Here is a 461,373-nt window from a genome sequence, read left to right as displayed (position 1 = left end):
AGGAAAAATGTGGTTTAGTAAGCATTGACAATACCAAAGGAATGTTTGCACTTTTCTACAACGAATCTGGAGATTTAAATTATAAAGGAATTATCCAGAATGAAGATGCCAATCAGGTTTCGGTTTCGTCTGTTCCAAAAGGTGAAAATTCTGTTGCGTATTTGTTCTGTAACCTTGATGCCTATTCGACCTACTGCAAAGATTACCGCGAATATTGGAAGTGGGTTTCGGAGCGAAATGAAGACCGTTACAATGTCAATCAGAATCACGGACAAAATTATGACAGCAAAAATATGATGCATACCATTCGTCTTTTGCAGTCATGTGAACAGATTTTTAAAACAAATTCTTTGAATATCCGAGTGGAAAACCGAGATGAGTTATTAGACATTAAAGCTGGAAACTGGTCATATGAAAATGTGATGGAAAAAGCCGATGAATTAATAAAATCCATTGAGCATCATCACTCCATTTCTACCCTTCCCGATTTTCCTGATTTAAATAAAACCACAAAAATTTTAATTAAAATAAGAAAAGAACTATACAAATAGAATAACTCCCTAAATGTAGAAACCCTCTAAACCTTGAAATTTAATTACTTTTGCAAAAACTATAGAATGAAATTCAAATTCTCAAAGAAAACACTTCTTTTTCCTATATTATTTTTAAGTATCCCTTTATCTGCTCAGGAGACCTACATTCCCTACAGAGACGGAAAATTATGGGGTGTTTCCAATTTCGACGGAACGGAAATCATTGCTCCAAAGTTCGATTCCATCAGCTTTAATGAACAGGATGATTATGATTTTAAACTGATTCATACTTTTAAAAATAAAAAAAGAGGAATTATCCTTGACGGAAAAGAGGCACTCTCACCAGAATACAAAAATATTTTCCCGTCTTACCGCGGATATATTGTCGCAGAAGTAGATGACGAAAAGAAACACCGCATGATTATCGATAAATCCGGAGCTAAAATTACAGAACAGCCTGTTTTAAGTATTTTAGATTCAGAAAGTTTCGGAAATGGATATTCTGATGATACTTACAATACGCTTTTCCATACTTTAAACGACAATATGCGAGAAGATCTTTTTGTTTGGAATCCAAAAGAACAGAAAGTAAATTCAATTTATAAAGATTACTATTCGATTGCTTTAAGGGACAACAAAAAGTCCAGAAAGCTGGATCTTACGTACCGAAAAAATGAATCGGATCCTTTATCGGAAGCGACTTTTATCTCGGATGGAAAAACAATTGTTCCTTACACTTCGAAAAATTCCAGGGAGATGATCGTAAAATATACTCCGGAAAGAGGTTCGTCATATTACGGTGGTTATCAGGAAGGTATAAAGACTTCTCGTTATGGCTCTTCGGAAACTTATTCAGAAAGTGTGACTTACACCCCCCCGCCTCCACCACCTTCAACAGGTAGAAGATCTTCCGATGAAGTAAGAGTATATGAGCCAGCCACTAAAACGCCTTCTTATGTAAATGTAAGTTATTCGCTGGAAAATGATTTTCCTAAAATTATTTACAGTTACGGTTATCAGAAAGATGCTAAAAAATTTACTAAAAGATTAAAGCTTCCACGTAAAATTACGCATCTTAAAATTGAAACTTTTAAAGGAAATTATCCTCAGAGAAAAACTGCAGATACTATTTATACGTACAACAATTATATTTCTTACCTCAACAAAAACAAAAAGGAGATTCTGATTACAGAAAATAAACCGACGGAATACGACAGCATTAAAATGTTGAGTCCAAGCCGGGATTCAGGATATCAAGGTGTTCTTTTCCTTTTAGGACAAAAGAAAAACGGAAAGATGAAATTCTCTTTTATGAATGGTAACCAACAATTTTCTGCAACAGATTTTGATGAACTGATTGTAAATGAAGTATTCGGAAGTTCCGATTATAGTTTTTGGACGATTAAAAAAGATGGAAAATATGGTGTCATTAATCCAAAAGGAGAATTTATCTTAAAACCGATTTATGATGAAATCATCAATAAAAAAACAGATAACGGTTACGGAAATTATCTTCGCTTAAAAAAAGACGGAAAATATGGATTTTTAAAACCTTCTCTTACGGCCCCAACTTTGGAAGTCAATTTCATAGAACCGATTTATGACTATCCGATCAGAAATATTTATCTGCAATATCCTTACTGGCAAAGTGTTTATTCGCCTTTATCGGGAAGAAACAGACAGACAGGAACGATTCTCGTTGCTTTGGAAGACGAAAAAGGAAAATTGTTGGGATATGCCAATAAAAACGGTCAGCTTTATTTTAAAAACTAAACTATGAAATTCAAATATTACAGTGCTGCGCTTCTTTTTGTAAATATTCTGATTACGGCTCAATATCGTGATAGAGAATATGATTCTGAAATGCTTAATTACACGGTTTTAAGCAGGGATAAAGTAAAATCATACGAAGAAGCTTTTTTTAAAGAAACGGAATTTTCGCCGGAAGAATTCTATACAGATTTAACAAAACTCGATAAAAATTACGATGTTTTAGCCTCACTTCCCCCAAAAGGCCAGACCGCAGAACTTAGAACCGTTATTTATGATGGTTTTAATACAACAACACCTTTTAAAAATAATGTAATTGATGGCGTAAAAAAAATCAATTATCCGGATGGAACTCTTTTTCAGGAAATTCCATATAAGAACGGAAAAATTGAAGGCTTAGCTAAAACGTATGATAAATATGGACAATTATTGTCCGAAGTTCCGTATAAAAACAATCTTAAAAACGGACTAAAAAGGGTTTATTTTAAAGATACAAAAGACCGTTACGATGATAAGGAATATCGTATTGAAGGCAACTACAAAAATGGAGAACTTGTGGGTCCTGTTATGATTTCGAATGATAAATTGAAGATTATTTATCCAAGCGACTTCAAAAAAGGTAAGGTTGAACTTTTCTATAATGACGTCTCGTTGGTTAATTATAATATTATTGACAGAGAAGTCAGAAACGGACTTTACACGGCTTACAGCATCAGTAACATCGATGAACAAGATCCGAAGCAGCAGAGAAAACGTATAAAAAGTTATACCGCAACTTATTTCAATAATGAATTCAACGGATATGTTGAAAAGTATAATAAAAACGGGGAGTTATTGTCTAAGAATCTTTACAGTTACGGAAAACCGATCGGTACTCATAAATCATTTTACGATGTCGGAAAACTGCAGTCTGAAGCATATTATGATAATTCAGGAAACAAAACAGGTACTTGGAAAAATTACAATTTAAATGGTGATGTTATCGAAATCATTAATTATAAAAATGATCAATTTGATGGCAATAAAGAAACCTATTCCAACAAGACCTTAAAAACTCAGGAGGTTTTTGAAAACGGAAAACGTCTTTCCAATAAATATTTTGATGAAGGAATATTAAGGAGTGAGGCATATTATGACAAAGATAAATTTGTAAAAGAAGTTTCCTATTTTAATGATGGTAAGGTAAGATCATTGAATAACGCGGGAAATGAAATCATTTACTATGATAAAGATGGAAAAGTGATTCATACTAATCGATTTAAAAATGGCATGCCAATAGGAATTCAAAAGTTTGTAGATTATGAAAAAGATGGTTCGGTAAGAATATTATCGGAAACAGAATATGATGATAAAGGCAAAAAAATCCGTTCTGTATGGTTCGACCAAAAAGGCGGATCTACAGAATCTTTTTACAAAAACGGACAGCTTCACGGAAAGCACATTAAAATCCTTGAAGACGGTTCAAAAAAAACAGATTATTACTTCGAAGGCAAGCTCGTAAAAGAAGCAGAATTCAAACAACTTTCGGAAGAAGATAAGATATAATATATCCTAAACCATCGATTTTTCGGTGGTTTTTTTATTCAACATAAACCTCATAAGGTTTGTTTAAATCTTTCACTCTTTGAAAAAAGTCTCGTAATTCTATTGCTCTGGTTATCAAATTGGGGATAAATCCTGTATCTCCTTCAAAAATTTCATCATCATTAATTCCTAAATATCCTAAATAATCAATTTCGTAATACTGATCAATAAAATTTGAAATTCCTCCATAAATATCTGTAATAATATCTATATCGGGAGATTCATTTCGTAAAGCGATCAACAAATGATTATCAATAAAATTTATCAACTCAGGCATTTCTGCAACTCCATAATGAGCCGAAAAATTATCACTTGTATACTCTTCTTCAAGTAAATCTTTTTCGTACCTAAACTTGTTTTCAGAAATAGATGCCTCCATCATTTTCTCTCCCATCAATGGATTTAGATTATTAGCATAAAAAATTAAAATCGCAATTGATACCATGTGTGGATCAAGTTGTTTTTGCCAATCGTCTTCTCCGGTAACCTTAAAATATATTCTTCTTGACATTTATTAATTAAAAAAAATTATCATTTATTCTTCTTTAAAATATAATAAATGGCTTTATCCTTTTCATCATTCATCGTGTAAGCAAATTGGAAAGAATATCCGTTAGCAGACATAAAGTTAAGCGCATCCATCATCGAATTGAATTTCATATTTCGACCTTTTTCATCTTTGATGCTTGTTCCGTTTTTAAATGAAATCGATTTGGTTTCCTGCCCGAAATCTATTTCAACATTTACTTTTGTGCTTAATGATCTTCCGGTTCCGATGATTTGAACATAATCTACATCAATATCTCTGATCGGAACATCATTTACCGTTTGAGCAAAAGAAATAGTTGCGGAGAAAACAAAAAAAGTAAATAGTAATTTTTTCATAAGTTTTTGTTTAAAGATAAATAAAATTTTAATCATCATTGAACATAAAAAAATCCTTCATTTCTGAAGGATCTTAATATATCTGAGAATTAATCTTATGTATGAATTAATTATTTTACCAATCTGATCTCTGCTGCAGAAAATCCTTTCGGAGATTTTTCTTTTTCAAAAGATACTTTGTTTCCTTTTTTGATCTGATCGATGCAATTGTTGTTGTGGAAGAAGATATTTTCTTTTGTCTTATCTTCCGTGATGAAACCGTATCCTTTTTCGCTTAAGAACGTTACGATTCCTGTTTTTATAGTTTCTTCAGCTTCGATTGGAGCTGCACCTAGTTGGATGTTGTCAAGGTTAATTTCCTCTCTTTCATCATTATCAGGTGGTGTAGACGTAAGCTGTCCGTTTGCATCTACATACATAAACATTTCGTCAAGGCTTTTACCTTTGGCATTGTTTTCTTTACGCTCTTCACGACGTAGAGCTTTTTCTTTTTGTTTTTGCTGTTTCTTCTTGAAATTTTCTTTTTTAGAGAAAGAATCCGCCATATATTTTTTAAAATTTAATTGTTACTGGGTACTATTAAGCTTAAATATTATTATTCATATTTAAACTCTTGTAATATTTAATACATCCGTCAAAAAGAGATGTAATATGTTTTCCGGTTGTCTTTTTTATTTGAATGATTGTTCTGAGAACAATTGGTAAGAATGAAATAGAAAAATGATATTTCAAATAATTACAACACTGCGAAAGCAGAGAACCTGTCTTTAAGATAATGTACAAATATACGAAAAATAAAGACACGAAACAACCCTCTTTCCATTTAAATAATTGAGTTTCAATTGAATTTAATTCTAGCTCTTTTTCATCATTAAATTTAAATAAAATGAACAAAAAAACCATCGAAAAATTTCGATGGTTTTTATTATTTATTAAGCCTGATCTGCTGGTTTTTCACCTTCTGGTTTAGCCTGATTTTGCTGCCCTTCCGGTCTTGGTCTACCTTCTGGTCTGTCCTGTCTTGGTTTTCCTTCCGGTTTTGGAGGTCTTGGTAATAAAACTTTTCTTGAAAGCTTCATTTTCTTACGATCGTCGTAACCCATGAACTTCACTTCCACTTCATCACCTTCTGCATAAGGAACTTTATCTAAACGAGCCCATTCGATCTCAGAAATATGTAGAAGACCTTCTGTACCTTTAGCAATCGCTACGAAAGCACCGAAATCCATTACTTTTACAACTTTACCCTTGTAAACTTCGCCTACTACTGGTACGAAAGTAATTTCATTGATCTTAGCAACAGCAGCATTGATTTTCTCTCTGTCTGTTCCTGCAATCTCGATACGTCCAATTTCTCCAATTTCTTCAATTGCGATAACGGTATCCGTATCTTTCTGCATTTGCTGAATGATTTTTCCACCAGGCCCGATTACAGCACCGATGAAATCTTTTGGAATTTCCATTACTACCATTTTCGGAGCGTGAGGTTTAACATCTGCTCTTGGTTCAGAAATAGTTTCCGTGATTTTATTTAAGATATGCAATCTTCCGTCTCTAGCCTGCATCAAAGCTTTTTCCATAATATCCATAGAAAGCCCCTGGATTTTGATATCCATCTGACAAGCCGTGATACCGTCTGCCGTTCCCGTTACCTTAAAATCCATATCTCCTAAGTGATCTTCATCTCCTAAGATATCGGAAAGTACCGTGAATTTACCAGATTTTGTATCAGTAATTAATCCCATTGCAATACCAGAAACAGGTTTTGTAATTTGTACACCTGCATCCATTAATGCCAATGTTCCTGCACAAACTGTTGCCATTGAAGATGAACCGTTTGATTCCAAAATATCAGAAACAATTCTGATTGTGTACGGATTTTCCTCAGGAATTACTGCCTGTAAAGCTCTTTGAGCCAAGTTTCCGTGTCCAACCTCTCTTCTTGAAGTTCCTCTTAAAGGTCTTGCTTCACCCGTTGAGAATGGAGGGAAATTATAGTGTAGGAAGAATTTTTCGTCGTGCTGAGTGATTACGCTGTCTACCATGTTCGCATCTTTCACAGAACCTAACGTAACAGCCGTTAAAGACTGAGTTTCTCCTCTTGTAAAGATCGCAGAACCGTGAGCTCCAGGAAGATAATCAATTTCAGACCAGATCGGACGGATCGTTTGAGGATCACGACCATCCAGACGGATATTGTCTTCAAGAATCATCTGACGCATTGCTTCTTTCTCTACATCATGATAATATACTTTTACGAAAGGTGTTACTCTTTCCAATTCTTCTTCATTTTCAGCATATTGAGCAAGGAATTCTTCACGTACCGCTTTGAATTTTTCTCCTCTTTCTTCTTTGCTTGAAGGCGTTTTCGCTACTTCATATACTTTATCGTAAGTTTCTTTCCAAACTTTTTCACGAATTTCTTCGTCGTGAGTTTCGTGAGAATATTCTCTCTTAGGGAAAGCCTTTCCTACTTTTGCAGCTAACCTTTCCTGAGCTTCGATCTGATTTTTAATTTCAGCATGAGCAAAATTGATCGCTTCTAACATTTCCTGCTCAGAAATTTCTTTCATTTCCCCTTCTACCATTACGATTGAATCTTTAGTTGCTCCAACCATAATATCCAATTCTGAATCTTTTAAAGCTTCATAACTAGGGTTAATTGCTAATTCTCCGTTGAATCTTACCACTCTTACTTCAGACATCGGTCCGTCGAAAGGAATATCTGTAATTGCGATCGCAGCAGAAGCCGCTAAACCAGCTAAATCATCAGGAATTGTTTGTCCATCATAAGAAATCAAAGAAATCATTACCTGAACTTCCGCGTGGAAATCTTCAGGGAAAAGCGGACGTAGAACTCTGTCTACCAAACGCATCGTTAAAATTTCCTGATCTGATGGTCTTGCTTCTCTACGGAAAAAGTTTCCGGGAATTCTACCACCTGCATAGAATTTTTCTCTGTAATCTACCGTTAATGGTAAAAAATCTACACCAGGATTTGCTTCTTTATTGGCTACAACAGTTGCTAAAAGCATTGTTCCGCCCAATTTTACTACCACAGATCCATCGGCTTGCTTCGCCAATTTCCCTGTTTCTAAAGTGATTTCTCTGCCGTCTGCAAGAGTAATCGTTTCTGTAAACGCTTGAGGTATACTCATAAATTTTCGTCTCTTGTACTCCGTATTGAGTACGATTATTATTTAAACTCTTTAAATTTTCGATTGCAAAGGTAATATATTATAATGATTTTTCCATTTTTTAGCATCAAAATATCAATATAAGTCACAAACTTTTAGTGATTATTTACCTTTTAATGAATAGGTTAGCTATTATTATTTTCTCAATTTGACAAAAACAAGACAACATCAATTAAATTATTAATTTTTGAACAATATTTAAATTACACCTAATATTAATCAAAATCAAGCCTAATATTTGTGATATTTAAAAATAGTTAGAGTAAAATTTAACATTAAAAATATCATAAAGTTTGCATACATTCCTGATGTCCGCTATATTTGCGTGACTTCTGAATATAATTTGATTAAAAGGTCGAAAATTTCAACTAAAATTAAATTTAACAAGAAGAACATCAACCCGTTGTGACGATTTGAATTAAAAAGAGACGAAAATCTCTTTACTAAATATGTGTATATGATCAATAATGAAGTAAAATCGCAAAGCAGGAATTATACCGTTCCGCTTATTACCATTACTCTTTTGTTTTTTATGTGGGGATTCATCACTTGTATGAATGATATTCTGATCCCTTACCTGAAACAACTTTTCAAACTGAGCTTTTTCGAATCCATGCTGGTACAGTTTTGTTTCTTCGGAGCTTATTTTATCGGTTCCCTGATTTATTTTTTCATCTCCATTTCTAAAGGAGATCCCATCAACAAAGTTGGGTACAAAAAAGGAATTATCTTCGGGATTTTTCTTGCCGCACTTGGATGCGTTCTATTTTATCCTGCAGCTACATTTTCTTATTATCCTTTATTTTTAGGCGCTTTATTTATTTTAGGATTAGGATTTACAGTTCTTCAAATTACGGCAAATGCGTACGTTTCGTTATTAGGATCGGAAGAATCTGCATCCAGCCGATTGAATATGACCCAAGCTTTCAACGCTTTCGGAACCACGATTGCACCAGTTTTGGGAGGTCATTTGATTTTCGAACTTTTCTCTGAACCAGACGGAACTTTCAGTGCTGTAGCAACAAGAATTCCTTATTTAATCTTTGCTGCAATCCTTTTACTGGTAGCTTTATTAATTTCAAGAGTTAAATTACCGTCTTTCCAAATGGATACCGAAGAAACCGTACAAGGTTGGGGTGCATTGAAATTCAACCATTTAAAATTCGGAGTTTTCGCAATGTTTTGCTATGTTGGGGGTGAGGTTGCGGTAGGAAGTTTCATTATCAGTTTTCTTGAAGAAACGATGAAATTCAATGAAGCAATTAGTAAAAACTATCTTTCATTATATTGGGGAGGTGCGATGATTGGGCGTTTTCTTGGAGCAATTTCATTGAACCAATCGATCAGTAAGGCTAAAAAAGCGATCTTCATGTTGGGAGCTGCAGCCTTAGTTTTCCTTGTGATATTCAGTATTGTAGATCTTACTTTTGCACAAATAAGTTTCTTCCTTGTTTTTATCTTATTAAATTTCGTGGCGTTTTTCATTGGAAAAGCGGCTCCGGCGAGAACACTTTCTATTTTTGCAGGCATCAACGTTATCTTATTGATTTCAGCGATGGTAAATCATGGAGAATTAGCAATGTACAGTATTTTGGGAATCGGAATTTTCAATTCTATTATGTTCTCTAATATTTATACATTGGCGATTTCAGGACTAGGAAAATATACAAGTCAAGGTTCTTCTCTGGTTGTAATGGCGATTTTAGGAGGTGCAATTGTTCCTATTTTCCAAGGGCTTTTGGCTGACCAATTTGGTGTTCAACATTCGTTTATTATTCCTGTTTTCTGTTATTTGATGATTTTGATTTTCGGAGCATATTGCACGAAATATCTTGGTCATGTACAAGCTACGGAATCGAAATCGGGGCATTAGTTTTACATTAAAATATAATTGAATGAGATACTTTTTTAGTGTCTCATTTTTTTTGAACTAAATACAAACTAATTAAAATCTCGTTTTTCGAAAATAAGTGAAACGTCTTTGTTTTTCTTTAAATAAAGATTGATTTTGGAAAAAGAACTTTGTTTAACCTTGCGTTTAATTTATTTTATCGCAAGGTTAGACAAAGAATTATTTTAAATTTAATGAATTAAGTTAGACAAAGGCGTTTCACTTATTTTTGAAAGACAAAGTCTATTACAAAGCAAATAAATAATCCATCTTTAAGGCAACAAAAAAAAGCAACCTCTTTCGAGATTGCTTTTATTTGAAAATCTTTGTAGATTATTTTCTTAAACCTAGTTCAGCGATGATAGCTCTGTATCTTGTAATATCTTTTTTCTTAAGATAGTCCAATAAGCTTTTTCTTTTACCTACTAATTTCACCAAAGATCTTTCAGTGTTGAAGTCATGACGATTAGCCTTCAAATGCTGAGATAAGTGATTGATTCTGAAAGTAAAAAGAGCTACTTGTCCTTCAGCGCTTCCTGTGTCCTGTGCAGATTTTCCATGTTTTGCGAAAATTTCTGCTTTTTTTTCTGTTGTTAAGTACATTCCAATATTGTTTAATGATTATTATGTAACGGGTGCAAAATTACGACTATTTTTTGATTCTGCAAACATTATCGATTTCATTTATTGATTTTGATAGAAAAAAATGTTAAAAATTTCTTAAAAAAATTATGCTATCCCATTAAAAGGCAGTAATTTTGCATTCGAATTAGTGATGACAAAAATTATAACCTTTACCGCATGTACTGCCCTTCTTTTCATTGGGTTTACTTCTATAAAAGCACAGAAGAATACCGATGATAAGATCAAAAAAGTCTTATACTTCAATCCAGAGGTAGATCCTGATATTGAGGAAATTAAAGAACCTACTAATCATGCTTTTTTCAGCGCGGTTTCTGATAATCTTAGTGAAAGAAAAAACAGAATGCTCCGTACAGAAACTCAGGTTTCTTTCGACAGTATTGATAAAAAAACGATCTCAGATTATTGTATTAATAATGAAGCAGATTTTGCTGTTGTTCCAAAAGTGAAATATTTCAAGGTCGGAATTGGAAAATACGTTTTCTCTAATCAGGTTATTGTGAGCATGAAACTTTTTGATGCAACCGGAAATCTTTTGACAGAAACGGACTATGATACTTATCGTAAAAATATGCGACTTCTGGGTTCAACCGTAAATTCTGTGAAAATCGGAACCAATGGAGCGATTAAAGAGATAGTTAAAAAATTAAGAAAAATAAAATCTACATCTGAAACGGGATTTTAAGTTTAGATCACTTTAACTTTACTATTTTTACTGTAAATTTTTAAGAGTGTTTGTCATCCAGAAGGGATCTAAGCATAGTATAGAAAATGTAAAAATTCGAGTTAGATTCCTACATCTTTGTGAATATGTTCCTGACTCGTAAATGGATGACTTCCACCCTAGCCCCGATTGCAACGACATCCTTTTGTGTAGCGAAGCGAAACAAAAGATATAGTGGAAAGCGGGATTAAGCTCCAAATAATAAACATCAACCAGACTTATTTCTAAAATTTAAGCTTTAATAAATCCTTAAATTTGGCTTACAATTGGTCAGTTTTAAAAATTTGGGTTATTTTTGCGTATCCAAAAAAATTGACGTTTTGAATTCTAAAGACGAACTTATCTTCAACCCTGCTGATATTGCCGAAACTCTTAGCGAACTTCACGCTGATGAGAGGCTCTTGGCGTTTTTGAAAGTTCCGAAAGAATACAAAGCCGACGTTTTTTCGCACTTAGATCCTGATTTTCAGGAAGAAACCATTCGTAGTATCGGAAGTGATGAAGTTTCAGAGATTCTGAATGCAATGACTCCCGATGACAGAACCGCCTTGTTTGAGGACTTTCCAGACGAATTGATTAAATATTCCATCAATCATCTCAATCCTCAGGAAAGAAGAATTGCCCTGAAATTATTGGGTTACAATTCCGATTCTATTGCCCGTTTGATGACGCCTTATTATATCCAGATTCGTAAAGAATGGACGGTAAAAAGATGTCTTCAACAGATTAAAAAAGTCGGAAGCAAGGTAGAAACAATGAATTATTTGTATGTTGTTGACGAAAGAAATCGATTGATCGACGACATTGCATTAGGAAGCTTATTATTGGTCGAGGAAGACACTTTAATTTCAGATATTACTGACAATCATTTCGTTGCAATTACAACAACCACTTCAAAAGAAGATGCTGTACAATATTTCGAAAAATATGACAGAGCAGCACTTCCCATCATTACTGAAGCCGGGGTTTTGGTAGGAATCGTTACTATTGATGATATTTTAGATCAGATTGAATCACAAAACACCGAAGATATTCAGAAATTCGGGGGTCTTGAAGCATTGGACGTTCCGTATACCCAAACTTCTCTGATCGAAATGGTAAAAAAGAGAGGAATGTGGCTAATTATTCTATTTTTCTCTGAAATGCTGACTGCTTCTGCAATGGGTTATTTTGAAGACGAAATTCAAAAAGCGGTTGTTTTAGCTTTATTTGTTCCATTGATTATTTCGAGTGGTGGAAATTCCGGATCTCAGGCTGCAACATTGATCATTAGAGCAATGGCGCTTCAGGAAATTGGTTTAAAAGACTGGTGGTATGTCATGAAAAAAGAAATTTTCACAGGGCTTTTCCTAGGTGGAATCCTTGGAATTATTGGTTTTTTAAGAATTATGATCTGGCATGAAGCAGGGTTCTTCAATTATGGTGTTTACTGGCCTTTCGTTGGATTGAGCGTTGGCGTTTCTTTAGTAATGATCGTACTTTGGGGTACACTTTCCGGTTCGATGGTTCCTTTTATCCTTAAAAAATTAAATCTCGACCCTGCTACTTCTTCGGCTCCCTTTGTGGCAACATTGGTAGATGTTACTGGTCTTATTATCTATTTTTCTGTAGCAGGACTTTTCTTAACTGGGAAACTTTTGTAATTTTTATAATAAAAAAAGCCTCCAATTGGAGACTTTTATTTTATTATAATAAGGTATTTGACATATCTGGCAACTGTACATACTGTGAAGTCTCCGTCGCTGTAGATTGAATTACAGCATTAGGGTTAAAATGATACTGGTTGAAAATCTCCATTGATGGAATCCATCTCAAAGTATTGCCTTCTCTAAAATAAATCCTTCCATTATTCGGATTTTGAAGCAATCCATTATCAATATAAATTGGTGAACCAATCGCTGTCTGAGTACTTCCAGATAAAGAACTAATTGATCCAAATTCATATCTAAAGCTCTTGTTAACAAACAGACCATCCCACGTCGCTATATTATCAATATGTCTCCATTTACCCATGAATTTCACATAATATAAAACACTTACTACACCATCAGGATTTTGATCAGTTACTTTAGCGAAATCTCCATTATAAGCTACATAAGGAGAAGGAGGAGCATCCTTAGCCGTTATTTTTGAAGTTACATTATCAACTGTTTGTTGATTATCCATTAAATCATTGTCGTTTGAACAAGAAACTGCCAACATCAATAAAACAGGCAGTATTAAAATTTTTTTCATAAAATTATTTTATTTCACACAGCAAAGATATGTTTTAAATAAGAGAATAATACACTAATAAATGAAATAATTGTTAAAATTTTCCTTATTAATCATTAATAGATAAAATTGAGTGAATTTTATTTTGAAATTATTCTATTTAAAAAACTTTTGTAATTTTAGGCAACATCTAAAATATTACAATGAAAGTTGTTTCTCTAGTTCCCTCTATTACTGAGGCTTTATTTGATTTGGGTTTAACGGAAAATGAAGTGGTCGGAAGGACAAAATTCTGCATTCATCCTAAAGAAAAGATAAAAAACGTTTCCGTTATCGGCGGAACAAAAAATATTAATATTGATAAAGTTAAAGCTTTACAGCCTGATTTGATTCTCGCCAACAAAGAAGAAAATATTAAAGAACAAGTGGAAGCTTTGATGAATGATTTCAAAGTAATCGTCACGAATGTTGAAAATATTGAAGACAATTATTATTTGCTTAAAAACTTGGGGAAAATTTTTAATAAAGAAGAAAGAGCGCAATTATTTAATTTAAAAATTTACGACGTTTTAAATCAAACCAAGATTGAATCGCCCATTAAGGTTGCTTATCTGATTTGGAAAAATCCTTATATGACGGTTGGTTCGGATACTTTTATTCATAAAATTTTAGGAGAAATCGGTTTTGAAAATGTTTTTAAAGATAAAATCCGTTATCCTGAAATTAAAGTTGAAGATTTAGCTGATGCTGAAGTGATTATGCTTTCTTCCGAACCTTTTCCTTTTAAAGAAAAACATATTGAGGAATTTAAAGAATTTTACCCTGATAAAAAGATTATGATTGTGGATGGTGAAGCATTTTCCTGGTATGGAACGCATATTGCGAAATGTGAGGATTATTTTAAAAAATTGATTTCTGAGTTTAATCACAAATTTCACTGATCTTAAACTCAAATTCTACGATTTTTTTGCTTTAAGTTTTGGCTAAAGCCAATTTACGTCACCTACTCTCGAAAATGGGTTACAAACTATTCCTATTGATGAAAAACCAAATCTCTATCGAAATCTATCGGTGATTGAGGTTCTCGAAATTACCGAATTGGTTATAATTAGTGGTGGCTTCGAGAGCCTCAGCCACCAACCGCAGTCTTTTATTTACAGATTTAGTGAAAATAATTCAATAAAAAAGAATAAAGAAACTCCAGCTATTTGAGCCGGAGTTTTATTTTTAAACCACAAAAGTCTCAAAAATGAAGAAGAATAAAATTTAAAATTTTGCTCTTCAATAATGACACTCTTAATAAACTATAAACTTACTTTTTGTGACTTTTGTGGTTAGAAATTTTTAATTATAAAATCTTAGAAACTTCATTACAAAGCCACTCCAACAATTCTCTATCCTCTGCTGTGAAAGGGTCGATTGTGTGAGAATCGATATCGATTTGTCCGATGTTTTGTCCATCTTTAAAAATAGGAACAACGATTTCCGCTTTTGTATCGATTGAACAACTTAAATAGTTATCCTGCTGGTGTACATCAGGAACTACAAATGTCTCATTTGAAACGGCAACCTGACCGCAAATTCCCTTTCCGTAAGGAATAATTTCGTGATCTGTAGGCGCTCCAACATAAGGTCCCAATTTCAGCTCATCTTTATCTCCATTTTTAAAATAGAAACCCGTCCAATTGAAATAAGATATTTCCTGATCTAGAAGATGACAAACCTTTTCAAGCTTTTCTTCTGTATTATGTTTAGGACTTTCTAAGATTGACGAAAGTCTTTTCTTTAATTCTGACATTTTTATTATTGTTTTTAAGAGAATTGTTTTAATGAAAGTTCTTCTTTGTAACCGAACATTCCACGCTCTTTTATCATTTCTGCAACCCCTTCCGGAAGCTGGTTTTCCCAACCTTTTATATTGCATCCGATTTTCTTTAAAATATCTCTTGAATAAATTTCTAAGAATTCCGGATTATGGTTTTTAATATCAACAATACGATTGTTGTGTTTAAAATATTTATATAATTCCTTAAGATTTTCTTCAACTTTTAAAGTATCAGAATCCAATAGTTCATGAGTTTCAGGATCTTTGTAAGGATACAGATATACTCTCATCCCGTTTCTGAAGAATTTTCCGAATGCTTCCAGAATTCCTCCTGATAAGTTTTTATAATATTTCTCGTCAAATACCATCAATAAATTGTTTACACCCATTGCAACACCAATTTCTCCACTTGTGTAAGAAGCAAAGTAATCGATCAGTCGGTAATATTCCGAATAATTTGAAACGATTACGGTGTAGCCTAATTTCCCGAGGACATCGACTCTGTCAAGGAAATCCCTTTCATCAATATCACCGTCTGCACGAAGATTTGAAATCGTAATTTCAATTAAAACTTCCGTTTCTTCCTGAGTACAAATTGCGTCTTTCATGAACATATCAAGTCCGTTTTGGAGCATATCAATATTCACTTTCGTTACCGGTCTGAAACTTCCTCTAACCGCAAAAATATTTTTTTTGTACAAAATATCAGCAGGAAGCATATTACTACCCTGAGAGTTGAAAATAACAGCATCCGTCATTCCATGTTTTACCAACTGTAGTGACATCAACCTATTATCAACATATTCAAAGGCAGGACCGCTGAAATCGATCATATCAATTTCAAGGTTATCTTTGGCAACGTCGTCGTATAAAGATTCAATTAAATTCCGAGGATTATCATAATAATGGAAGGCTCCGAAAATAAGGTTTACCCCAAGATTCCCTAAAGTTTCCTGCTGTAAAGTCGCATCATTTTCTTTGAATTTTACGTGAATTACCACTTCATTGTAATCTTCATTCTCTTTCACCTGAAAACGAATTCCTACCCACCCATGACCTCTTACGGTTTTATCGAAATTTATTGTGGTAACGGTGTTTGCATAAGAAAAAAACTTTCTGTTTGGGTTGTTTTCTCTGGAAATTCTCTCTTCAATTAAAGCAACTTCATAACGAAGCATTTTTCGAAGTCTGTTTTGGGTAACATACCTGTTTTTTACTTCTTTTCCGTAGATCGCATCACTAAAATCTTTGTCGTAAGCCGACATTGCCTTAGCAATTGTACCCGAAGCTCCCCCTGCTCTAAAAAAGTGTCGAACAGTCTCCTGCCCTGCTCCAATTTCCGCGAAAGTACCATAAATAGTAGGATCTAGATTAATTGTTAATGCTTTTTGTTTAGGAGTTAGTTTCTGATACATTAGGACATTAAATTTTTCGTAAATTTACCAAAATTAAACCAACCTCAAAAGAAAATGAAGTTGAAATTTTTAGGAACGGGAACTTCTCAGGGTGTACCCGTTATTGGCTGCACTTGCGAAGTGTGTACTTCAGAAAATCCAAAAGACAGTCGATTCCGATCTTCTGTGATGGTAACTACTGATGAAAACAGGAAAATACTGATCGACTGCGGCCCGGATTTCAGGCAGCAAATGCTCATCAATAAAGAAAATCATATCGATATTGCATTACTTACACATGAACATAACGATCATGTAATTGGTCTTGACGATATGCGTCCGTTAATTTTTAAAAGTGGAAAAGATATGCCGCTTTATTGCTCTGCAAGAGTTGGAGGCGAGGTTAAAAATCGTTTTCCTTATGCTTTTGCAGACGTTAGATATCCCGGAGCTCCCGCTTTTGAACTTCATGAAATTGAAAATAGACCTTTTACAGTTTTGGATGTTGAAATCACCCCGATTGAAGTAATTCATTTTCAAATTACAGTTTTTGGATATAAGTTTAAAAACTCCGCATACATAACGGATGCTGGATTTATTTCTGATACTGAAAAAGAAAAATTAAAAAATTTAGATGTCTTAATTTTAAACTGTATCCGAAAATTTGATCCGCATCCGGCACATTTTATCCTTCCCGACGTGATAAAGTTGTTTGAGGAGCTAAAACCTAAAAAATTATTTTTAACTCACATCAGTCATCATTTAGGGTTGCATGATGTTGAAGATAAACTACTTCCACCCGGAATGCACCTTGCCTACGATGGTTTGGAGATAAATTTTTAGAAAAAAGTTTTCAAAAATATTTGGAGTGTAATGAAAAGTTCCTATATTTGCACACCAATTAGAAACAAGGTAACACACTTGCCCAGGTGGCGGAATTGGTAGACGCGCTGGTCTCAAACACCAGTTCTTAGGAGTACCGGTTCGATCCCGGTCCTGGGTACAAAACCGGAAAGAGGTGATAATTCACTTTCTTTCCGGTTTTTTTTAACTCCTAACTCATTATTTATCTGATAGATATAGGATAATAGAACATTGGGTCGGGTGGTTCGATAATGATTTTTTGAAAATTGCAATTTTTCAGGAAATATCGAACCAATTATTTTACGTTTCACCTCGATATCCCCATCAGTATATACTTTCGCAAGGTCTACCAGGTTCGATAATGCTTGGTCTAGTAGTTTTTGAAAATCTATTTTCTTATTATCTTTTCCTTTAGTTAATTTAACTTCGAGCTTTTCAATTTGCCTTTTGCATTCGATTTTAATTTCAAGATAATCTTCATTATCAATTACCTCCTCCATCAATTTATTTCTTGCCTGTTTCAATCTGCTGTTTAAACGATCTATTTCTACCAGAATTGCTTTTCTTTCTTTTTGGGGATTATTGATTAATTTTTCAAAATTTTGCATCAACACCTTTTTCAAATAATTTTTTATAGATGCACGCATTTCCAATGACTGCAATATCTCTAAAAATTTAGAATTTATAATCTCAGATTTGTAACGGTATGAACACGGAGACTGGCAATGGTAGTAGTAATATTTAATTCCAGAACGTCCCCTTGATGCACTACCGGTAACCAAATGACCACATTCCGGACAAACTAGAAAACCTCGTAACGGTAAATTATCGTCAGACAATATTTTTACGTTAGGTCTGGCTGGATTTACATTTCCATCCATTACAAATTGAACTTTTTCGAATAATTCTTCACTGATCAGAGGCTCATGAATACTTGTAACAAAATGAGCTTCTTCTTCATTGAATTGTTCCACATAAATTTTTCCACAATATGCCGTATTACGTAAACTTGCAAGAAAGGCACTTATCTTAACTGATTTTCCTTCCTTTCTGTTCATCATGTCCATTATCTGACTCGCTGAATATACGCCTTTTGACATTTCATTAAATGCCCATTTCATGTTAGAAGCTTCCGGTTCCTTCGGAGTTACATACTTTTTTCCATCCTCCGTAATTCTATTAACATAGCCATAAGGTGCTCTTCCCATTAATCTGCCTTCTTTTTTAGCACGGCGCATTCCATAGTAAGTATTCAAAGCACGTCTGTCGTTTTCAACTTCCGGCGCAGCAAGATAGATTGCCAACATCATCTTGTTCTCGGGAATTGATAGATCCAAAGGTTGTTCAATGGCTTGCGGTTCCACATTAAGCTTTTTGAGAATATTAATCATTTGATAGGCATCACCAGCATTTCTGCTAAAACGATCCCATTTTGTGAATAGCAATACATTGGTTCTGCAGCTCTTTTTCTTAAGGGTATCTAAGAGTCTCATCCATTCAGGCCTGTTAAAAGTCTTGGCTGAATAATCTTCATAAATAATCTGACCAACTATAATGTTATTATTCTCACAATAGCGTTTTAATCTTTCTTCTTGATCCCTCTGTGAATATCCTTTGTCTGCCTGTTCATCAGTTGAAACACGAATATATAAATCGGCTTTTTTCATCCCTATAATCTTAAAATATTATTCATCTAAAAAACGCTTTACAGTAATTGTTAATAGCATTTTAAAAAATTCTACAATTTGTTCTGCCTCCTCAGTTGTTAATTCAATTCCTTCCTCTTCTTTAAATATTTTGATAACCTTATCAATGCTGATATTTTTAATTTCAGGTGTCATTTCCATAACCGATATCTTTTTAATAAAAATATTCGGTGCAACCCATTGCAATTAATTAAGGCAGTTGATAGATACACTTGGCTTTAAAATCCATATTTATTTTTGTATATTGAAATGTAATATTATCTACAATATTTATGACTCCGTTAAATTTATTTTAAAAGTGGCAACAAGAAAAAATTGTTGCGAAGAAATTCATCATTCTTAGATTCAACTAAATTACAAATTATCAATTAAATACAAGATTTATTGGAAAAAATTTTCAACAAAAAGAAATTATTTATAATTTTGTTTAACATGAAAATTTAATTTCATGTCAAGTTTTTTTTACCTCTCGCCCCTGAGAGGTTTATTTTTTATCTGTGTACTAGTTAATCTCTCCATTATGGTGATCTTCCGAAATACATAATAGCTCAAAAATTTTCTTTATAATTAATTTATAAAGAGACTATATGTCCTGTATTTTTACAGGATTTTTCTATCATTTTAATATTTTCCATAATAAACCGGTAAAAAGGCAGCTAAGGTATAGCGGTCAGCCTACTCTTCTGCCACCCAAAAGACTACGGCATAAACGGTTTCCTCCCTGAAGGTACCCTCCAATTATTCCGTTTCCTTTTGGCTTTCCCCTTTGCCCTCTAAGATTATCTGCTTTCTTTTTTCCGATTTTTCTTTTGAAAAATATTCAGCGAAGCCTGAAAGGCTTTTAAGGGGTTGGTTCAAGAAAAGATTGAAAACAAGTCAAAATATAAAATCTTTAAAACAACAGTTATGAACATTATCGGAAGGCTGACAAAGAATGCGGAGATTCTCAACTTGCGCAAAGAAAAAAGGTAGTCAATTTCTCTATTGCTACCAATGACAACTATCGCAACAAGCAAGGCGAACGAATCGAACAGATCACTAATTTAATGCTCTTACGGGATTTCTGAAAAGGTTGCTGAACTCCTAATAAAAGGCACTTTGGTCGAGCTCAACGGAAGAGCCTACGCAACGGCGTGGATTGGAAAAGATGAAGAATCTCATGCCGGTTTGAATTTTCAGACATCACAAATCAAGATCAATGGCAATACCAAAAAAATGGTACTCCAAGCGTTAAAACTCAAAACAAAGCAAAAGAATATCAATCGAAATCTAAGCAAAAAGACAATGATAACGATAAAAATGATAATCTACCATTCTAATATTCTTCAAAAAAAATCAACAAATAAAAATAGTTATATCATGGCACACAATTTAAATTTCAACAACAGAACAGGAAAATATTCATTTTTCAGCGTAAAAGAAAAAGCATGGCACAACTTGGGTCAAACTGTGCAGGAATACCCGACTAGTGAGGAAGCAATAAAGTTTGCAGGTCTTGACTATGATGTAGAAAAATCTCCCCTATTTACAAAAGGTTCAAGAATTATCGAGAACAGCAACGAAATAGAAATAATTGATTATGAATTGGAAGTTCCTAACTACTCTGCCAATGTCCGAACAGATAATAATACAGTGTTAGGCGTAGTTGGAAAAGATTACCATATTATACAAAACCGTGAAGCATTTTCTTTTTTTGATGCCATAGTAGGTGATGAAAATGGTATTCTGTATGAGACAGCGGGGGTTCTGGGTAACGGTGAACGAATTTTTATCACAGCTAAACTTCCCGATTATATCCGTGTAGGAAATGGCGACGATATTACAGAAAAATACATTTTTCTAACCACCTCACACGATGGAAGCGGAAGTATTACCGCTGCTTTTACTCCAATTCGTATTGTTTGCCAAAATACTTTAAATGCTTCACTCAAAAATATAAGCAATGTAGTAAGAATTCGACACACGGTAGGAGCAAAACAACGTTTAAAAGATGCTCACAGAGTTATGGGATTAGTTAATACATTAGGTAAAGAATTAGAAAACACTTTTAACCACTGGTCGAAAATCACAGTAGGTGATGATGAAATGAAAAAGATTATTCAATTGGCACTTTGTCCTAATATGGAAACTTTAAACCATCTTAAAAAAGGAAATTTTGACGAAATATCAACCGTTTTCAAAAATACTGTTGATGATGCTTTTGCCTATGCAATGATGAGCGATACCCAACAAATGGAAACCACTAAAGGAACTTTGTTTGGAGCTTACAATGCGGTGACAGGTTTTTATCAGAATGTGAAAACCTACAAGAATAATGAAGCCAAATTACAGTCTATTGTTATGGGTGGTACTGCACAAATGAAGTCACAAAAAGCTTTTGAACTTTGTGAAAAATATGCCCACTGGGGAACAGACTCTTTAATGATGAATTAAAAAAAATTCTCACTACTTATGTACGGGAAAAATAAGTCTCTGCCGTACAAGAGCAAAAAAATGTTTAATATAGTTAATGAAATAAAATTAAGTTATTCAAGAAAAGGAAATTCTGACAAACTGATAAGTAATTCACAAGATGCCGTTGATGTATTTCGTCAACATTTTGATCATGATGAAATAGATTATAGAGAATCTTTTTTCGCATTATATTTAAATCAATCGAATAAGGTTTTAGGAATAAGAAAAATTTCAGAATCCGGAATTTCTTCAACAATTGTTGATGTTCGCATCATTATGCAGGCTGCACTTTTATGTAACGCATCATCGTTAATTTTAGCCCACAACCACCCATCCGGAAATTTAAAGCCCTCAGGTGAGGATTTAAAAATTACACACAATATAAAATGTGCATCAGAATTTTTAAATATCAAACTGTTGGATCATTTTATCTTGACATCAACGGATTATTTATCTTTTGCTGATGAAGGACATTTGTAACTACAAAGTAAATAAAAGTCAACAACAATTTAAAATTGTTGTTGACTTTGAAATTTTGGGCGAAAAGACAATTCCTTTTTTTAATCGGAAATGTCTTTTCGCAGTCAGTTGTGGCACAACTCTATGAACTCGTATTCTATGCCTTTTATGTCATAAAAATTGAGCAATCATATGTATTTTACTTTTGTTTTAAGAAATATCTTTTATAATAATCCAATTTCCACTTATTATAATGATACTATGTTTGAAGGATCGAATTGAAAACTTAATTTCTTTTCATTTCCCATATTATCTGAAATCCTTATATCAAAACTTTGAGACACAGTGGATTCAGAAGTATAGTACAATCTGAATTCCTTTTCACTTAACGGATAGACATTATTCGGCACAAAGGGTAAGTCGTTAAATAATCGCAGATTACCAGCTCCGTTGGGTTGAAAATATCTGATCGAATAAGAAGTTCCGGCATAATTGCCAGTGGGGATAATACGGCATCGAATCTCTACAGTTTCACCTTTAGCGATATATTTTTGAACTGGTAAAAACTGTACTTCAAATGGAAAATTCTTTTGAATCTGCAGCTCATCTTCTGAACATGATGTAAAAAAAAGCTCTATGGAGATTAAACTGATTATAATATATAATGTACTTACAATTAAATTTTTCATAGTAATATTGTTGTTAAAAGTTATAGCGCAGACCTAGCCCACACAAAGTATTTATTTTATTAAGTCCGCTGTTTTGTAAAAAACGAAGCTGTCCATTTACTATAAAGACAAAATGGCCAGTCAGATATAATTCTACAGAAAGTTTGCTTGTTACGCCGTAAATAAAATTTTCTGTTTCACTAATCAATGAGCCATCATGCAACATTTCGTTACCTTTATTGATCTCCTCATACCCTATAAGAACACCCATTCCTAAATTGACGTTCACATTTCTCATATCATCACCCAGCAGGTAGAAACTGTAGCCTCCATTAAATAGGTAAGTATTTACAGGAATACTATAATCAACAGCTTCATAATATTTTTTATTATATTCTGCTAATGCAAAAAGATAATTCCCATTTTTGGCATAAGAAATAATACCAGCCGCGATATTATAATTTTTCTTTGCAACAGAGTTTGGAAATACTGAATAAGAAAGTTCAACACCCTTTTGCTTTGGAATCATTTGCTGGGCAAATGTTTTGATACTCACTGTAAGCATAAAAATTACTGTTAAAAATATTGTATACATCTTATTTCGTTTTTATGTTTAAACTGTTAATGAGCCTTGCATGAATCAGGTCTTTATTTTCAAGCTGAACTTTCTGATGTCTTCCCCCGTTCTTTTCCAGAATTTCGATTTCCAAAACCTGATCCTTCAGGAGGGTAAACTGGTCCAATAGATAAATTCCTAACGTATTCGAATGATCGGAAGCCGTCATTGTAGGAAAATAAACTCGAATCGGTTCTAATAGCTTATCCTGAACAACCGTCCGTTTTAAGTTCTTCTTGTCAACAATTTTGAAGTTGACCCATTCGATCGTATATGCCACATTACTGGAGTTTTCAATCTCCAACGTGAAATAGAACTTGTTATCATTGACATGCAATGACCTGACCGAGAATTGAATTCCATAGCTTTTGGAGACAATATGCTTAATCGTTCTATTGCTTTTCTGGTAAAGATTTTCCATAATGAGTTCTGTTAGACCAGAAGAACTTCCTTTAAGATCTTCAAATAAAACATCTGTTGAATACTGTCGTTCGATATATCTCTGCAGCTTTAATAAATCATAACTGAGTACTGACGGATAAGCACTATAAGATGCATCAAAACTGTAAAATTTCCCGTCCTCAGTAATGACAGAAAAATTAGTTTCTTCTTCGAAATCTCTTACTACCGATTTAATCCGGAGAACATTTCCAATAGGTTCTGCCTTATTGGCAACCAAGAGATCGCTTCCAAGATCAACATATCGAATGGGTGATGGAAATAAAAGATGTGATGTCTTATTATAGGTAACCTCTATTCTGAACGGTATCAGCCGTGCTTTTTCTAAAGGAAGATAAGAAGTGGTGGAATCCTGAGCAAATAACCTGCTGCTTATGATGAGCAGCAGTAGAATTCCCAAAATATAATGGCTCTTTAGTGTGTTCATGTTTTATTGATTTAATTAGTTATTCTTTGGCACAAGAAAAAGCTGATGCCCCGCTTTTACCGTTACCTTCTGTTGTCTGACCTTTTTCTGAAAATAACCGGACACTCCTTGTACCACTCCCCTGCTTAGATCCGATGCAATCTGCTGCCCGGCTGATTGGGTCATCATAATATTCGTTCCTGAAGTCTGACTCATATTCGCTACCATGTCATTGACTGCATTTTGTTCAGGTGAATAAGGAATATTTAGTCCTGGCTGGCCATCATTGTCATATACATTAATTTCCACCGGATAAATACTGCCTCCATATTCAATTGAACTCACTTTCAGCTGAAGCCTGCCTCCTTGAAATTTGCTTGATCCGATGAGCACTGTGCCTGATGGAATTTCTATCCGATCCAGCTGCATAGCTTCTGAAAGCATGATTGATAATGAACTCTCATTGACTAATGTTTTGGTTTCAGAAACAATACCCTTTATCGCATTCTTGGATTGACTGGATTTTTTTTATCACTTTGTACGTCAAAAAATCTACTATGATTCAACCCTGAAATAAAAGCACTATCAGATGATTCTCTATACAACGATGAAACGATTCTGGAATGAGACGCTTTCACTGCTGTAAGCTTAACCTTCTTCTCATTTGATGATTTTGTTTCTTCTTTTTCCTTTGGTACAGCCTCTTCTTTTGAAGCGGAAGGAAGGTATTTAGCTGCCATCTGGTAGGATTTTTCCATCAATTCCAACTGGTCGTTGATTCCAAGACCTGCGGGAACAGAATTATTCTGTATCGCATCTCTTTTTAATCTGGAAATTTCCTTTCTTAAATCATTGACTTCCTGATTATCCTGCTGATAGAAAGAACCTAAGGCCTGTTGTGCATTTCGATAACTGTTTACTGCATTCTGGTCTGAACGTGATAAATCAGTTGATTTACTTATTGATAAGGATGATCCGGCATTTTGATTAGCATCACTTTCATCGATCCAATAATCAGATAATGTAGTGAGGGCATTTCTCTTTTCTTCAGCTTTTTGTTCCAAAAGTTGCTGCTCGTAAGCTTTCTGCTTATCCGACTGCAACTGACCGTCTTTTGCCTGGGGAATTATAGCATTAAGTCCTTCCTCTGCAACAATCGTATTATTTGTTTTTGGTTTAAAAATCAGATATAAACAAATTGCACATAATAAAGCCATTAAACAATAGATCATTGGCTTTTTAATCTGCTCCCATTTGGCTTTTGGATGATCTCTTACCCCATTATCATTCTGAGGTAGATCATCTTCTGTAATTTTTATTTTTTCAGAATCTTTCATCCTTTTATTTCTTAATTAATGGGTTAATCATATCAGCTTGTATGGTATCCTTCGTTTGAGGACTCCTGGAAATTCCATCGATATGATTGATCGATATTTCATTATTCCTCTGGCTTGTCGATATGCAGATGCTAACAATTACCAGTAAAGTGAGGAAAGCATATCCTCCGAAAAAAAGCTTGGTTAATAATCTTTGTCGCTTAACAGGAAGAATTTTCCAACGGTTATCTGCTTGCAAGGCGTAATATTCTATTGTATCTCTTATTCTTTTCATAAGGGGACTTTTAGCGTTCAACGGTTTCAAGATCTTTGTTTTCAAGGACGTTGAATTTCTCAATGGTAAATCCCTGAGGATTGCTGTCAGACCTTACTGAATTAACCAATGAGCAGTTTGTAATCAGACTTCTTATGGTAAGGTTGCTTGATCTGATGATAAATTGTCTGGCATAGGTTTTTACCGTATATGGATAACTGTCAAAGTCTGCAGCTAAGCTGTCTACCTCCACTCTCTGCTGGATATTCCCCGAAATGATTCGGTTATAGTATCCTTTTTCCTGAAGGTCTTTATAGTAATTAAATGCAGATTGATCAGCCAAATTGAATGCTCTTTTTACATTGCTTTCAATAGCGTTTTTATCAGGTGCTACCGTAAAAAAGAGTTCATGAAATCTTCTGACATGCTCTCTGGCTTCAACAGGCCTGTTGATCAACATATCCTGAGAAAGTGCCACCATTAGAGACTTACCATTATCCAATACATAAATCTTCTGGCGCTGCTCTTCGGCAAACTGATATGATTTAAATACAACAACTCCTACAACTCCAAAACACAGGATGGTAAAAACCAGCGTAAACAAACGGATCTGCTTGAAGCTACTTTCAATATTCTTTAATGATTTAAATTCCATAGTACTGTATTTTTATTTTAATAATCTTCCTGAAATATTACCTGTTGCTGAGCCTGCAGCCGCACCCGCAATATTTCCTGATTTCGTGGCGGTCTGATTGACATTGCGCATAAAGTTTCCTGCCCCTCCTGCTTGAATTACCCAACCTGTAACCGTAGGTACAGTAAAGTATCCTATAATTCCGATCACCATATAGATGATGTAAACCGTATTGGAAGTGTCCGGAATAAAGGTGGGATCGGCCAGCATTTCAATATCCCGCTCTAAAATAAGTGACTGTATTTTGGCCAGTATTGAACTGAAAATATCCGCAACAGGAAGCCATAGATAAACACTGATGTACCTTGTCAGCCATTGGGTTAAAGTTGTCTGAAAGCCATCCCAGACTGAAATTGCAAAAGCGATGGGACCCAATATGGAAAGTACAATCAGAAAAAATGTCCTTATCGTATCAATGACCAGCGCGGCTGCCTGAAAAAGAATTTCCAGAAACTCTCTGAAACCGTCCCGTATGTCTTTCTTGATGGCGAACATTTCTCTTTCGATGTACATACCGGACATAGTTACCAGATCAGAAGGTGACCATCCCAGGTCTTCCAGCTTTTTATCAAACTCTTCATTGGAGATCAGATAAGCCATCTCCGGATTTCTAAGCATGGCTTCTCTCTCCAGAAGATCTTTTTTCTCTTGTAATTCATTCAAATCCAAAACCTGATTTTCTAACATCGAATGACTTCCCTGAACAATAAGGCTCAGAACTCCATTGATACTTCCCAATACCAAGGTTGAAAAAAACATGATACAGATCCCTATGGCAAATGGTCTGAGCATCGGAAGCAGATCAATGGGCTCAGCACGGCTTAAGGACTGCCAAACTTTGATAGCTACATAAAACAAGGCTCCTAAACCCGCAACCCCTTTTGCCACTGCTGCCATGTCAGCACACAAAGGCATCATTTCCTCATATACCGATCGTAGAACTTCATGTAAATTCGTGGGCTCCATATTACCAGTATTTTTGGTTAGAGGTTCCGTACAGATCCAATACTCTTTTGGTATTATTCTGCTTTTTAGCTCTCAGATAGCTTACTGAAATATTTTTGTTGGTATAGTATCTGACAAGATTATGATATTCCTTGACCTCTTTGTACACACGGTCAATAACATCCATTCTTTCTTTATCATTTAAAGAAAGACCATTGGAGGTAATAATTTCCTTCAGTTCTTTAAGCAGCTCTGTGCTTTCAGTGAGTAATGCAGAATACCCATTGGCTATGGAAGATAATTCCTGTGCATTGAAGTTGGGATCATTCAGCATTTTGCCGAGATTGTTCACATACATCTCGGAAACGTCCCCTACAAGCAAAACAGTCTGCTGCACTTTTCTGGCATCCTTGACCAAATTATTGATGGCTTTCAGCTTATCGTAATACTCCTTGCCCTGTTCGTAAACTTTCTTTACTTCATTAAAGTTTTTTACAACGTTCGATACGGTTGATGAAGTCTGCACAATTTCATTCGCAGAGTTTAAAATACCTGATGCAAGATTGGCAGGATCGGTAACGACAAATTGTGCTTTTGCAAAGGTGAAGGCAGCGAAGAATGCTACCATTAGTGTTTTAATGATTAAATTTTTCATTGTTGTAAATAGATATTGATTAATTGTCTTTGGTTGATTTGATTCTCTTTAGAGAAATCCTCTTGATCGCATGCTCGACATTGTTATCAAGTTCTGATGCAAGATTCATCACTTCCATCTTTTCTGTCTCTTCGGTGGTGTACGCAAGATATTCCTCAGTTGATACTTCAGTGGCATAGACTGCAGAGTGCGTTCCACCCAATCCGATCCAAACCTCTTTGTAAAGACGCTTCGGATCATTGTTCATATTGATAGATAATACCTGAGATTTTTCTCTATCCGTTAGTCCGAGCATTGCCTGGATGTCATCAAACTTATTCATGTATTTACGCTGATCCAGCAGAATCTTACAGTCTGAATTATTAATGATGCTTTCCTTTACAATAGGTGACTGAATAATATCATCGACTTCCTGGGTCACTACAATGGCTTCTCCAAAGAATTTTCTGACCGTCTTGAACAGGTATTTGATATACTCTGCCATTCCCTCTTTGGCAATTGCCTTCCAGGCTTCTTCAATGAGGATCAGTTTTCTTATACCCTTTAGTCTTCTCATCTTGTTGATAAAGACTTCCATAATGATGATGGTCACAATGGGAAACAGAATCTTATGATCTTTAATGGCATCGATTTCAAAAACAATGAAGCGCTTTGACAGCAGATCCAGCTGCTTTTCGGAATTGAGCAGGTAATCATATTCCCCGCCCCTGTAGTAAGGCTCCAATACATTGAGGAAGTTGGCAATATCAAAGTCTTTTTCCCTGACCTTTTTCTGCTCCAATACTTTTTGATAATCCTCCCTGACATAATCATAGAATCCATTAAATGAGGGATGCTGTTCGCTCATCTTAATCATTTCAATATAGCCGCTTACCGCATTGGACAATGCCACTTCTTCTGATCGTGTCGGCGGTTCATCATCTCTTTTCCATAAAGTGAGAATCAGTGTTTTAATACTTTCTCGTTTTTCGATATCAAAAACGCCGTCATCAGTATAAAATGGATTAAATGCAATGGGATCGTCCTCTGTATAAGTGAAATACACTCCATCCTCGCCTTTTGTTTTACCTTTGATCAGTTCACACAAACCCTGATAGGAATTGCCTGTATCGACAAGCAGCACATGAGCCCCCTGCTCATAATACTGTCTGACCATATGGTTCGTGAAAAAGGATTTGCCACTTCCTGATGGTCCAAGGATAAACTTGTTCCTGTTCGTAATGATTCCCTTCTTCATGGGAAGGTCAGAAATATCCAGGTGGATCGGCTTTCCTGTGAGACGGTCTGCCATCTTGATTCCGAAAGGAGAAGAAGAATCCTGATAGTTCGTTTCTTCAGTAAAGAAGCAGAGTGCCGGCTCAATAAACGTGTAGAAACTTTCCTCACTCGGAAAATCACCTGCATTTCCGGGAATTCCTGCCCAATACAGAGTGGCTGTATCCGTAGTGTTATGACGAGGCTTACATTCCATCAGTGCTAAAGCACTTCCCGTATCGTTTTTTATTTGCTTCAACTCATTGGGATTGTCAGACCATGACATCACATTAAAGTGGGCACGTATCGATTGTAAACCAAAAGAATGGGCTTCATTCAGATATTTTTCAATCCATTCCTTATTGATCTGATTAGCTCGGCTGTACCTTGCCAGGGAATGCATATTCCTTGCAGATTTTTCAAACTTAGACAGGTTTTCATCACTGTTGTCAACAAACAAATATTGATTATATAGGTGATTGCAGCTGAGTAGCAGCCCAACCGGAGATGCAAAAGATAGCAAACAGTCACTCCGGTCTGTACTTAGCTTTTCATATCTGCTGTGAGATGAAACAGTACCTGGCAAATCATCGGTATCCGATAAGGTATGCATAATGAGACGGTTGTTGCCGATCCGCATTTCTTCCGGACCCAGCTTAATATCCTGCAATGAAGGATGAGTTTCACGAGATAAAGTAAGATACTGTTCCAGGAGTCCTGATTTTTCATAAGTACCAGAAATTTCATCCTCGGTCATTCTTTTCAAATCGATATAACCACTATCATTCATAATCCGTTCAAGCTGATCAACAGCCTCCAGAAAACGATTGATTACCTCTTTGTCCTTAATCTCCTTGGGAATGAGCTTACCTTTACATAAAGATGAAAAATTGCTCTGCATCCGTATTCTTTCCTTGGAGGTCTTCGTAATGAACAGGTAACAATAATGATTTAAAAAAGGTCTTTCATTGAAATGCCTTTCAAAAGATTTGGAAAGAAAGCTTTGATCTTCTCTCGAAAGGTCTGGATTATAATTTTCTTTGATAAACCAGTCCTGTTTATGAACGACGGTATAGTCGGGAAGCGTTTTAATCGCCTTGAACCATGCTGAATGAATGGCTTCATACTCAACCGATGCAATCGTAAATAATTCCGGAAGTCTTACTTTAAAACAAACTGTGATATCTGCATCTTTTGAAATAATGCAATCATTTTCTATAGCAAGCAGTGGAAATTTACTCTCCAACGTTGCCGATTTGGAAGAATTTCTCATGCGGAAGCTTTTTTACGGTTAGTTTGCAGATAGCGGTAAATACTCTTGTGGCTCATAATATATCTGGGATGTTTTTTCTGAGCTCCCATTTTCATCAGACCATGCTCTCCGTATTTTCTATTCAGGGCGAAAGTCTGCCAGATCAAAAGACCACTGCTGGCTCCACCTACGACCAGGCACAAATAAGTATTGACACCAGCCATATACATGATCATCATGCAGACCAATAATCCTAACAAACCGCCTGCGAAAATAAACAGGTATTGTGCCTTCAACCCTTTGAACTCTACCGTCCGTCCTATTCCTTTATTGATATGATACGTATTCATCATTGAAAATTTTTAAAGGAAGAATGAACGTAGGATGGTAGCAGCTACGATCAGGAAGATACAGGCACCAAACCAGCTGGCAGCCGTTTTACTGGTGTCGGGATCTCCACTGCTGAACTTATTGTACACCTTGACGCCTCCAATCAATCCGACGACCGCACCAATAGCATAAATGAGTTGGGTAGCCGGTTCAAAATAAGAGGTAACCATCTGTGTGGCCTCATTGATTCCGGCACTCCCATTACCTTGTGCATATCCCCCTGTACTTAGGAAAAGTGCTAAACTTGCATACAATAGTTTTTTTCTCTGTTTTTCCATTTTTAAATGTTTAAATGGGTTAATAAGACCCTGCTCCCTGCAGGATTCATGAGCAAATGTGCTGTGGAAAAACGGGGTGTTTTTTAACTGTCCTTGAAAGAGTTGATTTGGCTTTAAAGGATTTGATGGTTTAAAACAAGAGATTAGAAAATAAATAAATTCAAAATTTTAAACCGAACAGTTTAAAATTGTATATTTGCAAAGTAATGGCTAGAAAAAAAGAATTTGAATACGAGGAAAAGCTGGACATAGCAATGAATCTCTTTTGGGAACAAGGCTATCATGTGACATCGCTTAGTGATCTAGAACATCACATGAATATAAATCGTAGCAGTATCTATCCTACCTATGGGGATAAAAAAGAACTTTTACTAAAATGCCTTGACAAATATCAAAAAACTAAACTGTCAGAATATCAAGTTTTTCTAAAAGAAGGCAGTAGCGATGCATTAGAAGACTTGGTGAAAATATTGAACTTATCTATACAGCAAAGTATCAATGATCATAAAGTCTGTTTAGCTGTAAAAATGATCTTTGAAATTGCCTTGGTGGATAAGGATATCAATCAAATGCTGGTTTCAAATGAGAAAAAAATTGAAAACGTTTATCTAACGATACTACAACGAGGCATTCAACAAAAGAAAGTTAGAGATAAATTGGATCCAGAAACTACTGCTGCCTTTTTTGCAAGTTCTTCCACTACCCTGCTCAAGAATTATGTTCTATATAAAAATAAAACACAAGTAGATGCCATGATCGATTTATTAATTCAATTAATCAGTCGCTAGATAAAAATTCACATTTACAAGTAGACAGTCGTCTTGATTGCTACACTCTATACTATAAACATATATTTTTTTACCGTATTTTAAACCGTTCAGTTTATTATGAAAACAAACTTAAATAAAAGGATAGCATACATAGGTAGCTTAGGTGTTGTCGGAATTATCAGCACAGAATTTGGAGTCATTGGTATCTTACCACAGGTCGCCGAATACTATAAAATTAACATAGCCACAGCAGGATATCTCCTAAGTGCATTCGCCTTATTCATAGCTATTACAGGACCGTTCACGGTATTGTTTGTTTCTAAATTCGACAAGAAAAAAATCATGCTCTGGGCAATGGGATTGTTTTTGGTATCAAATTTCTTTTCTATTTTCAGTCCACCATTCTGGGTCTTGATGATACTCAGAATACTGCCTACGTTCCTTCATCCGGCGTTCTTTGCTATGGCAATATCCGCATCAATACAAGGATCATCTCAAAAAGATCAAATGCATCTTACGGCAATCATTATCGGAGGAATTGCCCTTGCACAGGTGACGCTGATCCCTATAAGTACATTTCTGGCAAGCATATATTCTTGGCAGGTAACCTATATGGTTCAAGGATTTATTATATTACTTACAATTTTGATCATTCTTAAATATATACCATCTCTACCCAATGAAAAACCTACTTCTTTCAGGAGTCAACTTTCCATATTGACTCGCCCACGATTTATCTCAGGCACACTTTTGAATCTATTATTGATAACCGGATGGTTCTGCTCCTACAGTTACTTTGCAGATTATCTTGGCAAAGAAAAGCATATGAGTGAAAAGGAAATAAGCCTTTTATTGCTGTTTTTTGGAGCAATGGGCGTAATTTCCAATTACATTGCTGGTAAATTATTAGGAAAGAATATGCTGTGGACAACCCTATTTTTTATTGCAGGTATATTCGTAGTACCATTCGCATTTGAATATACGGGTAACTCATTTTCTGATGTTGCCCTCGTTACTGCTATTTGGGGAATTATGTATGGTCCCTGCTTTCTGATAGGCGTAGGCTATATGATCTCAGCTGCACCGGATGCTAAAGAATTTGCCAACAGCCTACAGACCTCATTTGGAAACTTAGGGGTTTCAGCAGGTACATCTGTGGGTGGATTTTTTATTTCCCAAAATGGGATAACTGTAACGCCTTGGGTAGGAATTGTTTTTGGTATTTTGGCAATTCTGGTTATTATCTGGCGCGCTTATTTAGATAAGCATCATCTAAAAATTGAATAGATTAATAAAGTTTCGTTCATAATAAAAAGGGGAATTTGCTCACACAAACTCCCCTATGTCGAAACCTTCTGCACCATCTTTACGCTTAAAATAAATATCTTCATCTTCATTCGAAATACTCTGGCTCAGCAGATTAGCAATTCGCTTTGATGCATCACCTAATGAATTTTCTAAAAGATCAAAAAGCTCGGTTCCCTGAATTTTTTGAAGGATGTGAACTGCTTGTTTTTCTAAGTCAGCCTCCAGCACATCTTGCTGAAGCAGCTGTCCCGCAGCACTCAATTCCTGAAAGGTAACCCCTGTGGCAAACCCGCTTTCTATTTTAGAATCATCCTGGTACTGCCAGTCTTCTTCCTCGTCTTCCCAATCATTATTTTTGACCAGTATCGCGTCAAGTTCTTTCTTTGAAGCCGTATTTTCAAATACCTCTTCCTTGGTTTCTGAATCAAAATTATTTACATTAAGTATATTAGATTCGTCTTGGCCTTGATTGGCATCAGATGGCACTGGTTTTCTCTCTTCTTTCTTTGTTTCTCCCATAATAGAGGGCACCGCTAGGTGAGCTTCGACACTTTTTCCCTGATGATGCTGATTGATATACTTCTTATCCCAAAGTAGTACGATGATAATGAGTAATAGTCCTATGATAATTAATTGTTCCATAAGATGATAGATTAAAAGATTGGACGGTATTTGCTGTTGAAATCATCGGTGATCTCTTTTTCAAACGTTTCGAAGTGGTACGCCAAAATATTGTCGAGGTAGGCATATAAAGGGATTTGATCGTCAGCAACGATTTGGATGATCCTTGAAAGCCTCTCATGATATTCCGGTCGGACATAGATGCTTTTATCACCGCGCTTCGTCATTGTGTGATGGGTCAGAAACTGCTCGGCGTAGGTGATTTCAAGACTTTTTTTATTCTTCAGCTTTTGTTTGTTGGTCGGCTTTTCCTTTGAGGAATCAAGTTCTTGGTTCTGCGGTTCCTTCTTGGTGTTGCCCGCCATAATGGACATCAGGTACTCCTCATCGATACTTTTTTCATCTTTGTTCTTATTCTCACTTTCCATAATACTACAATTTAACGATCTTTAAAAATTCCTCCATAAACTGATCGAGTCGGCATAATATCATCAACTTGGGGTCTGCTGGTAGTAAGGTCGAACGGAAAACGGTTTTGGCGACCGTTTCCCCTTCTTTACGGAATCGTTTACTATCTGTGATTGATGTTTCCATCAATTGAAGTCCCAGGTCTTTGATCACCTTACTGTAATTTTTATACAATGGGGTTTTCTCCCTTCCATCGACCTGATTCCAGAAGAGATGGATGCTTTTGATCTCGGTATGCTTTTTCTTCATCAGGACATTGGTCAGGACATCCGTAAAACTCAGGGTGCTTTCAAGGACGACCCTATCCGCAGTTATGGGTGAAAAAATATAGTGGACATTGGCAAGTGTACTCAAGATTCCGGCAGTGTTGACCGTGCCTGGTAGATCAAGAAAAATTACATCCGGTACAACTTCGGAGTTATCAACATACGCTTGCAGCTCTTCCAAGACCGTATCGGTCTTACTTTGGAAAACTGGATAGGCTTTTTTATTAATGGTTGTAAACTGCTTATGGGCCATTTTTTTTAATACCTCATTTTGCATTACTGTTTTAAGGTCCCGCTCCCTCATCTGTATCAGACTGTATTGCGGAAAGTCACAGTCGAATACTGCGACTTGATACCCTAAACGATAATGAAGTATACTTGCTAAAAGTGTTGTGAAGGTACTTTTACCTACGCCTCCCTTTTGAGTAGAAAAGACAATGATCACTGGTTGTTTTTTTGTTTCCATTTTTTTTGAATTTATAATTAAACATTTGTAGTCGTTACGTCTCTAATGACAGTTGGTGAGCGGGCTTGAGGTACATCCGACTCTCTTGAGATCTGATTAAGCTCAGAGCATTCCTGACTTCCAATCGTAGAACGAGAATTCAGTCAGTCAGATAACCTGTCTTGAATGGCCCTATATTTCAGGCAGGGTGGAATTCCGACCTGCTCTTCATCCTGCGGGAATTCCAAACGTTCTGAAAACCTGAATTTCTTACATCTTGAATGCCGGCCTTCAAGATGTCAAACAATTTTGCCATATATCAGTCCTGCCGACCTTCGTGTACAAATAAATAACACCTACTCGTACGCAGCTCGTAAGCGGTTAACTTTGGCTCGAATTGGTTTTGTTTGGCTTTATGAAAAGCATCAGCTATCCTACTCATTGTTGTTTACTTTGTCAAAAGAAGATTGAAACTTGTCAGAACCTGATCTTTTAAGCTCTTAAGATTCCGGTATGCCGGATTGAATCTAGTGCAATGTGGGTTTAGCCTTTCACCCGAAAGGGGCAAGTTGTGTTTTAAGCATCTCGAAACTTTTTCGGATGCTCAAAACAACTTGCCCTTGCAGGGGGCTTAAAAAACAATCTCCGAAGTCGATGTTTTACAAAAATTTATTGGATAGATTATGAATAAAAAAAATAATACAAAAAAGACAGGACGCCGGCCAAAGCCAGATCCCGCAAAAATTAGATATTCGATATCATTTAATGAAGCTGAACACTCAAAATTTCTTGAACTTTTTGATCAGTCAGGAATGAAGGTGAAGGCGCATTTTATCACTTCCTGTATCTTTGAGAAGGAAATGAAAACCATTAAGATGGATAAAGGAACCATCGATTTCTACATGAGATTGACCTCATTTCACAGTCAATTCCGTTCTGTCGGAGTCAATTATAATCAGATGGTTAAACTGTTGTATACTCATTTTTCAGAAAAAAAAGCAGGCGCCCTACTGTACAAATTAGAGCAACAGACTTTAGAGATGGTAGAAATTTTTAAAAAAGTAATTCAGATGACTGAAGAATTTAACCAAAAACATTTGAAAAATTCCGAGTAAAATGGTTGCAAAAATTGGCAGAAGCAGTAATCTTTATGGTACCTTATCCTATAACAATAATAAGGTGGAACAGGATAAAGGCGAAATTCTAATGACCCATAAAATAATCGAGACCGCTAATGGAAAATATACAGTTTCACAATTGGCAAAGTCATTTGAACATTATCTTATTGCCAATCGAAACACTGAAAAGCATACCCTGCATATTTCATTAAATCCCCATCCTGAAGATCAGATGTCGGATGAAAAATACAGAGAAATTGCACAACAATATATGAATGAAATGGGTTATGGCAATCAGCCGTTCGTGGTTTTTAAACATACAGATATTGACCGAAGTCATATCCATATTGTTTCAGTCTGTGTAGATGAAAATGGAAAAAAAATCTCTGACAAATTTGAGAAGATACGCTCTATGAAAGTTTGTCGTGAACTGGAAAACAGATTCGGTCTGGTGGCTGCTCCTGAAAAAAAAGCAGTGGAGGCTAAGGGAATTTTTAAACCTGTCAATTATAAAAGAGGTGATTGTAAAAGCCAGATGACAGCCGTTATCAGGCATTTATCTGACTACTATCAATTTCAGTCATTGGGGGAATATAATGCCCTGCTTTCCCTGTTCAATATCACTTCTGAAAAAATAGTGGGGAAATTGCATGGCGAACAGCAAAGAGGACTTCTTTATTTTCCCTTAAACAGTGATGGGAAAAAAGTTGGGCATCCTTTTAAATCTTCATTGTTTGGAAAAAGTGCCGGAATTGATGCATTAGAAAAACAATTTGAGAAAAGTAAAGAAAAAATGAGGAAATCACCTGTAAAAGATGTTTTAAGGTCGAATATTATCAGTGCCCAGCATTCCACAAAGAATGAACAAAATTTCAAACAGCTTTTGGCAAAGCAGCATATTAATACTGTGGTCAGAAAGAATGATGAAGGCCGTATGTACGGGATCACTTTTATCGACCATCATACAAAAACTGTATGGAACGGCTCAAGACTGGGAAAAGAATTATCGTCCAATGTATTTCATGAAAAGTGGAATGATCACAAAAGTGGAGAAAAAGACAACCCTAATATGCATTATGCATCTGCACATTTTAAGGATAAAAAGCATGATCTGATTTTTGAAAAGATAAATCATTTTTTAAATATGGTCGGTTTTGATACAGGTGGTATTATTGAATCTTTTGGAGGGTTTATCCCTCAAGTTCAAACTGAAGATGAACAAGAAATTGATTTTATCAATCAAATGAGAGTAAGAAGGAAGCGAAAAAGAAGATAGTAGATTTTTATTATTTGTATAGTATATTTCGTAAGAAAACGAATAACCATTTTTAGATATTCATCATCTTTGTGAATGGCAATCTGAAAAATCCGGATTTTTAATTCTTCCTCAAGTCTTTTATAAAGATCATGCAAATCCTGCATAGTTGTGTCTTCTTTAATCACAACCACAGCTTCACGAATAGGTATCGCACTTTTTTGTAATTTTCTCCCTGATTTTTCCTTGCAGTAAGATTCTATTTTATGAAATCTTTCTGAAATCTTGTCCATTGACCAGTATTCATTTTTCTCTGTTAAGTCTTTTCGGATATAATCAAAGGTTTTCTTCGGAAGTTATGGACTTCAGAATCGGATTTAGCAGCTTTGAAATTTATAGAGGTTTTCATTTGTAACTTAAAAACACAAATTAACTAGCTGGTTTATAACAATTAAGATATTGTATTAATTGTCGTTTTTTGGCATTAAGTTATTAGAGCTTAATGCCAAAAACCACTGCAATTAGCAGTGGTTTTATTTTATTTATTGTTTTATAAATTTAGTAAAATGTTTTTTTATAATCTTTAACCATAGATTTGTCCTATCAAAGTTAGTAACTCCATTACCCGTCTGGAACATTACCTATACTTTAAAACTTTAATTATTTTATACTTCTGGTAGTAATTTCTTCGACAATCCACTTATTAGGTGTGAACTCACTAAGGACAGGATAGAAGCATAATGCTGTAACGCTATCATTTTTCCACATTCCAACAAAAGCTAAATTATCATTTATAATAACTTTTTTTATTAAAAAAATAAAGCCAGCTTTCATTTCTGGAAGAATCTGAATTTCTAAATCTTTATTGTTATAAGTTAGCTCTTTGTTAGTTAAGTATTTATTTGGATCAACAATTAAGATTTTATTTTTAGCCGAATATTGCTTAAGTTTATGATAAACATTAATATCCATAAAAAATTGTTCTGCAAAATTTTGTTTATTACTATCTTGCTTATTTTGAGAAAAACAAAGTGTACCAATAAACAATGCAACATACATACAACGATAAATTGTTTTCATATTTTATTTAAATATATTTAATAGCATTTTATCTCGTCGTTTTCTTTAGTGTTTGAATTAAATACCATTTTTTTGTACTCTCTCCCTTATTAAAAAAAAACCAAAAGGATTCATTCTTCCCAAAATTCCATAAAACGATAAATGCAAGATCACGATTTACAGTATATTGTTTAAGATCATAGTCGATAAAATCATTTTTGCTATTAACAATGTTAATATTTAAACTATCATTCTTGAAAGTTTTTATTCCATTTACAACCAATTTTTCGGAGTCTAAAATATTTATTTCATTACCCAGTTTATTTTTTTTTAAATTATAAATAACACTTGGATTACTAAAAAACTCATTTGTGAATTTCTTGTTTGAAATGCTTTTGCAAGACATAATGATTGTTAAACAAAAGAATAATAAAAAGATATTTTTTCTCATCATTTATGGATTAAATATTTTTGATAAAGTTTTAAAATGTATTCTGGAATATTCTTTAAGATTATAAGGAAAGCTGTTTATTTGCCCCATATCTAAACGCCCGTTTGCCGGAGCGACTCCTTTAATATCGTTCATAAATATTCTATACTCAAATGCGTTTCCATGTTCTGGTCTTCCTTCATCATTAACAAAATTTTGAAGGAATCCTTGCATATCTTTTGATGCACCTTTAATGTTATTTCCCCAATGAGCACCTTCATGTCCGATGACTCCTGACATAAAAAATAAATTTACGATTCCTTCTATTGTATTTGGGTTTTTATTAGCTTTTTCAAACCAATCCAAAACAAATGTAGCTATCGATATCTTATTAAGGTTTTCTGGGATAGGAGAATTTGTATAATCATATTGACCATTGGACATTTTCACATCCCAATCGTGAAGAATCGGCCCTTCTCCATAAGTGAATGCTTTTGTCACTTCATCTTTATTCATACCTGTTATATCCATAAATGCTTGTAAAAAATTAGGATCATTAACTATCTTTGGTAATTTATTTTTAACTAAATCGTAAAATGCGGGATAATTCTTCTTATAGTATTCTTCTTGTCCTTTTGGAAATTGAAAGGTAGGTGCTCCATTAAGCTGCGCCATAATATCCCTATACCACTGCGTTTCTCCAAAAGTTTTGGCACTTCCACCACCACCTCCGCCAAGCATGGTATCATCAACTCCTATAAAATAATATTCCTGCCCCAGAAAAGCCATAAGATTTGATAATTTCCCTGTTCCTCCTCTTCCATAGTAATCCAACATTCCACCGGGTACCGTAAAGTTTTCAGCGGGTGCCTGTGGAGGAACAGCTTTTCTTCCATCCGGATCTATAAACATCACAGGATTGTTATAAGCATAATTGTAAGGCGTAAATCTTCTTGATGTTTCTGCCAATGGATCGATAACTCCCCATCTTCCGATGTCGCTCATGTACATCCTTGCTCCATAATCGCTCCAACCTGTTTCCTTCTGCAACTCCTTTCCGTTATACTCATAGTTGTAAGAAGAATTTCCAGCAGTCTGGTTATATCCTTCATGTTTCAACCCGAACGGATAAAAGTTATTTTCTTCCAGAACTTCTGCGCTGCCATTTTGGTTTTTGAAGTAGCTCAAACGCACATTTCCCAAATGATCTGTATAGCTGTAAATATACTTATTATTTTCAAAATTATAATAGCCTTCGTATGTTGGAACAAACTTTAAAGAAGGAATGACAATCGGGTTATTCAAAGACGTTGTTCCTTCATACTGAAACCCGTCCAGATAATCCGTCACAGTTTTTGAAAGACTAAGATTTGCACCATCTTTATAATTATATTCTTTTCGAACTTTTGTTCCGTCTGCACGATAGGTATATGCTGTATTTACATAGATGTTACCACCACGGCTTGTGATGTATTCATTAAATTTCACATATTTCGGAAGATCCAGAATATTATAATCGATCTGTAAAATTCCTTTATCTAAATGGTCGGTCATGTTTCCATTGGCATCATAATGTATTTTGCTTCCTGAAGTATCGGGATATCCGGCATAATCTCCGGAATCATCGGTTACGGTTGTTAACTGGTTTCCAATATAACCGTAAGTAAGAATATCAATATCTGACTTTAACCCCAAAGAGTTTTTACCTGTTCTTTGTAGAGAGGCAATATTACTGTTCATATCATAAGTCACAGATTCGTTATAGAAATCATTTTGCGGAACAGAAACAGATGGTTCAGAATATTTTCCTTTCTTTAGTCTGTTCAAAGGATCATATTCATAGGAATATCTTCTCAGCACATTATCTGTTGAGGTTTTCCAATCTACTTCGGTAATGCTTCCATTAAATTTTGCAACCGTATTTTCCGGATTGGTGTTTTTTATTTCATACCCAAACAGTTTTCCGCTAAGATTCGCAGGATCGTTGATTTTCGTAATCGCTCCTTTGATGTTGTAAGTGTAATCGATACTTTGAAGATTATTTCCTACTTTTTTGTTGGATAATTGAGACAGTTCATTGTATGTATTCTCCACAAGAAGCTCCTGAGGATTACTGTCTACCTGATGCCACTGTTTTTTCAGACGGTTAAGAGAATCATATTCAAAATTCTGAACGATTACTTTTTCAGTATCTGTGCTCAGTCTTTTGTGATAGGCTTTGGTTTGCTGTACAACACCTGCAAAATCTAATTTGGATTCTGTTTTTGTATACCCTCCCAAATGATTGACGGAATGTGTTGCGATGCTTCTTCCTTTACTGTCGTACCAGATATAATTTTTCGTCCAGTTATCGTCTTCAATATTTTTGGTATAAGAAGCTACAGCAAGTCCTTTGGTGCTTACAAGATTGTTCACTGGATCTTGTGATAATACTTCCTGATTCAAAACCGGTGAAGAAATCTGTGGCGTACCTTCAGGATATGTATCGTAATAGTTCACGCTTAATATCTGCTGAATAGAAACAGGATATGCAGTAGAATTGGTATAATATACCGGTATATTGTTCTGAGTAAAACTTACGGCAGAGGTTCTTTCTTCGTTATTCAAACCTTTGGTATAAACATTAGTTTGTTCATCTGCTCGTTCTCCTCCAGATGTAATTCCCGTATACAATACTCTGCCCAGCTTATCATATTTAGTGAAAAACCATTGTCCTTTTGCCTTGGCAATGGCATCTGTAGTCATTGCCACACGATCCTGTTTATCATAAACGATATATTCCCAGCCTTGTCCCGGTAACTTTTTTTCAACTGTTCTGAATTTCGTATCAAATCTATATTGATAGCAAAGGTTGCTAAGTGTATTATCCGGAACTAAGCTTCCTATGGTAAGATTTTCATTGGCTTTGGAAGCTAAAGGAGAAAGTACATAAGCAAGATTTTCATACTCATCATAAACGTAATAGGTATCTGTTTTTTCTCCGTTGTCTGAAAATTTTCTTACCAAAAGGGTTTGCCCTTTCCCGTTTTTGAATTCAGTTGTCACATTATTATCAGCATCTTTTACCGAATTTTTCAGCAATATTCCGGCTGAATAATATCCTGAATAAGTTAAATAGCTTGTATTGTTGCTCCAGTTTGTTGAAACAATATATTTTACAACATCATTCTGCAGATTGGTTTCGTAAGAATAATTAACAGGCTTTGCTGCCCATGCATTCCCGACTCCATAGGATTGTTTTGCCCTGTTTAACGGAAGAACATCCATAACGTTTTCGGAATAGATTTTTTCCGATCCGTAAACAGAGGGCGCATTGGAAAGTGGTGAGCCATAAATGGCTCCATTTTGATTTCCTGTCTGAGGAACAGGTAGATATCCTTTCAATTGTCTTCCTAAAGAATCATATTCTACGTGAGTTACGATATCTTTTCCCGAAGGAGTTGCACCTATGCCTATGATTTGTTTGGGTCTTGATAATCCGTCATAATAAGTAATTGTTTCTGCCTTCTTTGTACATTCTTCGGTAAGGCATGTTTTTGTATAGAAATAATTCTCCGAAGATGATATCTGTCCCGAATACAAGCCATAAAGGGACAAAAATAAATATATTAATAATCTTTTTTTCATAATTAGTGTTGTTTGATATTATTCTTATATTCTTCCAGCGTGATTCCGTTTACATCTGTTGTTTTGATCAGGTTATTTAAATTATCATATACATATTTTTTTCTGATTCCTAGTGCAGATGTTTCACTTGTAACCCCGATAAAAGGATCATAAGTATACGTTGTGATATAATAATCTTTCAGAGCCTGATTTTTTCTGAAATTGTCCAGTGCAGCAATTAGCAGTCCTTCTTTACTTGAATCAAGAGCGTCATCATTGGAAGCATTGACAATAGAAGACATAAGATTCAAATTCTGTAATGCATCATAAGTAATTCCTTCTATTTTTGCAATGATCTGGGTATTGTTATAGCCATAAACCAAGGTCGTTGGAATACCAGACTTGGATGTGGTCTGTAATGGATTTCCGAAAGCATCATATTTATCAATGGTCATTACAGTTTCAGGACTTCCGGTGATGGCATCGTAAACAACCGAAGAAGTAGCCCAGTTATGAGAAGGATTATCAAATTTTAATTCTGATTTAGATACGGTTTTCGAAATTCCGTTTTTTGTATTTACTGTTTCCTGAATTAAAGGAATCCCGACAAAATTAGCATTCAAAAGCTTTTGATTATTTAAATCTAAAGCATACTGATATTTCTTTTCGATTACTTCTCCATTAGCATCCGTATTCTTTTCACTTTTTAAATTTCCATACTCAGGTTCATAAGTAGAAAGCGAGGTCTCTGTAAGAACAACATTATTATCCATGAATGTTTTGGCAGTTATTCCTTGATTTTTTCTCCATGAAATAGAAAAATTATTTATGTAATTGGCTTGCGGTTTATTTTCCATTCCATAAATAAACTCCTGACTATAAACTAATTTATTGGTTCCATCATATTGCTCGACAAGAAGTGGTAAACCAGTCTTTAGTTCACTGTTGAAATCAATTCCATAAAAGTGAGATGGCGGTATTCCTAAACTATATTCTGCCACATCCGGATTTAAAAAGGTATATTTTGTAGAGTAATTCTTTACTAAATCAGTTACCTTTACATTAGTGTAAATAATAGATTCATTTCCTTTATAAAAATCCAGACCAATATATCCAAAAGAATCATCACTGGAATATGTTGTTGAACTAGGCATGGCATTGTTAGCAAAAAGATTGTAACTATATTGTAATGATTCAATAGGTGTCGCAGAATTGCTCTCATATTTTTTTATACTTTTAATTCTAAGTCCTTTTGCATTTTGAAAAAGTTCAGAAGTACTACGTAAACCATAGATTCTAATAATCCCTTTCCCGTCTCCATATGCCTGGAATTTATAATTTTCTCCTGATCCTATAAAGAATTTTGTTCCATCACAGGTAGCTGGAATAGCATCTGTTACTGCATAATCATTTAATTGCTTTTCCTCGTTATTTGTATTATTAAATATTGCATAACTGAAAGGGTTGGGATTTACAGGTGTGTTTATTAAAAAATCCCCAAAATCTATATCCTGCTGTACAAATGTTTTTTGATATAAAGCAGGTGTTGTAAAAAAATATTTTCTTGTAATACTTGTATCATAATTAAATTCCAGAATTTTTTCAATTCGATAATTCGAATCGCCTGGTAAGGTATTAGATTCATACTCATATTCTATTTTGCCCCCAGTAGGTAAATATACTTTCGAAAGAGCCCCCACAGAACTAAATTGAGGATGTATGGTGTAAGGAGTGTAAAGAAATCCTTCGTCTAGACTGCAATAAAATGAGCTATTCACAAATCCATATGGATCCAGATGATTTTCATTGAAATTGGTATTATACTCAAAAGTATATTTTTTTATTCCACTTGAATTTCTACCTTGTGTGGCGAGAGAGACCAGATTATAATAATTTTCAAAAACAGATTGCTGGATGATATTTCCTGCAATATCTTTTAATGTAATTTTTTGTAATTTGTAATTATCTTCATCAACAGGATATTCAGGATTTTTTGAATACACGAAATCTACAACACCATTATTGGAAATCGTTATCTTTATGAGCTTATGTCTAAGAATAGTTTTGGTCGTACTTCCTGAAGTAATCTGTTTGGAAGTTGTATCATAATCATAAGTGACTAATGTATTGTTATTTTCATCCGATATTTTACTGATATTATAATTGGTATGGAAAAGTGTTTTTTTGTTTCCAAGTCCACTTTCTGTATAATATGAAATATCATTTTTATCAAATATATAACGAAGTCCATTTTCATCAATGACAGTAAAGGACTTTATTTTATAAGTAAGCGTATCGGAGTTTTTCTCAATTATTATTTTATCTTTGGATAATTTGAATTGAGTCGCAACTAAGCCGTGCTGTATTTTATCATAATTAATGGTAAACTTCCCTGACCCTCCGGGAATACTGTATTGGAATACATTGGATTCGCAATAAGACATATTATCCATATTCTTTTTTATGGTATAATCCTCATTAAAGTTATGTGTCATCCTATTTACAGCGAATCCTGCAAGAATATTCCATCCTTTTCCGACATCACTTATCATATTATGAGCTGAGATGTCATTAGCGATATAGTTTAGAGAAACAGCTACATTGAGCTTATTTGAATTCGTTGGGATGTTAAACAAAGGAAAGTTGATATTGGGAACCCCCATTGCAATATTAACATCTGAGGACTTCTCATATGCTTCTTTTTGAATTTCAAAACCTCCCTGAGCCTGAAGTTTTGAAAAATATTGCGTAGCCACTGTTATTAAAAACAGCAATAAAAAGACATTTTTCTTCATTTATATTTATTTTTTAATCAATTTAGCATTCGCCGTTTTATTCGTATCCGTTTTAATGGTGATGAGATAAGCCCCCTGAATCAAATTCTGTGTGTTAATTTTAGTTACTTTGTTATTAGTTTTTAGACTTTGTAATTGTCTTCCTCCCATATCGTACAGCGTAATATCTGCTTCCTTGAAATCAAATCCTATTTCGACATAAGCATAATCTGAAACAGGATTCGGATAAATCTTAATATCCTGTTTTTCGATTAATTGATCGATTTGCTTGTCTCCCAGCTTTACAATCTTCCAGTTCTCTTTTCCAAGTTCCTCGGCACTTGTTCCTGCTAAAACAATCGATCCGTCTCGGTTGAGTTTAATATCAGACAATCTTTCTTCTCTTTTTCTGGATTCTCCTTTTACATATTTTCTCCATTGTTCATTACCGTTTTGATCCAGATATAGCATCCAGAAAGTCTCATCATCATTTTCAATTCTTCCTTCTGCCTGAGTATAACCGCCTAACAAAATGCCTTTGGAAGACTTTTCATCAGAAGAATGTAAAACACTCATTCCCATCAAAACATCTCTGTTCTTGAAAGTGTAAGACTTTTGCCAGATTTCTTCGCCCTTTTCGTTTAAAGAAATCAGCCATAAATCTGTTCCTTCTTCGATTCCGACGGATTTGTTTCCTGATCTCTCGGATCTCGATTCACCACCAATTAAATATCCTGTAGATGTCAAAGAAAGCGTTCTCAAATGATCATCTCCTTTTCCTCCGAAGTTCTTTTCCCATTCAACCTTTCCATCTTTTGAAAGTTTAATGATCCAATAATCACCTTCTCCATAGTTTTCAGTCTTCTTTGAACCTCCTGCGTTGCTTCTTGAATACATACCTAGTAAAGCTCCGCCATCTTTTGTGGGAATCATTTTCTCAACTTCATCCAAACCTTTACCACCTAAAACTAGTGAGGAAAGCTCTTTTCCGTTTTTATCAAGTCTTACAATTAAAACATCTTTTGATCCGTAACCTTTTGAAGAATTTTGAACGTTACCTGCCACAAAAAATCCTAAATCTGTAGTTTGAATTACTGATCTGGCTTCTTCATCAGAAGTTCCGCCAATGCTTTTCTGCCAAAGTTCATCTCCGAATTCATTAATTCGAATCAGCCAAATATCTGATCCGCCTTTTGATTCTTCTTTTTTATCTAAGGATTTTCCGGAATAACTCGTTCCTGAAATAAGGAAACCTCCTTCTTGTGTAGCAACAGTAGCCGATAAAAAATCATGGTTTTGACCTGAGAAATATTTTTCCCAGACTTCCTCTCCCTGCTGATTAAGTTTTACTAAGTGATAGTCGTAACCTCCGTTTTGTCTATTCTCAGAAGATTGCTGTTTTGGAGACTGAATAGAGCTTCCTGTAATTAAATACTGTCCGTCAATGGTTGTGGTAATCTGGCTTAGAAAGTCCTGTGTGGAGGATTTGATGTCTTTCTGCCAAATTACTTCTTGAGCAGAAAGGCGTAAGAAGGAACATAACAATAGTGCTCCTACGTAGAATTTCTTCATACTTAAGTGTCTATATTTGAGTTGTTATTATTAATTTTTTAAAACTTTGCAAAAGTATCTATTTTACGTCATGTTAGAAAGGTTTATTTCATACATTTAATATGATAATTACAAAATTTTGATAATTTGTATTCTTTCTTAATTATCCTTCTCTAAAGAAACTGTTCTAAAACGACAGAACATGTCGTAATTTATTTTGCTATCCATCTTATATCATAAGATGCAGTTTAATCTCTTGTGGTTGGAAATCAAAATTAGGAAACATCAGAGCATATTAATTACGGAATACATATAAGACGCTTTTTTAATATCTAATGCATATTTTTGTTTTATCTACATAACGATGCACAAATAAAAACGACTATAAAGCAAAAAAATATTCCAACTTATGAAACTGCCCACAGAAATAGGAGATGAATATATCAATACCGTTCTTTCCAATATTTCCTTAAAAGATCTTCCACATGAAAGCTGGAAGCCGATTGAAGGGTTTGAGAACTATTCCATTTCCAGTCATGGGCGAGTAAAGAGCCTAGAGCGATTAGTTCCACTTCCAAATGGAGGAGAGCAGAAAATATTAGCCCGTATCCTGAAGCCGCAGGCATTCAGGTATTTTAACAAGCATTTAAAAGCTCATTTTTATAATGTGAGATGTAACCTCTGTAGTGATGGAAAAGTATATGGAAGGTCAACTGCTCGTTTGGTGTATTATCATTTTGTTGAAAAAATTGATATGGATGATCTCTCATTCCGGATCTCTTTTAAAGATGAAAACAGGTTCAACGTCCATTTCAGCAATCTCGAGAAAGTCACAGCCATTGAGCTTCGAAATAAAGTATTGAATACAGGCAGAGGAAAAAAAGGGAATTACTACCAGCCAGTCAGCCAGTACACCGTCGATGGGGATTTTGTTGCAAGTTATGATAATATTTATGCGGCAAGCGAAACTTTGGGAATCCACCACACCCAGATCATGGCGGTGATCAACAAAAAAAGGATTACTGCGGGAACATTCCTATGGTTTACAAAAGGATATATTCCTACTCAAGAAGAGTTGATACCGGAGAAAAAAGATAAAACGGAGAAAATCTTTAACGTAAACCTATGGAAAAACCTCGGGGAACCATCTATTGATCCAAACAACCCGCCTGCCTGTATGAATTTATCGTTAAAAGATCTTCCCGGCGAACTATGGAAACCTATTCCCGGTCTCAAAGGATATTTTGCCATATCCAACAAAGGAAGGATCAAGAGGTTAAATTCATGGACAGAGAACAAAAATAAAACCTTCTGGAAGGAGCATATTATCTCTCTTTTCTTTGCACCCTATTCTGAAACCAACTACTATTTATATGCGAACCTGAGTCACAGAGGAAAACGGATCCAGATAAGGCTGAACAAATATTTGTATTACTGCTTTGTAAAGAAGTTTGATCTGAATGACCGCTCACTTGTTGTTATCAACAAAAATAAGCCCTTATGGAATATTGATATTTCAAAGCTGGAATTGCGCTCCTCAGCGCATCATTTAAATAATAAATAATAAGGAGTTGTATTAGTTATTTGAATTCAATTCACTACTATAACAGATTAAAAATTGACACTTTAATGCTTCTGTCCAAATAAATCTTGAAGCTCCGCAGGACGAAGCAGCAACTTTGTTAGGATGAGTTCAATTGAAAGACTTTATAATATGACAATTGCAGACAAATAAGTGCGCTCGATGCATTTCGTAATCACTCTGTATAATTATGTTAATAAAATTGTTAAAAACAATTTAAAAATGCAGGGAGAGGACGATCTAAAAGGTCTTGCCAAAATTATGGCATTTATGAGAACAGTGAGCATCATCATGGTATTGACGCACCTCTATTGGTTTTGTTACAGTTTTTTTGAGAAGCTTAGCTGGACACATGAGATTTTCAATAAGATACTTTACAGTTTTAACCAGACTTCAGGACTTTTTGCCGATATTTTGTATACAAAGCTCTTTGCAGTAATACTGCTTGGATTAAGCTGCCTGGGTACCAAGGGAGTTAAAAACGATAAAATCACCTGGCAAAAAATATCAACAACTTTAACAATGGGTATCCTTTTGTTCTTTTTCAATACTCCATTATTACATATTTCAACGGATAGTGGTGATGTTTTATACATTGTTACAACAGGAGGTGGTTATTTGTTTCTTATGGTATCAGGGGCTTGGATGAGTCGTCTTCTGCGACATAATTTAATGGAAGATGTTTTTAACAGTGAGAATGAAAGCTTTCTACAGGAGACAAAATTATTTTATAATGAATATTCCATCAATCTTCCCACTAAATTTTATTATCAGGGGAAATGGCATCAGGGATGGATTAATATTGTCAATCCTTTTCGAGCTACAATTGTTTTAGGAACACCAGGTTCAGGAAAATCTTTTGCCGTTGTCAACAACTACATCAAACAGCACATTGAAAAAGGATTTTCAATGTATATTTATGATTTTAAATTCGATGATTTATCGACCATTGCCTACAATCATCTTTTAAATCATTCAGATGCTTATAAGATAAAGCCCAAGTTCTATGTTATCAATTTTGACGATCCTAGAAAAAGCCACCGATGCAATCCTTTGAATCCGTATTTTATGACGGATATCTCTGATGCTTACGAAGCGGCATACACGATTATGCTGAACCTTAACAGAAGCTGGATACAGAAGCAGGGAGATTTTTTTGTGGAAAGTCCGATTATTCTCTTAGCTGCTATTATTTGGTTTCTTAAAATTTATGAGAACGGGAAATACTGTACATTCCCACATGCTATCGAGCTGTTGAATAAAAAATATGAAGATGTATTTACCATTCTAACATCCTATTCAGAGCTGGAAAACTACCTCTCTCCTTTTATGGACGCTTGGCAAGGCGGAGCACAGGATCAGTTACAGGGACAAATCGCTTCCGCGAAGATTCCTCTGTCAAGAATGATCTCGCCGCAATTGTACTGGGTTATGACCGGAGATGACTTTTCTTTAGACATTAATAACCCCAATGAGCCCAAAATTCTTTGTGTAGGAAATAATCCTGACCGTCAAAATATTTATTCTGCAGCTTTGGGATTATACAACTCAAGAATTGTAAAGCTCATTAATAAAAAAGGTCAGCTTAAAAGTTCAGTTATTATTGACGAGCTACCCACAATTTACTTCAGAGGATTAGATCATCTGATCGCTACGGCTCGAAGCAATAAAGTTTCTGTCTGTCTTGGATTTCAGGATTTTTCTCAATTAACAAGAGATTACGGAGATAAAGAAAGCAAAGTCATTCAGAATACGGTGGGAAATATTTTCAGCGGACAAGTCGTTGGAGAAACAGCAAAAGCATTATCAGAAAGATTTGGTAAAGTTTTACAAAAGAGACAAAGTATATCCATCAATAGAAATGATACTTCCACATCCATATCAACACAATTGGACAGCTTAATTCCGGCATCTAAGATTTCTACGCTGACTCAAGGATTTTTTGTCGGGGCTGTTTCGGATAATTTTGACGAAAGAATTAAACAGAAAATATTCCATTCTGAAATTGTGGTGGATCGTGTGAAACTGGCAGCACAGGAAAAGTCCTATGAAAAAATACCTTCAATACGCTCTTTTATTGATGAAGAAGGAAATGATTGTCTGCGTGAAGAAATCGAAACGAACTATAAGACTATTAAATCGGATATTACCAGAATCATTACACAAGAAATGGATCGAATTTCAAAGGATCCGGATTTGCAGCATCTGATGAATAAAAATTAAAACCTCAAATGACCTAAACACAAATGAGGTTGATCAACAGCTACTCACCTTCTGTATTGAGGAAATGTTTATTCAGATTCTCGGTGACCAAGTTTAAAAACTTAGTAGCTCCCTGCTTCCTGTTCCTGATTTCAAATATGGTTTTGTGAAAGTTTCCTAAATCTGTGCCCAATGTTTTTTCAACAAATTTAATTACTTCGCTGAGTTCTATGTTTCCACCATTGAAGCATCGCATTTGATAAAGTGCATAGGTAAGTTCTATAAGCCCCACCTTTGATGCAGACCATGAAAGTGGTCTAACAGCTTTAATACTGGAAGGATCAGCTAAATCCTCAATCTTTCTTCTAAGGTACTGGTCGTATTGTTGATTTGCCAAAAACCTTGCGATCATATGATCGTGAGAAGTGGTGAAACTGGAGTCAAAGTTGTAAAATCCTAATGAAAGCTTCATTTTTAAGTCATAAGAATTTCTGACAAATATTTTCTGGTCAAGGTAGGTAGCCTCTCTTCTATAATAGCTGTAAAATTCGGATTGTTCTAAGTAAAAGTTTTTAAGTTTTTCCTGCTCTGCTTCGTAATATTTTTTCAGCGCTTTGCTACCCGCATCAGGTCTATGAGATTCGACCTCAAGAACCGTTGAATAATAAATAAACTTTGAAATAAACGGAGGTTTTAATTTTTTAAAGAAATAAACTTCTTCTGCTATAGTTTCAAATTGATGGGAGGAAACCATTGCTTTGAGTTTTCGAATCGATTCATCGATGAGCAGCAATGATTTTTCTGCAACTTTTACCATGTCTCCGTTGTCATCGTAAACTTGATTGATCTTAAGCTCTAGTTCATCCTGCAAACGCTTAATTTTTCTAAAAATAGTTTTTGTTACCATGTCCTTTTTTTAGAAATTTACAAAAAATCGTTTATCTGCGATATAATCAACTGATTCCCAGGTTCTGTTTGCGCTTCTTAATATAGTCCGTCGGGCGTATGCCGTTGATTTCAAAAAAGAGTTTGGAGAAGTTTTGACGGGCGGCAATACCGCATTCATCTGCCAAAGCTTCAATCCGGTAATTCAGATACTTGGTATTGGTATTCAAAAGATGGGTGATGTAGTTGATTCTCAGCTCTGCCATATATTTGGTAAAGTTAATTCCCTTATTTTCATTGATGTATATAGAGAGATAATGGGCATTTGTCCCTAATTTTAGGGCAATGCTGGTTTGGGTGATACCTTTCTTTGTAAACTGCAGCTCCTTTTCAAATTTTTCTAGCTTTTCCCTGATTTCAATGGTCATTTCAGGAGTAAGTGACGTTTTTCGTAAGGATTGTTCATCCTGTTCCTGTGTTTCAAGGTCGCTTATTTTGTAAGTTCCTTCCTGAATGCGCTTTTGCAGTAGGTCGTATTGTTTTTTAATTTTCTGATCCCTTTGGTATCTCACCGCAAAAAAAGTGAGTACCACCGTTCCTGAAAAAATAATGATCTTGGCATATCTCATTTTCTGATTCCCCGCTTTCTCAATATCCTCTTTCTGCTCGATAAGGGTCTGCCTATCATAATCTTTGTGAAGTCTGGACGATAGGTAGGCATAGTCCTTTGAGATAATACTATCTGCCTTCAGAAGCTGATTTGTAAAATACAGCTGTTGATTGATATCTTTGTGACGGTAGTATTCAATCAGGTATTTGTAGCTGTTATATACTTCAGGAAGAATAAATCCATGCTTTTCAAATACAGAATCTATCTTATGGTAGTAAACCATGGCCGTCTTAGAGTCTCGTTCAGCCTGCGCGATCTTCCCCAGATAATAATAGATTACGGTTGACCATGCAAAATCATTCCTTTTTAAAAGCATGGGCAGAGATTTTTTAAGATCGGCTTTAGCCTCATCATAATTTTTATGATGGAATTTTAAAATTCCCATACATTTTAGAAAATAGCTGTGCTCTAGTTCAAAATCATCTTCCTTCTCCGTAAGCCGTAAGCCCAGCCGACTCAGACTGTCACTTTTGGCAAAATTCATCAGGTACCGGTTAACCACCGTCAACTGGTGGAGGCTGTTCAAATAGCCTTTATTGTAATTATATTTTTCATTGACATGATTATCTCCTTTGCGCCGCGCATCGTAAAAAGCCAGACAGTTATTAAAATGCTCCAGGGCTTCTTCATAATATCCGAGATGCCCCTTAACAATTCCGAGATGGTACAGCACCTTATAGTGCAGGTAATGATCTTTCGAATTTTTAGAATACTGATAGGCCTTGAGGTATTCATTCAACGCCAGCTTATATTTTTTCTGATAAAAATAATAGATAATCCCTTTGCTCAGATAATCCTTACTGACATCATCATTTGTTCCATGGCTAAGACTTATGCTTAGTACACTGTCAGCATATTGTATTTTATGATGGTAGTCAAACTGCCTTCCGTCCCTGTAGCCTTGGATTAGTTTTATATAATTTTTTTCTTTTTTGGCTTTCGCAATGTACATCCGCACATCGGGCATGGCCGAAATATCATCGGTCGCCATTTTTTCATAAATTTTTCTTATTTCATTGAAAGTCCTTTCGTTTTGATGCTGCGAAAATAAAAACGGGGAAAAAGCAGAAAACAGGACGAGAAAGTAGTTTAACTTTTTCATATACTGATTATTAGAACCTCACCATTTCAAAAATAAACATTTTGTTTTAAAATAAATCAAATTCAGGAGAATTAGGGAAACAATGAAACCAACACCTAACAAAATACTGTCTATCAATAACTTAAAGTTTAATTTAAAATGTATCAATTTTAAAATTGATACGTACTGATTTTAAAATTGCAACATCCAGTCCTTTTTTTTCGGTTGAAAGCCCGATACCTTTGGCTTAAGAATTCTATTTCAATCCGGCCGGGATAACCATTAAAAACAATCACAATGAAAAAGTTTATCCCTATTTTAACCCTTGTTGTAAGTTCAGCATATTTACAAAACTGCACCAATCGAGAAGAAGATATTGATTCAATGGACAAATTGTTTCATAAGACTGAAAAACCCCTTATGAAAAAACAAGATTCTGCCAAACTATCGGAACAGGATCTTGATCCTGATCCTTCAGATCCGCCAGTACGGGACGGAGATAACTGGAGGCTTTACGAAAACGAAAATATCCTTACCCTATGATTCCCCATACCTCCCTGTCAGTTGTCAGCGGTTTACCATGTCCAAAAAGCGGCATCTGGGAAAGTGTGGGGAATTTCAAAACAACAATAACTCTTGTCAAAGGAGATCCCATGCCTGAATACTGTGGCTGGAAGATTAAATGGAGACTTGTGCAAGCCTGTTAAACCTATTGAATACAAAGTCATGAAAAATAAACCCAACATCATTTCTGTCATCATATGCTATTTTCTCATCCTGCTATGGGTATATGCGGGAGTAAGCAAGCTAGCTGATTTTGAAAATTTCCAGATTCAGCTGGCTCAGTCTCCCCTCTTAGGTGATTATTCGGTACTAATTTCCTATGTGGTAATTCTGACGGAATTTCTTTTCGTATTTCTTCTGGCTGTTCCTAAAGTCCGGTTGACAGGCTTGTATGGCTCTTTGGGATTAATGTCGGCATTTACGGTATATATTTATCTTATTGTCTATTTCAGTGAGTCGATACCGTGCTCCTGCGGGGGAATTTTGGAAAAGATGGATTGGAATGACCACCTTATTTTTAATATTCTGTGTATCGTATTGATATTGACTGCCATTTTTACCTTTGGACCGGGAGCTGTCAGCAAAAAGAGACTAATGGGATTAGCAGTAGTGGCCATAGGTTTACCTTCCCTAGTTCCTGCTCTTTTATTCTATCCGCATCTTCATGATAACGAGGGAAATTTCACTAGAAAAATAGTCTATCCGCTGACAGATCAGCAAAGAATTTTGGAATTCCCTGCCGATCATTACTACTTTGCAGGAAACAGAGGTGACACCCTATTCTTAGGTCAACGGAAAACCCCTCTGCTTCTTTCAACAGTAATGCCTGAGTTTAATAATATCCAGGTTAATACCCTCAGGCTCAATCATTACAAATACCCGTTTGTCAGTGCGACTGTTAATGTGCTGTATCCCTATTTCAGCGTATCAGATGGTAAGGTTCCTGCTGTCTTCGAAGGAAAGCTCCCCTCACTGGAGGCTCATGACATCGGGATCTACCGGTTGTATTTTTCCAGATTTTATATGCTTAGACCACAGCAATACATCTTTAAAACGATGCTTGTTAAAACGAAAGAAAGTGAACTCGGTATCTTACATACGGCTCCTAAAAAATATCATCTTTATCCTGATGTTTTACAGAGCCACTCAGACGGTATTTTCGATACCGACGGAGATATCACGGTTGATCATGACAATCAACAGATAGTATATACCCACCTCTACCGAAATGAGATCATCACAACAGACTTTAACCTTGGGCATGTCCGAAGAACAAGAACCATTGATTCCTTATCCCATACCGTCCTTGAGACCAAAATCCTTACCAATGGACAGACCAAATTACTCAGGTCTCCCACGATCATTAACAGAATACAGGCGGTCTCCAATCATAAATTCTATAATGTATCCAGCATAAGAGGAAAAAATGAGTCCTACAGTGATGCAAGAAAAAACCACTGCATTGATGTGTATGATGCCCTAACCAAGAAATACCTCTACAGCTTTTATATTAAGAAAAACAAAAGGAGCAGGATCAAAAGCATTTTAGCTACGAAACATTATTTGTATGTACTGTCAGGATCACAATTGACCAGATATACATTTAAATAATATCTGTTGGCCAACAGAGCAGGGATTGCCGAAAACCTGTTACACAAGAGTAGGCATAACATCAAATTTTATTACAATGAAAAACTTCATTTTACCGGCAGTTCTGATTCTGATAGGAACAGGAACTGCATTCGCCACACAGAAAGCGAAAAGCAACAGTGAGACTTTGGCTGTAAGACAAGGCTATATCTTTAACAGCTCAACCAACCAGTGGGACAGAAGCGTCATGTGTGAGACTACACTGGGTCCGATTTGTACCGTTAACGGCTTACCGACAGGACAGCAGGTTTTTGGAACAAGCGGCCCGGAGGTTGATCATCCCGAAACAGCCAATGTAGAATTGTACAAAATCAATTAAAAAGAGAGGCTATCTCAATTTTGGGACAGCCTCATTTTTTTATTAAGAACGGTTTAATTGGGATTCAAATAATTTACAGTTGTTATAAAAAACAAACTAAACATAGTTTATTGATACTATGATCTTCTATAAAATTAATTGTTATTTTATTGTTTGGAAATTCATATTGCTCATTACTTATTCCAATCGTCTTTTCATTAACTATGAATTCAGATTTTAAATACCCAGCCAATTTTCCACTAAATCTAATATCGAGCCCATCTGCATTTAATATAAATGTCATTCCTTTAAAATCTACTAGGGATTCCGTTTTTGTATAACCTGCCAGATAATTATCTGACTGAAATGCAATTAATGCTCAAATGAATAAGATAAAAGAGCAGATTTTTATACTTTAATTTGGGAGGAATCTATTCTTAGACCTAACTATAGGTACAACTTTAGATTAATTGTTTTGTCAATACAGGGTCAATAGAAACACTGTACATTCAGTTTAAAAATTAGTTACCCAAGCAAATATTTTAAACATAAGTGTTTTTAATCTTTTTAATAATAAATATGCTTTTTGATTATAAATAATTAAGGGATAGTCTCTGTATTTATTGATGTACTGGATTGATCCAATCTGCAGGCGGTTTATTTTTCAGGAAATGTTCAAACCATTGCCAGATCCTGACATTCAGGTCCAGTTGATTGGATGAAAGAAAGACATTATGGGTTTCATTACGGTACTCTAGCAAGACCGCTTTTTTCTGTAATCGCTTAAGTCCCAGAAAAAACATCCGTGACTGCATAGGGGATATATTCCTGTCCTTTGAACCTGTCCAGATCAGTACAGGAGTATTAATGTTTTTCAGATGGTATATCGGGGAGTTTCCCATATAGCTGTTCCAGCTCTCAAAGACGTTATCTTTCATTCTGACCTGTTGATTTTCAGTCCTCCTGTAATTGGGCTTTGCATCGAATTCTGAGTAGCTCAAAGAATGAGATACCAGATCTGATACCATGACCCCTGCCACTCCGGTTTTGAAATACCTGGAGCCGGTCAGTGCCAAACCAGTCTGATAGCCGCCGAATGACAGACCTATAATTCCTATTTTACCACGATCAACATTCGCTAATAATTCAGCCCTATCAATGCTTTTCTCTAACGAGGTGATCATGCTGTTATTAAGACCACCCGTGCTGTATTGAAGATCAGGTAAAAGAACCAGATACCCATTCATCAGGTAATGCATGTAGTTAAAGCCAAAAGTCGTTTTTATGTAGGGCGGTAAGAATTTCAATACATCAAGGGACATTTTTTCATAAATATTAACGATCATCGGAAATTTTTTTTGCGGATCATAGTCCGCAGGATACAGAATTGCCGTGTTGGAAATCCCTTCGCTTGTTTGATACTGAAAAATCTGACACTTTGCCTGACCAAAGCCTTTTTTTTCTGTTTTAAGAGATTCGTGCACAAGGGTATATTTTCCGTTTTCGAATTTTGTCAGCTGAAACGGTTCTAGGGCAAAATAGGATGTTAAAAAGAATCCTTTACGGTACGGTATCCTTTCTTGATAATGTCCCTGTCTGTAGAGTTTAAATTGATTATTTTTATATGTATAGGCTGCAAATCCCGTATCATAGGTGAGCGTATTGAAAAGTTTAAATGTCATTTCTTTTTCTATATCTATTTCAGCGAATCTAACGTTCCAGGAAGACTTGGGGTACTGATTCTTGGATACCTGCAGCCGGTACTGGAGATGCTGATCCCCTGTTGTGGTAATTTTCTCTACATGATAATTGGTAAGATCCACGATAAAGTAGTCGGACTGGTTAGAAAGCATAATCTTCGAGGTCCCTTTGATTTTGATTGGGCGTTCATGCGGAGAATATTGGAGACCATTGTTTTTAAGGTCCTCCCATCCATGGGTTTCTGCAGGAAAAAGTTCATGATCTTTTTCCTTTCCAAGCTGCTGGCACATCCATCTTTTACCGTTGAAATAGACAAACTGCTTTGTGCGGCGATCCCACAGGTAATTGCCGTCATCCGTTCTTTTTTGAGGCAGTATAGAGAAACTTTTGCCATAATCCAATATCAGTTTAAGATCAAGGACTGCATTTTGCTCTTCTTCTGTCACATCATCGCTTTGATCAAAAACAACAAAATCTCCCTTGTCGTTTAAAAACTTATAAACGGGCTGCTGCAATCTTTCGTCAGGTTGAAAATCCCATTTTTCTTCCTTAATATTGTAAATCCCCAGATAATGGTTCACTGGCTGAGCCTTCCCGTTTCTGTTGGAATAACTGATGTGCAGCTCAGGATTTTCCTTGGCGTTCAACTGGCTTTTCAAATAGAGGGGAAAAATAAAATGTTCATTCTCCCTGACTTCGAAATACGAATTCAATCCGGTTGTCCATTCAAAAGCTTCAGGACTTGTAATAACTTGTTTTTTCAGTTGACCGGATAAAAGATCCACGACATAAAGTTCGATAATTGATGCCTGAATATGGGCACAATAGACTTTCTTACCGTAAGAAGCCAGCCATTGAACAGTATTTTCGAGCTGATAGGTTTTACGCTCCTCGTTTTTAAGGTTTCTCACCACCAACATGTTCCCGGAAACATACACCAGATGATTTCCTGCATCTTCCAGCTGGTAGACACTGATATTTTTTTCAGTCCATCGGACGTGTCCTTTATTATTGGATAATACCAGCTCTTTCGAGCCGGTATTATAGAGAATTACCTGTTGGGATGAATTTGCAAGCATAGACATATAATTGCCTTGAACATCTTTTTGCTCACCCGTTTTCAAGTTGAGAAAACGGACGTGATCGTTGCTTCGCATTAGCAGTTTATGATCTCCTAAAAAATCGTATTGATCATGCTTATCTAACATTTTGCTCTTACCGCTTTTTAAATCAATAAGCTCATCATCATCCTTACCATAAGCGCTGTTATGATTCAGTACAACATATTGCCCTGATGGACTGACTGTTAAAAGTGCAGTGTCATAGTACTGCTTGTACCTGGTCTCTAAGCTGTCCATATTCTGGGAAAAGCAGAGTCCCTGCGTTACACTGAATATGAACAGAAATATTCTAATAGCCATCGTTCTGCGGATTTAAATGAGAATTTAAAAGAAGTTCTTTTTCAGGCAGCGGCAGAAGTTTAAAATAGGATTTCCATCCTGTCTTCTTCGCCTGCATGACAGCATCTAGCAGATCATGGTGTCTCAGATCATAGAAACGGTGACCAAATTCTGTGAACAGCTCTGATTTTCTTTCTCTCATTAATGCGTTGATGAGAACACTTTGATTCGCAGTTGGTGTCAGCGACATCAGGCCTGCCCTATTCCTTATTTTGTTAAGGTCTGCAAGAGCGAGGTCATACTGATTCTTGTGAACATAAGCCTCAGCCCTGATCAGATAAAGTTCTTCAACCCTCAAAATGACTGAATATTCTAGTGAACTGGTGCTGGTAGAATACTGTTTGTATTTGAACGGATAATAATAGGTCTTGTTTTGTGAATCTGTCTTTTGACCAATCCATGAGATTTTTCGACCGTCACCCGGCTCAAAGTCATCCATAAAATCCTGACGAAGCGCTACATGGGTTGGCGGTGCGGTATTGAGAATAAATACATTTCCCTGATACGTATTATAGATTGAGCTGAAAGGTAACAGTTGCCATATGCTTCCGGAACTGTCCTTTAGAAATACCTTATTAAGATCAGGTTCCAGTTGATATTCTGAATTTCCAATGACAGTACTTGCGTATTGAACAGCAGCATCCCATTTCTTTTCATAATAGGCTATTCTTGCCAATACGGTATAAGCCGCCATTTTTGTCGGGTATACCCTGCTTCCTTTTGCCTGTGTTTCCGGGAGTAATGAAACAGCCGTTTCCAAATCTTCCCTGCATTGGGCATACACTTGAGATACCGTGCTTTTACTGATGCTTTGGTTGACTTCATAATTTGTCGTGTTGACATAAGGGACCGCCCCAAACGTCTGAGCAAGATAGAGCTGTAGCAATGATCTTAGGAACAATCCCTCGCCTTTTAATTGATTCCTTACTGCTGAGCTTAGGTTCTCAGAGTTTTCAACCCCTTCGATGACGGCATTGATGGTATAGATCTGACTATACGTGGTGGTCCATAAACTATTTATTTTAGCAGTACTCGCCATATGGCTTAGCTGATAAAAGATTGTGGCATCGCTGGTGGCAGAAGCATAAGACTGCAGCTCGTCCACATAGGCACCGAGTACGACCTGAGCTCCGGAAGATGACCCGGACAAAAAACCTGCTTCTTCTAATGATCGGTAAACGCCTGCCATTGCTGATTTGGCCAGCTGGTCATCTTTAAATACGATTTCCCTTGTGATCTGGTTCTTAGGCAATCCCACATCGGTAAAACGGTCGCAGCTTTTTAAAATCAGGAACAAAAGAACTAAAAGCGTGAATAGAATGATATTTTTTATACGTGTATTTTTCATAATCTTACGGTTTAATAGGTTAGTGAAAATCCAAAACTGATCACACGGAGCGGACTGCTGTATCCTGCCTGTGTAAATTCGGGGTTTCCTTGTTTGTAGTCAGAAAGCACCAATAGATTCTGCCCGCTCATAAATACTTTTGCCCTTACCTTTGTATTTTCTGATAATGGAATATGGTAACTTAATGTTGCATTTTTAACTCTCACCGTGAACATATCTGACACCGCTGCATCACTGTTGTTAAAGAAAGAGCTTGCCATCGATGCTGCTGTACTGTATCCTGCGCTGGGTTTCTGGAATTGCGCATCCGGATTATCTGGTGTCCAATAATCCGTATAGATTGAAGGCATGTTGGCCATATAACCGATGTTGCCATACATTGAATTGATATTGTACTGACTCTGGCTCACAAACTGAAGCAATAGATCGAAACTCCAGTTCTTATACTGGATGCTGTTTTGCAATCCGCCATACCAATACTCTTTGATCTCTTTGCTGACGATACGGTCTGCTGTATTGATGATACCGTCTTTGTTAGCGTCATAGAAGGTATATAAACCTGTGACGGGGTCAATACTCGTGTATAGGTATAGCTTGACCATATTGGTTGATTTCCCCACTTCGAACCGATTGGCATACGTCGATTTGTCGAGGTTTGGGAATTTCATGAGTTTATTTTCTGGTAAGGTGAAATTGAGGCTGCTCGTCCATTTAAAGTCCCCTTTTTGAATCATAAGCGATTGAATAGAGACCTCCAGTCCCCTGTTTCTGACCGTAGCATCCAGATTCGCCTGGATACTTGCAAATCCTGTGGTTGCAGGCATAGGAACACCCACCAGCTGATTAGAGCTGATGTTATGGTAATAGCCAAAATTGAGATTCAGTCTTTGTTTCAAGAATCCCAGTTCTAAAGCCGCTTCAAACTTGCGGGTCAGCTCCCAGCCGAAATTTTTATTATACAACCTTTGCGGGATAATTCCGGAGTAACCGCCGTAGGATCCACCTGTGGATGCATAGGTATCATAATACTGGTAATCTCCGATTTGGTCATTCCCGGCTACACCATAGCTGGTTCTGAGCTTTCCAAAGCTTAACCATGCCTGACGCTTCAATAAACCCTCTTCTGAAAATAGCCATGCAGCACCGACTGCTCCGAAATTTGCATATCTTCTTTCAGAGCCGAACCTGCTCGATCCGTCGCGTCTGCCCGTTAAATTAATAAAGTAGCGTTTGTTGTAGCCATAATTGAATCTTGCATAAACCGCCTGGTAACGGTATAGTGACTCATAGGCGCTGGGAACAGTGATGCTGGCTGCTGCTGCAATATTGGTCAGCATCTCATCAGATGGAAAGTTCCTGCCCAGAAGCACAATATTGTCTGATTTTTGTTCCTGTAACGAAGCCCCTATTAATGCTGAAAACTGATGCTTGCCGAATTTTTTCTCATAATTCAGCTGAGGTTCCAATATCCAGCTCTGGTTCATTTTCTGTCCTTTCCGTATGGATGAATTGCTGCTGCCGATATTGCTGGAAGGATTATACGTCGTTTTAGGGAAGATCTTTTGATCATAGCTGTTGTAGGTGCTATAACCGCTGTTAAGGTTGATGCTGAACCCGCTTCCCAAGCTATAGCTTGAGTTGATGTTGGCATTCAGACTTTTGGTTTGAACCGAATACGTCTGAGTGGCAGGTCCCATAGGATTGGTAAACGTGTTGTTCTCCCAGTTGATCATCCCGCTGGAAGTATACAGGTCAGGCGCATTAGGAGCCAGAGAAGCATAGACCAGATTAAAATCGGTAGGAGGCAGAACATTATCCTGCAATGCGGCCGTTGCGTTGAAACCGATCTGAAATTTACGGTCTGCACTGGTATGGTTAATATTAATACCCATATTATTTCTTGTATAGCGATAGCTTCCCGGAAATACGGTTGTTTCCTCGTTATGACCTCCGGTAATGGAAAACTGGGTATTTCCGCTTCCACCGGATACGCCCAACTGTACATCAGAAAACTCAGCAGTATTTCCGATAAAGTATTTCTGCCAGTCGGTTGTTTTTGTGGGACTCCATACGCCGTTGATATCGTAGGCATTGGATGGGACTGCTACCCCATCATTGGCAAACGCCAGTTTACGCATCGCCGTGTACTCTTCGAGATTCATCATCTTAGGCAGGTTCGTCATGGTTCCAACACCATAACTTGTCCTGAAATTCACCTCTGTTTTTTCTTTCTTTCCTTTCTTTGTGGTAATTAAAACAACGCCGTTGGCTCCTTTACTGCCATAAATGGCGGTGGCATCGGCATCTTTTAAAACTTCCAGAGACTCAATATCGTCAGGATTAATGGAATTAAGAGGACTGGTTTCGCTATAAGGAAGGATATTTCCTGTCATTCCTGTATTAAAATCATTGATCTGAGGTAAAGGAACGCTATCGACTATGTATAGCGGCTTATTGCCGTCATAGCCTGTTGCAGCGTAGCTTCTTAAGCTGTTTTTTCCTCTGATCTGTACGTCAAAGCCTCCTCCCGGAACACTTGAATTCTGGGTAATGCTTACTCCCGGCATTCTGCCCTGTAGTGCGGAAAGCACATTATTGACAGGCTGGTTTTCTATGTCTTTTGCTGAAACTTTGGCAATACTACCGGTGCTTTCCCTGTCTTTAACCTTGTAGTAGCCAGCGTTGAGAATAACTTCTTCGATTCCCTTTACTTTTTGTTCTAAGCTGATATTAACGACGGTCTGATGAGTGGCTGTAAATTTTTCTTCTGCATAATCAGGATGTCTGAACAATAGGATAGGATTTTCTGCTGAAACCTGTAATGTATAGGTTCCGTTGCTGCCGGTCATGGTTACCTGATCACTGCCTTCCTGAGAGATGACGACTCCTGAGAGGGGTTTGCCTGATGTGGTAACAGTACCGGAAATGGTGCGTTGGGCTTTGGTGTTGATGCTTAATGCTGTAAGTATAAGCCCAAAGAAAATGCCTCCTATGTTGTAATAGGAATTTTTCATAGATTTGTAAAGGTTTTTAATTTTTAAATGATTAATTACTGAACTGCGCTCTTTCCCATTGGTCTCCAAACACTATGGGAAGGGGCTTTTTCTTTCTTCTGATTTTTAAGTTGAGTAGTTTTTTGATTCATTTTTTAGCTAAAGACTTTCCTGATGCCCCTTGGTATGAAAAAGGACGGGTGAGGTTCTGTAAGCAGTGACCGCCAGGCACCGGAAAGAATTTAATATGAATGAAATCTGTGTTCCCGTGTAAGCTTTTTAAAGCCGCAATAGGTTGTACCCTCCTATTGTATCGTGTAGTCTGATACTATGTTTAGGAAGCGGGCTTAGATTTGTTATGTAGAGATGAAGCGAACTGCATTGAAAAAGACGGCGTGGGACTCTACATATCTGCTCCGAGGCACTGGTATACCCATAACAACAGATAAGAGAGCCCACGCCTAGGTCGTGAGCTTCTGCTTATACTCTCGTTGTTATTTTGAAAATTACCAGTTTTCGGGAGCGAGATTCTAAGCAATAGCTTCTATTTTTCGTTGAAGTATCGCAAAGTTACATTTAAAATGTAACTAAAGCAAATATAGCAAAATAACGACAAATACGTCGTTGAAATTTTAATTTTTTATAAATTATTTTACAGTAATGCAATATCAGAAGAAAGTTTTTAGATATAAAGTTGCTGTAGGCATCGTGAACAAAAGATTGAGAGAAAGCATTTCTGTCAATGACAAACCTATGATTCAAACCTATTTGAATAATGATATAAAAGAAAAATATAAAATTGATTGGAATTGTGCGAGAGAAGAATCGTTACCCAATACAACCCTTCAAAATCTTCATTTGATCTGTGACTACTTTAAAATAGATATCAGTAAATATTTTGAAACTGTTAAAAATATAACTGATGAAGAAATAGATACAGCTATCTGTTCAAAGAAAAAACTTACAAGACTTTACTCAATATATATAAAATATTAAATCCTAACTCTTAGTTAGGATTTAATATTTTATATATAATCTAATCAGAATTTTCCAGCTATATTTTAAAAATTAATCCAATTTAATGGTATCAATTAAAAATCTAATAATACAGAAAATATGATCTGAATAAAAAAACAATTCTAGTAATACGGATTAATGATAATTATCAATTGCTTAATTACTATGATGAAAGTAAGTTAATAATACTTTAATCTCTAACTCAGACCACGCACTTTTTTATCATATAAGTCATTAAACCAAATATTTTTAAACATTACGTTAACTTTGTCTTCAGATAGTTTATTGTATAATTCTAATTTTTCATTAATAAAGTTTAGTAGTTCATTATCAATTTCCTCATCAAACTTACCTTGAATATTATCTCTCGAATTATTTTTATTGAAAAAGCCCATTAATTCTTCATTTGAATAAATTTTATCTTTCATTTTTTTAAACTCGACTTTATCTTCATCAGTAAGATCAATACCAAATGTACTATTTAGTATATTAATTATGTTTGTTAAAGTATCAACCTCATCAAATTCAAAAGTATTTAATGCAGTATTCGGGGATATTCCAAACAATTCTCCATCTCTTGACTTTAATTCAAGACTAGCTGTGTATTCATGCTGAATTTTGTAGCTTTCTAATTCTACTTCTCCAAGGACATTTAGAGGCAAATCCATTTTAATGTATGGTAGCATTTTAAAAACTGCTGTAAGTAAAATAAAATATTTTTCTAACTGCACATCGCTAAAACTAATTATCTGACTTAAAAAGCGATAATTTTTAATATAGCTTTTTACATCATATCTAAAATCTATTTTTTCCTCTTGAGATAAATAATTTTCAAAATTTGATGAAATTTTCTTCAAAATAGGGTTTAATTGTTCAAATTTCTTTTTTACAAAAAAAATTGTACTAAAATTTTCTATGTCTTCGGAATCAAATACTTGATAGTTATCAATTTTTCTTTGTAATGAATATAAAATATTAGGGTCAGTTTGATTATCTTCTTCAATGTAATTTTCACCATAGTAATACTGGAAATCGGCTCTTACTTCCTCAGGATCATTTACAAAATCTAAAATCATAGTACTTTCTTTGCCACGCATTGTTCTATTCAATCTACTTAAAGTTTGGACAGTAGCTGCACCTCCTAATCTTTTATCAACAAACATAGTATGTAGTAAAGGCTCATCAAAACCAGTTTGAAATTTATTTGCAACAATTAATATTCTATTTTCTGGCAATTTTAAGGCTTCTGCGATTGAAATCTTACCTTGTAGGTGATTCATCGATAACTCAGTATATTCTTCATTTGTTTCATCATCTCTTACTGTTCCTGAAAAAGCAACCAAAGCGTTATAGGGAAGTTTCATTTCACGCATTACTTGATCAAATTTTCTCTTAAAACGTACTGCATGAAGCCTCGATCGTGTAACAACCATAGCTCTGGCCCTACCTTGAATTTCATTTTGAGTATGACTTTTAAAATGTTCAAGCATAATCCTTGTTTTCCTCTCAATAGCATGATCTTGCAAATCCACATAGGAATTTAACAAACGAATAGTCCTCTTTCTGTCATATTCTTTATCAATTATATCTAATTTTTTAATGATCTTATAATACCTTTTAAATGACATATAATTTTTTAAAACATCACAAATAAATCCTTCTTTAATTGCTTGTTCCATCGAATATGAATCGAAAGCTCTAATTTTACCATCAATTAAGCGACCAAATAGTTCTTCAGTCTTAGGTTTGGGAGTGGCGGTGAAAGCAAAGAATGATATATTTTTTTGTCTTCCCTTTTTCCTTATCTCATCAGATACGATATCATCTAAATCATAAGATACATCTTCTACCTCCGCTTCATGTAAAGATAATGTTTTTTTTAAATGTCTAGCAGATTCGCCAGCCTGTGAACTATGAGCTTCATCAATAATTACAGCATACTTTCGATTAGGAATACTAGATATGACATCAGAAATTACAGGAAATTTTTGTAGTGTTGTAACTATTATACGTTTTCCTTCTTCTATTGCTTTTCTAAGATCTTGAGCAGTTTTATTTTCATCTATATAAGCAATTAAACCAGGGGTTTTGTCAAGCTGTCTTATATTATCTTGAATTTGTTTGTCTAGCACTCTACGGTCATTGACAATAATTACAGAATCATACAAAGCTCTAGAATCATTAGCAAATCTATAAAAACCAGATAATCGGTAAGCCAGCCAAGTTATTGTGTTTGATTTTCCTGAACCAGCCGAATGCTGTATTAAATAATTATGTCCTACACCTTCTTCACGAATAGCATTTAATAATTTATTAATTGCTCTTCTCTGATGAAAGCGAGGAAATATTAATTTTGTTGTTTTCTGTTCCTTTAGTTGCCTTGTAACATTATCATATTCTTTAACAACATCTGTTTGTACATTTATATAATTTTGAAGTAAATCTAATAAAGAATCTTTTGTTAAAACATCTTCCCAAAGATATGCTGTAGCAAAACCTTTATCATTGTAATTATTTAAATCTTTATTAAAAGGAAGAAAAAATGTTTCTTTTCCATTTAATTTAGTTGTCACAAATATCTGTTGAGTACCTACGGCAAAATGTGCTATACATCTTTTAAAATCAAATAAAGCCTCGCCTTTTGGATTGCGATTCTGTATATATTGTTTAATAGCATTATGATGATCTTGTCCGGTTAATTCATTTTTTAACTCCAATGTAATTACTGGAAGACCATTTACAAATAAAACTATATCAATAGAGTTATTATTTTTTTTGAATACTTTAATTGTCTTATTACTGCTAATCTATTTTGGTTGTACCAAAGATTATGTTCTGGAGTTTTGTCATTTTCAGGCTGGAAATACACTAAATCAAAGTACACACCTCTATCTTTAATTTTATTTCTAAACAAATCAAGAGTTTTTTCTTTTGATTCATACCACGATTTAGAAATATTTTGTAATATTTTAGTATCTGTATTATCTCCGTAATGGTTTGATTTTAATTCATTGTAACTGTCAATTTGTGTATCTCTTATAAAATTTATAACTTCTCTGGGGATAAGGCATAGATCTTTATCATATTCAGTTGAGGGCAATTCATGAAATCCACCGTTTTCAACCAAATATCTAACAATATCCTCTTCAAAATGTATTTCTTTTATACCTTTAGCCATAAGTTTAGTGAATTAACAAACATTAATATGTGTATTACCAGTAACAACTTCAGAAATTATTCGTTGACGGTAAAGTTGCAGTTTTATTATTGACTCTTCTAATAATGTGTTTAACAAATCTATTTTTTCATTGTAATTCTGTATCTTTTCAACTATTAAAGTTTGTTCATTCAGTGGCGGTATTAATATAGTGAAATTTTTAATGTCTTTTTGAAATAAGTGGGGAACTCCTTGCCCCGCTTTCAATTCGTTAATTTTATTTTGCATAAAACTGCTTCTCAAATAATATAACAAATAGTCAGGTAATAAAAGACTTTCATCAAATACTCTCAAAACACCTATCGAAGAATTTACAGTAGTTTCAAATGGTAAATCCTTCACAATATTTGTAATTCCTAAAGTTGATCCATCTTTTACTAATAATACATCGTTTACCTTCAGCATTATTTCAGGTGATTCCAAATATCTTTCCTTTGTAATATGATTTATTGTAGTAAAATCAATCTTATCATTTTTTATATCTGGTGTTGAAAGAAAACCATATCCTGAGTTTTCAACATACTCATCAGCTTTTAACCCTTTCCAGCCTAATCTACCTTTTAAGGAAACAAAATATTTAAGATATGAGATTTTCCAATCAACAGGTATCATATTTAGATCCTTAATTCCAGAGTATTTAAATGATTTATTGGGTTCTAAACCTCTGGTTATAGCTTCATCTATTATAGATTGCTTTTTTTCATTAAGAGCAATAATCAAACTTTTTTTACATTCAATAATATTATCAATTTTTGAAGTTTTTGAGTCTAAATACGATACAATTTTCAATTGAAGTTCCAGTTTTGGACTGGCAATTTCAAAATTCACAAAATCATCTATATTAAATCCAGGTTGAGCTGATTTTTGAGAAGCACTTATCCATATTTGATCGTGAAAATGTTCGGCTTGAAAACAATATAATATGTATTTTGGATCAAATCTTTTAAAATCTACCGTAAGCTTTCCGACTGAAGACGTTGTATTTGCTTGAAGCAAATTTTGCGGAATATAACCTAATTTACCAATTGTAGCTCCGGTTTTAGCAATTAAAATATCACCTGGTCTCAAAATGCTTTTTGTATTATCATTTTGAACCTTCTCATTAATATAAACAACATTATCTAACTTAAGTTCGCCATTCCAGCTCAGATTTTGTACTCGAATATATGGGATTCCATAATCTAAGTACATCTCAGGCTTTATTGATCCATGATCACCGTCACCAATAGGATAATATAAATTTTGATCAACTAAATTTTTTACTCTATATTTTTTCCATGAAAAGGGAATAAAAGGAATGAAATTTGAATTGGTTGCTTTATAATTTCTATTTTTATTCATTAATTCAATAATTCTTTCAATAAAACTTCAATATTCTTCTCAAGTTCATTTATTTCAGACAGAATCTCATGACTATCTCTAACTTGTTTATATTCATAAAAATATTTGGTGAAATTTATTTCATACCCTATACGTGTTTTTGTAAAGTCAATCCAAGCATCTGGTATATGAGACAAAACTTCATCTTCAAAATACCTGTCGATATCAACATTTAAAGGTACATTTTCCTTATCTCTCTTTTTACTATCCGCCTTCTTCTTTTTATTTTTGTCTAAAATTGGCTTACCTTTTTCATTATAAAGTGGCTGTTCCACTGTAAACTGAAAATATCCAAAGTCATTATTATTAAAAACTTTACAATTTTCAGAATTACTGAAACTTGTGTAAATATCTAAGATATCTTTAATATGATCATCAGTAATTTCATTTCTTTTATTTCCCAAACTCTTTTTATTAGGACGGCAAAAATTAACGGCATTAATTAATTGAACCTTACCCCTCCGATCGTTTTGTTTATTATTAGTTAAAAACCAAATATATGTATTTATACCTGTATTATAAAAAAGATCTTTTGGAAGCGCAATAATACAATCAAGCCAATCATTTTCTATTATCCACTTACGAATATCACTTTCTCCACTACCAGCATCTCCTGTAAAAAGAGGAGAACCATTAGTAACTACAGCAATACGGCTACCTTCGTGCTCCATTTTGGAAATCATGTGTTGCAAAAACAATAATTGCCCATCCGAAGTTCTTGGTGTGCCAGCATAAAATCTTCCAGAAGGATTGAGAGATTCATTTTCAATAAAACGTTGATCTTTCTTCCAAGTAACTCCATATGGAGGATTAGCCATCATATAATGAAAATGCTTTCCAACAAATTGATCGTTAGAAAATGAATTACCATGTTTTATATTGTTAGAATCTTCTCCTGTGATTAAAGCCTCAGACTTGGCAATTGCATATGATTGTTCATTTAACTCTTGCCCATAAGTTTGAATGGTTGGTTTTAAAAGAGAATCTTTTAAAAGAGAATCCAATATATATTTCTTTCCTAAATTAACCATTCCACCAGTACCACAAGCAGGATCAAAAATGGTTCTTATTATTCCTTTTTGATTAAGTATATTTTTCTCAGTGGAAAACATAATTGCATTCATAAGCGCAATAACATCTCTTGGCGTAAAATGTTCTCCAGCCGTTTCATTTGATTGTTCATTAGATATACGAATAAGTTCTTCAAAAACATATCCCATTCCATGATTGTCTAATCTTTCAGAGTGTAAATCAATTTTGCATATCGCATCAATCATTTCATAAAGTAACTTATTCTTGATAAGTCTAGAAACAATTTTATCAAATTGAAAGTTTTCTAATATATCACGGACTTCCTGATTAAAACCATTTAGATAATTATTAAAATTAATTTCTATATTACGAGCATCATCTCTTAATGAATTTAGATTATGTTTTGAAACGTTATAGAATTTCAAACCTCCAGCCGATTTTCTAAGGATTGGATCTAGTTTGTCTTCTGCGATTTTTGTTTTATACGTGTTGTAGGACGCTCTAACTGTGTCATTTACTGTTTCCAGGATACAATCTAACCTTCGTAAAACAACAAAAGGTAGCACAACATCACCAATCTCATTTTTCTTGAACGCATCTCTTAAAACATCATCTGTAATCTGCCAAATAAACCCGACTTCCACTCTATTGTTACTCATTCTCTCTAACTTATTTTAGACTGCAAATATAATACTTGTAAGAAAGATTATTGAAAAACTTTAATTTAGGAGTCTATTATAAATTGATATTGCTTGTCCTTGGACGATTTCAGAACCATTTAGATAATATCTATAATATCTATCATTCGGTCCATTCTTATTTATTTTATCAACACAGTCCGCGCTAATTTCTTTCGATCTATTAGTACCATTTCTATGTGCTATAAGAAAATTTTCTGTGTCACTAGCGGAGCTTAGTCTATTAAAAAAGCTTATTAAACTAAAACTATCATCATTTCTAGTAATGTTTAAATTATGTATTTTAAAAGAAGCCAAACTATTTTCACTTTTACCATATTTGTAATTTGAATAAATACGTCTATTATGTGTATGCTTATAAAAATTAGTTCCAGCAAAGTAAAAGATAATCTCAATTTGAAAATTGTAACTTCTCAATGCTCTAATACCTTCATTTAGAAGTCGTGCTAGATCGTCACATTTACTTTTATTTTTTGTTTCGGGTTTCTGCTCGGTTTGTATTAAAATATGATAATCCACTGCTAAACTAATTGGCAATAAGTTTCCTAAGATTCGCAGAATATTATTAACCCCAATATTAACACGTCTTTCTTCATTGCTAAATAAATTTCTGTCATTAATTATTATTGAATTTGACGGGTAATTATAAAATGGTGTTAAAATATTAGCCCAATTATTTTGGATTTCTTCCTCTGCCAACCAATCCAAGTTTACTCCTTTTAATAGTATATCATCATCTATTTTATTTCCGCAGTTGATAATAATTCCAGTATCTTCCTGAAGTTTTTCGGCTTCTGATTGTGTTAGATTTAGAAAGTAAACAGCTTTAGGATCGTCAAGTACTGTATCTAATTTTGAATATATATTTTGAAATATTGGCTTTGCTGATTTTAACTCTATAGACCTAGCATTCGAATGTAAAAATAAAAATAGAATGTTTTCAGGGTCTTCTATTTGACTATCTAATATGGTTTGATCAGTATCCAAAACTATTTCAGCATGGTCATTAATTATTCTATTCCAGTTAGGAAACTCCTCAAAAGATGAAATTAAACTTTCAAATATATTTTTGTCACTGTAAATCGTAAACATTATTGCTCTAATTTATTTTGTTTTCTAATTAATGCAATTGTACTTTTTGCTGCCTCATCATAAAAACCTTCTCCAAAATTTTTATCGAATTTCCCATTTTTAGTAAAGTTCATAGGATATGGTCCATTATTAATATCAAAATAATTAATTGTAAATGGATTAGGATTTAATCCATTCGAATCTGTATATTCATTATCTACAACCAATAATTGGGATTTTCTAATTATATACTCTGAATGAGTTTCAATAATAAAATCAATCCCATACTCAATATTTACCTCATGAAAGAAGTTTGCAAGTTTACTTTGTAAAGCTGGATGCAAGTTTAATTCAGGTTCTTCAACTATTATAGTAATAGATTTTAGAATATCATTATACTTCTTTATGATTGTTGCAACCTTTAAAATGATCATCATGGATTGAATTGATCCCATTCCTTTATCAGCCAAGTGAGTTTTAAAATGGGCTTCATCGTCATCATATATAAAGAACTCATACGCTTCACCAGCATAAAACTTAATATCAAAATCTACCCCAACTTCAAACTCCTTCATCCAATGTTGAACAAACCTATATTCTTGTTCTCCCTTACTAATATTAGATTGTTTAAACTCATGAATAGCCTGTGCTAAATTATTTTGTTTGTCACGAATTGAGAAAAGTGCAGATTGTTTTGCAGGATTTGCCCCAAGGTAATATAATTTTGTATTTTTTATTGTTTTTACAATATTATCAATAGATTTTGAAAGCTCAGATCTATAATTATCTATATCAACAAGTTCCTGAATCTTCTCCTCTAGAGTTTCGTATGTCAAATTCAATTCATTAATTTTCCCTTGTGCATATTCAGCTTTTTCTCTCGCATTTAAAACTTCTTCTTGATCTTTGCTTTTTTCAATAATTTCATTTGATGCTTTAATGTCGTCAATATAGCTTTTGTACCTTCTAATACTTGCATCATTTTGAAAAATAAAGTCACTAACTAATTCTTGAAGTATAGTATCCTCAGTTCGGTTTTGCAAATTTGTAGGTAGATCATATGCTAAGCTAAACAATTGCTCATTAACACCAACTCCTTTTTCCTTAACCATATTTTTATTAAAAGCATCAATTTTTTCAATTAAACTATTGTATCTGTCAAGCAGCCTGAGTTTTTCGTGAGATGTGTTTTTAAAATCATTATTTTTTAACTCCTTATCTATATCTTCTGATTCACTAATTAAATCACCTAAGGCATCCACTTTTAATCCAATGTGAGAATTGTATTTTGTTATTTTCAATATTTTCTCAGAATAATTAATTTCAAAATCAGTATTAAGGTTTAGATCTTTTATGTGCAGCTTAGAAACATTAGCATTTGTATCATCATCATTTCCAAAAATTGATATTGAAAATAAATAACCACCTATTCCAAATTCAATAGAAATATCTGAAACATCAGAGCTATTATTTTTTGCTCTACCAAAAGTAACTATATTAGCATCCTCTAAAGAAGTGTTAGTAAATGAAAATCTATTATATTGCTGATTTTGAAGATAATCCAGTAGTAGTAATAATGCTTTTACCATTGTAGATTTTCCTGAATTATTACGTCCTACCAGGATTGATATATGTCCCAAGTCTATATTAGGAAAATTCTTGAAGCGACGAAAATTTTTAAAGCTTATTTTTTTCATTTTTTTTAGTTTTAAATTGTAATAGCCTTAATTCAAATAAATAATTATCAATCTAGTTAACTATGAAATAGTTTTAATACACTTCTAATTATATGTATTTGTGGAAAAATATATTTTAATCCTTGCTATTCAGAAACTGATCACTTATCTATCCTAATTAACCTTGAGTTTTATAGACATTAGATTATAGATATAGATGAATATAGAGCTAGTATACATTTATAGATTTGATTATAAGTTTTTTCAAATATAATTAAAAGTACTTAATTAGAGTAAAATCGTAAAATTATTATATTCGTTCAATCTATTTCTATTTGTATTAAAAAATCTCTTTGCCAACAAAATTCTCTATTAAAAATTCTACCAAATATTTGCTTAATTTTAGAGAAATTCAAATTCGCAGATTTATGAACTATTGGTTTCCGCTACTAACAGCTTTCGTGCTTTTAATAATATTTCACGCTTTACTTATTCATGCTCGTCCTCAATCAAAAAAGTTTTGGAAAATAGTGGATTATTTTTGGGTATCCTTAGGACTTATCGGCATCATAGGTTCAATGACTTCTCTTAGAAAGGAATTTTCGTTGACAAGAACAAATTATTTTGAGCAACCATTGATTTTTATTTGCGATGGTTTGACTGAAAGCGCTGGAGATCAATATAAATACTTTTCCTATACAATAAACGGTTTTAAATATTCAGAATTTAATGGTCAAAAACGAGCTAAAAGTTTTATAAAGGCAGGAAAATTCTTTGAGCAGTATTTAAATACCTAGATACTATTTGGGTTGATAAATATCTAAATTATATTGATACTTTATCACTCTCCTATGAGAGGTTCCTAAATTCTGCAGATGACAGTTATGTACAACAGGCAACAAAATCTACAGGTTTTTATTGGATGAACTCAAAGTTCAAAGAAAGAATACCTTGAGAATAATGATCTACTGCATAAAAGTAGTTTAGAATGGACATTGTTATTCATCTCCCCTTATTTGCTTGCAGCTGCAATTGCTATTCGACTAACAAAAGTTACCGCAGAAATTAAGGAATTAAAATGACCTTAAGAATTTTTAAAAAGTTTTGGCCAATAAAAACCCCACCATTAAAGCTACAATCGCCGCAGTAATTCTTGTCGTGGGGTACTCTTTGTTGCTTTGAAAAGCAATCATTATTATGATTGTATAAGATCTTGAAATGTTGTAACAATCAACGTCATACTTCTCTCCATGCCCTTATCGTGAACTGAAATTTTTCCGCCCACGGAACATTGACAGGTATTATCTTGCATAAGAATTTTATAATTATTTATATCTGATTTATCTGTATGGACAATACCACTTAAAATGCCATTACATTTTAACTCATTCTGTCTCTAAGAATTTCACATCAAGTTGTTATATTTGTAAACAACCAATAAACCATGCAAAATACTACAGCACATACTCTTAGAAAAGAAGCAATCTACATTGATGGTAAAGACAAAACTGATGAAGTAGAATCTTATTCTTTTGAGGGCAATAAGTGTGTCTTGGTGTATAAAAGCAGTGGTAAAGCGTATTCTTATCCTCAACATAGAATTAAAGTTGTGAGATCTGCCATTCAAAGTGAGAGAGCAGGAAATATTTTTTCTTATCTGAAGGCGATTGCAGAAAGTGTTGGTTTGAAAACAGAGGAAGGCAATAATATTCTTGCTAACAGCTATGGGAGTATCCGTTTTATTCCTGACACTTCAATTCTTTACAATTATCTTAATGGGAAAGAACCCGGTAAGAATTATCACGCCTCACCTATTGAAATCTTTCCTTTTGGTTTTAATTTGAGCCAGAGAAAAGGAGTTGACCATGCATTTTCAAATCCTTTAAGTGTTGTAGAAGGTCCTCCCGGAACAGGAAAGACCCAGACTATTCTTAATATTATTGCCAATGCAGTAATGAATAATCAAAGTGTGGCTGTTGTTTCAAGCAATAATTCAGCGACAAAAAATGTTTTCGAAAAGCTGGAACGCAATGGGGTTTCTTTTATAGCGGCATTATTGGGAAGCAGCCAGAATAAAAAAGAATTTATCGATGCTCAGACTGAAATACCGGATCTATCAGATTTTAGATTAGAGGAAGAACAAGAACAATCCCTTATGCAGTCTATTCCCCTTCTTTTTGCTGAGCTTGCTGAAAAGTTGGAATTAAAGAATAAGTTGGCTTTACTTGCACTGGAAATTGATAAAATCAAAACAGAGCATCAGCATTTTACAGATGATGTAACATTGGCAACTGAAATTCGTTTTAAAAAGAATGTGAGTTCAGATCAGCTGCTTTCTTTATGGGTGACGTTGGAAGACTATGAGAAAACTGGTAAAAGGTTTTACTGGTGGCGCAAACTGATATTCCCTTTTCTGTATGGGGTGAGAGATAAGATTTTTTATACCTTATCCTATGAAGAGATGATCAGGATTGTTCAGTCGAAATACTATAGAATAAAAATTTCAGAACTTGAACTCAGAAAGCAGGAGCTGCACAATACATTACAGCATTTTTCCTTCCACGATAAAATGAAAGAATATACGGAAGGATCGATGCAGCTGTTTAAAAACAAACTCTACCAAAAATATAAGGGACAGGAACGTTCAGAATATACCGAATGGGATCTTCGTTTTAAATCAGAGGAATTTATTAAAGATTATCCTGTCATTATGAGTACCACCTACTCATTAAGAAGAAGCCTTGCTGAAAATATAGTCTACGATTATGTCATTGTGGATGAATCTTCACAGGTGGATCTTGCAACAGGGGTACTTGCATTATCCTGTGCAAAGCATGCTGTCATTGTTGGAGATTTAAAACAGCTTCCCAATGTAGTAGATTCTGCAACAGCGGAGAATACAGATCAGATCTTTAAGAGCTATGATATTCCGGAACCTTATCGGTATTCAAATCATAGCCTGCTTTCTTCGGTAACAGAAGTATTTCCGAATGTTCCTAAAACACTGTTAAAAGAACATTATCGCTGCCATCCTAAAATCATTGATTTTTGTAACCGTAAGTTTTATAACGATCAGCTGATCATCCTTTCGGAAGGAAAGACGGAAAGAGAACCTTTGCTAGTCTATAAAACAACTGAAGGCAATCATGCCCGTCAAAGAGAGAATCAACGGCAGATTGATGTGATTATTCAGGAAATCATTCCACAGCAAAAGCTGGAAGGTGTGAATCTGGGAATTGTAACGCCATACCGAAATCAGACCATCGCATTACAACGAACCTTTCAGGGAACAGATATCAAAGCCGATACGGTGGACAAGTTTCAGGGAAGAGAAAATGACGTGATTATTCTCTCCACAGTAGATAATGAAATCTCCGAATTTACCGACAACCCAAACCGCCTGAATGTAGCCATTTCAAGAGCCAAAGATCAGCTGATTTTATTGGTGAACGGAAATGAAGGTGACAACGACACCAACATCTCAGATCTGATCCGCTATATTGATTACAATAATTTCAGTACGATCAAGAGTGAAGTACATTCTATTTTTGATTACCTCTACAAAGGATATGAAGAAAAAAGAAGAGCCCTTTTATCAGATCAAAAAAAAAAATCTGTTTTCGATAGTGAAAATCTTATGTATGTATTAATAAGGGAAGTGTTGTCCGACGATCAATTTTCAAAATATAGCGTTATTATCCATCATCCCTTAAGAAATTTACTATTAGATTTTTCCCGATTAAGTCCTGAGGAAGAGCGTTACGCCAAACATCACGCCACACATCTCGATTTTCTAATTTACAATAAACTAGGAAAAAATCCCGTGTTAGCCATAGAAGTGGATGGATATGAATACCATAAAATGGAAAGCCGACAAGCCGGAAGAGATCGTATGAAGAATGAAATTTTAGAAAAATATAGAATACCTTTGGTACGATTTTCCACGACGGGAAGTGGTGAGAAAGAGAGGTTGATTGAAAAACTCAATGAGATAAGGAAGAATAATTCTTGATGAGATTACGGTTTTCCGTAAATTTTTCTGTCTGTAGTAGCTTAGATTTGTGATTTCAAACATCTTAAAAACTATATCATGGCTTGGTCATACAGAAAGAGAATCAAAATAATTCCCGGTGTGCATTTGAATTTCAGCAAAAGAGGAATTTCAACGAGTATTGGGTTCAAAGGAATAAGTGTAAATTTGAGTTCATCAGGCACGAGACTTAATACCAATTTTTCAGGTTTTTCAAATTCATACAGGCTTTCAGGTTCTTCATCAACAAGGACATCCTCGCCATCTTATCCTGATCAACCACCTTTTTACGCTGAGTTATCGGATAACATTTTTAGTGCCGATATTCATGAGATCACCTCTCAAAATATGAAAGGTATCAAAGAATCTATCTTAATGTCTCAACAGCAAAAAGCGGAATTGAAGACGGATCTGAAGAAAATAAAAAAAGCATTAACCTTTACCAAGACCAAGAAAGTTGCAAGTTATTTCTTTATATATGGGTTGGTAAACAAAAATATTGTACAACAGTTAAATGAGGATATTAATGCACAAAAAGTAGCTCTTAAAGAAACCCAGATTGTTATTGATAATTCGGCTGTTAATATCGACATACAGTTCGATGATCCCTCTAAGAGAAAATATGAACAATTACAGCATTCTTTTAAAAATCTAACCACTGCCCATAAAGTATGGGATATTACCGGAGCGCATTTTCAGGATCGTGTGGCTGCCCGATCTAGTGCAAGTACATTGGTCAACAGAAGAGATGCAAGAATTGGTTTTAGATCGCTTCCCATTATTAAATCAAACTATGAAGCCATATATTTTCAAAATGTGAATGGAGCTGATTTATATTTTTATCCAACATTTATACTGATGTATAACAACGATCAGAACTTTGCAATTATTGGGTTTGACGAACTTAATATAACATTTTCTCCTGTAAGTTTTACTGAAACCAGCGCTGTTCCTCGTGATTCAAAAGTTATCAGAAAAACATGGGCGAAAGTCAATAAGAACGGAACTCCTGACAAAAGATTCAAGAGCAATTACCAAATACCAGTCGTTCAGTATGGAAGGCTGAGATTTTCATCAGGCACTGGTGTTAATGAGGAATATCAAATAAGTAATTTTGAATTCGCCCAAGAGTTTGCAAATTCATTACAGGAGTATAAAATTTTGTGCAGGGAATTGGCTTAAAGTTGATTGCAGAAAATGACAATATTTCACCCTTAATTACTTAGCAGAATTTAAAAATTAAATTTGATTTATCATCTAAAGCTAAGTAAGCATCAAACTTTTTACCGTTTTTGCTTTTCATATTCTTGATTAATGATGTTTGGTTTTGAGTTATTAATAAAGTAAGATCTTTAATGCTGATTTGTACTCCGCATATGGTTCTGAAGAGAATCCAGTTGCATTGTTCATTGGGGCATTGTATGATTTTCTCTTTGATGATGAGGTGATGTCGTTGGCATTTAGGGCAGTTGAGTTGTGGGATGTTTTCTTGGGGAATATGCAGTGATAACAGTTCGCTCGTGATTTCTTTTGTGTACTGTTGGATGTCATTGATGAATTGGTTTTTATTGAGTTCACCTTTTTCAATTTTATTCAGCGCTATTTCCCACTCTGCGGTCATTTCTACATTGGCTATTTTTTTGTCTTTGGTGAGTTCAAATACTTGCAGTCCTTTTGCAGTCGGAACCAATGTTTTATTTTTTCGGTTGATGTAGTTTCTATTGAGCAGGGTTTCAATGATGGATGCCCGGGTTGCAGGAGTGCCAATGCCGATACTTTGAAGGATCTGCTGCTGGTCTTTATTTTCGATCTGCCTGCCTGCATTTTCCATGGCTGCTAATAAATGAGCTTCGGTGTAAAGTTTGGGAGGTGTGGTTACCTTCTCTTGGAGTTCGGTGTTTGAAATTTTAAGCTCGTCACCGGTTTTGAATTCCGGAAGGTCAATAAGATTTTCTTCGGCATCGGAATTTGTATTATCACTTAGAATCCCTCTGACAGCACGCCAGCCTTTGATGATTATTTTTGAGCCTTTGATACTGAACAGGTAGTGATGGACTTTGATAGTGATGTGCGTGATTTCTTTTGAACAGTGTTCTGATAAGGATTCCAGTAACCGGTACACGATCATATCATATATACTTTTTTCACTGGCCGTTAACGCCGATGGGATTTTTGTGGTGGGTAACAGTCCATGGTGATCGGTGACTTTTAGGTCGTTGACGATTCGTTTATTGAAATTGCCGAATTTTAATGTTGCTGTGGCCGGCTTGTACTGATGGGTTGTATTGATGATTCTTATGAGTTCGGGAATCTCTGCCCACAGGTCTTCGGGAATGTATTTGCTGCCGGTTCTCGGATAGGTAATGAACTTTTTCTCATAGAGGCTTTGTGCAATCTGCAGCACCTCGTCTGCTGAAAGCCCGAGTTTTCTGTTGGCTTCTTTTTGAAGTTCTGTCAGATCAAAAAGCAAGGGCGATTGCTCTTTTACCGTTTTGATGGATACATCCTCAATGGTGGCTCTGCCCTCGCGTTCTATGGCCTTTAAAATTTGGTTCGCCTGCTTTTCTTCCTCCCAATGGGCATCGGACAGGCTTGTGAAATCTGCATAATCCTTACGGTGCTTGAGCTGGATCTGCCAGTATTTCTTTTTTTGAAATTGTTGTGATCCTGAAATCTTTTGCAGATTAAAGCCAATGTAGGGGTCTGAACCCTGCCTAAGGAATAGATATCGTTTTGAGCAGCGATACTCAATGCCTGGCTGGCATTGATGCCTACGAGCCAATCGGCTTCGCTTCTGGCTTTTGCAGCATTGTAGAGATTGTCGAAGTGTGAGCCGGGCTGAAGCTTTTTGAATCCTTCGGTGATGGCTTTTTCAGTCAGTGAACTGATCCAGAGCCGCTCGAATGGCTTGGTGCATTTCAGGTAATCATAGATATACCGGAAGATCAATTCACCTTCCCTTCCGGCGTCTGTTGCAGCGATAATGCTGTCGCATTGGTTGATCACATCTTTTATAACTTTCAGTTGTTTTAAAGCAGAGGGATCTGGCTTGTAGGTGTTTGATTGTTTGGTTTTTCTTGGCATTAGTTGGAATGGATTGGGAAAGATGGGTATAGAGGCTTTATCAAAGCCTCTCATACCATAATCTTCCGGCATTCCCAATGATACCAAGTGACCTAATGCCCAGGTAATACAATACCCGTTTCCTGTTAAGTAACCTTCTTTTCTTTCAGAGGCATTGAGAAGATGCGCGATCTCTCTACCTACACTTGGTTTTTCTGCAATAATGGCTTTCATGTCTTTTGATTTTTAATTATAGTTTACGTCCTTGTGATCGTGCGGGTTTCTTTTGCTGTTCTGCCTCCTGTTGTTCGTTATTGGGTTGCTGTTGTTTGGAATTCAGCGGCTCTTTGATATTCTTGGTCGCTTCATTGGTTTTACCATCGGTGTTGACAGCCTTCTGGGTTTTGTGGTCTTCCGAGGGTTGCGCTTTTTCTTTGAGCTGATTGGGATTGGTGAAGGAAAACTCGGTCTTGGAGGTTTCTTGGTTGAAGGTAATGTAGCCTTGATATTCTTTCCCTTTACTGTCGGTCAGACCACCGACATAAACGGTTTCTCCTGCTCTGAATTTTTCGTATTGCTTGTCATCCAGTTCTCGGTCTCTGAAAACCCGTGGCGCCTGACCGTCCGTATTTTGGCTTTGCTGATCCGTTGTGTTTTGTGCCTGATTGCGTTGCTGTCTTTGATCTTGTTTTTGATTGTTATTGAAGATAAATTCAACATACCGCTTATCTGCATTGAACTGAACCGTCGCATCAAACAGTTCTCCTTTGGTGGAGGTCATGCCTTCAAGATATAAGGGCTTACCTTCGAGCAAGGTCTGTTTTTGATGGTCATCGAGTTTTATCCCCTTGATTTCATCGGGAACCTTCATGTACTCTGCCCGGTAAGCGACCAGTTCGTTGGTAAGCCGGTCACGGCTGATCACGGATGGAATGATTTCATCGGTCTTGGGATTGACCAGATCCACTACCCTTCCCATATTCCCACTCTCCCTGAGATTCTTTTTGTCTTCATCACTGAACTCATGACCCAGGAATTTCAGGTTATAGTTGGGTTCCCTTCGGATGGCATGGAGCTGGACAGAAACCCCTTCCGTATCTGAGGGTTGCAGGGAAAGGCGCACGTCCATTTTGCTGACAGCACTGCCAAGCCGAATAGTAATAGGGACTAAAGTATTCGTTTTGAATCCTCTGAGCATGGAGTCCAAGGCATTGAGCTTTTCAAGTTTTTCCTTGTTGAGACCAAGCTTTTCCAGGGTCTTCCAGTCGATCTGTTCTGCTGAGTAACGGTACTCCGTTTCGGTGTTGGGTGTGTTTTCCATTGTATTCTGATTTTTTATTGGGTTCGTCTCTTTTGGTAATACCTTATAGTCCTTCAGTTTCTCTTTTTCTTCCGGTGATGCCTGGTCAACATACCGTTGGAGATCTTTTGCGGTGTTGATGGCATCGTATTCCGAAACCCTGAAAAAGTGGAAACGTGACGGGTTCTTGAGCTGCCGGTAAAAATTGGAGAAGAAGTTGGAGAACACATCACCGTGTTTATCCACTCTGATTAAAGGCTCATCGTCTTTTTTGTTTCCGGGAGAAATCTTTTTTAGAGTTCCGTTTTTATCCACGCCTCTAACCATCTCAATGGCATTGGTGTCTTTATCCAAAACCAACAGTGTATCTGATGCAGGCTGGATTTCAGCCGTTGAATCCTGATCTTGAGTTGTTTCTTCCATTTTCTAAAAGTTTAATGGGATGAAATTAAATTCCAGGGCTTTACTCTTTTGAAATAGGGTAAGGCTTTGACTTATTTGGCTGCTATTGTCCTGATGAGGTCAGGATTTTAAGGATTCCCTGATGAGGTGGTGCACATCGGATAGCTTGTAATACAGCTTTCCGCTGATCGTGTAATAAGGCAGCTTTTTATTGGTACGGTAGCGTTGCAGGGATCTTGAGCTTATTTTAAGGAGTTGCAGCACATCCTGGTTATCAAGCAATTGCTCACCATCTACTTCTATAAATCGGGATTGGCTGTTTACAACCTGTTCTTTCAGGATGTCGAATCGTTCCATGATCCGTTCCATCCAGACAATAAATTCTGTTCTTTCAATATTCATAACGGTGATTTTTGATGTTAATAGGTTTGAACAGTTGATCAACTTTACTGAGGTAAAATTGAGTAATGGAAATCACATAAAATCACTACTTTTTCGTAGTACCGATGAAATTTTTATAATTTTGATTGAAAAGATATTGTACATATGATCTGCCGGCAGTTTCCCTTAAGGAACTGAAGCCTATTCCAACGACCGATCAGATTGACCGCATTGAAAGTGACATCCGGAGTATTTAAAATGGCGGGATACTGCCGGAGGGAAAAGTTAACCTGTTTAAGGGGCTCATGTAAGAATATTGTCTGATTAAAGAAGACTATTACGGTTAGCCGTAAAATATTCCCATGATGTATAGGTAATTCAGCTCCATTAAATTCAACCTATGAAAAAAAACTTTTTGCTGCCTGTTTTGATAGCAGTCATCAGCTGTAGTGCCCCAGCCAAAAAAACATTGAAATTCACCAAGGATCAATATGCAGGTGAGTGGCCTTTTGCAGTCACCGAAATGGAAGTCTACTGTTCCGGGTATAAAGAGATTTACGGTAAGGCCAATAATGGTAAAATTTATGCGCTTAACAGTTCAGCTAAAGGGGCATCCCATAATAATCCTTCCATAAGCAAGGTGGAAGAAATATGGCTGGACGACCCAAAGTTTGAAGGGCTCAAAATTTCCTATGGTGACTTCATTACTCAAGGCCTGACCCTGTGTGAAGAACATTAAATTAGCAGGCGGTATTAGATGAGTAAAGGATTGCTCACTATACTACAATACTTTGGCCAGTACGAATCCGATCAGCAGAGCCACGATAAAGGCTATAAGTACAGCGGTGTAGCTGGTTCTGCGCTTCTTCCCCTCTTCCCTTAAACGGATATTGTCTTGTCTGACGGTTTCCAGATTGGCCAGTAAAGCAGCTGTTTTTTCATTGACGGCAGACTGCAGGTTTTTCTCATGCAAAGCGGTAATCTCTTTTTTGTAATTATCCAGTTCCTCTTGTCTTTGTTTCTGCTGCTGCTGAAAGTTTTTCTGCAGATCTTCCAGTTGCTTGGCCGAATGGGCTTGTAGCTTCTCAAACTCTTCGTTACGCACTTTCAGCTGATCTGCAAATGTTTTGGATTGGGTTTCTGCCTGCTCCTTGTAGGTTTTCTGCGCCTCCGTAAATTCTTCGTTTTTCTTCCTCAGCTGCTTTTCCAGCGTTTCCACCTGTTCGGAAAACTGTTTTTTGATATCTTTCTTGACCTCATCGATGAGCAGTGCCCTGGAGTTGGATCGTTCATGGGAAAGCTTTTCCGCGATGCTGTGAAGCCCTGAGCCATAGTCGTGGGGAAGATGGAACCGTTTATCGGCCAAACGGTCCAAGAGCGTTTCATCAACTGTATGACCGATAGCGGTCACCATCAAAGCGTTCATATTCATAAAATGTTCCGACAGATTCAGGTCGTTGAATGTCTCCATGCTCTGACGGTCTCCACCGCCTCGGACAAGACCAATCATATCGTAGTTTTTTGAATCCAGTTCCCTTAGGATGGAAAGTATGGCTGTTGCCGAGGTAATGTTGCAGCTATAATTATCAATCTCATAATACAATGATGAGACATCCAGCCCTTCTGCAAAATCTTTTTGAACAATGGCATTGTTACCATAGATGTTGGCAATTCTGATTTTTTGATCTTTAAGCATTTGATCTCTGACCAGAGTTTCGAGATCTTTTGATCCTTTTTCAAGCTTCTTCTGGATCAGCTCATATTTTTGAAGCTCTTCTTCTGAAATGGATTTTTCTTCCTGCTGGATAATCTCATCGACAACGAAACGGAGTTCAATCGAGGAATTCTTTATACTTTTCTCAATAAATCCTTTTAAGGTATATATTTCATTATTGGTGATCTTACTGCGCAACAAAGAAGATATCCGGATGCCTATTGAACTGTGATCGCTCTCGGAAAACAGCAGGTCATAATAGTTGTTGCCGTAGGATTTTCCTGCGCCATATGAGTACCGCCCTTTGAGATAAATCAGGTTAACCGTAGCATTGAGCTTCAGCGCATTGCTGAAAATCCCGATGACCGATGTGGGAGAATAGACCGGGTAAGTGGCTTCTTGTTCTGACATAGCTGAAAATCATTCAAAAAAATTCCTAACAAAGATATTGTTATTTGTCACGCAATAAAATATGATTGTATTCCAGAAGTTCCAAATTTTCTATAAAATCAATACCCTACCCTCAATTGGGCTTCAAGTAGTCTCGATTGGGTTACATCAATTTTAGTTTTAATATCCATCTTTGCTTCACTAATTAAAAAATAACATGATGCATAACAATGAAAATAAAGTAGCACTGGTATCGGGTGCGAATACCGGTGTAGGATTCCAGATTGCTAAAGCCCTGGTAGAAAATGACTATATAGTGTATGTCGGTTCACGTGACCTTCAAAAGGGTGAGGCAGCTGTGGAGCAGCTGGGCGGATCAGCAAAAGCAATCCAGCTCGATATTACGGATTCAGGATCTATTCGTTCTGCAGTAGAGATCGTTGAAAAAGAATATGGTTATCTGACCCTATTGGTTAATAATGCAGCAGTCTCTCATGCGGGTACTCCGGGGCGTACGTTGGAAGAGATTATGGAGGCACAGCGTGCGAGCATTGCGCCTGTCAGCGAACTAAAGAAAGTTTGGGATACCAATGTATTCGGAACGCTGGCTTTAACCCAGGCCTTTTTGCCACTGCTGCATAAAGCTCCCAATGCAAGGATTGTGACGGTTTCAAGTGCTTTGGGATCATTGACTATTAATTCTAACCCTGATAATCCTTACCGTTCGAATTTTGATGCCGTATATGGCGCTTCGAAAACTGCGCTCAACGGGATTTTTCTTTCCCTTGCCATTGATCTGGAGAACACCGGCATCAAGGTGCATCTGGTAAGCCCGGGATTTACGGCTACGGCGCTCAATAATTTTCAGGGAACGGATTCTGTGGAGGAAGGTTCGAAGGAACCGATCCGGGTTGCTTTGGCTGAAGATCTTCCGACGGGAAGCTTCACGGGACCTGCTGATTTCAGCGGGAAGGATAATGTTCTTTCGTGGTAGTTTTTAACATATAACCTATGATCAATGATCATAGGTTTTTTTATACATTTATAGTATGAAATCTAAAGAAGATAAGCTGGTACGCTTTATATCGATATCGGAAAGCCATCAGGCCTTCGGACTGCCGGCACCGCAGCATCCGCTGATCAGCCTTGTCCATTTCAATCAGGACAACCCTTTCAATACGGAGATGGCACCGATCTATGATATTCTGAGTTTTTATAAGATCACCTTTATTACAAGAAATAAGGGAAGACTCAAATACGGCAGGAACTATTATGATTACGATGAGGGCAGCATGCTGTTCATGGCACCTAATCAGCTGGTGGGAAGTACAGATTACAACAGTGAGACCTATTGTTATATTTTACTGATCCATCCCGATTTTCTGCTGGGCCATTCGATCGCCCGTAAAATAAAGCAGTATAGTTATTTTTCCTATACTTCCAATGAGGCACTTCATCTTTCCGATAGTGAAAGAGAAATCATCCTTTCAGTGTATCGGATTATGGAACAGGAACTTAACAGCCGTGTAGATGAGTTCAGCCAGGAAGTCGTAATTGCGCAGCTTGAGCTGCTGCTGAGCTATGTCAACCGGTTCTATAAGCGGCAGTTTATCACCCGAAAAGCAGCCAACAACGATATTCTCCAGAAAACGGAAAGTATACTGGATGATTACCTCAATACGCAGGCATCACTTCATCGGGGACTTCCAACCGTACAGTATCTCTCTGATCAGCTGAAGATCTCGCCTGGCTATCTGAGTGACCTGTTACGCTCATTGATCGGACAGAATGCCCAACAGTACATTCGGGGCAAGGTCATTGAAAAAGCGAAGGAACTACTGATCAATACTGATCTGACAGTAGCCGAAATTGCCTATGAATTAGGCTTTGAGCATCCGCAGTCATTCAGCAAGATGTTTAGGGTAAGGAACGGTCTCTCCCCTTTGGAATTCCGTACCTCTTTTGATTGATGTCTTTATAAAGCCTGGATATGTCGAATATCTTAGATCTTTATTAGAGTCATTATCTTATTATTTTCGATCATATAATTGCGTATATTTGGTATAATCTGTAAGTTTTAAAATTCAATAAAATGAAGATACGTGCTTTTTATATCATTGCGATTATATTTTTTTCAATCCACTGGGCATGGGCTCAAAAAGTCAAAGTTGATTTTATTATCAAGAATGATTCGCTTCCCAAAAGAGAGAAAATTAACTTTATTTATCTTGACCACAGCACCAATATTTCAATGGCAAGATATATCGGAAGGATAAAATCTACAGGTAAGATCAATGACATTAATCTCGCAATAATTTTTATTTCCGACAAAGCAAAGAAAAAAGGAGCCAATGCTTTTAAATATGTTGATTTTAAAAATAAAGATGGAATCGCTGAGATTGTGCTTGATGCTTATGTTATTGATGAGAATCTTAAAAAGTCAAATGAAGATTTCCTACCCAAAAATAAAATTTACTTTTTTGGCAGAGATAATATAAACAGGAATGAAGCTGAAGAATACAAATTGAATGGCGAGATCAGGTCTATAGAACCTTTCAAATATGCTGTATCAGAGTTTGACAAGGAAATGATAATAGGCAAAGGAAAAGCATTTGGAACAACATTGAAATTAAAACCGAAGGATAGCGAATCTGTTTTTATAAACTTTACCGGATTTGGAGCTTCTCCGAATTATATGCCAGCCGGTGGAGTCGGCATTTCATTTTCGGGAGGGAATGTTATACGAATGGAAAGAGATACTGGATTGCTGTTGACTCATATTTTTGCGAAACAGGAGTAAAAATATGTTAAAAACTATGTTGAATAAACATCATCTGTGAACCTGGTTTTGCAGAAATAAACATCTAATATATAAATCTGAAGGTAAGATTGATACGTTCTTTCATTGCAATCGATGATTTTGCAATCCTATGCTCCCAATTTTCCTGTAAATCCCCCTTCATGATGAGCAATGATCCGTGGGGAAGCGGAAGACTGTATTTGCTTTGGTGATGATCCTTTTTTCTGAAGTCGAAGTTTCGGGTTTGCCCAAGGCTGATGGAGGCGATAATCGGTCGTTTGCCATATCGGCTTTCCTTATCCCTGTGCCAGGCCACCGAATCATTGTTATCCCGGTAAAGGTTCAAGAGTACGCCATTGAACTGATAACCGAACTCTTTTTCAATCCTCTCTTTTAAATTGTAAAGTTCAGGAGTCCATTCATTGCGCTTAGAGGCATTACTGTCTGCTGAATCATAAGATTTTACATCACCATACCAGGCAGTAAGACGAGGAGTCAAAACCGTTTTGTCATACATTTTCTGGGTGCGCTGCTCCCAGGTTGTGGTTTGAAGCAGTGTACTTTTCAATAGATCAGCTTCTGCCCTGCTCAGAAAATGTTCCTTGTATTCCAAAAGGTCTTTTGGAAACTCATAGAACTCTTCAGAATTAAATAAACTTAATTGAGTCGTCATCTATAATTCAATTTTATTTTTATATTTGTAGACCTCTCTTGATAGAGAGTTTTTTCATCATTTGTGTTTACTTTCCTTAGCGGGAAGTTTTTTTCAATTAAAGTCATGGTAAGGCAGTCTCATCGGTACTCTATGCTCAACATGAATTAATTTTTATCTCCAATTTTTTCTTTGATCTGCTTGATATCCGTTTTTATCTCCGTTAAAAAACTTTGAATATGATGTTCTGAAAATTCATCAGGTTCATATTCCTTTGTGGTAATACTGCATGCAAATTCCCAGATCTCTTTGATTTCAGGCAATGGAATTTTATACGGTTGATAGAATTGATTATCAGCCTTTACCCAAATACCATCTGCTTCGTGGAACTGGAACCTTTTATAACTGATCCCGTCATTGGCTGTAATGAAAACATATGTCCTGTCCGTTTTCAGTTCTGAAAGATTTTCGACATATTTTCCTACAATATAAGTTCCGTTCCTGTAGGGAGGCATTGAATCTCCGTCTGCGGGAAATGCCCTGAACTTACCGCCTTTTAAGAAAGGCAATGATATGGTCTCCAGACTTTCTATATATTCCGGATCGCCATAGCCGTTCAAATACCCCATGGAAGCTTTTTGTGGAATAATCTCAATCTGATCATTTCCATCCTGATCAACCCTGATAGGCAGAACAATTCTATTGTCAGGAAGCTCCATAATTTCATCGATTGAAAATTTGCTGACATTGATGGTCAAAAGAAGATCGATACTGACATTATAATATTTAGAAATCTTGATCAAAATCTCTAGTGGAGGTTCCGTGGCACCATCTTCATACTTTCCATATCTGCCTCTGGTAATTAAAAGGTCATCGGCGACCTTTTGCTGCGAGAAGTTTAATTTACCTCTCAAATACCGCATATTTTCTGATAAAATTGACATTGCTATAATTTATAGCAACAAATATACGATATTTTGCTATAAAACGTAATAATTTTGTCAAATGGAACGAGCAATTGCACATATGGATCTGGACACATTTTTTGTCTCCTGTGAACGGCTGAGAGATTCTGTACTGGAAAATCAGCCCGTCATCATAGGCGGTGGAGATCGTGGCGTTGTTGCGTCCTGCTCTTATGAAACAAGAAAATTTGGGGTTCGCAGTGCGATGCCGATCAAAATGGCGCTAAGATTGTGCCCTGAGGCAAAAGTCATCAAAGGGGACATGCAATACTATTCCAATATGTCTCATCTGGTAACCGAGGTGATTCAGGAGAAAGTTCCCGTTTTGGAAAAGGCCAGCATCGATGAATTTTACCTCGACCTGTCCGGTATGGACCGGTTCTTCGGATGCTTTCAGTGGACCAATGAAATTGTCGGTGCGGTCACCAAAAATACAGGGCTGCCGATCAGCTTTGCGCTTTCCACCAACAAGACCGTTTCCAAAATCGGAACCGGTGAATCAAAACCGACAGGAAGACTGGAGGTCAGGGCTCCCCACATCCAGAATTTTTTAAATCCCCTATCCATCAAAAAAATTCCGATGGTCGGTACCGAGACATTCAATCTTTTTTCAAGATTAGGAGTAAAAACCATACAAACCCTTTCAGAAATGCCGGTGGAAGTTCTCGATCAACTGATCGGAAAAAATGGAACGGTACTTTGGAAAAAGGCGCACGGTATTGATGACACTCCCGTAGTCCCCTATTCTGAAAGAAAATCCATATCCACTGAAGATACCTTTTCAGAGGATACGATCGATGTGCTGCAGATCCGAAGCATCCTCTCGGGGATGGTGGAAAAGCTGGCCTTTCAGCTAAGACAGGAAAAGTGGCTGACCTCAACGGTTACCGTTAAGATCAGGTATTCGAATTTTGATACGGAAACCAAGCAGTGCAGAATCCCCTACACCTCTGCCGATCATACATTGCTTAGGGCAGTGCTTGATCTTTTTAATAAACTTTATACCCGCAGGATGCGAATCCGGCTGATCGGTGTCCGTTTTACAGGTCTTGTTCATGGCTGCCACCAGATGGATCTTTTTGAAGATACCGAAGAACTGATCTCCCTCTATCAGACCATGGATAGGATCAAGAACAGATTTGGGGCATCCAGCGTGGGAAGAGCATCAGGTTTTTTAAAATAAATATCTATCATATGTTTCTCAACTGCCATTCTTATCACAGTCTCCGCTACGGCACTATCTCCCTGGAGGATCTGGTTCGTCAGGCTGTGCATTTTAGGGTCAAAACGTTGGCTCTGACAGACATCAATACCGTTACAGGGATCTATGATTTTTACAAATTGTGCCTAGAGCATGGTATCAAACCGATAGTGGGTGCAGAGATCAGAGTGGAAAATGAGCTGTATTATATCTGTCTAGCTAAAAATGCTAAGGGAATAGCAGAGATCAATAGGCTACTGACCCATTACAACTGTAACAACATCGCTATTCCCAAAACAAATCCATCCTTTGAACAGACCTATGTCCTCTATCCTTTGAGCAATATTCCTGAGATATTGTATGAGAATGAGTTTATCGGAATCAGACAGGATGAGCTGAATCTCTTGGTAAGACCTGACATGAAAAAGTGGATTGAAAAAATGGTCATTTTGCATCCCGTGACCTTTGAGGGTACGGAAGAATATGAGCTGCATAAAATTTTAAGGGCGATCGATGGCAATACCCTGATCAGTAAACTCTCAGAAAAGGATTATTGTAAAAGCACCGAAACATTTACCCATAAAAAACAGCTTCTGAATAGCTATAAGCCTTATCCCAGAATTATTGAGAATACAAAATACCTGGTCAACAGCTGCAGTTTTGATTTTGATTTTTCCACGACCAGGAATAAAAAATATTTTAAAGGCAGTAAAGAAGAGGATTTTGAGCTGTTGAAACAATTGGCCTTTGAAGGACTGAAAAAAAGATACCCCGATGGAAATCCTGATGCGATTGAAAGGGTTGAGAAGGAATTACAGGTGATTGATCAACTCAACTTCTGCGGATATTTTCTGATCACCTGGGACATTATCCAATACAGCAACCGGATGGGATTTATGCACGTGGGCCGTGGTAGCGGAGCCAATTCCATTGTCAGCTATTGTATCGGGATCACCGATATATGCCCTTTGGAACTGGACCTGTATTTTGAGCGTTTTCTGAATCTTAACCGGAAAACCCCTCCTGACTTCGATATCGACTGGAGCTGGCAGACCCGGGACGTTATCCTTGAGTATATTTTCAAAAAATATGGCAGAGACCATGTGGCCTTCTGCGGAACCAATGTCGAATTCAAATACCGATCGATCTTTCGGGAGGTCGGAAAAGCCTTTGGTCTGCCAAAGGAAGAACTGGATACTCTGGCGGGAAAGCCGATGGATCAGCATGATAACAATTCCGTATTCCGGTCGGTTCATTATTACGGAAAAATGCTGGAGAAATACCCTAACCAAAGGAGCATGCACTCCTGCGGGATTTTAATCTCAGAAGAACCTATCACCAATTATTCAGCATTGGAGATGCCGCCTAAAGGCTTTCCGATCGTACAATTTGACATGTACACTGCAGAGACCATTGGCCTTGAAAAGTTTGATATTCTCTCACAAAGAGGCTTGGGAACAATCAAAGATACGGTAGATCTGATTCGGGAAAAAAGAGGGATTGCCGTAGACATTCAAGATACAACCCTCTCTAAAAATGAAGCCCGGTGCAATGAGTTTCTGAGCATTGGTAAGACGATCGGATGCTTTTATATTGAGAGTCCTGCAATGCGGGGCCTTTTGAGAAGACTCAAATGTGAGAATTATAAGGTTTTGGTAGCCGCCTCCTCCATTATCCGTCCCGGCGTAGCACAGAGCGGCATGATGCGGGAATATATTTTCAGGCATAACAATCCCGACAAGTTTGAATATTTTCACGAAGTCTTTGAGAAGGAATTAGGGGAAACTTATGGCATTATGGTCTACCAGGAAGATGTGATCAAGATCGCCTTACACTTTGGCGGACTATCCGCACCTGATGGCGATGTATTACGCAGGGCTATGAGCGGCAAAGGCAGGTCACTTTCCGCATTACAGAAAGTAAAGGATCATTTCTTTGAGTCCTGTAAGGAATTGGGACATGCTGAACAGCTGTCCAAAGAAGTCTACCGGCAGATCGAATCGTTTGCGGGCTATTCCTTCTGTAAAGCACACTCGGCTTCCTATGCTGTTGAAAGCTACCAGAGCTTATACCTTAAAGTGTACTACCCGATTGAGTTTATGGTCTGTGCCATTAATAATGGGGGTGGATTCTACAGAACGGAAGTCTATGTCCATGAAGCGAAAATGTCCGGTGCTACGATCCATAATCCGTGTGTCAATCTCAGTGAGTTTCAAACAACCGTATATGGTACGAAGGTGTACCTGGGACTGATGCATATCGAGAAACTGGAAGGAAGAATCGCACAGATGATCCCCGAAGAAAGGAAAGAGAATGGAAATTTCACCTCACTCGAGAATTTTGTAAAAAGAGTTCCTATCGGTATTGAAACCATACAGATCCTGATATTCATCGGTGCTTTGAGGTTTACCGGAAAACAAAAGCATGAGCTGCTCATCGAAGCCCGGTTTCTGATGGCTGGGAACAGACCGGATAACAGGCAGCTGACCCTGCTTGAAGAGCCCCAAAAAGAATATCAGCTTCCTGCTATAAAAAGAGATCCGTTTGAAGATGCCTTTGATGAAATCGAGATCCTTGGCTTTCCGGTATCTTATAGTCCATTTGATCTGTTACAGACCAAATACCGTGGCAGTGTGATGGCGAAAGATCTTACCCAGTTTCACAAACGAGAGGTAAGGATGCTGGCCTATCTGATTTCCAGAAAGCACGTTCCGACCAAAAGGGGTGCGATGTTCTTTGGAACATGGATCGATGCCGAAGGTGAATATTTCGACACGGCCCATTTCCCAGATAGTCTGGAGGAATATCCTTTCCAGGGTGGCGGATGCTATCTGCTATTAGGAACTGTTGAAGTAGACTTTCACTTTCCGACGATTACAATCCACAAAATGGCTAAAATGCCTTTTATTCCGGATCCCAGATATTCTATGGATAGATCCAAATCAATGGAAGCAGCAGGGACGCTTCATGAGGATATCAGCTGGACACAAAGAAAGCCTTATCCGCAGGAACAGGAAATTGGTCTGCCAAGACAAAGAATGCGATGATCTAGGTGAATCAATTATACTTTGGATTAAAGAATGACAAAAGCATGAATTACTTTGGGTAAGAATTCAAATGCTGTCATTTGATTTGTTCAGGGCTAGAACTGGACTCTCGCCTTTGGAATTTCGTAATTCATTTGATTAACAGAAATAAGGCTGCCTCACTTTTGAGACAGCCTTTTGTAGTTTTGCGAACCTTCCTTTCTGAAAATAATTTACATCATTATTATTCAAACTATTTTATTATGAAGAAGATTACTCTTTTATATTTACATCTATGTTTAAAAAATTACCTCTATTTAGTATTTACTGTTCATACTCTATAACAATTTGATTATAAGGACCAGACCATCCAGGATTAGTACATGTAATATCATTCCAACCTCTTTTATTCTCATTCGTCCCGTCACCCGCATTTATGATATGTACACAACCCTCATTTCCTCCGGTATTATTTGGCTCACCTGAACGAAAATAATCTTCCGTACTGGAATTGTTGGTCCATAGAATTTTAGAGGTTTCACCTGTAATCCAGGTAAATTCGGTCGGGTTACCCGAAAAGTTAACTTTATTATAACCAATCCAGACAGAGCTTGTTACATTATACCCTGTAGTTGGTTTTAAGATATTGGTTTCAAACCATATCCATTCTGCCAATGTAGTAAAAGTAGGCATATATCCTCCTTTGCTTTTAGCAGCATTAAATATCTCTTCCCAGGCAGGTGTACTTTTATCTCCCGTGTAGGCACAGTACCAGTGGTTATTTCCACCAGAAGCTGTTGTCCATTGTTTGCATCCCAAACCTGTAAAATTGATTCCCCCATTTGAAAAATTAGATGCAGAATGAACTCCTGTAGCATCATAACCTAAGTATGTTTTTAAAATACCGTTTGTTGTGATATTAATAATTTCACCTTTCTTGGATGGATACCACCTTCCAGAATACCAAAAATAATATCCCGGGGCTAAAGCCGTCGCTTCTGTTCCCGCCAAAGTAGTTGAATTATACACTAAAATGCCGTTTGCCGGAGTAGGTATTGTTGCATTATCCGTTCTGCTTGTCAATGAAATTCTAGGCCCCAAAAAACCTCGGTTTTGTGAAACAATATCCAATGCTGTGGATGGATTTGGGTTTGCAGTTCCTATTCCTATCTGAGAGTAAAGTGAAGAAATACCACAAAATAATATGATAAGGCTAAATATTTTCATTTTTTTTTACTGATTAAATTCAACAATAATACTGCTAACGTTTGCTCCTGAAAGCGCCGTACCATTACAAGCACTACTATACCATTCTCTGTTGGCATTATAAGAAGATCCGGCTATCATATTACACTGACCGTTTGCCGCAGCCACAGGATTATTAGCTGCAAAGAAAGATTGAACCGAAGCATTATTTCCCCAGTTACTTCGCCAGGTTTCGTTGGTAATCCACCTGTATCTTTCGCTATTTCCAGGAGTTTTTACAGAAGTATACCCAATCCATGCCGGAGTATTCAGAGCATTTGTAGAATTATTCAAAATATTTGTTTTTACAAAATCCCATTCCGGAGCAGCTGTAATGGTTACGATATATCCGTTGAGACTTTTCAGCGCATTGAAAACTGTTCCGAAGTCTTTTCCACTGTTATCAGACATTTTATACCCACAATATACATGTCCGTTCCCTCCTGCATTCAGTTCCCATTTTACACAAGTGGCTTTCGTAGCCGTAGAACTTCCTACCGTAATTGTCGTTGGTGCATTTGCCCCGGTACCCGTGGGAGAATATCCTAATATATTCGGATCAACATTCTGGATAATCGTAAATTTATTTTCAACACCTCCTATTTTTTCCCAATGCGGAGTACCTGTGGCAGACCAGTAGTAATAACCCTGCTCAAGTGTCTCGCTGATTCTCGTGTTATAAACCAGCAATCCCGGTTTTGGAGTCTGCACAATAGGATTATAATCCGTTAAAGAATTCAGTGAAACAATCGGCATCCCTACTCCTTTATTTGCGTTCATCTTTCCTACCTGAAAGTAAGCTGATATTTCCTGTTCAGTATTTGGAACATTTACAAAAATCTGGGCATCCGCAACCGAAAACACCACGCTGCCGATAAGGGCAAAACTCATCAATATTTTTTTCATTCTTTTAGTTATTAAATTCTACAATTAAAAAATTCAGTGCACTTCCACTTATTGTAGTCGAGCTACAGGTATCATTATACCAGCCTCTTGTCGAATTAGATGATGAGGAAACCCTTACACATCCAGAGGTTCCGTTAGGAACACCGGTAGTATAATTTGTTTGGAGAGTAGATGAATTTGACCAGTTAATATCAGATTTTTCTCCTGTAATCCATGTATATTCAGGACTATTGCCAGGATACTGAATCGTATTATATCCAATCCATATATTGTTATTGGAATTACCCGCTCCAGTCAAAACATTGGTCTTAATAAAGTTCCACTCATTCTGAGACGTAATTACCGTAATGTATCCATTTAAAAATTTACCCATATTAAATGCAGAGCTCCAATCTACAGAAGCACTTAAATTATAAGAACAATAGGTATGTTTGGGAGCTCCTGCATAAGTATCAGTAAATGAATAACATCCCTGTTTAGTTGCGTTCACTCCGTTGTAACTGAATGCCTCGGGCGATTGTGACGCTACGCCATATGGGTTATATCCTAAAACAGAAGCATACATCTTAGGGGTATTGGTATTGACCGTCGAACTCGAATTATTATAAAACGGCTTCCACAAAGAGGCGGTAATGTCCCAATAGTAATACCCAGGAGTAAGGGACGAATTAGATGTGATATTATATACAAGAAGTCCTTCTTTAGGGCTGCCAATAGTGGTCGTGTCTGTAGTACCCGTCAGTGCCACACGGGGAGCCAGAAATCCTTTCGGAGCATTGGACATATCAAACTGTGCACTTAAATCAGGCATCGGAGTATTGATACCAACCTGGGCTGAGAGAGAACCCATACAAATGCAGGATAAAACTAATTTGAGGAAGTTTGTCATTATAACTTTTTTACTGAATGTTAGCTGGTGTACTATTTTTGGTTTTCATTTCAACAAGCAACAATTACTCTATAAAATTTCTTAATAAAGCCGCTGCAGTAGTATAATAAAAGCCAATCGCATTCCGGTATTATTTATTTTTTATTCTTATTTACTTGTCCTCCTTGAACAATACAAATCTACAGCAGCGATAAAAGTTTCTTTGTAGTGGAAAATGGAAGTTCGTGTAGTAAAATAACTACATGTATAATTAACAGAAAAGCCCTCAACAATTAGAAAGTGTCAAGGGCGTATATAAATTGTTGTTATATTTATTACAAAGCTGTCGTAATCTAAATTACGTTTGTGTATAATTTGTCTTTAGGTTTTCAAAAAAAAATTATACGGTTTTCATCGTTTTTGAGATTATTAAAGAAAATTTTTATAACTTAGCATCATGACTTATTACATTCATGTCAAGTTTATTTTAAGTCAAACCTCTCGCCCCTGAGAGGTTATTTTTTTTTACAATACAATATGCTAAGTAAATGTTCTTTTTCTTCTTTAATTAAATACAAAGAATAGTTTATAAAAGCTAATGTTACTGCAAAAAACATAAGGCTGATAACTAAATAGTACCTTGAATCTTCTATTTCAATAATTTCTAATCATATATCCTTCAAAAATCTTAACTGCTGAAGCATAAAGACCAAAGACGAAAAAATTTATTAAAATTTTTCTTGAAAATCTTTTCTTAAAAATTGCTAATTGCCCCCATTCTCAGCGTTGAAATTAAAGCAAAATATAGAAGTATTTTAAAAATTAAATTGTAATCCATCGCATGATTATTCAAATACCAAACTACAGTATTAATAACATATCTATAGTCAAGTTTTTTTATAATAACTGATATTTTTTTTAATAGTTATAAAATGGATCGGATGGCTATAAAAAGGTTAAATTTAATTTAAGACTCAGCATTACAATCACCTCTCAGTTATATTTTAAAGGAACTTTCATATGATCTGGTCTACTGAATCGCAATTCTCTTTCTGTGTTTTTTGCCCCAACTCTCCATAGGTAAAATCACTTCCTCAAGACCGTAAGCATAATCTGTGACAGCATATTCTATTCTTACAGGATAGTCATCAATAACCGATCTTTTGATCAGCAGGTTTTCTTCCAAATGCTTCAATTCTTTCGACAAAACACGATTGGTAATTTTTGGGATTGAATTGGATATGTCATTGAATCGTCTATTACCACTGTAAATAGAAAGAATGATGGGCAATTTCCATTTTCCGCCAAGTACAAACATTGTATCTTGAATAGCCTTGATTTTTTCCTGAAATCTTTTTTCGTCGTTTGTCATGATTAAAGTATCCTTTTGTATACAGCTATCAAATATATACTATTCCTAATTTAAATTTGCAATAAATCAACAATTAAAAATTAAATAAAATGCAGACTATATTTATAACAGGGGCCTCATCAGGTTTTGGTAAAGAAACCGCAAAATTATTTCACTCAAAGGGTTGGAATGTCATCGCCACAATGCGCTCACCAGAAAATGAACAGGAATTGACACAGCTGGAAAATGTCTTAGTGGTACCATTGGATGTTCAGGATGAGAAATCTGTACATGCAGCTGTTCAGAAGGGAATAAATAGGTTTGGAAAAATTGACGCATTATTGAACAATGCCGGTTATGCTGTCATGGGTATTTTTGAAACAGCTACCGAAGAACAAATTCAAAACCAGTTTGATGTGAATGTCTTTGGAATGATGCGGACTACAAAAGCAGTGTTGTCTTTAATGCGAACCCAGGGAGATGGTATAATTGTCAATATCTCATCGGTTGCAGGACGAGTGGGACTACCTTTTGCCAGTATCTATGAAAGTTCAAAATTTGCAGTAGAAGGTTTTTCGGAAGCATTACATTTCGAAGTTCGCAATCTCGGAATACAAGTAAAAATTATTGAACCAGGATCTTCAAAAACCAATTTTGGAAATGCCAGGAAAACCACCGGTAATGAAATTGCAGATTACAATCTTTTTTTATCACAGTTCTTTGAAAATTATCCAAAAAAAACGTCACTATGTAGAACGGCAACACCATACGAAGTGGCCGAAACAATTTATAAAGCTGTTACAGACAAAAACCATAAATTAAGATATATAATTGGTGAAGATTGTCAGTTTTTTGTGGATACAAAAGACAAAAATTCGGAAGAAGATTACATCAAATCAATCCAAAGCTTTTTTGGGTAGTCAAGTTTGACTCATAACATAAAACTATTAATTCCTTGGTTGGGATCATTTTATGAGATTTTTAGAGCAAATTTTATAGCTCAGCATTATGACTTACTACATTCATGTCAAGTTTATTTTAATTCAAACCTCTCTCTCCTGAGAGGTTATTTTTTTACAATAATTTTTTTAAACAATGAAAAATTATTGATTTTGTGGAATTTGAACTTTCAGAATTTTACATTATGGCGAATTGAAGAAAACTATTCCAAACATTACTACCAAAATGCTTACATAGACCGTTAGAGAATTGGAATTAGATAATTTTGCCAATCGGAAGGTTTTCACCAAGTGTCTCCAAAAGTTTGACCGAAACAGGAAATGAACTAATTCCCTTCATCGAATATCTGCATCATTGGGGGAAAGCAGATTGAAAATGAAATGCTTAATAAATAGAGTTGCTAATTATCCATAAATAAAGATATTTGAATTTTGTAACTTCGCAAAATGAAAAATGTAGAACTGTTAGAAGATTTTTATACAGAACGTTTTAGTTTAGTACCAGAAAGTCTGAAAAATGAGATTGGACATTTTAATGTTTTTTCATTTGATGACTTGGTGGGTTGCAGCATCAAACCTATTCCTTACAGTCGAAGAGGATATTTTAAAATCAGCTTGATACAAGGCGAAAACAAAGTACATTTCTCTGATAAAACTTTCGAAATAAAAAAGCAGGCATTGTTGTTTGCTGATCCCCGAACTCCTTATAATTGGGAACAAATAGGAAAAGAGCAAAGCGGATTTTCCTGTGTTTTTACAGAAGCTTTTTTTCATCATTTTGGAAATCCGAAAAACTATTCCGTTTTTCAGGCAGACGGTTTGCCAATTATTGAATTGACAGACACACAGGCAAAATGGGTGAAGAAGTTATTCGCTAAAATGCTTACGGAATGGACTTCCGACAACAGGCATAAATATGATAAAATGCGTCTGTTGATTTTTGAGCTATTGTATAACACAGAGAAAATACTTCCCGAAAGATCGCTTTCAAAATATCACACGAGTGCCTCTCAAAAAATCACTACTCAATTTTTAGAATTACTAGAACGCCAGTTTCCTGTTGAAGATGTTGGTGTTCTTCCTTTGCGTTCTGCAAAAGATTTTGCTGAAAAATTATCAATTCATATCAATCATTTAAACAAGACTTTAAAAAAAGTTTTAAATAAGTCAACTTCTGTCATTATACAGGAACGCATTTTGGTAGAATCAAAAATTTTATTGAAACAAACCAATAAAGACGTTTCAGAAATCGGTTTTGCACTAGGCTTTAAAGAAGCCACGCATTTTCATAATTTTTTTAAAAAGCACACAGCAGTAACTCCAAATCAATATCGTATTGATTGATTTTTGTATATATACGATTGCTTTCTGTTAAAAAACCGGTATGCATCTGTTCTAATTTTGCATCAATAAAAATTTTAGAACAATGATAAAAACAATTTTCATTACAGGTGCTTCATCAGGAATCGGGAAAGTAACCGCAAAATTTTTTCAGGCGAAAGGCTGGAATGTAATTGCAACGATGAGAAATCCTGAAAAGGAAACAGAACTAACGCTTTTAGATAATGTAACGCTTTTATCTTTAGACGTTACCAATTTTGAACAAGTAAAATCTACTGTCGCAAAAGCTGTTTCATTAGGCAATATTGATGTTGTGCTGAACAACGCTGGTTATGGAACTGTAGGTGCTTTAGAAGGGACTACAGACAGCGAAATCGAACAGGTGTTAAACACTAATCTTTTGGGCGTTATCCGCTTAACAAAAGAATTCATCCCACATTTCCGAGAAAACAGAAGTGGTCTATTTATCACCATTTCTTCAATCGGTGGTTTAGTAGCATATCCATTCTTTTCATTGTATCATGCTACAAAATGGGCTGTTGAAGGTTGGACAGAAAGTATGGCGTTTGAATTAAATCAGTTGGGTATCCAAATCAAAACGATTCAGCCGGGACCAACCAAAACTGATTTCGTTGGCCGTTCTTTGGTTATTCCGGAACATTCGGCTTATGACGAAATGTTTGATAGCTTCAAGAAAATGTTCTTCAGTGATGAAGTTATCAATAGCCTTGCTCCAGCAGAAACCGTTTCAGAAGTTATTTATGAAGCGGCAACCGATGGGAAAAATCAATTGCGTTATTTAGTTGGCGAAGTGGCTAATGGCGATTATAACAAGCGTTTGGAATTAGGAGCAGAAGAATTTCACCAAGAGTTGGATAAAGTATTTTTTCCAAAATAAAAACCGTTAAATAAGATTGTTATTTAGGGCGGGGCTTTTGTTCCGCCCTAAATAATTACAGTACAGGAATGATTTTGAATAAAAGATTCAAGGGATCTTTTAATTTCAACTTCTTAAAAGGATTCTCAATTAAGATTGAGACAAAAAGTAAATTAAAAAGGAATCGCATAAATATTCGGTTTCTTTTATTTTTCACTTTTTTGTGATATTTTATTTTAGAATGGTACTATAGTTTGAAAATTACATTGTTAACCTTAAAATTCGAAAAGAAAATTATAGCTACCAATTTCTGTTCTAACTTATTTACTCAAATCAAAAATATTCCCTAATTTAAAGTCGCTTTGTAGAATTTCATTATATAAGATATGAATCATTTTATATTCGGTAAAAATTTATTTCCAGAAGAAAATTCCTGCTCTTACTTTTCTCCTAATAAAAAAGGAATTGAAAACTTAGGGTTTTACATAACCAAACAATCTTTCAGGTGAAACAACTTTTTAACATTATTATTGGATCAATTATAGCTAAAAAAGAGAAATTAAAAATCATTTTGTGATAGTTAATTTCAACTAAACATTTTGGCGGTACTGAAGCCTTGAATTTTTAGCATAAAAGTCATTCAAATATTCAAATTTCGGTTTACAAAAATACCAAAAGGAGCCGTTTATCCTTGCTTTTGTCAATACTTTGGTAGGTACAGTTTACTTGAATATTGTTTCTTCAAAATCACTTTTCACTATCAATTTTTCATCTAACGTTTGCTTTCAAACGTAGATCTAATAAGTTTCTTTAAGAACACAAAGCTTGTTCAAGAAAGAACAAGCTTTCATTATTACTAAAAAAATATATCTTTATGTTATGGCTCTAAGTGATTTACAGGCTCATGAACAATATCATAATAAAGAGATGGATTCGCAGCATTGGGAGTAATTCTATATGTGAATTTTCCTTTATTCAATTCTAAAATTTCAACAACGCGAGTCCACGCTACCGTTCCGTCAGGATTTCTTGCTACCAACGTTCTTGTTTTTCCGTCTGCAGAAATCGACCAATCTCCTTGGTTTCTCAGAACATTATTTAATCCATAAATAGCATATTGTCCGCCAGCTCTGAAATAAGCATATCCTACAAAACCATTTACAGAAGGATCGTTCAGATTAATATGAGCTCCAGTATTATCCAATGCATCAATCGTTTCCCATGCTGTTGAAGCCAAAAAACGCTGTCCGTTTGCAGGCTCTGTATGACCCACTTTTTTGTGGATGATATCGAAGTAAACAGAAGAGTCTGCAGAATTGGGACGAATTCTGTAAGTGAAAACATTTTTACTTAGTTCAAGAATTTCGACATCACGTGTGAAAATTGCAGTTCCGTCGGGACGTTTTGCAGTTATTGTTCTTGTTTTTCCAGCTGCATCAACAGACCATGTTCCCAACGACCTTAATACGTCATTTAGTCCGTAGATTGCAAAATTTCCATCTCCATTAAAATAAGCAAAACCTACATATCCTGCCACAGAAGCTTCTGTAAGAGCCACATTTTGGCCTTGGTTGTTTTTAGCTTCTGTAGTTTCCCACGGTGTAGAAGAAAGGATTTGTGAGGGAGTAAGTTGCTCCTCAATAATCTGAGTGTCATTATTGTCAGAACATGATACTGTTGTTGCTGTTAAAGTGAAAGCTGCTAACAGGCAACAAAAATTTTTAGTTGTAATTAACATAATTTTTATTTGTTTAGATTGCTAACTTCTAACCATAATCCGAAGTTAGATAGTTGATAAGAATTTTAATTATACTTTAAAAAATATTGAGCTTACAATAAGCCACCTACTTAGCTTTTATCGTCTTCAATTTTGTGGGACTAGCTTAGTGCTTGGATAATACCTACAAGGAATTTTATTATTTTGTAATCTTAAATATTTTCTTGCAAAATTAGAAGTTATCATTACATAAAATCTACTACAATTATACATCTAAATTATAAAAATTTGTATTTCTGTATTTTACAATATCTTAAGCAGTAGAAGTGCAGTAGGTTGAGAATAAATAGAAACTATCATTTATACTTGCAAAACAATTTTAGATAGGAGTTTTTAGCAACTCCATTACGGTAATCCGTATTTATACTGAATTTATTACTTAAAATTATTTTTAATTTCCATATTCTTTATTTCTTAATCCGTATAACTGTGAGAATTTTAGCATACCGATAAAAATGTTGCCTTGGTTATACCTAATGGCTTATAAATATCTTCCGAACTTTTCGTGACATCCCTATGTATTTACGTAAAAACAAAAGTTTAGAAATTGTTTCCATGGTATAGTCCTTGACCTACATTCAGGGGGAAAAATGATCATTCTGATCGTTTCTCTTTTTTTTATATTATCTAACTCATTAATATGAAAGATATCTTATGCTATTGAGTGAATTCGGGCGGTTCGATAATGTTTTCCGTCAAATTTTAATTTTTCAGGAAATATCAAACTCATTATTGCATGCTTTATCTCAATTTCCTTTCTTGATATTGTTTTTCGATATTTTGAAGTGTCACTAAGGCTTGTTCGAGCAGTTTATCAATATTGTTTATTTGACGGATTGAACTATCATTCAGTTCTTTATCCAACTTCTAAATACAACCTAAGAAATTTGTTTCGAGCAAAAGATGATTTGTTATTTGTTATTCAAAGTATCAATTTCGTTAGATATTTTCTTCTTCTCTTTTAATGGATCATTAATGAAGTTGTGATAATTTTCAGTCAAAAGTTTTTTAGATATTTTTTTAACTGGTGTATTCGTTTCTAATTCCATCAGTCCATCTTCAAAAGAGAAAAACTTGCACGGCATCGTAGTAAATCGCAACTTGATCATATAATTTCTGTTGACCAGAATTACAATTATCTTTATAATAATCAAAAATTAATAGACATAAGGGAAATGATATTGATATATTATGCTCAATAATATCGCAGAAAATGGATTAATCCAACAATTAAGGAGAGGTATTCTAAAAATAATGGTCAACGTATAAACTCTGTAGATCATAATACCAGAGCTTTATTAAAGACAATTTATCATTACAGAAAAACTAATTTCTACAGAACCCTTTTTAATTAGATTAAAAATTTTATTGAGCAGATAGTTGAGTTACTGAATGATGAAATTTTTTTGCTTACTTCTCCAAAAATATTATTTAATTTAAAAAGCAAAATGACAAAAGCTGTAAAATTTGTCTTTCAATCTGTTTATTCCCATTAAGAGATAAAATTTAATTTCAATCGTAAATAAATATTTGACAAAAAGCAGTCAATAATATTTTTTATGAACATTCCTATACTTTTAGAGCAAAAAGAGACAACGCAAAATTTACTCCCAGTCATCATAGTGCCATAAAAATATATTCCAGAATACAAAAACAAATACAAAGCAAAATGTTTGTAGGTATCTGAATGCGATATCAGCAATTTTTTGATACAGTGAATCATAATATAGTTAGGAAAAAATTAAAGATATTATAAAAATACATAACAAAATCAACAATTAGCTATGAAAGCATGCATTATTCATCAATAATTTATCTAAAAAACTCTTAGAAATTTTCTTTACAACCTTTCTTTTTGTAAAAATAGTTTTAATATTACCTTAAAAAAAATATCATTTTTTTGTTAAATGAAAGCATTATCATCAGAAGTTTATTTCAAATATTTATTTGATGATATTTAATACTTCTTTAATTCACAGGAAAAATCTTTTTCATTATACCATAGCAGAATAGAAAAGCCGGAGGGTCAAAACAAATAACCTCCGGCCAAACACATAATTGAAAAAAATTACTCTATTTTAAAATGATGATTGAAATAATTTTTAACCACTGGTAACAACACTGAAAAGATACCCTTTGAAAAAGATTCATTACATTTATTATTGAACAGATCCAACACAGAATGAAAACTGAGATCCAAAAGTTGTATTACCATTATCTGCCGCAGAAGCAATAGTGACCTCATCAAACCATACCCCACCAAAATTATAAATCGTACCTCCTGAACCACTTGTACCAGCAGTATTAACTCGTCCCATAATATTGGTTCCCGACCAATTATAAGTTCTGCAATTATTATCAATAATAAGTCCTGAAGGAATAACTTCTACTCCATTTTTTCTAAAAGTATATCTAACTCTATCATTTGCTGATACATTAGGTAATGAAACCTGATATACTTTTAAATTTGATACTGCTTTATCAAACTTTATTGTCATCCATTGACTAGTAAAAGTAAATTTGTACGAAGCCCCATCAGCTGTAGTAGTAAGGCAACTCGATCTTGAAGCGACATTTTCTACATAGCTATTATTCGATTTTGTAACAGTAGCGGTCAATGTTTGTCCGTTCACAGTAGTTGAAGTAGAGTTACCATTTCCACTTACAAAAGGTATTGTCCATCCATTGCATACAAGCGAAGTATCTGCTGTCGGTGGATTTGCTGCTCCCGCCACAGTTCTGGTAAGAGTACATGTTTTTCCTCCAATATTAATGGCAAAACTTGCTGTTCCTGATATTGTGGGTGTTCCTGTTATCGTATAGGTAAGGTTACCATTTCCGTTTGCAAAGCTGCCTGCCGCTAAAGTAGCTGTGAGACCTGTTACTCCTGTAGAACTTACAGTCTGTGCGGTATATGTACCCGAATTTCCGCCTGTATAAGGAATAGATGACGACACTCCAGATGCTGAAGCGCCACCGGTTAAAGTTCCATTATTGGTTGCTCCGGCACAATTAAGGCTCGCAATAGTCCCTACTGGAACTGCAACCGTTCTTGTTAAAGTACACGTTCTTCCTCCAATATTAATAGCAAAACTCGCTGTTCCTCCTGCTGAAGGGGTTCCTGTAATGGTATATGTAAGATTACCGTTCCCATTTGCAAAAGTTCCCGCAGATAAAGTAGCAGTAAGACCTGTAACTCCTGTAGAATTTACTGTCTGTGCGCTATATGTGCCTGAATTTCCGCCTGTGTAAGGAATAGATGAGGACACTCCAGATACTGAAGCTCCGCCGGTTAAAGTTCCATTGTTGGTTGCTCCTGCACAATTAAGGCTTGCAATAGCACCCACTGGAGCTGTAACCGTTCTTGTAAGTGTACATGTTCTACCTCCAATGTTAAGTGCAAAACTTGCTGTTCCTACTGCTGAAGGCGTTCCTGTAATGGTATAAGTTAAGCTTCCATTTCCATTGGCAAAACTTCCTGCAGATAAAGTAGCGGTAAGCCCTGTAACTCCTGTAGATGTTACACTCTGTCCTCCATGTGATCCACCATTTCCTCCTGTGTAGGGAATAGAAGATGTAACTGCAGAAGCAGCACTTCCTGCATTTAAGCTTCCGTTATTTGTTGCTGATGTACATGTTAATGCTGTTATTGCTCCCACAGGAGGAACTACATTTGCACATGTAGAAACCCACTCATTTGTATTCCAGAAATTCATACAGTTTGTATTTGTATTATAAATCATCAAACCTGCTGGTCTACTTGCTGCTGGTATGGCATCTCTTTGAGCTGTTGTTAATCTTGGAGGAAGAAATCCTTGATTAGTCGATGATAATTCTAAAATAGCATTTGAATTTGGGGTAGACGTACCAATACCGACTCTTCCATTATTAACATCATCCATATACAATAGTTCCTTCAGTGTTTTTCCTACACTAAATGAAAGAAATCGGTTTCCTCCGTTTGATGACATTGATGCATCTCCAAAATTAAACCTTGCAACATTTCCTGGATGTATTGAGGATGAAGTTTTTACGTTGATTCCAAAATTATTATTTCTGTTACCAAAAGCATAACCATCTTGTCCGATATTAATATCCATAACATTATTTCCATACTCTGCAGCAGTAATTACAGCATTTAAATACTGATTTCCTTGTACATGTAATTTACTATTAGGTGCAGTTGTACCAATTCCTATTCTATTATTAGCAGCATCTACTGAAAATGTATTACCATCTACAGAAAATCCATTTGTTGCTGTTCCCGTAAAAGCTAAGGTTTTATCATTTTGTGTAACAATACGGTTTCCATCTAGCACTCCATTTGTGTTATAAATATTTGCCATAGGACTTATTGCTGAGTCAATGCTTAATTTCATCCAGAATCTCCCGTCAAAATAATAATATCCATTGTTATCAATATTAATAGCGGTTCCTGTCTGTAAACCGGTTGTAGCATCGTCTACGTAAATAAGAGTAGAAATTGCTGTCCCAATCATAGACTGAGCTCTTTCTCTATCTACTCTGGGCACTAATAATCCTTCCGGAGTTTCTGATTTTCCTTTGGGAGATTTTGCTGTAATATCAAAAGTTGATTTAGGATCTGGTGTATTGACTCCTATCTGAGCAAGAGTAAATTGAGAACACACTAGTGTAAATAGTGCTATTGTAATTTTTTTCATTGTCTTGAATTTTTTGAAATTAGTAAAATTTTATTATCCTTATTTTGTGTAATTAGAATCGTATCTCAATACTCAAAAAGGAACTAGTATTATTCAAGTATTTCGATGTTCTTTGTGGTTGCAAATTTATAACCAGCAGCTCAAAAAATTGTTACTACAAGTGTACAACAAAACACATAATAAATTATTAATCAGATAATTACATCTAAAACAGCAGTATATTTGCAGTAAAATATAAAATTCTATAATGGCAGTTTTTTTTATACATTTGATAATCCAAAACCTCAATGAATGTCGTTAGATAATAATTTTTTAAAAAGACTTTTATTTTTTCTTACTTTGGCCTCTTTGAAACTTTCATCACAAGACTATTCTTTCTTTCCCGAAAGTATTCGCAATACAGCCGAATATTATAATAAAGGAGAGTATGTAAAAGCGATGGAATATAATAGAGAAGCCCTTAAGAAATATTATAAGGATAATGATAATGATGCCATTGCCAATATATATATCAATATTGGCTTTTTGCTTTTTTCGTATACTGATTATACCAAAAGTCTTGATTATCTTGGAAAGGCTCAAAAAGAAATTGGAAATAATCAGAATAATCCTCTTATTTTAGCAAGATTGTATAATGAATATGCCAAAAACTATGCTCGTTTAGGAATGTTGGACAAATCAAACACAACATATGATATAGCAATTAATTACGCCAATAGAATTCAGAACAAAAAACAAAAAAACTATATTTTGTTTTATGCAAACATATGGAAGCGGCTCAATTTTGTGCATAACTATGACTCTCTTAGGATTATAGAACGTAATGCTCTGAAAGCAATGCCAAGCGGAATTACATACGCTAAAATGGCTGATAAATTTATTGAGGGTAAAACTAATCTAGATTCCGCGAAATATTTTCTGAATAAGGCACTTACAGCACCTGATAAAGACATTAAAGTAGTTAAAGGAATGACCCTATTTGGTTTTGGAAATTTATCATATTCTGAAAAAAATTATTCACAGGCACTTGAGTACTATCAAGAAGCTTTGAAAATGTATGAAACTGCAAATTCAAAAAACCATATCAGAACGACTTATGATTCTATCGCGGGAACTTATAACTTGATGAATAATATTCCGATGACCGATTATTATTTAAAGAAATTCAAGTCTATTAATGCAGACATCAAGAAACAGGAGAAAGAGGCTATCAATATCGTGGTGAATAAAATAGCTCTGGAGGAAGCTGTAGAAAAAAGGAGAGAAAAAAATAAAATGTACTTTATTATTGCTGCTATATGCAGTCTTTCTTTAATTTTGGTGTATCTTATAAAAAGAGCAAACTTTTCCAAACAACTTGAAAAAGACAGACTTTTGGAAGAAGAATATTTAAAGGTAGCTCAACTACAGAGAAAAACAAACGACAATAATTACTTTGATGAGCTTACTCAGCTTGCTAAAAATAATGATACCTTTTTTCTCAACAGATTTAGAGAAGTTTACCCCGATTTTTATGCAAAATTGTTAAAGTACGCTCCCAACCTGAAAGACAATGATATCATATTTTGTGCCTACATACGACTCAATCTTAGCAATAAAGAGATTTCTTCTTTTAAAAAATTGACACTGAGAAGCACAGAAACTACAAAATACCGTCTTAAAAAGAAGCTAAACTTAGACGCTGACACAGACTTGAATAATTGGATAAATACTTTATAATAAAAAAAACAGAGATAGTTAAAACTATCTCTGCGTCCAAAACACAATTCACAATAAAAATCACAAAAGAAAAAAATATTGTAAGATTATACGTAATCTAATTATGTAAAAATTAGAATTATTATTTACTATAAATTCTGATTTCATTACTTACATAATCAATTGTTGTTCTATATTTTTTTAAAAATGAATAACCGATTAAAATATCTATACTACTGTGAGTACTTTCACTTAAAGCATCTAAAGTGTTGTCTTCAAACACAAAAGGTATTTTGGGGTAGCTTACGTTTCCTATGACTGTATTTTCTATAACACCTTTCATCATCTTAGCCTCTCCGCCTACGCCTTGGATTATCTCTTCCTCTAATCTTTTAGAAGACTTGTCCATTTTTTGTGAAATAGCAATATTCGCTAAATTAACAGAAGCTCCAGTATCTAAAGCAGCCTTATAATTCTTTCCCTCAATTTTAACTGAAAATATGGGAAGATGACCTTTCATTTCAAATGGGATTTTCGTTAAAAGATTTCCTAAATATTCTTTTTCATTAATATTCGACGGCTCTATAATTATTTTTTTCTTCTTGTAATCTAAAGTTAATTGGCAATCTTTAAAAATATTGTAACCTATTAATCCTATCGCATTTTTTTCGCTTCCGATATTACCCAGTTCTGTAGTCATCACATCGGTATTTGTAATAGTAAAGCCGTACCAATCTAAAGATTGAATATGCGCAATGCCATTGGTAGTTTTACCCCCTACACCTGAACCTGCCACCACTTTACCTTCCGATAAATATTGTATTTTTTTGTTATCAGAATTTAGAATAAAATCCGGTGCGCCACTATCCAGAATAAAAGTTTCAAATTTTCCGTTGAATTGTGCTTTTACATAAATAATCCCATCTTTTACCTTAAAAGGTATTTCAACTCTTTTAAATGGTTTGTTAACTTTGACTTCTTCAACTTTGGTTGCTCGTGGTTTTAAATCGCCTAAGATATCTAGGTCAATGATTTTTCCTTTCGTATCAAACAGAAAGCTTCTGTCAATAGATGTATCTGCAAATTTATATGAAGTCTTCACCCTCTCATTTTCTCCTTCTGCTACAATCTCTTTAATCGTAAATGATACTGGAGAAGGTAATTTATCTAATACCTGAGGAATAACCATGTCGTTGAATCCTGTGGGCAAAGCTCCAATTTTAACATTAGAATCAATTAAAGGCTTTAGCTCTTCATAATCTTTATTCTTGAATGCCTGAAAAATAGACTCCAAAGCTTTATCATACTTATGATTCTCTTGAGCATGGACTAATAATGCAATACCAAATAACGAAAATGCTGTTAATATTTTTTTTAAGTTCATTTTGCTTGTTTTTTAAATTAATAAATTTTTAAATATTCTTTTTTGCTATTAAAATTTAATCTTAGATACATTACAAATGATTGCAATTGTAGAAAACCTTGATATTATTTGGCTACAAAATTACAACCATTAATATTGAAAAAGTTTACTACAACTCCACAACAAAAAAAACAAAAATCTGATAATCAAGTAAATAAGAATTAAAGACAAGTATATTTGAAGTAAAATCTCATAAAGGAAATGTTTATAATTTTGAATAGCCAAGGCAAAATCTCTTAAATAGAAAAATGATTATTTTCATTCTATTTATAGGGAGGATTTTTTTCTTTGAATTTATAAAAAACAGAGGTAATATACCTCTGCTTCTAAAAACACAATTCACAATAAAAAATCATGAATGAAAAAAAATACAAGAAAATTATAATTCTTTGGATAGTACAATCTGCTAAAATTTGTTTTTACAAATATACTGCGCATTGCTTAAAAAAGCATTACTAAAACTCTACAACAAGCATTCTACAAACTGATATTCAATAAATTAAAAACTCATAAAATATTATTTGTTATGTATAAAGTATAATTGAAGTAGTAATCAACAAAGAATTTTTAGAATAATTAACAAAAGCAACGTATTATCATACAATAAAATATTAATTTAAAATTATCATAGAAAATGCAAAGTCTAAAAAATTTAACGGCAACAATATTTTTACTTTTAACTTTAGTAAGTTGTGCGCATTCTATCAAAAAAGATTCCATCGAGCTCAATAATTATGTAAGTCACATTGTCAAACCCGTAATGGATAAAAACAAAATTCCTGGATTAAGTATTGCTATTACAAAAAATGGGAAATATTCTTTTTTTCCAATTATGGAGTTCTTTCTAAAGACAGTAATCAGGAAATACTAATACAACACTCTTTGAGCTACGCTCAGTGAGTAAAACTTTTACAGCAATCTTAGCAAGTTTATCACAAATAGAAGGTAATCTTAGTCTTCATCAACCCGTAAGTAAATATATGTCTGAATTAAGAGGAACGGCTTTTGACAGCATAAAGCTTTATAATTTAGAAACTCATATCGCCGATGGTTTTACACTGCAGCTTCCAGATGAAATTACAAACTACGATCAATTGATTAGTTATTACAAATCATGGAAACCAAATTATCGTTTTTTGAGATTTATGTGCTTCTATTTATTTATTTTTATAACATCAAACTTCTAAGCTAACAGTAACTGATAAAGTTCAATAACTTCGTTTCAATCTTTAACCTTATAATTGATTTACTAACCTTCAGAAATGTATATTTTTAATTAGAAATAGATTTTAAAATTCTCTAAACCGAATAAAACAGGCTCTGTCGCTTATTTCTCGCTTCTGTAGAAAAGGTTATTTTCTAGATTTACAGTTCCATAAGCCATCTTGTAAGATCCACTTCCGAAGAAAGACCCAATTTTTTCTTTAATCTGTATCTTCTTGTTTCAATCGTTCGAAGGCTAACATTTTCATACTGCATAATTTCTTTATTGGAAAGACTAAGTCGTAGATAAGCGCAGAACTTGATATCTAATTCTGTAAGATTCGGGTGATTGAAGATTAAATTTTCAAAAAAATCTGGATGTACTTCTTTAAATTTTGTAAGGAAAAATGGATCACCATCTTTTACCATCTGTACAAGCTTATCAAAAGAATCATTAACTCTCTTTTTAAGTTTATTCGCTTCAAGAGTTTTTCTTTCGATAGTTTTATTTTTTTCTCCAGAAGCTCTTCTTTTTTCTCCAGAAGATCTTCTTTTGTTTTTTGTCTTTTAAGATATACTTTACGAAGAAGATAAATTCCTAATAAAGATGACATAATGATGAATCCAATAATAATGTATAATTTATTTCTTTTTTTTGCTCTTCCTGTTCCTTTTCCTGGACTATTTTTTTTACAGCATACATTGAAGATTCCTTTTGAATTTTTACCACTTCATCATTTACTTCTTTAAATTTTCTACTATATTCATCAGCTTTTTCTTTATCTTTTAAAAGCAAATAAGTACGTCTGATATTTTTATAACAATCTCTGATGCTTATTTTCCTGCCAATTTTTTGAAAAACTTCCAATGCCTGAAAATAGCAATCTAATGCCTTGGGAAAATCATCGATTAGAGTATAGTAATCTCCAAGAGTAAGAAGTGTTGTTCCTTTTTGAGTTCCTTTTGGAGACAACGAAATGGCTTTATCGAGATTGGATTTTATCGTATCGAAATGACTGTTCATTCCTACATAACGATAAGCAATTAAGGTATACACCATCGGATCATTCGGAAATAGTTTTAAACATTTGTTTTGGGTGACAACAGCAGAATCTATTGCTTTAGTGTATTCAAAATCTGCCCATTTTCCGATGTAAGCTTGATATAAATATTTTTTAACCTTTTCTGAATTTCCAGCTTTTCCAAAATATTGAATCGCTTTATTGTAATTGATATTTGCCTCGCCTTCTATATCAAGATGAGAATAGCTTTTTGCATATTGAAAATATAATCTTCCTTTTAAAACATTATCTTTTATGGAATTAATATATTTTTTTGCTTCATCCAGATTTTCAAGACCCTGTTTGGGTTGATTTAGATTTCGTAATAAATCTGCAAGATTAAGATAAGCTACCGCAATTCCTTTTTTATTTTTTTCATCTTTATATTTTCCCAGACTTTCAATATTGAGATCTATAGCTTCCTGATATTTCGTTTGTTCTGTATAAACCTCTGTCATACCGTCCAGTTCATCTAAAGTTTGTGATCTATACAAAATGGATAAAATGAATGATAAAATAATAAAAGATTTCTTCAACATAATATTTTAGTGTGTAAATCAAAATTAATGAAAAACATTCGTTATAAATAATTTTCAAGTTAAAATATTGATCTGAACAGTACTACAAAATAACTACATTTTACAATTTAACATATTGTTATTTAAGTTTTTATGAATTTTAAAGTAGAATTGCAGTAGTATTTTTATGATGTAGTAGATATAAATTTGCATCAGAATTTCGACGGAAACATAAACAAAAGACTAGTCAGCTTTTTCGAAATCGAAATACGATTCTAAACACACAAGAAAGGATAAGAAAAATGTATTGCAGATGAATTATCCCTCATAATTATCTACGCAAAGAAAAATGAATGAAAACAATTCTAAATTTATAATTAAGACACAAAAAAAACAAAAAATTCACTAAAAATTAAAGGAATGAAAAAAATGTTTGTGACAGCAATCTTATTAATAGGATGTAAAGCCTTCGGACAAGTGGGGATGAATACGCCCAATCCTCGCGGAGCTTTAGACATTAATAAAAATACTACCAATGACATGGGACTGGTACTTCCCACCAATACGGATGTCAGCAATATTACAAATCCGCAAGATCTTACGATAATACCCGGAACTACAATTTATGATAAAACGAAAGATTGTGTAAGGTTTTACAAGAAAACACAGATATGGAGTGACTGTATAAGATTTACACCTACTCCGATCGCTTTGAAAAAGAATGAAGCGTCTACGCTTAAAAACGCAACAAAAAAATGAAATAATGAAAAAAATATTAATTTTAGCTATTATATGTAACATCACTTTATCTTCCGCTCAGATCGGAATCGGAAGAGCAAATCCCAGAGGTGCTCTTGATATTAATAAAGATGATGATACCAACACAATGGGGTTGGTACTTCCCACTAATGCAGATGTAAATAATATTTTAAATCCTTTGGGAGGAAATGTAGTTCCCGGAACAATTATTTACGACAGTACCAACGATTGTGTAAGGCTTTATAAAGGAACCGGAGCATGGAGCAATTGTTTGAGTGATACTATTTGCGACGCAGGAGGCTCTATTGGAGATTTAGATTGTGATAATGTTTCAAATATCGGAATCCTTACCAGTGGGATTGCTGCATCTGGTGTTTCTTCAACATTCTCTTACACGGGAGGAAATGGAGGTGCTCACAACGGGCAAATTGTTCCATCTACAGGTGTTACCGGATTAACGGCAACTTTAGCGCCCGGAAATTTCGAAACTGGAAACGGAACTCTTGAATATATAATTTCAGGAACGCCATCATCTACCGGAACAGCAACTTTTGCCATTGAAATTGCCGGAAAAATATGTTCTTTAACAAGAAATGTTATTGCTCCTGTTGGAACTATTAATGATTTGAAATGTGCATCAGCAACACATAATGGTTCATTAGTAAGTAACTCTGCTGCAAATAATGTAAGTTCAGATATATCCTATGAGGGAGGAAACGGAGGAACTCACAATGGACAAACTGTAACTTCAACAGGTGTTTTAGGTCTTACCGCTACTTTGGCACCAGGAAACTTTGCTGTAGGAAGTGGAACGCTTAATTATAAAATCACAGGAACCCCAACTTCTTCTGGAACTGCTAGTTTTGTACTAAATATTGGTGGAAAATCCTGCACTATTACAAGAAATGTAACTTCAGGAAATCCTCCTTTACCCGATTTGACTGCAAATTGTACAGGTTGGAGAGTTCATTCTAACTCAGGAACAGTGAATGGGACAGTGAAAGGAGTGCCTCTTTCTGCTACGGTTACTCTAAACAATGCACATCCTAGTTCTGCTAATTTTACCTCAGACTCACCATATTATTCATGTTCTACTGGATATCAGTCTTATTTCTTTACGGAAACTTCAGCATTAAGTAGTACTATTAGAATAAAGTTCAATAAAAACGTGAGTAATATAAAATTATACTTATTTGATCATATGTCCGTAAAAGCAAACAATAAAGTAACATTGAAAAGAAATGGAGCGATAGTAACTCCAACTTTTACAAAAACGTCGGCTTTCTGCAGTCAGTATTTTAGTGTGTCTCAAGGTAACATTAAATTAACGAAAGAGTATGACGGAAGTGGAAATGGCTTTTCTGGAGCAATAAATATAGGAGGTATATGGTTTGATGAAATTGAAGTGGTTGCAAGTATTCCTTCATTTTCAGATGTGAACGGTTATTTTGCTATCTGTGTAGGAGATGTACAATAAAAAATACTTGATTTTTAATGCTTAGTGTTTTAAGCCAAAGGTTTATTGTATTTTATCTTTGGCTTTTATAATTGAAATTGTATTTCTATATTCGTCAAAAAAGCAATTCTAATTTCAAAAATGTCATCATTAATAATTTTTTATTATTCAGTTTCATTTACGCATATTTTTAAAGTAGAAATGTAGTAAGTTTTTTTTCGATATTAGATATAAATTTATCTAGCAATGGAAAGAACTTGAAAAACGAAATTATGAACTTCGATACTCAAATTATGGTTTCAGACTTGTTCGCGGAGAAAATAAGATTGTTGTAGAAGAAAACGATCACCCCGTGGTAATGAAGTTATTCAGCAATAGGCATAAAAATACCAGTCCGATTTATTTTTTACAGATTAAAAACTGTTTTTTCATCAGTTTTTAGTGTTTGTGTTTTCATCCGCTCTGTGTGTTGCAGAGCGGATTTTACTACTAAAATAAAGACATTGAAAAATTTTTATTTCATCACATCTCTATATTATCTCTTTATTCCGTAATTTCAGGCACTATTAAATAATTATATGAATGACCTGTTTCCATAACAGTTTTCATAGCTTGATTTTGTTCGTTTAACGCTTCTTCAAAAGTCATAATAGTTATTTTCATCGTTTTTTGAGACTATTAATTAGCAACCCAATAAAATTATCTATTTTTAATTTAACCGAGTAAGTGTTACAAGATAATTTAAATTTGTATCTCCATTATTTGTAATTTGAACGGAGCCCGGAATTACTGTCAAAGTATGATTAAATGCTATTCCAGATCCGCCAGCTGAACAATTTGCTTTGCCTGTCCATGTAGTGGAAATAACATCTCTACTTATCTGATTAAATGTTGGAGATTTCTGTGTGGTTCCGCCAGTTAAAATACCACCTAAGCCATTTATCGACTGAAAATTATTCAAGGTCTGTGTATATATATAATATTCAGCCAAACCAATATTTCCACAGCCATCCTGCACTTTAACTACAGCTCTATAAATTGAACCATTAGGCAGACCATTTATAAGTGTCGCTGTACTTCCTGAAGTTATTTGACCAGAATCATTTGAAACAAGTTGCCCAAAAGTATTGGATGTTGATATTTTCACTAATACTCCAGACGGATCAGAATAGATAGGATATATTATTGTTGAACCTCCTGCAATATCAGTGGTTCGAACTCTAACTTTTCCAGCAACATCTAAGGTTTCGGTAGGAGCATTGTTTGCAATCCCTACATTCCCATTAGTTAAATCAATAGCGAATTCTGAACCACCTACAGTTCTTGAAATCAAAAAGATACCATTATTACTATTGAAATTTGGATTAATTCCCATTACAGCCTGTTTAACTCCTGTAGTACCACTTGTTCTTAAGATAGATAGAATTGAACTGTTTGTAATTGGATTTTCTACCAATAGTCCAGTATTTGTTGCTTCACCACTTCCAATACCTGTCGCAGAACCTCTATTTTGTATATGAAGATTCGATGTTGGATTTATTTTTCCAATTCCGACTTTTCCATCTGCAGTTACATTGAAGTCATTAGCTTGTTGAGATTCATTGGGCAGTCCTATTTGAGGATTGTCCTTTGCTCCATCGACATGAAAAGAACCTTGAGGATTTGCTGTATTTATACCTACTTGGGCAAGGTAAAAGTTTGAAACAATTACCATTAGAAATAAATTTATTTTTTTCATTGTTTTATTCTTAGTGTGTTAGCTATTTTTAATCAATAAACCGATCTTGTTAAAGATAATTTTATCACTATAAAAATTTTTGCAAAGTTAAAAGATTCTTTTAGTTTAATTAATACTGCATTTATACTTAATACAAGTATATTATTGATTTACAACCATATAAAATAATAATAAATTTACAATTTTTCTTCAAAATACAAATAAATATATATAAGTATTAAGTATAAATATCATTTAGGATAATCGGATGCAAATTTTTTAGTATTATTTTTTGAGATTTTTAGAGCAAATCTTTATAACTTAGCATCATGACTTACTACATTCATGTCAAGTTTATTTTAAGTCAAACCTCTCGCCCTTGAGAGGTTATTTTTTTTACAATAATTTTTTTAAACAATGAAAAATTTATCAATTATTGATAATTCTACTTTTTGTTTGTCAAAAATAGACTATCTCTGAAATGCCATTTACTTATTTCCAGTGCTATTTTTTTATAAATTAGAACCCAATCTGTTTAATTGAGTAAAAATGCAGTAATAGTTATAATCAAAAATGAACTTAAATTTGACTCGAGGATTTTTTTTCATTCCTTAGTGTTTGGGGGCTTATGTTTTTTATAAGCCCTTTTTATATTTTTAAGGAATAAAGGGTAGTAAAATATCACCGTAAAGTTTTAATGATCACGAGCAAAAGTCACTTTTTGGAAAAATCTTAATTTGTCGGCAATTTATCCTGATAAATATGGATGGATAGAATATTTTAATCGTTTTTTGAGATTTTAATATAAATATTAAGTTTTAATTAGACGGTATATATTATAATATGGAATTCTCATTAGGTTAGAATTATTTCTTTATAAATTTCTCGCTTCCTGAAGCTTTTGCAGTTTTTAATTTTATATAATAAATACCTTTATTTAATTGACTTACATCAACCGAAGTTTTTCCTAAAGATAAACTGCCTGTTTTTATAAGCTGACCCGCTGAAGAGTAAATTTCAAAAGATTGGACTGCTTCTTTGCTATTGATCTTTAAAATATCATGCACAGGATTAGGATATATACTGATTGATGTTTCGGATGATATTTCTTCAAGCCCAAGTTGGCCGCAGGCAGACTTTGCAAGTTTGGAAATAAAAAATTGTGATTTCCCGCTGTTTCCTGCTGCAGTTAGTGTATTTACACCATCGGAGGGATTTGTAAACAACTGGCTGTGGAAAAGACCGCCTACTACATAATTACCGTCATTATCTACGGCAATTGAAGAAAGCTCATCCTGAAAACCAAAGTTGCTCTGTATTTCATTTGTCCCTATAACATCACCGGTATCTTTATTCAATCTTACTAATAAAGGATCTGCCAGGTCATTTTGTGCTCTGGTCATTTGAAATGTCCCCCACTTGTCACCGATTGCCCCTTTGATAAATGCCAGTTCGTTACCGTTAAGTACCAAAGATCCTCTCATAAAACGATATCCCATGGGTGCTGTAGCTGTTAAACCTTCATGAATCTTTGACCATTGAACTTCACCAGAAGAATTCATTTTTAAGACAAAAGGATTGTAACCACTATTGAAAGGTACAGGAAAACTATAGTTTCCAAACGTAGCTGCGGCTGTAGGAGTAACTCCTCTGTAATAGTATCCTGAAAGATAGAGATTGGAATCGTTGTCTTTTACAAGCCCGAATATTTTATCGTCCTGAGAGGTGGTACTGGGCGCGCTAAATTCTTTTCTCCAGATTTCATTTCCGTTAGCAACATTAATCGCCAGCATAAATCCGTCATTACTTACCGGAATATTGTTATATGAAAAGGGGAACGGGCTCCCGAAACTTGAACTTCTGGATCCTGCAATATAATATCTGTTTAGGGTTTCATCATACAGCATGTTTATTTTTCCTCCGCCAACTGCTGATGCCAAAGTACCTGAAATGGGAAGTAATACCGGGTTGGGTGCCGGAGTCATATTTCCATTATTGTAATTGAATTTTATAAGATAATACTGAAATGTATCGGTAAAGGAGGATGGCACTGTAATTAATCCATCAAGATGTGTTCCAGACGCAAAGCCCAAAACTGCGTGAATATTTTTTGCACTGTCCATACACCATACACCGTTATCAGCATATCTTACCGCATAGCTTACATTGCCCTGTAAAGGCTTTTGCCATACTAAGGATCCATTAGAAGTATTATATTTTAAAAGAAAAGCGGTATTGATACCTGGATGTGATTCTGGGCTGTTGTAAGCAACATTCACCACCGGAAGAGCAACATTCGTGTCAAAATGAGTCGCAGTATAATTAGAAGGCGCATTAACGTTGGCTTGATTTACCACATTAGCCATAATATAAAGTCCTCCGTTATTATCGGTCTCCAGTTTCCAGGCATTTTCTCCATCTCCATAGCCGCCAATTGTCTGGCTCCAGCGGATATTACCCTGACAGTCCGTTGAAAATAGAAGCAAATCTCTGGAACCGTAATGCATTACCGGTTGGCCGTCCAATTGGGGATTACCCTGAAATACAGTAGAAAGATAATAATAATTGTTTTGGTTATCCACAGCCACACTTCGAATCATCTCATCGGTAACCTCATTGAACCCAACGCCGCTCGAGCCGTTGTTTCCGCCGCCTTGTTTAGCCCATTGCCACTGATAAGTTTGAGAAAATGTAGAAATGGGAATTAATAAGAATAAGAGTTTAATGCTAAATTTAGAAATCATAGTGGTTTAGTTTTATTCAAATATCTGCTAAAAATATTAATTTTTTGCGTAAATCAATAAAAATACAACCATTACTACACAATTTAATTTCTAAAAGAGTAAAAGTGCCATTTTAAATCATAAATAGAATTTTTTTACTATAAAGTTCTATTTAATCTTTTTTGAAGATATGTGGTGAGTTATATTCCAATTTAACATCCTGGATTAATCACAGAATCTTCCTAATATGATTCCTACGTTTCTTTTCTATAAAGAAAACTTCAACTGTTCCAAAAATCAATCCTATGCGTAGTATCTTTATTATTAGGGATGGCTCCTAAGAAAAATATTTGTAGGGCCATGTGATGAAAGATTTTGATTATGCTATTGGAACATCGTTTTATAAGATTGTATTTTACCAAATTCTAATTTACGTTTTTCATTTTACTTTGGTGACAATATTAACCTAATGATTAGTGAAGAGAATGCGATCAAAACTCAAAGAATTAAAACAGGCATCCAAAATACGAAGCAAACTTCTGAAAGTTTGATAGCAATTTGAGAATAATTATCTTGTGAAACAAATATCCCAGCTCCAAAAATGAGCATTAAGAGCCATGCAAGTATTAGAATAAGCCCACTTATAAACAATTTTTTAATACATACTTTTTATTTTTCAGTGTAAAATTATTAGAAATCAATATTCTCAGAATTACTATTTCCCATTGTCTCGTTTTTTAAAACATTCCAAAGAAATGCTGTATTTAGTATTTAACGAAAGTAAACTATTGAGAATATTTTTTATCAAAGCGACCATCTGTGACATTAATTATTTTTCCATTTAAATTTTCTGCTTTGAAACTGAACGTACCTGAAACAACTTGTTTGAAGAAATCAAAATTTGTAATAGTAATGGAACCGCCGGTCGACGGAGTTATGTCATATTTAATGTAATTCGAAGTCGTGTAGTATCCTTCAAAATTTGGTAAAGGGGAGATTGAGTATGTTTTAGGTGATATATGTTGGACATCATTAACATACAGCTTTATTAAAGAAGTTTCATTGTTATACTCGCGAAGTGTTATTTCTAAATTGAACTTATTACCAGTATTGGAATAATAAGTACTATTACCACCTGGTGTAGAACTGGGTGCCTCGATTTTTGCCACCCAAACTTTTCCATCGACAATTGCTCCGCCAGTATTTTTTCCGGACTGAGTTACTTCGGGTAAAATATTGGTTTCTTGATCCTTATCTTTACAGCTTGATATTAGGACAATTGTAATCAACATTGTAAGTATTTTTTTCATAAATTTTTTTTATTTTATATTCAACACATTCAAATATAGTTTTTGAAATTTTAAAATTTTATTTTATTATAAAAAAATGTATAAGAATAAAAGATAATTATTCTAGGCAATATTAATTTGCGGGGTATCGTAAATCACAAAAAAGAAATTTACAAATTAAAATGCTGCTCGTTTTTTAAGATTTTTAGAGCAAATTTTTATAACTTAGCATCATGACTTACTACATTCATGTCAAGATTATTTTAAGTCAAACCTCTCGCCCCTGAGAGGTTATTTTTTTACAATGTAATGAAATATCTCCCAACCATTCTCCGATTAATTGTCTATCCGATGGGTTATCAAAATTTAGATTAAGCTGGAGTTGATTATTTAATTGAGAGTAACTCCACGTTGTTTTAGATCTTGCTAAATCAATCAATTGTTTTCTTATTTCATGAATCATGATTTATCATTATTATGAATTCTGTTCCCCCCTTTTCTTTTACCTATTTTTTAGGTTAATGTTAGACTTACCTTCTAGAGTTATTATATCAATAGTATGATTGTGTATTGTTATCATTTGAAAAATTAGTTGTTCTTTTTCTCTGTTGTTTAAAGAAATTTGAAGTTGCAAAATTTAATGTTAATAAATCTTTTATTGAAATTATAATATATTTTTTTTAATGCGTCAAATTTTGTCGTTTTACTAAACTATTTTTGTTATAGACAATAACAATATATTAAATGTTTAAATATTTATAAGATGTTTAATTAAAAAAGTTATTTTTATGTCAAAATTAATAATATAAAACTTAAATCAAGATAAGCATGAAAAAATTCTACATGAGTGCATTTTCGTTGTGCACATTCTTGAGTATTCCGGGTCAAGAAGTCCTCTGGCAGAAAGATATCAAGTCCTCGACGCAGGATTTTCTTTCCCAAATTACAACTACGATCGATGGGCAATATCTCATTTTAGGAAGCTCGATTCAATCAAAAAAAATATCTACGGAAAATAAGCAAAATAACGGCTACGACTATCATTTGGTTAAATTAAATCAGCAAGGGGAAGAAGTCTGGGAAAAATATTTCTCAGGTCAAAACCATGATTTTCTTTCCGGAGCAGTCGCTACGCAAGAGGGCGGTTTTGCCCTTGTTGGCACCACTTATTCCGGAAAATCTTTGGATAAAAAAGAAGACTCCAAAGGAGGATCCGACATCTGGCTGATCAGGATCAATGAATTTGGTGACGAATTGTGGCAGAAAACCATCGGAGGAACCTCAGACGAAGAGGCGAGGTCTGTTATTCAAACTACAGATTTAGGCTTTTTTGTTGCTGGGAACGTTCAGAACTCTTTAAAAGGTTATGGATCAAAAGATGTTCTAATTGTCAGGCTTGACAAAAACGGGAAAGAATTATCACAGCTTGTTTTAGGCGGTAAAGGTTTGGATGAAGTTGAGAAAATGATTCCAACGAAAGACGGTGGGGCTTTATTAGGAGCTTATTCAAGAAGTAATCAAGGAGGATCAAAGAAAACAGAAAACTTTGGTGAAGGCGATTATTGGACTATTAAACTTTCAAAAGACGGAAAGGTTGAATGGGAAAAGAGCTTTGGAGGAAAAGGAGATGATCATTTAAGAACACTTTCTTTAACATCAATAGGATACTTGATTGGCGGAGAATCAAGATCTGAGAGATCAGGAAATAAATCGGTTGGCATCGAAGAGGGAACAGATTTATGGCTCATTTCTTTAAACGAAAGAGGTGAAGAAATTTGGCAAAAATCCTACAATTTCAAAAACAGAGATGTTTTAATGGGAATGAGTGTTTTACATTCTTCAGATGATAAATCTTCAAAGGGGATTTTACTTGGAGGCTACACGCAAGCTGAAGGAAGAATTGAGAATGATGATGAAACTTTCTGGATGCTTTATTTAGATTACAATGGAAATGAGCAGTGGAGAAAACATGTAAAAGGAGAATCGAGAAAAAGAGAAGAGAGATTATCTGATATTAAATTAAACAGAGACGGATCGATTGTTTTAGCTGGAACAAGTGCAGAAGAACTTGGCAAAGAAAACTGGAAAATTATAAAGCTGGGAGATAAACAGATCGATCAATTGATCGAAAAACAGGATATTAAGATTTATCCAAATCCTGTTTCAGATTATGCGTACGTGGAAATAGGATTTGATTTCAAGGAAGCTGATATTGTGATGTATGATATGGGAGGAAGACAATTACAAAGCCTAAAAACTAAGAACAAAGTGACAAAAATAAATACTCAAAATTTGATTCAGGGTGCTTATCTCATCACGATTAAGACGGATACGAATAAAACTGCTAATGCTAAACTAATAAAAAAATGATATTAAAAAATAAAAAATTATTTACAATTTCTTTGTTTTTATTCACTATAACGACATTTGGGCAGACGCATATGACTACTCCGAATGCTGAAATAAAATCTCCTCAATCATATGCTTTTGAAAAATATGGAAATGTACCTGTCAATTTATATACCGGTGCAATCGATTTACAAATATCAATCACATCGCTTGATATTGCTGGCTCAGCTATTCCAATAACTTTAAATTATGATTCTTCAGGTTTCATTCCACATAAAAAATCCGATGCGGCTGGAATGGGTTGGTCTATGCTTGCAGGTGGAAGGATTTCACGAACTGTAAATGGAACTGCTGATGAATATGTTGGAACTAATTTACAAGACGCTTATCAGCTTAATCCTTATGGTGAAGCAGTTGACCTGCACGGGTTTTTAAAAGGGGTAAAATCAAATCCAACTACAACAAATGTTCAGGCATACAATTTAAATGGGGGAACGGGCAGTACAGATGGAACCTCTTGGTGGCTGGGAACCTATCCAAATGAATATGAAGGAGAGCCTGATGAATTTAGGTTTACCGCTTTGGGTCTTACCGGAAAGTTTATGGTAGGTAATGATGGTAATGTGCTTGTGGAGTCTAATGACCCTAATATCAAAGTAGATTTATCCGGAATGGCTTTATATGGCGGAAAAAATTTCTGTGTCCCTCCTGCATCATCTACAATTACCATAACTGATGGACAGGGGACTAAGTATATTTTTGGTGGAGATCTTTCTAAGTATGAAATATCATATTCTTACTCGGTACTTCCCGAATATCCCAACGATTATTTTAGTGGACATCCTGTTATTAGTTCCTTTAGTTTGTCTAAAGTTATTTTTACTAATGGAAAAGAAATCACTTTTAATTATCAGCAAGGAACATTGTTTGACGATACTTTTTGTCATCTCAATAATTGGGATAATCTACGTGCCAATAGCAAAATATTATCTATGGATAGCTTCAGTCAGGATGGTGGTAGAAGTGATTCATATCAACAATGTTATGCTCCTCCTGTTCAAAGCTGCTTTAGTTCCATTTCAGGACAAAATCTACTTAAAGATACATTCGTTATGTTGAAAAAGTCAGTTTTAACATCAATTAAATATTTGGATGATGAGATTAAGATCAACTATATTGATACAGGATATCCCATTAAACATTTTACATTAAGCCCATTTTCCGCGAATAAAGTTTTTAATGAATGGGTAATTGATAATGTAGAAACTTATCATAAAACAAACTTGATAAAGAAATCTCAATTATCCTATGATCATTTGGGAGGTGAATTTAAAAGACCTTTTTTAAAATCAGTTACAGATATATCCAGTAATCAGACTTATTCTTTTGAATATTATAAAACAGGTATATTACCCGCATATTACACAAAAGGTATTGACCATTGGGGGTACTGGAACAGTAAAGATTCTAACACACAACTTGCTCCCCTAGATACTTACGACCCAGCAACAGGTGACTATACTTTAAATAATACATTTCGTGACGCTGAACCACAAAATTATGATGTAGCCCTATTAAAGAAAATTATTTATCCAACTAAAGGATCCAGTGTTTTTGAGTATGAACCGCAATATTATGGGAAAAGAGTTGATAGAATTTCTTCCAGTGCTTTTTTACCAACTTTGACAAATAACGGAGGGTTAGCCGGTGGAGCGAGAATAAGAAAAATCTTTAGTTTAAACGAAAATGGGGTAGCTAGTACAAAAGAGTATAAATATACCACCAGCCTTACGAACTCTTCCAGTTCTGGTATCTTGATGAGCTGGCCAAGGTATTTCTATGGTATTACAATAGACAATTCAGCTGCTCCAGCTCCTTTTATAAATTCATTTATTCTAAAAACAAGCTCAAATGTGCAGAAAAACAGTCTTGACAGTTATAATATAGGGTATTCAAAGGTATTTGAAATTGAAAATAATAAAGGATATACAGAGCATAATTTTACAACTTATGAGACTCATCCCGATATTTTTAACCCTGGTGAACCTAATATAAGAGCTTATAATTCCTCTATAGACTCATATACTATCCTTACACCTCCCAATCTTTTTCAGAATTGGCTAAATCTATATAGTATAGATAAAAGTGTTTTAAGAGGAAGACCAATAAGTGATAAATTTTTTTCTCAGACAGATTTTGTAAATCCAATAAAAACAGTTGAATACGAATATTATGATAATATGGATTATAATCCTAATAATTCAAAAGATAATAATAATTATGTAACATTTAATCATATGAGCGCCTTTTGGGTTCAAGGATATAAAAGATTTCTGAATTCCACTCCAACAAAAAAAATAACTACAACAGATTATTATGGCAATACTCAAGTTATAACAAAGTCAGAAAATATATTTGACAGTTCATTAAATCTTAATTTAAGTAAGACAAATAATACTTCATCCGAAAATTCTGTAATTCAAACAAACTATACATACGCTACGGGAAGTAATGCTCTTGTTACTGCAAATTTGGTCGGAATTCCGTTGATTAGAGAAGTTAAAAAAGATGGTAAAACGATTTCTAAAGTGGAGACTAAATATGAAAACTCATCTCCATCCCAACTTCTTCCAAGTTCTGAAATTTCTTATGACGTACAAAACCCTAGCGTTAACTATACTAATGTGATTTATGACAAATACGACGAAAAAGGAAATTTACAGCAATACACAACTCAAAATTCTATTTCTACAACGATTATTTGGGGGTATAATAAAACTAAACCTATTGCAAAAATCGTAGGAGCAAAACTTTCTGATATTCAACAATCATTAATTGATGGTATTGTTAATGCTTCAATAATAGACGATGCCGCAATTCCTAATAATGATGAATCATCATTTCTTGGAATACTAGATAATTTCCGAAATGATACCAGTCTATCTAATTATCAAATCACAACTTATACTTATGACCCTCTAATTGGAGTGAGGAGTATAACCCCTCCTTCCGGAATAAGAGAAAACTATTTGTATGATACAGCTAAACGTTTGAACAAGGTTGTAGATGTAAATGGAAATATATTAAAAGAATACAAGTACAAGAACAATCCTTCTACCATGTACTATAATTCTGAACAGAGCTGGGTATTTAATAATACCAGTTGTGGAAGTAATGCTGTAGGATCTCCCTTTACATATACTGTGCCGGCATACAAATATATGTCAATCATAAGTCAAGTTGATGCTGACCAAAAAGCACAAACAGATATTAATACAAATGGGCAAACTATAGCCAATGCAAATAGTACTTGTACTCCATTTAGTTGCCCAATTAGTTTTAATTCATCAATTGGAATATCAGGAACAGGAAGTGTGGCAGCAGTAAATTCCAATGGGTATTATGTAATTACATTATCATTTACAACTGGACCGAATTCAACTACCTTTCAATGGGATGAGGATCCTGGAGTCAAGATAGCTACTATAAATGGAAGTTGCAGACCAACATATGAGTTAAATTCTTATAATACCAATGGTGATGTATTTTACACTATAAAGCCAAATGGAGATATTTATATACAATCTTTTAATCCATTTCCCAATAATACTCCAAAGACTTACGAATTAGAACTATATTTTAACAATTAAGACCATGAAAAAAATATTAATTCCTATAAGTTTATTGTTTGTGTCTGGTCTTATTTCAGCACAGGCAACCAATACAGAAAATTATATCCGAAGCAGGACTTACTTAGAGTCTGTAATAGATAGTAGCAATACCGCTAAACAAATTCAAACAGTACAATATTTTGATGGTTTAGGAAAACCTAAACAGATAGTAAATGTAAAAGCAAGTCCCACAGGAAAAGATTTAGTTACTACTATTCCTTATGATACGTTTGGTAGACAGGTTGATTCTTGGCTTCCAACCCCTATGAGCACTCTAAATGGTGGTATGCAATCTGGAGTTGAAAGTACCGCTCAAACTTATTATAATGATACCAAAGCATTCTCACATAAAAATTTGGAAAACTCACCTATAGATAGAATACTTTCTCAGGTACAGCCAGGGACTTCATGGCAAGGAAACCCCATTCAGTTCGGATATACGGCAAATGTAAATGGAGAAGTGAAAAAGTACATAGCAACGTTTGATTATCCAACATTTACTTCAAATATTTTCCTTTCCACTAATGGTTATGCATCAGGCGAATTATATAAAAATACAGTGACAGATGAAGATGGCAATGCAACTATAGAATTCAAAAACAATGAAGGACAGATAATATTGCTAAGAAAGGTAATAAGTGCGACAGAATATGCTGATACCTATTATGTTTATAATGATTACAATCAGTTGGCTTATGTAATTAGTCCATTGGCTTCAGTTGCTAATACCATTGATACTGCAACCTTAAATAACCTTTGCTTTCAATATAAGTACGATGGAAAAAATCGTTTAGTCGAGAAAAAATTGCCGGGAAAAGGTTGGGAATATATGGTTTATGATAAGCAGGATCGATTAGTTCTTACCCAAGATGCCAATTTGGGTGTATCAAAACAGTGGCTTTTTACAAAATATGATCAATATGGAAGAAGTGCATACACTGGGATTTATACAAGTCTACAGAATTATGGGAGTGCCGGAAGAGCAATAGAACAAACTAATGTTGATTCTAAAGGAAGTAATAATGTAGCAAGATTAACAACAATTGGATTTACAAGTAATGGATTAGATGTTTATTATAATAATGAAGCAAATAATAGTTATCCAAGTTCTATTACAAAACTTTTGGGTGTCAATTATTACGATAAATATCCACCTTATTTATTTAATTCACCATTTCCACCAAGTATTTTAAATGAGCCGACATTAACAGATGCACCCGCAGTTTCCGAATCAAGAAGTACAAAAGGGTTACCTGTAATGAATATTATTAAAAATATTGAGAACGATAATTGGACTAAAAATTATATATACTATGATAAGAAAGGAAAAGTAATTGGAAATTATTCTATTAATCATTTAGGGGGACGTACAAGAGTGGATTCTAAACTAGATTTTGCAGGGATAGTTCAACAAACAGTTACTACCCACAAAAGACTGGATAGTGATATTGATAAAGTGATCACAGAAAATTTTACCTATGATCATCAAAACAGGCTATTGACCCATACTCATCAAGTTGATAATAATTCGGTTGAATATTTGACTCAAAATACTTACAATGAGCTTTCACAAATTACTAATAAAAAAGTTGGAGGAACTACTGCTTCAACTCCTGTTCAGGATATTGCATACAATTATAATATTCGTGGATGGATGACCAAGATGAATGATCCGGCAAACCTTAGTGGGAAACTTTTTGGATATGAAATAAAATATACTAATCCTGTTTATACATCATTAACATCAGGTAACTATAATGGAAATATTTCTGAAATTGATTGGAAAACATCAAAAGATAATATATTAAAAAGGTATTCTTACCAATATGATCCTTTAAGCAGATTAAAAAAAGGTATATATACAGAACCAAATGCCTCAATTCCACAAAATGATTATTATAATGAAACAATTGACTATGATGTCAATGGAAACATTTCGTTTTTGAAAAGGAATAGAAAACTTGATAATGTCGGAGTGCAGCTTATGGATGATTTGACATATATTTATTCGGGAAATAGACTTAATACAGTTACCGACAATTCCTCAAATTATTTTGGATATCCGGAAGCTTCAGGAAATTTAATCCATTATGATGATAATGGAAATATGATTAATCATATTGATAAAGGAATTTTAGAAATCAAATATAATTATCTGAATCTTCCAAATTATATTAAATTTGATCAGTATGTAATGCGTGAAGATCCTTTTGGATTTGGATTGGAAACAAAATACAAAAATACTGTTTATCAGTATCGTGCAGACGGGGTGAAGCTAATAAAAGTTCACAATTATTTTACCGGACGTACACAACTAGACGCTGCTACAACAACTGAATATTTAGATGGGTTTCAATACAGTAGTGAGAGTGGTTTAAATGGACATGCAACATTAAATTTACAATTTGTACCTACTTCAGAGGGGTATTTTGATTTTTTACAAAATAAGTATATTTACCAGTATAAAGATCAAGTAGGAAATATTAGACTAGCTTATTACAAAGATAGCAATGGAAATCCTAAAATAGATAGAACAACGGATTATTATCCATTTGGATTGGAATTTGGAGGAAGTTTAATAATTGCAGGGTCCTTAACTCCAACCTACACTTATTCGCAACAAGAGCAAGAAAAACAGTTGGATACAGGATGGAGTTCCTTTAAATGGAGAAATTATGATCCAACAATGGGACGATTTTTTACTGCAGATCCGCTAAGTGAGAAATATAATTATCAGTCCCATTATAACTTCTCTGAGAATAGAGTTATTGATGGTAGAGAGTTAGAAGGTTTAGAATGGGTGGCAAGCCAAGATGTTGGAAGCAAAGTTGTTAATTCAGTATATTCATATAGGTTGGAAAATAATACTATCGGAGCACTGACAAATGGACAACTATCAATTTTAGCAAAAGAACGAGAAGCACAATTACGCTCTGTGGCCGAAGGTAAAGATTCAGCGGGAAATCAACTTAATATAATTTTTAATCAAAGTAATGATGCTACTATAGTATGGGAATATAATATGGATTATGATTGGTCAAAAATAAAAGGAGCAGATAAACTTGATAGCAATACTATGACTCAAGCGGATGTAAATACTCTTGGTTTGACTGAAGTGATTGGAGATACACAAAATAATAGGGTGCAAATAAATGTAGGGTTACTAATAAGCTTCCCGTGGAATAATGAAGGACAAATAGTATTTGACAGTCAAGAGCATAGAGCAAAAATGGCAAAAACAGGTGCTCATGAAGATTTACATGTTGCTGGTCAGAGACATGAGAATAAAAAAGGGGTACCTTATGATTCTAGTAATATAATGTATGAAAGTTCTAGTGGAGGACATTCTGGAACCAAATTCACGCTTGATCAAAGGGCAGAATTAATTAAATTAATTTTAAATTCAACAAAAAAAAATGAATAAATATATTACAATAACTTTAATTTTATTTTTAGTTATAAGTTGTAAAAATGTAAAATCAATTTTTGATAATCAATCTGATTTGAGTGTTGAAAGCAACAATCTTAGAATAAGCAACGGTAAATCTATGATTTTTTTTACTTCGGGATTTTATAACAATGAAGTCAAAGTTATCGCTAATGACAAAGTTGTATATATCAAAAATCTAACAACAGTGGAACAAATAGGATTAGCAGGTTCCTGTATTGTAAAAAATACAGATATTATAATGGTCAAAATTAACAAAGATAAAATAGTATTAAAATCTAAAAAAATATCTCAATATAAGTTTATTTATATTCAACATTATAAAAATAGATATACTGTTAACTATACTAATGTATCAAAGTCTTTTCGTTAATTTTATGACTATGTATGATAAAAGGTGGGTGGTCTTACCTTTATATTCTGTATTAATTGGGTTTGCAGTTATTACGGTTCCTGGAATAGCTCCTACTAATGATATTGTTAATTTAAAGGTTGCACATAATCTTATTATAAAAAAATATCCTACGGCAACTTTTGTCTATTTAAATGATCAATATCTTTTTTTTAGAATTCCAAAAGGAGGGTATTGATCATTTTTTGAGATTTAGTATTATATACGTAATATGTCGCCGCTTTGCGATAGTGGGTAATATATCTTCGGAAAGACTGGTACTTAAAGCGGATTTGAACCGCATCTAAAAGTTGATATACTGATGCAAAATTTGGAACCCAACATTTCTTTAATATGCTTGGTGACATACTTGTAGAGTTTACAATATAAAGCTTTTGGATTTTATTCTTTCATGGTACTTAGTTAAGATAAATGATTTAGGTCTGATCGTAACGTACTTATTAGAACTATTAAAAATTCCGAAAATATTTCAGATTATTCCAATATCTTTAAAAAATGCAACTAGCTCCGCATTGCTTTTTAATGAGTATTCTTCTTTTATAGAATTGAGTCTTTTTTCGACACTGCTTAGTGTAGAAGGTTTTAGATTTCTTGAGTGTAAAATTTGGGGTATATCCTTTTGCAAAACACCTTTAGATAAAAGTTCAATTATCGTAATATCAAATACACTGAATTCGAAGTCATCATCATTGATCTTTGATAGATTTACATTTTGATTATTTTTATTAAGTGGCAGTTGAATTCTTATCTCATTAAAAACTGGACTAAAATCCATTTTTCCGCCAATTGACTTAACCGTACGTTTGGTGGACTCTAAACTGTTTACTACAGATAGGTCGGTAGTTTTTCCTTCACTATTATTTCCGTAAGAAATTAATATTATATCTCCTATACGCTCAAACCGCCAATGAATGTGGGATGAAATTCCATGCTCATTCATAATAACCATTACATCATTTAAAATCGCCTTAACATTATACTCAAATTGCTTAGCGACAGTGCCCCATAATGACGCATCATTTCCTGAAATTGTGATTAAGAGTTTATCATTTTGAAACGATAAAAGTAACATATCAATTGTTTCTGGAAATTCTGGTGCCGTCAAGACTGCACTATCACGAGACATTTCCTTAGATTGCTTATAGACTGTTTCTAGACTTTGCATAAGCTTTTCTCGATCGATTTCAGCATCGTTTTCAATTTCTGCCAAAACTCGATAAAGTGAGTTCGCAATTATATCATGTGCGTGTTTTGGTTTGACAGCATCGATATCTTTATCATCCGTCATAAAATTATTTTCCCATGATGGTTTTTTCCCCACTTCTGGTCTCGTCACTAGTGGTTTGTCATAAATCGCGCGCAAAAGCTCCAAATATAGTTGCTCAAATTTTTTATCGTCTCGCATATCTATATATTGAAAATGTTGCAAGAGCACTGGAATTGAGCAATGCGCATCGCCATCTCTGAGCACAGGAATACACTTGCTATTGGAAGCCATTTTGACAGCAATTTCACTGGTAATGATTTGATATTCATAACCAGCCCCTCCCGTCCTCGAATCTACTTTAGGTTTGTAACCTTTTGACATAACCAACACTACCTTTTGACAAGCCTCGATCTTTTCCATGAAATGTAAGTTATTAGATCCAACATGTAAATCATATCTGTCAAAAACTAAATCAACGCCGTCTACTGTTAACCTATTTGCCAATTCTAAAACCCATTCCTTGTGGGCTTCGCTGTCCCAACTGTAGTGTAGAAATACTTTCAAATCAATTTTTATTTATATATTTTCGTAGATTAATATTAGGAAATATTTAATTAATAAACAATACTGAAAAGAGTGTATTAAGATTATCAGTCCTTCTTTTTTAATCGTTTTTTTGAGATTATTAGAGCAAATTTTTATAACTTACCATCATGACTTACTACATTCATGTCAAGTTTATTTTAAGTCAAACCTCTCGCCCCTGAGAGGTTATTTTTTTTAACAAATTTTTTAAACAATGAAAAATTAATCGTTTTATGAGATTTAATTTTTTCTTTCTTTTTTCTAAAACTTATATTTTGTCAACTTCTTCATCGTAATATTTTGCTACTTCTTCGCCAACTTGAATTGCTAGAATGGTTAAGAAATCTTTCCTAATTATCTCCAAACCATTAGGAGTTTTAAGAATTTCATCCAAATCAAAATTTGTTTTTGCAACAGCTTTTTCAAATAAATCTATATCAAAGTTAGTAATTCCTAAACGGTAAGTTAGCCTTGCTATAGGTAATTCATCATTTTGAGTATATGAAAGTTTTTTAAGCATTTCCAAAGGCTCATGAATACTAATCATTTTTAAACGATTATATTCTGAAATAAACATAATTAGATTTAAATTCATACTATATTTTATAAAATTGAGACTATTTATTTTATATTTTCCACCGGTAAAATTATATCATCCAAGAGATAAAGTTTCTAGAAATTTTTAGAGCCAAGAATACCATTCAAATGGATATGACCTAACCGATCCCCTTTTCAGGCTTAGTTCTGAAGCCTAGCGATTACCCCTCAAATGTAATACTTACTAACTTTTACCGTACTTCTTAGGTCTGTCCTATTGTTGTGAATCCCTTCAAAATGTGATACGTCCCAACAGAAGATCAAAAGTGATATCAAAAGTTTACGTTGTAAGTATCCTTCAAAATGTGATACGTCCCAACTGGTTCTCTCAACAATGTGTGTACTTAATAGTTGTGAGTATCCTTCAAAATGTGATACGTCCCAACTAGAGCGTTTCTTAGAATTAGACCTTAACCGTTGTGAGTACCCTTCAAAATGTGATACGTCCCAACGACAGTATGCAATTGCTTCTGACAATCAAAGTTGTGAGTACCCTTCAAAATGTGATACGTCCCAACCAAGAAGCCCAATCCCGCACCTTTGATCCTGTTGTGAGTACCCCTCAAAATGTGATACGTCCCAACTTGGTATGTAAACCACAAGAGATTAAGACAGTTGTGAGTACCCCTCAAAATGTGATACGTCCCAACCTACTTAACGAACTAAAACAAACAATATGAGTTGTGAGTACCCTTCAAAATGTGATACGTCCCAACCTACCCAATATGAGCAACGTACTAACATTAGTTGTGAGTACCCTTCAAAATGTGATACGTCCCAAACAACAATTAAAGTAATATTTGAGTTCTAAATGCTTTCAAATTATATATCTATTTTGTAAGACTGTTTATACTGTAAGTTACAAAATTCAATAAAGTTTCGGCAACTGTATTTCCCCTCAGTTCAGAATAATTTTCATTGATGTAAAAATATGCTTCCTTTACCGGCAACTGATTATGTGCAAACTTGTTTCTAAGGTAGACTAATAAAAATGCTTCCTGCACCAAAGGATTCTTATCTCTTAGGATTTCAAAAACTTCCGGCTTTTCAAAAGTAGAGTCTTTAAAATTATCCAGCCAGAAACAATCACTTTCAGAAACTGTATTAGGCTGCTTTCGTAAAATTCCATTTACAATATATTTTTTAAAGTTGGGAATTCCTTTCTTATTAGGATCATTACTTTGTTCCAATTCTTCAGGATGCTCTCCTTTATATTCTGCTAAGATTTTTTCTTCTAACTTTTGCAGTTCCTTAAAGATTGCTTCCCGTCTTATAGATTCATAGGATGCTGATCCAATGTAGATCTCTTTTTCTATTTCGCTCTTGCTCCATCTACTCGAAATATCGTAGGAAAGTAATCTGGCAATCCGAGCATCTTTGAGAAAATATTTGAACTTACCAATATCTTTGAGTTTTACAGCAGGTTCATAAATCTGATCCTTTTCATATGGAATCGTTTTGCTCCAGATAAAATTATCATTAATAATATTTTCTGAATCATCACCTGCAGGTCTTAAACTCTGCTTTGCTGCATTTTGTTCTTTTTCTATTCTTTCTGCCTGCGTAAGGTATAAATCAGATAACCTGATTTCAGATACATAATCAAATACATCTCGGAATAATGTCTCTGCAATTAGCTTTAAGAACAGGTCCTGAATCTTAATATTTTTAATTTTAAGGTCTTGCTTATTTTTAATCATTGAATATTGTTGTTCGGTAGTAAAATCCGATTTGTTTTTATCAGCATCTGTCCTGTTCTGAGTATCGTCATTTATCAAGTCAGAGTAGTCCCGCTCCATTTCGTAAAATCTTTGAAATGCATGGTCCGGAGAATAGCCGTAACGATACCAGGCTGCAAATCTTTCCGGTTCTTCCGTAACCCGTATTCCTTTTACAAATGTCGGTGCCGGATCGAAAAGTCCTCTAGGAAAAACTAACGGATAGGAAAGTATCTTATCCTTTTCCTGTTCCAAAGGTTCAAGAATATAAAGGCGTTTGTCAAAAAAGTTCTTCGGCATTTGGTCAGACAAAAACTTTTTGAGTATCTTATCAGATCCTGGACTAAAGTGCTGAAGGTTTTCCAAAAAATTTTCTAAATATTCTTTTTTTCCATGCAGATATCTCTCATAAAAACGATCAAAAGATTTTTCTTTAAAGCTGTCTTTTATCCATGAATTCCACAAAATACTTTCATCGTCAAAATCCCAATTATCTTTAAGAATGTTAAGAGCTTGATCCGGACGTGATTCATAATATGACAGTGACTGCTGCAGCTGTGAATGTTGGTACCCCTTCCATTCTTTTCGTGCCTGCAAAGGCATAAACCGCTTTATATCTTTTGCTATCCATGCAGCTTCCCTTCCCAATTCAGAAAATCCGAATGCATAATTTCGAAGATTCTTTCCTCCAATCTTTTTGTGAAGTTCAACCCTATTTTTATAAATCAGAGCAAGCTTTTCATTCGCCAAAAATATTTCGTTTTTCAGTAGCTGCTGGATTTTATTAAGATTATACTTTTTTCCGACTGCTATTGAATTACTTATAAGCCGTTTACTAATCTGCGAAGACGGGAGTGGCTGCTCCGGATTATAATTTTTAATAATCTGTACGCGTTCAACTGCTTTTGATTTTAAAATCTCTTCTATTTCATTAGGAGAAGTTCCTTTTACCAAAATTTCATAAAGCAGAGCCGGAATTTCATTCAGAGAAAGCAAGGCTGTAGGCTCATCTTTTCTCAATAACTTCCTTTTAGAAATGCTTTCCACGATAATATGTTTCTGCGCTTTATCTCCTGACCGAACTTTTCTTTCTTCAGGGGCTACACTTTTCCTGTTGACTTTTGCTAATTTAACAGCTTTTGCTACTTCGTTATCAACATTAAAATAGATCGGAATATTATTCTCAATAAAAACGTAAGACGGGTTTGGTAAGATCTCCCATCCTAGTTCCTGACCCTGATGTGATTCATTGGCAAAAAAGTCATTTTTAAGTCTTTGGGCATCAGAGAGCCTTCCAAAAACTTTTACTCTTTCTTTTATCCTTCTTTCAGTGTGTAATTCGGTACCCGAAATATTCTTTGTTCGTTTGTCATGAATATAATTACCAAGGTGAACCTGAAATTTTAATGATGTAAAACCGGCAAACTCATCAAGATAACGAATGGCAAAATAGTTGAATTTATTTTCATACCTTTTTCTTATCACTTGATGGATGACCTGGGCTTCTTCCAAAGTATAATCATCATTTCCTTCTTTTAAATATTGATTAATATCTTCAACGAATAAATTACGGGTTTCTTCATTGAATGCCTGATAAACATCGTCCGGAACCTTGCTTAGTTCATCAATGATTTGTAATAGAAGAGTTTCACGGTCGAAATCATTTGTCAGCGTTTGTTTTGGCTGCTTGAAACTCAAATAAGAAAAAATCCAGTGGGTAGCCATATATTTCAGTCCGCTGATATTCTCTTCTCCTTCTTTAATGATTTTAGCCTTAAAACCTTTCACCCTGCTCTTGAGATCTTCTACTTCTTTTCTTTTCAGAAACAATCCTGCCAGAAACAGCAGACCGCTTTGGGAAATCGTAATTCCGTTTTCAGCGGGTTCATTTTCAGAGTACTGTGCCGCATATCTTCTTGTAACGACAGTGTCTCCTGCTTCATTCTTATAAATTAAATGATTAAAAGATGAGTTTAAAACCCCATTTTTGATCGCAACATGATCATGCAAATTAACTTTTTTACCGGTTGCTTTCAATTCCTTCAGTCTTTCTAACTGCATCTTATAACGGATATCTAATTCTTCAGACAATGCTGTTTTCAATAAATGTCGGGACTTGTCGTCTTTTACTTTATTCTCTTTTACATCAGATGCCACTTTGCTAAAAATAGTATCTAGTAAATCAAACAATTCATCCGGAAGAGAAAGAGGAGTGTGGTAATAATGGGTATAAAAATTTCTCAGGGAATCCAATGATCCGAAAAGCAGTTCTACCTGTTTTTTAAATATTTCTTTATTCCTTTTATCCAGATAACGAATCACGGGAAGATAATTTTGTAGAAATTCAACTCTGCATTCAAAATCGTGGTCGCTATTATCTATTTTAAGGCAAGTTAGTCCGAAGTTTTTAATATCAATTGTCTTCGGACTTCCAGGAAAGAACTTCATCTTAAATGCTTCAATAAGGACTTCTAAATTGTTTATCCCGAGATTCAGGAAGCCGCCGAAAAAATGTTTGTCTTCTTTTAATGTATGGCTGTACGAGATACCTAAGCCGGCAGGTTGTGTATTCATGGTTTAGTTTTATAGATCTATTCTTATTTACAGTTAAAAATAAAAGGAATGGATTGCTTGAAATTATCGTTTATTATTTAAAAATGGAATTTCTTTATGAATTTCATTTAAGATAAGAAACATTTTTATTTCTGATATAGCATCATATTCAGGATATAATTTTACCGCAAAATTTATATATTTCCCCAAAAATATCATAGCTACATATGCGTGAAACTTGTAACATTCCAAACTATCTTGACTAAAAAAAGGGTAAATATTTGCGGTGGAAATATTTTCGTTACTATCTATTCTAGCAATTAATTGTGTCACATCCAAACTTCCAGAATGTGCAATCTCAGATAATTTTGAATATAAATCTTTTGTTACTCCTTTAGATTCATTATTAACATTTGGGGTTTTTCTCGCTAATTTTTGAATTTCTTTTGTTTCCAGTTCGGAAAACCTAGTTGCTGCTTCAAGTTGCTTTCTAATGAGAGTCGTTGCTTCAATAATATCTCCTCCCATTATTAATTTGTTTATTAAAAAATGAGTTCTCAAAAAAGAAGCACAAATACCAATTTGATAAGAGATATTTTCATTCAATTCTTTGACAGGTGTGTGAAAATTTTTAGAAACTTTTAAAATTAATCCATCTAGCAAAGTTCTAAAATCTGTTAGCTTTTCAATTTTTGACTCAGCAATTTTATATTTTTCATTTGAGTTTATTCTAGAATTATCTGATTTTGAAATAAAATCTTCAATTTCCATAAAATAATCAATAATTATTGATTCAAATTTTTCTTTAGAATTTTTCATGATTATAATTTAAATTATTGATTTATAAAAATCATTCGGATTCATAAATTTAATTTATTTTTTAATTGCCATTTTCTTTATTTCGTCATCGGTATGATTATCAAGGATTTTAGCATAACGATAAAATGTTGCCCTGGTTATTCCTAATGGCTTATAAATTTCTTCCGGGCGTTTAGTGACATCTTTATAAATATTGCGCAGAAGCAATAATTTAGAAATTGTTTCTTTGGTATACCCTTTCGGCCTGCCTCCTAACCTACCCCTTGCCCTGGCAGATTGCAATCCTGCATTGGTTCTCTCTCTTATCAACTCCCTTTCATATTCTGACAACGATGCCATAAGATTTAAAAAAAGACGACCATTGATAGTGGAAGTATCTACACCATCTACAAGACCTTTTATTATTATACCACTGTCACTTAAACTTAATACAAGATCAATAATATTTTTCAAGCTTCTCCCCAAACGGTCTAATCTCCAAACATAAAGTTCATCACCTTCTCTAAACTGTTCAATCATCTTATCCAATTCGGGACGATTTTTTGTTGAACCTGAAATTTTCTCCTGAAAAATTCTCTCACAACCTGCTTTTTCTAAAGCTTCAATTTGCAAATCTAAATTTTGCTCTTTGGTTGAAACCCGAGCATATCCTATTTTCATAATTTGTTACATTAAACTCATCTCTCGTAAATTTATGGAACTTTGTTTAATGATACGTGTTTTTGAGAAAATTATTAAAAAGATAAAATGATTTAAAATCAGGCAGATTAAAATTCTCATAAAACCACCGTTAAAAACGATAAATTCTTATGAAACTCACTATTCATGATGTTTTATTTTCTTAAATAGTAACAAGATTAAATTTAGTACTATTAAAAGAAAAGTAAAAAACAGGAAGTAACCTTTTAGGGTTGCCGCTGATGCAGAAAAAACAATAATGTCACTATTAATTTCTGGATAAGTTAGTAAAATATTTATTATTGAAACATCCTCAATGAAATCAAAAATTCCTGCGAATAAAGGAACCAAAGCAATAATAGATAGTACTGTAGAGTTTATCTTGTTTTTTTTAAGCAGTCTTACAATTATTATTGTAAATGTTATTACATAAAAAATAATAAAAGGTAAATCTCCGAACAATTCAAGATAAAGATAATTAGTTCTACCCTTTCAACCTAACTGTTCCATTAGACTTTTAACATCACTAAAGTCATATCCATTAAATCTTGTATCCAACAGCTCTCCTCCGCCGGTGCTGCTGAGCTCTAATAAACTTCCAAAATAAGGTGTTGATGTTCCGATTGCAGTGCTGCCCTGAATGATAGCTCCGTTTGTCGGCGCAGCGATTCCTGTATAGCCGGAGCCTATTGATTGATTGCCATTAACGGTTAGAGTATTCGTAGGGGTTGGAGTATTGATGTCTACATTTCCTGTTTGAGCGTTAAGTATAGCAAAATATCCTACCATACTAAGTAAATAGATAATTTTTTTCATGTTTTTTTCATTTGTTTCTGAGCCAAAAGTAATTTTTTTTTGAAAGTATTGATAATAAATGTGGTACCAATTACACTACACGCTTGTACTAAAAATACTACAAAAAAACACCGCAATTTATTTGCGGTGATTTATGAAACAACTCTATGAAAAAATTGATTAGTATTTTATAATAGGCATCATAGCTACATTTCGTGGACGAGATACTCCATATGCGTAATCGCTTCCATTATCGCTTACATTAATTAATTGTGTATTTGTAGAATTATCGCTATTTCCGTTGTTTGCCTTTACTGTGTTAGGGTAATTTGCTGTATACACATCATTATGCAGAAGATCCCAACCCAATCCGTTTACCAATGTAGACATTAATGTTCCTGTACTGGCAACAACGAACGGAATAACGGAGTCCATATTAGGTCCTGCTCCTCCTGCAATGAATGATCCTTTTTGCCAGGTTCCTATTACTCTTCCGGTATCTACCCCTCTGCTATTGTCATATCCACGGATGAATTCTCCTCGCAGATCAGGTAAATTAAAGGTTGTGCTTCCATTACCTATTCCATATCTTGTTCCTAAAACGGCAAATAAATCTGCATAAGTAGTTCGGCTAACGGCAGAACCATCACATTCAAGATATCCGTCTGGGAGAACGTTTGTGGCATAATAAAGGACTCCACCGACAGGAACACTCCCTGCTGCAAGGGCAGCTACTTCTGCTTGTGCTTTGGCTTCTTTTATTTGTTTTTTAGATGAAGCTAAAGTCATTAATTGTACCCATTCGGTTCCGTTGTTAATGTATAATCCCGGTGTAAGGTCTCCAACTTTTGCAGTATTGTAGATTACCATTCCCGCAACATGCTCTTTTAATGGAGCAGGGCTGTCGGAGGATTTTAAACTGATGCTTGGGAATTTTACTCCTTTATTAGCGCTGGCAATATCCAAAGCGGCATCTGCATTTGGGGATATTGTACCAATTCCTAAGTTTCCGTTGGCTGTTACGACTACGTCGTTAGCCTGTTGTAAGTTTGTTGGTTTGTCTTTTAATGGGTTGTCTTTTCCTCCGTCAATATGGAGGGTTGCTTGCGGATTAGTTGTATTAATACCGACCTGAGAATAAGCTAGAATACTTCCCTGAAGAAGGATTCCTAAGATTAAAGTTTTTTTCATTTTTTTGTTATTTATTAATTACAGTATTGTATTTAAGGGGATTAAAAAATTTCATTTGTGTAATTCTTCGTACGGTGAAGTTATTGGTTTTGCAAAGAATACAAAGAATAAAGTTTGTACTAATATTACTACATGCTGTACTAATAATATGACAATTACTATTTACTGAAGTGGTATTTTGGAATTTTAATGAATTTTATTTTGTGGTATTTTAAAATTGCATGAAAAATTTAATTATTTATATTTATTATGTAAATAATTTTCTTTTTATATATTATTTAGTGCTTATGATTTTGGAATATTATTTATCATATTAATATTTTAATATTATGGTGTTATTATCGCAGTTTTATTTTACATAAATAGATTAATGTTTAATTTGAGTGTAATAGGGGGAAGAAGTATTAATAATTATTCATTGAATTAATTTAATATAATTGAAAAAATTTTAAATTGTAAAATAATTCTTTTATATTAATAATTTTACTAATTTTCTAAATATTATTAAGAAAAGATCTTAATGTTTTAACTTAACACATGTAATGATGCCAATCACTAATTTAAACAACACGCATCTCAGCAATGCTCAGATCAATGCTGCAAAAGATTCCCTTACCGCTTTAGAAACTGCTTTGCAGGATATTAATATAAACCTTACCGCCGAAGACCGCAAGAGATATGGCAGTATCAACGAGCAGAATAAGCTTTTAGTAAACAAAGTCTACGATTTCAACAGAAATCAACCTGCTTTAAGTGCTTCGGATGTGGACTGGGCAGAGTTTGAAAAAGACTACAACTCCCACCTTCATTATGAAAATATGATTGTCCGACTGGAAAGCCTTGTATTGAGACTGAAAAATATCAAAACACTTCATGATTACGATAATTATCAGGCTACACTTACAGATTATGGGTTTACTTCTTTTAAGACGAGAACTGCTTCTCCCGGATTTGAAGTAAAGCAAAATGAGCTGAAACAGTTCTTCAACAGAACGGGTAAGACTGTAGAAGCTACTCCAGAAGCGAAAAGAGAATCACTTTAAAATTATTCACAGTACATCGTATCAAATAAGTCCGGGACATAGGTTCCGGACTTATCTTTTGGTATGTTTTAGTGATCTGTTACAGTTCGGCAATCCTCCGATGAGGTTCCGGAATCCAAATTTGACATTCCGAGGTGGAAGTTTGTCGTTCAGCAACTGAAAGTTTGGCTCTCGAATCCCAAGTTTGGGGTTAGCTTTGTCAAAATTGGGCATCATCAACCTTAAATTTGGGCTTCGGAACGTCAACTTTGGTCTCAGAAACCTCAATACTGCATTTCGGAACCTCAAACATGAGAGTCAGATTGTTATTGGATGACTTCGATAGAGTAACGCTTAATAGAAGAAGCACAATGTCTTAAAATTTTTTCAAACCTATCTCCAGTAAGTTGTCATCTCGTAGAGATCTAAACAAAGTATTTATCATTATAATGGAAAGATTCGAGCCTACATTCCTACGGAATGACAAACTTATGTATTGATATACAGAAAAAACGATTCTAAACGCAAACAGAAAATTAAATCAGAAATAATGTTGTGTTATATTTTTGCAACACTAACTTTTAACATCACTGTTCTATATTGATAAAAAAATACCACAGGAGGGAACCTGTGGTATTGAAAGGGTATTAAGTATTTGATCTTTACATCCTATGATTTATTTCGCAAAGACTTAACAAGCTGAATAAACTTTTTTTCTTACTTATCTGTTTGTATGTTTTTAAAATCGTTCTTTCCAAAATTATTTCTGATATTCTACGAAGATATATCCTTGTCCTCCAAAGCCCAATTGATCTCCGTCAGCCGCATGAAAATTAACTCTGTAATAAGTCTGGTCAGTATAAGAAAAGAACATGAATTGAATATGGCCATCATTATAACAGTCTACGCCAAATACTCCCGGAATGTTTGAAAAGGTAGTTTCTATTGCACTGGCATTATTATATTGTAGTGCAGTCGGACCGGAACCTTGTGATGTCATATACTGCCCATGAACGATTCCAATATTAGCGGCTCCGGTAATTGATCTGCCCTGTATAGTTGTATATGGAAGCGCTCCTCCTGAAGAACAGTTTCCCGGTATTACTTTAAATTCCAATGTTCCTATCTGAAGTGTTGGGCTTTCTGTAACCGTCGCATTAATAGGGAAAGAAACAAATCTTGTTTGTATTGGTGCAGAACTCTGAACTACTACATTTCCTGTAGCATCTATTCCTAAAGCAGAAGCGTTAGCTGTTGCCGCCGTAGTACTGTTGATGTTAGAAAATTTCAATCCTGAAGTACCCGCAGTGCCCGATGCAATTTCCAGTTTTGCTGTAGGTGCTCCAATACCAATACCTACATTTCCGGTTCCAGTGAATCCTAAGTTGTTTCCGTTTAAGTTTACATTTCTTACCCCTGCAAGACTTCCGTCTGCATTGTAAATATTAACTCCGTTTCCTGTAGCCATTTTTACCCATGCTGTCCCGTCGAAATAATAAAATCCTATGACATTTACATTGGCAGTTGTTCCTGTAGCAGTTCCTGTAGAAATGTTGTTAACGTAGATCATAGTGGAAGTAGGCACTGAAGTCATGCTCTGTGCACGTTGTCTGTCTACTCGTGGAACCAAAACACCGTCTACGGTATTAAAAGTTCCTGTAGGTTCTTTAGCAGTAATGTCTAATGTAGCGGCAGGTGTGGGAGTATTAACACCAACTTGTGCAAAAATCTGTGCTGAAAATGACACGAAAGCAAGTAAAAATAATTTTCTCATTGTATAAGGTTTTAAATTTTAGGTATAACAAAGGGAAATAGATGGCTATTATCAATCCAGGGCTTATTGAAAATAAACTGTTATTTTATAATCTCCGCAGTTAATTTCTGTAACCGCAGATGAATGCCTTTATATATGTGTTTTTAGAATCTATCTACTGAATTCTTGTAATAATGTAGTTGGAATCAGCTAAATATCCGTTGGTTCCTGAAGTATTATTATAATAAACGGACATTGTTTCACCTGCTGCCATTGTTTGAATGGTAAAAAATGCGGCTCCGATTGTACCATTAATAACAATTCCTACAGCTGTACTTTGTACGATTGTGGTTTCATTCTTTTTGAAAGAAAATATCATTCTATTTCCGGGGTTATTAGTATTAATCATTGCGCATGAAAAATCAAAACGGTAAACTCCTGCTGTAGGCGCTGTAAAGATCCCTGCATTTGTCAAAGCTGCTGCTGGTGCACCACCATATCCTGCTGTTGTAGTATAACTCACGGTTCCTGTTGAGCCTTCTCCACCATAGCTGAAAGTGGTAGGATTTACGCCATTTACTACATACAATCCAGTATATGTATTTTCGGTACCCATGGATATAACATTTCCGCTACTATCTATACCAAGTGCAGTTTTAGTACCTGTAAATGCCGGAGTACTGCTATTTAGGTTAGAAAATTTCAATCCTGAGGTTCCTGTTGTACCCGATGCAACTTCCAGTTTTGCTGTAGGTGCTCCAATACCAATACCTACATTTCCGGTTCCAGTGAATCCTAAGTTGTTTCCGTTTAAGTTTACATTTCTTACCCCTGCAAGACTTCCGTCAGCATTGTAAATATTAACTCCGTTTCCTGTAGCTATTTTCACCCATACTGTTCCATTAAAATAATAAAATCCTACCGCATCTACATTGGCAGTTGTTCCTGTAGCAGTTCCTGTAGAAATGTTGTTAACGTAGATCATGGTGGAAGTAGGCACTGAAGTCATGCTCTGTGCACGTTGTCTGTCTACTCGTGGAACCAAAACACCGTCTACGGTATTAAAAGTTCCTGTAGGCTCTTTAGCAGTAATGTCTAATGTAGCAGCAGGTGTGGGTGTGTTGATACCAACTTGAGCGAAAATATGTGCTGAAAATGACACGAAAGCAAGTAAAAATAATTTTCTCATTGTACAAGTTTTTAAATTTTAGGTATAACATAGGGAAATAGGTGGTTATTATCAACTTGGAGCTTATTGAAAATAAACTGGTATTTGATAGTCTATGCGGTTAATTTCTGTAACCGTAGATTTTATTTTTTGGGGAATGGGTCAAGAATATTTTTCTATAGATGTATTAGAAGTATTCTGTTGATAGTTTCAAGAGTATGAATTGATAATTCTTGTTAATTCTTTATAAGTAGTGAGGTAGCGTATATTTTTTTCCATCATCTTTTATTTTCAAATCCTGATCCAAAAATATAGGATTTATTATGTTTTTCATAATAACATTTGTACTAATAACACTACAGGCTTGTACTAAAAATACTACAAGAAAATAATTGATGATTCATTGAGTCTGTAGTTTTATTATTACAGCTTTGTAGTAGAGATATTACAAGCTTTATGATGAAAAATGTAAAGTAATAAATAAATTTGCCTCGTAGTTAGTATAAGGGTTTATTTTAAAATATAAGCTACAACACAGTAAGACACTTATTAGTGATAATTGTCTTTTTTTTCATCCCGATCTGTCGGATGTGAGGTTCGACAGATCTTTTTTCAACTATTCAAACAGCTAAAGGCTGCGATTCTAAAAACACGTAAAGAAATTCTTTTGACATTGATGGAATGTGCCCTCTCTATAATCCATCAGTACATCAGGTCTGTTGATCTGATGTTTTTATGTCATTTGATAAAGTGTGTTTTTATATTTTAGGAAGGTTAAGATAGCTGTTATAGATTTTCAAAATATCAATAACGCTGTCTACTCCTAGCTTTGCGTAGATTCTTCTTTTGTATGTGCTGGCAGTCGTCATTTGGATATTGAGGATATTTGCAATTTCAAGGTTTCCGTTTCCTTCAGCGAGAAGCCTGAATACCTGAAGTTCTCTTTCTGATAATGTTTCAATAATATCTTTTTTCTGTCGATAAGCCGAGAGTTGCTCAATCAACTGAGGAGTATAATAGAATCCGGCTTCAAATATAGTCTGTACGGCTCTGATTAAAGTGTGTTCACTACTTAGTTTATTTAAAAAACCTTCTGCGCCTTCCTGAATATATTCAACGGCAATATTTTCTTTATAGGAAGAAAAAATAAGAATAGGAAGATCTTCCTGAATCATTTTCAGTTCTTTAATCATCAATTTGAATGTGCTGCCCTCCATATCAATATCAAGGATCAGCAGATCAAATCTTTCTTCGTGAAGTTTTTTCTTTACTTCCCCGTAATTTTCTGCATAGTCACAAAAAATATTAGAGAATTGATTTTCTAAAACCAATGCAGTACCTAATCTCACTACAGAATGGTCGTCGGCAATTAAGATTTTTTTGTTCATAGTGTATTATTTTTTTAAAAAGAGTTTTACAGCAGTTCCTTTCGGTATATTTTCATGGAAAGTTATTTTTGCTTCTAGTTTTTTACTTAACTGAATTACCATGTGTAAGCCAAGCCCGTAGTTTTTAAATATAAAATTTTCTGTTCCTACTCTTTCGAAAACCCTGGAATAATATTCTATCTGTATTGGAGACATTCCTTTTCCGGTGTCAAATATACCAATTTCTACTTGAGCATTTTCTTCTCGGGCTTTAATAGTTATTTCTCCGTTGTCGGTATTCTTTACTGCATTGTCGATGAGGTTGTGGAGAATTGCCGAAAGTATGTTTTTATTCGTTCTTAGCTTTACATGAGGATCACAAATATTGATGATCGTCGTACTATGCTCCAGAGCCATTTGCTCAAAAAGAAGTTTTTTGCTTTCTACAATTTCATAGATTGAAGTGTCTTCATCATCCAATGTATTTTCTTCTTTGTAAAGCTCATTGTATTCTTTTAATCCTAAAGTGAATTTAAAAAGCTGTTCGGAAGTTTTGTAGATACTGTCAAAATATTTCTTCTGAATAGTAGCATCTTCCGTTTCGCTTAATTTTTGAGACATCAGCGAGATAAAACGTACCGGAGTGGTAATATCATGGCTTATGCTTTCCATGATCTTTTGCTGATATTCGGCTTCATTTTTCAGTTTTGTTTTTGTGATCTCCAGATTTTCACTGGTTTCTTTTAATTGCTGATCTTTGTTATATACAATACTTTTTAATTTTTCATTGGTAATCCTCAGAAAATTGGTTCGCATTTGTATGATGATAACAATAATGGTGAGTCCTACTAATACAATTAGAATTTTAAACCAAAGTGTTTGATAGAAGAAGGGCTCTATTTCAATGCGGATTTTTTTATAAGTGAATTTCCCCTTATCCGAAGTCAACATCCTAACATGTAAGAAATAGTTTCCGGGAGGAACATTAGCTAAAATGAATTTTCTCCCGTTTTTCGATTCCTCCCAGTTGTTGTTCTCACTATTTTCAAGCCTGGTTTCTAGATAAATATTTTCAATGTTGTGATAATAAGGAAAATCAAAATAGATATCAGCGGTTTTGTAATCGCTTTTCAATTTGAGCGTGTCTTTAAAAAATATTTCATTTTTTCCGTTTTTAGCACGTTCAATAAATAATTGACTTGATTTTGGATGATAGGTTTTAATTTCATCAGGTTTAAAAAATACAAAGCCCTCCATTGATGGGAATACAAAATCTCCGTTTTCAAGAATGTTTCCACTGGGATTAGCTTTACCATTGAATTCATTATTCAGGAAACCATTTTCTTTGGTATAGCGATAATAGGTGACCTTTATATCTTTGTTTTGAGAATACTCCAAAAGCATGTTTTTTGCCACTTTGAATAATCCATTGTTGGAAGAAATCCAGAAAAACCCGTGAGAGTCTTCTAAAATATGATGAGCGTTGGAAATGTAGCCATTTTTATCATACGGCATTGCAATTAATTTATTATCGCGTAATAAATGAATGCCTTTTCCATAAATCAAAACCCAAAGATTACCGTCTTTAGTTTTTTGAATTTGTTTTACCGTAAGCCCTTTGGCGAAATGTTTCAGAAATTTATGCTGAGAAATAGAAACAGAATAAATTCCATCGTCGGTTGAGACATATAATTGATCATTATTAACGGCAAATACATGATAGATATAACTTTTAAATCTGAAAATATTTTTAGGGTGTTTTAATTTGTCATCAGGATATATGTAAAGATAGTAATAATAGAATTCAGGATCTGCCATACTTACACTGTAATTCTTATCTATTTTAAAAACTTCTTGGACCTTCCTTTTATTAAAACTGGAAGAATCTATTTTTTTATATTGTGAATTTTTATATCTCCTTTTGATCTGGTTGAATTCGGGATACAAAAGATTGGAAGAATTATCATAAATGAGACAGCGTTTATCCGTTTTTATATTTGATAAAAACAGTCTGCTAACTTTATCCCGGGAAAACTCGAATCCTTGCTTGGTAATAATTGAATGTTGGGTAAACGGCTGCGCTTCATACACTACTTCACCTGTAAACGGAATGTTTTTTTGGGGAACGTAGAAATTGGAAAGACTAATAATGTTTAAACCTTTCACCACATTTCCAAAATACATTTTATCAGATTCTTCATCATAAAACATACAATACAACAATTCTTTTTCAATTTTTTTGTATTTCATTAAAAAAGAAAGTGTGGGCTTTCCATTTTTATTTTTACTGATGTAGATATTTCCATCATTAATTATGAATATTTGTTTGGTTCCCTGATGCCAGTAGATTTTTGTTTTGGGATCGTTATAAAGTGATGGCTGATTATCATAGGAAATTTTTCCTTTATTAAAGAGAATGGTTCTCCTGTTTTCAGGGTCCCCCATATAAACAATATCATTACACTCAAATGAGTTTCCCAGTAATTTCAGAGGGAAGTTTTCTGAAATAGTTTTTTTTATGCCTTTTTTGGTCACATACTGAACATCTTTCCCATTAAAAAAATAAGTGTCCGAAGTTGTTTTGATATAATAAGAATCTATATCAGGATAGAAATTATTGATAAAACTGTTTTTGTAAAACCTTTTATATTGTTTGCCATTTTGTATAAAAAAAGTTCTGAATACTTTTGTGTTGGGTCGCTGTACTGTTCTGTCTTTTATAAGAACACAATCTTCTTCCCAGTTGTTGAAAATAATGAATCCGTCTTTTCCATATCTCAAAAAGTCTTTGAAACTAATGTTTTTAACCTTATGATTGTTATATGGAATAAAATATGTTCCGTCAAACCTTAAAATTCCGCTGTCAGTAGCCAGCCAGATAAAGCCGTATTTATCTTTGACGATGTCTTTTACACTATTTTGCGGAAGCCCTTGATCCATACCGTACCATCGTGAAGTATACCGTTGAGCATTAAACAACAGTGAGAAAAATAAGGAAATAAAGTAAAAATACTTCATTAGTGATATTTTGGCAATCTTAGTTTTTACCTCACAAAGATATTACAAGTTTGTAGTAGTGGTAAGACAAAATATTAATTTTTTTATTAAATTTAGTATTGTATTTAGTAAATAATTTTTGATTGCTGCTTATTTACCGATACAGAAAGTAACAATCCTTTATTAATAAGGCTTCATAACACTTAAGGTGTACATATTGAAATCTTACTGAACCATCATTTTTTAGGTTTTTCAAAATTTCGTCAAACTAAAAACCTCGATGAATAGGAGTTTTCATATCTTATCAATGATATTTTATATTAAAAAACATACACCTTAAAATACAAGACATTAATAATAATCAACTTACAATGTTATATGGATATATTCAACATCAAAATAATTAAGATTCTGATCAAATTCTTCCTTTGTAAATTTATTTGTTATATCCCAAATTCTAATTTTATTATCTATAAGCTTATTACTCTCTACGTTATAAACTTTAGGAGTTATATAAAATGGTTTATATAAATAATTATTCAAGATTTCAAGATTATTATTTAATCTTTCAATTAATGCACATTGCATCTTAACATCATTTTTTAATTTCTTTATATCTTCAGAATCAGATAGTTTAATTTCTTTTGTTCCTTTTAATTTGGGCTTTTCTATACTTCCCCAATAAACAGCTTTTCCATTTGGTAAAAAGCTCAAAAATGCTGTATCTCCCAATCTTAATGCTAATTCAATATCTTTAAACTCTGTACCTTTTACAAAATAAAAATTATGGTCAATTTTATTCGGATAATAACAATCACATAAAGCTGTTATACATAAATAATAATCTTCATCAGACCCCTTAATAACATCTCCGAAATTCAAATTTGGAACATCATCCGGATTCAAGCTTTTTACTGAAACAGCATTGTGAAAGACGTTTAATTGAAATAAATCTTCATTACTCGGAACTTCATTTTCAAGTTCCTTACTTTTAAAATCCAAAAGTCTGTCTTTAATAGTTCAAGCTTTGCTGTTCTCAATTTCAAAGTAGCGTGCTCCAACAATAATTTCTTTATAATAATGGCAAAAGTTTTATCGTCATTAATATGATTTCTAAATTTAAAAAGAGCTTCTGTTGAAGATTTCAATATAGTTTCATCAATAAAACGCTCATTTGAGTTAAAAACAGATTGTATTTCTAAACCTAGAAATTGAAAGAAGCTACTTTTATTTTTTACAATCTCATCTGCTATTCTTTTAATCAAATGCTTATAATCAGAATCACCCTCCTCTTTTTTATAGCTAATATAAAAGTATTGTTTATAATAAATGAGTCAACGCCTGAAAAAATTACTTCGTGATTATTTTGTATATCCTTGGGGAAAAAGTACTTATTATTATTAAGTGAAACTTTTATTAAATCAAGTATTACTTCCTTTGGTTTATCCTTAACTTTCTCAACAGGAAATTCATCCAAATCTATCTGATTTTCAGAAAAAAAAGAATCAATGTCATCATTTGGATTTGTTTGAAATTCAGAGATTTCTTCAATTGTTAAATAAGAATAAGTATTTTTAATACTTTCAAGTTCTTCCTCATTTAAACCAGACTGAAAGAAACAAATAATCAAGTATAATTGATGTTTTTTCAGGAACCAATTGTAATCTTACCCCATTTTAGGCCATTTAGAAGTAGAGTTTTTGGCTAATAATTTAGGCAACAATATAATTATATAATTTGATGTACCAATTTAATTTTATAGGATATTATTATATAAAACAGATATTTTTTCGTTTCAATTTTTCATTAATGCATAAATAAATATCATTTAAGACATTCAAAATGTTATCAATATCTGCTATTAATTGGTTTGAATATAGTCCTGTGATATTCACAAATACCAAAATACAGATTATCTTACTCTTTAGCTTAAAATACTTGACTTAGCATATTCTAGTTTTGAATTCTTTATTTTTTAGCTAAAGAGTAAAAAATTATGTTTTTACAAAGAAAGTGAATTTCTACCGTCTTTATTTTTTAATGACTTTTATTGTCTCAAGACCCTGTTCTGTTTTTACTCTAACCCAATAAGAGGCTGGAGTAAGAGATGACAAATTAATTTCTGTCTCAACACTGCTTATTTTTTGTTCCATAATGGTCTGCCCAAGAAAGTTAATCACTTCAATATTTAAAATTGGTTGTTTAGATATCAGAAACAAATTGTTTGTAACAGGGTTGGGAAAGAATTTAAAGGTCGTTTTTTCTATTGGGGAGGATACACTTAAATAAGAAGAACAAATAGTTCCGGTATTTATAATACTATTGCCAATCCAGTTGGAGGAGACTCCATTTAAAGTAAAACCATTAAGAGTTCCATTGTAATTATTTCCGCTGCTGTCTTGCAAGATTGTTACGGAAGTATTATTTGCATTACCGATGCCCTGATTAAATTTATAATACGCAATTAATCCTGTTGCCGGACCTGGCAGCTCACAATTCATATGGTTTGCTATTTCACCGGCAGATAAAGCTTTATTCCAGATTCTTACTTCATCCATGGTTCCTGTAAAACTATTTGCAGCATCATTAAAAGCGCCTAATCTAACCATATTTCCCCCATTAACCGGATCAACATCAGTATTGGTAGATATCAATTGTCCATCTTTGTATAACCTCAGTGTGGTCGTACCAGCATCATAAGTTACTGCAACGTGATGCCAGGTATTAATAGATATCGGAACACTGTCTTCTACAGCAAACCAATCACCATTATGCCCAGCAGAAAGTTTACCCGTATTATTGGGTATCCAGAAAGCGTGTAGTCCATCTGAGTCACCACCAGAAATAATGTTGTTTTGAGTATTTAAACTTTTTACGTAAATCCAAGCTTCTTTGCTATAACTGGCAGGCAAAATGTTTCCACAACTTACATAATCGTTTACGCCATCAAAATCCAGCGCTGATCCTTGCTGAGAAAATCCAGATTGGAAAATCATTAAAAAAGATGCAAACCAGATTTTTTGAAAATTTAGTTTAAATGGTGTCAAAAGTATTCTACTTTTCATAATTATCATTTTATTAATTATGTCACAAAATTGTATCATTCTTCCGGAGATTCATACAAGGGTAAACCCCTGAATTAAGGATTGTATAATTTTCAATATTAGAAATTGATACATTTGTAAAAAAATACTTGTATGCCTGCGATTAAGAAAATCATATTCTTATTCATTACTTTTTTTACATTATCATGTAGAGAAAAAAAGGACAATTTTTATTTTGAAAAAATAGCTCCGCCAAAAGAAGAGCCTACAAAAGTTTGGTTAAGAAAAAATGAAAATTATAACGCCAATAAAGAACATTACCTGAAGATTTTTTTAGGCTACTATCATAGTAAAATTGCTAAAAGTGATTACTCGGACGCTTCCAAAATTCTGGATCTAGTGACCACAAAATTTGTTTATTTTTATGATTTTGACCCTCGTCTTACCAAAGTTGTAAAAGAATTTGATGAAAGGTATAGAAGTGAATTACCACCCATAAAAACAATTTATGTTGATAGTTATTATGGTAATTTAGAATTTGACAGAGACAATTTGAACAAGGCTAAGGATTATTTTTTAAAAATTACAGCTTTAGAGCCAGATGATTATAAAAGTTGTTATAAAATAGCCCGTGCTTATTATGATTTATCATATACTTATTTTGTCTTGGGAGATTTGAAAAACAGCATAGAAGCGAATGAAAAATCAAGAAACTACTCCATTAAAATTAGAGATCAGGAAAGTATAGCTTCTGTAGAGTCAAATTATGTCAATATTTACAAAGCAAATGGCTCTTTTCAGAAGGCTATTGAAAGTGCAGATGAAGTAATAAAAATATATAAAGAAACCGGGAATACCTATGATTATTTCATGGGAAAGTATAACAAATGTTCTGTTTATGTTTTTTTTAATAAGCTTCGGCTGAAAAATAAATACATCCACGAAACTTACAAAGAATATATAGCCAGTCAATATGATAATGATATACTTCTTCTTTGTATTTCTGACTACGAAATAGAAGCTTTAACTGAAGAAAATAAATTAAACGATGCCAAAATTGTTTTAGACAAAATAAAGCCTGTTGCCGAAAAAAATACCTCTCAAAATTGGCAAAAGGATTACCAGGCTACCTTAGCTTTATATCAAGTCAATAGAGATGTAAAAACGTGTAATACAAAATATATAGAAAACTCACTGCCCAATTTGCTTGAACATAAAAATTACGAAAGAGCTAACTTATTTTACAGTGTTTTATTAGAAAAAGCAATTCAAAGCAGAGATCTGGATAAGGTTGTTCTTTATAATAATGAAGTTTACCGAACAAAGGACAGTTTATCGAGCGCAAAAAATAGGCTGATCAATTTAGAACTCGCCGCAAAATATGAAACTAAAGAGAAAGAACAGGAAATTAAACTTCAACAGAAAACTATTATCAATAAAAATGTGGTTATTGTGGCTTTAATATTCGTTTTTATTGCATTGTTATTAGTAATTATCATTTATTATTTAAAACAAAAACAAAAGAAATTATCTTTGGAAAAAGAACGATCATTGCAATTTACCAAAAACCTTCTGGATAAAACCGAGAAAGAACGTAAAAGAATTGCTTCTGATCTCCATGATACTGTGAGCCACGAATTATTGTCGCTCAAGCATTCTTTTGAGGTAAGCCAGCTTCAATTAAACGAAAAAGTGGATAGCATAATTAATGACATCAGAGCAATCAGCAGAAATTTGCATCCCGTTCTTTTTGAAAAAATTGGACTCGAAGCCAGTTTAGAACAATTCATAGAACGTATCCAAAATACACATCGTTTTATGATCACCGCCGAAATCAATTATCAAAATTGCCTCACGACTGAAAAAGAATTGCAAATCTATAGAATTGTGCAGGAAGCTGTTTCAAATATTATAAAATATGCTGATGCCATCGCTGCAAAAGTAGTTTTAATTGAAAACAAAGACGCCATTATTTTAGAAATTATTGATAATGGAAAAGGTTTTAATGTTGAAGAAACGCTGAAAAAAAAGGATGCTTTTGGTTTACACAATATGATAGAAAGAAGCAAAGCAATTGGCGGACAAGCCCGTATCACGTCAACTGATAAAGGCACAAAAATAATGGTACAAATAAAAAAATAATACAATGAAAATTCTAGTTGCAGACGATCATCCTTTAACCTTGAATGGAACCGTTTCTTACCTTACAAATTTGGGATATAACGTAGTTAGTGCTTGTTCTAACGGTACTGCAGCGCTTAATTATATTCAGGTTTATTTGCCGGATGTAGCTGTTTTGGATTTAAATATGCCGGGTTTGGACGGATTGGAAGTGGCAAAAAAAGTAATGGAAAATAAATGGAATACTAAAATTATCATCCTTACCATGCACAATGAAATTGGAGTTCTGAACAAAGCAAAAGAATTTGAAGTAGATGGCTATGTTTTAAAAGAAAAAGCTTCCACAGATTTAGAAAAATGTATGAAAGAAATTGCTTTCGGCAAGAAATATTATTCCGGAGCTTTACTTCAAAATTACACGATAGAACACACAGATGAACCCGGCATACTAAACCTATTAACACTTTCTGAAAGAAAAATAATAGAATTAATAGCTGCTCAAAAAACCAGCAAGCAAATTGCTGAACTTCTTTTCCTGTCCGAAAAAACAATAGAAGGACACCGTACCAGAATTATAGAAAAACTGGGTATTCCAAAAGAAAAAAATGCATTACTGATTTGGGCTATACAGAATTACAAAAAATGAAAGGAAACATACCTTTAATCTGACTTAAACGAACCAAATCAGCTATAAAAGTGTTTGAAGATACGCTCATTAAGGTCACTTTAATTCTACGATTCTTTCCAAATCTTCCACCAAATGTTTCGATATTTCTTCAGTTATGGGTACAAAAAACCTCTGAAATCATTTGATTTTCAGAGGTTTTGTTTTTTTACTATCTAATTTTCCAAGCTTCTCAAGAAATTCAAAATCTCCGCTCCAATTTCTTCAACATGAGTTTCCAATGCAAAATGTCCTGTATCGAAAAACTTCACTATGGCTTTGGGTAAATCCTGTTTGAATGCTTCTGCTCCCGCTGGTAAAAAGAAAGGATCTTTATTCCCCCAAACCGCCAACAAAGGAACCTGACTTTCCCTGAAATACTGATGAAAAGTCGGATATAAAGCCACATTGGTTGCATAATTTTTAAATAAATCCAATTGCAGTTCGTCATTATCTTTTCGATCCAAGAAAAATTGATCCAAAGTGTATGTTTCCGGAGCAATCAAGCTTTTATCTGATACACCATGAAAATATTGAAACTTTATCATTTCCGGAGTTAATAATTCTCTTAATGCATTTCTATTTTCTTCACTTGGATTCGACCAATATCTTTGTGTTGAAGCCCAATTTTCACTTAATCCTTCTTCATAAGCATTTCCATTTTGAGTAATAATTCCGGTTACTTTCTCAGGATTGGCAACGGCTAAACGATAGCCAACAGGAGCTCCATAATCAAAAACCTGAATGGCAAAACGTTTCAAATCCAGTTGATCGATGAATCCCTGAATATATTTCGTTAAATTGTCAAAAGTATAGTCGAATTCCTTATAATCGGGAGCATCCGAATATCCGAAACCGATAAGGTCAGGGGCAATTACTCGAAATTCATTGCTTAAAATTGGAATTAAATTTCTATACATAAATGAAGAAGTAGGAAATCCGTGCAATAATAAAATTACAGGGGCATCTTTTGATCCTGCTTCACGGTAAAAAATGCTGAGACCATCGACTTTTTTCGTTAAATGCTTTACAGTGTTTGTTTTCATTTTATAATTTTAAAGTTGATTAAAAAAAACAGACAAGTTTGTTTTTATATTTAAATATTGTTTTTGAATATTACTGATTCAAAGATATAAATTAATTACATTAAAAAAACAGACAAGTCTGTTTTTTTAATGTAAAATTAACGTTCAAATCTTAATAAATTGATAACCAATGATTTTTTTTTAATTTAAAAGCTTTTCTGCAATTTTTTTTGCATTAAGTACAGGGAAAACATCATCGTGAACTTTATTTCCTGCCAAAGCTCCTTCGAATAAGGTATAAATTTCATCACTCAAATCTGCTTTTTCAATAGGTTCAAGAATTTGATGGAAAAGTTGACGAACTTTATTTTTCTGCTTTTTAATTTGAGAACGAACAACTTCATCCTCTTTTGTAACCTCCGAAACGATATTCAAAAAATGACATCCGTAATAATCTTTCTTTTGAACAATATTCATTAAATAATCAAAAACAGCTAAAATTTTCTCCTTTGGATCTTCAAATTTTTCTGTCGCATCTTTCAATTCTTTGTCAGAAATAGCACCTTCCGTTTCGAGATAAGCCATCAGAATTTCTTCTTTCGAACGAAAAGTACTATACAAAGTAGACTTCACAACCCCCGATTCTGCAATAATCTGGTTGATTCCCGTACTCGTATAACCTTGCTTGTAGAAGAGTCTGGAAGCTGTTTCAATAATACTTTGTCTTACTGAATTTTTTCTTTCTTTAGCCATATTCAAAATTAATCAAATTTAAATAAACAGACAAGTCTGTATTTAAAATACTACACAAAAAGGTAGTTGTTTGTAGTTCTATTTACAATTATCTTTGAATCAAGGACATGATAAAAACTAACTAACCATTTTGATAAGAACCTTTGGAAATAATTCCGAAGGTTTTTTAATTTAGAATGTGTTTAAATTTGAACTACTTAAAGAAATAGTTTGTATCGTTTTTAACAATTTATCTATTTTCGCTTTTCCAAAATTCAATTTACACACATCAAGATAAACGATATTATGCCGACCAATGTCTCCCATAAACTGATCTCCATGACAGATTTCGTCATTGAATATTATTCTAATGAAGGATATGCCGATCTTCAGACATTGAATTTGATGAAAAATTATGCAAATCTTCTCAGAAAACCTCTCACTTTAGGAATGTTTGTTCCTGTAGATTCCAGCGGAAATATACTGAAAGAACCTAAAAACTACGACAGCTGGAAATCTCTTGAACACAATCGTAAAAAAGCAAACGAAGATACCCCTGAAGAAAGTCTTAACGAATACAAATTGTATCAAAAAGCAAAAAGAAAATGTATTTTTGAAGGTTTTAAACTAGCTTACAATGGTTATTCTGTTGTGAGAATTGAAGCTTCATACAATCCTGCTATTGAGTTATCTTTTACCAAAAACGATTTATTACCACAAACTTTTACAGATGTGGAATCTTTACTACAATTTGACGAAATTTATTTAAATAATACAGGTTTGAAAAAAATAGGTATCAATAAATAAATTACCTTACAAAATGATGAAAAAGTGCAATAAATATAAAAATTGAAGGCACTACAATTGCGAAATATTTTCCAAATTTTGCCAAAGCTTTTGCATATTTATTGTTAAATCCCACCGACTGCATCGAAGAATAAAACCCATGCCACAGGTGAAAACCCAACAATACAAATGCACAGCAATATAAAAAAACACGAACAGGATTTTCAAATTTATGAACCAGCTCTGCATAATATCTTGTCTCATTCGGAGCATTCATTTCGATGAATTTATAATTGAGTTCCTGAAACCAGAAATCGTACCAGTGAAGACAAAAATAAGAAAGAATAACCGCTCCGGAAATAATCATATTTCTTGAAGTCCATGAACTGTTAACTGAACTTGCATTCGCTGCATACTTTACAGGTCGCGCTTTTCTGTTTTGAATTTCAAGAATAAATCCCATCACAAAATGAAAAACAACTCCTAAAATAAGAATCGGCTGACCAATATACTGCACCAAAGGATTATATCCCATAAAATGTGAAATCTGGTTAAAAAGATTCGCACTGATGACAGATGTGAAATTCAATGATACATGAAGCATCAGAAAACTAATGAGGAAAAAGCCGGAAAATCCCATTGCTATTTTCCTCATGATTGATGAATTAAGAAATTGTTTTGCCATGACTATTTTTTATAATGACAAACAATTTTTTGTTTTTGGACAAATTTTAGAATTAAATTCAATTACTCTTTCACTGCCTTTGCATACACTTCCAAAGCCCTTTTTCTGGCGAAAGTATGCTCAACAATTGGGTCAGTATTCATATCTTTTTCTGAAAGCCACTGTTTGATATATTTCAAATCTTTATCAAATTTTTTCGTCTGCTCAGAAGGATTAAAAACTCTGAAATATGGTGCTGCATCGCAACCGCATCCTGCCGCCCACTGCCAGTTTCCGTTGTTGGAAGACAATTCGTAATCCAATAGTTTTTCAGCAAAATAGGCTTCTCCCCATTTCCAATCAATCAAAAGATGTTTAGTCAGAAAACTTGCAACGACCATCCTCACTCTATTGTGCATAAATCCTGTTTCGTTCAGCTGCCGCATTCCTGCATCTACTATAGGATAACCCGTTTTTCCCTCACACCAAACCTTGAATTCTTTTTCATCATTTCTCCATTTTATATTCTCATATTTTTCTTTAAAACTATGATGAACAACTTTTGGAAAATGAAACAAAATCTGCATGAAAAATTCTCTCCAGATCAATTCATTCAGCCATGTTTCGTTGTGTTTTAAAGCAAATTCAACACATTTTCGAATTGAAATTGTTCCAAAACGAAGCGCAATTCCCAAATGAGTTGTATGGTTTAAACCAGGAAAATCCCTGTATTGATCATAGTTGTCGATAATTGATTTTTCTAATGTCGGCTTCTTAAATTCAAGATCTGTTTTTTGAAATCCAATTTCTTTTAAGGTCGGAAATTTAGATGAAGAATATTGTAGAAACTGTGAATAATTGGTTTTGAAATTTTTAAGTTTAATAGATTTAAAATTCTCTTTCCATTTCTTTGAATATGGCGTGTAAACAGTGTACGGTGTTCCGTCGTTTTTTACAACTTCACTTTTTTCAAAAATAACCTGATCTTTAAAATCATTAAATTCAATTTTATTTTTTTGAAGAAAATCGCGAATTTCCTGATCCCTTTTTATCGCTGACGGCTCGTAGTCCCGATTGCAAAAAACAGCATCAATTTCAAAGTCCTTGATTAACTTTTTAAAGGCATTTATTGGTTTATCATTAAAAACCGAAAGTCCACTTTTATGCTTTTTCAGTTCAATATGTATTTCTTCTAAGGCTTGATGAATGTAGTCTACCCTTCTGTCGGATTTATTTTCCAGTTTATCCAAAATTTCTGTGTCAAAAATAAAAATGGGTAATACCTTCAATCCTTCTTCTAATGCTTTATTAAGACCAATATTATTTTCTAATCTCAAGTCTCTTCGAAACCAAAAAATGTTTACTTTTTCTTTTTTTGACATAGAATTATTTTTTGTTGAATTTTTCTTCCAGAATCTGATAACGATAATTGAAAATATCTTCCACTTTTTTCTTTACTAAAATGCTGTGAGCAATTTCACCTAAAAAGCCTAATGGCAACTCATAATCGACTGTATCTTTCATTAAAACACCGTTTTCATTTTCAATAAATTCATGGAAATGATGCCATAATTTATAAGGACCTTTCTTCTGAAAATCTGTAAAGCTTTTTTGGAAATCGACGTGAATAATTTCAGTTTGCCACTTCATTTTGATCCCAAATAAAGGCGATACGAAATAATCGATAATCATTCCTTCATAGATATCATCGTTTTCGAATGTCGACAGGACAATGAAATTCATTTCTTTCGGAGTAATTTTCGAAAGGTTGTTCGCAGCAGAAAAGAATTTCCATGCGGTTTCTATGTCGCAATTGAGTTGTTGTTCGCGATATAATTGGTGTTTCATTTTGCTTAAATATGTTCGGATTGAAGTGCAAAAATCAGACTAAAAAATTTAAATTGAAATTTTATTTATGGTGTAAATTTTAAAATTGATAAATTTTGATTTAAATCCATAGATTTTGTTTTGATAAAACTTAAGGTTTGACTTTTAACAGTCGCAATTTCCTAGCCCCGATTGCAACGGCATCCTTTTGTGTAGCGAAGCGAAGCAAAAGATATAGTGGAAAGCGGGATAAAGCTTCAAATAAAATTGAAATTAATTATAAATCCACATCAAAACTGGTTTCTTAGAATTCTGAATCATTGGGTCGATTTCTTTCATCGCATTATTGGAAATTGTCGGGCAGCCCCATCCTTCGGGAGAACCTTTCGGGAAAACCTCTTCATCACTCATCATATTCCATGAATGAAAAACGATAACTCTTTTTAAGGCATTGCTGTTTGTTTCCTCCAAGCCATGCATTAAATATTTTACATGAATTCCCCAATCGCTGTAACCGCGACCCTGCAATTTGTATTTTCCTAAAGCCGAAAGGTGACTTCCATCTTCATTGCTGAATTTAGGATAATCTTTTGATTCATCACTACTCCATTGATTTGTTCCGCAACCATGACCAACCAAATATTTTTTTGAAATAGAATTCGTTGTAAAATCCCAAACCATAAATCTCTTCACACCGGAATGCAGACTCATATCAATCAGAATACAAAAATCTGTGTTAAACTTTTTAGATTCACAAAATTTTAATGCTTCTTCGGCTTTGGATTTTGTTTTATTTAAATCGATCTCAGGTTTTTGTTCTTGTTTTATCATTGAATTATCTTCAATTGACTTAATATCATTCTTGCTTTCTGTTTTACATGAAAATAAAACCAGAAAAACAAAACACAGACTAAAAACATTCATCTGAATTTATTTATAATGTAAAAATATCCCGTAATCTGAAGGCGTCCAAAGTGCTGCTTTTTGATCGGCAGCTTTTAAAGCATCGTTTGACCAAGTGTTGCAAGTATTCAGAAAGCTGTATTTCCCCTGTGCATCGTAGAAAGCGTCATTGTTTCCGTATACAGCATTTGTGGGAATTAAAATATAATTTCCGTTTTGGTCTTTATCAAATTTAGCATCAACAAATTCTATCAATTTTTTGTATTGGTTTTTGCTGATCATGATTTTTTTGCAATCATCACCTTCCTTCATTTCTTTGTAATAAGTGCAGTGCATGGCAGATTCGCTAAGCCAAAATGCCGCTTTGAAAGCCGTTGAAAACTTAAGATCTGCCCAAGTTGGTGTGTCCAGATAAAAACCTTTATCGCCCCATCCGACTCCAACATAATTATAATCTGTACTCTTGGATTTTATATTACTAAAAGGAATTTTCGTGCCCCAATCCTGCAAATCGTTCTTTACTGGCATTACAATATCGGTATGAACCCCGTTGGTATAAATATAGATAGGAATTTCTTTTTTCTGACCGTCATCTTTTGCGGAAACTTCTATAAAAGGTAACAAATAGCCCAAAGCTATATACAATACAACAATTCCTATGATGATTCCTATAGTTTTTAGAATAAGGATTAGCATTTTTTTCACGTTCATGTTTTGAATAAGGTTAATAAAATTTAATTTATAATTTTTCGTAAAAGTATTTGTTTTAATCGAAATTTTCGCTAAATTTAAGTACGAAATATTCAAAAATATGCACAAAAACACTAAATCAAACAAAAGATTTAAAGTAAGAGTAAAAGTTGCTCCTAAAAGAGTACAAAAAAGACGTTGATTTTTGGTGAGATTTTATCTCCTGAAGGTCAATTTTTCTTTTTAGGAAAGACTTTTCAAAAGTTTTACTTGTAAAAATCTTCACCTCCTTAAAGCTAAAAAATTTAAGGGATGGTCGACAACCCGCTTTACTCTGGAACTTAAACAATTCCAGATAAGGGTTTATCACCAAAAATGTAATCTATTTTTCTTTCGAAGACTTCTCCAAAAATTCAATATTTCGTTTCAAACCTGCAAATTTTGTCCTTTTTACTGGAGATTTTCTGAAAATTTCTGAGAATAATTCTTGGGTTAATTCTTTCCACTCTCCTTTTTTGAAGTTTTTCAATGCATCATTCGGTGTGAATTTCATTTGCTGGTTGGGCGCAGAAAAACGATTCCATGGGCAAACGTCCTGACAAACATCGCAACCAAACATCCAATCATCCATTTTATCTTTAAAATAATCAGGAATTGCATCTTTTAATTCGATTGTTGCATAAGAAATACATTTGCTTCCGTCGATTAATTTTTCTGAAACAATGGCGCTTGTCGGACAAGCATCGATGCATTTTCTGCAAGTTCCGCAATGATCGGTGGTTTCATGATCTGCAATTAACTCCAAATCGCAAATGATTTCTGCCAAAAAGTAGAACGAACCGTTTTGCTTTGTAATAAGATTAGCATTTTTACCCACCCAGCCAATTCCGGATTTTTTTGCCCAGCTTCTTTCCAAAACAGGCGCAGAATCTACAAAAACACGAAATCCGAATTCACCGATTTCTTCCTGAAGCTCTGCAACCATTTCGCGAAGAATATCTTTGATTACTTCATGATAATCTTCTGCATAAGCATATTTTGAGATCTTAAAATTCTCAAGCGTAGAAATTTTTTCTTTCGGAAAGTAATTATAAGAAAGAGAAATCACAGATTTTGAACCTTCAACTAAAAGCCGTGGATCAAGTCTTTTATCAAAATAATTTTCCATGTATTTCATTTCGCCATGAAAATTATTTTTCAGCCAATTTTCCAAAGGACGCGCATCTTCTTCCAAAAAATCAGCTTTGGAGATTCCACAACTTTGAAACCCAAAACTTTTGGCTTTAGCTTTAATTAATTGTGAATATTTTTCCGCTTTTGAATTCATTATTTAACATTACAAAATTAAGATTATTTTATAATTTTGCGGGCGTTTGAAGGATTCATATTTTAAATGCTTCAAATCTTTGTAAAACCGGAAAAATAATACCATGAAAAAAATCAGTTTGTTGACAGGACTTATTTCTACTTGCCTTTTTAATGCTCAAATTAAATTTGAAAAAGGTTATTTTATCAACAATTCAGGACAGAGAACTGAAGTTTTGATTAAAAATCTCGACTGGAAAAATAATCCAACAGAATTCGAATATAGAACAGAAGAATCTTCAGACATTAAGACTCAAACCATTAAAAACATTCAGGAGTTTGGAATTGATAATGAGAGAAAATATATCCGAAAAACGGTAATGATTGATCAGTCTTCTGAGCAGATGCAAACCATGTCTGACCATAAAAATCCTGATTTTAAAGAAGAAACTGTGTTTTTAAAATATGTGGTTGAAGGAAAAGCAAACCTCTATTATTATGAAAACAAAGATCTTGAAAAATTCTTCTTTTCCAGCAATGATTCTGAAATAAAACAACTTGTTTACAAACCTTATTATCTTAATTCTGCACAAATTGCTTACAATGAAGAATATAAGAAACAAATTTCTGATAATCTAAAATGTGGTGTTGAAAAATCTGATATCGACAAAGTGGATTATCGTGCAAAAGATTTAACAAAGATTTTCATGAAATACAATGAATGTTCAACCGGAACGGCTGTAAATTATAATCAGACATTAGAGAAAAGAGATCTTTTTAACCTTACTATAAGACCTGGTGTAAATTTTTCTTCTTTTGAAATGACTAATGGATATTATTCAACGGTTGAGAATACAAAATTTGATAAAGAAACATCATTCAGAATCGGCTTGGAAGCCGAGTTTATTCTACCATTTAATAAGAATAAATGGGCAATTTTTGCGGAACCTACTTATCAATATTATAAGTCTGAAAAAGAATCGATTGTATATCCCGGACAATATTTTGAAGCTAAATATTTAAGCAAAACAGATTACAAATCGATCGAAGTTCCACTTGGAGTAAGACATTATTTTTTCTTGAATGACAAATCTAAAATCTTCATCAACGCAGCATATGTAATTGATTTTCAAATAAAATCAAAAATAAACACCAATTATACGGAACTTGAAATTTCCTCAGGAAACAATTTTGCATTTGGGATCGGATACAAATACAACAACAAATTTCTTGTAGAATTCCGTACTTCAACCCAAAGAACTCTTTTGCAAAACTATAATAGCTGGAGTTCAAAATACCAGACTTCATCAATTATATTAGGCTATACTTTGTTTTAAAAAACCTTTTTATAATCATGAATTATCATTAAAATTTTACGTATTTTCGTTATCAGTTTAATTTTAATTATAAACAATATGTCTTTATCAGAAGTTATAAAATCAGGAAACTATGAATTAATCGACGTTCGTGAGCCAATGGAATTGGAAATGGACGGAAATATAGATGGTGCTAAAAATATTCCTCTTGGTGAAGTAGAGGACAGACAAGATGAGATTCTGTCTATCGAAAAGCCGGTGATCTTATTCTGCAGAAGTGGAAACAGAAGCGGAAAAGCGTTGGAATATCTTAATTCTCAAGGATTAAAAGATGGCTACAACGGCGGCGGCTGGGCTGAATTGAAAGCAAATCTAGAAGCAAATCAAGGAACTTTTTAAAAGTTCCTTTTTTTATATAATGATAGATATGAATTTAAAAGATAGGTTTTTCCAAAATTGTTTATTATACTCTCAGGATCAAAATTTAGTTGAAAATCTTTGGTCTGAAATTGAGAAAAAATATTCTGAAAAAGGCAAACATTATCATAATCTGGAACATCTCAAAAATATGTTCGCAGAGCTAGATCTTGTAGAAAATAAGATTGAAAATTTTGTCAATATCTCGTTTTCGGTTTTTTATCATGATATAATTTATGATGCTACGTCCAAATTTAATGAAGAAAAAAGTGCAGAATTTGCGAAATTGAGTCTTACAAAATTAAAATTAACTCCTTTTTTTATAGAAAAAATTTCAGAACAAATCATTGCGACAAAAGCATATCAACAATCTGAAGAGCAAGACACCAATTATCTTTTGGATGCTGATCTTTCGATTTTGGGAAAAGATGTAGAAACTTATATTGATTACACTAAAAAAGTCCGAAAGGAATATTCTATCTATCCTGATTTGCTTTATAAACCAGGAAGAAAGAAAGTTTTAAAGCATTTTTTGGAACTGAGTAGTATTTTTAAGACTGAATATTTTAGAGAAAAATATGAAAAACAGGCAAGGGAAAATATTCAATTTGAAATTGATAGTTTGTAGGATTTTTTTAGTTTTGGCTAAAGCTTATTCTCTGTAAAAAATAAAGCGAACTAAAGTCCGCTTCTATTGATATTTTTCTATTTATACTTTTTGAAAATATTAGAAATTTACAATTGTTTTTTTATAAATTCAACTACTTTTTCCAACACAATTTCCGGAACTTCCTTATGCGGAGTATGACCAACATTTGGAATAATAAACTTTTCTGCACTTCCGCTTACTTGTGAAACTGTCTTTTCGACTTGTTCTAAAGTTCCATATTCATCTGCATCACCTTGAATAAATAATAATGGACTTTTAATATTTTTCAAGACATATTCAATATTCCAGCTTCTGAATTTTTCGCTTAACCAGATTTCTGTCCATGCTTTTACGATCATTTCAACTTTCTCGCCGTGATATTTCTGTAAACGTTCGGGAAGATTGGTGGTATTATAGGCTTCTAAAGCATCTTCAACGCCATTTATCGTTACATCTTCCACGAAAATATGACCAGCTTCGCAGATTGTTGCTCTTATTTTTTCAGGATATTTTGATGCGAAAATTAAAGCAATTGTCCCGCCATCACTGTGACCGAAAAGAATGATATCTTTTAAATTTAATTCATTTAATAAATCATTCAGAACATCGGCTTCTGTTTCCATATAATCGTTTTCACGCTCGTGAGTCGGCATTGGAAAAGACTTTCCGTATCCCAAACGATCATAGACTAAAACATTACATTCAGTTTGCTCAGATAATTTCTTAGGAAAATCTCTCCAAAGCTGAACGGAACCTAAAGAGTCGTGTAAAAAGACAATTGTAGGTTTATTTTCAAATGAATTGTTGTGTTCTATATAAAGTTTTTTACCATTTACATCAATAATCCTTCCTTCCATCAACTTTAAATTTTTACTATAAACTAGGGTTACTTGTATTATTAAATTCATTTAATAAATTTCTGAAAACCATTTCCACAGGAAGAACATCATCTATTAAAGCAGAAACTTGTCCGATTTCCAGTTCGCCATCTTCCATATCACCTTCGAACATTCCTTTTTTGGCTCTTGCGCGACCTAAAGAAGCGATCAGAGATTCTTTATTTCGTCCAACATTGTAGATTTCTTCAAGCTCATTAAAGAACTTATTTTTCACCATTCTTACAGGTGCGAGTTCTTTTAAGGTTAGATGTGTATCGCCTTCTTGAAGTTCGGTGATTTTATGTTTCCAATTTTCGTGAGCACTTGCTTCGACGGTCGCTGCAAAACGAGAGCCGATCTGAACTCCGTCTGCGCCGAGAATCATTGCTGCCTTCATTTGAGAACCTAATGCAATTCCACCTGCTGCTATCAATGGTTTTGATATGTGTTTTCTTACATTTGGAATCAAACAAAGTGTTGTCGTTTCATCTCTTCCGTTATGACCACCTGCTTCGAAACCTTCTGCTACAACGGCGTCAACTCCAGCGTCTTCACATTTCATGGCAAATTTTGTTGAGGAAACAACATGAGCTACTTTTATACCCTCTTTCTGAAGCGTTTCTGTATAAGCTTTAGGACTTCCGGCGGATGTAAAAACAATCTTCACACCTTCTTCCAAAATAATATTGATGATTTCTTCTAAATTTGGGTATAGCAATGCCACATTCACCCCAAAAGGTTTGTCGGTAGCTTTTTTACATTTCTGAATATTTTCGCGTAAAATATCGGGATACATACTTGCAGAACCTATTAAACCCAGTCCTCCGCAATTCGAAACCGCCGAAGCCAGTCTCCATCCGGAATGCCAAATCATTCCCGCCTGAATGATTGGATATTGTATTTGAAATAGTTCCGTAACTCTATTTTGTTGTGATTGCATTTCGTGAAGCTTTTTTGCTGAATTGAAATCTATAAAATTGCTCATGCTGTAAAAATAATAAAAACCACGCTTCTGCAAAGTGTTTCAGAAATTTTTTCTACAAAAAAAACCTCCAGAAATTCTGAAGGTTTGCTATTTATTTTTTAATTGAATCTTTTTTCCAGCTTCCTTTGAAAGCACAAGTGTCATAACGTCCGTCGATGGAAATAAATGTTGTTGGTAATTTTGAATTCACAAACTTCTCAACCATTTCGTTTTTCTTCTTGTTCAGTGCCATCTGCTTGATTCTGTCGTAATCCGTTTCCAAAGTAATTTGGTGAGCAGGAATTACGTCTTCCATTTTGATGATCTTTACCACTTTTCTCTTTCTTTCATCTTCATCATCAAAAGCAGTTGTGATATCTCCCTTGTTTAAACCAGCCAATTCGTAGCTGATTGTTCCCGGAATACTTTCTCTTTCGATTTTATTTGAACCATCCGCTCCCGGAATTACCCCTGCATTGAATTTTGTTCTTTTATCGTCAGAAAATCTGAAAGCCGCATCTTTGAAAGTCATTTTACCATCCTTAATCAAACCTCTGATACTGTCTAATTTTACTTTTGCAGCTTTAATCTCCTCATCATTAGGCGTTGCCATCAGAAGGATGTGTCTTGCATCGTAGATTTTACCTGATTTTTTAACTAATTGAATGATGTGGTAACCAAATTCTGATTCGATAGGATCTGAAATTTCTCCTTCTTGCAGGTTCAGTGCTGCTGCTTCGAAGGGTTTTACCATCTGTCCTTTAGAAATATTTTTCATCAGTCCGCCATTGGAAGCCGAACCTGGATCTTCCGAATAAATTCTTGCCTGGCTTTCAAAAGTTTCTCCTCCTTCGATATCTTTTTTGATCTTTTTCAGTCTGTTGATCAGATCATCTTTATGCGCTTCCGTCAATTTAGGGAACATCATGATCTGAGATAGTGAAACCTCATCTTTGATCTCCGGCAATTGAGCTTTATACATATTATAGAAGTCTGTTACTTCGTTTGGAGTAACGTCTGCTTTTTCTGTAACTCTCTGGTATTTAGCCTGTCCGTAATATTGGTCTGTATCGATTTTCTCGATCGCGTTTTTCATTTCATAACCTGTTCTGAATTTGTACGCTGCCAACATCGTTTTTTCGTCCGGAAACTGAGAAAGCATCTGCTGATACTTTTCATTTGCCTGTTGCTTGATTACAGCAGAACGGTTTTCGATCAGGGTATCTTTTTTTGCTTCGTATACCAACAATTTGTTGTTTAGAAGGTTTTCCAAAAACTCACACTTATCTATATTAGAAGCTCCCTGCTGTTTTGCATAATTCATCTGTTCGTTTACATCAGATTCCAAAACAATTTCATCACCGATTACAGCAGCAATACCATCCACTAAATCTCCTTGTTTCAACTGAGCTTTCATCGTACTGGTCGCGAACAACATGATGAAAATTCCAAAAAGAAAAGTGATCTTAAGTTTATTTGTCATTTTACTATTTTAAACAAGTTGCAAATTTAGAATTCTTAATGAATTACACTAAATTTTTTATTATAAATATTTCTTAAAAAAGACGTATTTACTGTAGTTCAACGTCGAAAGTCGTCAATTCTTTAAATTGTCTCAATCTTCCGAACATATCTGCTTCACTTACCTCTTCAATTCTTTCTGTTCCGAATTTCTCAACGGTGAAAGAAGCCATTGCCGAACCTACGATTAATGCAGACTTCATTGTTTCGAAATCTGTTTTTCCTTTTTTAGCCAGATAAGCTGCAAAACCACCAGCGAAAGTATCTCCTGCTCCAGTCGGATCAAAAACTTCTTCAAGCGGTAGCGCAGGAATTGCAAATACTTTTCCGTCGTGGAATAATAAAGCTCCGTGCTCACCTTTTTTAATGATCACATATTTCGGTCCCATTGTATGTATCTTTTTAGCTGCTTTTACCAAAGAATATTCTCCTGAAAGCTGTCTTGCTTCTTCGTCGTTGATCGTGATAACGTCTGTTTTAGCAATCATGTCCATCAGAATATCCCAAGCAGAATCCATCCAGAAATTCATGGTATCCAGGATCACCAATTTCGGACGGTTGTTCATTTTTTCTAAAACTGAAAGCTGTACTCCGGGATGAAGATTTCCTAACAATAAGATCTCCGCATCCTGCATAGATTCAGGGATTTTTGGATCGAAGTTTTCTAAAACATTCACTTCAGTTACCAAAGTATCTCTTGTATTTAAATCGTTGTGATATTTTCCGGACCAGAAGAATGTTTTACCTTCTTTTACGATCTCGATTCCCTCAATATTTACGTCTCTGTTTGTAAGCATATCAAGGTGTTCTTGTGGGAAATCTCCTCCTACAACGGAAACAATTCCGGATTTTACGCCTAAAATAGATGAAGTGATCCCAATGTATGTTGCTGCACCTCCTAAAATTTTATCTGTTTTACCAAATGGCGTTTCGATCGCATCAAATGCAACGCTTCCTACAACTAAAAGTTTCATATTTTTTTCAAAGTATATTAAAAGTAATTAATTTTTCCATTCAAAAGTGTCGAGCAGATGCTTCATATCTTTTTTGATATAATCTACTGCAGGAGCCAAAGAATCAGGCTTTGGTCTGGTATTAAAGTATAAATAAGCCGTCACGAAATGTTTCGTGCTGTCTGTAATGTAAAATTGAAGATTGGAAGCACTCTGCCCCTTCAATTCATAAAAATTTCCGTATACTTTTCTTTCAGGATATTCGAAAGATTTTGTATCGATGGCACTTGCTTTAATCGTATGTTCGTAAACCATTTTTTCCGCCTCCTGAATATGTGCAGCAAAGTCATTCTGAATCGGGTAATACGTCACGAAAACTTTTGCTTTCATTTTCGGGTAATTCAGATAATACCAACAAGGCTTTTTTGCATCTGTAATCTTTGCAAAATCAGAGTATTCGAATGTATAATTACAATTATTTTCAAATTTCTGATATTTTGGCGTCGGATATTCCAGACGAAGCTCTCCGTAAGGCTTCGGAACCGGATCTTTTCCGCAAGACACCAATAGCAAGGCAACAAAAATAAAAATGGCGTTTTTAAACATTTTGCAAAAGTACAAATTAGATTTCAGATATGGGAAGACAAATTTCAGGATTTCAATGAGTTTTGAAATTGGAATTAAATTTTTGTTTGGATGTTCTGTTTTTTAACGCAAGGAGCGCAAAGTTTTTTTTGACTACTACTTGTTTTTAAGTTCGCAAAGGCGTTTCACTTAACTAAGATTGCTAAGTTTTTAACAGTATGAATCACCAAACAGTTTGGATTCCTACCGGAATGACAAACTGTATGGATGTATTTTATGTATTACAATATTCTGTATGCCATATCATAATTCTGGATATAATTTTCAAGCGGTTTCGGAAAAGACCTTTCGTGAGAGCCTTCAACGTCTGTCACTATGAAATTATTTTCGGCGATAAAATGTTTCCAAATTTCTTCCGAATCGACCTCCACGTTGAAAATTTCTATGCTTAAATTTTTATGAGTGAGCTTATGATTAATCATTTTTACACTTTTAATGAAAGGCATTAATTCATCTGAAATTTCAGGTGGAAATTCAAATAATTTTTTCCAGATAAAGTCATCTTTTCTCTGTTGAATTAAAAACTTTCCGTTTCTATGAACAAAATAATATTTTAAAACTAAATCTTCTGCCTTTACTTTCTTTGTTTTAACAGGAAATTCTAAGATTTTATTCAATGAAAAAGCCAAACAGTCTTCATTCAGAGGACATTCATAGCAAAGAGGTTTTTTCGGTTTACAGATCTCCGAACCCAGATCCATCATTGCCTGATTGAAATCTCCGACATTTTCAGGTAAAATTAAATGTGCCAACTCTGAAAAGTAATTGAATGCTCTTGAGTTTGAAATATCAAAATCATCCGCAAAAATTCGACTTAAAACCCTGTAAAAATTACCATCAACTGCAGGAATTTTTCCATCAAAACAAATGCTGGAAACCGCCGCAGCTGTATATTTCCCGACACCTTTTAATTTTAAAATTTCATCATATTCGTGAGGAAAAGTTCCGTGATAATCATTCATAATTTGTTGAGCCGCCTTATGAACGTTGATCGCTCTAGAATAATATCCCAAACCTTTCCAATGCAGCAAAACTTCATTTTCATCGGCTTCTGCCAGTGTTTTTACATCCGGAAATCTTTTAATGAAATTATTGTAATGACCCAATCCCTGAGCAATTCTCGTCTGCTGAAAAACAATCTCGCAAATCCAGATTTTATAAGGATCTTTTGTTTTTCTGAATGGTAAATCGCGGGCGTTTTTTTTGTACCAAATCAGAAGTTTGTTTCCGATGTGTTTGAAGTCTTGGCTTTCTGTATTTTCCAAAAATTTTGTCTCATTTTAAACCCTCAAGGTTTAGATTTATAATAAATATCAACAAAGATAATTTAATTTTATTTTTTCACAGAATAAATCGGAGCGCCTTTCGTCCATTGATATTTTAGGTGTTTCTTTTCCGCAATGAAACGATATCCTTCTAATTTTTTAAGATAAATATACGATGTCGAATCTCTGTGAAACATCAACTGTTTATTCGAAACAAACTGAAAAGGAAAATTTACTATGGAATCGCGCGTTGTCTTTAAAATTTCTCCTGAGTTGACTTTATAAATGAAAACCGATTTTCCGCGACCTTTAGATTGGTCGACCAGTTTAATGCTCGAGGACGAAACAACCATATCGCTTGCATCAAAGCATTCCTGAGGCCTCATAACGTAAGCTTTTCCTTCCTGTCTTTCATCAGCAAAAAGATCGATTGGATGATCCTGCTGTAGTTTTTTCTCCTCACAACTGAAAGCCACGAAAATTATTGGCAAAAAGTAGAGCAACCTGCCTTTCATATTGATATTTTTAATGATTTGGTAGAAAAAAACCGATGTAAAATTGCATCGGTTTTAATATTTTAGTTAAAATTAAGTTAATCTTGAATATATTCAGCATCCCATTCGTTTCCGTCGTCTCCTTTGTGTCCGTCCAATTTAATAACGAAACTTTTTGTAGGGAAATAAGGGGTTAAACGAATATCCAGCCAAACTCTGTCTTTGTTCACTTTATCCTGCTCAAAACGAACAATTTTGAACTTCTCGATCAATTTGTCCGGACCTTTGATATTGTCCAGGAAAGTCACGATCTGTCTTCTCAAATCATCTTCGTTTCTTGCATTCCAGTTTTCGAAAGCCCTTCTGTTCAAGAAATCAAGCAAAACTTTCGTTACGTAATCGAATACACGAACAACTGAATATGTCTGAAGCCCAATATTGTCTCCTGTAAACAATGTTTTTGCAGAGAAAGCCATGATTTTTCCGTACTCGTTGACCATAGGAACCAATCCCATTTTTTCCAGCTGAGAAATTTCGCTTTTCTTTAATTCAAATTTTACAGCATCAACCTCGTTGATGTTACCGTGCTTTTTACCTGCAGCAACCTGAGACATCAATGTTTTATGGATTTTCCCAGCTAATGAAGTTGAAGGCGGAAGTTCTACATTTTCCTCTTCACCTACTTCTTCTGCTTTTCCACGACCAACAAGCCAGTTACACGTCATAATTACGTTACTTCTGTGCAATTCGCCACCCGTAAGATTCGCAGAATGGAACAGATCTACAACATCATCCGGCTTATCCAGATTAGCGAAATCCGTAACCATCATTACTTTGTTTTCATTACAGATTTTAGCCCATTTTTCAATGACTTTGTTTGATCCTAAATATCCCGGAATCGCTAAGATAGAATAGTTATCTCTAAGATCTAAACGGTCGTAATAGTTCTTAAATTCTTCTGCAATAGCATCAATAAAGATAGGATTATCCAAGTCAGAAACCTGATCTAAACTTGCGTTTACAATACTTACATTGTCAACTTTATCAAGCTCCGTATTTTTATAGAATTGAGCAACAGTTCTGTAGTTTGTTTCCAACTGGCGAACTGCGTCTAATGCATTTTTTAAGTTTGATTTTAAGTTCTGATCGGCAGCCTGTGCTTTTGCTTTGCACGTATCTGCCATTTTATCAGCCGAGTCATTTCCTTCCAGAAGATTAACCCAAAGGTTGATTTTCTGAAGCAATTCTTTTCTTTCGTCTGATTTGTTGCCGTCATTAAGGAAGATTTCCTTTCTGGCTTTTCTCGTAGGGTTCATGTTTGCGATGCCGTCTACAACGGATTCTACAAAACCAAAACCACCAATTTTATTGAGTTCGGCAAGCGGATTACCTTTCGGTTGACCTGCGTGTTGCTGTTGTCCCTGTTGTTGGCTCTCAGCTGCCTGTAATTTACTATCCATGATTAATGTAAAGTCTTTAGATTATTTTTCAAGTTCTTGTGCCACTTCTTTCAGTACTTCTACAAACGCAGCTCTTGTCTGATCGTTTTCCAGCATATTACGCAGAATTTTATTTGTTTTAAGCTGGCGTACAATTTTGTTATATTGTTCCTGCTCCATGCTTAGTTGTTGTAAATAATCTGATTTTTGCGTAAGATTTTTGGGAGTGAAGTCCGCAAGATTTTGAAAACGGAACTCCTCTTCCACCACATTACCGTCCTCCGTTTCGTGTTGTACGCTTACAGAAGGCTGGAAATGTTTGAAGACGTCGTCCACAGTTTTTAATCCTGTTACAATTTCAGGAACATAAGTTTCGTCTGTGGTAAGCTGGCTCACTATCAGCGACTTATTCTCCTGTATTTCCTGGATAGCTTCATTAGCGTCTACTTTTACCTCGTTTCCGCCAACGCCATAATTAAACATTGCCATATTATTATTATTTTGAGATTTCTTGTTTTGGTGTGAATTGTTTTTATCAGCATCAAATAACTGACCAATCCAATGTTTAAATTTAAAAAAAAACTGTAACATACAAAATTTTGTTAAGATTTTTCTTGAAATATTTAATTTAATGGACTAAATATCAATCAAAAATTGCTTTTTAACGATATTACGAATCTAGGAAAAATTAAACAAAAAAACGCATCATTTCTGATGCGTTTTTTATTTCTAACAATTTTTGGCTTGTCTTACCAAATCTTTATTCTGTCTGCCGGAGCTTTATACATTTTATCACCAGGTTTAATATCAAACGCTTTGATGAATGCATCCTGATTTACCAACGGGCCAAATGCTCTGAACACTCCCGGAGAATGCGGATCTGTTTTCACTTGATTTGTCATATACTGATCTGTTGATTTTGTTCTCCAAACTGTTGCCCAGCTCATGAAAAATCTCTGATCCTGATTATACCCGCTGATTAAACCTGGATTTCCGTGATCTTTAAGATACATTTGAAGTGCGTCGTAAGCAACTGCTATTCCACCCAGATCTCCGATATTTTCACCACTTGTAAATTTACCGTTTACAAAACTTCCTTTTACAGGCTCGTAACCGCTGTATTGAGCAGCCAACTGACCTACTTTTGCATCAAAGTTTTTACGGTCTGCATCTGTCCACCAGTTATTTAAGTTACCATCTCCGTCGAATCTTGAACCACTGTCATCAAATCCGTGAGAAATTTCGTGACCGATAACTGCACCGATTCCTCCAAAATTAACCGCAGCATCAGCTTTTGGATTATAAAAAGGCGGCTGTAGAATAGCAGCAGGGAAAACGATTTCGTTATTTGAACCGCTGTAGTAAGCATTTACGGTTTGCGGAGTCATTCCCCATTCTGTTTTGTCAACAGGTTTTCCAACTTTGTCTAAACTTCTTTGATATTGCCAAGCAGAAACATTCTGTAGATTAGAATATAATGTGGTACCTTGAGCCGGAGCATCTACTTTCAATTGAGTATAATCTTTCCATTTGTCTGGATAAGCGATTTTCACTGTGAATTTGGATAATTTTTCCTGTGCCTTTACTTTCGTTGCAGGAGACATCCAATCCATATCGTTGATGTGTGTCTTAAATGATTTTAAAATATAATCAATATAAGTTTCCATCTGCTGTTTTGATTCCGGAGTGAAATATTTTTCAACATATAATTTACCGAAAGCTTCACCCAAAACACTGTTTACAAGAGAAAGCCCCCTTTTATTCATAGGTCGCTGTTCTTTTTGTCCCTGAAGATATTTAGAATAAAAATCGAATCTGATCTGTTCCAGATTTTCATCAAGATTAGAAGCATTTCCATTAATGACATGATATTTCAAATAATCTTTCAACAACGGAAGGTTTTTCTGCGTGATGAAAGAATCCATATTCTGGTAATATTTCAATTCTCCGATAATTACACGGTCTGTATTTACGCCTGCATCTTTCAGATATTTTGCAAGGTTTACATTTTTCACTAAACCGGATAATTCAGAAACATTCTTTGGATTGTATCTTAAATTGGCATCTCTGTTTTGCTCAAGTGTCAATAAATAATTTGCCAGTTGTTTTTCGAAATCAACCACATTTTTTGCAGCAGCATCAGAATTTTTATATCCTAAAACTCCAAATAATTTTCCAACATACGATTGGTATTCTGCTAACGTTTTTGTATTGGCTTCGTTTACTTTTTGGTAGTAATCTCTTCCTAAACCAAGATCCGGACCGCCAAGATACACTGCATTCATATTAGAATTCTTCAAATCTGCACCCACTCTCCATCCGTAGAAAGAGTTGTCGCCTAATTTTGTGGCTTCCAGCAAATATTTTTGAAGATCGTTTACATTTTTGATGGCATCGATTTTTGCCAGATCTCCCTTGATCGGCTTTAATCCGTCTGCATTTCTTTTAGCAGTATCCATAAAAGATGCATACAAATTCTGAATTTTCTGTCCTTCAGAGCCTGCAGGATATGTTTCGGATAAAATTTTGTTTAAAATATCCAAAGAAGCATCATCTACATTTTCTCTCAATGCATTGAAAGATCCCCAACTTGCTTTATCAGAAGGAATCTGAGTAGTTTTCACCCAATTTCCGTTCACATAATTGAAAAAATCATCTTGTGGGCGAACTGTTTTATCCATGTAAGATAAATTGATACCCTCTTCTTTTACTTCCTCTTTTTTCACTGGGTCTACAGCAATTGTCGGTTCCGGTTTCTGAGCAGTATCTGCCGTTTTGGTTGCTCCACACGAATTTAAAAATACTAAACCAGAAAAGGCAAGTATCCCAATATTTAGCTTTTTCATTAAAGATAATTTTTGATTTTACACAAACTTACCAAATATACGAATTTTGATTAATTATTTTAAGTTATAAATTATGAGTTATGAATTGAAAGTTTTTAAGTTTTGGCTAAAGCCTGATTGGATAGATTTATTTTGAAAACGGGCTAAAGCCCGTTTCTATTGATAATGGCAACAAGTGATTTCAGAACCTCAATCACAAATTGATATAGAACCGGTGACTTCGGGAGCCTCAGTCATCGTTGAGGACAAAACTGGACGCTGAGGCTCTCGAAGCCAACATTTTGTCCTTTTCCTGATATTGAAATCAAAGACCGAAACCCTAGCCCCGATTGGCGCGGCATCCTTTTGGGTTGCGGCGGAGCGAAGCGGAGCCGTAACCCAAAAGATACAGCAGAAAGCGGGATTAAGCTCCTTAAAACAAAAAACCGCTCATTTCTGAACGGTTTCTAATATTATTGATCTGATGATTACCAGATTTTGATTCTGTCTGCAGGAGCTTTGTATAATTTATCTCCTTGCTTCACGTCGAATGCTTTGTAGAAGGCATCAACATTGATGATAGGTCCGAAACTTCTGAAATATCCAGGAGAGTGCGGATCTGTTTTTACTTGGTTTACCATGTATTTTTCACTAGATAACGTTCTCCAAACTGTTGCCCAGCTTAAGAAAAATCTCTGATCTTGTGTATAACCACTGATTTGTCCAGGATTTCCTTTATCTTTTAAATACATTTGAAGCGCATCGTAAGCGATGTTTACACCACCTAAATCTGCAATATTTTCACCGTTTGTGAATGTTCCGTTTACGAAAGTTCCTTTTACAGGCTCGTATTTATCGTACTGAGCAGCAAGAGCTTTAGTTGCTTTTTCGAAGTTAGCTTTATCTTCCGGAGTCCACCAGTCAACTAAGTTCCCGTCTGCATCAAACTGTGCACCAGAATCATCGAATCCGTGGCTCATTTCGTGACCGATAACAGCACCGATTCCACCAAAATTCACTGCAGCATCAGCTTTAGGATTGAAGAAAGGCGGCTGAAGAATTGCAGCAGGGAAAACGATTTCGTTGTTTACAGGGTTGTAGTAAGCATTTACAGTTTGTGGAGTCATTCCCCATTCTGTTTTGTCAACCGGTTTTCCGATTTTCGCTAAATCTTTATTGTACTGCCATTCTGTAATGTTCTGAAGGTTTGAATATAAATTTCCACCTTTAGTTTCAGGAGTGATTGTTAATTTAGAATAGTCTTTCCATTTGTCCGGATAAGCAACTTTTACAGTAAATTTATTCAGTTTCTGCATTGCTTTTTCCTTCGTTGTAGAAGACATCCAAGTTAAACCATTGATGTGAACTGCAAAACTTTTCTTTAAATAATCAATTAATTCAACCATTTGAGCTTTAGCTTCTGCAGGGAAATATTTTTCAACATATAATTTTCCGAAAGCCTCACCCAAAGTTCCGTTGATTAACTCGTAACCTCTTTTGTTTAAAGCTCTCTGCTCCTGTTGACCTCTTAAATATTTACCATAGAAAGCAAATTTCATGTCTCCCAATTTTTCGCTTAAATAAGAAGCGCTTCCGTGAATCATGTGGAATTTAAGATAATCCTTAATTACAGGAAGATTTTGAGTACTGATGAATTTATCTAAATTTTTGTAATATCCTAGTTCCCCGATGATTACTTTATCTGTATTTACTCCTACAGCCTTAAGGTAAGCCGGAAGATTTACATTTTTAACCAAACCAGAAAGTTCAGCCATAGTTTGAGGATTATATTGAAGCGTATTATCACGGCTTTGCTCATTAGTTAAATAAGTTTGAGCAATGCTTTTTTCGTAATCTACAATACCTTTTGCAGCTGCATCAGCATTTTTGTACCCCAACTCTTTCAACATAGAAGCTACATATTTCGTATATTCTGCGATAGCTTCGGTGTTTTTTTCGTTTACTTTCTGGTAATAATCTCTTCCTAAACCTAGAGATGCATTTCCTAAATAAACTGCATTCATTTTAGAATCTTTCAAATCTGCATCTACACCCCATCCGTAGAAAGTATTTTCACCTTCTTTCGTTACTGAAGTTAAATAATTTTGAAGATCCGTAAGGTTTTTGATCGCATCAATTTTGCTGATGTTTGCCTGAATTGGCTTGATTCCGTCTGCATTTCTCTTCGACATATTCATGTACGTAGCGTACAGATCCTGAATTTTTTTACCCTCTGTTCCGTCAGCAAATTTGTCTTTCAAAAGAGAGTTCAGAATCGTCATTGAATTATTGTCTGTATCTTCAGCCAATTTGTTGAAACTTCCCCAAGTAGGCTTATCAGAAGGAATTTTGGCAGTTTTCATCCAAGTTCCACTCACATAGTTATAAAAATCATCTTGTGGACGAACCGATTTATCCATCAAGCTAAGGTCTAAACCTTTGTCTGTCACCTGAGCGTTCACTGTTTGCGAACCAATCCCTGCTAATAAAGCCAAAGAAAGCGTTAATTTTTTCATTATAATTACAATTTTACAATAAGTGTAACTTTTTTTTAATTCGTTACTTTTTTATGAAAACAAATTTAATTAAATATTAAGAAGTTGCAATTTCTTTCACATTCCCTGTACGTTTCAAGAATCCCCAAGACTGCATTTCTCCTTTCAGAGCCTTTCTAAGACTTCTAAACAGTACGATATACATCAACCATCGATATCCAAATCGCTGCGGAATGATGTATAATAAGTTCCCCAATTTTTCTCTCTGCATCACAAAAGCAATGAAAGCCAGTGAAGCATCAACCAAAAGGAAAATTAAATAATAAGAGAATATTTTTCCGCCATTTCCGGATAAAAGACCGAAAAACATAATCACATCTGCCAAAGGCGAGAAAAACGGAATGATATATTGAAACAATAAAATATTCGGCATTGCCCATAATCCAAGACCTTTATATTTTGGATTCAGGAAAGTCTGTCGCTGTTTCCAGAACATCTGCATAATCCCATAAGTCCATCTGAAACGTTGTTTTAAAAACTGCTTTACACTTTCAGGAGCTTCTGTCACGGCGATTGCGCGATTTTCATTGGCAACGGTGTAACCTTTTCTTAAAATTTTCACCGTAATGTCACAATCTTCAGCCAAAGTATCCGAAGAATATCCTCCAACCTCATCGATCACCGACTTCTTGAAAGCTCCAATCGCACCAGGAATTACAGTAATTGCGTTGATATTTGCATACGCCAATCGATCAAAATTCTGACTGGTTGTATATTCTATAGATTGCCATTTTGTGAGCCAATTCACAGTATTTCCAACTTTCACATTTCCTGCAACGGCTGCTATTTTTTCTTCTTGATTTGAATTTAAAAATCTTGCAATTAAATATTTTACAGCATTTTGTTCCAGCTTCGTATCGGCATCGATACAAACGACATATTCTGCATCGGTTTGAGAAATTCCGAAATTTAAAGCGGTGGCTTTTCCTCCATTTGTTTTACTAAAAATTTTAAGTTTCGGATGATTTATAAATGCTTCTTTTGCCTTCTCAAAGGTTGAATCTTTACTTCCGTCATCAATCAAAATCACATCGAAGTTCGGATAGGTTTGTTTTAATAAATTATGTAAGGAAGAAACAATATTTACCTCTTCATTATAAGCCGGAACGATAATCGAAACTTTAGGGTAAGATTCTAAAACCGGAAAATTTCCTAATTTTTTCTCTTTTTTTCTTTCTTTAAATGCCCAGTACAGCATAATGATTAATCTTATCAATCCCAATCCGATAAAAATGGTAAACAATGCCACCAAAAAATGACTGATCCCGTAAATAGCTGTTGCTAAAATTAAATTCAACTGCATCACGTAATATGATCTTGTTTTCGGAACTGCGGGCATTAGTTCAGCTTTATTTTTATGTAAAATTGTTGCAAGATTTGTAAAATGATATCCCTGTTTTTGTAAAGTCGGAATTAAAATTTTTAAAGCTTTGATGGTCTCTTCACGCGTTTCACCACCAGCATCATGAAGAAGAATAATGTTTCCTCTTTCTGCTTTTACTCCAGCCATTACACGTTTTACAATTTCATCCGCTTTTATTCCTGGCTGCCAGTCTTCGGGATCGATGTTTTCGCCAATGTCTAAGTAATTTTGCTGTCTCGCCAACGCAACAGGAACAATTTCCTCCGAAGTTGTCGGCTCAGAATCTGCATTGTAAGGCGCTCTAAAAAGTATTGTGCTGTGACCTGTAATACATTCAATCAGTAATCTTGTGAGTTTCATTTCCAGCAAAGCTCTTTCCGGACTTACTTTTGCGACATTTTCATGGGTAAATGTATGATTTCCAATTTCGTGTCCCTCTCGATAAATTCTTTTAACTAAAGGCAAGTTTTTTTCTGCATTTAAACCTACCAAAAAGAACGCAGCCGGAACATGATATTTAGACAAAATATCCAAAACTTGCGGAGTGTAAGTTTCATCCGGTCCATCATCAAATGTTAGAACTAACTCTTTCTGAGGTGCTTCTCCATATTTTTTAACTTCATATGAACTCGGATAAGTCACATAGTTTTCGTCGGTAATAATTTTTTCTTTTGGATCGATCTCAAGGGCAATTTTTCCGTCGTGAGGAGTATTCAGTACATCTAAAACCTCGCCGTCTCCGATGTAGTCGACCATGGTTTGACCTTTTACATTTTCCAATGTTTTTAAATTTAATTTAGATAAACCCACAAAAGTTAAGTCTTTATCATAAAAATTCCAGACACGACTGTCTTCACTTCCCAATCTCCAAAGTGCAGTTCCCGCCAAAGGATATTCCGAAGAAAAACGCATTGTATTAAAAATAGACGCTGCATCGTTGAAAAATACTGTATGTGTGTTATTTTTTGAATCTGTGTATGAATAATTTAAATTAAAAGTATTATCATCAAAATTAATTTTCGCTTTACTCGCACTCGCTTTCGTAATCGCCTGCATATACGTCACGGAGTTGTTTTGCTCTTTGTCTGTACTCCAATCGTAGCCATAAGCTCCCAAACCTAAAATTATTTTGTTCGGTGACGTTTTTGCTAAAATTTTTACTGTTTGCTCTTCGATCCATTTTTGTGAAGAGACAGGTCCTGCATCGCTGTCCACAGAATATTCGTCGTAAGCCATTAAAACGAAATAATCTACATAAGGATTTAGTTTCTGGATATTGTAATCGTCATTATCGGTCATAATATCCATCGAAATCAACAATTTATTTTGTTTAAATGTCTCGGAAAGTTCTTTCATAAAAGCAATCAGATACTCATCAGAATCGAGGTTCATATCTTCAAAGTCGATGTTAATTCCTTTAAAATGAAGCTTCTGACATTGCTGAACCAATTTCTGAATAAGCTGCGCTCTTTTTTGTGGATTTTTCAAAACCTTTCCCAATCCTTCCGAATGAAATTCCTGCTGAAAATTATTACTTAAAATGGGCATTGCAGCGACACCTGTTCGTTTGATCACTTTGTAACCTTCAGGATCAACATTCGATTTTAGATCACCCGTCTTCGGATCAAGGAAAAACCATTCAGGAAAAACGAGATTGATATGCTTGATGTTTCTTTTTAATGACATCAAAGATTGTGGATCCCATGCTACATAAAATGCAGAACGAATTCCTCCCGGAAATTGTGCCCAGTTTCGGTTCTGATTTTTAAGCCTTTCAGCTCTTGCTTTTTCGATCTTTGAAAGATTTGTATGTATTGTTTTTTCGGAAATAAAACTTCGAAAACCCTTATATTCTTTGGAAATTCTGTTCTCCTGAAGATATGGTTTACTCGCAGTCATCACCGCTTTATAGTCTTCTTTAAAAGGAATTTTAGGACTTTTATCCAGTTTCATCATTAGACCTAAGGCCAGAAAAAGCAGTATAGCGATGAAGATAAAAATTCGGCTTCCCCACTGTACATTTCTCCAACGTTTTTTGCTGTCGGTCTGAAAAATCTGTTTTGAATTTTCCACGATTTTAATATTTTTTGAATGAATTTCAAAAACCGTGAAAAACTACCTTGAATTTAATTAAAAAAATATTAAAATTACAGTTTACGTTTAATTATTAATAAGAATACCCACCAAATCCTGAATTATCTTCTGTGATACAAAATGCATAAAATCCAGTCTTTCTAGATGAGGCATGTATAATTTGGAAGTAACTTCCTGATCATGAATTCTAATGGTACAAAAAACCGTTCCCACATCTTTTCCGTCTTCCCCTTTTCCCGGACCTGCAACGCCAGTCGTAGAAAGGGAAATATGGGTATCATACAATTTCTGACAACCTTCTGCCATTTCAGCAGCAACCTGCTCGCTGACAACGGTAAATTCTTCTATTGTTTCTTTTTTTACCTTTAAAATATCAATTTTCTTTTCGGTTGCATAAGCAATCATTCCACCAAGAAAATATTTTGAGCTGCCCGAAACGGAAGTGATCATTTTTGCCAATTCTCCGCCTGTACAACTTTCCGCCGTGGAAATTGTTAGTTTTCTTTCTGTTAAAATTTCGGCTAAAATTTTTTCGATCTTATCCTCAGAAGTGGCAATAACATTATCTTTAATTAAAGGCAATAGTTTCTGAATTTCTTCTTCTAATTGCTGTTGTAAAGCAGCCTCGTTCTCTCCGCTTGCCGTTAATCTCAGCTTTACACGGGTTCCTACCGGAAGATATGACAAAGCCAAATTTGAAGGTAAAGCCAATTCCCAACCTTCAATCGTATCTGCCAAAATACTTTCAGGAATTCCAACAACGGAAACTATTCTAGTGGAAATATAATTTAGATTAAATTTTTCCTGCAAATACGGAACAATCTGGTCTTTTATTAATGGTTTCACTTCAAAAGGAACACCAGGAAGACTGAATAACAATTTCCCGTTCTGCTCCATCATCATGCAAGGCGCAGTTCCAAAATGATTCTGAAAAACGGTAGATTTTGTAGGAACAAAAGCCTGTTCGCGGTTTCTTTCCAAAATTTCCAGACGACCGCGTTTTTCCATATAATTTTTAAGATGATTGAATGTCACTTCATCCAAGGCAATTTCATCATTGAAATATTCGGCAATCGCTTTCTTGGTTTTATCGTCTCTCGTTGGTCCCAAACCGCCTGTTGTAATAATTAAATCACCTATTTCAAAGGCAGATCCGATGGTATTTTTGATGGTTTCAATTTCGTCGGAGATCGTGAAGATCTGTGAAACTTTTATCCCAATATTTTTAAGTTCAGTAGCAATGAAGTTAGAATTGGTGTCAACCGTATTTCCAGAAAGAATTTCGTCACCAATAGTAATCAGAACAGCATTTTCCATATTTTGTTTTCGAAAATTTCTTTACAAATGACGGAAAAATCTCGGTGACCGACAATATAAATTGATTTTTTCTATTTTTGGCGAAAATTGTTTAAAACTATAATTAAAAATTATGTCTAAATACGATGATGCTTCATGGCATTATGGCAGTGATTTTCCTGAAGGTCTTCCTGAAAAAAACGGAGCAACCCACACAGGAATGTTTTTGAATTGGTGCATTAATAAAGGTTTAATTTCCAATGAATTAAAAGAAGACACAGCGGATGAAATCGAATCATTAAAGCGCAGAGAAATAACAGGAGCAGAATTTGTCATAGATTGCATGGACGGAAAATTTTCTAAATACGATCTGAATGAAATGGGAAATGCCTTCGCTGAAGATTATTATAAAGATGATACGGATTTCGGAAATAAATTCAGTTCGTTTGCGGATGATTATGTGAACCTTTTTGATACTAAAGCTGAGGAAAATGACTATGAATACGAGACTTTTTATCACATTGAAGATACTTACGAGAATTATGATCTGATGAAGCAGATTATTGATTATCGTTTTGAGGAGTGGAAAGAGTATAAAAATCTAAATTAAATTTCTTTTGTCTTGAAACAAAAGAAACAAAAATTCAAGACTTGGAAAATTCCGCTAAAAATAAAAACTTAATCCTAAAATTCCCAAAACTTGCGCGAATTCAACATTTGTTTTTTATTCAACATTTGTCTCGCGCTTCAAACATTGGGAATTTTTTAACGAATTAAGTTTTTATTTTCTTAACGCTCCATTTTCCGATGTCACTTTGAAACATCTTATTTCCTTTTAATTATTATGCTTCACCCAAATCAACTCATCCGTATTGTAACCAATATTTTTGGCTTTTTCTAAAAAACGTTGACGAATACTTTCAGGAATTTCTTTTGTTCTTGAGAGAATCCAAAGATATTTTAAACTGTTTCCGGCAACCAACGCGTATTGATAATTTTCATCAATATCAATCACATTATAGCCTGCCCAAATTGGTTTGAAGAATGAAACTTTTAAACGTGCTTCCGTTCTTTCATTTACAAATTTCGCTTCGCCGATGGATTCTTTCCATTCTTTTTTTACGTAATTATAGCCTCTATTATCAACACGAATCGTTCCGTCTGGATTTTTTGAATAAGTTGCGGTAACATTATCCATATCTTTTTCGAATTTGTAGTCGAAACGGGCAATTTCATACCACTTTCCCAAATATTTTTCTGAGTTAAAATTCTGAACAGCAGTTGCTCCTTTTGGAATTCCGACTGAACATGAATTTAAAACAAGCAGACCCAAAATACCGAGCGAAACAGGAATCGCGATTTTTTGAAACGTTTTCATAATAGAATATTTTTGTGTTGTAAAATGAAAAGTTCAAAAATAGTGCCTGAAAATTTTTAATTATATCTTTTAAAACTAGATTATTTTTAACGCAAAGGACACAAAGATTTTTTTTCAACTACTACTCGTTTTTAAGCTCGCAAAGGCGTTTCACTTATATAAGATCGCGATGTTTTTTTCAAATTTTGAAATTTATTTTAAGAAAAAACTTTCAGAAAATTGTCCTTGAAACTTCCGGAAACTTCGATTTCAGTTTCATCGGAAAGGGTTGCGGTTCCGCTTTTGTGATATGATTTTACGAAATTTGTATTGATGATGTGTGAACGATGAACTCTTACAAATGGGACTTCCAAAAGGTCATCAAAATGTTTTAAAAATCGGCAGACCATTTTTTTTGAACCGTCTGTAAGATAGACTTGTGTGAAGTTTCCGTCTGCTTGAAGTCGGACGATATCTTCGGTTTTTACAACATCAAAGCCTTGTAAAGTCGGAAGAATTAATTGTTGCTTTTCTGGTTTTAATTTTAAATTTTCAAGAAGAATTTTATTTCGGTTTAGTTCTTCTTTTTTTTCAATGCTTTCTGCAACTTTGTTCACCGCCAAAATCAATTCCTGAATATCGATCGGTTTTAAAATATAATAACTCGCAGATTTGTTCAAAGCCTGTAATGAATATTGCGAAAACGCTGTAATGAAGATGGTTTCGTAAGAAAAATCCTTGGTAGCTTCCAATACATCAAAAGCGTTTCCGAAAGGCATTTCGACATCCAGAAAAACGAGTTGAGGTTGCTTTTCGGCGATCAAGGGAACGGCTTCTTTAATGTTTTCTGCCTCACCTAAAATTTCAATTTGCGGACAGTACTTTGTGAGATAATTTCTCAAAACATCCCTTGCAATGGCTTCGTCGTCTACGATGATAGATTTTATTTTCATATTTTTTTAGGTAGTAGGTTGCAGATTTTAGGTTGTAGTTTTAAAGATTGATTATTAAACTTGTTTAAACTTTTTAATTAACCACAAAAGCCCCAAAAGATTTTAGATAAAAAATTCTTAAGCTTATTATTAAACTTTAAGAAAGAAAACATAAGTTTTAAAAATCTTTAATTTTTATTCTTTTGAGCGTTTTTGATTGGCTAATAAAAACTGTATACATATCTTTTGTGGTTAAATCTAAAATTAGCTTAAGCAGTTTTATTGATTAATTTATATTGAATTTTAACCAAAACTCCAGAATTATTTTCTTTATCCTTAATTGAACAAATAATATCTTTCTTATATAAATCATTCAATAAAGCAATTCTTTCCAGCGTATTTTTCATTCCGCGACCTTTTCTGGCTTTCTGATGTTCCGTTTTTTGTTTTTTGCTTTCCTCAATTCCGATTCCGTTGTCTTCGATCGTGATTTTTAAGAACTGATCCTTCTTTTCAAAACTTAGTTTCAAAAAACCTTTGGTCGTTCTGTAACGAAGTCCGTGCCAGATTGCATTTTCCAAAAACGGTTGTATCAACATTCCGGGAACTTGCAAACTTTGTGTGTTCAAATTTTCATCAAAATCAATTTCATAATCGAATTTATTTGCAAAACGAGTTTTTTCCAACGCGAGATAATTTTGAAGTAAATCTAATTCCTGCTGAAAAGGAATAAAATCCTCCGTTGAATTTTCCATCACTCCACGCATTAATTTGGAAAATTTGGTTAAATATTGATTCGCTTCCAGTTCATTATTTGTCGCAATAAAATGATTGACAGAATTTAGGCTATTAAAAATAAAATGCGGATTCATCTCACGACGAAGCGATTGTAAGGCAATTTTCTTGTTTTTAATCTGAACTTTTTTTAACGTTCTGAAAATAAAAATAACTAGAATCGTTAATAAAATTAATGCTCCGATCAGACTATAATTAAAAACATTCTTTTTGCGAATCAGTTCGTCTTTTAACTGTTTTTCCTTTTCTAACTGAGAAATTCTTTCCTCTGTATCTTCCAAAATTTTCTGATCGACCAGACTTTTATCTTTTGAAACCAAGTCCGGTAATTTCCCCAGAAAATCTCTGTATAATTGAACCGAAGCATCTGTATTTTGTGAAATATTATACAAACTATCGAGCTTTTTCACGCTTTTCTGAGCTTCTAAAGTATGACCTTTTTCAAGGGAAAGTTTGTAGGCATTTTTTAATAAAGTGATGGCTTCTTCAGCATCGTTTTTTTTGATGTAAATGTCTGCTAACTCCTGAATCTGATTGACTTTTTCCTGAGAATTCTCCTTCACAAAATCTTCTTTTAAAACTTTTTTCTGAGCTTCAATGGCTTTATCAAAATTTTTATTCTCAACGTAAAAATTGGTTAATTTTTTATTGATTTCCAATGCTTGTTGCGGAGCTTCTTTTTTTGAAATTTTATAGGCATTATTTAAATTAGCTTCGGCTTTCGGAATATTATTCTGTTGAATATTAATATCCGCCATCTGGCTGTAACTTGCCGCCAAATCACCTTTATCATTATCTTTCTGACTGATTTCAATATTATTCTGAATGGCTTCTGCCTTCATTTCAGGAGACGTTGCAGAAAGTCTTGTCACATCATTGGAATTCACAGATTTCGTTCTTAAAACCCCAACTTCCGCTGCTCTGTTGTAATTGCTGATTGCCGGAGAAATTTTATTCTGCTTTTCCTGAGATTGAGCTAATTTTCTACTTGCTTTTTCGATATTGGGTTTATCATTCAGCTTTTCATACATATTTTTTGCTCTGGCATAATATTCTTCACTTTTCGAAAAATTACCGTCGTTGAAAAACGTTTCGCCAATATTGTAATAAGAATCAGCTTGTGCAGATTCATCTTTTTTGTCGACTGCTTTCTTCAATTTTTTGCTTTCTGTCTGAACTTCTCTCACAACATTTGTAGTTTGAGAATACATTTTATTCCCAAAAATCATTAGTGACAAAAACAAAAAAGCCCGAAACATTTTCATAAAACAAAGATATACATATATATAATTTGTGAAAAACTATTCACCCAGTGAAAGAACAGATTCACCAAGTTTACCTATTTCTGCAGTGATTATGAGGCTAAGTTTGTGCCATAATTCAAATTAATTATCATGAAAAATATTACAATTTTTGCTTCTTTACTGCTTTCTCAAATGGCATTTTCTCAAGTTTCAGGAAATATTAATTACAGAAATCAAACTTATTATTCTGAAAATAATATTAATGTTGCAACGCCTGTTGTGAATCAACAAATCAATGAAAATGTGCTCAGTATAAAAGGTTTAGCAAATGTAAAAGCCGAACAATATGTTGCTATTTTCAGCATCACTCAGGTTGGTGAAAGTGCAGAGGAAGTGAATGATTTAATAGACAAACGCATCAAAGGTTCATTAGACCAGATCAAAATGCGAAAAGGCGTTGAAACTTACATCGATATGATTTCTTTTGTTCCTGTTTATCAATACAATGTTGAAAAAAAGACATCCAGCAAAAAAACATACAATGAAGTTCCTGCCGGATTTGAATTAAAGAAAAACATTCATATCAAATTCACAGATCCTTCTCAACTTAATGACTTTATCATGATTTTATCTAAAAATGAAATCTATGATTTAGTACGCGTCGATTATTTTGCCAGCAATATTGAAAACATTCGAAAAGAATTAATGAATAAAGCAAAATTGGCATTACAGGAAAAAATTAAAAACTTTGAAAGTATTTTAGGTGAAAGTTTTTCAACGGCGGGAAAAAATGTAAGCGACGGTTTTAGGGTTACACTTCCGACAGAAATGTACAAATCTTATGAAGCATACAACAGTTCTTCTTTGGCTTTAACTAAGTTTGCGAATATCAACCAGGCAACCAAAACATCTACATCATATTATCAACCGATTTTGGATAAGGAATTTGATTTCGTGATAAATCCTGTAATCCATGAACCGGTTATTCAGGTGATGTATGAAATAAAATTAACCATAAACAGAGAAAAACCGAAAGAAAGTAAGCCAGAAACAAAGGAAAATAAAGAGATAAAAGAAGTCAATCATTATGTTTTGATCACTTCCGCGGGTGAGGTTAAAGATTTAAAAATCAATACAAAACCTTAATATTAATTGAAATTCTGTTAACAATCATGGGATTAAGATTAATTAAATTTGTAAACACAAACATAACTATGAAAAAGCATCTTTACATCTTTCTTTTGCCTGTATTATTCTTACAGAATTGCTCGTTTCTTGAGCAAAGCGATTTCATTGAAACCAAGATCATTTCCAGCGATCTCAATGAGAAAATCGTTTATAAATTTTACCGAACGGGGATTGATGATTACAAGGTTGATTTTTATTCCGTCAACAAATCAGATTCTACCAAACTGTTTGAGCACTGTATTAATGACGCGCTGTTTACCTCAAACACTTACAACATTTCCGAGCATCAGGACGAGTTGATTATCCGAACAAAATTGTTCTCCAATGTGAAAAAGTTCGTCACCCGAAACGGTAAATCAATCATTCTAACTAATAGATAAAACAGTTCTTTTTGAGCTGTTTTTTTTATTCTTTCTAACCACAAAAGTCATAAAAGATTTTAATCTATTAATTTTAAAGAGTTCAAAAGTCCATACAAGCGAAAATATAAGATTTTCAAAACTTATGTGATCTTCTGAGCGATTTTAATTTAAACTTAAATAACCAAAGTGCTTAAATCTTTTGTGCCTTTTGTGGTTAAAATTTTATTGCTTCCTTCTAAAATCAAACTCACCAAGTCAAACCCCGATTTCACCAAGTCTCCTGAATTCAGGTTTTAAATCGGAGTAATTTTATTCTAGAAGTTTAAAATTTAAAAACAGGAAATTATGAAATTGAAACATTTTTTATTGATCGGATTATTAACATTTGGAAGTCTGATCAATGCGCAGGAAATTAAGAAAAATGCAATCGAAGTAACAGGAGTTGCCGAAATGGAAGTAGAACCGGATGAAATTATTTTCAACATCGGAATAAAAGGCGACAACAAAAATCAGTTGGCAGACAACGAAAAATTATTGTTTGAAACATTAAAAATCAACGGGGTGAAAAATGAAGATATTAAGTTTAAATCGATGTATCAAAATATTTACTCCAAAACAAAAAATTTCACAAAAAGTTTTCAGTTTAAAGTCAATAAAAAAACGGACATGGGAAATCTGTTTGAAAGCCTGAACCAAAAATGGGTAAGCAACATCAATATCGCTGAAATTAAGAATACAAAAATTGCAGATTTTAGAAAAACCGTAAAAATAAATGCTTTAAGAGCAGCCAAAGAAAAAGCTGATTATTTAATGGAAAGTATCGGTAAAAAAGTCGGAAACCCAATTGAAATCGTAGAAATTGAAGATTACACAAGCGATATGATCGTTCCGATGGCTTACAAAAGCAGAGCCGCAAATGTACAACTGGAATCTGCGGATGCAGGAGTAGATTATTCATTCGACAATATCGAAAACATTAAGTTGAAATACAGCATCAAAACAAGATACGAAATCCTTTAAAACACAGAAATCATGACAACTATTAAAATCTTAACATTAACATTCGGTGTTGCTGCTTTTTTAAGCGCACAAGATTCTCCGAGAAATTTAACATGCAGTAAAGGACGTTTAACTCCGAAAGCACAAAGAACAATTGTTCAAAATGACAACCAGTTTTCCGGAACAGTCGCCAAAGACAATAAAATTCAGGTTGCATTGCTTTTGGACACCTCAAACAGTATGGACGGATTGATCGATCAGGCAAAATCCCGACTTTGGAATATCGTGAATACCTTAACGACATTAAAATATAACGGACAGGCTCCACAAATTGAAATCGCTCTTTATGAATATGGAAACGATGGTTTGAGAGACGAAAACTATATCCGACAGGTCACTCCTTTAACTCAGGATCTGGACTTGGTTTCCGAAAAATTATTCGCTTTGAGAACCAATGGCGGAAGCGAATATTGCGGCGCTGTAATTCGAGATGCTTCAATGAATCTGAATTGGGATGGCAATGATAAAAGCATGAAGCTGATTTATATTGCCGGAAATGAGGCTTTCGATCAGGGAAAAATCAATTATAAAGAAGTGATTTCGAGTGCAAAAAAGAAAAACATTTACACCAACACAATTTTCTGCGGAAACCGAGATGAAGGAATCCAGACTTTCTGGCAAAATGGAGCGAATTTGGGTGATGGAAAATATTTTAATATCGACAGCGACAGGAAGGTAATTTATATCGAAACGCCTTATGACGTAAGGATTTCTGAGTGCAATTCAAAATTAAACGACACCTATATTTATTACGGAAATAGAGGTTCGGAATACAAAAAAATGCAGCTTACACAAGACAGAAATGCTGAAGTTCAGTCTGCATCAAATGCTGTGGAAAGAACGGTTGCCAAGTCTAAAAAGAACGCTTATAAAAATGATCATTGGGATTTGGTAGACAAAGCAGAAAAAGACAAAGGTTACATTTCAAGTATCAAACAGGAAGAATTACCTTCTGAATTAAAAGGAAAAAGTGCCGGAGAAATTCAGAAAATCGTGACTCAAAAGTCGGCTGATCGTGATAAAATTCAGAGAGAAATTGAGGAATTGTCTAAAAAACGTCAGGATTTTATTGATGCCGAAATGAAAAAACGAGGAAGTTCGGATTCTGATGATTTAGGAAAAGCCATCGAGAAATCGATTCTTGAATTGGGTAAAAAGAATGGATATACTTCTTAAATTTTGACAGAATAATTGGTGACTTCGAGAGCATCAGTTACCGAGATTTAAATATCTAAAGTGATTACTATTAAAACTAATAACCATTTAATAGTTGTAAAGTTGGTGATTCGGATTTCCGGTCACCAATTTTTATATATTAAAACTGATTGAACAAATTTTAATTTAACCACAAAAGTCGCAAAAGATATATGCAGGTTTTATTAGATAGTAAAAGTGCACAAAAGAATAAAAAATCAAAGATTTTTAAACTTATGTTTTCTTTTTTAAGTTCAATGATAAGCTTAAAATATTTTATCTAAAATCTTTTGTGACTTTTGTGGTTAAATAAAAAGTTTATTGATTATTATCTTCCAAATTTAAAATACCTAGAAAGGACATGCTTTTTCCCTTTCATAAAAGCAGACGCCATTTCCATACCCGTTACCGAAAAAGTAATTCCGTTTCCTCCGAAACCCAACACGAAATAAGAGTTTTTAAAATCTTGATGTTCACCAATATAAGGAAGTCCATCTTTCGTTTCTCCGAAAGTTCCGGCCCAGACAAAATCGGTGTAAAAATGATAATCGGGTTTTATTTTTTTCAAAACTTTAAGGATTTCTTTTTCCTTTTTGTGGAGTAATTGATCTCGTTTTTCGGCATCATAAAAATCTTCATCGCCACCGCCAATCAGCATTCTTCCGTCATCGGTTGTCCTCATATAAATGTAAGGATCATCGGTATTCCAAACCAAAGTATTGGTGATATTTTTGAATTTGTCCCTATCGATCTCAGAAACTATGGCGTAAGTACTTTTTAAATTAACAAAATGTTCTTTGATTAAATTTTTACTTTCATAACCAATACAGTAAATAATTTTTTTAGTTTTAATTTTAAAACCTGATTTAACTGTAACAAGATTAAAACCTTTAAAATATTCAACCTTCGTCATTTCGGTTTTATCAAAAATTTTTAAGCCTTCTTTTACATTTAATTTAAATAATTCGTGAGCAAATTTAAAAGCATCGATGCTTGCACCTTGTTTCGAAACAATTCCGCCGTATGTATTTTCGAACCCGAATTGCTTTAAAACCTCGTCTGATTCCAGCCATTTAACATCAAAACCTGCGCTTTTTCTGACTTTAAATTCCTTTTTCAACCAATCGACATCTTTCTTTTTAGAAGCAAAATACAGTGATTTTTTTCTTTTAAAACCTGAATTTGATTTAATTTCTTTCGACAGTTTTTCAATCTTATCAATAGAATCTGAACAAGCTTTATAGCTTTCTACTGCGCCCTTCTCTCCTATTTTTTCAATTAATTCAAAAAGAGGTACATCTATTTCATATTGTAACATAGAGGTTGTTGCGGAAGTACTTCCGTTGCAAAGTTCACGTTTATCAATTAACATCGTTTTATAACCGTCAATTAACATTTGATGAGCAACTAAACTTCCCGTAATTCCACCACCGATGACCAAAACATCGCATTCTTCATCAGATTTCAGGGATGGATAAGATTCGATTAATCCGTTTTTTAAAAGCCAAAATGGTTCATTAGATTTAAGATCCATAGTAATATTTTTCTACAACAAATCAAGAATCAAGCCTTTTCATTTATAAAAATTTAAATAATGGTTTAATTTTTGTTATTTCAGTTTTACTAAAAATCACACCAAATATTAATATTATGATAACGATTATTCCAGAAGCTCCGGAGAATGTTGCGGCTTTCAATGCAACGGGAGAAGTAACAAAAGAAGATTTCGAAAACCTTGTTATTCCTAAAGTAAAAGAAAAAGTGGACCAGTTTCATGAGTTGAATTATCTGCTTTATCTGGATACGGATCTGGATAATTTTACAATGGGAGCATGGTTGCAGGACGCGCTTTTAGGATTAAAAAACCTGGCCAACTGGAACAGAACAGCAATTGTCACCGACAAAGAAGGAGTACAAAACTTCACAGATATTTTCAGTGTTCTGATGCCGGGAGAATTTAAATCTTTTCCAAAAGGAAACCTTTATAATGCCCTTTACTGGTGCAAAAACGGTAATGAAGTAGAGGCTTAATTATCATTAGAAATTAAAAACAAAGGCTGTCTCGATTGAAACAGCCTTTTGTTTTTTATATTAAGAAACACATTCCGGAATAATTTCCTCATCATCCGGTTTTTGTGATCCGTATAAGTATTTGTATCTCAAGGCAATTGCCAGACCAATAAAGGTCATACCAACTCCTACCAAAGAAGGATAGTTAAATGCATATCCATGTTCCAGAGGAAGACCTCCAAGGAAAGCACCCATCGCATTTGCAATGTTGAAGGCAGCCTGCATAAATGCTGCAGCCATCATTTCACTTTTTGGAGCAGCTTTCATCATCATGATATTAATAGGTGCAGAAACCGACATTGATAATGCTCCACAGACAAAGGTTAAAACCAACGCAATTGTTTGGTTGCCAGAAAAGAAAAATACACCAGCCAGTGCAGACATCATTAAAAATATTAACAAAACACACGTTTTTTCAGGGCTCATTCTATCCGAAATATAACCTCCGACTAAATTTCCTACCACCATTCCGCCACCGGCGAGAACCATCACATACGCCATCTGACTTTCTTTAATTCCCGCAACAATTGTCATTAATGGTGTAATATAACTAAACCATGTAAATAATCCTCCAAAGCCAATCGCCGTAATCATCAGAACCAACCATGACTGCTTTGTCTTAAGGAATTTCAATTCTTCCAGGAAATGACTGTTTTCTTTCCTTTCCAGATCCGGAAGCCAGAATTTTAATGAAATTAAAGTAAATAATCCGATGACCGCAACGATGGCGAAATACCATCGCCAGTGAAAAGTATGTCCTATATATGTAACCAAAGGTACCATCGCCAAATTTGCTATCGTTAATCCCGTAAACATTAATGAGATATAAAATGCTTCCCTGCCTTTTCCTGCCATTCTCGCTGCCACAACAGTTCCTGTTCCGAAAAAAGCTCCATGAGGTAACCCGGAAAGAAATCTGATGAAAAGCATTGTCGTATAATCGGGTGCTACAGCAGATAAAGCATTAAATAAAGTGAAGATAATCATTAAAGCGATCAACACTTTTTTAGGCGGAAATTTTACAGAATATCCGATCAAAATTGGTGCACCAATAACAACTCCCAATGCATAAGCCGAAATCAAATGCCCTGCTTCAGGAATCGTGATCTGCAGCGATCTCGCCATATCCGGAAGCAAGCCCATGACAGTAAATTCCGTTGTTCCTATTCCTAAACCACCGATAGCCAATGGTATAATTCTTTTATCAATCCCCATTTTAATTTTTAGTCTTAAACAATTAATTTCTTCTTTTGAAATGCAAATTTCGATAGAAATAATCATTTATACTTTAACTTAAATGATCTAAATTTGCTCTGTATTAACCTTTTTAATTAAATTTAAATTAATTATTAATCAAATGAGAACCTAATGAAAATTCAGAAAGAAATTATCAACTTTGAAGAAGGCAAGTCTTTTAAGTTATTTTCACCTTCGTTAAAAAACTGTTTTTTCTGGCATTATCATCCTGAAATAGAGCTTGTCTACGTAGAGGCCTGCAACGGAATCCGTCATGTTGGGAAAAATATTTCTGATTTTAAAGACAGTGATTTACTATTAATTGGTTCCAATGTTCCGCATCTCAATTTTGATTATAAAATCCAAACTGAGTGCAAACAATTGGTTTTGCAGATGCGTGAAAATTTTCTTCAGGAACTTATTTTTCCGGTTCCTGAATTTGATCATATTAAAAAATTACTAGAACGTTCTTATTTAGGTTTATCTTTTTCAGGCGAAACAAAATTGAAAGTTGTTGAGAAACTTCACTTTATCCGAGATAAAAATTCTTTCGAATCTTTTATTGGTTTAATTGAAATTTTACAGATCCTCGCCAACTCCACCGAAGTGAAAGAGTTAAATAATGAAGACACCCGAATAAAATGGTTTTTGAATGATAAAATTCGGATGGGAACGATCTACGATTATATCCATGAAAACTATGATAAAAATCCGAACGTGAATGTGATCGCCGAAAATGTAAATTTGAGTACTCCCGCGTTTTGTCGTTATTTTAAAAAACAAACGAATATGACTTTCACTGATTTTGTGAATAATTATCGAATTAATCAGGCGAAATTATTGCTGCTACAAAATGAATGTGTGACGGATGTTTGCTTCCAAGTGGGCTTTGAAAGTCTTTCTTATTTTAATAAATTATTTAAAAAATATATCGGAGAAACGCCTTCTGCTTTTAAAAAACAGCATTTGAGTAAGGTTGAGTAAGTTCTAACAAATATTTTTTGTTCTTGCAGATTTTGCAGATTTCGCATATCTTTTTTGAATTTATTTTTAAAAATATAACGCAAGCATCTGTGCAATCTGCCAAATCTGCGAGAGTAATTATTCCCTGCAAAATATTCGTTTCACAATTCGCGGTGATATAAAAAAATCGCTTCAAAAATTGAAGCGATTTATATTTTTTAATGAATATGTTTTTCTGCGTGGTAAGAACTTCTTACTAAAGGCGAACTTTCAACGTGTCTGAACCCTAAACTTCTTGCAAAATCTCCAAATTCATCAAACTCTTCCGGTGTGATGAATTTTTTTACAGGAAGATGTTTTTTCGTTGGCTGTAAATACTGGCCTAAAGTAATTACGTCTACATTTGCATTTCTGATATCCTCAATCGTTTGAAAAACCTCATCTTTAGTTTCACCCAGACCAAGCATTACGCCTGTTTTAGTTCTTCTTTGCCCAGCTTCTTTCAGATATCTTAAAACCTCAAGACTTCTTTCATATTTTGCCTGAATTCTCACTTCTCTTGTCAAACGTTTTACGGTTTCCATGTTGTGAGAAATCACTTCCGGAGCTACATCCACCAATCTGTCAAGGTGTTTGGTAATTCCCTGGAAGTCCGGAATTAATGTTTCCATTGTAGTTCCCGGAGAAATTCTTCTTACGGCATTTACAGTTTCACCCCAAAGAATTGAACCCATGTCTTTCAAATCATCGCGGTCAACAGAAGTCAAAACTGCGTGTTTGATTTTCATTAATTTAATTGAACGAGCTACTTTTTCAGGTTCATCCCAGTTTACATCAAGTGGTTTTCCGGTTTTTACACCACAAAATCCACAACTTCTTGTACAAATGTTTCCAAGAATCATGAAAGTTGCTGTACCTTCTCCCCAACATTCGCCCATATTCGGACAGCTTCCGCTTTGGCAAATTGTATTTAATTTATATTTATCAACCAAAGTCCTTAATTCTCTGTAATTTTTTCCGGTAGGAAGTTTTACACGAATCCATTTTGGTTTTTGAACGGTAGTATCTTGAACTAAATTCTCCATTTATTTCTCAAATTGAGGTTCAAAGTTAGTGAATTTTTTATCGACACCATCTACGATATAAATTGATGTAAATGATAATTATTTTGCTACGAATGCACAAATACTTATTTACCTATTCGTTAAATTAAAAAATATATGTCTTAATAGCAGAAAATATTAAATTAATTATCATCAAACTCATTATTTTTCAACAACTCAGCAAGAACTTTTTTCGCACGCATGACGCGAACTTTCGTATTGGCAACGGAAATCCCCAGCTCTTCGGCAATTTCCTTGATGCTTTTTTCTTCGAAGAATCTCAGCTTAATGATATCCTGATAGTTGGCATCCAAAGATTCGATCGTTTTGATGATTTTCTTTTGTTCCTCCTCAGAAATCATCAACTCTTCAGGAGATTTTGCGTACTGATTTTTTACTTCATCTAAATTCTCCGTCGGATCTTGATTTTCGCGGCTCTTTCTTCTCCAAAAATCGATAATGGTATTTTGAGCGATTGTTAAAATCCAAGTTTTAAATTGAAAATGAGGATCGTACATATCCAATTTTGATAATACTTTGGAAAAAACATTAACGGTGATTTCGTCTGTATCATTTTCATCATGAACTTTTTTCATCACAAAAGAAAAAACATCCACCCAAAAAACATTAATGAGTTTTGTCTGAGCTTTCTGGTCTTTTTCTTTCGCTTTTTGAATTAGCGTGAATAATTGTTCGTCGTTCATGAATAACAAATATAAATGATTTTGGTGAAAAAGCAAATATGCTTTTACCTTACAACAACCTATTTACTTAACATCGAATTTATTATCTTTGCACATTAAATTTTAAAGCAGAAAATAATGAACTCTTTTATTGAAGAACTGAAATGGCGCGGGCTTTTTGCCGACATGATGCCCGGAACGGACGAACAACTGGATAAGGAAATGACAACAGCCTATATCGGGTTCGATCCTACCGCAGATTCTTTACATATCGGAAGTCTTATTCAGATCAAAATTTTGGCACATTTTCAACAACACGGTCACAAGCCGATTGCACTAGTTGGTGGTGCTACAGGGATGATAGGTGATCCTTCAGGAAAATCTGCAGAGAGAAATCTTCTGGATGAAGAAACCCTGCTTCATTATGTTGATTGTTTAAAAAATCAGCTGGCAAGATTCTTAAATTTTGATGGAAATGAAACCAATAAAGCAGAATTGGTAAACAATTATGACTGGATGAAAAATATTTCTTTCCTTGATTTTGCAAAAAATGTTGGAAAAAATATTACGGTAAATTATATGATGGCTAAAGACTCTGTGAAGAAAAGATTTTCTGGAGAATCTGGTGCAGATGGAATGAGCTTCACCGAATTTACATATCAGTTAATTCAGGGATATGATTTCCTGCATTTATATCAAAATAATAATGTTAAACTTCAGATGGGTGGTTCCGATCAGTGGGGAAACATCACAACCGGAACAGAATTAATCAGAAGAAAAGCTCAGGGAGAAGCATTTGCATTGACGGTTCCATTGATTACAAAAGCAGACGGCTCAAAATTCGGAAAGTCTGAAAGCGGGGAAAATTATTGGTTAGACAAAAAGAAAACCTCACCTTACAAATTCTATCAATTCTGGTTGAATGCAACCGATGTTGATGCTGAGAGATTTATTAAATTCTATACTTTCCTAGGAAAAGAGGAAATTGCAGCACTAATTGAAGAACATAAAACAGCGCCACACGAAAGAAAACTTCAGAAAAAATTGGCAGAAGAAGTAACAGTTTGGGTTCACGGAAGAGAGGAATATGAAAAAGCTTTAAAGGCTTCTGAAATTCTTTTTGGACGTTCAACTGCCGAGGATCTGGTAAGCCTTGATGAAGAAATTTTCCTTGAAATTTTCGATGGTGTTCCTCAAAAAGAAGTTGCTAAATCAGATGTTTTAGGGGTAAATATTGTTGATCTTCTTTCAGAAAAATCAGGTTTTTTAAAATCTAAAAGTGAGGCAGCCAGGGAATTGAAAGGAAATGCAATTTCTGTAAATAAAGAAAAAGTGAATGACGTTTACACAGCTAATGAAAGCGATCTTATTGACGGAAAATTCCTTTTATTACAAAAGGGTAGGAAAAGTTATTTTATTGTAAAAGTTATTTAATAAAAGAGTTTCGGGCGCGCCAAAGGCGCGCCCGAAACTCCATAATAGAAAACCCCGACAAAGTTTACTTTGTCGGGGTTTTTAATACAAAATTATATCGAAAGTTATTACTTTTTTAGAATGCATAAGCTGCAGAAGCAGATAAAACCTGACCGCTGGAAGTTCCTTCTTTTTTAAGCTCACCATCTACCCAAATTTGAACTTTTAAAGTTGAAGAAGCATTCGCTCCATCTGCGCTCACCGCAACATTTGCACTGTAAGCATTCTTATCAGTTGTAATTTCAGGACTCGTCCATGTTGTTCCGCTTAAACTCGATGCCGTTGTCGGGTTTCCATCGATACCGTATACTGCGATATCGATATTGCTCCCCGAAGAAGCCTCCGCTTTAAAAACTACTTTGTGCGTTTTTCCGTCTCCTGGAATAATGTCGTCATCGTCATTGCTACAAGAAGCTACGAAACCAAAAACTAAAGCCGTTGCCGCCACAAAAAATGCTCCTTTCAATACTCGGTTTAATTTCATTTTTTTCATAATGTTTTCTTTAAATTTTACTACTAGTTAATTTATAATTCTATGATTTGATTGATTTGGTATTTGCAAAACTATAAGACTATCAAGCTATTATCAATCCAAGAAAAAGAGTATTTTTTCCTACCTAAATGCAGGTATTTTTTATTGAAAAATTTTTAGTTAAATTCAACGTTTCATAATAAAAATTACCATCAAATCTTAATAAATAATAATGAAGAGATTACTTGTTGTTCTGAGCATTTTAATGTCGTTTGGTTTACGTTCTCAACAGATCATCCCTCTTAATGAAAAAAAGTACATTGACAGCTTACAAAATGTCGTAAAAACTAATATTAATAATGATTCCAAAGCAAATGCTTATTTTCTTTTATCTAATTATTATCGAAATACAGACTCACTATCCAGTAAAAATTATTTAGCAAAAGGAAAAATTTTAATTAAAAAAAATACGTTCATCCATGCTAAATATTATTATTTTGAAGGACAATATTATTTAGACAGAAATAAAGAAAAATCTGCAGAATATTATTTAAAATCAATCCAAGAACTTTCTAGATTTAAAAATAAAGAATCGGATTTTTTCCAATCTTTAGCTTGGTACAATTATGGCGTAGCAAAAAAAAATAAAGAAGGATATCCTTTTTTAATTAAAACTATTCTCGAAAGAGCCATTCCAATTGCAGAAAAATATAATAACAGTAAAAATTTAGGTTTTTTGTATACTCAATTAGCTATAGTTTTAACTTATAATGCAGAATTTGAAAAAGCAGGAAATTACAATCAAAAAGCACTTACAATACTTGAAAAAAACTTCCCCAATTCTTCTGAATTATTTTTCACCTATTTAAACTCAGCAAGTAATTTTTGTTATCAGGCAAAAGGAGACGAAGCGAAAAAATTTCTGGATAAAGCAGAAAAATTAATTCATCCTTATCCAGAATCTTCTGCAAATGCATTCTATTATTATGGAAAAACTCTATATTTTATTACCAAACAGAGAAACGAAGAGGCATTACCTGTTATAGAAAAAGGGATTTTTTATGCTAAAAAATTTAATCAAAATTTATTAGCTCAAATGTTTTATTTCAACAAATTTGATATTTTAAAAAAATTAAAAAAATACAATGAAGCCAAAGATGTTTTAAAAAATATTCTTGTCGAAAAATCTTTGGCAATTGATATCAATAACAGGAAAACCATCTACAAACATCTTTCTGCACTGAATGAGGAAATGGGGAATCTCAACGAAGCATTAAGCTGGGAGAAAAAATATTCTTCGTTAAATGATAGTTTGAATACGGAAAACGTAAAGCTTGAAATCAATAAAATTGAAGCGAAATATAACGCCGCAGAAAAGGAAAGAAAAATCGCCAATCTGAATGCCGAAAAAAATCAGAAGGAACTAGAAGTAAGTAAAAAGAATTTTTATTTATGGGGATTGAGCTTAATTTTATTATTAATTATAAGTCTCTTCATTTTCTTTTTAATTATTTACAGGAAAAATAAAAAACTGTCTGAACAGAAAGAAATCAATCTTCAGCAAAAAATAAAAGATATCAGACAGAAGGAAGAATTGACCTTAACAAAAGCTATTCTTGAAAGTGAAGAACGTGAACGCGAACGTATCGCAAGAGACCTACATGACGGACTTGGCGGAATGTTGGCCGGTGTAAAAATCAATTTTTCAACGTGGTCTTCCAATTATTTAAGCCCGGAAAAAGATCAGGATTTTTATAGAATTTTGGGACAGTTGGATAATTCGGTAAGTGAACTTCGACATGTAGCAAGAAATTTAATGCCGGAATCTTTATTAAATTTCGGACTGGAAACGGCTTTAAATGATCTTTGTGAATTTTACACCAGAAAAGATTTAGATATTGATTTCCAACCCATTGATATTGAAAAAAATCTTCCTTTAAATATTCAATTAAATATTTACAGAATCGTTCAGGAATTATTGGCCAATGCTGTAAAACATTCAGAGGCTACGAACATTTTACTCCAATGTTCTCAATCTGATGAAAACTTTTTTATAACCATCGAAGACAATGGAAAAGGTTTTGAAAAAGATATTGAAAAAACAACCAAAAGTATGGGACTTAGAAATCTTAAAAACCGCATAAATTATCTGAAAGGGAAAATGGAAATAAATTCTGATAAAGAAGGAACAAGTATTAATATAGAACTCAATACCCATGCAGCTTGAGAAAATAAACATTGTGATTGTTGACGATCATCCCATCGTCATTGAAGGTCTAAAAATGATGCTGAAAAACCATTCATTTTTTAACATTTTGGAAACCTTTACTTCCGGCTCGGAAATCCTTAATTTCGTTAAATCCAATGAGGTTGATATCATTCTTCTCGACATCACTTTGCCCGATGCAAATGGCATTGAACTTTGCCGTGAGATTAAAAAAATATCCTCGAATACTTCTGTCATTATGTTTAGTAATCGTTCGGAACGAAGCATTATCATGCAGTCTATTCAAAATGGAGCAAGTGGATATTTACTGAAAAATACGTCTATTGATGAGCTTATTGAATGCGTTAAAGGTGCTTTATCAGGAAATATCGTGTTCTGCAATGAAACAAAATTAATCATCAGTAAGCCTTCTCAAAACGAACTAACAATTCCCAGATTAACAAAGCGTGAAAAAGAGATTCTGCAACTCGTTGCTCAAGGAAAAACAAGTGCGGTAATCGCCGAAGAATTGTTTCTAAGTCCTTTAACTGTAGATACTCACAGAAAAAATTTACTCCAAAAATTCAATGCAAAAAATTCTACCGAACTTGTCACTATAGCCTCCCAGAACCACATGATCGAAATATAAAAAAACCGCCTCGAAAAGGCGGTTTCATTATGTATAAAATATTTTCTTATAATTCTAAGAAGCTGTGCATTACAGCAGCATTTTTTGGTCCAGATCCAACAACAGTATCTGATTTAGCAACTTCACCATCTACCCAAATGCTCACAATCAATTTTGAATCCGCATAAGGTAAATTTGCGTTCGCAGCCAGATTCAATTGAGATTGGCTAGAGCTTACAAATTGTTCACCACTTGTCCAGGTTGTTCCTGTTGGATTAAAAGTAGTACTTTGGCCAGTTCCTATCTGCGTTACCACAGTACTGAAAGTTCCTGTAACTGGTGGTGTGGGAGGTGGTGTCGGTCCGTTTGTAACTATTTTTGCCTCAAATTGTACAATGTGATCTTCAAATTCATCATCATCGTCCTTTTTACAAGAATTAAGAACAAAAATTACTGAAAATAATACAGCGAATAAAAAAGAAAGTCTTAATAAACTTTTAGATTTGTAAAATTGCTTCATTTCTCCAAATAGATTTTTAATGTTTCAAATATAGGTTTTTTATCAATATAAAAATAACTTTTATGAAAAATTTCCAACAAAGATTTCTAAATAATATCAATTTAATAAATATTTATCAACTACTTACATTTAAATAATTGAAACATCTGATATTTCAAAATTAGACATTATGTCATGAGATTTTGAATGGTCTCATTTTTACCTTATCAATTTAAAATAAATCATTATTAATTATCTTTGTCCCATGAATTTAGATTACATCGTAAGAGAACCCGAAAATATTACTCCCAATACCACTATTCTTTTTATGCTTCATGGCTACGGAAGCAATGAACAAGATCTCTTCAGCTTTAGAGAAACACTTCCTGCAGACTGGATCTTAGTAAGTTTTCGAGCACCACGAGAAACTCAGTTTGAAGGATTTTCCTGGTATGATATCGATTTTAATAATCCTGATCATTTTGTGGATGTTCCGCAAGCAACAGAATCATTGAACAGTGTATTGGAAAATATTTTAAAAATTGTGAATCATTACGGAATTACAGAAGGCAAAACGCACCTTTGCGGCTTCAGCCAAGGAGGAATTTTGTGTTATGCTTTGGCCTTGAAATATCCCGAAATGTTCAATTATGTTGCATGTTTGAGCAGTTATCCCGAGGAAAAATTATTAACTGATATTGTAAAAGATAAGAAAAAACTAGAGAGACTTCGTTTCTTTGTTTCCCACGGAACAGATGATGCTGTAATTCCTTTTGAATGGGGAAAAAAAGCAGCAGATTTACTGTATGATTTAAGCTGTTATTTCACATTTAGAGAGTATATGAGCGGTCATGGCGTGAATCAAAAAAACTATATGGACTTGATGGATTTCTTTTCTAAATAATTTATGAAAAATTAAATATTTATTTCAATTCATTATAAAATATACAAACATTCTCAATTTTGGGAATGTTTTTTATTTTTCGTAAGAATAATTTCAGTAAATTAATGAAATGAAACTGAAGCATTTTTTATGGATATTTTTCTTAAGCATTTTCATGAATGCTCAGAATTCATTTGAAATTCAGGATGCAAAAAAGACAGTTATTCCTTTTAAATTAATCAACAATCTTATCTTTATTCCGGTCAATGTAAATGGTGCAAATCTTACTTTTTTATTGGATACAGGAGTTGCAGAAACCTCCATTTTCAGTTTAGAAAATCAGGAATTGAATCTTCCTAACCTTGAGAAGATAAAATTTTCGGGATTAGGAGGAACAGCAAGTATCGACGGTTATCGTTCGGATAACAATATTGCGAGAATTGGGAAAGATTATGTAAATTTTTCATTAACGCTTTTCATTATTGTCGATCAGGATTTTAATATTTCTTCTCATGTCGGAATTCCGGTGAATGGAATTATCGGCTATCATTTCTTTAAAAATCATCCTGTTTTAATTGATTATGTATCAAAAAAAATCACAGTTTACAATGACGATGCTTTATTTAAAAAGAAAATAAAAAAATTCACTGAATTCGATATAACTATTGAAAAAAATAAACCTTATATCTACGGAGATGTAGAAATGACCAACGAAAAGAAAAATTCAAAATTGTTAATAGATCTTGGAAACAGTGATCCGATTTGGCTCTTCCCTACTCTTATTAAAAATTTTGTGTACAACAGACCCAATATTGATGACTTTTTAGGACGTGGTTTTAATGGAGATGTGTATGGAAAACGAAGCAGAATTCACAATTTTTATTTAGGTGATTTTAAATTTGAAAAACCACTTACTGCCATGCCCGATGAATATTCTATTCAACATGTGAATTTGGTAGAAAACAGAAAAGGTTCGATTGGTGGCGATATCATGAGACGTTTTACCGTCGTTTTCGATTACGGCAATCAAAAAATGTATTTAAAGAAAAACGGAAATTATGATGATCCTTTTCACTTTAATATGAGTGGTTTAGATTTTCGACAAGACGGTTTGGAATGGACGAAAGACATGGTAAATCTTCCTACAAAAAGTAAAGATACTCCTGCAGGAGGTGTGGAAGTTATCAATAACAGTCTTCAATATAATTTTGTTTTAAAACCAATTTTCGCAATCGCCGGAGTTCGAAAAGGTTCTCCTGCGGATAAAGCAGGTTTGTTGAAAGATGATAAATTAATCAGCATTAATGGCAAGAAAACTGCAGATATGACTCTGAATAAAATCATGGAATTAATGAAATCTGATGAAGGAAAAACCATCAATATGCAGATTGAACGAAAAAATAAAGAAATGACTTTAAGTTTCACCCTCGAAGATCCAATACCTTACCAAGAACAAGACTAATATGAATACTGAAGAAACCACCCTTGACAAAATCCGAAGCCGACCAAGGTTTAAAATGTTTACCCATTTAACCAAAGAAGAATATGCCGAAAATTTAAAAAAATATCTTTCGGAACACAAAGATGAATTCTCCGGAAACATCAATAAAGAAGTCGCAACCATTTGTGTAGAAACAGAATACGAAACATATTGGAAGCCTAGATTGTCTTTAAGAATAGAGATTGAAGACGAAAAAACTGCGATACGAGGTGTTTTTGGACCCAGTTCCGCAGTTTGGACGTTCTTTATGTTCTTGTATTTTTCTTTTTCGATTCTCTGGATGACGTTTTTCTCCATGTATTACGTTGAAAAACAGATCAAAAGCCAAGAATATCCTTGGGCGCTTACAGCTTCTTTTGTGATGTTAGCCTTCATTGCAATTACTTACGCAGCCGCAAGATTCGGACAACACAAAGGCAAAGAAGAGATGCTGAAACTCAGAAGATTTGCCGAAGAATCTACTTTACAATTCGAAAAAATAGACGATTAAGGGGCAACCGTTTTCGGAGTCTGTGGCATTTGCTCCAACACTGCTTTCGCCGCTCTGATGGAATCCACAACTTTTTCACGATTGTCCTGTTCTTTCAATATTTTTTCGATATTTGGTTCAATCATTTTTGTCATCTCTTCCACAGAAACGTTGTTTGCGTTGGGATCGCTCAACAATTTTCTCCACGGTTTTCTTTTACCCCAACCATAATCTCCGTACACCATTACTGCTGTTCCTTTCGCTTTGGTTGTCGCTCCTCCCGGATTCAGAACCCATGTGTCTGCATAACCGTACAACCATTTTGCATCATTTAATAATAATCTTAAACAAGAGTGTGATGCAGGATATCCAGGAAGGTCATATTGATGCCATCCGATTCCGTCTAGATTGAAAATATTAAAATTATATGGTAATTTCCACTCGCTGCTTACCGTAGAAATTGCTAGAGTTTTTTTCCAGTTTGCGAAAGTAAGCCCCGTTTTTGTCTTAGCTGCTTTTTTCCCCATACTCGTTGGTCCCCACTTCACCAAAGTTCCGTTTGAGTAAACTCCGTAAGCCTGAATCGGGTAAGAAAATATAACGAATTTCTTCACAGGACTCAGTACATCCAACTGCATCGGAAATGGTGAATATTCCATCAATGTAGTGTCGATTTTTGCGGGAACAACCAATGTATCGGCGTTCCATTTATTTTTAGAATCTAATCTGTTTAATGCTAAAATTGCGTAACGCTCTTTTTCCGTATATTTTTTGTTGAAAATTGAGAACAAAGAATCCTTCATTTTTTTATCTTTAGGGAAGACAAATGCATTATAGAACCCGTCTTCCTGCATTGCAGGCGGCATCGATTCTTTTTCAATAACAGAATCTTTTTTAGTAATTACTGAATCTTTTTCAGCATCCTGCTCCGTCATAGAAGATGCAGTATCGTTGATTTTATCACTAATTTTTTCGATTTCTTTTTTACAAGAAACCAACATTAATGCGGCAAAAAGTACGTAGAGAAATGTTTTTTTCACGAATATGTTTTTCATAAATAATTTGAGTCGATTCATTTTTTCTACTCAGTACAAATATCAGACCTAAATTCGAATTATAAAAATACTTCACCAAATTACCGTAAAAATACGGGAAAACCGTGATCTAAGGCGATACAGCCATTTTTTGCGAAATAATAAAACCTTTTCTTAAATTCTTATCAGTTTCATTAATTTTTATTTGTTTTAAAGGCTTTCCCTGAAATTTTTCATAAACGGAATCATCATTATTAAATGTAATTTTTTCAACGGAATAAATTTCTTTCGGAATATTTCCCCCAAACCACAATTCATCGGGTTTTTGCTTCCACGTTACTTCATAAAGAACGGCATCTTTCGGATATTGGGAATCTGAATTTTGTTTAGCATAATTAAAAGCAATTTCATTTCCATATAAAGTCGACATTGTGCTGTCTTCTGGCTGAATTGATGATGTGATAGGTTTCATTAATAAAGGATTTTCCGACAGTTCATCATTTTGCTGAACAGATGCATCTATATTTAAAGTTTCTTTTGATTTTTGTTCACACGAAACCATTAGAATCAAAGCAAAAAATAAAATAATATGATTTTTCATTATTTCTGAATTTTTTTAAGTTGAGAAATTAAATACAAGGGTGAAGTAAAAACATAATCCTGATTTTCCATCGGCTTGTGACACTCGACACATTCTTTATCAAAATCCGGTGTATTTCCGTAAGGTTTCAGGTCGTTTCCTTTCCATCTCTCCCATCCCCAACCTTTGGTCTTATCATATTTTTTCGCATCTTTTACCATAAATTCCACTTGAATAAACTCTCCTGTTGCAACGCTTCCATCTTTCTGCATTTGCTGTTTCCAAGCTGTTTTGGCGAAAATTGTTCCATCCGGCCACGGATTTATTTTTTTCTCTTGAATGGCTCTCACAGCAATATCATTTCCAAAAATAATTCGCATTGTTCCGTTATCAAAACGGTCTGTCGTACTGATGGCTTTCCAGTTTCTGTAATCGGGAATATATTGTAACCCATTTGGTGAGGGCTTTACAGTCGGGTGTTTCAACTCTCCTTTAATCCATGAATTGTACTGCTTTTCAGCAGAACTGATCTGCGAACTATCCGCAACCTTTCTTGGCGAAAGTGACAACGCGTAATTTTTAAGAATTTTAACCTGTTGACCATTCATTTTTGCAGAAGGGTGTACTGCTGCATAGCTCGGAATCGGCATTTCACCAGACAAAATTTTATTAATAGCGTAATAAATCGTAGAATTCTGTTGCTGTTTTGTCCATGAACTCCATTTTGAAAAATCCAGCGCTGCACGACCCTCTTTGATGTGAGAGTTGACCAGAAAATTGGCAGGTGTAATTTTGTCATACCATCGCAAATTAGCCTCCGAAGAATGGCAATCGAAACATGAGTTTCTCAAAATAGTATTGACCTCTTTTGGAACATTAACAAGATCCTGCGTTCTCATTCCGTGATCTATTTTTTCAGGGCGAAAAAACTGCAATCCCACAAATCCCGCCAACAAAACCAAAATCAATTTATTCTTATTTTTCATGAGAGAATAATTTTAAAGTTTATTTTAAGATTGGATCAAAGGTAAACACCATCAATACTTTACCTATTAAATTTAAGCATAAAACGGAAAGATTCAACCTTAAAAGCGAATATTTTCTTGTGAATAATTGTTTATTTTTGAACTGAATTATAATCTGCTTCCTTTTTCATGAAAAAATTCAGTCTTTATACAATTACTTTTTTTGCAGTCGGTATTGTTATTTTACTGATCAGTTTTTTTTCGTTTCAATATTTGTATTCTTCGTCGAAAGAAGATCTTTTCAACAGTAAATTTGAAGCCGGAAAAAGAGAAGCGCGAGAAATCGGAAAGTTGCTCGAATTACAATTAAAGGATGGAATTTCTAAAGAAAATGTCATTCAAAATTTACAAAACAGCATTGTGAATACCGATACCCAAAGTGGATTTATCTGTATGTACAATCAAAACGGTGTTGAACTTTGCCATCCGAATCCGGCTTTAATTGGGCAGAAAATTAATAAAAATAATTCTGGATTTACTTCGGATAACAAAAACAAAAGTGATTTTATTGAAATTTTAAACTCAGGAAAAGAAAATACCGGAATCCGAAACTTTAGTGAAAACTCAGGCAGAACTTCAGAAATTGTAAGTGTATTTCCTGTCTCTGGAAGCGATTGGATGGTTGCTTCTCACGCCAATACAGAAGTGATTGAACAACAGATTTCAGATTTATATTTAAAATTTTTAATTGTTTTTCTTATTGCGACTTTATGTATTTTGGGAATAAGTTTTTTATTAATCCGAATGATTTACAGAAAGTATGATGCTCAAAAGACCGATGAGATTCAAAATTTAAATGATGAAATTAATAGTTTAACGGCAGTGAATACTCAACTTAATATTATTCATGAAAAGATAAAATTAAATGACAATCATTCACTTAATGAAAATTTAACGGAAAATTCTAAGAAAAGAATCATTACCTATCATAAAGATGAGTTAATTTCCTTAGAAACCTCTGAAATCTCATATTTTTTTCTTGAAAATAATATTGTTTATGTTAAAACCAATTTGGGTAATCAATATTCCATCAACTCAAGTCTAGATGAATTGGTTAAAACTTTAGACCCTCAAATGTTTTATAGAGCCAACCGACAATTTATCATTAATGTAAAAGCTATTAATAATATTCTTGTTTACGGCAAAAACCAATTAAAAATTGTCGTAAAACCTGAAAGTGATGAAGTAATATTAATCAGTAAAAATAAAGTCGCAGAATTCAAGAAATGGCTTGAACAGTGATGTTTTAATAATTTACAACATTCTTATTCTTTCTTCTTCCAAATCGATTAAAAATAATTGTTCGCGGATCACTTCTTCATCAATTTCACGATCTCTATTCAATTCTGTAAGATAATCTCTTTGGAATTCAAGCATTTCGATAAAAATATTTTTTGTTTTTTCGCTCATCCATTCCTCATCGTTAGCTTTCATTTTATTTTCCCAATGATCGAGCATTTTTTTCATTCCAGCATGGTCGTGAAGTTCATTGTCGTATTTATTTCGAAGAAATTTGTAGGTTTCCGCTCTCAATCCGCTTTTAACTTTTTTCTTGGTAGCTTCTTCTGATTCTTCCATTTTAGCATTGTCGAAAAGATTTCCATATTTGATAAAATACGGTAAAGTAAGTCCCTGCATCAAAAGAGTAAGAAGAATTACTACAAAAGTCACGAACAAGATTAAATTTCGATGAGGAAACTCTGCTCCATTTTGTAAATGCACAGGAATTGTAAGTGCCGCAGCCAGAGAAACCACACCGCGCATACCTGTCCAACCCAATAGAAGCGGCAGAAAAAACCTTCGTCTTCGACTTGCCTGTGAAATCTGGATGACATCTCGTCTGAAAATTAAAGTAGCAATCATCGCCGCATAAGAACTTACGATTCTGACTAAAATTAAAACTCCTGTTACCAAAACTCCGTATCCAATCGCTGTCTCCAAAGGAATTCCTTTTGATCGAAGTCCTTGCGTAATTTCTGGAAGTTCGAGACCGATGATTAAAAAGACAACACCATTTAAAATAAATGTAAAACTTTCCCAAACGCTATATGCCCGAATTCGGCTTGTACTGTTCAAAAATTTTAAACGTTGATTTGACATTAAAAGTCCCCCTGCAACCACCGCCAAAACTCCAGAACTATGAAAATGTTCTGCAACCCAGTACAAAATATATGGTTCAATTAATGTGAAAGCAATATCTGAAGGTGCATCTGTCGGTAATCTTTTATGAGCCTGAATGAAAATCCATCCCAACAACAAACCGATTCCTACCCCACTGAAAACCATCCACGAAAATTCTGTGATGGCTTCCTGCCAGATAAATTGTCCTGTTCCAACAGCAATTAATGCAAATCGGAAAATTATTAATGAAGAAGCATCATTTAATAAACTTTCTCCTTCCAGAATAGCAGAAGTTGATTTTGGGATTTTCACGAATTTCATGATAGCTCCTGTGCTTACTGCATCAGGTGGAGAAACGATTCCTCCCAATAAAAATCCTAATGCTAAAGTAAATCCCGGAATGAAATAATTCGCTGCAATTGCCACCGATAATGCTGTAAAAAATACTACCAAAAAGGCAAAACTGGTGATTATTCTCCACCACTTTTTCATTTCTTTGAAAGAGATCGTCCAAGCTGCTTCACATAATAAAGGAGGTAGGAAAATAAAGAAAATCATATCCGGATCGATGCGTACTTGCGGAAGTCCAGGAATGAAGCTCACCGCAAGACCCGCCAAAACCAATATAATGGGATAAGCAACTCTCAGTTTGGTCGCCAACATTTCTAAAAGCACGATCACAGCGATCATCGCCAATAAAAAGGGTAATATACTATGCATTAAAGGAAAAGTAATTTTATGATTAAATGAAATAATACTCAATACCTGAAAGAAGATATTAAATAATTATTTTTCACAATGTTTTTGATAAAAATAAGGATATTTTTAAAATGGTTGGTGAAATTAAGTGTATTTAAAATTGAAGAATCTATAAAGATTCCTACTCACATGTTTTAAGTATGGCAAACCTTGTCTTTTATTCAAGAGATTGCTTCTTCACTTTGTTCATCGCAATGACGATTGACCGAAACCCTAGCCCCGATTGGAACGACATCCTTTTTGGTTGCGGCGGAGCATAAACTGAAAGTTTACGAACGAATGTTCAGGAGCCCGTAACCAAAAAGATACAGTGGAAAGCGGGATTAAGCTCCAAATAAAAGTTCATAAACTTTTAATACACGAAAAAAGTCCTCTAAAAAATAGAAGACTTTTCTGCGATCCGGACGGGACTCGAACCCGCGACCTCCGCCGTGACAGGGCGGCATTCTAACCAGCTGAACTACCGGATCAATTTTGTTTTAAAAGTAAATTGATAAACTTTTGCGATCCGGACGGGACTCGAACCCGCGACCTCCGCCGTGACAGGGCGGCATTCTAACCAGCTGAACTACCGGATCAATTTTGTTTTAAAAGTAAATTGAGAAAACTTCTGCGATCCGGACGGGACTCGAACCCGCGACCTCCGCCGTGACAGGGCGGCATTCTAACCAGCTGAACTACCGGATCAATTTTGTTTTAAAAGTAAATTGATAAACTTTTGCGATCCGGACGGGACTCGAACCCGCGACCTCCGCCGTGACAGGGCGGCATTCTAACCAGCTGAACTACCGGATCATTTTCGTTTTGTTGTAAAGAACTTCGTTTCTTTTTTGTGATGGCAAAAGTACAACTTTTTTCGTTACCTGCAAATTTATTTCAAAAAAAAAGCCTCCCAAAAACGGAAGGCGTTCATTATCAAATTTATTATTTTTATAAGTGCGCGCTTAATTTCTCAGCGATCACCTCTTTTGGAGCTACCCCAACGATTTTATCAACAACCTCTCCACCTTTAAAAATTAAAACTGTAGGGATATTTCTGATACCATATTGCATAGAAATTTCCTGATTGTTGTCTACGTCTACTTTTCCTACCACAGCTTTCCCTTCAAAGTCTGTTGCTACTTCTTCGATAATTGGTCCTAAAGTTCTACAAGGTCCGCACCATACTGCCCAAAAATCTACCAATACCGGTTTGTCTGATTTTAAAACCTCTTGAAATGAGCTATCTGTAATTTCTAAAGCCATTTTGTTTCTTTTATTTAAATTAATATTATTCTTTAATGATTTTCCTTAATTGGATATTCAAAATTACGCTTTTTGAGTAATAGAGTTATCTATGCTCAACATTTGTATTTTCTATAACAAAATCTTTCGAAATTTCTTTCAAAGCTGCTGCTAAAGCGTCGATATCCTCTTTTGTTGTTAAATGACTGAATGAAATACGAAGCGGCGTACAATGATCCATTTCATCCTCAGATAAAACCATCATCATCACCATCGAAGGTTTTGAAGCTCCCGAAGAACATGCACTTCCCTGAGAGATTGCAATTCCTTTCATGTCCAACTGAAGTCCAATCAATGGATTTTTATAAGGCAATAAAGCGCTTAAAACCGTGTAAAGACTGTTTTCCTTCTCAGAACTTCTTCCATTGAATTTAATCCCGGGAATCTCTGCTGTAAGCCTTTCTGCAGCATAGCTTTTAATATCCTGCATATGATTTGTATAAGATTCAAGATTGTTAAGAGAAAGTTCTAATGCTTTTCCTAGACCTACAATTCCTGCAACATTCTCAGTTCCAGCTCTTAAGCTTCTTTCCTGAGGTCCACCGGTAATAATTCCTTTTAAACCGCTTGATTTTCTGATGAAAGCAAAACCAACCCCTTTTGGACCATGGAATTTATGAGCACTGCAAGACGCAAAATCCACCTGAATATCAGAAAAATCCAATTCCATGTGAGCCATTGTCTGTACCGTATCTGAATGGAAAAGCGCATTATTTGCCTTGCACAATTCTGCAATCTTTTTTATATCGTAAATATTTCCGATCTCGTTGTTTACGTGCATTAAGCTCACCAACGTTTTCTTATCGGAAGATTTTAATAATTCTTCCAGTTTATTAAGGTCGATATCTCCTTTTTCATTCGGGCGGATGTAATTCACTTCCACTCCTTTTCTGCTCTTCATATCCAAAATACTCTCCGAAACACACTTGTGCTCCAAAGGAGAACTTATGATTCTCTCAACACCAAGATGTTCTACACTCGACTTGATAATCATGTTGTTAGATTCTGTACCGCAAGATGTGAAGATGATCTCAGCGGGCGTAACGTGAAGATAATCTGCAACTTGTCGTCTTACATTTTCAATAAGAATTTTAGCTTCCTGTCCGAAGCTGTGGGTAGAAGACGGATTTCCGAAATTCATCTTCATGGTTCCAACCATTGCATCAATTACTTCTTCTGAAAGAGGTGTTGTTGCAGCGTTATCTAAATATACTTTATTCATTTTATTTTGAATATTTTAATTCTACGGAGGTAAACTGATAATTTGAAGGCACAGTAAAAATAAACCAAGGATTCGACATCACTGCTATCCCCATTCCGCCAGATTCTACCTGAGGAACCTCCACATACAATACGTTATCTTTTACTGAAATATTTTTGATCTGTGTAATTTTGTGTTCTCCCGAAGTGAAAGTCCCAAGATTATACAAAACTACTTTTTTATTTTTGGGAAATGCAGGATAAACAGGCTCTTTATCAAGTTCAATCACAGTTGTATTTCCTTTGATAGCCTTTTGAAACTCCGCCTCATTATGAAGGATCACGAAGCTTTTCTCGCCACCGCCACCTTGCGATTCCGAGATTAGAATTTCGTTATTTTTTTTAGAATCCATCGACTTTTGAGTGGGTGTAGCCGTGCAACTCATAATGAGCGCAAGACACAAAAAAAGGAGTCTGTTCATTTTTACATTTTTACCACCCAAAATTAGTGAAAAAATTGGTAATGTCCTTCATTCGCCCATTTCAACATTACCTTATCTCCGGAAGTATCACCGAAAGCGATGATTTTATCGTATTTATTATCTGTAATTTCTGCTTTTATTCGAACTAATTTTTCCTTTCCGTTGCAGTTTTTTCCGATGAAGTTTCCTGTGAAAACACCGTCTTTAAACTCAGCTTTTGTGGCAACCAGCTGCATTTTGAAAGCATCCGCAAAAGGTTTTGCCCAAATATCGAGAGAAGCAGTTACCAATAGACTTTGCGTATGATCTCTATCAATATTTTGAATAAAGTCAAGCGCATTTTCTCTTACGATCTTAGGATAATGTTCCTCGAAAAATTCTTTCGATTTTCTTTCGATTTTCTCCTGAGTTTGGCCTTTTAGAATAGATCCGATAAAACTTTTTTTCACCTTTTCTGTTTCTGCAAGTTTTAGTTTTAATAAAACAAAAAGCGGAACGTGCTTCAAAAACTGTAAACGGAATTTTGTAGAATCATAAAATTTAAGATACATGAACATCGTGTCCTTGTAAGTAAGCGTTCCGTCAAAATCAAAACAATACAGTTTTTTCATAAATTTATAACTTAAAGTAAATTTTACGAATTATTAATTAAAGCATTTGATAACCCAATAATCAAAATTAAGCAAATTATTAAAAACAAAACAACAGATAAATTCCGAAAAATAAATTCAGCAGTCGTTAATTTATCTACTTCAAACGTCCCCTCATTTCTCTTTAATTTCTCCATCAATTTTCTCACTTCAATGAATTCAAAATCGCTTAAAGCATAGGTTCTGATTTCTTTGCCGTTTTTCAGAATAATTAATGTTTCAAAAATAGTATAAAAGGTTGTAGGTTTATCAAATCCTTTCGAATACTTTACAGGTCTTGGTATCTGTTTAAATTTCTTAATATCCTCAAGCAAAATCTTTCTTGAAAAAGGTAAGAATTGGTAAGAGATAATCAAATAATTTTTGGTTATCTTAATTATCTGAGTTTTTAGAAAATAAAACAATGAACCTAATGCAAATATTAGAAATATAGAATCAAGAATATAAACTGCAATTTTAGAATCTGCATCTGAATTTCTTTCTAAAGATTTAAAAATATATCCAGCTATTAAACTAAATAAAATAAATCCTAGAAAAAAAATGACAAGATTAATTGAAAAAGAATTGGATTTATATATGATTTTATCTTTCAAAATAACACTTAAAGTTTCAACTTTTTAAATATAAATTCAGGAATATTTCTGATAATCATCATGATAATTCCCCAAATCGGTAAAACGTAAGCAACATTTTTCTGTTTTTTATATGCTTTAAAAATACAATCTGCAGCCTGTTTAGGAGTTGCCGTTAATTTTGGATTCAATGGTAAACCTTCCGTCATTTTGGTTGCCATAAATCCCGGTTTTACTGTAAGAACATGAACTTTTTTATCAAAAAGATAATTTCTTAATCCACTCAAATAAGCTGTAAAAGCTGCTTTTGCACTTCCGTAAATAAAATTACTCTGTCTTCCGCGATCTCCCGCAACAGACGACAAACCAATGATTGTTCCTGATCTTCTGCTTTCGAATTTCTGAGCAAAATAATTCATTACGGGAACTAATTTTGAGTAATTAATATCAATAATTCTCTCCGTATTTTTATTGTCGTACAAGCCTTCTTCCGTTCCGTCGCCCAAATATCCCGTCGCACAGAACAACAAACTGGAATTGATATTTTCAAATTGATTATAATCGATTTCTTTCATTAAATCAAGCTCGATAACTTCTGCTTGCTGAACGAATTTCACATCAATATGCCTTGCAAATCTTTCGGTCGTTTCTTTGTTGGAGGTAAAAAGATAGATTTTTTCAAATTTTTCTCCTTCCTGCAATGCCTTTTCTACAAAAGCCTGTGCTACTTCCGATGTACTACCTAAAACGATCATTTGTGCTAAATATTATTTAAAATTCTTTTGTGCTGTAAAGACACAAATTTTGAACTCTGTGTATTTTTAAGATAATTGGTGAGGGACGATTTGCTCATGCTGTCTTTCGTAAGATAAATTCTTCCGCCATATTCCTGAACAATCTGATCCAACTGATCTACCAGTTTTTTCAATTTTGAATTCACTTTAAAATCCAAGGCCAACGTGTAACCTTCCACAGGGAAAGAATTATACGCTTCCGGATTGTGCTTTCCAAATAATTTTAAAACTGCCAAGAACGAACCATTTCCACTATTTGCTATAGTTTCTAGAATTTTTTTCATTCCTTCTTTTCCGTTTTCTTTCGGAATTACCATCTGATATTGAATAAAACCAGACTTTCCGTAAATTCTGTTCCATTCATGAATAGCATCCAAAGGATAGAAAAATGTTTCATAATCGATGAAGTTCTTAATCTCTTTTTTTCTCTGTTTATTAAAATACAAAAGATTAAAAATTTTAACTGTTAAAGCATTTAAAACAAATCCAGGAAAGTAAAAAGGAACGGTTGGTTCAAATTTTTTCTTTAATCTTAAAGACTTTTCTTTTAAATTTTGAGGAAGCTCGTGTTGAAAAGCATGTTCACCTCTCATCAGGATACTTCTTCCTATATTTTTACCTTTTTGAAGACAGTCTATCCATGCAACTGTGTATGTCCAGCTTTCACTTTCGTCGAACAATTGAAAAATTTCATCAAGATTTTCTGCTTTAATGCTTTCCTGACGAATATATGCAGATTCGATATTTTTTAATTTAAACTTTGCTGTGAGGATAATACCTGTTAATCCCATTCCACCGATAGTTGCCCAGAATTTTTCGATATTTTCTTCTCTCGAACAAGTGATGATTTCACCGTTTTCGATCATTAATTTAAATTCAATAACATATTCAGAGAAACAACCTTCTGCATGGTGATTTTTGCCATGAACATCAGAAGCAATCGCGCCTCCAACAGAAACAAACTTCGTTCCCGGAGTCACATAGAGAAAATATCCCTGCGGAACAGAAATTTCTAGAACTTCTGAAAGCAAAACTCCCGATTCACATTCAATAATTCCGTTCAAACGATCGAAACTAATGAATTTATTTAATTTTTTAGTTGAAAATATATGTTCGCCCAAAGAAGCATCGCCATAACATCTTCCGTTTCCTCTTGCGATAACTTCGTTGTGATTGAGTACAAATTCTTTTATTTTTTTGAAGCTGTCATCAGACTTCATTTCCTTTTCCACTACGGGAAAATTGCCCCAGTTGGTAACTTTTTGTATAAAATTCGGCTTCATTTTTTAAAGTAAATTTGAATTAAAAATGCAGCAACCCACAATAATAAAGTAATTTGAATGTATCTGTCTCTGTAAACGATTTTTGTAGGAGATTCTGTTCTGTTGTACACCAAAGTCTGCTGTAAGTACCTTAAAAAAGCAAATACAACAAAAATTACCGTATAAAAAACTCTCTCATGGAATCTTGCCTGAACTTCCGGTGACAATGTAAACATTAAATAACACACGATCGCTAATGTTACGGAAATTGAAAGCGCAATGTCTGCAAATTGTACGTTGTAACCATCTAAAGCCTTTCTTGTTTTTCCGGAAACCTGAGCATTAATCAATTCTCCACGTCTTTTTCCGATCGCTAAAACTAAAGCCAAAACGAAAGTCAATAAGATTGCCCATTGAGAAATGCTGATCCCCGTGATGTAACCTCCGGCTAAAACTCTTAAAACAAACCCAATCGCAATGATAGAAATATCAATGATTGGAACGTGTTTTAATTTAAATGTATACGCCAGATTCATCACAAAATAGAACGCGATAATTGTTGCAAACTTCCAAAGTTCTTCGTTAAAATATGTCTGAGCAAACAATACCAAAGCAATATCTCCCGCAATAAGCCCAATAAAAATCCCAATCGCCTGAGGCTTTGAAATAGCTCCACTTGCCAAAGGTCTTCTTCTTTTTCAGGATGCTGTTTATCTGCCTCAATGTCGTTGTAATCGTTTAAAATATAAACAACACTCGCCGCCAAAGAGAAAATTATAAACGCAAAAATACTTTTGGTAAGTAAATCAGGATTTTTGATGTTACCCGAGAAAAATAACGGAACAAAAACAAATAGGTTTTTCACCCATTGCTCTACGCGGAGCAGCTTTAAATATTTCTTCATTTATGTGGTTTCAGATGCAAAAATAGGAATTTTTAAAATATTAGGTTAAAAATACAAAAATAACCGCAAAAGCGGTTATTTACGAAAATATTTATATGTTAATTAATTATTGCCCTTGTTGAGCATCGTTAATCATTTTTTCATTTGCAGTGATCGCAAACTCAACTCTTCTGTTTTTTGCTCTACCTTCATCTGTATCGTTTGTAGCAACCGGCATTGCTTCACCTTCACCTTTTGCAAACAATCTGCTGGAAGCAATTCCTTTACCAGATAAATAAGCTTTTACAGCATTTGCTCTTCTTTCAGATAAGCTCAAGTTATAAGAATCTGAACCTTTGCTGTCTGTGTGTCCGTAGATATTGATATTTGTATCAGGGTTATTTGTAAGAACCTGAGCCAATTTATCCAAGTTTGTTTTTGCAGTAGAAGTTAACGCTGAAGAGTCGAAATCGAAGTTTACGATGCTTTCGTTCAACGTAATTTTGATACCGTCTCCTACCCTTTCTACCTGAGCTCCTGGAAGAGTTTCTTTAATTTCTCTTGCCTGCTTATCCATTTTGTTACCGATCACATTACCTGCAACACCACCGATAATACCACCCAGTACAGCTCCAATTGCTCCATTTCCTCCTTTTCCTACGTTATTTCCAAGGATACCACCCAATACAGCTCCAGATGCAACACCTACGGCAGTACCTCTTTGCTGGTGATTAGAATTTTGCACCGCCTCACAACTTGTAAGCAATAAAGCTGATGATAAGAAAAGACCTCCGATATATGTTTTTGTAAATTTCATCTTTTTATATTTTTAATTGATTATTTCATTCCTGTTCTTTCAAAGTTGTAAACAACTCTTACATTTTCTCCGTCAAAAGGAATATTTTGTTCTAATGAGAACTGATCTGTCGTTTGATTTGTCAGCGTTAAAGTATACCCTGCAGTATTTTGCTTAGCTTTAGTACCGTCAGCAATTTTTTTAAAGTTAAAAGTATTTCCGCTTACTACATCAACTTTGATTGGTTGATTAAATCCTGCTCCACATGTACCTCCTCCATTTACAGTATAAGCTCCAGTCCAGTTATTTGGAATCAATCTCCAGTGACTTCCCACAAAACATTGTGCATCGACACCATCATCGAAAGGTTTGATTTTAAATTTCTTATCGTAATCAATGCTTACGATTTGCCAGTCTCCTTTCATTTTAAGGAATTCGGATCTCTGATTTTGGGCTGTTTTAGCGTTATTAACGGTGGAACACGACACTGCAAATAGTGCTGTTCCCAACATCCCTGCAAGTAGTAACTTTTTCATTTTGTTGTTTATTATTTTTGTTACCATTAAAGTTACAAAAAACCGTGCCAAAATTCACAAATAAAAATAAAAAAAGTCCGAAAATTTCGGACTTTATATGGTTCAACCTTAATTTCAGGAAGATATGTTATTTTTTAACACCCTTTTTTACGGATTTTTTAGCCTCTTTTACAGCGCCTGATTTTCCGTTATAAAAATTAGTGTAAGCGTATTCTGCGGCTTTCTTTACATCAATTACACCTCCAGCCTGAGAAAAATCTCCAAACTGATTGGTTGTACTTACGTTGCTTGATTTTACTAAAGATTCAATGATCTGAGCCGGTGTTAAAGTTGGCATATAAGCTAATAACACAGCAGCAGCACCCGCTACAACCGGAGAAGCCATTGAAGTCCCTTGAAGATATTTATACTCGTTATGAGGAACGGTAGAATAAATTTGTTCACCCGGAGCAAAAACGTTTACCATTTTCTTGTTAAAGTTCGAGAAACCTGCTCTTAATGCATCATTATTATTTGTACTCGCTCCTACAACCAAAACGTTATTTACAAAAGGTTTTTCGTCTGTTACGTTCTTAAAGTTTGTAGGATAAGCTAAATGTTCTGCAACATCTTCGTTTTCGTTACCCGCAGCTTTCACCAAAAGAACTCCTTTATCCTGAGCATATTTAAATGCATCCCAAACCACAGTTTTTCCTGGAGAAACTGGTTTACCAAAGCTCATATTTAAAACTTTAGCACCGTTATCAACAGCATATCTAATGGCATTAGCAACATCTTTATCTCTTTCATCACCGTTTGGAACCGTTCTTACAGACATGATTTTAGCCACTTTTGAAGCTACTCCATACTGAACTTCTTTTCCGTTTGGAAGACCAGCGATGATACCTGCAACGTGAGTTCCGTGCATTGCATCCGGACCTTCGTAGTGATTATTTCCGTAATTTTTTTCAGAATAATCATCATAGTTATCTCCTACAATTTCTTTTCTAGGATCGTAACTAAGATCGTATTGTTTTGCCTGAGGGCCTACTTCATCAAGAGCTTCTTTCATTTGCTCTTTCATTGTTTTTTCAAACTCTGCAGGAGTTTTTCCTTTGAAATCAGGACTTTGGGCAACTTGAGTTAAAATTTGTATCGCAATGGCATCTTTTTGCTCGGAAGGTTTAATAGTAGCAACATTTTCTGCTGTTACATTTTTCCCGTTCAGCAATCTTACCATATCAGGAATCAAATCATTGATCATGGTGTAAGTTTGTGCACCTTGTCTAGCTTCAACGCTTTTCTTGGCAAACAATTCTTTGGCCTTCATATACATTGCAAATTCTTCAGGCATTTTAGCTTGGTTTGCTTTGTTTTTCGTAGAATCGTCTCCTTCAAAAACCGGCTTGTATTTTGCAACAACTCTGGTTACTTCCATATTGTCTACATCGATATCTCCATTTTTACCACCGATGAAATTCCATCCGTGAACATCGTCGATATATCCGTTTCCGTCGTCATCTTTACCGTTGTTTGGAACCTCGTTTGGATTTGACCAGATGTTTTTCACCAAACCAGGGTGATCTACCTGAACTCCACTATCCAAAACTCCGACTACAACCGTTTTTGGCTTAAGACCTTTAGACTCTAGAAATTTATATGCATTTTCTGTATTTACACCGTATACTTTTGAAGTACCGAAATCTTTATGATACCAAGTCATAAGATCTTTATCCTCTTTCGGACCAACGCCAGCTTTTGCTTCCTGTGCGTAAGAAAAACCGAATCCCACTAAAAACACAGCAGCTAATAATACCTTTTTCATGCTAGTATGATTGTTTAATATTTTTAATATAAGTCAAAGATTCCGGTCCTTTGTTACAAATTAAGTCCAAAATTGATAAATCCTTTAAAAATCCAAGCTTATCCGAGAAGGTTTGATAATATTCATCCATCTCGAATTCTGAAGGAAGTTTTGCTGAAAATTTATCTCTGAAATTAATTTCTTCCGGAATTTTGATATATTCTTTATTCAAAGAGTGTGCCTTTTCTGTCTTAAGAATTTGCTGAACGATTTCAAGTCCTTTCAAATTAAAATCTAAAACATATTTTTCTTTTAAATCGAATATTTTCCTGAATTTATCTTCATAAAATTCGAAATAAGGCGAACTTTGATAAGCTGTTTTAATGGATTTCCAATGAAGTGTTCTCCAATCTTCGCGATGAGAAATTTCAATATCTTTAAACGCTCTGCTTCCGTTATGAGCAATAGGAATGATTAATGATAATTTCCCGTTTGCACCATAAATATTGGCTCTATTTCTGTACGTTTGCTTTGGAAAGCTTTCAAACTGTTCAAATAAAATTTCATTTTCAGGATTTAAAAACACTGAAAACCAAGAGATTGACGGCAAATAAAAAGCCGGTAGTAAAACATTCTTCATATTCATAATACAAAAATGAAGTATTTTTTCAAATACTTCATTCTATTTCTAATTTATTTTAATTTTTATAAATCGTCTTCTGTTTTTTTCTTCTTGAATAATTTCATAAAATATTCCCAACCGAAGAATAAAATAAGTATCATTGCAGCAATCCACCAGTACGAAGTTTTGTTGGCTTCACCTGTATTTGTTGCTTTAAACATTCTATCCCAACGAATTTTGAATGGTGCCTGATAAGAAGAACTCGCATCTTTAAATGCTCCCTGCAAACTCATCCAAGTAAACATCGGCTTTCCAACGATATTCTCTTCAGGAACGAAACCAAAGAACCTTGCATCCAAAGACGCATCTCTGTTGTCTCCGACCATCATATAATAATCCTGCTGAATTGTATACTGGTTGGTTTCTTTTCCGTTGATGAAAATTTTTCCATTTTTATTTTCCAGTTTATTATTTTCATATTTAGAAATAATCCACTGATATTCCGGTAAAGTTTCCTGATTGATTGTTACCACATCCCCTTTCTTAGGAATTTTTAAAGGTCCGTACCAATCCTGATTCCATGGTTTGTTGATCGGGAAAATAGACTGAGTTGTGTCGATACTTTTTGTGTAAGCTGTTTTATCCGCATTTAATTTATACGAAATCGTCGCAGAATCTTTAGGATAAATATTTTCCTCCATGCTTATAACATTTGGCAAAGCTTTGATCTCTTTAGCCGTTTTGTCTGTAAGACCTTGGAACATATACACAAACCCCTTGTCACCCTGCATTTCTCTTACCGGCAAGAATCCATAAGTGTTATATAAACTTGGAATATCTAATTGCGTTCCCGTATTTACCGTGTAAGCGTGCTGAACTTCCTGATCTCCCAAAACAGTTTCCGGTTTTCCGTTTACAAAAAGTCTTCCGGCTCTCATTTCGAAAGTATCGCCTGCAACAGCAACACATCTTTTTACATAAGGATCTTTTCTGTCGATCGCTGTATGCACAGAATCCTGAGGATAGTTGAAAACAACCACATCATTTTTCTGAGGTTTATTGAATTGTAAAATTCTTGAATAAGGTAATTTTACAGCATCAACATAAGATTTCGGATCATCTTTCGGGTTTCCTTTTTCTCCCGTGTCCATGATTGTCCCTTGTAAGAAAGGAATGGCTAAGGGACGCATCGGAAGCCTGTAACCATAGCTCCATTTGTTTACAAAAAGAAAATCACCTACCAATAAAGTTCTTTCCATAGATCCTGTCGGAATTCCGAAAGGCTGTGTAACGAAAACGTGGATAATGGTTGCAAAAACAACTGCAAAAGTTACTGATCCTAAAAAAGAATCTTTCTTTTTGGTATTTTTTTCTTCGTCGGTTAAGAACAATTCATTTTCATCTTCTAACTCTACATCTTTTCCATAATTTACCGTTGCCATGTAAATAAACGGAAGAATTACCGTCAATAACTGATCTTTGAAAAGTGTTTTACCGAATTTTTTCATTAAATATAAATGAAAAACAGACATCATGATTGGTCCTACGATCGGCAAATAAGATAAAATTGCCCACCATTTCGGATGTTTTGTTTCTTTTAAAATAATGAAATAATTGTAGAAAGGGATAAAAGCAAATAACGGGCTATATCCTAGTTTCTTGAACAGCTTCCAAGTGGAAATCCCCATCAATACAGATAAAATGAGAACGTAAACTGTATAAGTTAAAAAATAATTCATAAATTTTTGTGCCTAATCTATAATATGTGTAATTGGTAATGAACAGTGAGTAATATTTTAATGCTCATTATTTCTTACAATTAGTTCGCAATGTAGGAAATTTGTTACAAATTAAAGTCCCAAAACATCTTTCATTGCGAAAATTCCTTTTTTGTCTTTAATCCATTCTGCTGCGACTACTGCTCCTAATGCAAAACCGCTTCTATTAAAAGCTGTGTGTTTGATTTCAATTTCGTCCACCTCACTTCTGTAAAAAACGCTGTGCGTTCCCGGAACCTCATCTTCACGGATCGCAAAGATACCCAATTGGTTACCTTGCGTTTCTTCTAATTTCCAGGCGTCAAATTTTGGGTTATGTTTAAAAATTCCTTCTGCAATAGAAATCGCCGTTCCGCTAGGCGCATCTAATTTGTGAATGTGATGAATTTCCTCTAACTGACAAGAATATTCGTCGACATTTTTCATTAAATCTGCCAATTTTTCGTTTAAAGCAAAAAATAAATTTACACCTAAACTAAAATTTGAGCCATATAGGAAAGCCGTTTCTTTTTCAACAGCCAGTTTTTCGATTTCAGGTTTCTTTTCCAGCCAGCCAGTTGTTCCGCAGATTACAGGAACTTTATTTTCCAGACAAGCCTTGATGTTTTCGTAAGCCACTTCCGGTAAGGAAAATTCGATGACAACATCAGGATTATTAAGATTTTCAGCAGTTGGGGTTTCTTTTAATCGGGCTACAATTTCATGTCCTCTTTTCGTGGCAATTTCATCGATAATTTTGCCCATTTTCCCGTAACCAACTAATGCTATTTTCATATTTTATATGTTTGTCTGTTTTTTTAACAGCCTAAATTTTATTTAAATTCTTTTTTTTGACGCAAAGGTCGCAAAGTTTTTTCTTGACTACTAAACGTTTTTAAGTACGCAAAGGCGTTCCACTTAACAAAGCCCGCAATCAATTAATTTAACAGAGTTAATTAATTATTTAAAATCTATAACTTAAACTTAAGCCCGTTTTTGGAGGAGTCAATCCATATTGATCCTGAACAACTGTCGGACTGAATGACAAATCCGGATCGTGACGCGCTTCGTATAAATGTGCATCTACAACGGCATCAACAATATTTAAAATATAAATTAACCCTGTGATCGCAATGGCATAATCCCTCTGTCTTTTTGATCTATCCTGTGCGTTTCCTAATGCAACTTTGTCCAGCCACGGATGACTATCGACAAATTCATTAGGTGTTCCATTAAGCTTTGCAATGTAATATTCTCTGTACTTTTTATACTGATTGTCATTCCAAACCGCAATACCCACTCCGGCTCCGACAGCTCCTAAAACGACAGGAACTTTCCAGTATTTTTTATTGTAAACCTGCCCCAATCCAGGCAGTACAGCAGAATACAATCCCGCTTTTGTAGGATTTAGCTTAAAGGTTTTCTTTGTCGGTCCGTTTGCCTTTTCAAGATCTGAAACAATTTTCGCCTCACTCTTGGGTTTTGCTGTATTATTTTTTTCCACAGATACACTGTCTTTCGGATGATGTTCTACCCGAATTGTATCATTAGGATTCACTTGCGAATACGCTACCGCAAACAGACACAGAAAAAATGTGAAAAATATTTTTTTCATTTATTTAATATGAGATAAAATATATTCCAACTCTTCTTCATTTTTGAAGTCCAGAACAATTTTACCTTTTTTACCGGTTCCGGAGGTTTTAATCTCCACTTTTACATCTAAAATATCGGCTATCGTTTTTTGCGCTCTCTTATAATTATTAGAAAGCTCAGCTTTTGCTCTTTTAGCAGCAGGTGATTTTGGATTTTTCAAAGCTGTCGCAGCTTGTTCTGCCTGACGAACATTCAGTTTTTCTTTAATAATTAAATCAAATAAAATTTGCTGATGTTCTTCACTTTCAAGGCTAATTATCGCTCTACCGTGACCCGCAGAAATCTCACCACTTCTAATGGCATTTTGAATATCAGGATTTAATCTTAACAATCTGATAGAGTTGGTGATGGTACTTCTATCCTTACCTACTCTTTGGCTTAAATTTTCTTGGGTAAGACCGATTTCCTCCATCAATCTTTGGTATGTTAATGCAATTTCGATTGCATCAAGGTCTTCCCTTTGGATATTTTCTACAAGAGCCATTTCAAGAAGCTCCTGATCGTTCACCAAACGGATATATGCCGGGATAGACTCTAAACCAGCAAGTTTGCTTGCTCTGTAACGTCTTTCCCCAGATATGATTTCGAATTTTTCACCGTCTTTTCTTAAAGTAATCGGTTGGATTACGCCTAAGTTTTTGATAGACTGTGCTAATTCATTCAGTGCTTTTTCGTCAAAATAAGTTCTTGGCTGGGTCGGATTCGGATAAATATCTTCTATCGAAATTTCTACGATATTTCCTACAAATCTGTCTGCTCCTTCGTCAGTAGCAGAATTGATTGCTTTCGATTCGGCACTCAGAATTGCGCCCAAACCACGTCCCATCGCTCTTTTTTTGTCCTTCATATTTTGTTTTTAGCTTTTAGCTTCCGGCTAATGGCTTTCTAATTTTTTACTAATTTCTCGTTCTTTAACAAAACTTCTTCCGCCAATTGAATATATTGAACGGCTCCTTTGCTTTCAGCATCGTAGTTTAAGATGCTTTCTCCGAAACTTGGCGCTTCACTTAATCTTACGTTTCTGCTGATAATTGTTTCGAAAACCATTTCAGGGAAGTGAGAGTTTACTTCTTCTACAACCTGATTAGACAATCTTAATCTGCTGTCATACATGGTAAGCAACAAACCTTCGATATCAAGATCTTTATTGTGAATTTTCTGAACATTTTTAATGGTATTCAACAATTTACCTAGACCTTCTAATGCAAAATATTCGCACTGGATCGGGATAATTACAGAATCTGCTGCTGTAAGCGCATTCACCGTAATTAAACCTAAACTTGGTGCACAATCGATGATGATGTAATCGTAATTGTCTCTTACACTTTCCAATGCTTTTTTCAGCATGTACTCACGGTTTTCTTTGTCTACCAACTCGATCTCTGCAGCAACAAGGTCGATGTGAGAAGGAACGATATCCAAATTAGGAGTCGCTGTCTGCTTGATGCATTTTTCAGTTTCGACACTGTGCTCCAACAGATTATATGTAGAATACCTTACATCCTCAACTCCCAAACCGGAAGTTGCATTCGCCTGAGGATCGGCATCAATAATTAATATTTTTTTCTCTAATACCCCTAACGCCGCCGCTAAATTTACGGCTGTTGTCGTTTTTCCAACACCTCCTTTTTGATTAGCGATACCTATGATTTTTGCCATTACTAGAACTTTAAGGTTCAAAAATACACTTTTTTCTTTGCTCTTAATGAGTGAAGAAAACCAAATTTGAGTTAAAATATTGTTAATAAGCAATTTAACAATAAAAAAAATTATCCACAAAAAAATTCTTTGTGGATAACTGTTCAAGATTTGTTTTTAAACATTAATTATCAAACTTCATAGATATAGGAAATTTGAAATAGCTTCTTACAGGATCACCTTGTTTATTTTTTGCTGGAACCCATTTTCCACGAATTGATTTAATGGTTCTTACTGCTTCACTGTTGAAGTCTGCATCTGCACCATTAGCTTTAATTCCGGAAATAGTTCCGTCTTTTTCTACAATGAAAGTAATTGTTGTTTTCATTACATCACCAGAATCAAATCCGGATCCGTCGAAATTATTCATCACTTTATTTCTGAATGAGTCTACTCCACCCACGAAACTTGCTTCTACTCCCAAATCATTAGAATCAACAATTTTATTTGGATCTTCTTTAGGTACAACTGTTGGAGGTGCAGTATTAATTACAGGACCCGTTCCAATAGTCGGTGTAGTTGGTACATAAGTATTAGGTGGAGCAGGATCTGCTTTAAAATTATTTGTTAATCCAGCTACCGCGTCATCAGGAATTTCTTCTGTTTTAGTATCAGGAGCATTTCTTGATGGTGTAGGAACAGTATTATCAAAAGTTTTTACCGGAGCAGATGCTGCTGTTGGAGGTACAACCGTTGCTGGAGGTGGTGTATCATCATATTCATCGATAATAATTGGTGGGGGCAATACATATCCTCCTCCATCCACAACTTCAGGAGATTTAAAAGCATTAATTAAAACTGGAGTTAAAGAAATTGCAGCCAACAAGCTCACTCCCACGAAAAGGGCTTTTGTAAGTATTTTGTCTGATTCGTTTCTTAAGACATAAGCACCGTATTCCTTATTTCGGTGCTCAAAAAGAACCTCGTTGAAGCGAAATTCCTGGTTCTGATTTACGTGTTTCATCACTAAAAATATTTAAACTGTTAAAATTTGACGATTATTAGTTCTATAGTTCTTATCGATAAGCATTGTTTCAATATCAAAACATTTGCCAAAATTTTGTTAAAATTTCAATATTTTAAAAATATTTATAATAATATATAAAATTAGCTATGCTAAAAATAGTAACTGCTTATTTATAAGGGTTATATACTTTATTGATCTTCAACAATATTCATCTATTAATTAAAAAAATTCAACAAAAATTAAATTATCGTAAAAACCACATTCCGAAATCGGAAAATCACTGAGTAATTTCTTGTGTACCTGATAGATATTTGTACCATACAAAAAATACAAAAATCGGGGAACGCTGAAAACCGAAACAGAGTAAGCAAACAATCTTAAAAAAACTTATTATGCCAACATTAACTCAAGAAGCAAGATCAAACTCATTAATGAGCATGCTTTTAAAACAAGTTTACGATTCTATTACCAATGGTGGAGATCCAGATTCTATCGGACCCAATGACTTTATCGCATTCGACCCAATCGGGATTACTTTAACTGAAGATACTTTCGATTATGCATTGAATGGTCTTTTCGGAAATGCTCCGGCTCCAAAACCATTATTAGATGGGACAGGAAAACCTATCTTGGACGCCAACGGAAATCCTAAAACAAATCTTGAGGAATTCCAAAACGCTATGAAAGACAGCAAATTCCGTAAATATCTTCAAATGGAACAGTTCTCTGCAATGGTAGATGCGATTCCATCTAACCTACCTCCATTAACGGACAGCGGAAACGGAAGAATGATGACTATTTTCAATGATTCTTCTAAAAGAGTTTCTAAAGTGTATGAAGATCTAATGCAATGGTCTGTGGTAGTCGACACGCCAATGGATCCAAAAGTAGAAAAGAACCTTGAGAAACTGAGAGACAAACTTTTCAAAATTAAAGTTGTAAAAAACCCTGATTTTGATGAAAATGCTCCGGTTGATGACCTTAACAAACCAGAATTGCACCAGACATTCGTTGCGCCAATGTATTCTAAATATATCGAATATCAAATGAAATATTACGATATTGTAAATACCAACAATTCCATAAGAGTAGATGCCGACAATGGAGATCCGGATGCGATGGCAACTTTATCGATCGACGGTAAAAACATGAAAAAAAGAGAAGATGCGGCATTAAAAGCATGGCAGTCTCTTGGTTACAAAGAAGCAGTGGAAAGAATTCAGAATTATTTAAGTGAAATTGAAGAAAAACATATGCTTGTCATTAAAAAACGTCTTCAGTCGGAATTCAGAAACAGCCAGAGAACAAGAGTAATCGACTATATCAACTATTCTCCGTCTATTCCAATTTCTGCCAATGCATTGAAAGAGTCTAAAAACTGGCCGACAATTTCTATGTATGAAGGAAGCGCACACAGCGATTATTCAAAATCAATTCACAACTGGAGCGCAGGAGCAGGATTCAGTATGGGATTATTCAGCATCGGTGCCAGAAATAGCGGAAACACGACAAGAACATCGATGAATACAGACTTCAGCAACCTTAAAATCTCATTTAAACTTGGAAAAGTAAGAGTGGAAAGAGGATGGTTCAGCGAAGAATTTGTTGAGTCTAAATACTGGAAACTTCACGAAAATTCTCCTCAGTCATTGAACGGAGACATCATCAGCGATGGTAAAGGAAAAGGATTAATGCCTATGATCGTTACTGAATTAATCATTGCAAGAGATGTAATGCTTGATTTCAGCGAAAATGCAACGGCTTATAAAGCGGCAAGTACCAAAATCAGCTCTGGGGCTGCTGTGGGAATCGGACCTTTCGTATTCGGTGGAAGCCATAATTATGAAAATCAAAACTCTCAAAGCAATGCAAAATGGAGTGGCAAAAAACTGCAGTCAGACGGAATTTATATCATCGGATACAAATGTCATGTAGTTCCAAAATCTCCAAATCCAAACCCGGACATCAAAGTCTGGACAGACGGGAAATCATAATATCCTTCTCATAATAGAGATAACCGGCAGATATTTTTCTGTCGGTTATTTCAAAAAACTTTAATCTGATTTTTTAATCTGATATTGTTTTGAACGCAAAGATCACTAAGATTTTCTTTAATACTGAACTTTTTTTAGGCTCACAAAGGCGTTTCACTTAACAAAGACCTTGAACCCAAGTTTTAGAACACAACATCACTTCGAATAGATTTTTGAAAAACAATCATATCGAGAAATTGATTTTAATAAAAAGTTCTCGACACATTTTTCTTCATTCCATTACGAAAAAAACTCGAACTGACGTAAAAACTTCAATTGCTGGTTTTACATAAACTTAAAAAAACTGAAAACCCAACAACCAATAACCAGCAACAATCAACTAATAACCAAAAACCAATAGCCATGAAATATTTTGTTGCCGTTTACCAGAAATTGAGAAACATTTACACATCTCAAAGTTCGATGGAAAATGATTTACCGATGATATGTCCTTCTCTGAGAGTATACGAAAATGAAGAATTGGAATTATTAAAACCTCCAAGTTTATTGAATGATGATCAGAAAAAAGCGCTTTCCATCATCAAAAAACAAAATGTGGCGTATGAACTCAACTCCGTTCCGATTTCACCAAATTTTTGGGATCTGAATCCGAATAATGCTTTGTTTGATATTTACAGAGATATTTTAGACAAAAACAGTTTAAAAAATTTAGAGGAAAGTTTAGATAAAGTGGTTGCCAGTCAGAGTACTATTTTATTTGATGCAAAAGGAGCTGATACAAAAGAGCTGAAAGCATATAAAAAATATCAGACCGCATATGAAACAGCTGTCAATAATGTTGCAACTCATCTCGAATTATTTGACGGATTGGATACTGATGAAGAAAAAACGAACTGGAACGATCAATTAATCACACTCAATAACCTGAAAGCGCTTGCTTTTTCTGAATGGAAAGTGAAAGGCAGCAAAGATTCAATTGAAAAAGAACTATCAAGAGTTAATAAAAATTCGGATGCAGATTTGTATCTCACGATGGCTCAAAATGCAAAAAACACTTTTGAAGCTGCGGAGAAAACCGATGTGATCAACAATTCTTCGATTCATGATATCAATTTCATCCCTTACGATTTTATGGAAAACGAATCGGGCTGGAATAACATGAGACTTGAAAAAGCTGAACTGGAAAGTTTACACAACGAAGCCAAAAGTTCCAACGAAAATCTGCCTACAGAAATTCTTTCGATTGATTATGATGAAAGTGTGATCCAAGCAGTGGAGTTCGATTATTCATTTGTTCATTTAAAAAGAAGCTGGTTTAATAAAAACTTTATGCTTTCCGAAATGTTCGAATGGAAAGAACCTAAAAAAATATCTGATGGACAGACAATTTCCAGCGATTTTAAATTATCTGCATTTCCAAAAACGATGATGCTGATTAAAAATTTAAAAATCGTTCTAGACCCTTCCATCACCAACGATACTGTAAATAACCCAAATCAGTTGATTTATTTCGGTCCGTTGATTATGAAACAACAGCTTTTCGTGAACAAAGCCAATAATCAGAAATTCCTGAAAGCGGTTACCAACGTGAGAACCATTAAATCTGACCAATTAAACACCTTAACCCGAAAAACAGCAACATTAGACGCTAAAATTTCTGTGCCGGAAGCAGTACCACAACCTGTCGCTCAACCTGTGACAGAAACCCCGAAAGTGAATCCTGTTTTTAATAACAAAATAAACATGGGAATGATGGGAGCAGTTCGAACAATGCGACCTGTTACACCTGTTGTAACACCTGTTCAGCCTCAACCAACTCCCGTAAAACCCGTAACGCCAGTTATTGGAACGCCAATAAGAGTTCCCGGAATTTTTGTTCCGATCAAAGTTCCGATTCCGACACAGCCAACCGCAGCGAGTGTGCAGTTTAAAGTTTTCGATAAAATAAATAACGATCCAATTTATAAATGCGCCATTTCCATCAAAGGAACAAACAATAACAGGATTTTCGAAATTGAAACCAACGAAATCGGAATGATCAGCCAAATGATTCCGGTCGGAGAATACAGTATTGAACTAAGGGTCGATGACTACGCTGTTTTGAACCAGAACTTTAGCGTTACAAATACGAATCCTCTGAATCTGGAATACCGACTTCAAAGAGAGGAAGTGAAATTTAAATCGTTCTTTTTGATTGGAATGATTTGTGAGAGAATGCCGAGAATTCCTGTGAATTAATTGTCTTCTTTGTCTTGAAACAAAAGAAGCAAAAATTGCCTCCATAAAGTCAGCGAATATTATTTCAAGGCTTGGAATCTTTTCAATTAAATTGATTTTTAATAAATATTAAGTTTGCCATTCCGTAGGAATCTAAGCAAAGTTTTTAGAAATTATTATGGAAAGATTCGAGTCTGGATTCCTACGGAATGACAAACTTGATGTCTATTTTTTTTAATTAAATACACCACACTTAAATTCAAAATAACCCAAAAAAACCAACAGCCATGAAACTTTTAAAATATTATACAAAATCGCCGGAAGTCACTACGCTTTGTGAGCTTCTTTATAAACAAGGATATAACATCAAAATTTCAGATTCCTTTTCTTTGGAAGTTGATGCAGCCGTGAAGGATTTTCAACGAAAAAATTCTTTAGTGGTAGATGGAATTGTCGGAATGAAAACTTGGACGGTTTTGCTACAGAAAAGTTCTGCTCCGGCTCCTACAAATTCTACGGATAAATTTTTAAAGGAAAGTGATTTAGTGAACTTCGCGAATCAGTATTCTTTGGAATTGGCAGCTGTAAAAGCTGTGAACGAAATTGAAAGCAGCGGAAAAGGATTTTTATTGAATAACAAACCTAAAATTCTATTTGAAGGTCATATTTTCTGGAGTGAACTAAAAAAACGTGGAATCGACCCAAATACTTATTACAATGCCAATCATAAAGATGTTCTGTATCCGAAATGGACGAAAATTTATTACCAAGGCGGCGTAAAAGAGTACGACCGGCTGAATGAAGCTATGACTTTGGGCACAGATCCGAAATTTAAAGATGCAGCGTTGTCTTCCGCTTCGTGGGGAAGCTTCCAGATTATGGGGTTTCATGCAAAACCGCTTGGTTATACAGATGTCGCTGATTTTGTTGCTAAAATGGAAATCAATGAAGGGGAACACCTGAAAGCCTTCGGAAAGTTCCTTGAGAAAAACGGGCTTTTAGTTCATTTAAGAAATAAAAGCTGGGCAAATTTTGCAAAAGGCTACAACGGTGGCGGCTACAAACTCAACAAATATGATGAAAAATTAGCCAAAGCCTATGCTAAATATTCTAAAAATTAATTAACCATACCTGTTGTGCATTTTGAAAAACTTTAATATTGGATTCGTCAATTCGAGTGTTTTTTCGTAACAAAGTGGAGAAAAAATGTATCGAGAATAGATTTATCTTCAAAATTACAAACTTCTCGATACGATTTTTTTCAAAAATCTACTCGAAGTGACGAAGTATATCAAAATGCACAACGGGTTAACCATATTTAAACAAAAAGAGACTATCAAGCCGACAGTCTCTTTTTATTTTATTTAAAAATTCCTTAGAATAATTCTTTTCTGATAATGTTTTGGCTTCTTTCCGGACCAACAGAAACTAAGTAAACGTTGATTCCTAAATACTTCTCAATAAACTCGATGTATTTCTGAGCGGTATCAGGAAGTTCATCGTAGCTTCTTGCTTTTGTAATGTCTTCTTTCCAACCCGGAAGATCCTGGTAGATGGGTTCGTAGTTGTACAATTTTTCTGTTGAAGAAGTGAAATAATCGATGATTTTTCCGTCTTCAGTTTTGTAATGTGTAACTACTTTTAGGTTTTCAATTCCTGTAAGAACGTCTAATTTCGTGATTACTAAGTTATTGATCCCGTTAATCATACAAGCGTGCTTCAAAGAAACAAGGTCTAACCAACCTGTTCTTCTTGGTCTACCTGTCGTAGCTCCGAATTCACCACCGATTTGTCTGATGCTTTCCCCTAATTCGTTGTCTAATTCTGATGGGAAAGGTCCGTTACCCACTCTAGTACAGTATGCTTTTGCAACACCGATCAAGTTTTGAAGTGATGTTGGTGGAACTCCTGCCCCTGTACAAACCCCTCCTGTAGACGGAGAAGATGAAGTAACGTACGGATATGTTCCAAAGTCGATATCAAGCATCAAAGCCTGTGCTCCTTCGAATAAAACATTTTTACCGTCTCTGATTGCTTCGTTTAATTCCAGTTCCGTATCAACGATTCTGTCTTGAAGCTGTCTTCCGATTTCTAAATATTCGTTGTAAATTTCTTCAACGTCTAATGTCGGTTTTCCGTAATATTTTTCAAAAAGAGAATTCTTAATTTTTAAGTTTTTCTCGATTTTGTCTCTTAAAATTTCAGGATTCAGAAGGTCGATCATTCTGATACCCACTCTTGCAATTTTATCTTCATAGCAAGGTCCGATCCCTTTTTTCGTCGTTCCGATCTGCGTTCCTCCGTGCTCTTCTTCACGGTAAGTATCCAAAAGAATGTGGTAAGGCATGATAACATGCGCTCTTCTGCTGATGAAAATGTGATCAGTTTTCAAGCCTTTGCTTTCGATCTGATTCACCTCCTTAATGAAAGATTTAGGATTTACCACTACTCCATTGGCAATGATACACTTCCCTTTGCACTGAAGAACTCCCGATGGAAGAAGGTGCAAAACGAATTTCTCTTCACCCACATAAACCGTATGACCAGCGTTGTCCCCTCCTTGGAAACGTACAACGTAATCCGATTTTGCCGATAAAACATCCGTGATTTTTCCTTTACCTTCATCTCCATACTGAAGACCTACAACTACGTAAGTTGACATATTTTACTTTTATTTTAGATTCATGCAAAATTACTTTTAAAAAATTGGGTGAGCAAATTTGAGGGGGATTTTATTTTTGAGTGGGTGGAAATCATGGGGTTGAAATATTATTTTTATATTTGAAATCCATGAAAACTAAAATATATAAAATGGCTAAAATTAAATATGACTATTGTTTTTTCACAACAGAATTAGGCGATTTTTTTCTTCTAAATACGGAAAAAGATGTTGAGAATATTGAAATTTTCAAAAACATTATCTACATAAAACAACTTGAAAATAGCTTTACTACAGGTATTAAAATTCCCGAAAATAAAATATATAAATTATTGGGGAATCTATTTAAAATTGATCACAAGGATATTTTTCAAGATGTTCTTAGATATAATTTAGTACAATATTATAAAACGCCAATTTATTTATGGTCAGCATTAGATACTTATTTAAACAGAGAAAATGTAACAGTTTTAGAAAGTTTAGTAGAGTCCGGGAAATTTCCAGAATACAAACTATATGAAAATCCTTTTCTATTTAAAATATTTAATAGATAAATATGAATAATTCTAGTAACAAAAATATTGAAGAAAATTTAAATTCAATTGATTATAATTATATAAACTTCATTCATACTGAAACACAAACTTTAGGAAATTATCTAATTTGGATTTCTACTATAGTTATTCTTCTTAGTACGAATATAATCTCAATATCAGAAGTAGAATTTAATGGTCTTAAAATAGAGATAAAAAAAGAATATATTTCTTATATCCTTTTTGTGATTAACTCTTATTATTTTATACGCTTTTATTATCTTTTAAATTTTGATAATTTAAATTTTAAAATGCCGCAACAAGTTGATTTAATAATAAATGAAGCTAAAGAAAAGATAAAATATTATTCTTTATTTATTTTACAATATAAAAATGATATTACTAGAATTGCAAATCAAGCAATAAATATTCATGACGAAGAAATAGATGAAAATATAAAAAATGCTAGATTAGAAGTTTTAAAAAATGAGATTACAAACTTACAGGATCAAATCGAGGATAATTTCAGTTCTATTAACTATTTTTCAGAATTACTGGAAAAGACTGAAAGAAAATTAGTTTTGGGAAATAAATATCTAAAAAACAACAATTTAATAAATAATCACTTCCCAAAATTGATCTTTATAACATCTTTATTGGCCGTTTTATGGAGTTTATTTAAATTGATTTTCTATTGAAATATTATAAATCTATTTATTGCTTCAATCTCCTCCAAAAACGCCCCATCATGCGAAATCACCACCAAAGTTCCATGATAATCCTTAATAGAGTTTGTCAGAATTTCCACATTTTGAAGGTCTAAATTATTCGTCGGTTCATCAAGAATAATCATATCAGGTGCTTTATTGCTGATGGAAAGTCCGCACAGCAGCAATCGCAGGCGTTCTCCGCCACTCAGAACATCGCATTTTTTGTCCCAGGTTTCCTTTCCGAATAAAAATCTTGATAATAAGGTTTTCACTTCAGATTCCTGCATCGCATTATCGTTGAATTGTTGGGCAAAATCATAAACTGTTACCTGTTTATCAATCAAAGAATATTCCTGATCAATATAAATCGTCTGAAAATCGGATCTCGAAATAGTTCCGACAGAAGGCTGCAAATCTCCTAACAAAAGCTTAATTAAAGTCGTTTTCCCTGAACCATTCGAACCTTTAATCGAAATTCTGTCACCACTTCGGATTTCAAGATTGAGGTTTTCTTTCCAAAGATTTTCTTCATCATATTTAAAATTAATTTCCTCCGCCGAAATCAGAATTTTCCCGGAATGTAGATTCGAATCATTAAAATTCACCTTCATCTGATCAGCATTTCTCACCGACGAACGCAAATCACGCAAATCACCAGAAATATCATTGATTTTCTCGGTATGAACGGATTTTAATTTCGAAGAATTTTTCTCGGCATTATTTCGTAACGTATTCATCATAATTCTTGCGACACCTGATTTTTCCTGCTTTCCTTTTCCTCTTGCATCGAGTTTTTGCTTTCGTTCGATCGTTTCTCTTTCCTTTTCTTTTGCTTTTTTCAGCGCCCGTTCTTTGGAATGAATATCGTTTTGCAGGGCTTCATTCTCAATTTCTTTTTGTTCGGCATAAAAATCATAATTTCCGCCATACGTTGAAATTCCCTGATTACTCAGTTCAAAAATGGTATCCACCAAATTCAGCAAAGTACGATCATGACTCACAATCACAACCGTTGAACTCGTTTTTTCAATAAAATCATACAACAGATTTCTACCTTCCAGATCAAGATGATTCGTCGGTTCGTCCAATAAAATAATTTCAGGTTGATTGATTTGAATTCCCGCCAGAAAAACCTTTGCTTTTTGTCCGCCACTCAAGCTTTCGAGTTTTTGATGTAAATCTAAATTTTCGAGTTTCCAATATTGTAACGCCTGTTGACAACGTTCTTCGATGTCCCAATCGTCATTCAACGTTTCAAAATAAATTTCATCCACTTCTCCACTCGTAATTTTTTGAAGGGCTTCTAGTTTTTTATCGATTTTCAAACATTCCGCAACTGTTAAATCATTAAAATTTCCAAACATCTGCGGAACATAAAAAATTTCACCTTGAATATTGACATTCCCTTCCAAAGGTTCAATTTCATTCGCCATTATTTTCAGGAAGGTAGATTTTCCCATGCCGTTGCTACCGACCAAAGCCGATTTTGAGTGTGATGGTATCGTTAAGTTGATAGAATTAAATAGCAGATTTCCCGCCGGAAACCCAAAGGATATATTGTGTAAAAAAAACATGATTTCTTTCTGTAATTAAAGTTAAAACTGCAACAACATTTTCTGTTATTGTTATTAAATCTGAAAGAAACTGTATCCTACATCCTGATGTTTTGGGTTTTGTGAGTCGCAAAGATAGTGATTTTAAATATTTTTTGGAGCTTTTTCCCGCTTTCCGTTGCAATCTTTTTTTTCAAAAAAGGATTTCCACTGCAATCGGGGCTAGGGTTTAGTCACTCTTTCAAAATATGAAATAATCATAATGTTTGTCATTCCGTAGGAATCTCGGCATAGTAGTAAAGAATAGTAAAGATTCGTGTCTGGATTCCTACGGAATGACAAAAAGCAGTTTAAACTCTTTTAATAAAGAAAATTTCAATAATAAGAATTAATAAAAATAGAGTCTTCACTCCGCTACGCTTCTTTCTGAATGACAAAACGTAAAACATTAAACCCATTAACACTAAAAACTCTAAAACCCTAAAACACAAACCCAATCAAACTCATAAGAAACTTTCATCAAAAATCCGTAACTTTGCCGCCTACTAAAATTTTTATGGAAAGTATTAAAGTTCACGACAAAACTTTCGTTCCTTATTTGGAGGACGCCGAGATTCAGGAGATTGTAAAAGCTACAGCTTTAAAAATTTATGAAGATTATAAGGATGAAGTTCCTGTTTTCATTGGGGTTTTGAATGGAGTGATTATGTTCTTCTCAGACCTTTTGAAGCACTATCCGGGAGAATGCGAGATTGCTTTCATCCAGATGAGTTCTTACGTAGGAACAGAATCTACAGGAATTGTTTACCAGAAGATGGAATTAACGAAGGATGTAAAAGATCGTCACATTATATTGGTAGAAGATATTGTTGACACAGGAAATACCGTTGAAAGTCTTTTCAAATATTTCAACGAAACGCAACGTCCGAAATCTGTAAAAATCGCTTCATTCTTATTGAAACCTGAAGTTTATAAAAAGGATTTTCAACTAGATTATATCGGAAAAGAAATTCCAAATAAATTTGTTCTAGGTTACGGATTGGATTACGATGAATTAGGGAGAAACTTACCGAATCTGTACCAATTAGAAGACGGACAAATCAATCATTAGATTGCCGATAGCTATGAGCTACTGGCTTTTAGCTTTAAATATTAAATCGAAATAAAAAGTAAAATATTAACTTAATAAAGCTAAAAGCAAGAAGCCATTCGCCAATTGCCAGAAGCGAAACAACATTATGATAAACATTGTTCTGTTCGGCCCTCCAGGAAGTGGAAAAGGAACTCAAGCGCAAAACTTAATCGAGAAATTCAATTTAAAGCAAATCTCAACAGGTGATCTTTTCAGATTCAACATGAAAAATGATACTGAACTTGGGAAACTGGCTAAATCTTACATCGATAAAGGAGAATTGGTTCCGGATCAGGTAACAACAGATATGCTGATTGACGAAATCAGAAAACCGACCGATGCGGCAGGATTTATTTTCGACGGTTATCCAAGAACTGCTGTTCAGACAGAGGCTTTGGAGAAAATCGTAAAAGAAGAATTAAATGATGAGATCGACGTTTGCCTTTCTTTGGTAGTGGAAGATACTATTTTGGTGGAAAGACTATTAAAAAGAGGAGAAATCAGCGGAAGATCAGACGACAGCAATGTAGAAATCATTAAAAACAGAATAAAAGAATACTACACAAAAACAGCTGAAGTAGCCGAATTGTACAAACAACAAGGTAAATATGTAGAGATCAACGGTGTTGGAGACATCAATGAAATCTCTGAAAAACTTTTCGCTGAAGTAGAAAAAGTAAAATAAAAATAGTTGATGGTTGATAGTTTTCAGCAATCAACTGACAACCATTAACTGACAACAAAAAATTATGTCAAATTTTGTAGATTACGTAAAGATTCATTGTAAAAGCGGTCACGGAGGTGCAGGTTCTGCCCATCTTCGCCGCGAAAAGTATATTCCTAAAGGTGGTCCTGACGGTGGAGACGGAGGTCGCGGCGGTCACGTTATCATGAAAGGAAATGCGAATGAGTGGACTTTGCTTCCTCTTCGTTACACCCGTCACGTAAAAGCGGAGCGTGGTGAAAACGGAGGAAAAAACCAGTTGACCGGAGCTTACGGAGCTGATGTTTATATTGAGGTTCCGATCGGAACGATCGCTAAAAATGAAGATGGAGAAATCATCGGCGAAATTTTAGAAGACGGACAAGAAATCATCCTGATGGAAGGTGGAATGGGCGGAAAAGGAAATGAACACTTCAAATCTTCTACCAATCAGACTCCAAGATTCGCACAACCGGGAATGGACGGACAGGAAGGTTACGTTGTTTTCGAACTTAAAATTTTAGCGGATGTAGGTCTTGTTGGTTTCCCGAACGCTGGAAAATCTACCCTTTTAGCATCTGTTTCTGCTGCAAAACCTAAAATTGCCAACTATGCATTTACGACTTTAACGCCCAATTTAGGAATTGTGGATTACAGAAATTACAAATCTTTTGTAATGGCAGATATTCCGGGAATTATTGAAGGTGCTGCGGAAGGTAAAGGTTTAGGACACAGATTTTTAAGACATATTGAAAGAAATTCAATCTTATTGTTTTTAATCCCGGCAGATTCTGAAGATCATTTCCAGGAGTTTAAAATTTTAGAAAACGAATTGAAGGAATACAATCCTGAATTACTGGATAAAGATTTCATTATTTCTATTTCAAAGGCGGATCTTTTGGATGATGAATTAAAGAAAGAAATTGCTGCAGAATTCCCTGAAAATAAACAACCTTTGTTTTTCTCAGGTGTTACAGGCGAAGGTCTTACGGAATTAAAAGATGCAATCTGGAAACAGCTTCATGGATAAAATTTAAAACAATTTATCAAACATATTAAAGTACACTTTTCGTGTACTTTTTTATTATCATTAAAAAATAATAACCATAAATTTAAATTATGAAAAAGAACTTTTTATTTGTTCTATCATTAGTATTTTCAACTATTGCAAATGCGCAGGAAGCACAGGAAAACCCAAAGCAAGAATCGTCATCAGAAACAAAAATGAGTTTTGGCGTAAAAGGAGGATATTCTTTATCTAGCATGAAATTCTTAGATGAAAAATTTAATTCAAAATCTTATTTCTATGCAGGAATTGTTGCAGAACAGCCAATAACTTCTAAATTTAGCATTCAGGCGGAAGCACTTTACACTCAAATTGGTGGAAAACAGGACTTTCCGGTTGTAGATTTTACAGATATGGGGGTAATAGAAAGAGGCAATATACAGTTTGATTATCAGCTTACACAAATCCAGATTCCTGTTTCTGCCAAGTATTATTTTATTCCGAATCTATCGGCTTCTGCCGGGATGAATTTCGGGTTCAATCTATCTGAAAAAGTGAAAACAGAGCAGGTGGTAAACGGATCGACTTCTCATAACTACGAAAATGTGAAAACATTGAATTTATTTCCGTTCTTAGGAGCAGAATATAAAATTAATGACAACTTTTTTGTAGACGCAAGATATAATTTCAACTTTTTCACCATTAATAAAGGGGAAAGTTTAGATACCAAAATTGGCTTTTTACAGGCTGGTGTAGGATACAAATTTAAATAAACATCGAAGGAGGAACGAAAGTTTCTCCTTTATTTTTTGCAAACAATCACCACTTCATTTTTCGCAAATCCCAGATAATTATCTTCATCGAAAATTCTGACTTCCGTTGTAAATCCAACCTCTTTCAAACGGTTTTCTAGACCTGAAACAGAATAAATTCTCACATGATCATCCTGTCCGAAATGTTTTAATCTTTCTTCCGGAGAAATAATGTTGTAATCTTCATAAATTTCCCCTTCTTTAAAAGGTGTTTGAATCAAAACAGTTCCGTTTGTTTTCAAAACTCTGTACAATTCCGACATTGCTTTTTTATCTTCAATAATATGTTCTAAAATATGATAGCAAACAATTAAATCAAACATACCATTTTCAGCATCAATTTTAGTGATATCATAATGATAATCAGATAAAAATTCATTTTCAAAGTCGGTTGGAAAATAGGAAATATCTTTTCTGTTTTTCCATTTTTTATATAACATTCTTGAAGGTGAAAAATCAAGAAAAGTCATGTTTGATTTTAAAAATTCACTTTCTAAAAGCATATTCAGTCGGCGTGTTCTCGGCAAACTTCCGCAAATCGGACAAATAAGTTGTCCATTTTCGAGTTCTGCAAACTTTTTCAGTTTCGTTTTGCAAATATTGCACTCGTTATTTTTCCCATGATACAAAGGTTTTAATAATTTTCTAAATTGATCTTCATTTTTAATGAGAATAGATTTAGGAATAATATTTTTAACAACAGTTTTCAGGAAGTTATACATGAGGCATTTTTTACGGACATCAAAATAACAAAAATTTATTTGAAGAACATTTTTGTGGTCGACATTTTTTCTGTTTATTTGAATTAAATTTTTCCAACAAACATCGATTAACAAACATATTTTACCATCAATTATTAATTTGAATTAATATTATCCTAAACATCAAGTTTTGGAACAATTATTGAAAGACCCAATTCGAAATTTTAAACTATGAAATATTTACTTCCCCTTTTTGCACTTGTTTTTTTATTCTCGTGCAGCACTCAGAAAACAAATTCAAAATATTCTAAAATAGAATACGAAGCAACCCCTTGTTTTGGATCTTGTCCGATCTTCAAAATGACCATCAATCCGGACAGAACTGCAATTTTTGAGGCCGAACATTTTAATTTCTCAAAAGGATTTTCTAAAGGAGAATTCGACAAACCTCGTGAAGGAACTTTTAAAGGAACCATCAAAGAAGAAGATTATAACAAATTGGTTGCCTTATTGGATGGTTTAGACGTTAAAAATTTAAATGAAAAATACGGAGAAAGAAACATTACAGATCTTCCGACTTCACATTTGAGAATAAATTTCGCCGACGGAACATCAAAACATGTAGAAGATTACGGTAAAAAAGGAACTGAAAAACTAGCTGAAGTTTACAAGTTTTTTGAAGATTTAAGAACCAATCAACAATGGTCTAAAGTCAAATAATTCGTTTAAAAATATTTAAACTACCTTTGCAAATTATAATTCCTTCATTTTGAAGGAATTTTTATTTAAATTAAAAACAATTCATTTGAATTTTACAGATCTAAAATTAATAGAACCTATTGCAAAAGCAATTGAGGAACAAGGATATACAAACCCTACTCCAATCCAGGAAAGATCAATTCCTGAGATATTACAGGGTAGAGATTTTTTGGGATGCGCACAAACGGGAACAGGAAAAACAGCCGCTTTTTCTATTCCAATTTTACAAAATTTAGCCAAGAAAGATTTACGAGGCAATAAGAATATCAAAGCATTAATTCTTACGCCAACAAGAGAATTGGCAATCCAGATTGAAGAAAATATCAAAGCTTACGGAAAACATCTTCCATTAAAACATTTGGTAATTTTTGGAGGAGTAAAGCAAGGAAATCAGGAAGCAGCTTTGAGAAAAGGCGTTGATATTTTGGTGGCAACTCCAGGAAGATTACTGGATTTTATCGCTCAGGGAATCATAAGTTTAAAAGCTCTTGAAATTTTTGTATTGGATGAAGCCGACAGAATGCTTGATATGGGTTTTGTGCATGATGTAAAAAGAATCATCAAACTTTTACCACAAAAAAGGCAGACCTTATTTTTCTCAGCAACAATGCCTTCTGAAATTCAGAAATTGGCAAGTTCTATCCTTAATAATCCTGTAAAAGTGGAAGTTACTCCTGTTTCTTCAACGGCAGAAACGATCAAACAATCGGTTTATTTTGTTGAGAAAGAGAATAAATTAAATCTCTTAACGCATATTTTAAAGAACGATATTTCAGATTCTGTATTGGTTTTTGCAAGAACAAAACACGGTGCAGACAAGATTGCGAGAAAACTTCAAGGTGATAATATTACAACTGAGGCAATTCACGGAAATAAATCACAAAATGCTCGTCAAAATGCTTTAAATAACTTCAAATCTGGAAAAACCAGAGTATTGGTTGCAACCGATATTGCAGCGAGAGGAATTGATATTGATGAACTAAAATATGTGGTAAACTTCGAACTTTCCGACGTTTCCGAAACTTATGTTCACAGAATCGGAAGAACGGGAAGAGCCGGTGCAGAAGGAAGTTCTATTTCTTTTGTTGACGGTTTGGATTTATTAAATCTAAAAAATACCGAGAAATTGATTGGAATGAAAATCCCAATCGTGAAAAATCACCCGTTTCATACAGATAATTTAGTTGCTCAAAAAAGAGATTCTAACAACAAACCGATGGCTGCAGGAAGCGGAAGACCAAAATCGTCCAATTCTGCAAGACCACCAAGAAATAAGAAAAAACCTGGAGAAGCAGGACCTTCACTTGGTTTCAAAAAACCGAAGAATAAGAATTTTACTAGAAAAAAATAATATCAAAGCCTTCCGAATTGGAAGGCTTTCAAGTTTATATTATTATTCAATCTTCTATATTTTATTAATTTTTTCATCTTTAATTGAAAAACAATATCCTACAATACTGAAAGGGAGGCACGAAGCTAAATATGTTGTTGAAAAGAAATTGTTCTGATAATCATAGCCCAAGACAAAGTATTGCTCCAAAAGAAAGCTTACCATCAGTACAAAAATAATTATTGAAGAATATATAAATACCTGGCTGATTTTCTTCACATAAAAAGACATTATAATCGTTAAAGTAAGAAAAAACAACATTACAAAACCATTGCTTTGTCCTTGTAAATTCAGAGGGTTATGATCTAAAATATATTGAAAACTTTTTGCTGGAAAAAGAACTGTTCCTAACAATATTATAATTGTAATGATAAAACTTAAGGTCATTTTTATTCTAGCTGACCAATCTGTTTTTAAGAAAGATTTTAATAAAAATAAAATTAGTGCGACAATCACAACACTTCTTGTCAAACATAAAATACCCAGGCAAATCCCTAGTAAAATAGGTTTTTCAAAGTAATTATCTTTAAATTTTTCACTCCAAAGCAAAATAAAAGATGCAGTAAATATAAATGAAGAAATAAAATCGCTTTTACAAATAGCTTCATAAATATAGGAAAGTGAAATTCCAAGCAAAAAAATTGCCTGAACAGCAAGAAAATTATTCTTAAATTTCTTTATTACAGCATAAGAAAACAACAAAATTGCTGCAACCTGAATATATCCTACATTACCCATTAAATAAAAAATGACAGCCAACAATAATTGCCCTGGAAGATATGACGAAATATTTCCTAAAAAATTGGGAGTATCATAAATATATTTTCCTTTAAGCCAAAATTCTAAAGAAAAATTTAATGTCTGCCATCTGTCTATATTAAGCTTATAAGGATCTTTCATTATGTGACAAAAACCAACATAAGCGATTGTAAAAAGTCCTAAAATAACATAAACATTCTTAGAATTATTAAAAAACTTCTCACTTAATAATTTACTATTTCTGAAATAATAAATGAAAAAATTTACAATAGTAAAAAAGAAAACCAAGACACTTAAAGGAACTTTAGATTGCCTGATTCCATACTTAGTTAAAAATAGAAAATTGACAGTAAAATAAATCAAAAACATTATTAAACCATTCAACTTTATATTCTTGTTTGTGACTTGATCAACCATTACAATTAGTTCATTGCTTTAAATAATTTCTTTGCATTATCAGTGGTAATTCTATCAATTTCAGAAAAATCAACTTTGTAAATATCCACCAATTTTCCGGCGACCAAATCAAGATAAGAACTTTCATTTCTCTTTCCTCGATGCGGGACAGGAGCTAAATACGGAGAATCCGTCTCCAAAACAATTTTATCCAATGGAATTTCACTTAAAAACTGATCGATTTTACCATTTTTAAACGTTACTACTCCTCCAATTCCTAAAATGAAATTAAGATCAATTGCATGTTTTGCCTGCTCTAAATTCCCTGAAAAACAATGGAAAATTCCGCGTAATTTTGGATGTTTTTTTCTTTCCAAGACTTCAAAAGTTTCATCAAAACTTTCTCTTGTATGGATTACGATTGGTAAATCTTTCTCAATTGCCCAATCGATTTGCTGTTCAAATGCTTTTACTTGAATATCCAAAGTCGTTTTGTCCCAATACAAATCGATTCCGATCTCTCCAATCGCCGGAAATGCCCTCTGATCCAGATAATTTTTAACAATTTCTAACTCTTTTTCCCAGGATTCAGGTTTTATATAACAAGGATGCAAGCCCATCATTGAAAAAATCTGGTTTGGATATTCTTTTTCCAACTGCAACATTTTTTCATGAGATTCTGAATCGATGGCAGGAAGATAAAATTCTTTAATCCCTTTATTTACAGCTCTTTGAATCGTTTCTTTTCTATCTTCATCAAATTCTTCTGCGTATAAATGTGTATGTGTGTCAATCATTTCTTTTACATTTTCAATAGATCTTCGTAAGGATTTTCAAGTCCAAGCAACATTCCGAAAGCGGGCTCTGTTTTGATTCCTTTCTTCTTTAATTCTATTATTTTTTGTTTAAAATTTTCTCCTTTTTTCTGTAATATTTTGTGTTCGGCGATCATGTGGCGATAAGCATTTTGCTCGGTTGTTGGCTTATTTTGTCCGAAAATTTCGATGGGAAAACCTTCCAATATGAAATTTAAAGTAATGCATTTTTGACCATCTATCAACGGATATTCAATATCTGTATCATTTGGAATAAATTTGCTAAACATTAGATCGTCCAAAAAATCTTCTTCAAATTTAAGATCTACCTCGCAAATAATATCTAGATCACTTCCTTCAATATCAATTTCAATAGGAATTGTTCCCGCTAAAATTGGAGAATAATCTTTTAATTTTTCAAAAATCAGGTATTTTGAAAGAATTTCGTAAGCTCTTTTTTGTTTGTCGTTTCCGTTTTTCAAATAATCAATGGTGGTAAAATCAATCATTTGAAAAGATTTTATGTTTTACTTTTTGTCGCTGAATTTCAATTCTTTGGTTTAATTTTTCTTTAAATTCGATATATTTAGGATCTTTTTCGTCGTTGGTTCTGTGTTCTAAAGCTTTATTAATTTTAAAATTTTCTTTAATAAAATCCTTAGTTTCATTAGAAAAATAAGCTTCTCCAAATTTATCAAAAATATAATTAACAGCCTGATTATTAGGATGAATCATATCTTCTTTATAAAAACGGTAGTCGCGAAGATCATCCATTAAAATTTCATAAATCGGAAGGTAATGACAATAATCCAAACCATCGATCATCTCATGAATTGCTATAATTAATTTTGACTTACTTAGCTGATTTTCAACCATTCCATCCTTTGTGTGACGGACAGGTGAAACCGTGAACAAAATCTGAACATCATCCACACAAATATCTTTCAAATTTAAAATCGTATTGTAAATGGATTCTGTAATTTCCTGGAAAGTCAGTAATCTTTTTTTAAAGAATTTTTGTGGAATTTTATGGCAGTTAGCTACTAATTTTTGTTTCGGAATAAATTCATAAATAAATGAGCTTCCGTACGTTATGATAATCCAATTGGCATTTTGAAGAAAAGAATTTCCTTCTTCAATCTTAGTATTTATTTTCTGTAAAGTCTGATGAATATATCGTGTGTCGAAACTCGTGTGATGATCTAAAGAAATGAATTCGTCATTAAAAGTAATCAATTCTTCTTCCTCATAAAAACCTGCATCGTGAAGCCTTTTAATCGCATTATCAATCGAAAAAGGATTAAAAATCGTTCCAAAGGGATTGTTTATTGTTTGTAGCTGCCCTTGTAAAAACAAATCCGACATTTCGGAAGCAAAGCAGGAACCTATTGAAAATATCTTATCTTCAACTTCAATCTTCTTCTTCGATTCTTTAATCTCAACTTCTGTCCTGAATTTCATTGTATAGATAGTAGGTTGCAGGTTTTAGATTGCAGGCATAAACTGCTGCTTGCAATCTAGAATCTACAATCTTATTAACTTTCTCTTCTCAATAAATAATTTGCCAGTTCAGCAAATGGTTTTTTCTTTTCTTCTGGAATATTGATTTTTTGAAGATAGCTTTGTCCAATTTCATTATGCTTTTCGATCAGTCGCAAAGCTTTTTCGTCTACTTTTGTTCTTCTGAAAATCTTTTCTACTCCATAAACTTTATCGATATTATCTGTTTTTTTAGAATACCAGTAATCAAGTTCTTTTCTTTCTTCGTCAGTCGCGTGTTCTCTTGCCATCAGATAAAGTACTGTCTTTTTATTCTCATAAATATCTCCGGCATGTTTTTTACCAAACTGAGCCTGATCTCCGAATACATCTAAATAATCATCCATAATCTGGAACGCAATTCCGATGTGTTTTCCGAAGTTGAAAATCGCTTTTGCATCTTTAAAATTTGCCTTGGCAATTAACGCCCCTATTTCGAATGAAGAAGCACTTAAAACCCCAGTCTTATAGGTAATCATTCTGATATAATCATCATAGGTTACATTTTCCTGAGTCTCGAAATTGATGTCATATTGCTGGCCTTCGCATAAAAGCAAACCTGTGTGAGTAAAAATTCTGATGCAAGCTTTAAAAACTTCGGGTTCAAGATCTTCGAAGAATTTGTAAGCTTTCAACATCAATCCATCTCCTGAAAGAATTCCCACGTTGATTCCGTGTAGAGTGTGAATTGTTGGTTTGTTTCTTCTCAAAGGAGCTTCATCCATGATATCGTCATGAATCAGCGTGAAATTATGGAAAAACTCGATTGCCAAAGCCGGTTTGATTGCTTCCTTTAAATCACCGCCAAATAAATCACAAGCCATTAAAACCATGATCGGACGAAGACGCTTTCCACCGTGGGAAATGATGTAGTTCATTGGGTCGTATAATTCCGTAGGTTTATCTTTAAAAGTATATTTGGTAATGGCATCAGCAACGATCTGTTGGTATCTGTCTAAAAATTCCATAAATTCTAATAGTTTGAACAAAAATACAATTTTTCAGGGCTTTATAAAACAAAAATCCTAACCGTTTTTATGAGTAAGGATTTATTTTTTATTATATTAATTGTTTGTTTTGGATTAATGAAAATATTAATTTTTTATTTAATATAATTAAGATTTTTGTTTATTATCAATTTGTTCCGCAGAGTTTGTCATTCCGTAGGAATCTAAGCATAAGTATTAGAAAAACTTATGAACCGATTCGTGTCTAGATTCCTACGGAATGACAAACTTTGTGAATATTTCCCTATGTTTGAAAGGTTAACTTCCACCCTAGCCCCGATTGCAACGGCATCCTTTTTGGTTGCGGCGGAGCGAAGCGGAGCCGTAACCAAAAAGATATAGTGGAAAGCGGGATTAAGCTTCAAATTTCATTAAAACAAAAAAACTTTGCCCAGTCGAGCAAAGTTTATGATTATTATGTTAGTTTTTATCCTAAGAGAAAAATGTTACCACAAGATATGTAATCCCTGCAACAATCGCAGAAATCGGAATGGTAAGAACCCAAGCCCAAAGAAGACTTACAGTGATTCCCCATCTTACGGCAGAAACTCTTTTTGTAAGACCAACCCCGATAATTGAACCTGTAATCGTATGTGTTGTAGAAACAGGAATACCGAAGTGATCTGTGATGAATAAAGTAATTGCTCCCGCAGTTTCAGCGCTTACACCTTCCAAAGAAGTTACTTTTGTGATTTTAGTACCCATTGTTTTGATGATTTTCCAACCACCACTCATTGTTCCTAAAGCGATTGCAATAAAGGAAACCAATGGTACCCAAATATAATGCTGTGCGAAATAATCGAAACGTCCTGCAGCAGGAATATTAAGATAAATCGGATCGTGAAGCATTTCAACGTGATAGTAAATTAATGCTGCACCGATAATACCCATTACTTTCTGAGCATCATTCAGACCGTGTCCTAAACTAAACAACGCCGAAGAAGCCAACTGCAGTCTTTTGAAAGACTGATCTGCTTTGTGCGGGTTTGATTTTTTATAAAGGTGAACAATAATTAATGTAATAATGATCGAGATAATCATCCCAATGATCGGCGCCATGAAAATGAACAGGAAAATAGGAATGACTTTATCAAATTTCACAACACTCTGATGTGTAACCTGAACAGCAGCCTGTTTTACAGAATCCCATAAGCTAAGATCCGGATGAGCTGCAACTACAGCGTGATAATCCGACATGAAAGCATGCATTAAAGCCGCTCCAAGGAAACCTCCGATCAACGTGTGTGAAGATGATGAAGGAATACCAAACCACCATGTTAAAAGATTCCAGGCGATTGCAGCAACAAGACCTGAAAAGATAACTTCAAGGGTGATAAAATTTTCATTAACTGTTTTGGCAATTGTATTACCAATTTTAAATTCTCCAATGATGTAAGCAGCGATAAAGAACGCTGCGAAGTTCCAAAGTGCTGCCCAAAGAACTGCCTGGAATGGAGTTAAAACTTTTGTAGAAACAATAGTCGCAATTGAGTTGGCTGCATCGTGAAAACCGTTGATGTAATCGAATATTAAAGCCAATGCAATAATAACTATAAGTAAAATCGGAAATTCCATTGTTTAATTATAATTATTAAATTATGCGTATTTAATCATGATGTTCTCAATCGTGTTGGCAACATCTTCTGCTTTGTCGGTTACTACTTCAAGATAATTAAGTACAGATGAAACTTTGATAATATTGATTGCATCGTTTGTTTCGAATAATTCTACCATTGAATTTGATAATAAATCATCTGCAATATTTTCGATAGAATTTACTTTAATACAAGCTTCTTTTACCTGCTCCATGTTTTTGAAACCTTTAAGGTTTTTCATTGCATTCTGAATTTCAAGACATGCTTTGTGGATTAATAAAGAAAAATCTGAATAAGCCTTCATTTCAGGCGACTTATAAAGGAAAATATATTTTGTAGAAGCGTAGATATAATCTGCAATATCGTCTAATCCTGTTGCTAAAGTGTGGATGTCTTCTCTGTCGAAAGGAGTGATGAAGTTTTTCCCCAATTCTACGAAGATCTCGTGAGTAAGCTCATCATTTTTGTGTTCATAATCGCTCATCTTTTTCAACATAGAATCGTCATTTAGATCGAAATCTTTGATTCCGTGGTTGAATTCCTCAGACATTGCTACAAGGTTTTCTGTTACTTTTTCGAAAAGCACAAAGAAGATTTTATCTTTTGGTTGAAAAGCGTGGAAAATATTACCAATTCCCATTGTAAAGTTTTTATAATTCGTGTGCAAATTTCCTAAAAAACCGCCTTACCTGAAAGAGTACAACATTAAGTTTTGTTAACATTGAGTTCACACTTCATTATTATACAAAAAAACCGGCTAAAAAGCCGGTCTATATTGTTGAAATAAATTTAGTTAGCTTCTTCAGCTCTCATATCCTTACCTCTGAATTTCATTGTAGAAATGTTGCTCAAAAGATCTCCTTTGAAAGATTTCTCCACTTCAAAGAAAGAGAATTTCTCTAAAATTTCGATATCTCCGATTTCAGCTCTTTTTTTGCTTTTCCCGTTCGATGTAGCTTTATTGATAATATCCAAAACATCAAGCTTCTTCAATTGATCTTTTTTACCCAAATTGAAGAAAAATCTTACCATATCTTCGTTCTTTCTTCTTGGTTTTCCGCCACGCTCTCTTCTGTCTCCGCTTCTTTCACTTCTGTCACCTCTATCGCGGTCTCTACCTCTATCACGATCTCTTCTAGAACCTCTGTCATCATCTCTGCTGCTTAGTTTCTGCTCGATAAGATCGTGTCTGTCTTTGTAATAAGTCGCCAAATCCTTCAATTGAAACTGAAGTAGTTTGTGAACCAATTCTTCTTTTGTAAATTCAGATAAATCAGGAATTAAAGCATCATCAAATTCAAAGAAATCTTCACGTTTTTCGAAAAGACTTTCAAAAACACCACCAACCTGAGCTTTGATAATATCATCACCAGTCGGAACTTTTCCTTCTATGATTTCAATTTTAGTAGCTGATTTTATTTGCTTTAATTTTCTGCTTTCTTCAGGCTTTATCAATGCCATAGAAACACCATCTCTTCCTGCTCGACCCGTTCTACCACTTCTGTGAACGAATACTTCCGGATCATCAGGTAAAGAATAATGGATAACGTGAGTCAGTGAATTCACATCCAATCCTCTCGCTGCAACGTCTGTCGCCACTAAGATATCGATGTTTTTCAATCTAAACTTCTTCATTACAGTATCTCTCTGAGCCTGAGAAAGATCTCCATGAAGCGCATCTGCAGCATAACCATTCTGCATCAAGAAATCGGCAACTTCCTGAGTTTCCATTCTTGTTCTACAGAAAATGATCGAATATTGATTAGGATTTGAATCGATCAATCTCTTCAAAGCCTCTTTTTTCTGACGGTAGCCCGCCACATAATATTCATGCTTAATGTTTTTCTTAACTTCATTGATGGAGCCAACAGAAATTCTGTGGGGCTTCGTCAAATAGTTTTTAGAAATTCTCTCTACTTCTTTGTTCATCGTTGCAGAGAACAAGAAAGTTTGTTTTGTTTCAGGAGTTTCGCTCAAAATTGTTTCCAATTCGTCTTTGAAACCCATTGAAAGCATTTCATCGGCTTCGTCTAAAACCAACCAATGAATAGCAGAAAAATCTAATGCTTTTCTGTTGATAAGATCGATCACCCTTCCCGGAGTTCCCACGATAATTTGTGGCTTATCCTTTAAAGATCTGATCTGTTCCATAATACTACTTCCACCATAAACCGCAGTAGTTTTGATGTCTTTCATGTATTTAGAATAATTTTTTATGTCTTTAGCAATCTGAAGACATAATTCTCGTGTCGGACAAAGCACCAAAAGTTGGATTTTGCGACTCGTTTCGTCAATCATATCCAAAATCGGAAGCGAAAACGCTGCTGTTTTGCCTGTCCCTGTCTGCGCAAGTGCGATCAAGTCGCGAATATCTGAAAGAATAAAAGGGATAGTCTGTTTTTGGATTTCTGTCGGGCTTTCGTAGCCCAGTTCGCCAATTGCCTTAAGAATGTCAGGACTTAAATTGGTCTCCGTAAATAAATTCATTAAATATTTTAAAATTTTTGCAAAGATACAACAAATATTTGACTTGTTTTTGAATGAAGTGTTAAATAATTAAACTTAAATTCAGAATCCTTTAATATTTTTTTAATTTTTAAAAAATTTACTTCAAAAAAACACCCTCCATGTTAAAAACCTGTTAAACATTATTTTTTTTTATTAAATTGGATTGATTTTTTCTGTGTTATTTATGAATTTTCAAAAAATAAGCTATGGAACGCAAATTTTTCTTTTTGATTTTTCTCTTCAAAACGCTCGAAATATTCGCACAAACTAATAACTATCCGCCCAACTGGACGCTGGAAAACTGTATTGAATATGCAAAAGAGAATAATATTTCGATAAACTCTTTAAAGCTTTCAAAAAATTCAGCGGAACAGGATCTTCTTCAGGCAAAAGAAGCAAAATACCCTAATTTAAACGGAACAATTTCACAAGGGTTGTTTGCTGTAAACGGAAACAATGGATTAAATGTAAACGGTGCACAATCCCAGAACATTGGAGCTAATTCTTCCATGACTCTGTATCATGCAGGTTATATTAAAAACAATGAATCTTCGAAAAATCTCTTGGTTCAAATGGCAGATTTGTCGGTTCAGGAAGCGCAGAATAATATTACTTTAACGATTACTCAGGCTTATCTTAATATTTTAATGGCAGAAGAAAATATTGTCGCGCTTGAAGAAATTTTAACGACCACAAAAACTCAGCTTAAACAAGGCGATCAATTTTATAAAGTAGGAAATATTTCAAAGTTAAATTACCTTCAAATTCAGGCGCAGGTTGCTCAAGATGAATATAATTTAATTGCTGCTCAAAACAATTTAAGAACAAATATTGTAAATCTTAAACAAATTTTACAGCTTCCCACAACCTATGATTTTCAAATTGTAAAACCCGATAGCATTACTGTTGATGAAAATTTAAAACCTCTATCTGAAGTTCAGAATTTAGCGCAAAACCAACGTCCGGAAGTGAAATATGGAGAACTAAATGTTGAAAATTCTAATACTAATTTAAAAATGGCTCAGGCTTCCATTTTGCCGACATTGAGCCTGACAGGAAATATTTCATCCAATTATGCCTATAACAATGGGAATTATTTTAATCAACTAGGAAATAATTTTTATTTACCGGTTGGATTAAGCTTGGGAATTCCGATTTATAATAATAGAATTTACAAAACGGCTGTCGAAAAATCAAAAATTGAAATTGAACAGGCAAATTTGGATTTATTAAACACAAAAACAATTCTAAATCAACAGGTTGAACAATCTTATATTAATCTTCAAAATTCACTTTCGCAATACGAATCGGCTTATAAACAAATGGATCTCAATAAGCAAAGTTACGCGATTGTAAATGCTCAAATGAAAATCGGAAGTATTGATTATGTACAACTTCAACAACAACGACTGACTTACATTCAATCAGTACAAAATTATCTGCAGTCTAAATATTCTGCGGTTCTCAATAAACAGATCTACGAATTTTACTCAGGAAACCCAATAAATATCAAGTAAACTATGAAAGCAAAAAATAAAAAATGGCTGTACTGGATCGCCGGTGGCATCATTGTTTTGGGGGCAGTTTGGTATTTTTTTATCCGTGAAGAAGAAGTGAAAATTCAACTCGAAACGGTACAACCTGAAATGGGCGAAATTTCAAATTCCATTACGGCAACAGGAACTGTTCAACCCGTGGATACAGTTGCGGTTGGTACGCAGGTTTCCGGAATTATTAAAAATATCTACGTTGATTTTAATTCTACGGTGAAAAAAGGACAGCTTTTGGCTACTTTAGATCCGGATTTATTGCAATATCAGACGGAACAAATTAATGCCAATTTGCAAAATGCGAAAAGTAATTTAGCATATAATGAGATTAATTTCAATCGCCAAAGTCAATTATATAAAGTTGGAGCGATAAGTAAAGCGGATTATGATGTGGCTCAAAATCAAATCAATGCAGCGAGAGCTCAAGTAAATTCTGTGAATGCGCAACTTTCGACAGCAAATAAAAATTTATCATTAACTCAAATTTATTCTCCAATTGACGGAACTGTTTTAAATCGTAATGTAAGTGAAGGTCAAACAGTTGCATCAAGCTTCAGCACTCCTACTCTTTTCAGTATTGCGAAAGATTTAACGAAAATGCAAATCAGAGCATCTGTCGATGAAGCGGATATTGGAAATATAAAAGTCGGGCAAAAAGCAACCTTCACTGTTGATGCTTTTCCGGATGAAACTTTTAACGGAAGCGTCTCGGAAGTTCGTCTTCAACCTACTGTTTCTTCGAATGTTGTGAATTATACAACCATGATTAATGCAGATAATTCAAGTTTAAAATTAAAACCCGGAATGACCGCAAATATTACAATTTATACCGAAGTTTTAGATAACGTTATGAAAATCCCTGTTGCTGCAACGAGTTTCAGACCAGATAGTTTGGTAGTGAAAAAATATAAAATTAATTCACCTTTTACGAATGGTAAAAATGGTAAAAAAGGAAAAGACAACGGACAGCGAAAAGAAAAATCCGGAACTGAGAATAAAGATAAGGCAGGAGTTTGGGTAATTGGCAAAGACAGTGTAATTACTCGAAAAAGAATAAAGACAGGAATGGATAATGACACTGAAATTCAAGTGATTTCGGGATTGAATAAAACTGACAATATTATTACTGGATATAAAAATCTATCAAAAAAATCTTCCGGTGGTGGTGCAAAAAGTCCGTTTATGCCTCAAAGACGTGGTGGCGGAAGTGGCGGAGGAAATCGTGGCGGCGGCGGTGGTGGCGGTCCGAGATAATTCAGTTTGAGTTTTTAGTTATTTTAAATTTATTTTATTTTAAAACCACCCCGTCAAAAATTTATAGAATTTTTGACATCCCTCCAAAGGAGGGGAATTTTTCCCGAATAAACAAGAGACAATTAACTAACAAGTATCAACCAACAATCATGGCAGAAAAAATTCTCGAAATAAATGATCTGAAAAGAGATTTCAGGATGGGTGATGAAGTGGTCCATGCTCTGAAAGGCGTTACATTTTCTGTTGAAAAAGGTGAATTTGTGACGATTATGGGAAGCAGCGGTTCCGGTAAATCTACTCTATTAAATATTGTCGGTTGTCTTGATAAACCTTCAAGCGGAGATTATATTTTAGACGGCGTAAATATCAAAAATCTGGATCGTGATGAATTAGCAATTTTAAGAAATCAGAAAATTGGCTTTGTGTTTCAATCTTATAATCTTTTGCCAAGAACAACTGCGAAGGAAAATGTAGAACTTCCGCTTTTATATAATTCAAAAATATCTTCGGAAGAAAGAAATGAACGTTCGATAAGAGCTTTAAAAGCCGTAAAATTGGAAACAAGAATCGATCATTTACCCAACCAAATGTCGGGTGGACAACAACAGAGAGTTGCGATTGCGAGAGCTTTGGTCAACGAACCTGTCATGATTTTAGCAGATGAAGCAACAGGAAATTTAGATACAAGAACTTCCTACGAAATAATGGCTTTGATGCAGGATTTAAACAAACAAGGAAGTACTATTGTGTTCGTGACGCATGAACCTGACATTGCGACTTTCAGCAGTCGGACAGTTACTTTAAGAGACGGAAGAGTCATTAAGGACGTTAAAAATGAAGATATAAAATCTGCCAAAGAAGCTTTGGAAAATCTTCCCGTAAATGATGATTATAAATAAATTTTAATCCCAAACCTGAAACGAAATGAATCTCTCAAATCTCTTCAGAATCGCATGGAAAGCCCTTTTAAGAAACAAACTTCGAGCGTTTTTAACTATGCTTGGAATTATCATCGGGGTAGCTTCAGTTATTGCTATGACCGCCATTGGTGAAGGTTCGAAAAAAAGCATTAGTGACCAACTTTCGTCGATGGGTTCGAATATGATTACGATTCGTCCGTCGAGTAATGTGAACGTTTCAGGAGGGGCGAGAATTGGCGCGACTGGTTTGCAAACTTTAAAAACTCAAGATGCAGATGCGATTGCGAAAGGAGCACCCGATGTTTCTTACGTTTCTCCGGCGGTTCAGACGAACGGTCAATCAATTAGCGGTGCGAACAACTGGCCAACGCAATTGCAGGGCGTGAATGAAGATTATTTCAGCATTAGAGATTGGGGAATTTCGGAGGGCTCACTTTTTACAAAAAAAGATGTGACTTCTTCTAATAAAGTTTGTTTGTTGGGACAGACTGTTGTGACGAATTTATTTCCCAACGGTGAAGATCCAATCGGAAGCATTATCCGTTTCAATAAAGTTCCAATGAAGGTGATCGGTGTTTTAGCATCAAAGGGGTCAAATGCTTTTGGGCAGGATCAGGATGATGTGATTATTGCGCCTTTCAATACAGTTCAGAGAAGATTTTTGGGAATTACTTATGTTCAGACAATCTATGCTTCCTCGACTAATGAAAATACTTCTCAACAAGCGACAGATCAGGTTTCTGAAATTTTAAGAAAACAACATAAGCTTCCTGAAGACGGAAGCAACGACGATTTTTCAGTAAGAACTCAGGCGGAATTAATCTCCACGATGAGCTCAACAAGTCAGCTTTTAACAGTACTTTTATCGGCTATTGCAGGAATTTCTTTAATTGTTGGCGGTATCGGAATTATGAATATCATGTACGTTTCTGTGACGGAAAGAACTAAGGAAATTGGTTTGAGAATGTCGATTGGAGCGAGAGGAAAAGATATTTTATATCAGTTTTTGATCGAAGCGATTATGATTAGTATTACAGGCGGAGTTTTGGGTGTTTTACTTGGAATTTTGACAACGAAACTGGTTACTTTTTTCCTTTCGTGGCCAACTTTCATTACGGAATCTTCAATTATTGTTTCATTCATTGTTTGTGCGATTACAGGTGTATTTTTTGGTTATTACCCAGCTTTGAAAGCATCAAAACTCGATCCGATTGAAGCTTTGAGATATGAATAGTTTTTGTACATTTGATTGTTTACTAGTTTTATGAACATTTTAAATTAATTTTCTAACTAGCAACTAACAACAAGCAACCATCAACAAACAACTCTCAACCAAATTATGGCAACACTTTCTCCTGACGTTTTCGGGTTTTTAAAGAAATTAACTAAAAATAATAACCGCGAATGGTTTACAGAAAATAAACATCTTTACACAGAATCTCAACAAAATGTTATCGCTTTTTTGGAAGATCTCATAAAAGAAATGTCTGAATTTGATGAAGACTTGGCTAAAATTGATGCTAAAAAATCTTTGTTCAGAATTTATCGTGACACAAGATTTTCTAAAGATAAAATTCCTTATAAAACTAATTTTGGGGCGTCTCTAGGAATGGGAAAAGGTAGCCAGAAAGGTGGTTATTATCTTCATTTAGAACCCGGAAAATCTTTCATTGCAGGTGGAATTTATATGCCTGAATCTTCTGTATTAAAGGAGGTAAGAAGAGAAATTTCGTTGTATGGCGAAGATTTTCTTAAAATTTTAAATAATAAAGAGTTTAAAAAATATTTTCCTGAAATGGATCAGGATGATAAGCTGAAAAAAGTTCCGCAGGGTTTTGAAAAGGAAGATCCAATGGCGGAATATCTGAAACATAAAAGCTTTATCGTTGTATATTATCTGAAAGATGAAGAGGTTTTGGATAAAAATGCGTCAAAAAATATTACTAAGATTTTTAAGTTGATGAAACCTTTTAATGATTTTTTGAATACACCGTTTTCTTTAGGTGAATAGTGAAATGTCAATTCATTTTATTGTCAATTTTACGATGTAAAAAATTCACAATTGACCTATTGACGATTGACTTTCTCCAAAATTTTGAAAGGAAAGACTTTCGCCTAGCCCTGATCGCAGCGATTGTTTGAGCTCATTTTTTTGAATTTGGCGCGGCAGCTTCGCTGCCGCGCCAAATTCAAAAAAATAGCGAGTGCGGAGAGCAGGATAAAGCTCCTAAAAAATATTCTATTTATAAAATTCTTATTTCAAGAATCTGAGAATAAAATTCTTTTCTCTAAAAAACCTTTCGTGAAACTAAGTATTGACTCTCAACACCTTACAATTGAATATTTTTAACAGCAATTTAACATTTTTGCTTATATTTGCTGTTCGTCAAAATGCTAACAATGTCCTTATACCAAACCCTTGCAGAAAAACTACAGTACATAAGTCCGAGTTTTTACAAAAAAAGATATTTTAAGAACTTAAATAATCTTTCTAAAGAAAATTTTTCGGCAAGAAATGTAGAGCCGGAATTGGTTTGGATCAAGGAATACTTGCCTAAGAAAGCTGTAATTCTGGACATTGGCGCAAATGTAGGAACTTTTTTGTATCAATTGGAAAACAAGCTGGATCATGAACATATTTATGCTTTTGAACCCAATAAAAAGCTGTATAGACGCTTGAAAAGATTGTTCCCGACAATACACGTTTTGCCTTTGGCACTTTCTGACGAAAATACGACTGCAGAGTTTAAAGTACCGATCATTAATGGAAAAACGATTGCTTCGAGAGGCACGCTGAACACCGATTACAAAGAAAAAGGCGAGGAAAAAAGCTACACCGAAAAAGTAAAAGTGATAAAACTTGACGACTGGGCAGCAATTGAACACTTTAACAGACTGGATTTCATAAAGATAGACGTTGAAGGTAATGAATTAAAAACGCTTCACGGAGGAAAACAAATTATCAAACAATTTACACCTACTTTGATGGTGGAAATGGAACAAAGACATCACGAAACCCCAATTTGGAGGGAAATTTCCGAGGTTGAATCCTGGGGTTACGATGCAAAATATCTTAACAGACATAATTTTGAGCTTGAAAAATTAACGGAAGAAATTCTACTAAAAAACATAAGCGACGAAAAAAATAAAACCGAATACATCAACAACATTATTTTTATACCTAAAAACTAGTTAAGCGTCATGAGTGTAGTAGCAAGGCAAGGCTTTAAATATTCCATCATTGGCTATATTGGTTTTTTGTTGGGGACAATTTCGGCAATTTTTATTTTCCCGAACGATTTTGAATTCTATGGAAAACTACGTTACATTCTTCCCAGCGCGGAATTCTTGGTTCCGTTTGTTGTGATGGGAATTTCTTATTCTAATGTGAAATTTTTTCACAAAGTAGATCAAGATGGTAAAAAACAGAATATGCTTTCCTTGTCATTGCTTGCTGTTTTTATCAACTTTATTATTTTCTTGTTGGTATTTTTCTTACTTCCTTATTTTTATCCAAAATTCAAAAATACGGAAGCCTGGAAAGTAAAGGAAATTATCCTGCCACTTGTGCTAATCCTCTCGTTTTGTGCAATTTTCAATAAATACACATCTAACTATAAGCGAATTGTAGTTTCTAATATTTTTGACAATCTATTTCCTAAAATTGCAAATTTAGGAGCTTTCTGCCTATTTTTCTATTTCGCTTTAAATCAAAACGTTGCATTTGCTTTTTTCTTTGGAATATTTGCCTTGATGCTTTTTGGATATATCCGATACACGAATAAACTTGATAAAATAAATTTCGATTTTAGTACGGATTATTTCAAAAAAGATGGTTTTTATAAAGAATTTTTTAATTACAGTTTCTTCGGATTCTTGGGAACTTTCGGGAATTACTTAGCCATCAACAGTTTGATGATCGGAGAATTTATGGGAATGGAAGAAAATGGGATTTATGCTGTTTTATACGCTCTTATTTCTTTAATTTCGATTCCACAGCTGGGATTATTCAATGTTTCTGCTCCTATTATTAGTAAAAATCTTGCAGATGGAGACATGGAAGATCTTGATAGATTTCATAAAAAAACGTCTTTGACCTTATATTTTTTAGGTGCTGTTTTGTTTTCGTGTATTATGGTCGGGTTTCCGTATTTGACATATTTTATGCCTAAAAATGGTGTAGAATTAAGGCTTTACGAACCTGTAATTTGGATTTGGGGATCTGCCGTTTTGGTGGATTTAGCAACCGGATTCAACGGAAATATTATTTCACTTTCAAAATATTACAAGTTTAATATTCTTGTAATGCTTTTATTAGCAGGTTTAACCATTGGATTGAATCTTTATTTTATTAAAAATACAGACTTGAAATTGATCGGAATTGCTTTATCTACTGCAATTTCTTTGACAACTTATAATGTAATTAAAATCGTTTTCAATTATTTCGTGTTCAAGGTTTCACCATTGTCGATTGAGATGATTTTTGTATCGATTATTTGTACTTTGGCGATTACGGTAGCTATTGTTTTGCCGAATTTTCATAGTAATTTCATCAATTTAGTGTACAAACCGGCAGTTGTTTTAATCTTGATTTTTATCGGAAATCATTTCACTAAAGTCTTTCCAATTGAGGATTATTTAAACAAAAACTTTATTAAAAGTATTTTTAAATTTAAATAGAAATCAAACTATTTAAAACTTGTTCGAGTTTTTCCTGAACGATTTTTTTATTGTAATTTCCCTGAAAATCGTAATTAGAGTTTTTAAGCTCGTTAAATTGCATAATAATATTTTCCTGCTGAGGAATAATAAAATCTAATTTGGATGGATAATTTGAAGGAAAAACGGCTAATTTTCCAAACTTAATAGCATCTCCTAAGTTTCCGGTCATCTTTGTTTCGCCGTAAATTTCTTTTTGGCTAAAAAATTCCGTTTCCTTTTGGATGGGACACCACAAAACATCAGTTTTTTGCATCCATTTTTCGAAATCGGTTTGGGTAACTCTTTCAGAAAAGAATTTTAACAAAATGTTTTGAGGTAAGTTCTTAGATAATTTTTCCAATTTTTCTAATTCATTCCCTTTTGCTTTTCCAAGAAATGTGAATATAAATTTTTCGTCAGTTTTTAAATTTTCAATGATATTAAAAACATGATCATAATCTCTCCTTTGCTGAGAAACTCCACCTGGAATTACAATTATTAAAACTTTATTTTCAGATTTTTCAAAGTTTTTGGTATAAAAAAGCGGCAGAAATTTAAATTGTTTCGAACTCAGTTCCTCATCCAAAACCAAAAGATTTTTTGCTTTTTGATATACTTTTGATGAATAAAATAAACCTTCTTTCCACCACAGTTTTAATCTGTAAATTGTATCTCCCTTGAAAATACTTTTAATTAAACTGAACCTTGAAGCTTTTATGAAATTCATGTTATGAACAATCACCGAGGTATTATATTTTTCTACAATTGCCTGAAATGTATTAAAATATCGGTGAACCGTTCCGATAATAATGAGATCATATTTTTTTGATTTTAATTGATCTAAAATCATCGAACTGTCGGAAAGAGAAATATTTTGTTCAGAATCTTTAATTTGGTCTTTTATTTTTTTTGAAAAGTAATAATCTACACTGAATTCCGCAGAATCCTGCATGATTTCTATAAAATCCTGAGCAATTTCTGCGTGTGTGTCTATTTCTATGTAGGCTATTTTTTTCAAAATTTTATTTTATTTAAACACTAATGACATTATTTTTTTACCAAATGACACAAACATTTTTTGATTGCTGTAGTTTTTATGAAATGAAAATATTCATATTTTCAGCCACTTTTTCTTCAACATATTCCAGCGTTGATCGTTGATGGCTTTTTGTTCGGCTTTTGAAATTTTTAATTCTAATTTTTGAGATCGACAGCTTTCGTATGATTTAATAATAGAAAAGAAGAACGAAATAGATTTACTTTTCATGGCTTCTTTTGAGGATGCGATGTAAGCCAAAAATCGATTTAATCCTAAAAAATAAAAATATCTTCCGTAATAATCTGCAGGTCTTATTGTGTAATCTGCACCTTTTACTTTTATTAATTTCACTTGTAATTCGGGCAAAACAACTTCTTTCCAACCTAGATTTTCAAGCAAAATTGCATCAATATTATCCCAACCTAATGTTTCACGAATTCCGCCCATTTGGATGAAACTTTCTTTGCGATAAGCTTTCATCGGACCGCGAACGTGGTGTCTGTTGGAATTTCCTTCATACACCCAATCTCCTTCTTTTTCAACATACAACAAACCTCCTACTAAACCATATTTTGGATTATTTTGAAAAGCTTCTTCAACAGTTTTCAGATAATTTTCAGACAAAATAATATCGGCATCGAATTTACAAATGACATCAAATTCATCAATATTTTGAGTATTTAATCCATTTTTAAAAGCATTCACAACTTTTGAACCCGGTTGATGTGCTGATTTTTGAAGATTAATCGTTTCGAATCTGGAATCGCCGTCTGTATATTTTTTGATAACCTCAGCAGTTTTGTCCGTAGAACCGTCGTTGACTATCACAACTTTAAAATCCTTAAAACTTTGTTGCTGTAAAGAATCTAATGTAAAAGGAAGATTGTTTTCCTCGTTGTGTGCAGGAATGATGATTAAAAATCTCAAAAGAAATATTTAAATAAAAGATGAATGATAAGCGATAAATGATAAATTAATCTTCATATTTTGCATCAATTATCATTTATCGCTTATTGTTAATACTATTTATTATGCGGTTTCAGCATGTTTTTAGGATCTAGAATTTCGTCCAGTTTCTCCTGTGAAAGAATTCCTTTTTCCAAAACAAGATTATAAACACTTTTCCCTGTTTCTAATGCTTCTTTTGCAATTGCCGTCGATTGCTTATATCCGATGTAAGGATTCAAAGCGGTTACAATTCCAATGCTGTGTTTTACCATATTCAAGCAAACTTCTTTGTTCGCAGTGATTCCTGTAACACATTTTTCACGAAGCGTGTCTAATGCATTACTCAGGAAATGGATATTTTCCATAATCGCGTGAGAAAGTACCGGTTCCATTACGTTTAATTGCAACTGCCCAGCTTCTGCTGCGAAAGTTACCGTTAAATCGTTTCCGAAAACTTTAAAACAAACCTGATTAACAACTTCCGGAATTACAGGATTTACTTTTCCAGGCATGATCGATGATCCCGGCTGCATTGGTGGTAAATTGATTTCTGAAAGTCCGGCTCTTGGTCCAGAAGACAATAATCTTAAGTCATTACAGATTTTTGACAATTTCACGGCAAGACGCTTCATTGCTGAAGAATAGATCACATAAGAACCTGTATCAGGCGTTGCCTCTACTAAATCCGGGGCGGAAGTTACCGGGAAACCTGTTAATTGTGCTAAATTTTTCGCACAAAGAGATGCATACCCAACTGGTGCGTTGATTCCCGTTCCGATTGCGGTTGCGCCCATATTTACTTCTACGAAAAGATTGGCATTGTTATTTAATTTAGAAATATCTTCTTCCAAAGTCGCGGCAAATGCTTCAAATTCCTGACCTAAAGTCATGGGAACAGCGTCCTGAAGCTGCGTTCTCCCCATTTTGATAACATCCTGAAATTCCTTTCCTTTTTCCCTGAAAGCATCAACGATTTTTTCAAGTTTTTCAACCAAATCAATATTCATATGCAGCAATCCCATTTTGATAGCCGTAGGATAGGCATCGTTGGTGGATTGAGAAAGGTTGATGTGATCATTTGGAGAACAAAACTCATATTCTCCCTTATTTTTTCCTAGTTTTTCTAAAACTCTGTTGGCAATTACTTCATTTGCATTCATGTTGATCGAAGTTCCTGCCCCTCCCTGAATCATATCCACCGGAAACTGATCGTGTAACTTACCGTCAATCAACTCATCACAAACTTCAGCAATTTTAAAATATAAACTTTCATCCAGTAAACCCAATTCATAGTTGGTTTTTGCTGCCGCTTTTTTCACGAAAGCCAAGCCTTTAATGAATTCAGGATACGAAGACAAAAGCTGCCCCGAAATTTTGAAATTGTTGATCGCTCTTTGCGTCTGTACTCCATAATAAGCATTCATTGGAACATCTAATTCGCCCAATAAATCGCTCTCTTTTCTAACATTTTCCATAATTTATGCTATAAATTAATGTATCAATTTAACAACGTACCAATTTAGCAATAAAATCATATACGATTACATATTGCTAGACTGATAGATTATTAAATTGCTAATTTTTTACTTCACTGGATATTTTTGTATTAAAGCCTGTAAGATCGAGAATGTCTCTGCATCCATAATTCCGTCATAATTTTGCGGGCGGAAATGGTATTGAAAAGCTTCAATTGTTTTCTTTGTTGCATCGTCCCATTTTCCACTCAAATCCAATGCATAACCGAATTTTTGTAATTGAGTCTGAACATTTACGATAAACGACGGATCGTTATATTTTGTCTGAAAATCAGTTGATGTTGCTAAGTCGTAATAACTCTGTTTTGATGCCTCATCGTACCACATTCCGATTTGATATTCGTCGTACAATTTTTTCCATGGAAACATTGGTCCCGGATCCTGCTTTCTAGTCGGAGCAATATCTGAATGCGCCAAAATATTGGTTGCCGGAATTTGATATCTCGTAACAATGTCTTTAACTAAAGCTGCTACTTTTTTCATCTGAGCATCATCGAAAGGGGCAAAAGTTCTTTTTCCTGCTGCATCGGTTGTGTAACCCATGTTTACAATTTCAATTCCAATTGAGGTGTCGTTAAGGTTTTTATCTGCTCTCCACGCACTTACTCCTGCGTGATATGCACGTTTGTTTTCGTCAACCAACTGATAAATTTCATTATCGCCTGTATTGTTTACCAAATAATGTGCACTCACGGTCTGCTGAGTAAGAACGGTGATCGATTTATCATCCGGTATTGCTGTATAATGTAAAATAAGATATCTCTGTCTGAAATTCTGAGCGACAGCCGGAAAATAGGTTTTTACTACTTTATAACCTGCCGGTTTTGCGGAAACAATAGAACCGTAACTTGCGGTGTTATCATTTTTCGTTGGATCTGCAATATTGGTAGTAAAAAATTCTACTCCATGATCCGATGTAATTTGTGGTTTTGGCTTTTCAGGAGTTTGTGTTTTTACAACGGTTTTTGGTTGTGCGACTGGGTTTTTCGGCTTGTATGAATTTTTCTTAACATTTTGTTGAGATGTACATGAAAAAACAAGAGTACTTAATCCGATGATATATAATGTCTTACGCATTGGTCTATTTTTTTAATCATTTATTACCTCAAAAATACACAAAATTTTCTTGAAAAATATTTGGTAAATAAAGAAATCTGTTCTATATTTGCACTCGCAATAACGGAACAACGATCATTAAAAAACAAAGATAAACAGGAGGGTTGCCGGAGTGGTTAACGGAGCAGTTTGCTAAACTGTCGACGCGAAAGTGTCGCAAGGGTTCGAATCCCTTACCCTCCGCTTTTCTATATATCTTCTCGGGGCGTAGCGTAGTCCGGTCATCGCGCCTGGTTTGGGACCAGGAGGTCGCAGGTTCGAATCCTGCCGCCCCGACTTTTTTTAACGCGCTTATTTTAACTAACTAAGCGAGAATCAACTCTTTAATGGGTGCGTAGCTCAGCTGGATAGAGCATCTGCCTTCTAAGCAGACGGTCAAAGGTTCGAATCCTTTCGCGCTCACATAAACCTTGCAACTTTTGTTGTGAGGTTTTTTGTTTTTTTAAACATTATTAAGAGTATAAAACTGAAATATCAAAAGGAAATTTCAATTTTATAATAATTGGACTCTGTATTTTTATAAAAGTAATATCTGAACCAATCGATAGAAGTTTTGTTTTAAATAAAAAAATATTCTCACTTTTATTATTCTTTTCAAAAATCGAGTTTATAATCTTCCAATCTTTTGAGGAAAAAATTTTCTTATTCATCACATATTCAATTTGTTGAAACCATTTATCATCTATCTTTACACTGTAATATGTTTTGTCTTGATTAGTTAAATTTATTTTAATACAATGGAATATATAAACCTCATTTCCCAAAAAAGTAATTGCTGTGATAATATCATCATACCAATCAATTATATGTAATTTTGTAATTTCCATGTTTATGTTTGATTTAAATTGAATTTGTAATTAAATAAACGTCAATTTTAATGATGGTTTTTCCTTGTTTGAAATCCTTTAATTTTAAGCAAAGAATTAAAAATATTATATTCTACTTTCAACTCAATACATTTCTCTTTATTTTCAATATAAACAACCTTATTTTGGAAGGAATAAAATATATCATTTCTGAACTTAATTTCGCTTTGATTGATATTTATTTTTATTAATTCTTTTTGAAGATTTTCTCCGATATTTTCGATCCCATTTTTTTAGAAATTTTTTATTTGAATGATACTCTAAGTTTTTGATGTTATCTATTTTTATTTTTGAAAAGTTTTCATGGAGTTTTTGTTCAATGTAAAAATTAGAGATAAATAAAATTGTTAGTAGCAAGAGCAATAAATGGAAAATTTTCTTTTTTATTTAAATTTAATCTAAAATAATGGTTATTAATTAGGTAAAGGTAATAAAAAAGAGCGTCGGAAAAATTAATAAAAATTTATCTCAAATTTATTTTCATAATTCAAAAAAACATTATACATTTGCAACCACAAAAAACAAGGTAATTCTTGTTAAAAAGATGACCTCAATCGGGGCGTAGCGTAGTCCGGTCATCGCGCCTGGTTTGGGACCAGGAGGTCGCAGGTTCGAATCCTGCCGCCCCGACAGTTTTAATAGTTTTTACAAAATTATTTAATGGGTGCGTAGCTCAGCTGGATAGAGCATCTGCCTTCTAAGCAGACGGTCAAAGGTTCGAATCCTTTCGCGCTCACAAGAACCTTGCAACTTTTGTTGTGAGGTTTTTTGTTTTTAAATTTCCTATCTTCCAAAGTAAAATTCCTTGCCTTCAATAGCAATAACTAAAGTATCTTTCTTTTTTATTTTATACAATTCCTTGCGATAGATATGAGGATCTTTTGCCAGCAGTGATAACTCACCATACTGTGTCGACATTACTTTTATATTCTTATCATCAATGTTTTGAATCTTGACAAGCAATCCGGTTCCTTTATCAAGATAATTATGCAAAATCCCGACTCTTGCTTTTATTGTATCGGAATTTACGATCAGATCATAATATTCAGGAATATTTTCTTTGCTTGACCCAAGCAGTTTATAATTCACAAATGAACTTCCGGGACACGAACACAAAAGCATACAGCTTCCAACAAAAAATAATATTTTAAATATAAATTTAGTTCTTGAATTAATCATAATTACTTTAAAATAACAATTAGTGAATATTTTTTTAATAAACTTTCAATTTACAAGTTTAGTATTCTCTTCAAAAATAAAAACCACCGTAAATATACAGTGGTTTTCAAATTTAACATTAAAAATTTTCTATTTCATTTTGTAAGAATTTCCATCCCACAAATAAACTTTCGAAGATTTTTTCTTCTTTTCACGATCTTTATCATCCTTTTCCATTTCTTCCATTTTAAAAATAAAAGCATTCGGAATTCCACCTTTATCATTTGGAAAAACAAATTCTTCGGAATGATAGTAAACATCGGCATCTCCAACGCTCATTAATTGAGGCAGAGCGATTAATTTTTTATCCCTAAAAAGAATATACTGGTCATAGCTCGCAATTCCACATGCTTCGCCCGAAACCACTGCTTTTAAGGTTAATTCAACGTTTTGAAGTTTATGATTACTTTCTATGCTGAATGTTCCATAGCTCAGACTTTCACCCGATCCCGTATCAAAAGAAACCTCATCAATTAAAGTATTTCCCTGAATAGCCTTTACAGACGCTATATTTTGCTTAATAAGGGTTTCCGGATATTGCTTATCTTTTTTACTAATTGTTTTCGTTAAACCAAAAAGAAAATCGTAACCGTTTTTATTTCTGTATCCAACTGCAAGATTTCCACCCCAAACATAACCTTCGGAAGTTTTATCATCTTTTTGATAAGATATTCTATACCAATTTGAACTTCTTTCACCCAATTGTAGAATAATTTCCTCTTTTTTAAGAATAAGAATCTGTTGATTGGTTTGCAGAGAATCCAAAATTTGAGAATTGACGTTCGGTTCTTGTCGAATTCTCGTCCAATCGGTAAAAATTTTCTGGGTTTTATTTTCTTCAAAATTAAAAATACCATTGGCATACGATTCTTCCTGCGCAGAAAAAACCTGAACAATGAATAAAAATAAAACGGTAAAAAAGGTTTTCATATTAATATTTGGGTGAATTTATTTTTCAAGGAGCAAACTTACCCACTCTTCTCTTTGAAGCTGTTTTTTAAGTTCCAATCCGTTTTCTTTACAAACTTCTAAAATATCATCAACATCAAAGAAACACAATCCGGAAAGCAATAATTTTCCGCCATCATTTAATACCGAAACATAAGTTGGAATGTCTGAAATAAGGATATTTCTGTTGATATTTGCTAAAATAATATCGTAATTTTCTTTTCCTAAATTCTCGGCAGTTCCAAGTTCAATATCCAGTTCAACATTGTTTCTTACTGCATTTTCTTTTGAATTTTCAACAGACCATTCGTCAATATCAATAGCTTTTGTATCTCCTGCCCCATTTTGTTTTGCGTAAATGGCTAAAACAGATGTTCCACAGCCCATATCCAAAACTTTTTTACCATTAAAATCTATATCCATCATTTGTTGGATCATTAAATGTGTTGTTGGGTGATGCCCTGTTCCGAAAGACATTTTTGGCTGAATCACAATTTCGTGCATACCTGGCACGGACTCGTGAAATTCGGCACGGATTAAAACTTTATTGTCGATATTAATAGGTTCGAAATTCTTTTCCCATTCTTCATTCCAGTTGATGTTGGGCATTTCCTGAAAAGTATACTCAATTTTTACATCTTCATTTTGAAAGAGCGGAAGCACCTTCAATTCTTCTTCATTAAATAAATCTTTCTGAATATATCCTAAAATACCCTCCATCTCTTCTGTGAAACTGTCAAAGCCTATTTCAATAAGTTCTGCCATTAATATTTCGTTCCACGGCTGAAGCGGAGTGATTTTGAAATCGAATTCTAAATAATTTTGCATGTGAATAATTTGTTGCAAAAATAAAACTACTTTTTTGATTTATTGGAATATTGTCCTTTTGTTTTTTTAACGCAAAGAGCGCAAAGTTTTCTTTGAAATTATTGAGAATATTTTTCGTTCCAAAAGGCGTTTCACTCAGCAAAGAACACATCGAATATCATTTTGATAAAGGAAGAATCTGTTTTTGAGATTGCTTCAATCCGTTCGCAATGACAATTTAGTGAATAAAAAAAAGCGAACCGATGTCCGCTTCTATTGATACTTTTGATCTTTAAATTTTAAACCAATTAAGGATTTGTTGAGAAAATTGAACCGTTTGCAATTAAAGCTCTTCTATTCATTTTCAAAATATCTCTTACCCATTCTGCAAAATCTTCCGGTTGAAGAACCTTATCCGGATTTCCATCCGTTAAACCTCCCTGAATAGACATATCTGAAGCAATTGTACTTGGTGTAAGTGTAATTACACGGATGTTTTGTTTTCTCCATTCCGCCATCATCGATTGAGATAATGAAACAACCGCCGCCTTCGATGCTGCATAAGCCGACATATTTGGTCCGCCTTTCAAACCTGCTGTTGATGCTACATTTACAATATCTCCTTCACTCTTTTCTTTCATGAATGGATGAACCGCTTTTGCAGCGTAATATACCCCAAAAAGATTGGTTTTGATAACCTGTTCCCAAGTTTCAGAAGACATATCTTCGATTGAACCAAAGTCTCCGATTCCTGCATTGTTGATCAGAATATCAACGCCACCTAATTGTTCCACCAAAGATTCGATTCCTGCTTTTACATGAATTTCATTATCAATACTGAAAACTGCATACGCCGCTTTTACACCCAATTTCTGGATTTCATCGACGGTCATTTTCAGGTTTTCTTCGTTTCTTCCAGTGATCCCAATATTCACCCCTTCATTTGCCAACGCCAAAGCGACCGCTTTTCCAAGCCCTCTTCCTCCACCTGTGATGATGGCATTTTTTCCGTTTATATTCATTTTAATTAGAATTTTATTCGTTTAAGCAAATTTACGAAAGGAATTTTTGATTAAAACATAAATGTTATAAATGTTTTTAATGATTTATATGCTTTTTTAATATTTAAAACTTCCGAAAACTTCTTTTGATTCCCACAACTTATTTGAGATCTTCGGAGAAGTTATTTGGCTACAAAAGGTTTGCTTTAAATATAATTCTATTTTATAATATAGCTCTCCGCCATGTTTGTCATCCCGTAGGGATCTAGACACGAATCTTTCCATAATATTTCTAATACTATGCCTAGATCCCTACAGGATGACAAACTCCATGGAAATTATTGAAAAGAAAAAATAAAACTTTAGACAAGTTTCAACAAAAAAACCGACCCAAAAAGAGTCGGTTTATTGAAAGTATAGTAATAAATGAAAAAATTAAGGAATAAGAACCGAATTTTGTACTTCGAATTCCTGTGATGTTGAGAACTGATTTCCATACATGTCCGTCGCTCTTACCTCAACCTTATGTTTTCCTAAAGAAAGTTTTTTTGTAAAATCTCCTGTCCAGATGTGTTTTGAAATTTCCGGATTTGAAGGTCTTCTTCCCGGGAAAAGATTTTGCGTCGTATCCCATTTGAAAACCGACATTGCGAAACTTGGGTCTACCGTTTCGTCATACTCCATATCTTCCCACTTTTCACCGTCGATTCTGTATTCTACCTTGTCTTTTTTACTTCCCATGAAGAAATTTGCCAAGATTTTTGCAGACGTTTTCCCAGGATGCGGAACTGCTTTCGGAACGTATAAATTGATCTGATAATCTTCCGGTTTTCCGGCAGTTTTATATTTAACTTTATATTGATTATCATTAAAACTAATGAAAGAATATCCTTTTGCTGTTCCGTCTCTCATCGTAGAAGTCGGTAATCCAAGGTCATCTGAAGTTCCTGACCACCAATCTCCGCAAGTTGTTCCTACGTTGTATTCATGAAGGTCTTTTGAACCATTCCAACCCGTTGCTTTTCCGTAAAAAAGTTGTTGCTGAATATGCGTATGAGCCGATAAAATAAGTGCATTTTGGAAAGGAACTAAATAATCAAACAATTTCTGACGGTCTGAATTTCTGAAATTATCTTCATTTTTATGCTCCAACGGAATGTGGAAAGAAACAACGATTAATTTGCTTTTATCAACCAATTTCAAATCGTTTTCAACGAATTTTAACTGATCTTCACGGAAGCCTCCCCAATATCCTTTTCCGTCTCTCGGATCCGGATACAAAATATCATCCAAAATGATAAAGTGAACATTTCCATAGTTGAAAGAATAATTCGCAGGTCCGAAATTCGATTCAAAGGTTTCGTCCGAAAGCTGGTCTTCTTTTGCATCATAATTCATATCGTGGTTACCCATCACGTTGTACCAAGGCAATCCGACTTCCTTCATGACGTCTGCGTAAGGTTTTTGTAAACTTAAATTATCTCCAACCAAATCACCCAAACTAATTCCCAGCACCGCATTTTTCTTGGTGTTTTTAACCTCATTTACAATCGCTCTTTTAAAATAATCCAATTGTTTTTCCGTGTAAGGCTGCGGATCTCCAAAAACCAAAATATCGAAGTTTTTGCTTTCGTTTTGCTTATTTAAAGCAAAATTAATCTCTTTAGGAAGCTCACCCGTCGGCGCAGAACCTTTGTATTTAAAATCTGCCGGAGAACCTTTTGGTTTGTATTGATAATAATATTGAGGTAAATTATTTCCGTTCACCGGAGTCATGTAACCGGAAGGTTTGATCACAAAAACCGTTTGCCCATCTTGGATTGGTAAGCTGTATCTTCCGTTTTTGTCCGTTAAAACAACCTGAGTTCCGTTGGAAACCGCTACTCCTTCGATTCCTTTTTCTTTATTTTCTTTCTTCTGGTTTTTGTTGATATCTTCATAGACATATCCTGATACAGAAGCTTGTGAAAATGCCATTGCTGAAATTAATAGACATGGCATTAAAAATTTTATGTTCATTTTATTATTATTGAATTTAAATTTTGGCTAAAGCCAATTTTGCTTTTTGTTTTAAAAATCGGGCTAAAGCCCGATCCTATTGATGAATTTTCAGTTTAAACATCAACCTTAACCTATGGTTTATTCCACCAAACTTTTACATTGATATCATCGCCACCCATTTGCTGAACCGCCGCCTGATAATTGGTTGTATTTAAAACTCTTGGATTTGGCGGATACATCAATCTTGATGGTAAATTCCCGTTATTTAGAAGACCTCCGTTATTTGGTAAAATCGGGAAACCTGTTCTTCTTTTTTCAAACCATTGTTGCTGATCTACAAAGAATAAAGCCACATATTTTTGAAGCATAATTCTTTCTAAAGTTCCATTATAAGCCACATTTGTATTCGTGAAATAAGTAGCAGGCATTGTCGAACCCCACTGTTCAATCGTAGCTTTTACACCGTTTTCATAGAAAGTTTGTGCGCTTCCGGGAATAATTCCTTTAAAAGCCAATTCAGATAGAATAAATTGAAGCTCAGCATAAGGAAAAATTAAAATATTTAATGGAGCTTTTGCCAAATTCTGATTCATATTCGAAGGCTGATAATCGAAAGTTGTTCCGTAAGCATATCCTGATGGAGCACCTTTGTACCCGATATTTGCGTTCGCAGGAATACTTTTTGCCTGACCGAAAAACATTGACATTCGCGGATCGTTGTTTGCCTTTAAAGTTTCAACAAAAAATGCTGAAGCAGCTCTTCCGGTTGTAAAGTCCTGGGGTCTTGCAATTGGAGGAAGAAGTGGTGCAACACCTGTCACCGCTACTTTTGCAGTCTCCGCATTGCTCTGTAAAATCGGATAGGTTGTCGGATTACTGATGATTTCCTGAATTCTTTCATTTACGTTTACTTCTCCATTTTTGCTTAAAATTCTTGTTAATAATCTTAAAGAAAGAGAATTACAGAATTTTTTCCAGTTTATAATTCCATTTGCGTCGCTTTCGGCTTTGTAGAAAATATCAGATCCTGTTAATGTTTTAGTCGTAACAAAAAGAGAGTTTGCTTTTTTCAATTCATCCAATAAAGCCACGTAAATATCTTTCTGCTTATCAAATTTAGGTTGAGAAACTCCTTCATCTAAGCTTGACGCCTGAGAAAAAGGAACATCACCATAAGTATCCGTTAGATTTGAATAGATCCAGGCATTCAAAACCATTGAAATTGCCAGATAATTCGGGTCATTGTCTCTTTCGGCAGCAAATCTCATGTCTTTAATTTGCTTCAACCACTTGTAGCTGTTGTTCCAGAAACCTGAACCTGTATTTTCAGTGATGTAATATCTGCTTAAAGAATTTCCTTCATTTGGAAAATCAAGAGAAACCTGCATGATATCGAAAGTGAAATCATTCGCTCTCATATAGTTTACGGCAGCCATATTGTACTGAATCGGAACCAGTAATTTTGATGCGACAGGTTCGCTGATTCGGCTTTCATCAACGTTTACTTCATCCAGATTTCTTCCGCATGACACAGAAATAAGACCAATTCCTGCAATTAATAATGTATTTAAAAGTAATTTTTTCATGATTTTAAATTTTAGAATTTAACATTAAGCTGAACTCCAACAGTTCTTGCAGTTGGTAATTGTCCCATTTCCACACCTGGTGTAATCTGGTTGTCATTCAATGTTGCAGCTTCCGGATCAAATAATGGGAACTTCGTCCACATCCAAAGATTTCTTCCAAATACAGCCAATGTGAGATCTGTAAGTTTAAGCTGCTCTGTTACACTTTTCGGGAAAGAATATGCAATTCTTGCATCTCTTAATTTAATGAAAGAAGTATCAAAAGTATTCGTCTCCACATTTGCTCTTCTATAATAATCTGCATAATAAGCAGATACCAAAACTCCTTTTGTATTTGGAGAGAATGAACCGTCAGGATTCTGAACAACTCCCGCTCCAACAATTAAACCTCCAGGATTTTCTCTTCCGATCAAAGTATGCTCCAACTTCCCTTGCTCTGTCATTTTGTGATGAGACTGCGAATATGCCATACCTTTGTACTGTCCGTCGAATGAGAAACTTACCGTAATTCCTTTATATCTGAATTCATTTTGAAGACCTGCTCTCCATTCCGGATATGCATTTCCGATTTTCTTCATCTGAGTTGGTTTCCCTGTTAAACCATCACTTCCAAAAATCACCTGTCCATCAGGAGAATACATCAATCCATAACCATACATATCTCCCAAAGAACCACCAACAAAAGCATTATAATAAACCACACCTCCTACACTTGCCATTGTATAAGGCTCTCCGTGGAATTCTTCAGGAAGAGAAAGGATTTTGTTTCTGTTCAATGACCAGTTTGCATTTACACTCCATGAGAAATTTTTATTTTTAATTGGAAATGTATTTAAAGTCATTTCAATTCCTCTGTTTCTGATTTCCCCTGCGTTAATGATTCTTCCGCTGTAACCTGTTTCCCATAATGCAGGAATTGTAACAATCTGATCTTTAGAATTACTTTGATATGCTGTAATTGAGTAGTTAATTCTATTTTTAAGGAAACTGAAATCCATTCCCGCTTCCATATTGGTAATCATGTTTGGTCTCAGATTCGGATTTGGGAATGTTGCCGGAGATTCTACAGAACCAGCAAAATCACTGTTGTTATAGTATTTAATTAACTGATAAGGATTTGTATCATTACCAACTTTCGACCATGAAGCTCTTAATTTCCAATAATTAAATTTCTGAGAAGTAAAATTGAAAATATCGGAAAGGATAAATGAAGTTGCAACCGATGGATAGAAATAAGAACGGTTTTGCGCCGGAAGTGTACTGCTCCAGTCATTTCTTGCGGTAAGGTCTAAGAAAATTTTATTTTTATAGCTTACATTCGCCAAGGCATATGTACTATTTACCTGTTTATCCGAAGGTTTTGCAAATTTTGTAATATTTGAAATACCATTTGGCATGGTGTAGACTCCCGGTTTCAATAATCCGTCTGCCAGATAATCATACATGGTGTATTCTATATAACGAATATTTCCCCCTGCAGAAGCACTAAAATCGAAGTCATTGAATTTATTTCTGTATGTGAATAACACATCATTATTTAAATCCATCGAGTTGATATGCTGTTCTCTATACATTCCCTGAAGATAGTTTGCAGAACTCCAAGGTCTTTTTTGGGTACGCAATTCGTTATTCAATTCCAGTCCTGAACGTACCATTACGTCGAAGTTTTTGGTAATTTTATAATTCAAATTCACGTTTCCTGTGATGAAGTTTTTATCAACTCCATTCAGCATTTCATAAGCAATTAAATAAGGGTTGTCGATAAACGAGCTGAACGGGTGAATTTGATCAACCTGCTCTTTTCCTTTCTTCCAAATGGGTTCGTACCAAGCCAGATCCACGTTTGGATTCTGGAAAATCATGAAGTATGAAATCGATTGATTACTATATCCCGTCGCAGGTAAATTGTCGCTTTTTGTTTTGTTGAAATTGAATTTTACTCCAACTTTTAATTTTTCACTTAATTTATGATCAAATGAAAGCGCAGCATTGAATCTGTCGAAACCTGTATTGGGCATCATCCATTCATTATTCAAATATGTTAAAGATGTTCTGAAAGATGTCGTTTCATTTGAGCTCTCAATCGCAACGTTGTTGGAGAATGTAGTTCCTGTCTTCCAGAAACCTTTAATGTTATCTTTATAAGGCTGCCACAGCTGTCTCGTTGCGCTTTGCCCCTCAGTGGTCGGATCGTACTGGAAGTAATACTGTCCTGCGAATTTCGGACCGAAGGCACTACTTGTTCCACCCGTGCTTACACCGTCTGCAGAAGCTCCGTATGAATAAAAATAATTTCCGTTGGTATCTTTCTGCATTGTTCCCTGTCCGTATTCATACTGCCAATCCGGCCATTTCAAAACCGAATCGTAGCTAGAATAAGAATTTAAGGTAACCTGAATTTTTCCTTTCTTGGTTTTTCCTGATTTTGTTGTGATCATTACCGCTCCTGCAGCACCTCGCGAACCATACAAAGCAGATGCAGTAGAACCTTTCAATACTGTGATTGATTCGATATCATCAGGATTAATGGTGTTGATTCCGTTTCCGTAATCAATTGGTAAGTCTGCTTTGGAACCCGCTCCATAAGCTGAAAATCCGGTTCCAGTCGTATTATTGTTCAATGGAACACCGTCTACAACGATAAGAGCGTTGTTTTCATTCGCGTTCATGGAAATATCTCCGCGAAGTTTAATCAAAGAACTTCCCAAAGGTCCTGCTCCAGCTGTTTGAATTTTCAAACCAGCTACCTTTCCTTCCAAAGCCTGTGACCAGTTGTTGTTCTGAGTTTCCAACAACTCATCAGACTTTACGGTTTCTGCAACATACCCTAGAGATCGATCTTGCCTTTTGATCCCTAAAGCCGTTACCACAACCTCATCAATGGATTTAATGGTGTCTCGCTTAGCCTTTTGTTGAGCCGCCAAATTTACACTGACCAGTCCTAATAGTGATAAAATGAGTACTTTTTGTGTCTCTTTACGCATATCTTTTTTGTTTGCGCAAAATTAAAACGACATTATGATTACGGTTTTAATACTATTTTAACATTTATTAAAGAATTATTAAACACCATATGAACGGAATTTAAACAAAAACACATACACTTTTGGTTAACAACAGGTTAAATAAATTAAGAAATATTAATGCAACCGATTAAACTTATTTCAATAATTTTATTGTCTTTTCTTGAAAAAATAAAAGATCCCACACAAATACGCAGATTATTAAAGATTAAATTAATTTTAACTTAAGCAGTAAGCAAAAAAAACAGTCCTTCTCAAAAGAGATGAACTGCTTATAATTGGTTAATATTTTCTTAAAAGCCTATTACTTTTTAAGCTGATCCGGAATGTTTGTAGTGATAAATCCGATTCCTTGCTTTTTTAATTCGTCTGAAACAGCAACGTCATTTACCGTCCATGCATTGGTGATTAATCCCAAAGCTTTTGCATCTGCAATCCAAGTCGGATTTTTCTGGAAGATGCTGTAATGGTAATCTAGTCCGTCTAAGCCTTCCTCTTTGATTTGCTGTGGAGACAACTCTCCTTTTAAATACTGAACTTTGAAAGACGGTTCTAATTTTTTAATTTCCTTACAGATATTTAAGCTGAAAGAAATAAAATCGCATTGACCTCCCAACTTCATATCCTTAATCATTTTGATTGTTTTTGCCGTCAATTCATCTTCTTTTTCCTTTGTTTTATCCGGCTTTATTTCAACAACCAAACGTAATGATTTATCTTTCTTTCCTTGTTTTAAATAATCTTTTAATGTCGGAAAATTTTCACCGTTGGATAATTTTACTTTTTCTAATTCTTTAAAATTTGTTTCAGAAATTTCCATTTTTGCGTGATGTTCGTCGTGGTTTACTACCAAAACGCCATCTTTCGTCATTCTCACATCGAATTCCGCTCCGTAAATCTTCAAATTTTGTGCATTTTCCAGCGATTTCAACGAGTTTTCCGTCGTTGGTGGCTGCGTCTGCCAATAACCTCTGTGCGCGACAATCTGGGTTTGTGCCTTCATGATAACTGTGCTTAAAACTGCTAACCCTAAGATAATTTTTTTCATAATATAAATTAGATATTTAAAATAAAAGTCTCTCAACTTTTAGTTAAAGGTATATAAATTTAAGTGAATGGTCAATTTTGCTTCGCAAGTCAATTGTTAATTTATAATGAATCTGAATTGATGACAAACTAAATTCACTATTGAACATTCACTTTTTTCACTTCATCCTAGAATGAATATTTTGCTCCAATTTGAATTTGGTAAGGATTTCCTGTCAAGGGTTCCAATCCGCTTGTGTTTAAGCTATATTTAAGCTGTTTCGTAACCGGGTCGAATCCTGTGATTCTATACAAAGACATGTTGCTGTAAGACTTATTAACACCCCATTCTTTGTTAAGCAAATTCGCTACGTTAAAAATATCAACTGAAAGTTCAAAAGCACCAATTTTTTCAAACTTGATCTTTTTTGCAACACGAACGTCCCAAACTCCATAGAATCCGTTCTTTCCTCCGTTTCTTTCTGCAATCTTGTTGTTGTAATCTGTGATATAGTTTTTCAATGCCTTTCCTACTTCAGGATTATCAATCAAAGTCTGAGTAAGATTCGGGAAAATATACGCCAAATCATTCGTATCAACAAAATCTCCGTTTACGTTTCCACCTGCCGTTAAAGAGAAACGAGTTCCGCCCATTCCGGCATATCTGATTCCTAAAGTAAACCCTGCAATCGTCGGTGAATTTCCATAAATAACCACTTTATTTCTGAACTGGTTATCCGAATAAGACATTCTCAAATCTCTTGGATCACTTGCAACCGGAGTTGACAAAGTCGCTGAATTCGCTACGTTTCCGTTGTAAGAAGTATTGTCTTTAATGTCTGCCCAAGTGTAACTTGCCGTGATTTCCCCATCTTTCCAGTAACGATAACTCGTATCAAATACAAATGAAAACTGGTTAACTTTTCCGTCGCTTACCAGTTCCAGAACTCTTCCGAAATTTTGGTTAATTCTTCCTTCTTTCCAGTTCATTGTTCCGTTCGCCAAGATTGTCGATGAAGGTACATAAACTCCTCTTCCACCTTCATTATCCAATGTGAAATAAGGATTTGCCTGCATGTTTCTATCATAGTAGAAATAGTTATTTCGACCTAAAGCCATATAACCTGCAACTCCCGCTCTGAATCTCTCGTTGAAAAAGTGCGTGTAAGAAATATTTGCTTTGTAAACGATAGGAATTTTTGCATCTTTTCCGGTATAATTAATAGTTGGAATCTGATTCTGAGGCAATGTAGGAACTGTGCTGTAATCATTTCTATAGCTATTGAAATCAGGGACAGGAACATCTTTACCGGTCACATCTACTGTTGCCAAATGTCTTCCATCAAACACCAAATTATTGATAATCATATAATTATTAATATCAGACGAGAAAATACCTGCTCCGAACTTTAAGAAATCTTTATTTCCTTCATTAATATTCCAATCAAACTGGAATCTTGGCTGAATAATGAAAGATTTAATCTGATTATCCGTTCTGATACCCATTTCATCATACAATTTTTGATTAAGTCCGGCTTTTGGATAACCTCCGTAGTCTAACCTTAAACCAGCCATTAAATCCAGACCTTTCGCAATTTTAGTCTGAATTTGCCCATAAACTCCTAAATTGTAAATATTAGATTTCACTGATGGATCTTCCATCAAAGGAACTTCTCTGTAAAATCTGTACGCAATAAGATTATTAAAATTATACAAATTATCCCCTCCATTTGCCGTTGGATTTTCTCTGAAATGGAATCTTCCGTTCACCTCACTTCCGTAGATAGATTTTGCCATTGTATACATGAGATCTGCTCCGAAAGTATATTTAATCTTATCTGTGTTATAATATAAATTGTCTACGATCTGGAAAACATTATTTCTAAAACCTTCCTGCCCGAAACGGTGACCTCCAATCTGGATGTTGGTTGCTTTACTTGCTCCATCGATATTGGAAACAATATTTTCAACGATAGCTCTTGGCACTGCATGACCTAGTTCATCATTCTGGTAACTGTCCTGAGCTGTATAAAGGTACTGAGCCTTTAATTCGTTGGTCATGTTAGGTTTTAAGTTTGATCTTAATGTCAATAATAAACTGTTATCCAAGTTTTTATCATTTCCATAAGATTCGAAAGCATTGATCGCTGTGTTGTCTCCTAATCCGTTTTTATTTAAATCGTAAGTAAAGTTGTTTCTTAATGTCAATAAGTTTTTATCGTTAATCTGCCAGTCTAAACGTAAAAATGCAGCATCAGAATTTCTCACTTTGTCGAAACTTCCAAATTGCGGTGAATTTCCAACGCCGTATTTTGCTCTTGCAATGTCTAGGAATTTATTTAAAGTTGCTGTAGTTGTATTTAATCTCAACTCGTCGTCGTGAGATTTGATATCTGCAATCTGCAACGGTCTTGAATCTAACTGATGATCCCAAGCTACGAAGAAATGCAATTTGTTTTTAATGATAGGCCCACCCAAAGAGAACCCAAACTGAGATGTGGAGAAATCGTTATTAATTTTGTTTCCTCTGATATCATATTTGCTCGAAAGCCAATTTGTTCTTAAATATTCCCAAGCGCTTCCTGAAAATTTATTCGTTCCGGATTTTGTAACGGCACTTACTGTTCCACCGCCACTTCTTCCCAAAGTAACATCATATTGGTTGGTCGTCACTTTAAACTCACGAACCGCTTCAATAGAAATAGAGAACGGAGCGCCGCTTCGGCTCGTTGTAGCCCCCGCGGAAGTCGGGTTTTTTGCCGTCATCCCATCTATTGTAAAATTGGTAGAAGAACCTAGCTGTCCCGAAATACTTCCGTTTTTACCGCTCAAAGGAGACAATTCCGCTAGATTGGCAAAATTTCTTCCGTTTACAGGCAGTATGCCGATGTTTTTAGTCGTAATTGCTGTTGCAGCACCTAAGTTTCCTATTTTATTCTTTAGATTTCCGACAACAACAACCTCTTCGATATTTTTTTCGCCGGTTTTAGCCAAATCTACATTTACTGTTACCTGATCTCCAAAATTTACGGTATAACCTTCTTTTTTCTCATCATTTACAATAACCGTGTAAGGTCCTCCTAGCGGAATTTCTTTAAAAATATATTCACCCTTTGAGTTAGTCTCCGTTTCCGTTTTAAAACCCGTCGATTCGTTTACGATCGTTACCTTCACTTTCTCCTGAGCCGCATTTGTGCTTGTCACTTTCCCTACAATTGATGCTTGTGTAGTTTGTGCAAAAGCCACTGTTCCGAAACTCAGGAACAATAATCCCAATACAATCTTTACTTTTTTCATTTTCAAAATTTAGCTGGCGCAAAGGTATTCTGACTTCGGGAGACGCTTGTTTACGGGAGTTTTAAGAATTTTTCAATTAAATTATAACATTATGTTAAATCAATGTAAACATGAATTTTATTCTGAACAAAATCAATTCGTTGGAATATGTTACATGATCTTAATTTTATCACAATATTTAATTCTCTTATTTTTTAAATGAAATTACTTTAGTTATTTTTGCTCAAAAGATAGAAAACCAATGTCCGAAAACATTCAACAAAAAATAGAAGACCTGCGAAAAGAACTTCATCAGCATAATTATAATTATTATGTCTTGGATGAGTCAACAATTTCTGATTTTGAGTTTGATAAATTATTAGAAGAACTAAGAAAACTAGAAGAAAAATACCCTGAATTTATAGATAATAACTCACCCACATTAAGGGTAGGTGGGAAAATAACTAAAAACTTTCCGACTGTTCAACATAAATTTAGAATGTATTCTTTGGACAATTCATATAATTTTGAAGATCTTGAAAATTGGGAAAAACGAATAGTAAAATCTATTGATAATCCTGTAGAATTTATAGCTGAATTAAAATATGATGGTGCTTCAATTTCAATACTTTATGAAAATGGAAACCTCATTCAAGCGATTACGCGAGGAGATGGTTTTCAAGGAGATGATATAACAGAAAATGTTAAAAAAATTTTTGATATACCTCTACACGTTAAAGGGGAAAATATTCCAAAAAGATTTTATTTTAGAGGTGAGATATATTTAACTTATAAAAAACTACAAACAATAAACAGATTCAGAGAAATGGAAGGTTTAGAACCTTTTATGAATCCTCGTAATACAGCAAGTGGAAGTTTAAAAATGCAAGATAGTGCAGAAGTTCGTAAACGTGGACTATGCGCAATTTGTTATCAACTTATCATTGACGATGATGATTATGCATCTAATACTCATTTTGAAAACTTACAACTAGCAGAAGAATTGGGCTTTAAGATATCTAAATATATTAAACTCTGTAAGACTTTAGAAGAAACTAAAAGTTTCATAAATGAAATTGCAAAAAAAGAAAAAATCTAGATTTTGAAATAGATGGTATAGTTCTTAAAGTTAATTCTTTAAAAGATCAAAAATCATTAGGTTATACCTCCAAATCTCCAAGATGGGGAATGGCTTATAAATTCGAAACAGAAAGAAAAGAAACAACTTTATTATCTATAAAATACCAAGTTGGAAGAACTGGTTCAATAACCCCGGTTGCTGAACTTGAACCTGTATTTCTAGGTGGTACTAAGGTAAAAAGAGCAACATTACATAATGAAGATATTATAAAAAAATTAGATCTACATACTTATGATCATGTTTTTATTGAAAAAGGAGGTGAAATTATTCCTAAAATAATTGGTATAAATCCAACAATGAGAAGTTTATATTCAGAACCAATTAAATTTCCTTTATATTGTCCAGAATGCGAAACTAAGTTAGTAAAATTAGAAGATCAAGCAGCTCACTACTGTCCCAACTACCTGCATTGTCCGCCACAGGTTGTGGGAAGAATGATTCATTATGTTTCGAGAAAAGCTTTAAATATTGATAATTTGGGAAGTGAAACCATCGAACAGCTTTACAGGGAAAGACTGGTTGAAAATCCTGCTGATTTTTATGTTTTAACCAAAGAACAGCTTCTTCCATTAGAGAGAATGGCGGAAAAATCTGCTCAGAATATTATTTCGGGAATCGAAAAATCAAAAGAAATTGCTTTTGAAAAAGTATTGTACGGAATTGGAATAAAACACGTAGGAGAAACGGTTGCGAAGAAATTAGTCAAAAATTTCCCGACGATTGAAGAACTGAAAAATGCAACTGTGGAAGAACTTTGTCAGGTTGAAGACATCGGAACAAAAATCGCGGTAAGCATTGTGGATTTCTTTGCCAATCCTGAAAATATTTTAATGATCGAAAGGTTAAAATCTTACGGCGTTCAACTGGAAAAAGGCGAAAGCACGAATGAAGTTTTATCTAATGTTCTGGATGGAAAAACCTTCCTTTTCACAGGAAAGTTGTCTTTATTCACAAGAGAAGCTGCCGAAGAAATGGTAGAAAAACACGGTGGGAAAAATATTTCGGCGGTTTCCAAAAACCTGAATTTCCTTGTTGTGGGTGAAAAAGCAGGCAGTAAGCTGAAAAAAGCCCAGGACATCGGAACAATTAACATTCTAGATGAGCAGCAGTTTTTGGATCTGATCGAGAAGCAGTAAATTTTCTGAAAATATTTAACATATTAAACCATTGAAATTGAATTTCAATGGTTTATTTTTGCTTTTTTGAATAAAAAAAATAATAAATAACTAATAATACATGAAAAAATTCTACTTAATCATTTGTATGATTGTGTTTGCTCTATTTCAGGCGCAAAACGTTTCATTTTATGATCAAAATTTAAAGAATAAAATCCTGAATTCAAGTTCGAGTAATCAGGTTGCAAAAAATCTTTCCGGAAATTTTTTCGCAATAGATGCCAATTCCGATGGACAGATCAGCACAACTGAAGCTTCTCAGGTGAGTTATTTGGATGTAAGTAATAGCAGTATTTCCAATATTTTAGGAATAACTTCCTTTACAAACCTTGTGACATTAAAGATTAATGGAAACTCATTATCCGGTACTTTGAATTTAGCCAGTATCACTACTTTAAAGAATATTGAATGTCAAAATAATGTTTTAACTATTTTGACTTTAGATAATCCGATTTCGGTGAATGCTTCGAATAATCATTTGGGTACTTTTAATACTACATATGGTTCTACAGGATTGGTTTCTTTAAATATTACCAATAATTATTTTACTAGTTTTACTATAGATTATCCTTCTATTGTAGATTTTTCTGCGGATGGAAATCCAATGTCACAGCTGACTATTCAAAATGCAGCGTCAAATTTTGTACTTGCTCCAATCACGCTATTAGAAACGCTTACATTTTCATATTCTTTTGCTCCAACAACATTTACGGTAAGTAATTTCCCTAACCTTAAATATCTTCATGGAGGAATAAATACAGCGAACGGCTTGTTTCTGGACAATCTTCCGGCTCTGATATATACTACCATTTCAACACCTATAAAAATTACTGTAAAAAATATAAATCCTTCTATAAGCCCAAGCGGATTGGCTTTTAACATTGATGAATTTCATATGCAGGGCACCTCTAATGCAGGTACTGTAAAATTAAAAGCGCTGAGAGCAAATAAATATTATTTTGAAGATCTTACGAGCGTCAATGATCTGGAAGTTGATCTTAGTCCTGATGCTACCGAAATCAATTTCAGTAATGTTCCTGTTCTTAAAAATTTAAAAATTGGATCTTACACCTCTTCAAACACTTGTGTTCCTTTAAATTTCAGTACAGCTCCTGCTTTGATGAATATTGAGGTAAATGAGATTACATACAGTTCTATGAATCTTACCAATCTTAATAACCTTAAGAAACTCACAATTAATGCAAAAAGCTGTACTCCAACATCTTCATCTATCAATATTTCAAACCTTTCACAGCTTGAGGAGATCAGTATTAGAGATCGTTATTTAAAAACACTAAATATGAGTTCTCTGAATTCTTTGAAAAGTATCATATTAAATGACAGCAGCTATCAGTCTATAACAATGTCTTCGCTTCCACAACTGCTTTCGTTCTCTTTAGATTCAAACGGTAATGCTATTAATACATTAACTTCTCTGGATTTTAACAACTTACCAAATTTACAAAGTATTGAATTGCTGAAGCCATTTGTAAGTGCGGTAACATTTAATAATTTACCTAATTTAAAAACTTTTAAAACAGAAGACCCGTATTCTGTTTTTTATTCCAGTGATATTCCTACAGTTTATAATTTTTCAAACTTACCCTTGCTGGAAAGTATTATTTTAAATAATTCAAGAGTAATTCCTCTTACTTTAAGTAATCTGCCTAGCTTAAAGGATTTAACAATTAAAAGAACATTTATTGGAACAAATTATACATTCCAAAATCTCCCTTTACTGGAAAATATCAATATAGAATATCCGCAACTTTCAGGAACAGCAAATAATGCATTAACTGATATTGCTTTCAATAACCTGCCTTCTGTAAAGAATATTTCTGTAAAAGATACATTTTATCTTAATACGCTGAATTTCGGTAATACCAACACATCATTAGAAAGTTTTACCTTAAAAAATGATGTTGCAGTGTATGGAAGCTTAACTTCTCTTGCATTTAATGATTTTTCCAAGCTAAAAACATTAGAGGTAAGTCGCAGTTTATCCAGTCTTCAACTAACGAATTTACCGTTGTTACAAACATTAAATGTGAGTAAAAATAAATTCACCACGCTGAATGTTGCCAATTTACCTGCTTTACAAAATTTCACATCGAATTATAATAATACAACAGCTCAGTATAATATTAATTTCACCAATTTACCTGTCTTAAAAAAGGTAAACGTAAGCTATAATAACGGATACTTAAAAAGAGTGGATTTGTCACAAGCTCCACAATTAGAAGAATTACAGTTCATTACGAGCAACAGTGGAACTCAGCAAGCACTGGATTACATCAATCTAAAAAATGGAAATCCCAATCTATTGGTGCTGACTTCTGCATACATCAAAAATATCTGTGTAGATGACGATAGCGAAAGAGCTTTGGTTCAAAGTTTAAATCCAAACCTTGCGAATACCATCTTCACGTCTTACTGTACATTAGCTCCGGCAGGAAATATTTATAAAGTAGCAGGAACTGCATCTTATGATTATAACAGCAATGGATGCGACTCCTCAGACCCAAAATTCCCTTATTTGAAATTCGGTATCAATACGGGAGGCGTTTCAAGTGTCTATACATCAAATCAAGGAGGAACATTTAATATTCCTTTGCAGGCAGGAAATCACACTATAACTCCGATCCTGGAAAATCCGACCTATTACAATGTCGCTCCAGCGAACATTACCGTAGATTTCCCAACACAGACAAGCCCTTTTACTCAAAATTGGTGCCTTACACCAAACGGAACACATAATGATTTAGAAGTTTTAATTATCCCTGTAAATGCTGCTGCTCCGGGATTTGTCGCGAAGTATAAAATTGTTTACAAAAACAAAGGAAACGCCGTGCAATCAGGTACTTTATCATTCAATTACAATGATGATTTAATGAATTATTCAACGTCCACATTAGCTCCAAATTCACAGTCAACAGGATCATTAAACTGGAATTTCACCAATCTTGCGCCTTTTGAAACGAGAGAAATTACAGCTTCTTTTACATTAAATACTCCAACGCAAACTCCGGCTTTAAATGGAGGTGATGTTCTCCATTACAATGCCCAAATCAACGGAGCAACGGATGAAACACCTTTGGATAATGCATTTACATTAAACCAAACGGTTGTAAACTCCTTCGATCCAAACGACAAAACCTGTCTTGAGGGAACATTCATTACACAGGCGAAAGTTGGAGATTATGTCCATTATTTAATTAGATTTGAAAATACAGGAACAGCAAATGCACAAAACATTGTTGTAAAAGATGAAATTGATGCATCCAAGTATGATTTATCAAGCTTAATCCCGTTAAATGGAAGCCATAATTTCGTAACAAGAGTAACAGGAAATGTTGTCGAGTTTATCTTTGAAAATATTCAGCTCCCTTTTAATAATGCTACTAACGACGGATATGTTTCATTTAAAATTAAAACAAAATCGACTTTAAATATTGGTGACAGCTTCAGTAATACAGCTAAAATCTACTTCGATTACAACCATCCGATCATCACAAATACATATACAACAAGTGTTCAGAATGTATTGGCAACATCGGAAATAGGTAAAGAAAACAATTCGGTTTCTATTTATCCGAATCCGGTACAGGATATTTTAAATATTCAGTCTAAAAATGAAATTGTAAAAGCGGAAATTTACGATGTAAACGGAAGAATTTTAAACACAACCTCAGTAAAAGGAAATACAATCAACGTTTCTGAACTTACAAAAGGAAATTATATCATCAAATTATCCATAAAAGATAAAACTTTCACTCAGAAGTTTATTAAGAATTAATTTGATTTAAAAATATTCATGTTACATGATACGGGGTTCTGGTTTCGAGCCCCGTTTCTCGTATCCTGAACCAAAGAATATCTGGCATCATTAAAGATTTTATCGTAATTTTAATTCTTAGTTTAAAATCTAAAAAATGGAATTCTTAAAGGATCATTACGTCATTCAAAATGAGTTGCTGCTGATATTTATTTCTGTTGTACTGGGGATTATGATTGGAACAGAGCGCGAATACAGAAACAAGTCTGCAGGTTTACGAACCTTCATTTTGGTATGTTTTGGGTCTTGTTTGTTTACCATTCTTTCCATTAAAATCGGAGTTGCCAATCCGGATCGTTTGGCAGCAAACATCATCACCGGAATCGGATTTTTAGGAGCCGGAGTTATATTTAAAGGCGACAATAAAATCGACGGTATCACGACTGCGACTACGATTTGGGCAACCGCCTCCATCGGAATGGCGGTCGGTTCGGGCTACGTCTATCTTTCGCTTTTGGGAACGGTTTTGGTTTTATTGGTTTTAAATACGCTTACTCTTTTCGAAAGATTTATCGACAAAAAACACAAAATCCGTGAATACAAAATTGCGGTTGTCGATTATCATGACATTAAACATTGTGAAGAACTTTTTAAGCTGAATAATTTAAGATTTATCATGTCAAAACAGCAATACACGCAGGGAAACCTTGCCACAACTTGGATTGTTACAGGCAGCAGCATTAATCATGAAACATTAATGAAAAAACTGATGGAAGATGAAAAAATTATTGCCTATCAGTTTTAAAACAAAAAATAGAGGTTTAAAAACCTCTACTTTATTTATTTTATTTTTTCTTAAAAACATACAGATCCTTATTCGGACCATCAATCGGTTGACCACTCATATCCAATTGAGTAAGCGTATTTTCGCCTACTTTATACTTGTATTTTGCACTTTTCCCATTCAATGTAATAATACTTCCTGTCGAGTTCCATTCAAAAGTTCCTTTGTCTTCGTTTTTCGATTTTCTTTCCAGATATTCTTCGGAAATTGTAAAAGTTTTATCTTTATTTAAAGTTAAAATTGTTTTAATTCCAGGACAATCCGCGCATGGAACAGTCGCTTCATACGTTCCGAACCAATCCACAGAATTTTCGGAGTTATGAGTCGTTTCTGCCGCAACTGTTTTTGTTGTATCCATAGGAGTTTGAATCGCCATCGGATCTGTTTTAGGATTTACATTTACTTCAGGATTTTTGTCTTTTTGTGTACACGAAACCATAAAAGCCATCGCAACCATTCCTAAAATTTGAATTTGGTGTTTCATAATAGTTGATTTTTAGTTTAAAATTTAAATGTGATTCTCTTTTTTAATTAACAAAAATTAAGCCGCCTCATGGTTGATGGTTACTGGTTGATTATTAATAGACTTCAACTGGAAAGTGTTTACATAGAAATTAAAAACAATCAACCAATAACCATCAACTATCAACCATTTTTTAATCCAAGTCTGCCTTTTTCTTCGTAAATTGGGGCAAAATTTTGATTATGACAAAAAAGATACTTTTATCTGTATTTCTTTTGCCGGCTGTAATGACTTTTGCACAGCAATACGGTGGAATGTGGATTCCAACAGAGCTTAATGAAAAGGAAATGAAAGATTTAGGAATGAAAATCTCTGCAAAAGACATCTTCAATCCTCAAAAAGCAAGCATCAAAGATGCTGTAGTACAGTTCAATGGTGGTTGTACCGCAGAAATTATTTCGCCAAAAGGTCTGTTGCTGACAAACCATCACTGTGGCTACGGACAAATCCAGGCGCATTCAACCGTTCAGAACGACCTTTTATCCAACGGCTTCTGGGCAAAAAATCCTGAAGGTGAACTTCCGAATCCAGGGGTAACAGTGGACTTTATTGTTGATATCAAAGAAGTATCCAATCAGATTTTAGAAGGAACAGATAATCTTACAGAACCTGAACTTTCAAAACAGATTGCTAAAAATATTGAGATCTATAAAAACTCTCAGAAAATAGAACCTTACCAATCAATTTCTGTAAAATCAATGTATTACGGAAATAAATTTTACGCTTTTACAACCGAAACGTTTAAAGATATTCGTTTGGTAGGGGCACCGCCACAAAGCATAGGAAAATTCGGTTCAGATACCGATAACTGGGTTTGGCCAAGACATACGGGAGATTTCTCCATGTTCAGAATTTATGCCGATAAAAACAATAAACCTGCGGAGTATTCAAAAGAAAACGTTCCGTACGTTCCGAAACACTATCTTCCGGTTTCCATTAAAGATAAAAATGAAAATGACTTCACTTTCGTTTTCGGATTCCCTGGAAGAACAACGGAATATCTTCCTTCGATCGCGGTTGAAAAAATCATGAAAGAGATTGATCCTGCGAGAATTGCAGTAAGAGATGTCGCGTTGAAAACATTGGACGAAAAAATGCGTACCGATGATGCAACTCGCATTCAGTATGCTTCAAAATATGCTTCTGTAGCCAATTATTGGAAAAAATGGATCGGTGAAGTAGAAGGTTTGAAAAAATCTAACGCGGTTGAGAAAAAAGTAATGTATGAAGGTTCTTTAGTAGCTAAAAATCATGAAATTAAATCAACTTTAGATCACTTAAATAAACTATACAACGATCAGGCTCCTTTTGCTTTAAACAACGCTTATTATTCTGAAACCATCAGAAATGCAGAAACGTTGATGTTGGCAAACCTTTACTACAACTACATTACGTCAGTTGAAGCAGGGAGAATGGACGAAAAAGGTACAACCGCTTTCAAAAACAGACTAACTTCTTTCTACAAAGATTATAACGCAGAATTGGACGCAAAAGTAACAGCTAAGTTATTGGCTCTTTACGCAAACAAAACAGCTCCCCAATTCTTACCTGCAGGATTCGAAAAATATAAAAATGAAGCGCAGAATATCCAGTCTTTCGAGGAAGTTTCTAAAAACTCGGTTATCACAGGTAGAACTGAAGTAAACGGTGCTTCTCTGAGCAAAGATATCGACAAAGCTTTCTCTAATCAGGATAAATTGATTAAGACATTGAAAAAAGATCCTGTTTATCAGGTTTTCTTATCGATGAGAGATACTTACACTACAAAAGCTGATCCTCAGTTTGCATCTTTACAGACTAAAATTGATGCTTTACAAAAGACTTTCATGGCACAACAAATGGCAACGGATAAAGACAGAAAATTCTTCCCGGACGCCAATTCTACGCTTCGTGTAACGTACGGAAAGGTAAAAGGTTCTTCGCCTAGAGATGCAGTTTCTTACAACTATCAAACGCATTTGGCGGGTGTTATGGAGAAATATGTTCCGGGAGATTATGAATTTGATGTTCCAAAAAAACTGATCGACCTTTACAACAAAAAAGATTTCGGAAATTATAAAGATAAAACGGGTGACGTTCCTGTAGGATTCACTGCAACCAACCATACAACAGGTGGAAACTCTGGAAGTCCGGCTCTTGATGCCAACGGAAATCTTGTCGGATTAAACTTCGACAGACAATGGGAAGGAACAATGAGCGACATCAACTACGACCCTCGTTTCAGCAGAAATATCATGGTTGATACAAAATATATTCTTTTCATCATCGATAAATATGCCGATTCTAAGTGGCTGATTGATGAGATGAAAGTTGTTAAATAATTTCAATCAAGACAATATAAAACCCCGAAAGTTTTTCTTTCGGGGTCTTTTTTTTATTTTAAAAGATATTTTGGTAAACCTGACTGATGATTAACAGTTTAAAAGGCGCGAGCGAAGCGAGCGTCAAAGCCGTTAGTATTAGCGATGCCATGCTGAGCCTCCCGAAACATCTCAATATTATTTTAAATTAAAATTTTAATGTCCAAAAATATCTTTCAAATCCAATTCCTTAAATATTCCCATTTGGTTCACAGCATCCATATTCAGGTTTTCTTTTTTCCCGATAATAGCCGTATTAAAATGAATCGACTTAATTTCAGTTTGATAAAATTTATTTAAATCCTCAAACTTTAAACTTTCAATCTGTTTGTAAATATCTTTCCTAAAATCGTGATGAATGTTTAATTTTTTTAACCTCAACGTATTAAAGAAAATATTCGTTCTTGTCACTCTTTGCGAAGCAATTTGTTTTAAAGCAGCGTTTCTAGCATTTTCAAACTGAGTTGGAACTTCCGGAAGCTCAGCCATCAATTCCGCCATCGTGTCAACTGCTATTTGTAATTTATCTGGCTGTGTTCCGATATATGTTGTGATATAATCCGGATGATTCAACTCAGAATTGGCAGCGTAAGAAACATATGCAGAATACGCTAAACTTTTACTCTCACGGATTTCCTGAAAAACAATTGATGATAAACCACGTCCGAAATATTCATTAAAAACATTGATTTTTCCAAAGTTTTCGGGATTCACATCATGACCTTTTCCAACCTTGCTCATTTCCATTTGCACCATATCGTAGTCGGTGAAATAAACATTTCCTATGGTTTCAGGTTCAGGATATTTTTTCGGTTCAGGAATTTGAAAGCTTTCATTTTCAATATAATTTCCAATAAATGATTTAAAATTTTCAAAACTTCTTCCATAGAAAAATATCTGATAAGGAAACTTGAATAATTTCTTCATTCTATCTGTGAAAACCTCAACATCACTGCTTTCCAGCTCTTCTTTAGAAATAATATCCGTAAAACGGGAGAAATCACCTAATTTCGTATAGTTCGTTAAGGCAGTCATGATTCGCCCTTTATCTTTCTTCATTGCAGCCCTGTTCTCCAAAACGGTTTCCACAAACTGTTTGTAAACTTCCTGATCTGGTTTTACTTCGTACAACCAGTGTTGAAGCAATTTGACACCTTTTTCGATGTTTTCTTCTAATCCGCTTAAAGAAATTGTAAGCTGTTCATTGGTCGTTTTGAAGTCATTTGTTACCCCGATTTTAAAAAATTCCTTTTTCAAATCTTCAGGCGAAAATTTTTCCGTTCCCAAATATTGCAGAACTTGAGTAGAAATCCCCAAATCACGGTCATTATCACTTCCAAAAGGAAAAATAAAATGAACCTGCGCAATATCGTTATATTTATTTTTGACGAAATTTAATTTTTTATCTTTAATTAAATCTGTCTGAATTTCTTTCTCATAATCAACAAATTCCGGTTGAATATCTTCCGTTTTCTCTGCCAAAATCTGCTGTAAAAACTCAGATTGTGCTTCACGATTGATTTTTACAGGTGTAATTCCCGGATTTTCAACGCGAATTAATTTATCATTTACTCCTTTTTCTTTGTAGATAATGACATAATTCTCCTTAAAAAATTCATTGGCAAAAGCAACGACATCTTCTTTTGTAAACTCGGCGTATTCATCCATTTCGTTCAGTTCCTGTTCCCAAGTTCTGCCCTTAATGTAAGTATCATAAAGATTTGTCGCCAATCCATCCGCTGTTTCCAACGTTTTCATTCTCTGGATTTTAAAGTCGTTGATGATCGCAGGAAGCATCCAGTCCGGAAACTCTCCTTTTTTTACCAATTCAATCTGTTCTAAAGCCAAATCTTTAGCTTCATCCAAAGACTGTGTTTCTTTCGGAACAGCAACAATCGAAAAATACCCGTATTGTTTTAAACCAACCGAAAAAGCCTGTCCCCAAAGCAATTTTTGAGTCTGATTAATGTTTAAATCCATCAATCCGGCTTCGCCTCTGTTACTCAAAATATTCACCACAATATCCGCTAACATTGCTTCTCTTGTTCCATAACTTTCCGTTCTCCAAGCCAGTTGAACTCTCGGTGTAGTAGGGCTTTTCACTGTTCTTTTTACAATTTCAGTGATCGGTTGCTCAATAACTGGAGTTTTTTTCGGCAATTCTCTGTAAGGAATTGTTCCAAAATACTGATCTACAAGCTGAATCGTTTCTTCAAAATCCAAATCTCCCACCAAGACCATCGCATAATTATTAGGAACATAATATTCATCAAAATACTTATGAATTGCCTTCATAGAAGGATTTTTCAAATGTTCCGCTTTTCCTAAAGTTGTTTGCTGACCATTTGGATGGGTTGGAAAAAGCGCATCCATCAACTCATAATTTACCAATCGGGAATCATTATCCTGCGCTCTGTTGAATTCTTCGTAAACAGATTCTAACTCGGTATGAAAGAGCCTCAAAGTCAATTCTGAAAAACGTTCTTTTTCAATTTTAAGCCATTTTTCAAGCTCGTTGTTGGGAACATTATTTTTGTAAACCGTTTCATCAAACCAGGTGTGAGCATTCGTTCCCGTTGCTCCCAAAGAAGAAATCGCTTTGTCATATTCATTTGCAATTGCAAACTGACTTGCTTCCTGAGAAATTTCGTCGATTTTTCTGTAGATATCCTTCTTTTTTTCAGGATCATTTTCAGCTTTATGGTTTTCGTATAAATCTGAAATTTGATTTAATAATTCATTTTCCTTTTCCCAATTCTGAGTTCCGATTTTAGACGTTCCCTTAAACATCATATGCTCAAGATAATGCGCCAGACCGGTATTATCAGCCGGATCATTATTACTCCCCGTTCTCACTGGAATGTATGTCTGGATTCGCGGAGCATCAAAATTTTGAGCCAGAAAAACCTTCAAACCATTCTTTAAAGTGTAAATTCTTACTCCATTTTCATCATTGGAAATCGTGATATATTCGTAGTTATTTTTATCTGTGTGTGCCGTTTCTTTGTATCGTCTGTCCGTCATAAATAAACTTTTTCATTCTTAAAAATCAGAATGTATACAAATGTAAGGAATCAAAAAAGAACGAGTTGAAATTTTCTTACTAATAAATCTATAGCCATAGTTGAGATATTGAATTATTCAATTTAAACTAAATTTTTCATTCTAAGTTCTATGACAAACTTTGTAACTTTCCTCGAATGTTTAAATAGACGACTGCAACCATAGCCCCGATTGCAACGACATCCTTTTGTGGAGCGAAGCAGAGCAAAAGATATAGTGGAAAGCGGGAAATAGCTTCAAAAAAATTCTATGAAATAAAAAAAATACCGCAAAAAATTACGGTATTTAAAGTTTGAATTAATTATGTTTGGCTCTGTAAATAGTCTTATCCAACTGTCGGTCTTCCCTTGCAATAATTGCCCTTTCTCTCGGAGTGACAACCCCATCTGCTTTTGCAATTCTCTTCGCTTGTCGTACATCATTCGCCTGATTATGAATGATCGCGGCTTCTCTTCGACTGATTTCACCTGATCTTACACCTTGAGCTACTCTTTTTCGTTCTCCTCTTAAATTAAGATCTTCCCTTTGTTGAGCAAAGCTAAAACCTGATGCTAAAATCATGATTCCTAAAAGTAAATTTTTCATATTGATTGGTTTTAATATTCTACTGGTATGATAGATTTGTTTATTGGAAGTTAAACTTGATATTATTTTTTTTCTTTAATAATTAATTTTATTCACTGTTTACATATTGAAAATGTTTTTGAAATTTTCATCTATTTTCGCCGTCCTCATTTTCTTTGCTTTTATCCAAAATAATTCTCTAAGTTTGCAATAGTTTTCCAAAAATAACCACCACCATGCACGGAAACATTCTCATCATCGATGACGAGATCAAGCTCCTGAAATTATTAGGAATGATCCTTTCCCAAGAAAATTTTAACGTAAAAGAAGCCTCAACTGCGCGTTCCGCAATGACGATGCTCGAACAGTACGAATTTGATGTTGTGTTGAGCGATGTCCGCCTACCAGACGCTTTCGGAATCGACCTGGTGAAATCCACCAAAGCAAAATATCCTCATCTGGAAATCATTCTTATGACTGCTTTCGGAAATATCACCGATGCAGTTCAGGCAATGAAAAACGGAGCCTACGATTATTTAGTAAAAGGCGACGATAATGAGAAAATTATTCCGTTGGTGTATAAAGCTTTGGAAAAAGTAAAGGATAATAAATCTAAAATCATTCAGAAAAGCTCCAATCAAAAAGGATTTGAAACGATTATCGGAAATTCTCCATTAATTCTTCAGGCTAAAAAATTAGCAGAAAAAGTAGCTTTGACCGATGCGACTGTCCTTTTAACAGGCGAAACAGGAACCGGAAAAGAAGTTTTTGCAAACGCTATTCATGAAGGAAGCGACAGAAAGAAAAATAATTTTGTGGCGATTAACTGCTCCGCATTCAGTAAAGAAATTTTGGAGAGCGAACTTTTCGGTCATAAAGCAGGATCATTTACCGGTGCTATCAAAGACAAAAAAGGCCTGGTAGAAGAGGCCAATGGTGGAACTTTATTCTTAGACGAAATTGGTGAAATGCCCATCGAACTTCAGGCAAAATTGCTTCGCGTTCTGGAGACAAAGGAATTCATCAAAATGGGTGAAACCAAGGTTTCAAGATCGGATTTTAGGCTGATTGCCGCGACCAACCGTGATCTGGAAGAAGAAATTAAGCAGGGACATTTTCGCGAAGACTTATATTTTAGATTAAATATTTTCGAAATCAGACTTCCTGCTCTTCGTGAAAGAAAAGAAGATTTAAAAGCTTTGGCCAAAAATTTTGTTGATGTTTTCTCTCAAAAATTACATATTTCAAACGTTCAGGTTACTGCTGATTATTATAAAACCTTAGAAAAAAACGACTGGAAAGGAAATATCCGCGAACTTCGGAATACTATGGAGAGAAGCTTGATTTTAATGAACAATAATATTCTGGATGCAGAAAACCTTCCTCATTATTCTGAAAAAATTTCTACAGAAAAAGATTCTTTTAGTATGAGATCCTTAGAAAAAGAGCATATCCTGAAAGTCTTACAGTATACCAAAGGTAATAAAGCCGAAGCCGCAAGATTGCTGGAAATTGGGATTGCAACGTTGTATCGGAAATTGGAAGAATATAATTTGAGATAAAAATTTTAATTAAACCATTAAGTTTTTATTTAAGAAGTTAAGTTTTATTAAGTTTTGGCTAAAGCCAATTGAAATCTTACTTATGAAAAACGGACTAAAGTCCGTTCCTATTGATTTAAGATGTTTTTTACTTAAAGCAACGCTCATCTTAAATATTCTAAACTCCTTAAACAAAACCTTAATGGTTTAAAAATAAAAGCCTATCATTTTAATAACGAGCCTATCATTTTGATAGGCTTTTCTATTTTTTGTCACAATCTCGAAAACACATAACATACTAATATCAAACAAATTACATCATAACTCAATAGATTGGACTTTCTTTTGGCATTATGGATTTAGAATAAAATATTTTAAAAATGACAATTTCAAGAAAAACGTTCAAGAAACGAGAGCACTCAAAACTGAGTTTGTTGATGGTTGCGTATGTAGTCTTCACTGTATTAACCTTAATCGTTGCATTATGATGCTGGTAAGTTTAATTATCCTTTGTGTAGTACTATTCTGGATGTTATACAAATCCGTTGAATTTTTTGATAAAATATAAAAATATGTGGAGTTTATTTTTCCTTTCGATACTCGCTTTTGTGTACATCTGCTATGTTTTAATGAAACCTGAAAAATTTTAACCAAAATCATGAATACAGAAATTTTAGGCATTATAGCGATGTTCGCCATTACATTGATTATCGGTATTTTCTTAGGAAAATATATTGCAAATGTTTATGGTTACAAGAAGACTTTTTTAGATAAAATTTTTCAGCCGATTGAAAATTTCATTTATAAAATCTCAGGTATCAACCCCAACAGGCAAATGACCTGGAAGCAAAATATGTTTGCGATGTTAACCATTAATATTGTTTGGTTTATCATCGGATTTTTTATTTTGTTAAATCAATCCTGGCTTCCTTTAAACCCCGATGGAAACCCGAATATGTCGCCTGATTTAGCTTTTAACACTGCCATTTCTTTCTTGGTTAATTGTAATTTACAGCATTATTCGGGAGAAACAGGCGTTTCTTATTTAAGTCAATTATACTTAATGTTTTTGCAGTTCGTAACCGCAGCGACGGGAATGGCTGCAATGGCGGTACTTTTCAAAGCATTTAAAGATAAAACAACGACAGAATTAGGCAATTTTTACGATTTTTTTACCAAATCAATGATCAGAATTTTGGTTCCGATCAGTATTGTTGTCGCCTTTATTCTTTCTTCTAACGGAAGTCCGATGACTTTTGAAGGTAAAGATCATATCACGACTTTGGAAGGTCAGAAAGTTGATGTTTCAAGAGGTCCGGCGGCGGCTTTTATTGCGATTAAGCATTTAGGAACAAACGGTGGTGGATTTTTCGGAACTAACTCGGCTCATCCGCTTGAAAACCCTAATTATCTGACAAATATGACCGAAATGGTCACTCAAATGATTATTCCGTTTGCATTGGTTTTTGCACTTGGATTTTATTTAAAGAAAAGAAAGCTGTCATGGACGATTTTTACAGTAATGACCATCGGTTTTCTTGCATTAACCATTCCGAATATCATTAATGAAACTCATGGAAATCCACTGATTACGCAAATGGGAACCGACCCTCATCTTGGCGCAATGGAAGGCAAAGAAATCCGTTTCGGAAGTGCAGCTTCAGCCTATTGGAGTATCGCAACGACAGTGATTTCAACAGGTTCTATCAATGCAATGCACGACAGCACGATGCCGCTTTCAGGAATGAATCAGTTATTAGCTATGATGATCAACTGTTTTTACGGTGGTTGCGGAGTCGGAATTTTGAATTATTTCATTTTCATCATTTTGGCCGTATTTATCAGTGGTTTGATGGTCGGAAGAACACCGGAATTTTTAGGCAAAAAGATTGAGGCCAAAGAAATGAAAATCGCGATGGTTGTGGCTTTATTTCACCCTTTTTTAATTTTGGTCGGAACAGCTTTAACCGCTTATTTTCCTGAATTTGGAACAAAAACATTGAATAATCCCGGCTTTCATGGTTTCAGTGAAATGTTGTATGAATTTACTTCATCATCCGCCAACAACGGTTCAGGATTTGAAGGTTTGGGCGACAATACTCCTTGGTGGAATATCTCAACAGGAATCGTTTTATTGTTGTCAAGATTCATCCCAATTATTGGCCCAATTGCGATTGCGGGGTTATTAGCCCAGAAAAAATACATTCCTGAAAGTTCGGGAACACTGAAAACAGACACGGCAACTTTTGGATTTATGACCTTAGCTGTGATTCTTCTGATTGCTGCCCTGTCTTTCTTCCCAGCGTTGACTTTAGGACCAATCGCTGAACAGCTTCAATATTTTTCTAAATAAAATTAAATAATTAACCATTAAGGAGATTTAAGAAGTTAAGAATATCAAGCTCATCGAATTATTAAGTTTAAAATATTCAAAGAATATTTTCTTAACTCAAGTTTAACTCCTTAAATAAATCTTAATGGTTCAAAGAAGAAAAATTTTCCAAACAATTAAAAATCAATAGTAAACCATTAAGCAAATTAGATTAAGAAACAGCATCACTTTTCATACTCTAATAATATTATCCATTTTAATACTTCAAAATTTAGTTTGTCTTAATGGTCATATTGGTTTCCAATGATATAACTCTTTCAAAAAAATGAAAAATCAATCCCAGACATTGTTTCAAAAAGATTTGGTAAACGAAGCGATCAAACAGTCTTTCGTAAAACTGAATCCGAAAATTATGTTTAAAAATCCTGTCATGTTCTTGGTAGAAATCGGAACAGTGGTGATGTTTATCGTAAGCTTATTTAGCTTAACCGGTGACAAATCACAAGGCAGCTTCAGTTATAATTTCTTAGTATTTATTATCTTATTTTTCACTGTTTTATTTGCCAATTTTGCTGAAGCCATCGCCGAAGCTAGAGGAAAAGCTCAGGCAGATACATTAAGAAAAACACGTGAAGAAACACCTGCAAAAGTTGTTGTTGACAATAAACAGGGATTTCAGGTAGAAACTATTTTAAAAAAATCTGCCGACATGAAACTGGGCGATATCTTTCTTTGTGAAACCGGCGATCAAATTCCGATGGATGGAGAAATTATCGAAGGTTTAGCAACCATTGACGAATCTGCCATCACAGGAGAAAGTGCTCCCGTAATCCGTGAAGCAGGAGGTGATAAAAGTTCCGTGACAGGCGGTACAAAAGTACTTTCTGACAGAATAAAAGTGAAAGTCACCACCAAACCTGGAGAATCTTTCCTTGATAAAATGATTGCCCTTGTAGAAGGTGCTTCAAGGCAAAAAACACCCAACGAAATCGCATTAACCATACTTTTAGCAGGGTTTACCCTCACATTCATAATCGTTACAGTTACTTTAAAACCCTTTGCAGATTATGCGCAGACGCCAATTACCATTGCGGCATTTATATCACTTTTCGTTTGTTTGATTCCCACAACGATTGGCGGTCTGCTTTCTGCAATCGGAATTGCAGGGATGGACAGAGCCTTGAGAGCCAACGTGATCACAAAAAGTGGTAAAGCCGTTGAAACTGCGGGAGACATTGATGTTCTGCTTCTCGACAAAACAGGAACCATTACCATCGGAAACCGTAAAGCGACCCAATTTCATCCTTCCAACGGAATTCAGCTTAATGAATTTATTAAAGCTTCGGCATTGAGTTCTGTTGCCGATGAAACGCCGGAAGGAAAATCCATTATAGAACTCAGCCAGTTAAAATCAGAAGATTTACTTGTTCCCAATCCTGTATATATCGATTTTACGGCTGAAACCAGAACTTCAGGTATCGATTTTGAAAACACAAGAATCCGAAAAGGAGCGTATGATACGATTAAAAAGCTAACAGAAAAAGCCGGAAATATTTTTCCACAAGAAACTCAGGAAGCCACAACAAAAATCTCTGAAAACGGCGGAACACCGTTAGTTGTTTGCGTAAATGATAAAGTTTGGGGTGTTATCGAACTTCAGGACATCATTAAAACAGGAATTCAGGAGCGTTTCCAACGATTGAGAAAAATGGGCGTAAAAACCGTGATGGTAACGGGTGACAATCCTTTAACGGCAAAATTTATTGCTGAAAAGGCAGGCGTTGATGATTTTATCGCAGAAGCCAAACCTGAAGATAAGATGAATTACATCAAAAAAGAACAACAAGAAGGAAAACTCGTTGCGATGATGGGCGACGGAACAAATGATGCTCCCGCTCTTGCACAAGCCGATGTCGGTGTTGCGATGAACAGCGGAACCCAGGCTGCCAAAGAAGCCGGAAATATGGTGGATTTGGATAATGACCCGACAAAATTAATTGAAATCGTTGAAATCGGAAAACAATTATTAATGACCCGCGGAACGTTAACGACCTTCAGTATTGCTAATGATGTTGCTAAATATTTTGCCATAATTCCGGCGTTGTTTATCACCTTTATTCCTGCTCTTCAAAAGTTGAATATCATGAATCTTCACAGTCCGGAATCTGCGATTTTATCGGCCATTATTTTCAATGCGATCATAATCCCTTTCCTGATTCCATTAGCTTTGAAAGGAGTTGCTTACAAACCCATCGGAGCAAGTGCATTATTAAGAAGAAATCTTTTAATCTATGGTTTAGGCGGAATTATCGTCCCATTCATTGGGATAAAACTCATTGATTTATTTATCAGTTTATTCTTTTAAAATTTAATTCAAAATGAAAAATCATATTCTATCAGCATTAAGATTAACGCTTGTCATGCTCGTTATTGTCGGAATTTATTTAGGCATTGTTTACGCAGGTTCTAAAGTTTTACCAACACAGGGAAATGCTGAAATCATCAATTATAAAGGTCAAAAATTTTATGCCAATATCGGACAGAATTTTACTTCCCCGAAATATTTTCACGGTCGTCCTTCTGCGGTAGATTACAATGCAGCCGGTAGCGCAGGTAGCAACAAAGGACCAAGCAACGAAGAATATTTACAAATCGTTCAAAAAAGAATTGACACTTTACGAAAGCAAAATCCGGACATGAAAAATGTAAAAGTTCCGGTGGAATTGGTTACCGCCAGCGGAAGCGGTCTCGATCCTGACATTTCTCCGGAAGGTGCTTTGTATCAAGTCAAAAGAGTTTCAAAATTTAGAAATATTTCTATCAAAAAATTAGAAAATCTAATTAAAGATCAAACGGAAACTTCTTTTTTTGGTCCTTCTAAAGTAAATGTTTTAAAACTAAATATTGCTCTAGACGAGATAAAATAATTCTATTTAAATAATCTTCCAAACTTTTTTAAAAGTAAACATTTAATTTCTTAACTTTCTATTCCTAGGTGGTCAGTTTTAAGAAGGAGATTATTTTTTTAATAAATCAAAAAAAACAACATTGTTATCAATATTTATATAATGAAATCAACAACTATTCAGGCTATTTTTTTATTAGGACTATTTGCTTTAAACCCTCTTAAAGCTCAGGAAATCAAACAAGATTCAATTTCCCTGCAATCTAAAGATTCTTTAAAAACAAATGATTCTAAAATTCCTTTTGACGGCTATGATCTTACATGGATTAATGGTCAGAACCGTCAGACCGATTTTCCTTTAACTTTAAAAGATAAAGACGGAGAAACGATTTTAACGGGTGTAACATATGTAGATGCCTATTACAATTACGATTTCCGAAATCCGAAAGATAATACGCACACTATTTCCTCTGCTATCGGGCGTTCCAATGAATTCACCATCAATATGGCAAGTATCGGTCTGGAAACAAACTACAAAAACACAATTGGTCGTTTGTGGCTTCAATTCGGACAGATGGGTTCTATCGTTCAGGATCTTGACGGAACCGTAAATCATGGAAAAAATACGAGCATAAGCAATTTAAAATATATTCGTGAGGCTGCTGCAGGTTACCATTTTAACGTGATGCATGGTCTGAATGTGGAAGCCGGGATTTTCATGAGCTACATCGGTTTGGAAAGTTATGTTTTAGGCGAGAACTGGAATTATCAGAGAAGTTTGGTCTGCGATTTCACACCTTTCTATTTTCAGGGAGCAAGAGTTCAGGCTTATCCTTCAAAAAAATATAAGGTTGAACTTTGGGTTTTGAACGGATGGCAAACCTACAATTCATGGAATAAAGGGCTTGGACTTGGGGTTTCAAACTATTATCGTCCGAACGAAAATCTACAATTAGTGGCCAATTTTTATTTAAACGGAAAAGACACAAGAAATAATTCTGATGTCCGTCGTTTTCATCATGACCACAGCATTGTTGCAAGATATTACCACAATAAGGAAAGTAACGGATTGTCACAGGCGGCGTTTAGTATCAACAATCATTACGGATTTCAGAGTGGTGGCGGCTTGAAGGCAAAAGACAATTATATGATCGGAACATCGATTGCGAACAGACTTTGGTTCCATCAAAATAAAATTGCTTTATCTTTAAGAGCAGATGCTGTGTCCAACCCGGGAGCCTATCTTGCGTTCTCCCCTTCTCCGGTTGCGAATAATGATTTTAATGATGCTTTAGCAAAAGGAGAAAAGCTTAAAATGTTTCAGGGTACTGCAACGGTTGATTTCATGCCGAATCAGTTCGTAACTTTCAGACTGGAATACGGATTCAGAAAAAGCAATATCCCTTATTTCGCAGGTCCCGGAGGAACCACGAGTCCCGATGGATGGATCGACACGCCTGTTGATTCATGGAGACCGGATTTGAGAAAATCGGACAGCAGAATGACTTTGGCGGTGATGTTTAGATTATAGTTAGATTAAATAATTGGTAAATCGCAAAGGCGTTATTATTAAAACAATCAACGTGCAGTTTGTCATTCTGACCGAAACGAAGTGGAGTGAAGAATCTAAAATATTATGTTGAGATTCTTCCTTCGTCAGAATGACAAATTCGACAGCTAATCAAAGATCTTTTTTGATTTTTAAACATCTTAAAGATCAACTATTTCAATACTTCTTGCGCCTTTGCCTTCACCAAGAAAAATAAAAAATGAACCAAGAAAAAAAAGAAGCAGAACATTTTTTAGAACTCATTCAAAAATCCCGGAAGGGAAAGTTTAAAATTTACATCGGAATGAGTGCAGGTGTGGGAAAAACGTTTCGTATGCTTCAGGAAGCTCATGCTTTGTTACGAAATGGAATTGATGTAAAAATCGGTTACATTGAAACTCATAAAAGAGAAGAAACCGAAGCTTTAGCGGAAGGAATTCCCGAAATTCCGCGACGGTCTTCTTTTTATAAAGGTAAAAATCTGGAGGAAATGGACCTACAAGCCATTATCAATATCCATCCCGAAGTTGTTCTCGTGGATGAATTGGCGCATTCTAACATCGAAGGTTCAAAAAATAAAAAACGATGGCAGGATGTCCTGGAAATTCTGGATAACGGGATCAACGTCATCAGCGCAATGAATATTCAGCATATTGAAAGTTTAAATGAAGAAGTAAAAAAAATAACAGGAATTGAAGTTTCTGAACGTGTTCCCGATAAAATTTTAGGCATAGCAGACGAAGTGGTGAATATTGATTTAACCGCCGATGAACTTTTAACACGGTTAAAGGAAGGAAAAATCTACAAAAAAGAAAAAATTCAGACTGCTTTAAATAATTTCTTTCAAAGCGGACATATTTTACAGCTTCGTGAACTGGCTTTAAAAGAAGTCGCCACTCATGTTGAAAGAAAAGTTGAAACAGAAATCAAAACGGAAAATTTTAAACCTATAAAATTTCTCGCCTGTATAAGCAGTAATGAAAAAATAGCGAAAAATATTATCCGAAAAACAGCAAGACTGGCAAGCTATTATAACAGTCCATGGACGGTTTTATACATTCAGAAGCCCTCTGAAAATCCTGAAAAAATAGCTTTAAATAAACAGCGTTTCTTAATTAATAATTTTAATTTAGCGCAAGAATTGGGAGCAAAAGTGATCCGATTGAAGGAAAACAGCATCCACAAAGGAATTCTGGAATATGTAATAGAACACAATATCACAACAGTCTGTATCGGAAAACCTCATGCTCATCTTTTGCAGAGAATTTTCGGGTATAGCTGGATTTATACCTTAATGAACCGATTGAATGAAAGACAAATCGACATTATTATTTTATCTTAAAACATAATGAAATTAAAAACAAAACTCACCCTTGGAGTAGGTCTTTTATTTGTGCTGATCGTTTTACTGTCGGTGATTGGCTCTGTGTACATCAATAAATTAAAATCGGATACCGAAAAAATTCTTACCGCCAATTATAACAGTCTGGAATTCTCCCAAAACATGCTGCTGGCGTTGGATAAAATAAAAACCGACAGCGCAATAGCGATTAAAGATTTTAAGAAAAATAATATTTTACAGGAAAAAAATTTAACTGAATTTGGAGAGAAAGAAGCCACTCAAAATTTAAATTTACATTTCAACAGTTATATTAAACAACCTTCACCTGAAAAAGAAAAACTGATCCGTGAGGATTTGGTTAAAATTATGTCGTTGAATATGAAAGGCATCGAGCGAAAAAGTGACATCGCCATCATCACCGCCGAAAATGCAACTTTCTGGATCGCCTGTTTGGGAACGATCTGCTTTTTAATTGCCGTTACTTTATTATTTAATCTTCCCCAAACCATTGCAGAACCGATTAATCAACTAACTTTCAGCATTCGACAAATTGCGAATAAAAATTATAATGAAAGGGTTCATTTCAAAGGAAGTGAAGAGTTTAATGATCTTGCAAATTCTTTCAACGTAATGGCGGAAAAGCTTCAGGAATACGAAAGCAGCACACTTTCCAAGCAATTGATGGATAAAAAACGCATCGAAACTTTGGTGAACAATATGCACGATGCCGTGATTGGCTTAGACGAAAATCATTTCATTTACATGATTAATGATGAGGCTCTGAAAATCACGAATTTAAATAAAGAAGAAATCATTGGAAAAACAGTTCATGAAGTTGCTGTAAATAATGATTTGGTAAGAGAATTATTGAAAAATATCGATCACCCACAAAAGGATCCCATTAAGATTGTTTCCGATAATAAAGAAAATTATTTCGAACAGGATATCATTCCTATTAATATTGTAAAGACAGGTGAAAAAGAAAAAAAATACATTGGAAAAGTAATTTTACTTAGAAATATTACCCCTTTCAAAGAACTTGATTTTGCAAAAACCAATTTTATCGCTACTATTTCTCATGAATTAAAAACGCCAATTTCGTCAATGAAAATGGGTGTTCAGTTATTAGGAAATCAAAAATTCGGAACATTGAACGAGCAGCAATTGGAATTATTAAACAGCATCAATGAAGACGGACAACGTTTATTAGATATCACAGGAGAATTGCTAAATTTATCTCAAGTTGAAACTGGAAATATCCGTTTAAATATTGAAAATTGTTCACCAAAAGAGATTGTTCAGACCGCTGTAAAAAATATTGAAAAACTAGCGGAGCAGAAAAATATTTCAGTCAACACTCAATTTTTATTAAATGACGATGATTTTGTTTCAGCGGATTTCGACAAAACGGTTTGGGTGATGAATAATTTCCTAAGCAACGCCATAAAACATTCTTTTCAGGATGAAAATATTCAGATTTTGGTTGAAAAATTGAATTCAAATATAAAATTCAGCATTACAGATACAGGAAAAGGGATTGATGAAAAGTACCATCGTCAGGTTTTTGACCGTTATTTTCAGGTTCCCGGTGAACATCAGAACGGAACAGGTTTAGGTTTAGCAATTTCCAAAAATTTTATTGAAAAACAACATGGCGAAATTGGAGTAAAAAGTTCGCCGAATCTGGGAAGTACATTTTATTTTGTGTTGCCGATGGCTTAGTTATTCGTTAACTTTGAAATTATTAATTCAAAAAAAAGAGTTCGTTTTATAAATAAATAAAAAAAATTTAAACGGCAGATCAAAATATGTCTGATATTATATTCCCTTGCTTCGTTGCAGGTTTAATTTTATTCTTCATCATCTCAAACATTTATTTTTTTATTGAAAAAAGAAAAATTCTAGCAAATTGCAAATTAGAAAACTCGATTGAATTAAAAAATATAAGTGGAACTATTTTCACAGATGAAGGAAGAAATAAAAGACTCGAATGGTGTACATTTAAGCTGTTAATTAATGAAAATTCAATTTTTCTTTTTTCAGCAAGCTTTGGTTTCATACCTTTTAAAACAACCAATCTTTTATTTTCAAATAAAAACAGGAAACATACTCGGAAGCCTACACTTCTTAGAGAGTACAAGATTGAAAACAATAATATTATCCTTATTTATTATCCTGATTATCTAATTAATAGACCTAAAAAGATTACATTAGAAAAGTTAAATCCGGAACAACTTTCCATTCTAGAAAAATCACTAGAAGGCAAAAGCAGAAGATTTTATTAATAAACTTAAAACGTTAACTTTAATCAAAAAAGATGTCTAAAAAAATTACTGATATTCCAAAGTTCACTCTTTGGCTTGAATTTGAAGCCGTAGAACCGGAAAGTTGGGGTATTTATAATGAACAATGTAATATTCATGTTGATTTAGAAGACGGCAGACATTATGGCTTAAATATTTGGACTTTTGATTTTTTTAAAACAACTTCTGAACATGATAGTCAATATATCATTCCTCCCGATCTATTTGTAAAAGAACTAACCCTAGAATGTATTGAAGCTACAATTCAAGATTTGCTACAATATGGTGATCTTGAAAAAGTATTAAATAAAAGTATTTAAGCTAATTTAGAAATGCCCAACCTCATCTACCAATCCAAAAAACCAGAAGCCAGCCTTTCACATTTCGTTGAAAGTTTTTGGATGCTGGACAATCCTTCGGAAAAAAAAGAAGTTATTCTTTTACCCGACGGAAGGATTGATCTGATCTTTTCACAATCTTCAATCGAACCGTTTCATGTCGTATTATTAGGAATCGGAACGCATCCTGAACAGGTAATTATTGCCGAAAAAACCAAGATTTTTGCGGTCAGTTTTAATTTACTGGCAACAGAATATATTTTACATCAAAGTGTTTCCGAATTATTGAATAATGCGGAAATTTTACCGTCTGACTTTTGGAATTTCAATGTTGATGATTTAAATGATTTTGAAAAATTCTGTGAAAAAATTTCAATTAAAATTAAAGATGAACTTTCCACACAAAAAATTGATGAAAGAAAGGTAAAATTGTTTGATTTAATTTATTCATCAAAAGGCTCATTAACGGTGAAAGAGCTTTCGGAAAAAGTAATTTGGAGCGAAAGACAAATCAACCGATATTTCAATCAGCAATTTGGAATTTCATTAAAATCATATTGTGGAATTCTACGTTTCAGAGCGTCTTTTCAACATATTAAAGAAGGAAAGTTATTTCCTGAAGAGAATTTTTCCGACCAGTCTCATTTCATTAAAGAGATTAAAAAACTTTCAGGTTTTCTGCCGAAAGAATTAAGTCAAAATAAAAACGACCGATTTATACAATTTTCCGTTCTGCCCAAAAAGTAATTTTGTACCATAAAATTTAAGTTATGGTCATAGACAATAAAAAAATAGCCATTGTTGGCGGAGGTCCTGGAGGATTAACTTTAGCAAGACTTTTACAATTGAAAAATGCAGATGTAAAAGTGTATGAAAGAGATGAAAACAAAGATGTTCGTGTACAAGGTGCAACATTGGATCTTCATGAAGAATCGGGATTGGAAGCCCTTCGCAGAGCAGGTTTAACAGATAAATTTAAAGAAAATTATCGCCCGAATGCAGGAAAATTAAAAATTTTAGACAAAAAACTGAATATTTTCCTAGACGAACACGCCTCTGAAGAATCTTACGCCGAAGATCGTCCTGAAATCGACAGAGCCCCTCTCAGAAAAATTTTACTTGAATCTTTACAGGCTGAAACGGTAGTTTGGGACAGTCAGTTTATTTCGATGGAAAAGCAAAATGAGGGTTGGCTACTGCACTTTAAAAACGGAAACTCTTATTACGCAGATATTGTGATCGCTGGTGATGGAGCCAATTCCAAAATCCGACCTTATCTTACGGATATCAAACCGATTTATTCGGGAGTGACCATGATTGAAGGAAATATTTACAACGCAGAAATCAATGCTCCAAAGTTGTGGAATCTAATTAATGGCGGAAAAATTTTCGCTTTAGATCATAATCAATCTTTACTTTTCAGCACAAAAGGTGATGGAACTTTGACGTTTTACACAGGTTGCAAAACCGATGAAAACTGGGTGAAAAATTCCGGAATTGATTTTAATAATAAACAACAGGTTTTTGATTGGTTTAAAAAAGAATTCTCAACTTGGGATAAAAATTTCCATGAATTATTCCAAAGTGATGAAATATCGATTATTCCCCGCCCACAATATCACTACGCTCTCGATCAGCATTGGGAAACTTCAGAAAATCTGACTTTGTTGGGCGATGCTGCTCACAGAATGCCGCCGTATGCCGGAGAAGGAGTAAATATGGCGATGCAGGATGCTTTTGAATTGGCTGAAAATCTAACAAATAATGAATTTCAAAATATAAAATCTGCAATTTCAAATTATGAAAAAAATATGTTGAAACGTGCTTCTGAGATTACAGAAATTACTTTGTTCAACACAGAAATGCTTCACGCTCCAAACGCGATTGAGAATCTCTTGAAAATGTTTCAGGGAGAAGAAATTTAGGATTTTAAGTTGAATACTTAAAGTTCTTAGTTTTGAAATTTCAATTTGGAATTAAAGTTTTAAAATGTATATTTGCTGAAGGCGGGATGAAATAATATTTCATCCCGCCTTTTTTTTATTTAACTAATTAATTAATTTTATTAAAACTTAATTTTAAGTTATTGTTTTTAATAAAATACACTCAATGACATGAAAAAGACAATTTCTGATTTCCTAAATCTACACACCGGTGAAGAAAATCCTAAACTCGTTCTCGAAAATGTAACCAGCAACGTATCTTTCCGAGGGGCAAATCTTTGGATTCTGGCGTGTGCTATTTTAATTGCTTCTGTAGGATTAAACGTGAATTCAACCGCTGTAATTATCGGCGCGATGTTGATTTCACCGTTGATGGGACCGATTGTGGGTGCGGGATTTGCTTTGGCAACATTCAATTTTGCATTATTAAAAAAATCCATCAAAAACCTTCTGATTGCAACAGTTGTGAGTTTGGTAGTCTCCTCGCTTTACTTTTATTTAAGCCCATTTAAAGAAATACAATCTGAATTATTAGCAAGAACTTCACCAAATATTTATGATGTTTTAATCGCGTTTTTCGGGGGAATTGTAGGAGCTATTTCCATCACCAGAGTTGAAAAGGGAAACCCAATTCCGGGAGTTGCCATCGCAACCGCCTTAATGCCACCACTTTGTACGGTTGGTTTTGGGATTGCGACAGGTAACTTTTCGTTCATTATGGGTGCGTTTTACCTTTACACCATTAACTGTTTTTTCATTTGTATTTCCACTTTTTTAATTATTAAATTATTAAAATATCAATCGGTACAAACAGCAAACAAAGCTGTTGAAAAAAGAATCCGTTATGGAATTTCGATTTTAATCATCGTGATGATTGTTCCAAGTTGCTATCTTGCTTATAATTTATTGAATGAAAGAAAATATTCTCAAAATGTAGAAAATTTCATCAATAATGAATTTACAAAAAACGGATACACAGTTATCTACAAAAAGGTTGATTATAATTCTAATCCAAAGTCGATTGAGTTGGCATTTTTAACTAAAAAATTTGACAGCGCAGAAATTAAAAAATTAAATAATTCGCTTAAAGATTTTGGAATTAACAATACCAATCTCAGTATCAAACAAAATACTTCCGATCTGAAATCTGAAATTCTGAACGAAATCAACCTTCAGAAAACTACATTTTCAGAAAAAGATTTACAAATTAAGGAGCTGAAAAATGAATTGGGAGAATATAAAATGGATAACCCTGAACTAATTAAAGAAATTCAGATTCTTTTCCCGGAAGTAAAGGAAATGGCCGTCGGGAAACTTCAAAATTTTTATGCTAAAGATTCTTCGAGTGTAGAAACTGCATTTTTGTACCAGTCGGATTCTAAAATTGATGAGTCTAAACTAAAATCATGGCTGGAAAATAAACTAAAGGTGAATAAAGTGATTTTGATGAATACGAAAGAGAAATAAAATTTAATTTTTCTTTTAAATACGAGTTGTGATTTGTTATGAAGATAAAAAATATAGTATTTTAGATAGCGAATCACAACTTTCATTATGAATAATATTCAGGAAATTTACCAAAACACCATAAAATTTGCAGCTCAACTGCACGCCGATAAAAACCAAACCATCCCGGGAACGAATCTTCCTTACGTTGTTCATCTCAGCAATGTCGCGATGGAAATTTTAATTGCTTCAGAAAAATCTGAAAATTTTGATACTGAATTTGCTGTTCAACTCGCTTTACTTCATGATACTCTGGAAGATACAGTCGTAACTTTTGAACAGATTGAAAACGAATTCGGAAAGAAAGTTGCACAAGGTGTTCTGGCTTTAACTAAAAATTCCGACCTCGAAAAATCCGAACAAATGATGGATAGTTTGAGAAGAATTCAACAACAACCGAAAGAGGTCTGGGCAGTGAAATTGGCCGACAGAATTACCAATCTGCAACGTCCACCTCATTTTTGGAAAGCAGAAAAAATCCAAAAATATAAGGAGGAAGCACAAATTATTTTGAATGAGCTTCGCGGTGGAAATGAATATCTGGAAAACAGATTGAAAGAGAAAATTGAAACTTATAATCAGTAAAAAATGGCAGCAACATTTTTCCCAACACCAGAAGAATTTCGAAAATGGCTGGAGAAAAACCATAAAAATGAGAAAGAACTTTTGGTAGGATTTTACAAAGTCGGAACGAAAAAACCTTCCATCACATGGTCTGAATCCGTGGATCAGGCGTTATGTTTTGGCTGGATTGATGGTGTCCGAAAATCGATTGATGAAGAAAGTTACAGCATTCGTTTTACGCCAAGAAAACCGACCAGCATTTGGAGCGCCATCAATATCAAAAAAATGGAAGACCTTACCAAAGCCGGTTTAATGACTTCGGAAGGTTTGAAAGCTTTTGAATTGAGAAACCCGGAGAGATCCGCCATTTATTCCCACGAAAAAGAATTGGCAACACTTTATCCTGAATACGAAAAGCAATTTAAAGCCAATAAGAAAGCATGGGAATTTTTCAATAATCAAGCACCGTCTTATAAAAAAGGTGATGTTGCATTGGATTACGAGTGCGAAACAGGAGAAAACGAGGCTGTCGAGGTTGGAGAAGACGATTAAGGAAAGTGAATTGGGGAAGAGGATTTCGTTTTATGGTTGATTTTTTAATTATTACTGTTAAATTCAATAAAAACAAAATAAACTAAAAACTAATTCCATGAATACAAAAGACATTATAGATACTGTTGCTCTTATTGGTATAGGTGGACTTTTAAAAAGTGCTTTTGATTATTTTTACGTAGAAAAAAGAAAAAGGAAAGATCAATCAAGACACGAATTTAAAGAATTAAGATATAAAGCAATTCTTATTTTATGTCATAGTTTATTAGATTATGAGACAAGTATAGAAAAACTTTCAAATCATAGGCCTGATATTCAATCTAAAGAGGAATTAATTAAAGAGATAGAATTGGAATGGTTTAATATGGCTCTTTATGCTTCGGATACTGTAATTTTAGCAACTAAAAAATTCATCTTATCAAATAGTCATGAAAATCTTACAAATATGATTCTTGCGATGCGAAGAAGTCTTTATGATATTAAAAGTTCTCTTTCTTTCCAAGACTTTACACTGTAATCTTAGATAAAATTAGAAAAAACGAAACATGAATAATGACCTTCAAAATGAAATGGAGCTACATTCTGCAGGAGCAACTGTAAGACACGCTTCCATTTTCAATCATTTGGAAACATATAGAAATGATTTTCAGCTAACCCAAGAATTTATTAATAAATGGGTAATTCCTTTGTACATGAAAATTAGGCATACTAATGACAATGAATGGGTGGAATATCTTAAACAGCTTAAGGACGAAATTACAGAGGAAGTAACACTAACTCTTTTGGGCGATTTCAATTGGCGAACAAGAACTATTGGAGCTTATCTTTCTGCATTGAAAAACTATGAAAATCAAATAGATATTATTGGTGTTCATTTACTTAAAAGTGAGGTTTGTTATGCCGGAGACCTTTATGCAATGGTACTCGCTTATTACAATACTCCCCAAACCATCGAATATTTAAATCAATATTTGGACTATTATTTACAAAAACCTGACCTTTATTTTGATCAGGAAAGTGTCCTGGAAACCGTTGCTTATCTTGATATTATCAACCAAACCGATCATCTTTCCAAACATTTAAATCAACGGAATACTATGTTGGAAAAGCGTGGTGAAATTTCAAAAATCAGAAATATTCAGGTCGCAAGAATAATTGAAGAACAAGAAGGTAAGGATAAAGCTCAGAAATTTTTGAAGAGTTTAAACCATGTCATTGTAAATCCTGAATTAAATACTAAACGAATATCTGAACAAGTTGAATTTTTAAATGAATTAAGAAAATACTTTGCTTAAAATATTATCATACCTTTGATTTTTCAAGTTTAAAATTAAAATAACAGATGAACACAGACGTACTAGATTTCTGGGTAGGAAATTTCAACAGTGAGGAAGATTTTTATGAATTTGTGGAAGAAGATGAAAAATTTTATCTCGAAGAGGATTCTGATGATGTTTTTATATCAAGATTTGCAGAATCTCAGGATACGATTTGGCTGGATCACGATTTTGTAGAATATGGTTTTGATGACAGAAATGTTGGTCTTTATGAGAAATTTGCCGACTATTCGTTTGCAGAACAGTGGCTTCCTATTTTAATCAACAGAATCAATGAGATGAATTTGGATATGAATATCAATTCCATCATTTTCCTAAACAAACAAATTCCAAGACCTGTTTCTGTGGAGAATGATTTTTTCTCTTTGACTTATATTGGTGGAATTGAATATTCTGTTTAAAAATCCATCAAATCACAAAATAATCAAACCATGAATAACCATTTCAAACTTACGGGTGGGGTGAGAATCGGAAGAGCCAATGCAACCTATCCTTTTGCCGATCTGTATGTTGATGAAAATATATTGAAAATCAATGCTTCGCTTGTCGGAAATCTGATTTTTCAGCCACAGGATATTATTTCAATAAAACCTTATAATTCTTTACCGTTGATCGGACAAGGAATAAAGATCTTACATCGGGTGGAAAATTATGATCAGAACGTTATTTTCTGGACGATGAAAGATCCGGATTTTGTGATTAATGAAATTAAGCAAACAGGCTTTTTAGATAAAATACATTTACCGCTTACTCAAAAAGACTTAAAAATAGTTGAACAACAAAAACAAGGCGGATTTCCGTTAAAAACATTTGTAGGAATAACTTTCTTCGTGCTTTGGAACGTTCTTGTCCTTTATGATATTCTGCCTTTTTTTGCCGATTCAAATTCTTCAAAGCCTTTCGGAGCTGGAATTTCTACAGCATTAGGTCTACTATTCACCACAGCCTTACTCACTTTAATTTCCGGAGATTTCCGAAGATTAATTCTAAAAGAAGGAAGAGATTTGGAAGATGTGAAAAAGATTGCGGTTTTTATTCTGCTTTTAAGCGGAGTGATGTTTACAGCTTTTATGACGTTTGCTTTGTCGTAAACACTTAACAATATGATTTCTAAAAGGTTATTATTCATCAATATTCTTATACTTATTTTAATATTAAGTGTATATGTTTTCGGATTTAGTCTTTTAAACTATTCCATGAGATTCGATTTCTGGTATTGTCTTAAAGAATGTAACCTTCAATATCTTATTCTTGCCTTAGTATTTATTACTTTGATTTCGTGGTTAATCAGTACTTTAAAAATTAAAAATCTTAATTCTAAGAACAAATTTTTACTGGTCTATGCGATATTGTGCAGCTTGTTGCTTTGCTACTTTACATATACTGCACTTAGCTCTTACATTAAAGAAAAAAAAGCGATCACAACACTTGAAAACGAATATATAAAACAAGCAAAGAAGGACATCAAAAATGACAATGTAACTTTCAGATTTGCAGGAGGATTCGAAATACCAATGTATGATAATCAAACGTTAAAAATGATAGACAGCATCAGAAAAAATTATGGTGTAAGCTACCAAAATACGGGTTGTGTTATTGATAATATTGATATTGAAGCTCAGAAAAAATATGATGAAATTGTAAAAATTTATTTGGAAAAACGCAATGGAAAAGGTTGGGAAAATAAAATGAGGAAAGAAATTGAAAAAGTTCAAAATAACAGCATTCATTCAAAATAAGAAAAACTTCCGTTTTCACGGAAGTTTTCTTTCAAAACCAATAACATCCTTTTACTATAAAGGACTATGCTCAACCGTCAGTTTCTGACCGTTTACTACAATAGCATAAACAAAACTTTTCGGTGTAAGAGTAATAATATCTACAATTCTTGTGAAAATAATTTCACCGGAACCGTTCAAATTTTTGCCAACCAAAATTCTTCTTTTTCCATCGGGCGTGATTGACCAATCTCCAATTGAGCGAACTGTACCATCAAAATTGGTAATCGCATAAGTGCCATCCATTTTATATTCTGCATTTCCAACAAAACCCATATTCTGGCTAGTCACGTCGTTTCCGTTTGCGTCTTTTACGACAGTCGTCTTCCATTTTGTAGAAGCCAATACTTGTGACGGAGTCGTTTCCGAAACATATTCTGTATTATGTGAGCATGACACTACAATCCCTGTTAAAGCTGATAATGAAAGCACCAGAAAAAGTGCAATTTGAAGAATCCTCATTTGTGTTGTTTTGACAAACATAGAAACTTTTTCTCAAATCACCAAATCTCATTGATAATCTGAAAATTACACACGAAATTAATATTAATTAATTTTAGAATTTTTAATTAATTATTTTAATTTAAATAAAACAAATTTGACTTAAAAAAGAAAAACTTCCACATTATTATGAAAGTTTTTTATTTTGATTTTTTATGAATTCATTTTTAATGAGCTTCCAGCCAGTTATCTCCTACTCCAACCTCAACAAGCAATGGAACCTGTGTTTCCACAGCGTTTTCCATTTCCATTTTGATGATGTTTTGGGCTATTTCAAGCTCTTCTATTGGCGCTTCGAAAATTAATTCGTCATGAACCTGCAGCAACATTTTGGTCTGCAATTTTTCTTTTTCCAGTTCTTTCTGAATTTTAATCATCGCCATTTTTACAACGTCTGCCGCACTTCCCTGAACAGGTGCATTAACAGCATTTCTTTCCGCGTGCCCACGTACAACAAAATTATTGGAATTAATATCTTTTAAATGACGTTTTCTACCCAAAAGTGTTTCCACATAACCCTGCTGACGCGCTTTATTTACCTGCTCCGCCATGTATTCCTTCAATTTTGGATAGGTTTCAAAATACGCTTCGATCATTTGTTTGGCTTCCGTTCTGGAAAGTCCGGTTTGCTCTGCTAACGCAAAAGCACCTTGTCCGTAAATAATTCCAAAATTCACCGTCTTTGCCTGGCTTCTCTGCGTTTTCGAAACTTCTTCCAATGGAATTTTAAACAATTTCGCCGCCGTTGAAGCATGAATATCCTCACCATCCTGGAAGGCTTTAATCATGTTATCTTCACCCGAAATTTCGGCAATTAATCGAAGTTCGATCTGTGAATAATCGGCAGAAATAATCTTCTTTCCTTCTCCCGAAACAAACGCTCCACGAATTTGCTGACCTCTCAACGTACGGATCGGAATATTCTGCAAATTTGGATTTACACTCGCCAAACGACCTGTTGCTGCCGTAGTTTGCGAGAAATTGGTATGAACACGATTATCCGTTTTTTCAATCTGAGACGGCAATGCATCAACATAAGTGGATTTTAATTTCTGATACGTTCTGTATTCTAAAATATGCTGAATAATTTCGTGCTTTGAAGCCAGTTTTTGAAGCACATCTTCCGACGTTGCGTACTGACCTGTTTTTGTTTTTTTCGCTTTCGGATCGAGCTGCATTTTATCAAACAGAATATCCCCCAATTGTCTTGGTGAATTCATATTGAATTCTTCTCCCGAAAGTTCAAATATTTTTGATTCTAATTGTTTTAAATCATTCTCTAGATCAACACTTTCCTGAGCCAACCACTTTTCATCAAGAGAAATTCCCGCGAGTTCCATTTTAGCCAAAACTTCCATTAGCGGCATTTCGATATTAAAGAATAAATCTTCTAAATTTTCCTTTTTTAATTGAGGTGCAAATAGCTCATATAACTGGAAAGTAACGTCTGCATCTTCAGCCGCATAATCTGTCTGAGTTCTCAGATCTGCATCTCTGAAATTACCTTGTTTTTTTCCTTTTTTACCGATAATTGTCTCGATGGAAACAGGTTTATAATTCAAATAAACTTCTGAAAGATAATCCATTCCGTGTCTTCCGTCTGGATTTAAAAGGTAATGTGCAATCATCGTATCGAACATAGCTCCCTTCACGGTAATATTGTATCGTTGAAGAATTTTATAATCAAATTTAAGATTATGAGCCACTTTCACCAGATCTTCTTTTTCAAAGAACGGTCTGAAAATTTCCAAAGTCTGTAAAACTTCGCCCTGATCTTCGGACAAAGGAATATAATATGCCAATCCTTTTTTATAAGAGAAACTCATTCCGACCAATTCGGCTTCCAGCTCGTTCAGAGAAGTAGTTTCTGTATCAAAACAAACCACTTTTTGCTTTAATAAATTATCAACTAAAATTTTCTGAGCTTTCGGATTATTCACAAATTGATATAAATGATCATTCTGCTCAATTGTTGATTTTGTGGACGTTGCCTGATCCAATTCTTCATACGTCGCAAAAAGATCCAGTTGACCAACTGCCTGTGCCACTTTTTGTTGAGGAGTTGTCTCTGTGACAGTCACTTCAACCTCAGCAACAACAGTCGTGGTAGTAACAGCCGGAGCAAAGGCACGGTAAAGGTTTTCATATAATCTTCGGAATTCGATTTCTTCAAAAACTTCTTTTACTTTATCGAAATCAGGAGTTTCCAGGTCATATTGTTCCTGATGGAATTCAACCGGAGCATCACAGATAATTGTTGCTAATTTTTTAGATAAAATTCCACGCTCTGCCGATGCTTCTACTTTTTCTTTAAGCTTTCCTTTTAGTTGATCGGTGTTGGCCAAAAGATTTTCAATGCTTCCGAATTCTTTAAGGAATTTCATCGCTGTTTTTTCGCCAACGCCTTCCAATCCAGGAATATTATCTACTGCATCGCCCATCATCGCAAGAAAATCGATCACCTGTTTCGGATCTTCAATTTCATATTTTGCCTTAACTTCCTCTACTCCCAAGATTTCAATATCTCCACCTTTCAAACCAGGTTTATAGATTTTAATTTTATCTGTAACAAGCTGTGCAAAATCTTTATCAGGGGTAACCATAAATGTAGTATATCCCTCCTTTTCCGCTTTGCAGGCAATAGTTCCGATTACATCATCCGCTTCATAGCCCGGAACTCCCAAAATAGGAATGTGCATCGCTTCCAAAATTCTGTGAATGTATGGAATCGCATTTTTAATAGCCTCCGGAGTTTCGCTTCGGTTTGCTTTGTAATCTGAGAAGTCTTCTGTCCTCACACTTGCCTCTCCCACATCAAAAACAACGGCCAAATGTGTTGGCTTTTCTCTTCGGATTAATTCAATCAAAGAATTGGTAAATCCAAAAATCGCAGAAGTATCCAATCCTTTACTGGTAATTCTCGGACTTCTGATCAATGCATAATATCCCCTGAAAATCATCGCATAGGCATCGATGAGAAATAACCTTTTATCTTGTGTTGCGTCCATATTTTCCATAAAGAACAAATATAAGAAATTACTTTTCTTTTGTCTTAAAACAAAAGAAACAAAAATTCAAATCTGGGAATGACAAAAAAAAGACCCCGAAAATGAGGTCTTTAGTTGTATAGAAAAATTTTAATCTAATTCTGCTTTTGAGAATAAATCCTGAATCAACATTTCGTCGTCGCAGGCTTTTTTGAACTCCGAGATGAATTCTTTTAAACTCTCCGGATTGTTGGAATAGGCACAAAACATATCGGCTTCGGGATCGAACTTGATATCGTTTGTCAAATTGGGCTTTTTCTCGTTTACAAAAACTTTTGCCAGCGAAGTCCAGTCGTAACCGTTTCCTTCAAAACCTTCGTCTTTTCGCCATTCGAAAATATCTGGTTTATAAGTTCCCGCATTTAAACATACTGAATACGTTTTTTCTGAGGATACCCAAAAGAAGGGTTTAATAGTAGTCTCAAAATTGTAGGCTTCCATAATGTTTTTATTAAAATTAATTGAATATTAAAGATAATAATTTTCTAAGCTTCTCAATTTTTTATAACATTTATTAACTTTTGAATGACTTCTTATACAAAGAAATTACTCAACCATTACGTCTTCTATTTCAAATTCTTTATTGATCTGGCAATAAATATCCATATCAGGATACTCTTTTTTGGCTTCAAAGATTAAAGAAATTACATCATCCGGAAAAAAGCGGATTTCTGTGATATTCAGTTCATTTTCTAAGTTTTTATAATCTTCTTCAGTTACTTTATAATCGGAATCGCTGTAGGCAGAATCTGTTAATTCTTTCGATAATTCGGTTTTAATTTCATTTAATTTTTCAGTTGAAAATTTTTCAATCCATTCTTCAGAATCTGAAATTAATTCAGAAAAATCATCCATCTCAACATCGTCTTCCTCCAAATCAAATTCTATGTTGAGATCCTTATTTTGAAAATTGTATTTCCCTGTTACGATTTCGTCTTCCAGTTTTAAATTTTTGAATTTGTCCATTATTTATATTTTGTTCTTTTTCTTTTAAGAATATTATATTTATAAGTTGTGGTTTTTCCTCCGTCAATTTCCGTCTGCAGTACAAACCTGTTATCGAGCCTTTCCCATTTATACACTTTTCCTGTTGAGGAAGCGGTATATTCGGCGGTTACGCCTTTCGCATGAACAAAATCACGAATAGCAGGCTGGCAACCCGGTCTACAAGGATTTAGTTCTCCCGTCATTTTCAAATGATCGCCCGGCTTTACCATCCCATCAATATCATTGAGGAATTTTCTTTCTGTGTGGGTAAGCAATGCTTCCTGCTGATTCAGTCTTCCGCCTCCTTTTTCGCCACCGCTTACATAATCATCTGAAAAAATTGTTTTTCCTCCTCTTACCAATTCTGCTCCTAAACCGTGTTCGAGACCGAAAACATCAATATATTTATTGGTATCAATTACATATCCATAAAAATTTGGCAATCCACCTCTTAAACCAATAGGATCCTGACTTATATAATTTCCACTTTGTGCGTCGTAGTATCTGAATCTATTGTAGCATAGCTCAATTTCATGATCATAATATTGTCCTTGAAATCGGAAAGGAATAAAGTCTTTTTCACCTTTTTCCTGTTTAATATCTCCATACATATTCAGCTCTCTTTGCCAGATAATTTCTCCGTTTTCATTAAAGCATTGTATTGGATTTCCTATATAATCTGATATAATAGTGAATTTTTCATCATTCCTGATTTTTGCACGCGGAATGAAAGAATCTGCTTCATACACCCACGTTACGACATTCTCAATTTTCTCTTTTTCGACAACAACATTTCCCTCATCATCTACGGAAGTCTTTGGCTCTTCCTCAACATCATAGCTCCATTCATGAAGAAGAACGTTGCCATCCCAAATATACCGAGTTATTTTTCTATTTCCAATTTTTGAAATCCTTCTTCCTAAAGCATCATATTCGAAACTAATCTCTTTTCCTTCCGGTCGTTTTACTTTTGCCAACATTCCGTTTGCATTCCAGGAATATGCCCAATCTCCAGATTCCCATTCAGGATTTTGAATTTCGTCTGAATGATTTTCATTAACATTTGGAAAAGCATTCTCATCGCGTAATTTTGGTTCATTTAACCAGTCTTCTGCGATAGATTTATAATAAGGATGATTATTTTCTTCTTCTTTTTGATCTGATTTGCTATTATTAATCGGTCTTTTACTTTTTAACAATAAATTTCCTTCCTCGTCGTAATGATAAAACCAGTTTTTGTCGCGCATCAGCTTTCCGCCTTTGTCGTAAATACGATCATTTCGTTTGGCACTTTCGTATAGACATCCGGTTTCATCTGGGTTTTTATACTGAATCTCACCATTCGAATATTCTGCAGCAACAAGACTTCCGAAAGCATCATAATCGAATCTGGTTCTTCCACCTGTGACACGATCTAAAACCTGCTGCAATCGGCTTCCTGCCGCCCAATGATAATCTTTATGAAAAGCAGTATTGGTTTTATTCACCATGACTTTCTGACTGATCGGCATTCCGACATGATCGAATTCGAAAATACTTTCGACACCGCCCGTCATTTCGCGGGAAAATATTTGTTCGTTTTGGCTTATGTTCAGATTCATTTGCCAAGGTTGATGAATATCTTTTGTGGCAGCCGTTACATTTTTAAGCTGACCAAAATCGTTGTAATTATAATCGATTTCTGCACCTAAACTACTTTTTAAACCAATTAAATTTCCCTGATCGTCATATTCATAATTAATGGAATGCTCGCCTTGCTTTTCGTTGGTTACCAGTCCTAATTTATTTCTTTGAAAAGAAACACTGCTGTTTTCATTATCAGCTTTAATCAACATTCCGGAAGTATCGTATTGATAGGCTTCCCAAGTTCCGTCGGGATAGTGCGTTTGCGTTAATCTTCCTCTTAAATCATATTCATAAAAAGTATTTTTTCCTTGAGGATTTCGGGTTTGGGTAACCAATCCATCTTTATCTCTTACATAGAATTTTTGCTGACCATCGAAGCCGATTTCTCCGATAATATCATCATTATTATTTCTTTCAAAATGATAGGTTTCGCCTTTTTCATTGGTGATGCTCATTAAATTTTCGTAAGCATTGTAGCCAAAAACTAGAGTTTCTTCCTTTTTAAATGTTAATGCATTTCTTCGAACCTGACGTTTCAGACTTCCCATCGGTGTGTAACTCATGAGCCATTCTGCTCTTCCGTCTGTAGCGTAAATAGGCAGATCATAAGCATCGTAACGAAGTTTTAATGGCAATTGTCCTTGTTCATTTACTTCAACGACGCGACCCATTTTATCGCGATTCCAAAGCGTTCTGTTCAAAGGTCTTGGACTGAAAACCAATAATCTTCCGTATTCATCATATTTCCAATATTGTTCGCCCCCGATATTATTGGTTAATCTTGAAATTTGATTTCTGTTGTTGTATTCATAACGCGTTTCAACATTCTGTTTTTTGCTGCTTTCAGGAAGTTTTTCGTCATTTAAATACTCATAATTAATGGTTTCTTCCGTTGGATCTGTATAGCTTAAAAGTCTACCCTCCTCATCATAATTCCACGTTTCCGAAGTTCCTGATGGCGAAAAACGCGCAATAACCTGCCCAAATTCATTGTATTGATAATGATATTCTTCTCCATCCGGCGTATGGAAAATTTTAATATTCCCAAATTCATCGTAAGTATATCCCTGAACTCTTCCTTCCGGAGTTCCAACCATTTTCAATTCGTTGTGGGAAGTGTAATCGTACCAGGTTTCTCCGCCTTCACCATCAACTTGTTTATATACTAAAAAATCTTCGTCGTAAAAATATCTTTCTGTTTTATTGTTTTGCTTTGGATAAATAACTTCGGTGTAGCCTTCTTCTTCATTATAGTTTAAAAATCCTTCCATAAAACCTTCCAAACCTTTTGTATGAACTACTCTACCTTGTTTGTCGTATTCCCAATGATAGCTCATCTCGTTTCTGTTGGTTCTTTGGATCACCCGATTTTCATCATCATATTCAAAAACAATAGCCTTTTTATGAATATCCCAAACATGAGTAAGATTTCCACGTTCGTCATAGTTATAACGAACCTGTAAATCTCTCTGATTTTTATAACAGTAATAAACCTCAGTCACTTTTTTAAGTTCAGGATGAATTGTTGTTTCGATGCTAAAGCCGCTTTTAACATCTTTAATGCTTTTTAAAACAATATTTCTGTCCTCGTAACCGTATTCTCTGATTGTTCCATCGCCATATTCAATATGAATTATTTTAAAAATACTTCCTTCCGAAATATGATGAAAACGTTTGTAAGTATAAATATCCGTTCCTTTTCTGATGATCCAAATGTTATCACTCGGACGATATTGCCAGATTTTCAAGCTTCTGTAATACGTTAATTCCTCTCCAACAGGCGGAACAGGAATCGGCATTGGCTGCAATTCTTCGGGATGAGCCCACGCTGCAACCTCTTCATATTCGTCGGGAACAATGTATAAATCATGAGCATTAAAAACTCCGTTTCCAAGCATTCCTTTGGTATAAGGTCTGTCGCTGTACCAAACATTTGTCCATTTTATAGGTGTTCCCGCTTCAATCTCAAAATCATCCCATTCAAACAACATTGCTCCTGAAGCGAAATTCACAGGCTCTAAACCAACTTTACACAATACTTTAGAAACAGGATTGGTTTTTCCAAATTTCCCCTGCAAAAAGTGATTGAATTTCGTAACGCCTTTTCCTAAACTTTTTGTTAAACCTCTCATCAAGGCCATTCCCGCAAAGCGCATCAGCATTTCACCCGGCGTGTAAACGTGTGGAACGAAAGCACCACCAACCAACACTGGACCTCCTGTATTAATCTGAATATATAAACTTGAAAAATTATTATAAAAAGCAAAATAAGCCAAAGGATTTTTCTTTGGTTTATTCGGCATTGCAGGCAACATAGTCATTCCGAAAGGCAATCCCATACAAGTTAAGACCTGTTGTGGCTGGTTTCCGCTCATTTTACTTCCCTGTCCTAAAACGGTTTGTGCACCGTAATACACTTCCCCTTCGTGAGGAGCTTCCTGCGGAAAAGGAATCATATAAACGGGAATCAGAGAAGTGACGTGTTTAAAAGGAATTACAACACCCATTACACTGGTTGTTGTCGTTGCTTTGTGTCTTCCGTGAACATATATTGAACCTCCCATCGGAATTCCTTCGGGAAGATCCGGTTTTAAATTTCTGATAAATTGCGGAATAGGAATGGTGAATTTAATATAATCCATCACATCGAAAACGATTCCGATAAAGGGATGCGGCAAAGGCAACGGAATCAACATAAAAGATGGCGGCGGCGGAATCAAAGTCCAGTGAATATCGATCGCCAACACAATATCGAAATGTTTGCTCGTATGCTGAATTGCCGTTGAGGTAATAGCAGGCGTATTTACTTTTATTAATTTAATTTTACTTTGTGGTGCCGCATTTTCTGCCGTTACAGAGGTTGCTCCTCCACTTCCGTCACCGTTGGATATAGTTTCTCCACTGTCACCACCAACTACGGATTTCACCATAGAAACGGGATTCAGGGAATCGAAATTATTTTTCATTCCGTTTTTCCATCCTTGCGTGGTTTTTTCTCCGCTGAACGACGTGACGTCCGCATTTACACTCAAAGACCGATCCGGATTCATATCTGGCTTTGCAACCTTAATCTTTTTTATTTTATTTTGATCTGCCATGATATTTTAATTTGTGATTTGGTGTGTTTTAAACTATCATTTTAAATACTTTATTAATCCTTTGAGCTATTATATTTTAACCACAAAAGTCTCAAAAGATTAACACTTAAGTTATTTTTAAGTTTAAAAATTAACTACAAATAAGAACACATAAGTTTTAAAAATCTTTGATTTTTCTTCTTTACAAACTTTTGAAAAACTCAATAAATTTTCAAATATTTAGCTAAATCTTTTGTGGCTTTTGCGGTTGATTTTTAATTATCTATGAATACTTTGGCTGTTCAACGCTCACTTTCCAGTCTTCTCCAAAATATATTTTCATTTCATTATCCAATTTTGTTTTTTTATTGTTGTCACCATCATATTTATTGAAAAGCATGGATGCAACAAATTTCAAACTGCTCGATTCTCTTGTTGAAGGTTCCATCAACTTTGCGATATCAAGACAATTTTCGAAATATTGGATCATTTTATCTTTGCTGATGAGACTGTCATTTATTGTTCCTATAATTCTGTAACATTCGATAACCATTGCATATTCACCAATTTCCAGTGCGACTTCCGCCGCTTTTTCAAATGCTTTTTCGGCTTTTCCTTTTTTTGAATTTCCCAACAAATAACTTCCGTAATTCATGTACATCTGAACTGCCAATGCAGAACCGGAATCCACTTCTTCTAATATTGTTCGGTAAGTATCTTCTGCTCTTTCCTTTTTTTTGTCGGCGATGTAAGTCTGCGTCAACATAAAGTATGCAGAGATTTCGCCCTGTTTATTTTTCTGATCTTTGGCTAATTTTACGGCCGTCTTCAATGAAAATTCTGCTTCTTTAAATCTTCCTTTGCTTAAATGATTACTCGCTGTAAGAATCTGCTGCTGAAAATCCGTATCTGCACTGTTTTTCTTACGATTGGTATGAGCCGCTGTATTTTGCATTAACTGATGAATATCTACCTCAACTCTGAAACTGTGTGCCGAAGAATTTTCGGGTAATGTTTTATATTGATGATGTTCTGCCCAAACCAGTTTAATATCCTGATTTTCTGATTTTTCGCATATTTCGCACCATTCTTTTACCCAGATTGATAATTCTTTAATTTCATTAATTCTTACCGGAGCGATGTATAAATAAATCTTGGAATCTTTAATATTGGGAAAGTTTTTCTTCAATTCCAACAAAGGAAAAAAGGCTTTATAGGCATCTGTTTTATACTGATTATCAGCAATATTCATTTCCCATTGCGGAATATTTTCTTCGCTTTTTTCAAGCATGTCATAATATTCTTTCCATTCATCAAACAAAGTCTGCCCAAAAGAATCCATTCCATTGAATTCCTGATAATGAACTAGAAAAATGTCTTCACCATCGTAATCTTCAGATAATCTAGATTTTATAAATCCGTCGAAAAGATCGGTTTCATGTTTTTCGCCAAGACAGATGAACATTGGTTTTTTACCGTTTGTTTTAACGACGTTTTGCCATTGCCTTTTTAATTTTACCAGCTCCAGATCTACGGGATTCATTAGTTTTAAATTTAATTTTGAATCTTTCCTTATTTGTTTTAACACAAAGTCCACTAAGATTTTTTTACTACTAAACTTTTTTTAGGCTCACGAAGGCGCTTCGCTTAACAAAGACCATTAGAATTTTAATTCAATTTTACGGTTCCGCTTACGATGTTTGTTTCGCTTCCGCCACCGATGTTAATTTTTGCACTGCTGAGATTGGCTTCGGTTTTTGCACCCATTGAAAGTGTGGTTGTTCCAACGTCCAAAGTGCTAGATTCGATGCCGATTCCAGATGTAGGATCTCCACCTTCAGGACCAACTCCAATTCCGACACTTGCTGTTCCGCCTACACCAATATTATCACCCTGAACCATAATTTCTTTTCCTTTAATGACAATATTTCCATCTTTATCCATGAAAATAGAACTACTTCCGCAAGTTAATGTGATCGAAATTTTACTGTCAACACTAATATTTCCAGCTCCATCAAGAAAAACCTGATTCTGGTCTTTATCTCTTACCGTCATTCCACCACCGTCATCGAGACTTACGATGTGACCACTTTTACTGCTTAAACTTTTAATATTATTTCCGGCTCCACCACCACCGCCAACTCCGCCATGGAACATTCCTCCCATCACGAAAGGTCTGTCGGGATGTTGATGTGCAAAATTGACCACAACCTGATCTCCAACCTCTGGAATTGCCATAAATCCACGGTTTTTGCTTACTTTCTCGCTTCCACCACCATCGGGAGTCATCACACGAATGTATTCTGTTGTGGTAGAACCATTTTGCCAGTCGAATTGAACCTGAACTCTTCCCTGGTTCAAAGGATCTGTGTTTGAAATAACTTTTGCAAATTGTGCATCTGCTTTCGGAGTCTGAAATTCAGGACGAGGAATGAAACCTGTATCTGAAGCAATTGCATCGAAAGTTCCTGTGTAATAGCCCCTTGCATCCACTTCATGATTTACTTCAAGAATCATTAATTTAGTAAAATATGAAGTTTCATTGCTGTCGGTTTTCCTCATTTCGATGTCGGCAATACATCCAGGATATAAAAATGGAACTGTTGTATTTCCGGACGTTACAAATACATCCGAAGCCTTGCTTCCAGCCGTTCCTCTTTGAGAAGTTTCAACATCCATGAAAGATGCAGCTTTTATTGGTGCAACTCGTAATGAAGGTGTTGTAAATGTTTTTTCTGAAATTTCATAGGCGCGTTTTGCGATATCCGACGTGTGAGAAATTTTTGAACTTCCGGTTGTTAATTTCTCATTTTTGCTGCTGTTGTAGCCGTAAAAACTTGGATTAACGTGCTGTGCTTTCATTCTGATCTTAACATCATTTACACTGCTTCCGTATGTTAGTTTAATTGGTTTTTCCTGAGGAGGAAGTTTTCCGAAATGAAGAACTTCGCCATCGTAATAGAACTGCTCTCCATATGCTTCCGCCATTCTCGCCAGATAATTGTAATGCGTTTCTTCATATTGAGAACTGTAAGAAACATTGCCGTGCTGAGAATCTACCCGAACATCGAATTTGCCTTGTCCTAAACCTTCTTTAATAACCTGATCTGCAATACTATTTAAGCTAATTTCCTGTGCACCGCCAAAACTCTGAATATGCGGAGCAGCGTCGAGAAGAACCGTCGGACTGCAACCTGTGAGAACAATATTCCCTAAACTGCCTTTTTCCTGACTAAAACCAACTTCTGTAATAACGCCCACAAAACTTCTTTCAGGACCGTCTTCTACATCTTTATATTTGAAAACAACCGTGATTCTTTTGCCTAAAAAATTCTGAGCTTCCTCAAGATTATGATTTTCTGCGTTTCCCAATGTATCGTGGGCCAACATTAGGCTGAATTCATGATGTTTGGTTGCGCTTTGTTTTAACTGAAAATGCTTAAAGTGTTTTACCGTTTGACCTTCTACGACAATATCAAGCTTCACAACACGATTAATCCCCATAATCTGATTTTCGGGGATCGCATTGGCATTATGTATTTTGGAAGTTGGCTGTTGAGACCAAACTTTATTTTCAACAAGAGTGGGCGTATTGGGCTGCAGCTTCTGATTCATCAACATTCCGGAAGTGCCCTGAACAACGCCAGTATAAGCCTGAGCTTGTGCCAGTTTTTGAGTAGTTTTCTGTACCGTTCCGCTTGTTTTTTCCTGAATCTTTTCTGTCGCTTTGCTTACCGCTTGATTGGTCGCCATCTCTTTCATTTCTCCCGCTTGTTTTGTAAGGGAAGGTTTTACGTCTGGAGAGGGCATTTTTGGCATATTTTCATCCTTAAACATAGCCTTAAATTTTGGTTGATTTGATGTGTTTTATTTTAAAGTGCTAAAATTTATCTGATAAAAAATCAAATAAATTTTCATTAATCAAATTTCAATTTAATACTGATTGCCAATGCATTAAACAAAATAAGAAATAATTTAATTTCAAAAAGAAAAAAACAGAATAGCTACTCTTGAGAGCGGTGCTATTCTGTAACCAATTTTATTTTTACTAAGATGATTTAGGTTTTATTTACCACCGCCGCCACCTGGCCAAACTCCTTCGTACTTAGAGTTTCCGTAGTCGATGATTTCTGCACTCACGATAAAGCTGATCAACATGCTGTTTTCATCTACCGCGTCGAAGTCTACTTCGTGCTGGATAACGTAACCATTTTCCCATCCAAGAGTAATAAGAGTACCCTCTTCGTGAGACTTGTTGAAAGTGATTTCACCCGTTGTAGGCTTGTATTTTCCGTTTAGTAAGCTTTCAAGGATATCAGATTTTTCAGTAGCTTCTACTGTCACCTTGATCAATGCGTTTGAAGGGTCTGATGCAACTCTACCAGATACATCTGTAGATCTTGATACGCTGTAGTTCAGCTTCAGTAATTTTTGACCTTCTCCTCCGTTGAATTTTAAGATTCCTCTTGAATTTGCTGCCATGATTTGTAAATTTTAATCGTTAATATTTTGTGATTTGGTTGATTTGTTGAGTCAAAGATAGACCACCTTTTTTTAACCTGAAAGTTTTTAAATACCAATTTTGTTTTTTGTAGTAATTCTACGATTTGATGTAGTAATTCTACGACAATGGGAATTAATAATAAATACAAATATTTAAATATCAATAAATTAAACTTAAAATTTTAGAATTAAAATTATTTAGTTTTAACACAATAGAGGGAAATATTAAGAGTATTTTAAGAAATTTTTAAGTTTTGTTAACTTAAATTAAATGATAAGTTTTAGTTAAAAAAATTCCGACAAATATGAAATTTATCGGAATAATATTTTTAGACTATTCTCAAGTCTTTTATTTATAAGATTCATGAAACTCTCTTTCTGACTTAAAAATTCTTGTACTATCGATTTTTATTGGTTTATCATTAATTAAAACTTCAAAATTGCTGTTATCAGGAGCAACTTTAAAGTTTACATTGAAATCTTTTCCGGCGTTTTTAAATTCTTCATTTAATTTCGTCCAGTTGAAATAAGCTCTGCCAATATATTGCTGCCCTTTTGCGGTTTCCCACGTAAAATTCAACTCTCTCGGAACGGCTCTTTGTTTTACAGGCGCATTATCGATCCATGGACGGAGCAAGATTTCGGTTTCTCCGTTGTAATAAAACAGATTCATTTCAAAGTTTTTGAGTGCTTTGTTTTCAGAAGTAACTATGGGTTTCCAAGAGTATCGAATCCTGTAGTCTTCCCATTCTTTTGGGCTTACATCCAAAAATCTTTTCTGCTTCATTTCTTCACGAGTAACTGATAAATTGGCGAAAAATTTCTTTTCCAATTCTTTATCATCTTTAATTATTTCTGCCTGATATTTCCCCAATTCAATTTGAATGATGCCAAAACGCAACCAAACAACGACCATTCCTTTCGGAGCAAAGCCAAAAACCAATGTCGAAAAGCTGCTGTAAGGATTTTCTGCACTTCCGAAATGCTCGAATCTGCCAAGATTTTTGTATTCCTCAATTGGTTTTGTATACAAAGACGCTTCCCCTTCTGCATAAGCCCGTTTCATATAATCTTTAATCTTATCAAGAGGAAAATCTGCTTTCAAATGGTAAAAAGTATCTTCATATCTCGAAAAATAGATAACATCTGCACCAATTGGAGTTCCGTGTTGTTCTGTCCATCCTTTTCCTGACCATCCCCAGGATCCGGAAGAACTTCCATAAGGCATAGAAGCGTAACCGCCCTCTAAAACGGGGATTTTATCTTGGATTGGTGTTACATCCAAATCGTTATACGGATGACTGATCTCAACATTGAATTCAGGAAGCTTTTCTTCTTTCATTTTCTGACAACTAATATTTTGGGTAAGAAGTATAAAAAAACATAATATTTTTAACAATCTTTTATCCATTCTGTATATTTCTTTTTCTGTATTGTGCAGCCAAAGCTCCTTTTCTTTTTGGTGCGTTATCATTAGGTTTTGCATCCAACCCAATCTGATTGGCTTTTACAGACCAATGTAAATATTGATTTCGTAAAGTTTTTAAATCATCTGAATCAATTTTTCCTAAATAAGACAATGCCTTAATTTCCTGAATATATTTTGAAACAGAGGGCTTTTTCCCTTCATTATATTCACCTACATATTTATTCCTTACGTTATTGCAAGCATTCATATAAGTTAAAAGCTGGCTGTAGATTCCTGTTAAAAAAGAATCCTTTATTTTGTGATTTTCATCAATTCTATTTTCGATATACTTCACATCATGCAGTTTAGAATAATGAAACATCTGATTTAAAGGGATTTGGTCATATTTGTTGGAAAGCTTTCTAGTTCCGATAAGTCCATAATATTGAGAAGCAAAATTCCACATTCGACCATAATTCACATCTTTCTGACGGAAGTATTTTATTTCCAGCTGCTTGTCTGTATACCAACCTTCATCAATTACAATTTTTTTGAATTCAAGACATTCCTGATGTGTATTTACATTATTGTATTCATCGTAAGGATCGCAATACAAAACTGAGGTTTCCGTATCTCCTTCTCCATAAGATCCTCCAATATCTGAGTGAACTCCGGGAAGCGTAAATTCTAATCCATGCAAACCTGTACTGTTGATATTTGTAAGGTCAAAATTATCTCTGTACTCATCATCAGAAGCCAATTGCAAAACAAACTGAACTTTTCCACGGCCAATCGTATCAAGTCCTAGTTCTTCGGTATCATTGGGTAAGCCCCAACCTCCTCTGTGATTGATTCCGTAAGATGCAACGGTATCATACAAACCTGCAAACTTAAATTTTATCTGCTTTATTTCTAATTCTTTTTCAACAAGACAAGCTCCAAAGTATCCGAATTGACTGATAAATTGTAGCTTTGAACCATCTTTATCGTTAATAATAAGTCTTCCATTATCTATATTATCAGGAGGAAAAACCTGCAAAATCTGTTTTCCACGAGCATAAGAAATCATAGGCATTGTACTCGCAACATGCACAAAATGTCTCGCTGCTGCTGCTCCTCTGCTGAATCCGAATACATTCACGGTAAGATTTATTTTTTTCTGCTGTCCTTTAAATTTTAAAGCTAAAGCTTCCGCTCCTTTTTTGCATCCTTTTGCAACTTTTGCAACGACACCGGTAGCTCCTTCACCTTGGGCAACACCTTTTAAAATACTGTCTCCTTTTTTATCTTCCGTTCCGATTCCTTCAATATACCATGAAACCTGATTTTGTGCATTCGGATCTATCGCATCATAACCGCGGGCTACATTGGTAAAATCGTTATTGTAACTATCATCTTTGTCACTGCTTGCTTCTTCATAATCTCCGCCTAGCTGCGTATTTGTTTTGTTATTCTGAGTTCCGTCGAAAAATAAATTTAAACTTACATCAATAGTATCGACAGGTTTATCATTTGGATTAATCTTCTGAGCAGCATTATAACTAACTCCTGTATCATTCCCCTTCTGCTCGACAGAAACTGCACTGTTGTGATCGATACCTTCTTTGGCATACGTCTTATAATCACCTCCTGTCTGGGTAATCGCTTTGCCTTCTACAAAATATTCGATGCTCATGATTAGTGATTTTTAGATTTCTCGCCACTATTATTCTGAACTTCTTTTTCAGCGTGATGTTCTACTTTGCCCTGACTGTTGACTTCAACACCTTTAAGACTGGTTAATTTATGTTCTTTTTCGCCATAAACCTCCATATCCCCTTTTACGTAATGACTCATTTTTCCGACAACATTCGTCATGAAATCGGCACCTGTCGTTACATATTTCATTGAACCTACACTTTCGGTATGATTGGCTAAAATTGTGTCAGATTTATTGACGCCCACATTGGTTGTCATATTCTCACCGACATTAATGTTCATATTTCGGCAATTCAACGTCATTGTCTCCGGAGCGGTAATTGTAATATTACTTCCTGTTGTATCTAAATGAATTTCATTACCCGATTTATCTGTAATAATAATACTTTCATCTTCCGTGAAAATCACACGGTGACCGCTTCTGGTCTGGATAGATTTCACCCTGTTATCCGCACCACCGCCAAGACCAACTCCACCATGGAACATTCCTCCCATTACGAAAGGTCTGTCGGGATGACTGTGAACGAAATTCACCATGACCTGATCTCCGACTTCAGGAATCGCCACATAACCTCTGTTCTGATTCACCTGATCTGTACCTCCTGCATCAGGACTCATCATCCTGATGAAATGAGTTGTATCATTCGTTTGCCAGTCAAATCTCACCTGAATTCTTCCCTGCCCTTCCGGATCTGCGTTTGAAATAACAGTTGCAATCTGCGGCTCTGCTTTGGGTGTTCGGAATTCAGGTTTCGGCATAAATCCCGTATCTGAAGCGATTCCTTCAAAGCTGCCTGAATAATGACCAATGGTATCAACCTCGTGAGAAACTTCCGTAATCATGATTCTTGTGAAATAATCGGATTCGTTGGTATCTATTTTTCTCATCTGAACATCTACAACACAACCCGGATGTAAAAACGGAACAGTTGTATTTCCGGATAATGAAAAAACATTGACAGCTTCACTTCCTGCCGTACTTTTTTGGGAATATTCCACATCAAGATGCGTTGTCGCTTTAATTGGAGCAACCTGCAAAGCCGGAGTTTTATAAATTTTATCGTTGTGAGAATATGCTGTTTTGGCTAAATCTCCCACATGCTGAATCGGTGTTTCGCCTGATGTAAGCTTTTCATTTTTGCTGCTGTTGTAGCCATAAAACTGAGGCTTTGTATGAACTGCTTTTAATTCAACTTTAATATCGTTTGCGCTGCTTCCGTAGGTTAATTTTATCGGTTTATTCTGAGGAGGAAGTTTTCCGAAATGAAGAACTTCACCGTCATAATAAAACTGTTCACCATACGCTTCAGCCATTCTTGCCAAATAATTGTAATGTGTTTCGTCGTACTGACTGCTGTAAATAATCTGTGAATAATCATTCGTATCTACCCTTACATCAAAACGACCGGAATCAATCCCTTGTTTAATAACTTCATTAGCTATGATTCCCATATTAACAGGAGATGCACCTCCAAAACTTTGAACGTGTGGCGCTCCATCCAACAAAATGGTTGGACTGTAACCCGTCAATACAATATTTCCAAGACTCATTTTTTCCTGACTGAAACCAACACCAGTGATGACACCAACGAAAGTTCTCTCCGGACTGCTTTCAATATCTTTATAGGAAATAACGACCGTGAGCCGTTTTCCAAGGAATTTATTGGCTTCTTCTAAAGTATGGGTCTGCCTGTCTCCGAGTGCATCATGAGCCAGCGTAACACTGAATTCGTGATGACGTCTTGCACTTTGAGTCAGTTTAAAATGTTTATAATATTTGATGACCTGTCCTTCGATCACCAAAGATAGCTTTACCAGCCTGTTGATTCCTGCATGATGATTTTCCGAGATTCCGTCGGCATTCTGTGATGGTCGGAATGAAGGGCTTTTCAGTATATTTTGTGATTCTGTTTTCATATTGCCTGTGATTTGGATCTGTTAAACATTATCGCTTAGTGTTCTTATTGTTTGGTGTTGAGTGTGTTTCCTTCCTTTATGGATCTGGAAAGTATTTTGTTTTTTCGTAAAAGAAAATCAGGCATCAGATCTGTAGGAAGATACAATGTGCTTTCGCCTTTCTCCTGCAATTCCTGTGTGATTCCAGGATTCCATGAAAGTAATTTATCAACTTCCACATCCAGTTCGTCTGCAATGATATTTAAATTAAAACCTGCATTAATATCCGTTTCCGCCAACTGAGAATTATCTTTCCGGCTTCCTCCATTTACAAGGAAAACCGTATTCATTCTTGAAGAATTGTAATTGCTTAAAACGCTTTGTAATTCTCCCGTTGCATAGCATGCATTCAAATATTTTTTAACATGATTAATGGTTTCCTGTGGAAGATATTTATAAAAAATATGATACTGCGAAGAACCTGCTGCAGCCATAGCTTTGGCAATATTTCCTTCTCCGCAGTTGTAGGCAGCCACAACAGTTACCCAATTGTTATATTTTTTGTACAAACTTGTTAAAGAAACAGTTGCTGTTTTCGTGCTTTTATAAAGATCGGTTCTGTTTTGTTCCGTTAATCCATATTGGTTTGCATGAGCGGTCATAAATTGCCAAACGCCCACGGCTCCGGCTCCGGAAGTAATTTTTCTGTCAAAATGTGATTCAATGAGCGCAAGATTTCTCAAATGTCTCGGCAATCCTTTTTCCACTAGAGAATATTCGATAAAATCTACGATATCTTTATTTGCATTGATGATGCTTTTATATCTTTTCACACTGCTTTCCGAAGTATCGGACGCAGAGAGAAATTGTGCATTCATTAAATTTGAAAACAAAAACATAATCAAAACCTGTAAAATATTCTTACAATTTGGCTTCATTATTAATATTTTTTAGATAAAATGTTAAAAAAATAGCAAAAGGAAATTGAAATTATCCCTTTGCAATTTCTTTTACTCTACTTTCCAGCTCAGTTTTTCCTCTTCGGAATTCCAGTCTACATGAATGGTCTGTCCGGATTTTACTTCTTCCCTCACGATCATTTTTGAGATTGGTCTTGCCAACTGAGATCTAATCACTCCGGAAATCTGTCTTGCTCCATACTTGCTGCTAAATCCGCCTAAAGCTAAGTTTTTCACTGCTTCATCGGAAATTTTTAAGCTCATTCCTAATCTTGTTAATGAATTATGAAGTGATTTTAATTGAATATTAAAAATTCTCTCCGCCATAGATTCCGTGATAGGAGCAAATGGAATAATCTCCGTTATTCTTGCTAAAAATTCGGGTCTGAAACGACCTGAATTCGACATAATCTGCATTAATGATTTTGATTCAGGAATTTTTCCTTCCTCAAACTGCTTTACAATTTCTTCGCTTCCGATATTTGAAGTAAATAAAATTAAGGCATTGCTGAAATCTCCTTCTTTTCCAAGCTTATCATGAACTTTTCCTTCATCCATGATCTGTAAAAAGACATCAAAAACAGAGTGATGCGCTTTTTCAATTTCATCAAATAAAACTACGGTGTAAGGCTGTTGTCTGATTTTATTCACCAACATTCCACCTTCCTCGTAACCCACATATCCCGGAGGCGCACCGTATAAAAGTGCCGCCGAATGCTCTTCTTTAAACTCAGACATATCGAAACGAACCATCGCTTTCTCGTCGTTGAAAAGCAATTCTGCCATCGATTTCGCCAATTCGGTTTTTCCTGTTCCGGTCGGTCCTAAAAGGAAAAAAGAACCAATTGGCTGTCCTGGTTTATTCAATCCGCTTCGGTTTTCAACAATTGCATCAGAAAGGATTTTTAAAGCATGATCTTGCCCCACAACTCTATTCATTAAAAGAGATTCCATATTCAATAATTTCTCTTTTTCCTGAGCCTGAATTTTACCAATCGGAATGTTTGTTTTTGCTGCCATCACGGCCGCCAGTTCCAAGCGATCTACTTTTTCTCTCTTTACTGCTGCATGTTGTAAAAGTTCTGCATAAGTATCTTCAATAATTTTCTGAATCGCATCGACAGGCATCGAATTATCAATTTGCGGTTGTTCGCTTAAAGAACCCCACAAAATTGGACTGATTTTATCTCTCAATAAATTATACGTCCAAATTAATTCATCTGCTTTATCTTTTTCATCAAAAAACTCTTCCTGTAGAATTTCATCATATTTGATTTTCCAGCTTTCCAGTTCTTTTTCTGAAAGCTCATCCAACATTTTGATGGCTGCCATTGTTCTGTCCAGCAAGTCGATAGCTGCATCTGGTAATTTTTTACCTTTAGCATATCTTTTTGCTAAACGAACACATTCCGGAAGTGCATTTTTTTCAACTTCAATTCCGTGGTGTTTTTTGTAGCCTTCCAATAAAACGTCGATCATTTTAACGCACGTTTTTTCATCCGGTTCATTCACCATCAATACTTCAAAACGACGATTAAAAGCCTGTTCTGGCTCGATGATTTTTCTATACTCCTCCTGAGTTGTCGCTCCAATTACAGTGATTTCGCCTCTCGCTAATTCAGGTTTAAGCAAATTAGCAACGTTTCCGATGCTTCCTTTTGGATCTAAAAGCGTGTGGATTTCATCAATAAAAAGAATCGCTTTTTCAATCTTTTTACATTCGTTGATAACTTTCTTCAAACGATCTTCTATCTCTCCCTTATACGAAGTTCCGGCTAATAATGCTCCGGTGTCCAACTCCAGCAATGTTCCGTTTTTCAACATATCAGGAACATTTCCTTTGGTAATTTCGATGGCAAAACCTTCTACTAAAGCTGTTTTCCCAACTCCGGGCTCTCCGATGATAATAACATTCGGCTTACTTCTTCGGCAAAGAATTTCAACTAACATTCGTAGTTCTTTATCTCTTCCGATAATGTTTTCCAGCTCCCCTTTTCTTGCCTGAGCCGTTCTGTCTACACAGTAACTTTTAATGGAAGGAAAAGAATTATCCGAATAATCTGAACCGTTTGAAAAAATTGAATTAAAATCTCCATTTTCCGAAGATTCATACGGAGTATCTTTTCTGTATAAATTGAAAATTTCGTGTTCTCTAAGTGGCAGAGATTTAAGCTGTTGTAAGGTAAAAGCAACCTGAGGTTTTACAATTGCCGTCAAAATGCATATAGGAGTAATTTCGTCTAAACCTAATTTTAAACGAATATCATCCGCTTCTTCTACGATATTATCTACAGATTCATCTTCATCTATTTCGTTCGGAAGATGCGTTGTTTTAGGATAATCTTCAATTCGAACATCTGCCCATTCATAGAAATATCCTGGATCTTTGTCTATGCTTTTTAAAAACTCATTAAGACCAATATCTTTGTGCATTAAAGCCTGCAAAATGTGTGGTCCGCCGTAAGTTCCGTTATAATTCTCCCTCGCAATCGACTGCGCTATATGAAATAATTGTTTTACAGTCTCATTGGTTACTAGTACTCCCATTGTGTATTTTTTCTCAAATTAATATTCTGTATATTTTGGTGGTCATTCACCGATCATGTTTTTGCTAAACCTCAGCAAAAATTAATCCATAATCGTCTGAATTTTTATAGTTTACTAAGATATTAGTTTTTTTTCAGAACAGAGAGTTATGTCTTGTAAAAGTGATATAGCAATATTATTCTCAACATAATAAAATTTTTAACCAAAACATCATTTAATGGTAAAAAAGACCGTCTTATGGGGACAGTCTTTCTTTTTTTATGAATGTTAATTGCTTGTAATTTCTTATTAAGATGGCCACAGACCTTCGAATTTAGAATTTCCATAATCGATTGTTTCAGCGCTTACGACAAAACTGATCAACATGCTGTTTTCATCTACTGCATCGAAGTCTACTTCATGCTGAATTACATATCCGTTTTCCCATTTCAAAGTAATTAAAGTACCTTCTTCGTGAGATTTGTTGAAAGTAATTTCACCCGTTGTAGGCTTGTATTTTCCGTTTAGTAAGCTTTCCAAGATGTCTGATTTTTCAGTAGCTTCTACTGTAACTTTGATAAGTGCGTTTGAAGGATCTGATGCTACTCTACCAGATACGTCTGTAGATCTTGATACACTGTAGTTTAGCTTCAATAATTTTTGACCTTCTCCTCCATTGAATTTTAAGATTCCTCTTGAATTTGCTGCCATGATAGGTAAATTTTAATCGTTAATAATATTTTGTGATTCATTGATTGTGATACAAATATAACGCAGTAAAATCTCTTCTGAAAGTTTTTAAATATCAATTTCATTTTTTGTCGTAATACTACGATTTGATGTAGTAATTCTACGACAAATGATTTAACAATATTTTAACACATCCTTTATTAAAAGGAGTTTACGACAATTCTTTAATCGTAAAAAGATTAGAATTTTTAACACCAGATTGGGAAATAAAGTATTCAATTTCAACTTCTTTCACCATTCCGGTTTTGGTAAAAAGAATATATTTTCCGTTGAAATTTTTATCCGCTTCAGATGAGTTTATGGATTGAAGAAGAGTGATTTCATCATCGTATTCCGGGCCTTCGATTTTTTGCTGAAGATTGATATGAATATTTTCCTCTCCAATAGAAAATTCTAAGTAAGATTTTCCGTTAACAAAGCTATTTCTCAAACTAGAGAAATATGTTTTTATAAAAACATCTTCTTTCATTCTTCGGTCGAAAAGATCTTTATTTGAAACCGCAAATTCAAATTCATTCAAATAAATTTCAGCATAATTATCGGAGAAAAGATCGGATAATTTTTCTTTGATTTTCGCAAAATTGTTAATTGTTTCCTCTTTTAAACCAACATTTATAATTTCACCTTTATGATTGGTTTTAACTTCAATCGGATTCAAAGAACGGATGGATTGTGATGCCAAATCCGCCATCATGCTTCCAATTTCATCCGAAAAATTGTTTTTATATATGTGAAAAATATGAAATATTCCTTCTCTTCTTACCCACTTTACAGAAACAGTGTATGAAAGAGTATTGCTTGTTTTTTCCAGTTGATTTTCCTCAACCTCTTTATTAGAAACGGAGTATATTTTACTAAAATTTTCAGGATTGAAAAGAATTTCAGGGTTCAGTTTCGGATGCTTGAAAGGTGCATCGTTTCGGCTGTTGTATTCTCTGATTTTATTAAGATCCGGAATCAATAGTTTTTTTCGCGGAATAAGTTGATCGTATATAAAATCTTCTCTTGCACAATGTGTATTGTGAAATTCTTTAAGATAAATTGGATTTTCAAGATTAATTTCTTCAGATATACTTTCCAGCGTCTCTCCGGAAAGGATAAAATGAACGATCATATTTTTGTTTTTTAGGCTATATCTAATTTAGAGTAAAAATTTTATTTCACAAAATCGAGTTTTTATTAAATCTAAACTTGTTTTAACTTTTTATTTAACCACAAGAAATAAAAAAACAGCACACAAGATTGTACGCTGTTTTCGATTATAAATGTTTGATAATTATTTTTGTTTTGTGAATTCTAAATATTTGTCGCCGCACTGGGTAAAATGTTCAAATTCATTCATAGAGTTCCCACTGTTTTGGATTACGATTTTGTCACCTTCAACCAAACCCCCTATTTCGCCCATCGTGATCGTAACATCACTATTAGTCGCATCTGCTTCCTGAACTGAAGCATTTCCGGTTGCAATAGTTTTTGTTTTATCTAAAATTTTGAAAGTAGGTTTTCCTCCAATACTTTTTATTTCGATTGAAAATCTTCCGCCATCACAGGTATTTGCTGTATATTTTCCTTCAATGACGGGTTTTGTTTTGGTATCATCTGTATTTTTCTGAACTGAATTTTCTGTTGCGGAATCTGCTTTTACAACTTCAGGTTTCGACATAGAAACGGAATCATTTCCACCAGTTTGGATATTTGTTGTAGAATCTATACTTGCTTTTGCCGATTTTGATGGATCTTTTTTACAAGAAATCACAGAAAATCCAGCCAAAAGACAAAGACCAATAAAGTTTTTTTTTATCATAAAGTTTTACTTTTTAATATGACATTTTCATCAATACCGATGCCAAATTTATCATTTAAAAATAGTGTAAAATTTAATTCAAAAATATTTTTCTTTAAAATAATTTTAAAGCGATTTATTTTTAAACTAAAAAGAGATTGCGCGATAATACACAACCTCTTTTTACAGTTTTAATTTAAAAAAACATTTTTATTTTTTATTAAATTGTCCCTGACTAAATGAATATCTTGCTATTAATTTTCTTTTACTCCCTGTATCATCAAAAATAGAAATATTAGTCTTTTCATCTATTGAGAATGTCTTTGTGGTTTCGCTATCTCCATTGCTATCGGCTATATTCATTCCGTTTACAATATTATTTCCTTTTGTAGACACAAGATAAACCAATTCACTGTCTCCACCGACATTTTTAATAAGATACACATCAAAATTATCTTTTGAAAAAATCTTTAGACTTCCGTCTGCTGTAAGATCAAACTTTTGAAGAAAAGCTTTTTGCAACCATTCTTCCGGCTGATCTGCAAATTTTTGTCTGCTTTCTAAATTTTTATAATCAATCGGTAGAAGATTTGCTGATTTATTACTAGAAACAGCTACAGAAGATTGAGAAACAGGAGAATTATCCTTCTTTACAAGCACACAATCATCAGGAGCGTAAAAAGTACCCTTTGGTGCACCAGTAACTTTCCACTGAATCTTATTGTCGTCAATTGAAGAGATTTCAAACTTACCTTTGTTACTTGCCGAACCAAAAAAGCTAAAGAATTCACCAACAACTTTACCATTCTGAATATTTCCGGTGACATTGTAATTTTCTCCATTTTCACAGTCAATTTTCCCACCATTATTGGCGATTGCACAATATTGCGCTTTGATATGATTTCCTTCCTGAACGATGGTAAGTGTAAATTGCTCCTCAGGAACATCGGCATTTCCGGCTTTTTTTTCAAAAATCCATTCCCCCGACCAATTGTCTTTTACTGTTTCATTTTTATTTTCTACGTGAGCTGTTAAAGCTACCTCTTTATCGGTTGCTTTGGCATTGTTTTCTTTGCAACTCAGAATCAGTAAAAAACTTAATATTAAAAATCTCATATATTTTTTAAGGTTTAAAATTTAGGCAATCATCTACTCTGTTCAGCCATCCTTTCAGGAATACATCCTGGCTGTTTTTCTTCCCGTTTGTAAAGGTAAGGTCTGTGTAATATTGTTTTCTTATTTCGGCTATTCTTGTTAATAATTTATCCTGATCATGAACATTGTTGATGGCTTCAATGGTTTTGGATCCAATTGTTCCGTCATCTTTAATATCCTGTTCAAATTCATTTTTCAATAGTCTCTGAACCTGTTTTCCTGCACCTCCTGACGTAATCGTCCAGTCATAAACCATTAATCCTACCCTTTCATCTTCAACTTTACAAAAACCTTTCGGTTCCCAGTATCTTTTTCTGTAAATAGTTGTTGCCTGCTCATCGGTAATTGTTTTTAAATTATCCAAGGTCGGCTCTACATTTACATCTTCTTTTGCATATTGTTTCCAAGTAGCAAATGTAATACCTTTATTGGTTGCCCCCCTTATCATCAGGATGATCTACAAATCCGCCTTCATGCTGAAGAATAATAGGTGCAACTTTTTTGAATTTAGTATCACAATCTCCGGCTGCAGAAGTCGTTGTTGCTTTTTGCTGAGATTCGAATTTTTTCATACAGTTGCATGTATTTACAAAACCTGATTCTAGAGCAAGCTGCAAAATTCCTTTGCCGTTTAATGTTGCTGAATTTTTACAAAAGTACTTATCATCCATGTATTTTTTGTCAAATTCTCTTACATCCATATGAATCCAACTGTAGGTATGATTGGAATCTATTAAGGTATTGTTAGAATTCAATCCGATGGGTTCTAAACTGAAATTATTTTTTTCTGTCCAGCTAGTCTTTGCATTAAGATATTTATAAAAAAAATCTTCTCTAATTTTCGTAAGTTCAGCGATATTTTTATACAATTGACCTCTGATTTGCCAAGTGCCTTTATCAAACTGAATATCAATAGCTTTTCCTTGATGGTTTGTTGTTTTAAAATTTTTAAATCTACATCTGTAACCGGAACTTATTTTTCCAAAACTATATGTTTTTTGTTTGCTTAAATAAAACAAAAGCGCTTTTAATCCGAATAAAAGAGACCTGTGAATTCCAGGAAACTCATATTTATTCGATTTTTCAGGTTCGGTATTTTCACCCGTTTTATCGCCAAAACTTCCGCATTTGTTGAGTTCTTTTACTCCTCTTAGTTTGCTTGTAACCTCTTTTCCTTTTGTAGTACAAGAACATCCAAGTTGCTTCCAGACAGTTGCTGAAATATCAAAATTTATAGAAAATTCGTCGATGGCTCTTAAAACATTTCCGCAAATTTTACCGGTTTCAGGGACTTTCATGTAATCTTTCTGAAACTGCTTAATCATTTTTTCGGTTTTGTCTGTAAATTCGTCCGTAGGAATATTCCCTCCAAATCCGGCTAATCGGATGTTAATTTCACGGATTAATTCATTTTTATCGCCCTTTTTAATACAGAATTTCTCACCACAATCTGTAATTTTAAGATCCTGATCTTTTACCTGACTCGTCGTCTTCCCATCCGGTTTCTGCACCGTTGGTTTTTTCTCAGGTTTCACAGTGCCTTTAGATTCTCCCCAATCCCAAAGTTCATTCCACCATTCACTTACCGAATCCATGATTCCTTTTTCCTCTTTTTGGGATGCAGGTTTGGATGCAGCAGGCGAACCTTGTGCTTTCGGTGGACTTTTCGCAGGTTGAGTGGGTGCTTTGGGAGCAGTGCTTTTAGGAGGAGCTACAGGCTCTTTATATTCAGGATTTTTTAACTCGAAATTATCTGTAGCATGTTTTTTATTTTTGTAATATTCTACGGTTACATAAAATTCCAACTCTTTAGGATCTTTTTCGCCCTGCGAAGCTTTTTGCATTAAAGCTTTCGTTAAAACAAATTCAGCAATAGCATTTCCTGTTTTATCAACAACCGCTTGTTTACTGTCTATAAATTTATTTTTAGCATTATGACCATCCCCTTTTTCATCATCTTCCCAAAGTGTAAAAACCAGTTTCTCACCTGAAAGATTCACACATTGTGCATTGGCGACCAACTTTTCATTATAACTAAAAACCGTTCCTGAAGAATCATCTACATACTTTAATTCCACTTTATTGATTTTCGGAACTTCGGCTAATTGAGGTGTAATATCAATCGTTGTTGCACCATCTCCCTCTGGTTCATGAAGATAGGCTTCCAATCGATACGTATTTTTTGCTGCCACTTCACCAAACGTAAAGCTTCCGTCCCCTGTTTTCCTGATATTGGTTGTCGTAAAACTTCCGTTGGGTCTTTTTTTAAATAATTCCCAGGTTACCAAAGCCGGATTTTGATCTTCTTTTGGGGTCCCAGGATACCATTCGGTAATGGTGTACAAGGTTTTCTCCCCAACTTTTGGTGATGGATTTCCTGATATTTTTGAAACTCCTTTTTTTGACATTGAAAAGTGTGTTTTTTAATTAAATTAATAAGCGTCTAATTCACTTTCCAGAACAGTTTCCTTGAAATCCTGCATTTTCACCAGCGGATTGATGTGCTGCACTGTTTTGTTGTCTGCATTTTTCACGTTCTGTTTGCTCATTTGCCCACGCTGTCCGTGATCGTTGATGGTAATTTTCCCTCCAATGGTGCATTGCAGTTCCGAAAGTTCAGTCACAATTTTTTTACCCATGATTTTTACTTTATCATACGTTTTCTGCCATTTACCGGCAGGTGCGTAAGAACACGGCAGATAACCGCCTGAACTAGGCTTTAATTTGCATTTTCCGAAGCTCGGTCCGGCAGGATTGAACTGAAGATCATCTTCTGTAACACCTAAAAAGTCGGCATTTCCATCATAGTCATTCCAAAAATGCTTCTGATGAGAAGTTACTTTATATTGAGGAAACTGATCACCCTGATTACACTGGGCTTTACCTTTTTGTACGACAAAATATTTGCCGTCATGAGGGGATGATTGCTGTGACATAATTCTGTGATTTGGGTAACATCAAAGATAAAAAATTTACATTAAAAAATAAAAAAAGCAGAAATAAATTTCCGCTTTTTAATATTATAAGTTATTAATGTTTAGTATATTCCGGTTCTTCGGTTGGCAACATGGTTGGCATAAAGTATTCATTCAGCCAATAAAATGTCTGTCCGTTTTGCTGGATTTTTACGGCAGGATTGTTTCTATGGGATAACATTCTGTCTGCTAAATCTTTGTAATGACGGAAATACGTTCTTACCGTTTCGTTGGTTACGATTTTAGATTTTTTCCAGCCTCTGAGCATGTATTTCGACATGATTTCCTCTTCAGAATTATCAAAACCGGTACTTATACCCACTGCGTAAGACATCGGCTGTTTGTAAAGATCACCTTTATCTAAAAATTTAATGGTAGGATTATATTTTTTCAGCAATCTGATGTATTCATTGATCGCTCTCGACTGACTGAAATCCGATCTTTCCGCTCCTGTATTTTTATAAACTTCGGTGTAGAAAAGTTTTAAATTATCAAATTCTGCTTCGGAAATCAGGATTCCTTTTTCCAATCCGGGTTTGTAATCTTTCAGCTCTTTCGGAATGTAACCTTTTACTAAAAACGGATTTCCATAATTAATCAGCTGTGCTGCAATTCCCGCAGGAACAGGGTTGGTAAGTCCAGGATACAGATATTTATATTTAACATCAACATCCGTTCTTCCCGCTCCTACCGACGAATGGAAATAATCGTTTAAAGATTTATCCAAAGTAGAATTATCCAGAGTAACCTGAGAAATCAGGCTGTCCACCGACTTTTTAAGATAACCCGGCGTTGCGATATCCCCTTTTTTCGGGAAAATAACAAAGCCTTGAGACATACTTTGTTTCGGATAATCTAATGAGAAGAAACCTGCATCGCCTTCAACTAAATTGAAATTATTTTTAGTTAAAACATCATTTTGATTAATGATTTTCTGTTTCTTTAATTCAGCAATATTTTTTGCAGTATTAGTTACCACGTTTTCTGCCATCAAAACAAAATCATTGTAAGTATCTGCAGATCTTGCACTTGTCTGGAACATAATCAATCTTGCCTGAGCTTGCGTTAAAGAATTGATTACGCCGTACATATTTCCGCTTTGGTTGGCAGAAGTTCCGACTGTTACCACAATATTCGTTTCATCAGGAACGTTGGACAGAAGATTTCCGGCCGCCATCAAACCTTCATTTACAGGCTGGTTTCCGCTGTTGCTTGGACAATTCATCTCATTTGTTTTCTGATCGATAAATGTTGTGATTTTGCTGTAATCCGTGCTTAAATTAGAAACAGCAACATTGTCTCCACAAGAATTATTTTTATATAAAACAACTCCATATTTCACCTGATTGAAATAAGAAGGTTTTTCGAATCTAAGCTGTAAATCCTGCAATAAAGACTTTACAATGGGTGCATAAGGAGCATTCGGTGCACTGATGTCTAATGCAAAAACAATGTTGATTCTCTTATTTCTTTCTGTAATTTCTCTATAACGATCAAAATAAACCTGCTCTCCCAAAACATTGAAAACGTAATTTTTACTGTAGTCTAAAACATTTGTAAAATATTTCGTTTTCGAATCCGGTGTGGGAGCTTCATTTAAAGCTAAATTAACGGGATAGATATTTTCAAGAGGCGTTCTTTTATTAACATCAGTTAAAAGAACTGCCGTTCTGTTTTCCGTTTCATTTCCTCCCGGAGAACCTTCATGTAAGCCAAGAGCGGTTTCTGTAACACCTGTTGTATTTTTCATTTTGACTGCAGAACGTTCTCCCCAAGCTGAAATTACATTAGAGCTTACCCAACCATACAAACTTGTGCTGATGCTGTCTATATCGACCGTTGGCTTCTTCCCGACCAAAAATCTTTTGTTATTTTCTGCCTGTTTGTAAACGTAAACAACCTGTCCGTTCGGGATTTTTACGTTGGCCTGCTCAATAAGACTCGGTGAATTGAACACCATGATCGAATCGTTTTTATAGTATCTTTCAGAGCTTCGGATTACTTCGCTGTTGCTCGGTAAAACAGCGACTCTCACAGGAAAACCTGTTTTTTCGCTTTTTAAAGAGTTGGTCCATAGAAGAAGATCGGATTCGGGGATCCATCCGTAGGTTTTGATCTGTTTAGACGAAACTTTTTTCATCAAAGCATCAGGAATATATTCTGCTACTTTTACCATTCCATCGCGGTTTTTAAGTACCATTAAAGGTTCTAAAAACTTAACTTCTTTATATGACTTTTCATCACTTTTATCTAAATAAGCCGTGTTTCGGGATCTGTCGGAAATCGCAATCCATGGAACCGATTTTTTAGGAAAACCATTTACAACAGGTGAATTATCGACCTGTCCGTATTGTGACGGCTCCGGAGTTCTTTTTGACGGCAGTTTTACTTGACAGCTTGTCAACAACACCGAAACTCCAATATAATATGCTGCTAGAGGAAGTTTATTTTTCATCCTGATTTATTTAATGATTGGGTGCGTTCAAAAAAATTCTGAACGGGAAATAAATTATTTACTTTGGTTGATATCCACTTTGGTTACACAGTTTTGTGCATCATCGAAGTTCACTTTTACAGTCTGGATCACATTATTTTTATCAAACTGAAGACCTGCGCAATACATGTAGAAATTATTGACTTTGCTGTCGTTTACTTTCACCACTGTATTTTCGTTGTTACACAGATAAGTTCTCAACAAATAGTTGTAATGTGTATTGAAGCTGTTTCCATTGGCGATCTGCTGAAGGTGATATTTAAAATCGTTATCAATTTTAGCATATGCATCTTCTACGCTTACCTCCTCTTCCAAAGCGTCGTAAGCAGGAAGAATTTTAATCTGATGAAGGATTGGCTCTTCGCTTTCATCTGTGTAAAGTGTCACGATGTAGTCTCCCGGTTTTTTGTAGGAATAAATCGCCAGCTTGTCTTTAGAATCGATATTTCCGGTCTCTCCGAATTTCCATGTGAACTGTTTTGCATCAGAAACAGCACGGAACTGTACATTTTCAAACTGCATTGCCTGAGTTTGAGCGTCGATCAAAGTTTTAGATTTTGTAGAATCTTTCGGCTTCGGCATGCTTCTCGCGGAAACCATTACCGGAAAAGATTTGGAATATTTGTTATCAATAATCAATGTTACCTGATAATATCCCGGTCTATTGTAAAAGTGAATCCCACGAGGTTTGTCCGAGGTTTGCCCGTCTCCAAAATTCCATCTTCTGGTTTTTGCGAACTGAGTCATGTCCTCAAACAAAAGCGTATCTCCAACGGCAATGGAAGAAGGATTTACCACCCCGACAATATCGTCTGCGGAATGTATCACCTTCTTCTGCAACCACAATGCAACCAACGCAGCGATCAGCAGAGTCGCAATAACACCAATAATAATGTTCTTTTTGTTTTTTTGAAAGTAATTCATAGTTAATGATTGTGTGATGTGTTTTATTTTGTGAATAAGTGTCCTTAGTGTAAAATTTTAAGCTTACTGATTTCTGGCTTTCAGGGCTGTTTCTCTTTGGAAGAGCTGACTTTTCTTTTCTTTAAAGCCGATTGAGCATTCCTCAAACTGTTTTTCGAAACCTTTGATATTTTCAGTTTTGCTTGAAATAATTTTTTTATCGTTAAAATACATTTTATAAAATTTTGCGATCTGCGGATAGGCATCTTTTCGGATATCCATGATGTTGTCTCCATTTTGGAAATAATTGGCTACATCGTTGATTCCATACATGATGTTGTTTTCCACAAAAGGCTGCGGAGACTCATCAGTCAATCGATTAATCATTGAGAATGTACTGTCGAGAGTTTTATAAGAATACCGCTGCTTCTGGTCGAATTTCGATTTTTCTTCCAAATTCTGAACAGAAATAATGTCTTCGTCGGAAAACGGCGATTCGAATCCTTTAAGAAAAATAATTCCTAAAAAAATAAGCGCTGCAAAAAGCATCAGAATTAAATATACAAACTGGTACTGCTTTTCTTTTTTTGATAGTGTGATTTGTCCCTGCATAGTATTCGTTTTTATCTTCTTCGTCTGCTTCCCGTGAATTTTCTTGTAGGATCGGTACGCAACTCATCGTTTACAATTCCCACTTTTCCCCTGCACTCGCTAAGGTCTCTTAAAGCCGCCTGTTCTTTGTAGGAAATCTTAACAATATCGTTCTTTAAAGCCAGCATTGGCTCGATCTGCTTCATTAAAACCGAATAATGCTTAAAATTATCCGCACTGTCTTTTCCCATAATATTTTTGGCATCTCGTACGTTATCCATAATATAATTCCTCAGGAAAATATCATTATCCACCTTGTTGATATCAAGCTGGTCCATACGGTACAGAATGCTGTCGACATGAGTTCTGAGCAGATCGCTGCGGGTAAGAAGTTCGCGGTAATCGTCTGCCTGCTTTTTGATACCTTCGCGCTGCATGTCGTAACTTTTGAAAAAGAAAAAGACACAGATGAAGGATACACCTGATAAAACGATGAATGATAGAACAAATTTCCAAATGCCTATCCTGACGTCTGACTTGTTTAATTTTTTCTCCCTGTTCGAAGACATAGTTTGTGATTTGTTTGGCCTGTGAAATTATAAAAAAATAATCTATTCACAAAATTTAACTTTTTCAGTTAAAAAATACGCTGCTCTTAATTAAATTAAGATTAATTTTCATATTCATTAGATTTTCCTAATTTAGCCCAATAATTTTAATTATCATTCACCAAATCGATATTAAAGTGAGTAAATTATTAACTAATACTGTGAGATTTTCTATAGCCGACAGTGATTTTTATTTTAAAACAATAATGATCAGAACGCTTACAGAAAACCCGTTTTACATGCTTCTCAACGACTGCAACAACGGCCACGAGCTTATCAGCAGAAATTACAGGAGGCAGGAAGACGTGTTTATTATAGAACTTTTCATGCCGGTTCTGAGTGGACTTGAAGCCATAAAATATATAAGAAAAAGCAATTCTGAGACGCCGATCATTACCTATTCCGGGACTTACCAGGAAGATATGGCGGAAATTCTTTCAAAAATTCCCAATATATATTACTGTCAGAAAAAAAGCAATGTCATTAAAGATATTATTAAAGGAAAAATAGCTTCCGATACATTCGATTACGAAGCCTATTCCAAAGAATGGGAACAGCAGCCTTTGGCCGTTCAGGAATACATGGAAAGACAGAAAAAAAGCCAGGAAGAACTTTCCCCTACCGAAATCCAGCTTATGAAATTCTGCTACGAAGGCTTTAGCAATAAGGAAATTGGAGAAAAACTAAACCTCAGTACAAGAACGATCGATACGTACATCAACCGCCTTACAGAAAAGCTCGGGCTAAAGACAAAACTGCACCTGATTCGCTTCTGCGTGGAGAATGGCTATTACAATTCCAGCATGTAATAGTGACTTAATATTACATTTACACAGAATAAACATTCAATTTTCAACCTCTTATAAAAAAATATTTTGCCACTAATTTGCTAATATTCAATTTTTTTAACTAAATTTGCACACCTAAAATTTAAAATTAAAAAAGGAAATGACAAAGGCAGAATTGGTAAACACCATCTCAAATAAGTTGGGAACAGAAAAGAATGAAACACAGAAAGTTGTAGAGGCATTTATGCAAGAAATCAGGACTTCTATGTATAATGGTGACAATGTTTATCTAAGAGGTTTCGGTTCTTTTATCATCAAGACTAGAGCAGCTAAAACGGGAAGAAACATCTCTAAGAACACTGCTATTGAAATCCCTGCTCATAACATTCCTGCTTTCAAACCATCAAAATCTTTTGTTGAGAAAGTAAAAACGAAAGTTACAGTAAAATAAGAAAAATTAACTGAATATTAACTAGTTACTAAAAAATTATAATTATGCCAAGCGGAAAGAAAAGAAAAAGACACAAGGTTGCGACTCACAAAAGAAAGAAAAGAAGAAGAGCAAACAGACATAAGAAAAAATAATCTCTTTTTTCGAGATTTATAATATATAATATAGTTGGTGATTTTATTTTGTAAAGGTTCACCGACTATATTTTGTTTTGCAACTATAGGATTTCGCAGTGAAACAGGCTGTTATATATTTTTCAGGAAAATTACTGTTCTTTCGATAGTAATTATTATCTTAAGGAATTATTAATTTGATGAAAAATATGCCTATTTCCCAAAATCTTAACAATTTTTATCTTACAACAAAATGAAGAAAGAACTAATAGTTTCGCATGAAGATGATCTTACAAAGATTGCACTGCTGGAAGACGGAAGACTATGTGAACTTCATGAGCAAGAGGACAAAAGCGATTTTATAGTTGGAGACCTGTTTGTAGGAAAAGTAAAAAAGCTGGCGCCCAACCTTAATGCAGCATTCGTAAATATCGGTTATGATAAGGATGCTTTTCTGCATTATCAGGATTTGGGACCGCAATATCTCACGTACAGAAAATTTCTGAGAGATACGATTTCTAAAAAACAGAGCACTTCAAGTTTAAAAAATTTCGAGATACAACCCGAAATAGATAAAAACGGAACTGTAGACAAGGTAATTGCGAAAGATGACCTTGTTTTATTACAAATTACCAAAGAACCCATTTCTACAAAAGGACCGAGAATTTCTACTCAGATTTCTTTAACAGGACGTTTTTTGGTACTCATTCCTTTCGACAACAAAGTTTCTGTTTCCAAAAAAGTGAAAAGCTTTGAGGAAAAAGAAAGATTACGAACTTTGATCGAGAGCATCAAACCTGAAGGTTTCGGAGTAATCATCAGAACCGTAGCCGAAGGAAAAAAAGTAGCCGACCTGCACAATGACATGAATCAGCTGATTCAGAAATGGGAAACTACTTTTAAAAATATACAGAAAAATAAAGTTCCGTCCAGAGTCTTAAGCGAAGATGATAAGGCTTCAGCTATTTTAAGGGATAATTTCAACCAGGATTTTGTAAGCATCACCTGTGATGACGAGCAAATGGTGGATGAAATGAAAAACTACCTCGAAGTAATCGCTCCGGAGAGAAAAAATATCGTTCATTTTTACGATTCTCATATTCCACTTCTGGAATATTATAATGTTGAAAAACAGCTCAAGCAGAGTTTTGGAAAACACGTCAACATTCCAAGCTCGAAGGGTGCTTATCTGGTAATAGAACACACCGAAGCACTACACGTAGTCGACGTAAACTCCGGGAATAATATTACAACCGGAACTGCCGTAAATAAAGAACACGCTCTGAAAGTGAACAAAATGGCAGCTACAGAAATTGCAAGGCAATTGCGTCTCCGAGATATGGGAGGAATCATCGTGATCGATTTTATCGACATGCCAAACCCAGATCACAGAAGAGACCTGTATGAACATCTAAAGGAAGAAATGAAACGTGACAAAGCACGTCACAAGATCCTTCCACCAAGTAAATTCGGTCTGATCCAGATTACGCGACAAAGAAACCGTCCGGAAAAACAGATCGATACCAAAGAAGAAAACCCAAACAAAGACGGAGAAATCGTAGCACCGATCGTCATTGTAGAAAGAATGGGCGAAACCCTGAGAACCATCATGCAAAAGGAAAAAGGGAAACTTTACCTGCATGTACATCCATTTGTGGAAGCTTACCTTACCAAAGGTTTCAACAGCATCCAGATGAAATGGTTCGTGAAATACAAAAAATGGGTAAACGTAATTCCAAGGGATTCTTTTAAATATTTAGAATACAGAATCTACAATTCGAAAAAAGAAGAATTGATCGGATATTCTAATTAATACAAAATTTTAAACCTCTAGTTTTTCTGGAGGTTTTTTTGTTTATTTTTATAAACAAGCATACAAAATCTTTCAAGTAAATAAAAAAATGAAAAACCACCACTACAAAATCACCATCCAATGGAGTGGCAACAAAGGAACAGGAACCAGCAACTACCGCGATTACGAAAGAAGCCACACCATTTCTGTAGAAAATAAGCCAACGATTGAGGGTTCATCCGATCCTTCTTTTCGAGGAGATAAAACAAAGTATAATCCGGAAGAAATGTTTTTGTCATCACTTTCTTCGTGTCATATGTTGTGGTATTTGCATTTTTGCTCGGAAGCTGGTATTATTGTTACAGATTATATTGATGAAGCAACCGGAACCATGGCAGAAACAGCCAATGGAAGCGGTCATTTTACAGAAGTGACTTTATATCCTACTGTAATCGTTTCAAACGAATCAATGGTAGAAAAAGCAAAAGAACTTCATCATAAAGCCAACGAATTTTGTTTCATTGCCAACTCGGTCAACTTTAAAGTGAAACATATCCCAACTGTGTTAGTTAAATAAATTCAATATCGTTTCCACACACCTCAACGTACCATTACTATTGAGTTTAATCAACAATAACTCTAAAATTTACAATTAAAACTCCACATAAAGAGAATTATTTATCAAATAATCATTAAAAATTCAATTATTTTAAATATTTATTTATAAAAAAATGCATTTTTTTGATAATTTGATGCAAAATGTAAAGTTTTTTTTATATTTTTATATAAATAAAACTAATCATGATGAAGCCGAGATTAACCATCTTTGATGAACCGCTACTGTACACAGAAGGTTTGTCAAGACTCCTTGACCAGAGCCAAATTTTCAACAGCATCGAAATCTGCAACTGCCCTGAAGCACTTGCACTTCTCCTAAAAGATGATCCTCCGGAATTCCTCATGATAAGCTCCAATATGCTAATTCTTACAGATCTTTACCGATCCATAGAAAATATTACTTCAGACAATAAAGCTATTAAAATCATCATCATCGGAAACGATTATGATGTAATAGACATCAGAAAACTTTTCAACAAAGGCATTAAAAGCTATCTCGATAAAAACAGCCGCTATGATGAATTCATGAAATCCATTCAGGCGCTCCTGCTCAACGAAATTTATATCTGCGATTACGCAAAAGACAGAATGATTAATTTCATCAGCAGCGAACAGGATCATCATAAAATCCACATCAAAGATCCCCTGACTAAACGTGAGGTCGAAATCCTAAAACTTATCTGCGACGGACTTAGTAGCAAGGACATTTCAGAAAAACTTTTCATCAGCATCAATACGGTAGAAACCCACCGCAAGAGAATTCTATTGAAACTAAATGTAAAAAACTCCGTGGGAGTCGTAAAATACGCAATCGAAAATCATATCATTGACTGATATTAACCAACCTTAATTAACCCGAAAATTCCAAACCCGTAAAGAGTTTGGAATTTTTAATAATAATACCATGAAAAAAAATATTTTAAAGTGAATTATTAAATGTAAATGGTGAAGTTTGCTTCGTAAGTCAATCGTGATTTTTTTAAATTGAATATTCTCTATTCAAAAATTGATAAATTAAAGTTGACTTTTAAAATTGACCATTCACAATTAACATTAAATAATTCACTTGCAAAGCAAAATTCACATTTAACAATCCAATCCTATTCATAGTCCGGCATTTCCCCATTACTGAAGAGAACAGCTCTAGTGAGATCCGTCATAGAGCTGTTCAGATCAATAACCATAACATTCTTCTGAGAGATGTTATCATTTGAGGTATTCATAAAGATTACCTGTGCATTATTAGGAGAAAACCTAGGATCTAAATCATTGGTTCCGAGTGGCTTTTCGCTTTCCACCGAAATATCATATGCCGCGTCGTTTGTTAAATTATAAACAAAAATATGCGTATCAAGCTGTCGGTAATTTCCCGAACTATCCTGATAACCGGACATATCACGACTGTACACCAACATTTGCCCATCAACCGAGAAGTTGAGTCCGCCACTCGCTCCGGAAGTTCCGGTGAGAACGGTTTTCAAAACATTTCCCATCATATCAATGATGTATATTTTTGTATTATAACCGTTATAATCATTAGTCTTTAGAGCAATTTTACTTCCATCGTAGCTCCAGTCGCACTCGGAAATCATGCTTCCGTCGGGCGTTGTGTAGACCAAAGTCAAACCGCTTCCATCTTTATTGATTTTATATAATTTATTAAAATTCGGATACAGAAGTTCCTGTCCGTTTGTGCTCCACGCAAAATCGAGTTCATCATTTCTGAAACCTGCAACAGGAACAGTAGTGACTTTAAACGGGTTCGAACCATCAGGATTTGCTGTATAAATATGATTGCTTCCGCCTTCTGTTCTTAAAAATGCCACTAAGCCCGAATTATTATTTTTTCTCGGTCTCCAACTATTGAATGAAGGATTGGTAAACTGAAAATTCGTTCCTGTCGCATCACTTGAAATGATGACTAAATTTCCACTTTGCTTTTGAACATAATGATATCGATTGGTCGGAACCGTATTCGTTGTAAACTTACTGATCGGACTTAAAACCGCAGGATGAATTCCATCCGAAACAGAAACCTGCCAGAAATAACTTACTCCATAATTCAGATTGTTTAATGTATAATGTGTTGCAGTAAGATCATTTACCTGAATAACATTTGTATTTACATTATTTTTTATGGTTAAATTATATTTTAAAACATCCGTTGTATCGGGATCTGTCGAGCTCCATGTTAATTCAACACTTAAAGGCTGATTGACCGCGTTGTCGACCGGACTTATTAAAACCGGAGCAGTTGGCGGAGAATTGAGCGAAGTATCATCATCCATTTCAAAAACCATCGTTACTGCCTGATTTTGAGTTTGAATATTAATTGCCTGATAATTGGTGACATATCCCGACAATTCCGCTTTTACAGAATAATTTCCGATCGGCATATTTGGAATTTCAAAAGAACCGTCTGTTCCGCTAAAAACCGTTTGTGTCGTTGGTGCCGTGAAAATCTTCACATTGGCGATGGGTTGGTTTGTTCCTCTTTTCACTACTTTTCCTTTTAAATTTCCTGTCTGAGCCTGATCTACGAGTTCTTCGTTGCAGGAAAATAAGCAGAAAATAAGGATGAATATGCTGAGTATTTTGATTAAAGTTTTCATAATTCATGTTTTATTTGTTTCCGATGTAAAAATTGAGTCCCAACGCAAATCGCAATGCCTGATCTTTTCGTTTTCCGTTAACCAGCCCCTCCCAATCGTCTTTAAAACCAAGATCATACTGAGAAGAAGCTCTCACTGCAATATTTTTAGCAAAAACATATTCTAGGCCGCCGCCAACCTGTCCTTTATATTTTGGCTTAATGCTCGAATACATTGCTCCTGCTCCACCGTAGAGATATGGACTGAATCTGTATTTCGGGAAAAGAATGTATTCAATATTCACTTCAGGAACGAAGAAAGTGCGCTTCACAATGTTTTCATTCTCCATTGTGAAAATATTTGAATTGAATTCAAAATTAATACTTGGCGTAACGAAATATTTAAAACCAAGTTTTCCGCCAATATTCATTTTTGGATTTACATAATCATCTTTTATTTTCTGTGCTTCCACATTTCCGAAGATGGCAAAATTCTGTCTGTAAATTCCGGGAAATTTGTTTCCGATAACGCGGTCTTTATTTTCGATCTGCTCTCTGTCGTATTCATCTACTACCGCTTGATAATTGGCAGGATTATCAACAGATTTACCCCAAATCTTATCTTTAATTCCTTCAACAATTAATGCTTTTACAGCTTTTTCGATAGCTTCGGTCACTGCCAATTGTACGGGTTCGTTTTGGGTAACTCCAACCTCAGCTTCCAACAATCGTTCTGTATCGATATATCTGAAAAAACTTCCGTTGATGCTTGTTGAAAGTATTGTTTTGGAGGTGTAAACTGTTTTTAAAATTTCACCATTCAGCGTAGAAACCGCACGAAGATAAATGGTGATCCTGTCTTGTCTGTATTGGGTGGAAGCCCCGATTCCGAAATATCTGGCTCCCAATCCACCAGTCATGATGTTGCTGTCGTAGGAAATAACTCCTCCTTCCAACAAAATTCCGGCGTATAAAAGAGGTGGCAAAGCTTGGGCGTTTTTATCAACATCTTTGGCGTATTCCTGTCTTGTAGAACGGATAATCTGTCTTTCGTTCAAAAGATTTGCGATGTTTTCTCTTTCGATGGGTATAAACCATCTACTATCTTCCAAAGCTTTGATTAAAATAGTTGTTGTTCCCTGCGGAACGGCAGTACTCCAGTTGTTACCGTTTTCGGATGGCTTATACTGTCCTGTCTGATCCCGGAATTTGTAAACTCCGATCACAATTTTTTCCTTTGGTAAAGGCATATTTTTCAACTCTGTAGTGTAGGTTGTGTTTTCGCCCAGTGTGGATCTCTCTGGATTTGAAGGCAACCCTAGCAAAGAACTGCAAGCCTGTAGAATACACAGCAAAGCAGAACAGAAAAAAATTCTGGTGTAGGTGTAAGCTCTCATGGTTGTTGGTTATTGATTAATTAAGTATATACTATTTTGGAATGATCACCTCAGACTGATCTCCATTGCTGGTATCCAAAATATTGATCAGAAGTCCCTGTGCGGTAGACGTAATCTGGAGATAGAGTGAACCGAAAAGATAATTTCCGGGTTTTATATCTCCTTCACCGAACTGGTCTTCGAATAATTTTCTTGAAAGTTCACTTAAAACCTGACGGTTAAGGCTTTGACTGAAGCTATCGAGAGAATTTAAATTGTCAAGCAAATTGCTGACACTGTTTTTGTCATCAAACTGATTTTGTGCGTTTGCCGAACTCAGAAGCCATTGATAATTGAAGGTATCGCCTCCGAATGCGGGATTGATGGGTTTATAGACGAATTGTTGAGAGTACCCGAGAAATATCCCGGAGATGAAACTCAACATGATTAAAAAAGTTTTCATGGCTGGCGTTTTTAGTAGATAAATTCATTTTTAATTAAGTTTTTTCTGGCATTAAATTCTTTAATCGTTTTTAAAGTGGCAGCAAGCTGTTCCTTTAAATAATCTTCACCCGGATTCGTCATGAAGCTGTATATCACTTTGTCATCCATTTCAATACTGATCTGCCCGCTTGTTCCGCGAAGAGGAAGTTCCGTGATGGTAACGGCAGAAGCACTTTTGTCCGGAATCTGACTGTATTGAATGTAAAAAAGATCATAAAAGTCTTTTCCGACCTTGCTCTTTGTTTCATCAATCGTTAGTCCTTTAATTTCAGAGAAAACCTCTTCTTCGATTTTGGCTACTTTTTTTAAAAAGATCATTATTGAGCTCGACACTGTCTTTGGCAATCAGCTTTTGGGTTTCTTCATCTTTTACATAAAGAAAGGCCTTTAAAGCATCCTTTTTTTCAAGGTTTACATTGATCTCGGATAAAACCTTTACTTCATTAGGATTAAGAGAAAATTTACCGCTTTGCTGATTGTTGGAAAAGTTTCCAGCACTTCCTTTTTTGATGGAAACCAGAAGATAATTGAGTTCTTTGTATATCGATGTGGTGTTGGTGACTACGGCCTTTAGTTTTATCTGTCCTTCTACGGTGCTACTCTCTATCTTTGCAGAAACTTTTCTATCCTCTTGTCCGTATGAGAAAACAGACAAGAAGATAAAAAAAGTACACAAAATCAAGGAGTATGATTTGTCCATTGTTTATAGTTTAATAGTTTCTTACGAAGATTGTTTTGTTGTCGCCTTTCACATGGATCTGCATTCCGTCGGAAATGCTGTTGCTTCCGGTAACGTCTATGATATTATTATTTCCCTGTGCGGAAATTGTTGCTTTTGTTTCTTTATCTGTAAAAGAATTTACATAAAAGAGGGCATTATAATCTCCCAATTGTCTTACCGAAATATCCGTCCTGGAATTAATGGAAAGCTCTGCATGGTTATTGCTTCCTATCTGAACAACATTTGAAAAAGAGTTCGCAAGGTCAGGATTTTGTGAAGCAACAACAGAAAGGATCGTATTGCTGTTGATCTTGTCCCAATCTATCTGTTGTGCATTTACAGATACGAAAAAGAAAAGTGTAAAAACACTCCATCCCAGATTAAACATGGTTATTAATTTTTATTTAAAGTTAAATGATTCAAAGATTGAAGAAAACACGCGAAATGGGTAGAGAAGAAAAATCACGGTTTCCCGTTATAGCTAAAATCGTATTAAAGCAAAAAGGGAGAAACCTCAGTCTCTCCCCAACTTCAGATTACAGAAGTTACTAATTTGATTGATTAACCATTAAAGAATTATTATTTCCGGTTTGAACACCCATATGGATATGTCCGTCACCAGTCTGATTTATTACAGCTATATTTCCATTTCCGGTTTGAGCATCGATAGCCGTGTTGCCATCACCTAATTGAAGTTGAACCAATAAGTTATCGTTACCAAGCTGAGTTCCCATAGCCATGTTGTCATTTCCAACCTGAAGCGCAGCAGCGATGTTGTCGTCACCTATCTGCCAGTTGGTTGCACTATTGTCGTTTCCTTGTTGATATTGTACTAAAAGGTTACCATCACCAACCTGAACTCCGGTAGCATCATTTCTTCTACCAATCTGGAATTGTGCAGCAACGTTTTCGTCTCCCCATTGGAAAGAAGATGCGTCGTTTCTTCTACCATCCTGATACTGAACAGCTATATTTTCGCTGCCCCATTGTGTTGAAGATACTTCATTACGTCTTCCTATCTGAGTTTGTTCAGTTGAGTTAAGAATACCTATTTGCCAGGTTTCAGAAGAGTTTCTGTTTCCTTGTTGGCTTGTTACGTTTGAGTTTGCGATACCTGTTTGATCTACATCGATAGAGTTTCTTTTTCCGATGCTTTCTGCATCATTGCTGTTAAGAGCTCCTACCTGATCTACATCTGCAGTATTTCTGTTACCATCCTGAACTAAAGTATTCATATTTAAGAATCCTGTTTGGTCAACAGTAGCAGTGTTCATGTTTCCAGTTTGAGTAGTCATGTCGATATTCATTTGAGCATATCCGAAACTCATGGCCATTAGTGTACATACACCTGTAATAAAGTTTTTCATTTTAGTAAAAATTAATTGGTTAATAGTGATGACAAAGGTAGATTCTAAACCAACTGCGCGAACCACAAGAAAGGTGTAAATTTCTAAAATCACCAATTACGGTTCTTATTGTCACGGTTTCTGATGTTTTGTGGTATCACGGGTTTTAATTAGGGGAAAATACGGGGGATGTTGTTTAATAGTTGTGGTCTGTTGATTGTTAAAAAAAGATTTAAATAAAAAAATATCAGACAAATAAGAACCTTCCAACTAATAACTAACAGACAACCAATAACTATCAACAAATTTCATTTATTAACACTCTCCCCTCTTCCATCCTTCAAAAGAAATTCTTAAATTTGAGATATGAGTTTTGGAAAAGATTTATTACGAAAAATAAAAACGGCTGAACTGCCTGGAATAAATGCTCACGGAGTTTTTTCACCTCCCTCACGTCCAGTTTTTACATATGAAGAAGTTTTGGAGAAAAATCCGAAATTTGCAGCAGTAAACATCGTTTTGTATCTGAAAAATGATGAGTGGCATTTCCCTTTAATTCAAAGAACAATCAACGAGCACGACAGACACAGCGGACAGATTTCTCTTCCGGGAGGAAAGCGCGAAGAAATGGATAAAGATTTTGCCGAAACAGCTGTACGTGAGACTTCTGAGGAAATTGGAATCGAAAAACATTACGTAAGAATCATCCGAGAAATGTCTCCGATTTACATTCCACCAAGCAATTTTTACGTCTATCCCTATATATCTTATACAAAGAAGAATCCGGAATTTATTTTACAGCAAAGTGAAGCGGTGGAAGTTATCGAATTTCCGATCACCTGCTTCCTGAATCTTCCCGATCAGCCGGAAATCATGGCTTTGCCAAGCGCAGGCGGAAATGAAGTTCCTGTCATTAATTTCAACGGATATATCATCTGGGGAGCTACAGCAATGATTTTAAGTGAATTCAGTCAGTTATTGAAAAAAATGTAACTTTGCACTACCGTGTTTAATTGAGAGATGGCGAAGAAAAACATTTTCACCGATGCATTCGGAACTCCTTATTTTTTAAAAAGGTTAATTATTTTTATTTTAGGTATTGTTTCCTACAGAAGATTCAATGGCTTTAATAAACTGAAAATTACCGGTACCGAACACCTTGTGGATCTTCCTGATTCCAACGTCTTGTTTGTGTCCAACCATCAGACTTATTTTGCGGATGTTGCAGCAATGTATCACGCATTCTGCTCTGTAAACAATGGTTATTTAAATACAATTAAAAACCCAATTTATCTATTAAATCCCAAAATCGATTTTTACTACGTAGCTGCTGAAGAAACCATGAATAAAGGGATTCTTCCTAAAATTTTTAAAATTGCAGGTGCAGTTACCGTAAAAAGAACATGGAGAGCTGAAGGCAAAAATGTCAACAGAATGGTAGATCTTACCGAGGTAGATAATATTATGAAAGCCCTAGACAACGGCTGGGTAGCGACTTTCCCTCAAGGTACTACTTCGGCTTTTGCGCAAGGAAGAAGAGGAACGGCTAAGCTTGTAAAAAATCAACGTCCGATCGTGATTCCTATTAAAATTAATGGTTTCCGAAGAGCGTTTGATAAAAAAGGTCTCCGCGTAAAGGTTACAGGCGTAAAACCTACGATGGAGTTCAAAGCACCATTGGACATTGATTATGACAATGAAAAAGCACCTGAAATCTTACATAAAATAATGACTGCCATTGAGCAGACTGAAGATTTCAACCTACTACACAGTTATGATGAAGAACTTAAAGCTAAAAAATTAGAACAAAAGGACTCAGATAATTAAAGTAGAAAAAATTATGAACAGAATAATAGGGATCTTATTCGCCATCATAGTATTAGTATCATGTAACAGCCAGAAAGTGTATTCGGATTTCGATATCAGTTACTCTAAAAGTGGAGGATTTGCTCCCATTTATGAAAACTTACTGATAAAAGGAAATACTGCACATTATTCTTTCGAAGGCCAAGGGAAAAAATATAAGCAGGAATTTAAAGTTTCTGATGAAGATTTAAAAAAGATCGATCATACCCTTTCTCAGAACAATTTCAGAAGAATACAGGAAGATCATCAGAAAATTTATGATAATATTGCTACTTCAATTAATATCAAAAAAGGTCCAAATGAAGGGAGCAAAACAGATGCGAGTTCAATCATGCCAAATTTTAAAACGAACTGGACAAACATCACAAATACCTTTCAGGAGATCATTAATAATAATGTAAAAAAACAGTAAATAAAGTTGAAAACCCATTTCATCGCTATTGGCGGAAGCGCCATGCACAATCTTGCAATTGCATTAAAAGACAAAGGATATCAGGTTACAGGTTCGGATGATGCTATTTTCGAGCCGTCTAAATCTAGGTTGGAAAAGAAAGGAATTTTACCCGAGGAAATGGGTTGGTTCCCGGAAAAAATTACTTCCGATATTGATGCCGTAATTCTTGGAATGCATGCTCATCAGGACAATCCTGAATTGGCGAAAGCAAAAGAATTGGGTTTAAAAATTTATTCATATCCTGAATTTCTTTACGAACAATCGAAAAATAAAACCAGAGTTGTGATCGCCGGCTCACATGGGAAAACGACCATTACTTCGATGATTCTTCATGTTTTGAATTTCCATCAAAAAGATGTGGATTTCATGGTGGGAGCTCAATTGGAAGGTTTTGATTGTATGGTTAAATTGACTCAGGACAATGATTTCATGGTTTTGGAAGGTGATGAATATCTTTCCTCTCCTATCGATCTTCGTTCTAAATTTTTGTTATATCAACCGAATATCGCTTTGATGAGTGGAATTGCTTGGGATCATATCAATGTTTTTAAAACGTTTGATGATTATGTTGAGCAATTCAGAAGATTTGTTGCAAGCATTACGCCGGGTGGAATTTTGGTTTATAATGAAGAAGATGCGGAAGTCGTAAAAGTTGTGGAAGGTGCTGAAAACTATTTCAGAAAAATTCCTTATAAAACTCCTGAATACGAAATCGTTAATGGACAGGTTCATTTAAAAACTGAAATGGGAGAAGTTCCACTTTCCGTTTTTGGCGCTCATAATTTACTGAATCTGGAAGGAGCGAGACATATTTGCCACACTTTGGGAATTATGGATGAAGATTTCTATGAAGCAATTATGAGTTTCAAAGGAGCTTCAAAACGATTGGAGAAGGTAGAAAGAGAAGATAAAGGAATACTTTACAAAGATTTTGCACACGCTCCAAGTAAGGTGAAAGCTGCCGTAAAAGCCTTTAACGAACAATTTAAAAAAGATAAAAAATACGGTTTCCTGGAATTGCACACTTATTCTAGCTTGAATCCTGTGTTTTTAGAACAATACGACCACGCGATGGATGGATTGGATGAAGCGATTGTTTTCTATTCTGAAGATGCTTTAAAGATCAAAAGAATGGAACCAATTTCTCCAGAATTCATTAAAGAAAAATTCAAAAATGAAAATCTAAGAGTTTTCACAAACGCTGAAGAACTTCACGCTTACTGGGATTTGTTAGACAAAACACAAGGTGTTTTTCTAATGATGAGCTCTGGAAATTTTGGTGGATTAGATTTAACAAAATAATTTATTATAAAGCAAAACTCCTTTCAAATCGAAAGGAGTTTTTTATTTAATTGATTCTTTTATAAAAACGTCTGAGTATATCTTTGATACCGTCACCATCAAAATCTTGAGTTCTGTCTTCCATTACCATATCGCTTAAAGTAAGCTTAGTGACGAAATACGGATAATTTTCTTCACCTTCATACCAAAATTTACCATTTCCTTTATTAAACATATATTTTCTTGCTACGGCATCTGTCTTCACGCAGGTATTATTGCTTTGCGCAAAAGTAATCGACATTACATGAGACGGAGTAAATTCATAGGTGCTCATTTTCTCGCAGTCTGTTGAATACAAAGTCTGGATCTGCGGATTTAATGATTTATATATTTCACTTTTCTCAATATACCATTTTCCGACGATTGCAGGTTTGTCTCCTGAATTTTGAACCTCATCATCACTGCTACAAGAAATGATCGATAATAAAATAACCGAAAGAAATATTTTTCCCATAATTAATTTAAACTGTTGTAAAATCAGCAAAAATAATCAATTAAATGAGATCATTTCTTTTTCAATGGTAAGTTTATTCATGCAAAACTACTCTTTTTTATCATTATTTTTGGAAGATGATTCCGCATTTCGACCATTGGGATTCATCATTTGCGCTATAGAAACTGCATCTGCAACCGTATCCAAACTATAAATTTGCATTACTCCCTGCGTTGTTGCAGCTTGCCCTAAAATATTCTGCTGATTTTGATTATTTACAGCATTTTCAAACATAATTCCTGTGGAATGTGCTGCTGTTTGGTATACATTACCTAGAGCAATTGCCGGAGCTTCACCTACAACTTTCACGTTGGATTGAGTTACAGCATCTGTAATTTGTTCATTTACTGATGTTGATTTTTTGTCTTTGTTTTCCATGGTTTAACATTTTTAAATTTGATGATTAAAGTTAAGCTTTATTTTACATTAATGCCACAAAAAAAGAAGCAATAATTCATTGCTTCTTAATCATTTATATATTGAAAAAATTAAATATCCGCTACAGCGTTCAGCATTTTCTGTTCCCAGGCAGGATCTTTCGGATCGAAAAACAATCTTTTTCCTGTATCTAAAGAACGGACAATATTCATTTCATCTTCCGATAATTCAAAATCGAAAACGTTGAAATTTTCTTCAATTCTTGAAGGAGTTACAGACTTTGGAATCACACAGAAACCTTCCTGTAAATGCCATCTTAAGATAACCTGAGCAACAGTTTTACTATATTTTAAAGCAATATTTTTCAATTCTGAATTATCTAGCAAACCTGCATTTCCGTTTCCAAGCGGACTCCAAGGCTGAGTAATGATATTATTTTCTCTATCGTAAACCTGAAGTTCTTTTTGCTGGAAAATAGGATGCAGTTCAATTTGATTAATAACAGGAAGAACCGTTGAATTTGCTTTCAATTCCTCCATTTTTTCAATCGTAAAATTACAAACACCAATTGCTTTGATTTTTCCTTCATTGTACAATTCTTCCAACGCCTTCCAAGCTCCTACAAAATCATTATAAGGCCAGTGAATCAAATACATATCCAAATAATCCAACTGCAATCTGTCTAAAGTTCTCTGGAAAGCACCTTTCGCCTTGTCATAAGTAGTATCCTGAACCCAAAGTTTGGAAGTTACAAACAAATCTTCTCTGTTTATTCCACTATTTTTGATGGCATTTCCAACAGCCGTTTCATTTTGATAAATAGAAGCTGTGTCGATCATTCTGTAACCTGTTTCAATAGCTTTAATTACAGCATTTTCGCATTCTTGCATATCTTCCATCTGCCAAACTCCGAAACCTAAAGCCGGAATATCAACTCCGTTATTTAATGTGATCACAGGCTGTCCCGGATATGTTTTTTGTTGCATAATATGTAGTTTAATTTTTATTAAGGTTAAAACAAATTTCCGATAAAATTTTGGAATTTGAGCTTACCATTTTTACTTGGATTTGAATTTTTGCTTAAATATTTTACTTTTGCAGAAAATTTAAAAATTATGTCAAACCAAATCAGAATCGCAACATCACAAGACTACCCAAGAATCATAGAAATCTGGAAATCTGCTGTGAAAGCCACTCACGATTTTCTTTCAGAAGAAGACTTCAACTATTTTAAAGAAGTTATTCCAAGAGATTATTTACCCAATCTTGAAGTGTATTTGATTATTGAAAATGGAGAAGCACAAGGCTTTGCTTCCGTTGCAGAAGGAAATTTAGAGATGCTTTTTATTCATAATGATGTGCGTGGAAAAGGTTTAGGTAAAGAATTATATCAATTCATGAAAGAAAAAACCGGCTTAACAAAAGTCGATGTGAATGAACAAAATCCACAGGCAATCTGTTTCTACGAGAAATTAGGATTTAAGCAAATTGGAAGATCCGAAAAAAATGGTTCTGGAAAAGATTATCCGATGATTCATATGAGTTTGTAGTAGAATAATCTATGCAATGTCATTATGAGGAAGGAAGAATCTCAACATAAATTATTAGAGATTCTTCAAATCCACTTCGTTTCTTTCAGAATGACAAAAATTGTCAAAAAACTAGACAATCAAAGCTTCATCTTTGCTCATCATTTTTCTGAATAAGCCTTTAATATGATCAATTTCTTCCGCGTAATTTGTTTTTTTTCTGCATCCGAAATATAATGTATTTTCTAATTTTTTCTCGCCTTCCCAAATGAGTTTCACCTCTCCGTTTTCAATTTCATTTTTGCATAAAAAATCAGGGACAACAGCCAATCCTGTTCCACCTTTCAGACAACGAATAATTGAATTCAGATTCGGAACAATATAATTCGGTCGGAAATTCGGCTTATGCCCAAAATTCAGAATCCAAAACTGAAAAAGATGTTCCATATCTCCGGTCGTTCCGTACCATTTTTCCTGTTTCAGCCATTCCTCGACGTGTTCCAAACCTTTTGTGGCAACGACCTCATTGAAACTTTCTGTATCCACATTTTTTCCTCCGACTAAAATAATCTGTTCTGAAGAAAATGCTTCATGTAAAATATTAGGTGAAGTTCCTTTTTTGGGGGTAATAATTAAATCTAAAATACCTTTATCCAGTTGATCCAACATTTCAGGATATTCACCAAAACTTATAATTAAATTGAATGGCAACGTCGAAACATACTGCTCCAAAGTCGTCTGGAAAGTCTCAAAACACATTCCCACACTGATGGTCGGTGTATGTTTTTCTGTTGATTTTTGAAAGTTTTTTTCAACGTCTTCCAATTTTGTCAAAGGTTCAGAAATCGCGTTAAATAAAACCTTTCCTCTTTCTGTGGGAATCATTTTCCTTCCGGTTCTGTCGAATAATTTGTACCCGACGTACGCTTCCAGAGAACTTAGATGCAGACTCACTCCTGGTTGCGAAATAAACAGAGAATCCGCTGCTCCAGTTAATGTTCCGGTTTTATAAATCGCTTTAAAAGTTCGATACCATTCTAGATTTACCATGATATTTAATTTGTTAATAGGTTAATTAATTATCTGTAAATAATGAATTCATCTATCATATTTATGATACAAAATTACAAAACAATTATAATGATAATATTTAGATTTAATTTAATAATTCTATTATTGTTTTTCTGAAATTTTTCAGATGACAGAAACTTTTTCATTTCGCAAAAACCAAGCATAATAATCCGGTATTTCGCTTTTCTCAATTTCCTGAGCAACTTTTTCACGCGCATACTCTAGCTGAATAATTTCTGGAATCAACTTTTCTTCATCCAAATTGAGAATTACATACGAAGCCAAACGGTTTTCTTCTCTTGACCGACCGACAGAACCTCCGTTAATCGCCCATTTTCCGGCAAAATATTTTGTAAAAGACATATGAGTATGCCCCATAATAATTACATCAGATTGAGATTCATTCAACATGTTTTGAAAAATTTCATCATGTTCATTTTCGTACAAATAAGTATCATTGCTTTCCAGGCTAGAATGCACTAACTGAATATTCCAATGCTTTTTACCGACTTTATAATTTAATTTTAAATGAAAAGGTAATTCAGATAAAAAGTTTTTATTTTCTTGAGTAATGTATTTTTTAGAGTGGTTTATGGCTGCAAATCGGGCTTCTGTTTCTTCCTCAGAATGCTTCTCCAAAGGAATTATAGGAATATCAAAAGCGATTCTTTCATCATGATTTCCCATTAAACAAGAAATATTTAAGCTTTTTATTTTCTCGATGACTTCATTTCCCCAAGGTGCAAAATCTACCAGATCTCCCAAACAAAATTTTTGCTGTATTCCTCTTTTTTCAATATCATTAAGAACTACTTCCAATGCAGGAAGGTTTCCATGTATGTCACCAAAGACTGCAATCTTTATCATGTATTCTTCAATTTTAAAACAAATTTAGGAGACAGAAAATTATTCAGTTTAAAAACGGAGTATGATTTTTAACCATAAGTAGTGTGAAATATGATTTTCCTTCACAAGTCAATTGTCAATTAGACATAGCAACAATTCACAAGCAAAGTGAATTAACGATTCACTTATTGATACAATAAACTATCATTTTTATAATACTTAACTATAATTCATATTATTTTTATTATACAAAGCACCATCATAACTTTGCATCATAAAATTTAAACAATCATAAAAAAATGAAAAAAGTATTAATCATTAACGGCGGACAAAACTTCGGACATTCCGGAGGAAAATATAATCAGACAATTGCAGACAATACGCTTGAAGTTTTAAAAAACTTTGGAAATGTAGAAGTAAAAATCACAAACGTAAGTGAAAATTACGACAAAAATGAAGAAGTGGAAAAATTCGTTTGGGCAGATTATATCATTTATCACACTCCGATTTGGTGGTTTCAATTGCCGAATGGTTTGAAAAAATATATCGATGAAGTTTTCACGGCAGGTCATGCAAAAGGAATTTATATGAGCGACGGCAGAACAGCCGACAATCCGAAAATCAACTACGGAACAGGGGGAATGCTGAAAGGAAGAAAATATATGTTAACGACAAGCTGGAATGCTCCTGAAACTGCTTTTACGCTGCCTGGAGAATTCTTCAACGAAACAAGTGTAGATAATGGACCGTTATTTGGCTTTCATAGAATGAATGCCTTTGTTTCACTGGAAAAAATGGAAAGTTTTCACTTTCATGATGTAGAAAAAAATGCGAATATTGAACGTGATATGAAATTGTACAGAGAACATCTTACTACCGTCTTTGAAAAAGAATTAAAACCACAATTAGCCTAATGAAAATTTATCTTACAGCAATAATAAAAGCAAAAGAAGAATACAGAAACGACGTTTTAGAAGTTCTTCAAAACATGGTAAAAGAAACCGTGAAAGAAGAAGCGAACGAATTGTACACGCTTCATCAGGGAATTAAAGACAAAAATCAATTTGTTTTCTACGAAATCTGGAAAAATAAAGAGGGTTTAGACCAACACAATCAACAGCCATATATTCAAGCTTTTGGGACTTTGGTTGATGAAAAGTTACAGGAAAAACCACAGATTTATTTAACTGAAATTATTTAATTTATTTACCGCAAAAGAATCAAAAGAAATCATTAAAGACAAGATACAAAGGGAATCAAAGAGTCCATACTTCAATTTTGTACACTTTAGCATAATAAAATCTTTTGGCTCTTTTGTGGTAAATATAAACATTTAGAATCATGAAAAAATTAGCGTTTTTAATCCTTGCCGCTTTCACAATAGGATTTTTTCAGTCACAAACCAAAAAATCAAAAAATATGAAAAAGAAAATCTTATTCGTTGTGACAAGTCACGACAAAAAAGGTGATACCGGCGAGGAAACCGGATATTATCTTGGCGAAGTTTCCCATCCTTGGGAAGTTCTTCATAAAGCAGGTTACGAAATCGATTTTGTAAGCCCAAAAGGCGGAACACCTCCCGTTGACGGATTTGATTTGAAAGATCCTGTCAACAAAGAATTTTGGGAAAATAAAGAATACAAAAATAAAATAGATCATTCTTTACAACCTTCAGACATTAATCCAGACAATTATTCCACAATATTTTATGCAGGAGGTCACGGTGCAATGTGGGATTTCGCAGACAATACAGAATTATCAACGATCGCCTCAAAAATTTACGAAAACGGAGGAATTGTAGCCGGAGTTTGTCATGGACCTGCAGGTTTGGTGAATATTAAATTGAACAACGGTAAATATTTGGTTGACGGCAAAAAAATCAATGCTTTTACCAATGAAGAGGAATCTGAAGTGAAATTAACGAATGTTGTCCCTTTCCTTTTGGAAGATAAATTGAAGGAGAGAGGAGCAAAATTTGAAAAATCAGGGCTTTGGCAAAACCATGTAGTGAGTGATCAAAGAGTGATTACGGGACAAAATCCTCAGTCTGCAAAAAGTGTTGGAGAAGCTATTTTAAAGGAATTAAATAAATAAAATTTTCAATCGTAAAAGCCTGAAGAATTTTAATCAAAACAAAAAATAAGACAAAAATAAAATGCAATATAGAAAATTAGGAAACACCGACTTAGAACTTTCAGTGATTACACACGGAGCGTTTGCCATTGGTGGAAATATGTGGGGTGGAAATGAAAAACAGGATTCCATTAATTCAATTCACGCTTCTTTGGATAACGGCGTTACTTCAATTGATACTGCACCGTTCTACGGTTTTGGATTGAGTGAAGAAATGATCGGAGAAGCAATTAAAGGAAAAGATCGTTCAAAAATTCAGTTATTAACAAAATTTGGTTTAGTTTGGGACGGAAGCAATAACGGAAAAGGTGAGTTTTTCTTCGATGCAGAGGAAAACGGTAAAAAAATTCCTGTTTATAAATTCGCTTCCAAGGAGAATATTATTAAGGAAGTTGAGGAAAGTTTAAAAAGATTAGGAACAGATTATATCGATCTTTTGCAATTGCATTGGCCAGATGCAACAACTCCCATCAGTGAAACAATGGAAGCTTTGGAAGCTCTGATCCAACAAGGGAAAATAAGAACAGCAGGTGTGAGCAATTATTCTGTCGAACAAATGGAAGAAGCAAACAAAACGTTGAAATTAGCAAGCAATCAGGTCGCTTATAGTATGCTGAACCGTTCTATTGAAAATAATTTGGTTCCTTATTCTCTGGAAAATAATTCAGGAATTATCGTTTACAGCCCGATGGAAAGAGGACTTTTGACAGGAAAATATTTTAAAAACAATAAACTAAAAGAAGACGATCACAGAAACGGATATTTTACGCAATTTGATTTAAATAAAGTAAAAAATTTCCTAGACAAAATCGAACCGATAGCTCAGGAAAAAGGCGCTACTCTTTCGCAACTGGTTTTACGCTGGACAACATTGCAACCCGCAATTACAGTAGTTTTAGCAGGAGCAAGAAACGCTCAGCAAGCCATTGAAAATGCAAAAGCAATGTCTTTCGATTTATCTTTAGAAGAACTGAATTTTATTAGTGCAGAATTAGCTAAACTTTAATTTTTCATTGCGAACGTAGTGAAGTAATCTAAAAAGCGCTTCTTAAAATCGGGAAGCGCCTTTTGTAAATAACTTTAAAATAGATAGTTGAATTTATTTCGCAATCGGCAAATGGGTACTGATTCCGATTCTGTTCCATGCATTGATCGTGATGATCGCCATGATAATCTGCGCAATTGTAGCTTCGTCAAAAAGTTGTTTTGCCTTGTAATACGTTTCTTCTGTCAATCCTTTTTGGCTTATTAATGTGATCTCTTCAGTCATTTCAAGCAAAACCTGTTCTTCTTCTGTAAAAAATTCTTTCGCATCTCTCCAAGCGTTCAAAAGGAAAATTCTTTGTGGGGTTTCACCATATTTTAGGGCATCTTTTGTGTGCATATCCAGACAAAAGGCGCATCCGTTGATCTGGGAAGCTCTTATCTTAATCAATTCTTTCTGAATTTTATTTAATGAAATGTTTTGAAGATATGCTTCTAGTCCAAACATTGCTTTGTAAGCGGCTTTATCAGTCGTTGCCATATCGAATCTTGTGCTCATAATATTTTGTTTTAAAATTTCTGAGACAAAGTTCAGCAATCTGGATTCTAAAAATCTTAAACTGGTTTAAGAACGTAATTTTGCTCGAATTTCACTTAAATATTCCGGAGTAAAACCCAAAAAAGAAGCAATAAGATATTGTGGAATTCTCTGAATAAACCAAGGATATTGTGTACTAAAATGCAGATACAATTCTTCCCTGCTCATTTCATACAAATAACGGATTCGTCTTTCCGATGCCGCATAAGCTCTCTGATAAATCATTCTGAAATACCTTTCCATTACAGGGTGTTTTTTCAATAATTCTTCCTGCATCTGAAGATCGATCGTTAAAATTGTAGAACGTTCCACAGCCTGAATACAAAAATCTGATTTTATCTGATGTTCATAGGCAAAAGTATCAGTAATCCACCAATTTTCAATCGCAAATTCAGTAGTTTGCTCTATTCCTTTTTCGTTGATAAAAAATTTTCGGAGGCAACCTTTCAATACAAAAAACATAGACTTACAAACTTCTCCATCCACCATCAAATCTTGCTTTTTCTTTATTTCTAACATCTGGAAAAAAGAAAGAATCAAAGCAAATTCTTCATCATTAATGGTAATAAATTTATCTAAATGCTGTCTGAAAGTCTCCATTTTTGAAATTCTGTAACCAAACTTAACTTTATTTTTTTAGTTTTACAATGACAAAACAGTAAATCATGGAAATTGTAGCCAAAATTTTAATCGCAGTTGTAGCCATCGAACACCTTTATATTCTCTGGATGGAAATGTTCGCGTGGGAAACCAAAGGAAAAGAGGTTTTCAAATCTGCGCTTCCTGCCGAAATGTTTAAGCCAACCAAAGGTTTAGCTGCTAATCAGGGACTTTACAACGGATTTCTTTCTGCCGGATTAATCTGGTCTTTCCTGATTGAAGATCCGAAATGGCAGACCAATGTAGCCTTATTTTTCTTGAGCTGTGTTGCTGTAGCCGGAATTTATGGTGCGATTTCAGCAACGAAGAAAATCTTTTTTGTTCAGGCTCTGCCGGCGATTTTGGCGATTGTTGCGGTGCTTTTGAAATAGTTTTTCATTATACTCTCACAGATTTGGCGGATTACGCAGATGTTTGCGTTTTAAAATTTTTCATAAATAAAAAAGATCTGCGCAATCCGCCAAATCTGTGAGAATTAAAAGTTCAAAACTTCATCGAGTTTCTCTTTCATTTTTTCAGGTTTAAAAAGCCCTTCATGATATTCAACCAAATTTAAATCTTTATCCAAAATAATCCACAAAGGATAAACAGGCTGATTTTTATTTTTAGATAAAGCCAAAGCCAATTCATGAATTCCAGAACTTCCATTTGGTAAATAATTAAAATCCTTTCCCTGAAAATTGATTTTCTCTTTCATTTTTTCAGCATCGAAATTAATTACATAAAAATTTTCATTTATTAGCTGAATCAAATCTTTATCCTTATTCAACTGAAAAGATTCAATCTTACAAACCGAGCACCAGCTTGTATAAATATGAATAATGATCGGCTTCGGATTCTCTTTCTGCCAAATTTCCAGATCCGAAAAAGTGCCTGTCTTCATCTGAGAAAGACAAAAACAAGGCACAAACATTAAAAATAAAAATATCGTTAAGGTTTTCATTTTAAAATATTTTTTTTACCGCAAAAGAGACAAAAGATTTTCAAACCTTTATTAGATACTTAAAAGTTGATAAAAGCATGAAGTTTAACTCTTTGTATTTTGTAAACTTTTAAAAATCTTTTTTCAATCATTTCTTTTGATTCTTTTGCGGTAAAATTTCATGTAAAATCATTATTTCAAAGTATATTTCACACCCATAAAACCTCTTATTTTCTGCATCGGAGCATATCCATAAGTCGTATCAAAAGTATAATGATTAGGATTGCTTATGGGGTCATCAACATTTTTATCAAACGGGTCAAACGGTCGCATCAGAGGATCTTTCGGGGTAAAATTGAAAAGATTTTTAATTCCGCAATACACCTCAAATCCCGATTTAAAGCTCTTCGAAACCTGAATATTCGCCAGAGAATAAAACGGAGAATATTCAGGTCGGTAATCATTCGGTAAAACAGGCAGTCGCATTGGTCCATAAAACTGTCCTGTAAAATCGATTGTCAGATTATTTTTAAATCTGTAGCTTAAATTATATGTTCCACTCCATTTTGGAGCATGAAGCTGTTGTGACTTTTCATTTTCATCATCAAATTTTTGATAAACATCGAGATAAGTTACTCCTAAATTGATGCTTAAAGGAAAATTAAATTGATAATCAAAATTCAGAGAAGCACCTCTTGAAATTCCATAACCGTGAAGATTGTCATAAATAATTTTTTCCGGATCCGTATCAAAATCACCAACAATTTTATTGCTGAAATAAGTATAAAATGCAGAAGCGTCTAAATTAATCAACTGATCTCCAATAGGAATTTTCCAGACATAATTCAGATTTCCATTGATGGATTTTTCAGGTTTTAAATCAGATTTAATCAAAACCTCACGAGAACCCGTCAAAGCAGCATGATCTTCCGTAAATAAATTCACAACACGGAAACCCGTTCCAAAATTGAATCGCAGGGTATGATAAGGATTCGGTGAAAACTTCCACGCAAAACGTGGTGAATGAACAGAATGATGAATTTTATCGTAATCAAATCTGTAACCCAACAATAAAGTATTTTTTTCATTAATCTCCCACTGATCCTGAATGAAAGCTCCGAAAATAGGCGACTTCATCGGTTCATTCGTCAAACCATCTGAAGACAAAGTTCCCGGTGTGTTGTCGTCATAATAGGTTTTCTTGAAAGTTACACCTAAAATCAGATCATGATTTCCCAATTTTTTATCCCAATATGTCTGTGCAAAAGCCACTTTTTGAGTCGCCATAAAAGGATTGCTCCCATAAAAAGAATTCTGATCGTGGAAATTATACGAAAACTGAGTGATAATATTCTCTTTCAAAGGCCACTGATAGACCCCAAAAGCCTCTACTCTATTGGTATAAATACTTTCTCCATATACTTCATCGCTTCCCCGATATGATTTATTCCATTGCATTTCTCCGCCAAAACGGTCTTCATATAAATATCTCAATGCAAAACTCGCCAAACGGTTTTCCTTTCTTTGAAAATTCCATTTATTAAAAACAGAAATCCTGTTCTGCAAAGCAGCATCCGTAAAATTATCCTTATTATAATCAAATCTTTTTTCATAATTAAAATAATTTAAGCTTAATAAAGAAGCGACATTTCTACCCAAATTAAATTTCGTTGATAAATCCAAATTATTTTCACTCCAGGTTGTTGTCATAAGATCGACACTCAATTTTGGAGCATTTAGAGCATTTTTAGTAATAATATTAATGACTCCACCCATCGCTTCAGATCCGTAAATAGAGGAAGCCGGACCTTTCACCACTTCAATTCTGTCCACCAAACTGTTTGGAATCCCACTTAATCCGTAAACTGTTGAAAGTGAACTTACGATCGGCATTCCGTCAATCAAAATCATGGTGTAAGGACCTTCCAACCCATTGATGTGAATGTCTCCTGTATTACAAACCGAGCAGTTCAGCTGCGGTTTTACTCCATTGACCATTGAAATGGCTTCAAAAATGCTCGGAGTCGGGTTTTTCTGGAAAAATTTTTGCGTATAAATTTCAACAGCAACCGGACTTTTAGATTTACTGATCGGTTTTATTGTTCCAGTAATCACCACATCATCAATGTCTTTTGTTTTGATTTTTTGTTTTGAAATTTTAACCGAATCCTGATTGTTTGAAAGGTTTATATTCAAACTATCAGCTTCTTGTGAAAAACAATAACCTGAAAAAAAGATCGCAGAAAATAATATTCGCCTCATGAAATTATAATTGTTAGACAAAACTAACAATTATTTTTTAATTACAAAACTTACGCATAAAATATTATTAAATTGAATTCATGAAAAAGTATTAAATTTGAGAATCAACATATAAAAGTAAAATGAGATATCATCAGTCGGGAAATATCCCACAAAAAAGACATACGATTTTCAAGTCTCCGGAAGATAAATTTTACTATGAGCAACTTTTCGGAACCGAAGGTTTTCATGGAATTTCTTCATTATTATACCATATTCACCGTCCGACACAGATAAAATCGATCGGCGAACCGAAAGATGTAGCACCGAAAATCGCAGTTGAAAAAAACGTTACTCCAAGAATGTTCAAGGGAATGAATGTGACTCCCGAGGACGATTTTATGGACAGCCGTAAGTTTTTGATGGTAAACAATGACCTGAAAATGGGATTGTCTAAACCTAGAAAATCGATGGATTATTTTTACAAAAATGCTGAGTGTGACGAGCTTTTATACGCTCACAGTGGAAGCGGAATCCTAAAAACTTTTGTAGGAAACCTCGAATTTTCTGTTGGTGATTATTTAATCATCCCAAGAGGAACGATTTATCAGGTTGAATTACATTCTGATGATACCGTTTTCTTCGTAGTAGAAAGTCATTCTCCAATTTATACGCCGAAAAGATACAGAAACGAATTCGGTCAATTACTGGAGCATTCTCCTTTCTGCGAAAGAGACATCATCACTCCAACTTTTGTAGAACCAAAAGACGAAAAAGGAGAATTTTTAATTAAAGTAAAAAAGGAAAATCAGATCACAGATTTCATCTACGCAACTCATCCATTCGACGTTGTAGGTTGGGACGGATACTTTTATCCTTATAAATTCAATATCAAAAATTTCGAGCCGATTACCGGAAGAATTCACCAACCGCCACCCGTGCATCAGACTTTTGAGGCACACAATTTTGTGGTTTGTTCGTTCTGCGCGAGAATGTATGATTATCATCCACAGGCAATTCCAGCGCCTTACAATCACTCAAATATCGATTCTGATGAAGTTTTATTCTACACAGAAGGCGATTTCATGAGCCGTAATCATATTGATTTGATGGACTTTACCCTTCACCCTGGAGGAATAGTTCATGGACCTCATCCCGGAGCAATGGAAAGAAGTATCGGAAAAAAATTCACAGAAGAATATGCTGTAATGGTTGATCCTTTCCGCCCTTTGAAACTTACGGAAGAAGCTCTAAAAGTGGAAGATTCTTCGTACAAAACTTCTTGGTTGGAAGAATAAATCAAAATTAATTTAAATTATAAAAAGGACTAAGTGCATTGCGTTTAGTCCTTTTATTTTAAGGGAGTTTTTTATTTTTTCAGGAGCTATTTCTCGCTTTCGCTACTCGCTTTTTCCTGTTTCGTGTTGTGGCGGCTTCGCCGCCACAACACGAAACAGGAAAAGAGCTCAAACATGCCGCTCAATCGAGGCTAGGGCTGTAGGAATCCGTTCAGATATTTCCAAAATATGATAAAAATCTCGAAAAAATCAAACCACTTTTTATGGAAATAAATTCAATATGAACTATCTTTAAGGAGATTAAAATTAAAAACTTTAATATGCATAATTACATTAGCGCAGAAGAAGCAATCTATACAATTAAAAGCGGAAACCGTGTTTTCTTTCACGGAAGCGCATGTACTCCCAATCATTTAATAGACGAGTTAGCTAGACAATCTCACAGATTAGAAAACGTAGAGATGGTTTCCATTACTCAGCAGGGAAATGTAGAGATCGCAAAACCTGAATATAAAGACAAATTCTTTGTGAATTCCTTGTTCGTTTCAAGTCCGGTTCGTGATGCCGTGAATTCTGACAGAGGAGATTTTGTACCGGTTTTTTTAAGTGAAATTCCTATTTTATTCAGAAAAAATATTTTACCTCTTGATGTTGCTTTAATTACCGTTTCTCCACCTGACAAACACGGTTTTTGTACTTTGGGAACTTCGGTAGACGTTGCAAGATCTGCCGTTGATACCGCAAAAATCGTTGTAGCTATAGTCAACCCTTTAATGCCAAGAACACACGGTGACGGAATGATCCACATCAGCAGAATTCATAAGCTGGTTTGGCACGAAGAAGAGCTTCCAACAGTAGATTACGGAGCAAAAGTCGGTCCCGAAGAAATGGAAGTCGGAAAAAATGTTGCGGAATTAATTGACGATAAATCTACGCTTCAAATGGGAATCGGAACTATTCCTGATGCTGTTTTAAAATGTCTGGGAAATCATAAAGACCTGGGTGTCCATACCGAAATGTTAAGCGATGGCGTGGTGGATCTCATTCAAAATGACGTTATTAATAATAAATACAAAGGATATCACAACAATAAAACGATAACAAGCTTCTGTTTCGGAACCAGAAAATTGTACGATTATGTAGATGATAACACCGTTTTCGCCTTTAATGATGTAAGCGCGGTAAATTTCCCAATCAACATTATGAGAAACAAAAAAATGGTTGCTATCAATTCTGCGATTGAGATTGATTTAACAGGTCAAGTTTGTGCAGATTCTATCGGAACAATGCAGTACAGCGGTATTGGCGGACAAATGGATTTCATGAGAGGAGCAGCGTTGAGCGAAGACGGAAAACCAATTATTGCCATTACTTCAAGAACGAAAAAAGGAGTTTCCAGAATTGTTCCGTTTTTGAAGCAAGGAGCCGGAGTTGTTACAACGAGAGGTCACGTTCATTATGTGGTTACTGAATATGGCACAGTCTATTTGTATGGAAAAAATCTTCGTCAGAGAGCTCAGGAATTGATAAGTATTGCACATCCGGATGATAGAGAAATGCTGGAAAGAGCAGCTTATGAAAGATTTAAACATTAAATCAATTTGATGTTTAAATTTTTCGTTGATAACTTTTATTTAATCTAAAAATAACGTACATTTAATTTAACATAAAGAAATAGTAAAAATACCTCAAGGTTTTGGCAGTATATTTGATAAAAACCTTTTTAAAAACATTGGAGATTGAAAACTATATATAATTCGATAAGAGAGGAGGTTGTGAAGCATTCCAAGGTAAAAAACTCTGTTTTGGGGAATGTAGGAGAATGGAAACGAAGCCATTATATAATTCTATCCGAAATCATAAAAGATGAATTATCAGAAGCCCAAGAACTGAAAGGCGGAAAAAAATTCGAAATAGGCAATACTATCTCGCACGTTACTCTTCAACGTTTTTTTGAAAATGATTATCAGGACAAAACGCACAACGATTTACGATTTTTAAAAACTTTAGATAAGATCTGTATCTTTTTAGGGTACAAAGATCTTAATGCTTACATCCAGTTTGTAAAAGAAAAAAAACAGGAAAATGAAGAAACTAATAATGAAAAATTTCTTCAGATTGTGTACGATTACTGCGCAACAGTATTTGAGTTTTACAAACAATTTCCAAATCATAAAACAGAATTATTCAAGGATTTGGTTTTCAATGAATCTCCTTTTTTGGAAAGAGCATCTTATTTCAGCAAAGAATTATGCGATCGCGGATTTCAGTTGGTGACCAAGAATAACCGTTCAAATTATGAGGTTTTTGACATTCATGTCGTGACGGATGAACCGGATAAAAAAATCTTAGAATCTCAGGAATTCTGGAATCTTTTATTCGAAGTTGGCGAATCTGGTGAAAAACATTTCGTAAATCAATTAAATACTCAAATTTATTTCATCCGAAAAATAGACAATGTCTGGAAAATCTGGGACAACTACAACCCCGATGCAGGAAGACTCAACAATATTAAATAAAGAAAAGCCGCAGATCATTCTACGGCTTTCTTGTTCGAAATATTTTTTTTTCACTTGTCTTGTTATCAACAAATGTAGAAATACTGTTTGTAACATAAGAAACTTAAATATACTTAAATGAACTTTTCTTTAATCTAATATTAAAACTTGCCTAACGTTTGTTTGTTAATATTTTTCGTATTTGTAAGAAATTCGTAATTTGCATACCTATAATATAAAAGTAAAAATAGAAAATATGTCAACACTTACATTTGCCGAAAAAATTGCTCAAGCAGAGAATTTTTTACCGATCAACGGTACAGATTATATTGAGTTTTATGTAGGAAATGCAAAACAGGCTGCACATTATTACAAAACCGCTTTTGGTTTTCAGTCTGTTGCATATGCTGGTCCTGAGACAGGAGTGAGAGATCGTGCATCTTACGTTCTTCAGCAGGGGAAAATAAGATTGGTTCTTACAACGGGACTTAAATCTGACTCGCCGATCAACGAGCACGTAAAAAAACACGGTGATGGAGTGAAAATTTTGGCACTTTGGGTAGATGACGCTTATGCTGCTTTCGAAGAGACTACAAAAAGAGGTGGAAAACCATATTTGGAGCCTGTAACTTTAACGGACGCAGACGGTGAAGTAAGAATGTCCGGAATTTATACGTACGGAGAAACAGTTCACATGTTTGTGGAAAGAAAAAATTATAACGGTGCTTTCATGCCTGGTTACGAAAAGTGGGAAAGTGATTACAACCCCGAAGAAGCAGGTTTACTGTACGTTGACCACTGCGTAGGAAACGTAGACTGGGACAGAATGATCCCTACTGTTGAATGGTACGAAAAAGTAATGGGATTTGTGAACATTCTTTCTTTTGACGACAAACAGATCAACACAGAATATTCTGCTTTGATGTCTAAAGTAATGTCAAACGGAAACGGATACGCAAAATTCCCTATCAACGAACCTGCAGAAGGTAAAAAGAAATCTCAGGTTGAAGAATATCTGGATTTCTACGAAGGTGAAGGAGTACAACACATCGCGGTTGCTACAAAAGACATCATCCACACTGTAACTGAATTGAAAAAACGTGGCGTAGAATTCCTTTCTGCTCCACCAGAAGCATATTACGATATGGTTCCTGAAAGAGTGGGTCACATCGATGAAGACCTGAAAAAACTTCAGGAATTAGGTATTCTTATCGATCATGATGAAGAAGGATATTTACTTCAAATCTTTACAAAACCGGTAGAAGACCGTCCTACTCTATTCTTCGAAATCATTGAGAGACACGGAGCCCAAAGTTTTGGTGCAGGTAACTTCAAAGCATTGTTCGAAGCTTTAGAAAGAGAACAGGAAAGAAGAGGAAATCTTTAATTTTAACAACAATATAGAGTTTTGTCAGGATGAAAAGTCTTGACAAAACTTTTTTTTAAAAAACACATCATTATGAGAAAATTTTTAGTTGGAATGCTATTTTTTGGAGCAACATTTGGCTTAAAAGCACAATACGGTTCTTTAAACGACATTCTTACCCGACTTGAAGAAAGAAAAGGAGTCAACCAAAACCTGGAGTCTGTAAATATTGATAACAAGAAATTTATTTTCATTAAAGATGAAGCAGATCACACCGAGAGAGATTTTATTGTTATTAAAGGAAACAAAGCAACGTATGTAGAAGTTTTCGACGATAAAGCAACGGGGGAAACTACTTCAAACGTATTTTCAGGCGACATTGTGAGAAATAAGAAAAATATTATTTCTTTACGAGCAGATATGCTGGAAAACAAAAAAGTTCCGATTCCGGTTACCAAAACTCTATTATTAACAAGCCAGGACAATATTTTATACCTGATTGATGTTAATACTAAAGCAAGATGGATTGATGAAGAATCCTTTTCTAAAGCTAAAACAAAGGCTAAATCTAAAAAGTAAATTCAATTGTCATTGCGAAAAACGAAGTGACGAAGAAATCTTTAAATACAAATAACTCAACTGTTTTCCACAAATATTTGTAATAATAAATTTATGTCTATTTGTGTAAAAACTAGCAGAATTCGTATTTAAAATCAATTAAAATTAAATCTAAAAATTATGAAATCATTTGTAGAATATTCATCAAATTCAGATTTTTCCATTCATAATATTCCGTTTGGAGTAGCAGTTTTCAACAAAGAATATATTGCATGTTGTACAAGGATCGGAGATCAGGTTGTTGATCTTGCTGCATTGTTTGACTTTGGATACTTCGAAGAAATTGAAGGTCTTGATGATAACGTTTTCGAAGCATATACCATCAACGAATTTATCGAACTTGGAAAACCTGTAACGAATGCTGTACGTCTAAAAATCCAGGAATTATTACAGGAAGGATCTTCATTGTCGAAAGATGAAAAAACAATCGAAGAAGCATTCTACGATTTAGATAAAATAAAGATGATGATGCCTGTGCATATCCCGAATTACACGGATTTCTACAGCAGCATAGAGCATGCCACTAATGTTGGAAAAATGTTCAGAGATCCTGCAAATGCATTGTTGCCAAACTGGAAACATTTGCCCGTAGGATATCACGGAAGAGCTTCTTCAATAGTGGTTTCAGGAACAGAAATCAACCGCCCAAAAGGTCAGACAAAACCTGCGGACGCAGAAAAACCGCTTTTCGGACCGTCAAAACAATTGGATTTCGAATTGGAAATGGCGTTCATCATCAACAAAAACACAGAAATGGGCGAAAGTATTTCTACAAAAGATGCCGAAGACGCTATTTTCGGAATGGTAGTTTTCAACGACTGGTCTGCAAGAGATATTCAGGCTTGGGAATATGTTCCGCTTGGACCATTCTTGGCTAAAAATTTCGGTTCGTCTATTTCTCCGTGGGTAGTTACTCTGGAGGCTTTAGAACCATTCAGAACAGCTTCTCCTACACAGGATCCTGAAGTTTTAGATTATTTAAAATTTGAAGGAGATAAAAATTATGATATTAATTTAGAAGTTTATTTACAGCCTGAAAATGGTGAAGAAAATTTAATTTCTGAAAGTAATTATAAGTACATGTACTGGAACATGACTCAGCAATTGGCTCATCACACAGTAAATGGCTGTAACGTAGAGGTTGGAGATTTATATGCAAGTGGAACAATCTCAGGAAGCGATCCAAAATCTTTCGGTTCTATGCTTGAATTAACTTGGAGAGGTCAAAATCCGATCCAACTAAGCAACGGACAGGAAAGAAAATTCATCGATGATAATGACACAGTAACTATGAAAGCTTGGGCTGAAAAAGATGGTGTGAGAGTAGGTTTTGGGGAAGTTTCCGGGAAAATTATTCCTGCAACTTAAATTTAACCACAAAAGTCACAAAAGCTTTCATGATTACCCAATCTTATTTAACCGATTTAACCTATAAGATTAATGGAGCCTGCATAGAAGTTCACAAAATCTTAGGAGCAGGTTTGTTGGAAAGCGTTTATCATAAATGTTTGGAAGAAGAATTTAGCTTAAGAAATATAAATTTTAAATCTGAATTTAAAGTGCCAATCATTTATAAAGGAAAAGAAATTAAATGTGACTTCTTTTGTGATTTTTTAGTTGAAGATTTAATTGTAGTTGAATTAAAGGCAGTTTCAGAACTAAATGAAATTCATCGTGCTCAAGTTTTAAATTATATTAATTTAATGAAGAAACCCAAAGGAATATTGATCAACTTTAATGTGAAAAATTTATATCATCAAGGACATGAAACTTTTGTTAATAAGTATTACGATATGCTTTTTTGATCTTAAAAGATTCAAATTATTTGCTTAAAAAACTTTTGTGACTTTTGTGGTTAAATAAAAAATATGAAAACAGTAATCCCCTCCGAAATAACTCCCGTACAACTCCAATTGGTTATGCAGACAGCCGTTTCACCGCGCCCGATTGCATTGGCTTCAACAGTTGATAAAGACGGGAACAGCAATTTATCCCCGTTCAGTTTTTTCAATATGTTCAGTACAGTTCCTCCGATTCTGATTTTTTCACCATCGAGAAGAGTTCGCGACAATACGACAAAACATACACTAGAAAACGTTTTAGAAGTTCCTGAAGTAGTCATTGGAACAGTAAATTTCCCGATTGTACAACAAATTTCTTTAGCATCAACTGAATACGGAGATGGTGTAAATGAATTCGTTAAATCTGGTTTAACGATGAAGGATGCGGATTTAGTTCAACCAAAACTGATTGAAGAATGTCCTGTGAACTTCGAATGTAAAGTTTTAGAAGTGAAACCATTAGGAGATCAGGGAGGAGCAGGAAATCTGGTCATTTGTGAAGTTCAGAAAATCCACATCAGAGAAGAATATTTGGATGAGCAAGGAAATCTGGATCAGGCAAAACTAGATATGGTGGCGCGTTTAGGTGCAAACTGGTATTCCAGAAATAATGAAGCTACTCTTTTTGAAGTTCCTAAACCTTTAGTAACAAAAGGTATTGGTTTTGATCTTCTTCCGAATGAAATAAAATTAAGTAAAATTTTCACGGGAAATGATCTTGGAATGTTGGCCAATGTAGAAATTTTGCCTCCAGGAGAATATCATTCGGATGAAAATGTTCACCAAGATGCTCAGAAACTATTGCTTGAAAGTAAAATTGAAGAGGCTTGGAAAATTTTAATTAAATAAAAAACAAAAGGAGTGAAAAATTTCACTCCTTTTATTATTCATTCACAATTTTTTCGTTGATAAATTCCACACATTTTTCAACAACATTATTTAAATCTTTTGGCAGTCCGTTTTCTTCCCAAGGTTCTTTTGCACCAAAAGTATGATTGGCATTTTCAATTAAATATAATTCTGAATTTGGATTTAAAATATGAAGGTGTTCCGCATTTTTTATACTTACAGATTCGTCATTTGTTCCGTGAATGATTAAAACATGAGCTTTTGCCATTTCCGTTGCTCTTTCCACATCGAAACGGTGCTCATCTTTTTCGAAATCTTCATAAAACTGGTAATAATGTGGCATTTCCTGCTTTGTTCTTCCATTTAAAACGTAATAGACTCCTGCTCCTTTCCACTTTTCAAAGGCATCATTTTTAGGAAAACGATCCAAAGTATCTACACTTGCCAAGGTTATCAGTCCATTGATTCTTTCGTCTTCATAAGTCTTCACAATAGAAATTCCTCCTCCCCGACTGTGACCAATTAAAATAATTTTCTGATCATCAACTTTAGTATCCTGAACAAAATAATCGATCACCGACCCCAAATCAGACAATTCTTTAGAATAATTATTATTTCCAAAAGCTTCTAAATCTGCAAAATTATGAGGATCTTCAACCGTAGTTCCATTATGTGAAAAATTAAATTTAACAAAGAAAAATCCGGCTTCAGCAAAATTTTCTGCCATTAAATTCCATGCGCCCCAATCTTTGTAGCCTTTGTAACCGTGAATAAAAATAACCAGTGGTAATTTTCCATCTGCTTCAGGATAAAATGCATCAGCAAGAAATTCTTTGGTTTCAGGATTTGAGATGATAATATTTTGCTTTTTTGTGATTTGCATGTTTATTTTTATTTAGCATATTTCTGTCGTTTCGACGAAGGAGAAATCTATTAACAGAATCTTCATTACGCTTTGTTTTATTCAGAATGACAGACTGTATATTATTAATGATTAATTTAAATTCCACTTAAAAATATTAAAAATAGAAATAAACACAAAGTAAAAACCTTATTTTTGCTTCATGTTGGATTTAAGAACGGTAACCGTCATGCGTTACATTCTGCCACTTCGCGAAGGAGGTTCGCTTCCCGCTTTGGCAGAAGCTGATGATGATTTTAAATATGTATTGAAATTTCGTGGCGCAGGTCATGGAGTTAAAATGTTGATTTCCGAATTATTAGGTGGAAAAATCACCGAAAAATTAGGACTAAAAATTCCTGAATTGGTTTTCATTAATCTTGATGTAGATTTCGGAAGAGCCGAAGCCGACGAAGAAATTCAGGATTTGCTGAAAAATTCTGAAGGACTGAATTTAGGATTGCATTATCTTTCCGGTTCGATTACTTATGATCCGAGTGTGAAAGTTGATTCGCTTTTAGCTTCAAAAATTGTTTGGTTGGATGCGTTTATTACCAATATCGATCGTACTTTTAAGAATACCAACATGTTGATGTGGCATAAAGAATTGTGGATCATCGACAATGGTGCATCTTTCTATTTCCATCATTCCTGGCAGAATTTTGATACGGCTGCAAAAACTCCGTTCAAATATGTGAAAGACCATGTTTTGCTTCCAAAAGCTGGAAATTTAGACGAAGCCGATCGATTTGCCAAAGAAGTTTTAAATGAAAGTTTTTTTAGGGAAATTGTTGATTTAATCCCCGAAGACTGGTTGCACTGGAATGACGCCGATGAAACGCCTGAAGAGATCCGTGAAGTGTATTTCAACTTTTTGAAAACACGATTAGAAAATTCTGAAATCTTTTTAAACGAAGCAAAAAATGCAAGAGGATAAAATTTACGAATACGCTGTAATACGCTTGGTTCCGAAGGTTGAGAGAGAAGAATTTTTCAACATCGGATTGGTTATGTTTTCTAAAAAAGAGAAATTTATCAAGGTTGAATTTTATTTATGTCCTGATAAATTTAAATTAATGCAAAGCAAACTGGATTATGATGATGTTATTCAAAATCTGGAAAGCTTCAAAAAAATTGCAGAAGGAGCAAAAGACGGAGGACCAATTGCTCAATTGGAAATTCCGGAACGATTTCGTTGGTTGACGGCGGTGAGAAGCTCGGTTGTACAAACATCAAGACCTCATCCCGGAAAATCCAAAGATCTGGAAAAGACTTTTGGTAGGCTTTTTGAGGAGTTAGTAAAATAATACACTCTTCAAAATAATATTCTATGAAATCAATGAATCGCAATATAATTTACAGGTTTTCACTGAACCTGTTTTTTATTTTATTTTTATGTCAAACAACTTTTGGATATTCTCAGCCTCCACTTGAGCCACAAACTGCTCCAAGTATTCTTCTTCCTGAAAAAACGACTTTTTTAAAAGACATTTCTTACAAAAACGACAGCGCTGGAAAACCTTTGCTTTTAGACATTTATAGACCAAAAAATTCAACTTCGGAAAAACTTCCGGTGGTTGTGTATGTTCATGGTGGGGCTTGGGCAAAAGGTGATAAAACGGTAAGAGCCGACAGTTATATTGAAAGTTTTATATTAAAATTAGTAGAGAAAAACTACGCTGTCATTAGTATTGATAATACTTTGGTAAGTGAGACCGTACATTTTCCGTTGCCTATTCAGGATACTAAAGATGCTGTGAGGTGGGTGAGAAAAAATGCTGATAAATATAATTTTGATGTCAATAATATTGGATTTTACGGGGCTTCTTCGGGTGCGCATTTGTCGATGCTGTCTGCGTATTCGAACGACAATGAATATGTTGGAAGTCCTGAACTTTCGTCTTACTCGGGAAAGGTAAATTATGTGGTGAGTAATTTCGGACCGACAGATCTAAATAAACTTTTACATACAAGATTAGGGAAAATTCCGGTGGCCATTGTTGGGCTTTTCTTTAAACCTATTGTTGAAATCCGTCAAAAGTTAGTTTGGGGAATTTCGGGATACGATATTAAAAATGATAAGAGAAAAGCAGTTGATTATCTGAAAACCGTTTCTCCGATAAATGATACCGAAAATGCTGTTCCGACATTTATTCTTCATGGAGATAAGGACAAAGTTGCACCTTTAAGTCAGTCTAAAAGATTGGTGAAAAAATTGAAAAAAGCAAATATTGAAACTTCATTAGTCATTGTAAAAGATGGAATTCACGGTTTTGGAAAAACGGATAAAGCCTATCTTAATCAATTGACGGATGAGATGGTAAATTTTATTGAATTGCATAAAAAATAGTTTAAATTTTACTCTCACAAAGTCTTGATTCTTATCAAACTTTGTAGATTCAAACCTCATAGGTTTTCGACAACCTATGAGGTTTAGTTTTATATAACAGTCGCAAGTTCCCAGCCCCGATTGCAACGACATCCTTTTCTGAATGGGCTTTGAAAAAAAGTGTTGGCGAAAAGATATAGTGGAAAGCGGGAAATAGCTCCTAAAAAAGTTTCAAATAGATAAATTAATTCCATTTCTATTCATTTAAATTTAACCATTCTAATTTTTATTTATCTAAAAACTAAAATTAAACTAGTTTCACATGAAAATAAAAAATTTACTTTCCATTTCTGCATTTTGTCTTATTGCAATGTCATGCAGCAGTTCTACAGATGATTCGACAGAACAAAATTCTTCGCAGAATGACACTTCTACGACAACGGAAGCGATGTATTTTCCGCCATTAAACAGCGATAGTTGGGAAACAAAATCGATTTCCAATTTGGGATGGCATCAGGATAAAGTTCAGGATTTACTGGATTATTTGCAGACAAAAAATTCTAAAAGCTTTATGATTCTGCAAAACGGAAGAATTGTCATGGAAAATTATTTTTCGGGACACACCGCTACAACGCCATGGTATTGGGCAAGTGCAGGAAAAACATTAACCTCAACCGTGACAGGAATTGCAGAGCAGGAAGGATTTTTAAACATCAATAACAAAGTTTCAACGTACATCGGAACAGGCTGGACGAGCGAACCTTTGGCGAAAGAAAATCTCATCACCTGTAAAAATTTATTGACTATGACTTCAGGATTAGACGATAGTTTGGGCGATGACGTTACTCCCGCAAATCTAAAATACAAAGCCGATGCAGGAACACGATGGGCGTATCACAATGTTTATGTGAAGCTTCAGGATGTTGTTGCAGCCGCAACTGGACAAACATGGGCGCAATATTTCAATGTAAAATTGAGAGATAAAATCGGGATGACCGGAAGCTGGATTCAAAGTGGAGACAACAGTGTGTATTGGAGCACGACGAGAAGCATGGCTCGTTTCGGCTTGATGGCTCTAAACAACGGCAACTGGAACGGTACACAAATCATTAATTCTAATTATTTTCAAAGTGCGACAACGACTTCTCAGAACATCAATTTAGCTTATGGATATTTGTGGTGGCTGAATGGGAAATCGAGCTATCATCTTCCGCAAACGCAATTTCAGTTTAATGGAAAGTTGATTCCGAGTGCGCCGGATGACATGTTTTGTGCTTTAGGAAAAAATGATCAGAAAATATATGTTGTTCCGAGTAAAAAACTGGTAATCATCCGAATGGGAGATGCAGCAGATAATGTAAATCTTGCGCTTTCTGATTTTGATGATGTGCTGTGGCAGAAAATTAATGCCGTGATTAATTAGTGAATGATCAATGTCAATTGTGAATTTGCTTCGCTGTGAATTGTGAATTTCTGTTTTAATTTTTAACGCAAAGTTCGCAAAGTTATTTGTCCATAATTCTGCTTATTTTTAAGTTCGCAAAGGCGTTTCACTTAACAAAGATCGCAAAGAAATATTTTTATTAAAAAGATAACATTCTTAACCATCAACCAAAAACAATCAACTATCAACAAATATCAACTCATCGGTTCCTTATACAACTGGCTTCCCCAAAACTGAATATCCCTTTCCGGTAAATTGGAATGAAAATAAATCTCTTTCATTTCTTCAATAATCTTCGCCACTGCATTTGGATCGGTGGTTCGGATTCTTGTTTCATGATTTTCTTTTACTCCACTTCCTGTAAAATTAAGAGAACCTAAATAAGCAATTTCATCATCAATAATGTAAATTTTACTATGGATAAAAGTTTTATTAGTAGAATTTCCACTATTCGGAGAGACAAAAACTTTAAAGGGAAATAGTTGTTTGTAAGTATAATGATACACTTTCGTTCTCTTGATTTTTTTAACGATGGAATCTCTCACAAAGAACATTAAAACAATTAAAATAAAACCATAAGCCAATTTAAAATTGTTTAAAAGATACATTAAAGGAAGCAAAACGATACCAAGACCAATCATCGCAAAAAGTAAAGTTCCCGATAAGCTTGCAAGATTATCACGAGTTTCCTTTGCCTTTTCATCAACACGTCTGTTTTGAATGATAAGTTTGTGGATATTCTTGTCGTATCCATAAAAATCTTCAATTTCGTCACTTGTAATCAACCTGATTTTGATGCCTTTTGAATGAAGATAAATCAATTCTTTAATCAAAAAAGGAGAAAGATAAGGCGAAACAATTTTCACATTTTTCTTTGCATTTCTAATGTCTTGCAGCAGTTTAGCTCCCGCTTGTTTTCCTATATAAATATCACAGACCGCATTGTTGTAGAACGTTCCCATTGTTTCGAAATCAATTTATTTTCACCCCAAAGAAATAAAAATTTAAAAACTTTGCAAAATAATCGGGCTCGAAGTTGTAAGCACGAAGCTTGAAGTCTAAAAATTGCACGTATAGCTTTAAACATTCTACTTCCCTCTTCCAACTTTAAGCCATATTACTTCCTCAACTTCTCGATCCTCTTAATTTCATTCAAAAGCAATGGAAATGCTGGTTGAGCCATTCCTCCATGATCGAAGCCCTGAAGTTCATACAAAGTTGTTTCTTTATGACCTTTCAATTTCATCATTCTAGTCATGTAGGCATTTTCTTCGTATCTACCAAGTAATTCCTTTTCGCGATCACCTGTAATCAACAACAAAGGCGGTGCATCGGCTCTGATAAAATGAAGCGGTGCAAAATCATCAATTCTTGCATCCAGTTCATCGATTCCCATTTCCTTTCTAGCTGTAAAATGGGAGATCATTTGCCCGCTGAAAGGGATGATTCCGGCAAATTTGTTGGCATCGATTCCGTATTTATTTAAGTAAGATTTGTTTAAACCTACCATCGCTGCTAAATATCCACCCGCAGAATGCCCGGAAATAAAGATCAGATCTTCACTTCCTCCGTAATTTTTAATGTTTTTAAAAACCCAATTTGTCGCAGCCGCAGCGTCTTCAATATATTTTGGAGCATTTACTTTTGGCGAGAGCCTGTAATTTACTCCAATTACGGCGATTCCTTTATTTTTTAATGCTTCCGGAATTTCTTTTTGTCCGCCTGTTAATCCACCTCCGTGAAACCAGATTACTGTCGGAAAATTTTTCACATTTTTAGGAACATAGATGTCCAATACACATCTTTCATTGATGTAAGCATCAGATTTATTCGTTTTTTCATCATAATAATGAACATTTTGAATTGTATTGTATTCCTGCGAAAACAAAGGTGCTGCAATAAACAGTAAAGTAAAAAACAAGAGAATCCTGCGCATAATGGTAATTTTAATGGATAAATATAACGAATTCTTCATTGTCTCAATTTGACAACTATTTAAATTTAATTTAAATCATAATCAAAATAATTTATTTTTTTAATCAAGATAACCTAAAAAATTACAATTTCTTCCTGAAGATAAAATTCACCCATTATTTATTTAATTTTTAATCCTAATTCTTTACCTTTAAATATCAAAATACAAAATAAGATGATCAAATTAAATTTACTGGAGGAAACACGGTTCGAAAAAGTTCCGGTAACCGTATTCGAAAACTCCAAAATTGCGTCCCTTCACGTTGCTCACAGAATTGCTGAAATTATAAGGAAAAAACAGACAGAAAATTCTTATGCTGTTTTGGGTTTGGCGACCGGAGTTACACCAATTGCTGTTTATTCTGAATTGGTAAGGCTTCACAAAGAAGAAGGTCTGAGCTTCAAAAATGTGATCACTTTCAATCTGGATGAATATTATCCGATGCAGCCGGATTCTGCACAAAGCTATGTCACTTTTATGTATCAGAATCTATTTAATCATATTGATATTGAAAAAGGAAATATCCACATTCCAAACGGAACGATTGCATTGGAAGGAATTCCTGCTTTTTGCCTTGAATACGAAAAACAAATTGAGGCTTTAGGAGGCTTGGATATTCAGATTTTGGGAATCGGACGTACAGGACACATCGGTTTCAACGAACCCGGTTCTGCTCCGAATTCGGGGACAAGACTAGTTACCCTTGATGATCTTACCCGAAGAGATGCAGCTCACGATTTTGGAGGTAAAAGTTTTGTTCCCACAAAAGCAATTACCATGGGAATCGGAACTATTTTTAAAGCTAAAGAAATTATCCTCATGGCTTGGAGTCGTAAAAAAGCACCAATCGTGAAAAAAGCCGTGGAGGGAGAAATTTCAGGTGAAGTTCCGGCAACTTATCTGCAACTCTCTAATAATGTTGAATTTATTCTCGACGAACCAGCGTCAAAAGAATTAACTCGTTTCAATACACCGTGGCTCGTAAAAGATTGCATTTGGACGGATGAATTGATTCACAAGGCGGTTATTTGGTTGGCAAATACTTTGGAAAAGCCCATTTTAAAGTTAACAGAAGACGATTACAACAACAATGGAATGGCTCAACTGGCAACAGAAAAAGGTCCGGTTTACAATATTAACATTCAAATTTTCAATAAATTACAACATACAATCACAGGTTGGCCCGGTGGAAAACCCAATGCCGATGATTCTCAACGTCCTGAAAGAGCAGAACCAGATAAAAAACGTTCTATTATTTTCTCTCCGCATCCCGATGATGACGTGATTTCTATGGGTGGAACTTTCATTCGCTTGGTCGATCAAAAACATGACGTCCATGTCGCTTATCAAACTTCTGGAAATACGGCGGTTTGGGATGATGATGCTTTGCGTTTTGTGGAATTTAATTTAGATTTTTCCGTAAAAATGGGAATTGAAAATCAACATTTAAAGGAAATTTATTTAAAAATGAAAACTTTTCTCGATGAAAAAAAACCAAATGAATCAGATATTCAGGAAATTCGCACGGTAAAATCATTGATCAGAAAAGGTGAAGCTATTGCAGGAGCTCGTTACTGCGGATTGGAAGACGATCATATTCACTTTTTATCACTACCTTTCTATGAAAACAGGACTGACAAAAAAAATCCAATTTCGGAAGAAGATATTGCTTTAACAATGGAATTATTGCATAAGGTAAAGCCCCATCAAGTTTTTGCAGCAGGTGATTTTGAAGATCCTCACGGAACGCATTTGATTTGCTTTAATATTATTCTCGAAGCCTTAAAACGTCTGCAAAAAACAGAATCTTGGACAAAAGACTGCTGGCTTTGGATGTACCGCGGTGCGTGGCATGAGTTTCAAACTCATGAAATTGAAATGGCTGTTCCGCTGAGTCCGCGAGAGGTGGAGCGAAAAAAACAGGCGATTTTTAAACATCAAAGTCAGAAGGATAAAGCTGTTTTTCCGGGGGATGACTCTCGGGAATTCTGGCAGCGTGCGGAAGATCGAAACCGTGAAACTGCTAAGGCTTATGATAAATTAGGATTGGCGGAATATGAAGCGATGGAGGCTTTTGTGAGATGGAAGTTTTGATTTTTTGATTTGCCACTTATACATGAATTTTTACGAATGATTTTTTTCTCTCGCAGATTTTGCAGATTTGCACAGATGTTTATGCTTTTAATTCTTATGAAAAAGAAAATATGCGCAATCATCTGTGCAAATCTGTGAAATCTGTGGGAAAATATTTTGAGATTGCTTCGTCGCTTCGCTCCTCGCAATGACGGTTTATATTTTCGTCAGTTTAGCGTATTTTAAAATCAAGTTTTTCTCACCTTCGTGTAGGAAAACTACTTTTGCTTTGATATTTTGTGGATCGGTTCCGTCGAGGAAAGTGACTTCTCCGATTCCGAAACGATCATGTCTTACCTTGTCCCCCACTTCAATATCTTGCGAAGATGCTCCACTTGGATTAATAATTTTCGCTGTTGCAACAGGTTTTAATTTACGAGGTTCAGCAATTGGTTTTGAATTATCTGATTTTTCGATGGTTTTCTTTTCAACTTTTTTAAAGCTCTTTATTTCAGAAGGATGCTCATCGAAAATATTGGATTTTACTCCTGAATTATTGATGAAACGTTTTTCAATAGCAGGATTTACAAATTCGATATACTGATCGTCTATTTCACTTAAAAATCGTGACGGTTCTGCATCCGTAATTTTCCCCCATTGAAAACGTGAGATTGCGTAAGAGAAAAACACCTGCTTTTCGGCTCTCGTCAATGCAACATAAAACAAACGTCTTTCTTCTTCCAAATCTTCTCTCGTTGCAGAACTCATAAAGCTTGGGAAAAGATTTTCTTCTAGGCCAACCAAATGAACAACAGGAAATTCCAGACCTTTGGAAAGGTGAATCGTCATTAACGAAACCATATCTTCCTCATCATCTTTCACTTGTGTATCTGCGGAAAGCGCAATGTTTTCGAGGAAATTCGGCAGGCTTGGATCTCCGTCTTCCAACTGCATTTGCTCTTCGATGAAACCCTGCATCGAGTTCATCAATTCCTGAACGTTTTCTACTCTTGAAATTCCTTCGGGAGTCTGATCGTCTTTTAAAAATTTAATTAATCCGCTTCGTTTTGCCACTTCCATCGCGACATTGTAGGCTGTTTCGGTTTTTAACAATACCTGAAATGCTTTAATCATCGACCAAAAATCATTCAGTTTATTTAAGACACCATTATTTAAACCTAATTGTGGTGCGTAAATCGGAAGATTACTCAACACACTTGAAACCGTAACATTCTGAGCATCAGCAAAAACAACCAATTTATTCTGAGTTGTTTCACCAATTCCTCTTGCAGGATAATTAATAATTCTCATCAACGCTTCCGAATCATTTTCATTGATTAACAGTCGAAGATAGGCGATCAAATCTTTCACCTCTTTTCTTTGATAGAAAGACAGACCTCCGTAAACTTTATACGGAATATTTTTCCTTCTCAAAGCATCTTCAAAAGCACGTGTCTGAGAGTTTGTTCTATATAAAATGGCAAAATCACCATACTTTCTTTGTTCGCGGTTTCTTGTTTCCCAGATATTTCCGGCTACGAAATTCGCTTCATCTGCATCGGACATTGAACGATAGACCTTAATCTTATCCCCTTCTTCATTTTCACTGAAAACGTTTTTCTTAAACTGTTGAAGGTTTTTTGCGATGACCACATTCGCTGCATTCACAATATTCTGAGTCGAACGGTAATTCTGTTCCAAAGCCACCGTCACAGCATCAGGATAATCTTTTTTAAAGTTCAAAATGTTATAAATATTCGCACCACGGAAAGAATAAATCGACTGTGCATCGTCTCCTACCACACAAATATTTTCAAACTTTGAAGCCAATGCTTTCACAATCAGATACTGAGAATGGTTCGTATCCTGGTACTCATCCACCAAAATATATCTGAAACGGTCTTGATATTTAGCTAAGACTTCAGGAAAACGAGTCAGTAATTCGTTGGTTTTTAACAATAAATCATCAAAATCCATTGATCCATTTTTGAAACACTGTTCAACATATCTCTGATAAATCTGTCCTATGAATTTCATGTTGGCTTTTTCGTCAGCTTCCATTAATTCAGGGTTTGCGAAATATGCTCTTACCGTAATCAGATTGTTTTTATAACTGGAAATTCTTGCCTGAACTTTTTTAGGTTTATACAGCTCGGCATCAATATTCATGTCTTTCAGCACTTTTTTGATGACATTCAATGCATCTTGCTGGTCATAAATCGTAAAGTTGGAAGGATATCCCAAATAATGTGCTTCACTTCTCAGAATTCTGGCAAAAACCGAGTGAAAAGTACCCATCCAGAGGCTTTTTGCATTGCTTTGTCCCACCACTTTTGCGATACGTTCTTTCATTTCTTTTGCTGCCTTATTCGTAAAGGTCAACGCTAGAATATTGAAAGGGTCTACTCCATTCGTGATCAAATGCGCGATACGCATCGTAAGAACACGCGTCTTTCCGGAACCTGCTCCCGCAAGCACCATCAATGGTCCTTGTAATGTGGTAACGGCATCAAACTGTGATTCATTAAGTCCTTTCAAATAATCCTCCATGCTGCAAAATTTTTTTGGGAACACAAAATTAGTGTATTATATGGAGAATTCAAATTTGTATTTGGAAGTTACTGCCTGTAAATTTTAAAGTATATTTCTTCACGAGCTTTCATCTCCTTCCATTGTTACCAAAAGTATTGAATAGAGATTCAAATAATTATTAAAATTATTTCTTATTTCGTGAATTTTAAAGGATATTTTGCATTTTTGATGTCATCAATACTTGCTTTTAGAGAACCAACCGCCAATTCAGCCTTCAATAACATCGGAATATGGTTGGCATCATTGGAAACCCACATCGTAACACCTTCTTTTTCTTTGAAAACTCGACCGCTTTTTACAGATGGAATTATTTTTAAACAATTAATAGTTCCGAATTTTGTTTTTAAATCTTCAGTTCCGGTTACTTTTAACTGAAAAGGAAACATTTCATCATCAATCCAAACATTCATATTGATAACAGTTCCAATCTTTAATTCTGCAGGGCTTTTGCTTCTTAAGTAGTAAAAACATGAAAGCATATCCTGGACACCTTTTACCGATTTTATGACTTTCGATCCGTTGGCAGGAGTTTTCTTATCGGTTAAAATTAATGTATTATTATCATGATTAAAAGCCGTTTCAAAATGTTGAGTATAGCTTCCCTCCTTTACATTTCTCACATAAAAACTTGGCAAACCTGTATTTACATTGATAAAACTTTCGTAAAGATCTTCCACCTTGAAGAACGCTTTTACAGCACCGGTTGTGGCTCCCGTACCTTTCACATACAAGTGCGGAATGCCCATATAAGTTGTCTTTTTGGTGGTAAGATTGGCTGTTCCGGCATTCAGAAAACCGTAATGAATTCTGAACGTAATGGACTCACCATCTGCAATATTGTCGATCTGGGCAAATCCCAAACAGAAGATAAATATTGTTAAAAAGCTGAAAATGTTCTTCATAGTTAAAGTTTTTACAAAAACGTTGCCAAATTTAAAATCATAATAATTTTCTGTTTATTTGATAAATCTCAGTTTTTTATTTAGAATGAATTAAATATGCTTCGCATTAAAATTAGTAAATTTGCAGCCACAAGTATAATTAAATTATCTTTACAAATATGATAACGACCGATATTTTGATCATAGGAGCCGGCCCGACTGGACTTTTTGCTGTTTTTGAAGCAGGTTTATTAAAAATGAAGTGCCACATTATCGATGCACTTCCTCAACCGGGAGGACAATTGGCTGAGCTTTATCCTAAAAAGCCTATTTTCGATATTCCGGGTTATCCTTCGGTAAATGCAGGAGAATTGGTAGATAATTTAATGGAGCAGATCAAGCAGTTCCAACCAGGATTCACTTTGGGAGAAACAGCTGTTTCTTATACTAAAGTTGATGACGAATGGTTTGAAGTGGTAACCAACAAAGGAACTGTTCACAGATGTAAAGCAATCGCTATTGCAGGTGGTTTGGGAACTTTTGAACCTAGAAAACCGACCTTCGAAAACCTTGCTGATTATGAGGAAAAAGGTATCGAATATTTCGTAAAAGAGCCTGAACATTTCAGAAATAAAAAAGTAGTAATCGCTGGAGGTGGAGATTCTGCACTGGATTGGAGTATCTTCTTGTCGAATGTGGCAAGTGAAGTGACTTTAATTCACAGAAGAAACGAATTCCGTGGAGCTTTGGATTCTGTTGAAAAAGTTCAGGAACTTAAAAATCAAGGTAAGATTAAACTAATCACTCCTGCTGAAGTTACAGGTGTAAAAGGTGACGGAAAAGTTGAGGCAATTACGGTTGCTGTTGATGGTCAGGATCCTTATGATATGGAAACGGATTATTTTATTCCATTATTCGGATTAACTCCAAAATTGGGAGAAATCGGAAACTGGGGATTGAATATCGAGAAAAATGCCATCGTTGTAAATAACGCATTGGATTATCAGACAAACATCGATGGAATTTATGCAATCGGTGATATCAACACATACCCAGGAAAATTGAAATTGATTCTTTGTGGTTTCCACGAAGCAACTTTAATGTGTCAGAGTGTTTACAACAGATTGAATCCAGGTAAAAAATTCGTTTTGAAATACACGACAGTAAGTGGTGTAGACGGATTCGACGGAAGTAGAAAAGAAGCTGAGAAGGCTGTTGTGAAAAAAATTGACTAAATTTGTTGCCAGAAATGAACAACAAAAATGAGTGATATTAATATAAAAATTACCGATAGAGAAGGTGTAACTCACGATGTGGTAGCTCCAACGGATATGTCCATGAATTTAATGGAAATTATTCGTTCGTATGAATTGGCAGAAGAGGGAACGATCGGAGTTTGCGGAGGAATGGCGATGTGCGCTTCTTGTCAGGTTTATGTGATCAACGATCCCGGGCTAGAGCCAATGGGCGATGAAGAAGATGCAATGCTTGGAGAAGCTTTCCATGTAAAGGAGAACAGCAGATTGGGTTGCCAACTGCATATGGCAATGGAAATGGAAGGACTTGAAGTAGAAATTGCTCCTTATCCTTAGAAAATTTTTAATTTAAAATAAAAAACTCCTGAAGATTTTTCTTCGGGAGTTTTTGGTTTATTCAATTAATGATTTAAAGACTGTTTTACCACAAATATATTTCTCGATTGTTTTAAATATTGATAATTCGTATTCTTCTATATAAGTTGTTTTTTCTTCTATAAATAATTGAGGATATTTTAACAATAGATCATTTATAGATTTTGATTCCGAAACAGAAAATAATTTCTTTAATTTTTCACAATATCCTTTTTCCTCTATATTTTTAACAGGAAATACATAATTGCACATTAAATTTAAATCAGAGAAGAGTAATTCATTCGAAATATGTGTTGATAAATATATAATTCCATCTAATTTCTTTACATCTACATCCTTTTCTAATAAAAGATCTTTATTAAATTTAAGTAATGAAAAATAAACAGCTTGAGATATTATATATTCTGGTTTAAAAGGAAATCCATTGTCTGTAAATTTTATTGAAGATGATATAATTAAGGGATACCTTAAAATATCTTCCATTCTTTTTATTTTTGAAGGTGGTGTTAAATCAAATAATGTAACTTCTTCTTCATTACTTAAAACTGAAAAATTACAAGTTTCCAAACTTGGGTTTGAAAGCTCCTCCCAACATATATAAGTTGAACTTCCTAGATAAAGGGCAGGATGTCCTGATAGTGAAAATCTTTGATTTCCAGTTCTTCGAACTTCTTCAAACGGAATGTGAAACATTTCATTACTTTTAAATTTTTTATTAGGAGTATTTGTTCTTAACCTGAAAAATGGAATTCTTTTTGGCAGTTTTTTGTAATAAATATTTCTTAGACCTAGATTACTATTAAAGAAAGTATCGTAAATGGAAAGATAATACTCGATGATTTCTCCTGCTAAAAAATACTTTATTGATTTTAAAATATTTTCGTTTTGAATTTTTATCTTATCTAAAATATTTTCTTTGACTATGTTTCCGTATATATTTTCATCTATCTCAGAAACGATGCGATAAAATTCAGTTAAATAGCTTTCAGTTATATTTAAGATATTGCCTGTTAAATGTTTATTGTTAAAAGGAGGAAAAGTTTCTTTTACTTTTTTATTAAACTCTATTAAATCCATATTAGTTTCAAATTATTTAATTTTTAAACTTCCTCCTTCGAAATCCATTTCCCAACCGTCGGAGCTTCATAATTTCTCATTTTCTCAAGCAACTCATCAATATTATCACTGATTAACAACATATCTCGATTAACTTGCTTTAAAAAACCTTTATCAACCATCGTTTGAACCAGTTTAATTAAATCATCATAAAACCCATCGGTATTCAGAACAGCGATTGGCTTTTTATGGAGACCTAGTTGTGCCCAGGTGATCATTTCGAAAAACTCTTCCAATGTTCCGTAACCTCCGGGAAGAACGATTACCCCGTCACAAAGTTCATTCATTTTGGTTTTTCTTTCGTGCATGGTTTCAACCAAGATAAGTTCTGTCAATTGTTTGTGAGCAATTTCTTTTGACTGTAAAAAGTGAGGAAGAACTCCGATCACTTTTCCGCCTGCATTTAAAGCTCCATCGGCTACAGCTCCCATCAAACCGGTAATTGCACCGCCGTAAACCAATTGAATATTTTGTTTTGCTAAAGTCTGTCCAAGTAAAGTCGCCTGTTCTTTATATATTTCGTCCGAACCAAAGCTTGATCCGCAGAATACTGTGATACTTTTCATTATAAAATTGTTTGAGATTTTATTTTTTTTCCGTTATTATATTCAATTTCGTATTTGTTACCTTGTTTATCAATGCAAAACCATTTTCCGTGTTTCTTATTATTTTTGAATTCCTGATAGGTGTACAAAACATTGCTTTTATAAAAGCTGAAATTCTTTTTCTTCTGATTTTCATCAAACTCTGTTTCCCAATATCTTGATCCATCTGAACTGTAGCCTATATGTTTAGTTTTTTGAGATGTTTTAACATTAAAAATAAATTCATCACAAACTACTTGCCTATTGTAAATATTGAAATAGACTAAAATTTTTGTCCTGCTTCCATTGTCATAAATTTCTTCCCATTTAATGTGATTTCTTTTCTTTTTATCTTGAAGAATTCCTGTAAACTTTTTATTATCTGATTTGTTGTACGCAATTCCATCTTCAAAATAAAGATCATCAATGGTTACTTTTTCCTGACAAAAAGTTTTAATAAAGGCTAAAAATAGAATGAATACTATTTTGAATTTCATGTTGGGTTATTAGTTTAATTAAATTAAAAACAAATATCCAAAATCAAAACGACTTTGGATATTCAATATAGCAATTTTACAATTTTATTTTTGAGGAATATTTGCTAAAATATCTTTCAGGAAACTCCAGAATTTCTGTGTTGAAGGGATGTTTGCCTTTTCATCCGGTGAGTGAGCGCCACGGATTGTCGGTCCGAAACTTACCATTTCCATCTCAGGATAATTGGCTCCGATGATTCCACATTCCAAGCCTGCGTGACAAGCCACAACATGAGGTTTTTCTGTGAACTTTTCAGTATAAATTTTCTCCATCAGCTGAACGATTTCTGAACCTGGCTTTGGTTTCCAACCTGGATAAGAACCACTGAAAACAGTATCCATTCCTGCTAATTCTGCAACAGATTTTAATTGTTCCGCAACAGAATCTTTAGATGATTCTACAGATGATCTTGAAAGGTTTAAAATTTTAAGCTCTCCGCCTTTTAATTCAACTCTTGCAACGTTGTTTGATGATTCAACCAAATCTTTTACATCCGGACTCATTCTGTAAACCCCGTTGTGAAGAGATTTCAAAGTCAAAATAATTTTCTTTGAATCCGCTTCTGAAATAGCTTTATCCGAAGAGGTAGCATTTTCAATATTAATATGAATATTCGGTTCTACCGTAGCAAATTCTTCTAAAATTTCTTTTTTAAGACCGTTGGTTACTTCTTCGATAAATTCCTGAGCATTTCTCACAGAAACCAAAGCAACTGCTTCTCTCGGAATAGCGTTTCTCAATCCGCCTCCATCAACAGAAATCAATTGAATATTCTCTTTTTCAAGACCTTTATAAAGAAGTCTTCCCAAAATTATATTCGCATTTCCAAGACCTTTGTGAATATCCATTCCTGAATGTCCACCTTGAAGACCTTTTACTTCAATTCTTACAGTTTGTCCGTTTGCAGCTTCAGTTTCGTAGCTTTGAGAGATTGTTACATCAATTCCACCGGCACAACCTATGTCGATTTCGTCGTCTTCTTCCGTGTCAAGATTCAATAAAATGTCTCCGGTTAACTGTCTTGGTTTTAAACCTAAAGCTCCGGTCATACCGGTTTCTTCATCGATCGTAAAAAGTGCTTCTAAAGCGGGATGCGGAATATCTGAACTTTCAAGAATTGACATAATTGTTGCCACTCCCAAACCGTTATCTGCCCCTAAAGTTGTTCCTTTCGCCTTTACCCAATCGCCATCGATTTCCATTTTGATACCTTCTGTTTCGAAATCAAAATTTACGTCGTTGTTTTTCTGGCAAACCATGTCAAGGTGAGATTGAAGAACGATTGATTTACGGTTTTCCATTCCCGCTGTAGCAGGTTTTTTGATGATTACGTTTCCGACTTCATCTACCGTAGTTTCCAATCCTAAATTTTCACCAAATTGTTTGATGAAAGCAATTACTTTTTCCTCTTTTTTTGATGGTCTTGGAACAGCATTTAACTTAGAAAAATTTTTCCAAATTATTTGCGGTTCTATATTAGATAGTTCCATTGAATTTTTATTTTTCTCAAAATTACGAAATAAAAAATGCTTCCGTAAATCGGAAGCAATATTTTTGCTAGAAGTTAGAAGCTTTTTAACATCCGCATTCTCCATAAATAGGCATTGTAATCACTGTTCCATCCGTTTTTTCGATCGTAAGTGTACCTTGAAATAATAAGGCTTCTTCTCCTTTTATTTTCTTGCCTTTTACAGAGATTTTGTAATTGTCGCTTTCTATTTCTTTACTTAATTCTTCATCTACTTCCATATCGCTTGACGAAATAAGATTCATAGCCAGTCTTTTACCGTCCAGTTTCATGTAAGCGGTTTTTCCGGCGTCATCGGCATAAATATATTTTTCAGCTTCAAAATCTGCTTTATCTTTTGCAAAATAACATGAGCATTCCTTGATTTCTTTTGGAAAAGGAAAGTTTTCGACTAATATTTTTCCGGAAGCAGATACATTTGTAGCTGCAGAATCCTGAACGATTGCTATAGAATCTTTACTTGCCGAAGTTGTTGCTGTCTGCTGTTCTTTTTTACAAGAAACCAACAGAATTGCTGAAAAGAAAATGATTAAGTATTTCATTGTTTGTGGTTTATTTTATTATTTATCCTCTTGCTCTTTCAAGAAGAACCATCATTAGTAATGAAAGAATAACCAAGCTCTCGTCTTCATCGTCGATATCGATCATTCTATCCAGTTGGAATCTTCTTCCGAAGAAAGAAGGCATCTTTTTTAGTTTAAAATATTCTTTTCCGTTGGCATCTTTTACGGTGTAAGCCGGATTTAGGAAATATCCTGTAAACATCCCAATAATTGGGATTTCACTTACCATACCGTCAAAAAATTTTGTCCATGCATTATCTTCTGTTATTGTAAATTTCGGCTGGTCGTTGGCATCAAGAACATTGTAAGTAGATTTCCAGATCGAGCGCATTCCTTTTCTCGCAAGTCTTCCGAAATTCTTGCCTGTCGCAATTTCATTTAAAGAATAAGATGCATTAAAATCGATCCATTGGTTGGCTCTGATTCTGAAAAGTTCTTTGGATTTGGTTTCATCGTTAAAAACAATAACGTCTTCTTTTAATTTAAACATTTTCTGACGGACATACGCTACATAATTTCCATTTTTGTCCGTGATGTTGAAGTCGCTTGCAAGCGTTGTAATTTTAAATTTAAAATCCAGGGGATAATTTAAATTATTAAGTGCCATTGAGTTTATTTTTTCAAGTTAATATTTAGATTCTCAAAGATAGGGTTTTTAAATTTAGGCTGGAAGTTTTAGGCTGGAAGCTGGAAGATTTTAATATTCGTTTTAAATAAAATTTTAGGGTAAAAAAACTAATAACCATCAACAATAAACTATCAACAATAATCACTATTTTTGTGTTATGGATTACCCAAGTAAAGTTTTGGCGAAAGCAGTGGATGAGATTTCGGGATTGCCCGGAATTGGAAGGAAAACAGCTTTACGTTTAGCATTACATTTATTGAAGCAGCCGAATTCCAGAGCGATGAGTCTTGGGAATTCTTTGATTAACCTTGTGAATGAAATAAAATACTGTAAAGAATGTCATAATTTTTCTGATTTTGATGTTTGCGAAATCTGCAGCAATCACAAGAGAAATGATGAAGTTGTTTGCATCGTAGAAGATGTTCGAGATGTAATTGCCATTGAAAATACAGGGAAATATACAGGAAAATATTTGATATTGGGTGGGAAAATTTCTCCGATGGAAGGAGTCGGACCACATCAACTGAATATTTCGAGTATTGAAAAAAAATTGAACGACGGAAAAGTAAAAGAACTGATTTTTGCTTTGAGCGCAACTATGGAAGGCGATACAACGGCATATTACATTTACAAAAAATTTAAAAATTTTAATGTTAATTTCTCAAGTATTGCAAGAGGAATTTCGGTTGGAGATGAGCTGGAATATGCAGACGAAATTTCCCTGGGAAGGTCTATTATGAACAGATTGCCTTACAATGAAGGAAATTCTTAACTTCTCAATTTTCGCAAATGATTTCTGTAATAATTCCTTTATATAATGCTGAAAAAACGATCATTAATGCTTTAAATTCAATTAAAGTACAGACAGTCGGAGCAGAGGAATTTGAGATCATAATTATTAATGACGGTTCTACAGACGGGAGCAAAAGCCTTGTTGAAAGATATATCAGACAAAATCCGGATTTAAATATCCAGCTTCTTGAACAAGTAAACGGAGGGGTTTCAAAAGCCCGAAATTTAGGATTAAAAATAGCAAAAGGTGAATTTATTGCTTTGCTGGATGCCGACGACGAATGGCTTCCTGAAAAAACGGCGAAACAATTAAACTATCTCAAAAATAATGATCTTCAAATTGATTTTATTGCAACACGAAGAAACAATAATAAAATTCTTTTGCCATATCGAGTAGAAAATAATCTTGCTGAAATTACTTTTAAAAAGTTATTAATACGAAATGAAGCACAGCCTTCTACCGTTATTTTTAAAAGAAAAATTTTGGATAATACAGGATATTTCAATGAAAATCACAGATATGCAGAAGACCTTAATTATTGGATGAAAATCGCCAAAAGCAACAATAAAATGTATATTCTAGATGAAAGTCTGCTGATTGCCGACGGAGGAAAAAGAACATTTGGTGTTGCCGGACTTTCTGCTAATCTCTCTGCGATGGAGGAAGGATTTCAGAAGAATCTAAAGGAAATGTATCATCTGAAACATATTAATTTTCCCGAATATATCTTTCTGAAGATTTTTTATAAAGCGAAATACTTACTTTTGCTGGGGAGAACGTTTTACTATAGTCTCAGAAAATAATAACCAAACGCAGAATCTTATGAAGTTGTCAGTCATTATCGTTAATTATAATGTCACCCAATTACTGAAAAATTGTCTTTTATCTCTTCAAAAATATTTGGAAGATGTAGATTATGAGGTGATTGTGATTGATAATGCGTCTACGGATTCTTCTTGGGGAGATCTTATTCCCGAATTTCCTAAGGTTCATTTTATTTCTTCCGAAACCAATGACGGCTTTTCAAAAGCCAATAATAAAGCCATAAAAACCGCAAAAGGAGAATATCTTTTATTGCTAAATCCGGATACGGAAATCGAAGGTTTTTATATGAATGAAATTTTAAATTTCGCCGATTCTCAGCAAAACTTTGGTTGTCTGGGTGTTAGAATGCACGATGCAGACGGAGTTTTCTTGCCGGAAAGCAAACGCTCGGTTCCGGATATGTTCAATTCATTTGAGAAGTTATTTACCAATTTTAAAAAGAACAATTCAAAATCATATTACAGATGTGATATTGATGAAGATGCTATTTCAGAAGTTGAGGTGATGACGGGTGCTTTTCTTTTGGTAAAGAAAGATGTTTACGAAAAAGTTGGCGGGTTGGATGAATCTTATTTCATGTACGGTGAAGATATTGATCTCTGTTATACGTTGTTGAGAAACGGATTTAAAAACTATTACTATGGTAAAGCTTCAATCCTGCATCACAAGGGCGAAAGTACGGTAAAAGATGAGGTGTATCTCGACAGGTTTTACGGAGCAATGCAAATTTTTATTAATAAGTATTATAAAGAGTCAAAACCGCTGCAATATTCGTTTTTAAAAGCAGGTCTCAGACTCAGACATAAAATTGAAAAGATTAAGCTAAAATAAGAAAGCAACTCGATGGAGTTGCTTTCTTTATATAAAAAAATATTATTTGCTTATTTCGTAGCCGGTGCAGGAGTCTGAGCCGGAGTAGTAGAAGAAGCCGGTGCAGATTGTGCAGGTGCTTCTTTTTTCACTGGCTGTTGCTGAGCCGGAGCTGCCACTGATGGTTTACCCGTAATTACAACGCTTATCAGAATAAGAACGATGATTACTGTACCTAAAGTCCAGGTTGCTTTTTCCATGAAGTCATTAGTTCTCTGTACCCCAAACTGTGCAGAAGATGCACCTCCGAACGTACTGGAAAGACCTCCGCCTTTCGGGTTTTGAGCCATAACAACGATTACCAATAAAACACTAGCAATCATAATAAGAACCATCAATAGTATAAATATAGTATCCATTAATTTTGATATCTTTTAGAATGGGCAAATTTAATCTTTTTTTACTGAATGACAAAGAAAGATGTCGCCAAATGTAAATAAAAATAAAAACGGCAACAATTGTTGCCGTTTTTTCTGTAAAACAGGATGTTTTTATTTAAAATCAGCGTCAGTCGCTTTGTTTACTTCGTATGATTTTACGTTCATGGTCATATCCATTCCCATTTGGTTTAAAGAGATGGTGAATGGCATTTTTACACCGTTTACATCCTTATAATTAGAGAATGTTGTAGGGATCGTCATTTCCTGACCCTGAGCCTTTACTTTTTTCGTTTCTCCGGTTTTCAATCCTGTGGCAACGCTGTAGTAGTAAGTTGTATCGCCACCTTTTACTGCGTAAGAATCTTCACCACCGATTTTCTCGATTCCGGCTACTTTATAATCAGCAGATTTTGCGAAACCAAGTTCTTCAAAAAGTTCAGTGTTTTTTAGTTTTTCAGCGATTTGCTCTGGTTTCATAGGAACTTTTTGTCCCATTTGCTCAGAATATCCCGTTTTTCCGTCGAATACTTGTTTCTGAACAGTTTGTCCCATGGCAGTTACCGTCGTCAACTCTTTTCCACCCTGAGCTTTAACGATTTTGAAATCGATATTCTGCCCCTGCATAGACATAGAAGCGTTCATTGTATAAGAAGAAATTTTAGACAAATTAGCTTTTCCTCCTATAGCATTAATGTATTTATCAGCGATAGAAGCCACAGAAACACTAGCATCAACTTTTTGAGTAGTCGGCTTAGCGACAGGATTTGCGTCTTTATCGAAATATTTTACAGGATAACCCAATTTTTCCAGTCCTTCAGAAATATCAGACGCCTTACCAGCGATGAAAATTCTGCTTTGGTTTGGTAAAATTGTGGATTTTACTGCATTTGAAACATCAGCAGCCGTTACTTTATCAATCGATTTTAAGTAATTTACATAGAAATCAGCAGGAAGATCCTGAACTTTTTGATTTAATGCAAATCTTGCAATTGTTTCAGGTTTTTCTAAAGACATGATGAAAGATCCCTTCAATTTAGCTTTAGCATTTTCCAATTCTTCCGGTTTTACAGTAGAAATCGCGTTAAGTTCATTCATAAATTCCTTAACAGCCTTGTCTGTAACCTCATTTCTTACGCTTGCGCTTGCAGAGAATTCAGGAGAATATTTGCTTGCACTCATGCTTGAATAAGCACCGTAAGTGAAACCGTTTTTCTCACGAAGGTTCATGAAAAGCCTTGCTTCACCACCACCTCCAAGTATGTAGTTTGCGATGGTTGCAGGGAAATAATTAGCATCCTTCATTTTCAGGTTGTTCAGGTTGTTTAATGAAACAACAGACTGTACAGCAGAAGGCACGTCAACCACGTTTATTTCAGTTTTAGCAACATTAGAAGCTGGTTCTAAAGCAGCAATCGGAGTATTTGCTTTTTTCCAACCGTTGAATGCTTTTTCGATTAATGGTTTTACCTGATCAAATTTTACATCACCAACAATTACCAAGTAAGCATTGTCTGGAGCGTAATATTTTTTATATGTATTTTGTACGTCAGATAACTGAATTTTGTTGATAGATTCAACTGTTTCAAATTCTCCTCTTGAAGTATTTTTCCCATACATCAAAGCATTAGAAACTCTTTCCGCGATAGAAGAAGCGTTTTTCTCGTCAGATTTTAAACCTTCAATTGCTCTTTCATTAGAATTCTGAATTTCTTCTGCTGAGAATTTAGGATTAATGATTGCATCTGCCATTAAATTTAAAACCTCAGGGAAATATTTTGAAAGTGAGCTTGCAAAAGCACCACCAGCACTGAAATTAAGATTAGCACCAAGATAATCAACTTTTTTGTTGAAATCATCTTTGCTCATGTTGGTCGTTCCGTTTTCGAACTGTTCAGCCATGATTTCGCTAACTCCTGTTACGCTTCCTTCGTTATATGGAGGTCTGTCCATAGAAAGGTTGGCGCTTACTCTTGGTAATTTGTTGTTTTCTACAACCATTACCGTAAGTCCGTTGCTTAGTTGGAAAGTCTTTGGCTTCGCAATGTTGATCGCAGGAGTTGGTCCCGGCTTCGGCATTGCATTAAGATCAATTTTTTGTGCTGAAATCGTTCCCGCGAATAAAAACGCTGCAGCTATATATGTTAATTGCTTTTTCATTTGTAAAAATTTAATTTTTAAATAATCATTTAAAGAATTACTTCTTTTCAGGAACGTAATTAATGATTATTCTTTGGTTGGAATTAAGATACTTTTTAGCAGCATTTTGAAGGTCTTGTCTTGTAATCCCTCTGTAAATGTCGATTTCTTTATTGATTAAGTTTGTATTCCCCATCAATACATGGTTTGTCGCCAATGAAGCAGCAATTCCCTGAATACTCGAATTAGCATTTACAAACTGGTTTTCGTATTGGTTTTGAAGCTTTTGATAATCTTCTTCAGAAATTAAAGTTGTCTGTAATTTTTTGATCTCAGCATCGATGTCAGTCTGTAAAGCCTGTTTTGTCGTTTGTCCCATCGGAATCGCGAAGAAGGCGAAAATACTGTAATCCTCAAGACCTTGGTTGAAAGCAGCTACCTGAAGCGCTTTTTTATCTTGGTCTACCAATTTTTTATATAAAACTGAAGATTTACCATTACTTAAATAAGAAGAAAGCATATCTAAAACATAAGCATCTTTCTCTTTGTTACCCGGCGTTCTGTATGCGAAAATGTATGCAGGAAGCTGGATGTTAGGATCAGTAGCCGTTACCTCTTTTTCCTGAGTGATAGGTGTATCTTTCGGGAAATCTTTTGGATAAACCGTTCCTTTTGGAATTCCTCCGTAATAAGTTTCGATCCATTTTTTAGTCTGTTCAGGCTTAATGTCTCCTGCAACCACTAAAGTAGCGTTGTTTGGAACGTAATATTTCTTATAAAAAGCCTGGAATTCTTCTAATTTAGCAGAATTCAAATCTTCCATAGAACCGATTGTTGGCCAGTTGTACGGGTGATTTGTAAATAAATTTTTCTGAATGGTTGTGAACAAATTTCCATAAGGCTGGTTATCCATTCTCAATCTTTTTTCTTCTTTTACAACCTCTCTTTGAGTATCAACTCCAATTTGGTTGATTACGGCGTGGCGCATTCTTTCAGCTTCCATCCAAAGACCCAATTGCTCGTTGTTTGAAGGGAAAGTTTCGTAGTAGTAAGTTCTGTCGTTCGTTGTGTTAGCGTTGTTTTGCCCTCCGTTTGAAGAAACTATTTTGAACCAATCACCTCTTTTGATGTTGGGTGTTCCTTCGAATAAAAGGTGCTCGAAGAAGTGAGCGAAACCTGTTCTTCCTTTTACTTCATCCTTTGCACCCACGTGGTACATTACTCCAGTCGTTACAACCGGTGCAGAATTGTCCTGATGAAGAATTACGTGAAGACCATTTGGTAAGTCATACTCTTCGAATTTAATTTGCTGTGCATTCAGAGCCATCCCGAAGAAAGCCGCTGCAGCAACAGAAAGAAGTCGCTTTTTCATAAAGTAGAAATTGTTTTATCAATTAGTGCCAAATTTACTTTAATTGTTACAAGGCGTGCAAGATTTTTATGAAAACTCCGAAGAATTTAATATCAGTAAAATGTATAAGTAATTTCCTTAAATGTTTAAATTTAATAATCCGAAACTGTGGAACTTTGTCCTATAAAAATCAAGTCTCATGGATACAAATATTCAAAATCAGAAAATCGCGATTATTACAGGTGGTAGCCGCGGAATCGGAAAAAGCATTGCCATTAATACTGCAAAAAGAGGAGTTGCGGTTATTTTAACGTACAACAACAATCCTGAACAGGGAATGGCAGTTGCAGAAGAAATCAATAAAAATGGAGGAAAAGCGGTTGCTTTAAAACTAGATGTTGCGGACATCAGCACTTTTGCAGATTTTTCTAATGAAGTTTCAAAAATCTTGAAGGATTGGGGAAGAGATTCATTCGATTATCTTGTAAATAATGCCGGAATCGCTCAAAGAACTTTAATTAAAGACACAACAGAAGCTATTTTTGATGAATTGGTGAATGTCAATTTTAAAGGTGTATTTTTCCTTACCCAGCAATTGGTTCCTTTGATGGAAAACGGAGGTCAGATCATCAATATTTCGTCCGGTTTGGCAAGATTTGCTTTCCCGACAGTTGCAGTTTATGGAGCTATAAAAGCCGGAATTGATTCCTTAACAAGATATTTTGCGAAAGAATTTGCAGATAAAAAAATTAGAGCCAATTCTATTGCACCAGGAGCCATCGACACAGAATTTGGAGGTGGAAAAGGAGATGAAAGTCACCGTCAGCAAATTGCAGATATGACTGCTTTAGGAAGACTCGGAGAAGCTGATGATATTGGATTTTTCATTGCTTCAATGCTTTCCGAAGACAGTCGATTTGTAAACGCTCAACGCATCGAAATCAGTGGCGGAATTTATATTTAAATTAAAAGTTAAAAAAAATATTCAAACCTAGTATTATTTAATAAACGAAGTGCCTTTTATCTATCTTAAAATAAATGCAATCAATCTAATAAAAACTTTGTTTATTTACCCTTGTGATAATAATTAAACGCAAATAAAGACAAAGTTTTAAAAGGTTTAATTTACTATTTTTAATGTAAAAAATTAAGCAAAATGGATTATGTAGACATCAATTCGATTTCTGAGCTGCACGATTTTTTTCGATACGAAAAACCACTGCATCCACTAGTTACGGTTGTTGATTTGGCGGAAGTCGACCGAAGTCAGCGAGTCCCAGATGCAGTTTACAGGCTGGATTTGTATTCGATTGCGTGTAAAAAAATCGAAGGAAATTTTCAGTACGGAAGAACCAATTACGATTTTTCCGAGGGAACAATGATGTTTACAGCCCCCCACCAGACTTTGTCGCCCGGACTTGAAAATAAGGTGAGCGGTTGGGGAATTTACATTCATCCGGATTTCTTAAATGCTGCGGGAAAAGGGCATCAACTCACAAATTATTCATTCTTCGGGTACGATACAAACGAAGGATTGCATATTTCGGAGTCCGAAAGATTGGTTTTAGAAGATTGTGTGAAAAATATTCAGAAAGAATTGTCTTCAAACATCGACAGGCATTCTTATCACATCATCCTTATGAATTTGGAATTATTACTGTCTTATTGTGAAAGATTTTACGAACGGCAGTTTTTTACAAGAACAAAAGCAAGTAACGATGTTGTTGCCAATTTTGAACGTCTATTGAATGACTATTTTGCCCAAGAAACATTGGTGCAATCAGGAATTCCGGATGTTACTTACTTTGCTGAGAAATTGAACATGTCATCCAATTACTTATCAGATTTATTGAAAAAATACACCGGAAAATCTTCTCAGGAATACATTCATCTAAAATTGATTGATAAGGCAAAATCCCTTTTGTGGAGTACCACTGAGCCGATCAGCGGAATTGCCTACGATCTGGGGTTTGAACATCCTTCCCATTTCACAAAACTGTTTAAAAACAAAACAGGAATGTCACCAAAATCTTATAGAAATTTAAATTAAATCTAAAAATATGGATTCAAAAAAATTAAAAGTCATCGTAATCGGTTCCAGCGGAACTGTCGGAAAAGAAGTCGCAAAAAACCTCGAAGAAAGCGGACATGAAGTCATTCGTGTTGCCCGTAGTTCCGGAGATTTCAATGCAGATATTCAGGATAAAAGCAGCTTGGAAAAGTTATTTAAATCGGTTGGAAACTTCGATGCTGTAGCCAACGCGGCAGGAGATGTGAAATTCGGACCGCTGGAAAATTTTACAGATCAGGATTTTGAATTTTCTTTCGGAAGTAAATTGATGGGGCAAATTAATATTGTTCGAACGGCACTTCCTTTCATCAATGATGGAGGCTCTTTCACCTTAATTTCAGGAATTTTAACAGATGAACCAATTGCCGGAGGAATCATTGGAACAACCGTGAATCTGGCTGTTGAAGGTTTTGTGAAAGCAAGCTCTTATGAATTACCGAGAGATTTGAGAATCAACTGTATAAGCCCGACTGTTTTGGTAGAATCAGAGCATTATCATTCGTTTTTCCCTGGATTTATCCCAGTTGAGGCTTGGAAAGTTGCAAAGGCTTACGAAAAATCCATTGCGGGGGTTTTTAACGGGAGAATTATTAAAGTTTAAAATCATTTTTAGATAATTCAACTTAATTTTTATTTGGAGCTTAATCCCGCTTTCCGTTGTATCTTTTTGGTTACCGGCTCCGCTTCGCTCCGCCTGCAACCAAAAAGGATGTCACTACAATCGGGGCTATAGTTGCAGTCCCTATTTTCAGCACTTGAAAAATATCCACAAAATTTGTTTTCCGTACAAATTTAGGTGTAGTATAAGATATTTAATTATAAAACAATTGCTTAGATTCCTACGGAAACACAAATTTTGTGGAGAATATTTAAAACAAAAAAAATGTCTGTATAATTTTTTACAGACATTTTTTATTTTCATGTAATATTTTTCATTTTCTAGTTGTCTTCCTTTTATAAACATTAAGACCTAAGAACATGAAAACTCAATTATTGATCTTTTGCCTCCTGCTCTGCTCGGTTTTTATCTATTCACAGAAAAAGGAAGACGATCAAATTGTAAGAAAAAAAGTCCTCATTACCAAAACAACCTCCTCCCCAAAAATCGATGGAATTCTGGATGATGCAGTCTGGCAAAATGCACCGATTGCAACAGGGTTTATCGAAAGAAACCCCAATAATGGTAGACCTCAACACGACTCAATAAAAACAGAAGTCCGAATTTTGTACGACGATACAGGAATTTATTTCGGAGCTCAAATGTATGATCCTACTCCCAATAAAATTGCCAAAGAACTAACGGAAAGAGACGGTGTAGGAAATGACGATTTTTTTGGGGTAACTTTGAATGGCTATAACGACAAACAACAAAGCTTAGAATTTATGGTTACCGCAGCAGGCGTTCAGTTTGATGCGAAATTAACAACAGATGGCGAAGATGACACATGGAATTCTATTTGGTTTAGCGGCGCAAAAATCAATGAAAAAGGGTGGTCTGTTGAAATGAAAATTCCATATTCCGAATTAAGATTTCCAAAAAATAACGTGCAGGAATGGGGAATGAATATGTTTAGAAGAATCCAAAGAATTAAAGCTTCTTACGACTGGAATTTTGTTGATAATGCCAAGAATTCTTACACTTTATTCGATGGAGTTTTACAGGGAATCGAAAATATAAACCCTCCTACCCGATTATCCTTTACCCCCTATTTTTCAACTTATGTAAACAGTTTTGACGGAAAAACAACGGCCAACGTAAACGGCGGAATGGACGTAAAATATGGAATTAACGATGCTTTCACTTTCGACATGACCTTGATTCCGGATTTTGGACAGGCTAATTTTGATAATTCAATTTTAAATTTAACACCATTCGAACAACAATTTTCCGAGCAAAGAACATTTTTTACAGAAGGAACCGAATTGTTTAGCAAAGGCGGAATGTTTTACTCAAGAAGAGTCGGCGGTGAACCAACTGCCTATCCGACAGTCGGTCCAAACGAAGAAGTGACGGAATATCCCGCAAAAGTTAAATTATTTAATGCCTTTAAAATTTCAGGAAGAACAAAAAAAGGCTTAGGAATTGGCTTCTTTAATGGGGTTACTCAAAAAATGGAAGCCACAATTATTAATCATGAAACGGGTGAAGTTCGAAGAGAAGTTGTAGAACCGTGGGCAAATTATAATGTCTTGGTTTTTGATCAGAGATTTAATGGAAATTCCTCTGTATCATTGGTGAATACGAACGTTACAAGAGACGGTAGTTTTCGTGATGCAAATGCGACAGGACTTCTTTGGGACATCAGCAACAAAAAAAATACGTATAAAACTTTTGGAAGTCTGAAAGGAAGCTGGGTGATGGATGGCGAAACAAAATTCGGGACAAAAGGAGAAGCAGGATTCGAAAAAATTGCAGGAAAAAACAGATTTTCCATCAATGGAAATGTGACGACTAAAGACTGGGACATCAATGACGTGGGATTTTCTACCAAAACCAACTTTGCCAATTATAATGTTTGGTACGGTTACAGAATTTTGCAGCCTACAAAGACTTTTAATAACATTTATCTGAATTTTAATTTAAATTATTTCCACCGTTTAGATCCGTTTATTTTCCAGAATTTTGTCTTTAACCACAACAACAGTTTTACGGATAAAAACTTTAGAAATTTCGGTGGCGGAATCGAGTTTGCTCCTCAGACTCAAAATGATATTTATGAACCCCGAACTTTCGGCAGACATCTGAAAGCTCCAGGATATTTTGATTCGTGGGTTTGGTTTGAAAGCGACAGCAGAAAAAAATTGCAGTATAATTTCACAATAGATTATTATGCTTTCGATGAAAAGGGAAGAAATCAAGTTCTTACTAATTTTGGATTGCGTTACAGATTTTCGGATAAATTCAATGTGAACTGGAGCTTTAATCCAAGTTTCAGCAATAATGAAACTGGTTTTGCGGGAAAAAACGATACCGATATTTTCATCGGAAGAAGACAGAGAAATACATACGAAAATGCTTTGACCTCAAAATATACTTTCAACGAAAAAACTGCTCTGACATTGACTTTCAGACATTATTTTTCGGATGTTACATATAAACAATTTTATACTTTAAATCAGGATGGAAGTCTTACGAATACCGATAATTTCACCAATAATCTGAATGGAACTTACAACGCATGGAATGTAGATTTAAGGTTTTCATGGTGGTTTGCACCGGGAAGTCAGTTGACATTATTATATAGAAATGCAACGTCGAATTATCTTGAAATATCGAGATTGAATACAATAAAAAACTACGATATACTTTTCAGCCAACCAACTGTTAATAATTTTTCTTTGAAATTGACTTATTTTTTAGATTATAATAGAGTGAAACACTGGACAAAGAAAAAAAGTGTAAAAAGTTAATTGTTATTGAATGTTCTTATCAATGCTTCGGCTTGTTTTGTTTGATTAATTTGTCCGAAAAATGGCATTCTTATGAAACTGTTAGCCAATCTGCAGAGCTTGTCGGAGCATGTTTTGAATTGAATGACGCAAGATTTTTCCTTTGTTTCAATGACCTTAAAAATGTTGTCACTTAAAGTAGGCTTTTGAAAAAGGGCGTATCGAGAAGCTTGTAAACTAGAAGCTCTCAATACATTTTTCTTCATTTTATTACAAAAACACTCGAGCTGACGAAAGAGAAGTTGTTCGAAACTAATAACTAATAACTAATAACTAATAACTAATAACCAGCAACCAGCAACTAAGCTGCGTGTAGTAAATTTTTCAATAGAATCTAGTTTTTAATTACGTTTTGTTTCTTAGGTCAGTAATTAAAAACGAAAAAACCTCCGAAAATTTTCGGAGGTTTGATTTTATTCTTTTTTATCACCTGTGTGTTCGATCTTTGATTCTTTCTCATCATTTGTGCTTTAGAGAAACCAAAGATCTTTGTTTATTTTTTTAATAGCTTATCCTTTGTGTTGGTACAAAGATAGGTACAGGTAAATATTCAATCATAATAAATATTGTAGATAGAAATCGACCAGGCTGTAGATATTTATCTACAAAAATAATTGAAATAAAAAAATAAGCCTCCGAAGAACTCGAAGGCTAAAAGTGTGTTTTTTTGAAAATGATCTTTGATTCTTTCTCATCATTCGTGTTTAGTGAGATCAAAGATCAACGTGATTGTTTTTTCGAAATATTTTTTCTTATCCTTTATGTTGATACAAAGATAGATACAGATGAATATCCAATCCTAATAAATTTCGTAGATAGAAATCGAATGCAATGTAGATATTTATCTACATGCAGGGTTTTGCTGTAATTTTTTATACACCTGGATTAAATACAATTAAAAAAATAATTCATCTTTATGAGTAAAAAAATAACCTCTGAAGAACTCAGAGGTTTAATCTTTAGAAATGAACATTGTGTTAGGGGAAGATCTTTGATTCTTTCTCATCATTTGTGCTTTAGAGAAATCAAAGATCAATTTTAAAATCTTTTGAAATATTTTTTATCCTTTATGTTGATGCAAAGATAGATACAACAAAGAATAAAATTCGCACAAATGATGTCGATTTATATCGAACGAATCATAGATATTTATCGACAAAAACCTACTGACTATTCTTAATTAGTTCAATAAGCTCTACAAGATTTTCAATTTCAAGTTTATCAAAAATCCTCCTTTTGATGGTACTTACCGTATTTTGTTTTACTTCCAGTTTATTGGCAATTTCAAGATTTCCCAGTCCCTCTGCATACATCTCTGCAATTTGTAGTTCTCTTTCCGTTAAAGATGACAAAGGATTTACCAGATTTGGGTTTTTCATAGAATCTCTTAACAAAGCCTGCGTTGTTGGAGAAATATATTCACCATGACTAAGCATTTTTCGAATAGCCAGTTCTATCTCCTCCTCCTCGTTCATTTTACTTAAAAAACCATCAGCTCCAGCGTTTAAGTATCTCAAAGAATGTATCGTTTCATCAATTCCGGTGAAAACAAGAATCTTGATTTCGGGTTTTATTTTTTTGATTTCAGGTAAAACAGAAAGACTGTTTCCATCGGGAAAATGTGCATCGATAATGGCAATGTCGATTGGATGAGTTTTCACAAATTCCAAAGCCTGCTGTAAGTTTGAAGCTTGAAAAACTTCATGATGCAGCTCAATATCTTCCAATAGAAAAACAATTCCCTGTCTTATCAGACTATGATCGTCTGCAAGAAGAAAATTGATCGTTTTTTTATCTAACTGATTCATTTATTAATATTTAAATTAACAGTAAAAGTCACGGTAGTTCCTTTATTCATCTCACTTTCTACGGATATATCACCATCATACAACGCGACAATTTCTTTACAAAGGCTTAGTCCCAAACCTGCTCCAAGATTTTCCACATCTTCCGACAAAACACCTTGATAATAAGGTTCAAAAATTTTCTCTAAATCAGATTTGGAAATTCCAGCTCCTGTATCTTTAATTTTTGTCGTTAAAGAAACAACATTTTCATCAACCGGCACCACTGTAGTCGTCACACTGATTTCACCATTTTCTGTAAATTTGTTAGCATTTCCAAGAATATTCATAAAAACCTGATTGATTTTCTTGTTATCTGAATAAACAACAAGATCCGGATTTATATTTTCATGAATAACAAATTTATTATTTCTTGTTTCAATATAAGGCTCAATCGAATTTAAAATTGATGAAATTTCATTTTTTAAATTAAAAACTGTCGGGATTAATTTATTTTCCACCGCCTGATTTTTGGTGTATTCCAAAATCTGATTAGCCTGCATCAATAAAGTATCGTTTGTAAAGCTTATTGATTTAAGATATTCTTTAATCTTCTCATCATCCGTTTTTTTATTAATTCTATTGATGAAAAGACCGATTATTTTTAATGGAGATCTTAATTCATGACTCAGCATTCCCAAAATCCTGTTTTTAAAATTCAGGTTTTCTTTGATCTGTTTGTTGGCTGCATTCAATCTTCGCTCGTAGATAAACGCAATTCTCGTTAAGAACATAATTAAAATCGAAACAATAAACATCAAAATCATCGCTCCGAAAATAAGCTGCGTTCTTATTTTATTGTTTTTTGAATTCTGTTTCTCATATTCTTTTTCCAGATCGGCTTTGGAGCCTTTTATGGCAGATTCATAAATATTCATCAGTCCGTCACTGTAAGTCAATAAGTTGCTGAACATTTTGTAAACCTTATCTTCGTTATTTTTTTTCAGGGCAGCTTGATCGACAACATTTACCTGTATTTTTTTCACCTCCCCGAAATAATGATTATTAGCCAATCTCATGATACTGTCAAAATCCGATTTTATCAACGAAGAAATAGGCTTTTTGCCCTGTTTTACGGTGACCACAGTACTGTCTTTGCGCACCGTTTCTTTTCCAGATATTGCATCTCCCAAACGTCCGAATAATCCTTTTTTCTTAACCGTATCGGTGTAAGTCTTGGTTTCAACATCAAATTTATCAAAATTAAAATCAGGAGTGTATTTTTCTAATTTAGGAACATCATAATTTGTCTTAAACACAGGTCTTGTAGAAAAACTATAAGTAGAATCTATTAAAACCTTCAATTTTTTAATCTCTAAAGAATCTTTTTTCTGTGCCGACAGATCGTTTTTCAATCTTGGATATTTATTCTCATAATGCCCAATACTATCCAGATTTTTACCTAATTTATTTAATGAATTGAAATAAGAACTCAGAAATTTTTCATCTTTCGAGATCACATATTTTTGAAGATAGTCCTGAGCATTCATCAATTCTTTCTTAGAATTGTCCGTTAAATTTTCCAATAAATGAACTTCTTTAAGCTGCTGCTCAATAAAAGTTAAATTTTTCTTATTAATAAATTCATTGTAAAAAAAGCCAGCTATCAATATTTGTATCAATAAGATGCAAATAATGAGAGAATAATGAATTATCTTTCTCGATTTAAAATTCAACGATTTTTCAAACATTTTTTTTCTGTGATTATTTTGTGGTTTTTTCGCTAAATTAAAATTAATAAAAAATCCTGTAAATTAATTTTTACAGGATTAGATTTATTTAAATTTAGATATTTTATAAAGTTTTAAACTGTTCCAGTGTTCTGACATCATTTTCAAAAAACATTCTAATATCACTCATTTGGTACAGCAGCATTACGATTCTTTCAATCCCCATTCCGAATGCGTAACCTGAATATTTTTCAGAATCAATATTTACATTTTTCAAAACGGCAGGGTCTACCATTCCGCAACCCATAATTTCCAGCCAGCCTGTTCCTTTCGTGATTCTGTAATCGGTTTCAGAGTTTAATCCCCAATATACATCAATCTCTGCACTTGGCTCTGTGAAAGGGAAATAAGAAGGTCTTAATCTGATTTTCGACTTCCCGAAAAGTTCCGTTGTAAAGAACTGAATGGTTTGCTTCAAATCTGCGAAACTTACATTTTCATCAATGTACAATCCTTCAATCTGGTGGAAAATACAGTGAGAACGTGAAGAAACCGCTTCGTTTCTGAACACTCTTCCCGGCGATAAAATCCTTATTGGAGGCTGATTTTCTTCCATATAACGAATCTGCACAGAAGAAGTATGCGTTCTTAGCAGAATATCCGGATTTTGCTCAATAAAGAAAGTATCCTGCATATCTCTTGCAGGGTGATATTCAGGAAGATTAAGAGCGGTAAAGTTGTGCCAGTCGTCCTCGATTTCCGGTCCGTCTGCTACAGCAAAACCTATAGATTTGAAAATTTCAATGATCCTGTTTTTCACAAGATTGATCGGATGTCTAGATCCCAAATCCAAAGGAAAAGCCGGTCTCGTAAGATCTTCCTTTTCTACGATAATAGAAGATGCCGAAGCATTTTTTAAATCCTCCAATTTTACGTTAACAGCCTGCTTCAGGGTATTGATCTTCTGTCCGAATTCTTTCTTCTGGTCGTTGGGAACTTCTTTAAATTTTTCAAAAAAATCGTTCAGAATTCCTTTCTTACCATTGTACTTGATTCGGAAGTTTTCGATATCCTCTTTAGATGTAGCATTGAAGCCGTTTACCTCAACGAGTAATTCTTCTATCTTTTCTATCATTGTTTTACCCTTTCTAAATGTTTTGCAAAAATACGGTTTTTCGGTGGAATAATTTTCCTTAATCTGTTAAAAAAAATCTGCCCCTTTTCGGAGGCAGACTTCAATCACTTATTTCACTTAAATAAAAAAATTATTTATTTTTTCTATAAAACGAAAAATAATGAGTTGTATTATAAACGTTTTATTTTTTTCTAAAGCTTTTACCATAATCTGCAGTGTAACTTCGTCTTTGATAACTCCATTTTCTGCAGGTGCCTGAAATTTCACTCCAAATTCTTCTCTGTTGATATCTTTTGGCTCTGTTGCAATGCTTACTTCACCTCCTTCTTTTACAGAAACATTGGCTTTAAACTGTACTGGCTTTGTGATTCCTTTAATGGTAAGATTTCCATCCAAAAGCGTATTGTAATCGCCTTCAGCAGCCGGAGTAACTTTTGTAATTTCATAAGAAGCCGTCGGGAATTTTTCCACTTCAAAGAAATCTCCGCTTTTCAGATGACCGTTTAGTTTTTCTAAGTTTTCTTTGTCATTTTTTAAATCCTCAGACGTTAGAGAAGTCATATCAGCAACAAATTTTCCGCTTTCCAGTTTTCCGTCTTTTACGGTAACGTCTCCGCTTTCAAATTTAATGTTTCCGAAATGGCTGGTGTTTTCAGATTTAAAGATTTTATAGCCCTTCCACTCTACTTTACTGTTTAATGTATCTACTACAAACTGAGCTCCGTCTTTAGTCGTTGTAACATCGTTACTTTCGCTGGAAAGTGGTTTTTCTTTCTTACATGAAACCACTGCAACTGTCGCAAAAAGCGCGGGAATAACGAGTAAAAACAACTTTCTTTTCATAATTCATAAATTTTTATACTCCTGCTAATATAATAAAAAATTCCAATTTTTCCTAGAAAGATTTCAATTCATTACATTTGTAATATGCTATTAGAAATAAACAATTTATACTTTTCATATTCTAAAGAAAAACCCCTGTTTCAGAACCTTAATTTAAGGTTTGAAGAAGGAAAAATCATCGCATTGGCAGGAGAAAGCGGATGCGGAAAATCGACTTTACTGAGTCTTGTTTACGGACTTTTGGATTGGGAAAGCGGAGAGATTATTTTTAATGGTGAAAAATTATTAGGTCCAAAAGGAAATCTCGTTCCAGGTGAAGCAGAAATGAAATTTGTTGCCCAGAATTTCGACTTAATGCCTTACGCTACCGTTGCAGAAAACGTAGGAAAATTTATTTCTAATATTAATTTAAAGCAAAAAAAAGAAACCGTTGCCGAGCTTCTTGAAGTGGTCGGTTTGGAAGATTTTGCGAATGTTTTACCTAAATATTTAAGTGGCGGTCAACAACAAAGGGTTGCTATTGCAAGATCGCTTTCTGTTTTGCCAAAGCTTTTGATTTTGGATGAGCCTTTCAGTAATTTAGATTTTCCTAGAAAAATCGAGTTGCGCGAAAAATTATTCAGATATGTAAAACAGAATAATATCTCTTTGGTGATTTCTACACACGAGCTTCAGGATATTATTCCGTGGCTGGATCAAATTATTGTTCTTCAGGACGGAAGATTGATTCAGAACGAAAATCCGGAAGAAACTTTTAGAAATCCTTATAATTCGTATGTTGCTAAACTTTTCGGTGAAGTGAATATTTTTAATGAAAATGAAATTGAAGATTTTCAACTTTCTAAATTTTCCTATTATCCTAAAGAAATTAAAATCTCTGAAAACGGTTTTGAGGCAGAAGTTTTAGAAAGCAGATTTGCGGGAAATCATTATTGGAATAAGTTGAAAGTGAAAGAAAAAGAATTGGTAATTTACACGGATTTGAGAATTCAAGATACTGTAAAAATTTCTTTTGTTTAAGGCTTCTATTTCCTGCTGATGTATCAGTTTGTTATTTCGATGAAAGAGAAATCTTTTGTATTTTAGTAATAGATTCTTCACTACGCTTTGCTTGGTTCTGAATGACAGGAAAACATTTGATCATCCATTATAACAAAGGCTTTAACACGACATAACTATCACATTTACCAACACTTATTTGAGAAATGTGGATAAAAAAAATACAAACATAAGAACTGTATTTGAATCTTTTTCTTACATTTGTATTTCCACAGCATAAGGAAATTTTTGGTTAATTCTCTTTCTGCCCTAAAAGATGAAAATTAGCACTCTGCAATCCACTCTTTTGAAAGATTACACTGTCCAATTCTTTCCTTTTTTTTATGCCTTTTTCACAAATTCCGATTTCAGAGCCATTGAACCGAAACCATCAATTTTACAATCAATATTATGGTCGCTGTCTGGTCTCAAACGAATATTTTTAACTTTGGTTCCTGCTTTCACCGGTTTTGGAGCACCTTTTACAGGAAGATCTTTAATAACCACCACAGAATCTCCATCTTGCAGCTCATTACCATTCGAATCTAAAATTTTTCCTGAATTTGAAGCATCAGAACTTACTTCTTCCGGATTCCACTCGTAGAAACACTGGGAACACACCATCATATTATCACTCGGATAAGTAAATTCAGAACTACATTTCGGACAAAGTACAGTATCACTCATATTTTTTATTTTTTGCAAAGGTAGGATTTTAAATTTGGCAATGGAAGCCAGATGATGCAGTATGGAAGAATCTCGAAACTTAAAACCACTAATCCGAAACTCGTATCTCAACTTAAATTCGTATTTTTGCAGATTCAAAATAGCAGAACCAATTTTATGGAACTTATTCACAGAAACTTAGCAATCGGAATTCACGATGCTTTACAAGAAACATTTTTCGAGAAAAATAAATATGCCGATAAAGTAATCGAAAGACTTTTAAAGGCAAACAGAAAATGGGGAAGCCAAGATAGAGCCGTTGTTTCTGAGATTTTCTATAATATCATCCGTTGGAAAAAACGTCTTGAATATTACATGGGTGAAGGTGTAAAACCCAACAACATCTATAAATTGATGATCGCCTACCTACTTTGGAGCAAAACAAATTATAAAAAATTTGAAGAATTCGACGGAATAAAAATCGCCGATATCCTTACAAAGCTTAAAAAAGGAACTGTTCCTACAAAAGCTATCGAACATTCTATTCCAGACTGGTTGGCTGAAACTTTGGAAAAAGAATTGGGTGATAAATGGGAAAAAGAAATGTATGCTCTGAATGAACAAGCGCCAACTGTTTTGAGAGCCAATTCCCTGAGAACTACCACAAAAGAATTGATTTCAGATCTTTCTGATGAAAATATTGTATCCTACCCTATCAAAAATTATCCGGATGCCGTTCAGCTTGAAGAGAAAAAGAATGTTTTTCTTACAACTGCATTTAAAGAAGGATTATTTGAAGTTCAGGATGCATCTTCTCAAAAAATCGGATATTTTCTTGATGTAAAGGAAGGACAAAGAGTTGTTGATGCTTGCGCAGGTGCAGGTGGAAAAACGCTTCACTTAGCTGCTTTGATGCAAAATAAAGGACAAATTATCGCCTTAGATATTTTCGAATGGAAGTTGGCAGAGCTAAAGCGTCGTGCGAAAAGAGCCGGAGCTCACAACATCGAAACGCGTATGATTTCTGACAACAAAGTCATCAAAAGACTTCACGAAAAAGCGGATAGATTGTTGATTGATGCGCCTTGTTCCGGTCTTGGGGTTTTGAAAAGAAATCCGGACAGTAAATGGAAAATCGACCAAGATTTTATCGACAGAATAAAAATTGAACAACAACAGATTCTTCAGGATTATTCTAAAATGGTAAAAATAGGCGGAAAAATGGTGTATGCAACTTGCTCGATCCTTCCTTCAGAAAACAATCTTCAGGTTGAAGAATTCATCAAAAACAATCCGAACTTTAAGATGATTAAAGATGAAAAAGTAATGCCTAGTACAGGATACGATGGGTTTTATATGGCTTTGATCGAAAGAGTTTCTTAATTAAATTCAACATCAAAATATACAAACTACTCTAATTTTTTAGGGTAGTTTTTTGTTTGTATTTAGTTTAAAATTTAATTCTAAAAAGTTTGAAAACCATTTATTAATTAACATTTTCAACACATAAGTGTAACTCTCACGCAAATCATCATACTCATTCAGGAAAAAATATTTTAAAATTCACAAAGTTGATATTATGTTAACTTAAAATTTATCTTTGTGAAAAACCATCAATCATTATGCATCAAAGAATTTTATTAAGTTTCTTCTTGTTTTTATTTTGTCTTAATTTTGCGCAGACATATGAAGTTCAGTACATCAGTTCTTACAACGGAAAAGTTTTAACAGAACAAACTCCAACTTTAGTTTGGGCAAACGAAAAGGAAAGTTTTATCTTAAATAATAAAATCAGAGAACAAAAAGCAGATTATCCTTTCGAAATAACGAAAATTGAAAAACCTTCTAACACGGTAATTTCTTATGCATTTTTAAAATCAAACGAAATAATTTCAACTTCTGATGCAGAATCTGTTGGCAAACAAACGTTCGAATTCACGAATGAAACCAAGAAAATTTTAGGTTATAATTGCAAAAAAGCAGTTACAAAAATCAATTCGAACACCATTGAAGTTTGGTATACAAATGATCTTAAAATCAACGGTGGACCTTCTACCCTTGGGCAAAATCTAGGTTTTGTGCTGGAAATTGAACGAAATAAAAATTCAGTTATTACAGCCAATTCCATTAAAAAAGTAAAGAAAGCTGATATTGAAAATTTAATTAAAGGTTCGATCAATTCTATCGATCAATTGGGCTACAAAGATCTTCTTTGGAAAAGCAGATTCACTACTTTAAAGGTTTTTGAAAATGAAACAATTAATTTTTCTGACGAATCCAAGTCAGATGAAAAGGTAAAAAGATTCGCCAACGGAACCATTATCCTTAAAAAAGTAAAGTTCCCGAAAATCTCTGAAGGCGAACTTATTTTTGCAGAACTAAAACAACAATCCAATGGCGACGCTTACGACAGAACGGGAACTGTTTTCTTTATTCCTCAGGACAAATCTCAGTCTTTCTTCGATGGATTGGAGAAAGGAGCAAAAACACTTCCCGTTTACGATAATGGAAACGGAAAACAATATTATGGAATAACAACTGCGGAAAACTATAATCCTGCTGTTGAAATGATGCGTTTCTTTACCGCTTTTGGAATTAATAAATTTAATCATATTCAATTACAAGATAAAAATTGGCAAACGATAAATCCGTATCGTCAAGACATTACAGAATTGAAGCCATCCCTTTCTGAAAAAGAACTTTGGATTGGAACTTTTATTGGAAATTACGATAAAGGCGGCCACAAAGTGAGTTTAGAAATTACAATCCACAAAAGCGATCAGACAGTTAATAAAAATAATACGGTTATTCCTTTATTTAACAGTTTAAATATCATGGAAATGGCGGGACAGGATTATTCTACCATGTTTAATAACGATAAAGGGTTATTTGTGGAATTTACCTTGAAAAAAGATTTAAAAAATGCACAGCTAAGATATATCACGACAGGTCACGGTGGTTGGGAAAACGGCGACGAGTTCGTTCCTAAAGCCAATTCTATCTTCTTAGACGGGAAAATGACCTATTCTTTCGTTCCGTGGAGATCAGACTGCGGTTCTTACCGTCTTTACAATCCTGCATCGGGAAATTTCCCGGACGGACTTTCATCATCGGATCTAAGCAGATCAAACTGGTGTCCGGGAACGGTTACCAATCCTAATTTTATTCCTCTTGGAGATTTGAAAGCAGGGAAACACACCATTCAGGTGAAGATTCCGCAAGGTCCTACAGAAGGAACAAGTTTCAGCTCTTGGAATGTTTCCGGAGTATTACTAGGGTCTGAATAAAACAAAACCTTCTCGCAAACTGAATTGCAAGAAGGTAAAAACACAAATGATGAAAAAAAATTATTTCGAGCCACAAAGTAAGGGCGAAATTTCAAATAATAAATTATCATAGATTAAGAAATATGTCGTTTTTATTTCGTATAGAGGATGTGTTTTCGATTGCACAGCGAAAAAATTTAACCAAAAACATGCTTTTCATTAAAAATAATTAAAATTTTTCTCTTTTTAATTTAAATTAGTTAAAAATATAAACTTATTTAAATTTTTTATTGTTAAATTTAAACTACAATTATACTTTTGTTTCAATTAAACGATATAAAAATGTGTGGAATAGTATGCTTGTTTGACGCCAAACAAAAAACCGAAATATTGCGACCTCAAGTTCTGGAAATGTCTAAAAAGATCCGTCACCGCGGTCCTGACTGGAGCGGGGTTTTTCAGGATGAACATGTGGTTTTCTCTCATGAAAGATTAGCCATTGTAGATCCTACTTCAGGAAAGCAGCCATTATTTACAAAAGATGGAAAAGTAGTTTTAGCAGTCAACGGAGAAATTTATAACCATAGAGAACTTAAGGAAGAATTTCCGGATTATGAGTTTCAGACTCAGTCGGATTGTGAAGTTATTTTAGCGCTTTATCAAAAATACGGGAAAGATTTTATCGAAAAGCTGAACGGAATTTTTGCTTTTTCTTTATATGATACAGAAAATAATATTTATTTAATTGCCCGAGATCATATGGGAATTTGTCCCCTGTATCAAGGTTGGGACAAAAATGGGAATTATTATGTTGCTTCCGAATTAAAAGCTTTGGAAGGTGTTTGCAAAAAAATCGAAACATTTTTGCCCGGACATTTTGTGTACAGCAAAGACGGAATCGAGCTTCAGCAATGGTACAAAAGAAATTGGGAAAGTTTCGACAGTGTAAAAGATAACGAAACCGATATTTCAAAAATCAGAAAAGGGCTTGAAGACGCTGTTCACAGACAATTGATGAGCGACGTACCTTACGGAGTTTTACTTTCCGGCGGTCTGGATTCTTCGGTGATTTCTGCAATTACAGCAAAATTTGCAAGACAAAGAATTGAAAGTGGAGATACTCAGGAAGCCTGGTATCCGAGATTGCATAGTTTTGCAGTGGGGTTGGTCGGTTCTCCTGATTTGGAGGCTGCGAAAAAAGCTGCGGAACATATAGGATCGGTTCACCATGAAGTTAATTTTACTGTTCAAGAAGGTTTGGATGCGGTTCGTGACGTGATTTATCATTTGGAAACTTATGATGTAACGACGATCAGAGCTTCTACGCCGATGTATCTTTTGGCGAGAGTTATTAAATCGATGGGGATAAAAATGGTGCTTTCCGGAGAAGGTTCGGATGAATTATTTGGAGGATATTTGTATTTCCACAAGGCTCCGAATGCGAAAGAATTCCACGATGAAACAGTGAGAAAATTAGGAAAACTTCACCTTTACGATTGTCTGAGAGCCAACAAAGCATTGATGAGTTGGGGAATCGAAGGACGTGTTCCTTTCTTAGATAAAGAATTTATGGATATTGCAATGACCATTAATCCAAAAGATAAAATGGTAAATGCATCCGAAGGAAAAATCGAAAAGTGGGTGTTGAGAAAGGCTTTTGAAGATATTCTTCCCGATTCAATTGTCTGGAGACAAAAAGAACAATTTTCTGATGGTGTCGGATATTCGTGGATCGATAATTTAAAAGCTGTTGCTGAAAAAGAAGTGACGGACGAAATGATGGCGAATGCGAAATTCAGATTTCCTTTAAACACACCTCAGAATAAGGAAGAATACCGCTATAGAACGATCTTTGAAGAGCATTTTCCTAGTGAAACATCTGCAGCAACAGTTCCGTCGGTTCCATCGGTTGCCTGTTCTACGCCAATCGCTTTGGAATGGGATGAAGCCTTTAAAAATATGAATGATCCAAGTGGCAGAGCGGTGAAGGTACATGAAACGTCGTATGAATAAAGGTTTTTAGGAATTAGGATTTAGGACTTAGTTTAAATGAGTTATAATTAATTTAAATTTCACAATTTGAACTAAATCCTAAGCCCCAAAACCTATTACCTAAAAAAATAATTTTATTAATCCTGTAGCAATACGGGATTTTCTTTTGAATTAACGATAATAATATTGTCAGATTTTAACCGTTAATCAAAAATATTATCTAATAAATAATTATATTTGGAAAACGAAAATATCAATTATAAAAAAATGAGAAGAAACATTACTATCTTATTTGCTTTATTATCCATGACTTTTGCTTTTGGACAGGGAAAATATGGCAAATATCTTAGCTCCAAAAAACTGGCGATGGTGTATAAGACGGTTAAAGATCAAGATAAGGACGATTTTTATCAACAATACTATTGGCTGGCAAAAGCTGAGCAACTGAAAACATATCCTCACCTGAAAGATGTAAAGCCAAAAGTTCTATATGAATTTGTAAAAAAGGTAAATCCTCAGAATCCAACTAAGAAATTAGATGCAAGAGGAAAAGAATTGAGAGCAACAGCAGAATTATCTTTAAATCAATATTTTAAAAACAAAAACTTAGAGAACAATTCTGTTTTGATGTACAATATCGAAACGTATGTTGATCCTTCAAAAGGTGAATATTACACAAAAGTTGACCCTGAAAAAATCAAGGAACTGGTTCCGAAAGAATTGTTTGCTTTCAACTCTAATAACAGAAATACAGGAGAAGATAAAACATACTATCTTTGGATTGATAAGGCAAAAGACGAATTCAACATCGTAGATATTATTCCTGACGAAAAAGAAAATAAAGATTTCTACGCAAGAGTGAAGCAATATCTTCCAAGCTATAAATTCTCCAAATATGTTCCATCGGTGAAAAAGGGAACAAAAACGGATAGAACAGACGTAGATTATTATTACATCATGCCGTTTGAGCAAAATACCGACAACATCGAATATAAAACAAAAGATTTCAAAACTTTCACATTAAGCCAGTACAGAAAAGCCGGCGACGAGTGGAAAGGAGTAGAAAAACCAAGAAAATAATAAAAAAGTCCTGTGAAATTTCGCAGGACTTTTTAATTTTATGAAGAAAATGATATCTAAGGAATAAATGTTGCTTCTAAAACAACATCATATTCTTAATTAAAACAAATCTGGAATTTTAGTTTTCCAGTACCTGAAACATGTCAGAAGTAATTTCGCAACCCAACAATTCAATTAAAAAAATTCTGCCACTGATTCTTGCAACAGCGATTTTCATGCAGATGCTCGATTCCACAATTCTAAACACTTCATTGCCATCTATCGCAAAAGACCTCAACGAATCTCCGCTCAATATGCAGAATGCAATCATCAGTTATGTATTAACGTTGGCGGTTTTCATGCCTGCAAGTGGATTTTTAGCAGATCGGTTCGGAACGAAAAGAGTTTTTATTTTTTCACTGGTACTTTTCAGTCTGGGCTCGGTATTTTGTGCATTTTCACAGAATCTTACGCATCTTGTTATTTCCCGTGTTATTCAGGGAGTCGGAGGAAGTTTGATGACGCCCGTGGGAAAATTAGCTTTAATTAAAACTTTCGATAAAAGTGAATTATTAAAAGCCATGAATTTCGCCATTATCCCTGCACTTATTGGTCCTGTCTTAGGACCACTGGTCGGTGGTTACATGGTAGATTATCTTTCCTGGCACTGGATTTTTTTAATCAATATCCCGATCGGATTGCTGGGAATAACATTAGGATTAAAATACATGCCCAATTATAAATCCTCGGAAGTTGATTTCGATTTAAAAGGGTTTTTAATTTTCGCAGCCGCTTCTCTCCTACTTTCCATTTCGCTAGAACTTTTCGGAGATATGCAGAACACTACACCGGTCTTGGTGATTTTCATTTTGGGATTCCTGTTCATGTACTATTATTACCGTCATGCAAAAAGAGACGAACATCCGATTTTTCCACTGAATTTATTTCAGGTCAGAACTTTCCGTGTAGGAATTGTTGGAAATTTAGCAACAAGATTGGGAATCAGTTCCGTTCCGTTATTATTACCATTAATGATTCAGATCGCGTACAAACAATCTGCAGTAACTTCAGGCTGGATTATCGCTCCGATGGCCATTACAGCAATGTTTGGAAAATCTTATGTCATTAAAATTTTAGATAAATTCGGGTATAGACAAACGCTGATGCTCAATACTTTCATCATAGGAACATTGATTTGTCTTTTAGCCATTCCCGATATTCACAGCTCATTATATTGGTTCGTACCGATTATCGCAGTTTTAGGTTTTTTCAATTCGATCCAGTTCACTTCAATGAATACCATTTCCATCGCAGATCTTCGAAACTTTCAGACAAGCAGCGGAAACTCCCTATTATCGGTCAATCAGCAATTAGCGATCGGTTTCGGAATCGCTTTTGGATTAATCGTTTTAAAAATCTTCGAAAACAGTCCCGAACTCATCAACAACGAAACGCACAACGCTTTCCGATGGACATTTTTGACGATCGGAATTTTAACTATTATTTCAGGATTTGTATTCAGAAGACTTCATATTTCGGATGGGAAAAATATGAAATCCAAAGAGGAATAATGAGTTTTAAGTTATGAATGATGAGTTATGAGTTTTCGCGTTTGTTATTTATAAAACATACCGCTTGTCATGTTGAAAGCATCTCAACATAGTATTAGAAAATAGATTCTTCGCTCTGCTTTCGCTTCGTTCTAAATGACACACGAAACCAGCAACAAATAACAAACAACAAACAACAAATAACAAACAACAAATAACGATCAACTAACAACCAAAATCCAGCAACTACATAATTACCACAGATCAATGCACCTGATTTTCAATTACGATACCTTTGTTTCATAATACCAACAATATTATGGCAACTAAAAAAGTAGAAAAAATAGTATCTCCAAAGCCTGCTCATTTTGTAGGTGACGGTTTTAGGGTTCATAATTTTATTCCGGGTGTTCAGGGCATGGACATGAAGAGAATGGATCCTTTCATTATGCTCGATTATAATGCAAAATTTCATTTCAATGGGACGGATCAGCCTCGCGGAGTTGGTGTGCATCCCCACCGCGGTTTTGAAACCGTGACAATTGCTTATCAAGGAAAAGTACAGCACCACGACAGCTCTGGCGGAGGCGGGATTATCGGTGAAGGTGATGTACAATGGATGACAGCAGCAAAAGGAGTTCTTCACAAAGAATATCATGAAAAAGAATGGGCAAAAAAGGGAGGAATTTTCCAAATGGTTCAGCTTTGGGTAAATCTTCCATCTGTTTATAAAATGAGTTGTCCGAAATATCAGGCAATCAAAAATTCGGATATGACGAGGGTTGATCTTGGAGAAAATGGTTTCATAGAAATTATTGCAGGAGAATATCAGCAACAGAAAGGTCCTGCATTTACTTTCAGTCCGGTTCACATGATGAATGCAAAATTGAAAAAAGGCGGAAAAGCAGAATTCAATTTTCCTGAAAATTTCAATACGGCAGCTTTGGTAATTGAAGGGAGCATTATTGTAAACGGCGAAGAAAAAACACCAACAAATAATTTAGTTCTATTTAAAAACGAAGGAGAAAATTTCACGATTGAAGCAACAGAAGATTCTATTGTTTTAATCATCAGCGGAATGCCTTTAAATGAACCGATTTATCCTCACGGTCCTTTTGTAATGAATTCCAGAGAGGAAATTATGCAGGCTTTTGAAGATTATAATTTAGGACGTTTTGGTTATCTGGCGGATTAATTTAATTCAAATTTATATTTTGAGTTATTCTTTTTCTTAATTTTATGTGATTGTGTTTTAATATATCAAAATTCAACGCCGTCTTTGTCCTTCCGTAGTAATCTAACTTATTTATTAGGGATTAAATTTTAAATATAATAGCTGAGATTCCTACGGAATGACAAACTAAACGGAAAATTTAAAACAATCCAAAAATCATGAAACCAGAATTTGAAAATATCCCCTTAATCAACACCGGAAGTCGATTCGAAATAGAATTCAATGGGCATTTAGCATTTATCGATTATCGCGAAATGGGAAGCCAAATCGCTTTAAATCATACCGAAGCAGATTTGTTGATCTCAGGAACAGGTGCCGCAGCCGCAGTTGTAGAAAAAACTTTACACTATATAGAAGATCATCATAAGAAAGCACTCCCCTTCTGCCCATACGTTGCTTCATTCATCAAAAAAAATCCTGAATGGAAACGTGTGGTAGACGAGAGATTTCATGGATATGATCAACTTTAATTTTCGTTAAAGTACCATAAACATTGGAAAAATTGATTACATTAGCTTAAACAACATTTTAAAATCACTTTACACATCATGTCAAATATCGGACTTATCATTGAAGAAAAATCTGCAGATATAGGAAATTTTTTGGTGGGAAGACTTTTGCCTTTCCGTGAAAAAAGAGCGGTAGGACCTTTCGTTTTTATCGATCATATGGGACCTTCTGAACTGAAAGATTATCAAAATCTTGATGTTCCTCCACATCCGCATATCGGACTTTCAACATTAACCTATCTTCTGGAAGGATCTATTTTCCACAGAGACAGCATTGGAAGCGCAATGGAAATAAGACCGGGAGCAGTGAACTGGATGACTGCCGGAAAAGGTGTTGTTCATTCCGAAAGAACTCCGGAATATTTGCGACATTCTGATAAAAGACTTCACGGTTTCCAAATCTGGGTGGGACTTCCGAAACATCTGGAACAATCTGAACCGACTTTCCATCATACTGAAGCGGATGAAATTCCGGTTTGGGAAGAAGATGGAATTCAATATAAATTGATTGCAGGAGAAGCATTCGGCAGAAAATCTCCGGTTCCTGTTCACAGCAAATTGTTTTTTATTGAAATTAAAACAAAAGATGCGAAAAAGATCAGCATTGGTAAAGATCTTTACGGAGAAGCCGCAATGTATGTCTTGGACGGAACTGTTTCTACAGATGGAAATTCTTATGGCTCAAAACAATTAATGATCGCTAAAGACACGAAACTGTGCGAATTCGACATGAGCGAAAACGGAACGGTTTATCTTTTCGGTGGCGAACCCTTTGAGGAAGAACGTTTTATATTCTGGAATTTTGTAAATTCAGACAGAGAATTAATTGAAGAAGCAAAAGTAAACTGGAACGACCAGAACCACGAGGCTTTTCCTTTGGTTCCCGGAGATGAGGAAGAATATGTTCCGCTTCCAAAAGCTATTTTAAATAGAAAACCTTAATATAATTTAAAAATAATAAATGATGAAAATATTAGCATTTGCAGGAAGTACATCTTCTACTTCCATCAACAGAGAATTGGTGAAATTTGTTTTGAAAGATTTTCAGAATGAGGAAATTAATTTAATAGATTTAAATGATTTCGATATGCCTGTTTTTTCTGTAGATCGTGAAAAGAAAGGGTTTCCGGATGAGGCTCACAACTTTTTAAAAGTAATTGAAGAATGTGACGTGATTATTTGCTCTTTAGCAGAACACAACAGATCGTACAGCGCGGCTTTTAAAAACGTTTTCGATTGGGCTTCGAGAATTAACGTCAAAGTTTTTCAAAATAAACCAATGCTTTTGATGTCGACTTCTCCGGGAGGTTACGGTGGTGGAAATGTAATGAATACCGCAAAAACGTTCTTCCCAAATTTTGGAGCAGATATTAAGGACACATTCTCGCTTCCTAAATTTTACGAAAATTTTGATCTGGAAACGGGAGTTATCAATCCTGAAATGTTGAAAGATTTAAAAGATAAGATTGAAAACTTTAAAAATCAGGTTAAAAACTAATGAACAAGGGAAGAATTGAGGCTTTCAGTGATGGTGTATTAGCAATAATCATTACCATTATGGTTCTTGAGCTGAAAGTTCCGGAAGGAGCAAATTGGACAAGTCTGAGACCTCTTATTCCGAAGTTTTTAGCTTACATTTTTAGTTTCATTTATGTCGGAATTTATTGGAATAATCATCACCATTTGTTTCAGGCTGTAAAAAAAGTGAACGGAAGTATTCTCTGGGCAAATCTTCATTTGTTGTTTTGGCTTTCATTAATGCCAATAGCAACGGAATGGATCGGAGAAACTCATTTTGCACAAAATCCCGTTACTGCTTATGGTGCAGGATTGGTAATGTGTGGAATTGCCTATACAATTTTGGAAAATACGATCACAAAATCTGAAGGCGAAAATTCGAGACTAAAGGAAGCAATTCACGGTAAATTCAAAGAATACGCTTCTATTGTCCTTTATATTTCGGGAATTATTACTTCATTTATTTATCCTTATATTGCAGTAGCTTTATATTATGGTGTAGCTTTATTATGGTTGATTCCCGACAGACGAATTGAAAAAACATTAAACGAAAACTGATATGGAAACACATGAATACATCAACGGAGAGATTACCGTCATTTGGCAGCCCAAAAAGTGCATTCACTCTGCCATTTGTGTAAAAACACTTCCGAAAGTCTATAATCCTAAAGAAAGACCTTGGCTGAAACCTGAAAATGCTACGCCAATGGAACTTAAAAATCAAATCGACTTATGCCCTTCCGGTGCTTTAAGTTATAAATTTAATACCCAAAAATAATGGCTATCATTGTAAAAGCAAGCTTAGGCACAGAAAAATATTATACAGAAGTAGTCGCTGGTGAAAATACTTTAATTACCGACGAACCAGTAGATAAAGGCGGACAGAACAAGGGTTTCAATCCTTTTGAAATTCTTGCCACATCTTTGGCAAGCTGTACTGCAGCAACATTAAGAATGTACATCGACCGAAAAGAATGGGCCGTCGAAAAAATAAACGTAGAAGTTGAACTTGAAAATTTTCCGCTGACAAAAAGAGCCGTTTTCAAAAGAGACATCAGCTTTGAAGGCACAAATCTTGATGAAGAACAACTGAAAAGACTTCACACCATTGCAGATGCGTGTCCTATTCATAAAATACTAACAAACGATATAGAAATATTAACCAAATTTTCATAATATGATTGAAGTAACACAAAACAACGACGAAAAACACGGAAATTTTGAAGCATTCATAGACGGAAACCGCGCAGGTTTAATGACTTATACCTGGGCTGGAGAAGAAAGATTTATCATAGATCATACTGAAGTGGAAGAAGCTTACAACGGCAAAGGTGTTGGCAAGGAGATGCTTGAAGCTGCGGTAGATTTTGCAAGAAAAAACGGAAAAACGATTATTCCGCTTTGCCCTTTTGCAAAAGCTACTTTCCAGAAACATGAGGAACTTCAGGATGTTTTGGTAAATCAGACTCAGGCGCAGTAACTTTTATTAATTTATAAAATATAGAAATCTTCCAGAGTTAAATCCGGAAGATTTTTTCTTTTTTAGCAGAACAGAAAAAAACTATATTTGCTGAAATTAAATTAAAGCATGAATTCCGGAACTATCCTTTTGCTATTTGTTTTTATCTATTTTATTGGTCTTTTGGTAATTTCATATTTCACGAGCCGAAATTCCGACAACCAGTCATTTTTTATTGGTAACAAAAAAAGTAAATGGTGGCTTGTGGCTTTTGGAATGATTGGAACGAGTTTAAGTGGTGTTACTTTTATTTCTGTGCCCGGAACTGTCGGAAAAATGACAGGAAGCGAATACATCTATGGCGGTTTCGAATATTATATGATGGTTATCGGTTTTTTTATCGGTTATTTCATTGTAGCTGCAATTTTACTTCCACTTTATTACAAAATGAATCTTACATCGATTTATACGTATTTAGGGAAAAGATTTAACGTGGAAGCTCATAAGATCGGTTCTGTTTTTTTCATTGTTTCAAGAGCAATTGGAGCAACGGCGAGATTATATTTGGTTGTAAATGTTTTGCAGATTTTCCTGCTTGAAGGGTTGGGAGTTCCGTTTTGGCTGACAGCTTTAGTACTCTTGTTAATGGTACTTTTATATACTTTTGAAGGGGGTGTAAAAACGATCGTTATCACAGATACTTTGCAGACTTCATTTATGATTATCAGTTTAATTGCTTGTATTGTTTATATTTTATCTAATCTAAATTTATCTTTCGGAGAAGCATACACTATTTTAGAACAGAAAAATTATACGCATTTCATCAATTTTGATCCAAATTCTAAGACATTTTTCTTAAAAACAATTTTGGGAGGAATTTTCATTACAATTGCCATGACAGGTCTAGATCAAGAAATGATGCAGAAAAATATCTCCGTTGACAACCTTAAGAACTCAAAAAAAAATATGCTGACTTTTGCAGGAACATTACTTTTTGTAAACCTTGCATTTTTATTTTTAGGAGGTCTTCTTTATCTTTTTGCGATACAAAATGGCGCAGAATACGGACAAATAAGCGGTGATACCATTACTAATATTTTCGGATTTAAGGACTCTGCGGGAGAAATTAAAAATATTATGGGCGACGACCTGTTCCCCGCTTTATCGCTTCAGGGACATTTTCCTATGATCATTTCCGTGATTTTCATCATTGGTTTAATTTCAGCATTATTTCCTTCTGCGGACGGAGCTCTAACTGCCGTTACAAGTTCTTATTGTGTAGATTTATTAAACTTAAATGAAGACAAAACCAAAACAGAGAAAGAGAAAAAACGTCTCCGTATGAAAGTTCATTTAATTTTCACTATTATTTTCTTTATTTTAATTATGGTTTTCAAGGCATTGAATGATAAATCAATTGTCTATCTTATTATGGAAATCGCAGGTTACACATACGGACCACTCTTAGGACTTTTCGCTTTTGGAATTTTCACAAAATTTCAGATTTCGAAAAAGTATGCTATTCTTGCTGTTACCATTTTGGCACCTGTTCTTACCTATGTCATCAATTTTTTAATCACCGCTTTTACAGATTACAGAATCGGTGTAGAACTGATTGTTCTCAATGGATTACTTACGTTTATTGGACTGTGGATTGTTAGAAATAAATCTCATTTAAAACTGGTGTAAATCCCAAAAAAGTTTATCATTAAAATTCAGTTCTATTACGTTATAATTTTATTGAACTCATTATAAATAAATAAAAATCCGGACACAAAATCCGGATTTTTACATTTCCGTAAGCCACCAAAAAATTGTAGCTTTGTGTGCATATAAATTCTAAACAATGAGCAAAAGCATCGAAGAGTTAAAATCTCTTACTACGCAAATCAGAAGAGACATTTTAAGAATGGTTCACGCTGTAAATTCAGGTCACCCAGGTGGAAGTTTAGGTTGTACTGAATTCTTCACAGCACTTTACGGAAAGGTAATGAACTATAAACTTCCTTTCACAATGGAAGGTAAAAATGAAGATCATTTCTATCTTTCGAACGGACACATTTCTCCCGTATTCTATTCTACTTTAGCAAGATTCGGCTTTTTCCCTGTTGAGGAATTAAGTACTTTCAGAAAACTAGATTCAAGATTACAAGGTCACCCAACCACTCACGAAGGTCTTCCTGGTGTGAGAGTTGCTTCAGGTTCTTTAGGACAAGGAATGTCTGTTGCTTTAGGTGCTGCTCAAGGTAAAAAATTAGACGGAGATAACTCAATCGTTTACTCTTTACATGGAGATGGTGAATTGCAGGAAGGACAAAACTGGGAGGCGATCATGTATGCTGCTGGTAAAAAAGTAGATAACATCATTTCAACAATCGATTATAACGGACAGCAAATCGACGGAAGTACTGAAAATGTACTTTCTCTAGGAAATCTTCATGCAAAATTTGAAGCTTTCGGATGGACTGTTTTGGAAGAGAAAAACGGTAACGATCTTGAAGCTGTTATCGCAATCCTTGAAAAAGCAAAAACTGAAACAGGAAAAGGAAAACCAGTGGTTATTCTTCTTCATACAGAAATGGGTTACGGTGTAGATTATATGATGGGATCTCACGCTTGGCACGGAAAAGCTCCTAACGATGAGCAATTGGAAACTGCATTCAAGCAATTATATTTAGAAGCTCCTGCGGATTATTAATTATAAGTAATGAGTAATTGGTAATAAGTAATCTTAATTAATAATTAGAACAAAATGAAACCGCAAGGTTACATGATTCTATAAAAATAGAAATCCTCATGAAATTTACATATACAGAAAAAAAAGATACACGTTCAGGATTCGGTGCCGGATTAGCTGAATTGGCAGATAAAAACCCTAATGTTGTAGCACTTTGCGCAGACCTTATCGGTTCTTTGAAAATGGAGAAATTCATTGAAAAAGCTCCGGAAAGATTCTTTCAGACAGGTATTGCAGAAGCGAATATGATTGGTATGGCAGCAGGTCTTAGCATCACGGGAAAAATTCCTTTTACGGGAACTTTCGCTAACTTTTCTACATCAAGAGTTTATGATCAGATTCGTCAGTCTGTTGCTTATTCAAACAAAAATGTAAAAATCTGTGCATCTCACGCCGGTCTTACATTAGGAGAAGATGGAGCAACTCACCAGGTTTTGGAAGACATCGGAATGATGAAAATGCTTCCTGGGATGACGGTTATCAATCCTTGCGATTACAATCAGACTAAAGCTGCAACATTGGCTATTGCTGATTTTGAAGGCCCTGTTTATTTAAGATTCGGAAGACCGGTAGTTCCGGTTTTCATTCCGGAAGATATGCCTTTCGAGATCGGAAAAGGAATTATGCTTCAGGAAGGAACTGATGTAACGATCGTTGCAACAGGTCACTTAGTTTGGGAATCTTTAGTTGCTGCAGATGAGCTTGAAAAAGAAGGTATTTCTTGTGAAGTGATCAATATCCACACAATTAAGCCTTTGGACGAAGAAATCATCTTAAAATCTGTTGAAAAAACAGGTAAAATTGTGACTGCAGAAGAACACAATTACCTTGGTGGTTTAGGTGAATCTATTGCGGGAATGTTGGCAAGAAAAAGACCTACAAGACAGGAATTTGTTGCTGTAAACGATACTTTCGGAGAATCTGCTACCCCTGCTGAATTGATGAAGAAATATAAAATTGACTCAACTGCTGTGAAAGAAGCAGTGAAGAGAATTTTAGATAAATAATTTCTTTGAAATATAAATGAAAAGCATCCATAAATGGATGCTTTTTTATTTAACACTTATTTCTTTGTTGGAATTTCGCAAAGGCGCAAATTTTTTTTAATTTTAATACTTGTTATAAGGCACAAAGAAAATCAAACATTTTTGTTTATGCATAATCAATTTTATCGAAGATAAAATCCTTGCGTCTTAAAACTTTATAGATAGAATATAAAAACCCTTTGCGCCTTTGCGAAATTCCAACAAAATTATTTAAACTTTCTATCTTCTTCTTTTATTGCTAAATCATTAATGCTTGCGTATCTTTTTCTCATTAAACCATTTTCATCAAACTCCCAATTTTCGTTGCCGTAAGCACGGAACCAATTTCCCTCTTTGGTTTGATATTCATATTCGAAACGAACGGCGATACGATTTTCGGTGTGTGCCCAATATTCTTTTTTCAGTTTATAATTGAGTTCGCGCTCCCATTTTTTAGAAAGAAATTTTACGATTTCTTCTCTACCGTTGACAAATTGATCTCTGTTTCTCCATTCGCTATCAGTGGTATACGCTTTAGAAACTCTTTCAGGATCCTGACTGTTCCAAGCATCTTCTGCTAATTGAATTTTTTCTAATGCTGTTTCTAATGTGAAAGGTGGAAGTGGGTGTTTTTGTTCCATGATTAAATTAAATTGGTGATTATTTTTTTTGATTTTTCTATTAATTCATTCGATCTGAAAAGCTGACTTTCAATAATGCTGCTTTCAAAAAGTAGATAAATGTGATCTGCAAGGTCTTTGTCTTTTATTAATTCAGAAAAATAATTTCTCAAATCTGTTTTGTGACTTTGAATGACATTTAAAATTTTCACGTTATCCGTAGGAATTTCAGATAAAATATTCAGGAAACTGCAACCTCTGAAATTTTCCTTTTGATTCATATAGATTAAAAAATCGAAGGATGAAATGATTTTAGATTTTACATCTTTCTGTTTTGAATTGAAATTATGTAATTCTTTAAACCAATAATCGTGTCTTACATTCAAAAATTCAACACAGAGATCTTCTTTTGATTTAAAATATTGATAGAAACTCGCTCTCGCAACATTGGCTTCGGAAATAATCTGATTGATTCCTGTTGAATTGTAACCCTGCTTTGCAAAGAGTTCAAATGTTGTGTTGATGATTCTTTCTTTTGGTGATGACATGTTCGATTGATTTATTAAAACAAATTTACAATTTAATTTTTAAAACAGACAGGTCATTCTGTCTATAATTATTTTATAAAAATATCAATAATAAGAAAGTATATTAATGTTCATAAAGGTAAAGATGAAAGTAGCAATTCATATTCTGGTCATTTTTCAAAATGATAGAATAGTTATTTCAAAGGCGCTGATAAAGCTACTGTTGACAGTAAAAGTGATAGTAGATCAATATATTTTACAACAGTTTTATTGTTAGTTTATAAAAAAGTTATAAATTTGTTCAACAAAACAGAACAAAAAAAACCACCTCTTATAAGGTGGAAAATGTTAAAAAATATTTTTAATAGCTCGAATTAGCGATATTACTAGTATCAAAAATTCAATAATTGCTATTGCATTTTTAACAATTTTTTTCCTCCGCTTTTTCATCTTGCGAGTTTTAAATTGTTAATAAATTAAGTCCAAAGAACTATAGTATGTCAGAAGTCTATTGTTCTTTGGCTTTTTCTTTAACAAAGATAATAAAAGTGAATTTTAAATTTCGCAATTGTAACCAACAATTTTTCACATTTTTTGTTGATAAGTTTGAATAAACCTTATATCTAGGGCTTAAAGAAGTGGAAAAGTTTTCCACATTTATCGTTAATAATTTTTTTTAGAGTTAATTGATAGTAAATTATTATCTAAAAAACTTCCATTTTGGAATAATTGCCAACATTCCAAATCCAGTAAAAAGGAAAAGATTCGTAACGTCTGTGTACAAAAATGTCGATAAATAATAATTGTGCATAAAGAAATGCAGAACTAACAACGCAGGAAAGGCAAAGATGCCGATTTTACGGTAGAAAAACATTAAAACGAGACTTACCACCATCAGTGCGTCGATCGTGAAAACTGTGTAGGCGTACCAAGCCGGAATATTTAATAATTCGTGCTGAAGGTATTCATCAAGATCGATTCCGAATCCCATTACCGTAAATAACATCAAGGCTGCGAAAGCCAGAATAAAACCCCATCCTTTCTTCGGATCTTCGTCAAAATAGCTGTATTCTTCCATAGGTACAAAAATAAAGAACTTATGAGAGATTTCATAAGTTCTTTTATATAATTCGTTTAAAATTTGAATTAGATAGAGATCGCGTTGATCAATCTGTTTTTGTCACTCAAGAATTCTTCCATAGAAATCATACTTTCAGTTCTCATTACATCTTGAATATCATCTATTTGATAGATAATTCTCTTCGCATCATCTGTATTCTTCGCTCTCACTTTGCAGAAAATGTTATACTTTCCAGAAATAACACTTGCTTCGATTACGTTAGGAATAGTTGACAGCTCTTTCAAAACTTCCTGAGTTCTGTTAGATTTTGTCAAAAGGATTCCGATGAAAGCTGTGAAATGATAATCTAGCTTTCCGTAATCGATATTAAGAGATGATCCCAAAATAATACCTGCATCTTCCATCTTTTTCACTCTTACGTGAATTGTTCCTGCAGATACATCCATCTGTTTTGCAATTTCAGTAAAAGGCATTCTTGTGTTTTCTACTAAGAAATCAAGAATTTTCTTGTCTATTTCGTCCAGTTGATAGTTCATATTAGTTAAATTACAATTTTCTTAAAAAATCTATGTATTTTTTGCAAATTTATAAAAAATAATTTAACTAAAAAAATTATATCAAACATTAACAATAATTAACACAGATGATAAAAATCATTAAAAATTTACAATTATTTTGCTTCGGATTTTGTAGAATCTGTTTTTATTTCATTTTTCGGTTCTGCCTGTTTTTTATCTTTTTTCTTCTTTTTAAATAAAGAATTGAAGCTCTTACTCCAAACAATACCACCTCCATAGGCTTGGTTTGCTGTTCCGTTTGATCCGGCTCCATTTACCATACCGATATTGGAAGGTTTGGAATACCCTCTAAGAATCAGGCTACCATCATTTTTCTTTGAAATATCGTACTCGATGGTACCTTCTCCGGAAAGATAATTGGTTTCTGTGTTTTCAGTTTTAGTTAAAGGAATTCCCAATCCTGTTTTTACTTTAATTCTTGGTGAAAGCGCAAAACTTACCCCTGCATTTGCTCGGTCTCCCGTGTTGGAATATTGGTCACCTTTTACATAATTAAGGTCAATCTGGAATTCGTTACTCATTGTATTTAAAACAGATCCCAATTGTTTTAAAAGCATATTATATCCGGAAGATTCTGCAACCCCTGCAACGTCAACATCTACTCCACCCGTGTTGGAAACATTGAAACTGCTCAACAACAAAACCGAACCAAATTGAAGAACCTTCTCTCCTTCCTGACTCATTTTTGCTGCCAAAGTTTCTCTAACCTGGCTGGAAACATCTAAAGCTGTAACATTTAAGTCCACTTTTGGATCAACCAAAGATTGTGTGATATTCGCCTGAAGCAAAATACTGATCGGCTGAATACTTCCCATATTCAAATATTCCCCTGCGTTGGAAACCATTCTTACATAGTTTGCAGTAATGTCTAGCGCCGGCTTCATTGCATCTCCATCCCAGCGGATGCTGCTTCCTTTTTCAATCTGGAAAGTTTTATTCAAAATAGCTTTAGAAACAAAAGTTCCATTGTCTACTCTGTAAGTTCCGTTCATAGCAATATTTCCTTGTCTGCTCATCTGGAAACGAAGCTTCTCTGCCGCTCCTTTTACCATGATATTTCCGACATCATCGCCAATTAAAACGTTTACTGTTGTTCCTTTATCGACATCCAAAGCGAAATCGATATTCATATTTGCTCCGGATTTTTTCTTTTCTTCAAGCGTTACCAATCCATCTTTTCCTTCTTTTAAAAACCTCAACATTTTAAATTCTTCTACATTCGAAGTTGAGCCTGAATTAAATGTAAATGTACTTCCGCTCAAAGCTTTCATATTGGGTGTGGAAATACTCAATCCGGAAACAGGACCATCGACATAAAGATCTCCCTGTCCATAAACTCTTCCCCAGAAAAGATCCAGATCTTTCTGAGTTGTATTTAACATTAATAAATTATCCGCTCTCATTACAAGGTTGACCCCCATTGAAGACAAAGTTTCAAACTGAATCGCTCCCGAAATATTTCCTTTTGAATTGGTTCTTCCGTCGTGAACTTCTACGTTATTAAGAATCGCCAAACCTTTCGTTAAAGGAATTACCGTATCATCAAACGAATAATCAACTCCTGTAAATAACAGCTTTAAACCAAAACCTTTCAAAGCAATATCTCCACTGTAATCCAGATCATTGAATTTTCCGGCAATTTTAAGATCTCCCGTTGCTTTTCCTCGAAGATTTCCAAAAACCGTCGTCACAAACTGTTGTGCAAAAGCCACATCGAAATCTCTCATTTCTGCTGTAAGATCGATTGTAGGCGAGGATGTGTTATTGTTCACTGTACCCGTCACATGAAGACTATTGTTTCCGATAACTCCGGCTGAATTTACTTTAATATCAACATCATAAACGTTTAATGAAAAACCATTGGTTGCAGAAATTGTGATATCTCCCATGTCATTTCCGTTCATCATAATATCATCAACAGTAAGATCTACCAAAGGTTGCAGTGTGTTTTTATCCATTTTGATTTTCACGCTTCCGTTGGCGAGACCTTTTAAGTTCAGAGAATTTCCACCGGACTGCATTTCCAGCAATTTTTCGATGGCAAAATTTTCGATCTCGGCATCTACGTAAAAATCTTTGGCATTTTTAAACTGAGCATCTTTAATGAAAAGTGAACTTCCGTCAGAATAAATTTTTAAGTTCTGAATATCAAAATCACCTTCTTTTTTTCGATATGTTATGGAATGATTGAGCTCCGGACTTGTATCTATTGCCCAAGTTACATCGTTGAATTTAACTTCTGTAGGTTCAAATCTAAAGACAAAATCTCCCCCCGCATTCGTTGATTGATTGACATTAATTGCGTACTCCTTCAAATTATTATCAATCTCATCTTCCGGACTTCCATGCTTGAATTTCGTTGCTAAATGAAGAATCGTATTGTTTTCATTTCTTCCACTTAAAGTAATGTCTTTAAGGATATTTTTATTGTACTGAACTTTATTGATTTTAGCAAAAATCTGTTCGTCCAGATTAGCCGTATTGATTCTCACCATCACACTGTCGACCATCGCGCTGTCTCTGGTGATGTTATCTCTTTCATTGATTTTATATGCAGGATTTGAGGCAGCCAAAGCCTTATCAGCTTCCGTAATTTCCTGAGTCTTGGTCATGATGTATTTTAATGAAGCGGCATCAATATTTAAAATTAAATTATTAGCATTTCCATCATATTGACCTTCTATTTTTGCACCTTGTGGAATTTTAAGGTCAGGCATAAAATAATTAACCAAACCTTGCTGAACATCAAAATTCATAGCAAAATTTTGACCTCTGTATAATTTTCTCGGAGCTGGACCAACCAGAATTTTATTCAATCCGTTTTCGACCATTCCCACAAGATCTCCAAGATTATATCGTCCTGAAATCTTTCCGTTTACTGCTCCCGGAGCATCAACATCAATTACACGCCCCCCGTTTTCCACAAATGTTTTCACCTTCGCATTTGGAATAGAATATTTTTGAGTTGCCGTTGCGAAATTGATTCCGTTGGCTTCTATATCCAATGTTAAATCGTTAATTGAAGACATTGCCATTTTACCATTAACCTTTCCGCTTACAATCTGGTTTCCGGGCTTATCGGTAAAATAATTCATGTTTAAATAATTAACATCGGCGTCAACATTCATAGAAATTCTTGGCGTACTAAAATCAATTAGACCTTTAATTGTGGCTTTCGCCTGTTCGTCGTTGATGGTAATTAATCCGTTATATTTTTTGTGGTCCAATAATCCATCTAAGTAAAGATTATTGATCTCTTTATTCATAATTTCGATACTAGAGATCTGAGATTTGGTCGTCAGTTTCATGGTATTTACATCGAAACTTTGTCCATTAATATCAAATCTACCTGAAATTAATCCAACAGATTTATTTTTAGTAATCACAGAAGTATTCAAGTCCTTTACTTCCGCTAAACCTGAGTATTTCGGCATTGCGGAACTGTAATCTGTCAAAGAAAATTTAGTGATTTTCGCCTGTCCGATTCCTGTCATTAAATTTCCACTGGAAACATAAACCTGATGTGGATCCACTCTTGCAGCACCATTGTATTTTAATTTCCCAAAATCATCCGCAAAATTCTTCATCTTTTTAGAAATAAATGAAGGCATCATCGCTTTTAAATCTTTATATGTAAAATCTGCTGAAAGATTATTGGTTTCAATTAAAAATTTACCTTTTAGAATATTGTTAACCTTCATGGTTTTGGTTGCAATATTCACGTCGGGATTTCGGATCAGGAAGTTTTCTAAATAAAAATTATTTAAAGGTCCCGACATTTTTCCTGAAACATTAAAAGGCTTGAAATTATCCCAATTCGTCACGAAATAACTGATGTCGTAACCGCTAAGCTGACTTCCCTGCTTTAGATTCATATCCCAGCGAACTCGGTCTGCAAAATATGCCCATGAACCTTTGTTTAATTTAAATTTAATATCACCTTGCAAAAGCGTGTGGTCTGTATTCAACGTCAAATCTTTCAACAGAAGATGATCCTGATTCAATGACAATTCCGTAGAAAAAGTGTCTACAAAATGAGATTTCCCCCATCTTGTCGTGATGAAGGACATATTATTAATTAATGCAGAAACATTTGGGCCGTTTACTTTTACGTTGGGCGCAATTAAATTAAATTTCGTTGCAGTCAGCCATTTTCCGGGTTCTCCAGGAGAATTTAAATTAACAATCGAAACTTTAGAATCAAGAATCTGCAATCTCGAATTTAACTGAAACGGAGGTTTATTCGGGTCTCTTTTTTTGCCACTGTCAAACAATTGCGTAAAACGGATAAAATTTGAAATACTGTCGCCTTTATAAGTGATGACTTTTACGTCTGCGTTTTTTAAAGTAAGAGAATTGAAGCTTAAAGAATTGTGCTTCCCAATATTTGTAGCCAAAGAAAACCAATCTGAATTCGCGATAAATTCTTTCGCCGTGATGAAATCATAATTTTTATAATCTTTGATTTTTAAACCTTTAATTTTAACGTTCCCGAAAAAATTAACCTCAACACTTTCGGTTGACATTTTCGCTTTAAAATCTTTATTGACTATCTGTAGAGCCTGATCTGCAGCCCATTGCTTAGTAACCGGAAGGTTTATAATGATAAAAATTGCCGCGATTAATCCAAAGCCGAGCCAAAAAAGAATTAATAATAATTTTGCCCACCAGGAATAACTTGTAACGTCTTTTACAGCCTGTTTTCCAAACTCTTCAGCCGTTTCAATGGGATGATGAATGGCATCTGAAGCCAATTCAGACGCTTCTTTAACTGTTTCCTTTACAACACCTTCGGCATTTTCAACAGCTTTCTGTACCTGATCACCTAAGTTGCCAGCTACTGATTTTTTGTTCTCATTCTCATTATTATTCTCTAACTTTGCCATTATTATGAGCGACTCTATAATTTTAGGTATTGAATCGTCTTGCGACGACACATCAGCAGCTATCATCAAGGGAAATTCTATTTTGTCGAACATCGCTGCGAATCAGGCTATCCATAAAGAATATGGCGGTGTTGTTCCTGAGCTGGCATCGCGTGCACATCAGCAAAATATCATCCCCGTTGTTGAAAAATCTCTAACTAAAGCAAATATACAACAAAATGCAATTTCTGCGATAGGATTTACGCGCGGGCCCGGACTTTTGGGATCTCTTCTTGTTGGAACCTCATTTGCTAAGTCTTTGGCAATGAGTCTGGATGTTCCATTAATTGAAGTAAACCACCTCCAGGCGCATATTTTAGCGCATTTCATTGAGGATGCAAATCCTATGCCGCCCAAATTTCCGTTTTTATGCCTTACCGTAAGTGGTGGTCACACAATGATCGTTTTGGTGAAGGATTATTTTGATATGGAAATCATTGGAAAAACTATTGATGATGCGGCAGGAGAAGCATTTGACAAGATCGGAAAAATCTTTGATTTGGATTATCCGGCTGGTCCGATTATCGACAGATTAGCAAAGGAAGGAAATCCTGATTCATATAAATTTAATAAACCGAAATTAGAAAATTACGATTATTCTTTCAGCGGAATAAAGACTTCTGTATTATATTTTATCCAAAAAGAAGTTAAAAAAGATAATGACTTCATTAAAAATAATATTAATGATCTTTGCGCCTCAGTTCAGAAAACCATCATTGAAATTTTAATGAACAAACTGGAAAAAGCTGCGAAAGATTTAGATATAAAAGAAGTTGCGATCGCAGGTGGTGTTTCTGCAAATTCTGCTTTAAGAAAGGCAATGGAGGACAATCATGAAAAACTAGGCTGGAATATTTATATCCCAAAATTTGAATATACAACCGATAATGCCGCAATGATTGCAATGGTGGCGCAATTGAAATTTGAGAGGGGAGAATTTACGGATCTTAGAACTTCTGCTACAGCAAAATATGATTTATGAAAATATTACTAGAAGAAAAAATACTCGGAAAACATTCTAAAAAGAATTCAAAATATTACTGGATATTAGAAACAGTGACGGGTAAAAATGAAGTCGTTGCTGAAGCGGAAGAAGATGATTTTTTAATGAGCAGTTCCGAAATAGGCTATATTCAGAATGTAAAAGAAGAGATTATTGAGAAAATAAATTCAGAGAACGTTTTTAGTTTTGCATATGAACCGAAAGAAGGAGATTATTTATCTATTAAAAATAATTTAAGAAAAAACGAATATTTAAATTTAATTTTCATGAATAATAAGTGGATTGAAGAAATTTATTTATGTTCATACCGTGATTGCGAAGGTGATGTATATACAACTATAAAAACTGGTGTAGCATTTTTAAGCGATAATGAAATTTACTTTTAATATTTAATTATAAATAAATTCGGGCAGATTCTAAATATCAATATATGAAACTTTTTTTTGGCGAAATCAATAACGGAAAAGCAATAATTAACGACGAAGAACAACAGCACATCGTAAAAGTTCTTCGAATGAAAAATGGTGAGGAAATTCATGTAACAGATGGAAAAGGTAATTTGGCTTCCGGAAAGTTGTTGATTGAAGGCAAAAAAGCGAATATTGAAGTTGAAGATATTAAAACTGATTATCCCGACTTCAGTCCGAAACTACATATTGCGATTGCTCCGACGAAAAATATTGACCGTATTGAATTTTTTGTTGAAAAAGCTGTAGAAATGGGCATTTCTGAGATTAGCATTTTACATACTGAAAAAACAGAACGTAAAAATATCAATATCGATAAATTAAGAAAACAGGCTATTGCTGCATCAAAACAGAGTTTGAGGTTTCATTTTCCGATTATTAATGATTCTTTAAAACTGCAGGATTTTCTGAAAAATATTAATCCTGAAAATACTTTTGTCGCGCATTGTCATGAAAATTTAGATAGAATCGAATTAAAGCAAATCCCAAAACTGGAAAACATCACATTTTTGATTGGCCCGGAAGGAGATTTTTCAGAAAAAGAAATTTCTTATTTATCCGACAACAAAATCCGAGCAGTATCACTTGGAAGTCAAAGACTTAGAACCGAAACTGCAGGAATCTTCGTTGCAGCGTGGAATTATTTATTCTTAGTTTAATTCTTTTTAAATTTTAAATACAACGGATAAAAAATATGGTAAGGGAATAAAGCAATCAGAACAAAATTTTTAGCATCCCTGAAATCGGCCAATACAAAAAAATCTGTGTACCAGTGGAAAATATACAGAAATATCATAATAAATGTAAGATATTTTCTGTTAAAAGCCCCTAAGAAACTAGAAGCCTGAACTACAATTCCGAAAACTGTAGTTGCAACCCAGAAGGTTTCGTAAGCATATAAATTCAAAATCCAGTCCGGGACTTTGATATCTGCCATCCAATAATTGTCCAAAGTATTGATTTTGGCAGCATTTTTATCCAGCCATGTGATTTTCCCTGTTTCTTTGATGATGTTTTTAGCAATTCCTAAAAACTTGGAAATTCCCGCCAAACTGTACGTCGTCAATATTCCAAGATAAAAATACTGAATCCATTTAAAATCATTTTCTTTATTTAAATTTTTCGGCAGCAGGAAAATCGCCATGAAATATCCAATGATAACCAAATGATTGTTGTGTCCTACACTAAAATTTAGTGAAATTGGAAAATTGATGATTGCGATTAAAACAAAAATTAAAATATTAAGAATATAATTTTGCTTAAATATCGTTATGATTAGAAGCAAAGCACATATCAATAAAATACTTCCATATAAAATTTCGCTAGGATATTGAGGAAAAATAAATCGTTGAATTTCTAAAAAGGGTTCATAAATTTCTTTCGGCCATCGACTGATTTTTCTGAAAGCCAAATATTGCATTAATAACCAACACAAACCAAAAATACGCATTGCATAATACGTGATTTTATAATTGAAAACAGTAAGTTCTTTGTATTTCATCACAGCTTGGTTATCAGAGTTTTGTTGATTTTAAAAGTCGGTTTTCCCAAATCCCATGGATTGAAGCTTTCTTTAAACAACAGAAAATTAATATCCTCCGGTTGATAACTTTTAATGAAAATTTTCATCTTCTGAATGCTTTTTTCTCTGTCTTCATTTTTCTCAATTTTCTTACCGTAAAACCCTGTAATCAAAGCCTGATTGTTTTCGTCATAAAGATCGGTAGCTTTATATAAAACTCGAATTGTGTCCTTTCCTTCAACCTTGTACAATCTGTATTGTTCCTCAAATTTCTCGCTTCCGCTCGGGCTTGTAAACAATTTCCAGCTGAAAAAAGGATAGATTTCTTTTCCCCCTTTTTCAATGAGATACAAAGACCCCAAAGACAAGATCAGAGAAATAAAGAAAAGGTATTTGGTGTATTTTTGCATGATTATTTGTGTTTTAAAAGTTCAACTAAAAATCAATATTATTCTCTTTCAGATACTTATCAAAAATTTGCTGTCCGCTTCTCATCGAATTCACTGCCCAACGAATTTTCATTCTCAGAAGCTTTTCTTCATTCAATTTATAATCAATTCCAGATTTTATCAATTTTTGTTTCAATTCATACATACAAATCGAAGCTGCCACCGAAACATTAAAACTTCTTGTAAAACCGTACATCGGAATCGCCAATGTCTCATCTGCAAAATCCAGAATTTCCTGAGAAACGCCTTCCATTTCAGTTCCGAAAACTAAAGCAATTGGTTCTGTAATTTCGTATTCGGGTAACATTTTAGCATTGTTTTCCAAAGAAACCGCCACGATTTTATATCCTCTATCTTTAATATTTTGGAAAGACTCCATATTTCTTGGCATTTTTTCAACCTCTACCCAAGTATCTGCACCTTTTGTAACGCGAAGATTCGGTTCAAAACTATATTCCTCCTGCAAAGCCACCACTTTATGAAAACCACACGCCTCGACAGAACGCACAATCGCCGCCGCATTTCGGAACTGATAGACATCTTCCACCACAGGAAGGATAAAATCTGAACTTTCGGGCGAAAAATGCTCGATCTTCTGTAATCTTTCCTCCGTTAAAAACTGTTTTAAATACTCAAAAGTTTGCGCTAAATCTTTCATTCATTTTCAAATCTTTGCAAATTAACGTAATTTTGAGAAATGAACCTGACAAAGGCTCAAAATTCTAATAAAAGTACTACATGAAACGAAAAGTCCTGCTTATCTACACCGGAGGAACCATCGGTATGGAGAAAGATTATGAAACCGGAAGCCTTCGCGCGTTTGATTTTGGAAATATCTTTGAAAAAATGCCAGAAATGAAGCTTATGGAGTGCGAAGTCTTCGTGCATCCTTTTGCAAAACCGCTCGACTCTTCGGATATGGGACCAGAGGAATGGAAAATTATTGCACATTACATCAAAAAAAATTATGATGAATATGACGGATTTTTAATTCTTCACGGAACGGACACGATGTCGTACACCGCTTCAGCATTAAGTTTCATGTTAAAAGGCTTGAAAAAGCCAGTGATCTTGACGGGTTCACAGCTTCCAATTGGAGATTTGAGAACGGATGCCAAAGAAAACCTTTTAACAAGTTTGTATTACGCAAGTTTATACGAAAATGATGAAGCAGTAATTCAGGAAGTTGCGATTTATTTTGAATATAAATTATTGAGAGGAAACCGAACGCTGAAATATTCTGCTGAATATTTTGATGCGTATGCCAGTCCAAACTACCCTATCCTTGGACAATCCGGAGTTCATTTGAATATCATTAAAGATAATCTTCACCGTGGTGATGCGAATGTTGAATTTCATGTGGATGATCATATTTCTGAGGATGTTTTATTCTGGAGAATTTTTCCGGGAATGAAACTGAATCATTTTAAAGAAATCCCCAAAATGAAGGTTCTGATTCTTCAGGTTTTCGGTTCGGGAACGATTTTCAGTAGTGAAAAAACTCAGGAAACCTTGCAGGAAATCAGAAACAACGGAACAGAGATTGTGGTTGTAAGCCAATGTATCTCAGGAGGTATCTCCTTTGGAAAATATGAAAACAGTAATATTTTCTCAAGAATCGGAGCCATCAGCGGAAAAGATATTACTGCGGAAAGTGCGATTACGAAGGCAATGCATTTAATTGACAATCCAAATTACACAGGAAGCTTTGCCGATAACTTTGCGAAAAGTCTTTGTGGAGAAATTTCATAGTAATTTCATTTTGAGTTTGCAGATTCCGGAAAATACTCTATTTTTGCAGTCTCGAATAAAGAAAGGTGTCCGAGTGGTTGAAGGAGCTACCCTGGAAAGGTAGTATACGGGTAACTGTATCGAGGGTTCGAATCCCTTCCTTTCTGCAAATCAAAGTCTTAGGTTTTTACCTGAGACTTTTTTATTTAAAACATATTAGAAGATATTAAAATATAATTTCCACAAAAAATCCCAGCCATTCGACTGGGATTCTTGTCTGAAAAAGGTACCAACTTATTTCAAACTTTTAAATAATCTAGCTATATGAATGTTTGATGTAAAATTTTAATTGCACATGGTCAGAAACTGATGGCTTAGCTGTACTTTGAATTTGGCTTCTGATTTTAACTTTGAATAAATTGTGCTTCCAAAAGCCTGAACTTCTTTTAATTTCTGATCAATAAACTCAGCAATCTGAACGATCGAGAAAATAAAATCTCTGTACAGTGCAATGTTCACGGTTTGTCCGTACACCGGAAGATAAGCCTTCAGAAAAGGGAGCGTTACCTGATGTTGGTTGTAGTTGACACAAAGCCCCGCCCCTTCTCTGGAGGTGATAATCTCATGGTTATTGATGAAATCGAGAATGTTTTTACCCTCTTTATCGTTATTTTTAGAAAAATATCTGTTGATTTTATCTAAAACATGTTGAGCATACTCCATCATCGTAATGGTTTTCCATTCGAAAACATGGTTTATACCATTTATATTTTTTGAAGTCTTTCCATTTTCGCAGGTAGTACAAAATGAGAGTCCTATCTTTTCGTAATATGGAAAAAAACAGTCCTTAATCTGAATCGAAGCATCCGCCTGAAGCCTGTCATTCGCAAAATTATAATAAACGTACGGACTGTACATTTCAACAAGTGCCTTCAGATAATCGGTTTCTGAGCTGTTGTGATATTCTTCAAACCATTTTTCCAGATTGTCGTAATATTTGTTTTCGAAGTCGTTAAAATTTAAATAAAATGGCAGTTCCATAGCTCTGTAATTTTGATATGACAAAGCTAATGGCGTAATGCGACAAAACTTGACGTGTTATTTTTTTGTTTTTTGTTTTTTATTATTTATTGTTTTTCTTTGTCTTGAAACAAAAATTCAAGATTGGGAAACTAAATGTCAAAAATTAAAATTTAATCCTACGCGAATTCAAGATTTGTCATTTGTTTTGCGCTTTAACAGGAGAATTTTCTAAACGTTCACAGGTTTCTTTTTCTTTACACTTCAGTTTCCGAAATCGGTGGAAATCCTTTGACTTCGCTCAGGATGACAGTGCGAATACTAAATGTTTTATTGCTGATGATTCTTTGAGCCTGAAGTATACTTTATTTTTTATTGTTTACTAATTATATTTCTGATGAATTACTCATTGCTCATTACTTATCATAATTACGCATAATAAATTCAAAATAGTGGATCATCTTCATGTAATTTTCGATACTGATGTATTCGTTGGTGCTGTGTATGGATTGTTTTTCGGCATCGGTAATTTTTATCGGCATAAATCTGTAAATATTTTTGCTTACAATTTGATACTTATATGCATCTGTCGCTCCAACCGTGAGGTAAGGTGTTGCAATTGCCGTCGGATGAATTTCTTTGATTCCGGCTTCTATTAATTTAAAGGCTTTTGTATTGGTTGAAGAAACGGCAGAAGCTTCTTTTACATTATCAATTTCTTCGATTTCGACATCAAAACCTTTTGTTGCTTTTGCAATATGTTCTTTTACTTCTTTTACTGTGTTACCGGGAAGGAGTCTGAAATTAACGACAAATTCTACTTCGGGAGAGAGAACGTTCGGTGCGTCGCTTCCTTTCATCATCGTTAAAGCTGTTGTGGTACGAACTAATGCGTTGGTTGAATTATTTTTAGTCAATTGAGATAATAATACGGGTTTCAATAACCATTGATTGGAAATTCCCATTCGATTTACAAATGACATTGATCCTCCAATTTTGGTGAAGAATTCATTTATCAAAGGGGTGATCATTGGTTTCATTTGGTCGTCTTCTAATCTTTGCATGATGACCGCCGCTTTTCCGATAGCGCTTTCTGTAGGAGGCATGGATGAATGTCCGCCTAATCCCTTTACTTTAATTTTAACAGAGAGAAAACCTTTTTCTGCACAACCGATTACGGCTACATCTGCGTCGATTCCTGCAACACTTCCCTTTTGTAAAATCAATCCGCCCTCGTCATAAACGGCATCGAATGTGAGGTTTTTAGATTTAAAATAATTCGCAATTTGCACCGCTCCTTTTTGTCCGCCCACTTCTTCATCAAATCCGAAAGCCAAATAAATATCTCTTTGAGGTTTGTGATGCGTTTTAATAATGTTATTTAAAGATTCCATTAAAGAAAAGAGCATTCCTTTCATATCGATGGTTCCTCTTCCGTAGATTCTTCCATTGGCAACAGCTCCTGAAAATGGTCCAAAATCCCACTCCTCTGCAACTATTGAAACAGGGGGTAAAGGTTTATCATTCGCTCTAAAAACATTTTCTGTTTTATCTTTTAAATCTGCATCTCCCGGAGGAACTACATCGGTGTGAGACAAAAATAAAATAGGAGCAAGAGATGGATTACTGCCTTTCAGTCTATACACCAAACCGTATTGATTGACTTCAACATATTCTGCATTTTCATAAATGAGGGGATAAGATGTTTTTAAATATTCTTTAATTCTGTCGAATGTGGAGTAATCAAACTCTCCTAGTTCACCTGTGGAAACTGTTGGAATTTTTATTCCTCCTGAAAGTCTTTGGATCGCAGAATCGTCTTTTATTACTTTCCAACCTTTGGAAGTTGATGAATTGATCTTTTTAAAAGGATAGGTAAATGTTTTGATTAAAACAATGATGATTAAGATAACAATGATACCGATGAGGATAAAGAGGAATTTTTTCATGGGAGTTTTGAGTTTGGTGGTTTTTGCTCTCGCAGATTTTGCTGATTACGCAGATTTTTTGTTTTGAGTATTTATTTTGTAGGTTTTAATTTTATGTTCTAAGTTATTAAAATACTGGATAATGTTGCAATATTATTATCCGTTTATACAAAAAGTATATTTTACATTGCGAGTTTTATCAACTACATCGCTAAAATATATTTTTACAATTCTAGAATTTACTTTTACAATAGAACATTTAACTTTTACAAGCAAAAAATCATCATCAACTATTAGAGATTTTACTTTTACATTGCTAATATTTAAAACAACATTACTAATATTTACTTATACATCTTAAAAAAATTAATCAACCTTATAAAAAGCTAAAACTCCTGTGCAGAAAGTATATTTTACAACAGGAGTTTTATATTTAGCATTGAAAATATTTAAATTTTACTTTCGTTTTACAAACAATATTGAAGAAATTTGCTTGTATTGTGGACTTGTCGCACCAAAAACTGATTTTACATATTGTTTTACCTCTTTCGAAATTTGACAAAGCCCTGTAAGATTATCATACAGTATTTGATTTCTGGATAACATTGCATTAGAATATTCTGTGTAGGCATGAATCAACACTGTATTCTTGCTTTTCATATCTGTTAGTTTATTCTGTAATGAAGCTACTTTTAAATCTTCTTCATTTGGGTTGTAAGCTGTGCTTTGTTCTAAGACCTGAATTAAATTGGAGAAGTTATTGATCTTGCTGTCATAGCTTTGTTGAGAAGTAGAAATCGTTTTCGCTACAATCTCCGAATCCTGTTCAGATGTGGGAATTTCTATTTTTGATTTTGTTCTTCCCTGTAGTTTTTTATTGTAGGATTTTGCGTTACTTAACATTAAAGGATTTGTTTCTGAAACCGCCAATGCATTGACAATTTTCGTAGATAAAGGATTGAGATCGCGAAATGCATCTGCCCGTTGATTAGTCGCATTGTTGAAGAAAGTTTTCTTGGTTTGGGTTTCTGTCAACTTTTGAAGTGCATCCTGATAAAGAGTTTCCAGACTTGAAATTTTTAATTCTTCTTTTACCGGATTGTATTTGTCGCCATATCCTTTGCAAAAAGAGATTAGATCCTGAAGGTTCGCAATATTTTTTGCATGACCTGTTTCGCTCGTAGAGCTTTTTGTGTTTTTCATATTTGTGTTGTTTGTTACGCTACAAATATAGGAGTTTATTTTATTGAATTGTGGAAAACAAAAAAACAATCGTTTAGTTTTCAATGTTTTATAATTTTATTTTGGTTTTTTGTAAGTTTTTGGAATTGTTTTAATTGGAAATGGAAAACCACTGCAACGGGTGCAGTGGTTTTCTAATGAATGAAACGAGCAAGAGGCTCGCGCAAGTGTCTTTTTATTTTATTCTGAACATTGCTTATATAAATACCAATTTTTTTTATATTTTTTAAAATATGTCTTGTTTACATCTTTCAAGGTATTTTTATCTGACAATTTTAAAAATGTATATGAGCATTTATCAAAGGAAAAAACAAACTGAATATTTTGAAAATCATCCACAGATAAATTTGTAACATCTAATTTATCAAATTTATCTAACAACTTCTCTAATGCTTTAATTTCTGTCTCAGACTTATTAATAAAATTATTATAAATATCTTTGATATTCTTAATTTTTCCAGTAATTCCTTTTTTAACAAAAATTCTTTTATCATCTTTTTCTACATTAGCATTACTGATTAAATATGTTCCGTTTCTATAGGTTATTGAATATCCCTTAAAATAAGTAAAATTTTCATTTTCGAGTTTTGAAAATTTATCGTTATAATTAGTTGGGTTACATTCCGTAAGAATGAGCAATAAAAATACACTAATAAGAATTCTTGTGAGTTTTTCCATATAACATTATAGCTTTTATTGATCTATAACCACCCCGCCTAGCATGAGTAGCTCCTAGTATTATGGATCTTTGGTCATCTTTAGAATCCCATTGAGAATCATAACCATTTCTTCTCGAATTAAATCTACTATTTGCATGCGCTCCCATTTGAAGACCAGAATAATCAAACCCAACTGTATAACCTGTTGCTCCCCATAAATAATTTCCAAAATTCATCTGGTTATGTGCAGTGTTATCTCCTTCAGGCAAAAAAAGAGCATTTGAATAATTAGTCAAAGGATCTGAACTTGCTTCAGTATATTTCTTTGGAAGAACAGAATATGAATAATCAAAATCTCCACCTCCTTGACTTTCCCAAGCAAAATTAAATTTTCCAGATTCAAAAGTACCTTGTCCTTTAAGCATTCCTTCGATTTCAGCTTCACTAACAAATAATAATTTATTTATAATACCTCTATCTATTTGTTTGGGATCTTCACTAGGATCCGCAAAACTATAATTAGTTCTACTTTTAGTTTTTGAATTTTCTACAACTAACCTATGTGGTTGATTATTTTTTTCGGTCCTAACATAATTGCCTTTTTCATCAAAAATATAATCATTAGGTGGTCTCTGAGATCCCATAAAACTCTGTAAAAGCCTAAATGCAGCTTGAGCATCTGCTCCAGTATAACTAATATCCCTACCATCCGGATCAATAAATCTAATCGGATTATTTACTGCGTAGTTATAAGGCGAATATCTTCTATGTTTCTCCGCTAGCGGATCAATCACTCCCCATCTGCCTAAATCCGGCATATAAAATCTCGCTCCATAATCATACATTCCTGTTTCTGTCTGAAGCTCTTTTCCGTTGTATTTGTATTGATAACTTGGATTACCACTTAGCATATTATAACCTTCATGTTTTAAACCAAATGGATAATAATTGCTTTCTTCAACTATATCGATACCTAAACCATTTTTTGTGTAACTTACTCGTACATTTCCGAGATGATCTAAATAATTGTAAATATACTTATTTTGTTGAAAATCATAATATCCTTCACTTGTTGGTACAAATTGTAAAGAAGGGGCAAAGTTTCCGGTTTTTTCATATTGAAACCCATCAAGGTATTCAGTATATCCAAGAATAACCGATTGACTTAGTCTGGTTTTCTTTACTTTTACTCCATCTGCTCTATACAGATAATTAGTACTCTGAATAAGTCTGCCACTCCCTCTTCTTACCGAATCCGGAAGATTTAAAAAATTATAATTTATTAAATTTATTCCTTTATCTAAATGGTTTGTCATATTACCATTATTATCATACTCAATAATATTTCCTCCTAAAGGATAACCTGATGGATTCTGCTGTCCATCTGTTATTTTGTTAAGCCTGTTACTCTGGTCGTTATTAAAATATTCATATGATAGATTGTCTATTAATCCTGCAGTAGTATTTCCATCCAAAGAAGCTGTTCTTTTTAGATTGGTAATATTTCCATTAAGATCATAAGTCATTTTTTCAAAATATTCTCTTGCGGAAGGATTATCTTCTCTTTGATAAAATCCAGCAGATAATCTATTTAATTTATCATAAACATAACCATATCTTCTTAAATAATCATTGGGAGAAGTTGAGGTTTTCCAGTCTACTTCAGTAATATTTCCATTATATCTTGGTAGCACTTTTAAACTTGTGTCAAAAGGATCAGGTGTTTCTTCTCCATCTACTGAGTCGTATTTCATTTCATATCCAAACAATTTACCATTAAGATTTTTTGGATCATTAATTTTGGTCATCCAACCACGGATATTATATGAATAATCAATGCTTTGAAGAAAGCTATTACCTCCTAATGAAGGATAACCTCCTACTTTTTTATTAGTCAATTGCGAAAGTTCATTGTAAGAATTCTCAGAAATAGTTTCAACAAAATTATTATCTACCTGATGGGTATAAGCTAATAATCTGTTTTGAGAATCATAGGTGAAATTTTCTATAATTACCCTGTCTGTATCAGTATCCAATCTTTTGTGAGTAGTAATTGTTTTCTGAACAACTCCTGCAAAATCCAGTTTAGAATCCATTTTTGTTCGCCCACCTAAATGATTGATTGAATATGTGCTAATTGCTCTTCCTTTAATATCGTACCAAGTATAGTTTTTAGTCCAATTATCATCTTCTATATTTTTTACGTAAGAAGCTGTTGGAAGCCCTTTTGTACTGACAGAAACTCCTTGATCTGCCTGTGGGAGAATTTCTTGTTGTAATATTGGAGAGGAAATATTTGGTGATCCTGTTGGGTAAGTATCATAATAATTGACACTCAACAATTTAAAATTAGCAGTAGGATATGCTGTTGTGTTTGAATAATACACATCCATTCCAGCATTATTAAAACTTGAAGAGCTCCTTAGTTCATTGTTTGAACCTTGTCCTTCTACAGCAACCACTTGTGCCTCCCTACCTGGAGGACTATCTAAAATACCTGTATAAATTGGTCTTGAGAATTGATCGTATTTAGTAAAAAGCCATTGCCCCTTTGATTCCATATTGGCATCTCTAGTTAGTACCAAACGATCTTGCTTATCATACACCATATATTCTTTCCCTTTCCCCGGAAGTTTCTTTTCTACGAGACGATTTCTGCCGTCATATTTGTATTGATAGCAAAGGTTGTTTAATGTGGTTTCATCAACTAAACCTGTAACCGAAGCTAATGGTGGAATCACATAAGCTAGTTGGTTATAATCATTGTAAACATAATAGGTATCGATATTCCCTGTATCGCCAACTTTTCTGACTAGCAAAACCTGCCCCTGTCCGTTTTTAAATTCAATGGTTTGATTTTCATCTTCATCCGTAACGATATTTTTATACAGTTGCCCTGTAGCATATGATCCTGATAAAATAATATGGGATTCAAAATTTGTATAATCAAATGTTGCTATGTATTTTTTCACATCACCATCCACATTGGCGTCATAACCGAATGTTACAGGTTTGTTATCCCAAGCATTTCCAACTTGTTTTTGACTTAAAATTCGGTCTAATGGTGAGTTTTCAAGCTGCTTCTCTGAAAATATTTTTTCTGAGCCGTAAAGTGTTGGCTGTGTTGCATTGCTTAAAGGTGAGGCATAAATCCCTCCGTTTTGCGTTCCTTGTTGGGGAACAGGAAGAAAATCTTTTACCTGCCTTCCGAATCCGTCGTATTCGATATGTGTTACAACATCTTTTCCTTGTGGTGTTGCCTGAATATTGACAATCTGTTTGGGTCTTCCCAATCCATCGAAATATTGTACTGTTTCCGAAACTTTCAGTATTTGAGTTGGATCAGATGGATCGAGATGATTCAAATATGTTTTTGTATAAATATAATTTTCTGCTGTGCTCAACTGCGCCTTAGCAAGCCCCGTAATGAACAGGGCGCTGATTGAGATTATTATTTTTTTCATCTTTGATTAGTTTGTCGGATAAATTATTTCATAATTATAAGAGGTATTATTACCTGGAGTTGTTGAATGTGATCTTAAAATAATATCTCCATTAGTTTTAATTGTATAATATACTTGTCCGTTATAGGAAGTATATTCTGTCTTCGGTATACAGCTTCCACTTATAGTGGCTACTTTAACTCCTGTTGTCGTCCAAGGTTGATTTATTGAGTTTGGTCCGGAAGAAAATCCAAAAGATACCTTATAATAATTTGTAGGCGTAACAGTGATACTTCCACCTCCACTTATACCTATTGAGGTATTGAAAGAAAGTGGACAATATATAGGAGTACATGTTCCCTTAATATTAGCAGTATTTTGTCCATTTGTATTAATATCATCTAAAGCTTTCTGATTTGCGTCAGATTGATTCACAAATGAAGAGTATTTATAAGCAGGTACTTTATATATATAACTACTTCCTAAGGCACTAGAACCGCAATTATTTCTAGTAAATGGTTGACTTTTTTCTTCATTAAAAAAAATGTCAGGTGTAGTTTTGGAACTATAATTATAATCCCATTCTTTAATAATATTATTATTTGTATCTAGAATTTTTTGTAATCTGTTTCTATTATCGTAAATATAATTCTCCGCTTGTCCAGATGGATATACTACTGTTTTAAGACCTATTCCACCCCTATAATATGAATATGTAGTAATTTGATAATCTTTCAAATTAACATTTGTTCGAAAACTGTTAAGCTTAGAAACAAATTCATCATTACTATAGCTAGAATTCATCATATTTGTATTAGAGCTATTCACAATATCTGCAATATATGATTTGATTTGGTTGTATTGTACTCCTTCAATTTTCGCAATCACACGTGTTTTATTATAACCCCATACTAATGATACTGGTAATCCTCCCTCTAGAGTGTATTGTAATATATTTCCCACCTCATCATAAAGGTCATAATTAATCTTATTATATTCTGTATTTGGGATTACGTTTAAATCTATCTCACTTTGCGATAAAGGAGCTAGTAGCGTTGATGATTGATCAACTATTGGCATAAAATTATAAACAGATTGTGTCTTAGCTATCTTTTTTGAATTTAAATAGGTTTCTTTTTGAAGCATCGGGAAATAACGCTTATCCAACAGTGAAGAATATATCTGTCCGCTCATTTGAAAAGGGTATGTATACTCCTCTTTTATGGTTTTATCTGGATTTATTTTTGTTGTTGATGTTAAAAAATTATCTCCAAAATTGTTACTTTTAGTATAATCATAGATTTCCTTTTCCTCAACACTTTTATCTCCTGGAAAATAATTTGTTGTTTTTTTACTTACATTTTCAAAATCGGAAAAAAATATATTATAAGATGCTCCATTAACAATTGGAGCATTAGAATATCCTGCACATGGAGCTATTGAAGTATAACTAAATCCTCTAACATTTTGGTTATTATTATCTTGATAGGTAAAATCTTCTTGTTTAACTTTATTTCCTAAATTATCAAAGTATTTCTTTTGCTTAATTTTTCCACGTTTATATCCATATTCAGTATGAGGATCAAATCTATTTCTATCTTGAGCAATATAAGTATCGTTTTTAAAATCAGGATAATCATTAAAATCGGAGTATTGATTAACAATTGTTCCTCTATCATTCTCTTCGATTACAGTTGAATATTCAATAGTGTTACCCATTAAATTTGACAGATAAACAATAGGCGAAATATTAAAATATGTTTCATATATTGTTACTCCATTAGCCGTCGTAGGCATTTTATAATCAGGCATGAAATAATTATTTTTCTGAAGTAAAATACCTGATGATTTATTTAATTGTAAATCTGTTACATAATGAAATTTTTTAATTTCAGGAATCCCATTTTCAGTATAATTAAACATAGATTTTATTCTAACACCTCCAATTATTCCATTTTCTTGTTTAAGATCTAAATCATTACCTACATATTGGGAATATGTATGTGGTTCGTATAAAAATTTGGTATAGCCTTTTGTTGGGTATATTATTTTTGATAATGTTCCATATGACACTGTACTTGGATCAGTTCCTCTAGAAGACTCATGAACGGCTGGATTATTATAACTTAATACGAAAGGAGTTGATTTATAATAACCAAAATGATCAATATTATTACTTGTAAACAAAGGCAAATCATCAAAATTATTATATTCAAATGAGTAAGTTTGTGGAGTTTTATTATCTACGTTATTAATAGTAATTTTATCTAAACGTAATCTTGCATTGACATTATCATTAT

The 461,373-nt window shown here is 34.4% G+C and carries 384 protein-coding genes, 11 tRNA genes and 4 pseudogenes (2 of these 399 only partly in view); 168 read left to right on the top strand and 231 right to left on the bottom strand.

Annotation, left to right across the window (positions count from 1 at the left end; all coding sequences use genetic code 11):
- The 3 genes from ACKX2A_RS18225 to ACKX2A_RS18215 all read left to right on the top strand — a co-directional run.
- Positions 1-551, top strand: partial view of a DNA polymerase beta superfamily protein gene (locus ACKX2A_RS18225; RefSeq protein ID WP_415326351.1) — the 3' portion only. 508 nt of this gene lie to the left of the window's left edge; 551 of the gene's 1,059 nt are visible here — the last part of the coding sequence; the start codon falls outside the window, past its left edge; its stop codon occupies positions 549-551.
- 66 nt (positions 552-617) lie between these two features.
- Positions 618-2,306 carry a WG repeat-containing protein gene (locus tag ACKX2A_RS18220; RefSeq protein ID WP_415326350.1) on the top strand — a complete coding sequence of 563 codons (1,689 nt, stop codon included), beginning with the start codon at positions 618-620 and terminating at the stop codon, positions 2,304-2,306.
- Positions 2,307-2,309: 3 nt separating this feature from the next.
- Complete coding sequence (locus ACKX2A_RS18215; protein ID WP_415326349.1) at positions 2,310-3,848, top strand: hypothetical protein; 1,539 nt, start codon at positions 2,310-2,312, stop codon at positions 3,846-3,848.
- 34 nt (positions 3,849-3,882) lie between these two features.
- On the opposite strand, the gene ACKX2A_RS18210 is transcribed toward ACKX2A_RS18215, so the two are convergent.
- From ACKX2A_RS18210 to ACKX2A_RS18195, 4 genes are all read right to left on the bottom strand, one after another.
- A complete protein-coding gene (locus ACKX2A_RS18210) occupies positions 3,883-4,398 on the bottom strand; it encodes a hypothetical protein (RefSeq protein ID WP_415326348.1) in 516 nt (171 codons plus the stop codon).
- A gap of 20 nt (positions 4,399-4,418) precedes the next feature.
- The gene (locus tag ACKX2A_RS18205; RefSeq protein WP_415326347.1) at positions 4,419-4,772 is read right to left on the bottom strand and encodes a hypothetical protein; all 354 of its coding nucleotides are present in this window, start codon (positions 4,770-4,772) and stop codon (positions 4,419-4,421) included.
- Positions 4,773-4,882: 110 nt separating this feature from the next.
- A complete protein-coding gene (locus tag ACKX2A_RS18200; protein WP_415326346.1) occupies positions 4,883-5,317 on the bottom strand; it encodes a cold shock domain-containing protein in 435 nt (144 codons plus the stop codon).
- Positions 5,318-5,704: 387 nt separating this feature from the next.
- Positions 5,705-7,930, bottom strand: coding sequence for a polyribonucleotide nucleotidyltransferase (locus ACKX2A_RS18195; protein ID WP_415326345.1), 2,226 nt, complete (start codon positions 7,928-7,930; stop codon positions 5,705-5,707).
- A 496-nt stretch (positions 7,931-8,426) separates the two neighbouring features.
- On the opposite strand from ACKX2A_RS18195, the gene ACKX2A_RS18190 reads away from it, so the two are divergent.
- Positions 8,427-9,842 carry a sugar MFS transporter gene (locus tag ACKX2A_RS18190; RefSeq protein WP_415326344.1) on the top strand — a complete coding sequence of 472 codons (1,416 nt, stop codon included), beginning with the start codon at positions 8,427-8,429 and terminating at the stop codon, positions 9,840-9,842.
- Between the two features lie 351 nt (positions 9,843-10,193).
- On the opposite strand, the gene rpsO is transcribed toward ACKX2A_RS18190, so the two are convergent.
- Positions 10,194-10,463 carry a 30S ribosomal protein S15 gene (gene rpsO / locus ACKX2A_RS18185; protein WP_034704056.1) on the bottom strand — a complete coding sequence of 90 codons (270 nt, stop codon included), beginning with the start codon at positions 10,461-10,463 and terminating at the stop codon, positions 10,194-10,196.
- 172 nt (positions 10,464-10,635) lie between these two features.
- Here rpsO and ACKX2A_RS18180 point away from each other — a divergent pair, with 172 nt between their 5' ends.
- Positions 10,636-11,187, top strand: a complete 552-nt coding sequence (locus tag ACKX2A_RS18180) for a pyruvate decarboxylase (protein ID WP_415326343.1) — start codon at positions 10,636-10,638, stop codon at positions 11,185-11,187.
- A 359-nt stretch (positions 11,188-11,546) separates the two neighbouring features.
- A complete protein-coding gene (gene mgtE, locus ACKX2A_RS18175; protein ID WP_415326342.1) occupies positions 11,547-12,869 on the top strand; it encodes a magnesium transporter in 1,323 nt (440 codons plus the stop codon).
- Between the two features lie 43 nt (positions 12,870-12,912).
- On the opposite strand, the gene ACKX2A_RS18170 is transcribed toward mgtE, so the two are convergent.
- Positions 12,913-13,461: a hypothetical protein gene (locus tag ACKX2A_RS18170; protein ID WP_415326341.1), complete on the bottom strand. Its 549-nt coding sequence runs from the start codon at positions 13,459-13,461 to the stop codon at positions 12,913-12,915.
- Positions 13,462-13,643: 182 nt separating this feature from the next.
- On the opposite strand from ACKX2A_RS18170, the gene ACKX2A_RS18165 reads away from it, so the two are divergent.
- Positions 13,644-14,381, top strand: a complete 738-nt coding sequence (locus ACKX2A_RS18165; RefSeq protein WP_415326340.1) for an ABC transporter substrate-binding protein — start codon at positions 13,644-13,646, stop codon at positions 14,379-14,381.
- Positions 14,382-14,788: 407 nt separating this feature from the next.
- On the opposite strand, the gene ACKX2A_RS18160 is transcribed toward ACKX2A_RS18165, so the two are convergent.
- Both ACKX2A_RS18160 and ACKX2A_RS18155 read right to left on the bottom strand, forming a co-directional pair.
- Positions 14,789-15,238: a GAF domain-containing protein gene (locus tag ACKX2A_RS18160; protein WP_415326339.1), complete on the bottom strand. Its 450-nt coding sequence runs from the start codon at positions 15,236-15,238 to the stop codon at positions 14,789-14,791.
- A gap of 14 nt (positions 15,239-15,252) precedes the next feature.
- A complete protein-coding gene (locus tag ACKX2A_RS18155) occupies positions 15,253-16,680 on the bottom strand; it encodes a TonB-dependent receptor (protein ID WP_415326338.1) in 1,428 nt (475 codons plus the stop codon).
- A gap of 54 nt (positions 16,681-16,734) precedes the next feature.
- Between ACKX2A_RS18155 and ACKX2A_RS18150 the strand changes: the two genes are divergently transcribed.
- A complete protein-coding gene (locus tag ACKX2A_RS18150) occupies positions 16,735-17,502 on the top strand; it encodes an MBL fold metallo-hydrolase (protein ID WP_415326337.1) in 768 nt (255 codons plus the stop codon).
- Positions 17,503-17,582: 80 nt separating this feature from the next.
- Positions 17,583-17,662, top strand: a tRNA-Leu gene (locus ACKX2A_RS18145).
- Here the strand turns inward: ACKX2A_RS18145 and ACKX2A_RS18140 are convergent.
- Positions 17,616-19,190 carry a recombinase family protein gene (locus ACKX2A_RS18140; RefSeq protein ID WP_415329493.1) on the bottom strand — a complete coding sequence of 525 codons (1,575 nt, stop codon included), beginning with the start codon at positions 19,188-19,190 and terminating at the stop codon, positions 17,616-17,618. The genes ACKX2A_RS18145 and ACKX2A_RS18140 overlap by 47 nt on opposite strands.
- A gap of 18 nt (positions 19,191-19,208) precedes the next feature.
- The gene (locus tag ACKX2A_RS18135) at positions 19,209-19,370 is read right to left on the bottom strand and encodes a hypothetical protein (protein ID WP_415326336.1); all 162 of its coding nucleotides are present in this window, start codon (positions 19,368-19,370) and stop codon (positions 19,209-19,211) included.
- Between the two features lie 1,218 nt (positions 19,371-20,588).
- On the opposite strand from ACKX2A_RS18135, the gene ACKX2A_RS18130 reads away from it, so the two are divergent.
- Together ACKX2A_RS18130 and ACKX2A_RS18125 are read left to right on the top strand one after the other, a co-directional pair.
- Positions 20,589-21,662, top strand: a complete 1,074-nt coding sequence (locus ACKX2A_RS18130; protein WP_415326335.1) for a DUF932 domain-containing protein — start codon at positions 20,589-20,591, stop codon at positions 21,660-21,662.
- Positions 21,663-21,722: 60 nt separating this feature from the next.
- Entirely contained in the window at positions 21,723-22,163 is a 441-nt protein-coding gene (locus ACKX2A_RS18125; RefSeq protein ID WP_415326334.1) for a JAB domain-containing protein, read from the top strand.
- 227 nt (positions 22,164-22,390) lie between these two features.
- Here ACKX2A_RS18125 and ACKX2A_RS18120 read toward each other — a convergent pair whose 3' ends face one another.
- Genes ACKX2A_RS18120 through ACKX2A_RS18065 form a run of 12 tightly spaced genes read right to left on the bottom strand, consistent with a single transcriptional unit; the run spans position 22,391 to position 31,349 of the window.
- On the bottom strand, positions 22,391-22,831 hold the full coding sequence (locus ACKX2A_RS18120) for a DUF3872 domain-containing protein (protein WP_415326333.1): 441 nt from the start codon (positions 22,829-22,831) through the stop codon (positions 22,391-22,393).
- 13 nt (positions 22,832-22,844) lie between these two features.
- On the bottom strand, positions 22,845-23,405 hold the full coding sequence (locus tag ACKX2A_RS18115; protein ID WP_415326332.1) for a conjugal transfer protein TraO: 561 nt from the start codon (positions 23,403-23,405) through the stop codon (positions 22,845-22,847).
- A 1-nt stretch (position 23,406) separates the two neighbouring features.
- Positions 23,407-24,312, bottom strand: a complete 906-nt coding sequence (gene traN / locus ACKX2A_RS18110; protein ID WP_415326331.1) for a conjugative transposon protein TraN — start codon at positions 24,310-24,312, stop codon at positions 23,407-23,409.
- A 15-nt stretch (positions 24,313-24,327) separates the two neighbouring features.
- Positions 24,328-24,783 (bottom strand): conjugative transposon protein TraM, encoded by a 456-nt coding sequence (gene traM / locus ACKX2A_RS18105; RefSeq protein WP_415329491.1) that lies wholly within the window; start codon positions 24,781-24,783, stop codon positions 24,328-24,330.
- A gap of 5 nt (positions 24,784-24,788) precedes the next feature.
- Positions 24,789-25,628, bottom strand: a complete 840-nt coding sequence (locus tag ACKX2A_RS18100; RefSeq protein ID WP_415326330.1) for a hypothetical protein — start codon at positions 25,626-25,628, stop codon at positions 24,789-24,791.
- A 4-nt stretch (positions 25,629-25,632) separates the two neighbouring features.
- Positions 25,633-25,902, bottom strand: coding sequence for a hypothetical protein (locus ACKX2A_RS18095; RefSeq protein WP_415326329.1), 270 nt, complete (start codon positions 25,900-25,902; stop codon positions 25,633-25,635).
- A gap of 10 nt (positions 25,903-25,912) precedes the next feature.
- Positions 25,913-26,536, bottom strand: a complete 624-nt coding sequence (traK, locus tag ACKX2A_RS18090; RefSeq protein ID WP_415326328.1) for a conjugative transposon protein TraK — start codon at positions 26,534-26,536, stop codon at positions 25,913-25,915.
- Between the two features lie 12 nt (positions 26,537-26,548).
- The gene (gene traJ, locus ACKX2A_RS18085; protein ID WP_415326327.1) at positions 26,549-27,541 is read right to left on the bottom strand and encodes a conjugative transposon protein TraJ; all 993 of its coding nucleotides are present in this window, start codon (positions 27,539-27,541) and stop codon (positions 26,549-26,551) included.
- Between the two features lies 1 nt (position 27,542).
- The gene (locus ACKX2A_RS18080) at positions 27,543-28,148 is read right to left on the bottom strand and encodes a DUF4141 domain-containing protein (RefSeq protein ID WP_415329489.1); all 606 of its coding nucleotides are present in this window, start codon (positions 28,146-28,148) and stop codon (positions 27,543-27,545) included.
- A 46-nt stretch (positions 28,149-28,194) separates the two neighbouring features.
- Positions 28,195-30,702 carry a TraG family conjugative transposon ATPase gene (locus tag ACKX2A_RS18075; RefSeq protein WP_415326326.1) on the bottom strand — a complete coding sequence of 836 codons (2,508 nt, stop codon included), beginning with the start codon at positions 30,700-30,702 and terminating at the stop codon, positions 28,195-28,197.
- Positions 30,699-31,031: a DUF4133 domain-containing protein gene (locus ACKX2A_RS18070; protein ID WP_415329487.1), complete on the bottom strand. Its 333-nt coding sequence runs from the start codon at positions 31,029-31,031 to the stop codon at positions 30,699-30,701. The genes ACKX2A_RS18075 and ACKX2A_RS18070 overlap by 4 nt, the downstream gene beginning before the upstream one ends.
- Before the next feature lie 12 nt (positions 31,032-31,043).
- Positions 31,044-31,349, bottom strand: a complete 306-nt coding sequence (locus tag ACKX2A_RS18065; RefSeq protein WP_415326325.1) for a DUF4134 domain-containing protein — start codon at positions 31,347-31,349, stop codon at positions 31,044-31,046.
- Positions 31,350-31,555: 206 nt separating this feature from the next.
- Here ACKX2A_RS18065 and ACKX2A_RS18060 point away from each other — a divergent pair, with 206 nt between their 5' ends.
- Both ACKX2A_RS18060 and ACKX2A_RS18055 read left to right on the top strand, forming a co-directional pair.
- Positions 31,556-32,137 carry a TetR/AcrR family transcriptional regulator gene (locus tag ACKX2A_RS18060; protein WP_415326324.1) on the top strand — a complete coding sequence of 194 codons (582 nt, stop codon included), beginning with the start codon at positions 31,556-31,558 and terminating at the stop codon, positions 32,135-32,137.
- A gap of 99 nt (positions 32,138-32,236) precedes the next feature.
- Positions 32,237-33,406, top strand: coding sequence for an MFS transporter (locus ACKX2A_RS18055; RefSeq protein WP_415326323.1), 1,170 nt, complete (start codon positions 32,237-32,239; stop codon positions 33,404-33,406).
- A gap of 39 nt (positions 33,407-33,445) precedes the next feature.
- On the opposite strand, the gene ACKX2A_RS18050 is transcribed toward ACKX2A_RS18055, so the two are convergent.
- From ACKX2A_RS18050 to ACKX2A_RS18040, 3 genes are read right to left on the bottom strand one after another with little or no spacing between them, the layout of a single operon-like run.
- The gene (locus ACKX2A_RS18050) at positions 33,446-34,069 is read right to left on the bottom strand and encodes a hypothetical protein (protein ID WP_415326322.1); all 624 of its coding nucleotides are present in this window, start codon (positions 34,067-34,069) and stop codon (positions 33,446-33,448) included.
- Between the two features lie 11 nt (positions 34,070-34,080).
- A complete protein-coding gene (locus ACKX2A_RS18045) occupies positions 34,081-34,476 on the bottom strand; it encodes a DUF3408 domain-containing protein (protein ID WP_415326321.1) in 396 nt (131 codons plus the stop codon).
- Positions 34,477-34,480: 4 nt separating this feature from the next.
- A complete protein-coding gene (locus tag ACKX2A_RS18040) occupies positions 34,481-35,248 on the bottom strand; it encodes a ParA family protein (protein WP_415326320.1) in 768 nt (255 codons plus the stop codon).
- Between the two features lie 662 nt (positions 35,249-35,910).
- On the opposite strand from ACKX2A_RS18040, the gene mobA reads away from it, so the two are divergent.
- Positions 35,911-36,342 carry a conjugal transfer protein MobA gene (gene mobA / locus ACKX2A_RS18035; RefSeq protein WP_415326319.1) on the top strand — a complete coding sequence of 144 codons (432 nt, stop codon included), beginning with the start codon at positions 35,911-35,913 and terminating at the stop codon, positions 36,340-36,342.
- 1 nt (position 36,343) lies between these two features.
- Positions 36,344-37,621 (top strand): conjugal transfer protein MobB, encoded by a 1,278-nt coding sequence (mobB, locus tag ACKX2A_RS18030; protein WP_415326318.1) that lies wholly within the window; start codon positions 36,344-36,346, stop codon positions 37,619-37,621.
- On the opposite strand, the gene ACKX2A_RS18025 is transcribed toward mobB, so the two are convergent.
- The 6 genes from ACKX2A_RS18025 to ACKX2A_RS18000 form a co-directional block, all read right to left on the bottom strand.
- On the bottom strand, positions 37,585-37,893 hold the full coding sequence (locus tag ACKX2A_RS18025) for a hypothetical protein (protein WP_415326317.1): 309 nt from the start codon (positions 37,891-37,893) through the stop codon (positions 37,585-37,587). The two genes, mobB and ACKX2A_RS18025, sit on opposite strands and share 37 nt — an antisense overlap.
- Positions 37,894-38,260: 367 nt before the next feature.
- Positions 38,261-38,680: a hypothetical protein gene (locus ACKX2A_RS18020; RefSeq protein ID WP_415326316.1), complete on the bottom strand. Its 420-nt coding sequence runs from the start codon at positions 38,678-38,680 to the stop codon at positions 38,261-38,263.
- Between the two features lie 28 nt (positions 38,681-38,708).
- Complete coding sequence (locus ACKX2A_RS18015; RefSeq protein WP_415326315.1) at positions 38,709-39,113, bottom strand: hypothetical protein; 405 nt, start codon at positions 39,111-39,113, stop codon at positions 38,709-38,711.
- Positions 39,114-42,716 (bottom strand): DUF6443 domain-containing protein, encoded by a 3,603-nt coding sequence (locus ACKX2A_RS18010; protein WP_415326314.1) that lies wholly within the window; start codon positions 42,714-42,716, stop codon positions 39,114-39,116. It lies immediately after the preceding gene.
- A 2-nt stretch (positions 42,717-42,718) separates the two neighbouring features.
- Positions 42,719-45,490, bottom strand: a complete 2,772-nt coding sequence (locus tag ACKX2A_RS18005) for a hypothetical protein (protein ID WP_415326313.1) — start codon at positions 45,488-45,490, stop codon at positions 42,719-42,721.
- 6 nt (positions 45,491-45,496) lie between these two features.
- Positions 45,497-47,041 (bottom strand): T9SS type A sorting domain-containing protein, encoded by a 1,545-nt coding sequence (locus ACKX2A_RS18000; RefSeq protein WP_415326312.1) that lies wholly within the window; start codon positions 47,039-47,041, stop codon positions 45,497-45,499.
- 388 nt (positions 47,042-47,429) lie between these two features.
- Between ACKX2A_RS18000 and ACKX2A_RS17995 the strand changes: the two genes are divergently transcribed.
- Positions 47,430-48,584, top strand: a complete 1,155-nt coding sequence (locus ACKX2A_RS17995) for an NUMOD4 domain-containing protein (RefSeq protein ID WP_415326311.1) — start codon at positions 47,430-47,432, stop codon at positions 48,582-48,584.
- Between the two features lie 240 nt (positions 48,585-48,824).
- Complete coding sequence (mobC, locus tag ACKX2A_RS17990) at positions 48,825-50,825, top strand: conjugal transfer protein MobC (RefSeq protein WP_415326310.1); 2,001 nt, start codon at positions 48,825-48,827, stop codon at positions 50,823-50,825.
- 40 nt (positions 50,826-50,865) lie between these two features.
- Here the strand turns inward: mobC and ACKX2A_RS17985 are convergent, their stop codons facing one another.
- A complete protein-coding gene (locus ACKX2A_RS17985; protein ID WP_415326309.1) occupies positions 50,866-51,711 on the bottom strand; it encodes an RteC domain-containing protein in 846 nt (281 codons plus the stop codon).
- 46 nt (positions 51,712-51,757) lie between these two features.
- On the bottom strand, positions 51,758-53,461 hold the full coding sequence (locus tag ACKX2A_RS17980) for an AraC family transcriptional regulator (protein ID WP_415326308.1): 1,704 nt from the start codon (positions 53,459-53,461) through the stop codon (positions 51,758-51,760).
- Between the two features lie 399 nt (positions 53,462-53,860).
- Between ACKX2A_RS17980 and ACKX2A_RS17975 the strand changes: the two genes are divergently transcribed.
- From ACKX2A_RS17975 to ACKX2A_RS17965, 3 genes are all read left to right on the top strand, one after another.
- Positions 53,861-53,983, top strand: a complete 123-nt coding sequence (locus tag ACKX2A_RS17975) for a hypothetical protein (RefSeq protein ID WP_415326307.1) — start codon at positions 53,861-53,863, stop codon at positions 53,981-53,983.
- 93 nt (positions 53,984-54,076) lie between these two features.
- Entirely contained in the window at positions 54,077-55,615 is a 1,539-nt protein-coding gene (locus ACKX2A_RS17970) for a DoxX family protein (RefSeq protein WP_415326306.1), read from the top strand.
- A gap of 76 nt (positions 55,616-55,691) precedes the next feature.
- Positions 55,692-55,973 (top strand): DUF6520 family protein, encoded by a 282-nt coding sequence (locus ACKX2A_RS17965; protein ID WP_415326305.1) that lies wholly within the window; start codon positions 55,692-55,694, stop codon positions 55,971-55,973.
- Between the two features lie 599 nt (positions 55,974-56,572).
- Here ACKX2A_RS17965 and ACKX2A_RS17960 read toward each other — a convergent pair.
- The 3 genes from ACKX2A_RS17960 to ACKX2A_RS17950 are packed head-to-tail and all read right to left on the bottom strand — an operon-like array spanning position 56,573 to position 63,475.
- Positions 56,573-59,011 carry an alpha/beta hydrolase family protein gene (locus ACKX2A_RS17960; RefSeq protein WP_415326304.1) on the bottom strand — a complete coding sequence of 813 codons (2,439 nt, stop codon included), beginning with the start codon at positions 59,009-59,011 and terminating at the stop codon, positions 56,573-56,575.
- Positions 59,012-59,063: 52 nt separating this feature from the next.
- Complete coding sequence (locus ACKX2A_RS17955) at positions 59,064-60,461, bottom strand: RagB/SusD family nutrient uptake outer membrane protein (protein ID WP_415326303.1); 1,398 nt, start codon at positions 60,459-60,461, stop codon at positions 59,064-59,066.
- Between the two features lie 11 nt (positions 60,462-60,472).
- The gene (locus ACKX2A_RS17950) at positions 60,473-63,475 is read right to left on the bottom strand and encodes a SusC/RagA family TonB-linked outer membrane protein (protein ID WP_415326302.1); all 3,003 of its coding nucleotides are present in this window, start codon (positions 63,473-63,475) and stop codon (positions 60,473-60,475) included.
- Positions 63,476-64,114: 639 nt separating this feature from the next.
- On the opposite strand from ACKX2A_RS17950, the gene ACKX2A_RS17945 reads away from it, so the two are divergent.
- Positions 64,115-64,450 (top strand): hypothetical protein, encoded by a 336-nt coding sequence (locus ACKX2A_RS17945; protein ID WP_415326301.1) that lies wholly within the window; start codon positions 64,115-64,117, stop codon positions 64,448-64,450.
- A 218-nt stretch (positions 64,451-64,668) separates the two neighbouring features.
- Here ACKX2A_RS17945 and ACKX2A_RS17940 read toward each other — a convergent pair whose 3' ends face one another.
- The 6 genes from ACKX2A_RS17940 to ACKX2A_RS17915 are packed head-to-tail and all read right to left on the bottom strand — an operon-like array spanning position 64,669 to position 73,566.
- A complete protein-coding gene (locus tag ACKX2A_RS17940; protein ID WP_415329485.1) occupies positions 64,669-67,224 on the bottom strand; it encodes a type I restriction endonuclease subunit R in 2,556 nt (851 codons plus the stop codon).
- A complete protein-coding gene (locus tag ACKX2A_RS17935; RefSeq protein WP_415326300.1) occupies positions 67,221-67,649 on the bottom strand; it encodes a hypothetical protein in 429 nt (142 codons plus the stop codon). The genes ACKX2A_RS17940 and ACKX2A_RS17935 overlap by 4 nt, the downstream gene beginning before the upstream one ends.
- Positions 67,650-67,661: 12 nt before the next feature.
- Positions 67,662-69,029 carry a restriction endonuclease subunit S gene (locus ACKX2A_RS17930; protein WP_415326299.1) on the bottom strand — a complete coding sequence of 456 codons (1,368 nt, stop codon included), beginning with the start codon at positions 69,027-69,029 and terminating at the stop codon, positions 67,662-67,664.
- On the bottom strand, positions 69,029-70,759 hold the full coding sequence (locus tag ACKX2A_RS17925) for a type I restriction-modification system subunit M (protein ID WP_415326298.1): 1,731 nt from the start codon (positions 70,757-70,759) through the stop codon (positions 69,029-69,031). Before ACKX2A_RS17925 ends, ACKX2A_RS17930 begins: the two co-directional genes overlap by 1 nt.
- Positions 70,760-70,819: 60 nt before the next feature.
- Complete coding sequence (locus ACKX2A_RS17920; RefSeq protein WP_415326297.1) at positions 70,820-71,890, bottom strand: hypothetical protein; 1,071 nt, start codon at positions 71,888-71,890, stop codon at positions 70,820-70,822.
- Positions 71,890-73,566 carry an AAA family ATPase gene (locus ACKX2A_RS17915; protein ID WP_415326296.1) on the bottom strand — a complete coding sequence of 559 codons (1,677 nt, stop codon included), beginning with the start codon at positions 73,564-73,566 and terminating at the stop codon, positions 71,890-71,892. Before ACKX2A_RS17915 ends, ACKX2A_RS17920 begins: the two co-directional genes overlap by 1 nt.
- 407 nt (positions 73,567-73,973) lie before the next feature.
- Between ACKX2A_RS17915 and ACKX2A_RS17910 the strand changes: the two genes are divergently transcribed.
- The 3 genes from ACKX2A_RS17910 (at position 73,974) to ACKX2A_RS17900 (ending at position 78,757) form a co-directional block, all read left to right on the top strand.
- Positions 73,974-74,342, top strand: coding sequence for a hypothetical protein (locus ACKX2A_RS17910; RefSeq protein ID WP_415326295.1), 369 nt, complete (start codon positions 73,974-73,976; stop codon positions 74,340-74,342).
- A 647-nt stretch (positions 74,343-74,989) separates the two neighbouring features.
- Complete coding sequence (locus ACKX2A_RS17905) at positions 74,990-77,557, top strand: AAA domain-containing protein (protein WP_415326294.1); 2,568 nt, start codon at positions 74,990-74,992, stop codon at positions 77,555-77,557.
- Positions 77,558-77,635: 78 nt separating this feature from the next.
- A complete protein-coding gene (locus tag ACKX2A_RS17900) occupies positions 77,636-78,757 on the top strand; it encodes a DUF4236 domain-containing protein (protein ID WP_415326293.1) in 1,122 nt (373 codons plus the stop codon).
- Positions 78,758-78,797: 40 nt separating this feature from the next.
- Here the strand turns inward: ACKX2A_RS17900 and ACKX2A_RS17895 are convergent.
- The 3 genes and pseudogenes from ACKX2A_RS17895 to ACKX2A_RS17885 all read right to left on the bottom strand — a co-directional run bounded on the left by ACKX2A_RS17895 (position 78,798) and on the right by ACKX2A_RS17885 (position 82,742).
- Positions 78,798-80,872, bottom strand: a pseudogene (locus ACKX2A_RS17895) (DNA topoisomerase 3).
- A 16-nt stretch (positions 80,873-80,888) separates the two neighbouring features.
- On the bottom strand, positions 80,889-82,361 hold the full coding sequence (locus ACKX2A_RS17890) for a DUF3945 domain-containing protein (protein ID WP_415326292.1): 1,473 nt from the start codon (positions 82,359-82,361) through the stop codon (positions 80,889-80,891).
- A 99-nt stretch (positions 82,362-82,460) separates the two neighbouring features.
- Positions 82,461-82,742 (bottom strand): helix-turn-helix domain-containing protein, encoded by a 282-nt coding sequence (locus ACKX2A_RS17885; RefSeq protein ID WP_415326291.1) that lies wholly within the window; start codon positions 82,740-82,742, stop codon positions 82,461-82,463.
- Positions 82,743-83,121: 379 nt separating this feature from the next.
- Between ACKX2A_RS17885 and ACKX2A_RS17880 the strand changes: the two genes are divergently transcribed.
- The gene (locus ACKX2A_RS17880; protein WP_415326290.1) at positions 83,122-83,460 is read left to right on the top strand and encodes a DUF2511 domain-containing protein; all 339 of its coding nucleotides are present in this window, start codon (positions 83,122-83,124) and stop codon (positions 83,458-83,460) included.
- 42 nt (positions 83,461-83,502) lie between these two features.
- On the opposite strand, the gene ACKX2A_RS17875 is transcribed toward ACKX2A_RS17880, so the two are convergent.
- Positions 83,503-84,846 (bottom strand): exodeoxyribonuclease VII large subunit, encoded by a 1,344-nt coding sequence (locus ACKX2A_RS17875; RefSeq protein WP_415326289.1) that lies wholly within the window; start codon positions 84,844-84,846, stop codon positions 83,503-83,505.
- A 196-nt stretch (positions 84,847-85,042) separates the two neighbouring features.
- Here ACKX2A_RS17875 and ACKX2A_RS17870 point away from each other — a divergent pair, with 196 nt between their 5' ends.
- From ACKX2A_RS17870 to ACKX2A_RS17860, 3 genes are all read left to right on the top strand, one after another.
- Positions 85,043-85,819, top strand: a complete 777-nt coding sequence (locus ACKX2A_RS17870; RefSeq protein ID WP_415326288.1) for an SDR family NAD(P)-dependent oxidoreductase — start codon at positions 85,043-85,045, stop codon at positions 85,817-85,819.
- A gap of 55 nt (positions 85,820-85,874) precedes the next feature.
- Positions 85,875-86,795 carry a helix-turn-helix domain-containing protein gene (locus tag ACKX2A_RS17865; RefSeq protein ID WP_415326287.1) on the top strand — a complete coding sequence of 307 codons (921 nt, stop codon included), beginning with the start codon at positions 85,875-85,877 and terminating at the stop codon, positions 86,793-86,795.
- Between the two features lie 122 nt (positions 86,796-86,917).
- Positions 86,918-87,625, top strand: coding sequence for a hypothetical protein (locus ACKX2A_RS17860; protein ID WP_415326286.1), 708 nt, complete (start codon positions 86,918-86,920; stop codon positions 87,623-87,625).
- 64 nt (positions 87,626-87,689) lie between these two features.
- Here the strand turns inward: ACKX2A_RS17860 and ACKX2A_RS17855 are convergent, their stop codons facing one another.
- Both ACKX2A_RS17855 and ACKX2A_RS17850 read right to left on the bottom strand, forming a co-directional pair.
- Entirely contained in the window at positions 87,690-88,298 is a 609-nt protein-coding gene (locus ACKX2A_RS17855; protein ID WP_415326285.1) for an alpha-ketoglutarate-dependent dioxygenase AlkB family protein, read from the bottom strand.
- A 146-nt stretch (positions 88,299-88,444) separates the two neighbouring features.
- A complete protein-coding gene (locus tag ACKX2A_RS17850) occupies positions 88,445-89,221 on the bottom strand; it encodes an XRE family transcriptional regulator (RefSeq protein WP_415326284.1) in 777 nt (258 codons plus the stop codon).
- A gap of 61 nt (positions 89,222-89,282) precedes the next feature.
- On the opposite strand from ACKX2A_RS17850, the gene dinB reads away from it, so the two are divergent.
- On the top strand, positions 89,283-90,425 hold the full coding sequence (gene dinB, locus ACKX2A_RS17845; RefSeq protein ID WP_415326283.1) for a DNA polymerase IV: 1,143 nt from the start codon (positions 89,283-89,285) through the stop codon (positions 90,423-90,425).
- Positions 90,426-90,436: 11 nt separating this feature from the next.
- A complete protein-coding gene (locus tag ACKX2A_RS17840) occupies positions 90,437-93,490 on the top strand; it encodes a DNA polymerase III subunit alpha (RefSeq protein ID WP_415326282.1) in 3,054 nt (1,017 codons plus the stop codon).
- A 303-nt stretch (positions 93,491-93,793) separates the two neighbouring features.
- Here ACKX2A_RS17840 and ACKX2A_RS17835 read toward each other — a convergent pair whose 3' ends face one another.
- The 4 genes from ACKX2A_RS17835 to ACKX2A_RS17820 form a co-directional block, all read right to left on the bottom strand.
- Positions 93,794-94,696, bottom strand: a complete 903-nt coding sequence (locus ACKX2A_RS17835; RefSeq protein ID WP_415326281.1) for a lectin-like protein — start codon at positions 94,694-94,696, stop codon at positions 93,794-93,796.
- A gap of 6 nt (positions 94,697-94,702) precedes the next feature.
- Positions 94,703-95,620, bottom strand: a complete 918-nt coding sequence (locus ACKX2A_RS17830; protein ID WP_415326280.1) for a lectin-like protein — start codon at positions 95,618-95,620, stop codon at positions 94,703-94,705.
- Positions 95,621-95,624: 4 nt separating this feature from the next.
- Entirely contained in the window at positions 95,625-96,509 is an 885-nt protein-coding gene (locus tag ACKX2A_RS17825; protein ID WP_415326279.1) for a C-type lectin domain-containing protein, read from the bottom strand.
- 1,009 nt (positions 96,510-97,518) lie between these two features.
- Positions 97,519-97,860, bottom strand: a complete 342-nt coding sequence (locus ACKX2A_RS17820) for a winged helix-turn-helix transcriptional regulator (protein ID WP_415326278.1) — start codon at positions 97,858-97,860, stop codon at positions 97,519-97,521.
- An 89-nt stretch (positions 97,861-97,949) separates the two neighbouring features.
- On the opposite strand from ACKX2A_RS17820, the gene ACKX2A_RS17815 reads away from it, so the two are divergent.
- The 3 genes from ACKX2A_RS17815 (at position 97,950) to ACKX2A_RS17805 (ending at position 101,037) form a co-directional block, all read left to right on the top strand.
- The gene (locus ACKX2A_RS17815) at positions 97,950-98,759 is read left to right on the top strand and encodes an SDR family oxidoreductase (protein ID WP_415326277.1); all 810 of its coding nucleotides are present in this window, start codon (positions 97,950-97,952) and stop codon (positions 98,757-98,759) included.
- Between the two features lie 486 nt (positions 98,760-99,245).
- On the top strand, positions 99,246-100,142 hold the full coding sequence (locus ACKX2A_RS17810) for a helix-turn-helix domain-containing protein (protein WP_415326276.1): 897 nt from the start codon (positions 99,246-99,248) through the stop codon (positions 100,140-100,142).
- Positions 100,143-100,224: 82 nt separating this feature from the next.
- Positions 100,225-101,037, top strand: coding sequence for an SDR family oxidoreductase (locus ACKX2A_RS17805; protein ID WP_415326275.1), 813 nt, complete (start codon positions 100,225-100,227; stop codon positions 101,035-101,037).
- A gap of 856 nt (positions 101,038-101,893) precedes the next feature.
- Here ACKX2A_RS17805 and ACKX2A_RS17800 read toward each other — a convergent pair.
- Positions 101,894-102,754 (bottom strand): DUF4822 domain-containing protein, encoded by an 861-nt coding sequence (locus tag ACKX2A_RS17800; RefSeq protein WP_415326274.1) that lies wholly within the window; start codon positions 102,752-102,754, stop codon positions 101,894-101,896.
- A gap of 2,198 nt (positions 102,755-104,952) precedes the next feature.
- The gene (locus ACKX2A_RS17795) at positions 104,953-107,475 is read right to left on the bottom strand and encodes a beta strand repeat-containing protein (RefSeq protein WP_415326273.1); all 2,523 of its coding nucleotides are present in this window, start codon (positions 107,473-107,475) and stop codon (positions 104,953-104,955) included.
- Between the two features lie 291 nt (positions 107,476-107,766).
- Here ACKX2A_RS17795 and ACKX2A_RS17790 point away from each other — a divergent pair, with 291 nt between their 5' ends.
- Positions 107,767-109,194: a hypothetical protein gene (locus ACKX2A_RS17790; RefSeq protein ID WP_415326272.1), complete on the top strand. Its 1,428-nt coding sequence runs from the start codon at positions 107,767-107,769 to the stop codon at positions 109,192-109,194.
- Positions 109,195-109,315: 121 nt separating this feature from the next.
- Here ACKX2A_RS17790 and ACKX2A_RS17785 read toward each other — a convergent pair whose 3' ends face one another.
- The gene (locus tag ACKX2A_RS17785) at positions 109,316-110,557 is read right to left on the bottom strand and encodes an aspartyl protease family protein (protein WP_415326271.1); all 1,242 of its coding nucleotides are present in this window, start codon (positions 110,555-110,557) and stop codon (positions 109,316-109,318) included.
- Positions 110,558-111,230: 673 nt separating this feature from the next.
- Between ACKX2A_RS17785 and ACKX2A_RS17780 the strand changes: the two genes are divergently transcribed.
- Together ACKX2A_RS17780 and ACKX2A_RS17775 are read left to right on the top strand one after the other, a co-directional pair.
- Positions 111,231-111,467 (top strand): hypothetical protein, encoded by a 237-nt coding sequence (locus ACKX2A_RS17780; RefSeq protein WP_415326270.1) that lies wholly within the window; start codon positions 111,231-111,233, stop codon positions 111,465-111,467.
- Between the two features lie 25 nt (positions 111,468-111,492).
- Complete coding sequence (locus tag ACKX2A_RS17775; protein WP_415326269.1) at positions 111,493-111,783, top strand: serine hydrolase; 291 nt, start codon at positions 111,493-111,495, stop codon at positions 111,781-111,783.
- Positions 111,784-111,961: 178 nt separating this feature from the next.
- Here ACKX2A_RS17775 and ACKX2A_RS17770 read toward each other — a convergent pair whose 3' ends face one another.
- Positions 111,962-112,228 carry a helix-turn-helix transcriptional regulator gene (locus ACKX2A_RS17770; protein WP_415326268.1) on the bottom strand — a complete coding sequence of 89 codons (267 nt, stop codon included), beginning with the start codon at positions 112,226-112,228 and terminating at the stop codon, positions 111,962-111,964.
- 169 nt (positions 112,229-112,397) lie between these two features.
- Positions 112,398-113,399 carry a tetratricopeptide repeat protein gene (locus tag ACKX2A_RS17765; protein ID WP_415326267.1) on the bottom strand — a complete coding sequence of 334 codons (1,002 nt, stop codon included), beginning with the start codon at positions 113,397-113,399 and terminating at the stop codon, positions 112,398-112,400.
- A gap of 399 nt (positions 113,400-113,798) precedes the next feature.
- Between ACKX2A_RS17765 and ACKX2A_RS17760 the strand changes: the two genes are divergently transcribed.
- Both ACKX2A_RS17760 and ACKX2A_RS17755 read left to right on the top strand, forming a co-directional pair.
- A complete protein-coding gene (locus ACKX2A_RS17760) occupies positions 113,799-114,137 on the top strand; it encodes a hypothetical protein (RefSeq protein ID WP_415326266.1) in 339 nt (112 codons plus the stop codon).
- 4 nt (positions 114,138-114,141) lie between these two features.
- Positions 114,142-115,614, top strand: coding sequence for a hypothetical protein (locus ACKX2A_RS17755; RefSeq protein WP_415326265.1), 1,473 nt, complete (start codon positions 114,142-114,144; stop codon positions 115,612-115,614).
- Positions 115,615-116,302: 688 nt separating this feature from the next.
- Here ACKX2A_RS17755 and ACKX2A_RS17750 read toward each other — a convergent pair.
- The 3 genes from ACKX2A_RS17750 to ACKX2A_RS17740 form a co-directional block, all read right to left on the bottom strand.
- Positions 116,303-117,331 (bottom strand): hypothetical protein, encoded by a 1,029-nt coding sequence (locus ACKX2A_RS17750; RefSeq protein WP_415326264.1) that lies wholly within the window; start codon positions 117,329-117,331, stop codon positions 116,303-116,305.
- Positions 117,332-118,176: 845 nt separating this feature from the next.
- Positions 118,177-120,054, bottom strand: a complete 1,878-nt coding sequence (locus ACKX2A_RS17745; protein WP_415326263.1) for a T9SS type A sorting domain-containing protein — start codon at positions 120,052-120,054, stop codon at positions 118,177-118,179.
- Between the two features lie 764 nt (positions 120,055-120,818).
- A complete protein-coding gene (locus ACKX2A_RS17740; RefSeq protein ID WP_415326262.1) occupies positions 120,819-121,343 on the bottom strand; it encodes a DUF6252 family protein in 525 nt (174 codons plus the stop codon).
- Positions 121,344-122,150: 807 nt separating this feature from the next.
- Here ACKX2A_RS17740 and ACKX2A_RS17735 point away from each other — a divergent pair.
- The 4 genes from ACKX2A_RS17735 to ACKX2A_RS17720 are packed head-to-tail and all read left to right on the top strand — an operon-like array spanning position 122,151 to position 131,163.
- Complete coding sequence (locus ACKX2A_RS17735; RefSeq protein ID WP_415326261.1) at positions 122,151-123,692, top strand: T9SS type A sorting domain-containing protein; 1,542 nt, start codon at positions 122,151-122,153, stop codon at positions 123,690-123,692.
- Positions 123,689-127,321, top strand: a complete 3,633-nt coding sequence (locus ACKX2A_RS17730) for a DUF5977 domain-containing protein (RefSeq protein WP_415326260.1) — start codon at positions 123,689-123,691, stop codon at positions 127,319-127,321. Before ACKX2A_RS17735 ends, ACKX2A_RS17730 begins: the two co-directional genes overlap by 4 nt.
- Before the next feature lie 4 nt (positions 127,322-127,325).
- A complete protein-coding gene (locus ACKX2A_RS17725) occupies positions 127,326-130,766 on the top strand; it encodes a DUF6443 domain-containing protein (protein ID WP_415326259.1) in 3,441 nt (1,146 codons plus the stop codon).
- Positions 130,759-131,163 (top strand): hypothetical protein, encoded by a 405-nt coding sequence (locus ACKX2A_RS17720; protein ID WP_415326258.1) that lies wholly within the window; start codon positions 130,759-130,761, stop codon positions 131,161-131,163. Before ACKX2A_RS17725 ends, ACKX2A_RS17720 begins: the two co-directional genes overlap by 8 nt.
- Positions 131,164-131,671: 508 nt before the next feature.
- Here ACKX2A_RS17720 and ACKX2A_RS17715 read toward each other — a convergent pair.
- From ACKX2A_RS17715 to ACKX2A_RS17685, 7 genes are all read right to left on the bottom strand, one after another.
- Positions 131,672-132,973: a toll/interleukin-1 receptor domain-containing protein gene (locus ACKX2A_RS17715; RefSeq protein WP_415326257.1), complete on the bottom strand. Its 1,302-nt coding sequence runs from the start codon at positions 132,971-132,973 to the stop codon at positions 131,672-131,674.
- 289 nt (positions 132,974-133,262) lie between these two features.
- A complete protein-coding gene (locus ACKX2A_RS17710; RefSeq protein ID WP_415326256.1) occupies positions 133,263-133,589 on the bottom strand; it encodes a hypothetical protein in 327 nt (108 codons plus the stop codon).
- An 832-nt stretch (positions 133,590-134,421) separates the two neighbouring features.
- Positions 134,422-137,883 carry a type VI-B CRISPR-associated RNA-guided ribonuclease Cas13b gene (gene cas13b / locus ACKX2A_RS17705; protein ID WP_415326255.1) on the bottom strand — a complete coding sequence of 1,154 codons (3,462 nt, stop codon included), beginning with the start codon at positions 137,881-137,883 and terminating at the stop codon, positions 134,422-134,424.
- A 63-nt stretch (positions 137,884-137,946) separates the two neighbouring features.
- Positions 137,947-138,681, bottom strand: a complete 735-nt coding sequence (locus ACKX2A_RS17700) for a hypothetical protein (protein ID WP_415326254.1) — start codon at positions 138,679-138,681, stop codon at positions 137,947-137,949.
- Between the two features lie 54 nt (positions 138,682-138,735).
- The gene (locus ACKX2A_RS17695) at positions 138,736-139,341 is read right to left on the bottom strand and encodes a recombinase family protein (protein ID WP_415326253.1); all 606 of its coding nucleotides are present in this window, start codon (positions 139,339-139,341) and stop codon (positions 138,736-138,738) included.
- A gap of 510 nt (positions 139,342-139,851) precedes the next feature.
- On the bottom strand, positions 139,852-140,148 hold the full coding sequence (locus ACKX2A_RS17690) for a hypothetical protein (protein ID WP_415326252.1): 297 nt from the start codon (positions 140,146-140,148) through the stop codon (positions 139,852-139,854).
- A gap of 186 nt (positions 140,149-140,334) precedes the next feature.
- Positions 140,335-141,345 (bottom strand): phage tail protein, encoded by a 1,011-nt coding sequence (locus ACKX2A_RS17685; RefSeq protein WP_415326251.1) that lies wholly within the window; start codon positions 141,343-141,345, stop codon positions 140,335-140,337.
- Positions 141,346-141,887: 542 nt separating this feature from the next.
- Between ACKX2A_RS17685 and ACKX2A_RS17680 the strand changes: the two genes are divergently transcribed.
- Complete coding sequence (locus ACKX2A_RS17680) at positions 141,888-142,388, top strand: hypothetical protein (RefSeq protein WP_415326250.1); 501 nt, start codon at positions 141,888-141,890, stop codon at positions 142,386-142,388.
- Between the two features lie 739 nt (positions 142,389-143,127).
- On the opposite strand, the gene ACKX2A_RS17675 is transcribed toward ACKX2A_RS17680, so the two are convergent.
- The 7 genes from ACKX2A_RS17675 to ACKX2A_RS17645 all read right to left on the bottom strand — a co-directional run bounded on the left by ACKX2A_RS17675 (position 143,128) and on the right by ACKX2A_RS17645 (position 152,717).
- Positions 143,128-144,141 (bottom strand): hypothetical protein, encoded by a 1,014-nt coding sequence (locus ACKX2A_RS17675; RefSeq protein WP_415326249.1) that lies wholly within the window; start codon positions 144,139-144,141, stop codon positions 143,128-143,130.
- 154 nt (positions 144,142-144,295) lie between these two features.
- Entirely contained in the window at positions 144,296-145,309 is a 1,014-nt protein-coding gene (locus ACKX2A_RS17670) for a hypothetical protein (protein ID WP_415326248.1), read from the bottom strand.
- Between the two features lie 737 nt (positions 145,310-146,046).
- Positions 146,047-146,676, bottom strand: coding sequence for a response regulator (locus tag ACKX2A_RS17665; RefSeq protein ID WP_415326247.1), 630 nt, complete (start codon positions 146,674-146,676; stop codon positions 146,047-146,049).
- Positions 146,677-146,682: 6 nt separating this feature from the next.
- A complete protein-coding gene (locus ACKX2A_RS17660) occupies positions 146,683-149,673 on the bottom strand; it encodes a sensor histidine kinase (protein WP_415326246.1) in 2,991 nt (996 codons plus the stop codon).
- Positions 149,674-150,018: 345 nt separating this feature from the next.
- Positions 150,019-150,654, bottom strand: coding sequence for a hypothetical protein (locus ACKX2A_RS17655; RefSeq protein ID WP_415326245.1), 636 nt, complete (start codon positions 150,652-150,654; stop codon positions 150,019-150,021).
- A gap of 259 nt (positions 150,655-150,913) precedes the next feature.
- Complete coding sequence (locus ACKX2A_RS17650; RefSeq protein WP_415326244.1) at positions 150,914-151,282, bottom strand: hypothetical protein; 369 nt, start codon at positions 151,280-151,282, stop codon at positions 150,914-150,916.
- A 400-nt stretch (positions 151,283-151,682) separates the two neighbouring features.
- Positions 151,683-152,717 carry a LamG-like jellyroll fold domain-containing protein gene (locus ACKX2A_RS17645; RefSeq protein ID WP_415326243.1) on the bottom strand — a complete coding sequence of 345 codons (1,035 nt, stop codon included), beginning with the start codon at positions 152,715-152,717 and terminating at the stop codon, positions 151,683-151,685.
- A gap of 132 nt (positions 152,718-152,849) precedes the next feature.
- On the opposite strand from ACKX2A_RS17645, the gene ACKX2A_RS17640 reads away from it, so the two are divergent.
- Positions 152,850-154,838, top strand: coding sequence for an ATP-binding protein (locus tag ACKX2A_RS17640; protein WP_415326242.1), 1,989 nt, complete (start codon positions 152,850-152,852; stop codon positions 154,836-154,838).
- A gap of 4 nt (positions 154,839-154,842) precedes the next feature.
- Positions 154,843-155,463 carry a response regulator gene (locus ACKX2A_RS17635; protein WP_415326241.1) on the top strand — a complete coding sequence of 207 codons (621 nt, stop codon included), beginning with the start codon at positions 154,843-154,845 and terminating at the stop codon, positions 155,461-155,463.
- Between the two features lie 194 nt (positions 155,464-155,657).
- On the opposite strand, the gene ACKX2A_RS17630 is transcribed toward ACKX2A_RS17635, so the two are convergent.
- Entirely contained in the window at positions 155,658-156,527 is an 870-nt protein-coding gene (locus ACKX2A_RS17630) for an alpha/beta fold hydrolase (protein ID WP_415326240.1), read from the bottom strand.
- 180 nt (positions 156,528-156,707) lie between these two features.
- Positions 156,708-157,259, bottom strand: coding sequence for a TetR/AcrR family transcriptional regulator (locus tag ACKX2A_RS17625; protein ID WP_415326239.1), 552 nt, complete (start codon positions 157,257-157,259; stop codon positions 156,708-156,710).
- 318 nt (positions 157,260-157,577) lie between these two features.
- Between ACKX2A_RS17625 and ACKX2A_RS17620 the strand changes: the two genes are divergently transcribed.
- A complete protein-coding gene (locus ACKX2A_RS17620; protein WP_415326238.1) occupies positions 157,578-158,045 on the top strand; it encodes a hypothetical protein in 468 nt (155 codons plus the stop codon).
- Position 158,046: 1 nt separating this feature from the next.
- On the opposite strand, the gene ACKX2A_RS17615 is transcribed toward ACKX2A_RS17620, so the two are convergent.
- The 6 genes from ACKX2A_RS17615 to queG all read right to left on the bottom strand — a co-directional run bounded on the left by ACKX2A_RS17615 (position 158,047) and on the right by queG (position 163,435).
- Positions 158,047-158,709: a succinate dehydrogenase cytochrome b subunit gene (locus ACKX2A_RS17615; protein ID WP_415326237.1), complete on the bottom strand. Its 663-nt coding sequence runs from the start codon at positions 158,707-158,709 to the stop codon at positions 158,047-158,049.
- Positions 158,710-158,771: 62 nt separating this feature from the next.
- Positions 158,772-160,070, bottom strand: a complete 1,299-nt coding sequence (locus ACKX2A_RS17610) for a cryptochrome/photolyase family protein (RefSeq protein ID WP_415326236.1) — start codon at positions 160,068-160,070, stop codon at positions 158,772-158,774.
- Between the two features lie 4 nt (positions 160,071-160,074).
- The gene (locus ACKX2A_RS17605; RefSeq protein ID WP_415326235.1) at positions 160,075-160,536 is read right to left on the bottom strand and encodes an SRPBCC family protein; all 462 of its coding nucleotides are present in this window, start codon (positions 160,534-160,536) and stop codon (positions 160,075-160,077) included.
- Between the two features lie 252 nt (positions 160,537-160,788).
- Positions 160,789-161,346, bottom strand: a complete 558-nt coding sequence (locus ACKX2A_RS17600) for a murein L,D-transpeptidase catalytic domain-containing protein (RefSeq protein WP_415326234.1) — start codon at positions 161,344-161,346, stop codon at positions 160,789-160,791.
- 99 nt (positions 161,347-161,445) lie between these two features.
- Positions 161,446-162,114 (bottom strand): TIGR02117 family protein, encoded by a 669-nt coding sequence (locus tag ACKX2A_RS17595; protein WP_415326233.1) that lies wholly within the window; start codon positions 162,112-162,114, stop codon positions 161,446-161,448.
- A gap of 376 nt (positions 162,115-162,490) precedes the next feature.
- Entirely contained in the window at positions 162,491-163,435 is a 945-nt protein-coding gene (gene queG / locus ACKX2A_RS17590) for a tRNA epoxyqueuosine(34) reductase QueG (RefSeq protein ID WP_415326232.1), read from the bottom strand.
- A 103-nt stretch (positions 163,436-163,538) separates the two neighbouring features.
- Between queG and ACKX2A_RS17585 the strand changes: the two genes are divergently transcribed.
- From ACKX2A_RS17585 to ACKX2A_RS17575, 3 genes are all read left to right on the top strand, one after another.
- Positions 163,539-164,750: a tRNA modification GTPase gene (locus ACKX2A_RS17585; protein WP_415326231.1), complete on the top strand. Its 1,212-nt coding sequence runs from the start codon at positions 163,539-163,541 to the stop codon at positions 164,748-164,750.
- Positions 164,751-164,828: 78 nt separating this feature from the next.
- Positions 164,829-165,128, top strand: a complete 300-nt coding sequence (locus ACKX2A_RS17580; protein WP_415326230.1) for a rhodanese-like domain-containing protein — start codon at positions 164,829-164,831, stop codon at positions 165,126-165,128.
- Positions 165,129-165,156: 28 nt separating this feature from the next.
- Positions 165,157-165,774: a hypothetical protein gene (locus tag ACKX2A_RS17575; protein WP_415326229.1), complete on the top strand. Its 618-nt coding sequence runs from the start codon at positions 165,157-165,159 to the stop codon at positions 165,772-165,774.
- A gap of 107 nt (positions 165,775-165,881) precedes the next feature.
- Here the strand turns inward: ACKX2A_RS17575 and ACKX2A_RS17570 are convergent, their stop codons facing one another.
- From ACKX2A_RS17570 to ACKX2A_RS17510, 13 genes are all read right to left on the bottom strand, one after another.
- Positions 165,882-166,652 (bottom strand): alpha/beta fold hydrolase, encoded by a 771-nt coding sequence (locus ACKX2A_RS17570; protein WP_415326228.1) that lies wholly within the window; start codon positions 166,650-166,652, stop codon positions 165,882-165,884.
- 16 nt (positions 166,653-166,668) lie between these two features.
- Positions 166,669-167,613, bottom strand: a complete 945-nt coding sequence (locus ACKX2A_RS17565; protein ID WP_415326227.1) for an NAD(P)H-dependent flavin oxidoreductase — start codon at positions 167,611-167,613, stop codon at positions 166,669-166,671.
- A gap of 136 nt (positions 167,614-167,749) precedes the next feature.
- Entirely contained in the window at positions 167,750-169,120 is a 1,371-nt protein-coding gene (locus ACKX2A_RS17560; protein ID WP_415326226.1) for a peptidylprolyl isomerase, read from the bottom strand.
- 88 nt (positions 169,121-169,208) lie between these two features.
- Positions 169,209-170,132: a PfkB family carbohydrate kinase gene (locus ACKX2A_RS17555; RefSeq protein ID WP_415326225.1), complete on the bottom strand. Its 924-nt coding sequence runs from the start codon at positions 170,130-170,132 to the stop codon at positions 169,209-169,211.
- A gap of 27 nt (positions 170,133-170,159) precedes the next feature.
- On the bottom strand, positions 170,160-170,717 hold the full coding sequence (gldD, locus tag ACKX2A_RS17550) for a gliding motility lipoprotein GldD (RefSeq protein ID WP_415326224.1): 558 nt from the start codon (positions 170,715-170,717) through the stop codon (positions 170,160-170,162).
- A 260-nt stretch (positions 170,718-170,977) separates the two neighbouring features.
- Positions 170,978-172,021, bottom strand: coding sequence for an A/G-specific adenine glycosylase (mutY, locus tag ACKX2A_RS17545; RefSeq protein WP_415326223.1), 1,044 nt, complete (start codon positions 172,019-172,021; stop codon positions 170,978-170,980).
- 68 nt (positions 172,022-172,089) lie between these two features.
- Positions 172,090-172,536 (bottom strand): hypothetical protein, encoded by a 447-nt coding sequence (locus ACKX2A_RS17540; RefSeq protein WP_415326222.1) that lies wholly within the window; start codon positions 172,534-172,536, stop codon positions 172,090-172,092.
- A gap of 77 nt (positions 172,537-172,613) precedes the next feature.
- Entirely contained in the window at positions 172,614-173,975 is a 1,362-nt protein-coding gene (locus tag ACKX2A_RS17535) for a DUF5458 family protein (RefSeq protein WP_415326221.1), read from the bottom strand.
- Positions 173,976-173,996: 21 nt separating this feature from the next.
- A complete protein-coding gene (locus tag ACKX2A_RS17530) occupies positions 173,997-174,545 on the bottom strand; it encodes a type VI secretion system contractile sheath small subunit (protein ID WP_415326220.1) in 549 nt (182 codons plus the stop codon).
- A gap of 158 nt (positions 174,546-174,703) precedes the next feature.
- Positions 174,704-176,800 (bottom strand): M13 family metallopeptidase, encoded by a 2,097-nt coding sequence (locus ACKX2A_RS17525; protein ID WP_415326219.1) that lies wholly within the window; start codon positions 176,798-176,800, stop codon positions 174,704-174,706.
- 467 nt (positions 176,801-177,267) lie between these two features.
- A complete protein-coding gene (locus ACKX2A_RS17520; RefSeq protein ID WP_415326218.1) occupies positions 177,268-179,295 on the bottom strand; it encodes a M13 family metallopeptidase in 2,028 nt (675 codons plus the stop codon).
- A gap of 76 nt (positions 179,296-179,371) precedes the next feature.
- Positions 179,372-182,770: a polysaccharide deacetylase family protein gene (locus ACKX2A_RS17515; RefSeq protein ID WP_415326217.1), complete on the bottom strand. Its 3,399-nt coding sequence runs from the start codon at positions 182,768-182,770 to the stop codon at positions 179,372-179,374.
- 87 nt (positions 182,771-182,857) lie between these two features.
- A complete protein-coding gene (locus ACKX2A_RS17510; RefSeq protein WP_415326216.1) occupies positions 182,858-184,108 on the bottom strand; it encodes a CinA family nicotinamide mononucleotide deamidase-related protein in 1,251 nt (416 codons plus the stop codon).
- A 112-nt stretch (positions 184,109-184,220) separates the two neighbouring features.
- On the opposite strand from ACKX2A_RS17510, the gene ACKX2A_RS17505 reads away from it, so the two are divergent.
- Complete coding sequence (locus tag ACKX2A_RS17505; RefSeq protein WP_415326215.1) at positions 184,221-184,697, top strand: hypothetical protein; 477 nt, start codon at positions 184,221-184,223, stop codon at positions 184,695-184,697.
- Positions 184,698-184,922: 225 nt separating this feature from the next.
- Here the strand turns inward: ACKX2A_RS17505 and ACKX2A_RS17500 are convergent, their stop codons facing one another.
- The 3 genes from ACKX2A_RS17500 to ACKX2A_RS17490 all read right to left on the bottom strand — a co-directional run bounded on the left by ACKX2A_RS17500 (position 184,923) and on the right by ACKX2A_RS17490 (position 188,382).
- Positions 184,923-185,465 carry a lipocalin family protein gene (locus ACKX2A_RS17500; protein ID WP_415326214.1) on the bottom strand — a complete coding sequence of 181 codons (543 nt, stop codon included), beginning with the start codon at positions 185,463-185,465 and terminating at the stop codon, positions 184,923-184,925.
- A 197-nt stretch (positions 185,466-185,662) separates the two neighbouring features.
- Complete coding sequence (locus tag ACKX2A_RS17495; RefSeq protein ID WP_415326213.1) at positions 185,663-186,397, bottom strand: LytR/AlgR family response regulator transcription factor; 735 nt, start codon at positions 186,395-186,397, stop codon at positions 185,663-185,665.
- 248 nt (positions 186,398-186,645) lie between these two features.
- A complete protein-coding gene (locus ACKX2A_RS17490; protein ID WP_415326212.1) occupies positions 186,646-188,382 on the bottom strand; it encodes a histidine kinase in 1,737 nt (578 codons plus the stop codon).
- Positions 188,383-188,565: 183 nt separating this feature from the next.
- Here ACKX2A_RS17490 and ACKX2A_RS17485 point away from each other — a divergent pair, with 183 nt between their 5' ends.
- The 4 genes from ACKX2A_RS17485 to ACKX2A_RS17470 all read left to right on the top strand — a co-directional run bounded on the left by ACKX2A_RS17485 (position 188,566) and on the right by ACKX2A_RS17470 (position 192,200).
- Positions 188,566-189,561, top strand: a complete 996-nt coding sequence (locus tag ACKX2A_RS17485; RefSeq protein ID WP_415326211.1) for an SIMPL domain-containing protein — start codon at positions 188,566-188,568, stop codon at positions 189,559-189,561.
- A gap of 68 nt (positions 189,562-189,629) precedes the next feature.
- Positions 189,630-189,983 (top strand): hypothetical protein, encoded by a 354-nt coding sequence (locus tag ACKX2A_RS17480; protein ID WP_415326210.1) that lies wholly within the window; start codon positions 189,630-189,632, stop codon positions 189,981-189,983.
- A gap of 327 nt (positions 189,984-190,310) precedes the next feature.
- Positions 190,311-190,985, top strand: coding sequence for an SIMPL domain-containing protein (locus ACKX2A_RS17475; protein WP_415326209.1), 675 nt, complete (start codon positions 190,311-190,313; stop codon positions 190,983-190,985).
- Between the two features lie 12 nt (positions 190,986-190,997).
- On the top strand, positions 190,998-192,200 hold the full coding sequence (locus ACKX2A_RS17470; RefSeq protein WP_415326208.1) for a vWA domain-containing protein: 1,203 nt from the start codon (positions 190,998-191,000) through the stop codon (positions 192,198-192,200).
- A 346-nt stretch (positions 192,201-192,546) separates the two neighbouring features.
- On the opposite strand, the gene ACKX2A_RS17465 is transcribed toward ACKX2A_RS17470, so the two are convergent.
- The gene (locus tag ACKX2A_RS17465; RefSeq protein ID WP_415326207.1) at positions 192,547-193,752 is read right to left on the bottom strand and encodes an NAD(P)/FAD-dependent oxidoreductase; all 1,206 of its coding nucleotides are present in this window, start codon (positions 193,750-193,752) and stop codon (positions 192,547-192,549) included.
- Between the two features lie 116 nt (positions 193,753-193,868).
- Between ACKX2A_RS17465 and ACKX2A_RS17460 the strand changes: the two genes are divergently transcribed.
- Positions 193,869-194,249: an STAS/SEC14 domain-containing protein gene (locus ACKX2A_RS17460; protein WP_415326206.1), complete on the top strand. Its 381-nt coding sequence runs from the start codon at positions 193,869-193,871 to the stop codon at positions 194,247-194,249.
- Positions 194,250-194,309: 60 nt separating this feature from the next.
- Here ACKX2A_RS17460 and ACKX2A_RS17455 read toward each other — a convergent pair whose 3' ends face one another.
- On the bottom strand, positions 194,310-195,503 hold the full coding sequence (locus ACKX2A_RS17455) for an MFS transporter (protein ID WP_415326205.1): 1,194 nt from the start codon (positions 195,501-195,503) through the stop codon (positions 194,310-194,312).
- Positions 195,504-195,656: 153 nt separating this feature from the next.
- On the opposite strand from ACKX2A_RS17455, the gene ACKX2A_RS17450 reads away from it, so the two are divergent.
- Positions 195,657-196,508 carry an AraC family transcriptional regulator gene (locus ACKX2A_RS17450; protein WP_415326204.1) on the top strand — a complete coding sequence of 284 codons (852 nt, stop codon included), beginning with the start codon at positions 195,657-195,659 and terminating at the stop codon, positions 196,506-196,508.
- A 197-nt stretch (positions 196,509-196,705) separates the two neighbouring features.
- On the opposite strand, the gene lipA is transcribed toward ACKX2A_RS17450, so the two are convergent.
- Both lipA and ACKX2A_RS17440 read right to left on the bottom strand, forming a co-directional pair.
- Positions 196,706-197,572 carry a lipoyl synthase gene (gene lipA, locus ACKX2A_RS17445; protein ID WP_101239029.1) on the bottom strand — a complete coding sequence of 289 codons (867 nt, stop codon included), beginning with the start codon at positions 197,570-197,572 and terminating at the stop codon, positions 196,706-196,708.
- A 161-nt stretch (positions 197,573-197,733) separates the two neighbouring features.
- A complete protein-coding gene (locus tag ACKX2A_RS17440; RefSeq protein WP_415326203.1) occupies positions 197,734-198,294 on the bottom strand; it encodes an RNA polymerase sigma factor in 561 nt (186 codons plus the stop codon).
- A 117-nt stretch (positions 198,295-198,411) separates the two neighbouring features.
- Here ACKX2A_RS17440 and tyrS point away from each other — a divergent pair, with 117 nt between their 5' ends.
- On the top strand, positions 198,412-199,707 hold the full coding sequence (gene tyrS, locus ACKX2A_RS17435; protein ID WP_415326202.1) for a tyrosine--tRNA ligase: 1,296 nt from the start codon (positions 198,412-198,414) through the stop codon (positions 199,705-199,707).
- Between the two features lie 115 nt (positions 199,708-199,822).
- On the opposite strand, the gene ACKX2A_RS17430 is transcribed toward tyrS, so the two are convergent.
- A complete protein-coding gene (locus ACKX2A_RS17430) occupies positions 199,823-200,230 on the bottom strand; it encodes a hypothetical protein (protein WP_415326201.1) in 408 nt (135 codons plus the stop codon).
- Positions 200,231-200,450: 220 nt separating this feature from the next.
- Here ACKX2A_RS17430 and ACKX2A_RS17425 point away from each other — a divergent pair, with 220 nt between their 5' ends.
- A complete protein-coding gene (locus ACKX2A_RS17425; RefSeq protein WP_415326200.1) occupies positions 200,451-202,445 on the top strand; it encodes an ATP-binding protein in 1,995 nt (664 codons plus the stop codon).
- Positions 202,435-203,073 carry a response regulator gene (locus ACKX2A_RS17420; protein ID WP_415326199.1) on the top strand — a complete coding sequence of 213 codons (639 nt, stop codon included), beginning with the start codon at positions 202,435-202,437 and terminating at the stop codon, positions 203,071-203,073. Before ACKX2A_RS17425 ends, ACKX2A_RS17420 begins: the two co-directional genes overlap by 11 nt.
- 46 nt (positions 203,074-203,119) lie before the next feature.
- Here ACKX2A_RS17420 and ACKX2A_RS17415 read toward each other — a convergent pair whose 3' ends face one another.
- Positions 203,120-203,572 (bottom strand): hypothetical protein, encoded by a 453-nt coding sequence (locus ACKX2A_RS17415; RefSeq protein WP_415326198.1) that lies wholly within the window; start codon positions 203,570-203,572, stop codon positions 203,120-203,122.
- 244 nt (positions 203,573-203,816) lie between these two features.
- On the opposite strand from ACKX2A_RS17415, the gene ACKX2A_RS17410 reads away from it, so the two are divergent.
- The 3 genes from ACKX2A_RS17410 to ACKX2A_RS17400 all read left to right on the top strand — a co-directional run bounded on the left by ACKX2A_RS17410 (position 203,817) and on the right by ACKX2A_RS17400 (position 206,425).
- Entirely contained in the window at positions 203,817-204,455 is a 639-nt protein-coding gene (locus ACKX2A_RS17410) for an alpha/beta hydrolase (RefSeq protein WP_415326197.1), read from the top strand.
- A gap of 109 nt (positions 204,456-204,564) precedes the next feature.
- Complete coding sequence (locus ACKX2A_RS17405) at positions 204,565-205,896, top strand: PDZ domain-containing protein (RefSeq protein ID WP_415326196.1); 1,332 nt, start codon at positions 204,565-204,567, stop codon at positions 205,894-205,896.
- A gap of 1 nt (position 205,897) precedes the next feature.
- Positions 205,898-206,425 (top strand): hypothetical protein, encoded by a 528-nt coding sequence (locus ACKX2A_RS17400; RefSeq protein ID WP_415326195.1) that lies wholly within the window; start codon positions 205,898-205,900, stop codon positions 206,423-206,425.
- Here the strand turns inward: ACKX2A_RS17400 and ACKX2A_RS17395 are convergent.
- The 3 genes from ACKX2A_RS17395 to ACKX2A_RS17385 all read right to left on the bottom strand — a co-directional run bounded on the left by ACKX2A_RS17395 (position 206,422) and on the right by ACKX2A_RS17385 (position 209,004).
- Positions 206,422-207,459 (bottom strand): L,D-transpeptidase, encoded by a 1,038-nt coding sequence (locus ACKX2A_RS17395; protein ID WP_415326194.1) that lies wholly within the window; start codon positions 207,457-207,459, stop codon positions 206,422-206,424. The two genes, ACKX2A_RS17400 and ACKX2A_RS17395, sit on opposite strands and share 4 nt — an antisense overlap.
- 109 nt (positions 207,460-207,568) lie before the next feature.
- Entirely contained in the window at positions 207,569-208,039 is a 471-nt protein-coding gene (locus tag ACKX2A_RS17390; protein ID WP_415326193.1) for a hypothetical protein, read from the bottom strand.
- Positions 208,039-209,004 carry a cytochrome P460 family protein gene (locus tag ACKX2A_RS17385; protein ID WP_415326192.1) on the bottom strand — a complete coding sequence of 322 codons (966 nt, stop codon included), beginning with the start codon at positions 209,002-209,004 and terminating at the stop codon, positions 208,039-208,041. The genes ACKX2A_RS17390 and ACKX2A_RS17385 overlap by 1 nt, the downstream gene beginning before the upstream one ends.
- A gap of 168 nt (positions 209,005-209,172) precedes the next feature.
- Between ACKX2A_RS17385 and ACKX2A_RS17380 the strand changes: the two genes are divergently transcribed.
- On the top strand, positions 209,173-210,285 hold the full coding sequence (locus ACKX2A_RS17380) for a LytR/AlgR family response regulator transcription factor (RefSeq protein WP_415326191.1): 1,113 nt from the start codon (positions 209,173-209,175) through the stop codon (positions 210,283-210,285).
- 12 nt (positions 210,286-210,297) lie between these two features.
- Here the strand turns inward: ACKX2A_RS17380 and ACKX2A_RS17375 are convergent, their stop codons facing one another.
- The 23 genes and pseudogenes from ACKX2A_RS17375 to ACKX2A_RS17265 form a co-directional block, all read right to left on the bottom strand.
- Positions 210,298-211,884 carry a Na+/H+ antiporter gene (locus ACKX2A_RS17375; RefSeq protein ID WP_415326190.1) on the bottom strand — a complete coding sequence of 529 codons (1,587 nt, stop codon included), beginning with the start codon at positions 211,882-211,884 and terminating at the stop codon, positions 210,298-210,300.
- 435 nt (positions 211,885-212,319) lie between these two features.
- Positions 212,320-212,393 (bottom strand) — tRNA-Asp (locus tag ACKX2A_RS17370).
- Positions 212,394-212,427: 34 nt separating this feature from the next.
- Positions 212,428-212,501: transfer RNA gene (locus tag ACKX2A_RS17365), tRNA-Asp, on the bottom strand.
- Between the two features lie 35 nt (positions 212,502-212,536).
- Positions 212,537-212,610 (bottom strand) — tRNA-Asp (locus ACKX2A_RS17360).
- Positions 212,611-212,644: 34 nt separating this feature from the next.
- Positions 212,645-212,718 (bottom strand) — tRNA-Asp (locus tag ACKX2A_RS17355).
- Positions 212,719-212,853: 135 nt separating this feature from the next.
- Positions 212,854-213,168, bottom strand: a complete 315-nt coding sequence (gene trxA, locus ACKX2A_RS17350) for a thioredoxin (RefSeq protein WP_072962583.1) — start codon at positions 213,166-213,168, stop codon at positions 212,854-212,856.
- Between the two features lie 85 nt (positions 213,169-213,253).
- On the bottom strand, positions 213,254-214,429 hold the full coding sequence (locus tag ACKX2A_RS17345; RefSeq protein ID WP_415326189.1) for a cysteine desulfurase family protein: 1,176 nt from the start codon (positions 214,427-214,429) through the stop codon (positions 213,254-213,256).
- A 1-nt stretch (position 214,430) separates the two neighbouring features.
- The gene (locus tag ACKX2A_RS17340) at positions 214,431-214,889 is read right to left on the bottom strand and encodes a hypothetical protein (protein ID WP_415326188.1); all 459 of its coding nucleotides are present in this window, start codon (positions 214,887-214,889) and stop codon (positions 214,431-214,433) included.
- A 23-nt stretch (positions 214,890-214,912) separates the two neighbouring features.
- On the bottom strand, positions 214,913-215,500 hold the full coding sequence (locus tag ACKX2A_RS17335) for an HAD family hydrolase (RefSeq protein ID WP_415326187.1): 588 nt from the start codon (positions 215,498-215,500) through the stop codon (positions 214,913-214,915).
- Positions 215,501-215,523: 23 nt separating this feature from the next.
- Positions 215,524-216,132 (bottom strand): hypothetical protein, encoded by a 609-nt coding sequence (locus ACKX2A_RS17330; RefSeq protein WP_415326186.1) that lies wholly within the window; start codon positions 216,130-216,132, stop codon positions 215,524-215,526.
- Positions 216,133-216,140: 8 nt separating this feature from the next.
- Positions 216,141-216,866 (bottom strand): SDR family NAD(P)-dependent oxidoreductase, encoded by a 726-nt coding sequence (locus ACKX2A_RS17325; RefSeq protein ID WP_415326185.1) that lies wholly within the window; start codon positions 216,864-216,866, stop codon positions 216,141-216,143.
- 5 nt (positions 216,867-216,871) lie between these two features.
- On the bottom strand, positions 216,872-218,188 hold the full coding sequence (locus tag ACKX2A_RS17320; RefSeq protein WP_415326184.1) for an FAD-binding protein: 1,317 nt from the start codon (positions 218,186-218,188) through the stop codon (positions 216,872-216,874).
- Positions 218,185-219,071: pseudogene (locus ACKX2A_RS17315) on the bottom strand (decaprenyl-phosphate phosphoribosyltransferase). The gene ACKX2A_RS17320 and the pseudogene ACKX2A_RS17315 overlap by 4 nt, the downstream one beginning before the upstream one ends.
- 106 nt (positions 219,072-219,177) lie before the next feature.
- Complete coding sequence (locus ACKX2A_RS17310; RefSeq protein WP_415326183.1) at positions 219,178-219,867, bottom strand: OmpA family protein; 690 nt, start codon at positions 219,865-219,867, stop codon at positions 219,178-219,180.
- A 20-nt stretch (positions 219,868-219,887) separates the two neighbouring features.
- Positions 219,888-220,382, bottom strand: coding sequence for a hypothetical protein (locus ACKX2A_RS17305; RefSeq protein ID WP_415326182.1), 495 nt, complete (start codon positions 220,380-220,382; stop codon positions 219,888-219,890).
- A 127-nt stretch (positions 220,383-220,509) separates the two neighbouring features.
- Positions 220,510-222,186: a S8 family serine peptidase gene (locus tag ACKX2A_RS17300; protein WP_415326181.1), complete on the bottom strand. Its 1,677-nt coding sequence runs from the start codon at positions 222,184-222,186 to the stop codon at positions 220,510-220,512.
- A gap of 1 nt (position 222,187) precedes the next feature.
- Positions 222,188-222,811, bottom strand: a complete 624-nt coding sequence (locus tag ACKX2A_RS17295; protein ID WP_415326180.1) for a WbqC family protein — start codon at positions 222,809-222,811, stop codon at positions 222,188-222,190.
- Between the two features lie 59 nt (positions 222,812-222,870).
- Positions 222,871-224,526, bottom strand: a complete 1,656-nt coding sequence (lepB, locus tag ACKX2A_RS17290) for a signal peptidase I (RefSeq protein ID WP_415326179.1) — start codon at positions 224,524-224,526, stop codon at positions 222,871-222,873.
- 111 nt (positions 224,527-224,637) lie between these two features.
- The gene (gene dapB / locus ACKX2A_RS17285) at positions 224,638-225,339 is read right to left on the bottom strand and encodes a 4-hydroxy-tetrahydrodipicolinate reductase (RefSeq protein WP_415326178.1); all 702 of its coding nucleotides are present in this window, start codon (positions 225,337-225,339) and stop codon (positions 224,638-224,640) included.
- 169 nt (positions 225,340-225,508) lie between these two features.
- On the bottom strand, positions 225,509-226,159 hold the full coding sequence (locus tag ACKX2A_RS17280) for a DUF5683 domain-containing protein (protein WP_415326177.1): 651 nt from the start codon (positions 226,157-226,159) through the stop codon (positions 225,509-225,511).
- Positions 226,160-227,047 (bottom strand): ParB/RepB/Spo0J family partition protein, encoded by an 888-nt coding sequence (locus ACKX2A_RS17275; RefSeq protein ID WP_415326176.1) that lies wholly within the window; start codon positions 227,045-227,047, stop codon positions 226,160-226,162.
- A gap of 38 nt (positions 227,048-227,085) precedes the next feature.
- The gene (locus tag ACKX2A_RS17270) at positions 227,086-227,859 is read right to left on the bottom strand and encodes a ParA family protein (RefSeq protein WP_415326175.1); all 774 of its coding nucleotides are present in this window, start codon (positions 227,857-227,859) and stop codon (positions 227,086-227,088) included.
- A 163-nt stretch (positions 227,860-228,022) separates the two neighbouring features.
- Positions 228,023-228,862: an energy transducer TonB gene (locus ACKX2A_RS17265; protein ID WP_415326174.1), complete on the bottom strand. Its 840-nt coding sequence runs from the start codon at positions 228,860-228,862 to the stop codon at positions 228,023-228,025.
- 395 nt (positions 228,863-229,257) lie between these two features.
- Here ACKX2A_RS17265 and ACKX2A_RS17260 point away from each other — a divergent pair, with 395 nt between their 5' ends.
- From ACKX2A_RS17260 to ACKX2A_RS17250, 3 genes are all read left to right on the top strand, one after another.
- The gene (locus ACKX2A_RS17260) at positions 229,258-230,859 is read left to right on the top strand and encodes a hypothetical protein (RefSeq protein WP_415326173.1); all 1,602 of its coding nucleotides are present in this window, start codon (positions 229,258-229,260) and stop codon (positions 230,857-230,859) included.
- Positions 230,860-231,261: 402 nt separating this feature from the next.
- The gene (locus ACKX2A_RS17255; protein ID WP_415326172.1) at positions 231,262-233,097 is read left to right on the top strand and encodes a hypothetical protein; all 1,836 of its coding nucleotides are present in this window, start codon (positions 231,262-231,264) and stop codon (positions 233,095-233,097) included.
- A gap of 266 nt (positions 233,098-233,363) precedes the next feature.
- Positions 233,364-234,197 (top strand): N-acetylmuramidase domain-containing protein, encoded by an 834-nt coding sequence (locus ACKX2A_RS17250; protein WP_415326171.1) that lies wholly within the window; start codon positions 233,364-233,366, stop codon positions 234,195-234,197.
- Between the two features lie 254 nt (positions 234,198-234,451).
- Here ACKX2A_RS17250 and ACKX2A_RS17245 read toward each other — a convergent pair whose 3' ends face one another.
- Positions 234,452-235,738, bottom strand: a complete 1,287-nt coding sequence (locus ACKX2A_RS17245) for an adenylosuccinate synthase (protein ID WP_415326170.1) — start codon at positions 235,736-235,738, stop codon at positions 234,452-234,454.
- 149 nt (positions 235,739-235,887) lie between these two features.
- On the opposite strand from ACKX2A_RS17245, the gene ACKX2A_RS17240 reads away from it, so the two are divergent.
- Both ACKX2A_RS17240 and ACKX2A_RS17235 read left to right on the top strand, forming a co-directional pair.
- Positions 235,888-236,289 carry a hypothetical protein gene (locus tag ACKX2A_RS17240; RefSeq protein ID WP_415326169.1) on the top strand — a complete coding sequence of 134 codons (402 nt, stop codon included), beginning with the start codon at positions 235,888-235,890 and terminating at the stop codon, positions 236,287-236,289.
- Positions 236,290-236,291: 2 nt separating this feature from the next.
- On the top strand, positions 236,292-236,966 hold the full coding sequence (locus tag ACKX2A_RS17235; protein ID WP_415326168.1) for a hypothetical protein: 675 nt from the start codon (positions 236,292-236,294) through the stop codon (positions 236,964-236,966).
- Here ACKX2A_RS17235 and abc-f read toward each other — a convergent pair.
- Positions 236,960-238,552 (bottom strand): ribosomal protection-like ABC-F family protein, encoded by a 1,593-nt coding sequence (gene abc-f / locus ACKX2A_RS17230; RefSeq protein WP_415326167.1) that lies wholly within the window; start codon positions 238,550-238,552, stop codon positions 236,960-236,962. The two genes, ACKX2A_RS17235 and abc-f, sit on opposite strands and share 7 nt — an antisense overlap.
- Before the next feature lie 535 nt (positions 238,553-239,087).
- On the opposite strand from abc-f, the gene ACKX2A_RS17225 reads away from it, so the two are divergent.
- The 4 genes from ACKX2A_RS17225 (at position 239,088) to ACKX2A_RS17210 (ending at position 242,145) form a co-directional block, all read left to right on the top strand.
- Positions 239,088-239,642, top strand: a complete 555-nt coding sequence (locus tag ACKX2A_RS17225; protein WP_415326166.1) for a phosphoribosyltransferase — start codon at positions 239,088-239,090, stop codon at positions 239,640-239,642.
- Positions 239,643-239,769: 127 nt separating this feature from the next.
- Positions 239,770-240,348, top strand: a complete 579-nt coding sequence (locus tag ACKX2A_RS17220; protein ID WP_415326165.1) for an adenylate kinase — start codon at positions 239,770-239,772, stop codon at positions 240,346-240,348.
- 64 nt (positions 240,349-240,412) lie between these two features.
- The gene (gene obgE, locus ACKX2A_RS17215) at positions 240,413-241,396 is read left to right on the top strand and encodes a GTPase ObgE (RefSeq protein WP_415326164.1); all 984 of its coding nucleotides are present in this window, start codon (positions 240,413-240,415) and stop codon (positions 241,394-241,396) included.
- An 89-nt stretch (positions 241,397-241,485) separates the two neighbouring features.
- A complete protein-coding gene (locus ACKX2A_RS17210; RefSeq protein ID WP_415326163.1) occupies positions 241,486-242,145 on the top strand; it encodes an outer membrane beta-barrel protein in 660 nt (219 codons plus the stop codon).
- Positions 242,146-242,174: 29 nt separating this feature from the next.
- Here ACKX2A_RS17210 and ACKX2A_RS17205 read toward each other — a convergent pair whose 3' ends face one another.
- Entirely contained in the window at positions 242,175-242,906 is a 732-nt protein-coding gene (locus ACKX2A_RS17205; protein ID WP_415326162.1) for a class I SAM-dependent methyltransferase, read from the bottom strand.
- A 210-nt stretch (positions 242,907-243,116) separates the two neighbouring features.
- Between ACKX2A_RS17205 and ACKX2A_RS17200 the strand changes: the two genes are divergently transcribed.
- Both ACKX2A_RS17200 and ACKX2A_RS17195 read left to right on the top strand, forming a co-directional pair.
- Positions 243,117-243,605 carry a DUF6438 domain-containing protein gene (locus tag ACKX2A_RS17200; protein ID WP_415326161.1) on the top strand — a complete coding sequence of 163 codons (489 nt, stop codon included), beginning with the start codon at positions 243,117-243,119 and terminating at the stop codon, positions 243,603-243,605.
- An 85-nt stretch (positions 243,606-243,690) separates the two neighbouring features.
- Positions 243,691-244,995 (top strand): DEAD/DEAH box helicase, encoded by a 1,305-nt coding sequence (locus ACKX2A_RS17195; RefSeq protein WP_415326160.1) that lies wholly within the window; start codon positions 243,691-243,693, stop codon positions 244,993-244,995.
- Between the two features lie 54 nt (positions 244,996-245,049).
- Here the strand turns inward: ACKX2A_RS17195 and ACKX2A_RS17190 are convergent, their stop codons facing one another.
- The 8 genes from ACKX2A_RS17190 to ACKX2A_RS17155 all read right to left on the bottom strand — a co-directional run bounded on the left by ACKX2A_RS17190 (position 245,050) and on the right by ACKX2A_RS17155 (position 253,632).
- Positions 245,050-245,934, bottom strand: a complete 885-nt coding sequence (locus ACKX2A_RS17190) for a hypothetical protein (protein WP_415326159.1) — start codon at positions 245,932-245,934, stop codon at positions 245,050-245,052.
- 281 nt (positions 245,935-246,215) lie between these two features.
- A complete protein-coding gene (locus ACKX2A_RS17185; protein ID WP_415326158.1) occupies positions 246,216-246,986 on the bottom strand; it encodes a TatD family hydrolase in 771 nt (256 codons plus the stop codon).
- A 5-nt stretch (positions 246,987-246,991) separates the two neighbouring features.
- A complete protein-coding gene (locus tag ACKX2A_RS17180; protein WP_415326157.1) occupies positions 246,992-247,513 on the bottom strand; it encodes a DUF4269 domain-containing protein in 522 nt (173 codons plus the stop codon).
- Positions 247,506-248,465, bottom strand: a complete 960-nt coding sequence (locus tag ACKX2A_RS17175) for a GSCFA domain-containing protein (RefSeq protein WP_415326156.1) — start codon at positions 248,463-248,465, stop codon at positions 247,506-247,508. Before ACKX2A_RS17175 ends, ACKX2A_RS17180 begins: the two co-directional genes overlap by 8 nt.
- A gap of 74 nt (positions 248,466-248,539) precedes the next feature.
- Positions 248,540-249,511, bottom strand: coding sequence for a polyprenyl synthetase family protein (locus ACKX2A_RS17170; protein WP_415326155.1), 972 nt, complete (start codon positions 249,509-249,511; stop codon positions 248,540-248,542).
- A 471-nt stretch (positions 249,512-249,982) separates the two neighbouring features.
- Positions 249,983-251,125, bottom strand: a complete 1,143-nt coding sequence (locus ACKX2A_RS17165; protein ID WP_415326154.1) for an inorganic phosphate transporter — start codon at positions 251,123-251,125, stop codon at positions 249,983-249,985.
- A 21-nt stretch (positions 251,126-251,146) separates the two neighbouring features.
- The gene (locus ACKX2A_RS17160; RefSeq protein ID WP_076392175.1) at positions 251,147-251,785 is read right to left on the bottom strand and encodes a DUF47 domain-containing protein; all 639 of its coding nucleotides are present in this window, start codon (positions 251,783-251,785) and stop codon (positions 251,147-251,149) included.
- A 149-nt stretch (positions 251,786-251,934) separates the two neighbouring features.
- A complete protein-coding gene (locus ACKX2A_RS17155) occupies positions 251,935-253,632 on the bottom strand; it encodes a DEAD/DEAH box helicase (RefSeq protein ID WP_415326153.1) in 1,698 nt (565 codons plus the stop codon).
- A gap of 227 nt (positions 253,633-253,859) precedes the next feature.
- On the opposite strand from ACKX2A_RS17155, the gene ACKX2A_RS17150 reads away from it, so the two are divergent.
- The 7 genes from ACKX2A_RS17150 to ACKX2A_RS17120 all read left to right on the top strand — a co-directional run bounded on the left by ACKX2A_RS17150 (position 253,860) and on the right by ACKX2A_RS17120 (position 262,057).
- Entirely contained in the window at positions 253,860-255,170 is a 1,311-nt protein-coding gene (locus ACKX2A_RS17150) for a TolC family protein (RefSeq protein WP_415326152.1), read from the top strand.
- A 3-nt stretch (positions 255,171-255,173) separates the two neighbouring features.
- Positions 255,174-256,457 (top strand): efflux RND transporter periplasmic adaptor subunit, encoded by a 1,284-nt coding sequence (locus tag ACKX2A_RS17145; protein ID WP_415326151.1) that lies wholly within the window; start codon positions 255,174-255,176, stop codon positions 256,455-256,457.
- Between the two features lie 149 nt (positions 256,458-256,606).
- Complete coding sequence (locus ACKX2A_RS17140; protein WP_415326150.1) at positions 256,607-257,356, top strand: ABC transporter ATP-binding protein; 750 nt, start codon at positions 256,607-256,609, stop codon at positions 257,354-257,356.
- Positions 257,357-257,381: 25 nt separating this feature from the next.
- The gene (locus tag ACKX2A_RS17135) at positions 257,382-258,611 is read left to right on the top strand and encodes an ABC transporter permease (protein ID WP_415326149.1); all 1,230 of its coding nucleotides are present in this window, start codon (positions 257,382-257,384) and stop codon (positions 258,609-258,611) included.
- A 105-nt stretch (positions 258,612-258,716) separates the two neighbouring features.
- Positions 258,717-259,388, top strand: a complete 672-nt coding sequence (locus ACKX2A_RS17130) for a DUF2461 domain-containing protein (protein ID WP_415326148.1) — start codon at positions 258,717-258,719, stop codon at positions 259,386-259,388.
- A 389-nt stretch (positions 259,389-259,777) separates the two neighbouring features.
- Positions 259,778-260,569 carry an FkbM family methyltransferase gene (locus tag ACKX2A_RS17125; protein ID WP_415326146.1) on the top strand — a complete coding sequence of 264 codons (792 nt, stop codon included), beginning with the start codon at positions 259,778-259,780 and terminating at the stop codon, positions 260,567-260,569.
- 9 nt (positions 260,570-260,578) lie between these two features.
- Entirely contained in the window at positions 260,579-262,057 is a 1,479-nt protein-coding gene (locus tag ACKX2A_RS17120; protein WP_415326145.1) for a lipopolysaccharide biosynthesis protein, read from the top strand.
- Here ACKX2A_RS17120 and ACKX2A_RS17115 read toward each other — a convergent pair.
- The 4 genes from ACKX2A_RS17115 to ACKX2A_RS17100 all read right to left on the bottom strand — a co-directional run bounded on the left by ACKX2A_RS17115 (position 262,050) and on the right by ACKX2A_RS17100 (position 266,677).
- On the bottom strand, positions 262,050-263,096 hold the full coding sequence (locus tag ACKX2A_RS17115) for a hypothetical protein (protein WP_415326143.1): 1,047 nt from the start codon (positions 263,094-263,096) through the stop codon (positions 262,050-262,052). The two genes, ACKX2A_RS17120 and ACKX2A_RS17115, sit on opposite strands and share 8 nt — an antisense overlap.
- Positions 263,097-263,189: 93 nt before the next feature.
- Positions 263,190-264,044 (bottom strand): glycosyltransferase, encoded by an 855-nt coding sequence (locus tag ACKX2A_RS17110; RefSeq protein WP_415326141.1) that lies wholly within the window; start codon positions 264,042-264,044, stop codon positions 263,190-263,192.
- A 95-nt stretch (positions 264,045-264,139) separates the two neighbouring features.
- Positions 264,140-265,540: an aspartate ammonia-lyase gene (gene aspA, locus ACKX2A_RS17105; protein ID WP_415326140.1), complete on the bottom strand. Its 1,401-nt coding sequence runs from the start codon at positions 265,538-265,540 to the stop codon at positions 264,140-264,142.
- Positions 265,541-265,648: 108 nt separating this feature from the next.
- Positions 265,649-266,677, bottom strand: a complete 1,029-nt coding sequence (locus ACKX2A_RS17100; RefSeq protein ID WP_415326138.1) for an N-acetylmuramoyl-L-alanine amidase — start codon at positions 266,675-266,677, stop codon at positions 265,649-265,651.
- A gap of 137 nt (positions 266,678-266,814) precedes the next feature.
- Between ACKX2A_RS17100 and ACKX2A_RS17095 the strand changes: the two genes are divergently transcribed.
- From ACKX2A_RS17095 to ACKX2A_RS17085, 3 genes are all read left to right on the top strand, one after another.
- Positions 266,815-266,899, top strand: a tRNA-Ser gene (locus ACKX2A_RS17095).
- Between the two features lie 18 nt (positions 266,900-266,917).
- Positions 266,918-266,992 (top strand) — tRNA-Pro (locus ACKX2A_RS17090).
- 52 nt (positions 266,993-267,044) lie between these two features.
- A tRNA-Arg gene (locus ACKX2A_RS17085) sits at positions 267,045-267,118 on the top strand.
- 50 nt (positions 267,119-267,168) lie between these two features.
- On the opposite strand, the gene ACKX2A_RS17080 is transcribed toward ACKX2A_RS17085, so the two are convergent.
- Positions 267,169-267,543 (bottom strand): hypothetical protein, encoded by a 375-nt coding sequence (locus ACKX2A_RS17080; RefSeq protein ID WP_415326136.1) that lies wholly within the window; start codon positions 267,541-267,543, stop codon positions 267,169-267,171.
- A gap of 594 nt (positions 267,544-268,137) precedes the next feature.
- Between ACKX2A_RS17080 and ACKX2A_RS17075 the strand changes: the two genes are divergently transcribed.
- Positions 268,138-268,212 (top strand) — tRNA-Pro (locus ACKX2A_RS17075).
- Positions 268,213-268,244: 32 nt separating this feature from the next.
- Positions 268,245-268,318: transfer RNA gene (locus ACKX2A_RS17070), tRNA-Arg, on the top strand.
- A 47-nt stretch (positions 268,319-268,365) separates the two neighbouring features.
- Here ACKX2A_RS17070 and ACKX2A_RS17065 read toward each other — a convergent pair.
- The 9 genes from ACKX2A_RS17065 to ACKX2A_RS17025 all read right to left on the bottom strand — a co-directional run bounded on the left by ACKX2A_RS17065 (position 268,366) and on the right by ACKX2A_RS17025 (position 282,489).
- Positions 268,366-268,761, bottom strand: a complete 396-nt coding sequence (locus ACKX2A_RS17065; RefSeq protein ID WP_415326134.1) for a hypothetical protein — start codon at positions 268,759-268,761, stop codon at positions 268,366-268,368.
- Between the two features lie 129 nt (positions 268,762-268,890).
- Entirely contained in the window at positions 268,891-269,730 is an 840-nt protein-coding gene (locus ACKX2A_RS17060; protein ID WP_415326133.1) for an SH3 domain-containing protein, read from the bottom strand.
- 18 nt (positions 269,731-269,748) lie between these two features.
- On the bottom strand, positions 269,749-270,576 hold the full coding sequence (gene prmA / locus ACKX2A_RS17055) for a 50S ribosomal protein L11 methyltransferase (RefSeq protein ID WP_415326131.1): 828 nt from the start codon (positions 270,574-270,576) through the stop codon (positions 269,749-269,751).
- 287 nt (positions 270,577-270,863) lie between these two features.
- Positions 270,864-271,577, bottom strand: a complete 714-nt coding sequence (locus tag ACKX2A_RS17050; RefSeq protein ID WP_415326129.1) for a 3-ketoacyl-ACP reductase — start codon at positions 271,575-271,577, stop codon at positions 270,864-270,866.
- Between the two features lie 414 nt (positions 271,578-271,991).
- Positions 271,992-273,557 carry a calcineurin-like phosphoesterase C-terminal domain-containing protein gene (locus ACKX2A_RS17045; protein WP_415326128.1) on the bottom strand — a complete coding sequence of 522 codons (1,566 nt, stop codon included), beginning with the start codon at positions 273,555-273,557 and terminating at the stop codon, positions 271,992-271,994.
- Between the two features lie 131 nt (positions 273,558-273,688).
- Positions 273,689-275,143, bottom strand: a complete 1,455-nt coding sequence (locus ACKX2A_RS17040) for a SusD/RagB family nutrient-binding outer membrane lipoprotein (RefSeq protein WP_415326127.1) — start codon at positions 275,141-275,143, stop codon at positions 273,689-273,691.
- Between the two features lie 11 nt (positions 275,144-275,154).
- Positions 275,155-278,127: a SusC/RagA family TonB-linked outer membrane protein gene (locus tag ACKX2A_RS17035; RefSeq protein ID WP_415326125.1), complete on the bottom strand. Its 2,973-nt coding sequence runs from the start codon at positions 278,125-278,127 to the stop codon at positions 275,155-275,157.
- A gap of 343 nt (positions 278,128-278,470) precedes the next feature.
- Positions 278,471-279,214 (bottom strand): glycerophosphodiester phosphodiesterase family protein, encoded by a 744-nt coding sequence (locus ACKX2A_RS17030; protein WP_415326123.1) that lies wholly within the window; start codon positions 279,212-279,214, stop codon positions 278,471-278,473.
- 167 nt (positions 279,215-279,381) lie between these two features.
- On the bottom strand, positions 279,382-282,489 hold the full coding sequence (locus ACKX2A_RS17025; RefSeq protein ID WP_415326121.1) for a carboxypeptidase regulatory-like domain-containing protein: 3,108 nt from the start codon (positions 282,487-282,489) through the stop codon (positions 279,382-279,384).
- A gap of 241 nt (positions 282,490-282,730) precedes the next feature.
- Here ACKX2A_RS17025 and ligA point away from each other — a divergent pair.
- The 3 genes and pseudogenes from ligA (at position 282,731) to ACKX2A_RS17010 (ending at position 289,364) form a co-directional block, all read left to right on the top strand.
- Positions 282,731-284,745 (top strand): annotated as a pseudogene (ligA, locus tag ACKX2A_RS17020) (NAD-dependent DNA ligase LigA).
- A 100-nt stretch (positions 284,746-284,845) separates the two neighbouring features.
- Positions 284,846-288,580 (top strand): T9SS type A sorting domain-containing protein, encoded by a 3,735-nt coding sequence (locus ACKX2A_RS17015; RefSeq protein ID WP_415326119.1) that lies wholly within the window; start codon positions 284,846-284,848, stop codon positions 288,578-288,580.
- Positions 288,581-288,716: 136 nt separating this feature from the next.
- On the top strand, positions 288,717-289,364 hold the full coding sequence (locus ACKX2A_RS17010) for an MgtC/SapB family protein (protein ID WP_415326117.1): 648 nt from the start codon (positions 288,717-288,719) through the stop codon (positions 289,362-289,364).
- A 40-nt stretch (positions 289,365-289,404) separates the two neighbouring features.
- Here ACKX2A_RS17010 and ACKX2A_RS17005 read toward each other — a convergent pair whose 3' ends face one another.
- Positions 289,405-289,887: a copper resistance protein NlpE gene (locus ACKX2A_RS17005; protein ID WP_415326115.1), complete on the bottom strand. Its 483-nt coding sequence runs from the start codon at positions 289,885-289,887 to the stop codon at positions 289,405-289,407.
- A gap of 221 nt (positions 289,888-290,108) precedes the next feature.
- Here ACKX2A_RS17005 and ACKX2A_RS17000 point away from each other — a divergent pair, with 221 nt between their 5' ends.
- Positions 290,109-292,247 carry a S46 family peptidase gene (locus ACKX2A_RS17000; RefSeq protein WP_415326114.1) on the top strand — a complete coding sequence of 713 codons (2,139 nt, stop codon included), beginning with the start codon at positions 290,109-290,111 and terminating at the stop codon, positions 292,245-292,247.
- Positions 292,248-292,442: 195 nt separating this feature from the next.
- On the opposite strand, the gene ACKX2A_RS16995 is transcribed toward ACKX2A_RS17000, so the two are convergent.
- Together ACKX2A_RS16995 and ACKX2A_RS16990 are read right to left on the bottom strand one after the other, a co-directional pair.
- Complete coding sequence (locus ACKX2A_RS16995; RefSeq protein ID WP_415326112.1) at positions 292,443-295,310, bottom strand: M16 family metallopeptidase; 2,868 nt, start codon at positions 295,308-295,310, stop codon at positions 292,443-292,445.
- A gap of 336 nt (positions 295,311-295,646) precedes the next feature.
- Entirely contained in the window at positions 295,647-295,934 is a 288-nt protein-coding gene (locus ACKX2A_RS16990; RefSeq protein ID WP_415326110.1) for a hypothetical protein, read from the bottom strand.
- 215 nt (positions 295,935-296,149) lie between these two features.
- On the opposite strand from ACKX2A_RS16990, the gene ACKX2A_RS16985 reads away from it, so the two are divergent.
- The 19 genes and pseudogenes from ACKX2A_RS16985 (at position 296,150) to ACKX2A_RS16895 (ending at position 315,864) form a co-directional block, all read left to right on the top strand.
- The gene (locus ACKX2A_RS16985; protein ID WP_415326108.1) at positions 296,150-297,475 is read left to right on the top strand and encodes a sigma-54-dependent transcriptional regulator; all 1,326 of its coding nucleotides are present in this window, start codon (positions 296,150-296,152) and stop codon (positions 297,473-297,475) included.
- Positions 297,476-298,112: 637 nt separating this feature from the next.
- Positions 298,113-299,807 carry a potassium-transporting ATPase subunit KdpA gene (kdpA, locus tag ACKX2A_RS16980; protein ID WP_415326106.1) on the top strand — a complete coding sequence of 565 codons (1,695 nt, stop codon included), beginning with the start codon at positions 298,113-298,115 and terminating at the stop codon, positions 299,805-299,807.
- A 304-nt stretch (positions 299,808-300,111) separates the two neighbouring features.
- The gene (gene kdpB, locus ACKX2A_RS16975) at positions 300,112-302,151 is read left to right on the top strand and encodes a potassium-transporting ATPase subunit KdpB (RefSeq protein WP_415326104.1); all 2,040 of its coding nucleotides are present in this window, start codon (positions 300,112-300,114) and stop codon (positions 302,149-302,151) included.
- Positions 302,152-302,164: 13 nt separating this feature from the next.
- A complete protein-coding gene (kdpC, locus tag ACKX2A_RS16970) occupies positions 302,165-302,713 on the top strand; it encodes a potassium-transporting ATPase subunit KdpC (protein ID WP_415326102.1) in 549 nt (182 codons plus the stop codon).
- A 141-nt stretch (positions 302,714-302,854) separates the two neighbouring features.
- Positions 302,855-304,222, top strand: coding sequence for an outer membrane beta-barrel protein (locus ACKX2A_RS16965; protein WP_415326101.1), 1,368 nt, complete (start codon positions 302,855-302,857; stop codon positions 304,220-304,222).
- Between the two features lie 238 nt (positions 304,223-304,460).
- Positions 304,461-305,582, top strand: a complete 1,122-nt coding sequence (locus ACKX2A_RS16960; protein ID WP_415326099.1) for a sensor protein KdpD — start codon at positions 304,461-304,463, stop codon at positions 305,580-305,582.
- A 6-nt stretch (positions 305,583-305,588) separates the two neighbouring features.
- A complete protein-coding gene (locus ACKX2A_RS16955; protein WP_415326098.1) occupies positions 305,589-307,304 on the top strand; it encodes an ATP-binding protein in 1,716 nt (571 codons plus the stop codon).
- A gap of 86 nt (positions 307,305-307,390) precedes the next feature.
- Positions 307,391-307,867, top strand: a complete 477-nt coding sequence (locus ACKX2A_RS16950; protein ID WP_415326096.1) for a hypothetical protein — start codon at positions 307,391-307,393, stop codon at positions 307,865-307,867.
- Positions 307,868-307,899: 32 nt separating this feature from the next.
- Positions 307,900-308,205: a hypothetical protein gene (locus ACKX2A_RS16945; protein WP_415326094.1), complete on the top strand. Its 306-nt coding sequence runs from the start codon at positions 307,900-307,902 to the stop codon at positions 308,203-308,205.
- 12 nt (positions 308,206-308,217) lie between these two features.
- Positions 308,218-308,970, top strand: a complete 753-nt coding sequence (locus ACKX2A_RS16940; protein ID WP_415326093.1) for a helix-turn-helix domain-containing protein — start codon at positions 308,218-308,220, stop codon at positions 308,968-308,970.
- 23 nt (positions 308,971-308,993) lie between these two features.
- Positions 308,994-310,148, top strand: a complete 1,155-nt coding sequence (locus tag ACKX2A_RS16935; protein ID WP_415326092.1) for an FAD-dependent oxidoreductase — start codon at positions 308,994-308,996, stop codon at positions 310,146-310,148.
- Positions 310,149-310,337: 189 nt separating this feature from the next.
- Positions 310,338-311,633: a DUF389 domain-containing protein gene (locus ACKX2A_RS16930; RefSeq protein WP_415326090.1), complete on the top strand. Its 1,296-nt coding sequence runs from the start codon at positions 310,338-310,340 to the stop codon at positions 311,631-311,633.
- An 87-nt stretch (positions 311,634-311,720) separates the two neighbouring features.
- The gene (locus ACKX2A_RS16925) at positions 311,721-312,257 is read left to right on the top strand and encodes an HD domain-containing protein (protein ID WP_415326088.1); all 537 of its coding nucleotides are present in this window, start codon (positions 311,721-311,723) and stop codon (positions 312,255-312,257) included.
- Positions 312,258-312,260: 3 nt separating this feature from the next.
- Positions 312,261-312,828, top strand: a pseudogene (locus ACKX2A_RS16920) (YdeI/OmpD-associated family protein).
- Positions 312,829-312,885: 57 nt separating this feature from the next.
- On the top strand, positions 312,886-313,305 hold the full coding sequence (locus tag ACKX2A_RS16915) for a hypothetical protein (protein ID WP_415326087.1): 420 nt from the start codon (positions 312,886-312,888) through the stop codon (positions 313,303-313,305).
- Between the two features lie 28 nt (positions 313,306-313,333).
- Positions 313,334-314,083, top strand: a complete 750-nt coding sequence (locus ACKX2A_RS16910; RefSeq protein WP_415326086.1) for a DUF6000 family protein — start codon at positions 313,334-313,336, stop codon at positions 314,081-314,083.
- Positions 314,084-314,130: 47 nt separating this feature from the next.
- The gene (locus ACKX2A_RS16905; protein ID WP_415326084.1) at positions 314,131-314,526 is read left to right on the top strand and encodes an immunity 22 family protein; all 396 of its coding nucleotides are present in this window, start codon (positions 314,131-314,133) and stop codon (positions 314,524-314,526) included.
- Between the two features lie 30 nt (positions 314,527-314,556).
- Positions 314,557-315,216, top strand: coding sequence for a hypothetical protein (locus ACKX2A_RS16900; RefSeq protein ID WP_415326082.1), 660 nt, complete (start codon positions 314,557-314,559; stop codon positions 315,214-315,216).
- Between the two features lie 12 nt (positions 315,217-315,228).
- Positions 315,229-315,864 (top strand): hypothetical protein, encoded by a 636-nt coding sequence (locus ACKX2A_RS16895; RefSeq protein WP_415326080.1) that lies wholly within the window; start codon positions 315,229-315,231, stop codon positions 315,862-315,864.
- A gap of 54 nt (positions 315,865-315,918) precedes the next feature.
- On the opposite strand, the gene ACKX2A_RS16890 is transcribed toward ACKX2A_RS16895, so the two are convergent.
- The 24 genes from ACKX2A_RS16890 to tssO all read right to left on the bottom strand — a co-directional run bounded on the left by ACKX2A_RS16890 (position 315,919) and on the right by tssO (position 349,351).
- Positions 315,919-316,365: a DUF4822 domain-containing protein gene (locus tag ACKX2A_RS16890; protein WP_415326079.1), complete on the bottom strand. Its 447-nt coding sequence runs from the start codon at positions 316,363-316,365 to the stop codon at positions 315,919-315,921.
- A gap of 206 nt (positions 316,366-316,571) precedes the next feature.
- On the bottom strand, positions 316,572-319,412 hold the full coding sequence (polA, locus tag ACKX2A_RS16885) for a DNA polymerase I (RefSeq protein WP_415326077.1): 2,841 nt from the start codon (positions 319,410-319,412) through the stop codon (positions 316,572-316,574).
- Between the two features lie 129 nt (positions 319,413-319,541).
- Positions 319,542-319,892, bottom strand: a complete 351-nt coding sequence (locus ACKX2A_RS16880) for an immunity 51 family protein (protein ID WP_415326075.1) — start codon at positions 319,890-319,892, stop codon at positions 319,542-319,544.
- A gap of 105 nt (positions 319,893-319,997) precedes the next feature.
- A complete protein-coding gene (locus tag ACKX2A_RS16875; RefSeq protein WP_415326073.1) occupies positions 319,998-320,417 on the bottom strand; it encodes a hypothetical protein in 420 nt (139 codons plus the stop codon).
- Positions 320,417-325,162 carry an RHS repeat-associated core domain-containing protein gene (locus ACKX2A_RS16870; protein WP_415326071.1) on the bottom strand — a complete coding sequence of 1,582 codons (4,746 nt, stop codon included), beginning with the start codon at positions 325,160-325,162 and terminating at the stop codon, positions 320,417-320,419. The genes ACKX2A_RS16875 and ACKX2A_RS16870 overlap by 1 nt, the downstream gene beginning before the upstream one ends.
- Positions 325,163-325,424: 262 nt before the next feature.
- A complete protein-coding gene (locus ACKX2A_RS16865) occupies positions 325,425-326,684 on the bottom strand; it encodes a tetratricopeptide repeat protein (RefSeq protein ID WP_415326069.1) in 1,260 nt (419 codons plus the stop codon).
- Between the two features lie 125 nt (positions 326,685-326,809).
- Entirely contained in the window at positions 326,810-328,978 is a 2,169-nt protein-coding gene (locus ACKX2A_RS16860) for a type VI secretion system Vgr family protein (protein WP_415326067.1), read from the bottom strand.
- Positions 328,979-329,206: 228 nt separating this feature from the next.
- Positions 329,207-329,623 (bottom strand): type VI secretion system tube protein TssD, encoded by a 417-nt coding sequence (gene tssD, locus ACKX2A_RS16855; RefSeq protein WP_415326065.1) that lies wholly within the window; start codon positions 329,621-329,623, stop codon positions 329,207-329,209.
- A gap of 370 nt (positions 329,624-329,993) precedes the next feature.
- The gene (locus tag ACKX2A_RS16850; protein WP_415326063.1) at positions 329,994-330,986 is read right to left on the bottom strand and encodes a DUF2931 family protein; all 993 of its coding nucleotides are present in this window, start codon (positions 330,984-330,986) and stop codon (positions 329,994-329,996) included.
- A 61-nt stretch (positions 330,987-331,047) separates the two neighbouring features.
- A complete protein-coding gene (locus ACKX2A_RS16845) occupies positions 331,048-332,727 on the bottom strand; it encodes a T6SS phospholipase effector Tle1-like catalytic domain-containing protein (RefSeq protein ID WP_415326061.1) in 1,680 nt (559 codons plus the stop codon).
- A gap of 2 nt (positions 332,728-332,729) precedes the next feature.
- A complete protein-coding gene (locus ACKX2A_RS16840; RefSeq protein ID WP_415326060.1) occupies positions 332,730-334,667 on the bottom strand; it encodes a type VI secretion system Vgr family protein in 1,938 nt (645 codons plus the stop codon).
- Between the two features lie 44 nt (positions 334,668-334,711).
- Positions 334,712-335,584 carry a lytic transglycosylase domain-containing protein gene (locus tag ACKX2A_RS16835; protein ID WP_415326059.1) on the bottom strand — a complete coding sequence of 291 codons (873 nt, stop codon included), beginning with the start codon at positions 335,582-335,584 and terminating at the stop codon, positions 334,712-334,714.
- A 72-nt stretch (positions 335,585-335,656) separates the two neighbouring features.
- Positions 335,657-338,152, bottom strand: a complete 2,496-nt coding sequence (locus ACKX2A_RS16830) for an ATP-dependent Clp protease ATP-binding subunit (protein WP_415326057.1) — start codon at positions 338,150-338,152, stop codon at positions 335,657-335,659.
- Between the two features lie 288 nt (positions 338,153-338,440).
- The gene (tssD, locus tag ACKX2A_RS16825; RefSeq protein ID WP_415326055.1) at positions 338,441-338,842 is read right to left on the bottom strand and encodes a type VI secretion system tube protein TssD; all 402 of its coding nucleotides are present in this window, start codon (positions 338,840-338,842) and stop codon (positions 338,441-338,443) included.
- A 190-nt stretch (positions 338,843-339,032) separates the two neighbouring features.
- Positions 339,033-339,995 carry a hypothetical protein gene (locus ACKX2A_RS16820; RefSeq protein ID WP_415326053.1) on the bottom strand — a complete coding sequence of 321 codons (963 nt, stop codon included), beginning with the start codon at positions 339,993-339,995 and terminating at the stop codon, positions 339,033-339,035.
- Between the two features lie 162 nt (positions 339,996-340,157).
- A complete protein-coding gene (locus ACKX2A_RS16815) occupies positions 340,158-340,685 on the bottom strand; it encodes a hypothetical protein (protein WP_415326052.1) in 528 nt (175 codons plus the stop codon).
- Positions 340,686-340,874: 189 nt separating this feature from the next.
- Positions 340,875-341,780, bottom strand: coding sequence for a hypothetical protein (locus tag ACKX2A_RS16810; protein ID WP_415326050.1), 906 nt, complete (start codon positions 341,778-341,780; stop codon positions 340,875-340,877).
- A gap of 7 nt (positions 341,781-341,787) precedes the next feature.
- Complete coding sequence (locus ACKX2A_RS16805) at positions 341,788-342,267, bottom strand: glycoside hydrolase family 108 protein (protein ID WP_415326049.1); 480 nt, start codon at positions 342,265-342,267, stop codon at positions 341,788-341,790.
- On the bottom strand, positions 342,245-344,227 hold the full coding sequence (locus ACKX2A_RS16800) for a hypothetical protein (RefSeq protein WP_415326047.1): 1,983 nt from the start codon (positions 344,225-344,227) through the stop codon (positions 342,245-342,247). Before ACKX2A_RS16800 ends, ACKX2A_RS16805 begins: the two co-directional genes overlap by 23 nt.
- Before the next feature lie 24 nt (positions 344,228-344,251).
- Positions 344,252-344,755 carry a DUF4280 domain-containing protein gene (locus tag ACKX2A_RS16795; protein WP_415326045.1) on the bottom strand — a complete coding sequence of 168 codons (504 nt, stop codon included), beginning with the start codon at positions 344,753-344,755 and terminating at the stop codon, positions 344,252-344,254.
- 94 nt (positions 344,756-344,849) lie between these two features.
- A complete protein-coding gene (gene tssR / locus ACKX2A_RS16790) occupies positions 344,850-347,249 on the bottom strand; it encodes a type VI secretion system protein TssR domain-containing protein (protein ID WP_415326043.1) in 2,400 nt (799 codons plus the stop codon).
- Between the two features lie 54 nt (positions 347,250-347,303).
- Positions 347,304-348,212 carry a PKD domain-containing protein gene (locus ACKX2A_RS16785; protein WP_415326041.1) on the bottom strand — a complete coding sequence of 303 codons (909 nt, stop codon included), beginning with the start codon at positions 348,210-348,212 and terminating at the stop codon, positions 347,304-347,306.
- Between the two features lie 63 nt (positions 348,213-348,275).
- Positions 348,276-348,803: a type VI secretion system transmembrane protein TssO gene (locus ACKX2A_RS16780; RefSeq protein WP_415326039.1), complete on the bottom strand. Its 528-nt coding sequence runs from the start codon at positions 348,801-348,803 to the stop codon at positions 348,276-348,278.
- Positions 348,804-348,814: 11 nt separating this feature from the next.
- On the bottom strand, positions 348,815-349,351 hold the full coding sequence (gene tssO / locus ACKX2A_RS16775; RefSeq protein ID WP_415326037.1) for a type VI secretion system TssO: 537 nt from the start codon (positions 349,349-349,351) through the stop codon (positions 348,815-348,817).
- 176 nt (positions 349,352-349,527) lie between these two features.
- Here tssO and ACKX2A_RS16770 point away from each other — a divergent pair, with 176 nt between their 5' ends.
- The 5 genes from ACKX2A_RS16770 (at position 349,528) to ACKX2A_RS16750 (ending at position 353,986) form a co-directional block, all read left to right on the top strand.
- Positions 349,528-350,199, top strand: coding sequence for a LuxR C-terminal-related transcriptional regulator (locus ACKX2A_RS16770; RefSeq protein WP_415326035.1), 672 nt, complete (start codon positions 349,528-349,530; stop codon positions 350,197-350,199).
- A gap of 139 nt (positions 350,200-350,338) precedes the next feature.
- Positions 350,339-350,629 (top strand): HU family DNA-binding protein, encoded by a 291-nt coding sequence (locus ACKX2A_RS16765; RefSeq protein WP_027388329.1) that lies wholly within the window; start codon positions 350,339-350,341, stop codon positions 350,627-350,629.
- Positions 350,630-350,995: 366 nt separating this feature from the next.
- On the top strand, positions 350,996-352,555 hold the full coding sequence (locus ACKX2A_RS16760; RefSeq protein ID WP_415326033.1) for an Rne/Rng family ribonuclease: 1,560 nt from the start codon (positions 350,996-350,998) through the stop codon (positions 352,553-352,555).
- Positions 352,556-352,643: 88 nt separating this feature from the next.
- Positions 352,644-353,111 (top strand): OsmC family protein, encoded by a 468-nt coding sequence (locus tag ACKX2A_RS16755; protein ID WP_415326032.1) that lies wholly within the window; start codon positions 352,644-352,646, stop codon positions 353,109-353,111.
- 224 nt (positions 353,112-353,335) lie between these two features.
- Entirely contained in the window at positions 353,336-353,986 is a 651-nt protein-coding gene (locus ACKX2A_RS16750; protein ID WP_415326030.1) for a response regulator transcription factor, read from the top strand.
- A 266-nt stretch (positions 353,987-354,252) separates the two neighbouring features.
- Here the strand turns inward: ACKX2A_RS16750 and ACKX2A_RS16745 are convergent, their stop codons facing one another.
- The 7 genes from ACKX2A_RS16745 to ACKX2A_RS16715 all read right to left on the bottom strand — a co-directional run bounded on the left by ACKX2A_RS16745 (position 354,253) and on the right by ACKX2A_RS16715 (position 359,710).
- Entirely contained in the window at positions 354,253-355,764 is a 1,512-nt protein-coding gene (locus ACKX2A_RS16745; protein WP_415326028.1) for a carboxypeptidase-like regulatory domain-containing protein, read from the bottom strand.
- 10 nt (positions 355,765-355,774) lie between these two features.
- Positions 355,775-357,139 (bottom strand): CsgG/HfaB family protein, encoded by a 1,365-nt coding sequence (locus tag ACKX2A_RS16740; protein WP_415326026.1) that lies wholly within the window; start codon positions 357,137-357,139, stop codon positions 355,775-355,777.
- Between the two features lie 31 nt (positions 357,140-357,170).
- Entirely contained in the window at positions 357,171-357,581 is a 411-nt protein-coding gene (locus ACKX2A_RS16735) for a curli production assembly/transport component CsgF (protein WP_415326025.1), read from the bottom strand.
- An 11-nt stretch (positions 357,582-357,592) separates the two neighbouring features.
- Positions 357,593-357,940 carry a CsgE family curli-type amyloid fiber assembly protein gene (locus ACKX2A_RS16730; RefSeq protein ID WP_415326023.1) on the bottom strand — a complete coding sequence of 116 codons (348 nt, stop codon included), beginning with the start codon at positions 357,938-357,940 and terminating at the stop codon, positions 357,593-357,595.
- Entirely contained in the window at positions 357,891-358,322 is a 432-nt protein-coding gene (gene csgH / locus ACKX2A_RS16725; RefSeq protein WP_415326021.1) for a curli-like amyloid fiber formation chaperone CsgH, read from the bottom strand. The genes ACKX2A_RS16730 and csgH overlap by 50 nt, the downstream gene beginning before the upstream one ends.
- A 10-nt stretch (positions 358,323-358,332) precedes the next feature.
- Positions 358,333-358,731 (bottom strand): hypothetical protein, encoded by a 399-nt coding sequence (locus ACKX2A_RS16720; protein ID WP_415326019.1) that lies wholly within the window; start codon positions 358,729-358,731, stop codon positions 358,333-358,335.
- A 160-nt stretch (positions 358,732-358,891) separates the two neighbouring features.
- On the bottom strand, positions 358,892-359,710 hold the full coding sequence (locus ACKX2A_RS16715) for a hypothetical protein (protein WP_415326017.1): 819 nt from the start codon (positions 359,708-359,710) through the stop codon (positions 358,892-358,894).
- 345 nt (positions 359,711-360,055) lie between these two features.
- Here ACKX2A_RS16715 and ACKX2A_RS16710 point away from each other — a divergent pair, with 345 nt between their 5' ends.
- From ACKX2A_RS16710 to ACKX2A_RS16695, 4 genes are read left to right on the top strand one after another with little or no spacing between them, the layout of a single operon-like run.
- Entirely contained in the window at positions 360,056-360,682 is a 627-nt protein-coding gene (locus ACKX2A_RS16710) for an NUDIX hydrolase (protein ID WP_415326015.1), read from the top strand.
- Between the two features lie 27 nt (positions 360,683-360,709).
- Positions 360,710-361,516: a lysophospholipid acyltransferase family protein gene (locus tag ACKX2A_RS16705; RefSeq protein WP_415326014.1), complete on the top strand. Its 807-nt coding sequence runs from the start codon at positions 360,710-360,712 to the stop codon at positions 361,514-361,516.
- A 13-nt stretch (positions 361,517-361,529) separates the two neighbouring features.
- Positions 361,530-361,967: a hypothetical protein gene (locus ACKX2A_RS16700; protein ID WP_415326012.1), complete on the top strand. Its 438-nt coding sequence runs from the start codon at positions 361,530-361,532 to the stop codon at positions 361,965-361,967.
- Between the two features lie 6 nt (positions 361,968-361,973).
- The gene (locus ACKX2A_RS16695; RefSeq protein WP_415326010.1) at positions 361,974-363,311 is read left to right on the top strand and encodes a UDP-N-acetylmuramate--L-alanine ligase; all 1,338 of its coding nucleotides are present in this window, start codon (positions 361,974-361,976) and stop codon (positions 363,309-363,311) included.
- 46 nt (positions 363,312-363,357) lie between these two features.
- Here the strand turns inward: ACKX2A_RS16695 and ACKX2A_RS16690 are convergent, their stop codons facing one another.
- The 3 genes from ACKX2A_RS16690 to ACKX2A_RS16680 form a co-directional block, all read right to left on the bottom strand.
- Positions 363,358-363,804 carry a lipocalin family protein gene (locus ACKX2A_RS16690; RefSeq protein WP_415326008.1) on the bottom strand — a complete coding sequence of 149 codons (447 nt, stop codon included), beginning with the start codon at positions 363,802-363,804 and terminating at the stop codon, positions 363,358-363,360.
- Positions 363,805-363,891: 87 nt separating this feature from the next.
- Entirely contained in the window at positions 363,892-364,221 is a 330-nt protein-coding gene (locus tag ACKX2A_RS16685; RefSeq protein WP_415326007.1) for a RebB family R body protein, read from the bottom strand.
- 110 nt (positions 364,222-364,331) lie between these two features.
- Positions 364,332-365,207 carry an aldo/keto reductase gene (locus tag ACKX2A_RS16680; protein ID WP_415326006.1) on the bottom strand — a complete coding sequence of 292 codons (876 nt, stop codon included), beginning with the start codon at positions 365,205-365,207 and terminating at the stop codon, positions 364,332-364,334.
- Between the two features lie 129 nt (positions 365,208-365,336).
- Here ACKX2A_RS16680 and ACKX2A_RS16675 point away from each other — a divergent pair, with 129 nt between their 5' ends.
- The gene (locus ACKX2A_RS16675) at positions 365,337-365,771 is read left to right on the top strand and encodes a GNAT family N-acetyltransferase (RefSeq protein ID WP_415326004.1); all 435 of its coding nucleotides are present in this window, start codon (positions 365,337-365,339) and stop codon (positions 365,769-365,771) included.
- Between the two features lie 111 nt (positions 365,772-365,882).
- Here the strand turns inward: ACKX2A_RS16675 and ACKX2A_RS16670 are convergent, their stop codons facing one another.
- Together ACKX2A_RS16670 and ACKX2A_RS16665 are read right to left on the bottom strand one after the other, a co-directional pair.
- Positions 365,883-366,800, bottom strand: a complete 918-nt coding sequence (locus ACKX2A_RS16670; RefSeq protein ID WP_415326002.1) for a LysR family transcriptional regulator — start codon at positions 366,798-366,800, stop codon at positions 365,883-365,885.
- Between the two features lie 144 nt (positions 366,801-366,944).
- Complete coding sequence (locus ACKX2A_RS16665) at positions 366,945-367,688, bottom strand: metallophosphoesterase family protein (RefSeq protein WP_415326000.1); 744 nt, start codon at positions 367,686-367,688, stop codon at positions 366,945-366,947.
- A gap of 278 nt (positions 367,689-367,966) precedes the next feature.
- Between ACKX2A_RS16665 and ACKX2A_RS16660 the strand changes: the two genes are divergently transcribed.
- From ACKX2A_RS16660 to ACKX2A_RS16645, 4 genes are all read left to right on the top strand, one after another.
- On the top strand, positions 367,967-368,581 hold the full coding sequence (locus ACKX2A_RS16660; protein WP_415325998.1) for an NAD(P)H-dependent oxidoreductase: 615 nt from the start codon (positions 367,967-367,969) through the stop codon (positions 368,579-368,581).
- Complete coding sequence (locus ACKX2A_RS16655) at positions 368,581-368,868, top strand: putative quinol monooxygenase (RefSeq protein ID WP_415325996.1); 288 nt, start codon at positions 368,581-368,583, stop codon at positions 368,866-368,868. The genes ACKX2A_RS16660 and ACKX2A_RS16655 overlap by 1 nt, the downstream gene beginning before the upstream one ends.
- Before the next feature lie 218 nt (positions 368,869-369,086).
- A complete protein-coding gene (locus ACKX2A_RS16650) occupies positions 369,087-369,761 on the top strand; it encodes a type 1 glutamine amidotransferase domain-containing protein (RefSeq protein ID WP_415325994.1) in 675 nt (224 codons plus the stop codon).
- Between the two features lie 61 nt (positions 369,762-369,822).
- On the top strand, positions 369,823-370,806 hold the full coding sequence (locus ACKX2A_RS16645) for an aldo/keto reductase (RefSeq protein WP_415325993.1): 984 nt from the start codon (positions 369,823-369,825) through the stop codon (positions 370,804-370,806).
- Positions 370,807-370,899: 93 nt separating this feature from the next.
- Here ACKX2A_RS16645 and ACKX2A_RS16640 read toward each other — a convergent pair whose 3' ends face one another.
- Positions 370,900-371,343, bottom strand: coding sequence for a carboxymuconolactone decarboxylase family protein (locus ACKX2A_RS16640; protein ID WP_415325991.1), 444 nt, complete (start codon positions 371,341-371,343; stop codon positions 370,900-370,902).
- A gap of 66 nt (positions 371,344-371,409) precedes the next feature.
- A complete protein-coding gene (locus ACKX2A_RS16635) occupies positions 371,410-371,982 on the bottom strand; it encodes a Crp/Fnr family transcriptional regulator (protein WP_415325989.1) in 573 nt (190 codons plus the stop codon).
- 65 nt (positions 371,983-372,047) lie between these two features.
- On the opposite strand from ACKX2A_RS16635, the gene ACKX2A_RS16630 reads away from it, so the two are divergent.
- Positions 372,048-372,413, top strand: coding sequence for a DUF1304 domain-containing protein (locus ACKX2A_RS16630; protein ID WP_415325988.1), 366 nt, complete (start codon positions 372,048-372,050; stop codon positions 372,411-372,413).
- 104 nt (positions 372,414-372,517) lie between these two features.
- Here the strand turns inward: ACKX2A_RS16630 and ACKX2A_RS16625 are convergent, their stop codons facing one another.
- Positions 372,518-372,985: a thioredoxin family protein gene (locus tag ACKX2A_RS16625; protein ID WP_415325986.1), complete on the bottom strand. Its 468-nt coding sequence runs from the start codon at positions 372,983-372,985 to the stop codon at positions 372,518-372,520.
- Between the two features lie 171 nt (positions 372,986-373,156).
- Positions 373,157-375,226 carry a TonB-dependent receptor plug domain-containing protein gene (locus ACKX2A_RS16620; RefSeq protein WP_415325985.1) on the bottom strand — a complete coding sequence of 690 codons (2,070 nt, stop codon included), beginning with the start codon at positions 375,224-375,226 and terminating at the stop codon, positions 373,157-373,159.
- Positions 375,227-375,348: 122 nt separating this feature from the next.
- Here ACKX2A_RS16620 and ACKX2A_RS16615 point away from each other — a divergent pair, with 122 nt between their 5' ends.
- The 8 genes from ACKX2A_RS16615 to ACKX2A_RS16580 all read left to right on the top strand — a co-directional run bounded on the left by ACKX2A_RS16615 (position 375,349) and on the right by ACKX2A_RS16580 (position 383,675).
- A complete protein-coding gene (locus tag ACKX2A_RS16615; protein ID WP_415325983.1) occupies positions 375,349-376,503 on the top strand; it encodes a homogentisate 1,2-dioxygenase in 1,155 nt (384 codons plus the stop codon).
- A gap of 320 nt (positions 376,504-376,823) precedes the next feature.
- Positions 376,824-378,098, top strand: a complete 1,275-nt coding sequence (locus ACKX2A_RS16610) for an acetyl-CoA hydrolase/transferase family protein (RefSeq protein ID WP_415325981.1) — start codon at positions 376,824-376,826, stop codon at positions 378,096-378,098.
- A gap of 144 nt (positions 378,099-378,242) precedes the next feature.
- Positions 378,243-379,022 carry a hypothetical protein gene (locus tag ACKX2A_RS16605; RefSeq protein ID WP_415325980.1) on the top strand — a complete coding sequence of 260 codons (780 nt, stop codon included), beginning with the start codon at positions 378,243-378,245 and terminating at the stop codon, positions 379,020-379,022.
- A gap of 235 nt (positions 379,023-379,257) precedes the next feature.
- Positions 379,258-380,388 (top strand): 4-hydroxyphenylpyruvate dioxygenase, encoded by a 1,131-nt coding sequence (hppD, locus tag ACKX2A_RS16600; RefSeq protein ID WP_415325978.1) that lies wholly within the window; start codon positions 379,258-379,260, stop codon positions 380,386-380,388.
- 72 nt (positions 380,389-380,460) lie between these two features.
- Positions 380,461-380,946: a hypothetical protein gene (locus tag ACKX2A_RS16595; RefSeq protein WP_415325977.1), complete on the top strand. Its 486-nt coding sequence runs from the start codon at positions 380,461-380,463 to the stop codon at positions 380,944-380,946.
- A 159-nt stretch (positions 380,947-381,105) separates the two neighbouring features.
- Complete coding sequence (gene fahA, locus ACKX2A_RS16590) at positions 381,106-382,353, top strand: fumarylacetoacetase (RefSeq protein ID WP_415325976.1); 1,248 nt, start codon at positions 381,106-381,108, stop codon at positions 382,351-382,353.
- Positions 382,354-382,382: 29 nt separating this feature from the next.
- Entirely contained in the window at positions 382,383-382,790 is a 408-nt protein-coding gene (locus tag ACKX2A_RS16585) for a GxxExxY protein (protein ID WP_415325974.1), read from the top strand.
- 63 nt (positions 382,791-382,853) lie between these two features.
- The gene (locus tag ACKX2A_RS16580) at positions 382,854-383,675 is read left to right on the top strand and encodes a flavin reductase family protein (protein WP_415325973.1); all 822 of its coding nucleotides are present in this window, start codon (positions 382,854-382,856) and stop codon (positions 383,673-383,675) included.
- 34 nt (positions 383,676-383,709) lie between these two features.
- On the opposite strand, the gene ACKX2A_RS16575 is transcribed toward ACKX2A_RS16580, so the two are convergent.
- Complete coding sequence (locus ACKX2A_RS16575) at positions 383,710-384,558, bottom strand: alpha/beta hydrolase family protein (protein ID WP_415325971.1); 849 nt, start codon at positions 384,556-384,558, stop codon at positions 383,710-383,712.
- A gap of 181 nt (positions 384,559-384,739) precedes the next feature.
- On the opposite strand from ACKX2A_RS16575, the gene ACKX2A_RS16570 reads away from it, so the two are divergent.
- The 4 genes from ACKX2A_RS16570 (at position 384,740) to ACKX2A_RS16555 (ending at position 388,328) form a co-directional block, all read left to right on the top strand.
- Entirely contained in the window at positions 384,740-385,513 is a 774-nt protein-coding gene (locus ACKX2A_RS16570) for a HipA family kinase (RefSeq protein WP_415325970.1), read from the top strand.
- A complete protein-coding gene (locus tag ACKX2A_RS16565) occupies positions 385,500-385,883 on the top strand; it encodes a DUF3037 domain-containing protein (RefSeq protein WP_415325969.1) in 384 nt (127 codons plus the stop codon). Before ACKX2A_RS16570 ends, ACKX2A_RS16565 begins: the two co-directional genes overlap by 14 nt.
- A gap of 32 nt (positions 385,884-385,915) precedes the next feature.
- On the top strand, positions 385,916-386,926 hold the full coding sequence (locus ACKX2A_RS16560) for an alpha/beta hydrolase fold domain-containing protein (protein ID WP_415325968.1): 1,011 nt from the start codon (positions 385,916-385,918) through the stop codon (positions 386,924-386,926).
- Positions 386,927-387,227: 301 nt separating this feature from the next.
- On the top strand, positions 387,228-388,328 hold the full coding sequence (locus ACKX2A_RS16555; protein WP_415325967.1) for a serine hydrolase domain-containing protein: 1,101 nt from the start codon (positions 387,228-387,230) through the stop codon (positions 388,326-388,328).
- A 215-nt stretch (positions 388,329-388,543) separates the two neighbouring features.
- Here ACKX2A_RS16555 and ACKX2A_RS16550 read toward each other — a convergent pair whose 3' ends face one another.
- Both ACKX2A_RS16550 and ACKX2A_RS16545 read right to left on the bottom strand, forming a co-directional pair.
- Positions 388,544-389,311, bottom strand: coding sequence for a phospholipase D family protein (locus tag ACKX2A_RS16550; protein ID WP_415325966.1), 768 nt, complete (start codon positions 389,309-389,311; stop codon positions 388,544-388,546).
- A gap of 155 nt (positions 389,312-389,466) precedes the next feature.
- On the bottom strand, positions 389,467-390,324 hold the full coding sequence (locus ACKX2A_RS16545; protein ID WP_415325964.1) for an alpha/beta hydrolase: 858 nt from the start codon (positions 390,322-390,324) through the stop codon (positions 389,467-389,469).
- Positions 390,325-390,498: 174 nt separating this feature from the next.
- On the opposite strand from ACKX2A_RS16545, the gene nagB reads away from it, so the two are divergent.
- A complete protein-coding gene (gene nagB, locus ACKX2A_RS16540) occupies positions 390,499-392,418 on the top strand; it encodes a glucosamine-6-phosphate deaminase (RefSeq protein ID WP_415325962.1) in 1,920 nt (639 codons plus the stop codon).
- A gap of 195 nt (positions 392,419-392,613) precedes the next feature.
- Here the strand turns inward: nagB and ACKX2A_RS16535 are convergent, their stop codons facing one another.
- Both ACKX2A_RS16535 and ACKX2A_RS16530 read right to left on the bottom strand, forming a co-directional pair.
- Positions 392,614-394,947, bottom strand: coding sequence for an ATP-dependent helicase (locus ACKX2A_RS16535; protein WP_415325960.1), 2,334 nt, complete (start codon positions 394,945-394,947; stop codon positions 392,614-392,616).
- A gap of 173 nt (positions 394,948-395,120) precedes the next feature.
- A complete protein-coding gene (locus ACKX2A_RS16530; protein ID WP_415325959.1) occupies positions 395,121-395,891 on the bottom strand; it encodes a DUF3108 domain-containing protein in 771 nt (256 codons plus the stop codon).
- Between the two features lie 158 nt (positions 395,892-396,049).
- On the opposite strand from ACKX2A_RS16530, the gene ACKX2A_RS16525 reads away from it, so the two are divergent.
- Together ACKX2A_RS16525 and ACKX2A_RS16520 are read left to right on the top strand one after the other, a co-directional pair.
- On the top strand, positions 396,050-397,105 hold the full coding sequence (locus tag ACKX2A_RS16525) for an NAD(P)/FAD-dependent oxidoreductase (RefSeq protein ID WP_415325957.1): 1,056 nt from the start codon (positions 396,050-396,052) through the stop codon (positions 397,103-397,105).
- 27 nt (positions 397,106-397,132) lie between these two features.
- A complete protein-coding gene (locus tag ACKX2A_RS16520; RefSeq protein WP_055982714.1) occupies positions 397,133-397,462 on the top strand; it encodes a 2Fe-2S iron-sulfur cluster-binding protein in 330 nt (109 codons plus the stop codon).
- A 57-nt stretch (positions 397,463-397,519) separates the two neighbouring features.
- Here ACKX2A_RS16520 and ACKX2A_RS16515 read toward each other — a convergent pair whose 3' ends face one another.
- The 6 genes from ACKX2A_RS16515 to ACKX2A_RS16490 all read right to left on the bottom strand — a co-directional run bounded on the left by ACKX2A_RS16515 (position 397,520) and on the right by ACKX2A_RS16490 (position 402,436).
- Positions 397,520-398,578, bottom strand: a complete 1,059-nt coding sequence (locus ACKX2A_RS16515) for a hypothetical protein (RefSeq protein ID WP_415325955.1) — start codon at positions 398,576-398,578, stop codon at positions 397,520-397,522.
- Positions 398,579-398,601: 23 nt separating this feature from the next.
- On the bottom strand, positions 398,602-399,183 hold the full coding sequence (locus ACKX2A_RS16510) for a TIGR00730 family Rossman fold protein (RefSeq protein WP_415325953.1): 582 nt from the start codon (positions 399,181-399,183) through the stop codon (positions 398,602-398,604).
- Positions 399,183-399,698 carry a hypothetical protein gene (locus ACKX2A_RS16505; RefSeq protein ID WP_415325951.1) on the bottom strand — a complete coding sequence of 172 codons (516 nt, stop codon included), beginning with the start codon at positions 399,696-399,698 and terminating at the stop codon, positions 399,183-399,185. Before ACKX2A_RS16505 ends, ACKX2A_RS16510 begins: the two co-directional genes overlap by 1 nt.
- A gap of 84 nt (positions 399,699-399,782) precedes the next feature.
- On the bottom strand, positions 399,783-401,228 hold the full coding sequence (locus ACKX2A_RS16500) for an aminoacyl-histidine dipeptidase (RefSeq protein WP_415325950.1): 1,446 nt from the start codon (positions 401,226-401,228) through the stop codon (positions 399,783-399,785).
- 85 nt (positions 401,229-401,313) lie between these two features.
- A complete protein-coding gene (locus ACKX2A_RS16495; RefSeq protein ID WP_415325948.1) occupies positions 401,314-401,808 on the bottom strand; it encodes a hypothetical protein in 495 nt (164 codons plus the stop codon).
- 22 nt (positions 401,809-401,830) lie between these two features.
- Positions 401,831-402,436 carry a hypothetical protein gene (locus ACKX2A_RS16490; RefSeq protein ID WP_415325946.1) on the bottom strand — a complete coding sequence of 202 codons (606 nt, stop codon included), beginning with the start codon at positions 402,434-402,436 and terminating at the stop codon, positions 401,831-401,833.
- Positions 402,437-402,614: 178 nt separating this feature from the next.
- On the opposite strand from ACKX2A_RS16490, the gene recR reads away from it, so the two are divergent.
- From recR to ACKX2A_RS16475, 3 genes are read left to right on the top strand one after another with little or no spacing between them, the layout of a single operon-like run.
- Positions 402,615-403,229: a recombination mediator RecR gene (gene recR / locus ACKX2A_RS16485; RefSeq protein ID WP_415325944.1), complete on the top strand. Its 615-nt coding sequence runs from the start codon at positions 402,615-402,617 to the stop codon at positions 403,227-403,229.
- 17 nt (positions 403,230-403,246) lie between these two features.
- Positions 403,247-404,053 (top strand): glycosyltransferase family 2 protein, encoded by an 807-nt coding sequence (locus ACKX2A_RS16480; RefSeq protein ID WP_415325942.1) that lies wholly within the window; start codon positions 403,247-403,249, stop codon positions 404,051-404,053.
- A 19-nt stretch (positions 404,054-404,072) separates the two neighbouring features.
- Positions 404,073-404,906 carry a glycosyltransferase family 2 protein gene (locus tag ACKX2A_RS16475; protein ID WP_415325940.1) on the top strand — a complete coding sequence of 278 codons (834 nt, stop codon included), beginning with the start codon at positions 404,073-404,075 and terminating at the stop codon, positions 404,904-404,906.
- A gap of 50 nt (positions 404,907-404,956) precedes the next feature.
- Here ACKX2A_RS16475 and secG read toward each other — a convergent pair whose 3' ends face one another.
- From secG to ACKX2A_RS16460, 3 genes are all read right to left on the bottom strand, one after another.
- Positions 404,957-405,304, bottom strand: a complete 348-nt coding sequence (gene secG, locus ACKX2A_RS16470) for a preprotein translocase subunit SecG (RefSeq protein WP_415325938.1) — start codon at positions 405,302-405,304, stop codon at positions 404,957-404,959.
- A gap of 132 nt (positions 405,305-405,436) precedes the next feature.
- Entirely contained in the window at positions 405,437-407,482 is a 2,046-nt protein-coding gene (locus ACKX2A_RS16465) for a M16 family metallopeptidase (RefSeq protein WP_415325936.1), read from the bottom strand.
- A 37-nt stretch (positions 407,483-407,519) separates the two neighbouring features.
- Positions 407,520-408,833 (bottom strand): M16 family metallopeptidase, encoded by a 1,314-nt coding sequence (locus ACKX2A_RS16460; protein ID WP_415325934.1) that lies wholly within the window; start codon positions 408,831-408,833, stop codon positions 407,520-407,522.
- A gap of 178 nt (positions 408,834-409,011) precedes the next feature.
- Here ACKX2A_RS16460 and ACKX2A_RS16455 point away from each other — a divergent pair, with 178 nt between their 5' ends.
- The 4 genes from ACKX2A_RS16455 to ACKX2A_RS16440 all read left to right on the top strand — a co-directional run bounded on the left by ACKX2A_RS16455 (position 409,012) and on the right by ACKX2A_RS16440 (position 414,294).
- Positions 409,012-409,776: an SDR family NAD(P)-dependent oxidoreductase gene (locus tag ACKX2A_RS16455; RefSeq protein ID WP_415325932.1), complete on the top strand. Its 765-nt coding sequence runs from the start codon at positions 409,012-409,014 to the stop codon at positions 409,774-409,776.
- 192 nt (positions 409,777-409,968) lie between these two features.
- The gene (locus tag ACKX2A_RS16450; RefSeq protein ID WP_415325930.1) at positions 409,969-410,862 is read left to right on the top strand and encodes a helix-turn-helix domain-containing protein; all 894 of its coding nucleotides are present in this window, start codon (positions 409,969-409,971) and stop codon (positions 410,860-410,862) included.
- Positions 410,863-410,872: 10 nt separating this feature from the next.
- The gene (locus ACKX2A_RS16445) at positions 410,873-411,484 is read left to right on the top strand and encodes a short chain dehydrogenase (protein WP_415325928.1); all 612 of its coding nucleotides are present in this window, start codon (positions 410,873-410,875) and stop codon (positions 411,482-411,484) included.
- A gap of 377 nt (positions 411,485-411,861) precedes the next feature.
- Entirely contained in the window at positions 411,862-414,294 is a 2,433-nt protein-coding gene (locus ACKX2A_RS16440) for a DUF5916 domain-containing protein (RefSeq protein ID WP_415325927.1), read from the top strand.
- Between the two features lie 1,202 nt (positions 414,295-415,496).
- On the opposite strand, the gene ACKX2A_RS16435 is transcribed toward ACKX2A_RS16440, so the two are convergent.
- The 4 genes from ACKX2A_RS16435 to ACKX2A_RS16420 all read right to left on the bottom strand — a co-directional run bounded on the left by ACKX2A_RS16435 (position 415,497) and on the right by ACKX2A_RS16420 (position 419,825).
- A complete protein-coding gene (locus tag ACKX2A_RS16435) occupies positions 415,497-416,141 on the bottom strand; it encodes a response regulator (RefSeq protein ID WP_415325925.1) in 645 nt (214 codons plus the stop codon).
- Complete coding sequence (locus ACKX2A_RS16430) at positions 416,138-417,703, bottom strand: sensor histidine kinase (RefSeq protein ID WP_415325923.1); 1,566 nt, start codon at positions 417,701-417,703, stop codon at positions 416,138-416,140. Before ACKX2A_RS16430 ends, ACKX2A_RS16435 begins: the two co-directional genes overlap by 4 nt.
- Before the next feature lie 268 nt (positions 417,704-417,971).
- Positions 417,972-418,982, bottom strand: a complete 1,011-nt coding sequence (pheS, locus tag ACKX2A_RS16425) for a phenylalanine--tRNA ligase subunit alpha (protein WP_415325921.1) — start codon at positions 418,980-418,982, stop codon at positions 417,972-417,974.
- 117 nt (positions 418,983-419,099) lie between these two features.
- Positions 419,100-419,825, bottom strand: a complete 726-nt coding sequence (locus ACKX2A_RS16420) for a YceI family protein (protein WP_415325919.1) — start codon at positions 419,823-419,825, stop codon at positions 419,100-419,102.
- An 84-nt stretch (positions 419,826-419,909) separates the two neighbouring features.
- Here ACKX2A_RS16420 and ACKX2A_RS16415 point away from each other — a divergent pair, with 84 nt between their 5' ends.
- Entirely contained in the window at positions 419,910-420,845 is a 936-nt protein-coding gene (locus ACKX2A_RS16415; RefSeq protein ID WP_415325917.1) for a sulfate/molybdate ABC transporter ATP-binding protein, read from the top strand.
- 360 nt (positions 420,846-421,205) lie between these two features.
- Here ACKX2A_RS16415 and ACKX2A_RS16410 read toward each other — a convergent pair whose 3' ends face one another.
- On the bottom strand, positions 421,206-421,550 hold the full coding sequence (locus ACKX2A_RS16410) for a zinc ribbon domain-containing protein YjdM (protein WP_415325915.1): 345 nt from the start codon (positions 421,548-421,550) through the stop codon (positions 421,206-421,208).
- Positions 421,551-421,706: 156 nt separating this feature from the next.
- Here ACKX2A_RS16410 and ACKX2A_RS16405 point away from each other — a divergent pair, with 156 nt between their 5' ends.
- The 16 genes from ACKX2A_RS16405 to ACKX2A_RS16330 all read left to right on the top strand — a co-directional run bounded on the left by ACKX2A_RS16405 (position 421,707) and on the right by ACKX2A_RS16330 (position 437,860).
- Positions 421,707-422,912 carry an RsmB/NOP family class I SAM-dependent RNA methyltransferase gene (locus ACKX2A_RS16405; RefSeq protein WP_415325913.1) on the top strand — a complete coding sequence of 402 codons (1,206 nt, stop codon included), beginning with the start codon at positions 421,707-421,709 and terminating at the stop codon, positions 422,910-422,912.
- Positions 422,913-423,151: 239 nt separating this feature from the next.
- Positions 423,152-424,816, top strand: a complete 1,665-nt coding sequence (locus ACKX2A_RS16400) for a GLPGLI family protein (RefSeq protein WP_415325912.1) — start codon at positions 423,152-423,154, stop codon at positions 424,814-424,816.
- Positions 424,817-425,137: 321 nt separating this feature from the next.
- Complete coding sequence (asnB, locus tag ACKX2A_RS16395) at positions 425,138-426,808, top strand: asparagine synthase B (RefSeq protein ID WP_415325910.1); 1,671 nt, start codon at positions 425,138-425,140, stop codon at positions 426,806-426,808.
- A 246-nt stretch (positions 426,809-427,054) separates the two neighbouring features.
- Positions 427,055-427,867, top strand: coding sequence for a hypothetical protein (locus tag ACKX2A_RS16390; protein WP_415325909.1), 813 nt, complete (start codon positions 427,055-427,057; stop codon positions 427,865-427,867).
- 140 nt (positions 427,868-428,007) lie between these two features.
- The gene (locus tag ACKX2A_RS16385; protein WP_415325907.1) at positions 428,008-429,417 is read left to right on the top strand and encodes an MFS transporter; all 1,410 of its coding nucleotides are present in this window, start codon (positions 428,008-428,010) and stop codon (positions 429,415-429,417) included.
- 298 nt (positions 429,418-429,715) lie between these two features.
- On the top strand, positions 429,716-430,591 hold the full coding sequence (locus ACKX2A_RS16380) for a pirin family protein (protein WP_415325905.1): 876 nt from the start codon (positions 429,716-429,718) through the stop codon (positions 430,589-430,591).
- 197 nt (positions 430,592-430,788) lie between these two features.
- Positions 430,789-431,100, top strand: coding sequence for a GNAT family N-acetyltransferase (locus ACKX2A_RS16375; RefSeq protein ID WP_415325904.1), 312 nt, complete (start codon positions 430,789-430,791; stop codon positions 431,098-431,100).
- 78 nt (positions 431,101-431,178) lie between these two features.
- Entirely contained in the window at positions 431,179-432,081 is a 903-nt protein-coding gene (locus ACKX2A_RS16370; protein ID WP_415325902.1) for a pirin family protein, read from the top strand.
- A gap of 22 nt (positions 432,082-432,103) precedes the next feature.
- Positions 432,104-432,637 (top strand): NADPH-dependent FMN reductase, encoded by a 534-nt coding sequence (locus tag ACKX2A_RS16365; RefSeq protein WP_415329483.1) that lies wholly within the window; start codon positions 432,104-432,106, stop codon positions 432,635-432,637.
- Positions 432,637-433,215 carry a TMEM175 family protein gene (locus ACKX2A_RS16360; RefSeq protein ID WP_415325900.1) on the top strand — a complete coding sequence of 193 codons (579 nt, stop codon included), beginning with the start codon at positions 432,637-432,639 and terminating at the stop codon, positions 433,213-433,215. Before ACKX2A_RS16365 ends, ACKX2A_RS16360 begins: the two co-directional genes overlap by 1 nt.
- Before the next feature lies 1 nt (position 433,216).
- Entirely contained in the window at positions 433,217-433,435 is a 219-nt protein-coding gene (locus ACKX2A_RS16355; RefSeq protein ID WP_415325898.1) for a (4Fe-4S)-binding protein, read from the top strand.
- Positions 433,435-433,833, top strand: coding sequence for an OsmC family protein (locus ACKX2A_RS16350; RefSeq protein WP_415325897.1), 399 nt, complete (start codon positions 433,435-433,437; stop codon positions 433,831-433,833). The genes ACKX2A_RS16355 and ACKX2A_RS16350 overlap by 1 nt, the downstream gene beginning before the upstream one ends.
- A 1-nt stretch (position 433,834) precedes the next feature.
- A complete protein-coding gene (locus ACKX2A_RS16345; protein ID WP_415325896.1) occupies positions 433,835-434,137 on the top strand; it encodes a GNAT family N-acetyltransferase in 303 nt (100 codons plus the stop codon).
- Between the two features lie 108 nt (positions 434,138-434,245).
- Positions 434,246-435,805 (top strand): sodium:solute symporter, encoded by a 1,560-nt coding sequence (locus ACKX2A_RS16340; protein WP_415325895.1) that lies wholly within the window; start codon positions 434,246-434,248, stop codon positions 435,803-435,805.
- A 157-nt stretch (positions 435,806-435,962) separates the two neighbouring features.
- Positions 435,963-436,814, top strand: a complete 852-nt coding sequence (locus ACKX2A_RS16335; protein ID WP_415325894.1) for a transketolase — start codon at positions 435,963-435,965, stop codon at positions 436,812-436,814.
- 98 nt (positions 436,815-436,912) lie between these two features.
- On the top strand, positions 436,913-437,860 hold the full coding sequence (locus ACKX2A_RS16330; protein WP_415325893.1) for a transketolase family protein: 948 nt from the start codon (positions 436,913-436,915) through the stop codon (positions 437,858-437,860).
- Between the two features lie 245 nt (positions 437,861-438,105).
- Here the strand turns inward: ACKX2A_RS16330 and ACKX2A_RS16325 are convergent, their stop codons facing one another.
- The 5 genes from ACKX2A_RS16325 to ACKX2A_RS16305 all read right to left on the bottom strand — a co-directional run bounded on the left by ACKX2A_RS16325 (position 438,106) and on the right by ACKX2A_RS16305 (position 445,570).
- Positions 438,106-438,519 (bottom strand): DUF1348 family protein, encoded by a 414-nt coding sequence (locus tag ACKX2A_RS16325; RefSeq protein WP_415325892.1) that lies wholly within the window; start codon positions 438,517-438,519, stop codon positions 438,106-438,108.
- A 2-nt stretch (positions 438,520-438,521) separates the two neighbouring features.
- Positions 438,522-439,046, bottom strand: coding sequence for a TetR/AcrR family transcriptional regulator (locus ACKX2A_RS16320; RefSeq protein ID WP_415325891.1), 525 nt, complete (start codon positions 439,044-439,046; stop codon positions 438,522-438,524).
- Between the two features lie 679 nt (positions 439,047-439,725).
- On the bottom strand, positions 439,726-440,103 hold the full coding sequence (locus tag ACKX2A_RS16315) for a hypothetical protein (RefSeq protein WP_415325890.1): 378 nt from the start codon (positions 440,101-440,103) through the stop codon (positions 439,726-439,728).
- A gap of 68 nt (positions 440,104-440,171) precedes the next feature.
- Positions 440,172-440,642 carry an Lrp/AsnC family transcriptional regulator gene (locus ACKX2A_RS16310; RefSeq protein ID WP_065400659.1) on the bottom strand — a complete coding sequence of 157 codons (471 nt, stop codon included), beginning with the start codon at positions 440,640-440,642 and terminating at the stop codon, positions 440,172-440,174.
- Between the two features lie 134 nt (positions 440,643-440,776).
- Entirely contained in the window at positions 440,777-445,570 is a 4,794-nt protein-coding gene (locus tag ACKX2A_RS16305; RefSeq protein WP_415325889.1) for a translocation/assembly module TamB, read from the bottom strand.
- 4 nt (positions 445,571-445,574) lie between these two features.
- Between ACKX2A_RS16305 and tsaD the strand changes: the two genes are divergently transcribed.
- Genes tsaD through ACKX2A_RS16290 form a run of 3 tightly spaced genes read left to right on the top strand, consistent with a single transcriptional unit; the run spans position 445,575 to position 447,738 of the window.
- Positions 445,575-446,591 carry a tRNA (adenosine(37)-N6)-threonylcarbamoyltransferase complex transferase subunit TsaD gene (tsaD, locus tag ACKX2A_RS16300; protein WP_415325887.1) on the top strand — a complete coding sequence of 339 codons (1,017 nt, stop codon included), beginning with the start codon at positions 445,575-445,577 and terminating at the stop codon, positions 446,589-446,591.
- Entirely contained in the window at positions 446,588-446,998 is a 411-nt protein-coding gene (locus ACKX2A_RS16295) for a hypothetical protein (protein ID WP_415325886.1), read from the top strand. The genes tsaD and ACKX2A_RS16295 overlap by 4 nt, the downstream gene beginning before the upstream one ends.
- Before the next feature lie 44 nt (positions 446,999-447,042).
- Positions 447,043-447,738, top strand: coding sequence for an RsmE family RNA methyltransferase (locus ACKX2A_RS16290; RefSeq protein ID WP_415325885.1), 696 nt, complete (start codon positions 447,043-447,045; stop codon positions 447,736-447,738).
- On the opposite strand, the gene ACKX2A_RS16285 is transcribed toward ACKX2A_RS16290, so the two are convergent.
- The 3 genes from ACKX2A_RS16285 to ACKX2A_RS16275 are packed head-to-tail and all read right to left on the bottom strand — an operon-like array spanning position 447,735 to position 449,708.
- On the bottom strand, positions 447,735-448,580 hold the full coding sequence (locus ACKX2A_RS16285) for a hypothetical protein (RefSeq protein ID WP_415325883.1): 846 nt from the start codon (positions 448,578-448,580) through the stop codon (positions 447,735-447,737). The genes ACKX2A_RS16290 and ACKX2A_RS16285 overlap by 4 nt on opposite strands.
- Positions 448,580-449,011 (bottom strand): hypothetical protein, encoded by a 432-nt coding sequence (locus ACKX2A_RS16280; RefSeq protein WP_415325881.1) that lies wholly within the window; start codon positions 449,009-449,011, stop codon positions 448,580-448,582. The genes ACKX2A_RS16285 and ACKX2A_RS16280 overlap by 1 nt, the downstream gene beginning before the upstream one ends.
- A gap of 25 nt (positions 449,012-449,036) precedes the next feature.
- Positions 449,037-449,708, bottom strand: coding sequence for a TrmH family RNA methyltransferase (locus ACKX2A_RS16275; protein ID WP_415325879.1), 672 nt, complete (start codon positions 449,706-449,708; stop codon positions 449,037-449,039).
- An 80-nt stretch (positions 449,709-449,788) separates the two neighbouring features.
- Here ACKX2A_RS16275 and ACKX2A_RS16270 point away from each other — a divergent pair, with 80 nt between their 5' ends.
- Together ACKX2A_RS16270 and ACKX2A_RS16265 are read left to right on the top strand one after the other, a co-directional pair.
- Positions 449,789-450,802: an asparaginase gene (locus ACKX2A_RS16270; protein ID WP_415325878.1), complete on the top strand. Its 1,014-nt coding sequence runs from the start codon at positions 449,789-449,791 to the stop codon at positions 450,800-450,802.
- Between the two features lie 59 nt (positions 450,803-450,861).
- Positions 450,862-450,948, top strand: a tRNA-Ser gene (locus ACKX2A_RS16265).
- Positions 450,949-451,126: 178 nt separating this feature from the next.
- Here ACKX2A_RS16265 and ACKX2A_RS16260 read toward each other — a convergent pair.
- The 6 genes from ACKX2A_RS16260 to ACKX2A_RS16235 all read right to left on the bottom strand — a co-directional run.
- Entirely contained in the window at positions 451,127-451,822 is a 696-nt protein-coding gene (locus tag ACKX2A_RS16260; RefSeq protein WP_415325877.1) for a hypothetical protein, read from the bottom strand.
- Between the two features lie 395 nt (positions 451,823-452,217).
- Positions 452,218-453,750 carry a M20/M25/M40 family metallo-hydrolase gene (locus tag ACKX2A_RS16255; RefSeq protein ID WP_415325876.1) on the bottom strand — a complete coding sequence of 511 codons (1,533 nt, stop codon included), beginning with the start codon at positions 453,748-453,750 and terminating at the stop codon, positions 452,218-452,220.
- A gap of 435 nt (positions 453,751-454,185) precedes the next feature.
- Positions 454,186-454,932: a hypothetical protein gene (locus tag ACKX2A_RS16250; RefSeq protein ID WP_415325874.1), complete on the bottom strand. Its 747-nt coding sequence runs from the start codon at positions 454,930-454,932 to the stop codon at positions 454,186-454,188.
- Between the two features lie 219 nt (positions 454,933-455,151).
- Positions 455,152-455,649 (bottom strand): hypothetical protein, encoded by a 498-nt coding sequence (locus ACKX2A_RS16245; protein WP_415325872.1) that lies wholly within the window; start codon positions 455,647-455,649, stop codon positions 455,152-455,154.
- The gene (locus ACKX2A_RS16240) at positions 455,621-459,094 is read right to left on the bottom strand and encodes a DUF6443 domain-containing protein (protein ID WP_415325871.1); all 3,474 of its coding nucleotides are present in this window, start codon (positions 459,092-459,094) and stop codon (positions 455,621-455,623) included. The genes ACKX2A_RS16245 and ACKX2A_RS16240 overlap by 29 nt, the downstream gene beginning before the upstream one ends.
- A gap of 6 nt (positions 459,095-459,100) precedes the next feature.
- Positions 459,101-461,373, bottom strand: partial view of a DUF5977 domain-containing protein gene (locus ACKX2A_RS16235; RefSeq protein ID WP_415325869.1) — the 3' portion only. The gene runs 1,141 nt beyond the window's last position; 2,273 of the gene's 3,414 nt are visible here — the last part of the coding sequence; its start codon lies off the right edge, out of view; the stop codon is at positions 459,101-459,103.

The organism is Chryseobacterium sp. MMS23-Vi53, from assembly GCF_047651245.1.
In the GTDB taxonomy this organism is placed as follows: domain Bacteria; phylum Bacteroidota; class Bacteroidia; order Flavobacteriales; family Weeksellaceae; genus Chryseobacterium.
Note: the sequence above shows the minus strand (reverse complement) of the source record. Positions and strands in the feature narration are given on the sequence as shown.

Coding starts and splice junctions, on each gene's coding strand:
- ACKX2A_RS18220 (WP_415326350.1), top strand. CDS start 618: ATGAAATTCAAATTCTCAAAGAAAACACTTCTTTTTCCTATATTATTT.
- ACKX2A_RS18215 (WP_415326349.1), top strand. CDS start 2,310: ATGAAATTCAAATATTACAGTGCTGCGCTTCTTTTTGTAAATATTCTG.
- ACKX2A_RS18210 (WP_415326348.1), bottom strand. CDS start 4,398: ATGTCAAGAAGAATATATTTTAAGGTTACCGGAGAAGACGATTGGCAA.
- ACKX2A_RS18205 (WP_415326347.1), bottom strand. CDS start 4,772: ATGAAAAAATTACTATTTACTTTTTTTGTTTTCTCCGCAACTATTTCT.
- ACKX2A_RS18200 (WP_415326346.1), bottom strand. CDS start 5,317: ATGGCGGATTCTTTCTCTAAAAAAGAAAATTTCAAGAAGAAACAGCAA.
- ACKX2A_RS18195 (WP_415326345.1), bottom strand. CDS start 7,930: ATGAGTATACCTCAAGCGTTTACAGAAACGATTACTCTTGCAGACGGC.
- ACKX2A_RS18190 (WP_415326344.1), top strand. CDS start 8,427: ATGATCAATAATGAAGTAAAATCGCAAAGCAGGAATTATACCGTTCCG.
- rpsO (WP_034704056.1), bottom strand. CDS start 10,463: ATGTACTTAACAACAGAAAAAAAAGCAGAAATTTTCGCAAAACATGGA.
- ACKX2A_RS18180 (WP_415326343.1), top strand. CDS start 10,636: ATGACAAAAATTATAACCTTTACCGCATGTACTGCCCTTCTTTTCATT.
- ACKX2A_RS18170 (WP_415326341.1), bottom strand. CDS start 13,461: ATGAAAAAAATTTTAATACTGCCTGTTTTATTGATGTTGGCAGTTTCT.
- ACKX2A_RS18165 (WP_415326340.1), top strand. CDS start 13,644: ATGAAAGTTGTTTCTCTAGTTCCCTCTATTACTGAGGCTTTATTTGAT.
- ACKX2A_RS18160 (WP_415326339.1), bottom strand. CDS start 15,238: ATGTCAGAATTAAAGAAAAGACTTTCGTCAATCTTAGAAAGTCCTAAA.
- ACKX2A_RS18155 (WP_415326338.1), bottom strand. CDS start 16,680: ATGTATCAGAAACTAACTCCTAAACAAAAAGCATTAACAATTAATCTA.
- ACKX2A_RS18150 (WP_415326337.1), top strand. CDS start 16,735: ATGAAGTTGAAATTTTTAGGAACGGGAACTTCTCAGGGTGTACCCGTT.
- ACKX2A_RS18140 (WP_415329493.1), bottom strand. CDS start 19,190: ATGAAAAAAGCCGATTTATATATTCGTGTTTCAACTGATGAACAGGCA.
- ACKX2A_RS18135 (WP_415326336.1), bottom strand. CDS start 19,370: ATGGAAATGACACCTGAAATTAAAAATATCAGCATTGATAAGGTTATC.
- ACKX2A_RS18130 (WP_415326335.1), top strand. CDS start 20,589: ATGGCACACAATTTAAATTTCAACAACAGAACAGGAAAATATTCATTT.
- ACKX2A_RS18125 (WP_415326334.1), top strand. CDS start 21,723: ATGTTTAATATAGTTAATGAAATAAAATTAAGTTATTCAAGAAAAGGA.
- ACKX2A_RS18120 (WP_415326333.1), bottom strand. CDS start 22,831: ATGAAAAATTTAATTGTAAGTACATTATATATTATAATCAGTTTAATC.
- ACKX2A_RS18115 (WP_415326332.1), bottom strand. CDS start 23,405: ATGTATACAATATTTTTAACAGTAATTTTTATGCTTACAGTGAGTATC.
- traN (WP_415326331.1), bottom strand. CDS start 24,312: ATGAACACACTAAAGAGCCATTATATTTTGGGAATTCTACTGCTGCTC.
- ACKX2A_RS18100 (WP_415326330.1), bottom strand. CDS start 25,628: ATGAAAGATTCTGAAAAAATAAAAATTACAGAAGATGATCTACCTCAG.
- ACKX2A_RS18095 (WP_415326329.1), bottom strand. CDS start 25,902: ATGAAAAGAATAAGAGATACAATAGAATATTACGCCTTGCAAGCAGAT.
- traK (WP_415326328.1), bottom strand. CDS start 26,536: ATGGAATTTAAATCATTAAAGAATATTGAAAGTAGCTTCAAGCAGATC.
- traJ (WP_415326327.1), bottom strand. CDS start 27,541: ATGGAGCCCACGAATTTACATGAAGTTCTACGATCGGTATATGAGGAA.
- ACKX2A_RS18080 (WP_415329489.1), bottom strand. CDS start 28,148: ATGGTAGCATTCTTCGCTGCCTTCACCTTTGCAAAAGCACAATTTGTC.
- ACKX2A_RS18075 (WP_415326326.1), bottom strand. CDS start 30,702: ATGAGAAATTCTTCCAAATCGGCAACGTTGGAGAGTAAATTTCCACTG.
- ACKX2A_RS18070 (WP_415329487.1), bottom strand. CDS start 31,031: ATGAATACGTATCATATCAATAAAGGAATAGGACGGACGGTAGAGTTC.
- ACKX2A_RS18065 (WP_415326325.1), bottom strand. CDS start 31,349: ATGGAAAAACAGAGAAAAAAACTATTGTATGCAAGTTTAGCACTTTTC.
- ACKX2A_RS18060 (WP_415326324.1), top strand. CDS start 31,556: ATGGCTAGAAAAAAAGAATTTGAATACGAGGAAAAGCTGGACATAGCA.
- ACKX2A_RS18055 (WP_415326323.1), top strand. CDS start 32,237: ATGAAAACAAACTTAAATAAAAGGATAGCATACATAGGTAGCTTAGGT.
- ACKX2A_RS18050 (WP_415326322.1), bottom strand. CDS start 34,069: ATGGAACAATTAATTATCATAGGACTATTACTCATTATCATCGTACTA.
- ACKX2A_RS18045 (WP_415326321.1), bottom strand. CDS start 34,476: ATGGAAAGTGAGAATAAGAACAAAGATGAAAAAAGTATCGATGAGGAG.
- ACKX2A_RS18040 (WP_415326320.1), bottom strand. CDS start 35,248: ATGGAAACAAAAAAACAACCAGTGATCATTGTCTTTTCTACTCAAAAG.
- mobA (WP_415326319.1), top strand. CDS start 35,911: ATGAATAAAAAAAATAATACAAAAAAGACAGGACGCCGGCCAAAGCCA.
- mobB (WP_415326318.1), top strand. CDS start 36,344: ATGGTTGCAAAAATTGGCAGAAGCAGTAATCTTTATGGTACCTTATCC.
- ACKX2A_RS18025 (WP_415326317.1), bottom strand. CDS start 37,893: ATGGACAAGATTTCAGAAAGATTTCATAAAATAGAATCTTACTGCAAG.
- ACKX2A_RS18020 (WP_415326316.1), bottom strand. CDS start 38,680: ATGAAAACAATTTATCGTTGTATGTATGTTGCATTGTTTATTGGTACA.
- ACKX2A_RS18015 (WP_415326315.1), bottom strand. CDS start 39,113: ATGATGAGAAAAAATATCTTTTTATTATTCTTTTGTTTAACAATCATT.
- ACKX2A_RS18010 (WP_415326314.1), bottom strand. CDS start 42,716: ATGAAAAAAAGATTATTAATATATTTATTTTTGTCCCTTTATGGCTTG.
- ACKX2A_RS18005 (WP_415326313.1), bottom strand. CDS start 45,490: ATGAAGAAAAATGTCTTTTTATTGCTGTTTTTAATAACAGTGGCTACG.
- ACKX2A_RS18000 (WP_415326312.1), bottom strand. CDS start 47,041: ATGAAGAAATTCTACGTAGGAGCACTATTGTTATGTTCCTTCTTACGC.
- ACKX2A_RS17995 (WP_415326311.1), top strand. CDS start 47,430: ATGAAACTGCCCACAGAAATAGGAGATGAATATATCAATACCGTTCTT.
- mobC (WP_415326310.1), top strand. CDS start 48,825: ATGCAGGGAGAGGACGATCTAAAAGGTCTTGCCAAAATTATGGCATTT.
- ACKX2A_RS17985 (WP_415326309.1), bottom strand. CDS start 51,711: ATGGTAACAAAAACTATTTTTAGAAAAATTAAGCGTTTGCAGGATGAA.
- ACKX2A_RS17980 (WP_415326308.1), bottom strand. CDS start 53,461: ATGAAAAAGTTAAACTACTTTCTCGTCCTGTTTTCTGCTTTTTCCCCG.
- ACKX2A_RS17975 (WP_415326307.1), top strand. CDS start 53,861: ATGAAAAAACAAGATTCTGCCAAACTATCGGAACAGGATCTTGATCCT.
- ACKX2A_RS17965 (WP_415326305.1), top strand. CDS start 55,692: ATGAAAAACTTCATTTTACCGGCAGTTCTGATTCTGATAGGAACAGGA.
- ACKX2A_RS17960 (WP_415326304.1), bottom strand. CDS start 59,011: ATGGACAGCTTAGAGACCAGGTACAAGCAGTACTATGACACTGCACTT.
- ACKX2A_RS17955 (WP_415326303.1), bottom strand. CDS start 60,461: ATGAAAAATACACGTATAAAAAATATCATTCTATTCACGCTTTTAGTT.
- ACKX2A_RS17950 (WP_415326302.1), bottom strand. CDS start 63,475: ATGAAAAATTCCTATTACAACATAGGAGGCATTTTCTTTGGGCTTATA.
- ACKX2A_RS17945 (WP_415326301.1), top strand. CDS start 64,115: ATGCAATATCAGAAGAAAGTTTTTAGATATAAAGTTGCTGTAGGCATC.
- ACKX2A_RS17935 (WP_415326300.1), bottom strand. CDS start 67,649: ATGGCTAAAGGTATAAAAGAAATACATTTTGAAGAGGATATTGTTAGA.
- ACKX2A_RS17930 (WP_415326299.1), bottom strand. CDS start 69,029: ATGAATAAAAATAGAAATTATAAAGCAACCAATTCAAATTTCATTCCT.
- ACKX2A_RS17925 (WP_415326298.1), bottom strand. CDS start 70,759: ATGAGTAACAATAGAGTGGAAGTCGGGTTTATTTGGCAGATTACAGAT.
- ACKX2A_RS17920 (WP_415326297.1), bottom strand. CDS start 71,890: ATGTTTACGATTTACAGTGACAAAAATATATTTGAAAGTTTAATTTCA.
- ACKX2A_RS17915 (WP_415326296.1), bottom strand. CDS start 73,566: ATGAAAAAAATAAGCTTTAAAAATTTTCGTCGCTTCAAGAATTTTCCT.
- ACKX2A_RS17910 (WP_415326295.1), top strand. CDS start 73,974: ATGAACTATTGGTTTCCGCTACTAACAGCTTTCGTGCTTTTAATAATA.
- ACKX2A_RS17905 (WP_415326294.1), top strand. CDS start 74,990: ATGCAAAATACTACAGCACATACTCTTAGAAAAGAAGCAATCTACATT.
- ACKX2A_RS17900 (WP_415326293.1), top strand. CDS start 77,636: ATGGCTTGGTCATACAGAAAGAGAATCAAAATAATTCCCGGTGTGCAT.
- ACKX2A_RS17890 (WP_415326292.1), bottom strand. CDS start 82,361: ATGGAAGAAACAACTCAAGATCAGGATTCAACGGCTGAAATCCAGCCT.
- ACKX2A_RS17885 (WP_415326291.1), bottom strand. CDS start 82,742: ATGAATATTGAAAGAACAGAATTTATTGTCTGGATGGAACGGATCATG.
- ACKX2A_RS17880 (WP_415326290.1), top strand. CDS start 83,122: ATGAAAAAAAACTTTTTGCTGCCTGTTTTGATAGCAGTCATCAGCTGT.
- ACKX2A_RS17875 (WP_415326289.1), bottom strand. CDS start 84,846: ATGTCAGAACAAGAAGCCACTTACCCGGTCTATTCTCCCACATCGGTC.
- ACKX2A_RS17870 (WP_415326288.1), top strand. CDS start 85,043: ATGATGCATAACAATGAAAATAAAGTAGCACTGGTATCGGGTGCGAAT.
- ACKX2A_RS17865 (WP_415326287.1), top strand. CDS start 85,875: ATGAAATCTAAAGAAGATAAGCTGGTACGCTTTATATCGATATCGGAA.
- ACKX2A_RS17860 (WP_415326286.1), top strand. CDS start 86,918: ATGAAGATACGTGCTTTTTATATCATTGCGATTATATTTTTTTCAATC.
- ACKX2A_RS17855 (WP_415326285.1), bottom strand. CDS start 88,298: ATGACGACTCAATTAAGTTTATTTAATTCTGAAGAGTTCTATGAGTTT.
- ACKX2A_RS17850 (WP_415326284.1), bottom strand. CDS start 89,221: ATGTCAATTTTATCAGAAAATATGCGGTATTTGAGAGGTAAATTAAAC.
- dinB (WP_415326283.1), top strand. CDS start 89,283: ATGGAACGAGCAATTGCACATATGGATCTGGACACATTTTTTGTCTCC.
- ACKX2A_RS17840 (WP_415326282.1), top strand. CDS start 90,437: ATGTTTCTCAACTGCCATTCTTATCACAGTCTCCGCTACGGCACTATC.
- ACKX2A_RS17835 (WP_415326281.1), bottom strand. CDS start 94,696: ATGAAAATATTTAGCCTTATCATATTATTTTGTGGTATTTCTTCACTT.
- ACKX2A_RS17830 (WP_415326280.1), bottom strand. CDS start 95,620: ATGAAAAAAATATTGATGAGTTTTGCCCTTATCGGCAGCGTGGTGTTT.
- ACKX2A_RS17825 (WP_415326279.1), bottom strand. CDS start 96,509: ATGACAAACTTCCTCAAATTAGTTTTATCCTGCATTTGTATGGGTTCT.
- ACKX2A_RS17820 (WP_415326278.1), bottom strand. CDS start 97,860: ATGACAAACGACGAAAAAAGATTTCAGGAAAAAATCAAGGCTATTCAA.
- ACKX2A_RS17815 (WP_415326277.1), top strand. CDS start 97,950: ATGCAGACTATATTTATAACAGGGGCCTCATCAGGTTTTGGTAAAGAA.
- ACKX2A_RS17810 (WP_415326276.1), top strand. CDS start 99,246: ATGAAAAATGTAGAACTGTTAGAAGATTTTTATACAGAACGTTTTAGT.
- ACKX2A_RS17805 (WP_415326275.1), top strand. CDS start 100,225: ATGATAAAAACAATTTTCATTACAGGTGCTTCATCAGGAATCGGGAAA.
- ACKX2A_RS17800 (WP_415326274.1), bottom strand. CDS start 102,754: ATGTTAATTACAACTAAAAATTTTTGTTGCCTGTTAGCAGCTTTCACT.
- ACKX2A_RS17795 (WP_415326273.1), bottom strand. CDS start 107,475: ATGAAAAAAATTACAATAGCACTATTTACACTAGTGTGTTCTCAATTT.
- ACKX2A_RS17790 (WP_415326272.1), top strand. CDS start 107,767: ATGTCGTTAGATAATAATTTTTTAAAAAGACTTTTATTTTTTCTTACT.
- ACKX2A_RS17785 (WP_415326271.1), bottom strand. CDS start 110,557: ATGAACTTAAAAAAAATATTAACAGCATTTTCGTTATTTGGTATTGCA.
- ACKX2A_RS17780 (WP_415326270.1), top strand. CDS start 111,231: ATGCAAAGTCTAAAAAATTTAACGGCAACAATATTTTTACTTTTAACT.
- ACKX2A_RS17770 (WP_415326268.1), bottom strand. CDS start 112,228: ATGGTAAAAGATGGTGATCCATTTTTCCTTACAAAATTTAAAGAAGTA.
- ACKX2A_RS17765 (WP_415326267.1), bottom strand. CDS start 113,399: ATGTTGAAGAAATCTTTTATTATTTTATCATTCATTTTATCCATTTTG.
- ACKX2A_RS17760 (WP_415326266.1), top strand. CDS start 113,799: ATGAAAAAAATGTTTGTGACAGCAATCTTATTAATAGGATGTAAAGCC.
- ACKX2A_RS17755 (WP_415326265.1), top strand. CDS start 114,142: ATGAAAAAAATATTAATTTTAGCTATTATATGTAACATCACTTTATCT.
- ACKX2A_RS17750 (WP_415326264.1), bottom strand. CDS start 117,331: ATGAAAAAAATAAATTTATTTCTAATGGTAATTGTTTCAAACTTTTAC.
- ACKX2A_RS17745 (WP_415326263.1), bottom strand. CDS start 120,054: ATGATTTCTAAATTTAGCATTAAACTCTTATTCTTATTAATTCCCATT.
- ACKX2A_RS17740 (WP_415326262.1), bottom strand. CDS start 121,343: ATGAAAAAAATACTTACAATGTTGATTACAATTGTCCTAATATCAAGC.
- ACKX2A_RS17735 (WP_415326261.1), top strand. CDS start 122,151: ATGAAAAAATTCTACATGAGTGCATTTTCGTTGTGCACATTCTTGAGT.
- ACKX2A_RS17730 (WP_415326260.1), top strand. CDS start 123,689: ATGATATTAAAAAATAAAAAATTATTTACAATTTCTTTGTTTTTATTC.
- ACKX2A_RS17725 (WP_415326259.1), top strand. CDS start 127,326: ATGAAAAAAATATTAATTCCTATAAGTTTATTGTTTGTGTCTGGTCTT.
- ACKX2A_RS17720 (WP_415326258.1), top strand. CDS start 130,759: ATGAATAAATATATTACAATAACTTTAATTTTATTTTTAGTTATAAGT.
- ACKX2A_RS17710 (WP_415326256.1), bottom strand. CDS start 133,589: ATGAATTTAAATCTAATTATGTTTATTTCAGAATATAATCGTTTAAAA.
- cas13b (WP_415326255.1), bottom strand. CDS start 137,883: ATGAATACACAACCTGCCGGCTTAGGTATCTCGTACAGCCATACATTA.
- ACKX2A_RS17700 (WP_415326254.1), bottom strand. CDS start 138,681: ATGAAAAATTCTAAAGAAAAATTTGAATCAATAATTATTGATTATTTT.
- ACKX2A_RS17695 (WP_415326253.1), bottom strand. CDS start 139,341: ATGAAAATAGGATATGCTCGGGTTTCAACCAAAGAGCAAAATTTAGAT.
- ACKX2A_RS17690 (WP_415326252.1), bottom strand. CDS start 140,148: ATGGTAGGATATTTTGCTATACTTAACGCTCAAACAGGAAATGTAGAC.
- ACKX2A_RS17685 (WP_415326251.1), bottom strand. CDS start 141,345: ATGAAAAAAACTTTAATCTTAGGAATCCTTCTTCAGGGAAGTATTCTA.
- ACKX2A_RS17680 (WP_415326250.1), top strand. CDS start 141,888: ATGATGCCAATCACTAATTTAAACAACACGCATCTCAGCAATGCTCAG.
- ACKX2A_RS17675 (WP_415326249.1), bottom strand. CDS start 144,141: ATGAGAAAATTATTTTTACTTGCTTTCGTGTCATTTTCAGCACAGATT.
- ACKX2A_RS17670 (WP_415326248.1), bottom strand. CDS start 145,309: ATGAGAAAATTATTTTTACTTGCTTTCGTGTCATTTTCAGCACATATT.
- ACKX2A_RS17665 (WP_415326247.1), bottom strand. CDS start 146,676: ATGAACAAAAAAATCTTAATTGCCGACGACCATTCTGTAGTGAGATTA.
- ACKX2A_RS17660 (WP_415326246.1), bottom strand. CDS start 149,673: ATGAAGTATTTTTACTTTATTTCCTTATTTTTCTCACTGTTGTTTAAT.
- ACKX2A_RS17645 (WP_415326243.1), bottom strand. CDS start 152,717: ATGAAAAGTAGAATACTTTTGACACCATTTAAACTAAATTTTCAAAAA.
- ACKX2A_RS17640 (WP_415326242.1), top strand. CDS start 152,850: ATGCCTGCGATTAAGAAAATCATATTCTTATTCATTACTTTTTTTACA.
- ACKX2A_RS17635 (WP_415326241.1), top strand. CDS start 154,843: ATGAAAATTCTAGTTGCAGACGATCATCCTTTAACCTTGAATGGAACC.
- ACKX2A_RS17630 (WP_415326240.1), bottom strand. CDS start 156,527: ATGAAAACAAACACTGTAAAGCATTTAACGAAAAAAGTCGATGGTCTC.
- ACKX2A_RS17625 (WP_415326239.1), bottom strand. CDS start 157,259: ATGGCTAAAGAAAGAAAAAATTCAGTAAGACAAAGTATTATTGAAACA.
- ACKX2A_RS17620 (WP_415326238.1), top strand. CDS start 157,578: ATGACAGATTTCGTCATTGAATATTATTCTAATGAAGGATATGCCGAT.
- ACKX2A_RS17615 (WP_415326237.1), bottom strand. CDS start 158,709: ATGGCAAAACAATTTCTTAATTCATCAATCATGAGGAAAATAGCAATG.
- ACKX2A_RS17610 (WP_415326236.1), bottom strand. CDS start 160,070: ATGTCAAAAAAAGAAAAAGTAAACATTTTTTGGTTTCGAAGAGACTTG.
- ACKX2A_RS17605 (WP_415326235.1), bottom strand. CDS start 160,536: ATGAAACACCAATTATATCGCGAACAACAACTCAATTGCGACATAGAA.
- ACKX2A_RS17600 (WP_415326234.1), bottom strand. CDS start 161,346: ATGATAAAACAAGAACAAAAACCTGAGATCGATTTAAATAAAACAAAA.
- ACKX2A_RS17595 (WP_415326233.1), bottom strand. CDS start 162,114: ATGCTAATCCTTATTCTAAAAACTATAGGAATCATCATAGGAATTGTT.
- queG (WP_415326232.1), bottom strand. CDS start 163,435: ATGAATTCAAAAGCGGAAAAATATTCACAATTAATTAAAGCTAAAGCC.
- ACKX2A_RS17585 (WP_415326231.1), top strand. CDS start 163,539: ATGAAAAAAATCAGTTTGTTGACAGGACTTATTTCTACTTGCCTTTTT.
- ACKX2A_RS17580 (WP_415326230.1), top strand. CDS start 164,829: ATGTCTTTATCAGAAGTTATAAAATCAGGAAACTATGAATTAATCGAC.
- ACKX2A_RS17575 (WP_415326229.1), top strand. CDS start 165,157: ATGAATTTAAAAGATAGGTTTTTCCAAAATTGTTTATTATACTCTCAG.
- ACKX2A_RS17570 (WP_415326228.1), bottom strand. CDS start 166,652: ATGGAAGGAAGGATTATTGATGTAAATGGTAAAAAACTTTATATAGAA.
- ACKX2A_RS17565 (WP_415326227.1), bottom strand. CDS start 167,613: ATGCAATCACAACAAAATAGAGTTACGGAACTATTTCAAATACAATAT.
- ACKX2A_RS17560 (WP_415326226.1), bottom strand. CDS start 169,120: ATGACAAATAAACTTAAGATCACTTTTCTTTTTGGAATTTTCATCATG.
- ACKX2A_RS17555 (WP_415326225.1), bottom strand. CDS start 170,132: ATGAAACTTTTAGTTGTAGGAAGCGTTGCATTTGATGCGATCGAAACG.
- gldD (WP_415326224.1), bottom strand. CDS start 170,717: ATGTTTAAAAACGCCATTTTTATTTTTGTTGCCTTGCTATTGGTGTCT.
- ACKX2A_RS17540 (WP_415326222.1), bottom strand. CDS start 172,536: ATGAAAGGCAGGTTGCTCTACTTTTTGCCAATAATTTTCGTGGCTTTC.
- ACKX2A_RS17535 (WP_415326221.1), bottom strand. CDS start 173,975: ATGGATAGTAAATTACAGGCAGCTGAGAGCCAACAACAGGGACAACAG.
- ACKX2A_RS17530 (WP_415326220.1), bottom strand. CDS start 174,545: ATGTTACAGTTTTTTTTTAAATTTAAACATTGGATTGGTCAGTTATTT.
- ACKX2A_RS17525 (WP_415326219.1), bottom strand. CDS start 176,800: ATGAAAAAGCTAAATATTGGGATACTTGCCTTTTCTGGTTTAGTATTT.
- ACKX2A_RS17520 (WP_415326218.1), bottom strand. CDS start 179,295: ATGAAAAAATTAACGCTTTCTTTGGCTTTATTAGCAGGGATTGGTTCG.
- ACKX2A_RS17510 (WP_415326216.1), bottom strand. CDS start 184,108: ATGGAAAATGCTGTTCTGATTACTATTGGTGACGAAATTCTTTCTGGA.
- ACKX2A_RS17505 (WP_415326215.1), top strand. CDS start 184,221: ATGTCTAAATACGATGATGCTTCATGGCATTATGGCAGTGATTTTCCT.
- ACKX2A_RS17500 (WP_415326214.1), bottom strand. CDS start 185,465: ATGAAAACGTTTCAAAAAATCGCGATTCCTGTTTCGCTCGGTATTTTG.
- ACKX2A_RS17495 (WP_415326213.1), bottom strand. CDS start 186,397: ATGAAAATAAAATCTATCATCGTAGACGACGAAGCCATTGCAAGGGAT.
- ACKX2A_RS17490 (WP_415326212.1), bottom strand. CDS start 188,382: ATGTATTCTCAAACTACAAATGTTGTGAGAGAAGTTCAGACAGAAAGC.
- ACKX2A_RS17485 (WP_415326211.1), top strand. CDS start 188,566: ATGAAAAATATTACAATTTTTGCTTCTTTACTGCTTTCTCAAATGGCA.
- ACKX2A_RS17480 (WP_415326210.1), top strand. CDS start 189,630: ATGAAAAAGCATCTTTACATCTTTCTTTTGCCTGTATTATTCTTACAG.
- ACKX2A_RS17475 (WP_415326209.1), top strand. CDS start 190,311: ATGAAATTGAAACATTTTTTATTGATCGGATTATTAACATTTGGAAGT.
- ACKX2A_RS17470 (WP_415326208.1), top strand. CDS start 190,998: ATGACAACTATTAAAATCTTAACATTAACATTCGGTGTTGCTGCTTTT.
- ACKX2A_RS17465 (WP_415326207.1), bottom strand. CDS start 193,752: ATGGATCTTAAATCTAATGAACCATTTTGGCTTTTAAAAAACGGATTA.
- ACKX2A_RS17460 (WP_415326206.1), top strand. CDS start 193,869: ATGATAACGATTATTCCAGAAGCTCCGGAGAATGTTGCGGCTTTCAAT.
- ACKX2A_RS17455 (WP_415326205.1), bottom strand. CDS start 195,503: ATGGGGATTGATAAAAGAATTATACCATTGGCTATCGGTGGTTTAGGA.
- ACKX2A_RS17450 (WP_415326204.1), top strand. CDS start 195,657: ATGAAAATTCAGAAAGAAATTATCAACTTTGAAGAAGGCAAGTCTTTT.
- lipA (WP_101239029.1), bottom strand. CDS start 197,572: ATGGAGAATTTAGTTCAAGATACTACCGTTCAAAAACCAAAATGGATT.
- ACKX2A_RS17440 (WP_415326203.1), bottom strand. CDS start 198,294: ATGAACGACGAACAATTATTCACGCTAATTCAAAAAGCGAAAGAAAAA.
- tyrS (WP_415326202.1), top strand. CDS start 198,412: ATGAACTCTTTTATTGAAGAACTGAAATGGCGCGGGCTTTTTGCCGAC.
- ACKX2A_RS17430 (WP_415326201.1), bottom strand. CDS start 200,230: ATGAAATTAAACCGAGTATTGAAAGGAGCATTTTTTGTGGCGGCAACG.
- ACKX2A_RS17425 (WP_415326200.1), top strand. CDS start 200,451: ATGAAGAGATTACTTGTTGTTCTGAGCATTTTAATGTCGTTTGGTTTA.
- ACKX2A_RS17420 (WP_415326199.1), top strand. CDS start 202,435: ATGCAGCTTGAGAAAATAAACATTGTGATTGTTGACGATCATCCCATC.
- ACKX2A_RS17415 (WP_415326198.1), bottom strand. CDS start 203,572: ATGAAGCAATTTTACAAATCTAAAAGTTTATTAAGACTTTCTTTTTTA.
- ACKX2A_RS17410 (WP_415326197.1), top strand. CDS start 203,817: ATGAATTTAGATTACATCGTAAGAGAACCCGAAAATATTACTCCCAAT.
- ACKX2A_RS17405 (WP_415326196.1), top strand. CDS start 204,565: ATGAAACTGAAGCATTTTTTATGGATATTTTTCTTAAGCATTTTCATG.
- ACKX2A_RS17400 (WP_415326195.1), top strand. CDS start 205,898: ATGAATACTGAAGAAACCACCCTTGACAAAATCCGAAGCCGACCAAGG.
- ACKX2A_RS17395 (WP_415326194.1), bottom strand. CDS start 207,459: ATGAAAAACATATTCGTGAAAAAAACATTTCTCTACGTACTTTTTGCC.
- ACKX2A_RS17390 (WP_415326193.1), bottom strand. CDS start 208,039: ATGAAAAATCATATTATTTTATTTTTTGCTTTGATTCTAATGGTTTCG.
- ACKX2A_RS17385 (WP_415326192.1), bottom strand. CDS start 209,004: ATGAAAAATAAGAATAAATTGATTTTGGTTTTGTTGGCGGGATTTGTG.
- ACKX2A_RS17380 (WP_415326191.1), top strand. CDS start 209,173: ATGAAAAAATTCAGTCTTTATACAATTACTTTTTTTGCAGTCGGTATT.
- ACKX2A_RS17375 (WP_415326190.1), bottom strand. CDS start 211,884: ATGCATAGTATATTACCCTTTTTATTGGCGATGATCGCTGTGATCGTG.
- trxA (WP_072962583.1), bottom strand. CDS start 213,168: ATGGCTTTAGAAATTACAGATAGCTCATTTCAAGAGGTTTTAAAATCA.
- ACKX2A_RS17345 (WP_415326189.1), bottom strand. CDS start 214,429: ATGAATAAAGTATATTTAGATAACGCTGCAACAACACCTCTTTCAGAA.
- ACKX2A_RS17340 (WP_415326188.1), bottom strand. CDS start 214,889: ATGAACAGACTCCTTTTTTTGTGTCTTGCGCTCATTATGAGTTGCACG.
- ACKX2A_RS17335 (WP_415326187.1), bottom strand. CDS start 215,500: ATGAAAAAACTGTATTGTTTTGATTTTGACGGAACGCTTACTTACAAG.
- ACKX2A_RS17325 (WP_415326185.1), bottom strand. CDS start 216,866: ATGATCGTTTTAGGTAGTACATCGGAAGTAGCACAGGCTTTTGTAGAA.
- ACKX2A_RS17320 (WP_415326184.1), bottom strand. CDS start 218,188: ATGAAGCCGAATTTTATACAAAAAGTTACCAACTGGGGCAATTTTCCC.
- ACKX2A_RS17310 (WP_415326183.1), bottom strand. CDS start 219,867: ATGAAATTTACAAAAACATATATCGGAGGTCTTTTCTTATCATCAGCT.
- ACKX2A_RS17305 (WP_415326182.1), bottom strand. CDS start 220,382: ATGAAAAAGTTACTACTTGCAGGGATGTTGGGAACAGCACTATTTGCA.
- ACKX2A_RS17300 (WP_415326181.1), bottom strand. CDS start 222,186: ATGAAAAAGGTATTATTAGCTGCTGTGTTTTTAGTGGGATTCGGTTTT.
- ACKX2A_RS17295 (WP_415326180.1), bottom strand. CDS start 222,811: ATGAATATGAAGAATGTTTTACTACCGGCTTTTTATTTGCCGTCAATC.
- lepB (WP_415326179.1), bottom strand. CDS start 224,526: ATGAATTATTTTTTAACTTATACAGTTTACGTTCTCATTTTATCTGTA.
- dapB (WP_415326178.1), bottom strand. CDS start 225,339: ATGAAAATAGCATTAGTTGGTTACGGGAAAATGGGCAAAATTATCGAT.
- ACKX2A_RS17280 (WP_415326177.1), bottom strand. CDS start 226,159: ATGAAAAAAATATTTTTCACATTTTTTCTGTGTCTGTTTGCGGTAGCG.
- ACKX2A_RS17275 (WP_415326176.1), bottom strand. CDS start 227,047: ATGAAGGACAAAAAAAGAGCGATGGGACGTGGTTTGGGCGCAATTCTG.
- ACKX2A_RS17270 (WP_415326175.1), bottom strand. CDS start 227,859: ATGGCAAAAATCATAGGTATCGCTAATCAAAAAGGAGGTGTTGGAAAA.
- ACKX2A_RS17265 (WP_415326174.1), bottom strand. CDS start 228,862: ATGAAACACGTAAATCAGAACCAGGAATTTCGCTTCAACGAGGTTCTT.
- ACKX2A_RS17260 (WP_415326173.1), top strand. CDS start 229,258: ATGCCAACATTAACTCAAGAAGCAAGATCAAACTCATTAATGAGCATG.
- ACKX2A_RS17255 (WP_415326172.1), top strand. CDS start 231,262: ATGAAATATTTTGTTGCCGTTTACCAGAAATTGAGAAACATTTACACA.
- ACKX2A_RS17250 (WP_415326171.1), top strand. CDS start 233,364: ATGAAACTTTTAAAATATTATACAAAATCGCCGGAAGTCACTACGCTT.
- ACKX2A_RS17245 (WP_415326170.1), bottom strand. CDS start 235,738: ATGTCAACTTACGTAGTTGTAGGTCTTCAGTATGGAGATGAAGGTAAA.
- ACKX2A_RS17240 (WP_415326169.1), top strand. CDS start 235,888: ATGGCTAAAATTAAATATGACTATTGTTTTTTCACAACAGAATTAGGC.
- ACKX2A_RS17235 (WP_415326168.1), top strand. CDS start 236,292: ATGAATAATTCTAGTAACAAAAATATTGAAGAAAATTTAAATTCAATT.
- abc-f (WP_415326167.1), bottom strand. CDS start 238,552: ATGTTTTTTTTACACAATATATCCTTTGGGTTTCCGGCGGGAAATCTG.
- ACKX2A_RS17225 (WP_415326166.1), top strand. CDS start 239,088: ATGGAAAGTATTAAAGTTCACGACAAAACTTTCGTTCCTTATTTGGAG.
- ACKX2A_RS17220 (WP_415326165.1), top strand. CDS start 239,770: ATGATAAACATTGTTCTGTTCGGCCCTCCAGGAAGTGGAAAAGGAACT.
- obgE (WP_415326164.1), top strand. CDS start 240,413: ATGTCAAATTTTGTAGATTACGTAAAGATTCATTGTAAAAGCGGTCAC.
- ACKX2A_RS17210 (WP_415326163.1), top strand. CDS start 241,486: ATGAAAAAGAACTTTTTATTTGTTCTATCATTAGTATTTTCAACTATT.
- ACKX2A_RS17205 (WP_415326162.1), bottom strand. CDS start 242,906: ATGTATAACTTCCTGAAAACTGTTGTTAAAAATATTATTCCTAAATCT.
- ACKX2A_RS17200 (WP_415326161.1), top strand. CDS start 243,117: ATGAAATATTTACTTCCCCTTTTTGCACTTGTTTTTTTATTCTCGTGC.
- ACKX2A_RS17190 (WP_415326159.1), bottom strand. CDS start 245,934: ATGAAAGATCCTTATAAGCTTAATATAGACAGATGGCAGACATTAAAT.
- ACKX2A_RS17185 (WP_415326158.1), bottom strand. CDS start 246,986: ATGATTGACACACATACACATTTATACGCAGAAGAATTTGATGAAGAT.
- ACKX2A_RS17180 (WP_415326157.1), bottom strand. CDS start 247,513: ATGATTGATTTTACCACCATTGATTATTTGAAAAACGGAAACGACAAA.
- ACKX2A_RS17175 (WP_415326156.1), bottom strand. CDS start 248,465: ATGAAATTCAGGACAGAAGTTGAGATTAAAGAATCGAAGAAGAAGATT.
- ACKX2A_RS17170 (WP_415326155.1), bottom strand. CDS start 249,511: ATGGAATTTTTAGACAGATACCAACAGATCGTTGCTGATGCCATTACC.
- ACKX2A_RS17165 (WP_415326154.1), bottom strand. CDS start 251,125: ATGGAATTTCCGATTTTACTTATAGTTATTATTGCATTGGCTTTAATA.
- ACKX2A_RS17160 (WP_076392175.1), bottom strand. CDS start 251,785: ATGGGAATTGGTAATATTTTCCACGCTTTTCAACCAAAAGATAAAATC.
- ACKX2A_RS17155 (WP_415326153.1), bottom strand. CDS start 253,632: ATGAATTTATTTACGGAGACCAATTTAAGTCCTGACATTCTTAAGGCA.
- ACKX2A_RS17150 (WP_415326152.1), top strand. CDS start 253,860: ATGGAACGCAAATTTTTCTTTTTGATTTTTCTCTTCAAAACGCTCGAA.
- ACKX2A_RS17145 (WP_415326151.1), top strand. CDS start 255,174: ATGAAAGCAAAAAATAAAAAATGGCTGTACTGGATCGCCGGTGGCATC.
- ACKX2A_RS17140 (WP_415326150.1), top strand. CDS start 256,607: ATGGCAGAAAAAATTCTCGAAATAAATGATCTGAAAAGAGATTTCAGG.
- ACKX2A_RS17135 (WP_415326149.1), top strand. CDS start 257,382: ATGAATCTCTCAAATCTCTTCAGAATCGCATGGAAAGCCCTTTTAAGA.
- ACKX2A_RS17130 (WP_415326148.1), top strand. CDS start 258,717: ATGGCAACACTTTCTCCTGACGTTTTCGGGTTTTTAAAGAAATTAACT.
- ACKX2A_RS17125 (WP_415326146.1), top strand. CDS start 259,778: ATGTCCTTATACCAAACCCTTGCAGAAAAACTACAGTACATAAGTCCG.
- ACKX2A_RS17120 (WP_415326145.1), top strand. CDS start 260,579: ATGAGTGTAGTAGCAAGGCAAGGCTTTAAATATTCCATCATTGGCTAT.
- aspA (WP_415326140.1), bottom strand. CDS start 265,540: ATGGAAAATGTTAGAAAAGAGAGCGATTTATTGGGCGAATTAGATGTT.
- ACKX2A_RS17100 (WP_415326138.1), bottom strand. CDS start 266,677: ATGCGTAAGACATTATATATCATCGGATTAAGTACTCTTGTTTTTTCA.
- ACKX2A_RS17080 (WP_415326136.1), bottom strand. CDS start 267,543: ATGGAAATTACAAAATTACATATAATTGATTGGTATGATGATATTATC.
- ACKX2A_RS17065 (WP_415326134.1), bottom strand. CDS start 268,761: ATGATTAATTCAAGAACTAAATTTATATTTAAAATATTATTTTTTGTT.
- ACKX2A_RS17060 (WP_415326133.1), bottom strand. CDS start 269,730: ATGAAAACCTTTTTTACCGTTTTATTTTTATTCATTGTTCAGGTTTTT.
- prmA (WP_415326131.1), bottom strand. CDS start 270,576: ATGCAAAATTATTTAGAATTCGATTTCAAAATCACTCCGCTTCAGCCG.
- ACKX2A_RS17050 (WP_415326129.1), bottom strand. CDS start 271,577: ATGAATATAAACGGAAAAAATGCCATCATCACAGGTGGAGGAAGAGGG.
- ACKX2A_RS17045 (WP_415326128.1), bottom strand. CDS start 273,557: ATGCCATGTCTATTAATTTCAGCAATGGCATTTTCACAAGCTTCTGTA.
- ACKX2A_RS17040 (WP_415326127.1), bottom strand. CDS start 275,143: ATGAAAAAATTACTTTTAAATACATTATTAATTGCAGGAATTGGTCTT.
- ACKX2A_RS17035 (WP_415326125.1), bottom strand. CDS start 278,127: ATGCGTAAAGAGACACAAAAAGTACTCATTTTATCACTATTAGGACTG.
- ACKX2A_RS17030 (WP_415326123.1), bottom strand. CDS start 279,214: ATGAAAAAAATTATCTTAGGGTTAGCAGTTTTAAGCACAGTTATCATG.
- ACKX2A_RS17025 (WP_415326121.1), bottom strand. CDS start 282,489: ATGAAAAAAGTAAAGATTGTATTGGGATTATTGTTCCTGAGTTTCGGA.
- ACKX2A_RS17015 (WP_415326119.1), top strand. CDS start 284,846: ATGAAAAAATTCTACTTAATCATTTGTATGATTGTGTTTGCTCTATTT.
- ACKX2A_RS17010 (WP_415326117.1), top strand. CDS start 288,717: ATGGAATTCTTAAAGGATCATTACGTCATTCAAAATGAGTTGCTGCTG.
- ACKX2A_RS17005 (WP_415326115.1), bottom strand. CDS start 289,887: ATGAAACACCAAATTCAAATTTTAGGAATGGTTGCGATGGCTTTTATG.
- ACKX2A_RS17000 (WP_415326114.1), top strand. CDS start 290,109: ATGACAAAAAAGATACTTTTATCTGTATTTCTTTTGCCGGCTGTAATG.
- ACKX2A_RS16995 (WP_415326112.1), bottom strand. CDS start 295,310: ATGACGGACAGACGATACAAAGAAACGGCACACACAGATAAAAATAAC.
- ACKX2A_RS16990 (WP_415326110.1), bottom strand. CDS start 295,934: ATGAAAAATTTACTTTTAGGAATCATGATTTTAGCATCAGGTTTTAGC.
- ACKX2A_RS16985 (WP_415326108.1), top strand. CDS start 296,150: ATGCACGGAAACATTCTCATCATCGATGACGAGATCAAGCTCCTGAAA.
- kdpA (WP_415326106.1), top strand. CDS start 298,113: ATGAATACAGAAATTTTAGGCATTATAGCGATGTTCGCCATTACATTG.
- kdpB (WP_415326104.1), top strand. CDS start 300,112: ATGAAAAATCAATCCCAGACATTGTTTCAAAAAGATTTGGTAAACGAA.
- kdpC (WP_415326102.1), top strand. CDS start 302,165: ATGAAAAATCATATTCTATCAGCATTAAGATTAACGCTTGTCATGCTC.
- ACKX2A_RS16965 (WP_415326101.1), top strand. CDS start 302,855: ATGAAATCAACAACTATTCAGGCTATTTTTTTATTAGGACTATTTGCT.
- ACKX2A_RS16960 (WP_415326099.1), top strand. CDS start 304,461: ATGAACCAAGAAAAAAAAGAAGCAGAACATTTTTTAGAACTCATTCAA.
- ACKX2A_RS16955 (WP_415326098.1), top strand. CDS start 305,589: ATGAAATTAAAAACAAAACTCACCCTTGGAGTAGGTCTTTTATTTGTG.
- ACKX2A_RS16950 (WP_415326096.1), top strand. CDS start 307,391: ATGTCTGATATTATATTCCCTTGCTTCGTTGCAGGTTTAATTTTATTC.
- ACKX2A_RS16945 (WP_415326094.1), top strand. CDS start 307,900: ATGTCTAAAAAAATTACTGATATTCCAAAGTTCACTCTTTGGCTTGAA.
- ACKX2A_RS16940 (WP_415326093.1), top strand. CDS start 308,218: ATGCCCAACCTCATCTACCAATCCAAAAAACCAGAAGCCAGCCTTTCA.
- ACKX2A_RS16935 (WP_415326092.1), top strand. CDS start 308,994: ATGGTCATAGACAATAAAAAAATAGCCATTGTTGGCGGAGGTCCTGGA.
- ACKX2A_RS16930 (WP_415326090.1), top strand. CDS start 310,338: ATGAAAAAGACAATTTCTGATTTCCTAAATCTACACACCGGTGAAGAA.
- ACKX2A_RS16925 (WP_415326088.1), top strand. CDS start 311,721: ATGAATAATATTCAGGAAATTTACCAAAACACCATAAAATTTGCAGCT.
- ACKX2A_RS16915 (WP_415326087.1), top strand. CDS start 312,886: ATGAATACAAAAGACATTATAGATACTGTTGCTCTTATTGGTATAGGT.
- ACKX2A_RS16910 (WP_415326086.1), top strand. CDS start 313,334: ATGAATAATGACCTTCAAAATGAAATGGAGCTACATTCTGCAGGAGCA.
- ACKX2A_RS16905 (WP_415326084.1), top strand. CDS start 314,131: ATGAACACAGACGTACTAGATTTCTGGGTAGGAAATTTCAACAGTGAG.
- ACKX2A_RS16900 (WP_415326082.1), top strand. CDS start 314,557: ATGAATAACCATTTCAAACTTACGGGTGGGGTGAGAATCGGAAGAGCC.
- ACKX2A_RS16895 (WP_415326080.1), top strand. CDS start 315,229: ATGATTTCTAAAAGGTTATTATTCATCAATATTCTTATACTTATTTTA.
- ACKX2A_RS16890 (WP_415326079.1), bottom strand. CDS start 316,365: ATGAGGATTCTTCAAATTGCACTTTTTCTGGTGCTTTCATTATCAGCT.
- polA (WP_415326077.1), bottom strand. CDS start 319,412: ATGGACGCAACACAAGATAAAAGGTTATTTCTCATCGATGCCTATGCG.
- ACKX2A_RS16880 (WP_415326075.1), bottom strand. CDS start 319,892: ATGGAAGCCTACAATTTTGAGACTACTATTAAACCCTTCTTTTGGGTA.
- ACKX2A_RS16875 (WP_415326073.1), bottom strand. CDS start 320,417: ATGGACAAATTCAAAAATTTAAAACTGGAAGACGAAATCGTAACAGGG.
- ACKX2A_RS16870 (WP_415326071.1), bottom strand. CDS start 325,162: ATGGCAGATCAAAATAAAATAAAAAAGATTAAGGTTGCAAAGCCAGAT.
- ACKX2A_RS16865 (WP_415326069.1), bottom strand. CDS start 326,684: ATGAATCCCGTAGATCTGGAGCTGGTAAAATTAAAAAGGCAATGGCAA.
- ACKX2A_RS16860 (WP_415326067.1), bottom strand. CDS start 328,978: ATGTTTAAGGATGAAAATATGCCAAAAATGCCCTCTCCAGACGTAAAA.
- tssD (WP_415326065.1), bottom strand. CDS start 329,623: ATGGCAGCAAATTCAAGAGGAATCTTAAAATTCAACGGAGGAGAAGGT.
- ACKX2A_RS16850 (WP_415326063.1), bottom strand. CDS start 330,986: ATGAAAGAAGAAAAGCTTCCTGAATTCAATGTTGAGATCAGTCATCCG.
- ACKX2A_RS16845 (WP_415326061.1), bottom strand. CDS start 332,727: ATGAGCATCGAATATTTTGTAGAAGGCAAAGCGATTACCCAGACAGGA.
- ACKX2A_RS16840 (WP_415326060.1), bottom strand. CDS start 334,667: ATGAAAACAGAATCACAAAATATACTGAAAAGCCCTTCATTCCGACCA.
- ACKX2A_RS16835 (WP_415326059.1), bottom strand. CDS start 335,584: ATGAAGCCAAATTGTAAGAATATTTTACAGGTTTTGATTATGTTTTTG.
- ACKX2A_RS16830 (WP_415326057.1), bottom strand. CDS start 338,152: ATGGGAGTACTAGTAACCAATGAGACTGTAAAACAATTATTTCATATA.
- tssD (WP_415326055.1), bottom strand. CDS start 338,842: ATGGCAGCAAATTCAAGAGGAATCTTAAAATTCAATGGAGGAGAAGGT.
- ACKX2A_RS16820 (WP_415326053.1), bottom strand. CDS start 339,995: ATGATCGTTCATTTTATCCTTTCCGGAGAGACGCTGGAAAGTATATCT.
- ACKX2A_RS16815 (WP_415326052.1), bottom strand. CDS start 340,685: ATGATAAAAAAAAACTTTATTGGTCTTTGTCTTTTGGCTGGATTTTCT.
- ACKX2A_RS16810 (WP_415326050.1), bottom strand. CDS start 341,780: ATGAGATTTTTAATATTAAGTTTTTTACTGATTCTGAGTTGCAAAGAA.
- ACKX2A_RS16805 (WP_415326049.1), bottom strand. CDS start 342,267: ATGATAAGGGGGGCAACCAATAAAGGTATTACATTTGCTACTTGGAAA.
- ACKX2A_RS16800 (WP_415326047.1), bottom strand. CDS start 344,227: ATGTCAAAAAAAGGAGTTTCAAAAATATCAGGAAATCCATCACCAAAA.
- ACKX2A_RS16795 (WP_415326045.1), bottom strand. CDS start 344,755: ATGTCACAGCAATCATCCCCTCATGACGGCAAATATTTTGTCGTACAA.
- tssR (WP_415326043.1), bottom strand. CDS start 347,249: ATGAAAAATAAACTTCCTCTAGCAGCATATTATATTGGAGTTTCGGTG.
- ACKX2A_RS16785 (WP_415326041.1), bottom strand. CDS start 348,212: ATGAATTACTTTCAAAAAAACAAAAAGAACATTATTATTGGTGTTATT.
- ACKX2A_RS16780 (WP_415326039.1), bottom strand. CDS start 348,803: ATGCAGGGACAAATCACACTATCAAAAAAAGAAAAGCAGTACCAGTTT.
- tssO (WP_415326037.1), bottom strand. CDS start 349,351: ATGTCTTCGAACAGGGAGAAAAAATTAAACAAGTCAGACGTCAGGATA.
- ACKX2A_RS16765 (WP_027388329.1), top strand. CDS start 350,339: ATGACAAAGGCAGAATTGGTAAACACCATCTCAAATAAGTTGGGAACA.
- ACKX2A_RS16760 (WP_415326033.1), top strand. CDS start 350,996: ATGAAGAAAGAACTAATAGTTTCGCATGAAGATGATCTTACAAAGATT.
- ACKX2A_RS16755 (WP_415326032.1), top strand. CDS start 352,644: ATGAAAAACCACCACTACAAAATCACCATCCAATGGAGTGGCAACAAA.
- ACKX2A_RS16750 (WP_415326030.1), top strand. CDS start 353,336: ATGATGAAGCCGAGATTAACCATCTTTGATGAACCGCTACTGTACACA.
- ACKX2A_RS16745 (WP_415326028.1), bottom strand. CDS start 355,764: ATGAAAACTTTAATCAAAATACTCAGCATATTCATCCTTATTTTCTGC.
- ACKX2A_RS16740 (WP_415326026.1), bottom strand. CDS start 357,139: ATGAGAGCTTACACCTACACCAGAATTTTTTTCTGTTCTGCTTTGCTG.
- ACKX2A_RS16735 (WP_415326025.1), bottom strand. CDS start 357,581: ATGAAAACTTTTTTAATCATGTTGAGTTTCATCTCCGGGATATTTCTC.
- ACKX2A_RS16730 (WP_415326023.1), bottom strand. CDS start 357,940: ATGATCTTTTTAAAAAAAGTAGCCAAAATCGAAGAAGAGGTTTTCTCT.
- csgH (WP_415326021.1), bottom strand. CDS start 358,322: ATGGACAAATCATACTCCTTGATTTTGTGTACTTTTTTTATCTTCTTG.
- ACKX2A_RS16720 (WP_415326019.1), bottom strand. CDS start 358,731: ATGTTTAATCTGGGATGGAGTGTTTTTACACTTTTCTTTTTCGTATCT.
- ACKX2A_RS16715 (WP_415326017.1), bottom strand. CDS start 359,710: ATGAAAAACTTTATTACAGGTGTATGTACACTAATGGCCATGAGTTTC.
- ACKX2A_RS16710 (WP_415326015.1), top strand. CDS start 360,056: ATGAGTTTTGGAAAAGATTTATTACGAAAAATAAAAACGGCTGAACTG.
- ACKX2A_RS16705 (WP_415326014.1), top strand. CDS start 360,710: ATGGCGAAGAAAAACATTTTCACCGATGCATTCGGAACTCCTTATTTT.
- ACKX2A_RS16700 (WP_415326012.1), top strand. CDS start 361,530: ATGAACAGAATAATAGGGATCTTATTCGCCATCATAGTATTAGTATCA.
- ACKX2A_RS16690 (WP_415326008.1), bottom strand. CDS start 363,804: ATGGGAAAAATATTTCTTTCGGTTATTTTATTATCGATCATTTCTTGT.
- ACKX2A_RS16685 (WP_415326007.1), bottom strand. CDS start 364,221: ATGGAAAACAAAGACAAAAAATCAACATCAGTAAATGAACAAATTACA.
- ACKX2A_RS16680 (WP_415326006.1), bottom strand. CDS start 365,207: ATGCAACAAAAAACATATCCGGGACAGCCTGTGATCACATTAAATAAC.
- ACKX2A_RS16675 (WP_415326004.1), top strand. CDS start 365,337: ATGTCAAACCAAATCAGAATCGCAACATCACAAGACTACCCAAGAATC.
- ACKX2A_RS16670 (WP_415326002.1), bottom strand. CDS start 366,800: ATGGTAAATCTAGAATGGTATCGAACTTTTAAAGCGATTTATAAAACC.
- ACKX2A_RS16665 (WP_415326000.1), bottom strand. CDS start 367,688: ATGATAAAGATTGCAGTCTTTGGTGACATACATGGAAACCTTCCTGCA.
- ACKX2A_RS16660 (WP_415325998.1), top strand. CDS start 367,967: ATGAAAAAAGTATTAATCATTAACGGCGGACAAAACTTCGGACATTCC.
- ACKX2A_RS16655 (WP_415325996.1), top strand. CDS start 368,581: ATGAAAATTTATCTTACAGCAATAATAAAAGCAAAAGAAGAATACAGA.
- ACKX2A_RS16650 (WP_415325994.1), top strand. CDS start 369,087: ATGAAAAAGAAAATCTTATTCGTTGTGACAAGTCACGACAAAAAAGGT.
- ACKX2A_RS16645 (WP_415325993.1), top strand. CDS start 369,823: ATGCAATATAGAAAATTAGGAAACACCGACTTAGAACTTTCAGTGATT.
- ACKX2A_RS16640 (WP_415325991.1), bottom strand. CDS start 371,343: ATGAGCACAAGATTCGATATGGCAACGACTGATAAAGCCGCTTACAAA.
- ACKX2A_RS16635 (WP_415325989.1), bottom strand. CDS start 371,982: ATGGAGACTTTCAGACAGCATTTAGATAAATTTATTACCATTAATGAT.
- ACKX2A_RS16630 (WP_415325988.1), top strand. CDS start 372,048: ATGGAAATTGTAGCCAAAATTTTAATCGCAGTTGTAGCCATCGAACAC.
- ACKX2A_RS16625 (WP_415325986.1), bottom strand. CDS start 372,985: ATGAAAACCTTAACGATATTTTTATTTTTAATGTTTGTGCCTTGTTTT.
- ACKX2A_RS16620 (WP_415325985.1), bottom strand. CDS start 375,226: ATGAGGCGAATATTATTTTCTGCGATCTTTTTTTCAGGTTATTGTTTT.
- ACKX2A_RS16615 (WP_415325983.1), top strand. CDS start 375,349: ATGAGATATCATCAGTCGGGAAATATCCCACAAAAAAGACATACGATT.
- ACKX2A_RS16610 (WP_415325981.1), top strand. CDS start 376,824: ATGCATAATTACATTAGCGCAGAAGAAGCAATCTATACAATTAAAAGC.
- hppD (WP_415325978.1), top strand. CDS start 379,258: ATGTCAACACTTACATTTGCCGAAAAAATTGCTCAAGCAGAGAATTTT.
- ACKX2A_RS16595 (WP_415325977.1), top strand. CDS start 380,461: ATGAGAAAATTTTTAGTTGGAATGCTATTTTTTGGAGCAACATTTGGC.
- fahA (WP_415325976.1), top strand. CDS start 381,106: ATGAAATCATTTGTAGAATATTCATCAAATTCAGATTTTTCCATTCAT.
- ACKX2A_RS16585 (WP_415325974.1), top strand. CDS start 382,383: ATGATTACCCAATCTTATTTAACCGATTTAACCTATAAGATTAATGGA.
- ACKX2A_RS16580 (WP_415325973.1), top strand. CDS start 382,854: ATGAAAACAGTAATCCCCTCCGAAATAACTCCCGTACAACTCCAATTG.
- ACKX2A_RS16575 (WP_415325971.1), bottom strand. CDS start 384,558: ATGCAAATCACAAAAAAGCAAAATATTATCATCTCAAATCCTGAAACC.
- ACKX2A_RS16570 (WP_415325970.1), top strand. CDS start 384,740: ATGTTGGATTTAAGAACGGTAACCGTCATGCGTTACATTCTGCCACTT.
- ACKX2A_RS16565 (WP_415325969.1), top strand. CDS start 385,500: ATGCAAGAGGATAAAATTTACGAATACGCTGTAATACGCTTGGTTCCG.
- ACKX2A_RS16560 (WP_415325968.1), top strand. CDS start 385,916: ATGAATCGCAATATAATTTACAGGTTTTCACTGAACCTGTTTTTTATT.
- ACKX2A_RS16555 (WP_415325967.1), top strand. CDS start 387,228: ATGAAAATAAAAAATTTACTTTCCATTTCTGCATTTTGTCTTATTGCA.
- ACKX2A_RS16550 (WP_415325966.1), bottom strand. CDS start 389,311: ATGGGAACGTTCTACAACAATGCGGTCTGTGATATTTATATAGGAAAA.
- ACKX2A_RS16545 (WP_415325964.1), bottom strand. CDS start 390,324: ATGAAGAATTCGTTATATTTATCCATTAAAATTACCATTATGCGCAGG.
- nagB (WP_415325962.1), top strand. CDS start 390,499: ATGATCAAATTAAATTTACTGGAGGAAACACGGTTCGAAAAAGTTCCG.
- ACKX2A_RS16535 (WP_415325960.1), bottom strand. CDS start 394,947: ATGGAGGATTATTTGAAAGGACTTAATGAATCACAGTTTGATGCCGTT.
- ACKX2A_RS16530 (WP_415325959.1), bottom strand. CDS start 395,891: ATGAAGAACATTTTCAGCTTTTTAACAATATTTATCTTCTGTTTGGGA.
- ACKX2A_RS16525 (WP_415325957.1), top strand. CDS start 396,050: ATGATAACGACCGATATTTTGATCATAGGAGCCGGCCCGACTGGACTT.
- ACKX2A_RS16520 (WP_055982714.1), top strand. CDS start 397,133: ATGAGTGATATTAATATAAAAATTACCGATAGAGAAGGTGTAACTCAC.
- ACKX2A_RS16515 (WP_415325955.1), bottom strand. CDS start 398,578: ATGGATTTAATAGAGTTTAATAAAAAAGTAAAAGAAACTTTTCCTCCT.
- ACKX2A_RS16510 (WP_415325953.1), bottom strand. CDS start 399,183: ATGAAAAGTATCACAGTATTCTGCGGATCAAGCTTTGGTTCGGACGAA.
- ACKX2A_RS16505 (WP_415325951.1), bottom strand. CDS start 399,698: ATGAAATTCAAAATAGTATTCATTCTATTTTTAGCCTTTATTAAAACT.
- ACKX2A_RS16500 (WP_415325950.1), bottom strand. CDS start 401,228: ATGGAACTATCTAATATAGAACCGCAAATAATTTGGAAAAATTTTTCT.
- ACKX2A_RS16495 (WP_415325948.1), bottom strand. CDS start 401,808: ATGAAATACTTAATCATTTTCTTTTCAGCAATTCTGTTGGTTTCTTGT.
- ACKX2A_RS16490 (WP_415325946.1), bottom strand. CDS start 402,436: ATGGCACTTAATAATTTAAATTATCCCCTGGATTTTAAATTTAAAATT.
- recR (WP_415325944.1), top strand. CDS start 402,615: ATGGATTACCCAAGTAAAGTTTTGGCGAAAGCAGTGGATGAGATTTCG.
- ACKX2A_RS16480 (WP_415325942.1), top strand. CDS start 403,247: ATGATTTCTGTAATAATTCCTTTATATAATGCTGAAAAAACGATCATT.
- ACKX2A_RS16475 (WP_415325940.1), top strand. CDS start 404,073: ATGAAGTTGTCAGTCATTATCGTTAATTATAATGTCACCCAATTACTG.
- secG (WP_415325938.1), bottom strand. CDS start 405,304: ATGGATACTATATTTATACTATTGATGGTTCTTATTATGATTGCTAGT.
- ACKX2A_RS16465 (WP_415325936.1), bottom strand. CDS start 407,482: ATGAAAAAGCAATTAACATATATAGCTGCAGCGTTTTTATTCGCGGGA.
- ACKX2A_RS16460 (WP_415325934.1), bottom strand. CDS start 408,833: ATGAAAAAGCGACTTCTTTCTGTTGCTGCAGCGGCTTTCTTCGGGATG.
- ACKX2A_RS16455 (WP_415325932.1), top strand. CDS start 409,012: ATGGATACAAATATTCAAAATCAGAAAATCGCGATTATTACAGGTGGT.
- ACKX2A_RS16450 (WP_415325930.1), top strand. CDS start 409,969: ATGGATTATGTAGACATCAATTCGATTTCTGAGCTGCACGATTTTTTT.
- ACKX2A_RS16445 (WP_415325928.1), top strand. CDS start 410,873: ATGGATTCAAAAAAATTAAAAGTCATCGTAATCGGTTCCAGCGGAACT.
- ACKX2A_RS16440 (WP_415325927.1), top strand. CDS start 411,862: ATGAAAACTCAATTATTGATCTTTTGCCTCCTGCTCTGCTCGGTTTTT.
- ACKX2A_RS16435 (WP_415325925.1), bottom strand. CDS start 416,141: ATGAATCAGTTAGATAAAAAAACGATCAATTTTCTTCTTGCAGACGAT.
- pheS (WP_415325921.1), bottom strand. CDS start 418,982: ATGATAGAAAAGATAGAAGAATTACTCGTTGAGGTAAACGGCTTCAAT.
- ACKX2A_RS16420 (WP_415325919.1), bottom strand. CDS start 419,825: ATGAAAAGAAAGTTGTTTTTACTCGTTATTCCCGCGCTTTTTGCGACA.
- ACKX2A_RS16415 (WP_415325917.1), top strand. CDS start 419,910: ATGCTATTAGAAATAAACAATTTATACTTTTCATATTCTAAAGAAAAA.
- ACKX2A_RS16410 (WP_415325915.1), bottom strand. CDS start 421,550: ATGAGTGATACTGTACTTTGTCCGAAATGTAGTTCTGAATTTACTTAT.
- ACKX2A_RS16405 (WP_415325913.1), top strand. CDS start 421,707: ATGGAACTTATTCACAGAAACTTAGCAATCGGAATTCACGATGCTTTA.
- ACKX2A_RS16400 (WP_415325912.1), top strand. CDS start 423,152: ATGCATCAAAGAATTTTATTAAGTTTCTTCTTGTTTTTATTTTGTCTT.
- asnB (WP_415325910.1), top strand. CDS start 425,138: ATGTGTGGAATAGTATGCTTGTTTGACGCCAAACAAAAAACCGAAATA.
- ACKX2A_RS16390 (WP_415325909.1), top strand. CDS start 427,055: ATGAGAAGAAACATTACTATCTTATTTGCTTTATTATCCATGACTTTT.
- ACKX2A_RS16385 (WP_415325907.1), top strand. CDS start 428,008: ATGTCAGAAGTAATTTCGCAACCCAACAATTCAATTAAAAAAATTCTG.
- ACKX2A_RS16380 (WP_415325905.1), top strand. CDS start 429,716: ATGGCAACTAAAAAAGTAGAAAAAATAGTATCTCCAAAGCCTGCTCAT.
- ACKX2A_RS16375 (WP_415325904.1), top strand. CDS start 430,789: ATGAAACCAGAATTTGAAAATATCCCCTTAATCAACACCGGAAGTCGA.
- ACKX2A_RS16370 (WP_415325902.1), top strand. CDS start 431,179: ATGTCAAATATCGGACTTATCATTGAAGAAAAATCTGCAGATATAGGA.
- ACKX2A_RS16365 (WP_415329483.1), top strand. CDS start 432,104: ATGAAAATATTAGCATTTGCAGGAAGTACATCTTCTACTTCCATCAAC.
- ACKX2A_RS16360 (WP_415325900.1), top strand. CDS start 432,637: ATGAACAAGGGAAGAATTGAGGCTTTCAGTGATGGTGTATTAGCAATA.
- ACKX2A_RS16355 (WP_415325898.1), top strand. CDS start 433,217: ATGGAAACACATGAATACATCAACGGAGAGATTACCGTCATTTGGCAG.
- ACKX2A_RS16350 (WP_415325897.1), top strand. CDS start 433,435: ATGGCTATCATTGTAAAAGCAAGCTTAGGCACAGAAAAATATTATACA.
- ACKX2A_RS16345 (WP_415325896.1), top strand. CDS start 433,835: ATGATTGAAGTAACACAAAACAACGACGAAAAACACGGAAATTTTGAA.
- ACKX2A_RS16340 (WP_415325895.1), top strand. CDS start 434,246: ATGAATTCCGGAACTATCCTTTTGCTATTTGTTTTTATCTATTTTATT.
- ACKX2A_RS16335 (WP_415325894.1), top strand. CDS start 435,963: ATGAGCAAAAGCATCGAAGAGTTAAAATCTCTTACTACGCAAATCAGA.
- ACKX2A_RS16330 (WP_415325893.1), top strand. CDS start 436,913: ATGAAATTTACATATACAGAAAAAAAAGATACACGTTCAGGATTCGGT.
- ACKX2A_RS16325 (WP_415325892.1), bottom strand. CDS start 438,519: ATGGAACAAAAACACCCACTTCCACCTTTCACATTAGAAACAGCATTA.
- ACKX2A_RS16320 (WP_415325891.1), bottom strand. CDS start 439,046: ATGTCATCACCAAAAGAAAGAATCATCAACACAACATTTGAACTCTTT.
- ACKX2A_RS16315 (WP_415325890.1), bottom strand. CDS start 440,103: ATGGAAGAATACAGCTATTTTGACGAAGATCCGAAGAAAGGATGGGGT.
- ACKX2A_RS16310 (WP_065400659.1), bottom strand. CDS start 440,642: ATGAACTATCAACTGGACGAAATAGACAAGAAAATTCTTGATTTCTTA.
- ACKX2A_RS16305 (WP_415325889.1), bottom strand. CDS start 445,570: ATGGCAAAGTTAGAGAATAATAATGAGAATGAGAACAAAAAATCAGTA.
- tsaD (WP_415325887.1), top strand. CDS start 445,575: ATGAGCGACTCTATAATTTTAGGTATTGAATCGTCTTGCGACGACACA.
- ACKX2A_RS16295 (WP_415325886.1), top strand. CDS start 446,588: ATGAAAATATTACTAGAAGAAAAAATACTCGGAAAACATTCTAAAAAG.
- ACKX2A_RS16290 (WP_415325885.1), top strand. CDS start 447,043: ATGAAACTTTTTTTTGGCGAAATCAATAACGGAAAAGCAATAATTAAC.
- ACKX2A_RS16285 (WP_415325883.1), bottom strand. CDS start 448,580: ATGAAATACAAAGAACTTACTGTTTTCAATTATAAAATCACGTATTAT.
- ACKX2A_RS16280 (WP_415325881.1), bottom strand. CDS start 449,011: ATGCAAAAATACACCAAATACCTTTTCTTTATTTCTCTGATCTTGTCT.
- ACKX2A_RS16275 (WP_415325879.1), bottom strand. CDS start 449,708: ATGAAAGATTTAGCGCAAACTTTTGAGTATTTAAAACAGTTTTTAACG.
- ACKX2A_RS16270 (WP_415325878.1), top strand. CDS start 449,789: ATGAAACGAAAAGTCCTGCTTATCTACACCGGAGGAACCATCGGTATG.
- ACKX2A_RS16260 (WP_415325877.1), bottom strand. CDS start 451,822: ATGGAACTGCCATTTTATTTAAATTTTAACGACTTCGAAAACAAATAT.
- ACKX2A_RS16255 (WP_415325876.1), bottom strand. CDS start 453,750: ATGAAAAAATTCCTCTTTATCCTCATCGGTATCATTGTTATCTTAATC.
- ACKX2A_RS16250 (WP_415325874.1), bottom strand. CDS start 454,932: ATGAAAAACACAAAAAGCTCTACGAGCGAAACAGGTCATGCAAAAAAT.
- ACKX2A_RS16245 (WP_415325872.1), bottom strand. CDS start 455,649: ATGGAAAAACTCACAAGAATTCTTATTAGTGTATTTTTATTGCTCATT.
- ACKX2A_RS16240 (WP_415325871.1), bottom strand. CDS start 459,094: ATGAAAAAAATAATAATCTCAATCAGCGCCCTGTTCATTACGGGGCTT.